Here is a 452,854-nt window from a genome sequence, read left to right as displayed (position 1 = left end):
GGCAACCCGGTGTTGTGGTCGGACGGCAAGCGCCTCTACCTGTTCTTCGTGACGATCGAGGGCCACGGCTGGGAACAGGCCCCGATCCGGTTGATCACCTCCGACGACGGCGGCCACACCTGGAGCGATCCGGCCTACATCCGCAAGGAATGGGGGTGGATGGTCGGCACCAACCCGATCCGCATGTCCAACGGCGAGGTGCTGCTGCCGATCTACGACGAGGCGGAGTCCAGCTCGGGCTTCTACGTCTTCAGCCAGGACATGAGCTCGTGGAAGGCGTATCCGGAAGAGCACACGAGCTGGATCAAGACGGCGAAGAGCTCGATCCAGCCGACGGTCGTCGAGGTCGAGCCGGGTCGCCTGCTCGCCTACATGCGCACCGGTGACGGCGCGATCTACAAGAGCGAGTCCAAGGACTTCGCCCGCACGTGGAGCGCCCCCGTGGCCGAGCCCATCGGCAACCCGAACTCGCGCATCGCCGCGCTCAAGCTCGCCGACGACAAGCTGGTGCTGGCCTACAACCCCTGGGTGGAGCACCGCTCCCCCATGCGTCTGTCGCTGTCGCCCGACAAGGGCCGCACCTGGGAGAACTCGGTGGACGTCGAGGCGCAGTCGGGCCCGCAGTTCACCTACCCGGTGCTGACCCAGAGCGGCGACGGCTTCATCCACATGGTCTATTCCTACAACCGCAACAACATCCGTCACGTGGTCTTCAACGAGGCCTACCTTCGCGACTCCGTGGGCCTGCTGTCGAACTGGCCCGAGCACACCATCACCGAGTTCAGGAACGGCGTGCGCCGCAACGTCGTACGCCAGTGCAGCTATTCGCCTACCAAGGGGGAGACCGAATGAAGAACAAGGCCCGCGGGCTCGCGCTGCTCGCGCTCGCTCTGACCGTCGTCACCGTCCCCGCCAACGCCTCGGCCGCGGCGTGCACAGACGTGCCGAACAAGTACAACCAGCCGTTCAGCGTCTGCGACGACGAGCTGTTCATCTTCGCCACCAGCTACAAGCCGTTCGAGTCGACCATCGACGGGACCAGGCAGGGGACCAGGGTCTTCCACGAGATCATCGGGAACAAGCTGCGGGCGGCGTTCCCCGACGTCAAGATCAAGTACACGACGTGGGACCTCCCCGTGCGTTACGAGGACCTCAAGAAGGTCGGAGTCACCCCCGACATCATCATCGAGGACCCGAGGTCCCGCATCGACCGCGACCTGGAGCCGCTGGGCTGGGTCGGCGACTTGACCGCCGACCTCCAGAAGACCGGCATCGACCTGGGCAAGCTCAACAAGGCCAGCGTGGAGCTGGTCAAGTCGCGCTCCGACGGCGGGGTCTACGGCGTGCCGCTGTTCATCGACGAGCACGTGCTGCTCTACAACAAGAAGATCTTCAACAAGTTCGGGGTGAAGTACCCCAAGCCCGGCATGACGTACGACGAGGCGTACACGCTGGCCAAGAAACTGACCAGGGACGACGGCCTCGACCACTACAAGGGCTACATGCAGCACCCCGACCAGTACCTGGAGTTCAACCAGCTCGGCCTCTACCCCTTCTTGCCCACCACGAGCGAGGAGCCGAAGCCAGAAGAGATCAAGGTCAACATCACCGGCAACGGCTGGAAGCAGTACGTGGAGAACCTGTACCGCTTCCTGGAGATCCCGCGCAACGAGTTCACCACCGTCACCGACTTCTTCAAGGGCGACATGAGCCGCCCGGGCCACCTGGCCATGGCGGTCGAGACGCTGTCGCGGCTGAACATGTACGCCGGCAGCGAGCTGTACATCAAGGACGGGGATGAGGCGGCGTTCAAGGAGCAGGCCAAGAACGTCGACATCGGGGTCACCTCGATTCCGGTGCTCAAGCGGGGCTCCAAGGCGATCTACCAGCCGAACACGCGGGCCGCGTTCATCCCGCCGTCCTCGCCCAAGAAGGACCAGGCGCTGCAGATCGTCAAGTGGCTGGTCTCGGAGGAGGCCCAGACCGAGTTCTCCAAGAAGGGCATCAAGGCCGTCCTGCAGACCGAGGGCGTCGTGTCGAACTTCGGCAAGAGCATCCCTGAACTGGCCGGCATCGACACCTCGGCCGTGTACTGGGGTGAGAACGCGGCGGTGTCGAACTACCAGAACACCGAGTTCTGGGACCTGCCGCTGTACTCGGTCTACCGCCAGCACGTGCTGCGCGACGGCATGACGCCCGAGCAGTCGCTGACCGCCACCGAGCAGCAGGACATCCCCGCCTACATCAAGGCGCAGGCAGCGGCCGGGAAGAACTGGTGACCTTTCCGACGGTCGTGGAACGCTGGGACGTCCACGAGATCACGCTGGCCGGGCCGGCCGACGGCAACCCCTTCGCGGACGTGCGCCTGTCGGCCCGGTACCAGTACCGCAACCGCCTCGTCGAAGCCGAGGGCTTCTACGACGGGGACGGCGTCTACCGCGTCCGGTTCATGCCGGACGCGGCAGGCCCGTGGCGCTTCACCACGGTCAGCAATGTGACCGAACTGGACGGGCACACGGGCGGGTTCGAGGTGACGCCCGCCTCTGACGGCAACCACGGCCCCGTGCGAGCCGTGGGGACCGGCTTCGCGTACGCGGACGGAACGCCGTACCTGCCGTTCGGGACGACCTGCTACCACTGGACGCACGACATGGACGAGGACCGCGAGCGCCGCACCCTGCGCACGCTGGCGGCCTCGCCGTTCAACAAACTGCGCATGTGCGTGCTGCCGACAGGTCAGATGGCGCCCCCGCAGGTGCCGTTCGCCGGACGGGACCCCGACGGGCTGGACAAAACCCGGTTCAACCCGGCCTTCTTCCGCCACCTGGAGGCCAGGATCCGCGACCTGCGCGACCTCGGGGTCGAGGCCGACGTGATCCTGTTCCATCCATACGACGGCGGCCTGCGCGGCATCCAGGACATGGGACGGGAGACCGACCACGCCTACCTGCGCCACGTCATCGCCCGCCTGGCCGCCTACCGCAACGTGTGGTGGTCGGCCGCCAACGAGTACGACTTCAACCGGGCCAAGACCGTGCCCGACTGGGACGACATCCTGCGCACGATCCAGCGGCTGGACCCGTACGAGCACCTGCGGTCCATCCACAACGGGACCCGGATGTACGAGGTGGCGTCCCTGTACGACAACAACAAGCCGTGGATCACCCACCAGAGCATCCAGCACTGGGACGCCACGCTGACCGACGAGTGGCTGCGGGTGTGCCCCAAGCCGGTCGTGATCGACGAGATCTCCTATGAGGGGAACATCGGCAAGCGCTGGGGCAACGTCACCGGGGCCGAGCTGGTGGACCGGTTCTGGGAGGGCATGACACGCGGCGGCTTCGTGGGGCACGGCGAGAGCCTGGCCGGGTTCCAGGAACGGGCGTGGATCGGCAACGGCGGCGCGCTGTTCGGCGAGAGCCCGGCCAGGATCGCGTTCCTACGGAAGATCATGGAGGAGCGCCGCGACGGCACCCTCCTGCGTTACCTCGGGCGGCGGCAACCGGCCCAGGTCACGGTGGACCTGCCGCCGGGCGACGGGTACGCGGCCGAGCTGATCGACGTCTGGAACATGACCGTCACCCCCGTCGAGGGGGTGCACCGGGAACGGGTGCGGGTCGGGCTGCCGCGCCGACCGTACCTGGCGCTGCGACTGACGAGAGCGTGAAATCGATGAACATCATGGGCACCACCGCGTTCGGGTGGCACCTGCACGGCGAGAAGCGGCGCGCGCGAACGCTCGCGACTCTGGAGTCCTCGCCCTTCGACCGGGTGCGGATGGCGGCCTCCGCGACGCGGTGCACGCTCGACGAACTGGAAGAGCGAGTGACGGAGCTGGCCGGGATCGGCGTCACCGCCGAGCTGGTGCTGCTGCATCCCGGCGACGGCATCACCGACCTGGGCGCGGCGGTGCGCTACCTGGAGGAGGTGGTCCCGCGGCTGGCACCGCACGAGAACGTGTGGTGGTCGCTGAGCTCCGACCCCGGGACCTTCCCGTTCCTGACCGAACACGACTGGGTGCGCCTGGCCGAGCTGGTGACCGAGGAGGACCCAGGCCACCATCCGCTGTCGATCACCGTGGGCCCGGAGTCGCCGCTGTTGTGGCGGCGGGCCTTCACGCACGGCAGCGTCGTCGCTCCCAGCCCGCGCGACGCCTGGGTCCAGACCAGGGACCACCACAAACCGGTGTCCATGGACATGTGCGGCTACGAAGGCGACCTGGACGATCCCTGGCGGAGCCTGACGGCCGAAGAGGTCGTCACCCACGCCTGGGACGGGGCGATGCGGCGGCGGCATGTGACGCATGGGGAGGCGTACCTGGACGAGGACGGGCTGACGTGGTCGGAGGCCGGCGGCACGCTGGTGGGGGCGGCCGTGCCCCGGCTCGCGCTGCTGCGTCAGGTCCTCGCCGAGACGCCTGACGAGGCCCGCTACCGCGACGAGGACGCGCCGGGGCTGGAGGTGCCTGGCGAGTTCTACCTGGAGTTCTGCGGGGTGCATCGGTTTCCGCAGCGGTCGTACGAGGTGCCGGCCGGGACGTACGAGATCGAGGTGATCGACACATGGGAGATGACGGTCAGCTCGCTCGGGTTCCAGGAGGGCGAGACGGTCACGGTCCCGCTGCCGGGCACCTGCGGCCAGGCGATCCGCGTACGGCGGCGCCCATGACGGCCCCAGCTCGGCGTCCCGGGGGCCTGCCGTCCGAGAGGGCGGCGGGGGGCGTGCTCGCCGCCATCGCCGAGCCGGGCGGGAAGGTCGTCGAGGTGGTGGCGGGCACGGACGGGCCCGAGGTGCGGCTGCGGCTCCGCGACGCGGACGGCCCGCACCTGCGGGCCCCGCTGCACCGCATGCTCACCGCCGCCACGGGCCGCCCCTGGCGCATCGCCCCCGCCGCCCCCGACACCATCCACCTGCACCCCGACGCCCCAGCCGAGGGGGCGGTGGTGGTGACGGCGCGGTGCGGGCCGCTGGGCGCCCGCCTTGAGCTGGCCTTCACCTCCGACGGCCTACTCACCGTCATCACCACCTGGCGTAACGACTCCGGCGCCCAGGTGACCGACGTGGCGGCCGGGCTCCTGCTGCCCCTGCCGACCCAGGACGCCCACGTGACGATGCCGGGCGTGCTCTACAACGACAACCCCTCCTCCGACCCGGCCCGCCAGGTCCCGCACGTCGGGTACGTGTGCGAGGAGCACCGCCTGCCCATCCCCGCCGTCAACGCCGCCTGGGACGACCGCTACGTCAGCCTCTTCGCCCACCCCGAGCCCGCCCGAGCCCAGGACGGGACGGTCGTCTACGGCTCGCTCGGCGTCATCAGGAACCCGGGGCTCACGGTGGCGGCCATGACCGGGGTGATCATGTTCGACGGGCGGCCGGACGTCTGCTACGTCAGCAAGGCGGAGGTGGCCGACCAGCCGATCGGCTACCGCACCCTGGACCCCGGCGAGACGCTCACCACCCGCCACACCCTCGACTGGGGCCCGGTCCGCCCTCGGGGGTTCGGCTTCAGAACACTCGTCCACACCGCGCCGAGGCTCTACCACGACCGCGGCGCCGCTCCCCTGTCCCCCGACGACATCGTCCGCCTGAAGACAACCGCCATGGACGCGCGCTGGGCGGGCGACGGCTACCTCGCCTACGTGGGTGACCGTCCCGGCAGGCCCAGGTCGTACCTGTACGGCTGGACCGGCCAGTGCCTCAAGCTGGCCCGCTGCGACGCCCTGCTCGGCCTCGACCGCGACGAGCCCGAGCGGGTCGAGCGCGCCCGCCGAGCGGCCGGCTTCTACGTCGAGGGCAGCGCGAGCCCGGTCAAGGGCCTGCGGCACGCCCGTTACCTGCTGGACGACGGCACGTGGGAGATGTTCCGCAGGGACGGCGCCGACTTCGTCTCCAGCCGCGCCCACGGCGAGACGATCGCCGACCTGGCCGCGCTCGCACTCCAATTCAGAGACGCGGGCCTCCCGGTGCCCGGGGCGTGGGCGAAGGCGGTGGAGGACGCCGCCGCGCTGTTCTGGCGGACCAGGCTGCCCGAGGGCGTGATCCCACTCGGCTGGCGGCCGGACGGAAACCCGTTCTCCCCGATGGTGACCGCTGCGGGGATCGCGTGCGTGCAGGCCATGCTGGGCGCGTATCGGCTGGGCGGCGAACGGGTGTGGCTGCGCCGCGCCGAAGAAGTGCTGGGCCGCTACCACCGGCTGCACGCGGCCACGTTCGAACGGCCCTTCGCCCACGCCACCCTCGACGCCTCCGGCGAGGACAAAGAGGCGGGGATGTACTACTTCCTGGCGGCTTGGGAGCTGTACCAGCTCACCGGGTTGGAGCGGTACGCCCGGTGGGCGGAGGCGGCGGCCGACTGGCTGCTGACGTTCGTCTACGCCTGGTCGCCCGAGTTCGACACGGGCAGCACGTTCGAGCGGCGCGCTTTCGCCGCCCGCGGCTGGCCCGCCGTGAGCGTGCAGAACCACCACCTCGACGTGTTCTTCCCGACGTCGGAGCTCATGGAGTTCGGCCTGGCGACCGGCCTTACACGCTACGCCGAGGAGGCGCGGACCATCCTGGGCGCCATGGGCCAGGGCATCTGCCAGGAGCCCGGCGACTGGGGCTTCGAGGTGCCCGGGGAGCAGGGCGAGGGCTTCTTCCAGACCAACTGGCAGCGCAAGGGCGAGGCGAACACGTGGAACCCGTCCTGGGTGATCGCGCTGCCGCTCTACCACGCGCTGCGCATGAGGAAGGTGTCATGAACGAGGAAGAGGCCTGGCGGTACGCGGACGAGCTGCGGGACCGGGTACGCCCACCGCAGTTCCCCGACCGCTGGTTCGACCTGACCGCCTTCGGCACCGGTGACACGTGGACGGAGGCGTTCCGCGCCGCGATCGAGGCGTGCCACGAGGCGGGCGGCGGCCACGTACGAGTACCGCCGGGCACGTACCTCACGGGCGCCATCCACCTGCGCAGCAACGTGGATCTGCACATCGAGGCGGACGCGACGATCCTGTTCAGCACCGACCCCGCCGACTACCTCCCCGCCGTCTACACCCGGTTCTCGGCCATCGAGTGCTACAACTACTCCCCCTTCATCTACGCCTACGACCAGGAGAACATCGCGATCACCGGCCAGGGGGTGCTGGACGGCGGCGCGGGCCCGGAGCACTGGTGGCCGTGGGTGGGCACCCCGGAGTTCGGCTGGCGGCCCGGCACGCCGCACGAGGCCGACGACTGGGCCGAACTGCAACGCATGGCGGCTGACGGCGTCCCCGTCGAAGAACGCGTCTTCGGCACGGGCCACTACCTGCGGCCGAACCTGATCCAGCCGTACCTGTGCCGCAACGTCCTGGTGGAGGGTGTGCGGATCGTGCGCTCCCCCATGTGGGAGATCCACCCGGTGCGGTGCGAGAACGTCCTGGTCAGGAACGTGTCGATCTATTCACGCGGCCCCAACAACGACGGCTGCGACCCCGAATCGTGCCGGTCGGTGGTGATCTCGGGCTGCGTGTTCGACGTCGGCGACGACTGCATCGCCATCAAGGCCGGACGCGGCCCCGACGGGCGGCGGGTCGGGGTGCCGTGCGAGGACGTGCTGATCGAGGACTGCGACATGCGCTACCGGTACGGCTCGGTCGCGATCGGCACCGACACGACCGGCGGCATCCGCAACGTCTTCGTCCGCCGCTGCCGTTGGGGCGGCCCCGGGCTGTACTTCGGGCTCTACATCAAGACGAACTCGGTACGCGGCGGCTTCGTGGAGAACGTCTTCGTCAAGGACATCGAGATCAGCGAACTGACCAAGGAGGCGGTCTCGATCGACCTCTACCACGGCGACGGCCACAACGGCGACGACCCGCCACCGATACGCAACATCCACGTGGCGAGCGTCCGCAGCGACCGAACGCGCAGCGCGTACCTACTGCGAGGCTATCCCGAGCAGCCCCTGCGGGAGATCACGATCAAGGGCAGCTCGTTCGCGCGGGTGCAGCGGGCGGACATCGTAAGCGACGTCGAAAGGCTCTCTGTCACGGATGTCACGATCGGAAAATGAAGAGAGCGCCCGCCTGGCGGCCCGTCAGGTTCTGGGGGCGGCGGTGTGTCTCATTCTCTCCATGGTCACTCGTCACACGCGTAGAACGGTGACTGGGCGGCCGGATGGCGTGGTCGCCTGTTCGAAGCCGCCTCGTTCCTTCCACGGTGGGGCTTCTGGGCGGCGATCGAAGATCACCAGTACGCCGGTGGGGAGGGTGAGCCGGTCCAGATAGCGGTCGAGTTGCACGAGGCCGTCGGGCAGGGGGTCGTTTCTGTTGGTTCGCCAGACCTTCAGTTCCATCGCTTCTCGCTGCATCAGTCGTTCGTCTTCGGGGCCGGTGTAGGGCCAGCGGACCAGTACGTCCAGGCGTTTGGTGCCTGCGGCGTACTCCCGGTCGAGGTAGCCGCCGCCGTTGACCAGGCGGTGCAGGAAGGCCATGAGGATGATCTGGCAGGCGGCCTCGTGGTAGCCCTCCTGCTGGATGAGTACCTCGCCGTGCTCGCGCCAGAACACGACGAACTCCTTCAGGAGCCGCGCCAGGTCGAAACGGCCGTCCGGGAGCACGAAGCTGCGCGGGTCGGCTTTGACCAACCGCGCCGTGCGATCGCCCAGTACCCGGAGCAGGACTTCGCGATAGATGGGGTTGGCGATCTCCAGATCCATGGGCCCGCGAATGAGGCCCAGATCGTGGACGTAGGAGACATCGTCGTCAATGCTGTCGTCCATACTCGGCACCGTGCCGGCCACGATCGGTTCGAGCACCCGCTTGACCCGGGGCTCGTGCAGCCGGGCCACCAGCGCGTCCAGATGGGTGGCGCGTGCCCGGATCAGCCGCTCCTTGGCCTGCTCCACCTGTCCGGTGGTGATGGCGCCGGTCACCGCCATCTCAAAGGTGATCTCGTGCGCGAGGGCGTTGACCAGCCATGGTTGTCCCTGCGTCAGCTCGAAGACCCGGTCCACCGCGTCCTTGGTGAACTCCTGGCCGGTCGCCTCCGTGTGCTGGTCGTACAGTTCGGCGATCTGGTCGGCGGTGAAGTCGCCCAGGCGCAGCGACTTGGTGATGATGTTGAACGGGCTGGCCGGGTTCGACCCGTCGGGGGCGCCGCCCGAGGTGACCTTGTAGTCGCGCACGTCGCGCAACCCGCACAGCACAATGGAGGTGGGGAACGGATGGCCTTCTGGCCGCGCGTTGTGGCCGTCGCGGAGTTGGCTGAGGATGCTGACCATGCTGGTGCCTTGGAGGGCGTCGATCTCGTCGAAGAAGAGCACCAACCGGCGTGGGCATCGGCGGGACCACTCGCTCAGCGCCTCATTGAACCGGCTGCCCGGTGTGACCTGCGGCCAGGGATCCGGTGGCAGCAGCTCGTCCGGCCATCCCGACCGCGCGGCGGCTGCGCGGATGGAATCCAGCAGAAGTGACTCCGCCCAGCCGACGTCATCGCCGGCTGCCTTGGCGCGCTCGCAGGAGAACATCAGAGCGGCGATGTCGCCCTCGGCGGTGAGCTCGGACGCCAGGGTGCGCAGCGCGGTCGTCTTCCCGGTCTGCCGGGGCGCGTGCAGCACGAAGTAGCGATCCATGTCGATGAGCGCCCTGGCCTGCGGGATCCGCGGTGTGGGGGGCAGCATGTAGTGGCGCTGCGGGTCGCAGGGGCCGGTGGTGTTGAAGGACTTCGCTCGGGGTGGTCGCACGATCACATTCTGCCATCGCAAGCTCAGTCAATCGCGCGATCCCGCGTCGAAACCGCCGAAAGCCAGATTGTCCGCCTGCTCGGCGTCAGCCGATCAGCCGTCCACGAGTACGTTCCCGAACTCGCTTCAGGCCGCCTTGCGGTCGAGCAGCCGACGGAGCGAGCCGATCGGGAAGGCGATTTCCCAGTTCAGGGCCTATTTGTCGGCTGGTGTCACGTTAACGGCACCCCACGGTTGTATGGTCGACGACTTGATCGAGGGAAGGCGGCGGCAGGACATGCGGGTGACGATGACGAGTGCGGCGAAACGGACTGACCGCGCGAACGAGGACTTCACCTGCGCCGGACCGACGACAGCCGTGCTGATTGACGGTGCCGGCATCCCCGGTGCCGAATCGATCTGCCGGCACGGCGTGGCCTGGTATGCCAATCGCCTGGGAGGCAGCCTCCTCAGCCTCTTGTCACTCGTGCAGGACCGCAGCCTTTCGGCACTGCTCGCCGAGGCCATCGAGCAGGTGAGCAACGATCATCGTGACACCTGCGACGTCGCCAACCCCATCAGCCCGTCGGCCACCGTAGCCATCGTGCGCCTGTCCGGCGGCCTCCTTGAGTATCTGGTGCTCGGTGACTCGGTCCTCGTGCTCGACAGAGCGGATGATGCGCCGCTCGTCGTCTCCGATCCCCGGGAGGTGATCATCAGCCGGTCGTACCAGCCCGCGCTTGAGGCCGTCACCGCGGGTAGCGACGAGTACCACCGGCTCCTGCGAGACTTGCGCGCCAACCGCAACCAACCAGGCGGCTTCTGGCTGGCCAAGGACGACCCGCGAGCGGCAGACGAGGCGATCACCGGAAGCTGTCCGATCTCCGAACTAAATGGCGCCGTCCTGCTCAGCAATGGAGCCAGCCGCATCGTGGACCGGTTCCAGCTCGCCGACTGGCCAGAGGTCATGGCCATCCTGGCATCGAGCGGACCTGCCGAAATCATCCGTCGTGTCCGGCAGGCGGAAGCGCGCCATGCGGTGGCGGCGGACGATGCGACGATCACCCACTGCACCGACCTCGGCGAGGCATGACCGTCACCAGCGGATGTCCGCTCACCGTTCCTTTCCAGGGTGATGGCTGAGCAGGTCGCCTGGCTGGCAGTCGAGGACGTCACAGATCTTGGTCAGGGTGGTGAACCGGATGGCCTTGGCCCGGCCGTTCTTCAGAATGGACAGGTTGACCACGGTCACCCCGACCCGATCTGCCAGTTCGGTGAGTGTCATGCCACGTTCGGTCAGGAGTTGGTCGAGGTGGACGGTGATGGCGTGGGTGTCCATCTCGGCCGGCGACATCAGACGGTGCCTTCCAGGTCGTCGCGCATCCGCACCCCAGTGCGCAGGACGTTCGCCAGCGCCAGCAGCCCGAGCCCGACGAGCGGCACGATCAACGGAATCTCCTTGACCCCGTAGTAGGACTCGTTCACGGTCATCGTGTCCAGCAGCGCCATCATCGCGAAGTACTCGATCTGGGGGGCCAGCAGGCCACCGGCGAGCAGCCACCAGCCCACGACGCGCACCTGGCCCGCGACCTGCGGCAGGTAGACACCGGCGCGAGCCCGCCAAAGCAGCCGCCACAGCAGGAAGAACACGCCAACTGTCACGGCGAAGCTCGGGAAGGTGGTCAGGGCTTGCAGGATGTACTGGCCGGTGTCAGGCGAACTGTCGATGAATCGAAGATCGCTTGCCAGGGCCACGACGCCTGGTCGGGCCCCTTCCGTGAACGCCGGCTCATCGATACCGATGCCGTAAATGCTGGGTGACTGAGCCGCCACGTGCGGGACGGTCAGGCCGAAGAATCCGGCCCTTGAGTAGAGCACCATGCCGATGATCACCCCGGTCACCAGGACGAGAACCGCGAAGACCACAGGCCGGCGCGCCACTCGTCCAATAGTGCTGTGCTGCGAAACCATCAGCCCACTCCGATCCATATCGTTTTCCGATGCTATCGAAGAACGATAGCATCGAAAAACGATATGGAGAACTGCTTCGACCGGCAGGACAACCAGCCGAAGCACCTGCTGTTCGGCGTAGCCCGCGGCACTTGCCGCAAGTCCATGCAGAGGCTGCGCGAAGAAAAGCTCATCTACACCATCCCCAACCTGGGCAGCTTCGTCGGCCAACGCACCGAACCCAACACCCCCAGCGACTGAGCCCGATCGGGCGGACGCGCCCGGAGCCGGAGGTCAGAACCTGTGCATGGGGGTCCAGACGGTCATTGGACCGATGCCGCCCAGGCGTAGTACGGGACGAACGTGAGGCCGACCGCAAACTGGTCCCGTTTGTGGAGGCGGCGCGCCGCAGGGGTCATCAGCGGGCCGGACGATCACCCAGGCGGCGACTTCCTCCGTTTGGGTGGCCGCGGCGGAGGGCCATCCAGAAGACGGCGGCTTGGATCAAGCCCGCGCAGAAAGACTCCGCGACCAGGAGCCTGTGATCCACGGCGGCGGTGAACAGACCGGTGAACGACGTCAGCAGCATGGACGTGGGAAATGCGGCATAGAAGCTCAGGGGCCAGAAATCGGGGTGATCGCCGCCGACCCATGGTTCAGTGGGTCTGTCGGGCATGGTGAGCAGGCTGAGCAGGGCAAGCACCCCAACGATGGCCAGATATGACACGGTCACTCTCGTCAGAGCTCTGCTTGGCCAGTCGTAGGCCGGCCCGCCTCCTGCCGACAACGGTTGTGACGCCTTGCCGCGAACGATCCGCCAGATCAGCAGGGCTTGAACGAGCCCCGCGACGGTCAGCAATCCGGCGTGCGCGTCGACCCTGTCCCCTCCGAACAACCCGTCTGGAACCAGCGAATCCAGACCCGCTGACCGGGCCCACTCCACCGCGAGACTCAAGGGGAAGCTCGCCAGGAAGGACCACGCAAGCTCCATTCCTCCCCTGTGACCGCCGTACCTGGCGTAGTCGAACAGGGCTGCCACGACGAAGACGAGCAACGCCGCGGCAAGGAGCATCGCATATTTTCTGCGGATCAAACCGTCCCCTCGGTTTCCACCTTGCACTTCTTCCATGCCGCCGGGCCGTTACGGTTCTGCGACCTTCCTGCCTCGTCCCCATCATCGCGGCGGGGTCCCCGACACGTCGATCGGGGACCCCGGTTCGCACCAGGACTGTCAGGTTTATCACTTACTGAGCCCATTTCGCTACGCAAAGGGTCTTTACTATGGCACACTCCTTATGTGATGATCACTCCGCCTTGTCGCATTTGTTGTTGAGAGGTCGTGAGTGATAACACGTCCGTCGACGTCCGGCTTATTCAGTCGGGCGCACCGCAGCCTCGCCTTGTTCGCCGCTCTGGCACTGCCTGTTTCACTAATGGCAGCACCAGCGATCGCCGAGCCCACCCCCCCAGACTTCGCCACCCCCTTCGACGACACCATCGACCACTGCTCGAACCGTTAAAGCGGCATGGGAACAAGCCGCCAAAACCGGCCGCCGGGTTGAAGCCCCGGACCGATTCAGCGAGAACATAAAAGTATGGGCCAACCCGGACGGCAAGACCCTATCCGCCGAGGTGCACACTGGTCCTATTCAGATGCGGGAAGGTAACACATGGCGGCCTATCGACACCTCGGTGGTCGATCAGGGTGGCACGTTACGTACTGTCCGCACCAAGACCCCGCTCACCTTCGGTAAGAACGGCGACACGACAGTTGTGTCGGCCAAGGTGCCCCATGGAAACGGCACCTTCGGCTGGCACAAAGGCCTTCCGCAACCCCGCATTCAGGGCAATAAGGTTGTCTATCCTGACACGGTTTCTCCAGGCGTGGACCTGGTTACCACCGCACTGGCCAATGGCTTCCTTCAAAGCGTCGTGATCCGTCAGCGGCCGACGAGCCCGATCACCATCAAGATGCCCCTGACTCTGCCCCAGGGCATGTCCTATGGCAAGAGCAAGAGCGGTGCCACGCGTCTCCTGTCTGCCGACGGCAAGCCTGCCAGTGCGGATATTGTGGCCAGAGCAGTGGACGCCGCCGCCGAACGCTCCCCTGAGGAAGGCCACATCACCGAGGTCGCCACCTCGGTGGAAACCGCCGGCGATGACAATGTGCTGGTGCTCAAACCGGACCTGAAGTTTCTCACCGACCCGGCAGTGACCTATCCGGTCACACTCGACGCACCCGGTGAGTGGGTGGGCGCCGGCATGCCGGAGGACGCCTGGGTGAACAAGAACAACCCCACGCTCAACCATCTGACAGATGGCTGGTTGCGGGCGGGGACCACCAAAACCAGCGCCGACGTCGCTCGCGTCTACCTCCGCTATGTCGTCAACGGCACCGACTTGGACGGCGCCCGGATCGAGAACGCCGACGTCATCATGTGGAATTATCGTTCCGGTGCCGACCCGGAGGTGTACCCGAAGTTCTGTGGCACGGAACTCAGCTATGGCACGGTGATGCGCAAGCTGACTACGGCATGGGATCCTGCGACTTTGTCGTGGAACAATCAGCCGTCGTGGACGTCCTCCGGCCAGGCCCCGATCAAGGGCGCCTACAGCGACACCGAAGGTTGCTCGGGCGGCGGCGAGCTCTGGTACTCGATCGAGCCGATCGTTCAAGGCTGGGCCAGCGGCGAACCCGACCATGGTCTGGTTCTCATGAGCGCCCTTGAGACGACCGCCATTAACTGGCGCCAGTATTACTCGGAGGAAGGCGGTCCGTGGGATCGGAATCAGCCCGACCACGCCCCGGTTCTCTTCGTCCTCTACGAGCCGGCGACCGTCGAAGAGATCGGCATTGCCTACGAGCGCGACGGGCTGCCCGATGACAGCCTGCCCACTTACGAGGAACTGCTCGCCAATCAGGTCCCGCTCTCGTCGACGGCTCCTGAGCTGACGCCGATCACCCTGGAGGAGGCGGCTCAGCGGCAGCAGGAGTCGGACCAGACGGAAGAGGTCGATCCCGAAACCCTCCCCGACGAGTCTCCAGCCGATCCACCGGCGGAGCCGGACACGACTCCCCCCGCGATCATCGCGACCACGCCCCTCGAAAATGCCACGAGCGTGAAGCCGGCCACGCCGATCCTGGCGTTCTTCAGCGAAGCCGTAAGCGACGCCCAGATCGTCGTCAAGGACGCCGAAGGAGCCGCCATCGCTGGTTCCGCCAGCCTGAACCCTGGCGGTGAGAGCCTCGATTTCACCCCTGAACAGCCGCTGCCCGGAGACAACACCTTCACCGCGGAAGTGACCGGCGCCATAGACGCAGCGGGCAATGTCATGCCGCCATACTCCTGGACGTTCAGCACCGGGCAGTCGGATAGTGCCGCGCCGATCGTCACCGGAACGACGCCCGCGGCAAATGCGGCCGACGCCCCTCTCGATGGTGCGATCAAGGTGACCTTCAACGAGCAGGTGTCCGACGTCCAGATCACGGTCAAGGACTCGTCGGACGCCGTCGTCCAAGGCCTCCCGACCGGCGGCCCGAACAATGACGAGTGGACGTTCACTCCGGCGTCCCGTCTCGCCGCCCAGAAGGTGTACCGGGTCGAGGTCAGCGGCGCCAAGGATGCCGCGGGCAATGTCATGTCGCCCTACAACTGGTCATTCACCACGGCAGCGAATACGCAGCAACCGATCCCGGGGCTGGTGGCGGCCTACGGCATGAACGAGGGCTCGGGCACAGGCGTGATCGACTCCTCCGGGCAGAACAACACCGGCACGGGCAGTGGCACCGCCTGGGTCAACGGCAAGTATGGCAAGGCGCTGTCGTTTAACGGCTCCTCCAGCATGGTCACGGTCGCGCATGCCGCGTCGTTGCGCTTGACGACCGGGATGACGCTCTCGGCCTGGGTCAATCCGGCCACAGTGACCGGCACCCCGTGGAAAAGCGTGGTGACCAAGGAACTGAACGGCGAAGGGGCCTCCTACGCCCTGTACGCCGCCAACGGCGATGCGCTTCCGTCCGGCTGGGTGCAAACCGATCCCGTAACCCCGTTAACGGCCGAGGGAACCTCACCGTTGCCGGTGAACAGCTGGAGCCATCTGGCGCTCACCTACGACGGCGCCACCCTGCGGATGTTCGTCAACGGCCAACAGGTCGACCAGACCCCACTGAACGCCGAGCTCTACGACGACGGCAGCCCGCTGCGGATCGGCGGCAACGCTGTCTGGAGCGAGTACTTCAGCGGCCTGATCGACGAGGTGCGCGTCTACAACCGGGCCCAGACCACCGCCGAAATCCAGACCGACATGGCCACCCCGATCGGCCAGGCAGCGCCGCCGGACAGCCAGGCGCCGACCGCGCCCGGCTCGCTCGCCGCGACGGGCGCCCCCGGCAGCGCGCAGCTCACCTGGACGGCCTCGACGGACAACGTCCGCGTGGACGGCTACCGGATCCACCGCTCCACGACGCCCGGGTTCACCCCGTCGGCCGCGAACCAGGTCGGCTCGTCGCCGACCACCACGTTCACCGACGCGGGCCTCGCCGCGGGGACGTACTACTACCGTGTCCGCGCCGTCGACGCGGCCGGCAACCTCAGCCCGTTCTCGAACGAGGTCTCGGCCACCGTCACGGCTTTGCCGACGAACCCGGGCCTGGTGGCCGCGTACGGCATGAACGAGGGTACGGGCACGACCGTGGGCGACTCCTCCGGGCAGAACAACACCGGAGCCGCCACCGACACCACCTGGACGACGACCGGCAAGCACGGCAAGGCCCTGTCCTTCAACGGCACCACCAGCTGGGTCACCGTGCCCCACGCCGAGTCACTGCGCATGACCGACACGCTGACCCTGTCGGCCTGGGTGCGGCCCACCGCAGCGGACGGCTACCGCACCGTGCTGATGAAGGAGAACGACTACGACGGCTCCTACACCCTGTACTCCTCCTCGGGAGCCTCCCTCCCCATGGGCTCGGTGGAACTTGCCGACGCGCCCCGCGGCGTGCGGGGCGACGACCCGCTGCCGCTGAACCAGTGGAGTCACCTGGCGCTGACCTACGACGGCAGCATCGCCACCCTGTACGTCAACGGGGCCCCAGTCGACCAATACCCGTTCACCGGTGAACTCGTCGACCACGGCGGTGTGCTGCGCCTTGGCGGCAACTCTGTCTGGGAGGACGAGTTCTACAGCGGCCTGATCGATGAGGTACGCATCTACAACCGCGCCCAGACCGCAACAGAAATCCAGACCGACATGAACACCCCCGTCGGCGCTGCCGCGGCGGCTCAACAGCGGCGCATGGACGCCACTGCGGACGCTACTCCCACCATCAACAAACTGACGATCGAAGGCACCCGCACCGTGGACGGCATCACCGTCGCCTCCACTCTCACCCCCCGTCTGACCACCTGGTTGTCCAACGGGCGCAAGGACGAGGCCAAGGTGGAAGTGGAGATCGCCGGCAAGCCCACCAAATCCTTCAAAGCCGGAAAGGTGATCAGAGACGAACATCTGGTCTGGTCCGGGCAGGCCACCGCCAAGCCCGATGATTCCCAGGTCGCTCTGCAGGTTCCCAAGGGTAAGTTGCGGGACGGCGACAAGGTGAGGTGGCGTGCTCGCGCCATCGCCGCAGGCGTCACCGGCGCCTGGACCACCTGGCACTCGTTGAGTGTGCAGGATCTGGCCACCGCTGATCAGCCTCGGGCGGATCAGGTGGAGACCACCGCGGCGCCCTCGGGACCTACTCCGACACTGCCCACAAACCGGCTCGACTTCCAGAAGTGCTGGGCCAACAAGAAGTCGAACAGCAAGGCCGCGTACCCACACGGCTGGGTTCGCGACTCGTACAACTGGTGCTCGGTTAGAACCGTCGGAAAGGCGCGCACCCAGAAGGTAAGGGAGTGGTGCGGCTGCATCGGGAGCGGTGGCTGGAAGACGACCATGAAGGTCAAAGCCAAGCTGGAATTCCTCTTCAGCGTGGCGGGCCACACCTACGCTGGAGGTATGCGCGGCTTCCCATACGCCGAGATCGACCAGAACAACGGCAACATCAACAGTCGCACGATCAGCATGTGGGCCCGAGTCGACGACATACATGTGACCGGCCCATTGGGCGCTGCCACATTCCCCGAGACCACGGACCTGACCGTGAATATCGCGGGTGGTGCGCCAAGCGGCCAGCACTGCGCACTGTCGAAGGGCGGAGCTCGCAAGTCTACCATCGCCCAATGGCGAGACCCGAATAGCCGTCAGCAGTATTTCGAGTTCGTCTCCAACAAGAGCGCGAGCACGGGTCCCCACCGGCTCAGCGTGTGCACGTTCACGCCGATACTCGCACTGGGCTGGCAGGCCCCCGTTCCCTCACCCTTTATCAAGACCAAGATGGTCGACATGCCCGTACGCTGCGATACGTCGGAGGAACTGGCCACGTACTACGGAGGGTGCGTCTACTCCGAGTTCACCCCTACCTTCCAAACGCCGCTGGTCTATGGCTGGAACGGGAATGACCCGATCATGAACGAGTCGACTGATCTGATCCGTCGAGCACTGGAAGAGCCCAAGGAGACATATCCCCATAAGACCGACGAGCCAAAGGTGATTCCAGGTGCGCGCGGTGTCGCGCCGCTTCACCGCAGCAGCAGCTCGTCTCGGGACACGCAGAACCGGACCCAGTCGGTCAAGTATTGTGCGCAGATGCTGGCCGAACTCGGCGAGCCCTCTCCCAAGAACAAGGATTGCGACGAGTATCCCTTTGCTGCCACCCATGAAGGGTCAGCAGGCGCCACCACCAACAGAAACGTCGCGGTCGATTTCATCGCCCACGACCACAACCGAAGCGTAGGCAGCAAGCTCCGAGCCTTCTGGCAGGCTTACCGCGTTCTAGGCTCCGATGCAGTCAACGGCCAGGACATGGTGCACACCTTCGAAAGCTTCTTCGTGAAGACTCCCAACTGATCCGGTTCGTTGCGGCCCCCGCCGGTCCGGCGGAGGGCCGCAGCGGCCTTTCTCGCATTCAGGATGTCAATGTCGACCGACCTCGAAAACCTCTATCTCCGTGTTGTGGCCGACCTCGCGGCGTCACTGCCGGACGTCAGCCTCACCTGGTGCCGGGCCGCGGGTGTTGAGGACGTGGCCATCGCGCTGGGAGGACTCCCGCCCAGCGCCGTGAGACGTTCCCTCAGGGAGGCGAGCGAAGAGGCAGGGCAGCACGTTCAGGAATCCGGCCATGGAAAAACGCTGGTCGTCGGGGAGTTGGCTCCGTGGATCCTCGTCCTGGAACCGGACGACTGGAACGGCGCGGAGGCCTTGCCCCGGCTCTCGTCCGGTGGAGAGGCGGTGTCCTTGTGGTTCGGGGACACCATGCGGCACTACAACCTGCACTATGCCAAGGATGGACGCGAACTGTGCCGCTTCGCCTGGGGCGCGGAGCCGGATGGCGCCCCATCACCCCTCGCCGGCCAGCTGCGAGGGCTGTCATTGTCAGCGGAGCCGCCGCCAATGGGTGCGCAGGAGTGGAGGCCGCCTTCCTTCGATGAGTGGAAGGTGCACGCCCTCATCCTGGCGGAGCGAATCACCGGAGCCCGCCTGACCGCGGAATGGCTGAGCCGCGAACACACGCGCTTCGTTCAGGGGCCGCACGCGCGTGACGTACCGCCCGATGACGGCGAGCTCTGGCCCTGAGCGCCCGGGTACGAACTGGTGGTCAGGTCGCCTAGCGACGCCCGTGATCACCTGGCGATGTACTCAGCCAGGACGATCGCCGCACCCTCGACGTCACTGGTCGGGTGCCGCCGCTCGACGTACTGCCAGGAGTAGTAGGCCCCGCCGTACCCGACGAACACCCACACCGGCCGACCCGGCTCAGGCTTGTACACCATGAGCGCGCTTTTGTTGTCCCGCAACTCGGCACGGACACCGAGCTTCACGAGCCGATCCCGCAGCCGGACGAGCAGGTCACTCTCCTCCTGGCCTTGCGGGAAGCCACTCGCCGCCGCCTGCATGATCGAATTCATGACCCGTTCCCTTCGGCCTGGCCGCCTCCGAGGCAGTCGAGACACTCTCACGCCCGGCCTGCAGGTCCCCAGTTCGGCTTGCCACCGGGAAGGCCCCGGTCTCCGTTCTGCCCCATGAGCATCAGGAAGAGGCTCTTCATGGCGGCCAGCCCGCGGGCGCGCCTGATCGTTGCCTCGTCCGCGTGCTCGTACGCGTCGAAGAACCGTGCGGCCGCGAACTGGCCGGGGCCTCGGCGGGCGCCTCCACGTGGAGCGCCTGAAGGAAGCCCGCCAGAGTGTCGGCCGCGTGGGCGCCGCGGCTGATCGAGCCGTGGTCAAGCGGCTCGCCGGGAACCCACGTCATCACGGTCCAGTGCTTGGGGAAGCGCTCGGACGGTTCGCCGAACCGCACCGGGGCCGGCACCGGGATGCGAAGTCACAGTACTGAGGCGGAGCGGCTCTCGCTCTCCGGAACATCTCGCTGTGATTTCTCTGGCATCACCGATTCGGTTTCAGAGAGCTGCAGATCAGAGGCTTTGGGAGGGAACGGCCCCAAAGTTCAGAGAAACCTGCCTGAGGTGTCCCATGATCAATATCAATGCCGACTGTCCACGTCGTTGCCGGAAACGTCGGGTGGTCGGTTCCTCGGTAAGCCGGCTCACGTCATTGGGCCGCCGGCAAGTAATCGCGGAGGATGCGCTGATCGAGCTCCCAGAGCGCTGTTTTGTCATCGTCGTACCGCAGCGTTTCGTATGCCGCTTCGTACGCGAGCCAACGCATGTCACGGTGTTCATCGGACAGCACGATCTCGGATGCGACGTGGGTGACGTCCATGGCGAAGAAATGCTTCGGCACGATGTAGAGGTTCGCAGGCCAGTGCTTGGCGGCCGCGAAGCAGGTTTTCTCCACGCCGCTCACCATGTCGAGTTTGCGGAGCGGACCCATGTCGTGCAGACCGGTCTCCTCGGCAGCCTCACGCCGGGCCGCCCCCAGATCTTCGCCTTCCTCCACTCCGCCGCTCACGCTCTGCCAGTTGGAATCGTCGGCCCGCTGGAAAATGGCGTACTCGGGCGACCCTGCCGCGATCCGGTACACAAAAACCAGAACGGTGTACGGCTGACGCATGAAGATCCAATCCTTTCAAGGGCGGCAGTTGGCCCCTGCGGCGATGGGACCGGGCGCGTCCGGCGGCGGCTTTCACCGACGGTCAACTCCTGGTAGTGGTCAGCCAGCGGCGTATGTCGGGCATGGCGGTCCCGTCGCTGTCGGCGTCGATGTCGGCTGCCAAGTCGGCGATGGAGAGCTGGGCGAGTGCGCGTGACCAGGCGTCTTGGGCGGCGGTCATGGCTCGGGCGATCGCGCATGGCCGTGAGCACCGTTCGGCGGGGATGCCAAGGGGTCCGCGCTGCCGGATCTCGGTACATCGATACGCGGGCTCGTCTCCGTCGATGGCCTGCACCACCTCCAGGGCGCTGATCTCCGAGGCGGGCCTGGTGAGGCTGTAGCCGCCGACCTGGCCCATGGTGGAGTGGACGATTCCGGCCCGCGACAGTGCCTGCAGTTGCTTGGCCGTGTACGCCGGCGGGGTGCCGTGCAGTTCCGCCAGTCGTGCCGCCGGCACCGGCTCGCGGCTCTGGCTGAGCGTGACGCAGCTGTGCAACGCCCACTCCACCCCGCTCGACATCTTCATGCCCCCACCCTACCCATCCCGGACAGGAGGTGTCCGAGATGTGATATGAACTCGGATATAAAATATCCGAGATAAGTCGTTGGAGTGCCCATGACGCAGACAGCACTGCAATCCAGCCGCGCATCCCTGGGAGTGGCCGCCCTGGCGTTATTCGTCGCGGCGGCAAACCTGCGGCCGACCATCGCGGCCGTCTCGCCGCTCGTCGACCGCATCCGCGCAGACCTGGATCTGTCGGCGACCGGCGTGTCGCTGCTGACCACGGTCCCGACATTGGCCATGGGGGTGTGCGCGCCACTGGCCGCGTACGCGGGCCGACGATACGGCCTGCAGTCCGGCGTGCTCGCCGGGCTCGTGATCATCGCCCTGGCTACGGCGGCGCGCCTGCTCGGCGAGTCCACCTGGCTCCAACTGAGCAGCGCGGCAATCGTCGGAGCAGGGATCGCCATCGCCCAGACGCTGCTGCCCGCCGTGGTCAAGACGCGCTTCGCCGCCCGCGCCGGGCTGGTCACCGGCCTCTACACCGCAGGACTCGGCCTGGGCGGCGCGGTGGCGGCCGGAGTGAGCGCGCCGTTGGCCGATGCCCTCGGCTCCTGGCCGGGAGCGCTGGCGTCCTGGGCGGTGCTCGCACTGGCAGGCGTCGCGCTGTGGTCCGCCGCCAAGGGCTCCCTGAGTCTGGACAACGTCACGGCCCCCGCCGGGCCCGCGACCAAGCAGATGCCATGGCGCAGTGGCGTGGCCTGGCACATCACCATGTTGTCGGCCGTCAACTCCGCCCTGTACTACTGCGAGCTGGCCTGGGTGACGCCGCTGTTGCACGATGACGCCGGTCGCGACGCGGCGACCGCCGGGATCATGCTGACCGTGATGATCTCCATTCAGGTCGTCGCGATGCTGGCCGTACCGGCGCTGCTGGGAGAACGCCGCGGCACGTGGGCGGGCCTGGCCGTCATGATGACGCTGACCGCGGCCGGCTTCCTGGGGCTGGCGTACGCGCCCGACACTGCGACATGGGTGTGGATCGCGGCGCTGGGCGTGGGGCACGGCGGGCTGTTCACGCTCGTGCTGACCCTGCCCGTGCTGGCCGGCCGCGACCCCGGCGAGGCGGGGCGGATCAGCGCGATGGCGTTCTTCGTCGGGTATGGCTGTGCCGCGCTGGCCCCCCTTCTGGTGGGCGCGCTGCGCGACGCCACGGGCGACTTCACTCTCGCCTTCGGCGTGCTGGGCACGATCGGCCTGCTGATGCTTCTGCCCATCGCCCGCCTGCGCAGCACCATCCTCCGTCCGGTCAAGGCACGCTGACGTGCGGAAAGGTACGGACGCCCGCATGAACCTCGAACGTCTCACCGGTCAGGAGATCCTGGCCCGCACCCCTCACCTAGTGAAGATCTACCGGGCCGCGTTCGGCGGCCCGCCATGGCACGAGGACGAGCGCGCCGCCGACGCCTTCGCCGAACGCCTGACCGCGGACGCGCAACGCCCCGGATTCACGGCGGTGCTGGCCAGCGACAACGGCGAACCCGCTGGTTTCGGTACGGCATGGCGCACCCCAAGGCCCTTCCCCACCGGCCGCGCCTACGACCTCGTCCGTGCCGAACTAGGTGACGCGGTGGAAACGCGGCTGGTTGGAGCGCTGGAGGTGGACGAACTGGCGGTGAGCCCACACGCGCGCGGACGGGGCCTCGCGGGGCGAATCCTCGACCTCCTGCGCGGCCGCACCGACTCCTGCTGGCTGCTGACCGCCCCGCAAGCGGCTGACGCGATCAGGTTCTACGAACGGCTCGGCTGGCGGCGACTGACCGGGCCAAGGGCGAACATCGTGGTGTTCTCGCGTTCGCCGTGAACGCCGCGATCAGCCGACGGCCCATCACAATCATCCTCTGCGCCATCCCCAACCTGGGCAGCTTCGTCGGCCAACGCACCGAACCCGGCGCTCCCGGCGACAAGCCCGTCAGCGACTGAGCCTTGATCGGGCGGACGCGGCCTGGCCGAGGGACTATCTGCGAGCGCGACGGCCTCACAGCTGCGGTGGTGAGACCGGGCGCGTCCGGCGGCGGCTTCGGGCCAGCCGGACGCGCCCGGAGATCAGTCCGCGTGCATGGGGGCCCAGACGGTCATGGGGCCGGTGCCGCGGTTGGCCCAGGCGTAGTAGGGGACGAATGTGAGGTCGATCGGGCCCGCGTGGTCCGCTTCGCGAGGCGCGGCAGCGGTGCGGTAGGGAGAGCCGCCGTCGTCCTCCCGGTGCACGTGGGCCCGGCCGCGCGCGGTGACCGGCACCACGTCGGCGGGCAGGCCGGCGAGCGGCGTCCCGTCGCGGAGATCCGCGTCAGCCAGGCACAGGTCGTCGACGATGACGCCGGGGTGGTCGGTCTGTTCCAGGCAGTAGACGAGGGGGCCGCGTTCGACAGCGACCTGGCCGCGGGCCACGTCCAGGCGAGGTACGGCGACGGTCAGGCGGGGCCGGACGCCGAGGTCGAGCGTGATCCGGTCCCCCGGGCGCCAGGTGCGCCGGACGCGGTGGTAGGTGCCCGGTTCGGCATCGGCGCCAAAGCCAACGCCCGCACCCGCACCCGCACCCGCACCCGCACCCGCACCCGCACCCGCGAGCGTCCCATCCGATCGCGTGCCCGCGAGCGTCCCCTCGACGACCGCGTCGGACGACCACGACGGGATGCGGGTCGAGAGCGTCCACGGGTGGTCGGGGGTTTCGCGGATCACGATCTCTACGCGGCCGTCCCACGGGTAGTCGGTCTCGACCTCCAGCAGCACCTCCCCCGCCCGGATGGTGCCGGGCGCGTACAGGTGGAGCTGGACGCCGTCGCCGTCCCGGGTGGCCAGGTAGTGGTCGAGGGAGGAGAGCAGGCGCATCACGTTGGGCGGGCAGCAGGCGGTGCCGTACCAGTCCTGGCGGCCCCGGGCGGCGGCGCGCCGGTCGTCGGGGTTGGCTCCGGCGCGTACCCGGAGCGCGTTGACGTAGAAGAAGCGGTCGCCGCTCAGGGAGATCCCGGGCAGGACGGCGTTGTACAGGGTGCGTTCCATGAGGTCGGCGTACTGCGCGGCTCCGGTGGCCAGGAGCATGCGCCACGACCACTGGACGCTGCCGACGGCCGCGCAGGTCTCGCAGTACGCGGTCTCGGGGGTCAGCTCGTGCGGGCCGCCGAACTGCTCGCCGTACCAGACGGAGCCGAGTCCTCCCGTCAGGTACGTCTTGGTCGCCACCATGTCGGCCCACTGCCGCTCCAGAGCGTCCAGCAGCCCTTGGTCGGAGGTTTCCGCGGCGACGTCGGCGGCTCCGGCGGCGAGGTACACGGCGCGGACGGCATGCCCCTCGACCGTGGCGGCCTCGCGCGGCGGCACGCGGTCCTGGCGAATGCCGGGCCCGTGGTGGCCCTTGAGCGGGAGGAGTTCCCGGCCGCGGGTGGCGATCATGCGGGCGGCCAGGTCGAGGTAGGGGCGCGTCCCTGTTTCCCGGTAGAGCTCGGTCAGGGCGGTCTCGATCTCCGGGTGCCCGTCGAGCGCGTCGGGAGGCAGGTCCTTGACGAGGTGGTCGGCGAAGCGGGTGGCGACCTCGAGCAGTCTGCGGTCGCCGGTGGCGCGGCTGCCGGCGACGGCGGCCTGCATGAGGTGACCCGCGCAGTAGAGCTCGTGGCTGGAGGCCAGGTCTCCGTAGCGGGGACGGCCGGTGAGCTGGGTGTGGGTGTGGAGGTAGCCGTCGGGAGCCTGGGCGGCTTCGACGAGCTCCGACGCCTCCTCGTAGGCCCTGGCGAGGTCGTCCCCGCCGGCCCTGCCGCGCTCCCACGCGAGGGCTTCGAGCCACTTGTAGACGTCGGAGTCGGCGAAGATCTTGCCGCGGTGCTCCCCTCCCGCACCGCGGCCGGCCAGCTTCAGGTTGTCGAACGCGCCGGACTCCCGGACGCGCTCGCCGCCCAGCGGGATCGTCACCTCGCGGTTGACCCGCTGCCGCGCACCCCAGAAGCCGCCGTTGAGACGCGCGCCGGCGACCGGGCGCAGGGTCACCGCCGCGTCGGGACGCGGACGCACAACCGAATCGCTCATGCCGCCATCCTGCCCCAGGCAAACATATCCAACAAGATATGAATATATATGCACAGGAGATCTTGACGCGGCCGATCTCGTCACGCAGGCTGAATATGCGCATTTGAATATTTATGTGAAGGGACGGCCATGCCAGAGATCCCCGACACGGTGTTACTCGAAGAACGGGCCGAACTGGCGATGAACGCCGTGACCGGCCTGCCCGACGAGGACATGGACGGCATCCCGTACTTCAGCGCCGACCTGCTGGCCCGCCCCGCGACGCTGCGGCACGGCGACTGGGACTGGGGCTCCAGCCACGGCCGGCTCCTCGACGCCTGCCTGCTGGCCAGGCAGATGACGGGCAAGGACACCTGGCGGGAGGCGGAGGAGGGGTTCAGGCGGCGGCTGATCGGCTTCTTCGGCGCCGACGGGCTGAGCTACCGGCTGGCGCGCCCCGAGGTCGGCTGGCCCGCCAACGCCAACCTCATCGACCAGCGCGCCGTGCTCCTGTCGCTGACCACCTGGTACGTCTCCGACGGCGATCCGGAGGCGAAGAAGTGGGCCGACCGGCACGTGGCCGCGCTGAAGCGGATCGCGATCAAGGAGCGCGACGTCTGGTTCTACCCGGCCTCCGAGTACACCCCTGACGGCTGGCCGTCCCCGAACGCGATCGCGCTGCACCTGGCCCCCGACCCCGCCTCGTTCAGCGGCCGGTTGATCATGCCGCTGCTCCGCTACCACCAGGCGACGGGCAACGAGGACGCGCTGGAATTGTGCGCCTGGTTCGCCCGGCTGATCGTGCACAAGAGCGGCGTCTACGGGGAGGACGGGAGTTTCAATCCCGCCCGCGCCTACCGCAGCGGACACTTCCACACCCGGCTCGGCACCCTCGAAGGGCTCGCCAGGTATGCCGCCTTCACCGGCGACCACGCGCTGACCGCGTACGTGAGCCGCGCCTACGACTGGGCGCTCGGCCAGGCCACCGCGTTCGGCTGGACGCCCGGCGACCTGGCCGACCAGCGCTACGAACACGAGAGCTGCTCGCTGGTGGACCTGATCGGCACCGGCACCACACTGGCCAGGTCGGGACACACCCGCTACTGGGGCGTGGTCGAGCGCTTCCTGCGCAACCACCTGGTGGAGTCGCAGCTGCTGGACCTGAGCTGGGTCGAGTCCGCGCCCGACGCCTCGGGCGACGAGCCGGGCTGGACCACCCACGTCAGGGTCGGCGAGCGGGTGCGCGGCGCGTTCGCCGGGTACGGCGCGCCCAACGACTACGTCTGCGACGTCGAACTCGGCCGAGGGCACACCGCCGACGTGCAGGCGTGCTGCGTCGGCTCCGGCGTGCGCGGCCTGTTCTGGGGCTGGAACTCGATCGTCACCGGCGACGAGCGGACCGTCCGCGTGAACCTCCTCCTCACCAGGGCCACCCGGCAGGTCACCGTGCTCAGCCACCTGCCGCACGAGGGCCGGGTCGACCTGGACGTGCACGAGGACCTGCGGGAGCTGCGGCTGCGGGTGCCGGACTGGGCCGGGTACGCCAAGGTCCGCGTGAGCCGTGGCGAGGCCGGTTTCGACGGCGCTGAGGCCGGGGCGTGGGCCCCCGACGGTTACCTGTCGATCCCCGCACCCCGCAAGGGCGAGCGCGTCACAGTCACCTTCCCGGTCCCGGAGACGACGAGCACCGAGATCGCGGCCGGACGCGAGTACCAGGTGCGCTGGCGAGGAGACGACGTGATCGGGATCAGCCCCGAGGGAACCGCCCGGCCGATGTACAGCGGGCGCAAGGTCCACCCCACGGCGCCCAGGCGCGCGTACGCGCTGACGCGGCCGGCGACGGAATGGACGTGGGCATGACGTGGACCCTGCCGGCGGCCCCCTCGTCCGCGACGCTGCGGCCGTACGACCTGCGCTGCGAACACCGCGGCACCCCGCTCGGGATCGGCACGCCGGTCCCCCGGCTGAGCTGGCGGCTGGCCTCCGACCGGCGCGGCGACGCGCAGACCGCCTACCGGATCCGCGTGCACGCGCGGGGCGGCGTCCTGGCCTGGGACAGCGGCTGGGTCGAAGGCGACGCCGTCGCCGCCGACTACGGGGGCGCGCCACTGACGTCGTTCGGCCGCTACACCTGGCAGGTCGAGGTGCGCTCGCGCGGGACGACGCGATCAGGCGAGGCGACGTCAGGCGGGACGGCGTCGGACGAGGCGACGTCGGGCGGGGCGACGCGGTCGTGGTTCGAGACCGGGGTGCTGCACGCCGACGAGTGGCGGGCGGCCTGGATCGGGCACGACCCGGAGACCGAGCCGCCGTTCGAGCCGCCCACCGACGACCGTGAGCCGCGCAGCGTCCGCACGGCCAGCCTGCCCGCGCCGCGCTACTTCCGTCGGGAACTGGAGCTGCCGCAGGCGACCTCGGTCCGGATCGTGTGCACCGCGCGCGGCCTGTACGAGTTGCGCGTCAACGGCGTCCGGGCGGGCGACGGCGAGCTGACCCCCGGCTGGACCGAGTACCGGCACCGTATCCCCTACCAGGTCTACGACGTCACGAACCTGGTCGGGGACGGGACCGTGTGCGTGGGCGCGGTGCTCGCGGACGGCTGGTGGTCGGGCAGCCTCGGCTGGGACGGCAGGCAGCAGGCGCAGCGGTACGGCCGCCGTCCCGAACTGCTGGTGCAGATCGTGGCCGACCACGAGGACGGCTCGCGCACGGTCGTCGGCACCGACGAGCGCTGGCGGGAGAGCGTCGGGCCGCTGCGCTACGCCGACCTGCTGATGGGAGAGTGGTACGACGCCCGCCTCGAACTCCCCGGCTGGGACCTGCCCGGCTTCGACGACACCTCGTGGGCCCCCGCCAGGATCGTCTCCACCGACCACGGCGTCCTGGTGCCGTCCGTCGCCGAGCCGGTCCGAGTCACGCAGGACCTCGCGCCGGTGTCCGTCCGCAGTGACGACGGCCGTACTCTCGTCGACCTGGGGCAGAACTTCGCTGGCCGGGTCCGGATCGTCCTGCGGGGCGCCCGCGCGGGCGACCACGTCACGCTGCGCCACGGCGAGGCGCTCGACGACGACGGCGTCCTTTACACGGCCAACCTGCGCTCGGCCGAGGCGACCGACCACTACATCGCGGCGGGACGGCAGGAGGAGGTGTTCGAGCCGCGTTTCACCGTTCACGGCTTCCGTTACGTCGAGATCACCGGGCACCACGGCGAGGTCGAGGTGACCGGGCGGGCGATGCACTCGGACACGCCGGTGGCGGGCGAGTTCTCCTGCTCCGACGCCATGGTGCGGCAGCTGACGAGCAACCTGCGGTGGAGCCAGCGCGGCAACTTCGTCTCCGTGCCGACCGACTGCCCGCAGCGCGACGAACGGCTCGGCTGGACCGCCGACGCCCAGGTGTTCCTGCCCACCGCCTGCTACAACGCCGACGTTGCCGCGTTCTTCACCGGCTGGCTGGCCGACCTGCGCTGCGCGCAGACCGCCGAGGGCGCGGTACCGGACGTCGTCCCGCACGTGATGACCGAACGGCACGGCACGCCCGGCTGGGCCGACGCCGCGACGATCGTCCCGTGGCACCTGTACGAGGTGTACGGGGACGAGCGGGTGCTGCGCGACAGCCTGCCGAGCATGCGCCGATGGGTCGACCACGTCGAACGCCACAACCCCTGCCTGATCTGGCGAAACCGGACCGGCAGCCACTACGGCGACTGGCTGCAGGCCGGCGTGCGGACCTCCCGTGACGTGCTGGCCACCGCCTTCTTCGCGCTGAGCGCCGAACTGACCTCGAAGGCCGCCGCCGTCCTGGGCGCGCGGGAGGTCGCCGAGCGGTACGCGGATCTGCGGGCGCGGATCGGGGCGGCGTTCGCACGGGAGTTCGTCTCCGCCGACGGGCGCGTCACCGGGGACACGCAGACGGGCTACCTGCTGGCGCTCACGTTCGGGCTGATCCCCACCGACCTCGTGCCCGCCGCCGTCGGACATCTCGTGGCCGACCTGGAACGGCGCGGACGGCGGCTGACCACCGGGTTCGCCGGGGTGGGGCTGCTCGGGCCCGTCCTGTCGGCGCACGGGCACGCCGACCTCGCCTACGACCTGCTCCACGACGACCGGTACCCGTCGTGGGGGTACTCCATCAAGCGCGGGGCCACCACGATCTGGGAGCGGTGGGACGGCTGGACCGAAGAGTCAGGCTTCGGCCCCGTCGCGATGAACTCCTTCAACCACTACGCGCTCGGCTCGGTCGGGGCGTGGCTGTACGGCGGGGTCGCCGGGATCGGGCAGGAGGACGGCTCCGTGGGGTTCCGCCGGCCCCTCGTCCGGCCGCTGCCCGGCGGGACGCTGACGTGGGCGTCGGCGGAGTACGACACGCCGCTGGGGCGGCTCGGCAGCCGGTGGGAGGTGGACGGAGGCACACTGCGGCTCTCGGTCCGAATCCCGCCGGGGGCGGTGGCCACCGTGCACATACCGACAACGGACCCGACCTCGGTACGCGAATCCGACACACCACTGCCAGGGGCGCTGATCGAGCCGATCGGTGTGGACGGGGCGGCGCTGGTGTGTCGGGTCGCGTCGGGCTCCTATGAGTTCACCGCAGCGTGGGAGCGGTGACGGGCCGTACCGTGACGACCTGGTCCGCCGCTGCCGAACGGCTTGGCGGCGGCGGGCTGCGCGGGCTGACGGTGCGTAACGTGGTGCGGACGAGCGTGGGCGGTACGGACCTCCGGATCAGGCTGACCAATGCGTTTGGGCGCGGCCCCGTGACGTTCGGGCACGTGTACGTGGGCGTGCCCGACGCCGGGGCGTCCCTGGAGCCGGGGTCGAACCGGATGGTCACGTTCGGCGGCAGCCCCCGGGTGCGGCTGGCACCGGGCGCGACAGCCCTCAGCGACCCGCTCCCATACCCGGTAGGACCCCGCCGGCGCCTCGCCATCAGCCTCTACCTGGACGGTGAATGCGACGTAATCACCGGCCGCAACCGCGCCACCGCCCCGGCCTGGCCGTCAGAACCACCATCTATCACCGCCCCGGCCTGGCCATCAGAACCACCATCCATCACCGCGCCCGCTTGGCCGTCAGAACCACCACTCACCACCGCCCCCATCTGTCCACCGGAGCCGCCATCCACCGCCATTTATCCACCGGAGCGTCCATCCGCCGCCACCGCCTACCTTCCTGAGCCGCCATCCGCCCCCGCCTATCGGTCCTCACCCGGCGACCACGCCGCCGACGCAGGCGCGTCCGCGTTCGTTCAGGAGGTCGCGGTGTGGCACTGGCTTGACGCGGTGACGGTTACCGTGTCCGGCCGGGTGTCCAGCGTGGCGGTGCTCGGCGACTCGATCACCACCGGCGTGGGATCGGAGACCGGGCACGGCTGGCCGGACATCCTCGCCGACCGGGCCTTCCTCCGGTCGTGGCCGCTCGCCGTGGCCAACGAGGGCGTCTCCGGCGGACGCGTGCTGGTCGCGGGCACCGGCCGTTCGGCCGAGGAGCGACTGACCGCCGAGGTGCTGACCAAGCCGGGCATCGACGCCGTGATCCTGCTGGCCGGAGTGAACGACCTCGGAGCGGGCGCGCCGGCGGACGCGCTCGTCGCCGCGTACCGTCGTATCGTCGAACGGGCACACGCGGCGGGGGTAAACGTCATCGGGTGTACCCTGCCACCGTTCGGCGGTGCCGAGTACCACACCCCGGACGGGGAGCGGGCGCGGGAGGCGGTCAACGCGTTCGTGCGGGACGGCGGTGCCTTCGACGGGGTGGCCGACTTCGACGCCGCACTCCGCGACCCGGCCGCGCCCGTCCTCCTCCTACCCACCTACGACTGCGGAGACCACCTGCACCCGAGCGCGGCGGGCCACCGGGCGATGGCCGCCGCAGTCAGGCTGCCGCTGAGCGTTCAGCGGGCGGGGAACCCCGTCGCCGGTCCCCGATGATGACGTGCTGGGCGGTCAGGGTGCGGGGAGCTCGATGGCTGGTTCCGGGCGGTGGACGCCGCGTGGCCGGTAGCCGAGGGCGTCCGAGATCCTCAGGTAGTCGGCCAGCAGCCAGATGATGGCCAGCCACATCTCGGTTCCCTGCAGCCCGGGGGTGCGCGCGGGGCCGCTCCCCCGGGTCAGGGCGAAGCTGAGGCCCGCGCCGTCGTGCCAGCCGTCCAGGGCGCGGACGAGGTTCTCCCTGGCCCACGCCTCACCCTCCGCGCGGCGGTGCCCGGTCTGCCGGCCCGTCAGCCACAGGGGGTGGATGACGTCGAGCACGTTGCAGGCGTTGCCGGTGCCGGGGCCGAAGTAGCGGGGGTCGCGGGACTGGGTGAGGACGGTGTCCACGGCCCGCTCGGGGTACGGGAGCGGCAGCCCGAACTGGGCGAACGTTCCCCGGGTGAGCCGGTAGAACCCGTTGACCACTTGCAGCCAGCCGGCGTCGGAGTCCGGTTCGCCCCACATGCCGTGGGCCTGGCGGCAGCGGGTCAGCAGCCAGCCGTACAGTGTTTCGGTCTCGCCGCGTACGCCGAAGTCGGCGAGGTTGCGGTAGAGGCCGGTGCCGAACGCGTCCACCCACGAACCCGCCGTCCACGCGTTGCGCGCCCAGTCGAGGCCGTCGAGGGTGGCGATCAGGTCCTTGGGCGCGAGGTCGGCGACCGCGTGGATCGGGTGGTGGAAACGGGTGCCGAGCAGGTCGAGCGCGTATCCGACGGACAGGATGTGGTAGGCGGTGACGCCTTCCAGTTCGGGTCGGCCGCTGTCGTCCGTCTCGGGTGAGCCGGGGGCGCCGATCTCCGGGACCAGGCCGGTGACCGGGTCCTGGCGGTCGCGGAGGAAGGCGACGATCTCCTCGCGGGCCGGGGTCGGGGGCGGGCCGCCGAGCAGCAGGTCGGCGATCTCGACGGCGTCGGCCCAGGCCCGTACGGTCGGCTGGGCGCCGGGACGGTCCACGTACCGGTCGCCGGTCCAGCAGCGCGCCAGCACCTCCTCAGCCTGTTCCCTGGCACGCCCTGCGAACGCGGCCAACGCCCCCTCCAGGTCGGCCCCGGCAGTGGTGGGTGGGCGGGGGGTGCGGCGGTCGCGGATGGGGCGGGCCGGGTTGCCGGCGACCATGGCCCAGGCGGGCACGTCCTTGGTGACGACCGAACCCGCGCCGATGACGGCGTGGTCGCCGATCGTCACCCCGTCGAGCACGACGACGTTCGAGCCGATCCAGACGTCGTCCCCGATACGGATGCCCTTCGAGGTGATCGGCTGGCGGAAGACGGGCCGGTCGGGCGCGGTTCCGTGGTTGAAGCCGAGAAGCGACGTGTGCGCGCCCACCCGCACGGCCGAACCGAGACGCACATCGCCCCGCACCACCGCGTACGGGTTGATCGTGCAGTCGTCGCCCATGGCGATGTCGTCGGTGACGTAGGCGTGCGCGGCGATGTAGCAGAAGTCGCCCGTTCGCAGGCGGTCGGTGTAGACGGCGGCCAGCGGGGAGATGAACACCTTTCCCGCGGCTTCGAGGCCGATCCCGTCCCGCAGCCCGGCCAGGTGGCGTTCCTGGGCGTGGCGGTCCTCCTCGGTCGCGTGGTCCCAGAACAGCCACGGACAGAAGTCGAACTTGGATGGTTCTGTCATGGTCTCAGCATCCTCTCGGCTCAATCGACCACGGCCAGCGTCATCGACCAGGAGTGGCGGCGGACCGGGACCCGGTATCGCTCGGGCAGCGCGGGGCCGCAGGAGGCGCTGCCGAGGCCCTGCTGTCCGTGGTCCAGGTTCAGCCACACCCGGCCGGAGTCGGTCAGGTCGTGCGGGCGGCGGGCGGCCTGCAGTGTCTCGCTCGTCCAGCGGCGGGCGGTGAAGTCGAGGTGCGGTTCGCCGTCCACGCGCAGGGTCGCCAGGCCGGGGCCCGACACTTCGAGCCGGCGGGTCTCGACGTGGTTGCCGTTCTCCTGCGGCACGACGTACGGGGTCTGGAGGGCGTCGATGGAGCTGGTGAACCGGCCGACGCGGGCGGCGGCGCGGCTGTCGGTGTACGACTCCTCCGGGCCTCGGCCGAACCAGGTGACGTCGGTGTAGCCGCCTGGCAGCGTGAACCTCGCGCCCATGCGGGGCGGGCTCACGCTGAGGTGCCCGTAGGCGGTGTCGAGCCAGTCGCCGACCGGGTCGGCGTCGATCTGGAGGTGGAGCGCGCCGTCCCGCCAGCGGTAGGTGAACGTGGTGCGGAAGCCGAGGGTGCGGGTGGCGGGGCCGCTGCGGCCTCGGACGACGAGCGTGTGGTCGTCTGGACGTTCGATGCCGCCGCTGCGGTGCAGGAAACGGTCCAGGCCGACCGCTTCCCAGTCGGCGGCCAGCGCGTTCCTGGGACCTTGGCCGCGGTCGTTCTCCGTGGGGGCGCGCCACACGTCGAGCACCGGCCCGTCCAGTTCGAGCTCCCCGATCCGTTTCAGGCGGCCGGTCCTGCCGTCGAACTCCGCCGCCCCGACCCGGACGAACGGCTGCTCATGCTCGGCACCCACCCACCCCACACCCGGCAGCACGGCCACGGCGGTCGTCGGGGGCAGGGCATCGTCGGGAGGAGTGGGGGCGGCGGGGAGCGAAAGGCGGGCGGGGCGGCGGTGGGTGCCGGTGGCGAGCCGGACCTGGGTCCAGGCGACCACGTGCCCGGCCTGCGCCCAGCGGGTGGCGGCGGTCAGCACGGCCTCGATCGTCACCCACGTCTCCCCCTCCCCCGCGCTCCCGGCCCCGAACCTGGGCAGCGGCACCCGTACGCGCTCCCGCGCCCCGCAGCGCGGCACCTCCAGCGTCCCGGTCAACCTCTCCACGGGCACCCCGTCCACCTCGACCCACCACCGGAAGGAGAGGTGCCCGAGGTCGACCATGTCGTACTTGTTGGTGATGATGACCGAGCCGCCGGAGACATCGAAGCCCACGGGTTCGATCGCCTTGCGGAGTTCGGCCAGCCCAGGGGACGGCGTGCGGTCGGGGAACAGCAGCCCGTCCAGGCAGTAGCGCTCTCCGTTCGGCTGGGCGTCGATGTCGCCGCCGTGCCGGTAGTACGGGCGTCCCTGCGAGTCCCGCCCGCTCAGCCCGTGGTCGATCCATTCCCACACGAACGCCCCGCAGAACCGCTCATAGGACTCCAGGATCGCCTGGTAGTCCGACAGCGACCCGGGCCCGTTCCCCATGGCGTGGGCGTACTCGCACAGCAGGAACGGCAGCCCGCGCCGCCGCACGTCCTCGTCGGATCCGGGCGTCACGCCTTCTGGCGGGTCCTCCTTGCGCTGCCCGATGCGCTCCAGGTCGTCCAGCGACGGGTACATCAGGCTGTGGAAGTCGGAGTGCCGGTAGCTCGGGTCGCGTTCGTAGTGCAGCGGCCGGGTGGGGTCGCGCCGTCTGATCCAGTTCTCGATGTCGGCGAACGCCGCGCCGCTGCCGCTCTCGTTCCCGAGGGACCACACGACCACGCTGGGGTGGTTCTTGTCGCGCTCGACCATGCGTCGGGTGCGGTCGAGCAGCGCCTCGCGCCACATCGGCTCGTCGGGCGGGTTGCCTTCCCAGCCCGCGTAGATGAAGCCGTGGGTCTCGATGTCGCATTCGTCGACCACCCAAAGGCCGTATTCGTCGCACAGTCGCAGGAACTCGGGGTGCGGCGGGTAGTGGGCGGTGCGGACGGCGTTGACGTTGTGCCGTTTCATCAGCTCGATGTCGCGGATCATGGTGTCGCGGTCGAGCGAACGGCCGCGTTCGGGGTCGTGCTCATGCCTGTTGACGCCCCTGAACAGCACGGGGACGCCGTTGACCAGCAGCCGCCCGCCGGAGATCTCGACGGTTCTGAACCCGATCGCGAGCTCGATGCGCTCGCCCGCCGCCGACAGGGTGCCCCGGTAGAGGCGGGGGTGCTCGGCGCTCCACGGCTCGACGCCGTCGAGCGTGACGCTCTGCCCGGTGGGGACGGTGAGTCCGAGTTCGGGGATCTCCACGATGCCGGGGACGTCGGCGGTGACCAGAAGGGTGCCGTCGTGCGAGGCGCGCACGGTGAAGTCGTCGATGCCGCCTTCGGGCCTGGAAAGCAGTTCCACGTCGCGGAAGATGCCAGGCAGCCACCACATGTCCTGGTCTTCGAGGTAGCTGCCGGACGACCAGCGCTGCACGCGTACGGCCAGCAGGTTGCCGCGCGGCCTGACCAGCCCGGTGACGTCGAACTCGAACGGCAGCCTGCTTCCCTTGGAGTGGCCGAGCAGTTCGCCGTTCAGCCAGACGGTGCCGCAGGAGTCGACGCCCTGGTAGCGCAGCACGCTCCGGCCGGCGGGCCAGTCCGGCGGCAGGTCGAAGCGGAGGCGGTAGTCGCCGGTGGGGTTGTCGTCGGGCAGGTACGGCGGGTCGATGGGGAACGGGTAGGCGGTGTTGGTGTAGCGCGGCTGGTCGTGGCCCTCCAGCACCCAGTGGGAGGGCACCCTGATCGTCTCCCAGCCGGAGTCGTCGAGTTCCGGGTCGGGCAGCGTGGGGCCGGTGCCGTCGGCGGTGCCGGAGAGCAGGAAGCGCCAGCGGCCGTTGAGCGACAGGCGCGGCGCGTCGGAGCGGAAGTCCGCGCGGGCCGCCCGCCGCCCGGAGCCGGGCCCGGGATCCTCGTGGAAAGCGACCATACATCCCCCACTGCAACAAAACGTTTTAACACCATATACAACCAACATCCTTACTTTCCACGGTGCCAACGCGGCAAACCAGCGCAAAAGCATTGACATGAGAGGTTGAATAAATATATCATTTGGTAAATCGTTTTAAGCTTCCGGTCCGTCCCGACGGGGAGGACGAGAATCCCCCATGACGCGCACAACCGGCATCCGATTCGGCACCGCCTACTACTGGGAATACCTGCGTGCCCCGGACCTCGCAAGAGACCTCGACCTGATGGTCCAGGCCAAGATCGACACGATCCGCGTCGGCGAGTCCGTCTGGTCCACCTGGGAGCCGCGCGACGGCGAGTTCGACCTGGAGTGGCTGACCCCGGTCCTCGACGGCGCGCACGAGCGCGGCATCGGCGTCGTGCTGGGCACCCCCACCTACGCCATCCCGCCGTGGCTGCAGCGCAAGCACCCCGAGCTGGCCGTCGCCCGCGCCGACGGCTCCCGCGTCCCCTGGGGCGCCCGCCAGGAGGTGGACTTCACCGCGCCGGCGTTCCTGCGCCACGCCGAGCGTGTCATCCGCGCCGTCGTCGGCCGGCACGGCGGCCATCCCGCCGTGGCCGGCGTCCAGCTCGACAACGAGCCGGGGCTGCACCTGATCCACAACGAGCCGGTGTTCGAGCGGTTCACGGCCTGGCTCGCCGGCCGCTACGGCGATCCGGCCCGGCTGAACGAGGAGTGGGGCCTGACGTACTGGTCGCACCGCATCGGCGACTGGAACGAGCTGTGGCGCCCCCACGGCAACACCACCCCGTCCTACGACCTGGCCTGGCGGCGCTTCCAGGCCGACCTCACGACCGAGTTCATCGCCTGGCAGGCGGCGCTCGTCCGCGAGCTGGTGCCGCCGGACCTGGTCCTCACCACGTGCCTGGCCTACCAGCGGTCTGCCCTTGACGACGTGCGGCTGTCGGAGCACCTGACGGTCACCAGCGGCAACGCCTACTACCTGCCCCAGGACGCCCTGATCCACGACGCCGAGGACACCCCGGCCGAGATCTCCTGGTTCTCCGCGGAACCGTCACAACTGCTCCAGGCCGCCGACCGCATGTACGCCTCGAAGGGGGCCCGCTACTGGGTGACCGAGACCAACGCCACCTCGATCGCCGGGTCCCAGCTCAACCTCCCGCCCTACGACGGCCAGCTCCGCCAGGCGGCCTGGGCGCTGGTCGCGCGGGGCGCGGAGATGATCTCGTACTGGCACTGGCACACGCTGCACTACGGCGCGGAGACGTACTGGGGCGGCATCCTCGGCCACTCCATGACGCCGGGCCGCGTCTACGACGAGGTCGCGCGGCTGGGCGCGGAGCTCGACCGGGCGGGCGACGACCTCACGGGGCTCACGCCGGATGCCGACGTCGCGTTCCTGTACTCCCACGAGAGCAAGTGGGCGCTGACCTTCCAGCCGCCGCTCACCCTCGACGGGCGCGGCCCCGACAAGGACGCCTACGAGCGGATCGTGACGGCCTTCTACCGGGGCGCGTGCGAGGCCGGGATGCAGGCGGCGTTCGTGCCGCCGGAGCGCTTCACCCCGTATCCCGTCGTGGTGGCGCCCGCGCTGTACTGCATGTCCGCGGAGCTGGCCGACGTTCTGGCCGCCTACGTCCGCGACGGCGGGCACCTGGTGCTGACGTTCCTCAGCGGTTACGCCGACGAGGAGGCCAGGGCGCGGGCCGAGGTCGCGCCGGGCCCGCTGCGGGAGCTGGCCGGGGTGCGTTACCTGGAGTACTCGACGCTGCCGCGACCGGTCCCCCTGCGCGGGTTCGGAACGCGGGACGTGGCCCGGCACTGGGCCGACGCTCTGGAGCCGGAGGGCGCCGAGCCGCTGGCGCACTACGACCACCACCATTTCGGCCGCTGGCCCGCGATCACACGCAACCGCGTGGGCGAAGGGAGCGTGACCTACGTGGGCACGCTGCCGGGCAGGGAGCTGACGGCCGAGCTGTTCCGCCGGATCGCGCCGGAGCGGGATCGCCTCGTCACCGCCGACGCGCCCCAGGTCACCGTGCGTTCGGCGGTCAACGGGCAGGGCGAGCGCCTCTGGTTCGCCCACAACTGGTCCGACCGCGAGAGCACGGTGACGCTCGCCGCTGCGGCGACGGAGGTCACCGGGAGCCGCGAACCGCTGCCGCCGGGCCCGCTGCGCCTGGCCCCCTTCGACGTACGAGTGGTGAAATGACCGGATTTCAACCCGCCTGGGAGTCACTGCGCGCCCACCCGATCCCCCAGTGGTTCGGCGAGGCCAAGTTCGGCATCTGGTCCCACTGGGGCCCGCAGTCCGTGGCCCGCTCCGGCGACTGGTACGCCCGCCACCTCTACGGCATGCAGCCCTGGTCGGAACCGTGGGAGCGCACAAGGGCCACCCGCCAGCAGGCCCACCACCGCGGCCACTTCGGCCGGGGCGGCGCCAAGGACCTGTTCCCCCGCTGGCGCGCCGAGCGCTTCGACCCCGACGAGCTCATCGACCTGTACGTCTCCAGCGGCGCCCGCTACTTCGTCGCCCTGGCCACCCACTGCGACAACTTCGACCTGTGGGACTCCGGCCTGCACGAATGGAACGCCACCCGAATCGGCCCGCGCCGCGACGTCGTCGGCGCGTGGGAGCGGGCGGCCCGCGCGGCGGGGCTGCCGTTCGGACTGAGCTTCCACAACAACTGGACGTGGCGCTGGCTCGACGTCGCCCACGGCCGCGACCCGGACACCGGCGAGCCCCACGACGGGGCGCTGACCAAGAGCGACGGCACCGGCCAATGGTGGGAGGGCCTCGACCCGGCCACCCTCTACCCGGCCAGGCACACCCCCGGCGCCAGACCGCCGGCCGCCGTCGCCGAGGGTTTCTACGCCCGCGTCCGGGAGGCGCTGGACCGCTACCGCCCCGACCTGGTCTACCTCGACGACGGCCGGCTGCCGTTCGACGCGGGCAGCGTGGTGGAGTCGGAGCCGGTCAGCACCGCCGGGCTCGACCTGCTCGCCCACTACTACAACACCTGCCCGACGGGCGGCCTGGTCACCGTCAAGCAGGTGCCGGACGCCGACAGGACGGCGGTCGTCCTCGACTGCGAGCGCCGCCAGCTCGACGCCGCCGAGGCGCACCCGTGGCAGTTCGACACCAGCGACGGCGAGTGGTTCGACTGCTCCGACGACGACCCGATGTTCCATCCGCGCAAGAGCCCGCGGCAGGTCATCCACACCCTGATCGACGTGGTCAGCAAGAACGGCTGCCTGCTGCTGAACGTCCCGCAGCACGCCGACGGCACCGTGGACGCCCACGCCCGCCGCCTGCTGGCCGAGGTGGGCGACTGGCTGCGGGTGTGCGGGGAGGGCGTGTACGGCACGACTCCCTGGACGCGCGCCGCCGAGGGCGGCACGGGCCTGGGCGAGACCAAGGGATACGAGCACTACAACGAGGCCGAGCGCGCCTACAAGGCCGGCGACATCCGCTTCACCCGGCGCGGCGACGCCCTGTACGCCACCCTCCTGGCCTGGCCGGACGACGGGACGACGGCGATCACCAGCCTCGGCACCGCGGCCGGGCTCCTGGAGCGCCGCCCCGGCAGGGTCGAACTGCTCGGGCACGGCCCGATCGGCTGGCGGCTGGAGCCCGAGGCGCTCTACGCCGACCTGCCGGCCGAGCCGCCCACCACGGCCGCCTACATGATCAAAATCACCTGAGGAGCCGCCCAGTCATGGTGACGAACCTGCGCACGTGCGACCTGACCGACCCCCTCGGCATCGAACTCCCCCGGCCCCCGCTGAGCTGGCAACTCACCGACGGCTCCGAGCAGCGCGGCTACCACGTCCAGGCCGGCACGCGGGAAGGGGCGGCCGACCTGTGGGACACCGGCGAGGTCGAGGGCGCCGACCAGCGCGTCGAGTACGGGGGACGCCCACCGGGCGGCGGCGCCACCGTGTACTGGCGGGTCCGGGTCCGCGACGCGCACGGCTGGTCCGAATGGAGCCCCAGTGCCCGTTTCGAGGCGGGCGCGGACGACTGGACGGCCCGCTGGATCACCCACCCCGACTGGCACGACGAGGGCAATCCGCGCGCCGGCGAGGGCCGCCCGCTCCCGCTGCTCGCCGGGGAGTTCACCCTGGCGCAGCCGGTGGTCAGGGCCCGGCTGCGCGTCGCGGGGCTCGGCGTCTACGTGGCCTCGGTGAACGGCACGCCGGTGACGGACGCCGTGCTGGAGCCGCCGTACACGGACTTCACCCGGCGCGTCGCGTACGCCACGCACGACGTGACGGCGCTGCTGCGCGAGGGCGCGAACGCGGTCGGCGTCGCGCTCGGCCCCGGGATCGCGCACGTGTTCCCGCACCAGGACCGCTACATGAAGTTCTTCGGCTCCAAGGCCGCGCCCAAGGCGATCGCGCAGCTTGAGGTCGAGTACGCCGACGGGTCGAGCGGCCGCTTCCACACCGGACCCGGCTGGCTGGCCACGCAGGGCCCGACCGTGCGCTCGCACTGGTTCGGCGGCGAGGACCACGACGCCCGCCTGCGGATCCCCGGCTGGGACGCCCCGGGCGCCGACCGCTCGGCCTGGCGCCCGGTGACCGTCCTGGACGACACCACCGAGACGCTGCGCTCGCGGGCCTGCCCGCCCATCAGGGTCACCGAGCGGCTGCCCGCGACGGCCAAACTCGTCGCCACCGACGGCACGCCCGTCTTCGACGTCGGCGCCGTCGTCGCCGGCTGGGCCGAGCTCAGCCTGGACCTGCCGGCCGGCCGCTACCTGCGGCTGGTGCCGGGCGACCAGCTCGACGCCTACGGCCGGGTGATCCAGTCCAAGCCCACCACGGGCGCGCCCATCTTCAACACCTACGTCACCCAGGACGGCCCGCAGACCTGGCACCCGGACTTCCGCTACGACGGCTTCCGCTACGTCGAGGTGCAGGGGCTGCCGGAACACCTCGGCCCGGAGGCCGTGACGGCGCTGGTGCTGCGCGCCGACAACACCCCCGTCGGCACGTTCGAGACCTCCAACGCGCTCGTCAACGACATCCACACGATCATCGACCGCGCGGTGCGGGGCAACATGTACAGCGTCCTGACCGACTGCCCGCACCGCGAGAAGCTGGGCTGGCTGGAGCAGACGCACCTGCTGTTCGACGTCGTCGCCAACAACTACGACGTCGCCGCCTACTACCGCGAGCTGCTGGTCACCATCGCCGAGGCGCAGACCGAGGACGGGCTGGTGCCGGACATCGCGCCCGAGTTCCTGGTGTTCGACGCCCCGTTCAGGGACGACCCGAACTGGGGCGGCGCGATCGTGCGCATCCCCTGGCAGCTCTACCGCCGCTACGGCGACCGGACCGCGATGCGGACCCACTACGACGCGATGCGCCGCTACGTCGACTACCTGACGAGCCGGGCCGACGACGGCATCCTCGGCTACGGGCTCGGCGACTGGATCGGCCTGGACCAGGAGACGCCCATACCGCTGGTCTCGACCTGGGGCTACTGGCGGGCGGCCGACACGATGGCCAGGACCGCCGGCGCGCTGGACCGCGACGAGGACGCCAAGCGTTACCGCGCCCTGTCCGAGGGGATCGTCGCCGCGTTCGGCGAACGCTTCTCCGGGGCGGGCAGCCAGGCGTCGGAGATCCTGACGCTGGACATGGGCCTCGTCCCGGAGCGGCCCGGCGCGCTGGAGCGGATCAGCGAGGCCGTGCGGGGCGGCGGCATCACCGTCGGGGAGATCGCGCTGCCCGCGCTGTTCCGGGTGCTGGGCCGCGCCGGGCGGCACGAGGCGCTGTGGGAGTTCGCCACCTCGACCGAGCATCCGAGCTACGGCTACCAGGTGCGTCACGGCGCCACCGCGCTGACCGAGGCCTGGGACGGGCCGACGCGCGGCCTGTCGCAGAACCACTACATGCTGGGCGCGATCGACGCCTGGTTCTACCGGGGGCTCGGCGGGATCGGCCAGGCGCCCGGCTCGACGGGGTTCCGCCGGCTGATCGTCGAGCCGGCCGCGCCGGGCGATCTGGAGTCGGTGCGGGCGAGCACCGCCACGCCGTACGGGCGGGTCGCGGTCTCCTGGCGCAGGCAGGACGGCGCGTTCCTGCTGGAGGTGGAGGTGCCGCCCGGCTCGTCGGCCGAGGTGCGGCTGCCGGACCTCGGTCTCGACCGGCTGTCCGCCCCCGAGGCGGCCGTCCGGGCCGGGGCCCGCGCCTTCGAGGTGCCGGCCGGGCGATGGACGTTCGAGGCGAGCCGGTGAGCGGCTACGACCCGGCGGCGATCAGGACCCCGCACAAGGCCGGGCGGCTGCTCGTCGGCCCTTCCGGGGAACCCGACCGCTTCGACGGCCTCTTCGTCGACTGCCCGTTCGTCTGCTCCGACGACGGCGAGTACCTGATGACGTACGTCGGCTTCGACGGCGTCGGTTACCAGAGCGCGCTGAGCCGCTCGACCGACCTGGTGACGTGGAGTCCCGGCGAGATGATCCTGCCGCGCGACCCGGGCCACCCGTACCGGCGCTACAACGCCGCGCTCACCTCGATCGTCCGCGACAACCGCCTCGACTCGGCCGGCCAGGTGAACTGGCTGGACGGCCGGGCGGTCGGCACCTACCACGCCTACCCGCAGGCCGGGATGGAGGTGGGCGCGGCGGTCATCGGGTTCTGCGTCAGCGACGACCTGCGCACCTGGAAGGACACCGGGTCGGTGCTGCGCCCGCAGGACGGCGGCGCGTGGGAGCGCGGCGGGCTGTACAAGTCGTGGCTGCTGCGCCACGACGGCCTGTACTACTGCTTCTACAACGCCAAGAACCGCACCTATGACGGCTGGCGCGAGCAGATCGGCTACGCGGTCTCCCCCGACCTCGAACGCTGGGAGCGGCCCAGCCCTGAACCCGTGGTGCGCAACGGCGGCGCGGGCGCGTTCGACGAGCGCTTCGCCTCCGACCCGTGCGTGCTGCGGGACGGCGACTGGTGGGTGATGTTCTACTTCGGGCTCTCCTTCGACGGCCACGCCCGCGAGGGCTACGCCGTCTCCCGCGACCTGCGCACCTGGCACAAGAGCGACGAGATCCTCATCGACGTGGGGCCGCCCGGCTCGGCCGACGACACCTACGCGCACAAGCCCGCGGTCGTCTCCCACGGCGGGCGGCTGCACCACTTCTACACGGCGGTGCGGCGCTGCGAGCCGTACCAGGTCGGCACGCACACGCTGGTCGAGCGGCGCGGCATCTCCATGGCCTACGGAGGCACACGATGAACGAACGGTTTTCCGGTCAGTCGCGCAGGCGTTTCCTGGCGGGGACGGTCGGCGGGCTGCTGGCAGCCGGCACGGCAAGCCGGGCGGAGGCCACCACGAGCCCGTCCGGCGGCTCGGGTTCCGAGGCGGCGGCGTGGGCCAGGGTGCCGGCGATCAGGCGGCGGATCAAGCCGCCGCGTTTCCCCCGCCGCACCTTCCCCATCACCCGCTACGGAGCCGTCGGCGACGGGACGGTCACCTGCACCGACGCCTTCAAGCAGGCGATCGCGGCCTGCTCGGCGGCCGGCGGCGGACGCGTGCTCGTGCCCCCGGGCACGTACCTCACCGGTGCCGTGCACCTGGCCGACAACGTGGAACTGCACCTGGAGGCGGGCGCGACGCTCACGTTCAGCCGCGACCCGGCCGACTACCTGCCCGTCGTGCACACCCGCTACGAGGGCGTCGAGCTGATGAACTACTCCCCCTTCATCTACGCCCTGGATCGGGTGAACGTCGCGATCACCGGCTCGGGCACCATCGACGGGCAGGCCGACGCCGAGCACTGGTGGGACTGGTCGGGCGATCCGCCGCCGTCCGAGCGGCCCGACAAGGAGTTGCTGGCGCGCATGGCGGAGGAGGGCGTGCCGGTCGAGCAGCGGGTCTTCGGCGCCGGGCATTACCTGCGGCCGAACCTGATCCAGCTCTACCGCTGCCGCAACGTGCTCATCGAGGGCGTGACGGTCAAGGACTCGCCCATGTGGAACATCCACCCGGTCCTGTGCACGAACGTGACCATCCGCGAGGTCACCGTGGACAGCCCGCACGGGCCGAACAACGACGGCTGCGACCCCGAGTCATGCGTGGACGTGCTCATCGAGCGCTGCGAGTTCGACACGGGCGACGACTGCGTGGCGATCAAGGCGGGCAAGAACGCCGACGGCCGCCGGGTGAACGCGCCGTCCATGAACGTGCTCGTGGACTCGTGCGTGATGCGCGACGGCAACGGCGGCGTGACGATCGGCAGCGAGACCACCGGCGGGGTGCGCTGGGTGTTCGCGTGGGACTGCACGATGAGCAGCGCCCGTCTGGAACGGGCCGTGCGGGTCAAGACGAACCCCGATCGCGGCGGCTACGTCCGGGACGTCTACTTCAGGGACATCACCGTGGGGCAGGCCGCCGACGCGGTCATCGAGGTGGCGCTGAACTACGAGAACAAGCACACCGGGCCCTACTTCCCCGACGTCGGAGGCATCCACGTGCGGCGGCTGCGGGCCGGGCGGGCGCCCAGGGCGTTCAACCTGATCGGCAACCCGGACAACCCGATCAAGGGTGTCCGGGTGGCCGACAGCGTCTTCGAGGAGATGGCCGAGGCCGACGTGGTGCGCGACGTGACGGGGTTCGAGCTGCGCAACGTGTGGGTCAACGGGCGGCGGGTCTAGCGGAATTTCAGCGAATTTTCAGCGAGGCCGTGAGAATTGGCGGTGTATGACCGCGTTCAGAGCATGCGCTGGATGACCTGCGGAGTCGCAGGAACGGCGCTGTGATATATGGCGTGTCTTTCTTCGGAGGTGACCAGGCCTAGGCGATACAGAATCCCGATCGACCGGTTCCAGAACAGGCGCGCCTCGACGTTTTCACCCCCGTCGTTGAGCGCGTTTCCGAGCCCCCACATGATTTCCGCCTCCCGGTAGTCGCCGCCGAGACCGGCCGCCTCGTAACGGGCCAGCGCCCGCCGGTAGTGCGTCACCGCCTCCTGCGGCCGGCCCGCCAGCCGGTACGCCTCCGCGAGGTTGCCCATGACGCTGACGAGGTCGACGATCACGTCCGCCTCCTCCAGGATGTCGATCGCCTGGGAGCAGACGTCGATGGCCTCGTCGAACCAGCCGATCCGCTGGTAGGCCAGCCCGAGGTGGCTGAGGCTGCCGCCCTCGGCCCAGCGGTTGCCCAGCTTCCTGGTGAGCGCGATGGCCCGCACGTGGTAATCGACGGCCTCGTGGAAACGGCCCATGCCTCTGTGGGCCATGCCGATGTGGTCGAGCAGGGCCGCCTCGCGGTGGACGTCCCCCAGCCGCCGGTGGGCGGCAAGCGCCCGCTGCAGGTGGACGATGCCCTCGCTCTGCTTGCCCACGCAGACCTCCGCCCAGCCCAGGTCGCCGAGCGCGAAGGCCTCGTACCGCGCCTCGCCCGTCGTCTCGGCGGCGCGCAGCGCCAGCCCGTTGAGGGTGTAGAGGTTGAGCCAGTGTCCGGCGTCGTAGAGCGGGATCGCGAACGCGGTGGCCAGGGCCACCCCGAACTCCGCCATGGGCGTGCCCACGGTCTGGGCGACGGCCGCCACGATGTTGTCCTTCTCGGCCTCGATCCAGGTCTGCAGGTCCTCGTTCGTCTCCAGGACCGCCCCCGGGTGGGCGAGCGGGTTCGGGCCGATCTCCGTGCGCCACGAGAAGTCCGCCTTCAGCATCCTGATCGCGGTACGCGCGCCGGCCAGGTAACAGTGCAGCGCCCTGTGCACCGCCATCAGACGGGCCGGCTCGCTCTCCTCCTCCTCGGCGCGCTCACGGGCGAACAGCCGCAGCAGGTCGTGCAGGCGGTAGCGGTCGGGCTCGTGGTTCTGCACGAGCTGGGAGTCCACCAGGAGGTCGAGGAGGCGGTGCACGCGCTCCTCGGAAAGCATGGCCAGCGCTGCCGCGGTGGTCAGGCTGATGTCCGCGCCGTCCAGCAGGCTCAGCAGCCGGAACATCCTGGCCGCCGCCGCGCCGTCGGGATCGGCCGCCAGATCCTGGTAGCCGGCCTGGAAACTGGCGCGGACGGCCCGGTCGTCGGCCCGCAGCTCGTCAAGGCGGCGCCGGGCGGTGGCCAGCCGCCTGGCCAGCAGCGACACCGGCCACGACGGCCGGGTGGCCAGCCGGGCCGCGGCCAGGCACAACGCCAGCGGCAGCGCCCCGGTCAGCCGGATCACCTCCCGCGCGGCGGCCGACTCCGCCTCGATCCGCTCCTTGCCGACCATGCGGGTCAGCAGGGCCAGGGCGTCCTCGCCCGGCAGCACGTCCAGCGGCACCCGGACGGCGCCCTCGAACGAGGTGAGCATCCGCCTGCTCGTGATCAGCACGGCGCACGTCGGGCTGCCGGGGAGCAGCGGGCGCACCTGGGCGGCGTCGCGGGCGTTGTCGAGGATGATCAGAATCCTCTTGCCGCCGGTCAGCGACCTGAACCGGCCCGCGGCCTCCTCCAGATCCGTCGGGACGGCCGAGCCGCCCAGGCCGAGCGAACGCAGGAACCGGCCGAGCACCTCGACCGGCGACACGGGCCCGATCTGCGGGGAGGCGCCGTGCAGGTCCACATAGAGGCGGCCGTCGGGGAACTCCTCTGCCAGGGCGTGCGCGACGCGGATGGCCAGCGCCGACTTGCCGACGCCGCCGATGCCGCTGATCTGGCAGATCCGGACGCGGTCGCCGCCGGTTTCCGCCAGGGCGCGGCGCACGCGCGCCACCTCCTCCTCCCGCCCGACGAACGCCGCCACGCCGGCGGGCACCTCGGCGGGCACCACCCCCGGCCGGAGCTCGCCATCGCCACCCGGATCGGACAGTGCGCGCTCGCCCGGTCCTGGGCGCGTCCGCGAGGAGAAGCCCGCCCGCTCGGCCGGCACTCGCCCCGGAGCGGCATCCGGCCGCCCGGCCCGCGCCCCATCCGACGAACCACCCTGCGCCGGGCCTGAAAAGGCACCCGGCCCCCCATCCGGCGAACCACCCTGCGATGGCCCCGGAGAGGTGACCGTCCGACCGGGGCCTTCAGCGGGTGTGTCCGCGGTGTTTTCCCGGTGTGCGGCCACCTCCTGGGCGGGGTCGGCCGCGTCGTCGCGCAGGATGGCCTGGTAGAGGCGCTGCATTTCGCCGCCGGGTTCGATCCCCAGCTCCTCCACCAGCCGCATTCGGGTGGTGCGGAACACCTCCAGGGCGGCGGCCCGCCGTCCGACCTGGTGCAGGGCCGTCATCATCAGCTCCGCCAGCCGCTCCCGCAGCGGATGCTCGCTCATCAGCACCGGCAGCTCGGCCAGCCACTCGCGATGCCGCCCCAGCCGCAGATCGACCGCGACACGTTCCTCGACGGCGACCAGCAGCTCCTCATGCAGCGCCGCGCCGAACGCCTCGACCAGCCACTCTCCCGCGACGCCCGCCAGCGCCGGCCCGTTCCACAGCTCCCGCGCCTGCCGCAGCAGCTCGGCCGACTCCGCGAGGTCGGCGGTGCGCGCCCGCTGGACCAGGTGGCGCGCGAGGTACAGGTCGACCCGCAGCGGATCGAGGTCGAGCCGGTAGCCGGGCGGCGAGGTGACCAGCTCGACGTCCGGCACGTCGGCGAGCACGCGCCGCAGCCGCGACACGTAGCCCTGGATCGCGTTGCGCGCCGACGCCGGGGATTCCTGCCCCCACACGGCCTCGACGAGCCGATCGACGGACACGGTACGGCCGGGGTGTAACAGCAACATGGCCAGCACGGAACGCTGCTGCGCGGTCGAGGGCCCGAGCAGTCTGTCACCCGCCCAGATCCCGACAGGCCCCAGCAGTCGGAACTCCGCTGCCTCCAAGCGCGCGCCCCTCTCACTGGCCGCTCACGCCCGGTCCCCCATCGCCGGGCCGCGTTCGGTTTCGTCACGCGGCCTCCCGTTTCGACGCGCGGCCTCGCGATCACCCTAACGCACCACCCGCCACTGTGATCGCCTACAACCAGATGGCCCCGCCCGTCGTCCAACCCTGCATGGGCAGCGCACTCATCGACGGGGATCCGCGCAGGTTGGGCGTCTACTGGCTGGCGAGCCGGCTGGGCGCGGGCGGCCAGGGCGTCGTGTACGAGGCCTACGACCCGGACGGCGCCAGGGTGGCGGTCAAGGTGCTCAGCGGCGACCCGGTCAGCCGTCCCGAGCTGCGCGAGCGCCTGGTCAAGGAGGCGGTGTCGGCGCAGCGGGTGGCCTCGTTCTGCACGGCCAGGGTGCTCGGCGCCGACCTCGACGGGCCCAGGCCGTACATCGTCAGCGAGTACGTCGAGGGCCCCAGCCTGCGCGCCGCCGGGCGCGTCTTCCGCGGCGACGACCTGCACCGGCTGGCCACCGCGATCGCCACGGCGCTGACCGCCATCCACGACGCGGGCGTCGTGCACCGCGATCTCAAGCCCGACAACGTGCTGCTCGGCCCCGACGGGCCCCGCGTGATCGACTTCGGGGTGGCGCGCACGCTGGAGATGTCGCTCACCTCGACGGGCGTGGTGACGGGCACGCCCGGCTACATGGCGCCGGAGGCGTTGTCCGGCGAGCGCGCGGGGCCGCCCGCCGACGTGTTCGCCTGGGCCGCGGTCGTCCTGTTCGCGGCCACGGGCGCCGACCCGTTCACCGGCGAGTCGCTCGCCGCGGTCATGCACCGTGTGCTCACCCACGAGCCCGACCTGGACGTGCTGCCGGGATCGCTGCGCGGCCTGGTGCGCTCGGCGCTGGCCAAGGACCCCGCCCGCCGCCCCTCGGCCCGCGAGCTGCTGCTCGGTCTGGTCAGCGGCGAGGACAGCCTGGACCTGTCGCGGCTGCTCGCCCGCGGCGCCGGCGACGGCCACCTGCCGGGCGGTTTCCGGGAGGGCGACCCGTCGCTGGGGGTGATGGCCGAGGACGTCTACACCGCGCTCTCGCCCGCCGACAAGGAACTGGTCCCCGAGGTGTTCCTGCGCCTGGTCACGGTGACGGCCGAGGGCGAGCTGACGCTGCGCGAGCCGCGCAGGTCCGAGCTGCCCGAGGGGGCCGAGCGGGTACTTCGGGCGTTCGCGTACCTGGTCTCCGGCACCGACCCGATCCGTCTGACGCGTCCCGCCCTCCCCATGGCCTGGCCCCGCCTGCGTGCCTGGATCGCCGCCAACAGGGACGGCCTGGCCGTGCACCGCGAGATCTGCGCGGCGGCCTGGCGCTGGCAGGAGCACGGGCGCAGGGACGGCGACCTGTTCCAGGGCAGCTCGCTCGACAACGCGCTGCGCTGGGCCGCTGCCGAGCGCAGGAACATCACCCTCGTCCCGGCCGAACGGGACTTCCTGGCGGCCGGCGCCGCGCTGTCCAGGCGCCGCTCCCGCAGGACCAGGGCCGTCTCCGTCGCCTTGGCGGTGTGCCTGGCGCTGGCGGTGGCGGCGGGCGGGCTGGCGGTGCGGCAGAGCTTCACGCTGGCCGAGCAGCGCGACGAGGCCGAGTCCGCGCGGCTGGCGGCGGCGGCCGACTCGGTCCGCGGCAAGGACCCGGTGCTCGGCATGCTGCTCAGCGCGGCGGCGGGCCGCCTGGCCCCGACGGGCGAAGCCAGGTCGAGCCTGCTCGCCTCGGCCGCCGACCAGGCCCGAGGCGCCTTCCACGACCCCGGCACGGGCCCTGACGTGGTGCGCGCGCTCAGCGCCGACGGCCGTTCGCTGATCAGTGTCAGCCCGGACGAGGTCAGGGTGTGGGACGTGGCGACCGGCAGGCGGGCGGGCGGGTTCGCCGGGCTCGGGCTGACCGGCAGGCGGCTGCGGCAGGCGGCCGTCAGCGAGGACGGGCGGCTGCTGGCCGTCTCCGACGACCGGGGCGTCGGCCTGTGGGACCTGGCCACCGGCAGGCCGACGGGCCGGCGCACGCCCGCGTCGGACGAGCTCGACCTGACGATCGCCTTCAGCGGCGGCTTTCTCGTGATCGGCATCGGCGAGGGCCGCTCCGTCCACGACCCGCGTACCGGCGCGAGCACCGACCTGCCCACGATGGCCGGCGTGGCCGTGCACCCGGGCGGCGGCTACGCCGTGTCGGGCGGCACCCGCTGGGCGCTTCCGTCGGGGCGGGCCCAGCGCGGTTTCCCCGGCGTCTGCGCCGCCTGCGCCACCGTCTCCGCGTTCAGCCCCGACGGGCGGCGGCTGGCCGTGGCCGACGACGACGGGCTCACGGTGTATGACACCCGTACCCGGGAGGAGATCTTCACGATCGCGGACTGGGAGGAGCTGGCGAGGCCGGTGTTCAGCGGGGACGGGAACCTGGTCTCGGGCATCGGCACGGCCGTCCGCGTCTACCAGGTCGGCGCCGACGAGCCGCTGCTGCTCGACCGCCCGGTGGCCGACCCGGTGAGCGCGCTGGCGTTCGGCCGGGACGGGCTGCGCTACCTGAGCGAGGACACCGTCGTCACCCTCCAACCGCCCTTCACCGCGGAGGAGCCCATGGACGAGGTGCGGCTGAGCTCCGACGGCCGCTGGCTGGCCACGCACGCGCTGGACGCCCACCAGGTCACGCTCAACGGCGCGCGGGTGGAGCTGGGGGCCTTCGAGCCCTACGACAGCGAGTTGTCCTTCAGCCGCGACGGAGGGCGGCTGGCGCTCAGGCGCAGCGGCGGCGTCGTCGTCCTGGACACGGCCACGCGGCGCACCCTGGCCGGGGTCGCCTCGCCGTCGGCGAGCGTGTACGAGGCGAACGCCGTCCAACTGTCGCCCGCCGGGGTCTGGACGGCCGGCGACCGCGTTTTCACACTCTGGCAGGTCCCCGGAGGGCGGCGGCTCAAGCAGGTGCCCAGGCCGCGGCTGCTCGGCTGGACGGTCGGCGCGGACGGCCGGCTGGTGGGCCTGGACGCGGGCCTGCTGCGGCTGGTCGATCTGGAGTCGGGCAGCGCGTTCGGGCCGAGGTTGCCGCTGCCCGCCACGGCGCAGAACATCTGGTTCAGCGCCGACCTCAAGCTGGTCGCGGCCGACTTCTTCGGAAAGATCGGCATTTGGGACACCGGTACGGGACGACAGCTCGGCGACTGGCTGCGGGTGGGGGCGGCGTCGTGGGCGGGGGCGTTCTCACCGGACGGGCACCTGTTCGCCTTCGCCTCGCAGGACAAGACGCTGACCCTGTGGGACGTGCGGCAGGGGCAGCGCGTCGGCCCCGTGATTGGCCTGCCGGACAGCGCGCGCTCGATCGCCTTCTCCGCCGGCTCGGCCGAACTGCTGGCCATCGGCAGGGCGGGGCGGCTGACCCGGCTTCCGGTCGCGGTCGGGCCGCTGGTCACGGCGGTGTGCGCGCGGGCGGGCCGGACGCTGACCGAAGCGGAGTGGCAGCGCCACCTGCCCGACCGGCCGTACGAGCGGAGCTGCGGCTGAGCGAAACCCCACCGGATGACCGCGACGGGGCGGCCGGGGTGCTCAGCGCGGGTTGACGACGCTGCCGGGCAGGCCGAGGCCCGGGTTTCTGGGCGAGGAGGAGGTGCCACGGCCCAGCAGCAGCATGCCCAGCCACATGAGCGCGATGCCCACCCCCGCCAGGGCGGAGTCCTGACCGGCCTGGGCCATGCCCGCCATCAGCACCACCACGCCGGCCGCGGTGACGGCGACGCTCACGACGGTGACCCGCCCCAGCACGGCCAGCATGACGGCCAGCGCGACCAGGGCGGGGTAGAGGAGCTGCGGTCCTGCCGTGTAGAGGCTCACCTCGACCCCCGGGTAGCCCCGCACCTGGTCGAGCAGCGTCCGCATCCCGTCCGCGCCGGTCGCGGCGAAGGCGGCATACACGGCGATCGCGCACTGGGCGAGGTTGGCGGCCAGGCCGAGCAGCGCGATGCCCGTGGCCGTGTCGACCACCACGCGCCGTCCGCCGGTCACGGGCCTGGCCATGCCGCGCAGCGCCACCGTCATGACGCCGAGCATCAGGAAGCCGGCCAGCCAGGCCGCGTTCGCGGCGACCCACCAGGGACTGGGCACGGCCTCGCCGCTGACGGGACCCATGAGGAGCCACCCGCACAGCAGGGCGGCGGGGCCGGCCGTGAAGGAGATCCTGGCCAGACGGTTCGTGGTGTTCATGATCCCACGATGCCTGGCAGGAGACGGCCGGCCCATCGGTGATCGTCCCTGATTTTCCCCTGGTCCGAGCTCAGGGGCGCCGGGTCAGGAGAAGTAGCGCAGCCACACGTAGGCCCATGCCATCAGCGTGCTCATGATCGTCACGACGATCCCGTACCGGGTGAACTGCCAGAAGCTGATCTTGTGTCCGGTGCGGGCGGCGATGCCGATGGCGACCACGTTGGCGCTGGCCGCGACCGCGGTGCCGTTGCCGCCGAAGTCGGCGCCCAGGGCGAAGGCCCACCACAGGGCCTGGCCGGTCTGCGGGTCGGGGACCTGCGCGACGACGCCCTCCACGATGGGGGCCGTGGTGGCGACGTAGGGGATGTTGTCGAAGAACGCGCCGAGCACGCTCGATCCGAACAGCAGCGCCGTGGCCGCGACGAAGTAGTCGTCGCCCAGAATGTCCAGCGCCCACGTGCCGATGGAGGCGATGACCCCGGTGTGGACCAGGCCCGCGACCATGACGAACAGGCCCATGAAGAACACCAGCGTCGGCCACTCGACCTCGTCCAGCACGTCGGAGACGTTCGCGCGCGAGACCAGCAGCATCACGCCGGCGCCCACGAGCGCGACGATGGACGGCTCGATGTGCACCACCGCGTGCAGGCCGAACCCGATGACGACCGCCGTCAGCACCACCAGGCAGCGCACGAGCAGGCGCGGGTCGGTGATGGCCCGCTTCTCCTGCAGCGCCATCACCTCGGCCACGTGGTCGGCGTTGTACTGGAAGGAGTTGCGGAACAGCACTCTGCTGAACAGCACGAAGGCGGCGAAGATGACGACCACGATCGGCGCCATGTGGATGAGGAAGTCGTTGAAGGTCAGGCCGGCGCGGCTGCCGATGATGATGTTCGGCGGGTCGCCGATGAGCGTGGCGGCCCCGCCGATGTTGGAGGCGAGGACCTCGGCGATGAGGTAGGGCTGCGCGGGGATGTGCAGGCGGTTGCAGACGACCACGGTGACCGGCGCCACCAGCATGATCGTGGTGACGTTGTCGAGGAAGGGCGAGGCGATCGCGGTGATGCCCATGAGCATGACCATCAGCCGGTATGGCCGCCCCTTCGACTTCTTGGCCGCCCAGATGGCGAGATAGTCGAAGACGCCCGTCTGCTTGATGATCCCAACGATGATCATCATGCCGAACAGCAGGAAGATGACGTTCCAGTCGATGCCCTCGTGTTCGGAGTAGAACACCTGCGCGCCGGGGACCAGGCCGAGCACGGCCATCAGCCCGGCGGCGATGAGCACCACCTTGACCTTGTTGGCCTTCTCCGTGGCGATGAAGAAGAAGGCCACCAGGAAGATCGCCAGTGCGATGAAAGGGCTCATCCGTCGTGCCCCGGCGGTCCGGCCGGCGTGGACGCGGATTCAACCCGTGAACATGAGTGATGCAGGAGCACGGCGAAGACCTCCAAAGGCGAGCGGGCATGCGGCAGCGGGCGTGGCCGCCCGGCACACGCCCGAAGGTTTTGCGTAAAGGGGGTTAGTCGTCCGAGCCGGCGAGGAGCAGGCTGGTCAGCAACCGTTCGAGGGTGATGGCGCCGGCGAGGGTGCCGTCGCGGCCGACGACCGCGACGATCGGGCTCCGCAGCCTGGCCATGAGCGCGGCCACTTCGAGCAGGGTCGCGTCGAGCGGCACCGTGGCGGGCGTGGCCGGCCGGCTCGGCAGGCAGTCGCCCACCGTCAGATCGCCCAGTTCACCCCAGAACAGGTCGGCGTGGGCCTCGTCGATCGTCCGGCACAGCGCCGGATCCTCCTGGTAGGCCCCCGGAACGGCCAGCCGCAGCACCTGGGTGCCGGGCAGGACGCTCGACGGGCGGCCCCGGTCGTCCACGACGATCAGGCCGGGCATCCGGCCCAGCGCCATGATGCGCACCGCTTTGGTCACGGGGTCGTCGACGGTCACGGTGGGCAGCTTCACGGCGATATTGCTGGCTTGCATGACCCCTCTAGTCCGTTCGACGAGACCGGGCACGGTCCTGCGGATGTCGTCCATGTCCCTGTCTCCCATCGGCTCCGTATCAGTCTGCCTACGGGACGTTTCGGACAACATTGGGTCCAACACCCATCTATGCAGGGATAGAACATGTAGTAACAGAAGCCATAAATGCGGGTCAGGCCGCATGGACAACCGCACCTTTTGACGAAGAGGCTGGTGAAATGAACGACAGCGCTGTACACGACCGGCCGGGGAGCACGCCGCGCCCTCCGGCGCAGGCGCTGTTCCGTCGGCTGTTCGCGATCAACGGGCTGGTGTTCGCGGCGGGCACCATTGTGCTGGCGGTCTCGCCCGCCACGGTCTCCGCCCCCGTCATGCTGGCAGAGGTGCCCGTCCTGGCGGTCGGCCTGGCGCTGATGCTGGCCGCCAACGCGCTGCTGCTGCGCCGCAGCCTGGCGCCGCTGGACGCGCTGACCACGCTGATGCAGCGCGTCGACCTGCTGCGCACCGGCGACCGGCTGGCCGACAGCGGCAACAGCGACCTGACCCATCTGATCTGCACGTTCAACGCCATGCTCGACCGCCTGGAGGCCGAGCGCAGCGCGAGCAGCGCCTACGCGCTGGCCGCCCAGGAGGGCGAGCGGCAGCGCATCGCCCGCGAGCTGCACGACGAGATCGGCCAGAGCCTGACCGTGGTGCTCCTGGGCCTGAAGCGGGTGGTCGACCGGGCCCCCGCCGACCTGGAGGACGAGCTGCACGGGGTGCAGGAGACGGTGCGGGCCAGCCTGGACGAGGTGCGGCAGGTCGCCCGCCGGCTGCGTCCCGGCGTACTGGAAGATCTCGGGCTGCATGCCGCGCTGAGCGCCGTGTGCAGCGACTTCTCGCAGATGAGCGGCATCAAGGTGACCCGCTCGGTGGAGCCCGACCACCCCGCGCTGGGGGCGGAGGTCGAGCTCGTCCTCTACCGGATCGCCCAGGAGAGCCTCACGAACATCGCCAGGCACGCCCACGCCACCCGCGCGGAGTTGTCGCTCGCCACGGAGGACGGCCGGCTGACGCTGCGCATCACCGACAACGGGCAGGGCGGCGTGCTCAAGGACGGCGCGGGGATCAGGGGCATGCGCGAGCGCGCCCTGCTGATCGGCGCCCGTCTGACCGTCGAGTCCCCGAAGGGCGGCGGGACGTGTGTGCGCCTGGTCATCCCACGACGCGCCGACAGGAGCTCATTTACGTGAACAAGACCCGGATCCTGCTGGCCGACGACCACTCGCTGGTCCGCCAGGGGCTGCGGCTGATCCTCGACGCCGAACCCGACCTGGAGGTCGTCGCCGAGGCCGCCGACGGCGCGGAGGCCGTCGCGGCCGCGTCGGAGGAGGAGGTGGACCTGGCCATCCTGGACATCGCGATGCCGCGCATGACCGGGCTGCAGGCCGCCCGCGAGATCTCCCGCCGCGCGCCCGGCATCCGCATCCTGATCCTGTCGATGTACGACAACGAGCAGTACTTCTTCGAGGCGCTCAAGGTCGGTGCCTCCGGCTACGTGCTCAAGTCGGTCGCCGACCAGGACCTGCTGGAGGCGTGCCGGGCGACGATGCGCGGCGAGCCGTTCCTCTACCCGGGCGCGATCACCGCGCTCATCCGCGACTACCTGCAGCGCGACCGCGAGGGCGAGCGCATGCCGGAGAGCATCCTGACGCCGCGCGAGGAGGAGATCGTCAAGCTGATCGCGGAGGGCAATTCGGCCAAGGAGATCGCCGAGACGCTCGTCATCAGCGTCAAGACCGTGGACCGGCACCGGGCCAACATCCTGCAGAAACTCGGCATGCGTGACCGGCTGGACCTGACCCGTTACGCCATCAGGGCCGGGCTCGTCGAACCGTGACCCCGACTTGTGGTCATGACATTTCCCGGTTAACGTCTTAGTTCGAATTGGGTAAACCACGAGGTCAGGAGCAGTCACGCGTTCCCCATCAGCCCGGCTGCCGATCGTCCTGTGCGTCGTCGCCCTCGCGGCCACGGCGTGCGTCGGGCGGACGAGCAGCACGGTGGCAGAAGACGGCTCGCGGATCATCCGGTTCCTGCACTCGCAGCCCGCCGGCACGTTCACGCAGGCCATCGAGCTCTTCGAGCAGCGCCATCCCGGCGTGCGCGTGGAGGAGCAGCCGGTTCCGTTCAACGACCTCAACGCGCAGGTCCAGGCCAGGGTCGGCAGCCAGGACCCGTCGATCGACGTCTTCGCCGCCGACCCGCCCCGGGTGCCCAGCCAGGCCTCGCGCGGCTTCCTCCTGGACGTCAGCGACGACCGCCAGGCCATCGCGCAGGCCGTCGTCGGCCCCGCCCTCGACTCGGTGAGCTGGGAGGGCAAGGTGTGGGCCTACCCGCTGTGGACCTCCAGCTCGTTCCTGTACTACAACCGCGACCTGCTCGCCAAGGCCGGCGTCAAAGCCCCGGGATCGGCCGTGGCCGACCGGCTGACCTGGGAGCAGGTGGGCGAGCAGGCCCAGGCGGCCCAGCGGGCCGGGGCCCGCTACGGGCTCGGATTCGACCAGGTCGACCGCTACTTCCAGCTCCAGCCCATGCTGGCCTCCGCCGGCGCGGGCGACGGCCTCACCGGGCCGGGCGGGCTGACCCCCGCCGTGGACAACCCCGGCTGGAAGCGGGTCATGGACTGGTACCAGGGCCTGCACACCTCCCGGCTGGCTCCGCTCGGCATCGGGCCCGAGCAGATGCCGGACGTGTTCGCCTCCGGCCAGCTCGCCTTCTTCGTCGGCGGCCCCGGCCGCATCGGCAAGTTCTCCGGGACCAAGGGGCTGAACTTCGGCGTCGCGCCGCATCCGTACTTCGCGGGCGGCAAGCCGGCCACGCCGACCGACTCGTGGGGGGTCGGCGTCAGCGCCTACAGCTCCCATCCGCAGGAGGCGCGGGCGTTCGCCCGGTTCCTGTCGCTGGACTCCGCCGGGGCGCTGGCGACCACGGGCAAGCAGACGCTGCCGCCGGTCAACAAGGTCGCCTTCGACCGCTACATCGAAAAGACCGTCAGCGACGCGGGCGAGTCCGTCGCCGGCTACGAGGCCCTGCTCACCCACGAGATGGACACCACCGCCCATCACCGCCCGCGCACGGTCGGCTACGTGGACTTCGAGACGACGATCAACAAGACGTTCTCCGACATCCGCAACGGCGCGAACGTGTCCGAATCGCTCCGTGACGCCCAGGAGCAGCTCGACCAGCAACTCCAGCGCTACCGCGACCTCGGCTGACCAGAAAGGCATTGCACCAGTGAGATCCGCGCGGCGCTCGATGTGGACGACGGCGGCCGTCATGCTGCTGCCCGCGATCATCGCCCTGGCACTGCTGCGGCTGTGGCCGTCGATCAGCGCCATCGTCTCGTCCCTGCAACCACCGGACGGGCGGCCCGTCTGGCACACCTTCACCCGGCTGTTCGCCGACGCCACCTTCCTCAACTCGCTCAAGGTCACGCTGCTGTTCAGCGTCATCGTCAACCCGCTGCAGATCGCGCTGGCGCTGTGGCTGGCGGTCACGCTGAGCAAGCGGGTGCCCGCCGTGGGCCTGTGGCGCACGCTCATCCTGCTGCCCGTCGCGGTCCCGCAGACGGTCTCGGCGATCGTGTGGGCGGTGGCCCTGCGGCCCGAGGGCCCGCTCAACGCCGTCGCCAACGCAATGGGCCTGCCCAGCGTGCCCTTCCTGATCAGCCCGAGCACGGCGCTGCTGTCGATCATCATCGTGTGCAGCTGGGTCGGGGTCGGCTACTGGATGACGTTCCTGGTGGCGGGCATCAAGGACATCCCGGCCAGCCTGTACGAGGCCGCGAGCATCGACGGCGCGGGCTCGTGGCGCACGTTCCTGAACATCACCCTGCCAGGACTGCGCAGGCCGCTGATGTTCGTGCTGGTCGCCGACACCGTCTCGAACTTCCTGGTCTTCGCCCCCGTCCAGATCCTGACGCAGGGCGGCCCCCAGGGCTCCACAGACCTGATCATGAACCAGGTGTTCGAGCGCGCCTACGTCACCGGCGACATGGCCGCCGCCTCGGCCGGGACCGTGGTGCTGATCGCGATCGTGCTGGCCGTGGTGACGCTGCAGTTCCGGCTGCTGCCGGGGAAGGACTGACGATGTCGGCGACGAAGGCCGAGACCCGTTCGGGGCGCAGAGCCCTGTGGATCGCGATCCCGGCGGCGGTGCTGTCGGTGCTGCCGCTGGTGTGGGCGCTGAGTTCGGCGCTGCGGCCCAGCGAGGAGGTCTTCCGCTACCTCTATCCGCTGTCGCCGCACACCCTGATCCCCGAGACGGTCACCTTCGACAACTTCGTGACCCTGCTCGGCGGCGAGTTCCACTGGGCGATGATCAACTCGGTGATCGTGGCGTTCTTCAGCGTCGTGCTCGGCACGTTCCTGTCGGCCACCGCCGCGTTCGCGCTGGCCGTGCTGAAGTTCCCCGGGCGCGGCCCGCTGTTCGGGGTGCTGGTGCTGAGCTTCCTGATCCCGTTCGAGGCGATCGCGATCCCGCTGGCGACCACGTTCCGCGCGATGGAGATGCAGAACACCTACATCGGCCTGGTGCTGCCGGGGATCGGCAGCGGGCTGGCCATCTTCCTGCTGCGCCAGTTCTTCCTGAACGTCCCGCCGTCGCTGGCCGAGGCGGCCCGCATGGACGGATTGTCGTGGTGGGGGGTGTTCCGCCACATCTACCTGCCGTTGTCGCGGCCTTCGCTGGTCGGGGCGGGGCTGGTGGTGTTCGTCTTCCAGTGGCAGTCGTTCCTGTGGCCGCTGCTGATCGCGCCTGACCCGGCGATGAAGGTGGCGCCGGTGGCGATCGCGGACTTCGCCGGTGAGCTGGGCGTCGACTACGGGCAGATGTTCGCGGGGGCCATCCTGGCGGCCGGCGTGCCGCTGCTCGTGCTGCTGATCTTCCAGCGGCAGTTCACGGCCTCACTGGCCAGCAGCGGTACGAAAGAGTAGGGAGCCAGCTCATGCGCATGATCATCGACTGCGATCCGGGGAACTCGATCCCCGCCTCCGACATCGACGACGGGCTGGCGCTCGGCCTGGCGCTGGCCGCCCCCGGCGTCACGCTGGAGGCCGTCACCGTGGTGGCCGGAAACACCCCGCGTGATGTGGGCGTCGCGGTGGCGCGCGACCTGCTCGCCCGGGCCGGCGCCCACGACGTGCCGATCTTCCCCGGGGCGGCGGCGCCCCTCGTGGAGGACCCCGCGCCGTGGCGGGCCGACCTGGACAGCCGCCGCGACACCGACGCCGCCCGCGAGCTGTGGCGGGGCATCGTCCCCTCCTCCCCGTTCGACGGCCTGGGCGCGCCGGACGCGGCCGTCGAGATCGTCCGCCGCGTCGCCGCCTCCCCCGGCGAGATCCACCTGGTGGCCGTCGGCCCGCTCACGAACGTCGCCCACGCGCTGCAGCTGCGCCCCCAGCTCGCCGCCGAGCTGGCCTCGCTGACCATCATGGGCGGCGCCTTCGCGGTGCCCGACCTGCTGCAGGAGCTGAACTTCGGCTACGACCCCGAGGCGGCGCACCTCGTGCTGACCAGCGGCGCGCCGATCACCCTGGTGCCCTACGACGTCACCCGGCTGACCTCGCTCACCCTCGGCGACATCGAACGCCTGGCGGGCGCGGGCCCGATGGCCGACTACCTGGCCGAAACCACCAGGCCCTGGATCCGCTGGGTCTCCGAGGCGCGCGGCCTGCCCGGCTGCCACCTGCACGACCCACTGGCCGTCGCCGCCCTGCTCGATCCCGGCCTGGTCACCAAGCGCCGCACCCGAGCGGCCGTGGAGCTGCACGGCACGCTGACGCGTGGCCGCCCGATCGCCTGGACCAGGCCGCTGCGGGCCACCGGGCTGCGGGTCCCCGACGTCGAGCCCATCGACGTGCTCGACTCGGTGGACAACGACCGGCTGGTCGCGTTCCTGATCGACACCCTGGTCAGCGCCGGACGCTGAAACACAGTCTTTGTTCGCCCGGTGCCCCGGGTTACGTTGGTCTGGACGCTCTGGAAAGGAAGTGGTCTTGGTGCTCTATCTCTTCGGCTTCGAACGGATCGGCGTGGTCGTGAGCGACATCTACTTCGTCGACCCGCAACCGTTGGACGGCCAGGAGGGAGCCGAGCGCGGTGTGCGCCTGGAACTGCGCACGCTCGAACCCGGCGAGCTGAAGGGGTCGATCTACTCCGCGCGTCCCATCACCGTGGACCGGCCGATCTGGCGGATCGACCTGCTGGAGGCGGTGACCAGCGAGCCGGGCAGCTTCGACCGCACCCACCACCATCCGGGGGTGGAGGGGTGGGAGCCGGGGCCGCGTGTGTTCGACAGGAAGTTGTCGGCCGAGCCGCTGAAGTGGCTGGGTGAGCGGCTGGCCGACGTCGAGAGCGTGCTGAAGCAGGCCGGCGCGAACCCCGACGAGGTGACGCCGGAGGACGTGGCCGGGCTGCGGGAGCGGACGCCGGAGATCATCGAAGCGGTGGAACGGCTGCTCGACGGCATCCGCACCGGCCGCCTCGGCACCCCACCGGACCCCAACGCGACCAGCGTCAGGGCGAGCTGGCTCTAACCTCCCCGGGAGACTTCAGGAGGTTGCGGACGGGCGGCGGTGGAGCAGGCCGAATCGGGTCCACATCGCCTCCGCCGCCTCGATCGAGGCCCCCGTACGCGCCGGGTCCACCGAAGCGAGCTGCGTCACCAGCGCCTGCGCCACTGCCATGCCGGCCGTCAACGAAGGAAAGAACGCCTCCCCCTCGGCCGGCACCATGACGACCTCCTCGGCCGCGTTCGCGAGCGCGGGACTGGCCGCGTCCGTCAGGGCGAACACCCGCGCCCCGCGCGCCCGCGCCTCGTTGGCCGCCAGAACCGTGCTCTCGTACAGCCGCCAGAAGCTGATCGCGATCATCACGTCGTCCGCACCGATGACGGCCACCGCGTTGGCCAGTTCCGCGTCGCCGGCCGTCACGGCGGTGACGGGATAGCCCGCCAACCGGGCGTTGTGCGCCAGCGCCAGCCCGATCGCGGCGTAGCTGCCGTCGGCGACGATCACGGTGCGGCGGGCGGCGGCGACGGCCTCGGCGATCGTGACCAGCACGCCCTCGTCGGCGCGCCGGGTGAACAGCGCGAGGTTGTCGACGTCGCGCCGCAGCGCGCGGGAGCTGGGCGAGCCGGAGCCGCTGTGCTCGGCGGCGACCTGACCCGCCGAGAGCGAGGACAGGTAACGCGCCCGCAGCTCCTGCTGGAGCGCCGGCCAGCCGGCGAAGCCGAGCGCCTGCGCCGTGCGCGTCACCGTCGCCACATTCACCCCCGCGAGCTGCGACAGCTCCCCCGCCGACCCGAACGAGGCCCGGCCCGGCTGCGAGAGCAGCAGTTCGAGGACGGCGGCGGCCTTGCCGCGCAGCCCGCGTCCTGCGGGCACGCGGGCGCGCAGCCAGTCTTCGTAGCTGTCGGTCGCGCGCTCTGTCACGTGGCCCCTCCCTGAGCCTGGAACATGTGCAAAGAGTATTGCAAAACAGTGGTATTGCACTATATGTTGCTGCGCAATTGCCCCGCAGGGCCACAACCTGGGGAAAGGTGTGTTCGATGACCTTGTTGGCCCGTCTGGACCGGCTGCCACTCAGCCGCCCCCACTATCTTCTCCTCCTGATCGGCGGCCTCGGTTACACCTTCGACGGCATGGACTCCGCCGTGGTCGCCTTCCTTCTCCCGAGCGCCCAGGACGCCTGGGGCCTGTCGAACGGCCAGCTCGGCATCATCGGCTCGGCCACCCCGTTCGGATTCCTCTTCGGCGCGACCGTGGCGGGCCTGCTCGGCGACCGCATCGGGCGCAAGAAGGTGATGATGTACGCGCTCGCCTTCTACGCCGTCTTCTCCGTGGTGGCCGCGTTCGCCCCGAACTATGAGGTGTTCCTCGGGGCCAGGGTGCTGGCCGGGGCGGGCGCGGGCGCGGAGAGCGCGATCATCGCCCCCTTCCTGTCGGAGTTCGTGCCCGCCAATCGGCGCGGGTGGTTCATCGGGGCGCTGGCCGGATTCTTCTCCTTCGGGTTCGTGCTGGCCGCGCTGCTCGGGCGGTTCGTGGTGCCGACGATGGACGAGGGCTGGCGGGTCGCCCAGTTGATCACCGCGTTGCCGATCGTGATGCTGCTGTGGTGGCGGCGCTCACTGCCCGAGTCACCCCGGTACCTGTTGCAGAACGGCCGCGTGGACGAGGCCGAGGCGGTGGTCGTCGACCTCGAACGCCGCGTCGAACGGGCCACCGGGCAACCGCTCCCGCCGGTGCCCGAGTCCGCCGTGGCTCCCTCGGCGGACACCCCGAAGGTGAATCTGATCAGCGCCCTGCGCTTCCTGTGGAGCCCGGCGATGGCCCGCCGCACGGCCGTCATCTGGCTCGTGTGGTTCGTGATCACGTTCTCGTTCTACGGCTTCTTCTCGTGGATCCCCACGCTGCTCGTGCAGCGCGGCATCACCGTCACCAAGAGCTTCGAGTTCTCGATCATCATCTACCTGGCCCAGATCCCCGGCTACTTCTCGGCCGCCTGGCTGTGTGAGCGGCTGGACCGCAAGAACACCATCGCGATCTACCTGTCCGGCTCGGCGGTCAGCGCGCTCTGGTTGTCGCAGATGGACTCGCCGGTCACGATCACGCTCGCCGGCGCGGTGTTGTCGTTCTTCCTGAACGGCACGTACGCGGGCGTCTACTCCTACACCCCCGAGCTCTTCCCCACCTGGATCCGCGCCACCGGGACCGGCCTGTCGAGCGCGTTCGGCCGGGTCGGCAGCATCCTGGCCCCGACGATCATCGGGGTGTCGGCGGCGAGCCTGGGCTTCGCGGGCGTGTTCGGGCTGACCACGGCGGTGCTGGCGGCCGGGGTGATCTGCGTGCTGGTGTTCGGGCTGTCCACCGCCGGGCGATCACTGGAAGAACTGACGGAACCCACCAAGGAGGGGACGACGCGATGACCGGCCTGGAAGAGTTGGAGGAGAGCGTGCGCAGGCAGGTGGGGGCGCGGCTGTTCACCGTGCTCGCCTGGATCCCCGAACGGCGGGCGCTGCGCCGGGTGCACAGCAGCCACCCCGCCGAGTACCCGGTGGGCGGCGAGAAGACCGTGGAGGTCGCGCAGGACTGGCTGGCCCGGTGCGTCGAGGCGCGCCGGCCGTACTTCGGCAGGGACAGGGCCGCCGTCCGCGAGATCTTCGCCGACCACGAGCTGATCGAGAGCCTGGGCTGCGGCTCCATCATCAACGTGCCCGTCGTCCGGGAGGACGAGGTGCTCGGCGTGCTCAACATCCTGGACGCCGAGGGCAGCTACGACGAGGAGTCGGTGGCCAAGGCCCGCTCCCTGGCCCTGCTGGCCGTGCCCGCGCTGCTGCAGGCGGGTGCCGCATGAGCCTGCTGCTGCGCAACGCCCTGCTGCTTGACATGTCCACGGGCGAGTACGCCGAAGGCGACCTGCGCTGCGCCGACGGCCGCATCGTCGAACAGGGTCCGGGGCTGAGAGCGCCCGATGACACGCGGGTGATCGACGTCGCCGGCGCCCCCGTGGTGCCCGGCCTGATCGACGCCCACGTGCACGTCACCGCCTCGACCGCGAACCTCGGCTCGCTCGGCTCCATGTCCCCGTCGTACGTCGCCGCCCACAGCGCCCGCATCATGGGCGACATGCTGAAGCGGGGCTTCACCACGGTCCGCGACGCCTCCGGCGCCGACTTCGGGCTCGCCGACGCCCAGGCCGAGGGGCTGATCCGGGGGCCCAGGCTGCTGTTCTGCGGCAAGGGCCTGAGCCAGACCGGCGGCCACGCCGACTTCCGCGGCCGGGGCGAGCACCTGCGCGACGACCATCCGTGCTGCGCGGGGGTGGGACGCGTGGCCGACGGCGTGGACGCGGTCCGCCTCGCCGCCCGGGACGAGCTGCGCAAGGGCGCCCACCACATCAAGGTCATGGCCTCCGGCGGCGTGGCCTCCCCCACCGACCGCATCGACTCCACCCAGTACTCGATGGACGAGCTGCGCGCCATCGTCGAGGAGGCCACGGCGGCCAACCGCTACGTCGCCGCGCACGCCTACACCGCCAGGGCCGCGAACCGGGCGCTGGAGGCGGGGGTGCGCTCCATCGAGCACGGCAACCTGATCGACGACAGCAGCGTCGAGCTGTTCCTGCGGCACGAGGCGTTCCTGGTGCCGACGCTGGTGACGTACTGGGCGCTGAAGGAGGAGGGGCCGGCGTTCGGGCTGCCCGAGCGGAGCTGGCGCAAGGTGGACGACGTGCTCGACGCGGGGCTGGTCGCGCTGGAGCGGGCCGCGCGGGCGGGGGTGCGGCTGGCGTACGGGACGGACCTGCTCGGCGGCATGCACCGGCACCAGAGCCACGAGTTCCGGCTGCGGGCCGAGGTGCAGCGGCCGATCGAGGTGCTGCGGGCCGCCACGACCGGCGCGGCCGAACTGGTGGGGCTGGCGGGCGAGCTGGGCACGCTGGCCGTGGGGGCGCACGCCGACCTGCTCGTGCTCGACGGCGACCCACTGCGGGACGTCGGCGTACTCGCCGAACCGGGCCGCATCCGCCACGTCGTCCAGGCGGGCACGATCGTATCCGGGTGAGCCGCGTACCGTGGGCAGGGTGACGACGATGACGCGCACCGCCCTGGTGATCGTCGCGGTGCTGCTCCTGGTGCTCGGCCTGCTCTGGGTGTTCCAGCGGCGTCTGATCTACCTGCCCGACCCCGGGCCGGTGCCGCCGGCCGGCGAGGTCATCCCCGGCGCGCGTGATGTCACGTTCACCACGCGCGACGGGGTCCGGCTCGCGGCCTGGTACGTGCCGGGCGACCGCGGCGACGTGACCGTGCTCGTCACCGGTGGGAACGCGGGCAACCGGAGCCACCGCGCCCCGCTGGCCCAGGCGCTGGCCGCGCGCGGGCTGCTGGTGCTGCTGATGGCCTACCGAGGCTCATCAATTTGACCAAATGATCCTTAATGATCGTAGTGAAATGGCCGCTGTGGGACTTCTTCGGCTCTCAAGAGCTGCGAAACGTCTCTGTATCCACCCGTGACGCTTCGTATGTGGGCTGATGCGGGGAAGATTCCGGTCACCCGGGTCGGTCGCGAGCGGCGGTTCTCCTTGGTGGACGTCGAAGCGATGAAACTCACCAGCGGCACGCCAGACACCAGGTGCAGCTCAGAAGACTCCGCCAGGAGCGGTGCCCGACCTCATTCGGTCAAATCTTCGTCACTTTGTGCGATCAATATGCAACAATGAGTGCCATGCCGTTCCCCCGACACGACGCCCTCGTCCACATGTTCACCGACTGCCCCCAAGTGGTGCTGGAGGACCTGCGTGACCTCATGGGACGACGGTGGTCCGGGTGACGCATCAGGACCGGCTGGCCCGCTTCAGTGCCGGCTGGCTGAAGCGCCTGTTCGCCGTGTATGGGGTGACACTGGACATTCTGCACCCGCGAAAGTCTGGCGGGCGTGAGGAACTCCTGGAAGACTTCGTCTCGCTGGTGACCACCTTCGCCGCTCGCCTGTACGGGATGCGTTCCGCGCAGGCGCGCCGCCGTCTGCTGGCCGAGTCCGGCCAATGCGCGAACGACGGCCAGGATTCGCATGACGGCCGGCCCCCGGATGGTGGCCGGTGAGCCGGACACTCCCTCTCGCCGACGGCCAGACGTCCCGCACCGCATGCGCCCGCGCCCTGGTGCGCGGCGGAGTGGACGAGCTGACTGGCGAGGTGCTCGCGATGGCCCGGCTTGCGCAGCGTGTCGGCTGGTGCGCCGATCTGGTGTCCGGCATGACCGCGCAACTGCTGCACGAGCACTGGAACGGCGCCGATGTGCAAGTGCTCGCCTCCGGCGTGGACGCATCCGGCCGGAAGCTGCCGTCGAACGCCTGGATGGCGTTGCGGCGGCTCGGCTGGGCCGTCGGCGCTCCGGAGGGGGTACAGGTCAACGACCGGATCGTGCGGATGGCCCAGGAACAGGCCGGACGCATGCTGCGCGCGGCCTGCTGGCGGGCCGGCCTGGTCGCCGGCGTGTTGGCGGCCTGGCCGGACGATCCGCGCCGACGTACCCCCCAGGAGTGGGACGCCGTCCGGCAGACGGTTCCCGGTGGGCGGCAGTTGCCCTCGAATGTCATCACGAGCCGGACCCGGCAGCTCACCGCGTTCCTGGCGGCCCGCGGGCGTCTGCCCGCCGATGTTTTCGAGCTGGAAGGCGTGCCCCGGGCGGCGCGGATGCTGCTACTGTCCGCCTGCGACAAGCAGCAGGCGAGCATCGAACGCAGCGAGACCGACCCCCGGCGTGCGGTGGTGCGGCTGCAGTTGCCCGTCCGCTCCGACCCGCAGTCCTATCGGGATTGGACGTGGGTGGCCTGCCCGATCGTTCTGCCGCCCACGGTGCCGGCCGGTGCGGTGCTGCACCTGCCCACCCTGCGCATCTCAGAGCGCACCACGGATGGGAAGGTTCGGGCGGACGTGCGGGCCGATCTGGCCTACACCCACGCCGTCCCCGCGACCAGACGCAGCGGCCACACGATCGCGCTCGGCGTGGACTGGGGCCTGAACACCCTTCTGGCGGCGGGCACCGCCCGCCTGCACGACGACGGCCGCATTATCGCCCTCGGGCACGGTGCCCAGTTCCGCGCCGCCGGAGTCCTGGCCAAGCAACACCGCCTGCGGCGCCTGTCCGAGCGCCTGCACGCCAAAGCCGACCACTACCAGCGGCTCATCGACGGACTTGGCCCAGCCCCCGATCCGGCGCCGACGAGCGAACACGCGCTGGCGGGCAAACACGCCGTGTTGCGGCGCGAGATCCAGCGTGTGTCCGCCCGCCGGTCGCATCTCAACGACGCCCTGGCGTGCGCCGCCGCGCGGTGGGCCGTCGATCAGGCCATCGTCGCCGGCGCGAGCGTCATCTACCTGGAAGACCTGCGCTCGATGGAAGCCCGCGGCATGCGCACCACCATGAACACCCGCCTGTCCCAGCAGGTACGCGGCCAGATCACCGAACGAATGCGGCACCTGGCAGCCGAGACAGGCATCGCCGTAGTCACCGTCCCGGCCAAGAACACCTCCAAACACTGCCCCCAATGCCTGACACCACTCCGGCACCGCAAAGCACCCGACCAGCCCGCCACACCCGGCTGGAAATGGGCCATCTGCCCCAACGAAGATTGCAGATGGCAGGGCGACCGCGACCACGGCGCCTGGCAGCGCATCGCCGCCCGCGGCCTGACCCACCAGACCAAAACCGCCGTGGACACCTCCACCGGCCACATGACGATCCACACGGTGGCAGACAAACTCGAAGCCCGCGCGGTCATCACCCCGACCACGCGCAAGACCCGCCGGGACCGGTCCAAGACCGGGCCCACCCGGCGCCGTTCCACACGCCCCGCGCCCAGGCGACGCGGGGCACCCTCCCCCACCGGACCCGACGGGCCGGCGGGCAAGCGTCCGGAGGGACACGCACCAACGGACCGGACCCGGCTGCCCCGCGCAGCCCACCGGCACCAGGACGTGACAACGATCAGCACCCCCATCAAGCGGCACAAACCGCGAGGAGCAGCACTGGGCGCGGGATTCCACCTGCACGCCCATGCCAGCCCACCACGATGGCAAACGATCCCAGACACCACGTCTGACCCAGGATCACAAAGCTGATCAGAGACGCTCTCGCCGAAGTAGACGGAGACCAGCCGGTCCTCAACGAACTCTCGGGCCGCACTGCTGCGCGACCGCTTCCCGGTCGCCGAGCGGAGCGCGGGCGTACGCGCTCCGGTCGGGGTCGTAACGGCGCCCGCGACACGATCGTGCCATCCCGCCTGAGCAGGGCGGTCGCCCGGGCGGCGAACGCCACGGCAGTCGAGGTCGCCGGCGCGGGCCAGATCGACCTCGTCATGCTGAACGGCGACGAGGTGGTCGGCGCGGTCGTGGAACTGGCCCGCCGAATCAGCGGTTCACGCTGGGCGAGCAGGCTGCCGCCCGCCGCACCGCGCCAGAATTGTGATCATGAGTTGACCAGGTGTCAACCTCTCCATACTTGACGTGTTCCATTTTCTGGAAGTCATGCGGAACGACCGCCAACCGCAGTAGCTTGTCGTGATCTTTCGTCATGCTCCGCAGTAGGAGGGCAATGTTCCACCAGTACCGACAGGTGGGAATATTCACGCTGCTCACACTGGTCCTGTCGGCCAGCACGACCGATACGGCCCCGCCGAAGTCTGCCTTATCCGATTTACCCCGCTTATCGGCAAGTTCAGCAGGCCCCACGCGCCCGACGGCCCTGGCCTCGGCCCCCACCAGCCTCACCGTTCCGGCCTCTGACGACGTGTTCGTCAGCCAGGTCGAGCCCGCCAAGAGCTTCGCGACCGCGACCTGGGTGTCCGTCTGCGGCGCCACCTGCGGCGGCGCGTCCGCCGCCGAGCGCGTCGCGCTCACCAAGTTCACGGTCAGCGGCATCCCGGCCGGCGCCGAGAACGTCAAGGCCACTCTCGACCTCACCTCGGCCAGGACGACCGCGACCACGCTCTCGGCCCGCGCGGTCACGGGCGAGTGGTCGGAGGCCGCCACCGTCTGGACGAGCCGGCCGCAGAGCGGCGACGTGATCGCCTCACACAGCGGCTTCACCGCCGACCGGACGGCCGAACTGGACGTCTCGTCGGCCGTCACCGGCAACGGCGCCTACTCCTTCGCCCTCACCCAGGACGACCCGACGACCACGGTCCTGTACTCCTCCCGTGAGACCGGGGACCGCGGGCCCAAGCTGACGCTCACCTACACCACCGGCGGCACGTCCTGCGCCACGCTCCCCTTCGACAAGCCGTCGGTCGCCGCGCTGCGCGCCTCGGCGAAGAAGGCGTTCGGGTTCTACTTCCCGCCCTTCCCCGTCTCGATCGACAACAAGGACCCGGCCAAGGACCAGTACGCCTCCTGGCTGGACCCGGAGGGCTCCAACGGCCTGTACGCCGACAGGGGCGGCTATCTCAGGGACCGCCCGCGCACCCGTCCGGTGCGGCCCGAGTCCACCTGGCGCCAGCTCGACTTCGAAGACGAGATCCGCCAGGCGATCGCCCAGGGGCTCGACGGCTTCATCTACGAGCACCACACCTCCAGCGACCAGCGCTGGAACCAGCTCCCCAAGCTGCTGGCCGCGGCCCAGGCCGTGGACCCGGGATTCAAGATCATCCTGAGCCCGGACTTCCCGACGACGGCGGGCGCCTCCGACGAGAAGATGGTCTCGGACATCCTGCTGGTCAAGGGGCATCCGTCGTTGTTCACGATGCCTGACGGGAGCGTGCTGCTCGCGCCGTACACGATCGAGCGCCAGCCGCCGTCGTGGTGGAAGAGCGCGCAGGACAAGCTGGCCGCCCTGGGGATGAGAACGTCCCTGATGTCGATGTTCATCTACTGGAACGGCACCGGCAAGACCGAGTGGGACCCGTACGTGGTCGGCCACTCCTCCTGGGGCGCCAACCGCCCCGAGGTCACCGACGCCTTCAGGCGCGCCTCCGAGGCCACGCACGCGCGGGGCCTGAAGTACATGGCGCCGATCGGCTTCGAGGACACCAGGGCCAAGGAGCTGCACTTCTGGGAGGCGCAGAACAGCAGCACGCTGCGCGGCTCGTGGAAGGCCGCCATCGACGGCAAGGCCGACTGGGCGCAGCTCGTCACCTGGAACGACTACGGCGAGACCCAGCAGGCCCCGTCCAAGGTCCGCGGCAACGTGCTGGCCGACGTCAACACCTACTACGCGACCTGGTTCAAGACGGGCAGCGCCCCCGAGATCGTCCGCGACGCGCTCTACTACTTCCACCGCAGTCACAAGGCGGGCGCGCCGTACGACACGAGCAAGCAGACCGCGGGCAGGTTCACGATCCCGGCGGGTCCCGGGCCGACGGACGAGGTCGAACTGCTGGCGTTCGTCAAGGAGCCCGGCAAACTGATCATCAAGCAGGGTTCCGACGTCAGGACGAAGGACGTCACGAGCGCGGGCATGGTGTCGTTCAAGGTGCCGATGGTCGCCGGCACCACGCCGCTCTTCCAGCTCCAGCGGGACGGCGAGACGGTGCAGACGCTGGAGAGCAAGACCCCGATCAAGACGAGCGTCACGTATCAGGACATGATCTACCACGCGGGCGGCGGGACCGCCTGCGCCGGCTAGCCGACCGGTGGCTCCCCGGCGCGATCGCGCCGGGGAGCGCCGTCGCCGAGCACGGACTCCAGCGCGGCCACCGCGTGGTCGCGATGCACGTTGAGCGTCGCCACGGCCTCGTCGGCGGCCCGGCGGCGCAGCGCGTCGAGCGTGGCGCGGTGCTCCTTGACCACGCGCTCCCTGTTGCCGGAGTCGCCGTAGTACATCGAGCGGTAGGCGTCGGTCGAGTCCCACAACGTCCTGATCAGCCGCACCAGCCGCGGCATGCCCGCGCACTCGAACAGCGTCATGTGGAAGACCCGGTTGGCGGTCGCCATGGCGAGCACGTCGCCTGCGGCCGAGGCCCGCTCGACCTCGGCCTGGGCCGCCTCCAGCCGGTCGAGGTCGGCGTCGGCGAGCACGGCGACGGCCCGGCGCACGGCCTCCTCCTCCAGCAGTTCGCGGATGCGGTAGACCTCGCGCAGGTCGTCCAGGGAGAGCCTGGCGACGCAGTAGCCCTTGTGCGCCTTGTAGGTGACCAGGTCCTCGCCTTCGAGCGTCTTGAGCGCCTCGCGCAGAGGGACGCGGCTGACCTGCAGCTCCTCGGCCAGCGCGTCCTGCCGGATGGGGGCGCCGGGGCGGAGGCGGCCGGTGGTGATGGCACGGCGGAGCTCGGCCAGCACGAACTGCTGGGCCGTCGGCGGCCTGCGTCCTGCCTCGTCCGAACTCACCGCCCCAATATCTCACGAACCCACGCCTCGTCCTGACCCAGCGCGGGCGGCGGCCTGCGGTAGGAGGGCGGGGTGGCGCTGAGCCGTACGGGGTTGGCGACCTGGCCGACGCCGTCCACGTCCACGGCGGGCGCGAGGCCCAGGTCCGCGGCGAGGGAGAACGCGGCGGCCAGGTCGTTGATCGGGCCGCAGGGCACGCCGGCCTCACTGAGCCGCTCGAACCACTCGTCCGCCGTGCGGGCGGCCAGCGCCTTGTTCAGCTCGGCGACGAGGGTGTCGCGGGCGGCGACCCTGGCGGCGTTGGTGGCGTAGCGGGCGTCGCCGGCCAGGTCGGGGCGCTCCAGCGCCGCGCACAGGGACTGGAACTGGCGGTCGTTGCCGGCCGCGATCACGATCGGCCGGTCGGCGGCCTGGAACACCTCGTAGGGGACGATGCTGGGGTGCCGGTTGCCCATGGCGCGCGGCACCACCCCCGCCGCGGCGTAGGCGGAGGCGTGGTTGGTGAGCGCCGACAACAACGAGGACAGCAGGGAGACCTCGACGCGCTGGCCGGCGCCGCTCTCGTCGCGGTGGCGCAGCGCGGCCAGGATGCCGAGCGCGGCGTGCAGGCCCGTGATCACGTCCACCAGGGCCACACCCGCCTTCGTCCCCGGCCCTTCCGGCTCGCCGGTGACGCTCATCAGCCCGCCGACGGCCTGGGCGATCAGGTCGTAGCCCGGCAGGCCCGCGCCCTCGCCCGTCCCGAAGCCGGTGATCGAGCAGTACACCAGCCCGGGATTGAGCTCCCGCAGCCGTTCGTAGCCGAGCCCGAGCCGGTCCATCGTCCCCGGCTTGAAGTTCTCCACCAGCACGTCGGCCCGCGCCGCCAGCGCCGTGGCGACCTCGGTGTCCGCGCGCAGGTCGAGGGCGATCGAGCGCTTGTTGCGGTTGACGCCGAGGAAGTACGTGGCCTGGCCCTCCGGCCCGTACGGCGGCCCCCAATGACGGGTGTCGTCCCCGGTCCCCGGCCGCTCGACCTTGACCACCTCGGCCCCCATGTCGGCCAGGAGCATCGTGGCGTACGGCCCGGCCAGCACCCGGCTGAAGTCGGCGATCAGCACCCCGGACAGCGCGCCGCTCACGCCGGCGCTCCCAGGTAGACCGTCATCTCGCGCGTGTAGAAGTCCAGGGCCGCCCGCCCCTGCTCCTTGGGCCCGAACCCGCTCTGCTTGACCCCGCCGAACGGCACGTAGGGGAAGGTCCCCGCCGACTCGGAGTTGACGTGCAGCACGCCCACGTCCAGGCGTTCGACGGCCTTCATGGCGACCCCGAGGTCCTTGGTGAACAGAGCGGCCGACAGGCCGTGGTCGCTCAGGTTGGCCAGCTCCAGCGCCTCTTCGGTGCCGGAGGCCCGCACGGCCCCCACGACCGGCCCGAACAGCTCGGTGCGCCAGAAGTCCACCCCGGTCCCCGGCAGCCAGAGCACGGCCGGCGGCGCGAACCAGCCCTCGCCGTCGTACGGCTCCACGCCCGTCAGCGCTTTGGCGCCCTCGTCCACGGCCCGCCTGACCCCGGAGCAGACGCGGTCGCGGGCGGCCGAGCTGACCAGCGGGCCCATCTCCACTCCGGCCTGCAGCGGGTCGCCGACGACAAGCGCCGCGGCGCGGGCGGCGAGGCGTTCGAGCAGTTCGTCGGCCACCCGGGCGTCCACGATGAGCCGTGAGGTGGCCGTGCACTTCTGCCCGGTCGAGCGGAACGCGCCGAGGCTGACCTGCTCGGCGGCGTGGTCGAGGTCGGCGTCGGCCAGGACGATGGAGGCGTTCTTGCCGCCCATCTCGGTCTGCACCGGCTTGGCCAGTTCGCCGCAGCGCGCGATGACGGCCCGGCCGACCGCCGTGGAGCCGGTGAAGGAGACCGCGTCCACGGCGGGGTGGCCGACGATGGCCGAGCCGGTCTCGGCCTCGCCGTAGACGAGGTTGAGCACGCCGTCGGGCAGACCCGCCGACGTCAGGGCCTGGGCCAGCCGGTAGGCCAGCAGCGGCACCAGCGAGGACGGCTTCCACACGACGGTGTTGCCGTAGCTGAGCGCGGGGCCGATCTTCCAGGCGGGGATGGCGATCGGGAAGTTGAACGGCGTGATCATCCCGATCACGCCGACCGGCTTGCGGACGACCAGGACCTTCTCGCCCGGTCGCGGGGAGGCGTAGATCTCGCCGCTCTCCCGATCGGCCGCGCCCGCGTGGTAGCGCAGGATGCGGGCCGCGCCGCGGACCTCGGCGACCGCCTCGGGCAACGTCTTGCCCTCCTCGCGGGCCAACTCGGCGCCCCACTCGTCGGCGGCGGCGTCCACCAGATCGGCGGCGGCGACCAGCACGGCCGCGCGGGCGTGGTGCGGCGTGGCCGCCCAACCGGGCGCCGCCGCGCGGGCCGCGGCGACCGCCCGCGCCACCTCGGCGGCGGAGGCGAACCGGCCCCGCGCCACCACCTCGGAAGGCCGGGCGGGGTTGGCGTCGGCGAACTCCTCGCCCTCCCCTTCGGCCCAGTGATCGCCAATCAGATTCAGAACGTCCATGGTAAATGCACCCTAACTGTGCCATATTGGATTTTCAATATTGGATCCAAAATAGGGAGGACGGACGGATGATCGCCCCGACCGCGCTCTTCGCCCTGGACACGCTGCTGACCGAGGAAGAGCGCGAGATCAGGACCACGGTCAGGCGCGTCTGCGACAAGGAGATCAGGCCGCACGTCGCCGGCTGGTTCGAGGCCGGAGAACTGCCCGCCCGCGAGCTGGCCAGGACCCTCGGCGCGGTCGGCGTGCTCGGCATGCACCTGGACGGCTACGGCTGCGCCGGCATGGGCGCGCTCTCCTACGGCCTGGCCTGCCTGGAGCTGGAGGCCGCCGACTCCGGGCTGCGCAGCCTGGTGTCGGTGCAGGGCTCGCTGGCCATGTACGCGATCTGGAAATACGGCAGCGAGGAGCAGAAGCAGCAGTGGCTGCCCGCGATGGCGACCGGCGAGCTCATCGGCTGCTTCGGCCTCACCGAGCCCGACTTCGGCTCCGACCCCGGCGGCATGCGCACCACGGCCAGGCGCCAGGGCGGCGACTGGGTGCTCGACGGCACCAAGATGTGGATCACCAACGGCTCGGTGTCGGACGTGGCGGTGGTGTGGGCGCGCACCGACGAGGGGATCAGGGGCTTCCTGGTGCCGGCGGGCACGCCGGGATTCACCGTCAACGACGTCAAGCACAAGATCTCTCTGCGCGCGAGCGTGACGAGCGAACTGGTGCTGGACGGCGTCCGGCTGCCCGACGGGGCCATGCTGCCCGGTGCCAGGGGCCTGTCCGGGCCGCTCGGCTGCCTGAACGAGGCCAGGTTCGGGATCGTGTTCGGGGCGATGGGGGCGGCCCTGGACTGCCTGGAGACGACCATCGCCTACACCGGCGAGCGCGAGGTGTTCGCCAAGCCGCTCTCCTCCTACCAGCTCACCCAGGAAAAGCTCGCCGACATGGCGCTGGAACTGGGCAAGGGCCTGCTGCTCGCGGTGCACCTGGGGCGGCTGAAGGAAGCCGGCACGATCACGGCCGAGCAGGTGAGCGTCGGCAAGCTCAACAACGTCCGCGAGGCCCTGGAGATCGCCAGGAAGTGCCGCACGCTGCTCGGCGCGAGCGGCATCACCCTGGAGTACCCGGTCATCAGGCACGCGGTGAACCTGGAGTCGGTGCTGACCTACGAGGGCACCTCCGAGATCCACTCCCTGGTCATCGGCAAGGCGCTGACCGGGATCGCCGCGTTCAAGTGACACCTAGAACGTCTGCCAGGTCTCCTCGGCGACCTGGCAGGGCCCGCCCTGGTGCACCCGCATCCGCCCGGCCGGCAGATCGAGGCCGATCGTGGCCAGCGTCTCCCACCGCTGATTGAGCGGCTGCGTGAAGTCAGGGTGGGCGCAGACGGGCGCGTCGTCGGGGCCGTGGCTGAGCATGGCCAGCGCCCGCGCGGTGAGGTCCTCGTCGGACAGCCCCTTGACGTGGTCGCGCAGGTGCTGGTGCCTGACGTAGGTGAAGGGCCGCTCGGTGGCGTGCCGCTCCCCCACCGCCAGCGCGGCGTCCAGGAAGTGGTTGCAGTGCAGCAGGACGCCGCCGGGGTCGGGCGGGATGGCCGCCACGCCCGCCGGGGAGATCTCGATGGCCGCCGCCTCCCGCATGGTCACGGCCGTGATGACGGTCGAGGCCGAGACCTTCGCCGAGCGGGCGACGCCGACGGCCTCCTCGACGCTGGCCGCCTCGTCGAGGATCCTGCGGGCGATCAGGTGCACGGGCACGCCGAGGTCGGCGCTGTCGGAGTCGTGACGCAGGATGTTGAAGTGGATGCCGAGCCCCGCGCTGTTGACGCCGATCTTGGCCAGCGCCCCGGCCTCGGTGAACGTCCTGACCACGTGCCCCGGCCTGGGTTCGAGCTCCCAGAGCATGGGGGCGTCGCGCAGGTGGTCGTGCCAGTCCCAGGTCTGCACCGTGCGCGGCGGCCGGCCGGCCCCCGGCAGCACGACGGAGGTCGAGCACTCCCCCTCGCCGGTCGCGTCGATCGCGGCCAGGATCTCGGTACGGGCGTTGACCACGGCGACCTGCCATGGTTCCAGGCCCGCGCCCGCGGCGATCCCGGCGATCTCGTCGGCCAGGGCGGGCGCCCAGTCGGCGGCGCGGTCGAGCGCCCGCTCTCCCCACATCCTGACCTGTGCGGGGCCGGCTCCCGCGGCCGCGAACAGGTCGGAGTAGCCGGCCAGGTTTGCGGTGATCTGCTTGCGCTGGTGGGTGCCGAGCTCCTTGCCACGGGCACGGGGCTCGGTCTGCGTGGAAATGAACACGGGAAAGGTCATGAACCCTCCTGATGAGTTCTAGGAGCAGGCCAGCGAGCCGCGGATTGTCTGCGCAAGGCCACTACCCCGGGCGGCAGAGCGGCGAACCTTTCGCTGGATGCGGGGAAGTAGGGCATCCTCACTCCACCGCGCTCAGGATGGCGTCCCAGGCGACCTCGGAGGCCAGCGTTCCCAGGCCCGTCGGCTTGACGCCCGCGAGATCGACCTCGTCGGTGGTCATCGCGAACAGCACGTCGCCGTCGTTCATCGTGTGGAACGGCTGGATGCCCCGGTGCATGGAGCTGTGAACCTGGCGGCCGACCTGGAGCAGCTCGACGTCGGACAGCTTCACGTTGGTGACCAGCACGGTCAGCGTGGTGTTGCCCATGACCGGCGGGGCCGGGTCGCCGACGGCGGCGGCGTAGTCCTCGCGCGGGTGGCGGCGTAGGCCATCCCCCTCGTGGTAGTTGCCGCGCACGATCGCGCCGTCGCGGTCCACCACGGCGCCCACGGCGTTGACCACGGTCGCCACCAGCACCTTGGCCTCGCCGTAGACGCCGAACGCGGCGCCCTGCCCGGCGAACTCGGCCCGCCCGAAGTCCACCTTGCCGGCGCTGGCCGTGCGGCCCGCGCCGCACCGGCCCACCGGGAAGCTGCCCTCGACGGCGTTGCGCAGCGCTGCCCTGCCCAGCTCGGCATCGGGATAGACGGCGGTGTCCCTGGTGGAGAAGTCGTAGATCACCGCGCCGGAGACGAGCGGCAGTTCGTCCCAGCGGGTGCGGTTGTCCCTGCGGGGTGCTTCCCGGTGGCCAGGTGCAACGTTCCGCCCCTTTCTGCTTGCCGGAACGTTCCGGCAAGTTTCGGCTAACTTAATTGCGTGAAGCGCCCGAGACAAGACCCAGAGGGCACGCGAAACAGACCGTTTACCGAAACGTCCGAGCACCGGGCGGCCGGAGAGGCGGGAAGGGACGACTACCATCGGGGCGTGCAAGCAGCAGACGAGCCGGTCACGATCCTCACCGTCGCCAAGGAGGCGGGGGTGTCCAAGACGACGGCCTCCGACGCGTTGCGCGGCTCCGGGCGGGTCTCGGAGACGACACGGGAGGCGGTCGCGCGGGTCGCCGAGCGGCTCGGGTACGTGCCCAACGGCTCGGCCCGCCACCTGCGCAGGGCCAGCACCGGCACCATCGGCCTGCACGTGCCCGAGGTCCTGACCCGCTCGTCCTACTACATGTCGTTCGTCTTCGGCGTGGTCGAGCAGGCGGCGCGGCACGACTACGACGTCACGCTGATCACCTCGGGCCAGCGGCGCACGCGCCCCCCACGCGTGGACGGCCTGGTGCTCGGCGACCCGCTCGGCGGCGACCCGGTGGTCGAGGGCTTGATGGCGACAGGGCTGCCGACCGTCTCGTGCGAGCGCTTCCCCGGCGACCGGCAGGCCGACGGGGTCGTGTGGTCGCAGCACGCCGCGATGCTCGCCCGCCTGCTCGACCACCTGCGCGAGTCGGGCGCGTCCAGGCCGGCGCTGATCGTGGCCGGCGACGAGAGCGACTGGGCGGCCAACGTCCACCGGGGCTACCTGGGCTGGTGCGTGGCGGGCGGGGTGACACCGCTGGTGCGGCGGGTGTCGTTCGACGCGACCGGCGACGAGGTCCGCGCCGCCACCCGCGCCCTGCTCTCGGTGGCCGGCGAACGGCCGGACGCGCTGGTGTGCGCCCCCGCGGGGGCGGCCGCCGAGGTCGCGCCCCTGCTGCGGGAGGCGGGAGCCGGCGTGCTGCTCGCCTCATGCGTCGACAACGCGGGCACACGTCAGGCCGACCCGCCGATCACCGCCATCGACCTGCGCCCACGCGAGGCGGGGGCAAGCTGCGCGGAACTGCTCTTCGAGCTGCTGTCCGGAGCCGCACCGATGGGGACGGAACGCGTGCACCCGATCGAGCTGGCCATACGCGCCTCCACCCGCCCCCTCCCCTGACGCCCGCCCTGAGGGCGCGACCCAGCACGTCCGGCTCCGGCTGACCGGGGATCTTGCGCGTCATGCTGCCTTGATGTAAGGGTGATCTCCATGGCACCGGAGCCAACCAGTGAGACCACTGAGACCAGCCAGGCGTCCATCACCACCTCGGACGTGTGGGATTTACGGGCCGACCCGGGGCGGCTGGAGCTGCTGGCCGGCACCTGGCGGAGCCTCGGCTCCAAGGTAAGCGGCGCGGAGGAGAAGATCACCAGCGCGGCAGGAGCGGTGTTCTCCAAGGAGCACTGGACGGGCGACACCGCCGATGCGTTCAATGACTACCGCAAACGGCTGGCCGACGACATCGAGCGGGCCGGCGCGTGGGCGGACAACATCGCGCAGGTGCTCGATCTGACGGCCACGACGCTCCGGGTGCAGCAGGGGCTCCTCGATGACGAGCGTGACAAGCTCAGTGCGGTGCCCTCGAGCGCCGACGCCGAGACCGTGACGTTCCGGCCGGCCGACGCCGACCAGACGAGCCTGGTCAACGGCTCGATCTCGGTGGCCGAGGAGATCCGCCGGCGGGTGGACACGGTGCTTGAGGAGAAGCGGCAGGACCTGGACTTCTACCGCCGGCAGTTCGACCTGATAGCCGAGCAGTGGAAGCCTCGTTCGGTACGCCTGGTCAACCTCAACGTCGGCCAGGGCGCGGGCAACTCACCCGGCGACTCGGCCGGCACCGACTCCCGGGACATGAATGCCATCGCGCAGGCGATCGCCAGCCAGGATGCGGACATCGCCACGGTGCAGGAGGTCTTCGAGCACGACCTCGGGAGCCTGGAAAGAGAGCTCGAAAGCCGTACGGGCGACTCCTGGGAGGTCAGGTACACGGAGGCGAGCACGAAGTACCAAGCCAGCGACAACTTCCCCATCCTCGGTGACAGGTTGAACGCCTCGTTCGGCAATGCCGTACTCGTCCGGGAAGGGGATGTCATCGCGGGCGCGGAGGGCAGCAACGGCGTCAAGCTCGACGTGGACGGCGGCGAGATCCCGCTGCCGGCCAACCAGCCGGGCGGGGGCGACCGAAGCATCCAGGACGGCGAAGGACGCTCCGCCGCCGCGACGGACGTGCAGATCAGGCCGCGCTGAGCGGCCTACCAGTCCGGCACCTGCACGTCGACCACCTGGCCGTCGTGGTCGGAGGTGGCGCCGTCCATCAGTCGGGGCTGGTCCATGATGAACGCGGGCGAACCGGCCACGTGGTCGATGCGACTGCCGGAAGGCGAGGTGCCGACGACGTCGCCGTTTTCGTCGGTCGCCCCCGAGTAGACCGTGTAGCCCTCCTGGGCGAAGGCGTTGATGGCGTCGCCGGAGCTGTTGTTCTTCGGGTTGACGCCGTCGTTGGTGACCACGTTGAGGTCACCGCCCAGCAGCGACGGCCCGCCGTTCATCGCCTCGTGCAGCCGGTCGATCTGCCCAGTGCGGACGAAGTCATCGTATTCATGCAGCCCGTGGCTGTGAACATGAGCGCTGTAGACACCGAACCCCTGCCTGGCACCCGCGAAGATGCGATCCGCCACGTCGTCTTCGAGCTCCTTGAACGCCCTGATGACCCGGCGAATCCGCTCGCCGTCGGAATCGAGCACCCCGATGAGGATCTCCGCGAGGTTGTCCGCGGCCGCCTGCACATCCGCGTGCGCCGATCCCGTCACCGTCGCCTTCGAGGTGTTGCCGAACGCGTTGGACCCCGGCACGACGGGCACCGGCGCGTAGGTGACGGCCCCGGGCCCCTCGGCCAGCGCCCGGCGTCCCTCCTCCACGGCAGTGCGCGCCTCGTCGACCTGCCCGGCCAGCTCACCGACCGGGCCGAAGTGCATGCCTGCCTCAGCACCCATGGCAGGCAAGTCTAGTGAAGATCGGCGGGGCATGGCGAGGAGCCGGCAGTCGCGGCCCGTTCTTGGCCACAACTGGCCCATGCAAGAACGGTGACCGCGACTGCCGGCTCCTGTGTCCACTCGCGCGCGTGATGCCGATGGTCAGTGGCAGACCTTCTGGCCCTTGGTGATGTGGTCGTAATGGCCTGCGGTGCACCCCAGGTGGCGCATGTGGCGTGGCCGGGCGCTCTGCCCGCCGTACACGCCGCCGCTCGGTGTGATCTTGGCGTTGCGCATCAGGGAGAAGTGCAGGTGCGGAGCGAATCCGCCGGTGCCGCCAACGGTCCCCACGATGGTGTTGTCGGTGATCGTCTGTCCGGTTCTGACCTTCACCTGGTCGAGGTGGCAGACCACGCTCCACCAGCCGCCGCCGTGGTCGATGACCACGTACTTCCCGCAGGTCCGCCAGTCGCTGGGCGCCCAGCCGGCGTATTCAACGGTCCCGGCGCCGCCTGGTGCCAGTACGGGGTCGCCCAGCTTCATGCCGAGGTCCAGCGCGTAGTGTTGATTCATCGTGGTTGCCGATCCGCAACCCTTGTGGAAGCCCTCGTCGTAGTAGCTTCCGTTCTGCCACGCGTAACCGGCGCCGCTGTTGGCCGCTCGCGTGAGAGGAGTCTGCAGGAACTTGGAGGCGGGCCAGTCGACACAGCCGGCGGCGACCGGCGGAACACCGGACGTGGCGCCGCATCGCTTGACCCCGGGGGAATAGCCGTCGGCGCCGACGGTGGGTGTGGACATGTACCAGTCGTAGACCCAGGTGCCGTCAGACAGCCGGTCCCAGGTGGTGAAGGGCCTGCCCTTGTGCACCTTGCCGTCCACCTGACCGCCGTCGTTGATCTGGCAGGCCACATTGAGCGCGGTCCCGTTGGGGACGTACCGGATGACGTGGCCGACGCGCGGTTCGCTCTGAATGGCCAGCCCTCGCGAGTCCGCTCCGGTCACACGGTACGTCGCGGCGTCGGCCGTGCTCAGACCTGTGCCGACGCTCACCAGGATGGTCAGGGACACGACGGACCACGCCCGTCTGATCGTGGAGGACAACACAGCCGATTCCTCTGCTTCGATGGGTGGGTAGGTTCGGGTGGTGTGAGCAGTTGTCACTGAAGAGATTCCACTCGCGATCCTTGAACGCATGCTGCTGCGCCGCCCTTTTCCTGATGGGCGAACCGCGTGTTCGCGGCGGTTGTTTTGACTCCCCATACTTTTGTCGGCCGCCCGCCCGAACGAAAGCGGCAAGCGCCCAACGTGAACAATGATGAACAATCGACCAATCTCGCCGGGCCCGTGACCAGGGCGAACGGTTGGCTGGTGGGCGCGGGGCCCCTGGAGGATAATCGTCCAAACGCGCACCTGAGCAGAGGGCGAGACGATGGGACGGAAGCAGCAGCCGTTATCCGGCGTCACCGAAGTCGAACGTTTCGCCATACGCCTGCGTGCTTTACGCGCGCAGAGCCACATGACGATACGGCAACTGTCCGACCGCGCCGGCTACGCTCACAGCACATTGTCAAAGGCCGAGGCTGGGCGCGAACTGCCGTCCTGGGAGGTGGTCGAATCCTTCGTGCAGGCGTGTGGCGACGACCCGGCCGGATGGCGCTCGGCGTGGCTTACGGCGGGTCACCCGTCAGGTGAACCCGTGACACGGACGGACCTCCCCGGGGACCCGCCAGACGAAGGTGAATCCCATCCGTCCGCGCGCCGATTTCGCCAGGAGCGGCTCACACCCCGGGCCCGGTGGATGCTCGCCCTGTTGTCGGGCGCGGTCCTGCTCTTCATCGCCGGTGCCGTCGTCTGGTCCACCACGCTCGGTACACAATCTTCCCGCGCCCCGGAGCCGAGCCGAACGCCCACGCGATGGCGTGCGCTGAGCGAGCAACTCCCCGTCCCCGGGGCGCCGGCCGACGCGATGGACCCCATCCGGTCGGGCTGCGGCTCACCCGACGTCGTCGCCCAGGTCATCACGCTGGACGACGTGGCGGTTCACCTACCCAACGGCACGGAATTCGGCCGGCTGCGGCTACGCCACCAGGCGGCCTGCACCGCGAGTTGGGCGCTCGTCCTGGGACCGCACAGCCCAGAACGGGCGGTCCACATCACCGCCTACCGCCCAGCCGATGGCGTCTCCGCGCCGAGCGTGTACCGCGGTGAGTACTCATCGAGCTACGGCAACATGCTGCTGACCACGCACGGCTGCGTCTACGTCGAAGCGTACGTCGAGACTCCGCAAGGACGCGGTCCAACCGCCCGCACCCGCTGCGCGTGACGCTGTGGCCGATTGCTTCGCCCCTGCACCTCTAACTGCCGCATTCGCATTCAGGGGATCCGTCGTGGTCGCCACGCGAGGGGCGTCGGTGCCTCTCGCCGCCATGGTCAGTGCAGCCAGAGGTGAGCCCCATGTTCCGAAGCATATGGGGCACGTTATTGCGGCGAATATGAGGTGACGATCACGCGGAGTGATCTTCACCGAGGTAACCGGTGTATCCGGGCCGGCGACCATCGTTCTCGTCGCGTGATCGGAAGTCGATCATTACTATCCTGGCATGCCGCAGGATCAGAACCTCCAAGTCATCATGAGCCGGGCAGGACGTCTCAAGCGCGAAGGGCACATTGACGAATATTGCGAGCTGCTCCGTACCGCCGCCGAGGCCGGTCATGCGACAGCCGCCGCGCAACTGGGATGGCTGCACAGCTTCATCCCCGAGTGGAACACCGTCGACCTGTTCGATGACCCCCGTTCCGGACGGCAAACACCGGCCGAGTCCTGGCTCCGACAGGCGCGGGATCTGGACCCCGGCGATCGCGGCACGGCCAGACTGCTGGCCGCGCTGTTGCTGTGGCAGGTGCGCGAAATGCGAGCCCATGACCCATATGACGGTGACTGGGTCGACGAGATCGACGACGAAGAGGCGGAGGAACCCGAGGAGATCTGGGGGACGGCAATTCAAGCACGGCACGACGAGGCCGTGCGGTTGCTGGAACACGTGTTGCGGACTGACCCGACGGACGCGTCGGCCGCAGTCGGCCTGCTGGCGGTCCGTGAGGCGGACTGGACAGCTCACCTCATCGAGCACCCGATCTACCAGCCTCCGTTGTCGGACTCCGACTCCGAAGGACGCCGACTGCTGGAGGGGATGGTTACCGCAGCACGACAGGCAGTCTCGATCGATCCAGGCGATTCCCTCGCCGTGGGGTTGCTCGCCACCGCCTTGCGTTGGCAGCAGCACCCAGAGGCCGTTGAATGGTCGAGGCGGTTCCAGACATTGCGCACCGAAATCCGCTGGGCCGAACAGATACCTGTGGAAAGGGACCACGGCCGACCCAGTCATTGCAGGTTCAGTTGGTACCTGCTGGAGATCGCATACGATGCCGACCCCCTGCATGGCGACGTCGTAACGGACACCGTGGTCACCGCTGATCTCGATGTCCTGCGCTGGACCTGCGACCATCATCTCGCTGCTCGCCTCAAAGCAGTCCTCCAGGACGGAGATGGCGACTGCGGATCGGTCGAATTGGCGATGTTCGAGCAAGGAGAACTACTGGCCAACATCGATCTCACACCGCATCTGCAGATCGGGGACGACGGAGCGCCACACATCGACTGGACGGCCGACTTGCTTCCCTCTTTGACACTGGCAGGCGAACCACTTCCGCCCGGGCACCCGGTTACCGACGCGTCACGGATGGCAATCATCCCTTACGGCCACACCGATGGCGCGTCCCCCGGTTGGCAGTTCGGCGCGATCATTCCCGTTTGAAACCCGGAAACGATCATCCACTGGCCGGGGAGCGATCTTTATGGCCGCCTGGAAACCCCAGACCAGATCTACTCCTGCGCAGAATCGTCCAACCCGGGGCGATCACCCTGACCGCGGCCCGTCGACCGAGGAGCCGCCGCTGCGCGCGGTCGTCCGGCTCACGGGTGAGACGATCACCCTGGGCTCAGCCAGGCGACTGACCACGCGCGTCAGGCACACCTAAGGTACGTCGGGGTGGTCCCCGAACCTCACCTCGAGGCCAGCCCGTTCCCGTATGGGATGCTCTGCGCTCCATGCAAATAAGAAACGGCAAGATTGACGACGTTGTCCCTATCGTTGCTCTGCACGTGGACAGTTGGCGCGTTGGGCGTATGCGGGGACCATGCCCGACAGGTTCTTGAACGGGCCCCTGACCGATGACCGGTTGACGCTGTGGCGGGAACGGCTGGCTTCGCCTGTGCGGGATCGGGGCTGTTCGTCGCTCACGACGGCGATGGAGAGCTGCTCGGCTTTGTCTACCTGCTTCCGGCTCCCGGTGGGCGGATCCTGCTTGACAACCTTCACGTCGGCCGGGGAGCACCGGCTCAGGCACCGGAACGCAACTGCTGCGGCGAGGGCTGGCGTGGGCGGCGGACGAGCACCCCTGCAGGGAGGTTTATCTGGAGGTGCTCAGTGCGAACACGCGAGCCATCGCCTTTACGAACGACACGGCGCTCGCCGTACGGACGAGCGGATGTGCCGTTTCGAGCAGGGTTTTGAACTCTCCGAGTTCGAGTACGCCTGGCCGATGAACTGATCGATTTGCGGCGCGCTTTGGGCCCTCGCTCACAACACCGCCCTACGCGCGTCCAACTGGCCTCGTTCGCGACGTCGCCCCCGCCGGACACGCGGTGCGTCCGGCGGGGGCGCTTGGTCAGAAGGTGACGTCGCTGCAGAGGTAGTACGTCTGGTCCATGTGCGAGGCTTTCCAGATCGTGTAGATCACGTGGTGCCCGGTACGCGACCCCTTGTTGATGTCATTGATCATGTACGTGCCGTTCGGCGCGTACCGGCCGGTCTCGCGGACGAGTTCCAGGTGGTTCCAGCCGAGGGCCGTGGTCTGGGCGTTGTAGCCCTGGCGGGTGATGTAGACCCGGATGTAGTCCGCGCCGTGCAGGGCCTGGTCGGTCAGGCGGATGTTGAACGTGGCGGGCAGGCTCGTCGTCTTCCACGCGCCGGGCGTGTCCATGGAGCGGTAGCGGCCGTCCTGGCTCCGTCCGGCGCTGCAGAGCTGGCCGTTGGGGATGACGGTCTGGTGCTGGCCGGCGACGTTGTCGCGGTAGAGCCCGTTCCAGTTCCACATGGCGTTCGTGTTGTCCTGCCATGCCTGCCAGCACATGGGGTCCTGCTGTTGCATGGCGGGGTTCTGGAAGTCGTTGCCCCAGCGCAGCCAGCAGCCGTAGTTGCGGGTCGACGGGTCGGTGACCGTGCCGTGTGCCGAGGCGGTCTCGGTGAAGGAGATCGCGAAGATCACCGTCATGGACATCAGCAGGGCCAGGGCGCGTTTCGCCCAGCGTGCGAAATGGGACATAGTGCGGTCTCCGTGTTCCGGTCGGGGGTTTCCGGTTGGTAGGAGAGCTCCCGGTGGAGGGACGGTATCTGACCGCATAAAGCCATACAAATGACGGGCCTTGTCAGCGTTTGTTGCGCTCTGTCGCACCCTGGTCAATGGTGTCGATGAGCAGCGGAAAGGGCTTTCCCGGTGGGCGGCAGGCCAGTGAAAGTTTCAACTCGCCCAATGGCCGAAATTTCCGATAAATCGGACCGCATCGAGGCGCGGCCCCGGACGCGCGGGTGGCGCGTCCGGGGCCGGTCATGGCGCGAAATGGCGCCGGTCAGTGCGAAGCGGCGCCGGTTCAATGGCGCGAAGCGGCGTCAGGAGAGCCGCTGAATGCTCCACACGTTCTGGCTGATCCCGGACGGGTGGCCGCAGCTCGTCGGATCCCACCGGGTGGCGCTGGATGAGGGCTTCCGTGAACCCGTATGACATCCCGAAAAAGCGCGGCGTGGACCCGGCCTGGCGACCGGGTCCACGCCTTGGAACCATCAGGCCGGGGTGCCGTACACGCTGACCTCAGTGAGGTGGAACGCCAGGTTTGCGGTGTTGTGCGTGCCAACCACCCGGACGTACCGGGCCTTGGCCTCCGTGGTCATCGTGTCTCCGGCGTCGGTGGCGGCCGCAGGGCCTCGGCGGCCACCGATGGTGTACCAGGTGGTGCCGTTGAGGCTGCCCTCCAGCCGGTACTCGTAATAGCGCTCGCCCCCGACATAGTTGCGGACGTTGACGCGGGAGATGTTGTTGACCGCCCCCAGGTCGACCTTCCACCAGGTGGTGTCCCAGGCCATCTGGCCGGAGAAGTACGGCGAGTTGGCCCGGTTGCCGTCGTTGGCGTGCTCGGGGCCCCGATTCGGCTCCGAGCTCAGCGCCGTGACCGGTTTGCGGAGGCTCCGCAACGTGTCGTTCGAGCCGTCGCGTGCGGTCGACGCGGCCGACGCGGGATCGGTCAGTACGGCGACGGCCTGCCGGCCGGTGTGCCGGTTGGCCGCGCTGACGAACAGGCCGACGTCGAGCGTGGCGGCGGCCCCCGGAACGCGGGCCGACCCGACCACCGCCCAGTTCTTGCCGTCGCTGCTGCAGGAGCCGGTGAGCCGGTCACCGGACTTGCCGATGCGGACCCGCACGGGTGGTGCGAACCCGCCCACCTGGGTGTAGGAGTCGAACTGCCCGTTGCCGTCGGAGTCCCAGCTGAACACGCAGCCACGACCGGGCGTGACGGCAATGTTGGCGTAGCCGGTGGAGCCGGGCGTACCCAGGTTGTCGCTCACCACCAGCCCGGACCGGGTCCAGTCCGCCGCGCCGTCCTGCCGTTGCACCGTGCTCGTGAGCTGCCGCCCGCCGGCCAGGGCGTTCGTACGGTAGGCGGTGGCCAGTTCGTTGGTCTCCCGCCAAAGGTCGGCACCACTGGCCGCGATCGCGATCCCACCGCTGACGGGCGCGAATTCGGCCTGCGTGTTGCGCATCGTCCGGTACGAGGCGGGCGCGGCTCCGGCGACCAGCAGACGGGTCGAGGCCGTGTCCTCCTGGGCGATGTCGTCGGATCGCCAGGAGGCGGTGACGTCGAGCGCCGGACTCCCGCCCGGAGCCGCATCGGCGGGAACGGTCACCGTCCACGTCGCGGTGAGCTTGTCGCGCGGGGCGAGGTTGTCGGCGCCGTTCGGGGAGGTCGCCTGCACCTGGTACCCCTGCGGGGCGTCGAGCCGGAGCGTCACCTGACCGGTGGCCCGCAGCGTGTTGTTGTTGGTGAACACGGCGGTGACCTGCACGGCCTCACCCGGCTTGACGCCCTTGCGGTCGACCCCGACGGTCACCGCGCCGTCGGGCAGTGCGGCCACCTTGCCGGCTTCGGCGTAGGCGTCGCCCCGGGGCTCGGCGGCGAGGTCGGTGCCGGCCTTGGACCAGTCCTGGGCGACGGCCATCCAGTCGATCTTCGCGGGGTACTCCTTGCCCGCGCGCAGCGCGGTCTTCAGACTGTCGAAGAACAGCTGCCAGCGCTTCGCGTAGTACTGCCCGACGAGACCGTTCATCTCCCTACGGGCGTAGTCCTGCAGTTCGGCGCCGGTGGCCCAGAGCGTGACCAGCGACTTGAGGTTGTAGTCCAGGGTCGCCGCCTCGGCCGGAGTGGCGGCCTGCCGGCGGGCCTCCTTCTGCCACGTGCCGAGCAGGAAGTACTCGTCGGTGCCCAGCAGCTGATCCATCAGCCGCATCCGGTCCATCCACTGGCCGGTGAGGCGCTCGAAGCGGGCGAGGTCTTTGGCGCGGTACGCGGCGCGGATCTTGGGCAGCTGCAGCCGGCTGTGGTTGGCCAGCACCTGCCGGGCGACGTCGACGAGGTCGTAGCGGTAGGCGCCCGAACCGCGCAGGCCCTGGTCGACCTGGAGGAGTTCGTCGAGCGCCTTGTCGAAGGCGGCGATGTCGTACTGCAGCGGGTAGCCGGTGTTCGACAGGCCGGGCTGGTCGTCGAACAGACCGGTGACGTGCCGGCTGTCGGCGCCGGCGGGCCAGCTGTAGACGGTGTCGAGCAGAATCCGCCAGGCCGCTTTGGCGTGCGGATCGTCACCGCCGTACCGGGCGGTGGCGTACTCGTCGAACCACTGCCGCATGTCGACCGGACCGTCCTGCCAGGGCAGGTCGGCGAAGAACGCGACCGCGGCCGGGTTGTTGTCGATGGCCTCCGGCATCAGCGCGATGCCGTTCATCTTCGTGCCGGACCTGGCCCGCCAGTCGTGGAACTTCTCGTTCCACACCGTCAGCCTGGCGCCGAGGTTGACGTGACCGCCGAAGTTCCAGATGGTGCCGAACGCGTACCCGGTGCCGAAGAAGTCCTTGTCCCGGTCGGTGGTGCCGGATTCCTCGCTGATGCCGTCGACGATGAACATCTTGCTGCGGTCGATGGCCTGCAGCGTCGCCGGCAGCGGGTTGTTCTGCCATCCCAGGATCGTCCAGATCGCCCCCGGGTGGGCGGTGTTCAGGGCCTTCTGCACCGCCTGCGACGCCTGCGCGACGTTGACCGTGCCGGCTCTGCCGCCTTCGTGCAGCAGATCCATCTTGTACATCGTGCTGGGGCCGAACAGCTCGGTCTGCACCCGGTAGAACGTGGCCGCGACGCGCGCGAAGATCGAATGTGTCGGGTCGAGCCAGTGGGGGCGTTCGAGCTTGTTCCAGGTGCCCTGCGGGACCGTGTTGGCCGCCGGATTGCGTGCCTTGAAGTCGGTCGGCACGGTGCCGAAATAGCCGGGCAGCACGGGAACCATGCCCAGGGAGCGCAGGCGGTCGGCCATCTTGCGGCCGAGTTCAACCCGTTGGTCGATGAGCTGCTGGGAGATCGGGCTGTCGGTGCAGCACATGTTCTGCAGCAGCCACCAGGCCTGGTGGCCCGGCTGCGGGATCCACTCGCGCATCTGCTGCTCGGAGTAGCCGAACTCCATGAAGGTCCGCTGGTAGACGGCCTCCTGCCCCTCGTAGACGAGCACCTCGTTGACGCCGTGCAGCGCCAGGACGTCGATCCGCCGCTGCCACTCCTCCCAGCTCAGATACGGCCCCGCGTAGCCCTGGTTGGTGTCGTTGAGGGCGAAGCGATGGTCCACCGAGGAGTCTTTGGCGATGGGAGCCGCGGGCAACGGGAGGCTCTCCGGCAGATCGACCTGGGAGCCGTTGATCGCGATGTCGGCGTGTGCCACCTGGCGCAGGTAGTAGCCGAAGCCGGTGAGCTGAACCGCGGGGGTCGTGCCGGCGACGACGAGACGGCCGTCCTCGGCGTAGACCTGGAACCGGTCCCGGCCCGTGCCCTTGTCGATCGTGCGCAGGGTGACCTGCTCGGCGCGCGCCGTCCCGATCAGGCGTTCCAGGGCCTGCGCCGCCGGGTCGTCGAGCCGGGCGGATGCCGACGGTGCGGGCGTGTCGGCAGCCCGCATGGGTTCGGCCGCCGCCCCGGGCGGGGAGACGAACGGGACGAGGAGCATCGTGAGCAGGACGGCGAGCGCCACCAGGGGCGATAACAGGTTCTGCGGTGCGCGGGACCGGGTCATGGGGGCGGCTACCTCCGGGGGGGGCGAGTGAGGACCCATCATGTAAAGACGCTTCGCAAGATCTACCGGTGCGACCCGCGACGGAGTCTAACTCTGCTCTGTACCGAGATGATCAGCGGGTCACCGGAGTGTCAGGGGGCCCGGAACGACCGGCTCAAGCCCTCCGCTAAGGTTCGTCGGTGCGCGCCGCCAGGGACGTGTAGACGGTTACCTCGTCCGGTTGGACGAGTCCGTCCTGGATGGCGCAGATGAGGAGTTTCTCCTTGGTCGGCGCGGGACGTCCAGCCGCCGCGTACTTCACCCTCGCCCGATCGATGTACTGGCGCACGGTGCGCTCCTTGATGCCCATCCTGGCCGCCACCGACGCCTTCGACATCGACTGGAACCAGTACAGCAGCGCCGCCCGCTCCTTGTCGGAGAGCTGCGGCCGGTGCGGACCCTCGTCGGTGGCGATGGCCTGGGCCATCGGGGGCGTGACGCTCGGGCGGTCGGCCGCCACCTCCAGGATGGTCTCCAGGCAGGACTCGCGCGTGGCCCGGCCCTTGCCGATGAACGCCGAGGCGCCCGCGTCCAGCACGGCACGGACCGTCTCGGGCTCCTCATGCTCGGAGAAGACGATGACGCGCTGCCCGCCCGCGCACAACTCGGCCACCCGGTCGACGACCATGGTGCCGTTCAGGTTGAGGTCGAGCAGGAGCACGTCGGCCGCGACCCCGCGGACGGACTCGATCGTGGGGCCCTGGACGACCAGCTCGACCGGGCTCGGCGGGCCGAACCACGACCTGACGCCGTCCACGACCACCTGGTGGTCCTCGACCAAGGCGACGGTCACCGGTCCGGCTGCCACATGCTGTTGACCCATACCTCCCCTCCCTGCCGCTGATAGGTGACGACGACCCCGCTGGGCTCGCGCACCGGATCGGCGTCGACCTGCAGATCCTCGTTGTCGGCCACCACGGCCACGCTCACCATGGTCGACATCGCCGACACGGTGACCCTGGCCCGCGACCTGGCCCCGTCCAGGACGCGAAGGGGCGCTCTGAGCAGATCTTCCCGCACGCCATCGGACAGCGGAGGCAGATTGCCGCCGAACGGCGGCGCCGTCACCAGGACCAGACGCCGCTCGGCCGCGTCGATGCGCTCGCGCAGCGCCGACACCAGCGCGTCGGGCACGTCCTCGCGCTCGGTGATGAGCCGCCGCAGTCGCATGGCCCCGGCCGTGCAGTCGGCGCGTACGCGGGGATCGCCGGGATCGGCCCCGTCGGCGAGCTGCTGGAGCAGGTCCTCGGCCACATCCCTGATCGCGGCGTAGCGGCGCAGGCGGTCGGCGTGGATGCGCTGGGCCGACTCCCGCCAGACGTCGTCGGCGGCCAGCCGGCGCGACAGCAGCACGGCGTCCTCGGCGCGGGCCAGCAGCATGTGGCAGCCGGCCGTGTAGCCGAGCTGCATGGTGACCCCGCCGGCGATGACCACGAGGTACTTGCTGATGGAGACCCGGTCCATGGTGCCCGCCACGGCCATCGCCGTCAGCATGATGGCCGCGTTCGCGACGAGGAACGCGATCAGCTCGGCCCGCCAGCGCGGCCGGTTCCAGACCAGCATGACGCCGAGCCAGCCCACCGAGCCGAAGGCCCAGTCGCTGATGCCGAGCAGCCCGTCCGGCCGGCAGGCCACGATCACCGCGACCTCGACGGCCAGCGCGGCCACGGCCAGCTCCCTGATCCTGGCCGGGCCCCGCGAGGTGCGCGACAGCGTCAGCAGGCCGACGACGAAGATCGTGGAGTAGACGGCCCAGGCGGCCGCCGCCAGCATCGGCCAGCGGAAGGTGTGCCAGCCGGTGACGGTGACGGTCAGGTCGTAGCCGAGGTGCCAGACCCCGGTGATCACGGCGGCGCCGAGCGCGGTGTAGCGGGCGTAGCGCTGCGCCACCTGCTCGATCTCTTCCGTCATGAACCCTCCTCCGTCGGGCCCATGTTTCCTTGCTTATTGATGACCTCGACAAGCTCGGTCATGGCCGCCACCACAGCCGCACCCTGGTGCCGTGGGCGCCCGAGGAGATCTCGGCGCCGCCGCCCGGCAGGGAGCGCATCGCCTCGAGGATCGAGCCGCGCACGCCGAACCGGTCGGGCGGCAGCCGTTCCTGGTCGAACCCTCGGCCCGCGTCGGCGACCTCCACGCGGATCTCGCCGCCGCTCCTGCTGGAGATCAGCTCGGCCTCGCGCACGCCGGCGTGCAGGGCGACGTTCGCCAGGGCCTCACTGACGGCGCGGGCGAAACGCTCCGCGACGTCGCCAGGCACGGTCTCCGGGGTCAGCTCGCGGTGTACGTCGAGCCCGCTCGCCCGACCGGCCACCTGGTCGAGCAGGGTGTCCAGGGCGATGGGCGAGGGGTCCGCGAGCGGCGTGTCGCGCAGCTTCTCCAGAGCCGTCAGGTCGTCGGCCACCTGGGCGCGCAGCGTGGGCGACGGCGCGTCGTAGGTGCCCATGCCGACCATCGTCAGCGTGTGCAGCGACGTCTCGTGGATGCTGCTGATCTGCTTCAGCTCGTCCTCGCGGCGCAGCCCGTCCACCATGAGCACGATCTCGGCGCGCGCCCGCTCGCGCAGGAAACGGTCGGTCGAGGCGACCGCGCGGCGCAGCAGCGTCATCAGCATGACGATCGCGAGCAACTGGACGAGGTGGATCCCCAGCGTCCCGGCCACGTCATGGGTCGGGGAGGCGATCCGCACCCCGGCCAGGTAGGCCCCCGCCACGACCAGCCCGACGGGCACCGCCACTCTGGCACTCCAGGCCACCCCGGCGACGACGATCGTCATCGTGACCAGCCCCGCGACGAAGCTCGACCCGCTGTCGAGCGCCTCTTCCGCCACGAGGTGGCGCTGCGCGAGACAGAGCGCGACGGTGATGGCCACATCACCGGCCACCAGCCAGCGGGGCAGCGGCCCTTCGCGTAACAGCACGCGCAGGAACAGCGCCGTCCAGAGGAGGTGGACCGCCAGCATCGGCGCCAGCCACGCCACGGAGACCGGCGGGACCACGCCGAGCACCGCCGCGACGACGGCCAGTGATCCCACGGCGCCCCGCACTCCCGCACACGTACGCGCGACCGCCTTTTCCAATTGACGGGTCGCCGAGTCGTATCTCGTGGTGCCGGGGTGAGCCATGAGCCGTCCGCACGCGATATGGGCACAAGACCGGTCTCACGATAACGCAGGGCAGCCTGGGCAAAAAGCGGCGGAAATAGAGTTCTCCGGCCGTAACGGCGGACGGGGTCATGGGTCACATGGCCTTTCCCTCGGGACGGCTTTCGCGCGGTGTTCACCGCCGTTTCCACACTTTCCTCCGGACAAGGCCCTGGCGGCATGACGGCTGATCGGCCGTCAGCCCTTCATCAACGCGTGTACTGGGGCGAGTGTCGCGACCTCGGCTGATGGCGGTGGGCCGGATCGACCGGCTCGGTAGTGCCGGCCACACCACCGATCTTCCTGCTGTCCGTATCGCGCACCCTCAAGCCCCGCGGGCATGCTGGCTGGACGGAGTACCCGATCCACCAGGAGAAGCAAGTATGCGGAGCGCATCCCGTCAGCGCCGGCTCTCTTCATCCCTCGCCGCCGCGTTGGTGGTGGTCGTAGGGATGGCCGCCTCGATACCGCCTGCTGCGGCGGCAAGCGGTCCCGATCCCGTACCCGAGTTGCGGCGCAAGGCCCATATCCTGCGTCACACCGCGCCGTCCGGTGATCTGGGTGACCTTCGCCCGCTCGGCCGGGCTGTGAGCGGGGCCACGGTGGTGGGACTGGGCGAGGCCACGCACGGAGCACGCGAGTTCTTCACGATGAAGCACAGGGTGTTCCGCTACCTCGTTGAGGAGAAGGGGTTCACGACGTTCTCGCTGGAAGCAGGCTGGAGCGCCGGGCTGCGGCTGAACGACTACGTCCTCCATGGGAAGGGCGACCCGAGAGTGATCATGAAGGAGGAGTTCGGGAAGCTGGACATGTGGGCCGTCCAGGAATACTTGGAGCTCATCAGGTGGATGCGCGACTACAACACGCAGCACGTGAGGAAGATTCAGTTCATGGGCGACGACGCCAACTATCCCGCAGTGGGCGCGCAGCTCATCAAGATGGTCACCGACTACGTGCGCCGGTACCAGCCCGCTCTCCTGCCCGAGATCGATGTCCACTACCGGAAGCTGCGCGCCGTGCGGGACGCCGACGCCTTCTTGAGCCTGCCGCCTGCCGAGCGCGAAGCCCTGGTGTCCCAGGCCAACCAGGCCCTGGACCTGCTGCGACGGCATCCGGGGCCGGAGCGGGACACGTACGTGTGGGGCGTGCAGAACGCGCGCTCAATCGTCCAGAGCGCCACCGCGCTGTCCTTCGACACCACCGACCCGGAGCAGGTGAGCAAGGGCCTCCGGTACCGGGACAAGATCATGGCCGACAACGTCGCGTGGTGGCGTGAGCACACGGGGGCGAGGATCCTGCTGTCGGCGCACAACGCACATGTGGCGTACGTGCCGTACGACGCGAAGCTCTACCCCAAGGTGCAGGGCGCTTTCCTGCGCGACCGGCTGGGCACCCGTTACCTCACCATCGGTCTCGCCTTCGGCCAGGGGTCTTTCAGAGCGCAGGACGCGAACGGCCGGTGGCGAACCGTCACGGTCGGGCCTCCCCAGAAGGGAGGCAACAACCATCTACTCAGCCGGGTCAGTTCCTCCGACTACTTCCTTGACATGCGCACCACGTCCGCCTCGGCCCGCGCCTGGCTCGACAGGCCGCGGCCTACGCGTGACGCCGGCAGGCTCTGGCCCGAACCCGAGCGCATGGTCTCTCTCGGGAAGTCCTACGACGCCATGATCTATCTGCACGAGACCACGGCGGCGCGCCCGCTGTCCTGATGGACGCGGGTTTCCACCATTCGGTCCCCGCCGTCATCCCGTACCGGCAGTAACGCCCTGGGCCAGGAGCCGACTGGGCCGGGGACCGAACATCACGGGAAAGGCGCTGCCGAATCTCATACGGCCCCGGCCCCTCACCGCTACTTCTTGAACACCCTCATCGCGATCACCGCGACGATGATGACGGCGATGATGAAGATCATCAGCACGGCCGTGTTCATTGGTATCTCCGATCATCGTGATCTATGTTGGCGGGCAACGGCCGCACCAGTCCCGCCGACAACAGGCACCCGATCCCTGAACCTCAGCCAGGAGGATTGCGAGGTTCCACCGGAGCGCCGGAGCGCTCGACCACGTCGACCGCGGCGGCGGCCAGGGCCAGGATGGGGAAGATCACGTGTGACGGCACCCGGTAAACCCCACGCTCGGGCTGCTCGATCAGTCCGGCCGAGGCCAGCGTCTTGAGGTGGTGATACAACTGGCCGGGCGAGGCGAGCGCCAACTCGGCCTGCAGGTCGGCGACCGGCTTGGGCCCGACGACCAGCAATCGCAGGATCTCGAAGCGCGCCGGGTGCCCGGCGGCGGCCAATACGGCGGCCAGCGGCCCGGTCGGCTGCTGAAGCAACCATCCCGGACTGCGGGTCACCTCCCACATCCAGTAGTGGTCGCCGAGCCTGGCCTGCCCGCCGTAGGTGATCAGGCCGGTGTCGTCGCCGACCGCCGGTGGCTCAGGGGGGGTGCGCGCGGCCTCGAGGGCGGCGACCCGCGCCTCGAGGTCCTGGAGCCGCTCGCTGGCGCTGGTCAGGGTTGCCTCACTTCAATGCTGCTCGGACCTTCTCGAAGAAGGCGGAATCGGTTGCCATCCGCACAATGAACTGCTGATGAGCATAGCTGCGGATCCCGGACAGCCAGGTTGCCTCGGGCAGTCGCCTGAGTGCGAGGACGGTCTCGCGTGGCTTCTCACCCGGCCGGACGGTGTATGTGGCCTCGCTGATGACGCCGGGCAGGGCGCCGCCCTTGGTGCCCATGAGAAGTTTGCCAGGGTCGGCGCCTGGCTGGCGCATCGGCCACTCCAGGTGCCGGCTCGCCGTCTTGTCCTTCCTGAGTCCGGCGAGCACGCCGCGCAGAACGCCAGGAGAGATGCGGGTCACGGTTGTGGTCCAGGCGGCCTGCCGGGCGAAGCCGGGGAGCGTGAGCTGCACCTGCTTACCGGCCTTGACGTAGTTGTTCAGGCAGACGTCGGCGGGCAGCGTGCAGCCGCCGAAGGCGCGTAGCATCTCGCCGTTGAAGGTGCCCACGTGAGTCTGTGCGATCTTGCGTAGCGCGCCGGGGCCGAGGCGGTCGCGCAGTAGGTCGGCGGCGGCGTTGTCACTCTCCTCGATCATGGCTGAGACGACCTGGTCGAGCGTGACGCTCGCACCGGGCTTGAGCCGTTCAAGCGCCGCTTCGTGGGCGCCGCCGTCGGTGCCGGGCAAGTGGTAGGAGTTCCACAGGGCCATGGGAACGCGTTCGCCTGGCTTGACTCTTCCCTCGCGCACGGCGTCGGCGTAGGCGGCGAGATGGATGATCTTGATGGCCGACGCCACGGGGGTGAGGCGATCGGCGTTGTGGCTGATGCCCTGCGTCACCAGTGCGACGTCGTCGGGATGGGCGCGGATGTAGGCGAGTACGGACTCAGCGTCCTTGAGGTCGGCGGGGGCGACGGCCACGGCACTGGTCATAGGGGCCGCCAGCGCCGTGGTCAGAAGCATGCTGAGGATGGATTGCATGCCGCGATTCAACCATAAAATCGAAATTCCGGAAAATCGAGTTTTAAAGGCAGTCGTCGAGGAAGGCGGTGAGCTGGGTGTCGGGGTCGAGCCTGGTGCCGGCCCACGGCAGAGGGGCCTCGGGCAGGTGTGGTGTCGCGCGGCTCAGACCCCACGGCTGCGGGGGCGACTGCCCAACCGTGAGGTGATCACCCGTAGTCTGCACCTCGTCAACCAGGACGGACCTGAGACGGTATGGGACCGGCGCCCTCTGGCCGAGCTGCGCCCGGGTGTCCGTAGTGCGGGCGGGAGCGCCTCGGCCTCGAGGTGAAACCCCTTGGCACGATGATGAGATTTGCTGGAGTGTTCGTGGGCCTGCCAGAGTGACCAGGTGTCCCGACTTGTTCCTGAACTGATCTGCTCCGACATCCAGGCCAGTCTGGCCTTCTATCGCCTGCTGGGCTTCGAGATTCGCTACGAGCGTCCCCAGGAGCGATTCGCCTACCTGGAGCGTGACGGGGCGGACCTGATGCTGGAGCAGCCGTTGAGCCGGGACCGTCTCTACCCGCGCGCGGAGCTGGACCACCCCTACGGGCGTGGGATCAACCTCACTGTCGACGTGGATGACGTGGACCCTATTCACACCACGCTGCTCGCTGCCGGCTACGAGATGTGGCTGCCGTTGGAAGAGCGCTGGTACGACCGCAGGGTCGACGCCGTGGGCGTGCGCCAGTTCGCGGTGCAGGACCCGGACGGCTACCTCCTGCGCATCTCTCAGCATCTGGGGACCCGCTCTCGATAGCCGCGCGGCTTTTGCACGGGGGCGTTCACGGCGTTGGACTCTGGACGTCGTGAACGGCGCCTGATCGAGGCCGGCGTGCGCCGTCCGCACAGCGTCCTCGACCACCCCGACGTATCTCAGGTGTGCCTGACGCGCGTGGTCAGTCGCCTGACCGAGCCCAGCGTGAGCGTTTCGCCGGTGAGCCGGACGACCGCGCGCAGCGGCGGTTCATCGGCCGACGGGCCGGCGGCCAGCGTGATCGCTCCGGGTTCGACGATGCGGCGCAGGTCGATGCCGGTGTAGGAGAACGCGTCGCAGGGCACCTCGAACGTCACCTCGCGGCTGCGCCCCGGCTCCAGCCTCACCCTGGCGAACCCGACGAGTTGCAGCGCGGGCCTGGCGACCTGGGCGACCGGGTCGGAGGCGTACAACTGGACGACCTCTTCGGCGGGCCGGTCTCCGGTGTTGCGGACCGTCACCGTGGCTTCGACGGTGCCGTCCGTGGGGTATTCGGCCCGGTCCGTCGTGATCTCCGTGTATTCGACGGCCGCGTACGACAGCCCGTGGCCGAAGGCGAACGCCGGCGTCGGGTCGAGCACCGTGATGCCGTCGGCCCGCCGGCCCAGCGGCGCCTGCAGGTAGGTGGAGGGGTTGATCGCGGGCGAGTTCGGGATCTGCACAGGCAGCCGCCCGGACGGGTTCACCCGGCCGCTCAGCACGCCGGCCACCGCCGCCCCGCCCTCCACGCCGGGGAAGAACGCCTGGACCGCGGCGGCCACCCGGTCCTTGTAAGCGCCGAGCGCGTAGGGCCGTCCGGAGACCACGACGAGCACAGTCGGGGTCCCCGTCGCCAGTACGGCCTCGACCAGGTCGGGCTGGAGCCCCGGCAGCCGCAGGTCGGCCGCGTCGCAGCCCTCCCCCGACGTGCCGCCGCCGAACAGCCCGGCCCGGTCGCCGACGAACACGAGCGCGAGGTCGGCCCCCGCTGCGATCTCGGCCGCCGCGGCGATCCCCGAAGCCGCCGAGGCCGCGGCGATGTCCGAAGCCGCCGAGGCCGCGGCGATCCCCGAGGCGTCGCCACCCGACACCTCGGCCCCGCGCGCGTAGCGGAGTTCGGCGTGGGGGAACTCGGCCGCCAGGCGTTCCCTGATGGAGGCGATGGGCAGGCCCATGCCGTGCTCGGGGTAGCGGTCGAGCACGTGGTTGGGGAAGGCGTAGCAGCCCAGCAGCGTGCGCGGGTCGTCGGCGCACGGCCCGATGACGGCGATCGCGGCGCTCGTGCCCGCCTCGACGGGCAGCACGCCGGTGTTGCTGAGCAGCACGATGGAGCGCTCCGCCACGGTGGTGGCGAGTTCGCGGTTGCGCGGGCTGTCCAGGTCCGTCTCGTCGGCGCCGTCGGGGACGAGCGGGCCTCCGTCCAGCAGGCCGAGCTCGATCTTCTGGCGCAGCACCCGGCGTACGGACTCCTCCACGAGCGTCTCGTCGACCCGGCCCGCGCGCACCTGCGCGACCAGGCGTGAGCCGTAGCCGCCGGTCTCGGGCAGGTCCACGTCGATGCCCGCCCGCATCGCCAGCGCCCCGGCCTGCGCGTCGTCCTCGGCCACGCCGTGCATGGAGGCCAGGAACGGGATCGCCCAGTAGTCGGACACGACCGTCCCGCCGAACCCCAGCTCCTGGCGGAGCAGCCGCCGCAGCAGGTCGGCGCTGGCTCCGACGGGCACCCCGTCGAGGTCGGTGTAGGAGTTCATGACCGAGCGCGCGCCGCCCTCGTGCAGCGCGGTCTCGAACGGCGGCACGATGACGTCGGCCAGTTCTCTCGGGCCGATGCTGACGGGCGCGTGGTTGCGGCCCGCCCGTGAGGCGCCGTAGCCGGCGAAGTGTTTGAGCGTGGCGATGATCCCGGTGCCTTCCAGGCCGCGCACGTATGCGGCGCCGAGTTGGCCGACCAGGTACGGGTCTTCGCCGAGCGTCTCCTCCACCCGTCCCCACCGGTAGTCGCGCACCACGTCGAGCACCGGCGCCAGTCCCTGGTGCACGCCGACCGCGCGCAGGTCCGCGCCGATCGCCGAGGCCATGCGCTCGATCAGGGCGGGGTCGAAGGTGGCCGCCCAGGCCAGCGGTGTCGGGTACGCGGTCGCCCCGTAGGTGGCGAACCCCGTCAGGCACTCCTCGTGGGCGATGGCCGGGATGCCGAGCCGGTTGGCGGCGATGACCTCCTCCTGGAGGGAGCGCAGACGGGCGGCCCCTTCGGCCGGGCTCACCGGCGCGGTGCCGAAGACGCGGGTGAGCTGGCCGAGCCCGTTGCGCAGCCGTTCCTCCAGCCCGCCGACCGCCGCGAACTGGTCCTGCAGGGGGGCGGACTTGCCCGGTTCGTCACTCTGGACCCAGACGGACCCGAGCTGCGCGACCTTCTCCTCAAGGGTCAGCTCGGCCAGCAGGGTCTCCACGCGCTCGTCGATCGCGCGGGCGCGGTCCCGCCAGGGCGCGAGGCCCGGCGCGTTCACTGATGTCATGGCTTCCTTCGCGTGGTCGGCCGGTGCGGCTGAAAGTTTCGAAAGCTCATTCCGATCGTTGACCATCGGACTCTAAGTCTCGATCTCGAACACCGTCAACAATATTTCACCGTGTTTCCGAAAGTTTCGGTCGCCGGCTCCGAAACATCCGGAAACCAGACCGCGGTCCGCCGGAATTTCGGGGAGATGACTGTAGCCTTGCGGCTAGATCGATCATGTGTTCGAATATGGCATCGTCTCCTCCTGTTGGGCACACGGGGGCCCGTGAGACACGAGGAGACATCGCATGTCCGTACGACGATCCTTATGCGCGACGGCGGTCGCCCTGACGACGATGATCGCGCTCATCCTGCCCGCCGCACCCGCGCAGGCCGCCGCGGGGCCCACCGTGGCGGTCAGGTGGAACGAGGCGCTGCTGGCGGCGATCCGCACCGGCACGCTGGGGCCGCCCATGGTGGCCAGGGCCCTGGCGATCGTGCACACCTGCGCCTATGACGCGTGGGCCGCCTACGACGCGGTCGCCGTCGGCACCCGGCTCGGCGGCTCGCTGCGCAGGCCCGCTTCCGAGCGCACCGAGGCCAACAAGAACGAGGCGATCAGCTTCGCCGCCCACCTGGCGGCGGTCGACCTGTATCCCGCGCAGCGGGCCGGGTTCGACGCGCTGATGGCCGAGCTGGGCTACGACCCGGCCAACCCGTCCAGCCGGCCCGCCCAGGTCGGGGTGAGCGCGTGCGGGGCGGTGCTCGACCAGCGGCACGCCGACGGCTCCAACCAGCTCGGCGGCTACGCCGACACCACCGGATACGCGCCCGTCAACGCCCCGGTGGTCGTCGCCGAGCCGCTGACCACGCTGAACGACCCCGGCCGGTGGGCGCCGCTGACGTTCGTCAACCGGGCGGGCGCGGTCGTCACGCCGCCGTTCCTCGCGCCGCACTGGGGCCAGGTGGCCTCCTTCAGCGGCTCCGCCCGCTCGCTCGCCGACGCCGTGCCCGCGCCCGTCCCGTACGGCTCGCCCGGGTTCGGCGCGCAGTCCGCGGAGATCGTGTCGGTGACGGCCGCGCTGACCGACAAGCAGAAGGCGATCGCCGAGTACTGGGCGGACGGCCCCAGCAGCGAGACGCCGCCCGGCCACTGGTCCCTGTTCGCGCAGCGGATCTCGGCACGCGACCGGCACACCCTGGACCAGGACGTGAAGATGTTCTTCGCGCTGGCCGGATCCGTCATGGACGCCGGCATCGCCTCGTGGGAGGTCAAGCGCGACCACGACTCGGCGCGGCCCATCACCGCGATCCGCCACCTCTACCGGGGGCAGCGGATCCCGACGTGGGGCGGGCGGACGGTCGACGGCGCCTCGTGGGTGCCCTACCAGGCATCGACGTTCCCGACGCCGCCGTTCGCCGAGTACGTCTCGGGGCACAGCACCTTCAGCGCGGCGGCGGCCGAGGTGCTCAAGCGTTTCACCGGCGGCGACGCCTTCGGCGAACAGGCGACGGTCGCGAAGGGGGCCTCGCAGGTGGAGCCGGGTGTCACGCCCGCGCAGGACGTGACGCTGCGCTGGAACACCTTCACCGAGGCGGCCGACCAGGCTGGGATGTCGCGCAGGTACGGCGGCATCCACTTCAAGGCCGGCGACCTGCAGGGCCGCACGCTGGGGCGCGCGGTCGGCGGCGCAGCCTGGGAGCGCGCCAAGGCTTACTGGACGGGCCGGGGCTGACGAGCGCGGGAGGCGCCCGCTCCCCTGCGCGGGAGCGGGCGCCTCTTCATGCGGTGTTACAGGGGAAGGTCAGGCCAGGCTCTCCTGAGCCTGCCGGTTGAGCGTCTCGAGGTCGAACGCACCTGACTTGACCGCCGTGGTGAACGCCTCCCAGTCGCGGCGCGGAACATCCAGCACCGAGTCCGGGTTGTCCAGGTGGAAGAGCTCCACGTGGTCGTTGATGCGCTTGGCCGCGACGCGGTTGGCGTCTTGAGTCATCTACTGCGCTCCTTCCGATGAAACACTGCGGACCTTCCACGCCGGCCACCCATTCGCAGGAGGACCGGAGCGGATGCGGGCAGCCTGCCATCGTCGAGGGCCCGCAAGCCAGTGGCCCCAATCGGCCACCGTAGGAAAAACCCCCTGTCCCGGGCATGGATCCTTTGTTCTCGGGTGCAAGGGCGTCACTCCCGAGCCAGCACGGACGCCGGCCGCAGCCGTCCTGCCACCGCCGCGGGCACCGCCGAGGCGAGCACGGCGAGCAGCACGGCGGCCCCCGCCGCGGCCAGCGCACCCGTGATCACGACCACGGGCAGCTCGCCCGCCAGCGCGACCGCGGCGGCGATTCCGGCCGCCGCGCCCGCCAGCCCGCCGAGCAGCCCGATGACCACGCCTTCCGACAACACCAGGCGGGTCACCGCCCGCCCCGGCCAGCCGGTGGCACGCAGCGTGGCCAGCTCCGCGTCGCGTTCGCGTACTCCCAGGTAGAGCACGTCGGCCACGGCCAGGGCGCCGAGCGCGAACATGACCGCGATGGCCGCGTAGTCCGCCGCTCTGGCCTGGACGACGATGGCGTCCCCGAGCAGGGAGCCGACGACCCGGCCGCTGAAGCCGTAGGTCACGGCGAGCAGGACGGTGAGCGCGAAGACGCACACCATGAGCGTGGCCGCGCCGAGCAGCGTGCGCCCCGGCACCCTGGTCAAACCGGCCAGGGCCAGCCCGGTGACGCCGCGCGGCGAGCCGGCCCTGCGCGGGGCGCGCACCGAGGCGCGTACCGCCGCGACGGGCGGCACGATCGAGGCCCGCCACGCCGGGACCGCCCCCGCGGCCAGCGCGAGCACGAGCGCGGCGGGCACGGCCAGCAGCGCGCGGGGCAGCGAGACCTGCAGCCCGAACCACGACGACAGCGGCACGGCGAGCGCCGCCGACAGCAGCCCGGCGACGAGCCCGACGGCGCCCACCTCCCACAACACCGCGCCGAACACCTTCGGCCGCGACCAGCCCAGGCACGACAACACGCCCAGCTCGGCCCGTCTGGTGCGGACCACGGCGGAGGCGGCGTTCAGCACGAACAGCCCGCACACGGCCAGGATCAGCACGAACAGCACCACCGACTTGCGGTCGGCGGCGTCGAGGATGCGGTAGGCGACGCCCTTGTTCACCCAGTCCTCGCGCAGGGCGAGCGCGGGCCGGCCGTAGGAGCCGGCGGGCAGGTCGACGGTGACGGGCGACGGGGAGGCGCCCATCGTGATGTCCACCTCCAGACCGGTGGCGGCCACGATCTGGCGGGCCACCTCGGAGATGCGCTCCCTGCTGACGGGGTCGGGCCCGGTCACGCCGGCGACCCTGATCCTGACCACGCTCAGCGGCGCCTGCGTGAGCGGGCCCTTCTTGTCGCGGCCGGCGATCTTGGCCATGCCGCCGAGGTCGGTGAGCAGCAGCGGCGGTGCCTGCAGGTAGCCCGCCACGTTGTCGGTGGGCAGCAGTTTCTCGCCGCCGAGCAGTCCGCCCGTGCGGGCGTCGGCGGCGGTGACGGACGGCGGGTTGTAGGTCTCCATCGGCACCTTGGACAGCTCGGTGAACCCGGGCAGTTCGGTGGCGTCGAAGCGCCCCATGAGCTTCATCATCAGCGGCCCGCCGAGCCCGTCCTCGCCGTTCATGCCGGTGGCCAGCGGGCGCATGGTCAGCGGGCGGAACTGGGCGTCGGCCGAGCCGATGGGCGCGCCCTCGGACCATTTGCTCGGCTGCTGCCAGATCTTGTCCGGGTTGGTCACCCGCTCGGGCGTGAGCCTGCCCACCGCGTCCCGCCGGTAGTCGACCGGGCCGGCCGTCCAGTAGCGGGTGAGAGGCGAGAAGACGTTCCTGTCGAGCTGTTTGCCCTGGTTCGTCCACGTGTCAAGGAGGTCTTCGAAGAACTGGTCCGGTTCCAGACTCACCTTCTTGACCTCGGTGCCCTTGTGGGAGTCGAGGTAGGACCTGAGCTCGGCGGCGGGCGCGCCGTCGGCCACCATCTTGGCCGCTTCGGCGGGCAGCCTGCTGACGACCAGTTCCTCGCTCTGGTCCATCATCGGCCGGCTGGTGGCGAGCAGGGGGACGTCCCATTTGGTGAGCGCCGCCTTGCCGCCGAGGTAGTCGCCCAGCACGACCGCCTTGTCCAGCCCGGCCAGCCTGGCTTCCGCCTCGGGGTCGATCGCGGCGAGCAGCAGCGGGAACTCCTGGGAGACCTCGACCATGGCCTGTCCCTTCCTGGGCGCGCCCTTGCCCCAGGGTAGCGCCATGCCCTCGCCCTTGCCGCTGCGGGTGGACCAGGCGTCGGTCGTGGGGCCCCGGTCGAAGGGGTCGTCCGTGCGCGGGCGCGGCCAGGTCAGCGACCTGCCGAGCTTGACCTCCTTCCCGGAGCCCAGGTTCTCGGTGGTGAGGTCGAGCTTGTCGCCCTCCTCGAAGGTGAAGGTCAGCGGACGGTGGGTGAGGTACTGGTAGTGCGGGGAAAGGGGGATCTTGGTGAGCCCCCGGTCGGCCACGCGGGTGCGCTCCACCCGCAACAGGGTGCGCTCGCCCTCGCCGAGCGCGTCGGTCACCGGCACCTGCACGGTGCCGCTGCCGGTGAAGTAGCCGATCATGCTGATCGGCGCGGCGACCTCGATGCCGTCGAGCTTCTTGATCGTGGCGAGCTGGTCGAGGGTGATGCCGCCGTGGATGCCCGACAGGTAGTTGGACCTGACCATGCCGGTCTCGCGCTCGATGGCGGTGACGGAGCCTTTGGGGCGGACGAGCAGGTCGTACTGCGCACGGTAGTTGTCCCTCACCGTGCCCACGATCTCCAGCTGCTGCGTGCGCGCGGTGCCGGTCAGGACGCTGAACCCGGTCGCGGCCACCAGGATCCCGAGCAGCAGCACCAGGGCGCGCCCCGCCCGGTGCCTGAGCTGCGCGGCGGCCAGCCGGATCATCCGAGCCTCCCGATGCGGTCGAGCACGTCGGGTGCGGGCGAGACGAGGTCGTCGCCGGTGACGCGGCCGTCGGCGAGCCTGACCAGCCGGTCGCACGTCGCGGCCAGTTCGGGGTTGTGCGTGGCGATGAGCATCGTCATGCCGTACTGCTCGCGCAGGCCCAGCAGCAGATCCACGATCTCCTGACCGGTGGCGCTGTCGAGGTTGCCGGTGGGCTCGTCGGCCAGCAGCAGCGGCGGCCGGCCGATCAGCGCGCGGGCGATGGCCACCCGCTGCTGCTGACCACCGGACAACTCCGAGGGCAGCGCGCGCTCCCGCTCCGCCAGCCCGACCGCCTTCAGCAGTTCACGCGCCCGCGCCTTCCTGTCGAAGCCCACCCGGTACGGCAGCAGCGGCGCCAGCACGTTGTCCAGCGCGCTCAGCGCGGGCAGCAGGTGGAAGCGCTGGAACACGAAGCCCACCCGCCGCCGGTGCGCGTCCAGGCCGCGACGCGGTAACGCGTGGCCGTCGATGCGGATCTCGCCGGAGTCCGGCAGGTCCATCCCGCCGATCACCTGCAGCAGCGTGGACTTGCCCGCTCCCGAATGCCCCATCAGCGCCGTGGCGCCGCCTGCGGCGAACTCCAGGCTCACCTCGTCGAGCGCCTTGGTGGAGCCGTGGGCACGGCTGACCCCCCGAAGGGTAATTGCTACTCCCATGCCGATATACATTGCCACAATGTACGCTCGTACATTGCGACAATTTAGGGAATGATCGACATATGCCGCTAAGTCATGCCGTTCTCGCCCTGCTCGCCGACGGCCCCAGCCACGGGTACGAACTCAAGACCCGCTTCGAGGCGGCCATCGGCCCCCAATGGGGCGGGCTCAACATCGGACACCTCTACCAGATTCTCGACCGCCTGGTCAGGGACGGGCACGTCGTCCGCAGCCACGTCGCCCAGAGCGACCGCCCCGACAAGACGCTCTACCAGCTCACCGGCACCGGCGCGGAGGAACTCACCGGCTGGGCGAGCACCCCCCACGTGCGCGCCGGAGGCTTCCGCGATGAACTGTTCCTCAAGCTGCTGGCCGCCACCCGGCTGGGGCCCGGCACGCTGGAGGAGTTCACACGGGCGCAGCGGCAGGCGTACCTGTCGGACCTGGCGGGGCTGACCAGGCTGCGGCGGGAGAGCGCGGCGAGCCCCCTGGTCGCGCTGCTGGTGGACGCGGCCGTCGCGCACATCAAGGCCGACCTGCAGGTGGTCGAGAGCGCCGAACGGCGCCTGGCCGCACTGGCGGAGGAGGCGACGGGCGTGGCGGTCGCCGACGACCCCCAAGCGGAGGAGGAAGCGACCGGCTGACGCGCAGTGCACTGTCGGTCAAGAGATCGTGGAGTCTGTGTCATCGACTTTCCGCTCACTGTGCCCGAGTATCGACAAGCATGTTCACGACCCATGATTCGGTGGCCATGCGACGAGCACTGATAGGAGTTCTGGGCGCAACCGCCATCGCGATCTCCGGATGCGGCACGACGCTTCCAGGCCAGACCAGCGCCGAGGCGCCCGCCCAGTCCAGTGGGCCCGCCGCGCCGCCCGAGCCGGACAAGAGCACCCCGGCGCAGGAGAGTGCTCCAGAGCAGGACAACGCGGAGCCGGCCTCCGTCAAGACGACCGCGCCGGGGACGCAGCTCAAGATCGGCGAGCGCGCGGTGGTGCCGTCCAGGAAGGGCCCCATCGGCATCACCGTCACCGCCGTCGAGGCCGGTGACCCCGCCGAGCTGCAGCGCCAGTACGGCGAGCGGGCCAAGGGCATCACGCCCTGGTTCATCCGCTTCCGCGTTGAGAACGTCGACGGCGCCGACCACTCCTTCAGCTCCAGCCCGCTGCTCTCGCCGGTGACCGCGGACGGCCGGGGCACGGGCGCCGTGCTGACCGGGAGCTTGGGCGACTGCAAGCGGGAGAGCGCGCCCAAGGACTTCGCCCAGGCCGGCGCCCAGTTCATGAGCTGCAGGTTGACCGGCGCGCAGCCCGACGTGGACATCGTGGGCGCCAAGTTCGACAGCGACGACTACCGCAAGGAGCCGGTGGTCTGGCGGAGCTGAGTGATCAGTGGGCTGTAAGGGGCTTTTAAGTCAGAAGTTAGTGGAGGGCCCTAGGTTACCGGCGAAAGCCAACACAGCAGCCCAAAGAGGACATGTCATGGACTTGACCCCAGAGCGAATCGGTACCTTCGAAGCAAGAAGCGTTCGCATTACGTAGGTCGTAGATCATCCACATACGGATGTTTCGAGCATCGTTGAAGCATTCATCCGGCCATGTGATCAATGTCTACAGTCCTACCTGTGGGGGCCCAAGTAACACGGACCGACGTGTGGAGCGAACTGCGCGTGCGCTCCACACCACAGCTTTTCATCTCGATCTCTCCCAACCTGACCGCCCTTGCGATGATCAGCGACGCCCTCGCCGGCCGCCGTCGCGGCCTGCCCGAGCTGTGGCGGCGGGCGATCGCCTCGCGTGTCGGGCCGCTCGGCCATGAGGCCGTCAAGCCGCTGGCCGCACCGGGGCGCTCGGTCGCGCCCGACTGCCTCGTCCCGCAGGCCCCCGTCAGCGGCGACGTCACGGTGCAGACCCAGATCCAGGTGCTGCACGAGACGCCGTCCGACAACCTGATCAAGGATCTTGAGCAGGCGTTCGGCCCGGGAACCCCGCCACCGCACTGGCGGTCGGCCGCCGACCGGCCCGGCCGCTGGATGCGCGGTTACGCCAGCGCGCTCTCCGAGGTCTGGAACACCACCGAACCCCTGTGGAAACGCGCCAGGCCGCTGCTCGACAGGGAGATCGAGCGGGTCGGCATCACCGCCGTGCGTGGCGGTCCCGAACTGCTGCTCGGCTCGCTCAGCGAGCGCATCTCCTACGGCCGGCGCGGCCTGCTCATCTCCGACGTGGAGTCCAGCACCTACGAGCTGGGCAACAGGAAGATCGTCCTGGTGCCGATGCTGGCCGGCAGGGACGCGGTGATCGTCAGCCTGGACCACCCCGAAGCGGTGTGGATCGCCTACCCCGTCCCTGGCGCGGACTCGTTGTGGCGCAAGCCCGTCGCGCCCGCCGTGGACGAGTTGTCGGCGCTCGTGGGCCCGGTCCGAGCGGATCTGCTCTGCGCGCTCGACCAGCCCATGACGATGTCCATGCTGGCGACCGACATGAAGATCGCGCCCAGCGGCCTCACCTACCACTGCGACCGGCTGCGCGCCGGGCGGCTGATCACGCGGGAGCGCCGAGGGCGCGAGGTGTGGATCGCCCGCACCCATCGGGCGGAAGAACTGCTGGAACTGTTCCGGCGATAACGGGGGGATGCATGGTGCTCAAGTTCCACCGCGACGCGCTGGACGGGTGCGCCGCGGCGGCCAAGTCGGCGTCCGGCGCCTTCGCCGGTCTCACCGGGCAGACCCCGGACGCGGCGGCCTTCGCGGACGTGACCGGGTCGTCTGCCATGGTCTCGGCGGTGGCGGACCTGGCGCGGGTCTCCGAGCTGGCGGCCAAGACCCTGGGCAGCCGTCTGGAGGGGGTCGAGCGCGCCCTGGACGCCGTCGAGCGCACGGTCGCCGCCGCCGACGGCGCCGCGGTCCGCACATGAGCGAGCTCATCAATAGGCAAGGAATCATGAGGCCGACGGAGGAGGCCGCATGAGCGAGCTTGTCGAGGTCATCAATAAGCAAGCAATCATGAGGCCGACGAAGGAGGCCGCATGAGCGAGCTTGTCGAGGTCATCAATAAGCAAGCAATCATGAGGCCGACGAAGGAGGCCGCATGAGCGAGCTTGTCGAGGTCATCAATAAGCAAGCAATCATGAGGCCGACGAAGGAGGCCGCATGAGCGCGATCGACGACGTCAGGGCCGTGCCGGGCGGGGCGGAGCTGGCCGATCGGGCTCTCAAGCTGGTCGGCGACCCGGGCGCGATCTCGTCGTCGGCCGGCTCGTGGCGCACCGCGGCGAGCACCGGCCGGCAGCACACCGGCGCCGTGCGCACCGCGGTGGCCGAGGTCGGTGACGCCTGGCAGGGCGGCAGCGCCGACGCCTTCGCCGCCTACATGGGCAAGGTGGCCGGCTGCGGCGACCGGCTGCAGCAGGCGCTGGGTGACTGCGCGGGCCACCTCGACGCGGCCGCGCAGGCGCTGAGCTCCGCGGAGGCGCAGGCGCTGGAGATCTGCGGGAACTACGCCGCCGCCGCGCGGGAGCAGTACAACGCGAACCCTCGGCCCACCGACGCGCAGGTCCTGCAGAGCATGCAGGGCGCGCTCGGCTCGGCCCGCACGGCGCTGGACCAGCTCCTGGCCGCCACCGGCACGAAGCTGGCGAACGCGGCGGGCGCCATCCAGACCACGCTCAGCGCGGTGCCGAACGTCGGCAACGAGGTCGCCGAGCCGGACACGCAGCCGTTCGCGCCCGCGCCCGGCCGGACGCTGACCTGGTCGCCGGCCCAGCAGCGGCCGCGCTCGACCGCGACTGCCAAGACGTCAAGCTCAGGTGGCGGTCACGGCTCGGGAAGCCCGCCGCCGACCGGCCCGCTCCCGCCCGGCCGGCTCACCGACTGGATCAACGAGGCGATCGCCGTACTCAGGGCGAACGGCATATCCGTGGACCAGTCGAACGCCCGAGACATCCACACGATCATCATGAAGGAGTCCGGGGGGAACCCGCACGCCATCAACAACTGGGATTCCAACGCGGCGGCGGGCCATCCGTCCATGGGCCTGATGCAGACCATCAGGCCCACCTTCAACGCTTACATGCTGCCGGGGCACGGCGACGTCTACAACCCCGTGGACAACATCATCGCGGGCGTGCGGTACGCGATGTCCACATACGGCTCGGTCTCGGACGTGCCCGGCCTGGTCAGCATGCGCGGCGGCGGCGCCTACCGGGGCTACTGACCGCCCTCCAGCACGGGCTTGGCCGCCCGCGCCGGGTCGAGCACCGGCCCTTCGGGGATGAGCTGGAGCATGTTCGCCGGGACCGGGGTGGCCTGGCCGGCGGAGTAGCCCAGCTTGCCCAGCACGTCGGTCCCCGGTACGGCGAAGCGGCGGCCGTCCGGCGTGATCAGGTAGTAGGACTGGACGGCGTTGAGCTGGCCATCGCCGGGCAGGACGCCGGCCAGCACCGCCCTGCCGGGCGGGAGGCGTACCAGGTCGGTGGTGTCGCCGACGGGCGCGGGCAGTGTGGCGCCGGTGGTGAGGCGGGCGCGGGTGGATCCGGTGCCGGTGTCGGCGTAGACGACGCAGAGCGGGCTGGCCGGGTCGTAGGCCGCCATGCGCGGCATGGTCGCGGGCAGGCCGTCGGCGGGGATCGCGGTCCGCGAGCGGCGGGCGGCGTTGGCGGTGGCCGCGTCGATGCGGATCTCCTTCACCGCTCCCCCACCGTAGGCGGCCCGGCTGTCGGGGTCGCTCAGCAGGAGCGCGGCCTGGCCCTGGGTGACGGGGGCGAGGCCGTCCTCCAGCAGGACGTACCAGCGGGACTCGCCGCCCGCCACGGCGCCCGCCAGGAACACCTGGCCCACGGCGGCGGCCTTGCCCGCAGGGCCTGTCACCGGCCTGCCGCGTCCGCTGATCGGCGGTGCGGCCAGGTCGGGGCCTTCAGGAAGGGCGTTCAGCCAGGCCACGGGGACGGCGGCGGGCGCGGTCGCGGTGAGCCCTCGGGCGATCCCGTCGGCGACGCGCATGCGGGTGCCGCGCCAGATCGCCCACGTCTGTCCGCCCACGTCCACGAGCAGCGCGTCGCCCTCGCCAACGGGCCTCCCGCCGATCTGGCGGCCTGCGGCCAGCGTCACGTACGGCTTGCGCCCGGTCGGCTCGGCCCGCTCCTGCACGCAGGCCGCCCAGGGCCCGCGGGCCAGGTTCGCAGGGGCGGGCAGCGAGTCGGGCGCGCCGGGGATGCCGATGGCCGTGCCGCGCTCGTAGGTGGTCAGGGCCTCCCGCGCGACGACCCGTTCCTTGACGCTCTGGGCGGACAGGACCAGGCGGGCGGAGGCGTAGTTGGCGACGGGGATCAGGCGGCGCTGCGCCTGGTTGTAGACGTACCTGGCGCCGGTCTCGCGCTCGATGATCAGCGTGCCGGGGGCCTCCAGGGCCTTCGCGCCGCCGCCAGGCCGCAGCAGGCCGAAGACGGCGAAGCCGACGCACAGCAGCACCGCGACCATGATGCCGGCGAGGAAGGCGACGTTCTGCCTGCGCAGCGGCCACTCGGGCTGGTTCGGCTGGGCGCGCAGAAGGGCCAGTCCGATGCGCTGAACGGTGAGGCGGTATGCCTGGTAAAGGTCGCGCTGGCTGTGCACTCCCGCCCCTCAACTCACATAGACCCCTGCTTACCCCAATTTATCGGGATAAAAAAGGAGAGGATGCCCGGTATCGCAATCGGGAATGCTCGATGACCAATAGATGACGAACGTAGCCCACGCGGCCCGGGGCGTTACAGTCTGGTGATCGTGAATTCGGATACGCGCTACATCACCCCCGACGCGATCGGCGAGGTACGCAGGGACATCAGGGAGAGCATCGTCCCGGCCGTCGCCGAAGTGCGCCAGATCTTCGAGGAGAACAAGGCCGTCGACGCCCCCGGCTGGGGTGCGGTCGGCGAGTGGACGGTCGGAGTCCTCTACGAATCGTTGATCGAGTCCTTCTTGCGCGACACCGACACCCTGCTCGACGTGCTGAACACGTGGGAGGGCGAGCACCTGAGGTTCGCCGAGCAGAACTGGCGCACCGCCGAGGACCTCGCCGTGCAGCGGGTCAGGCGGCCATGAGGCCCCGGCCGAAAACCCGGGCGCCGAGGGTCGCAGGCCGGGCCGGGGACGGCTCCCCGCTGAAGGCGAAGAACCCGCCGAACCCGGCGGAGGTGCAGAACACCCTGCGCAAGGCCGCCAGGCTGGAGCCCTCGATCGTCGTCGGACTGCTGGCCACCGTGCCCGCCGTGGCGAACGTGCCCGGCATCTGGACCACGGCCTCCAACCTCCAGGCAGGCGCGGGCGGGCAGCTCGACAAGGGCGTCAACAACCTGCTCACCCATCTGATCACCGCGTCGGGGACGAACTGGGTCGCCGAGGACCAGAAGGCGTTCGCCGCCACTACCGAGCGGCTGCGCTCGCACGTGGACGCCTTCCGCACCAACGTGCAGTGGGTCGCGGGTCACGTGGACAGTATCGGCGACGGGTTCGCCGTCTACTGGGGGGCGGCGGCCAAGATCGCGCAGGAGACGTACCTGCGGCTGATCGCGTTGCAGGCCCTCTCGCTGGCGCCGCAGACCAGGGTCGCGGCCAGGGTCGCGATGCGCACGACGGCCGCGCAGTCCAACGCCTCGTTGGCCGCCGCGACCGGGCAGTTGCAGCGCTTCCTCGGCTCGCTGGGGCTCAAGGGCGTGATGGGTGGCCTGGCGGCGGCGATGGGCGGGTCGGCGGCCCTGCAGCTGGCGTTCATGCGGCCCGACGGCAGCGCGAAGATCGACTTCGGCAAAGCTTCCGCCGACACCGCGAAGATCCCGACGTTCACCGAGCCGCCGAACAACGGGCTGCTGCCCGGGGGCCACTTCGAGTGGACGGTCAAGACGCCCGACGGCGGCAGGAACATCGACGACGTGGTCCGCGACCGCCCCTAGCTGACCAGGCCGCGGATGGTCTGGTACAGGTCCATCACGGCCAGCGACAGCGGGACCAGGGCGATCATCAACAGGATGTCGAAGATGTCGCCCGCACGACCCCAGAACGGGGACGGACGCCCAGAGGTGAGCCACAGCGCCGTTCCCGCCACGGCCAGCCCGAGCAGCACCAGCCCGGGGACGATGCCGTAGACGATCACCGCGCCGGGCGCCGTCACGACCAGGGCGGCGGCCGGCAGGAGCGTGCCGAGCAGGGCCGTGCCCATCAGCCAGGCCCGCTGGCCCCGGCCCTCGAAGACGCGGGCCCGCATGAGCAGCGCCAGCGACAGCGCGATGCTCGTGGCGATGGCCGCCCAGGTGCCCTCCAGCACGAGCAGCACCTGGGCGGCGAGCACGACGAGCGAGACGCAGCCGAGCAGGCCGGTGCAGAAGCGGTCGGCGACCACGGTCTTGTCGATCACCAACTCGCCGTCCAGGTCGCCGCTCTCGCGCCGCAGCTCCTCCGCCGTCGTGGGCAGCGCCGGCAGCGGCATGCCGGCCAGCCGGAACGACAACGACGGGATCGTCGTCGTCAGTCCCACCAGGATCGCCGCCAGCACCGCCGTCACCCCGGCCGCCGGCAGGCCGAAGGCCATGACCACGCCGGAGGCCAGCAGCGCGCAGAGCGCGGCGGCGGCCAGGCCGAGGAACGTGGGCAGCCCGCCCACGACCGCGAACCCGGTCGCCGTGGCCAGCATCAACGTCACGCCGGAGGCCGCCAGCAGGTTGTCCGGTTGGAAGACGGCCGCGTCCGACGAGGGGCCGACCAGGCCCGCGACGAACCCGTACGGCAGGGCCGCGTACCCGATCACGGCCCCGGAGCGCTCGTCTCCCAGCGCCCGCGACAGGGCGGTGGCCACCAGCAGCAGCACCAGCGCGATCGTCAGCGCGACCAGCGCGGCGGGCAGCCAGGGCGGCCCGGTGAGCAGCAGCGCCGCGGCGCCCCCGCCGAGCAGGACGGCGCCTGCGCGCAGCCCGTACGCCCTGGTCGCGGCCGGCTGCCAGCGGCCGGTGCGCTCCAGCACCCCCGTCGCCACGGCGTCGGCCACGTCGTCGAAGACGATCTCCGGCAGCTCGTGGCCGCGCGGGCGCAGGTGCAGCATCTCGCCGTCGTGCACGGCCAGCTCGGACAGGGTCGCGTTCAGGTCGAACGGCGGGCCGCCAAGCCGTTGCAGCACCCAGCCGCCGTGCGCCAGGCCCGCCTCGGCCAGCCCCTCTCCTGCGACGCGCAGCAGGGTCGGCAGCAGGTTGCCCAGCGGGATGTCCGGCGGCAGGCCCAGGTCCAGGAAGCCGCGGGGGGTCACGACGGTGACCCGGCACAGGTCGGTTCCGGTGGCGCTCACCCGGACGAGTGTATGGATCGCGCGTCGAACGCGAAGCTCCCAACACGTTCAGGAATTTTGAAGTATGGCCTGTTTCGCTACGTCAGCGGCTTGTATGGCGTCGTGAGCGGCAGCCTGATCGTGGTCCGCAGACCGGAGCGGCGCCGGCCGCCGGAGCCGCCGGGCGGCGAGATCCTCCTCGAAACTCCTCCGGAGATCCCCGAGACCGTCACCGGCGGCGGCATGACGCAGTTGCTGACGTACCTGCCCATGATCGCGGGGGCGGGCGCGATGGCGCTCATGTTCACCGGCGGCAACACCGGCAACCCGCTCATGCTGGTCTCCAGCGGCCTGTTCGCGGTCTCGATGGTCGGCATGTCCGTCGGCCAGATGATGCGCAACTCCGGCGAGCGCAAGAACCAGCTCAACGGCCAGCGTCGCGACTACTACCGCTATCTGGAGCAGGTCAGGAAGCGGGTGCGCGGCGCGGCGGCGCAGCAGCACAAGGCGATGACCTGGAACCACCCCGACCCGTCCGCGCTGTGGTCGCTGGTGATGACCTCGCGGCTGTGGGAGCGCAGGCCCCGCGACGACGACTTCGCCCAGATCAGGATCGCCACGTCGGCGCAGCGGCTGGCGCTGCCGATGATCCCGCCGGAGAGCAGGCCCATCGAGGACCTCGACCCGGTGACCGCCGGGGCGCTGCGGCGTTTCGTCCGCACCCATGCCACCGTGCCGGGGCTGCCCGTGGCGCTCGCGCTGCACTCCTTCGCCAGGATCGTCATCACCGGTGATCCGGCGGCGGCGCGCGGACTGGTGCGGGCGGCGCTGGCCCAGGCGGCGGCGCTGCACTCGCCCGAGGAGGTGCGGATCTCGGTGTGCGCGGCGGGCCGCGAGTGGGAGCCGGTCAAGTGGCTGCCGCACGCGCTGCACCCCTCGGAGGAGGACGGCGCGGGCCCGGTGCGGCTGGTCGTGGGCGATCTGGGCGAGCTGGACGACCTGCTCGGGTTCGAGCTGAAGGACCGGACGCGCTTCAGCAAGGGGCTCTCGCCGGACGCACTGCCGTACCACGTGGTGGTCGTGGACGGCGGCACGATGCCCGCGGGCAGCCAGCTCGCGCTGGACGTCATCGAGGGCGTGACCGTGATCGACCTCAGCGGCTCGACGCCGCCCGCGCCGTCACAGTTCACGCTGCGCCTGGAGGTCACCCAGGACGAGGTGGTCCGGATCGCGCAGGACGAGCTCGGCAAGGAGGTCAGGTCGTCGCTCGGCCGGCCCGACAGGATCGACCCGCCCGCGTTCGCCGCCCTGGTGCGGCAGCTCGCGCCGATGCGGGCGAGCACGGGCGCGGGCGCCGAGGAGGAGCAGAACGCGCTCGCCGCGAACACGACGCTCACCGACCTGCTCAGGATCGGCGACGCGCGGCGCATCGCGCCCTCGGTGACCTGGCAGCCCCGCCCGGTCAGGAACCGGCTGCGGGTCCCGATCGGCCTCGGCGCCGACGGCCGCCCGGTCGAACTGGACATCAAGGAGGCGGCCCAGGGCGGGATGGGGCCGCACGGGCTGGTGGTCGGCGCGACCGGCTCGGGAAAGTCGGAGCTGCTGCGCACGCTCGTGCTGGCCCTGGCGGTCACGCACTCGTCCGAGACGCTCAACTTCGTCCTGGTCGACTTCAAGGGCGGCGCCACCTTCCTCGGCCTCGACACGCTGCCGCACGTCTCCGCCGTCATCACCAACCTGGAGGACGAGCTGCCGCTGGTCGACCGCATGCACGACGCGCTGCACGGTGAGCTCGTCCGCCGCCAGGAGTTGCTGCGCGCCTCCGGCAACCACGCCTCGCTGCGCGACTACGAGCAGGCCCGCGAGCAGGGCGCGGAGCTGCGGCCGCTGCCGACGCTGTTCATCGTGCTCGACGAGTTCAGCGAGCTGCTGACGGCCAAGCCGGAGTTCATCGAGCTGTTCGTGATGATCGGGCGGCTCGGGCGCTCGCTCGGCGTGCACCTGCTGCTGGCCTCGCAGCGGCTGGAGTCGGGACGGCTGCGCGGGCTGGACACGCACCTGTCGTACCGGATCGGCCTGCGGACGTTCTCAGCCGCCGAGAGCCGCGCGGTGCTGGGGGTGGCCGACGCGTACTCGCTGCCTCCCGAGCCGGGCAACGCCTACCTGATGTTCGAGACCACGGGCATGACGCGGTTCAAGGCGGCGTACGTGTCGGGGCCTTACCAGGCCGGCGCGGTGCGGGGCCCGGCGGTGACGGCGCGGCCAGGACACCAGGGCAAGATCGTCTGGTACGGGCCCGAGCGGGTGCCGTTGCCGCCCGTCGTCGCGCAGCCGCCGCCCGTCGCCGAGGACAGGAGCAAGCAGGACAGCCTGCTCGGCATCGTGGTCGGGCGGCTGGCCGGGCAGGGCCCCGAGGCGCACCGGATCTGGCTGCCGCCGCTGAAGGAGCCCGCCTCGCTGGACCGGCTGCTGCCGCCCGTCGTGGCCACCCCTGAGCACGGGCTCACCGCGGCGGGCACGGCCCAGGAACGGGCCGGACGGCTGCACGCCGTGGCCGGAATCGTGGACAGCCCGTTCGACCAGCGGCGCGACCCGTACTGGCTGGACCTGTCGGGGGCGGCGGGCAACGTCGCGATCGTCGGCGCGCCGCAGACCGGCAAGAGCACGCTGCTGCGCACGCTGATCGCCTCACTGGCGCTCACCCACACGCCCAAGGAGACGCAGTTCTACTGCCTGGACTTCGGCGGCGGCACGCTGTCGGCGCTGGCCGGGCTGCCGCACGTCGGCGGGGTCGCCACCAGGCTGGACGCCGACGCGGTCCGCAGAACCGTCGCCGAGGTCAAGACGCTGCTGGAGCGGCGCGAGCGGCTGTTCGTCGAGCGCGGCATCGACACCATGGCCACCTACCGGCGGATGGTCGCCTCGGGCGCCTACGAGGGCGACGGCTGGGGCGACGTCTTCCTCGTCGTGGACGGGTGGTCGGTGCTGCGCCAGGAGTACGAGCAGCTCGAACCGGACATCGGCGACCTGGTCACCCGCGGCCTGGGCTACGGCATCCACGTCGTCGGCACCGCCAACAGGTGGCTGGAGTTCCGCGCCGGGGTGCGCGACCTGCTGGGCACCCGGCTGGAGCTGCGGCTCGGCGACACCTTCGACTCCGAGATCAACCGCAAGGCGGCGGCGAACGTGCCCGAGCGCGCCCCCGGCCGAGGGCTCACCCGCGAGGCGCTGCACTTCCTGGCCGCGCTGCCGCGCATCGACGGCCGCTCCGGCGTCGACGACCTGGCCGACGGCGTCTCCGCCCTGGTGGAGGCCGCCTCATCGGCCTGGCACGGGCACCCCGCACCGCCCGTGCGGCTGCTGCCCGCGCTGCTGCCCCTGCACACGCTGCCCGCCGCGCAGGGCGGCTCCGGCGTGCCGATCGGCATCGACGAGGCCGCGCTGGCGCCGGTGTCGCTGGACTTCGAGGCCGACCCGCACTTCGTGGTCTTCGGCGACACCGAGAGCGGCAAGAGCAACCTGCTACGGGTCATCGCGCACGGCATCGCGACCGCCCACACGGCCATGGAGGCGCGCTACATCGTCATCGACTACCGCCGCTCCCTGCTGGACGCGACCGACACCGAGCACCGCATCGGGTACGCCGCCTCCAGCACCGCCGCCTCGACGCTGCTCAAGGGCGTGCACGAGGTCCTGCAGTCACGGCTGCCGCCGCCCGACCTGACCTCCGAGCAGCTCAGGACCCGAAGCTGGTGGAACGGCCAGGACCTGTACATCATCGTGGACGACTACGACCTGGTCGCCACCGCGACGAACCCGCTGGCGCTGCTCGGCGACCTGCTGCCGCAGGCCAGGGACATCGGCCTGCACCTGGTGCTCGGCCGGGCCATGGGCGGCGCGGGGCGGGCCATGCTCGATCCGATCGTCCGGCGGCTGAAGGAGCTGAACTCGCCCGCCGTGCTGCTGTCGGGGCCCCGCGACGAAGGACAACTCTTCGGCAACCTCCGGCCGAGGCAACTGCCGCCGGGGCGCGGGATGTACGTGGACCGGCGTTCGGGCGAGAAGCTCATCCAGACCGCCTACCTGGACGAATCCACCTAGCCGAGGTCGGCTCCGCCTTCATCCCACCACCGGCGGGCCGCAGTCGACCGCGGGCCGGAAGAAGTCGTCGCCGCCGCCGCGCGCGTTGCCCGTGCGGCGGCCGGTCTGGTTCTCCTGCCCGGCCATCCCGCCCATGGGCATGAACGGCATGCCCGTGCCGCCCGTCGTGGCGCGCTCGGCTCCTGCGGGGGCGGGGCCGGTCGCGGGCCAGGACGCGTCCACCACGGGCACGCTGCCCGGCCGGACCGACGGGCCGCTCTCCGAAGCCCTGGCCTGCTGGGCGGTGGCCACGTCCGGGTCCCGCCGGCCGGCTGGGGGCGCGGCCTGCTCGATGGGCGAGCGGCCTTGGGGCGGGGCGGGTACGCCGGGCGGTGGCGTGTGCACCGGGCCGATGGGCTGCCGGGCGTTCCTCGGGTCGCCGTTGGGCTGCTGGGCGTTCGGCGCGGAGGCCGTCGAGGTCGTGCCCGGCGGGCGGCCGGCCGAGGGCGGGGTGGGGACGCCGACGGGTGGCGCGGTCGTCACCGGTGGCGCAGGAGCGGCGGCCGGGGGTATCGCACCCGGCGTGGTGGACGCGCCCGGTAACGGGCCGGCGGACGTGGCCTGGTAGCCGGGCGAGGCCGCCAGGTCGGTCGTCGGGCGTACCGGGGCCGTGTCCTCGAACGGCAGGTCGCCGCCCCGTACCGGCGGCGTCGGGGCGGGCCCGTCGGGCGGCAGGTAAGGAGCCTGGGAGGCCAGGGCGGCGTCCCATGGCAGGCGGTCGGGCAGCTCCGCGTGCGCGTTGTGGAACACGCCGTTGAGCCGCACCATGAACTGCCTGGCGTCCTCGTCGGCGTCGTTGACCGGAATCTCGCCCCCTGACCCCATGGCGTAGACGTTGCGCGTGCGCTGCTCGGTGGCCTGGTCGAAGCGCTCCTTGGCCGAGACCAGCTCCCGGCTCACGTTCTCCAGCGAGAGCGGGACACCGTCCACGCCGCCCCGCAGCGCCTGCAGGTACGACTGGATGCGGTTCATCCGGGTGAGCATGGCCCTGGCCGACTCGCCGCCCCAGTTCCCGTCCGCCACCAGCCGCCCTGCGGACTCCCTCAGTGCGGCGATGGTCTCGGTGAGCAGCCTGGACGTCTGCCTGTAGGCGTCCGCGACCGGCCCGAACTCGTCGGGCCTGGTGCCCATGACCAGCCCGCGGATCTGCTCGCGCCCACCGTAGGCGTTCGGGTTGCCGCCCTGCAGGCAGCCTTCCTTGATCGGTCTTGGCTCCGGCAACTCGTCCCTCTATCCGGTACGGGGCGCCGCCCCGGCGGCCCGCTGGTCGGCGTCCCGGACGGCGTTCGCCGTGCCACGCAGGTCGGCGATGACGCGCTGGACCTGCGCCAGGACGAACTCCAGCGAGTCCTCCGTGGCCAGCCGGGCCCGGCTCACGGTGTGGGCGTATTCCTGGGCGATGTCCCAGCTCCCGGGGGCGCCCCACAGGTCGGGCATGTTGTACCTGGCCGCCTCCAGCCGGGACTCCAGGTCCTCTTCGAGCGTGGCGGCCACGTCGAGCAGCACCTCCGGCCTGCACATCATCTTCTCCCCGGCGGCGGCCGGGTCGATGAGCGGCTCGTTCACCGTGGCTCAGGTGCCCCAGCGCTGAACGTTGGCCCGCTCAGCGTCCCGCATGATCTGGGTCGCGTCGTGCAGCGAGGGCCCGAACCTCTGCATCGTGTCGCCCATGGCCACCACCGCGTTGTTCCACTGCTGCTTGGATTCCACGTAAAGGGCCGCGGCGGAACCGCCCCACCCGTCGCCGGCCTGCTCCAGCTTGCGCAGATCGTCTTCGAGGTCGGCCAGCTCGCCGACCAGATTGGCGTAGGCGCGGCCGAGCTCGGCCGCGACCTCTTCCATCTCGTCGAAATTGGTGAGAATGATGCGGTCGTCATAGGTCATCGTGCTGCTCCGTTTCTTCAGGGCCGCGGGGGAGGCGGCAGCGTGGCGTCGAGCTGGGACCTGAGCCGCCCGACTAGGTCGTTCGCGGTGGTGGTCGCCTCGGTGTACTGGATCTCCGTGCCGTGCAACTCCTTGGCGATCTCGTCCAATTCACGGAGCACGATTTGGAACTGGGGAATCCACTCGTTCCACACTGCCTTGAAAGTGTCGGCGGAAGCGCCCTTCCAGTGTTCGCCCAGCGTGTTCGGAATCGACTCGAGCCGGGTGTAAATCTGCTGAATGTTTCCGTGAGCGAGCTGCGCGCGATCCGCAGCGGTCTGGATACTGCCTTCTACATAACGTGTCGGCTGTTCTGTCATAGTGTTCCTTTCCGAGCCGGAGAACTTCACATCGGGCTTCAAGGTAACCGGCCATTATGTACCGGGCTACGATTTCAACTTTCCTGTAAATGTTGGGGCCCCTCCCGCCCGCCAACCCCTGCGCCGGGCCCTGGGCAGCGTCAGCGCCAGGAACACCAGCAGCACGGTGGCCCCGACCGCGCCCACGGTGATCATCACGGCGATGCCGCGCGTCCTCGGGTCGGGGACCGGGGCCCGGGCCAGGACGATCGGCGGCACGGCGGGCCCGCTCCTCTCGGCGTCCGGGAGCACCGAGGTGACCGCGAGCAGCGGGTTGACGAGCCCCGCCCCGGTGCCCGCGGCGCCGCCGCCCTCGGCGGTGCGCTCCAGTCGGCGCTTGACCTGCCAGTGGTCGAGGTCCGGATGTCTGGCCCTGACCAGGGCGGCCACGCCCGCCACGAAGGGGGCGGCGAAGCTGGTGCCGTCCAGGCCCGTACGGTAGCCGCCGCCCGTCCACGCGCTGGTGACCCCGGCTCCCGGCGCGGTCACCGAGATGCTGGTCGCCTCGTTGGAGAACTCCGACTTGCGGCCGTCGGGCGAGGCCGAGCCGACCGCGATCACGCCGGGGTACTCGGCCGGGTAGGCGGGCGTGACCGCGCCGTCGTCCTGCTTGACGTTGCCCGCCGCGGCCACGATGACGACGTCCTTGCCCTGCGCGTACGTGACCGCCGCCTTCAGCGTGGGATGGTCGTGGGCCTGCATGGACACGTTGATCACGCCGGCACCCAGGTCGGTCGCCCGCCTGATGCCCTGGGCCAGCCGCGACACGTCGCCCGTCTGCCCCTCGGTCTGCTTGATCGACAGGATCCTGGCCGAGGGCGCGACCCCCATCACGGGCACGCCGCGCGAGGTGAGGTCGCGGCCCGCGATGATCCCGGCGACCGCCGTGCCGTGCCCCGCGCAGTCGCGCGCGCCGGTGCCCGTGAGGTCGATCCGGCGGGTCACGACGCCGGCGAGCTGCGGATGCGTGGCGTCCACGCCGCTGTCCACGACGGCCACGGTCACCCCCTCCCCCTTGGTCAGCCGCCACACCCGCTCGAACCTCAGCCGCTCCTGCGGCCACGGCTTGCCGGTGACCTCGGCGACGCCCGGCTCGGGATCGCAGCGGTTCTGGGCAGGGGTCGGGGGCGGGGTCGGGGCGATGGCGAGCACCAGGCCGATGGCCGCAGCGCCGTACCAGGGATAAGGCACGATACGAAGTCTGCCGATATTTCCGATTTATGCGGCTCTCTTAGAAATATCTTGAAATAAAGCGCTGAGCCCCGGGCCGCGGGATAGGCATGGCGTTGGCATGTCCGTCGACGTGGACACGGAGTGTGATCATGGGGGCACCTGGGGGCGACGGGGACGAGCGTCCTCTCGTGGGCCGGTCGTACAAAGAACGGCCGCTGGTCACCGAGACCTACGAGGGAGGCTTCAGCAGCGAGGGGTACGACTTCGAGGCCCGCAACGTCGAGGACGCCTACGCCGACCATCTCCTCGACTACGGCGTCGGAGGCTATCCGGGCGGCCCGTGGTCGCGAAAGGACCCGGAAGGCAAACAACTGCTCGCCGACAACCCGGTCAACCCCGACGCGGTCCAGCGACGCCAGTTCGTCGACGTCGGAACCTACATGGACCCCGACACCGGCAAACCTCGGCCGTCGTCCCCGATCGAGCAGCTCCGCGAGGACCTGGACCGCCTGAAGGGCAAGGGCGAAGGCCAGGGCCTCAAGGTGCTCCTCACGCTCTCGGCCCTGAAAGATCAGGACCTCGGCGCCTGGCAGGCCGCCAACGACCTGTGGGTGACCACCGAACGGGCCAAGACCACGGTGGACGGCGCGATCCAGCGGGTCTTCACCGTGTACGAGGCCGTGGTGCAGGCCCTCGACGACACGGTCAAGACGGCCACGGGCGCAGACAAGTCCAGCGCCGACAACCTGAGGACGCCGAGATGACCGACTTCTGGGAGGAGGCGCTCAAGGACCCGCGGGCGCCGCAGCCCGACGGTGTCCGCCCGCTCTACGGCGGCGACTCCGACAGCAGCGCCGGCATCGCCGCCCTCATCGAGGACACCAAGCCCGAGCTGATCGCCCAGGCCGGCAAGAACTACCAGGTCATCGCCGGGATGTGCCGGGATTCGGTGGAGAAGCTGAGCCAGCAGGCCCAGATCATCGCGAAAACGATGGGCGGGGACTCGGCTCAGGGCGTTCTCAACACCATCAACGAGCTGCAGCAGGACCTCGCGCGCATCTACGACGCCGCCAGTTCGGTCGGCCGTCCCCTGGAGTGGTACGGCAGCGACGTGCTGCCGTGGTTCCAGCGCAACGTCCCCAGGACGGGCTCCATGAGCATCGACGACGACCTCTTCGACGGCATGGGCGCCGTCGAGGACAACGCCCACGCCATCGCGCGCCACCACCTGCAGCTGCTCAACGCGTTCATGGGCGACGCCTACAACGCCATGAACGGGTACGTGGAGCAGAGCGCCACCGCGCCGCAGACCGGGCTGCCCGGCACGGGCCTCGGCTCCGGGCTCGGCGGCATTCCCCCAGGCGGACTGCCCGGCGGGTCCGGCTCGTACCCGGGAGCCGGCCTGTCCTCGCCGTACGGGAGCCCCGACCTGAACGGGCTCACCGGTCCGAAGTCCGGCCTCGACGTGCCCGGCACGCAGACGCCCGGTTTCGGCGACCCAAGCCGGCAGGACCCGTCACTCCAGCCCCCGCAGACCACCGTCCCGGGCAGCCCGGACATGAAGAACCCGGACATGAAGACCCCGGACGTGAAGACCCCCGACCTCAACACGCCCGATCTGCCGCAGACCCCATCCACGACGAACCTGGCCAACGTGCCGCAACCGCCGTCCCTGGGGGGCCAACCACCGCAGACGCAGACCGGGCTGCCCGTCGGCGGGCCAGGCCCCCCTTCTGGCACCTCCCCCGTCACGCAGCTCGGCGCCGCCGCGGGAGGCCCGGCGGCCGGCGCCGGAAGCACGGGCGCGTCCGGGATGCCGATGGGAATGGTCCCGCCGATGGGGGGCGCGGCGAACGGCGGTCAGGAGCGTGAGCGGGAGCGCGCCAGGGCCTCGCTGGTGGAGGACGAGGCCTTCGACAGCGATGACATGGGCGGCCCGTCAGTGATCGCATGACGGTGCTCACCGAGCGGGTCCGCGGCTACCGGCTGCTGGAGCGGGCGGGGCAGGACGGCCCCTGGGCCGTGCACCTCGCGCGGGCCGAGACGTCAGGCACGGAGGTGCTGGTCAAGACGCTGGCCTGCCACCGGGTGGAACGCCGGGCGCTCAAACGCATCGTGCGCGGCTTCGGCTTCCCCGACTCCCTCGCCGGACAGCCGGGCATCATCCCTGTCCTGGAGGTGGGGGCCACGGGGGACGGACGGCCTTACCTGGTCACGCCCCTCCACGAGGGCCTCACGCTCGCCGAACGTCCGGGCCGCAGCCTGCCGATGCCGCCGGACCAGGCGGTGGAACTGCTGCGGGCGGTCGCGGGCGCGCTCGCGGCCACCCACGCGGCGGGCGGCGTGCACGGACGCGTCACCCCCGAGAACGTGATCACTACCGGGGGCGGGGTGGCGCTCACGGGGTTCGCGATGTCCGCACTCATGTCGATCGTCGAACTCCCCGACGGGACGCTCCCCTCCGTCCACGCCGCCCCCGAGGAGCTCGAGGGCCGGCCGCCGCTCCAGGCGTCCGACGTGTACGCGCTGGGCTCCATGATGTATGAACTGCTGGCCGGACGGCCCGCGTTCGCGCTGGACGGGCCGGGGAGCACGGGACGGTTCGTGCTCGGGGTGATGACCGAGCAGCCGCCGCCGCTGCCCGCTTCGGTGCCTGGTGAGCTGGCCGACCTGCTGGCCAGGGCGATGGCCAAGGACCCGTCCGCCCGCCCTGCGGCCACCGACCTCACCGCTGTCGAACGTGCCCTTCCTGGCACGCCCCCAAATCAGCCCCTCACCGCGCGCCTGCCCACCGCGGAAACAAGCGGAAACCCGAACCAGCCGCCGCCCACGGCGCGGCTGCCCGTTTCCCCGCCGGACGCCGAGCAGTCGGTGCCCCGTGAGCTGGTGTGGACGGTGGACCCCGACCGTTCCCAGGTCAGGCCGCCCTTCGGCCCGCAGCCGTTCTCCGCCCCCGCACCCGCGACCGCCTCCCCCGACGATGACGGCGGCGGCGCGCCGGTCGTGGGGCCGCGGCGGCGTAGCAAGGTGCCCTTCTTGATCGCCGGTGCCTCGGCGCTCGTCCTGCTGCTCGGCGTCGGCAGCGTCGCCCTGGCGATGAGCGGCCGGCTCGGCACCCCGGCCGCGCAGGAGCCCGTCGCCGCGACCGCCGACACCCCCGCGAGCCCTGCCCCCGACACGCTCCCCCAATCCGACGGGCGCACCTCATCTCCCGAGGACGACCAGCGGCCCCCCTCGCAGGCCGCCGAAAACCAGCCCACCAGGCAGACGTCGTCACCGCCGCCGCTCCGCCGCCAGACCACCGACCCCGCCACGATCGCCGTCCACCGTCCGAAGGGCCTCAAACTGGTCTCCGACAACGGCTCCACGGTCACGATCGCATGGAAGTCCGTCCGTAAGAACGGCTACCCGACGATCGTCCAGATGGCCCCTGGCGACCGGATGATGTCGGCGGCGAGCGGCAGCAACACCTACACCGTCGGCGGCCTGGACTCGGCCACGGGCTACTGCTTCAAGGTCGGCACAGTGGTCGCCCTGGGCCAGCCGTCGTCGGTCGCCTGGTCGGGCGCGATGTGCATCCGCGGCGCCACCGAGGCCAACCCCGGTCAACAGCAGAACGACGAGGTCCAACCCCCGATCGTGCTCCCCATGGTGACGCCGTCCCCGTCGTAACCCCAGCCCGACGGCAGCCGCCGGACATCCTGCCCTCACCGCCGACTACCGGCCAATCGTCGCGATCCGATACCGACCCAACCGCCCCATCACCCTGGCCAGGCCCAGGCCGCCGCAGTCCGGTGAGGCCCGCGCTAACTACCGAGCAGGGATCGTGGTGAGAGTCTGCGGAGGATGCGTTCCGGCAGTGCGGCCTTCCGCCGGACCAGTTCGTCCACCCCGGCGTAGTGACGCCAGGCCAGGTCGGCGTCGGCCTGGTCGATGGGCGCCCCGCCGAACGTGGCCAGGTTCGCGAGGTCGGCGAGCGCCGTCAGGGGTTCGCGGGCCGGCGGCCCCAGGCCGGACTCCGCCAGGAACGCCACCTCGCGTGCCGTCAACGCGCCCGACGCCACCGGGATCCCGGCCCCGCGCAACCTGGTCACCGTCTGACGCCACGCTCCCGCCACCCGCGCGGCAGGGGAAGCGGCCCGGCGGCGGCGCATCCGCCGTACGGGCGGGACGACGATGACGGCGACCAGGTACGCGACCAGCATGCCCGCCGGGATGGCCAGCCACACGGCCGGGTTGTCGGACGAGCCGTCCGCGCGGGGTTTGCCGGTCGGGGTCGACGGGTTGGAGGGCTTGGGAGTCGGCTTGGGCTGGGAGGAGTCGCTGTTGATCGCCTGCTCGATCTCCCGCGCCTGCTTCGGCGCCCCCTCCGCCACGTCGCCGTTCCCTCCCGAGTGCGTACGGGACGGCGTCGGATAGAACGGCACCCACCCGATCCCCTCAAACCGCACCTCGGCCCAGGCCAGCACATCCCCACCCCGCACCTGCCGCACACCCCCCGCAACATCACCACTCCCCGCCGACCTCACCGGCCGGCCAACACTCGTCGGCCTTCCCTCACCACCAACACCCGAGAAGCCATCGGCACCCACCGCACCGCCACCACCCGCCGACCCCACCGGCCAACCAACACCCGGGAAGCCGTCGGCACCCGCCGTACCGCCCGAGCCAGCCGTACCCTTCGAGCCCGCTGCGCCGGGGCCGTCCGGGGTGGGGGGCGGGGTGGTTGTGGGGGTGCCGGGGCGGAAGCCCACGACGATGCGGGTGGGGAGGCCGATGGATCGGGCCAGCAGCGCGAACGATGCCGCGAACTGCTCGGTGGTCCCCCGCCGCGACTCCGTCAGGAAGAACTCGATGCTGCGGTACCCGTGCCCAGGTGCCGAGGTCACATCGTTCTTGGCGTGTTTGCGCAAGTAGGCGGCCAGCCGGGCGGCCTGCTGGGTCGGGCTCTTGGCTCCAGCCGTGGCGCGGCGGGCGATCTCGGCGAGCCGGGCGCGTTGCGGCGGTGTACGTCCGTCGGGCCCGTCGGGAAGCCGCAGCGCCCCCGGGTCCTGGGCGGGGGTCGCCGCGCGCAGCTCGGCGGCCGAGTAGCGGCGGATGCCCGAGGTCACCTCGTACGTCATGCCCTCGCGCGCCTGCGTGCTGGCCAGCATGCCGGTCGCGGGATCGACCACGATGCCGGCCCCGGTGGCGAGCGTCGGCCGGTCGGCGGCGGGCAGCCACGGGCCCGGCAGCCGCTGCAAGGTGAACCGCTGCCGGACCGCGTCACTCGCGCTCTCCGAGCCGGGCACCCGGCCGCCGGTGGGGACGAAGCCGGCGTTCGACGTCCACGTGACCCCGTCGAAGGTGTCGAGGACGGCCAGCCGCAGGTTCGCCTCGGAAGTGGTGGTGACGGTGAACAGTTCGCGTTGGGGGTTCTGGAGCCACGCCGACACCTGGTCGAGCGCGCTCACGCCGTCGATCGGCTTCGGCGGGGGCGGTTCGACGAGCGTGCGTACGTCGTACGGTCGCTCCGCCATGGGCAGCACGGGCCCGGCGACGACGGCGGCCAGCACCAGGCAGGCCAGCAACGGGACGCCGGCCGCGACCGTCCCCGCCGATCTGGCCGCCCTGACCAGGGCGAGCAGCAGCGCGCAGGCCGCGAACACCGCCGCGTACGGCACCGCCGACCCCGCGCCCCCGACGCCCAGGACGACGGCGACCGCGAGCACGGGCAGCGCGGCCAGGGCCGGCAGCAGGACGGCCGTGGTGCGCAGCGCGACCTCGGCGCCCGCCGTCGTGGCGGCCCAGACCAGGAAGCTGACCAGCACGATCGCCTTGCTGTCGGGGGCCGCGGGCAGAATGGTGGTCAGCAGCCAGCCGCCCGCGTCGCGCACTCCGAGCAGGGCCGCGCGGACGGACGCCGGGCTCGGCACGACCCCCAGCCACGCCTCCGCCCTGAACACGGTCGCCGACACGGCCACCAGCCAGGCCAGCACGCTCACCGGGATCGCCCCCCACAGCGGCAACCGGCCGGCCAGCAGCAGCGCGAGCACACACGGCACCCCGGCGGCAAGCGCGACAACGGGAATCAGCGCAGCCAGCGGGAAAACCCCGTCGAACGCCAGCCCAGCGATCGCGCCAAGCAACCCCACAAGACCGACAGACGCCACCCTACGCACCACCGAGCCAGGCCCACCCGACCGCACACCAAGCGGGCCCAGTCCCGACGGTGCGGGCGGTGGGTGGGTTCCGGGCGGTCCGTTCAGTTCGGCCATGCGCCCGCCAGGTCGTCGAGGTCGCTGATCTCGATCACGTTCACCCCGGCCGCCCCCGGCATCCCGCCCTCTGTCGGGTCGCCGACCCGTACGTACAGGACCAGGTCGAACCGCCGCCGCACCGAGGCCGCGTCGGCCAGGGCCGCGAACGTGCCGCTGACCACGACGAGTGTCCCGCCGGATCCGGCCCTGCGCAGGGCGTGCAGCGGGGGTTCCGCGTCGGGTGAGCGTTCCACGACGGCGAGCCGGTCGAGCACCTCCTCCGACTCCCCCGGCCCGCCCTTGGCGTGCAGGAGTTCGCCCGTCCCCGTGAGCAGCCGCACGGGGAAGCGGTCGCGGGTCACCGAGCAGGCCACCGACGCGGCCACGTCCACGGCCAGTTCGAACTCGTCGTCGCCTTCGTAGGAGGAGTGCCGGGTGTCGAGGACGGCGACGGTGCTGGGCAGGTTGACGTCGGTGAGTTCTTTCACCATGAGAACGCCGGTGCGGGCGGTGGAGCGCCAGTGGATGTGCCGCAGGTCGTCGCCGATGACATAGTCGCGCAGGCCGTTGAAGCTGATCGCGCCGCCCGGAGCGGACCTGGAGGCGAACCCGTCCAGGTGGCGCTGCCGTCCGGCGTTGAGCGGCCCGAGTGTGACCGTGCGCGGCCTGACCAGCAGCAGGTCGCGCCGCCCGTACGCGATCGAGCGCCGCGCGAGCCCGAACGGGTCGGTGCGGTCGAGGACGAGCGGCCCGACGGGCGTCTCGCCGCGCCGCCGGGTGGGCAGCCGGTAGGACACCGTCCTGGCGGTGTCGCTGGCCAGCGAGGGCACCTCGACCGTGACGGAGGTGCCCCGGCAGGTGTCGCGGGCCACCAGCCCGGAGTGCCGCCGGCGGCCGGTGTTGCGGACGTGCAGGGTCGCGACCGCCGGATCGCCGCGCGCCACCTTCACGGGCGTCACCTCGCGGCGTACCGAAAGCCCCGCGCCCCTGAGCGTCCACAGCGCGCCGGCGCCCACGGCGGCCAGCCCGGCCACCGCCAGCACCGCGGACTGGGCGTAGCCGAAGGGCGCGCCCACGGCGTACACGAGCGCCGATGCGGCCGCCAGCCCCCACCCTGCCCTGGTGATCATTCACACTCCCAGAGCGGGGCCGCGGGGAAGCCCCCCTTCGGGGTGTCCATCAGCACGTCGTTGAGCCAGCCGTTACCCCGGGGCGATTCGACCTTGTTCCAGACGTCGCTGCTCTGGCCCGTGTCGTTGTCGGTGTAGGGGGCGCCCCTCTGCTGGCAGATGACGGTCATGGTGATGTACTCGCGTTGCGGGATCCGCCCGGCCTGGCCATCGGTGTTGGGCCCCGGCCGGATGAGCGTGTCGCGGTGGTCGTTGTTGGCGTTGCGGAACTGCGCGGGCGGCGGTTGCAGGTTCGCCGTCACCTCGGCGCGCTCCTGGCTCTCGCCTGCGGCGTTCTTGGCGCGCAGCGTCCAGGTGTAGGACTGGCCGTTCTTCAGCCCGGTCACCTCGGCGCCTGTGCCGCCGGGCGTGCCGGGGTGGTTGCCCGGCCCCTCCAGGATGTAGGTGGCGTCCTTGGCGTTCTCGGGCGCCGACCAGGTCAGGTCCGCGCCGTGGTTCTTGCCCTTGGCCTCGAACCCGGCCGGGCGTCCTGGGGCGACGCAGGGGCGTACGGGGATGGACGGCTGCGAGACGACCTCGCCGCCCTCGTACTCGGCGGCCACCCGGAAGGTGTACTCCTGGTCGCACTGCCCGCCGTTCACCCTGAACTGGAACGGCCCGTCGGGCTTGACGCGCGAGGGCGTGACGTCCGCGCCGCCGGGCGCGCCCTTCAGTGTGTAGCCCGTGACCGTGCCCTGCCCGGACGGGGTGAAGACGATCTCCATCCAGCCGGGCCCGGAGTTGGCCGTGACGGTGCCGGGCGGTTCGGGGGGACGCGTCGGCGTGGGGGTCGGCGTCGGGGTTCGCGTCGTCTCGGTCGGGGTCGGAGTCGGGGACGGGGTGGGGGTCGCCGTCACGGTCACGGTCGGCACGGCCGTCTTCGTCTTCGTCGGGACGGCCGTCGGCCCGCCCGTGGGCTGCCTGGTCGGATGGGTCGGGACGACGGTGGGCTGCGCGGCGGTGGGCGTGTACGTCGGGATCGGCAGCGGGGTCGGGGTGTCCTTCTGATCGAGCGCCTCGTCGTACTTGCCGACCCGGCGTCCCCTGCCGTCCTTCTCGATGACCAGGGCGGTCTCGCTGAACTGGTCGTTCACCCAGAGCAGCCCGTCCTTGACGAACACCTCCAGCGGCCCCGGCTTGCCGGTGACGACCTTGTCGGGTTCGAACCGTTTGGCCACCGTGTCGTACACGATGAGCCGTCCGGTTTTCTCGTCGGCGATGTAGATCCGCCGCCCGAGCGCCTGCGGCGCGCCGAGCTTGCCGCCCTTCACCGACACGGTCGTCAGCGCGCCGCTGGCGGTGTCGACCATTACGAGCGCGCCCTGCTTGGGCGCCAGGATCGGCACGGTCTGGCTCTCGGCCACGGGCGGCACCAGCAGGCCGCCGCTGCCGGCGTCCGTGACGGTGCTGGGCAGCGAGACCTGGAGCCGGGTGCCGGTCGAGCCGATCACCATGGCGGAGGCGCCGGCGGAGTTGGTGACGAACGGCGTGCCGCCCGCGATGGTCAGCGTGAGCGGGTCGCCAGGCTCGCCGACCGTGACGGCCTTGCCCTGCTGCGCGCCGTTGACCTGGACGAGCGTGCCCTCTTCTGGGACCGGCACCCACAGCGTGCCGTTCTTGTCGATGCCGGCCTGGCCGAGCGGTGCCTTGAGGGCGATCGCGGCGCCGATCGTGTCCACGGTCAGCGGGTCGAGCTGCTGCACGGTGCCGGCGCGCGGATCGATCCCGTACGCCTTGCCGGCCCCCATGACGATCTGCGTGCCGCCCGCGCCGAGCGTGCCCGTCTGGGCGACTTCGAGTTGGGTGGGGTCGATGCGGCTGACCTTGCCGGTGGACTCGTCGACGACGAGCACGTTGTCGCCGTCCTGCACCACCTTCAGCGCCTCGCCCTGCTTCGCGCCCTGTTTTGCCGAGGCCAGGTCCACCCGGCCGTCCACCTGCCCCGACAGGCCGTTGGCGTGCACCACCTCGCCGTTCAGCGCGCTGGCGAGCCAGGCTCCGACGTCGGCGAGCTTCGGCCGGGCGCTGGAGACGCCCGTGCCCACGAACAGGGCGACTCCCACCAGAACGGCCACGAGCGCGGCGGCGACGATTCCCGCCATGCGCCGTCCCGCCGCGCTTCGCCACCGAATGGCCACCGATTCACATCCCGCAAGATCCATGCGCATACGTGTCCGCCGACACGCTAGGGCGAGGCCCGCACGTCACGACGTCCCTTCAAATAACCTGGAAGCGTCAGCGGAGATCTCCGCGTCTTTCGTCGATGGCCTGGAGCTGTTCTTCCAGGGACGTCTCCAGCGACTCCAGCACGTTGCCGAAGCGGTCGTCGAGCAGTTGCTGATCGGGCAGGGAGGCGCCGAGCGTGCCGGCCATGACCGCCTCCACCCTCCTGGCCACGTCGTCCTGGGCCTCCTGGGCCGCCCGCAGCACGGCCTCGGCCAGCTTCTGGCTGTCCAGGCGCATGGCGCGCGGCGCGAGCACGACGTCCTGGAGCCTTCCAGAGGCCCCCGCGGTGACGCGCACCTGCCCGTCCGCCGCCTCTCCTCGGCCGACGACCACGTCGATCTCGCTTCTGAGCTCTTCGACGCGCGCCAGCATCTCCTCCGCCCGCGCGGTGATGCGTTCCAGGTCTTGGGGGTCGAAGTCGGTCAACGTACCTCCTGGCTGGCTGTCTGCGGGGGGAGCGTACGGGGCCGCCGTCCATTTCGGAAAACGTTGAAGTGGCCCAACGCGGCGGAGCGGCGTGGTTACCCTCGGCCAATGTTCTCGAGATACAGCAGGTCGCTGGCGGCGGCCATGACGATCGCCCTGACGTTAATCGTCGGCGTCCCGCAGGCGGGCAACGCGACGGCTTTGGGCACCTACGGCGAATATTCGCGGATGTTCGAACGCAGCGCCGGCCAGTTCTGGTCGGGCTCTTGGCGCAACCAGTGGTCGTGGGAGCCGCAGGGCGGCAACGTCTCCTACATCCGGTGGGGCGACCCGGCCAAGTGGCCGCCGGCGAACTACGAGAAGTTCCAGCGCGTCGGCGACTGGGTCGTGCTGGACGGCTACGGCAACAAGGAGGGCATGCTCAAGCAGCGCGTCACCAAGGAGCAGATCGGCGACGTCAACTGCAAGAACATGCGGCCGATCCTGTCGCTGGACGGCAAGCAGCACTACGTGAAGTGGAACATCCAGTCGCAGGCCTACTGCCTTGAGGCGTGGGGCAAGATCCTCATCCCCGGCGGCACCGACGTCGACTTCTACCACAAGCAGGTGTGGTTCCCGCCGTCCGCGCCGAACTGCGGCAACAAGTACTTCCAGGGCCGGACCTGCATCAAGCAGTTCGAGATCTGGAAGGACAACAACCGCGGCAACGGCGACGTGGGCGGGCCGCTGGAGCTGCGGCACGAGCGCGACAACATCTTCGCCAAGGGGCTCGGGCCGGCGTTCATCATCCACAACTACTTCCCGGACAAGGGCTGGCAGGCCGAACTGCGCAGCAGCTGGACCTACTGAGGCCCCGACCGCCGGGCCAGCAGGGGAAGCGACTTGAGCCGCTGCTCAATGTGAGCGGAGACGAAGGAAGGAACCGCCGAATCCGCCTTGACCTGCGGCCACGTGTCGACCAGCGCGGCCGCAGTCTCCCCTACAACGCGCAGGACAAGGTCGGCCTCCAGCCCAGCGCGTCGGGCCAGGCTACGAAAATTGTCCAGCGTGATGAGCTTGGCGACCTTGCCGCCGTTCACGGGGAACGCCAGCTCTTCCGCGCGGAAGTCGTCGTAGGCGGACACCGAGACGAAGTCGTAGGCGGGAGACAGCCGCGCCGTAACGCCGTCCGGATAGCGGAGTGTCCAGTTCTTCAGATGTGCGTCGAGATTGCCCATGACCACGATCGCAGCCAGCCTGCGCAGATATTCCTCCATGTCCTGAGGGCAGAGCGCGTTGATGAAGCGGGCCAGTCCGGCATAGGTCGCCCGATCGTATTTGGAGGCGACGGCGATCTCTCTGATCTGCGCGAAATCCTCCTGATGGACACGTCCCCCAGCGGGCCTGTCGAATCGTCGCACGGCGAAAGCCCGTTCCTCCGGATGGATCAGCCCGTCCGGCAGGCCGAGCAGATCTGTCCCGTGGATGAGCCGGATCTCCGGCACGTCGATGCCGACGAGGCTCGCCCACGTGAGCATGGAGTATTCGTTCGCGGGAACCTCGGGAAAGCGCCGGTCGGGAAGCTTGACAATCCAGTCGCCTCCCCTCCCCGAGACCGGCAGCACCAGTCCTTTGCCTTCCCAGCGCATGGAGAACTTCGCCTGAACACCGGCCAGGGAGAACCGCACTGTTCCCGTGCCGTCGTCGTGTGGTTCGGCAGTCGGCTCCGGCATGACGGGGACGGCGGACTCGGAGACCACGCGAACGTTTCCAGGAAGATCTTCCCCCAGAAACATGAGGACTTGGAAGTCGTGCGGATTGGACCTGCCGAGCTCCCTGCCGATCAGGTTGCGCAACCCGCTGCCCTGCTCGGGCAGTAGGTTGGCGAACCACTCCGGCACGGAACCGCTCGCCGCCCGGCGCTTATCCGGGTTGGCCTCGAACGCCTGGCCCAAGATCGGGTGTGCGGGGTCCCTATCCTCGTAGTCGAACCACGTACTGCCGTCGCGATAGTTCAGAGTGCCGACCCGACGGTCTCCGAGGAACACTCCGGCCGCAGCCTCAGTCAAGTTCTCCCCCCTCATCGAAGAGTTCTGTCAGATCCGGCCCGTCCGGGAAGCCGAACAGGGCGCGACTCTGAACATGGTCATAGATGACCGTCTCGATTTCCGTGCCGCGCCTTTCCAGAAAGCTTGTCCAGCGTCCGCTCCGAAGCAGCGCCAGGGACTCGGCGTCGAGGCAGTGGCTGGCCAGCAGCTGCTGGTCGAGGTGCTGGTGCAGGAGAAGCTCGGCAAGGTCACCGACATCGCCGGGCCGCTGAACAATACGGTTGGCCATGCCTCCGTTGGACACATCCGCGACGTCAATTGGAACGAGCGGCGTGCCGGCCTCGAGCAGCTCTGCGATGTCGACCGGCTCGCCGAACGCATCGGACTCGCCAAGGTTCCTCGGCTCCCGAGATAGCAAGCCGAGAATGTTGACCTTGGCTTGGGCGCGGTTGAGGCGAGTCTGGGAGAGATCCGGCCTCCATGGTGTCGTGGTCGGCAGGAGTTCTATCAAGCGTTGAGCGCTTTCGAGCGGGTCGGTGTGTACCGCAGCCGCGCCCTGGCGCAATGCGACCGTGTTGCCTTGTGGCGCCACACCGAGGACGGCTCCTCGCCAGATCCAGCGACGGAGCAGTTCGGCGGCTCTGCCTCGCGGCGGGCCGAATGTCGCGACGAACCGGGCCAGCACCGGGACGTATAGAGCGTAGGGCACAAGCTTGGCGTGAGGGATGTCCGCTTCGCTGCGGAGAAAAGCTATGACATGGCCCAGGGCCCGCTCCGTGCGAAGGAATGCGTCGTGCCGGTCATCGTCGTGGACGAACTCGTTGCGGAAGTCCCGGTCTACCTTCGGGCTCCGAATGGCCAGCAAACTTTGCATGAGAATCTGCTCGGACAGCTCACCGAAGCCGAACGTCCGAACGCTCGCACTCAACGTACGCAGGTCGCCGGGCTTCTGCTCTCCGGTGATCGAATGCAGCGCGTTGAACACCTCAGCGCTCTTCAACGGCTTCCCGAAGGTGTTCATCCGATCAAAGATGTCACGCAGTGCGTGATCGTCCTCACCGGTGACGATATACATAGGAACTTTGTAGTCCCGGACGGCGGCCACCATCTGGTCGGCCAGCTCAATCTGCGACTCACTCAAATGAATCCGAGCACGAATCCAAGCATTTGCCCGCGCTGTGTCCAGGACCAGGGACATGGGCAACTGGTCTTCACCTGGCTGATGCCGGCGAGGCAACGAGACGAACGTCCCACGCTGCAGATCGAAATAAATGCGGAAGCGCGGGTCTGCAATGTCCTCGTCGGCAGTGAGCGCGCCGACGAGGCTGGTGATTCTTTGCTGCCCGTCCACCACCCAATAAGCGTCACCGACCGCGTGAGCTTCGACGTGCAAGTGGCCGATCACCACAGTCCCGGAGGGCGCAGGACGCTGCCAGACCAGCAGGTTACCGATGGGATAGCCTCGGAGGATGCTGTCGAACAATGCGGCGACATCGCTGCGCTCCCATCGATAGGAGCGCTGAAACGAGGGGACCCGTATCCGGCCATCACGCGCAAACTCCACCAAATCACTCAGCGAAATGCTATCGACCTTGGGTCGAGTCACCGCAGCCACTCCGGCCTCCCCTCACGACCACCCTATGCCTTTTCGTTTAGACTCTCCGCTCGAACGCTTGGTCCCGGCGTTGATCTTACGATGACCCGGCCTCTGAACAGCTCCGCCGCCGCACGGACGTGACCTTGCCATCGGAACGGGCGAGCAGGGCGAAGCGGCGGGCGGTCGCGCGCAGCGGGCGGCCGCGTTCCATGTCCGCGTGCAGCGCGCGCAGCCGGTCGGCGTAGCGGTCCACGTCGAAGTCCGGCACCTGCCAGGAGATCACCCGCAGGAACAGCACCAGCGCGCCGACGTCGTGGAACGTGGTGGTGTACGTCGCCTCCTGCCGCCAGACGACGTCGAGCTCCGCGCAGGCGGAGTCGAGGTCCCAGTCGCGGCCCTCGTGCGGCGGGCCGCCCAGGACCTGGTTGATCTCTTCGAGGTCGCGGCCCGCGACCTGCTGGGTGACGAACGTGCCACCGTCGGCCAGCACGCGGCGGACCTCGCTCGGGTCATACGAGGTGTGCCGGTTGACGACCAGCTCGAACGAGCCGTCGGGGAACGGCAGCGTCCCGCCGGCCGCCACGACCTCGACGCCCAGGGGCGCGAGGCGGGCGCGGGCCACCGGCAGGTTCGGCGGGTGGCCCTCGGTGGCGGCGGTGCGGGACGGCAGCGGGGCCAGCGAGGCCAGCAGCTCACCGCCTCCGGTGCCCAGGTCGAGCAGGGAGGACGCGGCGGGAAGGCGTTCGCGCACCAGCGCCTCGTAGTCCCATGGCAGATCGCCGTCGTCGGTCATGCGGCCGTGGAAGACGCCGAAGTCCCAGCCCTCGAACGGAGTGGCGAGCGCGTCGCGGATCAGCTCGTCGTAGCCCATACCTGACGATCATGCCGTGGGGGACGGCGGCGCCGCGCCTCCTTTTTCCGGGGTGCTCTCGCGTAGTACTACTTCAGCGGGCATCCGGGCGTCGCCGTCGTCGTCGGACAGGGCCAGCCGCATCGCGCTCAGCCCCGCCTCGCGCAGCGGCACGGCCACCGTGGTGAGCGCGGGGACGACGTCCACCGCCGAGCCGACGTCGTCGAACCCCGCCACCGCGAGGTCCACGCCAGGGATCACCCCCGCGTCGCGGAAGGCCGTCATGGCGCCGATGGCCATCACGTCGTTGACCGCGAAGACCGCCTCGAGTACAGGACGTGGTTGGTGAGGTCGTAGCGGGCGTCGAGGTACTTGCCATACCCATAGACCAGGTATTCCGATTTGTCGTTATAAATCGTGTTGTTGTAGATCTTGGCGGCCGCGGCCGGGTCCGAGTGCAGGTAGATCTGGTAGCGGCTGTTGCCGGCGATGACGTTGTTCCTGACCACGGCGTCGCCGAAGGCGAACTGGCACAGCAGCACGCCGTCGCCGTTGCCGTGGATGAAGTTGTACTGCACGACCTGCCGGGTGGTGCCCTTGTCGGGGTCGATGCCGTTGGAGTCGGCTCCCCCGGCCTTCTGCTGCGTCTCGTACACCTCGTTGAACTGGAAGGTCACGTCGTCGGCGAAGTAGGACTCGATGCCCGAGGTGCCCGCACGGTAGACACGGTGATGGGCGCGCCCGGCCGGCCCGAGCCCTTGGGCCAGAGTTGGCCGGCCCACCGCTGACCTGCGCGCAGCAGGATGCGGTCTCCCGGGGCGAACGTGGTCTGGTTCACCTTGGTCAGGCTCTTCCACGCGTGCGCCCGGTCGCGGCCCGAGGCGGTGTCGTCGCCGGCGGCGGCGTCGACGTAGTAGGTCGTGCCCCGCTGCGCCGCCGTGGCGGCTTGGGCGGGCGGGGCGAGCGCCATGACCATGACAGCTCCCGTTATGACATGCAGGAAATTTCGGACATGTGGCATTGCCACGCTCCTTGGAAGGGGGTGCCCGCCGGGGCGGGGGATGATCAGGGCGTGTGCATGATCGGGTAGATCAGGGCGTGTGGACGATCGGGTGGGCGACGTCATGGGCGCGCAGGTGGCCGCACATGCCCCAGCGCCGCTCGGGCCGGCTCTCCATGAGCGCGGAGTCCAGCAGGTGGGCGCCGTCGCCGCGCTCCAGCGCGGTCAGGATCTCCGCCGTGTGACGGGTCTCCTGGGCGACCGTGTCCTCCCAGATGTCGCGCCACGCCGCCGCCTTGGGACGTACCAGGGCGACCGCGCTGTCGTAGAGGCGGCGCAGCGGGCCGGTGTCGCCGGCGCGCAGGGCGTCGGCGATCTGGAGGAAGCCCGCCACGGCCAGCTCGCGCCTGCGCGCTACGGCGGCTTCGACGTCCGCGTCGGACCCTCCGACGGGCAGGGTCGCGGCCTGCCGGTAGCGCTCCGGGTCGGCCACGATCTCGGGCGGGAACGTCATGACCGCGTCGCCGGCCTCGGGCAGCCCGGCGTTCTGCATGACGACCACGACCTCCAACCCGGCACGGTTGATCGCGCGGTGGATGGTGCCCGGCGTGAACCAGACGGTCGAGCCGGCGCTCAGCTCCGTCTCGCGCAGGCCGTGCACGTCGATGGTCTGCAGCGCGCCGTGGCCGCCGACGACCACGTACGCCTCGGTGGAGGCGGTGTGCAGGTGCGGCGTGCCGCCCTCCAGGCCGTCGGCGCACGCGGTGCCCGAGTAGACCGTCAGCCGGCTGATCGAGGTGCCTCCGGGGAACGTCATGCCAGCGCGTCCCTGCCCTGCTTGGCCAGCAGCGCGGTGCCGTCCTCGCCCCGGTCGCCGTCGGCGATCACGACCGCGTACCTGAAGCGCAGCGCCTGGCCGTCCGGCAGCGTGAGCTCCTCGCCGAAGAACGGCGCCGGGCACAGGCAGGCGAACTCCTCGCTGCGTGCGAACCACTGTGGCGGATGCCGCGGGTTCGCGGTGTCGTCGACCATGACGACCGTCGAGTACTCGCCGCTCTCGTCGTGCCGGCCGCGGAAGCCGAACCACTCGGCACGGGTGCCGCGCAGTTCGTCGCCGCCCGCCCCGGCGGGCGACTGGAGGTCGGTCATCTCGCGGTGGGCAGCGCTGCCGTTGTTGTCGAGCTGCACGTAGAAGCGGCCGTGCACATACGTCGGCCCGCCCCAGAAGTTGTGCTCGACCTCGCCCGCCGTGACGGCGACCGACCGGCCGAGCGCGTGGTTGACCTGCAGAGTCACGGATTCCTCACCTTTTCCCACGGGGCGCCCGTGCCCTCCATGCTGCGGGCGAACGGGCTGTCAGCAGTGATCTGTCCACTTCGGATGCGTTCGCCGGTGAACGCGGAGGCATACAGCGCGGCGATGAACTCCATCGTCCGCCTGGCGTCCTCGGCCGTCACCGGCGGCTTCTCGCCCCGGTCGAGCGCGTCGAGCACGGCGCAGAGCCAGCCCTCGTGGCCGCTCGGCACCGTGCTGCGCCCCTGCGCCCACAGCTCCGCGACGTCCTCCTGCCCGGGGGCCGGGGTGATCGTCCAGTCGTCGTCGGTGTAGCCGTACAGGTGCTCGACCTCGACCGTGGCGCGCTCGTAGTCGAAGCGCAGCTCGGAGGTCTGTCTCGGCGACACCACCGAGTTCACCACCGTGGCGACCGCGCCGTTCTCGAACGTCACCAGCGCCATCGACACGTCCTCGGTGTCGACCGGGCGGGCCTGCCTGGCGGCGACGGCGGTGACCTCGCGCCACGGGCCGAGGACCGACAGCAGCAGGTCGAACTGGTGGATGCCGTGCCCCATCGTCGGCCCGCCGCCCTCCGACTGCCACGTGCCGCGCCACGGCACCGCGTAGTACTCCTCGTCGCGGTACCACTGGGTCAGGCAGGTGGCCAGCAGCGGGCGGCCCAGCTCGCCGGCGTCCGCCAGCCGCCGCAGGCGCAGCGCGCCCGCGCCGAAGCGGTGCTGCAGGACGGTCGCCACGTACGCGCTCGACCCGCGCTCGGCCTCGATCAGCGTGTCGAACTCGGCCAGCGACAACGTCGGCGGCTTCTCCACCAGCGCCGTCACCCCGGCCCGCAGGCATTCGACGGCCTGCGGCGCGTGCAGCTTGGGCGGCGTGCACAGGTGGACCACGTCCACCTGCTCCTCGCGCAGCAGCTCGCCCAGGCCGGCGTAGGCGCGGGTGACGTCCCAGGTTTGGGCGAACGCCTTGGCCCGGTCGAGGTCCACGTCGGCCACGGCGACGAGCGTGGTCCGGCCGCCGGAGGCCGCGATGGCCCTGGCGTGCGCGGTGGCGATGCCGCCCGTTCCGACGATCGCGGCCCGGTGGTTGCGTTGAGGCAAGGTGAACTCCTGGAGGATGTGGCGTCGGACGTCAGCTCGGAAAGCGCATTCCGCAGTCTGCATGGCCCTCACGTAAGCGTCAAGGCTGCTGTTAAGGGGCTAATCGTGACGTAAGGGACGAGGGGCGGTCAGCGGGGATGGCGTGAACGGGTACTGCCGCGGGTGATCAGCCGGCCTTCTTCGGGATGGAGTCGCCGGCCCGGCGCATCGCCCTGGCAGGGGCGTCCACGGTGTATTTCAGCGCCGTCGCCGCCGCGAGGACGCGGGCCTCGTACTCGGGCGCGACCTTGCGCGTGCTGCCGCCCAGGACCCGGGACGCGGTGGACACCGAGACCCCCGCCGCCGCGGCCACGTCGTGCAGCGTGACCGTGGGCCTCGCCGCATGGGGCATCCGCGCTGTCCTTTCCTCATGCGTTCAGATCTGAAGAGTACTGCCTGTCATGAATCCGGCATGACCGGTGTCATGAAGGGTCGATGACACAGCGGACTTTCCCGGCGAGTCCGGAATGGATCATGCTAATCACCATGGTCAATCGCCGATTCAGGAAGCTCGCCGTCGCGGCCACCGCGGGCGCGCTGCTCGCGACGGGCGTCGCGGCCGTGCCCGCCCAGGCGTCCGCCGGTCTCGACCGGCAGGCGCTACGACAGTCCTTGGACGCCGTGCACGAGGCGGGCATGTACGGCATCTACTCGCAGGTCCGCGACGGTGCCGCGACATGGCAGGGCGCCGCCGGCGTCGCCGACGTCAAGACCCGCCGCCCGGTGACCCCGAACATGGTCCACCGGATCGGCAGCATCACCAAGACGTTCACCTCGGTCGCCGTCCTCCAGCAGGTGGCCAACGGGAAGGTCGAGCTCGACGCGCCGGTGGGCCGCTACGTGCCCGATCTGCTCCCGGGCGAGCGCGGGCAGCAGATCACCGTGCGGATGCTGCTCAACCACACCAGCCACATCGCTGACTACATCCCCTCGGCGTTCCCGTCGCTGCTCGAGCCCTCGGGCAAGAGCCTGGACGACAACCGCTTCCGCACGTTCGCCGCATCGGACCTGGTCAAGATGGGCGTGGACGCGCCCGCGACCGGGCAGCCGGGGGCGACGCCCGGCATATACTCCAACACGAACTACGTGCTGGCCGGTCTGCTGCTGGAGAAGGTGACGGGGGTCCCCGCGGAGCAGTACATCACCCGCAACGTGATCCGCAAGGCGGGCCTGCGCAACACGTCCTTCCCGCGCACGCCGTTCATCCCGGGAGCGCACTCCAAGGCGTACGAGTCGTGGTACGGCCTCATCGACCCGCCCAAGGACTACAGCGTCTACAACATGTCGTGGGGCGGTACGGCGGGCGCCATGGTGTCAACCATGGACGACCTGAACCGGTTCTACCGCGCGCTACTGCGCGGCGAGCTGATCGGCCCGGCCGAACTCGGCGAGATGCAGAAGACGGTGCCGGTGCAGGGCATATCCCCGACCTACGGCCTGGGGCTCTACGCCGTCGACCTGCCGTGCGGCCGGTTCTGGGGGCACGACGGCGGCGTCTTCGGCATGGGCACGCAGTCGCTGGCCACCCCGGACGGCAACCGCCAGCTCTCGTTCGGGATCAACCTCATGAAGTACCAGCGCCTCGACGACACCGAGCCGCACCCGATCGACGTGGCGAACTACCAGTACCTCATGCTGGCGACGTGCGGCCCCGACGCCGCCAGGACCGCCAAGTCGACGCAGTTGCCGTTCATGCCGTTCCAGACGGACAGCTTCACTGTCAAGGGACGCTGACGTACTCACGCTTCTGGGGAGTGTGTCACCGATCACCCTCGATGTGTGGATTTCTCCACAGTTGATCCCCCGGGATCTCCGTAATGTCCCTGCTGCCGGACAACAACCGGCAGCACCGACAGGGGGAGAAACCCGAAATGCGTAAGACACTCGCCATCGCCACTCTCGCCGGCTCGATGGCCGTCACCGGCCTGGCCCTGAGCCCGGCCACCGCTCAGGCCGCCACCACCACGCAGGCGACCGCCGCCTACTCGGGCGGAAAGTGGGGCAAGTTCTTCTCCAGCGACCGCAAGGCCTACACGTTCGGCAAGACGTGGAAGAGCGGCGGCAAGGTCCACACGAAGTGGTACGGGGTGGACAAGAAGGGCGGCAAGAAGGGCTGGGTCTGGTTCGAGTTCTACCAGGGCGGCAAGTGGCACAAGTTCAACCGATCCTGGGACGGCAAGGTCACCGGAAGCTGGAGCGGACGCGGGATCAAGAAGGTCTACACCTTCACCTGCTGGGCCGGCAAGTTCGACAACTGCGGCAAGAAGTACCGCATCTTCTGATGCCGCCACCGAAGGCCCGGCGCCGCACGCGCCGGGCCTTCGGTCACCACGGGGTCGGTCAGTGGGAGAAGGCCTGGAACTCGGCCGCCCTGACCTGGTCACGCGCCGGACTGGCCGTCCCGCAGTCCGTCGCCGAGTTCGGGTCGTTGTCCTGCTCCCCCGCGTAGCGCGGGTTGCCGGTGCACTGCGTGCTGACCACCCGCATCATCAGGTGCGTCGCGCTGGTGGCCCGTACGTCGAACGACTTGAAGATCATGTCCGCGCCGCGCGGCCGGGGCAGCTCGGCGTCGAAGGCGTTCGAGGGACTGGTGTAGATCTTCTTGAAGTTCGCCGCGTCGGCACACCCGGAGCTACAGGCCAGCACCTCGAAGGCGCGCAGGCTGGAGAACCGGTTCTGCGCCCCGGGATCGGCCGGGTCGCTGACGGCCGGCCGGAGCATGGCGCTCACCTGCACCCTGCGAACCTTGACCGGCGCGTCGCCCGCCAGGTCCACGACGACCGACTTGCCGGCCGGCGCCCCGGTGAGCGAGGCCCAGTTCGTGGCCTCGGTCTCGTCGATCAGCTTGGGCTGGTTCACGCCGTCCCCTGACGCGCTCGCGCCGCCCGCCGCCGAGGCGAGGTTGCGGGTCAGCGGCAGCGGAAGCGGCAGCTTCACCCCGGGCAGCACGGCGAACGTCAGCCGCTTGTGGCCGAACCCGCTGCCCGCCACCACGAAGTCGTACACGCCCGGCGTCATCTCCACGGTGTCCCCGAGCGGCGTGGCCGGGTCGGTGTCGGCGACCGGGACCACGCGTCCCTCGTAGTCGCCCACGTACAGCCGCAGCGCCGCACCCTTGGCCTCGCCCAGCGGCTTGAGCTGCAACGAGCCGTTCTTGCCCGCCGGGTTGACGAAGCTGGGCCTCGGGTCGGGGTCGTTGGGTCCGTTGCTCGCGGCGGCCTCGCCCAGCCCGTGCTCGGCGAACGCGCGCCACATGATGTCCTGGTTGGCGCCGCCGAAGCGCATCGCGTCGGCCGCCAGCAGCGCGTCCCGGTGGTCGACGTAGCTGACCGCGCCCGAGGCCATCAGCAGCAGGGCGTCGAAGGAGAGTTGCGCCCAGCGCCGGTTGCCAGGACACCGCTCCACCGGCGTCTTGCCGTCGGCGCAGGAGCGCTGCTGCTTCTGCGTGCCCTGTCCGTACCGCTTGACGAAGGCCGCCCGCACGTCGAACTGCGTGGCCGACCAGATCTCGCCGTCGGCGTGCACCTGCTGGCCGACGATGTCGTAGCCCAGGCCGCTGTAGTTGAGCGGCGACTTGGACATGTCGTAGTTCCTGATGCCGCGCCGCTTGTCGCCGGTGACGTAGCCGCCGGTCACGTACGGGGTCAGGCCCGCCGGACGGAAGCCGTACTCGTACAGGTACTCCATCGCCACCAGGTCGGAGTTGCTCTCGTTCATGGCCCCGGCCTGGGCGCCGCTCCAGCCGGCGTTCGGGCCGCCGATCATGCGGCCGGAGATCGCGTGCGTGTACTCGTGCCCGATGACCGACATGTCGTAGTCGCCGTCCACGCACGGCGCGTAGAACGAGCCCGCGATCGGCTGCCACAGGTACATGTTCGTGATCGGCGCGACGCCGTCGGGCCCGGTGATCTGGTTGGCGTTGTCGCGCACGGACAGCACCCGCGCGCCCGCCTGGGCGTTGCCCTGCTCGGGGTCGTTGCCGAGCCCGCCGCGCCCGCCGTTGTCGGCCTGCATGTTCCAGGCGGTCTCGGTGAAGCCGAGCCGGTAGGACCAGTCGTGCATCCGGTTGTGCTGGACGTTGAGGTTGGAGATGGCGGCCTCGAGGTCGGCCTCGCCGCTCTGGTCGAACGTCGCCGGGTCGCACTTGGCCTTGTACCAGGTGTTACGCCACGGGAAGGCGTAGTTCCTGCTCGGTGTGAGCACGTTGGAGCGGGTGCCGACGCTGAAGGCGTCGCCGCTGGCCCGGTTCTCGAAGGTCTTGGCCGCGTTGCCGAGGCTGGAGTTGGCGGGCTCGTTCGCGGCGTGGTCGACGTCCCACGCCTTGCCCGTCGCCGGGTCGCCGCCGCTGACGTAGTCGCAGCCGGGTGCGGCGGTGTGGCACCAGGTCTGGCGGGTGTCGGCGGAGGAGTAGTCGTCGCGCGGGTTCGCCGGGAACACCGACCACTGCGGGTTGTCGGGCTCGAAGTGGTCGACCAGGTTCTCGCGGGTCAGGATCGCGCCGCTGACGGCGTCCACGTGGGTGGTGTATCCGGCGGCCTCGCCGTCCTCGCCGCCGATCACGACGACCTGGTAGGCGCTGTGCACCCCGTCGGGCGCCGGCACCGCCACCGGGGTCGCCTGCTTGGTCACCGCCTTGGCCAGGTCGATGCCGCCGTCCCTGGCCGCGATCTCCAGCGCCTGCTGCGCGCTGATCGCGGCGGCCGGCGGCGCCTCGGTCCGGCGGGACAGGGAGGAGGTGACGTGCCGTACCGCCCCGTTGACGACGCCGATCGCAACGAGGCCGTCCACGCCGGCCGGCAGGTCGCCGAAACGCTGCCGCAGCAGCACGGCGTGCCCGGCGCCGATGGGGTTGACCGCGACCTTCTCCAGCGCGTCCACGGCCTCGGCGGACAGGCCGAAGGCGCTCTCGTGACTCTTGAGGTAGGCGCGCGCGGCCTGCTCGGGATCGGAGCCGAGCCCTTCGGCCAGCGGTTGCGCGCTGATGACGGCCGCCGGGGTGCCGAGAACGTTCCATCGCACCTCGGCCTGGGGACCCGCGCTGCGGGCGTTGACGCCGGCGGGCGGCGGCACCTGCCCCTGCCGGTTGTCCAGGTCGGGCTTTTCGTTCTGCTCGGCCTGGAAGTCATGGATCTTCTGAGCCTGCCCGCCGGGTTCGCCATGAGCGGCCCCCGCGAGCGGGAGAGCCGACGCGACGAGCGCGACGACGACGAGAGTGGAGCGTAACCAGGGCTTGGTTGACACGATTTCCCTCCTACGTGCCAGGGGACACCACGCCACATTGCGGGCATCCTGCGCATGAGGAAAACATCGCATTCTCGCCCTGACAAGATCTTGTCAGGCGCGGGATATCAGCGTATGGAGGCGGTTTCCAAAGAGCTGCCCTCACTCGCGGCGCGCGACCATGTCGGGGAGCGCGGCGATCGGCGAGGTGGTGACGCGCCCGCCGCCCGGCAGATCGGTGGCCGGGGCCGCTTTCCGCCGACCGCCCTGGACAGGGCCAAAAACCCTTGAATGCGGCATATAGCAGCTTTCCCCGGAAGTCCGGCAATCGATTGCGCGCATGTGACAGACCCACTTCCATAAAGGGCCATGACCGTCACCCATGAGGGCATCCGCGGTGTCCTGGCGCGCTACCTCGACGCCCTCCCCCACCGCGCCCCCGACGTCGCCCGGCTGACACACTCCCTCGGCCCCGGGCAGAACATCTCCTGCCGCAAAACCCTGCCCCTCCACGTCACCTGCAGCGCCGCCGCCATCGACCGCACCGGCCGCGTCCTGATGATCCGGCACCGGCGACTGGACCGCTGGGTGCTGCCCGGCGGCCACATCTCCCCCAGCGACAGGAGCCTGTACGACACGGCCCTGCGCAAACTGGAGGAGGAGACGGGCATCTCATGGCATCAGGTGGTCTCCCTGGCCATGACGGATGTCATGCCCGTGGACATCGACGTCCACCAGGCACCCGCCCACCCGGCCAGGGACGCGCCGGAGCACTGGCACGCGGACTTCAGGTTCGCGATCAGAGTCAGGGGCACGCCGGACATCACGCTCCGGCCCGAGGAGGCGACGGCGTACGTGTGGCGGGAGCCGGTGGAACTGCCGGCCATGCGCCTGGCCGCCGGCATCGCCGCCCTCTGACGCGGCCGGAAGCCGGATCGTCGGCAACGATCCGGCTTCCCTTACGGCTTGACGTCCAGCCAGACCAGGCGGTGGTCGGAACTCGGGAACGGGAACACCCCGCTCAGCCGCGACAGCGGATCGGCCGCGGGCGGCCAGAACACGCCGCCACCCACCGCCTTCAGACGCTTGGCGGGCAGGACGTAGTCGGCCCGCAGATTGCCCGGGGCCGTGTCGGAGAAGTCGGCGGTGTCGTACTTCGGATCGCCCTTGTGTGTGGCGTTCGCGCCACCCTGGAGCGCCGCCGCCTCGGCCGCACCCTCACTCGACGGCACTGACCTGCTGTCGATCTTGGGGTGGTCGAGAAGCTGGCGGATGGCGTTCTTGTAACTGTCGCCGTCGTTCGGGTCAGCGTTCTGGTCGCCGGCGATCACGAACGGCTCGTCCTGCCCGAGGCCGCCGCGCCGCCCCCGGTCGTCGTAGATGTAGCCGCCGCGCCCCGGCTGCGTGTAGTCGGCCCAGAACCGGATCTCGTCGTGGTTGCGCCGCCCATTGCGGTCCTCCGGACCGTCGAACGTGGGCGGCGTCGGGTGGCTGACCAGGAAGTGCACCGTACGGCGGCCGATCCGCACCGGCAGATCCCAGTGGCTCTTGGACGACAGCCGCACCACCTGCTGCTCCTTCGCCGAGTACCAGTCGGCGGGCTCCGGCGTGGCGGGGTCGTCGGGCAGGGCCGCGTCCGGCATGTCCTTCCACAGGAACTTCTGGAACGTGCGCACGCCGCGCTCGTCGATCGGATACCTGGAGTAAACCACCATGCCGTACTGCCCGGGGAAGGCCCCGAAGCCCAGCGCGTCGTCCCCATACCCAGGCGCGCCCGGCGTCGTCACCACGGTGCCGTCGTTGTTCAGGTCGAGCCCGGAAGGGATCCCGGTGTTACTCGGAGCCGTGAACCGGTACCGGTACCCGATCGGCTGCGCGCCACCCTGACCCACCGACAGGTAGTTGTCCTGGAACAGGCGGGCGGCCTTGCCATCGGCGTCGTAGTCGAACTCGTTGATGAGCAGCACGTCGGGCCGCGTCCGCTGGATGATCTCCGCGATCACCTTGGCCTGGGCGTTGTCCCGCGTGGACAGATCACCGACGAGCTGACCTTCCGCGTTGCGGTTGAGCGAGGCGTTGAAGGTGGCGAACCTCGCATGGCTCGTGGCGTCGGCTGCGACCGGCCACAGGGGGATGAGAGCCGCCGCGGCGGCTACGGTCAGGACACGGCGGATCATCATGGTGCGCTTCCTCTAACGGGTTCTGTGGCCCGGAGCATGGCATCTCCCCGGCGGGGTGCGCCAGCAGGCGCGGATAAGCTTTGGTTTTCAGCAGGGAGATGGACATGTCGACGTTCCCTCGGGGAAAACCTCGGCCTCGCCTCGCGGGCACGCAGGGAGGTGAGCCAAAGTATCAGGCCATCTACCGCGACCTCCTCGCCCAGATCGACACCGGCGAGTACGCGGCAGGCCAGCCACTCCCCTCCCAGCGGGAGTTGGCCGACCACTACGGCGTCAGCCTCATGACCGTCCGCCAGGCCCTGCAACGCCTCAGCACCGAGGGCCGCATCGAACAACGCCACGGCCTCGGCACCTTCGTCGCGGGAACCGTGATCCCCTACCAGCTCAACAACCTGGGCAGCCTCGCCGAAGACCTGGCCGAGCAGGGCATCGACCTCCAGACGGTACTCCTCGGAGTACGCCAAGAAGCCGCCCCCGCCTCGGTCCAGGCAGAACTGGGGCTGACACCCGAAACCACCCTCACGATCATCGAACGCCTGCGCGTCGTCGAGGGCTCCCCCGTGATCCACCAACTCTCGTACGTCCCTCCCGACCTGGCCACCGAACTGAAGGACGAGGACCTGAACCGGGCACCGCTCTACCGGCTCATCGAAGAACGCTGCCGGATCTCACTGGCATGGGCGACCGAGGCGATCAAGCCAGTGGTCCTGACGGAGGAACAGGCCAAACTCCTGAACCAGCCGGTAGGAGCCGCCGCACTCATGAGCACCCGGATCACCTACGACCAGTCCGATCGGCCGGTGCTGGCGGACCGGGCGATCATGTGCGCCTCCCACGTCGTCTTCACCACACGACGCCAGGCACCAGCGGAACCGGCCGTCTCACTCCGCCTAAACCCCTGACCAGCGCGGCTACAGCAACGGACCGACTGCAGGAGGGTGGACGCGCCGCATGGGTGGATCACTCTAAGCTGGGGATATGGCACCGCAGAGATTGCAGTCGATCAGGATCAGGGGATACACCTCGATCCGCTCCGCCGAGGTGGAGTTGCGTGATCTCAATGTTCTGATCGGTGCCAACGGTGCGGGCAAGAGCAACTTCATCTCTGTCCTTGCCTACTCGGCCGGATCATCGACGAAGAGCTGAACCTGTTCGTCGGTGGAATTCGCGTCCAACGAGTACTGGGGCAAACTCATCCCGGCGGCTCGCGATGAGCTGATCTTCGGCTCTGAAAGCATCGAGTTGCGTGGCGAAGAACATGTCCTGGGACGGAGACATCGGGAGAGCCGCCTCTCGGATGAGATCGATGAGCGAGACTTGTCGTCCGTCGCCGAACATGTAGTTGACACGCTGCGGGGCTATCGCGTCTTCCATTTCCACGACACCAGCGCGAACGCCCCCGTCAAGCAGACGGGGTTCGCCTCCGACAACATCGCGCTGCATCCTGATGCCCGAAACCTGGCCGCCGTCCTGCTTCGCCTTCAGCAGGAAGACCACGCCGCCTACAGAAGGATCGTCCGAACCATCCAGCGGCCGAGATGCTGCGCGCCGCGAGCAGTTCCAGCCAGGTCCTCATCGCCACACAGTCGGTGACGCTCATGAGCCAGTTCGAGGTAGACGATCTCATCGTCGTCGAACGCGCTCGGGAAGCCTCGGTCTTCAACCGCCTCGCCCCGGCAGGGCTGGCGGAGTACTCCTTGGGTGAGTTGTGGGAGAAGAATCTGCTCGGTGTCGGCGTACGGGTCTAGAGTCCAGGTGAAGCCGAACGTGCTTCAAGGTACCGGCGGAGCGCCTCCTGCCCATCTGGAATGAACCGGTGCTGCCCCGCGGCTTCGCTCAGCTCGGCGCTCGTCAGCCAGCCCACCCAGCTCACCGCCTTGGGATCGGGCGAGACGTCGCCGGCGATGACCGCTTCGTGTACCCCGAGCCAGTACGAGCCGATCTCGCCGTGGCACAAGAACTTGACCACCTCGCGCACCGGGACGTCGATACCTAACTCCTCCGCGAGTTCGCGCGCGGCCGCCGCCTGGTATGACTCCCCAACATCGACTGCCCCGCCGAATGACACCTCGTGATAGCCGGGATATCTGGACAGTCCCTCAGCCCGACGGCACACCAGGAATCTTCCCAGCTCATCACGGCAGACAGTGGTGGCAATGCGATGCAGCCACCCACGACGAATCGCATCACCCCTGTCCACAACGCCCAGCACACGGTCCTGATCGTCGACACGTTCCACGAGTTCGGTCACAGCAACACGATCTCAGCTTCCGAGGCGGCGTACTTCGAGCAGGACGCGCACCAACGTGCAGGAGATTCTGGCCGGCGACACACCGCCGGGATAGTCCAAGGCGGCGAGCTGGCCACGGCGTCGGAAGAGGCCACCGAGCAGGAAAAGGGGCTGCGCCAAAGGGGCAAACCCCCACGACGGCGACTTCCGGTGAAGACGGAGATGGGGATGAGCGCCGACCGTTACGACGGCGGCGCAGGTTCCGGCTGAAGGCCGCCCAGCTGGGCCGTTCGCGGGGCGGGCTGACCACCAAGGTCCACCTGTCCGCCGAACGTCGATGCCGTCCGCTGTCCTTCGCCCTCACCCCCGGCCAAGCCGGAGACAGCCCGCAGTTCCGCGTCGTGCTGGAGCGCATCAAGATCCGGCTGCCCATCGGCCGTCCACGCACCCGCCCGGGTGCGGTGGCCGCCGACAAGGCCTACTCCTCCCGCGCCCTCGCTGAACTGCTCACCATCGCCGAGCACTTGACCGGCCTGCTGCGGGCAGCTCCTGGCCCCCGCCGGTCAGAGCGCGGCGCGGTTCGCCTTCTTGCCGGGCCGCCACGGGGACAGCTGAGAGCGTTCAAGACATGATCGCTCACGGGGGTCAGTGCGCGTGTTCCGCTCCCTTCGATTGCGCCAGATGCGCTACGAGTTCGTCAAGCAGGAGTGCGACGTTCTTGGTCGGTGCGGTGCTCGGTGTGAAGTGGATGTGTTCCTGGAAGTCGTCGGCGAGGGTCAAGGCGACCGTCGTGGGTATGTCGACGACTTCGAGGTCGCTCAGGACCTGCCGCAGATGCTCGACGGCTCGAGTACCACCTTGGATGCCGTAGCCGACGAATCCTGCGGCCTTGCCGTTCCACTCGGCATACAGGAAGTCGATGGCGTTCTTCAGGACACCGGGAACCGAGGCGTTGTACTCCGGGGTCACGAAGACGTACGCGTCAAAGGCGCTGATCTTCTGTGCCCAGGCCTGGGTGTGCGGGTGGCTGTAGTGGCCGGCGCGCGGGGGGACGGGCTCGTCCAGATGGGGTAGCGGGTAGTCGGCGATGTCCACCACCTCGTAGGTCGCGTCGTTGCGACGGGCGGCGATGTCGTGCACCCAGGAGGCGACGGTCTCGGCCTTGCGGCCTGGGCGGGTGCTGCCGACGATGATTGCCACCTTTGGTCCGCTGGTGAGTTCGCTCTGGTCGGCGGTGGGCGGTTGGATCGTGGATCGCATGACGGGTCTGCCTTTCGGAACGCTCGTGTGTGTCTGGCTGCGGGATGGCGTCAGGGGAAGCGGTAAGCGCCTACTTCGTGCAGCACGGTGACGACGGGGGGCTCGTCGCACCGCTCGTCCAGGGTGGACCGGTAGTGCTGGAATGCCTGCACTTGCTGCAACACACCGGGGCCGTCGGCCATCTCGGCGACGTCCACGAAGGTCACCCCGTCGTCGAGCTGGAAGGTGGCGTAGCGCAGGCCCTCTGGCCGGACCGCGTGCATGTCCTCATAGACGGCACGCAGCAACTCCAGTTCGCGCTCCACCTGATCGGGCTTGACCTTCCAGCGGATTGTCACGTGCATGTCGGGCTCCTCGCGTTGGTTGTCGGGTGCGGCTGCCGCTCCTCATTTCGGATGACAATATGTATTCCAAAATACGATGTGTCAAGCCAATGCTAGGATGAGGGCCATGACCACCCGGAAGTACGAACAGCGCCTGCGCGCGGAGTCGGCGCAGGAGACCCGGCGCCGCATCCTCGACGCGGTCTTCCAACGGTTGCGCGAGGCGCCATCGGAAGCGGTCAGCATCGACCGCATCGCCCGCATGGCACGCGTCGCGCGTCCCACCGTCTATCTCGTCTTCGGCTCACGCGCCGGGCTCTTTGACGCGGTGGGGGCTGAACTGCTGCAGCGCGGCGGCTTCGACCGCATGCTCCAAGCGTCGGCCCATCCCGACGCCCGCGAGGCGCTGCGTGGTGCGATCCACGCGATCGTCGAGATGTACGCGGCCCACCGGGACATACTGCGCGTACTGGCGTCCATGGCGCTGCTGGACGCCGCCGCGGTCGGCGGTGCGGTGCAACGGATGGAGCAAGGGCGCGCCGCCGGAATGGCCGAACTCGCTCAGCGCCTGGACGAGCAGGAGACGCTACGCCCGGACGTCACCCTCGACCAGGCCACCGACCTGCTCTGGCTGTTGACCAGCTTCGACAGCTTCGACCTGCTGCATACCGGCCGAACGCTGCCCCTCGACCAGACCGTGACGACACTCATCTCCACCGCCGAGCGAAGCCTGTGCCGATAACGACTCTGCCCTGCCGCCACCAAGGTTCCCGCCGCCGTTGGCGTCGCCATCCTTGACTCGTCTCCGTGCTGCGCGCGTTGGGCTCCGCGGATCGGTTCTCATGGAGTTCTCAGGTGGGCTTTGTAGCACTTTGAGCTGAGTTTTATGAATATGGAGCGATGGAGCGCGTGCCGCAGGAGGCCGGTGCGGCCGAGGCTCAGGGAGCTGTGGCCGGGAGGACTCGGCGGTTTGTCATCGGGGGCAGTGCGCTCGTCGTCGTGGCGGTGCTGGCGTACTGGCTGGGAAGCAGCGGTGGGAACGGCGAAGGAGCCGCGCCCAAGCCGAGCGCGACGCCGACGCCCAGTGCGACGCTCACGACGGCCGACGTCTTCAAGAGGGTCGGTCCGTCGGTGGCGGTCATCCAGGCAGGCAAGTCACTCGGAACCGGGGTGATCGCGGCCGAGGACGGCACGATTCTGACAGCGCACCACGTCGTCAAAGGCACTGACAACATCACCGTGACGTTCGCCGACGGCACCAAGACGAAGGCCGTCGTCGCATCGTCGAATCCCAAGCGCGACATCGCCACCCTCAAGCCCGCGAAACTCCCGGAGATCGTCGTCCCGGCAACACTCGGCGGCGCCGTAACCGTGGGCGCGCCCGTCATGGCGATCGGCAATCCGCTGGGCCTGACCTACAGCGTCTCCACCGGAGTCGTGTCGGGCCTGAACAGGTCCGCCGAGAACGGCGACCTGAAGGAGCTCATCCAGTTCGACGCCTCCGTGAACCCGGGCAGCTCCGGCGGCCCCCTCCTGGACGCTCGCGGCCTGGTCATCGGGATCGTCGTCTCGATCGCCGACCCGGGAGGCGACGAGGCGTTCGCCGGCATCGCGTTCGCCGTGCCGATCGGCGCGGCCCTGGGCGGTAACGAAGGCGACGGCCCGCCGGGCGACGGGCCCCTTATTTGACCGACGAGAAGGAACACCATATGACCTCGACCAAGCCGGCCCATCCGCTCGAACACGTGCTGTTCGAGGTCAAACGCACGATCGTCGGGCAGGACATGCTGCTGGAGCGCATGGCCGTCGCGCTGATCGCCGACGGTCACCTGCTCGTCGAGGGCGTGCCGGGCCTGGCCAAGACGCTCGCGGTGCGGTCGCTGGCCGCCGCGATCGCCGGGAGTTTCCAGCGCGTCCAGTTCACCCCCGACCTGGTGCCCGCCGACCTCGTGGGCACGCGCGTCTACCACCAGCACTCCGGGGAGTTCAAGACCGAGCTCGGCCCGGTGTTCGCGAACCTGCTGCTGGCCGACGAGATCAACCGCGCCCCCGCCAAGGTGCAGAGCGCCCTGCTGGAGGTTATGCAGGAGCATCAGGTGACGATCGGACGTGAGACGTTCCGGGTGCCCGAGCCGTTCCTGGTCATGGCGACGGAGAACCCGATCGAGTCGGAGGGCACCTACCCGCTGCCCGAAGCGCAGGTCGACCGTTTCATGATGAAGGTGGTCGTCGACTATCCGACGCAGTCGGAAGAGCAGGCGATCGTCGAAAGGGCGCTGCGTCCGCCGGAGCCGCCACAGCCGATGGTGACGTCCGAGGACCTGATCGCGATGCGGGCCCGCGCTCAACAGGTGTATGTCGATCCGGCGATCGTCGACTACGCCGTACGGCTGGTCTCCGTAACCCGCTCCCCCGCGACGGCCGGGCTCGGCGAGCTGGAACGGTATGTCACCTACGGGGCGAGCCCTCGGGCGTCCATCGCGCTCGTCACGGGCGCCCGGGCGCTGGCGTTCCTGCGCGGCCGCGACTACGTCCTGCCGCACGATCTGTCCGAGCTCGCGCTCGATGTGCTGCGCCACCGCCTCGTGCTGTCGTATGAGGCCCTCGCGGACGACGTCGACGCCGACACGATCGTCACCAGGGTTCTCGGGGCCGTCCGGGTGCCCGACGTCGTCCTGCAGAACCGCTGAGCTGCCATGGCCACCGCCCCCGACAAGCTCCTGCTCCGCCTGGAGTGGAAGGTCGTCCGCAGGCTGGACGGCCGGCTCCAGGGCGCCCACCGCACCGCGCACCGAGGCTCCGGGATCGACTTCACCGGGCTGCGCGCCTATGGCGACGGCGACGACGCCCGGCACATCGACTGGAACGTGACCGCACGGCTGGACGAGCCGTACCTGCGCGTCTTCACCGAGGACCGCGAACTGACGGTGTGGCTCGTGCTCGACCGGTCGGCGTCGATGGCGGCCGGCCGTCCGGGACGCGCCAAGCACGACGTGCTCGCCGAGCTCGCGCTCGTCCTGGCCCGGCTGTTCGGCCGGGGCGGCAACCGCGTCGGCGCGCTGCTGTTCGACACCGGGATGCTGCGCGTCGTGCCGCCCGGCACCTCCCGGCGGCACGCGCTGCGGATCGGCGCCGAGCTGCAACGCACCTCCGCAGCGCGCGGCGCCACCACCGACCTGGCGGAGATGCTCGATGCGGCCGGACGGCTCGCGCGCCGCCGCGCCCTCATCGTCGTACTGTCGGACTTCATCGGCGACGGCGACTGGGAACGCTCACTCCAGCGCCTGGCCCGGCGGCACGAGGTGGTCGCCCTGCGGATCGTGGACACCGCCGACGACGTGCTCCCCGAAGCCGGGCTGATCGTGGTCGAGGACGCCGAGACCGGCGAGCAGCTCGTCGTCGACTCCGCCGACCCGCTGTTACGGGTCCGCTTCCGCGAGGCCGTCGACGCCCGCGACGCCCGGCTCGCGGCGGGCATGCGCCGGGCCGGGGTGCCCGTCCACCGCATCGACACCGACCGTGACCTGGCCGAGGCGCTCGTCGAGGTCGTCTCCCGAACCCGGGACCGGTCGCCATGACCCTGTCCTCCCCGCTGCTGCTGGCCGTCGGACTGCTCGTCACGGCGGCGCTCGCCTGGGCGGCCGTCGTCTCGGCGCGACGCCGGACGGCGGCGCTCGCCTCGGCCGTGCCGACCGGCCGCCGGGCGTACCTCGGTACCGGCCTGACGATCGCCGGCGTCGGAGTACTCGCGATCGCCACCGCCGGACCGGCGGCCATGGTGCCGGTCCCGCGCACCGCGGGCACCGTCATCCTCGCCATCGACGTCTCCAACAGCATGGGCGCCGACGACGTCGCGCCCACCCGGCTCGCGGCCGCGCAGCGGGCGGCCCGCGCGTTCGTGGCCGCGCAGCCCGACAGCGTGGACGTCGGCGTCGTCGCGTTCGAACGGGGCGCGCTCACCACCGCACGCCCCGACGCCGACCACTCCATCGCGCTCAAGGCCATCGACCGGCTGAAGATCACCGGCGGCACCTCACTGGGGACGGCCATCACGGCCTCACTGACGGCGATCACCGGCAAGCAGGCGGCCATCGGCCGCGACGGCACCGCACCCGACCTCGGCTACTGGCCGTCGGCGACGATCGTGATGTTCTCCGACGGCCAGAACCAGGGCGCGGACGTCGAACGGGCCGCCGCCCTGGCCCAGCAGGCGGGCGTCCAGATCCACACCGTCGGGGTCGGCACGACGGCCGGGGCGACGGTGCAGGTCGACGGCTACCACCTGCAGACCTCGCTCGAACAGGACACCCTCACCTTGATCGCGCAGACCACCGGCGGCGCCTACCACCCCGCCTCCGACACCGCGCGGCTCGACGGGATCGCCGACACGATCGATCTGCGGCTCACCGTCTCCGACGAGCCGCTCCCCCTCGCCGGCGCCCTGATCGGGCTCGCCCTCGCGCTGCTCACCGCAGGAGCGGCGCTCACCGTGCTCCGGTCAGGACGGGTGATCTGAATGTCGTTCTCATGGCCGTGGGCGCTGCTGTCCGTCCTGATCATCCCGCTGATCTTCGCCATCCGCGCGTGGGCGCGACGCCGTCGCAGGCGGGCCGCCGTGCGCGTCACCTCGATCGCGCTCGTCCGCAGCGCCCTGCCCGGCCGTACCCGCTGGACGCGGAAGATCCCCCCGGCACTGTTCATCACCGGGCTCGCGCTGCTCGCGGTCGGGGCCGCGCGACCGCAGGCGTCGGTGCCGGTGCCGATGACGTCGGCGACGATCCTGCTCGCGCTCGACACCTCCGGCTCCATGTGCTCCACGGACGTCGACCCCAACCGCCTCACCGCCGCCAAGAAGGCCGCCGCGGACTTCATCGAGTCGCAGCGCGGCGGGCCGCGCATCGGCCTGGTCACCTTCGCGGGCAGCGCGGGCCTGCTCGTCCCTCCCACCGACGACACCGAGTCACTGATCAAGGCGCTGGACGGCCTCACTGTGTCCCGCGGCACCGCGATCGGACAGTCCATGCTCGCCTCGATCGACGCGATCGCGGAGGTCGACCCGTCGGTCGCCCCCACCGGCGCGAACCCCACCGGCAGCGGTGGGGCAGGCTACGCCGGTGCCGCGATCGTCGTGCTGACCGACGGCGCCAACACCCAGGGCGTCGACCCGCAGATCGCCGCCCAGGAGGCGGCGCTGCGCCGGGTCCGCGTCTTCACCATCGGCTTCGGCACCACGAACCCGGCCCCGATGGTCTGCGACAACTCCCAGTTCGACGGCGGCTTCGGCGGCTGGGGCGGCGGCTTCGGTGGTCGTGGCAGATTCGACCGCAACGTCCGCATGATCGACGAGCCCGCACTCAAGCAGATAGCTAAGACCACCGGCGGCTCCTACCACCGCGCCGAGAACGCCGACCAGCTCCAAAGCGCCCTCGACGCGCTCCCCGGCAGCTTCACCGTCATCCGTCAACGGGTCGACACAGCCGCCGCCTTCGCCGCCGGCGGCGCCCTCCTCATCACCGCGGCCCTTTCCCTTTCCCTCTGGTGGAACCGTCCCCGGACCCCGACCCGCTGACCGGTTCAGCCGCGTGTGTCGAGCGGAACGTGCAGCGAGAGGTGCGAGGACAGGGCGTGGAGGAAGTCCGGGACGTCGAAGACCGCGCCTGCGGAGGCGACGCCGGTGGTCCTGGTCCGGCCGGTGAAGATGCGGTCGACGGCCTCCACCGCGAGCGGCGCGCTGATGGCGTAGATGTCCTGACCGGAGGCGACCGCGCGACGTTCCGCTCCGCCCGAGCGGACGAGGACGTCGACGACGAAGGTCTGCGCGGAGCGTCCGCGCTCGTCGACGGCGGTCAACGCCGAGGCGTCAGCAGCGGACAGGTCCGCGGCCGCCTTGGCCGCCATGTAGGTGCGCACATCCGGGATGGCCAGGTGGCTCGGAATGGTGACGACGTCGGCCATGGTGAACTCTCCGATGACTCTCTGGGGACCGAGCGGAGCCGGGAAGGGCCACTCCAGGGTCGGCAGAGCGTCATCGTGGTACTCCAGCCGTCCGCCGGTGTAGCGGACACGGCGGCCGCCCCGCCGCTGCCCCGAGACCGTGCCCGAAGCGAGCGTCCCGGCAGTGGGGTGCCAACTGCTCAGGCTGTAGGCGATGTGGGCCTCGTCCGCCGCCGTCCAGTCGCCCATCGCGGTGGTGACCAACAGGTCGCCGAGGCCGCCGTAGAAGGCCATCGCCGGGACCACCACGGTGTCCGCGGCGCGGGCGCGCTCCGCAAAGTGCGCGAACGTGTCAACGTTCGCCTCGATCTCGGCCGCCACGTCGACATACGGGATGCCGGCGCGCAGCGCCGCCTCGACCAGCGGGGCGGCGGTCGTGGCGAAGGGACCGGCGCAGTTAATCACGGCGGTCGCGCCGTTCAGCGCGCGGTCGAGCGAGGCCGGATCGTCGACCGACGCCTGCCGCGTCTCCAGTCCCGGTTGGGTCTGCGCCAGCGCCAGCAGCTTGTCCTGGTCGCGGCCGATGGCCAGCGGGACGTATCCGCGCTCGCGCAGCTCCGCGACCACGAACCGCCCGGTGTGCCCGTATGCGCCGAACACTGCCACGTTCCGACCCGATCCCATGTCTGTTCCCTCGTGCTCGAAGTGATCCGATGCGGAGATCCTGTCGCCGTCGGCCCATCGGTGCCAGCGTCCGAAACGACATGACCCGTACAATTTCCGACATGAGTTCTGTCCCGCGCTCCGTCGCGGTCGCCGCCACCGACGGGATGCTGCACTTCGAGCTGTCCCTGGCCTACGAGGTGTTCGGCTCCGCCCCGGACGCCGTGCCAGGCCCGTGGTACGACGTCCGGGTGTGCGGCACGCACGCCGTCCGAGTCGGCCGGTTTCTGCTGGAGCCGGACTGCGGGCTCGACCGGCTGGCGCACTCCGACACCGTGATCGTCCCCGCCTTGGCGGACGTCGACTCGGCCCCGCCGGCCGACCTGGTCGAAGCGGTGCGCGCAGCCCACGAGGCGGGCGCGCGGGTCGTCTCCCTGTGCACGGGCGTGTTCGTACTCGCCGCCGCCGGCCTGCTGGACGGGCTGTCCGCGACCACGCACTGGGCCCACACCGAGCAGCTGGCCGCGCGCTATCCCCGGGTGAAGGTCGACCCGGACGTGCTCTACGTCGACAACGGCAACGTGCTCACGTCCGCGGGCAAGGCGGCAGCGATGGACCTGTGCCTGCATCTGATCCGCCGCGATCACGGCTCGGCGGTCGCCAACGTGGTCGCCCGCCGCCTGGTCGTGCCACCCCACCGGGCCGGCGGCCAGGCCCAGTTCGTCACCACCCCGGTGCCCGCCCACGACCGCCACCCCCTGGCCGAGCTGCTCCCCTGGGTGATGCGGCGGCTGGACCAGCCGCTCACGGTGGAGGACCTGGCCCGGCAGGCGAACATGAACTCACGTCCGTTTCGTCCGGACACCCGCCTTCGGAGAGTGCGGGCTTCTCCATCTCTTCAGGCGGTTTGAAATGGGGAAATAGCCTCCCGCAGGGTATGTGCCACGAAGATCATCCCCTGCATTTCCCCCGCCCGATCGCGAAGCAACCGTGTCATTCGGTGGCAAGCCGACGCGGAGCGCAGAGCCGCCAGGCCCGAGTACCGGAAGCCCCCGACTTCTCTATGGCCCTCCAAGAGCCTTCATGGCGGCTGTCTTGGGGTCGCCGTAGAAGGCTGGGTCGACCTGCTCCATGATTTCAGCACTCACATCAAGAAAGTTTCTCTTGTTCTCAATTGGGATGAGTGCCCGCTTGGCGCCGTTGTCTTTAGCAACTTGCAGCGGCTCTGTGAGTGAGCGCATTGGCTTGATATTTCCCTGAACGCTCATATCACCCAATATGAGTAGTGCAGGGCCTACCGGCGATTTTCGCAAGGCCGAATAGCAAGCAACAAGGAACGCTACTCCGAGCTCCGCCTCCACGCGATTGCCGAGTAGATCAATAATTTCTACGTGAACGTCTGAGACATCCAAATCCTGGGCAACAAGGAGTTCGACTTTCTTCGTCGACAGGTAGCTGAACGCGCGCTGGACTGATTCCTTAGTGACACCATCGACGCCACCGGCGAGCTTCAGCTTGCCGGTCCCGCTAGAGACCGAGATTTCGATGCGGTACAGGCCAACCGTGCCGTCGGAGGTGACTCCGGCGCTGTACACGGTACCCGGCGACAACGGATCTGTTGAGATCAGATCTCGTCCGCCCTGTTCAGGCACGCCCACGAAACGCTCTTCGCCGGTCTCCTGGAGCGTGTAACCGAACGAAGTGTGGTAATACTCGAAAGAACCCATCTTCTTGAGTTGCTCCTTGACTCGCCGCCTACCCTCCAGCGCGAATTCCAGGAGCTCTTCCAGCTCCTCCCGAGCCACCTCGCCATGCGGGAACAGGATCTTCGCCAAACCGGAGACTGTCTTGCGTACCGCCTTTCGGTCGCGGGCGTTTAGATGCGAGCCGAGCGAGAAGTGCCGGTCGATTAGTTCTGTGTAGTTGTGCTTGCGCATCTCGCGCAGCGCTTCGGCGAGATAGTCGACAACGAACCCATAGTGATTGGTGAAGAGCTCGTTGCGCATTTTGGGGATCTCCCAACCAGGGAGATAGTAGTGAATGCGGTCGATGAAGGCCATATCATCCCGGATGACGCTGGGCATCGGTGAGAAGAGGTGGCCGGTCTGCACCATCACGTCGACAGGTTGGTTGGTGTTGCCGAACATGGCGATGCTAGCGTCGCCGGACATCGCCTCCTGCCCGCGCTGGAAGGTACCTGACTCGCAGTAGGTCTTCATCGTCGTGATTACTTCTTTGGGCATCTTCTGCAGGTCGGCGACCTCGTCGAAGCCGACGACATCCCAGATTTGCACCATGCCTTTCTGCCGTCCGGACAGGTGCCCGAAGAGATTGGCGACCGTCGTGCCACCTGTGAGTAGAGCCGAGTACGGAGAGACCTCCTGTACCACGTAACTTTTGCCGGTGCCTCGCGGCCCTAGTTCGACGAGGTTGTAGTTACGCTCGGCAAAGGGGATCAGCCTGACTAGGAAGAGCAACTTCAGCCGGCGGGACATCTCATCTGGCTCGTAACCCGTACTGCGGATGATCAAATCTAGCCACTCGTCGGTGGTGAACTCGCTGCGCGTTTTCCGGTATTCCTCCAGGTCAAAGGTGGCGATTTGGATCGGCATCAGCCGGTCAATCCAGAACGGGTTCTTGCCCCGTGACTCCTCGTCGTACTCGAACCGCATATCGACCTGGGCCCAAATCCCGCCCATCACCAGCCGCTCGTACTCGCGGACGTAGTGCGCTGGGATGTGGACATGCTTGTGTCCGAAGTTGGTGACCTCGGCCCAGTAGTCGGAGTCGACGAGGCGGACCTTGACCTTGTCGATGAACGTGTGGCGCCCGCGATCCTTCACGATCGCTTGCGCCTTCATCGATTCGTCGGCGCGGATGTAGTTGTTCGCGAGAGTGTCATTGACGACCTGCAGACCCATCTGGATGGTCAGCTCGTCGGAGGATGCGCAGTATTTACCCAGCAGGAATTCCAGGACGAAGACCGGTACGTTCGCACCGACCTTCACCTTCCGGACCAGGTCCTTGCGGACCACCTTGCCGGCAAAGAGCCGGTTGGCCTTGTCGTCCAGCATGTCGCGGGGAATGGGCTCCGCGCTCATCGCACACCAAGCCGTACCGGGATCTTGGTCCGTGACCGGTACAGTTCCGCGTCCGTTTCCGGGTCCAGCACGACGATCTGGAGTGAATCGACGGTGTCGTCCGTGAGCTGGAAGCCTACGGTGGTGGACCGGCCAGGTTCGAGTTGGATGCGTTCGGTGGCGCGATCGAACTCCGCTCCGGCCGCCATGCCGACCGCGCCGACCTGGTTACCGTCTGCGATGAGCATGGCGCGTACGGCCATTCCGGTCGTTCCCAACATCATCTGTCCACTCCCCAACGACAGTGTGACAGTGAAGATCCGGTTCGTGATGGTCTCCGGGGTCTCCGTCACGGTGACGCTCGCGGTGGTGTCAGGCTTGGTCGCACCTGCCGCGGTCCTGATCGTGATGACGGGAATGACCATCTCCTGCAGAGTCGCACCACCGTGGTGAAAGGCGAGGTCCCCTCCGGCTCTGAAAACCCCCGACCCGGCCGGGAAAACCAGTTCGAGGTCTGAGTCGTATCCAAGAGCGGACGCCGCGACCCGGATGCATCCCGGCGGTGTTGCGCCGCCGTGACCGATCCAGCAGCGTCGATGCAGGTCCACCGTGCGGCCGCCAGGTGGGTCCGTACGCATCGACTCGTCCCGGTCGGTGGCGAAGAAGAGATGGCCGTGGTCTGCGGTGACAACGGCGTAGCCCACGCCAGCAGCCGCCAGCTTGCGGATCGCCCGGGCAATGTTGTCAATGACCGTGTCCATTACCTGTCTGGCGTGAAAGGTGAACCCCGCCTCGCCGACCTTGTCGATCTCTTGCGATCGGACCACCACGAGATGCGCGTCGTTAAGCTTCTTCGCCAACTTCGACGGTGGCAGGCTGAGCAGCTCAGCAAGCGAGACATCGGCCGACTTCGGGGTGCGGGCCTTGATGTATCTTTGCCGCGCAGTCAGATCCGGAAGAAAGGTGCTTTCGATCCTGGCGCCGAGTCTCTCGCCTTCCTCGACGACGGAGAAGCTAGCGGAAGCGCCCGGTTGCAGGGCAGCCATCCCGACGGGCGTGATGCTAGGCAGCGCAGCGACGCCGGGCCGCACCGAAACCTCCGAACTCTCCGGCAGCCGGCTCGCCAGCTCGACGCCCATCTCGTACCTCATCGCGTCGACCAGGAAGTACGCCACGGGTTTCGGCTGCTCCGCGACAACCTCACCGTATACGTGCGTCTGGTGCAGCGCATCGGGGATGATCCAGTCGGATGAGCGCAGAGCTTCGACGAAGCTTGTTGCCATGAGGTAGCAGGTGTCCTCGTACGCCCGCCGCACCAGACCTAGCGGTCGTTCGTCTGGATCGTCGTCTAGGGTGGCCACCCAGGCTTCTAGACGCCGTTGGGCCTGATCCACGCGGTACCACTCGCATGGGGCGTCCGTGTACCGGGTGAGCCAGGTGCGCGCATCACCGTTGGCTCGGCCCAACTCGGCGCGCACCCGTACCGCTTCATGGCCCAGCTCCGCCATCCGGCGGACCGCTTCCCACTGGGCCTTACGCCCGACGTTCAGCACCAGCCAGAAACTGCGCTCTCGTTGGGTGACAATGGCGAGCGTCTCGTCGTACCGCGCTTCCACGATCAGGTCGGCGCAGTGGCTCAGCAACTCACGCTCTTCAAAACGAAAAGTGTCAATCGAGCCGAGCGCGCCCCCGGGCACCTTCATGTCCCGTAGACGCAGCTCATCCTCCACCCGGTCGGCCAGCGCTGGGTAGGCGGCCGAGAAGTCGGCCCGTAGCCGCGTGGCCAGCTCTCGCACGGCCGAGGTGGATTGGGCGGAGGGCGGCGTCGGGACCCCTTCGAGAGTCGCCGGTGCCGATCCCACCAGATCCATACGGAACTCGTTGACTAGAACGTAGCGCGCCGTGATTGCCCGTAGTTTCGGCAGGGCGGCGTCGGGCAGCTCCAGACCCAGCCTCGCCTTGATTAGTGAGATGAGTTCAGTCGTGGCGGCCTTCGCGCTGATGGCGGTGTCATGAGATTCGTCCGTCAGCCAGGCGCCTAGCATCGCATCGCCGTCCCGGGCATCACGAAAAATGGTCTTCAGGATCGACGGTGGCTCCGGCCCGTCGCTTTCGGCCATCCGCGCCAGATCCTCGTACGTCAGCTTCCTGTCAGCCGCTAGCATCTGATCGACCACACCGAGCGTGTAGGTCTTCAGCAGCAGGTTCCTAGCGAGCTGCACCAGCTTCGGATTCCACCGGGTGCCCGCCTCTTCCAGCTCCATGAGCACCGAGCCACGGGGATCACGGGCACAGCCAGGGAGATATACGACGACGGCGTCGGCCGCGTCGCCGTTCACGTATGGCTCGACTGCGTTCCGTAGCTCGAACATCGACCCAGCGTACTCGACGAGCTGGACGTGGGTTCCACCCACAGACACCGGCACAGGCACAGCGCCGGCACGTGGACCACCGCGAACCTCGTGCACGAACGGTGTGAACTCGCTTCGCTGGTCGTACCAAACAACGACCTTCCGAGCGCTTAGCCTGTCAGCAAGGAGCTTCGCCATGTAATCGTGCAGCGGGTGCATGTCAGCGGCCTCCACCGTTGCTCAGGCTGGCAGCGCCGCGCCGACGTCGCGTGCCTCCGCCGCTGGCAGCCGTCGGAGCGCTGAGCAGGTTCCGCAGCGCATCCTTGACCGCCGGTGACGTCCGATCCTGGATCAGTTCGTTGACTGGTCGGGTGGGTGTCGGGCGGGCTGACCATTTACCTTCCGTAACCCGCTCCCAGAAGACGTCCTCCAGATCGTGCGCGATGGCGAGGCTGCGATCCGTCGCGCACTTCGGGACGACACGCTCAGGCCATAGGTACATAGCGAGGTGTGCCCAGTCGTATTTGCCAGCGCAGAGCGCGTCCCAAGTCGCCTTGAGCTCCTTCTGCCATGGTCGGTGGTGGGGGACGAGGCGCCACAGCGGCGCGAAGTTGATGATGACGCCGTCGTCGAGATCCGGGTTCCACAGCGGTGCTACCCGCTTCACTTCGTCCAGGAAGCCGCGCAGCTCATCCACGAAGATCTCCTGGTTGGCGAGCGCACGACGCTCCGCCGCCGTCGACCGGTCCTGAAGCTCCTGCCGCATGGTCTCTAGACGGCGCTCCTCAAGCATCAGCTTAGGTACGACGTAATCGTTCTGCATCCGGTACATCGTGTCCCTTGTGAACGCGTGGATGTAGAGCCAGACAGAATAACTTGCCGACGGCGTCGCCAGTTGCCAGTAGATGGGAGCCTTGCGCCGGCTCTTCGAATACATCTTGATGTGCAGCGGGGAGAACTCCCTCGCTAGCCACCGGCGCAGGTTCTCCGGCTCGGATACGTCCACGGTGCTGGCAATTGCCGACACGCGGGAGGCCATGTCACGGGCGTGACCGGCATCGTCCACCAGGATGTCTGGCGGAGGTATCGGCCTCTCCTCGTCTTCAGGCCACATCCCGGGAGAGCAGGTGGGAAGCGGATCGAACGGCTCCGGCTCGGGCGGAATCGGTCGCTCGCCTGTGGCTAGCCGAACGTCAAAACGCCCGAACGCAACCCCAACCAACCATGACACGACAGCGGTGGTCGAGTCTGTAGGTGTTTGGCCGTCGTCATCCAGTTCGTCATCGTTATTTATGTCGCCGTCGTTCGGCTCTGTTCGATGATGCCTCCATGCCAGAATATCCGCTCGACTTTCTTTGTTTATATCATACAAAGCAAAAGCCAGGTCATCGATTTCTTGCCGAGCCTGTCGAAATTGATGTTCGATGGCCTGCTTGTCCAGTCCGGTGATGCGCTCATTGAGCCGGGGAGGCAACACAAATGCGTGTGATGTCTCATTCGTCGTATCGATTTGGCGTCTCAGGGACCACGCCAGCCGGGCAAGTGATGCCAATGCCCGCCGATCATTGGCGAGTGGATGTGGTACGGGTGTCCGCTGTATTACACCGACCTCGTAGGATCCGAACGCCATTTGTAGCTCAACTAGGTAACAATATGCATTGCTTGTTGTTATGGCAAGCAATGCCAATAGATCGTCGAAATTATTTCCCGGGACGAATATTGCAGGCCCTTTGTCTGCAAACACGCAGCCAGCAGGCATTATTCGCATCCCCAGTCCGCTCTGGGTACGTCGAGGCCATGTTAGTCCAGGCCGAAAGAAATGTTGGACGCTTGCCGGTCTTTCCAGTGGTCGATTCTCGGTGCCCAAGAATCCGCGATACGAGGAACGGCTGCTGCTCCACGAAATGACAGTATGTATATCGTAATAGAACGGTGAATAACTGCCGCCCTTTGCCCAAGGAAGCCAATCCGAGTCGAGCGCTACTTGGTTGGGCTCCCACCAGACGCGCGCATAGCGGAAATCAGCATTGAGTGGATTAGTCGATACGACCTGCAGGAATTTGGAATTCGAATCGGCGGTGAAGAGTTTAAGACACTTATCCGGCGCCCAGTACGCGAGCGGCGCTCCAGGAATTGCGGAAAATTCCGAAGGATGCTTTTCGAATATTTGACCGTCAAGTATCGCCTCGTTTCGAACACCGTTCGTCGTTTTGACAAGCTCCTCCAGCGCCTCGGCCTTCGCCTCCGCGTGGATTTCCATCAAACGAAAAAAGACTGTCATGTCTGCGCCTCAAGACAGTAGGCTGCGGTTTCTACCATCGCATCCAGGACGCCATAACCAAGATCGGCCACGACAACTGGGTGTGCAATGCTTTGAAGAATCTCCTTCCTCCAATCTCGAAAGCTCGAGAGAAAGAAACCACTGCGCGATGTAATTGCGCCGAGTCGACCGCGCGACCCTAGCAATCCGATGCCGCGCTGAACGAAGGCTGCGTAAACATCTTTCTTGGTGTCCGGATAGTACCTTTCGAAGGTAGTCTTTGCTATGGCGCTGCATGCCCCGAATGGGGGGTTCATCAGGACGGCATCGTAGCGCTGGTCCGCTATGGAAAGTAGGCCGAGGCCGTGAGTGGCATCGTCGGCGAAGAGGCGACGTCGGATGCTGGTGCGGGTGGCTGGGTCCGCTACGAAGCGCGACAGCGCCTCGTGCAGGCGCTCTTTCGGAGGAGTGAGGAGATCATGCTCGTAGCCGGGGGCTAGCGGCTGAGAACTGCCCGACTCAATGGGGAGCAGCAACCCCAAGTCGCCAGCCAAGGCTAGAGCGTCGACCAGTTCGTTGAAGGTCCGGGCCAGTTCCTTGTCGTCGAGGCGTTCGACGAAATCGGAGGCAACCTGATCGTCAGCGACAAGCGGCTCGGCGACGACGATGTTCGAGCGCCGAATCTGGGGGCGTTCTGCGCGCCCAATGCCGAAATCGCGGTATGCGCGCTGGGCACGCATCCACAGAGCCAATTGGGCGATCTGCGCGCAGCGTGGGTCGATATCGACGCCATGCAGGTTATGCGAGAGGACCAGGCCTGGGATCGCCTGTCGGAGTGCCTCAAGGGTCGGGTAATCCTCCACGAGGGGCCGTCCAGTCACCTCGCTGGCGGGGCTCTCCAGGTCGCCGTATGCCTCCTCGTAGATCGTGGTGAGCAGGTCGAACGCGTACAGTAAAAAATGGCCACTGCCACAGGCGGGATCGAGCACTCGGATGTCCCGAGGGTCCTTCTTCGGCCGTGGTGCAATCCGCTCGCCCGGCTTCCGGACCAGGTACTCACACCGGTCGGCGAACGCGGTGTCGGTGCCACGCATTTCGTACCAGATACGACCGAGGGTGTTGTCGGTAAGGAACTGGACCACATACCGGGGTGTGAAGAACTGGTTCCGGATGGCCAGCTCCCGGCTGTTGCGGGGCGCCTGGCTCTCGTTGCGCATCTTCCGGCGTTCGTCGTCGCCATTGAAGTACTGGTAGAACCAGCCGATGGTCTCGTCCTCGGCCCAGATGTCAGCCAGGTCTTGGTCGTTGAGAATGGCGAGCAGCCCGTCGAAAATGGCACGCCTCGGCCACAGCACCGATGCCGGGTCACGCCGATCGAATAGTACCTTCACCTCAGTAGACAGTTCATCGAAGAGCGACTCAATGTAGAGACGGTAAGCAGCCCCGCCGGGCAGTAGCGGCAGGCCCGGCGCCATCCCGCAGAACTCGCGGTATCCGGCCGATTCCTCGCCTCTGCTCAGGCACTCCTGCACCAGCTCGCGGGCCTCGAGCATCTTCAGCGCCACGAACCGGTTCAGGGTCGTGAACGCCGCGTCGCGGATGTAGTCGGCGACGGCGGCGGCCGTGGTCATGCCGGTGGCGTGCTTGTGCTCCAGCACCGCGACGATCTTCCTGCGCTGGTAGACCTGGTGAGGAGTCAGATGTGGGCTGGGCTGGGGAGAGACCTCACCGCTGCGGAGCACGTCGAAGTCGGCTTCGAGCTGCTCGGCGAATTCGTCCTCCAACAGACTACGGGCGCGTTGGGTGGCGCGCTCGATAGCGCTGCGGGTCTGCCTATCCACGGTGCCCTCTCCGGCGAGTGCGCGGGGTTCGTTTCTGGGGGGGCTGGTTGTCCCGCCTGAGCCTTTCTAGATAGTCTAGATTGCGCTGAATCTGATCGCGGAGACTCTGATCGACACTGTGCGCGACCGCGTCGCGTAGATCGTGTTCCGCCCGGTCCAGGTAGGTGTGGAACTCGCGCCATGCCCGCTGACGAGTGGCCTCGGCGATGTCACGGTTCTTCGCAGTTCCGCGGCACAGCTTCGCCAGCCCAATCAAGGCGTCCCCCCGGAGCTGGCGTAGCGACGGGTTCGTCTGCCACTCTGGGTGCTCGAGCAGATTTCTCTCAATCAGCGCCAGCGCGCTCTGGTAGTCGTGCGCGCGGCTCATGGCCACCGCGATGCGCCGCAGTTCGCGCTCCTCCAGTCGGCCACGGGCAGCTAGTGACAGCAGCCTGCTGGCCAGTTGCTGGTGCTCGTCAGTAGCCTGATCGTTCTCCAGAGCCTCAGCGAGCTGCACCAAAACCTGCGCAGGTAGTGACTCGATCTGGTCGAGGTGCTGCCGGACCCAGGCCAACACTGCGTCGGGGTCGCGCCGAGCATGGTGAACTTCGGCGAACAACTGGATCGCCCGGAAGTTGTGGCTGTCGCTGGTCAGTACCCGCTCCACCTGTCTGCGTGCCGTCTCCAGATCACCCAAGGCGAGAGCCTGTTCGGCTGAGCGGAGGTCGCGTAGCGCAGCATGCCGTGGATGGGCCGGCAGTACGCAAAGCACCCTGAGCGAATCGGTGTCGAATATCGGTGGCGGGTTCCCTTCTTCTCGCATCGACCGGAAGATCGTGGGGATGCCCTGTCCTTCCGCCTGAGCCAGTTGCAGCCGGGAGAAGAACCAGGCGAGTGACTGGTTCCGCCATCTCGGAGTCGCCGTTCCCTTGCGAAGGGATTCAATGTCAACCCCGGTAGGCAGCGGGCCAGGGGAAGCTACTTCGATCCGATCCGAGAAAACAGTCAGCCGCGTGGGGTCGAGTAGTTCGTAGTCGCGATGGGCCAACGCGTTGCCCATCGCCTCGTAGAGCGCACGCTTCGGATATTTGATGACATTCGGGGAGGTGGGGTCGGTTTTGTCGAAGGCTGTGTACGACTGGATGTTGAGCAGTTCCTGCAGCCGCAGCGCCTGCTCGAGTACGTTTCCTGCCAGTTCGTGCCGCTCGGCGTGCGGATCAGAACGATCCACGCCGGGATAGATGGAGAAGTATGTGACGGCTCCGGGAATGAAGCGCTGGGTTTCCCGGCCGAACAGCAGGATCGCGAAGTTCCGCGGCCGCAGAACGCCGGTCAGCGGTTCGCTGGCCAGCAGTGATGGGACGAAGGGGCTTAGTTGCACATCCGGCGACAGGTACGGCTCGACGCCGGTTTCGCGGGAGAAGACCCCCATTCGTTGTAGCGCCTCGCGTAGGGCCAACAAGTCGAGGTCGGCCTCGGTGGCTCCGTTGCATAGCCGACGATCCCACGGCTCAAGGGCTCCCTTGCGGACGAGGAGATCCTTGAGGGTCCCGTTCCTCGCCTCGATTGTGGATCGGCTGACCCGAACGTAGTGCTTGGCACCGTCGTTGCGGCGACGGAAGGTGTGCGCGCTGCCAGTGGCCGGTTGCACGAAGACGAGAATTCGCCGCTGCGGGTCCCCTGTGTCCAACTCCTCGACCAACGGCGTGATCGGCGGCGAGACCAGACCCCGGCAGCGGGACAACACCGTACCCTCGATCTCCCTGAGCCTGCTCGCGGTCAGGCCAAGGCGCACCAAGGTGGGGAAGCCGTGCTCATCATTTTCCTCGCGGACGCCGCAGACAACGTACCCTCCGCCGAGATTCTGCAGGTCGTTGGCAAAGGCGCTGAGCGTGGCCACAACATCGTCGACATCGGCGACGTTCTCCTTCCACTCGGTCTGCTCGTTCTCCCGGCGCGCTAGCTCATTTAGATTGAAAGGCGCGGTCACGACAACACGACCTTCTTTCCCGCGCCGATCAGTCGTGCGCACTCCTCGCGTAGGCCAGCGAGTGCGGCGTCCAGTTGTTCCTCTGTCTCGATTCCGCCGGAGAAGTAGGAGTTGACTTTGACGGATACCAGACGGTCCCCTTCGAGGGTTTCCTGTATCCGCCGGATGGCCTCTCGAAGGCGCCCTTCGCAGGCGTCACGTTCGGAACGTAGCAGTGGGAGCGGCATCGTGTGTGGCAGTGGGCGTTGGCCAGCCAAAAGCTTAGCCGCGATGGCCTGTTGCGTCTGGTCGTCCAGATCATGCCAGCCGGGCTCGCTGGTGAGCTGCTTGAATGCGGTGGTGTAGGCATCAATGCGCGCCTGCTGAGCGTCGTTGAATCGGCGTGCAAATTCCAATTCGATCGCCCGGGCGTGCTGTTCTATCGCAGGTAGATCGCGGTAGAACGTCTCGCGCGCGAGAAGGTCCGGCAACTCCGCGGCTCGTGACTCCAAATCAGGGCCAATACCAGGCTCGACCTTCAGCGCAGGCCAAGCTACCTCGGCCGCCTGACGGGCCCGCTCAAGATCATGCAGGCGCGACTCGGTGAGGGCCTGCTCAAGCTCGGTGGCGCGCCTAATCGCGTCCTTGATCACCCGGTGGCTCGCATTGAACGTAGCAATGGCCTCCTCTGCCGACCCACGCAGGATCGCCTTCATCTGCCCGATTGCGGTTTCCAGGACCGCACCGCCGGGAAGACGGTGTGCCATCAATGCCGACTGTGCCGAGGTGATCACATCCTCATGGCGGGCGATCTGCTGGCGTAGCTCGACGGCGATGGCGTTGGCGTTCAGTTCGCGGCAGTCTTCTCCGAAGGTGTCGGAGAAAGCGTCACTCGCCTTCACCAGCTCTTCGAACTCGATGCCTTTCCGCGGACGGAAGGACGCCTGGCGGAAAAGATTGTTGTTTGAGAAGGTCTCACGCGCTTCGACGCTGGTCACAGCGTTGAGGGTCCGTCCTTTGCTGGTTGCTTCGATCTTCTCAGCACGCATAAGGGCCAGCACCAGCAGCCGGACCACCTCAAAATCCCATCCGAACGGCTCATTGGCGAACTCGTCAGCCAGGTACCTCCCACTGGCCATCTCTCCATAGTTCGCCCGTTCCTCGATCCGGTGCAGAACCTCCCGGAGCGGGCCGCTGTCGACGCGGAAGACCGTCTGACCATTCTCGTCGCGGAGCAGATTCAACTGGCTGAAGACCTTCGGCAGACCTCGCAGATTCTGGGCGGTGAAGATCGCGTCGGTGCCCCTGCGGACGTCGTTGAGCTTCGCGGCGGCTTCCTGGAAGCGGTCGAAGACATCGGGCAGTACTTGTCCGAGAATCTCCGCAGCCGTCTTCGAGACTTCTACCGCCCTTTCGTCCGGGCTGCGGTCGTGACCACGGAAGTACACCCGGCCAGTCAGACATGCCGCACGGAGCAGACGCCGAAGCTGGTCCAGGTGTTGGCGCTGGCGCAGCCTTTCCTCGGCGATCAGAAGGGGAGCATCCTCGCTCTTGGTCTCCCGCTCCTTGCGAACGAGCATCTCACGCGACCGGAAGACCTCTACGATCTCCCGGTCGATGCCGTTGTCGAGCGGTACCGCCCAGAACACGTGCCTGCGCTCCTGCTGACTACGGCCGCGCAGCTCGTTTGCCAGCGCGTCGAAGTCGGGTCCCTCGTCGGCCAGATGGAATTGGAAGGCCAGGTCGCCGCTAGCGACGTCACGGCCGTGAATCGCCAGACCAGCCTTGAAAATCTTGGTCTCGAATAGGGTATGAGAGGGTTGAGGTTGCCAGAAGCTGGCTAGGGTTTCGGCGTAGAGCCGGTGCGCATCCCCGGGTTTAGGGCTGATGCCGTTGCGCAGGCGTTCCCAGTCGTCCTCTGCGGGCGTCGGGATGCGGTAACCGTCGTCACCTCGGCGGACCTTATGGGCCGCTTCCAGCTCCCGCAGCGCCTCTTGGACGGAAGCGAGTGGGGAGTCGCTATCAACGCCGGGCAGGAGGGCGGCAGCGATGTTCTCCGCACTGCGGTGGACACTCTTGACGTACTGGAGCAGACAGATCACCTTCGCGACCCGCTGGGCGAACGGGTGATTCAGCTCGCGGGGTATCGTTGCGATCTTGGCACGGATCTCGGAGCCAATATTCTCCTCAACCAGGTCGTAGACCTGATCTAGCCGGACCAGCGCGCCGACTCGCTGATCAGCCATGTCCACCGCCGGATTAATCAGAAGCTGCTGTGCGAGCTTGATAATCGTCCGGTTCGCGCCGCCGACATGCCTGCTCGCGCCGGACTGAGTGCGTAGACCGGAGACGACCTGAATAATGAGGTCGACCTGATACGGCAGCAACGGATACAGATCGACGAAGCTGTCCCTGGTCAATTCGGGCAGCTTGATCTCAGCGGTGAGTCGGCTGTGGTGCGCGAGGCGCGCGCGGTACTCCTCGAAGAGTGCACCGAGGATCTGCTGCGCGGTGGCGTTCTTGAGCAGAACGCGGCGGCTGGTCACCTCAGAGATGTCCGAGGGCTCCATATGCACCTGGAGCGGGAAGCGGTCCATGAGCCGGGCCAGCTCGATCTTCTTATCGTCAAGACCGCTGACAAGTTCACCGAGCTTCTCCTGAGAGGTGACGACCACCCAGTGCCGGCCGCGTCCCATCACGCCGAGGCGCTGAACGATGGCCTGCAAGTCGAGCATCTTCTGTACGTCACGGGCGACGAACTGGCCCACCTCATCGACGACAAACATCAGAGCCTGGCCGGGCCGGCGCCGGTTCATCAGCTCAGTCGCACGTTCGGCTAGTTTACCCGGCGTGATGTCGGCCTTATTCTTGACCGCCTTCACCCAAGAGTCCGCCACCGGGTACGTTTCTGAATCAAGACTATGCAGGACTCGGCTGGCCTCACTCAACGCGAATGCGATCTTGCCCTTCTCTTTGTTCCAGTCCTTACGGAAGAGCCGCGCGTACTCCTGCTCGAAACGGGGCAGCTCACCTTTCTCTTCGAGGGAGATTTCCAGTTCCGACAGATCGAGGTCCTTGGCGTAGCCAAGGCTTTGCAGGAACAGGCCATACATGATTTCAGTGAGGGTCTGATTTCCGCTGCGAATACCCCGATCAGTGGAGACGTCGAAGATTACCGCGTGGGTAGGGATGTGCTCACTGATCGCTTGCAGCAGGACCTGTATCCGGTTGTCCCCTGCGCGCTTGACGAAACGTTCGGCGGCCGGCTCCCCGTCGACCGTCCTGTTCTCGATGGAGAGGCCGAGCATCTTGGCAAAACTCGACTTACCTGAGCCGAAGAACCCCGACACCCAGATGGCGATGCCTTCGCGCGGATTATTCGGCGCCTGTCGGTACTCCTCAAGGATCCTGGTGTAGTGTCGGCGGATGGCATCGGTGACCACGTACTCATTGATCTCATCACGGATGATCTCTTCGTTAGTCTGGTCGACCTTAATGACTTCTTCGATGCGCCGATGGATGTCGTTGGCGAAGAGTTCCTTGATCGGCTGGTCTGTCGTCATCGGAAGAGCCCCTATCAAATTATCTTCGAGCGATAGTTGTGCTCGGCGTCAAGTACTCCCATGAACTTCAGACCTCCGGCTCCCTCCACCTCTCCGGGGTAGAAGAGAACGGTCGGAACGTGGACCTGGCCCTTCAACTGCTCGGGCAGGGAAAACGTCCGGTACATCGGGAACAGAGCGCCAGCACGGACGATGAACACAATGTCGCATAGTGGGTCGGGGTGGGCAGGCATACGTCCAGCAACATGATCTACAAGCGGCGAGTACTCCGAGAGGACAGCGTGAACGGTTTCGACGATGGTCGCAACGCCCTGTTCGCGTTCGACGGCGAACCAGTCTTCGAGCGTATTCTGTGAGCGCATCGCCTCATCCAGGCACTCCGCCAGAGAAATGCTGTGCACCTGCTTCCCCTTCTGGCTGAGCCTGATCTCCAGCATCGTCAGCTGAGTGCGTAGCTGGAATTCGTCGCTGGGCTTGTAGGGAAAGATCGCATAGGGCATGTCGTGGTATGCGCTTATACGCGGTCGCGGGTCAGCCATCTCAAGAATGGGTTCGAGATCGCGTCGTAGGCGCTCTTCGAGATTGCTCACGCTACCATCCTTTCCGCGTAACGTTCAGAGTTAGCGCACGGCAACGACAATTGTACGATGCTGCCTGCCACTTGATAGTCGAGTTTGCGGAACTGGTGCAACCGGAGCAGCTCGTTTTCGACATCAGTGGGTCGCAGCAAGAACAGGCGCCAGCCCGGCGATGCGATGACCTTGCTCGGGCTTCCCAGTTCTTCCATCATCGCGTGCAGCAGATATATGAAGCTACGCTCAGGAAGATGATATCCGGTGAATTCTCGAGCAACCGCCCCTTGCAACAAGCCGAAACTTGATGCGATGTGGAGCAGTCCGACCGCGACTCTTTTCTTTGTCGTCTCGGACCATGGATGCTCAGTCCTTCCACCGCGGCTGCTGATAGCGGAAAGGTAGGCCATCACGTCGCTCGAGTGGATTCGGAACGCGCCAGAATCGTAAGCATCAGAGAGCCAGTTCTGCAAGAAATCGCGTACCAGAAATTCGTCGCGCGTCATGTGCCAGAGCAGTATTGGCTTCCACTCATGGAGGTCACAACCGCTCTGAGCCAGTCGCACGAGCGGCCGGTCCCGACCCGCCGGTTCGTAGCGGCGGTTAAGCACCTTGGCGACATCGCGCAGCCACGTAGTGCTGCCAGCACCGATGGAGTTGTCCAACCGGAGCCGGTCCAAGTTCTCCCGCTTGGACAGCGCGAAGTCCCAGCGGGAGAATGCCGTGTAGGTCTCCGCGATCATCGCGCCCTTCACGACGGTGAAGGAGGACGCCACGTTGGCTCGGGAGATTGCTGTCATGCTTCGGCTCTCCGCGCGTAGGGGACGGCGAGCGCGCCGGGCTCTCCGCGTGCGAATCCCAATGCCAGGAGGCGGATGTTCTCGTCGCTGTCCGAGAACAGGCCAGGCAACGCCACAGTCCTCCCTTCGGCTGAGCGGCGCAGCCGCGCCAACCTATCGAGATCCTGATCGTCAACCAACCGCAACTCGTGCAGCACACGAGCCAGGTCAGTGTCGTTCATCTGCTCGACCTGCTCGAAGAAGGAAGCCCAATCGCTGGCGTTGTCTAGCCAATGCTCCCAGCGTGCATCGAACTCCTCCTCGATCGCCTCAGGAAGGCGCCAGAGCGTCACGCAGCCTGGTGGGTTGAAGACTTCGTCGCAGCGGTGAGCCGCTACGGTGAAGACGGACCGCGCTTGCGCGAACCGGTGCGTGCGAGGGAAACCTCGTCGTAGGGCAGCTACGCCAAAGCGGCCAAGCTGGCCCTTGGTGTTCCACCACTTGGCGTTGTCCATCTCACCGAAGCGCGCAACCACGACCCGGAGCCGGAGCAGTAGATCAAGGTCAATCACTGGAATGCTCATCTGGCGGACCGTCCGCTTGAGCCCTCGTCGTGTTCGTCAGCGCCGCCCGCCCGGACCCATTCGTCAACTTCCGAGAGCTTAAATTTCCAAAGGCGACCTATCTTGTGGGCGGGCAGGCCGCGCGCCTCGATCCACCGATACACGGAATCCTTTGCTACCCCGAGGTGTCTGGCGACGCCCTCGACGGAGACCCACGGCTCGTTGATCATCGGCTCCCCTCAGATGTGAGGCCAACGTGCGCTATGGAGAGCCACCAGAGTCTAGCTCTGCCCACGAAACCCCAAGAAAGTCGATTGCATCCTACCGGTAGATGCTGCCTACTGCCGGGTGGCGTATCGATCGGGGTCGCGCAGCCTCCCGGAGGCCGATCTTCATCGAAGCTCTTGTGCCTGCGAACTCAGCGATTCACGCATATGAGGGCTCCCCTAGCCTTGGCGATACACACGAGCATCGCCTCGTTCAGGCCAACCCGAGCGCGGGGGTGGTGGAGCGCCGCTTGAGGGGCTTGCAACCGCTCGGCCTCCAGCACACTGCGCGTCCCACACGATCGACGTGGCCCAGGCTGAGGCACGTGCAAGTGATCCCCTCCAGCGAGGAAGTCAGCATGCTCAGGGGGCGCCACCTCCCGAAATGAGCGAATCGCCAGGACCGCAAGCAGGCCCGATAAAGGAGAGTCCGGCCTTGGCGTCGGTTACTCAACCACGGCCAGCGAATGGCGAAGTAGGCAATCGTCATGGCCCCAGCCGATGGCCCAGGTCGATTAACTCTGGCGAGCCACCTGGCGGTGGTAGGCGACGTGCGCGATGTTGATCCTGTGTTGCGGGGCCAATCGGAGGCTGCCTCTGACCTGGCCGGCGAGCTCGTCGAAGATCTGGAGGTCGTCCGTGAGGGTGAGACCCCCGCGATCGAAGAGAACATGGTCGTTTGGGCAGAGGCAGAGGAGGTTTCCCGGCTCGTCGGGGCCATTGTGGGGTTCGCCGACCGGACGGATGTGGGCACCCTCGGCGTAGCAGCCGTTGGGAAGTTCGAGCCGTCGACCGCAGATCTGGCAGTGGTGTCGGTGCAGGTTCTTGATCTGCTGCGCGAGAGCTGAGTCGCGGATCACGCGCATGGTTGTGGACTGTCGCCGTTGTGGGGACGGCGAGCCGTCGATCAAGGCCACTTCCGCGTCAGGGACGGTCACCAGGCCAACCGCAATGAGCAGTGCCTCGTGATCGTCGCCCTCGAAGTACTTGTCCAGGAGCCGAAGCACGATCTGCGCGCGCACGTCCGCGTGCTGCGTGACGATGGTGTGAACCCATGGCCGTAGGCCACTCGTCGGGGCGTGATCACGCATCCAACGCTGAGCGATGCTGGTGCTGGCGGGCGGAACGTCGGACTCATCGAGATCCCAGAGGCCGTCGTGGAACAACCGCAGGATGGGGAACTCGGGGTTCGGCCGGTCGTCGGCATTGCCGAACTTGCTGATGAGTGCGGAGAGGTCGGTGCTGGTCTGCTGCCACTGCTCCAGGCGCGGTTCGTCCTGTGCGGCCCTTCCGTGCGCCCATAACAGCGTCAATGGCTGATGACGGCGAGGCCGGCCGGTCAGCCTGGACGTGCCCGTGCGAAGAGATCCGATCTTCAGGAGCAAGTTCTCGATCGTGTTCTCGCCAATTGCCAGCCCAGGAGCGGTGACGTCGAACCCCAGACGGATGAGCTGGCGGGCCACGGTCTCTCTGCCGCCGGAGAACTCCCCTGCGAGAAGTGGCTGGCCTGTAACTCCTCGGTGGGCTACTCCGGCGATGGCCTTCGAGTCATAGCGCCGGCCTTCATGCACCAGGAAGTAGTCGCGTGCTGGTCGATACCTGTAGGTGTTCAGGAATGCGTCCCGGCCCATCTCGTCGTACTCAGCGATGGCGTCGAGGATCATTTTCCGACGAAGATCAGATAATCCCACTCCGACAGCTTATAAGGCGATTCGTAGCGACACGCGTCACTCGGTCACCCGAAGTGGCATGATGCTCGGTCTCTGACAGAACTACGGCCCCTGAGTGGCCTCACGGCACCATCAGCCGATATGAACGCTGGTGCGACCCAGTCCGGCAACCGGTGGCACCAGTCTCGTTGGCAAATTCAGTGGCCAGGTCGAGGGAAGATCCCGGTAGTCTTCTGGACGTATCGGTGATGCGGCCCGACGGGCTTCCGCGTTGATGGCGGACATGCCCCCATACCGCACGAGTCTTTCGTGCTGCCTGGGGGTACATCCGTGGCCGTTTTCCGGCATTCGGCGGAAAGCCTGGTCCAGTTGGTGTCTGAGTCGGTGCCCGAGCGCGTCCTCAGCGATGTGATCGCTGACAACCTGCGCGCTACCCAAGGCATCAACCCGGGCAAGGGAGAACGTAGGTCCTGGGACCGGAGCATCCCGATTCTGGCCCGAGATCTGGTCGAGGCCGGCCTTGGCGGCGTCGAGATGCTGATCGAGTACCAGCTCCCGTTAACCAGCAAGCGGGCCGACGTCATTCTCGCTGGGCACGACCGCCGTACGGGAGCCGACTCCTACCTGATCGTCGAGCTCAAGCAGTGGAGCCAGGCCGAGCTGTACGAGGACGACGCTGATCTCGTCCTGGTGTCCGGCATGGGCGATCGTCCCAAGCTTCACCCGGTCGTGCAGGTGCGGGGCTACTGCGAATACCTGGCCGACTTCGTCGGAGCCCTGGACCAGCACCGGAATGCGGTGCGCGGGGTGGCTTACCTGCACAACGCCCGCGACCCGGACATCCACGATCTCTATGACCACGTCGAGGACGAGCGCACCCGGCTCTTCAGCAAGACGCGCCGGGGTCAGTTCGTCGACTATCTCCAGGCGCAGTTCGCGCCCGGGTCTGGGGCTGCGGCGGCCGATCGCCTGCTGTCCAGTTCCATCCGGCCGTCCAAGCAACTCCTCAAGGTTGCCGCCGGGGAGATCAAGAATCGCGATCAGTTCGTCCTGCTGGCCGAGCAGCGCCTGGCCTACGAGATGGTGCTGCATGCGGTCGAGAAGGCTCGTGCGAGCAACTCGAAGCAGGTGGTGATCATCACCGGGGGGCCTGGCTCCGGCAAGAGCGTCATCGCGTTGTCCCTGCTCGGTGAGCTCTCCGACCGCGGCTATTCGGCTCTGCACGCCACTGGTTCACGCTCCTTCACCGAGACGATGAGGCGCGTCGTCGCCAAGGGGTCAGGCCGGATGAAGGCGATGTTCAAGTACTTCAACAACTTCATGACCGCCAAGCCCAATGATCTGGATGTCCTGATCTGCGACGAGGCCCACCGTATCCGCGAGACCTCGGCCAACAGGTTCACCCGATCGACCCAACGGACGGGCCGACCTCAGGTGGACGAGCTGATCAACGCGGCGAGGGTGCCGGTCTTCCTGCTGGATGAACATCAGGTCGTACGGCCGGGCGAGATGGGGCGGGTCGCCGACATCACCGCCCACGCTCACTCTCTCGGTCTCGCCGTGCACCAGGTCGATCTGGACGCCCAGTTCCGCTGCGGTGGGAGCCGCAAGTACGAGGAGTGGGTGCTGCGCCTGCTGGGGCTGGACGGCGGCGGTCCGGAGGAGTGGACAGGTGACGACCATTTCGCGGTCTCCCTCGCCGAGTCGCCCTACGAATTGGAGGCCCTGCTGCGGGACAGGCTGGAAGCGGGCTATTCGTCGCGGATGACTGCTGGGTTCTGTTGGTCCTGGAGTTCCCCGAACGGAGATGACACCCTGGTTACCGATGTGCGGGTCGGTGACTGGGCACGGCCGTGGAACGTCAAGGGTGACAGGGCCGTGGGGAACGCTCCGGCCAGCGCCTTGTGGGCCTCGGCGCCGGGTGGGTTCGAGCAGGTCGGGTGCGTCTACACCGCGCAGGGCTTCGAGTACGACTGGAACGGCGTGATCTTCGGCCCGGACCTCGTCTATCGCGACGGCAAGCTTGTCACTGTCCGCAGCGCCAGCAAGGACCCGGAGTTGGTGCGCAGGAGCGTCAGTGACGAACAGGCGGACCAACTGATCCGCAACACCTACAAGGTGCTGCTGACTCGCGGCATGATGGGCACCGTGGTGTACTCGGTCGATCCGGCGACACAGGAGTTCCTCGCGGGGCTGCTGGAACCGCGCGTATAAGAGCCCCGGGCAGGATCCGAACCTGCCCGGCCCACTTTTCCGCGTACAGTGACCTTCATCTGCTTGCCCAGCCGCTCCCTCTTCACCGCCCGGTCCCTGAGCTTCTTCCGGGCGGGCAGGTCATCGGCCGACGACGGCATCCCAAGTACTGGTGTCACATGTTCAACATGACAGATCGGCTCGGCGAGATGCATTCCTGTTACGGGCCGAAACATTTGGTGTCCGGATCGATCACCGTGTCTACGCCTTGCGTACTGGCAACGGTGCGGGAGACCGAAGGGCGGATGGCCCAGGTCGATTAACTCTGGCGAACCACCTGACGGTGGTAAGCGACGTGCGCGATGTTGATCATGTGCTGTGGAGCCAGGCGGAGGCTTCCTCTGAACTGGCCGGCGAACTCGTCGAAGATCTGGAGGTCGTCCGTGAGGGTGAGACCTCCTCGATCGAAGAGAACATGGTCGTTTGGGCAGAGGCAGAGGAGGTTTCCCGGCTCGTCGGGGCCGCTGTGGGGTTTGCCGACCGGGCGGATGTGGGCGCCCTCGGCGTAGAAGCCGTTGGGAAGTTCGAGCCGTTGACCGCAGATCTGGCAGTGGTGTCGGTGGAGGTCCTTGATCTGACGGACCTCGCGCAGCTCGCCGTTGCGTCGTAAGGGATGCAGGCTCTTGGTCGCGGTGATGTACACGAGCATGGTCATCGGGCGGGGTGCTGCCGGTGTCAGGGGGTGGAGGAGGGTTCGAGGGTTCCGTTGGGCCAGAGGCAGGTGGAGTTGACGCCAAGGGTGAGCACGTCACCAGCCGCCCAGCCGATGCTGATAAGGAAGTCGTCGGGGCGGGAGCGCCCGTAGAGCTGCAGACCGTTCTCGTTCTGGCCCGAGATGTGGTGGCCTTGGCTCTGCCAGTACGCCTTCACCTTGGCGATCACCTCCTTGAGCGTGTCTTCGGCCGTGGGCAGTCCGCGCAGGTAATACTCGCGACTGACCACGATCCGGTCTTCGGAGCCTCCATCCAGCGGGTCGAGGCAGAGGCCATCGTTGAGGCTGGGCTGATACAGCTCCAGTTGGGGCTTGGGGTGGATGACGCTGACAGTTCCGTCGATGAGCTGCTCGATCCGGGTGAGGGCCTGTGCTTTGGTGATCGTGGGCTTGTCGGCCGATGGATTCATGGCTCCTCCCAGGACTCCGCCGGGCGCGCACCCGGCGACGAGAACCACTGCTGCGATGATCAACCTGACGGCGCGGAGCATCTAGTCTCCCGTCGGCGTGGGTGAAGGCTGTGGGGTGGGCGACGGCGGGGACACCGGTTCCGGTGAAGGGCGTGGCGGAGGTGGCGGCGTCAGATGGGGCGTTGGAGGCGGCGCCTGTTTCGGCGTCGGCAGCTTCGATACTTGATCGTACTGGCCGTTGATAATGAATCCCATGTTTTTCAGAGACGCGGACTGGCTGTCCCAGTAACCGGAGTGTGCACCAATGTCGTACCCGGTGAAAGCCAGGGGACCCGACACTGGCGTGGGACGGACGAGGAAGCGGTTGGCGCCGAAGGCGATGTTGCTGGGGTCGGTCCCGAAGGGGCCCGCACCATTCGGGAACCAGGGGTTGAGCAGGCCCGAGATGGGGTTCCGTCCGCCGCTGATTGCAAGATGTCCGAGGTCGGCGACGGGGTCCTGCGGTGACTCGCCCACCCAGACTTGCTTGACTCCGAGATCGCCGGCCCGCTCCGCCATCGTCCCGGGGCTTCCCACAAGAATGAGTTGGTCGGCGAAGGTCCCTTTCCGTGTTTGCGCGGCCATGCCGGTCACCACGCTGCCGTAGCTGTGGCCCAGCACGGTGAATCGCGGTGTGCCGGCCGGTTGATGGGTGGTGTGGAGACCGTCGAGGAAGCTGGCCAGTGGCCCTGCCCCGGCCTGGGCGAGGTTGGGCGACGCCACGGAGGTGTTGGCCCAGAGAATTCCGGCGTCGAGTTGTGGTGCCTGGTAGCCGAGCCAGATGATCGAAGCGGTTTTCGTGTGGGAGGGGGCAGAAGCGTTGGCCCGGTCCCACAGGGTCGCGGCGCGGGTCGCGTCAGCGCCGATCCCCTCTAAGGTGCTGCCCGTACCCGGCACGGAGGTGACCACCGAGTCGGCCTTGTCGGGGTCGCCGAAGGAGATGGCGGTCTTGCCGAGTCCGCCCAGTTCGAAGTGGAGCAGGAGGGCCGGTGGGCGACCGTTGACTGCGCCCATCGCCAGGCTCTTCTCGACGGCCTCGATCTGTCGCTGTTCCGCTTCCAGTGCATCGATCTCCGTGCGTATGCGTAAGTGCCGCCCCCCTTGCTTCATACGCTGCTCCAGCTCCGCCAACTGCTTGGCAAGAGCATCCTTGCGTAAGCCCAGGTAGGCGCGGTTCGCGCTGTCGCGGGTGGTGGCGGGTACGCCGTTGAGCGAGCCGATCAGCTGTGGCGCGGCGTTGATGAGCCGTTGGCGGGCGGCCGGGTCGAGGAGCTGCCACCAGGCGTTGACCCGGGCGGCGAGAGTCGGGTCCTTGCCGGTGTTCTGCGCCGCCACGACCTTCTCCAGCGCTGAGGGGTCGCCGGTCGCGGCAGTGGTCAGCATGGTGCCGAGGCCGCTCGGGTCGGGGGCGGACCCGCCGAAGAGCCCGAAGCCGAGCACGGCCGCGTTGGCCAGGTCGCCGTCGGGACGCTGTTGGAGTACGGTCAGTCGCCTGCGCAGGTCGGTGGCCTGTCCGGTGGCCCAGGAGCCCACTGCCGCAACTTGTTGGGCGGGCGTGGCGCTGACGCATGCGGAGGCCAGCGCTGCGGAGAGCAGGCTTCCCGCGGCGGGGAGGTCGTGCCCGGCGCGCTCCAGGTCGGCCACCATGCGGGTCATCGCCTCCACGTTCATCCCGGCGTAGCCGCCGCCCGTGGACGTGGCGACGGGGAGCGGGGTTGAAAGCGACGGCACGGTGGCTTGGCCGCCGAGGGCGCGGATGCGCTCGACGATCTGCGTTGCGGCAGTTTCAAAGGCCCGCTGAAGCCGGGTGCGCTGGTCGCGGGTGGCCTGTGTGAAGGGGCCCGCGCCGCCGCCGACCCAGGCGTGGGCCGCCATGTGGCGCATGCTGGAGTCGAGCGCGCTGATGTGGTCGCCCGCCAGTCGCACCACGCGACTGAGGGCTTCTTCTAAACCGGCTGTCTCGCCCCCCACAAATCCGACGATGTCACGCGTTACGGCCGCTCGTCCGCGCTACATGCGGAGTCGTTATGGGAGGCGCCCCGACCGCAGGCCCTCTGCCTAAAGAGGTTGGTGTGTCAAGCTTGTCACGCCCTTCTCCGCGGTAGTCTGGCCGGCGGCAGTACTCATGCTGGTGTAGGACGGTGTCACGCCAGGTAGAGGCGGTCACGAAATGCGCCACGTTCCTCACGCTTAGCGGCTGCCACCTTTTCGATCACAGCCCAGTCATGCCCGTGGACCGCAGCTAGCGCGCGAAGAACCTCGTACACATCGGCGATCTCCTCCGCGACCTCGGCGCGGGAGGCTTCGTTGAGCTCGGCGGCCTCTTCAAACAATTTCGCCAGCAGGGCCTTGCGATAGTCGACCTCGTCGAGGACGGTAATGACCGGTTCTCTGCCGCTTTGGCGGATTATATCCGGAATGTTGTCCCGTACCAGCTTGCCCATGCTCGGCGTCCTCCACTCCCCCATGACCTACACGCAAGGCGCCTGAGCCTATCGAGCCCCAGTGACATTCCCGTGATCGCGAACTACCCTGAATCGGTCAATATCGCGATCAAGGCTGGCATAGACGAATGACTGTGGAGTTCTTCCGCGAAGAACCGACCGCCCGCTCCTCATGGCGACTGGCGGTGCTCATGGGCGCCAACGTGCGTACCTACAAGTTCGCCTTGGGCGGGGCGTTGCTGGGCGCCGCCGCCGAAGGACGTACCGACATCCTCCTCAGGGACTTGGCCAAGCCGTACGCGATGAGCCTGGTGGAGCACCTGGCTCAAGCGCCGCAGGCATCGCCGAAGGTGGTTGCCAGCGAATCGGATTTCCTGTCCGTGGCCCGGGAGGAGGCCGCTGAGTCCGTACGGCTCGGTTCCCCAACCGAGAAGCTGCTCGCTGTCGCGATGAAGTCGATGACCGACATGGTGATGCAGAAGTTCCATAATTTGCGTGGCGGTGGCAGCACTGAAGTACCCCACCACTTCTACGAAGTAGCGGGTACCTCTCGGGAACGTGTGGTCAAGCTGACCGACCATCTCCGTGAGGTCGCTCTGTCCGAGCAGAAGCCGAGCCTGCAGGCGGAGTTGGCCGCGCGGTGGAGCATCGTTGAGACCTCCTTCGCCGCCGGGGTGGGCCGAAGCCTGGTCGAGGAGGGAGTCGCCGTCGACTTGGAGGCGATGCAGATCACCGACAAAGAACGTCGGCGCTCGGTCGCGGGGGTCACCGAGGCCGTCATCGGGTTTCAGCATGGCCGCTGCATCATCTGCGCCGATCCGCTCATCCCTGACGTCGATGACGTCGCGGTCGACCACGTGTTCCCGTACTCGTTCAAGCGGCTCCTTGCTGGTGCGAACATCGACCTGGACGCGATCTGGAACCTCGCCCCTGCACACTGGCCCTGCAACAGCCAGAAGAGCAACCAACTGCCCAAGCCGGGCCAGCTCACCCGCCTGGCCCTGCGGAACGAGGCGATCATGCAGTCACCTCATCCGCTGAAGCGGACTCTCCAACTGACTCTGAAGCGTCACGGCTTCACAGGTGGACGCGTCGGCGAATGGCGGGACTTCATCCAGGGAGTGCGCAACCATCTGGGGTAGGCGCTCGAAGCGCGGTTAAAGGACCCGGCGCTGGTGCAGGATCTCGAATCTGCCCGGCCCATTTCGATGCACTCCCGTGGGGAGTGAAGGCTTACAGCGCAACGCTCAACTCGAAGTCCGGTGCGTACAAGGCTGGGTCTAGAAGCTCGCTGGCGGGAATTCCCGCTTTGTATGCCTGAGTGAGGATCCGATCCATGCGTCCCACCGCATAGCCCATGTCCGGCTCAGGGTCGTCGATGAGGGAGAACCCCGCAGCCTGACGACCATCGGTCCACACGTCTCCCAGTAACCGTTCTTGCTGGTCGTATACACCGGCCCGCCGTACCGGGCCGGTGGCCTTGAAGTCGTAGGAGTCGTTCTTCGAGACGGAAATGGGGGTGACGTAATCATAGAAACGAGGATTCGGGGTGTCAGTCATCGGAAGGTCCTTTCCAGCCGACGTCGGCGTCCAGGACGGTTGGGCACCTCAAGCTGGCCTGTACGCGACAACCTGCTCAGCTGTGCTGAACCACTGGTCGTAACCGGCGGGCAGAGCCGCCGGTTACGACCGTGCCGTGTAACGGCTATGGAGCTCGTCAATGCCTTTGGTCGGTCAGACGTTGAACTCGCCGTGCGTTGCGCCGTGGAGGAACGCGCTCCACTCATCGTGAGTGAAGATCAACGCAGGGCCAGACGGGTTCTTGCTGTCACGCACGGCTACGACATTCGGAAGGTTGGTTGCCACTTCGACGCACTGGCCGGTATCGCCGCTGGCAGTCGCCTTGCGCCACTCCGCTTGATCCAGGTTCACTTCGACCATTTTCTTATCGCATCCCCTATTGCCCGTTGCGAGACTGTTTGTGGGTGTGCGTCCGCTCTGATGGTGTCATATCTCACCTTGAGTTGCGCTACTGCATCGTGATCGCCGGTGACGTGGCCCAACAGGATCGAGTCCGCCGACACCACCTCAGTACCGTCGTGTAGACGTGCGAGCGCGAATGCGCTGATCATGCCGACCACACAGCCCGCCGCGACGGGCACCGTCTGGATGGTGATTCGCGGGTGCTGCGATAGCTTCTGCAGGTAGTGAAGCTGATTCAGGAGAACTGTCGGACCTCCGATGGGACGATCGAGCACGCCCTCGTCGATCAGGGCCAGGAAAGCCGGCGGGTTCGGCCCGTCGAAGATCTGCATGCGTCTCGTTCGCGCCTGAACTCGCTCCTCCACCCGGTCGGGAGGGGACGTCGTGGAGAAGATGGCCCGCGCGTACTCCGGGGTCTGGAGCAACCCTGGGACCAGCAGCGGATCCCATGATTGAAGGATTACCGCCTGAGGCTCTATCTCCTCCACCCATCGCGCAAACCAGCCCAGAGTGGGAGACTGGGAAATTTTCCTGTAAAGGCGCACGAAGTGGCTGTCTAGCTCGAAAGCTCGATCTGCCGCCTCGGCGAACTCAAGCGTTGGCGTTCGCCGGCCTCTTTCGACGTGGCTAATGAGGGAAGTGTGACATCGCATTCGGGAGCTTAGGGATATTTGAGAGAGTTTCGCCTTCTTTCGGTAGTGCTCAAGCTCGGAGGCGAAGCGCACCCTCGGGGACATCTGATCGTTGGCGTTGGCTTCCACTCCCATTCTCCGATCGTCGCGCCACCCACTCTATGACCAGGCGCACAGCAGTACGCGGCGATAGAGCGACAGGCTTGTGACAGCCAATACAGAGCCTACGTCTTCTTTTGTCGTTCGGTTTCGCGAGATGAAGGCCCTGCTAGTCGCAAATATTGCTCATGCTTAGGTTCCACGCAACCGCACAAGACACGACTTCCGTCGCGTTCGGCGAACGGATGCCCGCGTCCGATATGGAGGTGATCAGCAACATGAGGTGCCGCCTTCAAGGCCACAACATGAGCAGAGCGGAAGAGGCATGGGCAAATCGTTATAACTGCATAGAAATAACGACCTTCCGCTTTCCGTCTCGATCGCGCGGAATCACGTTACGCGGGTGCCGCCGAGGCTGGCTCAGCCTGACATATCGGAAGTAGGCGGCCGCGGCTTAAAGGTCATCGAGATGACAGCCGCAGGACGCCGTCAGCGTGGAGATGCACATCGCAGAGCGCCTCGATGGTGGGGCAGAGAAACGGCGGGCCTGTCTCAGCGAGGCAAGCGTTGAGACGGGCCCCTAATCGGACACGGGAGGTCCGACTCATGGGCAACTCAACCACAGACCTACGATTTACGCCCCTGCTGTCAACCGACATCCAGGCCGTACTGGAGAAGCACGGCTACCGACTGCCGTCCGGCAGCGACTACGTCCAAGCGCTGGTCCTGGCTCGCGTCGGCTTCGTCCTCAGGAACCTCGTCGAGACCTTCGAGGGGAGGACCCGGTGACCGAGCACGGCGAAATCCCCGACTTCCACGGACTGCACACCCGACCGCTCAAGCCCGGCCACACCAAGCTCACCTGGTACGAACCCGCGCACCGGACACAGCGCATCCGCATCGTCCTCCACACCTGCGAATGCCGCCACACCGTCTACGAACTGTGCTCCACCGCCGGCCAGAGCTTCATCCGCCGCACAGACCGCGAGAAGGGAACCGTCCACGAAACCGCCTGGGCGCTGACCGCCGACGCCCAAAAGACCTTCAGCCAGATCCTCATGGGTGAAGCCTGGTAAAAGCGGCGCCGCGCCTTCCGAGATGAAACCCCCTCCATCGCCGGTACAGAACGACTCGATGGAGATGCCCCCTACACCTGGGTCGTAGCCGGGTGTCCGCCGCAGGAGCGTGTCCGGCCTGGTCCAGCGTGGCGCAGACGCCGCCCAGCACCTTCCGGCCGGTCACGATCGATGTGCCCTCGACCAGGTACGCGAGTCGAGGGCCTCATTGCGTCGGACGAGGGCCAGGCCCCGGGCAGGTCGAGCCTCACAGCTCGCGGGAAATGGCGCAGGGCCCGTCGAAAAGGACATCTCGGTTACCCGCCTGCCCTACAGGGGTCAGGGCGTTGTTGGTGCCGACGCCTTCGTGATCTGCTCGATGTGATCGAAGATGTCGGCGTCGGTCTCTCGCTGCCATGCGGGAAGCCCGCCCCAGTCGGCGACGTACGAAGGTTTCGGCTCCGGGATGTGCTTGTAGATTTGCCCGATCCAACAGATGGCGACGAACCGTCCACGCTGCTCACGGGTGAGTTGGGCCGTGTTGCCACCTGTGACTTCGATGAAGGCGCGCACCTGTTCGCAGACGGCTGTCGCGGCCTCACGCTCCCATTGGGGCGTTTGTTCCCATGGGGTGATGTAGCCAGGTTTCGGCTCGCCGGGGTAGTGCTTGAACACGCCGCTGATCCACGCTTCCCGGAAGATCCGCCCCAACTCGTTCACGATCAGTCCTTTCTACTCATGCTGCTGACGTGATCAGACTGCTGATGTTCGCGTTCAATACGCCCACTCGCTGATCACCAAGGATTGGCTTCATCTGATCTTGCAGGCCGCGCAGGCGACGAGCGATGAACTTTGAGCCCGTCTGCCTGGCGAGCTCGACAGCGCGGTCCCCGTACGACACCACCTGATCCCGATTCCCGCGTTGGAGACCCAGAGCGGCCAAGTCGATCAGGACTCCCCCTCTGCGCCGCTCTGACAGCTCCTGCGCCAATGCCTCAGTCAGAACGCGTTCCGCCAGGTCCGGCCGACGCAGCGTCACGTAGCAGGTCCCTCGCTCCTCGGCCAGTCTGTCCCCGTCGAAGCGCAGCCATCCGCCGTTGTGCACCGGCCCCTTCAGGTCCCGAACCAGCTCGGCCTGGTCCAAGGCTTGCTGACACGCGTTCAGGTTGCCGAGCCCTGCCCACGTTTCGGCCTGGACAGCGGCGATCCAATGTCGCGTGCACAGGCTGCTGTCACCGCGGCGAGCAAGGCGCAGCGCGAGATCGAGCATAGGCTCGGCCTTGTCGAACCGCCGCTCGTAGACGCCGATGTAGGCGTGGCGGGTCATCGCACAGGCCCACAGGTCAAAGGCGTCGGCCTCCTTGCCTGCGGTGGCCGCCAGCGTGTAGCAGTGAGCGGCGTCGGTGTACTGGTCGCCGTCAAAGAAGATCTCGCCCGCGAGCTGGAACAGGTCAGCGGTCAGCGCGCACAGGCGTTGCCGGAATTCTGGGCCGTTGGGGTGCTGGAGGGTGCGGACGAGAACCGCCAAATGATCCTGGACGAGCGGGTAGATCTTTGCCTTGGACGGTGCGAGAACGAACACCCTCCACAGGTGCGAGTTCAGCACCTCAAACTGATCCACGCCCGCATGATCAACCCGACCGGTCCGTCCAGCGTGCAGGACCCGTTGCACGTCAAGTTCGTCATCCCATGGCGGAGCGGCGATCGCTACTCCCGCCATGCTGAACAGGCGAAGCAACTCCCGTCGATTCATGTCGTCAAGCTCCTGATCTCGCGGCGCCGGCACGAACGAGGGGGCGGAGATGCCTGCCGTGGAGTTCAGGAGACGAAACCGGGCCTGAACCTCGCCAGGGGCCATCCGAAGAGCTGTGTCCAGGATGCGCTGCTGGTTGGTTCCTGGGACGAGAGTCGGGGTGGTGTCCCAATTGGCGATCGTCCTGGGTGCGACCCCAAGGTGGCGGGCGAACTCAATCTGGGTGTAGCGGAAAGCCTGCCTGAGCGCGGCGGCCGAGCTGCCAGTCCAGGTGGTCAAGAGGTCCACTGCCGCACCTCCACGTAGGGCGTGCTTTCAAGATTACTGTGCGTCGTGACGGGCCTGCGGTCAAAGTGCAGTGTGGATGCAGCGCCAGTGCGGTGCTACGCCATGGCGTTGCCTGGTCACAGAGTGCAACAGTCAGGGAGTGGCCAACAACTCCCCGAACACCGCACCCCCAACTGCCCGGCGGGACGGAACATGCAAAGGACATGGGTGACCGTCAGGCCCCTTCACGGATGGGTGATGAGCATCCACCCTTCTCATCGCAGAGCGCCTCGATGGTGAGGCAGAGAAACAGCAGGCCCGTCCCAGCGCGGCAACGCTGAGACGGACCCTAAATCGGACAACGGAGGTCCGACCCATGGGCAACTCAACCACAGACCTACGATTCACGCCCCTGCTGTCAGCCGACATCCAGGCCGTACTGGAGAAGCACGGCTACCGGCTGCCGTCCAGCGGCGACTACGTCCAAGCGCTGGTCCTGGCTCGCGTCAACTTCGTCCTCAGGAACCTCGTCGAGACCTTCGAGGGGAGGACCCGGTGACCGAACGCGACGAGATCCCCGACTACCACGGGCTGCACGCCCAGCCGCTCAAGCCCGGCCACACCAAGCTCACCTGGTACGAGCCTGCGCACCGGGTTCAGCGCATCCGCATCGTCCTCCACACCTGCGAATGCCGCCACACCGTCTACGAACTGTGCGCAGGCGCCGGCCAGGCATTCATCCGCCGCACGGATCGCGAGAACGGGACCGTCCACGAAACCGCGTGGGCGTTGACCGCCGACGCCCAAAAGACCTTCAGCCAGATCCTCATGGGCGAGGCCTGGTGAGAGCTGCGCCGCGCCTTCCGAGACGGAACCCTCCATCGCCCCCCGACACCTGGGTAGTGGAAACATCGCTGCGACCATCAGAAGCAGCGGCAGGGAACCTTGGGCGGTGACACCGAAGTTTGAGCGGTCAGCGCGCCTGATCGTGGACATAGAGCCTGACCGTGCTGCAGGAGATCGAGACGTCGTGCTCGTCCATGAGTCCCGTCCAGACCCTGTAGGGCCGTGACCGTTCTCGATCATTGAGTTGATGAGGTGCTGGACCCGGTCGGTGACCGAGGCAGGTGGTCTGGGCCTTGTGGATACTCCGACCCCAGGTTCGTCCACAGCGAGCGCTCATGTGGCGGTAGCCGTACGGAAAGGCGCGCTCGCCGTCTACCTGCGATGGCAGGGCCCGGCAGGAGTGGATCCACAGCCGGTGTTCAAGCGTGGCGAGTCGGCCCTGAAGCGTACGCTGGACCAGCTCGCACGGGCCGCCTGAGCCTGATCCCGAGAGCGGCGCATCGATTCGGTCGGCAACGCGGCTGTGGCCCACCTATAAGATCACGCGCATGTCGCACAGCTTCTACGACTTGGCCTTCGGCGTCGATCCGGGGGGAGCCAGGAAGGGCACCCACTACGTTCGAGGCAGCCTCGAAGAGATAAAGCACGATCTGGCCGCAGAGCTTGCGGAGGAGATCAACCTGTACCTGCTCTGCTGGTACGGCGCCCGCCTGACCCTGGACGTCTACCAGCAGGGGAAGCAAACCGACTCTATCGATCTGCATCCGTTTCTCACAATCTCGATATCGGGCTACCCGGACATCACGTTCACCGGGCCCGAGGAGCCGGTGGGATACGACTTCAAGGCGGACGATGAAGCAGCGGACGAGACGAAGACCCTGTCCTACCGCATGTTCGCCGGAGCACTCGGGGACACGGTCGACGTCAGCGTCCACTGGGACCGCATCGAGGTGCCACCCCTGCGCGGGGAGATCGCACGCGAGGGAGACGTGGTCGAACTGCACCCGCTCCCCGGGCACTTTAGGCAAACCGCCGCTTATGGCTACCAGGACTTCGAAATGTGACCTTCTGCCTATGCTGAACGCCCCTGCTGCCGTCCGCTCCCGCACCGGCGACGGCCTCCGCAACCTCCTGGCCGAGGACGCCACGGCCGCACGTCGCCAAATATGTAAGGCAGCTTGCAAAGTATCGTAAGGCGCCTTACGGTCATCGGGTGATCAACAAAGAACGGCTGTCGTACGACGAACTCGTGGCGCTGCTCGGTGTCCCCTTCTCCGTCGAAGACGCGCGCGCCCGCTGGGCCTCGCTCGTGGAGGAAGCCAAAAACGGCAGCACTGTCATGATCACCCGAGAGCGCTGGGAATGGGCCGGGCTGGTGCCGCTGTCGAAGGTGGGCGGGGTGTGGAGCGGCCTGCCCCTCGTGCCGGTGTCGACGGCGCGGTCCAAGCTCGGCGACCTCGTCCGCCAGGTCTCCGACCCCTACGGGGAGCCAGTGCTGCTGGGCCGCCACCGCACCCCGGTCGCCGGCCTGGTCGCGGCCCATGTCCTGCTGGACAGGGCGGGTCCCTCGAGCTCTTCGGCCGCCGATGCGTTGCTGGTCGGCGGCCACACCATTGCGCTCTCCCATGATCCCGTGGAAGGGCTCGTCGTGGCCATCGCCCGCGATCAGAACGGCGCCGAGGTCTCGGCCGGGGCGGGGCGTGACTCCCGTGAAGCGCTGCGCGCCCTCGCCGAGCCGGCCCCCTGGAGTCGGCCGGACTGGCCTGCGGCCGGCATGACCAGCGCGTCCGGACCGGAGCGTCTCACCGAGGCCGGCGGGTGACCACGGAACTGAGCCAGGTGGCTGACGAGTGGACGGTGGTGAAGCGGAAGACACGCAAAGGAGCAAAGCGTGGATCATCGATGCGCCGCTGGATGTCCGCTCGTCGCGCCGCGTGCTGAGACCACGCCCACCAGGCAGGATGATCCCGCCGGAACCATTCCGCCACGGTCTCCCGGTTCCCGTTGAAGATCGACTCACGGAGAAGCGTCCTTCGGAGCGACCGCCGCAGAATCCGGGGCATGATGACCCGCCGGGGGTAGTCCAGCCACACGATGGTGTCAGCACGCTCCCACAGCAGGTCACGGACCTCCGGGTAGCCGAACGAGTCGAAGACCCAGGCGGGTGACCGGGTGATCTCAGTGACCTGAGCGGCAAATCGCTCGTTCTCGGCCCAGCCGGGGCCGGCGAAGTACAGGGCGTCCATCTCGTGGTAGGGCACGGCGAGCCGACTGCTCAGTGACCGTGCCATGGTGGACTTGCCTGCCCCGCTGATGCCCACGACGAGGATGCGCTGCATCCCAACGATCATGAAGACCTCAGATCACCCAAAGATCAAATTCGAAACAGTCCCGGGAGCCGTGGGAGGCCCACGGACCCGCCGCGTTACAGGGTCGGCCAGCGGGGGTGAAAGATACTACAAAGAACCATATGACGTGACAAAGGTCACGGACCGCAGCCCGTAGAGTGACGGATCTGGAGGGGAATCTGGGGCGAGGCACGATCGGGATGGTGTGGGAGGACGCGCCATACCCGATGCTGACGGTTGATACCGCCGGCATCATCGAGCACGCGAACGAGACAGCCCGGCTGCTTCTCGCCGGCGCCGCCGCCGGCGTACCGCTGGCGCGGGTCGCCCCGGCCTGGCTGTCGCGGGCCCACCGCGAGGTCTGCGCCGGGTTCCATACCGATCAGAGGGCCTGCGGGCCCGTCGGAGGGCCGATGTTCGAGGCGCATCCCGTGCACGCCGACCGTGACCGTGTCACGTGGTGGCTCGTCGACGTCGACGATCATCAGCGGGCCGCCGAGGAACTGCGCGCCGAGCGGGAGTGGACCGCGTTCATGGTGGAGGCGTCCGTCGAGCTGCTGTCGTCGCTGAACCTGGAGCGTTGCCTGGAGGCGACCGCGCGCCTGGCCGCCCGGCGGCTCGCCGACGCCGCGCTGGTCGTCCTGCCGCTGGCCCCTCGCCGGTACGCGATCGTCTCCTGCGACTCGCGAGGTGAGGTGTCCCACGAGCGGGAGTCCGTCGATCCCCGTACGGTCCCGGGGCTCGCGGAGGCGCTGCAGGGCTTCCCTCCGGCGCCCGCCCGGTGGCTCGATCCCGCCGAGGTACCCGGCTGGGTGCTGGGTGAGCGGGGCGGCAAGGTGGGCTCCGTGGCGGTGATCGCGCTGCCCGGTCATGGTCTGGCCGCAGGAGCGCTGGTGCTGCTGCGGCGTACCCCTCAGGCCGGTTTTTCGCAGGCCGAGAAGGTGTTCGCGCCGCTGTTCACCGCATGGGCCGGCGCGGCGATCTCAGTCGCGCGACTGTACGCCGAGCAGGCGGCCATCGTCGAGACCCTGATGGCCGAGCTGCTGCCGCCCGAGGCGCCGCCGCTGGAGGGCGTGGAGCTGGCGGCCCGTTACCGGCCCGCGGGCGACAGCGAACACGTCGGCGGCGACTTCTACGACGTGCATCCCCTCGGCGGCTCCGGCCGGGAGCCACTGGTGGTGCTGGGCGACGTGTCCGGCAAGGGTCTGGAGGCCGCCGTGCTCACCGGCAAGATCCGCGACATCCTGCGCGCCCTGGTGCCGCTGGCCGACGACCACCATCGGGTGCTCGAACTGCTGAACGGCGCGATGCTCACCCACGGAGATCCGAGGAGCTTCGTCACGCTTGTCCTGGTCTCGATCGAGCGTCGCGAGAACCAGGTCGCGTTGCGGGTGACCAGCGCCGGGCACCCGCCACCCCTGATCCTGCGCAACGACGGCCGCGTGGAGCCGGTCCACGCCGCCGGCACGCTGATCGGCCTGGTGGAGCACGTCACCAGCGTCACCGAATCGGTGCTGCTGGAGCCCGGCGAGACGTGCCTGCTCTACAGCGACGGCATCGTCGAGGCCAGGGGCGGACCGCTCGGCGACGAGTTCTTCGGCGAGGAGCGGCTGTGCGAGCAGCTCCGGCAGTGCGCCGGCATGCCCCCCGAAGCCCTGGCCGATCGCGTCCAGATGCTGGCCTGCCAGTGGGTCGGCGGTGGCGAGCACGACGACATGGCGGTCGTCGCCATCACCGCGCCCCAGGAGCCGTCTCACCGCGCCTCTGGGCACCGGCTGCCATGAGGGACGACGTCGAGGAACACGTCGAGACGTTGTGGGCGGCGGCGACGGCCGGGGACGAGCACGCCGCCGCCGACGCGGCGCTGGCCGCGCTCGACGCCGGGATGCCGATGGAGACCCTGCTGCTGGACGTCGTCGCCGCGGTGCAGTCGCGCGTCGGCCGGGAATGGATGGCCGACCGCATCACGATCGCCCAGGAGCACACCGCCACGGCCGTGAACGAGCGCGTGCTCGCCGCCCTCGCCCGGCACCCCTCCGCACGGGGGAACCAGGAGCCGGACAGGGGCCGCATCACGGTGGCCTGCGTCCACGGCGAGTGGCACGCGTTCCCGGCGCGGCTGCTGGCCGAGGTGCTGCGCCTGCGCGGCTGGCACGTCGACTACCTGGGCGCGCAGGTGCCCACGCCGCACCTGGTCGCCCACCTGCACCAGACGAACCCGGACGCGGCGGCGCTGTCCGGCTCGCTCGCGCCCCGGCTGCCCACCGCCCACGCGGCGATCACGTCATGCCAGGCGGTGGGCACGCCGGTGCTGGCCGGTGGCGCCGCCTTCGGCCCGGACGGGCGCTATGCCCGCCTGCTCGGGGCCGACGCCTGGGCCCCCGACGCGTGTGCCGCCGCCGACCTCCTGGCCGGCGGGCCGCCGCCGCGCCCGCCCGCGTCCGGCCGGAGCGCCTCGGAGCCGGCGCACCTGGCCGGCCCCGAGTACACCGCCCTCACCGGGTCCGCCGCGGACCTGGTGAGAGGCGTCGCGGACGAGCTGACCCGGTGTGTCCCCGAGCTGGCGTCGGCTTACGCCGAGCACCGGCTGGGACGCCCCGCCGACGACGTCGCGTCCATCGTCGACCACCTGCGGGCCGCCCTGTACGTCGACGACCCCGAGCTGTTCGCCTCCTTCGCGGGCTGGATGGCGGAGATCCTCACGGCGCGCGCCATCCCGGCGCGCGTGCTGCTCCCCGTCCTGGAGGCGCTGGCCGAGCGCCTGCCCGGCGCGCCCCGCGCCCTGGCCATGCTGGAGGAGGCGCGCGACGTGGCGCGGCCTCCCGTCTAGTTCTTGATGCCGGTGAGCGTGACGGTGCCGCTCTGCCTTGGGACGACCATTGTGGTCTTTGCTCCGGCCCTGGCACCCTCAGCGCATGGAGAACGTGTATGAAGCCGCAGGTGGCAGCAAGGGCCTGCTGCGCCTGGCCGAAGCGTGGCACGCCAGGGTGATGGCCGACGACGTGGTGAGTCACGCCTTCAGCCATGGATTCCACCCTCAGCACAGCGAACGACTCGCCGCATACTGGGCCGAGGCGCTCGGTGGCCCTGCCACTTACTCCGGCAGCTATGGAGACGAGACGTCGGTCGTGCGGATGCACAGTGGCAACGGCCCGCACGAGGAGATGGATCGCCGGGCGATCGCCTGCTTTGACCAGGCGCTGAAAGACGTGGGGCTGGACGCGCCTCTCACCCAGGTACTGCACGACTACTTCGCCTGGGCCACCACAACCACGATGGCACGCTACCCCGAGTCCGCTGATGACGTCCCGAAGGGCCTGGGCATTCCCCGATGGTCATGGGACGGTCTGCAGCGCTGAACAGCCCGTCAGGACGCCGATGTGTCGGGCGGAGTCGGCGCCGCAGAGCCCGCGTCGAGTTGCCCGCGCTTGATGGCGGCCTCGACTGCGGTGCCGATGCGGCGCAACGTCGTCAGCTCGTGGGGCTCGAGCTCGTCCATCAGGTATTCGCGGACCGCTGCGACATGTCCCGGTGCCGCCGCCACGACGGCCTGGTAACCGGCCTCGGTCAGCGTCGCGTTGGTGCGCCTGCCGGAGCCGGGGATCCGGGTTCGTGCGATCAGTGCGCGCTTCTCCAACCGTCCGACGACATGCGACAACCGTGACAGCGACGCCGACGTTCGCGCGGCCAGATCGCTCATCTGTAGCGTGCGCGCCGGTTGCTCGGACAGGACCGAGAGCACCATGTACTCGAAGAACGTCATCTGGGCCTCGCGCTGCATCCGCGCGTCCAGGGCAGCCGGCAAACTGATCATGATCGCGGAGTTGGCCAGCCACGCCGCCAACTCGTCGCGGCTCAGCCATCGCGTTTCGACAACCGGTGCGGTGGACTCCCCCGCGCCGGACCCTTCTGCGGCAGGCGCCGTCACATCGGATACCGACTCGTTCCGCGGACGCCGGTGGCGTTGTCCTTTCGCACCCGCTGTGGTTTTCGCCATGAGGCCATGCTAGCCAGGGCTTGTTGACTCTTCAAGTTTTAGGGAGTACTTATTGATGAATCAAGTTCCCCTCCGCGCCACGCACTGAAACGTGGGGCTGGCGAAGCGATCCAGGAAAGGACCATCGGATGCACACCACGTCGCTAGGAGGGCTCAAGGTCTCGCGCATCGGCCTTGGGACCATGGGGATGTCGGCGTTCTACACCGGCGCCGGCCGTGACGACGCCGAGTCGATCCGCACCATTCAGCGCGCTGTGGACCTCGGCGTCACGCATCTGGACACTGCCGAGGTGTACGGGCCCTACGTCAACGAGGAACTGGTGGGTCGCGCCGTCAAAGGTCGTCGGGACGAAGTCGTTCTCGCCACCAAGTTCGGCCTGCTCTCCCACGCTGGTCGACCGGGCCCAGACAGCACCCCCGCCAGCATCCGCGCAGCTGTCGACGGGTCGTTGCGGAGGATGGGAACCGATCACATCGACCTGTACTACCAGCACCGGGTCGACCCCGGCATGCCCATCGAGGAGACGGTGGGAGCGTTGAGCGAGTTGGTGGCTGCGGGAAAGGTGCGCCACATCGGACTGTCGGAGGCGTCCGCGTCGACGATCCGCCGGGCACATGCGACTCATCCAGTGGCCGCCGTCCAAACCGAGTACTCGCTGTGGACGCGCGACCTCGAGGCCGAGGTGCTGCCCACGCTGCGTGAGCTCGGGATCGGGTTGGTTCCCTATTCGCCGCTCGGGCACGGTTTCCTCGCCGGCACTATCCGCTCCCTTGACGGCCTGGACGCTGCCGACTGGCGTCGCACCAATCCCCGGTTCGCCGGTGACAACCTCACGCGCAACCTGCGCATCGTGGAGGAGGTGCGTGCGGTCGCCGACGACGTCGAGGCCACGCCCGCGCAGGTCGCTCTGGCCTGGCTGCTCGCACAGGGAGAGGGCATCGCGCCTATTCCGGGCACCAAGCGTGTTGACCGGCTCGAGGAAAACAGCGCTGCCGACGGCATCCGACTCACCGCCGGCCAGATCGCCCGTCTGAACAGAGTGCCGCCGGCGTCCGGAGATCGCCATGCCGAGCCCGACATGGCCGCCATCGACCGTTGAGAGGCCGCAGGGCGGAAGCCACGTCCTTGCGTGATCAACCAACAGAAGCAATAAACCGGGCGGTACGGAACGGCCGTACCCCGGTCGCAGATGAATGAATGGAGCTGTACATCATGACGAGCAATGTGGTTCGTGTCGGCATCATCGGCGCGGACACGAAGGCGAGTTGGGCGGGGGCGTCGCACATCCCCGCGCTGGCGGCACAGCCGCAGTTCGTCCTGGCGGCCGTGGCGACACGGCACGAGGAGAGTGCCCGCAGCGCTGCCGAGGCCTTCGGTGCCGAGCGTTGGTTCGCCGATCCGCTCGAGCTCATCCGCGATCCGTCGATTGATCTCGTCACTGTGGCCGTCAAAGTCCCGGCTCACCGCGAACTCGTGCTCGCAGCTCTCGCGGCGGACAAGGCCGTGTACGCGGAGTCTCCGCTGGGCGCGACCGTTGCGCAGACAGAAGAGATGGCTCACGCGGCCGGCTCGCTGCACACGGCGATCGGACTGCAGGGCCGGCTCAACCCCTCGGTGCGCCGCGCGGCAGAGATCATCGCGGAGGGTCGGCTCGGGCGGCTGCTCTCGGCGCGAGTCGCCGCGACGACGTTCGGGAACGGCCCGGAGTCGGTGAGCGCGTACGCGTACTTCGACCAGGCGGCGGCAGGAGCCGGCTTCCTGACGATCGCGGCGGGCCACGTTCTGGATGTGGTCGAGGCGGTTCTCGGTGACATCACCGAGATCGACGCGCGCACGGAACTCCTCTGGCCGGAGGTGAAGCTGGTAGACACTGGCGCGACCTCCGTCCGGGAGGTCCCGGATCACCTCGACGCCATCGTCAAGACCTCGTCGGGCGCCCCGGTGGGGGTGCAGATCCTGGCGGGCGTACCCGCGAGCGACGCCCACTTCACCCTGGAGGTCCGCGGATCGAACGGCTGGCTGAAGCTGACCGGCAATCACCCCGCGGGCGTTCAGGTCGGCGACCTCGCGCTGACCTCCAACGTGGACTTCAGCGCGCCGGACAGCCCCGCCGCCACGGAAACCGGCCCGACCGCCGCCGACATCTGGACTGGTGCGTCCATCAACGTGGGCGAGGTGTACGCCAGCTTGGCGCGCGACATCGCGAACGGGACCCACCACACCCCGGGGTTCGCGCACGCCCTCCACAACAGCCGCCTGATCGCCCGAGTCGAGCAGGCCGCGCAAACCGGCGTCCGGCAGCAGTAAAGGTGCTACGCCACTCGGGCGGGGCAAACTCAGGACTGAAGCGTTCTCGTCTGGCGAGACTGCCATCACCTTGGGGCGGGTAGGTGGTTGAGGGTGCCCTGTCGGCATACGGGTCAGGCATGTGTGAACGTGCGCGGGCCGAACACAGTGTTCGACGATGGGATCGTGGTGCGTCCGAGCAGTGCGCCACGATGATCCCCAACGGGTCGCCATTCCGGAAGTAGAACGTCCGCAACTGGCTGTAGCGTGTCCCCGCGGCCAACATCGACGCTTACGTGGGAGGGTGCACCGGTGCGATCTCGAACGGGGGGTATGTGGTGGGGAACCGCCGTCGAGGCGCCCGATCCCGGCGCTCTGGCGAGGTTCTACTCCGAGCTGCTCGGGTGGCCCATCGGCCATGAGGAGCCAGGAACGACGATTCTCGCTGCTCCTGAGGGATCCATCTATGTCGTGTTCCAGCAGGCGACCGGTTACCAACCTCCCGTATGGCCGCCTGTCGATGGGCAGCAGCGTCCGATGATGCACTTCGACTTCCAGGTCGGAGACCTGGACTCCGCGGTCGCCGAGGCTGTGGCCCTCGGAGCTTCGGTCGCCGCGGAACAGCCGCGAGACAATGTCCGGGTGCTCTTGGACCCGGCTGGTCACCCCTTCTGCTTGTGTCGCGACGACGGCTGATCGTGCGACCGTTCATCGGCAGGAGCGGACATGCCGGCCGGTGGATGTGATCGATCGTCGCGACGGCACGCACCTGCCTTCTGCGAGGCGGGCTTGTTACGGCCTTTGTACGGCACGCGCACGTGCTCACCAGCGCCGACGTAACCCTTATCGGCCGGAGTGAACAGATCGGCGGCCTTGAGACGGCGCAGGATGTCCCAGATCCGGGCGGCTTTGAGGTCGTGGACGGAGCCGGGCAGGGAACCGGAGGTCCAGGATCTGGATGTTCATGTCGTGCTTCTTGTGCTTACCGGAGTAGTAGGGCCGGTCGGCGACCGCACGGTCGATTGCGAGTTCTCCTGCGCGGCAAGCCCTCGACCTGCGGTTTCAGGTTGGAAAACACTCGATGGAGCAATTACGTTCTAGTCACCCAGAAACCACAGATAGAGGTGTGATCCACTTTCCACCTCCAAACAGAGTCGTTCGATCTCTATCGCCGAATCTTCTCCGAGGGCCTCGCGGACGGACTGGTTGGCGATTTCCTTGCGCAGCCTTTCGGCCTGTCGGGAATTGAACATCGTGTCCGCGTACGGCAGCAAGCTACCCAAGAACGGGAAGGTGTCTTCATCTATGTGCTGGAGCGTCGCCATCCAATCCAGCCTGCAGGATCCGTGCAGCACGATTTCGCCACTCTCTGTGCGCACCTGAACATTGATCATAGTCACCTCATCAGTCTGGGTGGACGCTCTCCTGCGCATCCCCCACTGCCGGACGAGCGCTTCCGGCGCCCCCGTTCTTACGACGACCACGACGGATTGGCCCTTAAAGTCAGCTGGACGCGTACGACCGGCATTGGTTTTGTGGTGGAATATACCGAATGGAACGGGCGAGACAGCTGGTCGGCGAGATACTCCTGTATTGTTTTGTGGCCATTCTGCTCACCGGCGGCTTCCTGGCCTTCTACTACACGCCCAGTGGCCAGATGGTGTCGTACGACGGCGGCTATGAGCCGTTACGCGGTGTACCGATGAGCGCCGCCTACGAGCACGTCCTGCGGATCTCTTTCGACGTGCGCGGCGGCCTGCTCATCCGGCAGATGCACCACAACTCCCTGGCTCTGTTCGTGCTGGGCACCGTCGTCTGGGCCATGCTCGGACACTTCCGATACCCGCCCGCGCTGCTCAGCCTGGGCCTGACCCTGCTCAGCGGACTGGCCGGTTACGGATCCGCCGACGACCTGCTGTCCGGCACCATCCTGGGGAAAATCCCCATCGTCGTGTGGTACGGCCTGCATCTGCTGAACGCGCTCGCCCTGGCTGCCACGCTTGTGATCGCTTCTCGCCGGGAAGCCGCCCGCCAGCCCAGAACACCGGCTTTCGTGGCACTGAGCCTCGGCCTCACCGCGCTGATATTTCTTTGGCCCTGACCGCCACCCCGGGCCCAGCGTCAGCGCGCTTCGAGCGCCGCGAGGTCGCGCACCATGTAGCGGCGGTGTTCGCACTCCTCTATCATCACCACGAACAGGCAACTGCCGACCGAGCGCGGCTCCTCGGGATAGCCGGGCGCGGGTGCGCGCGTGCACATCCGTGCGAGCTCGTTTTCGGTAAGGTCGTCGACGATGCCGCGCACCAGCGCCATGCGGCCGGCGCGCGCCTCCATCACCGCCACGTACGACGGGCGCGCGTCGAGGTCCATGCCGAGTGCCGCCGCGTCCGCCGGCGGATAACCGGTCTGGGTGAGGCCGAGCCGGTGGAACGGCATCGGTTCGTCGAGGATCGTCCGGCTTGCCCAGGCGTCGGTGGCGAAGAGCAGGTGGCGGAGCGTCTCGACGAAGGACCACTCGCCGTCGACCCGTTCGTGGCGAGCCGATTCCGGCAGCCTCTCCGCGCGGGCGACCGTTTCCAGCCAGAGCCGTTCGATGGTGTCCCACATCGCGCGGTAGTCATCGGCTGTCCGCATCTCTTGCAGCTGGACGCGCTCGGGGTGTCGCCGGTTGAGCTCGGCCTCGACGAAGGGGGTGACGTCCACGTCGTTGACGAGGAAGTTGCGCACGTCTCCTGACACGTTGACGTCCACGAGCACGGAGTCGACGATCTTGATCTGGCGCATGTCGCAGTCGCGGAATTCTGCGGCGGCGAAGGTGGCGCTCGTGAAGCTCGCGCCGCGGAACACGTCGGTGTTGTCGTACTGCCTTGCCATTGCGCCATTGTGCCCATACGGGCCGTGACGGTACAGCGTCGATGCCGACACGTTGAAGATCACGCTTGCCGGACCAGAGCGGGGATCTGCACGCTGTGGCGGCTCAGCCCGAACGCCGCAGGTCACCGGACGCGTCCCGCGTACCGTCGGACCTCGAAAGACGCTGGCAGGCGTTGAGACGTCTGGAAGCCGTCGTCCAGGAGGCACTGGACCGCGCGCCGTAGAACGAGCATGGCCTGTCCGTCTCCGAATACACCCCCTCCTCTACCGGATGGGGGTGCCGGTGAGGATGTAGCGCTTCATCGCTTTGTACGGATGCCTTTCTGGTCGCGGGCGCGAAGTCGCGGGCACGGGTGAGCTTCCGCCGGACGGCGTTCACGGGATGCAGTGGGCCGGAGGGTTGAAAGCGACGCCGGATTCCCGGCAAGTCAGTTGCAATCGACCGCCGTTGTCCGGCAAGTCAGTTGAAATCGGTGCACCGCACAGTATGGCCATCCCGCCTGAAAGGACGGCCCCCGATGCCGATCTCCCGTACTCTATCCGGCCTGGCCATCGCCGCCACCACCGCCCTCGCGACCGTCGCGGCCCTCTCCCCCGCGGCCCAGGCCGCCGACGCGGCGACCAGCGCGTGGGGCCCCTACTACGCCCCCGGCAAGGCCGCCAAGGCCACCGGAACCCTGACGGCCACCGGTGAGGACCACGAGGTGCTGCCGACCGCCGACGTCGTACAGGTCTCCGGCAAGGTCTACGACAACACGCGCGGCCCCGCGTGCGGCTGGGCCGTCTTCCGCATCACGTACCGGTCGGGGAACAACCTGCCGTTCCGGGAGCGCTGGGTCCGCGGCTGCTCGTACCGCACCGCGCAGAACTTCTCGTTCAAGTACCACGACGTCTACCAGGTCGAGCTGAAGGTCTGCAGCGAGCGCAAGGCCGCCAAGCCGTCACTCAACTGCCTGTACGCGGGCACCTGGAAGACCCTCTACCTGTCGAAGTAGGGACATCGGCCGCGACGCCTCCGGGAGCCCCTCCTGCCCGGCGGCGTCGCGCCGCTTCCGGCGCCGGCGAGCATCTCCCCAGGGCCGACCGCGGTTCGTCGGGTCCGCGGGGGCGTCACCCCGTGGGCAGCCAGCCGAGGGTGTGCTCGGCGAAACGCACGATGGCCAGCCTGGCGTGCGGGCACGTCGATCGGGGGTCGCGGGCGGACCTGCTGGAGTGGGCTGAGCTCAGTCCTTGGTCAGCTCGTTTTTGATCCAGTCCAGGACGGACGTGTGGCGGGGCCGCCAGCCGAGTTGGGCGCGGGCGCGTTCGCCTCGGACCCGGCTGTTGGAGCCGAGTGCGAAGACGGCGGCCTCATAGCCCCACTCCTGGATCGCGGCGGTGATGTCCCACGCCTCGGCGGGTCCCAGGCCCAGCGCCTCGGCGATGGCGGCGGTGATGTCGGCGAACGACGCCTCGCCGTTTTCCACGAAGTAGAACGACCCGGCGGGAGCCGCATCGAGCGCGAGCAGATAGAGGTCGGCCACGTCGTCGATGTGGACGTTCGACCAGATGTTGCGTCCGGCCCCGATCCTGCGGACGGTGCCGCTTTTGTGCGCCTGCCGGACCAGGGCGGGGATCTGTACGCTGTCGCGGCTCAGCCCGCGACCGTGGCCGTAGATCAGGGTGTTGCACAGAACCACCGTCCGGACGTCACGGCCGGAGGCGGCCAGGACATACCGGTCGATCGCCACCCGGGCTTCCTTGTCGTCGGCCGGCCGCCAGGACGACTCCGGATCGAAGATCTCCTCTCCGAAGGTCTCCCCTGACGGCTCGCCTCGGGAATCGGTGCCCACGATGCTCGACCCGCTGGTGTGCAGCAGCGGCTTGCCCGATCCCGCGAGCGCCTCCACCAGCGCCTCCGCGGCGCCTGGGTGGTCGCTGTCAGCGGCGTTGACGACGGCGTCGGCGGCCTGCGCCTGCTCGGCGAGAAGGGCCTGGTCGTCCAGGGTGCCCAGGACCGGGGTCACGCCCAGGCGCTCGAGCATCCGCGCCTTCTCGGGGCTGCGGGCCAGGCCGGTGACCTGGTGGCCGGTCCGCAGCATCCGGTCGGCGACGGAGCCGCCGATGTATCCGGTGGCGCCGGTGACGAAGACACGCATGAGAACTCCCATGTACGTACAACGTTTGCTTATGCATAGATTGTCCATGCATGGAAACTGTGTCAAACTGGTCTTCTAAGGAGGAGGTCCAATGCCGCAGGTCACCGGACGCGTCCCGCGCATCGAATTGCCGTCGGACCTCGAAAGACGCTGGCAGGCGTTGAGACGTCTGGAAGCCGTCGTCCAGGAGGCGCTGGACCGCGCCCTTCAGAATGAGCACGGCCTGTCCGTCTCCGAGTACACCGCCCTCGCGGCGCTGGCCTATTCCGACGATGGCGGTCACCTGCGCCAGCAAGTCCTCGCCGACGCGATCCCGCTCCAGCAGAGCTCGGTCAGCCGCCTGGTCGCCCGGCTCGAGCGGATGGGCCTGACCGAACGCTTCCACTGCCCGACCGACCGGCGTGGGGTCTACACGCAGATCACGGATCGCGGCCGCGAAGTCGTCACCGCGGCGCGCGCGACCTATGTCAACGTCCTCGAACAGACTCTTGCCGGCATCAGCGGCGATCGGGAACTGGCCGCCCTGATCGAGCAACTCCACCGGGAGGCAAGCCCGCATGGGGTGACGTAGCCGCCGCGGCCATCCGCCTTCAGTTACTTGACCTCGCCACACGAGAACGCTCCGGCCCCGCATGGATGACGCCATCATTCCCGGTGCAGACAGTGGGCCCGAAGCCTGCAACCCAGAAGTCCGTTCGGGCCTTAGCAGGCCAGCTGGAGCGCCATGTCGGCAATGCGAGTCTTGTCCCCCGTCTTGACGCCGCACTGCGCCGCCCCGCCGAAGTCGCCGTACTGCCAGGAGGTGGCGTGTCCCGAGCCGAGCCGCTTCCCACCGCACTCCACGAGGAAGTCGGCGTCTACGAGGTGAGGCGCCACCTGGTAGACGACGTACCGCCCCGCGCCGCTGAAAGAGGTTTCACCGTGACGGCCCTTGGACGGGTACGTTTGGCCGCTCGGCACCAACGACTGGCGGACCCGCTTGCCCAACGACGTGATCGCCGCCTGCGGCTTGTCAAGCTTCACCCCGGTCACCTGCGCGACGCCCGACCGCAACACCTGCATGGACGGGACTCACTTTTCGTCTTTTGCCAACGTCTTCCCCTCGGAGACCGCGGTGAGCACGTCACGGTTGTCGATGTTGAACCAGGTGAACGTGCACGACCCCTGGGGAGCCGATACGGCTGCCGCGGCAGAGGCGGACGGAACGACAAGAATGCCAATCCCGGTGATGGCCGCAGTAACGAACATACGTATGACATGTAGGACGCGAAGAACGTCACAAAGGTTCCTAGTGACGGCCCCGGGGCAAGGAACCCTACCAGGCGCCGTAATCGCCACCCGGGATCAGCGGATCACTGTCGGACGGGCGCTTCCGGCATCCCCGCTTCTCGCGATTCTGACGGACGTCAGCGCGTTACGACGACACCGCGGCGGATTGGCCCATAAAGCTAGCTGAACACGTACGGCCGGCATCAGCTGCCTACCTTACGCAACGAGAACTTCGGCCTTGAGCGGCATCCGGCGACCCTGACGACGTCAGCATTCTTGGTCGCCGCGCTCAACAAATGATTTTCGAGCTTGCTCCGGTGGCATGCCGCCGGAGCAAGCTCGCTACACCGTGAACGTTCAGCGGGCGAACCTCGTACGCACGCCCGAGAACTCGAAGTCGTAGACGGTCTCGTTGACTTGGAGCCCGTCGACGGCGCCGATGAAGGGGGTGTCCCTCCCCTTGCTGATGCCCAAGCTGTAGCTGATCACCGCGTTCGGCAGCTTGGTCTTGAGATCGGCGAATGAGCACGGCGTGGCTTGGGTGCAGGCGATCGTGGTGCCCGTGGTGCCGGTCGCGAACCATCTGCTTCCGGTCGCGCTGGCGTCATACTGCTGCCAGACGTTCGGGACGGGTGTCGCCGGAGCGGATGGGCTGGTGGAGCGGTCAGGCATGAAGACCAGGCTCGTGTAGTCGGCGGTCCCCACGTTCGGGTCGACCTCGATGGTGATGTTCGGCAGGATGACCCCGGTCAGGGAGTCGACTCCGGCGAAGACCCAGTACTTCAGCGTGCGGATAGAGGAGAGTCTGTCTCCGGCGAAGATCGTCTCGTTGCCGAAAGCGATCTTGTCGTTGCCGCTGCCGACGATGATGCCCAGGCTGCCGTCGCCATAGGGCGGTGGCTGGGTGGCCGCGAACATGGCAGTTCTGCGCCCGTACGGTCCGTCGCGCAAGACCGCGTTCGGTCCGCCCAGCGTGTTGCGGCCGATGATGCCCCACTTCTCACCCGAGAAGCTGTCCTGCGGAGTCAGATCGTCGGACCTTACCGCGGCTTCAGCCGCTCCCGCCGGCGCGTCGCATGCTCCCAGGAGGCACGACGACTGCTGCACGGTGGCGGCGGTGTGGGCACTGGCCGGCGCGGCAGAGGACGCGATCAGAGCGCCTGCGCCCACGAAGGTGAGGCCGGACATCGGCCATACCAGTAGCTTTGATTTCTGCACGATTCGCCTCATAGTAAGAGAGAACGACCTGCCCGATCCCTTCCGGTGGACAAAACGGATTTCTCGTGTCCAATGCAGGTCGTAGCCCTTTTCTTATCCTCGCGGCGAGTCAACTAAGCGAGGAGGCGGCCGATTTTGTGGCGATCTTACTAATGGCATCCTCTCGCTGGATATAACTGGATAAGTGGGGCCGAACTGCTGCCGGGATCGACACCGGGACAGCGGTCGGAATGTTCACAACCGACCTTATGGGCTCAAAAAATAGGATTCGGTGTCCAACCTATAGATTCTCGGCGAGCTCAACTGGCGATCTGGTACTCGTTGATCAGGCCGAGAATGGCTCCGCGGTGAACTCGGCGGTTGGCAAGGTCAATGGGGGTCGGCGGTCCTGTTTCGGCTTGCGATGGGAGGCAACTGTCCGATGCTGCGGTGAGGTTGGACCGTGTTGTAGTGCTCCAGGCCGAGGCCGCCGACGACAAGCAGCTCAACAAGACCATCGCCCGCTACGGCCGCGTCGACCTGCTCTGCATTGACGAGCTCGGCCTACGCCTCTGCGCCGCCATCGTCGACCGCCTCACCTTCGGCGGAACCATCCTCGAGACCGGCACCGACTCCTACCGGCTTGTCCAGACCCGCGCCCGAGCCGAACACGCCGCCAGCTGAACTCCCACCGGCCGCGTCCTCACGAAGGGTCGGACCACACCGCAGCCCGCCCTTCACCTACGCATCGCAGCAACACGCGTCGACGGCAGGAACGCGTTCTTCTCGACAGCAGCGGGACGACAACCACTCGCCACATCGAAAGCAGCAGCCGGAGAAGCAGCGACGCGTCAGAACCGGCTCCACTCCGGGACTTGGACCCACCTGGACCATGGTCCCTTCACGCAGGAGCCGTCGCCGGGATCCAGGCCCAGCAGCGTGAACGCGTATCCGATCTCGGCTGCGATCGGGGCCTGTCTGCTTTGGGCCCAGGAGTAGGAAGCGGTCCAGCGTCCGCGCCGGATCCTCGCCGGGGCGTGCGTCACTGCTGACGGGATCGCGGTCGACCTCTTCGCCGTCGATGACGTAGCTGCTCTGTGTGCCGCTCTTAGCGTTGAAGTAGACCGCCACGCAGTGGGTGCCCGCGGACAAGGGGTTCACCGTCTCGTTCAGGGTGACGGCGAAGCCTTCCGGCTGCACCAGGGCGCATCCTCCCGCGATTTCGGTGACGGCGACGTATTGCAACCCGGCTGTGTAAAGGTCATCCTCGTCGTCCTCATCATCCTCATCCTCGGACAGCCACGGTGCCGGGCGAGGGGGATGCGGAGCGAACCGCGCGGGGTCGGCCCCCAGGCGCCGGATCGCCTCATCAGCGCTGATTCCTGCGACCAGCGCCAGTCCCATCCCCACCGCCCACTCCCCGCCCAGGTGCGCCGTGTTATCGAGCAGCGTCTTGCGCTCACGCGCCCGCTGGATGGCGGCTCGATGCTCCTCCTCCAGCGGAACGACCCCGGGAAGGCAAGCGAACAACGATGCCCGCGGGCCGGCCAGCGCCAGCCGTCCGGCCGACCACCCGCACATCACCTCGATCCATGGGTCGGCCCCGGCTGCCAGCAGCGCCTCGATCATCGTCCACGCGCGACCCCATGCTAGTGATCATGACTACTCCTTGGGATCGTCTGATCCTGGCGAGGGTGCTCCAAGGCGCGTGCTGGCCGATCGACACCCTTCGCCCCACCCCGAAATCACCGCGCCCGGGCACCCGGCAACCGTCGCTCAAACCAGCGAACAAACGTGGCTGATTCTCGTGGTCGCAGTCATTCGTGGTCGCTTCGCGCCGAGAAGCCGCGCCCGCCATCCCAGAACACCGGCTTTCGTGGCACTGAGCCTCGGCCTCACCGCGCTGATATTTCTCATCACCGAGGTGGCGGACGACATACCTACAGGCAGCCCCGGACCAGGTGACGCTCTGCGTAGAACCGTCCCGAGGATCGGGGCAGGGCCCAACGGCGTCGACATCACCACCACCGCGGCCATCCCCAACAGTCTGATCCACGTCCGCCACGAACTCTGGGACGCCGAGCCCGGCCCGCTCCCCTCCTGGCACCGCACGTGGGAAGGCCGCCTCCACCTGCGCATCGGCCGGATCGGCATCGCTCAACACTTCGCGAAGGAAGCCCGCTGCGAACTACCAGGGAGGGTTGTCACTGGTACGTGCCTGTGTCATGACCTCATCGAGTGCTGGACATTGGATGAGGCCGAGGTCGAGTTACTGGCGAACAAGAGCGGGGTGAAGGTCTCCGTCGGCGTCGTCCACAAGACCCTCACGGCCGCTGCCGAGGGCAACCCCGCCAACCAGTCTCCGACCTCCCGAGGAGAACGCCGTGCCGCTGCCGAAGATCCCCATCGACGACCCGCGCGTCCTGGCCCTGACCAAGGCCCGCCAGTAGTTCGCCCACGACTGCACCTTCCTCCCGACGTGGGAGGACGACGAGAGTCCCGGACGTTGACTTTGTCGCAAGGAATGACGCATCCTATTGATACAAAGCTTGCGACAAAGGGGGCGCTATGACCCGCGAACCGCTACCGAACACCGACCCACCGACGCGCACGACCGATCTGCGCATGGCGGGCGAGTGGCTGGCCCGCCACGACCTGGCCGGCACCCACCCGACCCCGCTGCTCGCCAGCCGGCTGGCGGTCCGCAGACGCGCCCGCCTGGCCACTTACGTCATCCTGGCCGCGCTGATCATCGTGAGCGCCCTCGCCGCCACTTCCGCTTTCGGCGGCCTCCAGCCGCATCGCCCGCTGCCGCTGCTGGCCCTGGCCGCGTCGGTGGCCGGGCTACTGCTGGCACAGTCCCTGCTCGACCGGTGGGTGCGACACGTCGACCAGCGGGCGGGCGCGACGCTGTCGCGCAGGGCCGCCCATCCGATCCAGCCCGGCTGGCGGACCGTGCTCGGCCGGCCGTTCGCCATTTTCGCCGTCGCCACGTTCGCCGGCGCGATGGTGCTGGCTGCAAGCGCCCTGGCCGTTCCCGAGCCCACCGTGCGGCAGCTGGCCGTCGTCGTGCTGATCGGCCTGCTCGGCGCGACAGCCATCACCGCCATGCAGCTGCGCCACCTGCTCAGCTTCCCGGTCGTGGCGGAGGACGAGGAGTCGCTGACCGCCGACGTCATCATGCGCGTCGAAGACGCCCGCGAGCTCACCACGCCGAACGTGCAATGGTCGCTGCCGGTGGTGCTGTTCGGCACCGCGCCCGGCTGGTGGAATGCCGCCGCGGTCGCCTACCTGGTCCTGAGCCTGGCCGCGTGCGTCGCGCTCCATGCCAGGACGCCGTCGTGCGCGACGGTGGCCCAGCGGGCCATGAGCGCCCAATGATCATCATCGATTCGGCCTCGCCGGTACCGCCGTTCGAGCAGCTACGGGCCCAGCTCGCCCGGCAGATCCAGGACCGCACGCTGGCCGTGGGCGCCCGGCTGCCGACCATTCGCCACCTGGCGGCCGACCTCGGCCTGGCCGTCAACACGGTCGGCCGGGCCTACCGGGAGCTGGAGGAGGCGGGGCTGATCGAGACACGCGGGCGGGCGGGCTCGTTCGTGTCGGCCGCCGGCGAGGAAGGCCGGGAGCGGGCCCGCCGGGCCGCCGCCGACTACGCCGCCGTGATCGCCAGCGTCGGCCTCGACGCGGCCGAAGCGCTCCGCATCGTGCAGGCAGCCCTGGCGGCCGGTGCGGCGGCACCGGCCTCGCCATGACCGCGACCCGAGCCCTTGAGCTGCGCAGCGCGCCGTGAGGCCGTCAGGCTGTCCTGGTGGCGGGCACAGTGCCGGGCTCGCCGTCAGACCACTCAACTATGCTGTAGGCGACGTGGTCGCTGTCGTGGCCGGGATCTCTGATGCACTGGAACCACAGCCCGAGATACATCCTCTCCTTTGGCTGCGCGGCGTCCCATGCCAGTCTCAGCGCGTTGCACTTCTCGTCGTTGCTTTCCGCAAGAATCGACTGCGTCCCGAACAGGCCTATAGCGCCCAGAGCAGCGTAGGCGACTGCCATTGCCGCTGCCTCATCCATCCCATAATTCTGGGTTTGTTCGGAGGCGGTCTTCTTGACGTGGTTATTCTCGTCTTCAGTCAGGTAACGCAGGGGCGGGGGGAGCGGGACCGGCGTGGGGGTCTGGTTCTCGATCATGCGATCACCATGGCATGGGGGCGTTGCCCCGTCACCATGGCCGCTTCGCGGACGGCGCCCTTCCCCCGGTCTCCTGCGTCGCACCTCGCTGGTCTGCCGCAGCGGGATTCAGAAACACGGCTCGATGCACCTCTGGGGATTCCGGGCCCATGCAGAAGGGATGAACGGCGGACGCGCCGGCCGACACCGCGCGCGCCACGGCCGCCGCTGCCGGGGAACGCCGACCACCTCCTGGTGCTCACCGCGCTTGAGGGACAGAGCCGCGAACCTCGCGTTTATGGCTGCCCAGTTCAGCATGCCCGACAAGATTATCTCGCTCTGACCTGCGAGAAGAGGCCAAGAACCCAAGTTAATTCCGCGTGCCCCGCTTCCGTGCCCATTCCAGCGCGGTCATGACGGGGCTCCTGGCCCCCCTGGCCGGGACTTTCCGTGATTCCGACAGCAACAGGCCGGCTCTCGAACAGCAGGTGCGTGCGGAAGGGTGAAGTGGGCCTGACTATGTCGGTAGGGCCTGCCAAGATCGCGACATGACAATCGATGCGCTGACGCCGTTCCGCTGGCTGCAACCGCCGTACGGCGGTCGGGGCAACCTCCTCGGCGAGATCTACTGCGTGACCTTGCTGCGGGGGCTCGACCCGGCCGAGGTGCTGCGCCGGTTCGGCGCCCGCACGAGCACGGAGATGAGCTTCGCCGAGCTGGGGCTGGCGGTCTCCGACTTCACGGTGGCGACCGACGGCGGTGACGGCGGTGGCTATGTCGGAGTGGTCGCCACCGGCGACGGGTGCGCGGCGGTGGAGCCGTGTGGCTGGTCGGGGACGAACAATCCGACGCTGGCGCGGCTGTCGGTCGGCACCGACGTGGTGTCCGTCTTACGGCATAACTACGCCTGCGACTACTTCCACTACGCCGCGGACGGCATGGTGATCACGGCTTTCGACCCGACTTTTCCCGAGTGGCGCTCTGGTGCCGACACCGACCGGCTCGCCGACCTCATGCGCGAGTTCGGCCTGCCTTTGGAGGAGGGCTCGGACGAGGAGTGGGACCAGCAGGACAACGACCTGTTCGAGCACGGCCTCGCGCGGATGTTCGCGATGGCGGCCCGCCTCACCGGCGTGACGTTCACCGCCGACCTGCTGAACGGATCACTCCTGGTGGGCGCGATCGCCGACTTGCCGCAGGAACACCTTCAGCGCGAGACACCCTGATACGGCGAACGGCGCACCTTCCGGGGTACTGGTCTCTCACCTTTTCAACTGTCGCGAGCTGTCGGCTCCGTGGATGGGCCCGCTGCGCCCGCCGGCTGGTGGTGACCCACTTCTGGCCAGGCAACGACCGGGCCGCCGCACGGAAGGAGTTCGGCGGTGAGGTGCTGGCGGCTGAGGAAGGACTCACCGTCACGCTCGGGGTGGGTTATCCATCCGACCGCACCGCCGCGCTGCCCTGATCGCGCCCCTCACGCTGCCGCTCTCACTCCTGAGCGCGCCCGCGACCGCCCAGGGCCTCACGCCCCCTCCACCCGAGTGGATCCAGTTACCAGAAGGCCCGTCGTGTTCGGCCACGATATGCGACTGGACCTTCCCCGACTGCGAGGAGGCAGAACCCCATGGCGATCCTTCGCAAGAGCGCCCTCGACAGCCTGCGTATCCACCAAGGGCGCCGAGTTTCTCATCCGCGATCAGGCCTCTTGCTGATCCGGATCCCGTTGGCTAGTCCGCTGGTCTGGAAGCGGCAGAAGCAGACCCGGAGCGGTGGAGGGCAGCGCGAACGAGGCGGCGTCCACGCCGGAGGCAGCTCGCAGATCCACCTCACCGCCTTCGAACCGTGCGCCTTCGAATGTGACTTCGCTGCCGTCGAACATCGCTGTGCCGAAATAGGCCTTGCCGCTCAGGAAACGCGCCTGGTCGAACCCCGCCTTGCTGCCGATGAAGTGCGCGTTGTGGAACCAGACCTCGGCGCCACAGAAGCTGGTATGGCCGAAGGACACCTCTCCGCCGCGGAACTTCGCACCCACCAGCCAGATCACACTGTCGGAGAATGTCGCGCCCTGGAACGACAGTTCACCTCCGCTCAACTCCATGTTGGACAGGACCATCTCACAGCCCGAGAACTCCGCGTTGTGGAACCAGACGTTTCCGCTGATGATCTGGGCGCCGCTGAACCTCATCTTGCCGGTTGAAAGCCGGGCTCCGAAGAAGGGAACATCGCAGTCGATCACGACGCCGGTGAAGTCGAAGTCGTGCCCGCACCACGACGGTTCTGTCTCCAGCCGCAGGTGAATCCCGATGATCCGCCAGATCGTGCGTCTGACCTCGGCCATCGACCGCAGATAGAGCCGATGTTCCACGGAGGCGTCCGGCTCGGGGTTGATCTCATAGGGCATGCGTAGGTAGGCGCACAGCACGTCGATGCATGTCTGGCGGCCGGCAGGCCAGTCATCGGCGAGTCCGGCGAGGGCATGGATGCCTGCCAGTCGTACAGCCGCGCTGTCCTCGCCGAGTTGGCCGCAGGCGGTGGCGAAGCGTTCGTTGAACATGCGGGAGCGTTCACGGTCCTCCTTGGCATGTTCGAGCGCGGAGGTCGTCTCGAGCACGCGCTGCCGCCGGTAGGCCACAACGAGTGCGATCACGCCCCCGACCCCGGCGACTGCGCCACCGGAGATTTTGATCATGTCCAGGAGGCTTGCCAGTGACAGCGTGGGAGTTGGCTGCATCGCCGGACTTCCCCAGACGATCAGCAAAGTCGTGACCAGGCCGGCTACTCCGACTATGGCCAGCAGCAAAGCGCCTGCCAGGGCCGCGCCGATCGGCGTCAAGCGGACGCCGCCCATTTCGCTCGGGGGAGGATCTTCTCTTCGGTCGCCGGCGGGGGGTTTCGTTGCCACCTGCCCAAGCTTGACAGCCCACAGACGTCTCCTGGGGCGTTTCGCACGATGGTCCCAGAAGCGACCGCCTGCTCCCAAGTCGGGAGAGAGTCGAGTTGCTGGGATGCGTCCAGCCGAGCTCTGGTCGGAAGCAATCCGCTGATCAAGTCGCTTCCTGATCTCGAAAGCCGTGGGACGGCGTCTGTTCGAGGACCGACGCGGCGCCTGTCTTCAGGTGACGATCTATGGTTGAGCGTCGTACTCCTCAGTGACGTTGCTGAGAACGCTGGAGGGAACGGACGTTGGTCCTGAACGCTTTCATGCACGGCAGAATTCGTCATGCCAAGTCACCGCCAGAGATGACGCAGTTGATCACCGAGGTCATCGAGAACCTTCCGGATCCAGACGCGAGCCCAGATCCCGACCCGAAGCCGGTGCCCGCGTGGGTCCAGAAGGCATTCGAGAATCTGCCTGAGCCCAACTGGCCGGACGGCGGCATGACCGCGGCGTTCATCTTCACCGAGCGGCACCTGGAGATGGACGTCTTCCCTCATGATTTCGACAACTACCTGCACATCGCAGTGAACGCCGTGACGGGCTTCGGCGCCCTGACGTGGTTTGTCACGGAGGGCAGCGCTGTGCCGGTCGACCCGGCCATCGCCGAGCACGTGTGGATCTCGGACAACCCGCACCCGCCCGCCTTCGACCCGGATGTTTTCTCCGACCCCGGTTTTCCCCGCTATCACCACCCGCGCAGCACCCTGCCGGTTCCCCAGATCCGGACTGCTCTGGAGGAGTTCTGCCGCACCGGCACCGGGCAAAGGCCCGAATGCATCCGCTGGACTCCTGGCGAGCTTTCCGGGCGACGCCTCGACACACCGGAACCGGAAGAACAGATCGCGCATTGCGAAGATCCATGGTGTGACACTCCGTATCACCCCGTCTGAACACGCCCGGAAGCGAACCCGATCGGGGGAGAGCCACCCTTCTAACGATCTTTGGCCGGCGACCGGATGTGCAATATCAGCGGCCGCCCGGACGTGGTTCAAGCTGAAGATCAACGATGAGGAGGTCGCCATGACCGTGAACTGCGCCGTTTGGAAGAGTGGGCCCTATCCAATGGCGCTGACCGAGCATGTGGTCCCGAAGGGCGCACGCGTCACCGTCACCGGGCAGGTGGGTGTGTGGGGCGGACACCCCAACCGCCCGGTGCGCTGGTCGATCGGCCTGTACACCAAGTAGTCGCCCGCCGTGTCCCGGGATGGCGGCGACGCGCCGGACCCGCCGGGTGTCACTTCGTGGGCGGCCACCGGTCGGCCAGCCACTGCACCGACGCCAGCCCCAGAGCCGTCATCATGGCCACGATGTTCGGGTCGGCGTCCGGCCCGGCTGATACGGCGCTGCGCAGCAGGAAGCCGGAATGCAGCGCCAACAGCCCGTCGATCTGCTCCCGCCCTGCTCCTCGGGTCAGGGGATGGCTCTCCACGATCGGCTGCGGGTCCACCCCGCTCAGCCGTGCGCTGGACAGCAGCGTGACCAGGTCGCAGAACGGCGCTCCTATCCATGCGTGCGGCCAGTCGATGACGACCACACGATCCGGGGTCAGCAGCAGGTTGAACGGGTACAGATCGCCATGCAGCAAGGTCGATCCTGCGACGTCCGCCCCCGATTCCAGGGCTACCAGATCGTCAAGGTGGTCCGCGGCCCACCCAGACAGCGCCCGTATCCTTTCTCGCGCCACGGGCTGGGTGAGGTCAGCCCATCCGCCCAGTCTGGGCAGAGCCGGCAGCGACGCGTCGATCGGTGCGGGGGTCAGCGCGTTCACCAGGTCGGAGATCGCGGCCAGTACCCGGTCCAGGTCATCGCGCTGCCACGGCTGCGCCGGCAGGTTCCCGGGAATCTCCTCGAACACCAGCGCCACCCACTCTCCGTCATCGTGGACGTGCAGCAGCCGTGGCACCGGCGCGTCGATCGGCAGCCGCTGGGAGATGGCGATCTCCTGGCGGTGGTGGCTCGCCGCGGCGGGGGACGTCGGCGCATGCGCGGCCTTGACGAATACCCCTGAGCCGTCCGACAGTCGCGCCCGCACCGCCAGCCCCTCCGAGAACCCGCCCGGCTGGCTGACCGCAGTCACGACCCGTTGCCCGACAAGCAGTTCGAACTGCTTGCGCACGGCCGGCGGAAGCGCATCCCACATCAGCCGTCGGCTGCCCGTCTGCGCCGGCATGCCTGCGCCAGTGCCGCTCATCTCCACAATCCTTTCCCGCTCCGTCCACGAAACCTCAAGGGCGGCCTTCGGAGCGGCTCCGACCTGCGTCATGATCGGGATGTCCGCGCGGCTCGCATCGTCGCCTGCGTGACGTTGAACAGCCGCCGCTCGACCAGGCCCTTGCCGACGAGCGTCGCCGCGTCGGAACCGGGCTCGGCAACATGCATGCGCGGTGGTTGGGCGCTCTCCCATCATGTCCCATCCTCGTCAGGGCGATGCTCGTGCTCCCGGAATCCGGCCCGCTGGAAATGATGGGTGGGTGCGCGCACATAGGCAGAGATGTCCGAGCAAATGAGCTGATAAGGAGACTCGCCATGGGAACCGCTCGTGGATGACGCGCGGTTGGCCAAGTTCGAGGCCGCCTACAACCAGGCCTACGGCCAGATCACGGCCTACGCCGCGCGCCGCTGCGACTCGCCGCAGGACGCCGCCGACGTAGTGGCCGAAACCTTCACCGTCGCCTGGCGCAGGGTGGACGAACTGCCGGAGGGCGCCGAGGCCACGCTCTGGCTGTACGGGGTGGCGCGCAAGGTCCTGGCCAACCACTTCCGGGGTGACAACCGCCGCCGGGCGCGCACCGCCGAACTCGACGCCGATCTGGTCGACCTGTACGGGCACTCCCCCGACACCGAGGTCGAACTGGACGCGATCGGCCGAGCATTCAGGAGCCTGCCCGCCGACGACCGGGAGTTGCTGTCCCTGCTCGCCTGGGAGGGCCTGGAGCGCGAGGAGATCGCCAAAGTGCTGGGGCTGTCCCGCAACGCCGTCCGCATCAGGCTGCATCGCGCCCGCAGGCGCTTGTCTCGCGCGCTTGCCGCGGCGGGCGTGCACGTCACCGCAGAGAGCCGGCTGGTCCCGGCGGAGAGGCCGCTGTGAGGAACGCCATGAAGAACATCGACGAGATCGAGGCGATCAAGACGCTGGCCCGGGTCGAACCCGGCGGCCAGGGGGGCGAGCCGTCCGGCGCGGGGGCGCGGGCGCTGCTGGCCGCGATCACCGCGCAGGAGCCCGAAACGACGCCGCGGAGCCGCCGCCGATACCCGCCAAGGCGACTGGCGTTCGGGCTGGCGGCCGCGGTCGCGCTCGCCGCCGGTATCGTGACGGTCCCGATCGTGACGCAGGGCGGCGTGACCAGCTCGTACGCCGTCAACCTGGACGACGGGATGGTGACGATCCAGATCCGCGACTTCAATGACGCCGCCGAACTGGAGAGGAGGCTGCGGGAACTGAAGGTGCCCGCGACGGTGGACTACGTCCCCAAGGGCATGATGTGCCGGGAGCCGCGAGGCAAGCACGTGGACAACATTCCGCGCGGCCTGTACAGCGTGCCGGAGAACATCCCCGGCGAGTCGAAGGGCTGGCAGATGCACATCAACGCCAAGCTGTTCGGCCCCGGTCAAACGTTCGTCTGGACCATCGGCGGCAACAGCACCAGCACGTATCTGATGGAGGGCCCGGTGGCGCCCTGCGAACCCGTGCCCGCGCCCACGCCGAAGGTGACCGAGCCCGAATTCCGCCTCGCGACCTACAAAGGCCGCTCACTGGAGGGGCTGCGCGTGGATGAGAAGACCGTCGGCGAGGTCCTGCCCGAGCTGAGACGTCGCGGCAAGAAGGTGATCTTCGCGGTCATCTCCGTTCCGCCTGGAAACCCCGGGGGGTTCGGCATCGTCCACACGCAGAAGGAGCCTGTCGGCGACCACTGGGTCGTCTGGGAGGCGGAGGAGAACGCCAAGGGAGTGATCCAACTGCTCGTGACGGAGAACCGGCTGGACAAGAACCCCGTCTACGGCGGACCACGGGACGCGGTCATCAAGGAGTGACGACGGGCGGCACGCAAAGGTCTTTCCGGCCCGGGTATGCGGGGCCCGAGGGCCGGATCACGTTTCCGCAGATCAGCGCGTTGGACTCAAGGGACGGAATGAAGATGCCCTGTCAACAATGGGCTGACCTGTGGAAACGCTGGCGATCCTGCTGGGGGTAAGGCGCTTTACCTCCCCTTGGGGCCACACCCCCAAGGGGAAGTCGGCAGTGCCGTTATACCCCCCGGTCTAGCCGCCTTCTCAGTAGTACATGAACGTGGCCAGAAGGCCGTTGCTCATGATCTGGGTGAGAAGCTCCCCTGGCCCGGCCCCCCATGAATTGGCGGCGTTGGCCAGGGAGTAGACGTCCCCGTAGTTGCCCATCCAGTGCCATCCGGGGGCGGCAGTCGCATTGGCCGCGGAGCACGCCTTGAAGAGGTCGATGCCCTGCTGAGTGGTCAGGACCTGATCACGAGCCGGCTCGTAACAGGTGGAGCTCGCGCTTGTCGACGCCTTCGGGGAAGGTGCGTCTGCCGAAGCCGGCACACTGATCAGTAATGCGGCGGGAACGGACACCAGAGCGAGTACGCGTAACCGCTTGAAGGTTTGACCCTCAACGAGATGCCGCCGGACGTTGGTCATGCCGTGTTCCTTTCGCTTGGAGTTGCCGCTCGATCGAAGGTCGTAGTGACCTTATCGCCAACGATCGGGACCGGGGCCATGTCCGGCAACGGCACCGGACGCATTCGCCGGCGCCGCCGGTGAACACCCTGGTCTCGGCAGTGACCGTGGTGTCCGGCGCCACCGGACACCTATGCCTCAGGCAAGATGATCGCCTGGCTTGACCTTGCCGCCCGAGGTCAGACGGAGGTGGTGACGTCTCCGATGACGGTGGTCGAGGCGCACGACGGAAGGATCATCGAGCAACCGCTGGGGCTGGGTGCTCTCCCGGCTCAACGTCGCCACCATCGGCAAGGACGAGGCCCGCCAGGTCCGCAAGCTCCTCACCGACGCCCAACTGCACGCCCACAAGCACGCCATCTTACGGAGAGTTTCTCGTGTCTCACCCCACCGACCTATACGACCTGATGGTGTCTTGCGGCTTCGACAGCGAGGAATACTCCGGCTTCCACCTGGTGTGGGCGGAGGGAATGGGCGCCAACGAACTGTGCCTGCGTCTGGGCGCTGACCCCTCCAGCGCGTTCCGGTGCACCATCGAAAACTTGGCGCGGCCAGAGGCTGAGCCCGGACCCGGAATGTGGGCCGGCACGGCCAATGGTTGGGCCCAGGCCTTGCTGTTCGACTTTCTCATCTCCCCGCTGACTTTCCTGCCTGAAGTCTCGCGTGGCACGCGAGCGCTCAGCATCAAGTGCGGCCACGACAACTACCGCGTGGACTGGGCGATCGACGGAGTCCTCGTCACCTGCTTCGCCATCCACTGGCCCGATGAGCGAGGAGGCGCCGACCCGAACGCCCTCGACCCGCTCATGGAGGGTCTCACCTTCCAGTTGGACGACCCGGATGACCCAGGGATCGAGGATCCGGTGTACATCGAGGTCAGCGTCACCTCCGCGCTACGGTTGGCGAGCCGGATCACCGGGCGAGAGATCGACGCGAAATGGCTCAGCGCCGTACACAGCAACTACTCACTCAAGTCGAGCTAGAAATCTTTAATGGCAGGGCAGGACATACGAACTACGGTAGGCTTGCTCGCCTTGATCATCACCGGGGTTTCCTTGAGAGGTCGATGCCCGATGGGAAGGACGCTGCTCGAAGCCGAAACAATCGAGAAGCTGACCGAAGCCGGTTGGCAGCCCGGACGGAATATCGGAGATCAGGTCGACCGCTGGGTCGAAGAAATCAGAGTGATACATCAACGTCGAAATCTTCAAGCCGGACCGGGTTTCTCCGACGACCTCGGGTATGCGGAACCACCAGTTACCGTGCTTGACATGCTGCGGGAATTCGGTGGACTTGATGTAAACGTCACAGGGCCGGGGCGGACAATGCGCAAGCACCCTTTTCAACTGGATCCCACGATAGGCTTGTTGAGTCCTCGCGCGTACGCCCAACTTTCCGGCATGGCCAGAAGTGTCGCGTTCCCCATCGGCATCCTCTACGGCGACGGAGCCGCCCTCGCAGGTGACGAGCGGGGACGAGTGTTGCTGATAGGTTCAACCGGGGAAATGCTTGTCGGAACTGATATCCATGAAGCGCTGAACAACCTGGTGCAAGGCGTAATGCCCGACTATCTGTAATGGCTACGGTTCCCCTGAAATGAGCTGATCGACCGGGATCCGGGGGAACGGGCGTGGACGTGGTGGCCGGGGGTGCCATAGGAATTCCCTATGGCACCTGCCGGCATTTCGTTGCGGGATCGTCAATCGGTCCGGGTGCGGAGGCTCCGCGCCAGGATGGGGATCATCACCGCCGCAGGGACGAGGTGTAGCACGAGGAGGGCGATGGTGGTGGCGGTGTTCGCCCCGATGAGGAGGGGCGGGACCAGCGAGATCGCGGTCAGCGACACTGCCGTCCACACGAATCGCTCGGCGGGGCGAGCGCTCCAACGAAGAAGAGCGACGGCGATGACGACGCCCACGATCGAGAAGAAGCCGGTCACCACGGCGAACCCGGGCAACGGGATCGTCTCGCCACCATCGGAGACCTCGAAGTCGACGCCAACGGCCTGGGCAAGCGCAGCGGCGAGGGTGGTGGCCACGCTCGCCGCGAGCGTGGCGATGAAGCCGGTGCCGGCGAGCCCGAGAAGTCGGTGGCTGTGGCTGGTCTGGCCCGATGCCGGGCCTGCGACTCCCCCGGTGTCATTCATGCTGTTCATGTCGTCCTTCCATCATTCGGTGACTGGCGGGGGTGACGACGCGCACCCTCGCCGTGCGACGGCCGGGGTTGCGCAGGGCGCGGACGCCGGTGCCGCGGAGCCAGAACCCGGCGTCGCGCCCGAGGACCGGCCCGGGCTCGCCGTCGCGCAGCTCCAGCTGCACCCGCCCGCGGGTGACGACGCCGAACGCGTCGCACCACTCCGCCGCGACCACCGCGACACGCGCGCCACCGCGCAGCGTGAGCGTCCACACCGGGGCTACTCCGTGCCGTCCGCCGGCAGGCGCTCCGGCAGCCCGAGCCGCGGGAACTGGTCGTCGTGGAAGGTGACGATCTCGGTGATCGCCCCGCCGGTGACGCGCAGGACGTCGATCGTCAGCGGCAGGTACGCGCCCTCCTGCTTCCGCCAGAGGTAGAAGGCGATGGCGGGCTGCCGGTTCACGGAGGTGGGGACGGCGCGCAGGTGCTTCAAGCTCTCGAAGCCGCTCTCGACCCAGTCGTTCACCACCGCGTCGCGGCCGACGTGCAGGCCCGGCGTGGGCGGCATCGAGCAGCGGACGTCGTCCCGCAGCAGTGCGGCGAGCCCGCCGATGTCCGTGGCCACGCTGGCGTCGGTATAGCGGCGCACCAGCTCGCGCGTCCCGGCGTCCTCCTCGCCGCCGGTCCAGTCCTGCCGCTCGGTGGGCAGGTGCTCCCGCATGCCGGCGCGGGCCCGCTGCAGCGCGCTGTTCACGGAGTTGACGGAGTCCCCGAGGAGCTCCGCGACGTCCTTCGCCGGCCAGCCGAGCACGTCCCGCAGGATCAGCACGGCCCGCGGGCGCGGGGCGAGGTGCTGGACTGCGACCAGGTACGCCAGCTCGATCGTCTCCCGCGCGACGGCGACGGACTCCGGCTCGTCCGCGTCGCCCGCGGGCAGCTCGTCGAGCAGCCGGTCCGGGTAGGGCTGCAGCCACGGCACCTCGCCGCCGGTCGCAGGCTCCGGACGGCACTTGGCGAGCAGGTCCAGGCAGGCGTTGGTGGCGATCCGGTACAGCCAGGCCCGGAACGTCGACCGCCCCTCGAAGGTCTCCCGCCGCCGCCAGGCACGCAGGAACGTCTCCTGCACGGTGTCCTCGGCGTCCTCGAACGACCCGAGCATCCGGTAGCAGTGCACGTGCAGCTCCCTCCGGTGCCGCTCCGCCAGCCCCGAGAACGCCGGCTCGTCGACCTCGCCCAGACCGCTCACGCCCAGCTCCTCCAGCCGCATGTCCGCACTCATCACGTCATCCTTCCGCTTCGTCGTGTCCTGTCGTAGGTGTGACGGGTGCGGGCGCGACAACTCATCACCAGGGTCGGCAGGCATGGCCGATTCAGTGACGGATCCGGTGGCGGAGCACGACGCGCGGTACCGCGAGGAGGGCGCGGGTCCGCGACCGCCTGGCGCGTGACGGGACCGGGTCACCGCCTGATGGTGACCCGGTCCCATACAGCCCAGACGAGTTTAGGACGCCAGAGCACGAAAGCCGTCACGAGGAGCACCAGCACGGCGACGGCGCTGTACAGATGTGTCTCGTGGAGCCAGGTCTCGCCCTTGTCCAGCACGCCGCCCTCCGGATCGGCGGGATCGTAGAGGATCTCCCGGCGGGCCCCCACTTCCTCAAGTCCGGCCCACCGGTGAACCCCGACCCACGCCTCGATCGTGGCGCCGTCTCGGGTGACGAACCTGACCCTGACCTCTTCCGGTCTCTTCCGCGGGCGGTGCACGTCGACGACGGTGGCCTCCGCCCCGAGGCCGTGCTGCTGGATTCTGCGCAGCCCCCAGTAGTCCTCCACCGTCATCGTGACGACGACGAGGGCCGCGATGGCCGATATGAGCGCGACGAAGCCGCTGAAGGAAAAGAACCCCCACTGTGGCCGTAACAGCCGGGAGCGCGGACCAGGACGGCGGTCAGCGGAACGGTGCTGTCCTTCCCCAGGACGAGAACTTTTCCGACGGGATTTCCTCCGAGCAGTCTTGCTCCGGCCCATCGACCATAACCCCCCATTGCGGACGATATCCCCGCTGTGAAAACGCTTCAACACCGCACGGAGTTCCGCCGAAACGGATCACTCAACGACCTGGAGTCGACCCGCGTCCTTCAGAAGACCTTCTGGGGCATGTTGTTCTCTTCTCGGCCCGAGACGGATCAGTTATTCACTTCAGTAGGATTCCGGCATGGGCCAAACCGACCCGCCCCGCTCTCGGCCGACCGGCTCCTCCTACACCCCGATGCTCTCCGCCGCCGAGGCAGAACGTATCCGCCAGTGGCATCAGCGCGCCTACGAAGCCGCCAAAATCGAGGCGGGCTCCGGCCAGACGTTCACCTACCTCGGCAGGACTCTGGTGGTTCCGCCCGAAGTGCAGCCGATCACCGGCATGTCGCATCTTCTGGGTGAGGCCGTGCTGAACGAGGTCCGTCCCGACGACCAGGTCCTCGACATGGGCACCGGCTGCGGTGTCAACGCCATCCTGGCCGCCGCGACAGCCGGCAGAGTTCTGGCCGTCGACATCAACCCGATCGCCGTGCAGGCCGCCCGAGACAACGCCGGACGCAACAACGTGGCTGACCGGATCGAAACCCGCCACAGTGACGTGTTCAGCCACGTCGACGGCCGTTTCGACCTGATCATCTTCGACCCGCCGTTTCGATGGTTCGCCGCGCGCGACCTGCTCGAGGCCGCCACCACCGACGAGAACTACCGGGCGATGACGACGTTCTTTCGCAACGCCAGACAGCACCTGACGCCCAACGGACGCATGCTGACCTTCTTCGGCACATCGGGTGACCTGGCCTACTTCAAGCAACTCACCGACGAAGGAGGATTCACCAGACAGGTCATCGCCCACCACGACCTCATCAAAGACGGCTCGACTGTCGACTACTTCACCTTCCGCCTCACCCAAACTTCTGCGGCACCCCGGCCACGCCCTGCCGCTTGACAGGTGCAGAGAGTCTCGGCTGTCGGCGGGTTCCGGCATACTCGCCGAATGTCGACTGCGCGGGGCGGACGATACGGCCCCGCCTCAACTCATGGCTGCGTAGGTGATGTACGAGACGGCCATGCCCACGAGCCCAACCAGCATCAGCACGTTGCGTACGCGTCCGGCCGTCGTCCCTTTGATCCCGAACGTCACCATGGCCAGCACCCGCGTACGGTTCTCGCCGCGCCTGAACCAGCGCGGCTGAATTCCCGTCGCGAGGAACGGCACCGCCAGCGCCGAGAAAGCCAGCCCTCCGAAGACCGCCATCACACCCTGCGCGAGACCCTTGCCGCCGGACAGCCTGAACGTCGCCCCGGCCTGGTGCACGTGAAGCTCCTCGCCGACCGCGACATTCGCAGCGCCGCCTCCCCGGTACTCGGCGTTCTCCACCGGCTCGCCGCCCCCGTCCGGCCGGAACGTCCCCGAGCAGCGCGGCTCGTCGAAGGCCTTGCCGCTGCGGCTCTGCTTCCAACACCGCTCCACGGTCAGCGTTCCCTGCACGCCCTTCACCTTGGCCGCGGTCAGCGTCATGTTCACCCCGGCCGCGCAGATCCCCAGCGCGACGAGAAGCAGCAAGACCCCGAAAAGGCGCCCACCCAAACTAGGCCCGGGCAGCTGGGCAGGGTCGCCGAGCACGGTCTCCCGCAGTTCCGTCACAGCCCCTCGCCTCCCACCCCCGCTCACCACGGAGGAGGCCATCCTCCCACGCACGCATGACAAGCCACTGGCGGCCGTCCTGGACTCAATCGGCGCGCTGTCCGAGGCGGAGGACGCTCAGATAACGGCGTGACGCTCGGTCGCCCATCCGCGTGCGGATGCGCTCGGCGATGGCGTCGAGCAGGGGCTCACGGACGTCGCGATCGAGTCTGCGGTACAGCGACGTCGAGCGAAGCAGATCGGCGAAGTCGTCCCCGTTGAGCCACTGGACGGTCGGGTACCAGCGCACGATCGTCGGGCCGAACAAGCCGCCGGGATCGTCGACCTGACCCCAACCCTCGTCGGTGGTGCGCACGTCGTCCTCCAGCGGCGGATGACCCCAACCAGGGTTCCCGGGGCAGAAACGCTCGTGGAGATCGGCGGTCTCGGCGTACACCTCGGGCTCTCCCGGCCGGCGGACGACGACGTTGCCGAGCAGCGCCATCCAGCCTCCGGGATTGAGCACGTCGTGCGCTCGACGCCAGCCGATCGACGGGTCGACCCAGTGCCACGAAGACGCGGCCACGAGGGCATCGAAGCGACGGCCGCGGCCGTCCCACTCCTCGAACGTCGATCTCTCGACTTCGACGTTGCGGAAGCCGGCGAGCCTCCGGCGCGCGAGCGCGGCCATCTCCCGGCCCGGCTCGACCGCGGTCACCGAGCATCCGAGCGCTGCCAGCGAGCGCGTCGCCTGACCGGTACCGCAGCCCACCTCCAGCACCGACGACCTTTCGTCCATCCCGGTCATGCCGGCAAGGTCCGCGAACAACTCGTCGGGGTATCCCGGCCGGACCCGGTCGTAGAGCTCCGGCACCTCGTTGAACACCCGACCGAGGTCACGTCGCTCCGGGCGCATCTTCGGATCATCAGCCACGAGCGCACAGGCTATGAGACTCGTCCAAGGGGACGCCACCGGTTAACGGCAGCCGCTGACGCTAGCGCAACCAGCGGGCCACACGTCGATTGATGCGAGACGAGCGCACTAGGATCGCCGCGGTGCCGGGGCCGCCCAAAGGAGGCGCCGCACCTCGTGGGTAGGGCTCGCAGGACACTCGTGCCCTGATCACCTAAGGTCCGGGAGGGGTCCCGCGTCGGATACAGGATGATCCAGCGATCTCATGGCCCGCCCGTCCGAGGACACGCGCCTTGTAGCGGCGGGCCCACTGGCGGATGGTGCCGGGTTCGCGGTCGAGCCGCTCGGCGGCTTGGCGGCCGGTCGGCCGGTGACGGAAATCCCGATGAGATCGGGCGGCTGCGAACACTACGATGAGGCCGTGATGGCGACAGGTGAGGCGTTGCGCTGATGGCTGTGAGCATGCACGATGTGGCTCGCGCTGCCGGTGTCTCCCAGCGTACGGTCTCCAATGTCGTCAACAACTACGAGTACGTCCGGCCGGAGACGCGGCAGCGTGTGCTCGACGCCATGGCGATGCTCGGCTACGTCCCCAACGCGGCCGCCCGAAGCCTTCGATCCGCCCGTACGGGGCTCATCGCGCTTGTCGTCCCCGACTTCAGGGCGCGCATTTTCGCCGAGTTCGCGGGCGTGGTCGTGCGCGAGGCCGAGGCGCTCGGATACACGGTCCTGATCGAGCTGACGGGCTCGGATCGGGAACGCGAGCTGAAGGTCTTGACGGGCGTTCGGAACCAGCTGTCCGACGGCGTCATCATGATGGCCATGTCGCTGCGGCCGGACGACGGGCAGCGCCGCCGCGCGGGTTATCCGATCGTGCTGGTGGGCGATCAGGTGCTCGAGGGTCAGGTCCCTCACGTCGACATCCCGAATCGGGAGGCGTCCCTGGCGGTGGTGCGCCATCTGGTGGGCACGGGCAGGCGGCGGTTGATGCTGCTCGGCTACGACCCCCACGGAGGTCTGACGGCACGGATGCGGGTGAGAGGCTTTCTCGATGGGCTGGAGGAGCAAGGGCTGACGGCGGATGCGGAACTGCTGGTCAGGGCCGACTGGACGCGTGCGGGCGGTCAGCGGGCGATCGAGGAGTACATAGACGCCGGACGGCCGATGCCCGATGCCGTTTTCGCGATGAACGACTCCCTCGCCCTCGGCGCGCTCCGGGCGCTGCAAGTCCGGGGCCTGCGGGTGCCGCAGGAAGTCGCGCTGGTGGGCTTCGACGACGTCGAGGAGGCACGCTACTCGACGCCGTCGCTCACTTCCGTCTCACCGGATGTGGAGGCGCTGGCCAGGAACGCCATCGCGATGCTCCACGAGCAGATCACCGGTAAACCCAGTGGGCGGGAGTCGCACATCGTGGTGGACTTCCAGCTGAAGGTGCGCGAATCGAGTCAGTGAGCCGGGACTGCCAAGTGCCACGACAGCGTCAGCGGGTATCGCCACCCGGATGTCAGTTGCCCCCGCCACGAAACTGTCAGTAGCGGCCAGGCGCTGCACACACCGCTGGCGGGCGTCCTGGAGTTCCGGCGGGACATGATCTCGGAGAACACCCGCGCGGGCGTGGGACCGTCGCGGCCGCGGCCGGCAAGAGGCTGGGGCGACCGGCCGCCCTCGACGCGCGGGCCGCAGCGGCCGTGGTCACCGCGTTATCTCGCCGGATTTATTCCGCCATGTTCGGGCCCGAAAGTTACTCAACACCGCTGGTCGTGCACCGCCCCGACCTGCTTGAGCAGCCCGTGCGCTAATCCCTGTCCCGTCGTTTCTTGACCACGGTGGCGCACTCACGCTCTGGTTACCGCATGCCTCCGCTCGTCGTCGCGGGTTGGTCTGCGAGCCGGGTTCGTTCGTGTCGTCGGCCGGCGCAGTGGGCGCCGAACCCGGCCACGGCGAAGGTGACGGCAGTAGCGGTGGCGTCGGCCCAACCGTGGCGCTGATAGGCGTGCGCACCGAGTGCCGATCCGGCCGCGCCGCCAGCGAACATGGCGGTGGCGTAGACGGTGCTGACCCGGGCGCGGGCCTGCGGGAGCAGGTCGTAGATCATGGCTTGGTTGGCGGTGTTGAGTGCCTGCAGGGCTGCGTCCATGAGGAGGGCACCGGCAATGAGCCACCCCATCTGGGTGCCACCGAGGTAGATCGGAACAAAGGACGCGACGAGGAGCACACCGATCACGGCAGCGAGGGGCCAGCGCTGGCGTCGCGGCCGGGTGGCCATGGAGCGACCGGCGAGGATCGCGCTGGCCGCGCCAGCAGCGCCAAGCAGGGCGAACAGTCCGATCTGGAGTTGGGTGAGCTGGTAATGGTCGGCGAGCAGGAAGGTCACGGTGGTCCAGAAGCACCCGAAGGCGCCGAATGCGAACCCGCCGTTGAGCGCACGCCACCGCAGTATCGGCTGCACCCGTATGGTGTGCAGGACGCCCCGCAGTTGCGCCGGGTAGCTAAGGGACAGCTCACTCGGACTCGTCGGGAGCCGGTGATACAGCATTGCGGCGGTCGCGGTCATCAGCACGGCTGCAACCACGTAGACGGTGCGCCAGCCGAGTAAGCCGGCCTCCACGCCGGCGAATCCGCGGGCGAGCAGGACACCCAGCAACATCCCACCCAGCAGGGTGCCGATGACACCGGCACGCTGGTCATCGTCGGCCAGGGTGGCGGCGTGCGCCACGAGCATGGTGACCGTCACCGACGCGATACCGACCACCGCCGCGACGACAGCGAAAACGGCCAGCGTCGGGGCGGCCGCGCTGACGGCCACCGCGGCCGCGTTCAGGCTGGTCAACGCAACGAGCAGGGGGCGAGGGCGGACAATGTCTCGGAGCGGAACCAGAAACACCAGCCCAAGGGCGTAGCCGGCCTGAGCGAAGGTAACCACCAATCCGGTCGAGCCTTGGGACACACCGAAGTCGGCGGCTAGGGAACCCAGTAGCGGCTGGGCGTAGTACAGGTTGGCGACGGTGGCCGCGATAGCGATCGCCAGGAGCCGTACGAGACCGGCGGAGATGCCACTGCGGTTGATGCTTTCGGTTACCACACCACGTACCCCTGGTCGTTGAAGAACCCGCCGGTGGGACCGGCATCGGCCAGCGTGGCCAGATCCACGATGATCCGGGCGCCCTCTTCGACGGTACGGGTGCCGCGGTACCCGGTGAGGTCGGTAGCGGTGTACCCGGGCGTCGCCGAATTGATCTTGATATGGGACAGGCCGGGGTCCTTGCCAAAGGCGCGGGCGTACTGGACGGTGAGCATGTTCAACGCGGTCTTCGACGACGAGTACGCCATTCGACGGTCGGCGTCGCCGCCAAAATCCGTACCGCCGCTCGTCAACCCCAGCGAGGCGGTGGTGCTGGACACGTTGACGATGCGCGGCGCGACCGAGGCGCGCAACAGCGGCAGCATCGCGTGAATGACCGTGACGACGCCGAAGACGTTGACCTCGTAGGTGTGGCGCATTTCGACCGCCGTGGTGTCCGCAGCGAGCCGATCCACGACGGTTCCGGCATTGTTAACCAGCACATCGAGTCGCCCATGTTCCTGGCACAGCCGATCTGCCACCATCTCGACACTGGCAGAGTCGGTCACATCGAGCCGCACCGGCACAGCCGCCCCGTCGGCACACAGCTCCCGGGCAGCCGTGACCCCACGCTCCGGATCGCGGCTACCCATCACCACGGTCATCCCACGTCCCAAGAACTGCCGGGCCGTCTCCTTACCTAGTCCTTTATTCGCGCCGGTCACGAGCGCCACAGGGCGGTCAGCCATGACTCACTCCTTCTTCTCCACGAGATCCATCGCTTTAATGTTACAAGCTGTATCGCGAGATACTAGCTGTATCATGGATGAGTGGCCACATCAGAGTCAAAGGAAGTCAGGCCGGGGTTGCGGGCCGCGGGTGTGCAGCGGACCCGGCGCAACATCCTCACCGCCGCACGGCGGCATCTCATCGAGGCCGGCTACCACCGACTCAGCCTGGAGGACGTCGCCGCCGACGCCGGCGTCACCCGAGTCACCATCTACCGGCACTTCGACTCCAAACTCGGTCTGCTCGACGCCATCGGCGAGGACCTCGCCCAACAAGCCGACCTTGTCGCCGGCATGCAAGAGGCCGCCAAGACCGGCGAAGCGGTCCCCGCTTTCACCGCCATGGTCGGGGAGCTATGCCGCTTCTGGAGTACCGACCCGGAGGTCTTCCGACGACTGATCAGCCTCTCAGCCGTGGATCCCGAAGCCCGGCAAGTCATCGCCAGCCGAGAGCACTGGCGATACGAACAGATCAGCACCTTCGTGCAGCGCCTTGCCCACGCCGGCCGTCTCCAGGCCCCCTTCGACGTGCGACAGGCCACCACAATCGTCGGGACTGTGACGAGCTTCCCAGCATGCGACGAGATCGCCACACGGCTTCGGACAGACCTAACCAAGTTGAATCCGATACTCCTGCCCTTGCTCACCAGTGTCGTCCGACTCGACTGATCAATAAGCTCTCACTGGAGCGTCTCAATTGCCGAACGCTCAACGAGACACGTCTCGTCGTCGGTCGGTGGCGACGCGACCTGCGGCGACGTCGTCTCAGATAGATAGTCCGCGAAACTGTCCGGTGATGGGGGCTAAACGGTACGCTTCCCGGGTGGGTGAACTGATCGGCTACGCCAGATGCTCGACCGTCCTGCAAGACCTCACCGCCCAGTACGAGATCCTCGCTTCCCTCGGCGTCGCCGACGACCGCATCTACCTCGACAAGGGTCTGACCGGAACCAACCGCAGCCGTCCCGGCCTCGACCAAGCCCTGGCAGCCGTACGCGCCGGCGACACCTTGGTCGTCCCCAAACTCGACCGCCTCGCCCGCTCGGTCCCCGACGCCCGCGACATCGGCGACACCCTCGTCGATCGCGGCATTCGCCTCTCGCTCGGCGGGAGCATCTACGACCCCGCCGACCCCATGTCGAAGATGTTCTTCAACATGCTGGCGGTCTTCGCCGAGTTCGAGGCCGACCTGCTGAAGATGCGCACGCGTGAGGGCATGGCGATCGCCCGCTCCAAGGGCAAGCTCAAGGGCAAGAAGCCCAAGCTTTCGGTCCGCCAGCAGGCCGAGCTGGTGCGCATGCACGCCTCCGGCGAGTACAGCATCGCGGACCTGATGGAGGTCTTCACCGTCGGCCGTGCCACCGTCTACCGGGTCCTGGACCGGGCCAAAGCCCAGCAGAGCGCATGAGTGGCAGTCGGCCGACTCCGGAGCAGTGGGAGGCGGCGCTGTATCGGCTGCGGCAGCTGAGCGATCAGGGCAGGTCCGTCACGGCCGAGGTCAAAGCGACGGCTGCACGGCTTGGCGTGGCCGAGCGGACGGTGTGGCGCCGGCTGAGCCGCCCACGGCGGCCGCGGCCGCGGTTCACCTTGTCGCCGACCGACATCGCGGCGTTCACTGACTTCGGCGGGAACGTCGCGGCGGTGCATCGGGCCCGGCAGGCGGCGATCGCCGGACGCACGACGGCCGCCGGGGCGCCGATCGACGCCGACCTGCTGCAGGGCTGGGCGGACGCGCCGCCGGTGGCGCTGCGCTCGTTATACCGGGCCTTCGCCGAAGAGCTCACGCCGGCGTTCGTGGCCGGGGTGAGCGGCCCCGGCGGGCCAAGCTGGTCTACCTGCAACGCCCGGCGAGCTTCCGCAACCAGGTGTGGGAGGGCGATCACAAGAACCTGCCCATCGTGGTCCTGCCTCCCCGCGGCAAGGCCGTCACCCCGTGGGTGACGATGTTCCTCGACGACGCCACCCGGCTGATCACCGGGTGGGCGATCGCGCTGGCCCCGCACGCCGGAACGGTGCTGACGGCGTTACGCATGGGCATGCTGGCCGATCCGGCCACCGGGCCCGCGCACGGCGTCCCCGGCCTGTTGCGTCTGGACCAGGGGCTGGAGTTCGCCGCCGCGTCCGTGCAGGCGGCGACCGGGGCGCTCGGGACCGAATGCCAGCGGATGCCCGGCTACCAGCCCAACAAGAAGGGCAAAATCGAGCGCGCGTTCCTCACCGTCGAGCAGATGCTGCTGTGCACTCTGCCCGGCCACACCGGCGCCGCCCGGGAGGCGAGCGGGCGGCTGGCCGGCCCGGTCGACGACCGGGCGCGCGCACGCGAGGCTTATGCCGAGGCAGCCGCGGCCGGGGAGGAGACGGTGCTCCCGCTGGGGCTGGAAACCTTCGCGGCGATCTTCAGTGACTGGGTGCGGTCCTACAACACCGAGCACCGCCACAGCGAGCTGGATGGCCGCACGCCGGCGCAGGCCTGGGCCGAAGACGCCACCGCGATCTTCGACGTGCCCGAGCAGCAGCTACGGCATCTGCTGCTGGCCGCCGCTCCGCGCACCATCGGCCCGCGCGGGATCCGCTTCCGCAACCTGACCTGGGTCGATGCGGGCGGGCTGATCCGCGAACGGCGCGGGCAGCAGGTGGTGATCCGGTACATGCCGCATGATGACCGGCAGATCCACGTCTACCTAAACGGGGAGTTCCTGGCAACCTGCCACCCGCGTGACGCGCTCACCGGTGAGCAGGAGGAGCAGTTCTACGCCGCCGCCCGCGCCCAGGAGAAACAGGCCGCCGCGCAGCGCAGTGCAGCCCGCAAGCGCGGGCGCCGCCGGCTGGCGGCCCTGTCGGCCGGCCAGGAGAGTGCCGAGTCGGCCCGGCGCATCTCGGCGGCGGCCGACATCGGCCGGCTTCCTGCGGCGCAGGCCGATCTGCGGGCCGAATCCAACGCGAGCCTGCTGGGGCTGGGCCCGATCGGCCCCATCGAGCCGGTCGATCTGGCCCGCCTGGACCAGGGCGAGGAGGGACGCCCATGGTGAGGGCTCCCGAAGCCGGGCCGCCCGGCGCCCGGATCATCGCCACCCCGCAACTGCAGCTGGCCCGGCACGTGGTCACCGACACCAGGTTCGGGCTGCTGTACGTCGGCGGGCACGGCTGCTGGGAGGTGCTCTCCCGCGAGCCGATGCTGGCCTCACGCATCTGGCGGCGCCTGGCCATCACTCCGCTGCAGCGCGACATCGTCCCCGAGGCGATCCGCGACTACCACCCGATCTACCAGGCGGCCGACGACGAACTGCTGCACAACATCGACGATCGGTTCGCGCACGGGATCTGGCGCAACTGGGCGTCGTTCTCCTCCACCGCGCACCTGCTCGCCCAGCGCACCGGCCGCTCGGTCATCGATGAGGAGATCGTCACCAACGCGTTCGCGCTGTACGGCGGAGGCCCTGACATTGCTCGCCGATGACCTGCCCGCTGACGACCACTCCGCCGCCGGACCGGTGCAGGCCACCGTGATCCGCGACCCCGGCGACCTGCCCGCCACCCACCAGCGGCTCCGCCAGCTGGGCGACCCCGACAACGGCATCGTGGTACTGCGCCCCGTACCCTACAGCGGCTCGACGAAGGACCTCCTGTTCTGCGTCCTGGAAGGGCTCGGCAAGTCGCTGCCCGCCCGGCTGCCGGCCCCGCTGCGTCCCTGGCAGCAAACTTTGGCCTGGGTCACCGGCTACCGGCTGTCGCACCTGATCGTCGACCGCGCCCACACCATGCCCCCGCAGCTCGCCCCCTACCTGCGCGAGCTGATCGGCCCGCCCCGTGCGAACCGCACCAGGCTGTGGCTCATCGACGCCTCCCGCACCACTGCCAGCTCGGTGATCACCGCCATGCACGGCGAGGCCGATGCCCGGGTCACCGTCTCCGGCCCTGAGGACCTGGACCGGCTGCGCCCCAGGCCACCCTCTACCGCCATCGCGTCGACCGTGGGCGACCTGATCCCCGACGACCTGCCCGACGACAATTTCCTGACCTTCCGCGCCGCCTGCATCCGCTCCCTGGATCGCAGCATCGCCGACCGGGTCGACCAACTGTGGCTGCGCACCTTCACCGACGCTCGCGCCTGGCTGAGCAGCCACCGCAGACTCGGAGAAGTCCATCAGGCACCCACCCAGCTCGCGCTACCGCTCAGCCTGCACCTGGCCGCCCGCCTCTACCGATCCGCCACCGACGGCGAAGCCCTGGTACGGCTCCGCGCCACCAAGCGGCCTTCCTGCGCGACGGGCTGCTGCTGCACCACCAGGCCTGGCCCGGCGAGCCCGGGCTGGGCCACCGCCTGAGCCCCGCCGGAGTCGCGGCCATCAACCGGGTCATCTCCACCGCGCAGGCCGCCGCCGCGACCCTCTACCTGCTGTTCCCCTTCGACCGGCGAGACCGCGAACAGTACTGGCACCCCGCCGGGCTGACCATGGACGACATCACCGCCACCGCAAGCACCGTAAAGATCGACGGCGAGTCCCTGCCCGTCCCCCGCCACGCCCGGCCCGCGCTGCTGGCCCACCTCACCTTCCGCTACATGCAGGGCGCCCGGTCGACCGACCCGTTCTTCGGCATCACCAAACCGCACCAGGATCTTCGCGTCTTGGCCGAAGGAGCCCTGTCTGCCACCGCCGCCAGCGACGGCCGCCCCATCAACGTCGAGCCTCCCGCCGGCCACGGAACCCTCTGGATGAGGCAACGCCGCCTGGCCCTGCGCAACCTCGTCGGCGACGCGCACGCCCTGGACCTGAGCACCCCCGTATGGACGTGAACCAGCCCGAGCCGCTCGGAACCTGGCTCCTGCGCCGGGCCCGAAACCACGGCATGACCGGCGAGCAGCTCGCTGACTTACTCGGCTTACCCGTGCACCGCATCCGCCAGTTCATCACCGCCGCCGACCTCGACGACCTGCCCGTACGAGCGATCCGGGCCATGGCCAGCCACCTCGGCCTGCCCTGGCCTGACTGGCTCCAATCCGTCGACACCCGCCCTGACGATCGCGCCGACCCGGCCAGCCCCGCACCCGCCGTCGACTCTCCCAGCGACACCGACCGCGTGCACGCCGTCCTCGCCCTGGCCCTCGGCCAGCCGATGCGCCTGGACCAGATCGCTCACATTCTGAGCTGGCCAATCGAACGCGCTCAGGCGGCCACGGACCCCCTCGCCCAGCGGCTCCCGGGGCACCAGAGCCTTCGTCTCATCACCGGCGACGACCGCACCCTACGGCTCATCGTCCCGCCTGACGTCCTCGGCCCCGATGCCCGCACGCGGCTTCAGCAACTCGCCTACCAGCAACAAGGCCCCATGACCGGGATGGCCCTCATCGCCTACCGCGCCGGATACCGTGACCGCCGGCGCATCCGCGAGGTACTGATCCTCAATCCCGAACTGCTGGACGCCGCCGTCGCCGCCGGCTACATCACCTGCCGTATCGATGCCAACGGCCAACCCACCGCGATTGCGCTCACTCCCGAGGTCGCCTTCAGCCTGAACATCCCCATCGACCTCCACGACACCCTGCTGCTCGACCCAGAGACGTGATGTGACCGGCGTCACTGACATTCTCATGGCAGAAACTCACTGACACTCTCGTGGCAATTGGCAGGGACCACGACCCTGCGTTCTGTCTCGAAGGCGTCAATGATCCGGTATGCGACCTCCAGCGCCCTTCGTCCGGACTCCGCATGCACGGGTGGTGCCGCTCCCGCACGCAAGGCGGGCATGAGCGCGTCGAGGTGGGCGTCGAATGTCTCATGGAAGGAGCGCCGCCGGTCGTTGAAGTAGCCGGCCTCCCAGACCGTGCGCGCCTCCGAGCCCGCGGCCGAGAACTCGTATCGCCTGGTGGTGTCGTCGATCAGCAGTCGTCCCGCGTCCCCGTTGATCTCGACGTGATGGGTGCGCGGGTAGGCGTAAGAGGAATCGTATGAGCCGACAAGACTGCCGACCGCGCCACAGGCGAAGTGGGCGGCCACGACGAGCGTGGAAGCGCCCCTCGTCATCTCGGCGCTGACCGCGTCGATCGGCCCCAGCAGGTGTTCGAGCAGGTCGATGCCGTGGCACTGGGTCTCGATGAGGTTGGCGTACGGGTGGTGGACGGAGGTGCCCTCGCCGCCGAACCGCCAGGTTGCGAACGACAGGTTGCCCAGTTTGCCGGCGTCGATGTCGTGTTTGGCGCGTACGACGGGCTCGGCGTAGCGGTGGTTGAAGTTGATCGCGAAGAACAGGTTGCGCGCGCGGGCCTCGTCGAGCAGCCTGTCGGCCTCGTCCAGGTGGAAGACCAACGGTTTCTCCACCAGGAGCGGAATACCGTGTTCGATGAGCTCCAGCGTGGGCGCGTAGTGCTCGGTGTTGGGCAGGCAGACGCTGATCAGATCGGGCCCGGTCTCGTCGATCATGCGCCCGAGGTCATCGTAGGGTTGGGTGGACCAGCGCGTCGCGCGCTGCTCCGCGCGGGCGAGGTCGCGGGAGAACACTCCCACGACGCGGGAGTCGTCCCGGCTGGAGAAGGCGCGGATGTGCTGCTCGCCCCACTGCCCCGCGCCGACGATGGCCACGCGGGCAGGCGCGCTCAATCGTCCTCCTGAGTGACGACCACTTTGCCGGACTCGCCGGACAGGAACGTCTCGAACGCGAGCGCGGTCTCGCTGACGTCGAAGGTGTGCGTCACGATCCGGCCGAGGTAGTCGGCGTTGCGCCGGAGGATCTCCAGGTTGGCCGGGAAGTCCGCGTACGGGAAGTACTCGCTGCCCAGCACCGCGCGGCCGGAGGAGATGAGGTCGGACGAGACGTCCAGCCGCAAATGCTCCCCGTGCCCGACGCAGACCAGGACGCCCCTCTTGGAGAGCCTGTCCAGGGCGGAGCGCCGGGCGGTGGCGCGGCCCGAGGCGTCGACTGCGGCGTCCACCTGCGGCACATCGGCGACGGAGCCGGCGTGGACGGGGGTGCCTCCGAGCGACTCGGCGAAGGACAGCCGCCATTCGGAGACGTCGCTGATGTAGATCGGCACGTCCGCGCCGAGGCCCAGACGGGCGGTGGCCAGCACCCCGACGCCGACCGGCCCCGCGCCCGTGATCAGGAGCGAGTCGAGGTCAGGGCGGACGCTCAGCGCCCTGTTCAGCGCGGCACCACTGGTGCCCATGACGTCCAGGAGCATCGTGGCCAGGGGAAAGGGCAGGTCGTCCCCGATCGGGAAGAACATCCGCTCCTCGACGACTTCCAGCGGGCCGAGGCCGCCGTCGCGGTTGAAGCCCATGTCGCCCGCCTTGTCCAAGCACAGGTTGGTCGCGCCCGCGCGGCAACTGCGGCACCGTCCGCAGTAGGCCATGAGGTAGATCACCCCGCGGGTACCCACCGGTATGGCGGTGCCCGGACCCGCGGCGATGACCGTGCCCGCAGCCTCGTGGCCGGCGACGACCGGGCTTCCGTCGCGGAAGAGGCCGCGGTCGCTGCCGCAAAGGGCGTTGGCGCGCGGCCGTATGAGCAACTGTCCGGCACCAGGTTCGGGGTAGGCGTGGGGACGGCGCTCCACCCGGCCCTCGCCGACGAGAAAGGGGGCCGTGGTCACTGACCACCGAGCCCGGTGGTGGCGATGCCTTTGATGATCTGCCGCTGGAAGAACAGGAAGACGACGATCAGCGGCAGTGCGGCCAGGATGGCGCCGGCCATGTCCTGCGCGAAGACGACGCCGAAACCGGAGGCGACGGTCTCCAGTCCGACGGGCAGGGTCATGAGATCGGGGTCGTTGGTCACGATGTACGGCCACAGGAAGTTGTTCCATGCGCCCACGAACGTGAAGATCGCCACCGCCGCGATGATCGGCCGCGACAACGGTAGCACGACCCGCAGGAAGATGAGGAACGACCCGGCCCCGTCCACCCGGGCGGCGTCCTCCAGCTCCCGGGGGATGCTGTCGAAGAACCGCTTCAGGATGAACACCATCACCGGCGCGACCACCTGAGGCAGGATGATCCCCCAATAGGTGTCCACCAGGTCGAAGGCCAGCATCTCATCGAAGAGCGGCACGATGAAGATCGTCCCGGGGATCATGATGGAAGCGACCGTGATAGCCAGTAGCGGCTTGCGCCCGGTGAAGTCCAGCCGCGAGAACGCGTAGCCCGCCAGCGTGGAGATCACCAGAGTGATGATCGTGACGCCGGCCGCCACGATGAGGCTGTTGACCATCCAGGTGGGGATGTCGCCGGTACGGAAGATGCCCGCGTAGATCTCCCAGGTGTACCCGCCCTCGGGCAGGATCGTCACGGGGGAGGCGCTGGCGTCCGCCTCGGTCTTGAACGAGGTGTTCACCGCCCACAGGAACGGCGCCAGCATCAGGAGACTGAACAGGGCCAGAACCACGAAGGCCATGACGCGTCCGGCATTGGTGCGCTTCATACCTGATCGGACCTCCGGGCGAACCTCAGCTGCAGCAGGGACAGGACGAGGATGATGGCGAAGAACACGTACGAGATCGCCGAGGCGTAGCCGAGCCGGTAACCCGTGAAGCCGGTGTCGAAGATGTACATCAGGATCGAGCGGGTGGAGTCGTCCGGGCCTCCAGCCGTCATCTGGTAGATCTGGTCGAAGACCTTGAGCGAGGCCAGGATCTGCAGGATGACGATGAGCACGGTGGTGTTGCGCAGCAGCGGCAGCGTGATCGAGAAGAGTCGGCGCCACGTGCCCGCCCCGTCGATCGAGGCAGCTTCGTAGACGGTGCCGGGGATGTTCTGCAACGCGGCCAGATAGAGCAGGAAGTTGAAGCCGAGCGTCCACCACGTGGTGGTGACCGCGATCGCCGCCATCGCGAAGTCCGGGTCCTGCAACCATTTCTGGCCTTCGGCCCCGAACATGCCGAGGACGGCGTTGATCAACCCCAGTTCGGGGTTGTAGAGCCACTCCCAGAACAGGCTGACCACGGTCGAGGCGAGCAGATACGGCAGGAAGAACGACATGCGCCAGACCCACTGCCCCGGCAGTCCCATGTTGACCAGCAACGCCGCCACGAGGGACAGCACGACCAGCGGGACTGTGGTGAGCACGGTGAACAGCACCGTGTTGCCGAACGTCGTCCACACCATCGGGTCGGTGAGGGCCTCGGCGTAGTTGGCGAATCCGACCAGCTTCGGTTCCGCGCCGGCCGCCAGGTCGCGGTCGGTGAAGCTCATCCAGATCCCGTAGACCGTGGGCCAGAGCAGGAAGAGCACGAAGGTCACGAAGAACGGCAGCACGTACAGGAGCCCGGCCTGGCTCCTGTTCACCCGTGACCGGGTCGTCGGCGCCTGGGCCACGGCGCGCTTGGTGAGGGTGGCCGACGTCATCGCTTCACCGCCTGGGACATGAGGACATTGACGCGTTCGGCGAAGCCGGCGACGGCGTCCTTGACCGAGGTCTGGCCGATCAGCGCGTTCTGGATCGAGCTGCCGAACTGGGTCATGAAGTTCGAGCCTGAGCCGGTGAAGGAGGCCGGTGGATCGTAGTGCAGGTACGACGCCGTGGCCGCGTAGTCGTTGTTCGGGCGCAGTGCCTTGAACTCCGGGGTGTTGACCACGGGCTGGAAGGCGGGTGTGTGCCCGGCATGGCCCCAGGACAACGAGCCTTTGAGGATTCTCGAGACCGCCTCGTAGGCCAGCTCGCGCCGCTCTTCGTCCGGATTCGACTGGTGGGGCAGGACGAACGTGTGCGAGTCACCCCAGGCTGCGTCGATGCCGGTGCCGAACATGTTCGGGATGGGCATGGCGCCCAGGGGCATTTTCGCGTCCTGGTATTGCGGGAGCTCCCATACGCCCGAGAGCACCAATCCGACGTCGCCGTTGAGGAACGCCGAGGACGCGTTGGCGTACTCGGCGCTGGTGGAGGCGACCTGGCCGTCGACCAGGCTGCGCATCGTCTCGACCGATTCGCTGAACGCCTCGGCGTCGTAGACGAACCGGTCGCCCGACAGGTCGAACGTGGCGCCGTGCTGGCTGTAGAAGGTCCAGAACAGGCGCCAGAGCTGGGCGCCGTCGCCGAGGAAGCCGAAGGCGAGACCGTACTGGTTGCCGGTGAGCTTCTTGAACTCCGTACCCAGGCGTTTCATCTCATCCAGGCTCTTGATCGGCGGCAACTTGCCGCCGGAGTCGAGCAGTCCGGCTTTGCCGGCCAGGTCGGTGTTGAAGAAGATGACGAACGCGTGCGAGTCGAGGGCCAGGGCGTAGACCTTGCCGTTGACGATCGAGTTCTTCCAGGCCGGGGCCGTGAACGTGGACTGGCTGACGCCGTAGCGGGCGAGCCGGTTGAGGTCCCAGGGATCGAGCAGGCCTCCCGGGGCGTACCCGGCCAGGCGGGACATGTGCGCGATGCCGAGATCGGGCGAGCGCCCGCCGGCCGCGGACATCGCGAGTTTGGTGTAGTAGGGGGCGCCCCACGCCAGGACGACCTGTTTGATGCGAGCTTGGGGCATGTCCGCGTCGGCCTTGGTCACGATCTGGTTCATGCGCTCGCCATCGCCGCCGGTGAGGAGATGCCAGAACTCGATCTCCTGCGTGCTTCGGCCGGCGGGCCCCGTGCCGCATCCGGCCAGCAGGGCAGAGAGTCCCGCGACTCGCAGCACCCTGCGCCGGGAGAGCCGGGGGTTGGGCCACTTGCTCATACGTGGTTCCTCGCAGAGGGTCCGGCCAGCCCTCACAACGGGGGGTAGCCGGATGTTGACTCCGATTGGAGGGAGTGTGGCACACTCTGCTACGTAGCAAAAGGTCTTGACTAACTCCACATCTGCAAACTCCTGAAGGGTGCTAGATGCCGATTTCTGCTGTCCACGATGTCCCGCGGCCGGAGTATCCCCGTCCGCAGATGGTCCGTCCGGACTGGCTCACCCTCAACGGCACCTGGCAGTTCGAGATCGACGCCGGCGACTCCGGCCTGGAGCGCGGCCTGCTCGAACGCGAGCTCTCCGGCACGATCACCGTCCCCTTCGCCCCGGAGTCGGAGCTGTCGGGCGTCGGGCACACCGACTTCATGGAGGCGGTGTGGTACCGCCGCACCGTGACGATCCCCGCCGCGTGGGCGGACCGCCGAACGCTGCTGCACTTCGGCGCCGTCGACCACGACGCCACCGTGTGGGTGAACGGCGTCGAGGTGGCCCGCCACCGCGGCGGCTTCACCCCGTTCACGGCCGACCTGTCGCCGGTCGTGCGCCCCGGCGAGCAGGCCACGATCGTGGTACGCGCCCGCGACCCCCGGCACGGCTCCCAGGCCCGCGGCAAGCAGTCAACCAAGTACCAGAACTTCGAGTGCCTCTACACCAGGACGACCGGGATCTGGCAGACGGTGTGGCTGGAGCCCGTCCCCGACGTGCACCTGCGCCGCCCCCGCATCACGCCGGACGTCGCGACCTCCTCCTTCACCGTCGTCACCCCGCTGTCCGGCAACCGTCCCGGCAGTTCGGTCCGCGTGACCGTCTCCGACGGCGACGGCGTCGTCGCCGTCGAGACCGCCCGCGCCGACGTGGACCTCGCGCCCTCCGTGCGCCTGCGCCTGGACCGGGTGCGCCTGTGGGAGCCGGGCGACGGCTTCCTCTACGACGTCAGAGTCGAACTCCTCGACGCCGCGGGCGAGGTCACCGACGCCGTGGACAGCTACGCAGGGCTGCGCTCGATCGCGATCGACGGCAAGCGGGTGCTCGTCAACGGCCGCCCCGTCTTCCAGCGCCTCGTGCTCGACCAGGGCTACTACCCGGACGGCCTCATGACCGCCCCCACCGACGCCGCCCTCGTAGGCGACATCGAGTTGTCGCTGGCCGCCGGGTTCAACGGCGCGCGCCTGCACCAGAAGGTGTTCGAGGAGCGCTTCCTCCACCACGCCGACCGGCTGGGCTACCTCGTGTGGGGCGAGTTCGGCGACTGGGGCGCCTCCACCGGACACGAGCAGCAGCCGGACGCCTCCTTCATCACGCAGTGGCTGGAAGTCCTCGAACGGGACATCTCGCACCCGTCGATCATCGGCTGGTGCCCGCTCAACGAGACCCGCCAGCCGATCCACGACCACATCACCCCGCTCGACGACGTCACCCGCGGCATGTTCCTGGCCACCAAGCTCGCCGACCCCACCCGCCCGGTCATCGACGCCTCCGGCTACAGCCACCGCGTGCCGGAGACGGACGTCTACGACTCGCACAACTACGAGCAGCAGCCGGCCGCGTTCGCCGACGAGCTGAGCGGCCTGAGCAAGGACGAACCCTACGTCAACTCCATGCCCGGGCAGCCCATCTCCGTCCCCTACCGAGGCCAGCCGTACTTCGTCAGCGAGTACGGCGGCATCTGGTGGAACCCCGAACTCGCCGGAACCGAGCAGGACGCCGACCGCGAGAGCTCCTGGGGCTACGGCCAGCGGGTGGGCACCGAGGAAGAGTTCCACGCCCGCTTCGCCGGGCTGACCGAGGTGCTCCTGGACGACCCGAACATGTTCGGCTACTGCTACACCCAGCTCACCGACGTCTTCCAGGAGGAAAACGGCATCTACCGCTTCGACCGAACCACCAAGCTGGACGTCGAGCGCGTCCGCGCGGTCCAATCCCGACCGGCCGCCTCCGAACGGTAACCTGAACGAGACGAAGAGACTACCGAGGTCGAAGTGTCGCGCGAGCAACTCCAGCACGTTTTCTGGATCGGTGGCGGGAGCGGTGCGGGCAAGTCGACCATCGCTCGTCGCGTAGCGGCTCGGCATGGTCTGCGTCTCTACGCGACTGACGACGTGATGTCGGATCATGCCAAGAGAAGCGCACCCGAAGATAGTCCTTTCCTGAGCGAATTCGCGGCCATGGACATGGATGAACGATGGGTGAACCGATCTCCGGAAACCATGCTGGAGACATTCCACTGGTTTCGGGGCGAGGGCTTCGATTTGATCGTCGAAGACCTCATGCGCCTTCCGAGAGAGCCTGGTGTGATCGTCGAAGGTTTCCGTCTATTGCCGCACCTGGTGAAGCCTTTCCTGGCCGAGCCTGGTCAGGCCGTCTGGCTTCTCCCGACTCCCGGCTTCCGCCGGGCCGCGTTCGAGAGCCGAGGCTCGTTGTGGGAGATCGCCCGGAAGACCAGCGATCCGGAAAGGGCGCTGCGCAACCTGCTTGAGCGTGACCGCATGTTCACGGAACGCCTCTACGGGGAAGTGAAGCGTCTCGGTCTTCGCATCATCGAGGTTGAACCCACGATGACCGAGGATGATCTGGCCAAGCGGGTTACGGAAGCGTTCGGGCTTTGAGCGGGGAGGCCCCGAGATCAACAAGCGTCCTGCCGACGTGAAAGGGCAACTCCAGAAGGTTCAGGCGTCTGTCAGCCTCCGCCGTCTGCGATGGCGGAGCCGCTCTCCCAGCGCCCGAAGTCTGTCCAGCTTGAGATCCATCGGATCGTTCTCGGCTCCATCAAGCAGATAAGACTTCAGCAGCGCTTCCGTGCCATGCGTCATGGCAAGCCGATCGAACATGTCTTTGAAGGAGGAAAGCGCCAGAGAACGTGCACCGGCATCTTCCGCAGAAGTGATCGGCTCTTTTTCCACCTCGTTCAGCAGCTTACCGACGGCCTGATGGGACATGCCCAGCAGGTAACCGATATCGCGGTGAACGTAACCTCTTCGCGCCAGGTCAGCCACCGTTGCTTGCGTTGCTTCGGCAGCCCTGCGTTTGACGAGAGTCGCCGCGAGGCGGGTCACTAGCGTGGCCTCCAACTCTGTAGCCACTTCATCGTCGGCCACGGTCAAGTCGAAGTCGGCGTCGATCTCAGAGACGTCCAGCATGGTGACCACCAGATCACGAGCCATCTCCTCGGCTTGCTCCAAGCGCTTCACCTGTGTGTGGTAACTGCGCTTGAGGCCAGGCCCGGAGACGGTCAAGGCCCACCAACTGTCGCTCCTGCTGGCGATGATGGTGTAGGTGTCGCGCTCGCTCACTGCTTCTCCTGCTCTTCCGCGACCTCAGCGAGAATGCTCTCCCAGTTCTCCAAGATTCGTACACTCGTTGACCTCCGAGTGGCGAGGTACAGGCATCGCCTCCGAACCGGCATGCCACTTGGTATGGCTGCCGCCTTCGGTGGAGCGGACGGGCACGCCGTACTCCTTGGCGAGTTTGCGCATCCGCCGCTCCAGATCCCGCTTCCTCATCATCAGTGTAGGCTACCGAGGTTGCATGCGTTAAGGCAACTTAGGTTGCACGATATGAAAGCATACGTCCGTAGTCCGAAAACTGCCCATTCACCTACGACCAGCGGTGGCGTACGCCGGATGCCAGTTGCCTTGACCGCCGTTACGCTACTCAGCCAACCGCATGCTCGGTCGGTGGGCCGACGGGGGTTGTGGTCTCCCCTGTGGTGAATGACCAGTTATGAGGGTTGGGCATGACGTTGCCGGCTGCGTCCTTGGCGCCAGAAACCTCGACGGTGTAGTGAGTATTGACGGCCAGCAACTGTTCGGGCCCGAAGGAGGCGATGTCCGCATTCTCCTGCCGGGAGGCGCCTGCGACCGGTCTGCCGTCGGGTCCCTTCAACGCCATCTGCGCTTCGGTGACCGATTCGCTGAACACGGCCCAGATCTCAGTGTTGAGTGGTACGCCGGTCGCGTCCTTGTCAGGGCCCGCGGCAACCACTGTCGGTGGGTCAGTGTCCTCGGCAGGCGGATCGCTCGGCTCCGGAGGAGTGTCGAGCAGGTCGGTGGTCTTGACAATCGATCGCGTGTTTACCGCCTGCTGTTGGGCCAGCAGTTCTTCCGCGGTGATGTCCCGAGGAGCGGGCGGTTCCGGATAGCTGCGGGAGCGTTCAGGGTCGTTCATGAACGCTTCCCACTCTTCGGGAGCCTGCGGCTCGGGTTCGCCTTCATAGTAGAAACGCAGCACTTCAGCCATGGGAGGTCATAATAATCGTCATATCAGGGTCGCAGCCGCGTATACGTTTCTTCCTGCTCCCATTGCAAGAAAAGTACGGGTGCGTATTCTCGGAGTCGTAGCATACTTTCCAGTAGCGCTCGTACGCCCTATCATATCCGGCGTTGTAGACAAACTGAAGCGTCGGGTTGTTGAGGGGGAACACGCATCCTGATTTGTGGTCCAGGTAGGACGCGGTGCCGCAGGCCATCGATCTGACGTAATCGGACAAGTTGATGTTGAAGAGGTATCGAGTTTTGTACCGATCGGAGTCGAGCCCCTGAGCGTGAACCATCAGGCTATCGACAGTCACGCCCTCCTTGTTGTCGACCACCTCCCTACTCTTGGAGCGGAAGAGTCCTTCCTCCCAGATGATGGCAGGCCAGCGGAGAACGGTGTCCCCGCGGAGCCCGCAGGAGCTTGAAGCGGAGCGGTCCGCTGGCCGCAGCCAACCCTTGGGGGGTCGCGGACCGCGGGTTCTGCTTACCTCGGTTCGGGAACGACTCCGCACAGGTACGTGAGCTCCTCCAGCAATTGCTGGCGTCAGCGTGATCCCGGTGAGGCGCTCGGCCAAGGGGAACGCGGGGCCTTCGTGGAGGTTGGCCGCAGACGCAGTTGAAGCAGAGGGCATCCGCCAGTTCGGCGAAGCGCTCGTGGGAGCACCAGGAGCAGTCGTCAGGAGTCCCGTGGTCGCGGGCTCACTCGCCTTCAGTGTGCCCCTCGCTCCCGCCGGGAGGGCTCACGAAGCTGCCCATACCGCGCACGGTATAGATCGCGCCATCTTCCCGAAGCGCCCGCATGACCTTGTGCGCCGTCATCCGGGCGATCCCGAACTCCTGCATCAGATCGTTCTCGCTTGGCACGCGCGATCCAGAGCGATACACCCCGTCCGCAATGCGCTGTCGGATCACCTCGGCGACCTGCTTCCACCTGGGCTGATCCTCGCGGAACTCCATCACACGGTCACTGTAGGAACCTGCGATTCCCCATCGTTCACGGGATGGCCCTATAGACACCTATAGACATCACTGGGGCGCACCTCGTACGCTGTTGCCATGGCATTGAAGGGCGAAGATCTGGAGCTCCGGGCGGAGTTCCCTGCGTGGGCCATGTTCCGCAGCGACAAGGGGTTCGCCGGGACATCTCGGTCACCGATGCCCAAATGAACGACGACCTTCACCAGACGTCGCCGACGACCGCGGCACCTTCGTAGACCTTGTTCACAGACAGGAGGGCAGGCTCAATGTTTGAACACGACGACTACCACGGCATTCATGCGGCGCCCGGAACCCCGCAGTCCACGCTCATCGACTGGTACCCGTCCATCTCACGCGCTCAGCAAGTACGCGTGCGGGCGAGCACCTGCAACTGTTCGCAGCTCGTCTACGAATACTGCGCCACCGGCGGCCTGTCCTTCATCCGCCGCCACGACAGGAGTACCAGCCACACGGTAATCACCGAGACCGAGGGGATGATCAATAGGCATGCCGAGTCGTTGTGGCTGCGCATCCTCGGTGGGGATGCGAAGTAGCCTGCACCTAATGCGATAGAAGCGCATACTCTTCGTAGCATCTCCGTTGTCCGACCTGCGGTTTCGCGCACCTTCGCACTGACGGTTTCTGCCCGTTCGTCCGCCTACGACCAGCGGTGGCGTACGCCGGATGCCAGTTCCCGGGCCATTGCCTCCACCGCGGCCAGGCCCGATGGCACGTCCGGGGTGTTCATGAGGGCGCGGACGAAGGCCGACCCTACGATCACCCCGTCGGCGAAACCCGCGACCTCGGCGGCCTGGGCTCCGTCACCGACGCCGAGTCCCACGCACACGGGCAGGTCGGTGGCCTCCCTGGCTCGGGTCACCAGGTCCTTCGCCCCGGCGCTCACCTGGGCCCGCTCCCCCGTCACGCCCATCAGCGAGGCCGCATACAGGAAGCCGCGCGACGACCTTGCCGCCAGGGCGATGCGTTCCCGGGTTGAGGTGGGTGCCACCAAGTGGACGCGGTCGAGGCCGTGCCGGGTCGCCGCCGTGTGCCACTCGGCTGCCTCGTCCGGGATGAGGTCGGGCGTGATCAAGCCGGCGCCGCCCGACGCCGCCAGGCCCGCTGCGAACTGCTCGACGCCGTACCGGTCCACGAGCGTCCAGTACGTCATGATCAGCGCGGGCGTTCCGGTCAGGGCGCGGACGGCGGCGATTCCGTCCTGGGGTGTTGTCCCGGCGGCCAGCGCGGCCTCGGTGGCCCGCTGGATCAGAGGGCCGTCTATGAGGGGGTCTGAGTACGGCAGTCCGACCTCCACCACGTCCACGCCGCCGGCGACCATGGCTTTCATGGCCGCCACCGACGTGGCGACGTCCGGGAAGCCGACGGGCAGGTAGCCGATGAGCGCGGCCCGTCCTTCTCGTCTTGCCTGTTCGATGGCCTCGCGCACGCTCATACCGAGCCCTCCGTCCGCTCGAAGACGAAGTGGCGGGCGGCCGTGTCCATGTCCTTGTCGCCGCGTCCGGAGAGGTTCACCAGGACGATCCCGTCCGGGCCCAGCCTCCGTCCCTCCCTGATCGCGCCGGCCAGGGCGTGCGCGCTCTCGATGGCCGGGATGATTCCCTCGGTCTTGCAGAGCAGTTCGAACGCCTCCATCGCCTCGGCGTCGGACACCGCCTCGTAGCGCGCCCTGCCGGTCTCGTGCAGCCAGGCGTGTTCCGGCCCGACGCCCGGGTAGTCGAGCCCCGCCGAGATCGAGTGGCTTTCCAGGGTTTGGCCGTGGGTGTCCTGCAGCACGTATGTACGCATCCCGTGCAGGATGCCGAGCGTCCCTCCGGAGATGGACGCTGCGTGCCTGCCGGTCTCCAGCCCGGCTCCGCCCGCCTCCAGCCCCACCAGGTCGACGCCGGGGTCGTCCAGGAAGGCGCCGAAGACGCCGATGGCGTTGGAGCCGCCGCCCACGCAGGCGCACACGACGTCGGGCAGGCGTCCGGTCAGCTCCTGCACCTGCCGGCGTGCCTCAGCCCCGATAACCTGCTGGAATTCGCGCACCACCGTCGGGAACGGGTGCGGGCCCGCCACGGAGCCGATGAGGTAGTGGGTGTGTTCGACGTTGGTGACCCAGTCGCGCATGGCCTCGTTCATGGCGTCCTTGAGGGTGCGCGAACCCGACGTCACGGGGACGACCCGGGCACCGAGCAGGCGCATCCTGACGACGTTCAGGGCTTGGCGGGCCATGTCGACCTCGCCCATGTAGACCACCGCCTCCAGGTCGAGCAGCGCCGCGGCGGTGGCGGCGGCCACGCCGTGTTGCCCGGCTCCCGTCTCGGCGATGATTCTCGTCTTGCCCATGCGCCGGGTGAGCAGCGCCTGGCCCAGCGCGTTGTTGATCTTGTGTGAGCCGGTGTGGTTGAGGTCCTCGCGTTTGAGCAGGACGCGTGCACCCCCGGCGTGCCGCGCGAACGACGGCGCTTCCGTGAGGATGCTCGGGCGGCCGGTGTAGGTGCGGTGCAGGGTGTCGAGCCGGTCGAGGAAGTCGGGGTCCTGCAGGGCGTCCCGGAATGCGGTGTCCAGCTCGTCCAGGGCGGGCACCAGTGCTTCCGGCGCGAACCGACCCCCGAACCGGCCGAAGTACGGCCCCGTGCGAAGTGCGCTGATCATCAAAGGCTCCTTCTAGTCTTCTAGAAGACTAGAACTCATCCCTCTTTCGACGCAAGGGGCGTGGCCGGGGCTGCGGTGCGTTGTTCGTCGTCAGGGCAGGGCGTGTTCCTTGAGGACCGACGCCACCTGCGGCGCTACCCGATCAGCCCAGGGCGTCAGATACGCGTCCAGTTCCGGGAGCTGCGATTCGAGCACCGCCAGCCCCGGCGTCGGCACGATCGCCCCCAACTCGACCAGCAGCGGCCGCAGGTGCACCTCCACCGCCAGCGAGTGCTTGGGGTCCCCCATGACCAGCACCGGCAGCGCCACCTTGCCGGCCAGGGCGTCCGGCGGGAAGCGGTCTGCGAACGCCTTCAGCAGCCCGGTGTAGGTGCCCTTGTAGGTGGGGCTGGCCACCACCAGCACGCTCGCATCCCGGACCCGCTCCAGCGCCGCGGCCACCTCGGGCGCCGTCCCGGCCGCGAGGAGTTGCGGGCCGAAACCCGACAGATCCACGACGTCGTACGCCCGCGCGGCCCCGACCCGCCGTCCGATCGCCTGCGCGGCCTCGACGGCGACGCTGAGGGTGCGGGAGCCGGGACGCGGGTTGCCCACCACGACGACGATGCTCATGGAGCCACCGCCAGCGCGGCGTAGCGGGAGCCCGGTCTGGGCAGGCCGTAGTTGCCGCGGAGCGTGCGCCCCTCGTACTCATACCGGAACAGGCCCCTGACCTGCAGCTCCGGCACGACGTAGTCGACGAAGTCGGACAGTCCTCCCGGCAGGATGGGCGGCATGACGTTGAAGCCGTCGGCCGCCCCGTTCATGAACCACTCCTGCATCTGGTCCGCGATCTGCGCGGGCGTGCCCGCCACGACGCGGTGGCCGCGACCGCCGGCCAGGCGGCCGATGAGCTCCCTGACGGTGAGGTGTTCGCGTCTGGCCAGGTCGACGACGAGCTTGCGGCGGCTCTGCGCGCCGTCGGTTTCCGCCGGGACGTCGGGCAGCGGCGCGTCCAGGTCGTCCTCGGTCAGGTCGAGGCCGGTCATGCGGGACAGCTGCGCCAGCCCGTACGCGGGGATGATCAGGTCCTCCAGCTCCTTCTCCAGCCGCAGCGCCTCCCGCTCGGTCGAGCCGATGATCGGCGAGATGCCCGGCAGGATCAGCACGTCCTCGTGCCGCCTGCCGTGGGCCGCGAGGCGGCGTTTGAGGTCGGCGTAGAACTCCTGGCCGTCGGCGAGCGTCTGCTGCGCGGTGAAGACGGCCTCGGCGTGGCGGGCGGCGAACTCCTTGCCGTCCTCCGACGAGCCGGCCTGGACGAGGAGCGGATGGCCCTGGGGCGTGCGGGAGGTGTTCAGCGGGCCGCTGACGGAGAAGTGTTCACCGAGGTGCTCGATGGCGTGGATCTTGCCGGTGTCGGCGTAGTGCCCGCCGGCGCGGTCGCCGACGATGGCGTCGTCCTCCCAGCTGTCCCACAGCTTGCGCACCACCTCCAGGAACTCGCCCGCCCTGGCGTAGCGGTCGGCGTGCGAGGGCCGGACGACGCCGAAGTTGCGCGCCTCGGCCTCGCCGGCGGAGGTGACGATGTTCCAGCCGGCCCGGCCGCCGCTGATGTGGTCGAGCGAGGCGAACTTGCGGGCCACGTGGAAGGGCTCGTTGTAGGTGGTCGACACGGTGGCGATGAGCCCGATGTGGTCGGTGACGGCGGCCAGGGCCGACAGCAGCGTCAGCGGTTCGAGCCTGTCGAGCGCGTTGTGGCGCACGTCCCCGTTCAGCGCCACGCCGTCGGCGAGGAAGACCGAGTCGAGCCTGCCGCGCTCGGCGATCCTGGCGAGCTCCTGGTAGTGGCGGACGTCGGTGAGGCGGGCGGGTTCTGTACGCGGGTGGCGCCAGGCCGCCTCGTGGTGGCCGACGCCCATGAGGAAGGCGTTGAGGTGGAGCTTTCTCGTCAAGGGGTCCTCCATGAAGCCGCGTCGGGGTCCGGTGTCTCGTCTTCGGCCTCGTCGTCGGGCAGGTCGTACCAGTGGACGTCTCCGGGGAACCGCTCCCCCGGTCGCTGCTCAGCCATGCGCGATCGCCACCTTCCGCTCCCGCGCCGCCGTCTCATCGCGCAGCAGGCTCCATATGCGGTGACGGTACTCGCGGAAGGCCGGGTCGGCCCGCGGATCGCTCGCACGGGCGTCGAAGGTCACGTCGACGATCTCCTTGATCCGCCCGGGGCCGGAGGTCATCACGGCGACCCGCTGCCCCAGCCGGACGGCCTCGTCGATGCCGTGCGTGACGAGGACGACGGTCTTGCCCGTGTGCCGCCACACGCGTAGCAGGTCGTCCTGCAGTGATCGGCGGGTCCGGGCGTCGAGGGCGGCGAACGGCTCGTCCATCAGCAGCACGTCCTGGTCGAAGGCCAGGCTGCGGGCGATGGCGACCCGCAGCCGCATGCCGTCGGACAGCTCGTACGGATAGCGGCCCTCGCACCCGCCCAGTCCGACGAGTGCGAGATGCTCCCTGGCCCGCCGCGCCCGTTCCCCGCCCGGCACGGCTCTGACCTCCAGCCCGAACTCGACGTTGGCCTGGGCCGTGCGCCAGGGGAACAGCGCGTACTGCTGGAAGTCGGCGCCCGGCGCGCCGTCGATCTCGCCGGACGTGGGGGTGCTCAGCCCGGCGATCAGGTCGAGGAGGGTGGACTTGCCGCAGCCGCTCGGACCCACGATCGCCAGGAACTCCCCTTCGTGGATGTCCAGGTCGAGGCCCGACAGCGCGGCGAAGGCCCCGGCCTGGAACGTCTTGGTCACGTTCCGGATGCTGATCTTGATCGTGTGGCGGGCCTGGATCATGCCTAAGAACGTACGAGCCGGGACCCCTAAAGTCAATATTCCCTACATGATTTACATGGATTAGAGCGCCGACGCGGGCACCGGGATCGCGGGGAACGGGTTGTCGGGCAGCAGGATCACCCGGCGCGGCCGGTCCGCCTGGCCCGCCGCGTCCAGGTGCAGCAGCGCCGCGCCGACGCCGGACGCGCCCACCATGTAGCCGGTGTCCGCCGTCACCTCTTCTGGACGCAGCCGCCGATACGCCTGGTACCAGCGGTAACCCCGCCCGTCGTGGTCGGTGGCCCGGCCGATCAGGTCGGTGGCCAGCCTGCGGGCGTACTCCAGGTGCTCCTCCCGCCCCGTCGCGGCCCACAGGCCGACGAACAGCTCGATCAGGCCGGCCGTCCCGCAACACTGGCAGGCCACGTTCCAGTAGCCCTCGGTGCGGCGGCCTGGCACGCCGCTGCCGACGATGCCGCGCGCCAGTCTCTCCACCCAGTCCAGGTCGCCGGGGTCGCCCGCCACCCGGTACAGCTCGTAGAACATCCTGGCCACGCCCGCCGAGCCCGAGCAGAACCCCAGGTAGTGCAGGCCCCTGGCGTGCGGCACATGGTGCGGGACGACCGCGCCGCCGTCGCCCACGGCGCAGACCTCGCGGACGAAGGCGGCGCCGCTGCGCGCGGCGAACAGGAAACGTTCGTCGCCCGCGACCCCATACAGGCGGGCGAGCAGGAACGCCGTGCCAGCCGTACCGGCCAGGAAGCCTGGCGTGACGGCGTCGACCGGCAGGTCGGCGCAGTCGCCGAAGACGTGCCCGGGAACGGGCAGGCGGGCGATGCGCAGACCGGCCTCGACGGCCGCCCGTTCGTAGGCGGGCACGCCGAAGTGGGCGGCGGCCCGCAGCAGCCCGAGAATGATGCCGCCCTCGCCGCGCTGGGCGGGGTCGCGCGACCACGACGCGCCCGCGCCGCGCTCGACGATGAGGTCGGCTATGGCCCTGGCCTCCACCTCGAACGCGCTCTCGTCCAGCGCCCAGCCCGCCTCCATGAGCGCGACCATCGTGCCGGTCAGCCCGTGGTAGAGCGAGAGGTCGTCCTGCTCGCGCCAGGTGGCGGCGAGCCTTCGCGCGCCCGCCCGCGCGTCCTCCAGGTACGCCTCATGGCCGCTGACCTCGGCCAACTCCAGGAAGAACAGCACGATGCCCGCCGCCCCCGAGTACAGGGACCAGGGTTCAGGGCTGACCGCAGACCCGCCGCGCGGATCGGGGTTGGCCAGCCAGCGCTTGCCGTGCTCGTCGTCGACCGCGGCGTCCCTGATCCACCGGCCCGCGAGGATGGCGGCGGTCAGCGGGGAATCGGCTCGGGCGCTCGACGAGCGGATCCTGTCCAGACTCACCCGAGGAGTATCCCACACTTTTGGTAGGAAAAGCTTGGATGCCGTCGATAGGCTCATGCTCACGGAAACCGACCGATGGAGCCGATTCTATGATCTTCATTACCGCCAAGTTCCGCATTCTGCCCGAGCACGCCGACCGCTGGCCGGAGATCTCCAGGGAGTTCACCGAGGCCACCCGCGCCGAGCCGGGCTGCCTGTGGTTCGACTGGTCGCGCAGCCTCGACGACTCCAACGAGTACGTCCTGGTCGAGGCGTTCCGCGACGGCGAGGCGGGGGCGGCGCACGTGCAGTCGGCCCACTTCAAGCAGGCCCAGCAGACGCTGCCGCCCCACCTGGCCGAGACGCCCAGGATCGTCAACACGACCGTTCCGCAGGACGACTGGTCGGAGCTCGGCGAAATGACGGTACCGCCACGCGACTGAGCTCGTTACGGGAACGTTACGCGGCGCTCACGAATCCTTTCGCGGGCGCGTTCCCGCAGGCCGCAGGGCCAGCGACCGGACGGATCGGTATTTTTCCGGGTTATTGACGAAAAACAGGGGCCGTCGGCAGACTCTGCACCATGTCACACTCCCGTGGCCCGCTGTCCCAGCTCCGGCGCGGGCACGAAGAGCTCGTGCTCGGTCTGTTGCGCAAGCATGGGCCGCTCAGCCGGGGCGAACTGGGCAAACACTGCGGGCTGTCCAGAACCACCCTGTACGACATCCTCGCCGACCTGGTCGCCGAGGATGCGGTCGTCACCGCCAGCCCGCAGGACACCCCGCGCGGCAGGGGCAGACCGGCCGAGACGCTGACCCTCAACCCGGACGCCGGCCAGGCCATCGGCATCGACTTCGCCCGGCGCGGGCTGCACGTGGCGGCCGTCAACCTGGCACACGAGATCGTCGGAGCGGCCAGCGAGCCGCACGCGGCCGATCTGCCGTGGGAGGAGCGGGTGGACCTGGCCGAGCGCCTGGTCGGCACCCTGACGGGCGGCGGGCTGCGGCTCGGCGCCCTGCGCGCGATCGGCGTCGGCGTGGTCGGCCCCGTCAGCGGCCCCGACGCCGAGGCCGTCCCCGGCGAGAGCGGCCAGGAGGCTGCGGGCGGGCCCGGCCAGGACGGCCTCGAGGCCGAAGACGGGGGCGAGCCCGTCCCCCATCGCGTGCAGCTCCTGCTGCGCGAACGGTTCGGCGTGCCCGTGCTGCTCGACAACAACACCCGCCTGGCAGCCCTGGGCGAATCGATCTGGGGGGCGGCGGCCGGCGGACGGGACGTGCTCTACCTGCGGCTGTCCCACGGCGTGGGCGGCGGCCTGGTGGTCGGCGGGTCGCTGCACCGCGGCGCGTACGGCCTGTCGGGCGAGTTCGGCCACATCACGGTCGACCGGGACGGCGCCCGCTGCGACTGCGGCGGCACCGGCTGCCTGGAGACCGTGGCCTCGATCAGGGCCGTGCTGGACGCCTACCGGGCCGAAGGCGGCAGGGCGGACGACGTACCGGAACTGGTCAAGGCCGTCAAGGCGGGCGAGGCGAGGGCGCTCGGCCTGCTGGACGGGGTCGGCGTGGCGATCGGCGGCGTGCTCGCGGCCGTGTGCAACGCGATCGGCCCCAGCGTGATCGTGATCGGCGGCGAGCTGGCGGAGACCGGCGAGGCGCTGTTCGACCCCATCGAGCGGGCGCTGAGCGCCCACGTCATGCCGGTCTCCCTGCACCGGGTGAGCCTGCGCCGCGCCACGCTCGGCGAGGTCGCGGGCGCCCTCGGCGGCATCGCCCTGGTGCTGCACGAATCCCCGCTGCTCGCGCGTTACCCGGCCGGCCAGGACCTCGCCCCCGGCCTCTACCAGCAGGAAGGGAGCCCATGAGTCAGGTCACTGCGCTGGCCAAGTCGCCCGCGACCGCGCGGCGCGGCCCCGGGCGTTCACAGCGCGCCATCGTGCTCAATCTGGTCGCGGTCGCCATCGGTCTCCTGGTGTGGACGCTGCTGGCCACGATCGGGGTGCAGGGCCTGCCGGGTCCGCTCCAGGTGGCGGCCAGGGCGGGCGAGCTGATCGCCGACGGCACGCTGCTGGGCGACGCGCTGGCCAGCCTGCGCAGGGTGCTGCTGGGCTTCCTGCTCGGCACCCTGCTGGCCGTCCCGATCGGTTTCCTGATGGGCTGGTACGCCACGGCGCGCGGCCTGCTGGAGCCCTACGTGCAGTTCTTCCGCACGATCCCGCCGCTGGCGATCATTCCGCTGGCCATCGTGCTGCTGGGCATCGGCGAGGTGCCGAAGGTTTTCGTGATCTTCCTGGCGTCGTTCCTGTCAAGCGTGGTGGCCACGTTCCAGGGCGTGGTGGACGTGGACAAGACGCTCATCAACGCCGCCCGCGTGCTCGGCGCGTCCGACAGGACCATCTTCCTCAAGGTCGTGGTACCGGCGTCCACGCCGTTCATCCTGGTCGGGATGCGGGTCGGGCTCGGCTCGGCCTGGGGCACGCTGGTCGCCGCCGAGCTGATCGCCGCCCAGGAGGGCCTGGGCTTCCGGATGCAGCAGGCCCAGCTCTACTACGACCTGTCCACGATCTTCGTGGGCCTGATCGCCATCGGCGTGCTCGGCCTGGTGATGGACCGGCTGCTGCTGCTCGCCGAGCGCCGCCTCACCGACTGGCAGGAGCGCCGTTGAACGCCAAGATCTCCTTCAGGGACGTCGTCAAGACGTACCCGATGAAGGACGAAACCTTCACCGCGCTGGACCGCGTCTCGCTGGACGTCGCCGACCGCGAGTTCGTCACGGTCGTGGGCCCGTCGGGCTGCGGCAAGAGCACGCTGATGAGCATGGCCGCCGGGCTGGTCGAGCCGAGCGCGGGCGAGGTGCTGGTGGACGGCGTGCCCGTCACCGGTCCAGGACCAGAGCGCGGCGTGATCTTCCAGCAGTACGCGCTGTTCCCGTGGCTGACCGTGCGCAAGAACGTCGAGTTCGGGCTGAAGCTGGCCGATCTGCCCGCCGGCGAGCGCAGGCGACGCGCCGAGCGGGCGATCGAGCTGGTCGGCCTGTCCGACTTCGCCGACGCGCTGCCCAAGACGCTGTCGGGCGGCATGAAGCAGCGCTGCGCGATCGCCCGCGCGTACGCGGTCAACCCGCAGGTCCTGCTCATGGACGAGCCGTTCGGCGCCCTGGACGCGCTGACCCGGGTGCAGTTGCAGGACCAGCTCCTGGCCACCTGGAGCCAGGAGCAGCGCACGGTCATGTTCATCACCCACGACGTGGACGAGGCCGTCTACCTGGCCAGGCGCGTGGTCGTGATGGCGGCCAGGCCCGGCCGCATCCAGCGGGTCATCGACGTGGACCTGCCCTATCCGAGGACCGAGGAGATGCGGCTTTCGCCCGAGTTCGGGCGAATCCGTAACGAGGTCTGGCACTCCGTCTACCACCAGGCCCCCGCGGCCTGACCCAGCCAGAAAGGATCGATCCGCCATGCGTTCTCTTCGCCGCGCCCTGACGGCCGCCTCGGCGGTGAGCCTGATAGCACTGTCCGTGACGGCCTGCTCGGACGACGGCTCGACGGTCAGGTTCGGCTACATCAGCGACTACAACGGCGCCAGCCTGCTGGCGATCGCGGCCAAGCAGGGCCTGTGGGACAAGCAGGGCCTCACGCCGGAGATCAAGGTCTTCACCAACGGCCCGCTGCAGATCCAGGCGCTCGGCGCGGGCGACCTCGACTTCGGCTACATCGGCCCTGGCGCCATGTGGCTGCCGGCCTCGGGCAAGGCCAAGGTCGTCGCGATCAACACCCTCGCCTACGCCGACCGCGTCATCGGCCGCCCCGGCGTCGCCTCCATCCAGGACCTCAAGGGCAAGAAGGTCGGCGTGCCGGAGGGCACGTCCGGTGACATGGTGCTCAACCTGGCGCTGCGCAAGGCTGGGATGACGGCCAAGGACATCCAGAAGGTGCCCATGGACCCGGCCACGGTCGTGTCGGCGTTCGCGTCCGGCCAGATCGACGGGGCCGGCATCTGGTACCCGCTGATCGACACGATCAAGCAGAAGGTGCCGGGCATGGTCGAGCTCGCCAGCACCAAGGAGTTCCCCGACAGTTCCTTCCCGACGGCGTTCGTGTCGGGCCCCAAGACGGACCAGGCGCTCGCCAACAAGGTGATCAAGGTGCTGCAGGAGGCCAACGACTGGCGGGCCGCGCACCCGGACGAGGCCGTCACCGAGGCGGCCGCGCTGCTCAAGCTCGACGCGGCCAAGGTCAAGGCCGACGCGGCGAACGTCCAGACGATGACCACGGCCGACCTGGTCGCCAAGACCAAGGACGGCACGGTGGCCAAGTGGCTCAACAGCCTGGGCGACTTCTTCGTCAGCACCGGCCAGCTCCCGTCGCGGCCCGACCCTGCCACGTACTACACCGGCGACCTCTACGAGAAGGCCTTCACCAAGTGAACCTGCTGTTCCTCATGACCGACCAGCACCGCGTCGACACCCTGGGCTGCTACGGCAACCCGCACGTGGCCACGCCCAACCTGGACAGGCTGGCCGCCACCGGCACGCGGTTCGACCGGTTCTACACGCCGACGGCCATCTGCACGCCGGCGCGGGCGAGCCTGCTCACGGGGCAGGCCCCGTTCCGGCACCGGCTGCTGGCCAACTACGAGCGGAACGTCGGTTACCTGGAGGACCTGCGCGAGGACGCCTTCACCTTCCCCAGCGCGCTCAAGCAGCGCGACTACCAGCTCGCTCTGATCGGCAAGTGGCACGGCGGCACCAGCCGCAACGCCGCCTCCTACGGCTTCGACGGGCCCGACCTGCCCGGCTGGCACAACCCGGTCGACCATCCCGACTACCTGGCCTACCTGGAGGAGCGGGGGCTGCCGCCGTACCGGATCTCGGACCTGGTCAGGGGCACCACGCCGAACGGCAACCCGGGCAACCTGCTGGCCGCGCGGCTGCACCAGCCGGTCGAGGCCACCTTCGAGCACTACCTGGCGACCAGGGCGATCGAGCACATGGAGCGGTACGCGGCCGACGGGCGTCCGTTCTTCCTGGCCACGCACTTCTTCGGGCCGCATCTGCCCTACCTTGTGCCGGACGAGTACTTCGACATGTACGACCCGGACCTGGTCGAGCTGCCGCCGTCGATCGCCGAGACGTTCGAGGGCAAGCCGCCGGTGCAGCGCAACTACAGCGACCACTGGACGTTCGACACGATCCCGATCGAGGTCACCCGCAAGCTGATCGCGGTCTACTGGGGCTACGTCACGCTGATCGACGAGCAGATCGGCCGCATCCTCGACCGTCTCGACGAGCTGGGCCTGTCGGAGCGCACCTCGGTGTTCTTCACCGCCGACCACGGCGAGTTCACCGGCGCGCACCGGCTGCACGACAAGGGCCCCGCCATGTACGAGGACATCTACCGCATCCCCGGCATCATCCGCGTTCCTGGCGAGCAACCGCAGGTGCGCAACGAGTTCGTCACCCTCACCGACTGCACGGCCACGATCCTCGACCTGGCCGGCTGTGACACCGGCCCGGCCGTGGACAGCCGGAGCCTGCTCCCGCTCGTCCGCGGCGAGCGTCCCGAGTGGCCCGGCGAGCTGCTCGCCGAGTTCCACGGCCACCACTTCCCCTACCCGCAGCGGATGATCCGCGACGACCGCTACAAGCTGGTCGTCAACCCCGAGTCGGTCAACGAGCTGTACGACCTGCACGCCGACCCGCACGAGCTGAGCAACCGCTACACCCATCCGGAGCTGGCCCCGGTCCGCCGCCGCCTCATGCGCCGGCTGTACGACCTGCTGCGCGAGCGGGGCGACAACTTCTTCCACTGGATGACCCCGATGTACGACATCGGCGCCTCCGACTACGACCCCACGTTGAGCTCCTTCGAGAAAGAGGGCACGAGCGGATGAAGGTTCTTTTAGGGATCGCGGCCTTGCTGTCGAGCGCATGCTGCCGATCCTGCGCTCGAAGGACCTGGTGAGCTGGGAGTACGCGGGCGAGGTCTTCACCCCGCAGACCAAGCCCGCCTGGCACGGCGGCGCCCGCCTGTGGGCCCCCGACATCAGGTATGTGGGCGGCGCCTACCACCTGTACTACTCGCTGGCCTCCGGCGGCATCGGCCTGGCGACCGCGCCGACGCCGACGGGGCCGTGGACGGACGCGGGCAAGGTGCTCGCCGATCCGGCGTCGTGCCCGACGTTCGACATCGACCAGGCCCAGTTCACCGACGTGGACGGCACCCACTACCTGTACTGGGGCAGCTACGACACCCTGTGCGTGGCGAAGATGAACGCGGAGGCCACCCGCGTCGAGGGCCCGGCCGTCCAGGTCGCCAGGGGACGGCGAATGGAGGGCGGGTACGTCGTGCGGCGCGACGGCTTCTACTACCTGTTCTACTCCGACGCCGGCTGCTGCAGCGGCGCCTACAGCGGCTACCAGGTCAAGGTCGGCCGCTCGACCAGCCCGGCCGGGCCCTTCGTCGACGACGAGGGCGTGGACCTGATGGAGCTGACCAGCAAGGGCGCCATCGTCGTCGGCGCCAACGGCAACCGCTGGGCGGGCCCGGGCCACAGCGGCTTCCAGACCGACCTGTCGGGCCAGGACTGGCTCGTCTACCACGCCATCTCCACCGCCGACCCGGACTTCCCGCCGATCACCGGCGGCCCTTCCGGCCTGACCAAGCGCCCGCTGCTGATCGACCGGCTGGACTGGATCGACGGCTGGCCGGTGGTCCGCGCCGGGGCGGGGCCGTCGGAGGGCGCGCAGCCCGCGCCGGTGACCGCGTTCGAGGCGGGAGGCACGTTCAAGGACGGCTCGCTCGCCGGCTGGCGTGCCGACGCCGGCTGGTCGATCAGGAACGACAGGGACGCCGGCGGGTACGCGAGCCGCACGGGCACCGGCGTCGCCTACCTGACCTCGACCGCCAGGACCCGCTCCGCCGACGTGCGGGCGCAGGCGGACCTGCGCGTCGGCGCCGGGACGGCCGCCGGGCTGACCTTCGCCCACCTCAACGGGAACAACCACGTGGTGGCCTGGCTCGACAAGGGGCGGCGCGCGCTGGTCACCGACGTGGTGATCGGCGGCACGAGCCGAGGCCGGCAGTTGACGGCGCTGCCCGCCGGGTTCGACTTCGGCCTCTGGCACACCGTGGTGGCCGAACTGCGCGGCACCCGGCTGAACGTGCAGGTGACGAGCGACAAGCTCGGCGACCCGGTGGCCGAGCAGCGGCGCGACCTGCCCCGGGCGGCGGCCAGGCCCGGCTCGGTCGGCGCGGTCGCGCGCGGCGCCGCCGACGCCGACAACGTCGGGGCCGCCAAGCTGTACACGCCGGTCACCCAGCGGGTGCCCGAGCCCGAGCCGGGCGAACCGCTGCCGGACTTCAGCGAGGAGTTCGACGGCACCACGATCGGCGCGGCCTGGCGGTGGGTGCGCGGCCCGGCGCCCGGGGTGGGCGTCGCGGGCGGCACGCTCACCTGGCCGACCCAGAACGCCGAACTGCACCAGGCCACCAACACCGCCTCGGTGCTGCTCAGGGACGCGCCCGACGGCGACTACACGGTCGAGGCCAAGCTGGACTTCGCACCCACGCAGGGCAACCAGCAGGCCGGAATCCTGCTGTACGAGAACGACGACCGCTACTTCAAGATGGCCCACTCGGCGATCCCGCTGGCCAGGGGCGACGGGGCCGTGCTGAAGGTGAGCGAGTTCGCCAAGGAGGGCGAACGGCCGACGACCACGCCGCCGACGGCCGTGTTCACCGCGCCGATGTTCGGCGGGCCGACGGCGCGGACCATGTGGCTGCGGCTGTCGTACCACCACGACGCGGCCAACGACGAGACGGAGGTGCGGGCCGCGACCAGCAGGGACGGCGAGCGCTGGGTCCGGGGCGGCGTGTGGACCCTGCCGGCCAGGGACAAGCTCAAGATCGGGCTCTTCTCGATGAACCGGGCGGGCGCGGTCGCCACGTTCGACTACGTCAGAACGTACCGCGACTGACACCTCAGCCCGCGGCGGGTGGAGCGGGGAACAGGGCGCGGAAGTTGTGGACGACCGGGTTGGCGTCGCCGGTGCGCCAGGTCAGGTCCAGGGTGACGACGCGGGTCGGCGGGGACAGCGGCCGGAAGGCGACGTCCCCTCGGCGCAGGCGGGCCACCGACTCCGGCACGATCGACACCCCGAGCCCCATGGACGGGTGTGAAGCCTCGTCTCAGTCGCCGGCGATGCGTTTGGGAAGACTCGCGGCGATCACCTTGGCGTAGGCGGACACCACGTTCTCGTCCAGTGGCGTCGTGGTGGTCTCCGTACCGGGCTTGTTCCGCACCTGGGAACCCTCGTAGATGACCTCGACGATCCTGTTGCCCGTGAGGAACCACACCTGGCCGGTCCGCGAATGCTGCGACCCCATCTTCACCTCACGGACCTGGGAGAAGGCGCCGTCGCCGAGGTCGGGCACATTCTTGATCGGCCTTTGCCGGATCTGGTCACCGGTGGTGGGCGTCTCGTACTGGGCCGCCTTCTTGTCATTCTCGAACGCGGCGGTGATCTTTCGCGCAGCTGTCCTGGCGCCGTCCATCATCGTGTCGGAGGAGACGGCAGAGCGCTTGCCGTCCAGGCCGTGCGCCCGGTCGAAGCCGTAGTACTTGATGATCACCACACCGCCGGGGATGCGAACGGTGAGGTCCGCACCGTTGCTGAGCGCGCCTTCGCTGGTGCTGTAGGTGTAGCCGAAGGCGGCCTCACCGAGACCCGGGATGTCCTTCAGTTCGTCGTAGGCGAATGCGTCGTTCGTCTTCGGTCTGTCCTCGGCGAGCTTCCGCTCATAGGCGAACTTCCGCTCCGGGGACTTCGAGTCGGCGAACGAGTTCAGCTCCACGCTGAGCGTACGGTTGCGCTCAAGCCGCTGCTCCTCCTGGCTGCCCGAGTTCCATTCGCACTCCACGACCTTCTCGTCGCCGTAATTGGTGTCCTTCGGGTTCTCCTCCGCCTCGGGGACGAGCTTGTCCAGCGTCGCAGGCGCCAGGGCGGAGCAGAGGTGCTCGCCCTTGAACGCGGTCAGGTCCACCTTCGCGCTCGGCGGCGCGCTCGTGGGCGACTCGTCGTCGGCCTCACCGAAGGTGGACGCAGGGCCCGTGCCCGCACCCAGCACGAACCCGGCCACCACCACGGCTCCGGCGAGCAGCACCACCACGATTCCCACGATGAGCGCGCCGCTCCTCTTCCGCCGAGGTGGCGGCATCGGGTACGGCCCGCGAGGCGGCATCCCCGGCGGGCCCGGCGGGCCGTACTGACCCGGCCCTTCCCGCCCAGGCCCCGAGGGTCCGTGCATCGGGGCGACGGGGTCGCCTGGTCCTTGGGGCGGATACGACATGATTGTCAACGCTATCGGCGCGGGTTGGCATGAGCTTGGCGTCCAGAACGGAGACGGCGCCCGCCGCGCGCCGTCTCGTTGCTCACCTGGACAGGTGTGGTGGGCCGGCTATGAGCGCATCGCCTCCAAACCCATGACGACGGTGGTCGTCAGCGTGCCGACCTCGGCGATGGTGATCGTCACCGTGTCCCCGTCCCGCAGCGTGAACGGCAGGTCGGGGACCAGGCTGGTGCCGGTGGCCAGGATCGCCCCATCAGGGAACACGTCGGCCCTGAACAGGTATCCGGCCAGCTCGTCCAGTCGCCGGTGCAGCCCGGAGGTGGAGGCTTTGCCGTCCCAGACGGTTTCGCCCGCCCTGGTGATGGTGAGCGCGATGTCCAGCGCGTACGGATCCGCGACCTCCCAGGCGGGCCGGATCGCGGGCCCGACGGCGCAGGCCCCCAGGTAGATCTTGGCCTGCGGCAGATACAGCGGGTTGACGCCCTCGATGGTGCGCGAGCTGACGTCGTCGACGACCGTGTACCCGACGATCTCCCCGTGGGCGTTCAGCACCAGGCCGAGCTCCGGCTCGGGCACGTCGATCTCGGAGTCGGCGCGTACGGAGATGCGCCCGCCGTCCCCGGTCACCTTCCACGCCACGGACTTGAAGAACAGTTCGGGCCGTTCCGCGTCGTAGACGAGCTCGTACACGTCGGCCGCCCGTTCGCTCTCGATCACCCGCGCCTCGCGCGAGCGCCGGTAGGTGACGCCGGCCGCCCACACCTCCATCAGCCCGTCCACCGGCGCCAGCCGCCGCACGGCCCCCGACGGGTGGCCGGGGCCGTCGGCCGCCGCGCAGCGCTCGCGCAGTTCGGCGGAGGGCAGCCGGAGCAGCTCGCCCACGGTGGTGATCCCGGACAGCTCCACCACCTGCTCACCGTCGTCGATTCCGACCGCGTCCGCGCCGGTCAGGGGGCTGGTGAACCGTACGATCTGCATGCCTGCTCCTAGCTCCATCAGACAAGACGGCATATGTCATCCGATGAATAGTTTCCCCTACCTGCTCATCCGACCCACGAGGGGTCCCACGTCGGCACACCTCCGACGATCTCGTCAGATCACGTCGAAGTCGGCCATCATCGCCATGTCCTCGTGTTCGAGGTTGTGGCAGTGCAGCATGTAGCGGCCTCGGTAGCCGTCGAAGCGGGCGAGCACGTCCACGACCTCGTACGGCCGCACGTCCACCGTGTCCTTCCACCCGGCGTCGGTGGCGGACGGCGCCCGGCCGCCCCGCGCCAGCACCAGGAAGTGGGCCAGGTGCACGTGCACGGGATGGTGGAAGTCACTGCTGAAGCGCCAGACCTCGGCGGTGCCCAGGCGCGGCCGGGCCAGCGGGACCCCGGGACTGTACGGGCGGCCGTTGATCGTCCAGGCCGTCTCCGACCTGCGGAAGTCGAACCTGCGGGTGGCCACGGGCGACGGCCGCGACGGCGGACGGGACAGCGCGGACGGCACGGCGCTGTCGTCGGGCGCCCCGCGGGCGACGACGAACCGCATCACGTTCCCCGCCGACCCCTCGGCCAGGGCGTTGACCAGCGTGACCGCGCTGCCGATGGGGTAGGCGGAGAAGTCGACGACGACGTCGAATCGTTCGCCCGGCGCGATCGTGATCTCGTCGTGGACGACGGGCGCCGCCAGGAGGCCGGCGTCGCCGCCGATCTGCGTGAACCGGCCGCCGGGCGCGAGCCGCAGCCGGTACCTGCGGGCGTTGGAGGCGTTCAGCAGGCGCAGCCGGTGGCGGGTGGCGCTCACCTCGGCGACCGGCCAAGGCGCGCCGTTGACCAGGATCACGTCGCCTTCGACGCCCTCCATGTAGTCGGGGTCGTGCGCGGCCGGATACCGGAACGAGCCGTCCGCCCCGAACGCCCTGTCGCAGATCATCAGCGGCAGCTCCCGCTCGCCCCCGGGCAGCGGCAGCGCGTCCTCCTCCTCGTCCCGCACCAGCGCGAACCCCGCCAGCCCCCGCCACACCTGCGGCGCGGTGAAGTCCATCCGGTGGTCGTGGTACCAGAGCGTGGCGGCCCGCTGCTCCACCGGGTAGCGGTAGTCCTTGACGACCGGGTGGTGCGTCCCGCCGTGAGCGTGGTCGTGGCCCGTGTAGCCGGCGGGCACGACCAGGTCGGTGGGGTAGCCGTCGGAGTCGGGTGGGGTGACGCCGCCGTGCAGGTGGGTGGAGGTGGGCACGGGCAGCTCGTTGCGGACGGTGATCGTGGCCGGGCTGCCGCGCCGCAGCTCGAACGTGGGGCCGGGGAAGGTCCCGCCGTACCCCCAGACCTCGGTCGTCGTGCCGGGGACGATCTCGACCCTGGCGGGCCGCTGCGTCACCTCGTACCGTCCGGGGCTCACCGGGCGGGCGACGGCGGGGACGGGCAGCGGCACGGTGAACGGCTTCGGCAGCGGCAACTCGCTGGCCAGGAGCTGGCCCGAGTGTTCGGCGCGCCCGGCCACGGCGAGCCCCGCGACGCCGGCGCCCACGCCGCCGAGCACCCCGAGAAACGCCCGCCGCCGCATCCGACCGCCGCCGCTCATGCCGTGCCCCGCTGGAGGGCACGCCAGGTCCAGAGCGTGAAGACGGCCGACAGGCCGAAGATCGCCATCCCGATCGGGAAGTGCAGCCCGAGCAGGCGGTCCTGACCTGCCATGACCTGCACCGTCTCCAGCACCACGAGCCCCAGGCTCGCCAGTGCGGGCCACCCCGGCCCCCGTCCAGGGCGCCACAGCAGGGTCGCGGCCACGAGCTGCAGGTACAGCAGAGTGTGGGTGAACCCGGCGTTGTCCCTGTGCCAGGCCAGCAGGTCCACATCGCCGGTGACGAACAGCCCGGCCAGCGCGGCCTGGCCGAGGACCCCGGCCAGGTGCGCGGTCGCCAGCGTGCGCAGCGACCAGACGACCCAGCCGGGCGGCGCGGAGATCGATGAGGTCATGCCGCTCATGCTCCCGGCGGACGCCCCCGGCCACGTCCCCCGTCGGACGGCTCCCGGCCGTACTCCCGAGGGGGTACGCGGGGCGGTCGCGGCGGGAAACGTACGACCAGGGGGTGACGTGCCATCAGCAGGGTTTCGCCTACCTTGTGGGGATGGACACCCGCAGGACGGACGCGCTCACCGCGGCGGGCGCGCTGATCGCGATCACGGCGGGCACGTACGCGAACCTGTCGTGGACCGGCCCAGGCGAACGACCGCTCGACCCTGCGGGGATGGCGCTGATCGTGGTCATCTCGTTGACGCTCGCCTTCCGGCGCACGGCCCCGCTGGCCGCCGGGACGGTCGCGGCGGCCGGCGGCCTCGTCTACTACGCGGTCCACTACCCGGGCGTGTTCACCGCGGCACCGGCGCTGGCCTCGATCTACACGCTGGCCTCGCTCGGCCGCCGCCGGGCCTCGATCTGGCTGGCGGCGGCGCTGGCCGTGGCGATGTACGGGCTCATGGCGCTGGCCGAGGAGGACCCGGCACCCGGGAATGTGATGACGCTGCTGAGCGGCTGGCTGGTGGCCATGGTCGTGATCGGTGATGTGATCCGGCAGCGCAGGGAGTACCTGCGGGCGGTCGAACAGCGCGCTGAGGAGGCCGAGCGCACGCGGGAGGAGGCCGCGCTGCGCCGGGCGGGCGAGGAGCGGCTGTGGATCGCGCAGGAACTGCACGACTCGCTCACCCACAGCATCTCGGTGGTGAACGTCCAGGTCGCGGTGGCCATGGAACTGCTGGAGCGCGACCAGGAGCGGGCCAGGCAGGCGCTGGCGGCGGTCAAGGAGTCGGGGCACGAGGCGATGAACGAGCTGCGTTCCACGCTTGGCGTGCTGCGCACGATCGACGACGGCGTCGAGGCCGGGCTGTCGCGGCTGCCGAGCCTGGTGTCCAGGGCCGAGCGGGCGGGGCTGCGGGTGACGCACACCGTGTCGGGCACGCCGTACGCGCTGCCGCCCGAGGTCGACAGGGCCGCCTACCGCATCGCCCAGGAGGCGCTCACCAACGTGCTGCGTCACGCGGGCGCGGCGACGGTCGCCATGACCGTCGAGTACGATCCCGGCGGGGTCGTGCTGCGGGTCGAGAACGACGGCGAGTCCGGCACCGCCGGGCCTGGAATGGGGTTGATCGGGATGCGCGAGCGCGCGGTCGCCGTCGGCGGCACGTTCGCCGCGGGCCCGAAGGAGGGCGGCTTCACCGTCCGCGCCGAACTCCCCGTACGGGCGCAAAAGTGATCCGGGTGCTGCTGGCCGATGACCAGCCGCTGATCCGCGCCGGTTTCAGGGCGCTGCTGGAGCTCACCGACGACATCGCCGTGGTCGGCGAGGCCGGCGACGGCGCGCAGGCCGTGGAGCTGGCCAAGCGGCTGCTGCCGGACGTGGCGCTGCTCGACGTGCGGATGCCGCTGCTGGACGGCATCCAGGCCACCCGCAGGATCGGCGCGACCCCCGAGCTCGACGGGGTCCGCGTGGTGATCCTCACCAACTACGCCCTCGACGAGTACGTCTTCGCCGCGCTCAGGGCCGGGGCCAGCGGGTTCCTGCTCAAGGACATCGAGCCGGGCGACCTGCTGCAGTCGGTGCGGGTGGCCGCCCGGGGCGAGGCGCTGCTGTCGCCGTCGGTGACGCGCCGCCTGATCGAGGAGTACGTCAGCACGCCGCCCCGTCCCACCCCCGCGCCCGGCATGGACCGGCTGACGGGACGCGAGCGCGAGATCGTGTCCCTGGTGGCCAGGGGCATGTCCAACGAGGAGATCGCCGAGCACCTGGTGATCAGCGCCGCCACCGCCAAAACCCACGTGAGCAGGTCGATGACCAAGCTCGGCGTGCGCGACCGGGCCCAACTCGTGGTCTTCGCCTACGAGTCGGGCCTGGTGGTCCCCGGGACGAGCGGCCAGCGACTCAGCCGTTGATCGATTTGCCGAGCGCGCTGCCGGCCAGCCATTCCTGCCACGTCTTCGCCCATGGCGTCGGCCCGTTGCCGAACTCCAGATCCCTGGACGTTCCGGTGACCTTGATGATGTCCCCGCGCTGGGTGAACTTGTAGAACCAGCGGGCGTTGGCCGGGCTGGCGTTCACGCAGCCGTGGCTGACGTTGCGGCTGCCCTGGTCTCCGGTCGACCAGGGGGCGGAGTGGAAGAAGGTGCCGCTGTAGGTCATCCGGACGTTCCACTTGGTGACGATGTCGTACAGGCCGGGCCGCCCGATCGTGGCCGAGTCCATATGGAAGTTCCTGGCCTTCTCCTGGGCGATCATGGTGCCGGACCAGCTGTCGTCGCCCGGTTTGCCCAGGCTGACCGGGATGGTTTTGACGACCTTGCCGCGCTCGCGCACGACCGCCTCGTGGTTCTTGCCGTTGATCTCGGTGATGTGCTCGGGGCCGACGGTGAAGCTCATGGTGCGGTCCTGGGTGCCCCACAGTCCCTGCCCGGCGTGCAGGCCCGTCAGGTGGGCGACGACCGTGACCTTCTCCCCCTCGGGCCAGTAGTCGCGCGGCCTGAACTGCACCTCCCGGTCGCTCACCCAGCTCCAGGCGCCCTCGACCGGCTTGGTCATGTTCACGACCAGCGACCGCTCGACCGCGGCCCTGGCGGACGCGGCCTTCACCGGCTCGGAGAGCAGGAGCTGCACGGGCATCCCGACGCCGACCTTCTCGCCGTTCAGCGGCGACATGCCGCTCTCCAGCACCCGCTTCGGCTTGAGCGTGGTGAACCTGGTCTGCCCGGTGACCCGTTTGCCGTCCGCGCCGGTCGCCTCGGCGCTGACCGTGTACGCCGTCGAGGGCCGCAGTGGCCACTGGGGACGCCAGGTCCCGTCCGCGCTCATGCCGCCGGGCACCTGCTGGCCCTTGGCGTCGGCGACGGTGAGCCGGGTGACCTTGCCGTCGGTGACCTTCACGCTGATCCCGGCGTCCGGGGCGACTCTCTTCGCGCCGTTGACCGGGGTGATCGTCAGTTTGGCCATCGTGCCCTGCTGGTGCTGCTTGCCCGGCGCGGGGCCACCGCCTCCGCCTCCGCCGGTGCTGCATCCCGCGATCAGGAGCAACGCTGCCACAAGTGTCGTGCTGGTCCGGCCGTTCCGCATCGTTGACGCCTCCCGTGCCTGAAATAACAGGCAAATTTCACAGTAAACCGTGCTCAGGGGGCCAAAAGGGGTTCTGCCCAAGAATGCAACCGGGCATGCGCGGAGCACATCGACCGCCGGATGCGGGCGGTCCGACCCGCCGCGTGTGCGCTTGCCCGCCCCGCCCGGCCCGGTAATCATGGGCCGGGTGGACTACTACCTGATCTTCGCGTCGGCCGGCGACGTGACGCCGGTGGACATCCTGATCGAGGAGTTCGTCCTGTGCGACGACTTCACCGCGGCCTGGATCGACAGCGCGGCATGGAGATCGGAGACCGGCGCGTGGGCCGCCGCTCCTGGGCTCAGCCGCGAGATCCGCTCCGACCCTCGGCTGCGCGGACGGGCGCGGGCGGTCGGCAGGAACGCGGCGAGCGAGGCGTACACGCTGCTCGGCGGGGGCGACCTGCCGGAGGAACCAGACCTGCGCGGCCACTTCGACGACCGCGTGCCGCTGCCCGCCGCCGCCCCGCTCGACCTGGGCACGTCATCCGGCACCCGCCGCTACCGCATCCTGTTCGCCGGCGACCTCGGCGACGAGGGGCTGATGGGCGCGCGCGAGGCGCTGCGGCTCGAACCGACCGACAACCCGAGGGTGGTCGGCACGGCGACGGGCAGCGTCGGCGGCCACGGCTTCGCGTGGGAGCTGCGCCGGATCGGGGCGGGCATCGCCTGGTGCGTGGACGTCACCGTACGCCTCGGCACCGGCCCCGGCACCGCGCTCGGCGCACTGCTCCACCACCACCGGCAGGCGATCCGCGACCAGGGCCTGATCCCCGTCACCATCGAACGATTCGCCTGACCGGCGAGGTCACCACCGCCTTCGCCGAGGCCGCCCTGGCGGGGCTGCGCGAGGTCGGCCACACCTGATCCGCATATTTCGCATCATCTCTCGCGAACCAGATGGGCGGAACCGCCGTCGAATCAGTGGATCGGACCCCAGCAGTCGCTCAGAAAAGGCGCGCCGGGGGTGGTGTGTGAGGGGGAATAGGGGGAGATGGGCGTGTTACGGGGAACGGCGAGGATGATCGCCACGACCGTCCTGATCACCGGGATCTGCGGGGCCGGCCTCACACCGGCCCCGACGGCAAGCCCCACTCCGAGCCCCACGACGAGTCCGACGGCGAGTCCGACGGCGAGCACCGCCCCTCCGACCACGGGACCTGCCCATATCAACCCGGCCGAGAGTCCCCTCCCCCAAACCCCCAGCAATCAGGTGAACTGCCGTCGTGCCAAGTGCGTGGCGCTCACGTTCGATGACGGCCCCGGTCCCTACACGGACAAACTGCTGCGCACTCTGGCGGCCCACCATGCGCGGGCGACGTTCTTCGTCATCGGCCAGAACGTCGTCGCCCACCGGGGCGTCCTGCGCAGAACCGCCGAGGCCGGACACGAGATCGGCAATCACACCTGGTCGCACCCCGACCTCACCAGACTGTCACCGGCCCGTGTCCGCTCCCAGCTGACCCGCACCGACCGGGCGATCAAATCGGTCACGGGAACCGTGCCGACCCTCGTCAGACCGCCGTACGGGGCGCTCAACAAATCCGTACGCAAACAGACCCGGCGTCCCCTGGTGCTGTGGAGCGTCGACACCCTCGACTGGCTGCGCCGCAACAGCGCCAGGGTCGCCAGGTCCGCCCGCAAGTCGGTCCGCCCCGGCAGCGTCATCCTTTTCCATGACATCCACCCCACGACGGTCCGAGCCATCCCCCGCGTGCTGAAGGACCTGTCGAAGCGCGGCTACACCTTCGTCACCGTCAGCGAGCTGTTCAACGCCCACCCACCGCGCCTGGTCTACAGCGGCGCGCGGTAAGGCATCGAGACCTCAACGGAGGTTGGCCAGGCGGTAGCCGTCGCCGTTCTTCCACAGCAGCCAGTCGCCTGCCGCCAGCACGACGTCCGGGCACTTGTAACGCCGGCCGGTGACCGGATCGAGCAGGAACGAAATGGCCCCGGCGTTGTAGGTGATGAGCCGGTTGCCCGCCGTCATCCAGGGGGAGACGCCCTTGTCCGGCTTCGGAACCCCGGGCAGCACGGACACCGACCCCCAGGAGTCGCGCGGCGTCCACCGCAGCGTGTCGCCGGCCACCCAGGCGAACCACTTCCCGGACGCCGCCGCGTACCACTTCTGGTCCGGGTCCTGCATGCGCTGCACGCGAACCCCCTCAGGGAGCGGATGCTCGGCCGTCACCCTGCCCGTCTCGACGTCGATGATCCGCAGCACCTTGTCGTTCGCCCTGTCGGCGGCGAAGAGGTGCGGGTAGGAGAACGCCACTGCCGGCCCGCCCGCCGGCTCCCCGGTCTTGACGCCGGTCTCCAAGGACACTTCAGTCGGCCGGATGGTTGAGTGGCGACGAATTTTCCCTGAACCCCGCTCGCGTTCCCGCCGTATCTCCGGGTGTGAGCGGTGATCGCGCATGAACGCCGATCAGAAAGGACGCGGCACCGGCAGCAGGGACGCCGCGCAGGCCCACCGGACCGGCCTGCGCGGCCTGCCGGGCCGCGGACGCCCGGCCGGGTTCAGCCGCCGAGGCTCCAGATGCGGGCCGTCTGGTCGCGGCTGCCGCTGAGCGCGATCGGCCGGCCCGGCCTCCTGCTCCCCGCTGACCTGCTCAGGCGCCATGTACCCGGGTGTCCCGAACGCACCCGACTGCGTGACGGTGTGGTCGAACGCCCGCGAGATCCCGAAGTCGATGACCACTGGCTCCTCGCCGCCGAGGATGACGTTGCCCGGTTTGAGATCGCGGTGCACGACCCCGGCCCGGTGGATCGCGGCCGTCGCGGCCGCGACGGCGACGGCCGCGCCAGCCCGCCGCCGGCGCGAGCCGTGCAGTCTGACCACCGGTGTGGCGGCCCGCCCCTGCGCGAGCGGGCCGCCTCCGCCCGAGCCGCCCCGCGTCGGGCGGCCCCGCGCGTCCGGGTCACCGGATGCGCGAGCCCAGCTCAGGTCAGGAGCCCCGCCAGCGCCAGCGCGGGCTCAGGGTGCTCCGCCAGCAGCGCGCTCACCTCACGGTGACCGGCCCCGCCGGCCGAGAGCTCCTGCCAGCCTCCTTCGCATCCGAGCAGCCCGGCCACCGCGTCGCAGGCGGCCGGATTCGCCCTGAGCAGTTCGGCCACCGGCTCCGACGCCACCGGAGCGGCGGCGGCCGCAGCGGTCGCGGGCCGGGCCGTCCACGGCGGCGTCCAGGAGTCCACGGCCGCGAGCGTGCCGGGGAAGGTCCGCCCCGCCTCGCGGACGAGCAGCGGCACCAGCTCCCCCGCCTGATCCCGCAGCGTGGTGATCAGCTTGGGCAGCCACGGCAGCAGCACGTTGTCGGGCAGCCGCCCGAACGCCTTCGAGATCACCTCCACCACGAACCCGGACAGTTTGGGCACCGGCTCCATGGCCTGCACGAACCCGGTGATGTACTGCGGGTAGGACGGGATGACCAGCGGGTTGCCCAGCAGCTCGTCGCAGCGCGAACGCAGCTCGGCCATCGGCAGCAGCCCGAGCTGGTGCCGCGCGGCCCACAGCAGCGCCACCTTGGCCGGCGACTCCGGATGCGACTGCAGCACCGCCAGCTCCAGCTGGGCCCGGTCGCAGCCCAGCGCCAGGGCCACGCTCTCCATCGAGAACAGGAACCCCAGCATGGCCGCCACCTGCCGCACGCCGGTGTCGTCGTCCACGAAGGCCGTCGGCAGCAGCGTGCAGTAGTGGGCGTAACCGGAGGTCGCGAACTCCTCGCACCAGGCGGGCAGCTCCGGCTCGTTGGCCCGGTAGTAGGCCATCAGCCGCCGGATCCTGCGCAGCACCTCCGGCGCGTCGTCCACGCTCCGTTCGGCCGCGAGCAGTTCGACGGCCCGCGCCCCGAGCTCGTCGGCGAAGCGCCGGCTGCCCAGGAACAGCACGGCGTCCTCGACCGCCGCCAGCGCGGTGGACGCCGTCGCCTTGGGGTCCCAGACCGAGCGGCGCAGCCGCTGCTCCAGGACCTGCTCGATGCTGATGCCCTCGTAGCCGAGCTCGATGATCGAGCGCTGGTGCTTGCCGAACGACAGGTCCCAGCTTTCCTGGATCGACCGTTCGCCCAGCCCGCGCTCGCCCATGATGGGCCGGACCGCGTCGCTCGGCAGCAGGTAGCGCAGCATCCACAGCAGGTCGGAGCAGGGCACCAGCTCGGGGTTGGCGTTGAGGTCGAGCAGCGCCCGCTGGATCGTGCGCTTGTCCAGGTCCAGCCCGAGCGGCTTGAGCCGGTCGTAGACGTCCTTGGCCAGCGGCGGCAGGGCGTCGTAGCCGACCTCGCCGACGCGGTCGCCGCCGAGCAGGATCTCGCACAGGCGCCGCACGTCGCGGCGGCCCGGCACGACGTCCTTCTCGATGCAGGTGATGGCCGCATCCTGGAAGTCGTACGGCGTGGGCCTGGCCCTGTTGCGGATCCCGGCGAGCAGGATCGAGGTCTCGAAGACCGCGATGGCGTCCGCGGTGCTGGCCAGGTAGCCGTTGCGGCGGGCCAGCCGGACGATGTCGACGCTCCAGCCGAGCAGCTCGGCCTGGTCCAGCTCGTCGAGGGCGGGCGGCTGGGACAGGAACGCGCTCAGCTTGTCGGCCGGAACGCCCACAGGCTTGGGCGCGGGCAGTTTGGCAGCCCGCTTGCGGGCGCCCTTCTGCCCGGCGAGCTGGAACGGGGTCAGCTTGGTGCGGGTCAGCGACTTGGCCCACGACGCCGCCGCGATCGACACCGAGCCGGGCGCCAGCCCGAACTGGGCCTCGATGGCCGAGTGGCTGGACGGGATGAGACCGTAGAGCCACTTGGTCTGCGTGCGCGGGCTGATCTCGAAGTCGGCCGTGGAGTCCAGGCCGAACTGTTCGACGCGGCTGGCGGCGTGGAAGGCGCCGCACACGTACAGGCAGTCGGCCGGGTCGGCCTCCGAGGTGGACAGGTGCTCGCGGATCCTGGTCCACATGTAGCGCTCGCGGTCCTCGTCGACGGCCAGGCGGCCCCCGTCGCGGTTGAGACGGCGGAACAGGCTGCCGATCAGCACCATGACCTGGCGGTAGGTGTCGTAGTCCGCGCCGGAGAGCGGCTGTTCGACGTACTGGTCCCACCATTCGGACCAGTGGCGCACCTTGCCGTGGTGGAGCAGGTGCTCCTCCAGTTCGGCGAAGCGCGGGCGCAGGTCGCCGATCTCGACGCCGACCGCGTCGCCGTGCAGGCCCGCCTCCGCCTCCTTGCCGGACTTTTCCGGCTCCTCCTCCTTGGGCGCCCACTGGAAGACGTGGTCGGTCGAACGGTCGACCAGCACCAGCTCCACGCCCGGCGTTTCGAGCGCGTAGGAGATGGCCTGGTACTCGGCCGACGCCTCCGTGATCGGCGCCACCACGCTGAGCGGCGCCCACGTCTTCGGGAAGCCGTCGATGTCGGTCGCGAACGCCTGCACCGCGACCGGCAGCTTGCAGTTGCGCAGCTCGGTCAGCAGCGGCCGCAGGTCCTCGCAGAGCTCCAGGTAGATGACCTTCGGCTGCTTCTCCCGCAGCCTGCGCACCATCGCCAGCGCCGAGGCCGGCGAATGGTGGCAGACGGGGAAGATCTCCAGCTTCTCGCGCAGCGCCCGATCGACGTCGTCCACCAGCCCCGCCAGGATGTCGGAGACGGCGACGGGACTGTCGGCGAAGACCGCGGCGGCATCGAGGAGCTGCCCGCGAAGCGAGCCGAACGGGCTCGTCTGATCCGTCATGAGCCCTCCTTTGTCGCGCTCATGTTTCCCTGCTCACTGATGACCTCGACAAGCTCGGTCATGAGAGCGTGGCGATGGCCTCGCGGCCGCCCTCGAGGAACTCCGGCCACTCACCGCCGTGCTTCTTGCTGCGGGGCTCGACGACGCCGTGCAGGTACTTGTTCAGGATCGCCAGGTCCTCGGGGCTGCGCCTGGCCAGCGAGCCGACCAGCGAGCTCGCCAGCGTCTGCGCGCGCAGCGTCCTGTCGCCGAAGAAGTTGCTGTGCAGGATGGCGTCCTCCAGCACGCCGATCTGCTCGGCCGTGGACAGCGCCGACTCCAGCTTGTCGTCGTCGCTGGTGGCCGACGCGGCGGCCGAGCGCAGGTCGGCGAAGCTCTGCAGCAGGATGTCCAGCAGCGTCGGCGGCACGTCCAGCTCGATGTGGTGGCGGCGCAGCAGCTCTTCGGTACGGAAGCGGACGATCTCCGCCTCGCTCTTCTTGTTGGTCACCACCGGGATGCGGACGAAGTTGAAGCGGCGCTTGAGCGCCGACGACAGGTCGTTGACGCCCCGGTCGCGGCTGTTGGCGGTGGCGATGATGGAGAAGCCGGGCTGGGCGAAGACGATGTTGTCGTCGTCGAGTTCGGGGATGGAGACGTACTTCTCCGACAGGATCGAGATCAGCGCGTCCTGCACGTCGCTGGTCGAACGCGTCAGCTCCTCGAAGCGGCCGATCACGCCCTTCTCCATCGCCGTCATGATCGGCGAGGGGATCATCGACTCGCGGGACTGGCCCTTGGCGATGACCATGGAGACGTTCCACGAGTACTTGATGTGGTCTTCCGTGGTGCCGGCGGTGCCCTGGACCACGAGCGTGGAGTTACGGCAGATGGCGGCCGACAGCAGCTCGGCCAGCCAGCTCTTGCCCGTGCCCGGGTCGCCGATCAGCAGCAGGCCCCGGTCGGAGGCCAGCGTCACGATGCTGCGCTCGACGAAACTGCGGTCGCCGAACCACTTCTGCGAGATCTCCCGGTCCAGGCCGTCGGCCGGCTCGGAGCCCAGGATGAAGATCCTGATCATGCGCGGGCTGAGCCGCCACGAGAACGGCTTGGGCCTGTCGTCGACGGACTCCAGCCAGTCGAGCTCCTCGGCGAACTTCACCTCGACGGGGGCGCGCAGCATATCGTCACTCATTCGGGGGTCTCCTAGGTGAGGAAGTTCTTGAGCTCGAAGACGAGCTTCTTGATGTGGCCGGAGAGGACCGGGGTGCCCAGGTCCTTGAGTTTCTGGCGGTACCACGGGTCGACGCTCTGATGGCCGGAGCTGTTGACCGAGCCGACGGGGATGAACTTGACCCCCGAGCGGTGGATCGCCTCGAAGTCGGTGATCAACGACCGGTTGTCGTAGAAGTCGGAGATCCACACCATGACGGTGTTGCGCGGATCGGTGATCTTCGGCCGGGCGATGGCCATGGCGACCGTGCCGTCGGTGCCGCCGCCGAGCGTGGTGCGCAGCAGCACCTCGAACGGGTCGTGCACCCACGGGGTCAGGTCGAGGGCCCTGGTGTCGTAGGCGACCAGGTGCACGTCGACCTTCGGCAGCCCCGAGAAGATCGAGGCCAGGATCGTGCAGTTGACCATCGCGTCCACCATCGAGCCCGACTGGTCGACGACCACGATCATCTTGGCCGGGGTGGTGCGGCGGGCGGTCTGCTTGTAGAAGAGCTTGTCCACGTAGAGCCGCTCGTCCTCGGGGCTCCAGTTGGTCAGGTTCTTCCAGATCGTGCGCTCGATGTCGAGGTTGCGGAAGACCCGCTTCGGCGGCACCGACCGGTCGATCTCGCCCACGCTGGCCTTCTCGACCTGGGTGCGCAGCACCTCGGCGACCTCGTCGACGAACCTGCGGATCAGCGCCTTGGCGTTGGCCAGCGCGACGCCCGACAGGTTGGACTTGTCGTGCAGCAGTTGCTCGATGAGCGACATGCTGGGCGTGAGCTGCCTGGCCAACTGCGGGTCGGCCAGCACCTCGCGCAGGTGCATGCGCTTGACCAGGTCGCCCTCGATGCCCGCGAGCACCGCGGCGACCTCCTCGTCACCCGGCCGGTGGCGCAGGCCGCCCGGCTCGCAGCCCATGCCCTTCTCGAACCAGCCCGCGTCCTTCTTCCAGCGTTCGAGCTGGGAGGCCGTGACGTTGCCAGAGCCGGTCTGGAACACGTTGAGCAGGAGCTTGGAGACCAGCGCCGCGCGGCGCACCTCGTCTCCCTCCTCGTGCTCCTTGTCCGCCATCAGGCCCTGCAGCTCCGCTTCCAGGTCGGGGAAGCGCTGCACCAGGGTGTCGACGGACACGCCCGGGTCGAGCAGTGCGGGCGGCAGGCCGAGGTCCTCGACGATGGCCACGCTGGCCGTTTCGAGCGCGGGCTGCTCGTCGGCGCCGAACACCCGCGACAGCAGGCGCCAGTAGAGCACCTGGCGCCGGGTCTCGTCGCTGCCGTGCGTCTCTTCGCTCGTCTGGGTCTCGGTCATTTGCGCAGCAACCGTCCCGCTCTTTCGCGGAGCACGGCGACCGCGTCGCCGGACTTGGCCGCGGCCTTGACCACCTTGGGGTCAGTGGGGCCCATGGCCCAGTCGCCGTTGTGGGCGGTGACGGGCTTCTTCTTGACCGTGGCCTGCACCGCGAGCGGCTGCAGCAGCCACTGGCCGCCGTCCCAGCGCATCAGGCCGAGGCACGCCGACGAGGCGGCCACCAGTTCGGGCGTGAGCGGCCCGCAGGACGGCAACCGGTCAAGGTCGAACGCCAGCGAGCTGCCGCCCAACTGGAGCGACTCGCCGTCGACCCCGTAGCCCTCGATCAGCACCGGCTCGGCGATGCGGACGGGATGGCGGTCGAGCGGCTGGACCGGCGGCGCGACGGCGGCGCCGAGCTGGACCCTGGCGGTCGTGAACGGGTCGGCCTCCTCTCCGGCGCCGGCCCGGTCGTCGTGCCACACGAGGTCGCCGCCGGCCAGCAGCGGCATGTCGGTGAGGTCGAGGCTGCGGTGCTCGGCCAGCGCGCTCAGCAGCACCGGGTAGGCGCTCAGCAGCCGCCACACGGCCGGGCCGACGATCGTGTCGACCTTGGCCGCCGCCACGCTCGTGCGGACGAGCCTGGACGGAGCCCCGCCCGACGGCTCCAGGATGCCGTGGACCTGCACCCGCACCACCGTGCCGTGCTCGTGCACGTCGGCGCCGAGGATGAGCAGCCGCCCCGACACCTGCTCGGCGCCGCCGTTCCACGGGCCCTTCTGGGCCAGCAGCATGCCGCGCGTCCACAGGTCGCCCCACCTGCGCGCGGGCAGGCGGTCCATGGTGCCGACCGGGCTCGAGGCCCGCAGCTCTGCGGCCAGGCCGTCGAGCAGCACCGCCAGGCCGCGCAGCTCCGGCACCGGGAGCAGGGCCTCGATCGTCTGGTCGGCGGCGGAGACCAGGTCGTGGTCGACGCCGCGCCAGCCCGCGATGGCCAGCTCGCGCAGCCACTGGCGGCAGCCGGCCAGCAGGTTGCCCGCGACCTCGCTCTCGCCTGGCACGGGCTCCCATGGGGCGCGCGTGCGGCCCAGCGCCGCGTCGAGGCTGCCGAGCAGGGCGTCGTGCACCGAGCCGAGCAGCGCGGCCCGCGCGCCGGCCAGCGCCGCCAGGTGCTCGTCCGCGACCGACCCGGCGACCACCTTCTCCACGGCCTCGCCCAGGCGATCGCCGAGCGGGCTCCCGGCCAGCGTGCCCGCCAGGGCGGCCAGCGCCGCGCCCGGCTCCTCGCCGAGCCGGGCGAACCCGTGCGTGAGCGCGTCGTCGAACCCCGCGACCAGGTCGAGCGCCTCGGCGACGCCGTCGGGCGTGCCGCCGCTCACCTCTCCAAGCTGAACGTCAAGCATCAGCCCACCTCACCTTCGTGCCGCCGGCCAGGCCGCATATCGGACGTCATGACCGCACCGCCCCCATCGCCGGGAACCAGTGCAGCTCAGCCAGCGGCTCGATGCTGTCGGGCACCTCCAGATAGGCCAGGTGGCGCAGGAACCGGCTGAACACCACGGCCGCCGGGGTGCGCTCGACCTGCGAGTCGAGGCTGTGAATCAAGCTGCCGCCCTCGGGCACCTCGACGCGCAGGTAGCGGGCCACCCGGTCGAGCCCGTACTGCAGGATCGCCTCGTCGGCCAGCATGCGGATGTGCTTGCAGGCGTAACCGTGCAGCGCGCCGCACGGCCGGTTGTTGTTGGTGCTGCAGCTCAGTCCGTGGCTGCCGGCGGTGATCGACGAGACGTAGACCCGTTCGATGTCGGATCCGCTCGACACGACGCCCTGCAGCCGGCCGTCTGCCAGTTCGACGAACGGCACCTTCGCCAGTTTGCGCGGTTCGACGGGCGAGACCACCCGTACCACGCTGCGTCTGTCCCACGCGGTTTTGTCCGCGTCCACGACCTCAAAACCTCCCGCCCCGGCCGCTCACGGCGCAGGCGGAAGTGCCCGCTCCTTCGCGAACGGCTGATCAATGATCCGGGAACTTACCCCACCTCACCGACAGAACGGATGTAATTGATCAAAGCGCTTGTCCTCCGCCCCCGGGAGAATTGTCGATAATATTGTTGACGACGGTGGGTGTCCGACGAACGGGAGAGGACCGCGTGACCACGCTGACCGACCGCATCAGGGCGGCCATACTCGGCGGCGACTTCGTGCCCAACCAGCGCCTGGTGGAAGCGGACGTGTGCGAGCAGTTCGGCGCCACCAGGGCGGCCGTGCGCGAGACGCTCAAAGAGCTGGCCGGCGAGGGGCTGGTCGAGATCCTGCGCAACAAGGGCGCCCGCGTCCGGGCCATCTCCAAGGCGGAGGCCGTCGAGATCACCGAAGTCAGGATGGTGCTCGAAGGGCTGTCGGCCGCCAAGGCCGCCGAGCGGGTCACGCCCGGCCAGGCCGACCAGCTCCGGGCGATCGTCGCGGAGATGCGCCAAGCCGTCGGGGGCAACGACCTCGACCGCTATTCGGAGCTGAACGCCGCCCTGCACGCCAAGGTCCGCGAGATCGCCGACCACCGAACCTCGGCCTCGATCATCGAACGGCTGGGGGCGCAGGTCGTGCGGCACAAGTTCCGCCTGGCCCGGCAGCCGGGGCGGGCCGCGCTGTCGCTGCCGCAGCACGAACTGATCGTGGCCGCGATCGTCGCAGGCGACCCCGAGGCCGCCCAGACGGCCATGCAGCAGCACCTGCGCAGCGTCGCCAAGACCCTGGAGGCCGCCACCGACTGACGATCGGCGCCCTAGGGCACGTGGGCCTTGATCGCCACGCTCGTCAGCGCGAACAGCAGCTCCAGGTCGGGCTCCGCTTCGACCTGGACGGCCACCCAGGCCCCATCGGCGCACTCGTGGACCTGGACGCACTCGCGCAGGTAGTGCCCGAGCCGGTCGATCGCGGGCGCGGTCAGACGCACCTGCACCTGGTCAGGGCCGGACAGCCGGAGGATCTCGGTGCCGCGCACCGCGAACGTCAGACCCCGCCTGGTGTCGCTCGCCGCCAACGCCGGCCAGGATCGCAATTCGGCCACCGCGCGAGCCACGTAGGGTCCACGCCGTTCAGCCGCCCGTCGCCAGACGGTAATTCCTGCCACACCTTAATGCTGCGCTATATTCGGCCTCCGCGTCAGCGCTCGTTCTGCAACCGTTACCGGCGAGACCGAAATCGGTCAATAATGCACGATCAACCACGTGGCGACGGTGATGTGCGGCCGATCACCCGCAAAGTGATCAAATCGCCTTTGAGCAAATGACGATCTTTGTCTCGGGCTCGATCGCGTCGGCGGAACGTCACTCCCCACCGACCCGGACCGGCGCGACCTCCACACGCCCACCTGATCGCGACGTCGGCGATTTCGTGTATTGACGCTGCCGCAGGCAGGGGTTAACGTCGTGTCATAACTGACAGGAAACTTTCCTAATAGTTTGCGTGACATCCCACCCTCCCACCCCCAACCGGATGTCGGAGCGTCATGAAACACACCATCCTGAGCAAGATCCTCGCCGGGCTGGCGGCGGTGCTGCTGCCTCTCACCGCCGCGGTCGTGGCCCCGCCCCCCGCCTCGAGCGCCACCGCCGCCTTCGCCGCATGGGCCCCGTGGACGGCGTACGCGACGGGCGCCCGCGTCACGTACAACGGCGTCGAGTACGAGTGCGTCCAGGCGCACACCTCGCAGCCCGGCTGGGAGCCGCCGAACGTACCGGCCCTGTGGAAGCCCACGGGCGGCGGCGGCACCGACACGAGCCCGCCGTCCGTCCCCGGTAACCTGCGCTCCACGGGCGTCACCAACACCAGCGTCGCCCTCGCCTGGAACGCCTCCACCGACAACGTCGGCGTCACCGGCTACGAGGTATACCGAGGCAGCACCCTCGTCACCACCGTCACCGGCACCACCCACACCGACACCGGACTGACCGCCGGCACCGCCTACACCTACACCGTCCGCGCCCGCGACGCCGCCGGCAACCGCTCCGCCAACAGCAACAGCGTCACCGCCACCACAACCGGCGGAGGCGGAACGGACACGAGCCCGCCGTCCGTGCCCGGCAACCTGCGCTCCACCGGCGTCACCAACACCAGCGTCGCCCTCGCCTGGAACGCCTCCACCGACAACGTCGGCGTCACCGGCTACGAGGTATACCGAGGCAGCACCCTCCTCACCACCGTCACCGGCACCACCCACACCGACACCGGACTGACCGCCGGCACCGCCTACACCTACACCGTCCGCGCCCGCGACGCCGCCGGCAACCGCTCCGCCAACAGCAACAGCGTCACCGCCACCACGACCGGCGGAGGCGGAGGCGGCGGGAACAAGGTGATGGGCTACTTCGTCCAGTGGGGCGTCTACCAGCGCGGCTACCACGTCAAGAACATCGACACCAGCGGCTCGGCGGCCAAGCTGACGCACATCAACTACGCCTTCGGCAACGTGCAGAACGGCCAGTGCACGATCGGCGACAGTTACGCCGACTACGACCGCTTCTACCAGGCGGGCGAGAGCGTGGACGGCGTCGCCGACACCTGGGACGCCGGCGCGCTGCGCGGCAGCTTCAACCAGCTCCGCAAGCTCAAGAAGAAGTACCCGAACCTGAAGGTGCTGTTCTCCTTCGGCGGCTGGACCTGGTCGGGCGGCTTCACCCAGGCCGCGCAGAACCCGACGGCCTTCGCCAACTCCTGCTACAACCTGGTCGAGGACCCGCGCTGGGCCGACGTCTTCGACGGCATCGACATCGACTGGGAGTACCCGAACGCCTGCGGCCTGTCCTGCGACAGCAGCGGCCCGGCGGCGTTCAGGAACGTCATGTCGGCGATGCGCTCCCGCTTCGGCTCCGGCAACCTGGTCACCGCGGCCATCACCGCCGACGGCACCAACGGCGGCAAGATCGACGCGGCCGACTACGGCGGCGCGGCGCAGTACGTGGACTGGTACAACGTCATGACCTACGACTACTTCGGCGCCTTCGCCCCGCAGGGCCCGACGGCCCCGCACTCGCCGCTCACCTCCTACTCCGGCATCCCGACCGCCGGCTTCTACTCCGACGCCGCCATCCAGAAGCTCAAGAGCAAGGGCGTGCCGGCGAGCAAGCTCCTGCTCGGGCTCGGCTTCTACGGCCGCGGCTGGAGCGGGGTCTCGCAGTCCGCGCCGGGCGGCACGGCCTCGGGTCCCGCGCCGGGGACCTACGAGCAGGGCATCGAGGACTACAAGGTGCTCAAGACGCGCTGCCCGTCCACCGGGACGGTCGCGGGCACGGCGTACGCCTACTGCGGCAACCAGTGGTGGAGCTACGACACGCCGGCCACGATCGGCGGCAAGATGAGCTACTCGAAGAACCAGGGCCTGGGCGGCGCGTTCTTCTGGGAGCTCAGCGGTGACACCACCAACGGCGAACTGATCACGGCCGTGAAGAACGGCCTGGGCTGACCTGAAGGGCGCCCGCACCCATGAGGTGCGGGCGCCTTTCATGCGCTCAGCCGGTCGCGTCCGCGGGCCGGTGGCCCTGGGCGGTGGCGGCGCGGCTGGAGGCGGCGGCGGTCGGCGCGGCGCCGATCGTGCCGGTGTCGAAGGCGTAGGTGGCCGTCAGCGTCGCGATGGCGTCGGCGTTCACGTCCAGCGCCTTGTCGTTGATGTTCTTGATCGTGTCGCAGGCGCTGTGGTAGCAGGGATCGAGCGGAATCCCCGCCGTGCCGCCGAAGATCGCGGCCTCCTCGGCGGTCTTGAGCTGCTCGGCCCCGGTGAACAGGCCGCCGGCCGGGATCCCGGCCGCGATGAACGCCCCGTAGTCCGAGCGCCCCGTGAACGCCGTCCCCTTGAAGGGCAGCCCGCGCCCGGCGAAGAACTTCTCGAAGTCCTCCTCGATCACGTCCGATCCGGGCGGACCTGCGGTGCCGAACGCGTCGCCGTCGCCGTCGTAGATGCCGAACGTGTAGTTGGGCGAGCCGATCATGTCGAAGTTGAGGTAGAGCGCGATCTTGGCTCGTTCTTCCTCGCTCAGCGACGCGACGTAGTGTTCCGAGCCGAGCAGCCCGAACTCCTCGGCGCCCCAGAAGGCGAAGCGCACCTGGTTCTTCGGCTTGGTCTTGGCGAACTGCAGCGCCACCTCCAGGATTCCGGCGCTGCCCGAGCCGTTGTCGTTGATGCCGGGCCCCTCCTGGACGCTGTCCAGGTGCGCGCCGAGCATGACGACGTTGTCCGGGTTCCCCTTCCTGGTCTTGGCGATCACGTTGTAGGTGGTCCTGGTCTCGACGACCGGGTCCCAGTTCATCGTGACCGTGGTGCCCGCGGTGGCCGCCAGTTCCCGGCCGACGGCGAAGCTTGCGAAGAACGAGGGGATCGTCACGCCGGGCCCGCCGAGCACCGGGTTCAGGTCCACCTCGGTACGGCCTTCCTGCCCCTCGTTGAACACGATGGCGGCCGAGGCTCCGGCGGCCATGGCGTTGTCCACCTTGATCCGGAAGTTGCAGGTGCCGCGCTGCATGAGCGCGACGTTGCCCGCGACGAACCCGTCGAAGTCGCTCGCCTCACAGCCGGAGGTCGAGCTGTTGACGGGGCCGGGCGGCAGCACCAGGTCGACGGCCTGGATCGTGCCGCTGACGGCCCCGGAGGGCGAGTCGCCCATGGCCACGTAGTCGCCGAAGAACCCGTGGGTGTAGGTCTTGGGCTCCTGGCTGGTCCGCTTGAGCACGGGCGGAGTGACGTACCCGTCGAAGGTGAACTCGAACGGCTGGACGGTCACGTCGTAGCCGGCGCCGCGCAGCTTGCGCACGACGTAGTCGCGGGAGGCGTCGAAGCCTGGCGTGCCGGACACCCGGGTGCCGCCGTTGGCGCCGGCGATCGCCTCCAACTCCCGCAGGTGCTTCTTGACGTTCTTGCCGGAGACGGCCTTGACGAGCTTGTGGACGTGGTCCTTGCCCTGGTGGGCGCCGGCGGGGGCGGCGAAGGCGAGCGGTGACAGGGCCACGGCGACGGCGGTGACGCCGCCCAGCAGGCCCTTACGCAGACGGGAACGCATGGTTGCTCCTCGGGACGCGCAGGAACGGGATGTGATGCGCGCGTAGCCCGAAACGTATTCAGCAATCCGGCGTATAGGAAGATTGATCCCATATCCATTGCATCACGGACATAACTTCGTTCAGGGAGTCCTCATGTCTATCTCGCTCCAGTCCTCCGGCACCTTCGCCGTGGGCGGCAAGACCGTCCACCGCCTCGGGTTCGGCGCCATGAGCCTGACAGGGCCGGGCGTCTGGGGTCCGCCGCGCGACCACGACGAGGCCGTACGGGTGCTGCGCCGGGCCGTCGAGCTGGGCGTGGACCTCATCGACACGGCCGACTCCTACGGGCCGTACGTCAGCGAGGAGATCATCAAGGAGGCCCTGCACCCCTACCCCGAGCGGTTGCTGACCGCGACCAAGGCCGGATTCGTGCGCACGGGGCCTGGCCAGTGGCACGTCGTGGGCCGGCCCGCGTACCTGCGGCAAGAAGTAGAGATGAGTCTGCGCCGGCTCGGGCTGGAGCGCATCGACCTGCTCCAGCTCCACCGCATCGACCCGGACGTGCCGCTGGAGGACCAGCTCGGCGAGCTGAAGGCGCTCCAGGACGAAGGCAAGATCGCGTGCGTCGGCCTGTCGGAGGTGAGCGTCGAGGAACTGGAACGCGCGCGGCGCATCGTCGACATCGTCACCGTGCAGAACCGCTACAACCTCACCAACCGCGTCTCCGAGAACGTGCTGGAGCACTGCGAGGCGCAGGGCATCGGGTTCATCCCCTACAGCCCCATCGCCAAGGGCGCGCTGGCGGCGCCCGGCAGCCCGGTCGACCACGTCGCCAAGGCCGTCGGGGCCACGCCCGCCCAGGTCAGCCTGGCCTGGCTGCTGGCCCGCTCGCCGGTGATGATGCCGATCCCCGGCACCTCCACGGTCGCCCACCTGGAGGAGAATCTGGCGGCCTCCACGGTGTCGCTGACCCCCGAGCAGGTCACGGAGCTGGCGGCACGCTGAAACCGCGCCGCCCTCGGCCCGTCGCGCGCCGGCCCCGGACGGCTGCGGCCTGACCGGTTACGCCCCGGTGGGCCGCTGGTGACCGAACCTGACCGGCTTGGCCCCGTGCAGCCGCACCGCCGGGTCGGTCATCGCCTGCTCGCGCGCCGGACGCGGCACGGCCGCCTCGATGACCGGCTCCTGCTCCCCCGCCGCCGCGATCCGGCCCGCCAGGCGTTCGCGCAACTGCGCCGCCAGCTCGGCGTGCGAGGGCAGCCCCGCCAGGTTGACCAGCTCGTGGGGGTCGTTGGCCAGGTCGTACAGGGCCTGTTCACGGTAGCGGGCCGCGCCGGGGTCGTCCCACGGGTGGGCGTCCTCGGCGACGGCGTAGTACTTCCACCGCGAGGTACGGATGCCGCGCCCCACCTCCGACTCGCTCACCTGGAAGAACACCTCCTCGGGCCAGGCGGCCCCCGGGTCGCGCACGAGCGGCAGGAACGAGCGGCCCTGCATCTCCTCCGGCACCGGCAGCCCGGCGGCCTCCAGGAGCGTGGGCGGCAGGTCGATGGTGCTGACCGGGCGAGAGATCGCGCCGCCCCCGTCGAAACCGGGGCCGCGCAGCGCCAGCGGCACCCGCAGCGAGGCGTCGTGGCAGGAACGCTTGTACTCGCCGTTGCGGGTCTTGAAGTGGTTGCCGTGGTCGGAGGTGTAGGCCACGATCGTCTCGTCCAGCAGGTCCATGCTGCGCAGCGCGTCCAGCAGCCGGCCCAGGCCCTCGTCCAGGCGTTTGACCTGGCCCAGGTAGCCGCCCATGTGCTGGTGGGCGGTGCCGCCGAGCGCGGCCAGGTCCGGCGGCATCCAGCTTCCCTGGTAGCGCTCCTCGTAGCCGTCGGGGGCGGGGTAGTTGTCCACCTCGTTCTGGTGGTGCGGTTCCAGCAACGACACGAACAGGTAGAACGGCTCGTCGTGGTGGTCGGCCACGAACCTGATCGCCGCGTCCACGAGGGCGTCGGAGCGGTAGCCGGGCAGCAGGACGGGGTCGTTGGCCTCGTCGTAGACGATCGTCCGGTAGGCGTCGGAGGTGTGCTCAAGCGCGTTGGCGGCCAGCCACGACCGGTAGCCGCCGCGCTGGCCGTCCGGCACGGGATCGCCACCGCCCAGGTGCCACTTGCCGATGTAGCCGGTGGCGTAACCGGCCGCGCCGAAGTGGTGGGCCAGCGTGCGCTCCTGCGGCGGCAGGACGCGGCCGTTGCGGTAGACGCCCGTCGTGGTCGGGTAGCGGCCCGTCTGCAGCGCCGCGCGCGCGGGTGCGCACACCGGCTGCGGGGTCAGCGCGACCGTGGCCTGGGTGCCGCGCCTGGCCATGGTGTCGAGGTTCGGGGTGAGCGGGCCGACGGTGTCCCACCGCTGCTGGTCGGTGAAGACGACGATCACGTTCGGGGGCAAAAGGGAGGCTCCTAACTAGCGAAGGCCGGTGAGGGCGATGCCGCGGACGAAGTATCGCTGGGTGAAGATGAACAGGACGGCGGTGGGGACGAACAGGATCACCGACCCGGCGGCCGTCAGGTGCCACAGCGTGAAGTACTCCTGGTTGAACAGGGTGAGCCCGACCGGGATGGTGCGCATCTCGGGGGTCGAGGTGGCGACCAGCGGCCAGAGGAACTCGTTCCACTGGAAGACGAAGGTGAACAGTCCGAGCACGGCCAGCGCCGGCCGCGTCTGCGGCAGGATGACGCTGCGGTAGATGCGCAGCTCCGAGGCCCCGTCGATGCGGGCGGCGTTGATCAGGTCGTCGGGGATGGGCTGGATGAACTGCCGCATGAGGAAGATCCCGAACGCGTCCATGAGGAACGGCGTGATCAGCCCCTGGTAGGTGTCGAGCCACCCCATGTTGGCCATCAGCACGTACAGCGGGATCATCCGCACGAAGAACGGCACCATCAGCGTGGCCAGCAGCGCCACGAAGAGGGTGTTGCGCAGCGGGAAGCGGAACTTGGCGAACACGTACCCGACGAGCGGGTCGAACAGCAGGTGCGCCAGCGTGATGGCGCCCGCCACGACGAGACTGTTGACGATGAAGTTCCCGAACGGCGCCCGGCTGAACAGCTCGGCGTAGTTGCCCCACTGGGGCGAGTCGGGCCAGATCACGGCGTTGGCCGACAGCGTCTCCGCCTCTGTCTGCAGCGACAGCGAGAGCATGTAGAGCAGCGGCACGATCATGATCAGGCCGGCCAGGACGAGCAGCGTGTACAGCAGCGGTCTGCGCATCAGTAGGTGACCTCCCCGCGCCTGCCCGCCCTGAGCTGGACCAGCGTGAACGCCACGATCACGATCAGCAGCAGCACCGACTGCGCCGATGAGTAGCCGAAGTCGCGGGTGCGGAAGGCGACGTTGAAGATGTGGAAGACCGACAGGTCGGTGGCGTCGCCGGGCCCGCCGCCCGTGATGATGTACGCCTGCCCGAACGCCTGCAGCCCCGAGATGACCGCCATCACCGACACGAACAGCGTGGTCGGCGCGAGCAGCGGCAGCGTGATCCGCCAGAACCGGCGCCAGGCGTCCGCCCCGTCGATCTTGGCGGCCTCGTGGTAGGTCTCGGGGATGCCCTGCAGCCCGGCCAGGAAGAGCACCATCGTGTAGCCGACGCTCTGCCAGAGCGTGACGGCGGCGATCGTGAGCAGCGGGGCGGTGTTGAGCCACTGCTGCTCGGGCAGCCCGGCCGCGCCCAGTACCCGGTTCAGCACGCCGAGTTCGGGGTCCAGGATGTTGCGCCAGAGCAGCCCGACGATCGCCACCGACGTCAGGTACGGCACCAGCAGCAGCACCCGGAAGATCACCCGGCCTTTGAGCGGCTGGTCGAGCGCCATCGCCAGGGCCAGCCCGAGCACGATCGACCCCACGACCACGGCCACCGAGAAGGCCACCGTGACCACGAACGAGTGGCGCACCGCGGGGTCGGCCAGCGCCTGGGCGTAGTTGCCGAGCCCGTTCCACTGGTCGGCCTGCGGCCCGGTGCGCAGGCTGGTGGCCACCACGTTGCCGATCGGCAGGTAGAAGAAGGCGGCGAAGAACAGGATGGCGGGCAGCAGGAACAGGTAGGCGGTCCTGGCGTACCGCCCAGACAGAGTGCGGGGCCTCACTTGAGGAAGCCCTCCGCGCTGCGGCTGAAGGCGGCCAGGGCTTCGGCGGCCGGCTGGTTCTGGATGAGCACCTGCTGGTACATGACCTTGAGCTGCTCCTCCCACTTGCCGAGCTGCCCGGTCAGGCGCACCTGCTGTGAGGAGTCCTTGGCGATGGGCAGCGCGTCGGCGAAGACCTTGATGGCCGGGTCCGACTGCACCTCGGGCTGGTCGGCCCAGCTCTTGCGGGGCATGAGCATGCCGGTCTCCTTGGTCGCGGCCCGCTCGACCTCCAGCGCGGTGATGCGCTTGATGAAGTCCCACGACAGGTCGGGCCTGGCCGCCTTGGCCGGCACGAACATGCTCACCCCGGCCGCCTGCGTGGCCTCGACCTTGTGCTTCAGCGGCGGCGCGACGCCGAGCTCGATGTCGGGGCTGGTCTTCTTGATCGGGTCGAGGTCCCACGGCCCGGTGAGGATCATCGCGGCGCGTTTGGCGGAGAACAACTTCTGCGGGCCCGAATAGTCGGTGCCCGACACCGGCACCGGGGCCACCTTGTGCTTGTGGACGAGGTCGGCCTGGAACTGCAGGGCGGCGACCGCGTCCGCGACCGGCGTCATGACCTTGCCCGTCGCCGGGTCATAGGGGGTGACGCCGGCCTGCACCATCCACGGCCAGACGTAGAGGTAGTCCTGGTTGAGCGCGACGCCGTACACGTCGTCCTTGGTCAGCTTCTTGGCCGCCTCCAGGAACTCCTCCCAGGTCGTCGGCGGTTCGACGCCGGCGTCCCTGAGCATGGCCTTGTTGTACAGCAGCGTGTTGCAGGTCAGGTGGAGCTGCACGCCGTACACCTTGCCCTGGTAGGAGTTGCGCTCGACGGTGACGGGCTGCCAGTCGGAGGGGAAGCCCATCGCCGCGCCGTCGCGGTCGACGTAGTCCTGCAACGAGCGCGCGTTGCCGGAGACGGCGAACTCCTGCACCCACCCGCCGGGCTCCTCGACCAGGTCGGGCACGGTACCGGAGGCGAAGTCGGCCAGCAGCCTGGTGCGCAGGTCGGGCCACTGGTACTTCTGCAGGTTGACCTTGACCTTGTTGGCCTGCTCGAACTCGGCGATCACCGTGCGGTAGGCCTGGTAGTCGTGGCCGGCGTTCCAGTAGATCGTGAACGTCCCAGGCGCGGCCGCCGGCGCGGTCGGGGCCCCCGCGCATGACGACAGGACGGGGACGGCGGCGGCCGCCCCGGCCAGGCGGAGCAGGTCGCGGCGGGACAGATGGGAGAGATTGGGGGACATCTCGGTTTTCCCTTCTAAGAAGAGCCCCGCCGCAGGAAGGTCCAGGCGCGGACGATCTCGCGGCCGGGCAGGGCCTCCTCGGCCTGGAGGCGGTCGAACAGCAGGCGCGCGACGTCGGTGTAGTCGTGCCTGAGCGGGCCGATGGTGCTGAGCTGCGGGTTGGTGATGAGACCTTCGTCGATGTTGCCGGCGCCGATGATCGCGACGTCGTCGGGAACGCGCAGCCCGGCGTCCCTGGCGGCCCAGATCGCGCTGATGGCGGCCCGGTCGGAGGCGGCGAAGATCGCGTCGGGCCGGTCGGGTGAGCGCAGCAGATCGGCGGCGGTCTGGTAGGCCGAGACGCGGTCGTCCGCTCCCGAGGTGATGATCCGCTCACTCACGCCGTGCCGGTCGAGCGCCGTGGTGTAGCCCAGCAGGCGCCCTGCGGGCCGGTCGCGGTGGAGCTCGTGGCGGTGCGCCAGGAACGCGATGCGCCGCCTGCCCTGCTCCAGCAGGTGCTCGACCGCCTCCGCGGACGCCTCCGTCTCCGGGGTGCGGACGACGTCGCAGCCCTCCAGCCCGCTCTCGTTGCTCATCACCACCATGGGCAGCCCGGTGGCGGCGAGCCCGGCGAGCAGGTCGTGGGTGAGGTGCCCGCCCACGACGTTGATCAGCGCGCCGTCGGCGATCCCGCCGCGCAGCACGTCGATGGCGGCCTTCGCGCGGGCCTCCGAGTAGACGGACAGCGTGATCACGGAGTAGCCCCGCGCGTCGGCCATCTCGTGCAGGTCGGTGGCCAGCCGTTCATCGGTGGGCACACCGCCGAGTGAGCTGAGCACCAGGCAGATGCGCTGGGTCCGGCGTTTGCGCAGGCTCCGCGCGGCCTGGTTGGGGGTGTAGCCGAGCTGCCTGGCCGCGTCGAGCACCCGCTGCCGCGTCTCGGCGGCCACGGGACGGTCACGGCCGCTGAGCACGTAGGAGACGGTCGCCACCGACACGTTCGCCAGCTCTGCCACTTGTCGCGCTGTTGGTCTCATGTTAGTCGAATAACCTAGCATTCCCTACGGGGATATGGGGAATCTGATGGCCTGGGATCTCGGGTTCTCCTGGACATGGCGGGCTGTCGTCACACCATGTCCATCTCTGATGTGAAACGATTAACACCATATTTCGCGCGAGCCCCTCGATCAATCCCCCGGCGCGCCCGGGTTCTCCCCAAGGCGCCCCGGGCGACTGCGGCTTCGGCGTCTCAGTGATGCATGGTGTGCGAGGCCCGGCGTGGCGGCCTGCCGTACCCGAACGTGCCCATCATCCCCTGCTCCTGGTGATACAGGTTGTGGCAGTGGAACATCCACTCGCCGGGGTTGTCGGCATGCACGTCGATGTTCAGTCGTTCCCGCGGCTTGATGTTCACGGTGTCCTTGCGCGGCCCGCGCATCCCGTTCGAGCGCAGCTGGAAGGTGTGCCCGTGCAGGTGCATCGGATGCCACATGGGCGACTGGTTGTGCAGGACGATCCGGACCGTCTCCCCCCGGTCCACGCGCAGCCGCATCGGGTCATTGGCGAGCTTGCCGTTGAGCGTCCACTCGTTGCCCGACGGACGCATGCCCAGCGCCACGGTGAGGGTCCTGGACGGGCGGGGCAGGTGATCGTGGTGGCGGGCGTTCAGCTCGCGGTACTGCAACATCTTCCCGTCGAGCTGCGTCACCTTGGCCTTCGGCGACGGCGCGGCGGCCCCCGGCGAGGTGCGCACGATCGCCATCGCCTGCCCTCCCTTGCCCTCGGCGGACGCGACCAGCGGGAACGCCCCCGAACCGAGCGTCACCAGGAAGTCGTAGCGCTCGCCCATCCCGATGATGAAGGTGTCCACGGTCACCGGCCTGCACGGGAACCCGTCGGTGTGGGTGACGGTCATGCGGTGGTCGCCGAGCGCGAAACGGAACGGGGTGTCGGCGGAGGCGTTGATCACCCGGAACCTGATCCGCCGCCCCGGCCGGGAGTCGAACGTCACGGGCGCCTCGGGCACGCGCCCGTTGATCAGGTAGTGCGGGTGCCGCAGCTCGGCGGACACCCCGCCCATGACCGTGCTGCGCAGGGTGTCGTCGTGGTCGGTGCTGGCGTTCAGCTTGCGCAGGGCGTCGTCGGGGGTGCCGTCGATGCCGTCCAGCCAGTCGTCGAGCACGACCGTGAACTCGTCGTCGTACCCGAGCGGCTCGCGCGGGTCGGCGATGATCAGCGGCCCGTACAGGCCGCGGTCGAGCTGCATGCCGACGTGCGAGTGGTAGAAGTACGTCCCCGGGTCGGGCACCGTGAAGACGTAGTCGAACGTTTCGCCCGGCCGGGTGGCCGCCTGCGTGTAGCCGGGCGCGCCGTCCATGGCCGGGTCGATCCTGATGCCGTGCCAGTGCACGGTGGTCGGGTCGGGCAGCGCGTTGACCAGCCGCACGGCGACCCTCTCACCGGCGGTCGCCACGATGGACGGGCCCGGCACGAGATCGTCGTAGGCCCAAGTGGCGACCGTGCGCCCGCCCAGGTCGATGGTGGCGGGCCCGGCCCGCAGCACCATCCCCCGAGGCCGCGCCGCTCCCCTGGGCGACGTCGCCCCGAGCGCCGCGTTTCCCCCGGGCGCCACAGCGGCGCCCAGTGCGGCGAACGCGCCGCTGATCAACAGCCTGCGCGAAACCCGCGCGCCTGACAGCCGTTCCACAACCATCTCCCCCCGGTCCCCTTGGGACGGTAACGGAGAGTGATCAAGGAGGCAGCGCGCCACGCCCGTGGATCAGTCCTTTACTTGATCTTCCCTGAGCGGCACGGCGGGCGCCGGGTGACGCGACCGGCGCCCCGCCGTTGTGCCCCGTCCGGCGCTACCGGGGGACGTACACGCTGCCGCCTTCCGCGAAAATCGTGGAGCCCGGCTGGACCACGCCGAGGGACTTGGCCCGGCAGTTGGAGTCGCTGAACATCTGGACCGGGGTGTCGGTCCCGTTGCTGACCGCCAGCGGCCGCCCGGCGGTGTTGTAGCAGCCCACGGTGGGGTTGACGTAGTAGTTGCCGCTGAGGGACAACGTTCCCTGAGCTGCCCACGCGGGACAGATCGGGGACACCGCCGTCACTGAGGCGGCGGCGAGGACGGCGAGTGCCTTGGCGATGGGTCGCATGGGTTCTCCTCTGGCTGAGCTGGGGCGACGATGACGCCACCCATTGCAGTCATTCGATTACCCATAGTAATTATCCGAAGGCGTTTTCCACTGTTCCGCGCGACCGCCGTGTCCCCTGCCAACGCCTTTACCAAGTAGAGTGATCATTTAGCGGTACACCGCGACCGCCGCCTCGCCCACAAGGGCGTCCACGACCGCGACCAGCTCGCCGACCGGGGGCGCGCCGGCTGCGGCGATCTCGAGCAGGCGTCCGACGAGCCGGCCCGCGGGCTGGTCGAGATAGAGCTCCGCCTCCAGCCGCAGCACGGCCACCAGCCCGCAGAGGGCGGCGCACCGGGCGTCGGGCTGTTTCCAGCCCTCGACCGCCGAGCGCGCCCCCGACGAGGCCCGGACGATCGAGGAGATGTCGGCCGGCTCGTAGCGCGTGTACGGCAGCATGCCCATGCGCCGGCCGCTGACGCGGACGAGCACGCCCGCCCCCACCAGGGACTCGCGGGTGCGCTCGCAGATCCCGTCGGAGCCCTTCTTGATCAGGGACCTGACGTCGGCCCGGCCGCGCGTCAGGAGCGAGACGAAGTCGTCGCAGACCGCATCCCCCGTGGACGGGCCACGAGAGGTGACGGCCAGGCCCCTGGTGACGGTGACGAGGCCGCCCAGCGCCAGTTCGAGCAGCGTCGCCCCGGCCAGGCCGAGCGCCAGCGACGACGGGTGGATCAGGGGCTTGCCGGACTGGCCGTGCGCGATGAGGTAGAGGTCCTGGTGGATGGGCAGCCGATTCATGTCGTGATATTTCCTGATGTGGCCTGCACGGTCGGCCGGCGGCCGAGGGCATACAGGACGATGAGCACCACAACCCCGACGCCGAGCCAGACGAGCCCCACGACCTGCGCCAGGATATTGGCGTTGATCACGACGAAGACGAGGATGCCCATCCCGATGAGCGGCGCGATCAGGTGCGACCACCAGCGGTCCGAGTCGTGACGCAGCGAGTAGTGCACGATCACCGACACGTGCAGCACCACGAAGGCGACCATCGCGCCCATGTTGATCAGGCTCGTCAGGAGGTCGACGCCGTCGGCGCGGGTGGCCATCCAGATCCCGACGCCCACCGACAGCAGGGAGATGAGCATGATGGCGTTGGCCGGCACCGAGTGCCTGACCGACACCCTGGCCAGGAACGAGGGGAGCTGCCGGTCGCGCGCCATCGCATACAGCAGGCGTGAGACGGCGACCTGGGCGACCAGGGTGTTGGCGATGCCCCACGCGAGCGCGGTGGCGGTCGTGGTGAGGTGCCTGAGCCAGTCGCCGCCCGCGACGGCGGCCGCGTCGTAGAAGGCGGTGCCGGTGTCCTTGACCAGCAGTCCCCCGGGGTCGGGCACCAGCAGCGCGGCGACCCAGACCTGGGTGACGAACAGCACGCCCGCCAGCACCAGAGCCAGGCGCATGGCCCTGCCGACCTGCTCGGACCCGCCGGTCGACTCCTCGACCAGCATGCTGATCCCGTCAAAGCCGAGGAACGACAGAACCGCCACCGAGACCGCGGCGAACACCACCGGCCAGGAGAACGTCTCCGGGTTGAACAGCGGGGAGAGGCTGAACCCGTGGCCCTTGCCCTGGAGGAGCGCCCACAGGCCGACCACGAGGAACAGCAAGAGCACGATCACCTCGAAGGCGATCATCACCCGGGTGAGCTTGACCGTCATCCGGATCCCGCGCAGGTTGATCACCGTGTTGACGCCCACGAACACGATCAGCCAGGCCCACACGGGCACCTGCGGCACGCTCGCGTTCATGGCGATGGCGGCGACCAGGTAGAGCAGGCACGGGACGAGGATGTAGTCGAGCAGGATCATCCATCCGGTCAGGAACCCGACCGGCGGGGCGATGCCGCGGCCCGCGTAGTTGTAGACCGATCCCGACAGCGGGAACGCTTTGACCATCTGCGCGTACGAGGCGGCGGTGAACAGCAGCGCGATCATCCCGACGAGATACGCCATGACCGGCATGCCGCCTGATCGCGAGTAAACAAGGCCAAATATGGCAAACGGCGCAATCGGCACCATGAACACCAGGCCGTAGAACACGAGGTCGGTCAGCCCGACCCCGCGACGTAACTCCTGCCGGTAGCCGAACCGCTCGATGTTCTCTTGTGTGCGCACGACAAGCCTCTCCAGTCGTCATGCAGATGCGGGGGGTGATGCGGCGATCCTTCCGCAGCGCGGGCCCGCGTCGCAAGACTGGTGGCGGTGATGGGCCACAAGTGAATCCAGAGGTCGGCACGCGTTTTGCCACCTGCCCTGGGCAGAGCCGCCGGGGCTGATCGGCGGCTCAGCATGATCGGTCTCGGCCGGTGGATCTATGAGCCGAGCCGGGCCTGCAGCCCGTCGAGCAGGCGCTGGAGCCCGTAGTCGAAGGCGTCGTCGTTGGAGGCGGCCAGATCGCCCTCGCGCTGGGCGGCGTACCGGGCACGCAGCCGGGGGTAGTCGCGCACCGCCCGCTCGGCCGCCGGCCACAACCGCTCGGCCCACTCCTGCTTGCTCTGCCCGCTGCGCGCGACCATCGCCGCCCACGCGGCCTCGCCGGTGGAGATGCCGAGCACGTACGCGGTGACCGCGCTCAGGGCGTTGTCGGCCTCGTCGAGCGCGAACCCGGCCGTCTCGAACACGCCCAGCATGTGCTCGCTGTAGCGCAGCATGTTGGGCCCCAGGTAGGCGAGCCCGACCTCGCCGATCTTGGCGGCGAGCCAGTGGTGGCGCAGAATCGTCGCGCGCATGCCGTGGGCCACGCGCGTGACGGTCTCCCGCCAGTCGCCGCCGTCCTCGGTGGCGAGCAGCGGCAGCTCGCCGTAGACCTCGTCCACGGCCAGCTCGAACAGCTCGTCCTTGTTGCCCACGTGGCGATAGAGCGAGGTGGCCCCGGCGTTGAGCCTGGCGCCGAGGCGGCGCATGCTCAGCGCGTCGGCGCCCTCCTCGTCGAGCAGCCGGACCGCCTCGGCGACGATGAGTTCCCGGCTGAGCGCCGGCTGCTCCCGCTCGCGGCGCGGCTTGGCCCACACCGAGGGGATGGGCTGTTCGTCCGCAGGCATGCTGACCTCCTTGCTCATGCCCCAACCGTAGGGCACATCGTGCGCAAACGCGCACAACGAACCGGCGGCGTCCCTGGGTCTTGACGAACGACCTTCGCCTTCCGTACGGTTCCGGCGATCGGCGAAACATATCGTCATCGTGCCGAAATTTTCGGAGGCTCCATGTTGCGGGCAGTTGTCGCGGTCACCTTGCTCGGCGTCCCCTCGGTGGCACAACCGGCCGACCCCCCAGCCATCACCGTGAACGAGCGCGTCCGGCACCAGGAGATCGACGGCTTCGGCATCTCCCAGGCCTTCCGGCGCAACGAACTGCTCAAGGCGCTCTCGCCCGCCCAGCAGCGGGAGGTCCTCGACCTGTGGTTCGACCGTGACAAGGGGGCCGGGCTGAGCATCCTGCGGCTCGGCATCGGCTCCTCCCCCGCGGGCAGCCCGTACGACCACATGGTCTCCATCCAGCCCGAGGACCCGGGCGGCCCGGACGCACCCCCCAAGTACGTCTGGGACGGCGACGACAACAGCCAGGTATGGGTGGCCAAGGAGGCCAAGGCGTACGGGGTGAAACGGTTCTTCGCCGACGCCTGGAGCGCGCCCGGATACATGAAGGACAACGGCGACGACAAGAACGGCGGCACGCTGAAGCCGGAGTGGCAGCGGGCCTACGCCGACTACCTGATGGCGTACACGAAGTTCTACGCCAAAGAAGGCATCAAGATCACCGACCTCGGGTTCACGAACGAGCCCGACTGGACGACCACGTACGCCTCCATGCGCTTCACCCCCGAACAGGCCGCCCAGTTCGTCAAGGTCCTCGGGCCCGTCGCCAAGGGCGTTGAGGTCGTCTGCTGCGACTCCTTCGGCTGGAACCAGGCCAAGGCGTACACCGCCGCGATCGAGGCCGACCCGCAGGCGCGCCGCTGGGTCAAGACCCACACCGGCCACACCTACGCCAGCCCCGTGGACGCCCCGCTGCCGACCGACAGGAAGACCTGGATGTCGGAGTGGAACCCCAGCGGCTCCACCTGGAACGAGAACTGGGACGACGGCAGCGGCTACGACGGGTTCACGATCGCCCAGGCCGTCCACGACGCGCTCACGCTCGGGAACGTCAGCGCCTACGTCTACTGGCTGGGCGGCTCACGCGGGGAGACCAGGGCGCTGCTGCAACTCGACGACACGGCCAAGACTTACCACGTGTCCAAGCGGCTTTGGGCGCTGGCGGCCTACAGCCGGTTCATCCGGCCCGGCGCGGTCCGGCTCGACGCCTCGGCGGCCTCTCCCGCGCTGAAGGTCTCCGCCTTCCGCAACGCGGACGGCTCGCGCGTCATCGAGGTCCTCAACACCGGCACCACGCCCGTCACGTGGGACGGCGTCCGAGGCCGCGCCACCGCCTACGTCACCGACAACGCCAACTCCCTCACGCCGTCCCCGGTGACGGGCCGCACGGTCACCCTCCCACCCCGGGCCCTCACCACCATCGTCCTCCGCTGACCACCGCGGAGACCGCACCGCGGTGGTCAGCAGCGGCGAGGGAGGTGAGGGGTCAGCCCCACACCTCCTGGGCGGTTTCCACGATGAGTCGCAGTTTGGCGAACTGCTCGTCGGCCGTGAGCTGGTTGCCCTCGACGGTCGAGGAGAACCCGCACTGCGGCGACAAGCACAACTGGTCGAGGTCGACGAACTTGGCGGCCTCGTCGATGCGCCGCTTGAGCGCGTCCTTGGACTCCAGTTCTCCCCGCTTGGTGGTCACCAGCCCGAGCACGACCATCTTCCCCGGCGGCACGTACCGCAGCGGCTCGAACCCGCCCGAGCGTTCGTCGTCGTATTCGAGGAAGAACCCGTCGACCTTCAGTTCGCCGAACAGCGCCTCGGCCACGAAGTCGTAGCTGCCGGAGGCGGCCCAGGAGGAGCGGAAGTTTCCTCGGCACATGTGTGTGGTGATGGTCATGCCGGCGGGTTTGGCGGCCAGGGCGGCGTTGATCTGTTTGATGTAGCGCAGGTGCAGGTGTTCGGCGTCGTCCCCGCGCGAGGTCAGTTCGGCCCGCTGGGCGGGATCGTTCAGGTAGGCCAGGCTGGTGTCGTCGAACTGCAGGTACGTGCACCCGAGCGCCCCGATCCTGCGTACCTGCTCGGCGTAGGCGGCGCTGAGGTCGCGCCAGAACTCCTCCACGTCCGGGTAGACGTTCGGGTCGATCGCGGCGGGGCCGCCCCGGTAGTGGACCATGCTGGGCGAGGGGATGGTCAGTTTGGGCACGACCCCGTCGCCGACGGTGTCGCGCAGGAAGGTGAAGTCGTCGGCGAAGATCGGCTCGGCCAGCCTGATGCGGTCGTGGACGCGCAGCGCGGCCGGGCTCCATTCGATGTCGCCCTGCTCGTTGTGGAAGCGGACCGTGATGCGGTCGTCGGTGGCCTGGCCGACGCCGCCGAGCCGGTAGATGAAGTCCATGTGCCACGAGGTCCGTCTGAACTCGCCGTCCGTGGCGCTCTGCAGGCCGGCTTCGCGCTGCCTGCGGACGACCTCTCTGATGGCCTCGTCCTCGGTCTCCCGCAACGCGTCGCCGGTGAGGCTGTCACGGGCGCTCAGCAGCGCGGACGGCCGCAGGAGGCTGCCGACGTGGTCGGCGCGGAACGGGGGTGTGGTGCGCATTAAAGGATCATCTCCCTCTAAGTCAGGATCCGTAGAGGTGTCTGAGCGGGGCTTTGAGGATCTTGCCGGCCGCGTTCTTGGGTAATTCGGGGATGAATTCCAGAAATTTCGGGATTTTGAAGCGAGCTAACCGTCCGTCCAGGTGTGTCAGCAACTCGTCGGTCCCAACCTGGACGCCGGACCGCAACACGACCAGCGCCTTGCCGACCTCGCCCCATTTGTCGTCCGGCACGCCGATCACCGCGCATTCGGCCACCGCGACGTGCTCGTACAGGGCGCTCTCGACCTCGGCGGGATAGACGTTCTCTCCCCCGGAGATGATCACGTCGTTGAGCCGGTCGGAGATCCGCACGTAGCCGTCCTCGTCGGCAATCCCGACGTCGCCCGAGCGGAACCAGCCGTCGGGCGAGAGCACCCGGGCGCTCTCCTCGGGCCGCCGCCAGTAGCCGGGCATGACGTTGGGCCCCTGGACGTAGACCTCCCCCGGCTCCCCCGGCCGCGCGGGAGAGCCGTCACGCCCGACCAGTCGCACGTCGGAGAAGAAGCACGGCACCCCGGCCGAGCCCGCCTTGTCGACGGAGCGCTCGGCCCCGAGGAAGAGGGCTCCGGGGGCGGTCTCGGTCATGCCGTACCCCTGCAGGAACGTCAGCCCCCGGTCCTGATAAATCCGGATCAGCGGCTCGGGCACCGGCGCGCCCCCGCACAGCAGATGCCGCAGACTCGACAGATCGGCCTCCGCCCACCGCGGCGACCGCGCGAGGAAGCCGAACATCGACGGCACCCCGAACATCACCGTGACCCGCTCCGCCTCGACCAGGTCGAAGGTCCGCGCCACGTCGAACGACGGCTCCAGGACGGCCCGCCCGCCCTTGAGCACGGTCGGCACCAGCGTCTGCGCCAGGGCCGCGATGTGGAACAGCGGCGCGCTGATCAGGGTGACCTCGTCGTGCGCGAACGGCACGTCCACCAGCAGGTTGACGGTGTTCCACGTCAGGTTGGCGTGGGTGAGCATGGCGCCCTTGGGCCGTCCGGTGGTGCCCGAGGTGTACATGATCAGGCACACGTCGTCCTGGCTGACAGGCTTGTCGATCGGCTCGGGCGAGCCGGAGGCCAGCAGTTCCTCGTAGGCGGCGGCGGGAACGTGCCGTCCCGGCAGGCCCTCGCCGGACTGCCCCTCGCCCAGCAGGACGACCTCGGCCTGCGCGTCCTCCAGGATGAAGCGCAGCTCCTGCGCGGTCAGCCGGGTGTTGAGCGGGACGAACACCGCCCCGAGCAGCCCGGCCGCGAAGAACGTCTCCACCATCGACGGCTGATTGGCCCCGAGGTAGGCCACCCGCTCGCCACGCCCCACGCCGAGTGCCGAGGCCAGCCGGTATGTGCGTTCGCGCAGCTCACGATAGGTGTGGTCGCGTCCGCGGTAGGTCAGCGCCACGCGGTCGGGCGTCATGCGCGCCCTGCGTGCCGGCCATGAGCCAATCCCCTGATTCCGCATCGGCGCTCCTTGACCCTCAGGTCCTCAAGTTAGGCCACTATGCGATTGCTGTCACCGTTCTGCCCAAGTTTCGTCGGGGATCGCGTCGAGCAGCCGCGCGGCCACCTGCACCGCCTCCGGCCTGAACCGCTCGTGCAGCGCGTGGCACACCCGCTGCGCCTTCTCCGCGGGCCAGTCGTGCGGCAGGTAGCGCAGCGGCAGCCGGGGGTCGGTCCTGATGATCTGCAGCCAGTCGGTGAGCAGCATGAGCGAGCGGGCCAGGTCGTCGGGGGCGCCGGGTGCGGGGTCGGCCTGGTCCCAGCGGCGCAGGAACGCCCGGTAGCGCGCGCCCAGCCCCGCCAGGTCGTAGGCGTCGCCGACCAGCGTCTGCATGTCGGTCGGCCGCCTGGGCTCGGCGGCGAAGACCTTGACGTTCGCGCCGAGGTCGTCGATGACGCGCGCGGGGTCCACCTCTCCGGGGGCGATCCACAAACCATTCTGCAACGGCCCGAACCCGGCCCAGATCAGGCGTGAGCGCAGTTCGTGCCGCTGCCGCTGCCAGGACTCCGGCAGCGAGAAGCCGATCAGCGTCCAGCGGTCCTCGTCGGCGTCGTTGACGACGCCGCTGTGCCAGATGCGGCGCTCGCCGTCCTTGAGCACCTCGGTGCTGGTCGGCGTGAGACCGAAATACATGCGCCGGCCGGAACGCTGGCGGCGCAGCAGCCCTCGGCCGACCATCCGGGTGAGGGTCGAGCGCGTGGCCTCCTCCGAGATCCCGACCCTGGCGAAGGCGTCGATGAAGCTTTTGGAGGAGACGCAGATCCCGCGCCCGTACACGTGGTCTCCGAGGAAGGTCAGGATCACTGACTGAGGCCGCATCGGAAAGCCCTCCCCAGATATTGGGCACTCTATTGACAGCCGTAATGTACCTGCCTACATTCGGGGCCACATCGCCGGTCCAGGAGGTCCTGATGCGCAGGCTTCTTCCGTCCCTGGCCTGTTTCGTCTTGGCGGCCGTCGCCGCGTGCGGCGGGAGCGGTGGGGGCGAATCCGGCGGCGCCCAGGATCCGGTCAAGGTCGGGCTCATCGTCTCCCTGACCGGCAACTACACGCCGCTGGGCAGCGAGGACAAGAAGGCCGTGGAGCTGGCCGTCGAGCAGGTCAACGCCCAGGGCGGGCTGCTCGGGCGCAAGGTGGAGCTGGTCGCCCGCGACGACAAGACCGCCCCCGACCAGGGCATCGTGGCCTACAACCAGATCAAGGGCGAGATCGACGCGCTGATCGGCCCGGTGTTCTCCAACTCGGCGCTCGCGATCGAGCCGCTCGCGCAGCGCGACAAGATGCCCTATCTGTCGCTGGCCCCCGCCCAGGAGCAGGTCGAGCCGATCAAGTCGTACATCTTCGTCACGCCCGCGCTGTCCAGCATGTACGCCGAACGCTTCCTGCAGTACATCCAGGCCCAGGGCATCAAGACGATCGCGGTCGCCTGGGACTCCAAGAGCGCGTACTCGGTCTCCGGGCACAAGTCGATGGTGGCGCTCGCGCCGAAGTACAACGTGACGATCGCCGTGGACGAGCCCTACGAGACCACGACCTCCGACTTCAGCCCGGTCTTCCAGCACGTGCGCGACTCCCAGGCCGAGGCCCTGGTGTTCTGGGGCTCGGGCGCGCCCGGCGTGACGGCCGCCAAGCAGTACGCGGCCTCCGGGCTGAAGACCCCGCTGTTCCTGACCGCCTCGCAGGCCAGCAAGCTGTGGCTGGAGCCGATGGGCGAGGCCGCGGAGGGCATGACCGTGCAGAGCGCCATCGGCGTCGTCGGCGACCACCTGCCCGACGGCAAGCAGAAGCAGATCATCGACCAGATGGCGGAGCCGTACGAGAGCAAGCACGGCTATCCGCCGCCGCAGTTCGCGCAGGACGGCTACAGCGCGAGCCTGCTGCTGTTCGAGGCGATCAGGAAGGCCGGCAGCACCGACAAGACCAAGATCCAGCAGGCGCTGGAGACGATGGACCTGATCACGCCGAACGGCCGCTTCCGCTACTCCCCCACCGACCATTCCGGGTTGTCGCCAGAGTTCATCTCGGTCAACACCGTGAAGAACGGCCAGTTCGTCCCCACCGAATGGGCCAAGGAACAGCTCACCAAGACCGTCACCGCCGCGGGGTAGCGCGTGCTGACGGTCACCGGGGTCTCCCGGTCCTTCGGGGGCGTCTACGGCGTCCGCGACGTCTCGCTGAACGTCGCGGACGGCGAGGTCTGCGGCGTCATCGGGCCGAACGGCGCCGGCAAGTCCACGCTGTTCAACCTGATCACCGGGCATCTGGCGGCCGACCACGGCCAGATCTCCTTCCTCGGGCACCGCGTGGACCGGCTCGCGCCGCACCGGCGGGCCAGGCTCGGCATGTCGATCGTCTTCCAGGCGGCCAGGGTCTTCCGCGGCATGACGGTCAGGGAGAACGTCATGGTGGGCCTGCACGGGCGCACGAGCGCGGGGTTCGTCTCGGCGGCGCTGCGGCTGCCCCGGCACCGGCGCGACGAGCGCCGGATCGCCGCCGAAGCCGAGGCGGCGCTGGAACGCGTGGGCCTGGCCGGCTGGGCCGAGCGGCCCGCCGACCGGCTGCCGATCGGGCAGCAGCGGGCGCTGCAACTCGCCCGCGCCCTGTGCGCGCGGCCCCGGCTGCTGCTGCTCGACGAGCCCGCCTCCGGGCTGCGCGGCCAGGAGCGCGAACGGCTCGCGACGCTGGTGGAGGAGCTACGGGCGAGCGGGCTGACGATCCTGCTCATCGAGCACGACGTGGCGTTCGTGACCCGGCTCGCCGACCGCGTCGTGGTGCTCGACCTGGGGCAGGTCATCGCGGAAGGATCCCCTGCCGAGGTGCGCGCGGATCCGCTGGTGCTCGCCGCCTATCTCGGACAGACCTCATGATCGACGTCAAGGACCTGGTCGTCTCGTACGGCACCGCGACCGCGCTCGACCACCTCACCCTCACGGTGGCGCGCGGCGAGATGGTCGCCCTGCTCGGCCCGAACGGCGCCGGCAAGTCCACGCTGGCGGGCACGCTCGCGGGCCTGCTCAAGCCCGCCTCGGGGACGGTGTCGATCGGCGGCCGGTTGGCGCTGATCCCGGAGGGCCGCCAGCTCTTTCCTGATCTGTCGGTCGCGGACAACCTGGCGCTCGGCGGCTGGCGCTCCGGCGAACGCGACCCCGCGTTCGTTTTCGACTTTCTGCCCCGTCTGGCCGAGCTGGCCGGACGGCGGGCCGGAGTGCTGTCGGGCGGCGAGCAGCAGATGGTGGCGTTCGGGCGGGCCATGATGTCCCGGCCGGACGCCCTGGTCGTGGACGAGCTCTCCCTGGGCCTGGCCCCGAACGTGACCGCCGACCTGGCCGGCCACCTGGCCGAGCTGAACCGCGAGCGGGGGCTGACCGTGCTGCTCATCGAGCAGAACGCGCGGCTGGCCTTCGACCTGTGCCGGCGGGCGTACGTGCTGGAGTCCGGGCGGCTGGTGACCGAGGGCGAGTCGGCGGAGCTGGCCGATGACCCGCGCGTGGCCAGCGCGTACCTGGGCGGGGCGATCACATGAGCGCGTTCCTGACGTACCTGCTCAACGGCCTGGCCGTCGGGTGCGCGATCGCGCTCATCGCCGGCGGCCTGGTCGTCATCCACCGGGTCACCGGCGTGGTGAACTTCGCCCAGGGGACGTTCGCCGTGGTCGCGGGCCTGTGCACGTCCTCGCTGCTCGGGCTGGGCCTGCCGCACGGGGTCAGCGAGATCGCCGCCGTGCTGGCGGCGGCGCTGGCGGGCCTGCTGACCGGGCTGGCCGCCATCGGCAGGCGCGACACCACGCCGCTGTCGTCGCTGATCGTCACGCTCGGCGTGGGCGTGCTCGCCTACGCCGTCGAGATCGTCCTATGGGGCGACCAGCCGCGCTCGGCCCCCGGCCTGGCGGGCTCGGTGACGATCGCGGGGGCGCGGATCCAGACGCAGCACCTGCTGGTGATCTCGGTGACGGCGGCCGCGTTCGTGCTGCTCGCGCTCTTCTTCGGCCGCACCTACCTGGGCAAGGCGCTGACCGCGTGCGCCTCGAACCCGTTCGCCGCCCGCGTCGTCGGAATCGACACCCGGCTGATGGGGCTGCTGGCGTTCGCGCTCGGCGGGCTGCTCGGCGGCATCGCCGGGGTGCTGGTCACGCCGCTGCGTCCGATCTCGTTCGACACCGACGTGACGCTCATCGTCAACGGTTTCGCGGCGGCCGTCTTCGGCGCGCTGACCCGGCCGGTGGTCACGCTCGTCGGCGCGCTGCTGCTCGGCGTGGCCGAAACCATGGCCGCGGGCTACGGCTACGGCTCCCACCAGCTCGAAGTCGCGCTGGGCCTGATGATCGTCGTCATGATCGTGCAGGCGAGCCGCCGCTCGGCGATCTCCCAGGAGTCCACATGATCAAGCTGATCGCCGGGCTCGTCGTCGCCGCCGTCACGCTCGCGCTGCCCGCGGTCCTCGACGACAGCGCGCTGGCGGTGTACATCCTGCTGGGGCTGGCCGCCATGGTCACCGTCGGGGTGTCGCTGCTCATGGGGTACGCCGGGCAGGTGTCGCTGGGGCAGGGCGCCTTCTACGCCATCGGCGCCTACACCGCGGCCCTGCTCTCGCTCAACGGGGTCCCGCCACTGGCCGGGCTGGTCGCCGCCCCCGTGGTGGCGGCGCTGTTCGCGCTGGTGGTCGGGACGCCGCTGCTGCGGCTGCGCGGGCACCACCTGGCCTTCGCGACCCTGGCCATGCAGCTCATCCTGCTCTCGCTGGCCGGGCAGTTGGAGTTCACCGGCGGCGACATCGGGCTGCAGGCCATCCCGCAGTTCGCGGTGGGCTCGTTCGAGGTGGGCAGCGCGGCGGCGTACGCGTACCTGACCTGGGCCGGGGTCGCGCTGGTCATGCTGGTGACCCGCAACGTCATCGCCTCACGGCCGGGACGCGCGCTGCGGGCGCTGGCCACCAGCGAGACCGCCGCGGCCTCCTCCGGAATCCCGGTCGGACGGTACAAGCTGGTCGTCTTCGCGCTCTCCGCCGCCTTCGCGGGGCTGGCCGGCGGCATCTACTGCTTCTACGCCGGGTACGTGGCGCCCGGCTCGTTCCCCGTGCTCATCTCGATCCAGTACATCGTCATGGCCGTGGTCGGCGGGCTCGGGACGACCTGGGGCGCGCTCGTGGGCGCCACCGCGATCACGCTGCTGGTCCAGGGGCTGAACAGCCTGGGCGCGCTGCCCGGCATGCCGACGTACGCGCCCAGCGTGCTGTCCTACGCCGTGTACGCGCTCGTCCTGATCGTCGTCGTGCTCTTCCTGCCGAACGGCCTGCTGCCCGCCATCGCGGGACGGCTGTCACGCCGGCGCGACGACCCGCCGGTGGAGACCCGCTGAGCGAGCGCTGGAACGCGGCTCTCATCCACATACGCCGTTGAATGTCCGTGCTATTCGCTAAGCTCTGCAGCGGCAGGGCTGTAGCGCAGAGGTCGTCGCGCCTTACAGCAGGTTGGAGGACGTCGGTTCGAATCCGACCAGCCTTGCCCCAGATCGCGGAAGTCATCGGTGGGGGTGTGGGTGTCGGTCGTCGATCCTGACGTGACCGGGACACCGCCACCCGGATCAGGAACCCTCCCCGACCAGGCCGAGGTCGAGACCTGCCTGCGGGTGATGGCCCAGGCACGCGCGGCGGATCCGGCCGATCCTCGATGGGCGGCCGTGCACGAGGCCGCGGCGCACCTGTACCGGACGGGGAAGAAGACACGGAAGGCGGCGCGGCACGCCGAGCGCAGGCGACGCGACCACGAGGCCACGGCGGCCACGGCGCGCTATCGAGAGCAGGATCCATCCCCCTCGACGGGCCCCCGGGATCAGGCCGGATCCGCGGAGCCGGATCCGCCGGGTAACCAGTCCGCGCCGACACGGCGTTCGCTGGTGGGCACGCGACGCTGTTACGTCTGCAAGTCCGCCTACCAGCAGGTGCATCCGGAATACCACCTGCTGTGCCCGGATTGCGCCGAGGAGAACCTGGCCCGTCGGCACGCCCGCTGCGACCTGCGTGGCCGCCGGGCGATCGTGACCGGCGGACGGGTGAAGATCGGTTTCCAGCTGACGCTGAAGCTGCTGCGCGACGGCGCGGACGTCCTGGTCACCACCCGCTTCCCGCGCGATGCCGCCCGTCGGCTCGCGGCCGTGCCCGACGCCGAAGCCTGGCTGGACCGGGTACACGTCCACGGTGTCGACCTGCTCGACCTGGCGGCCGTCGCGGGTCTGCTGGAGTCCGTTCAGCGGCGTTTCAGTCATCTCGACCTCCTCGTCAACAACGCGGCCCAGACGATCCGCCGGCCCGCCGTGTACCACCGCGAGGTGCGCGCGGCGGAGCGCGCGCCGCTGAGGGGCCTGGCCGCGCAGATCGACGTGGCGGACGTATCGGGGACGGCCGCGCCGGCGGTCACGGCTCCTTCGGACTCCGCGCGTACGCCCCACGGGCAGGCCGTCACGCGGCGGGAGGACGCCCTGGAGGTGCTGTTCCCCGCCGGGCAGACGGACGAGACCGGTCAGCCGCTGGACCTGCGCGACCGCAACAGCTGGAGTCTGCGGCTGCACGAGGTGGACCCGGCCGAGTGGCTGGAGGTCCAATTGGTGAACTCCTTCGCGCCGTTCTTGCTGACCTCCCGGCTGCGCGGTCTGCTCGAAGCCTCTCCGTGGCCGGACCGGTACGTCGTACAGGTCTCGGCGATGGAGGGCAGCTTCTCCCGGGAGCAGAAGACCGTCCGCCATCCGCACACCAACATGGCCAAGGCCGCCCTGAACATGCTGACCCGCACCGCCGCCGCGGACTATGCCGCCTCGGGCATCTACATGAACAGCGTCGACACCGGCTGGGTCACCGACGAACGCCCCCATCCGGACAAGACCGCGCAGCGCGAGGCCGGGTTCCGCCCGCCGCTGGACGTCATCGACGGCGCCGCCCGGGTCTACGACCCGATCGTGCGCGGTGTGGGCGGCGAACGGGTGTCCGGCCTGTTCTTGAAGGACTACCGACCGGTGGATTGGTGATGATGGAGCCGACGCCCGTACGCTGCCCCGCGATCGAGCACGTTGACGTGCCGCCGGCCGATCCGGCTGACCTGGGTCCGCTGGTCGCCCGGCTGGCCGCAGCGACCCCGGTGGCGGCCGACGAGATCTTCCCGCTCGGCACCGTACGGCCCGATGGCCGGGTCGACCTGTGCAAGCAGGGCCTCGGCCCGGCCGGCGCGGCGCGGCTGCTCCCGGCCGCGGTGGCCTCGCCGCACGCCGTCCATCTGCTGCTGGGCACCAACGCCATCGGGAACGACGGAGCCCGGACCATCGCCGGCGCGCTCGTTCCCGGCCACGGCCTGGAGACTCTCTACCTCGGCTGCAACCGCATCGGCGCGGCCGGCGCCGAGGCGCTCGCCGATCGACTGGCCACGGACACCACCGTGCGCGCCGTGTGGCTCAAGCGGAACCCGGTGGGCGACGACGGAGTCCTCGCCCTGGCCGCGATGCTGCGCAGGAACACGACGATCCGCACTCTCGACCTGGTCAACACCGGGCTCACGCGGGAGGGGCTGCGGGCGCTGCTGGTCGTGCTCGCCGAGCGGCCGAATCCGGTCGAGCGGCTGTTTCTGGGCGGGAACGGGCTGGGCCCGGAGTCCGGCGACCTGCTGGCCGCGCTGATCCGGGACGCCCGGGTACGCGAGCTCTACCTTCCTGCCAACCATCTCGGCGACGCCGGTGCGGCCACGCTCGCCGCAGTGGCCGACCCCGCCCAGCCGGTGCGCCTGGGCCTCGGTGGCAACGGCATCGGGCCGGACGGTGCACGCGCGCTGGCCGACGCGCTCGGCGGTATCGAGGCCCTCGACCTGGGACGTCCGCCATCGGAGTGGAGCCTCGGCGCACCCGCGAACGTCACCGGAGACACGGGCGCCGCCGTGCTGGCCGAGGCTCTGCCCGGCAGCCCACTGCGTCGGCTGGAGCTGCGCCGCACCGGGATCACCGGCCGTGGCGCCAAGGCCCTGCTGGCCGCCGTCCCCGACGACACCCGTCTGGAATACGTCGGGTTCGGCCCCGGTGTGCCCCGCCGGGTGAAGCGTGCGCTGGCGCCACGGCTCCGTCCCGCCGCCAGGACCCATCCTGACCTGCACGCGATCGGGAGCCTCTACCGGTGAGCGCGGCGCCCCCACCGGCCGGTCTGCCACCTCATGCGCCGTCCCGTTCGTATCCGCCGCACGAGGCGTCCCGGTTACGGCGGATCCGGCGGTACGCGGTGCCCCCGTGGATGATCGATCAGGCGAGCGAACGACGGCTCGCCGGCGACTGGCGTGGCGCCTGCGCCGCCGCCAACGTCGATGTCACCTTCGACCTGGCCGACATCGCGAACGCGCACGGCGACGCCGTCGCCACGGCGCTCGAGGACGACCTGCGCAACTTCGCCCCGGACCTGCTGCGCTGGCACCTGCCCCGCCTGGACCGCGGGCGCACGACGATCGTGCCCGATCAGGTGATGGTCCTGGGGCGGCCGGGTGGGGCCTCAGACGCCCCGTACCTGTACCTCCGGACGCCCCGCTGGATGGCCCACGGCCCGCAGCGGCTGCGCCTGCACGTCGGGCCGGTTCCCCACCAGGACACCTATCTGGAGACCGACTGGGCCTACTGCGCGTTCTGGCGCGACGTCGTCCAGGACTGGAGCTCCTCGCGTCACCTGTGGGATGTGCGCCATGCCGACGATCTGCGTGAACGCTGCGGCGGCGACAAGGCTCGGGCTCCGTTCTTCCACGGCGACGGCACACCGCGCAGGGTGGATGAGCTTCCCACGGCCGACCCTGGCCGCGCCGACCCGGCGTCGCGCACCGAGTGGGTCACGCTGCTGCACGAACGCGGTGAGGTCGAAGCGGCGTTAGCGGCCGCCGGCATCGATCTGGACGCCGCGCCGCTCGAGGTCGATCCCTATTACGAGGTGAATCGCGTTGATCCGCTCGACGTCCTCGCGCGGATGCCCCTCGCCTTGACCCGCGTGGAGGCGGAGATCCGTCGCCTTGCGGCCTCAGGGGGAACCGGCCGGTTCTGGCTTCCCTACCGGCAGTACGCGGCGCTCCTCTTCGAGGCCGGCGGATCGGATGCGGGTCTGCGCGTCCGAGTCGTTCCCTTCGAGATGGGCTCGGAGCCCGCGGACACGGTGCTTCCCGAAGCGTGCTGGCGCCGCCTGCCCGACCTTGACCTGCTGCGGGACGGCTATCCGCCGGAGCGGCTCCATCCGCTCGTACGCGAGGCCCTGTTCCCGAGCCGGGCCGTGCACGGCGTTCCTGCGGGGCCGTCCGACCCGGAACTCCCGAAACCGGCCCGGATCCGCTGCCGTGGCGAGTGGCACGAGGTGTCCTTCCGTGACGGCGTCCTGCACATCCCGCACAGCGCGCAGGAGCAGCAGCGGGAGGGCGCCATGCGGGCGTTCGGGGGCGCGATCGCCGGATGCTTCGCCGTACGGCACACGTGGACGTCCGGAACAGGACGGCTGCCCAAGGCCCTGCGCGAGCAGCGAGGGGAGCTGTTCTCGCGGGTCCAGCACGGCGACCTCCCGGGGGTCCTGCGACTGCTGGACGCCGGCGTGGATCCACGCGTCCGTGATGGCCGACGGCGCACCCTGCTCCACATGCTGCACCTGCTCGATCCCGGCGTCGATCCGAGGGTGCACGGCCCTCGAAGGCGCGAGGCGGCCCACCGGCTGCGGCACCTCGACCATGATGGTCTGCTCGGGCGGCTCCTGGCGGTGGGCCTGGACATCGATGCCAGGGATGAGGACCAGCGCACGCCGCTGTTCTCCGCGATCTGCGGGGACGGTTCTGTGGCGCTCGTCCATGCACTGCTCACCGCAGGGGCGCGGATCGACCTGACCGGCGAGATCCACGGCGAGCCCGTCTCGCTCTACCGCCTGATCGCCTGGCGCGATCGCGATGACCTGGACTTCATCACGGATCGGATCGAACGCGAGCATCCGGAACTCGCCGAGGAGGAGTGAACGCCGTCAGCACGCCAGCAGCGCCGCGCCGCACGCCGTCCTACCCACCGGACGAGGCGTCGAGCCGACGGCGGATCCTGCGGTACGCCGTCCCTCGGTGGATGATCGAGCGGGCCACCGAGCGACGTCTCGACGGAGACTGGCGCGGCGCCTGTGCCGCCGCGAACGTCGACGTCGCCTTCGACCTGGCCGACATCGCCCGCGAGCATGGCGGCGCCGTCGCGGCCGCTGTCGAGGACGACCTCCGCCATTTCGCGCCGGACCTGCTGCGCTGGCATCTGCCGCGTGTCCTGACGGGACGTACGACGATCCGCACCGACCTGACGGTGACATTGAGCGGTTACCCGGGTGCGGCCAAGGCCACGCAGTATCTGCACGTCACCACGCCCGGCATGGTAGACGGGCCGCAGCGGCTACTCCTGTGCTTCGGCCGGATCGACCATGCCGTCAGCTCTCGCAATCATTGGCGCCTCCTCCACAACTGGACCATGCTGCGGCATCTGTGGGATGTGCGGCACACCGGTGCGCTGCTGGAACGCCATGGTGGCGAAAACCGGCCGCCGTTCTTCAACGCGGACGGGACCCTGCGCGCCGCCGGGGAACTGCCCACGGCCGACCCCGGTCCCGCCGACCCGCCGACCCGCGCCGAATGGGTGACCCTGCTGCATGAGCAAGGGGAAGTCGAGGCGGCGCTCGCCGCGGCGGGAATCGCGCTGGATCCGTCACCGCTCAAGCCCCGCTGGGGCGCCCCGATCGATCCGTTGACTGTCCTGGAGAAACTGCCGCTGGCGCTGACCAGGCTCGAGCCGGAGATCCGGCTGCTCATCCGCGAGGGCTTCGGGCGTCGCTTCCAGATTCCGCATTCCTGGAACAGTTCCCTGCTGCTCGAAGGCAGCAAACGCGGCAACGAACTGCGGATCCGGATCATCGACCCCAAAGAGATCTCCGGCACCCCGATGCTGCCCGAGGCGTGCTGGCGGCGGCTGCCGGACCTCGACGCACTCCGGCATGGCGACGAGGACCCGGACCGGCTGCATCCGCTGGTCCGGGACGCGCTCTTCCCGCTGCGTGAGGACCCCGCCGATCCGGTCGGACCGCCGGACCCGCGGCTCCCGTCCCCGGTTCGGGTGCGCTGCCGCGGCGAGTGGCACGAGGTGTGCTTCCAGGACGGCGCGCTGCGGATGCCGCACAGCGCGGACGAGCATCGGCGAGAGCAGGCGATGCGGGCGTTCGGCGGCGCGGTCGCCGGTTGCTTCGCCGTGGCGCAGGCGGTGTCCTCCGGCGAAGGCCGGCTGCCGAAGGCCCTGCGCGAGCAGCGGCGGGAGCTGTACAGCCGCGCCCAGCACGGTGACACGCCGGGAGTGCTCAGGCTTCTCGACGCCGGGGTCGACCCGCGCTTGCGTGACGGCCGGCGCCGCACGCTCCTGCACGCGCTGATCCACCTGGACCACGAGGTCCTGCTGCCGCGCCTGCTGACGGCCGGGGTCGATCTCGAGGCCGTGGACCACAACCGGCGCACGGCGCTGCACGTGGCGGTCGGAGACAACGGTTCCGTCGCGCTGGTACGGGCGCTGCTGGCCGCCGGAGCGAACCCCGACGTCGCCGACGACATGAGCCAGTCGCTCTCTCAGCTCATCCGCTCCCACAAGCGCACCGACCTGGACTTCCTCCTGGCCCTGCTGGACCGGGACCCGCAGAAGAACGAGGAACAGTGAACGTCACCGACGAGGACTTCGCACCGGATCCGCTGGCCGCGGCCGACGAACTGGTCCGCAGGCTCGGCTCCCAGCGGACGGAGCCGGCCGCGAACCCGCAGCTGGAGGCGCTGTCGCTCGCGGTGTCGGCGAACCTCCCCGTGCTGTTGTGGGGCGAGCCGGGGATCGGCAAGTCCGCCGGCCTCCAGCAGTTGGCCGCCGGGCTCGGCGTCCCGCTGGAGACGGTGATCGCGAGCGTGCACGAGCCCTCCGACTTCGCCGGTCTTCCGATCATCGGTGACGATCCGGCCACCACCGGGGTGCCGATGGCCCCACCGGACTGGGCAGTGCGGCTGGCTGCGGCCGGGCGCGGCGTCCTGTTCCTCGACGAGCTGTCCTCCGCTCCCCCTGCCGTCCAGGCGGCGCTGCTGCGGGTCGTCCTCGAACGCCGGGTCGGCAGCCTGCCGCTCCCGGAGCCGGTCCGTGTGGTCGCCGCCGCCAACCCGCCGTCCAGCGCCGCGGACGGCTGGCACCTCAGCCCGCCGCTGGCGAACCGGTTCGTCCACCTGCAGTGGACGCACGACCCGCGGACGGTCGCACGAGGCATGGCAGGAACCTGGCCGGCCGCGCCGCTGCCGCTCGTCGACCCGGCCCGGGTGCCCAGCGCGGTCGCGCGCGCCCGCGGGGTGGTCTCCGGGTTCCTCACCGCACGGCCAGGCCTGGCCCACCACCTGCCCGGCGACGCGGAGAGCCGGGGCCATGCCTGGCCGTCGCCGCGTACCTGGGAGATGGCGCTGCGCCTGCTGGCGGTCGGGTACGCCGCCGGCTCCGACCAGAAGGCGGTCGCGGCCGCGGTGATCGGCGCGGTGGGCGACGGCGCGGGCCTGGAGCTGCTGGCCTACCTCGAACAGCTCGACCTGCCCGACCCGGACCGCGTTCTGGCCAATCCGGACGCCTTCGCACTACCGGAGAGAGGCGACCGGCAGCTCGCCTTCCTGACGGCCGTCGTCTCAGCCGTGCAGAGCGACCTCACGCGGCGGCGCTGGGAGGCCGGCTGGGCGGTGCTGGCCAAGGCCGTCGACGCCGGCGTACCCGACGTCGCGGCCCGGGCCGCCGCGGATCTCGCGGCCCTGCGCGACACCGACTGGCCGGTGCCGAGCGGCATCGACGCCTTCCTCGATCTGCTCCAGCTGTCCGGCGCGCTGCCGAGCACCGTCTGACCCATGGCCGAATTCGACCAGGTCAAGTTGCTCGCCGCGCGGTACCGTGCCGCGAGCGACCGGCCGTACCTCGCCTCCGCGCTCTACTCGCTGACGGTCGTGCCGAGCAGCGGCGTGCCGACGATGGCCGTCGACCGGCACTGGCGGTGCTACGTGTCACCGGCGTTCGTCGCGGCGACGTCCGTTCCCGAACTCGCGGGCGTATGGATCCACGAGCTGGCTCACGTGCTGCGCGACCACCACGGCCGTGCGGACCGGCTACCGGCCACCGACCAGCGTGACCGGTTGCGCGTGAACGTCGCCCAGGACTGCGAGATCAACGATGACCTGCTCGCCGACGGCCTGGCACTGCCGGAAGGCCGGGTGGAACCCGGCACCTTCGGGCTGACGACCGGACGGCTGTTCGAGGAGTATCTCCCGCACCTGCCGCCGTCCGCCGTCTGCTCCGACTGCGGCTCCGGCGCCCACGGCGCACCAGGTGACTGGGAGATCACCGGCGACGGCGGGCCGGGCGGCGTCAGCACGGTCGAGGCCGAGGCTCTGCGCCGGCACACCGCCGAGGCGATGCGCGCCCACCGGCGCAACCGCGGCAGCCTCCCGGGCGGCTGGCAACGCTGGGCGGAGCAGATCCTGGAACCGACGGTCGACTGGCGCCGCGTGCTCGCGGGCGCCGTACGGGAGGCGGTCGCCTGGGCCGCCGGGGCCGTCGACTACACCTACCACCGCCCGTCCCGCCGCACCGCCGCACTGCGCGGCGTCGTGCTGCCGAGCCTGCGCCGGCCACTGCCGGTCGTCGCGATCGTCATCGACACCTCGGGGTCCATGGGCGAGGACGACCTCGCGGCGGCCCTCGCCGAGGTCACCGGCGTACTGCGGGAGGTCGGCGTCGGCGGTAATCGGGTCACGGTGCTCGCCTGCGATGCCGACGTGCAGACCGCTGCTCGGGTGACGTCCGCGCAGCAGGTGAATCTCGCCGGTGGGGGCGGCACCGACATGCGGGTCGGCATCAGGGCGGCCCTCGCCCTGCCCGAACGGCCCGGCGTCGTGATCGTGCTGACCGATGGCTTCACTCCGTGGCCCGAGGCGCCGTCGTCGTCCCGCCTCATCGCCGCGCTCATTGGCGCGGACCCGCCGCCCCCGCCCGCCTGGGTCGAAGCCATCCGCATTCCCCGAACCGCTGACGCGTGATACGCCCGCTGCTGCGCGGCTGCCACTGTCGCGACCTCGAGGGTGCGCTGCCTCGCACCGGAAAATCGGAGTGCGTCGGGGACACGGTCGGTGTTGCATGGATCAGATGATCGACGAACCGCTGGAACGGCTCCGTACCGCCGCACGACGCACCCGCGAATTGGCTCGAAATCGGACAGCCACCGGCCTGGGCCACGAGGATGCCGACGACGACGTCGGCACGATCAACACCGACGCCGCCCTCGGGTTCGACCCCTTCCCTTTGCTCGAAGCCTTCCACCGAAACGGCGTCCGGGTTGTGGTCATCGGGCAAGTCGCCGGCATCATGCATGGATCCACCGAACTGACCGGCGATCTTGACCTGCTCTGGGACGGCACGCCGGCCCACGCCCCAGCACTGGCAGCCGCCTTCGACTCCGTCAATGCCCAGCTCACTGACGAATCGGGCAGCCTCGTGGCACCTCACCCGGATGTCCTGCTCCGCCCCAAGGCCCCATTCACCTCGCTCGGAGCCAGCGGCGATTGCTGCACCCCGGCACTGCCCTGGGGAACCCTCCCAGTCCGGGAGTTTCTCGACCGTGCGATCACCGCAGTCGACCCGGACGGGCTGGAAGTTCACTACGTCTCCCGCGAAGATCTGATCCGGATGCGCCGTGTCATAGGCCGCCCCAAGGACCTCCGCAGAGCGGACGAACTGGACTCTCTACCCGCCGCCAAGGGCCGATAGAAGAGCGTCGAAGGTCAGCGGGGAACCACCTGAGCGCGGACGCCAGGGAGACCGTCGAATGCGGCCGAGGCATCCATCGTGATCACTGTTCTGGCCGTGGTTGCGGCCGTCGCCGCGATCAGCAGATCGTACGCGCCTCGCGGCTTACCTTCTCGTCGGACATGCGCCATGAGCCGAGCGTGAACTCTGGCGACGTCTGTCGTGTACTCCTCGACGGGAATCAAGGCCAGGACGTCATCCACAAAGGCCTGTCGATTGGGGCGTCGGGCCACATCGGCCATCTCCACGCCGACGAGGAGTTCAGCCACGGTGATCGCCGCAATCGCCACATCATCGGCGTCCTCGATCACCGTGTCCACGGACGTCCTGCCTCGCTCAGCGGCGATGAGTACGCCCGTGTCCAGGATCAGGCGTCGGGCCACGTGCCCCTCATCTCATCAGTGACGGACTCGCGGGCCGCCGCGACATCAGCCTCGAAATCCGCGTCCAGTGTCCCGGCACTTCTGGCCAGAAACGCCTTGACCATACGTCCCGGCGCAGTGGGCGCAGGGCCGATCACGGCGATTTGCCTCCCACCACGAGTCACCACGATCGTTTCCCCGCGCTCCGCCTCGTCAAGGACGGTCGCGAAGCTCCGAGACGCCTCGGTGGCAGTCATCACCTTCATAGAATCAGATTATCTGATTCGGCGGTGCCCGCGTACCGCGGACGGGTTTCGCAGGTCAGAGACTACTTGGCCAGGTGCCTACTGATCACCAGGCGCTGGATCTGGTTGGTGCCCTCGAAGATCTGCATGATCTTGGCCTCGCGCATGTAGCGCTCCACCCGGAACTCCCGCGTGTACCCGTACCCCCCGAACACCTGCACCGCGTCCGTCGTCACTTTCATGGCCGCGTCGGTGGCGACCAGCTTGGCGACGCTGGCCTGACGGCTGTAGGGCAGGCCGGCGTCGCGGCGGCGGGCGGCGTCGAGGTAGGTGGCCCGCGCGCTGTCGACCCCGGCGGCCATGTCGGCGAGCAGGAAGCCGAGCCCCTGGTGGTCGATGATGCGCTTGCCGAACGTCTTGCGTTCCTTCGCGTAGGCCACGGCCTCGTCGAGGGCGGCCTGGGCGAGGCCGGTGGCGCAGGCGGCGATGCCGAGCCGGCCGGAGTCGAGGGCGCTGAAGGCGATCTGCAGCCCCTGCCCCTCCTCGCCGATCAGCCGGTCGGCGTCGAGGATCGCGCCGTCCCAGTGGGCGCTGGTCGTCGGTATGGCGTGCAGCCCCATCTTCTCCTCCGGCCGCCCGAACGTCAGCCCGTCGGCCGCCCCGGGGGCCAGGAAGCAGGAGATGCCTCGCGAACCCTCGCCGGTGCGGACGAACAGGGCGTAGAAGTCGGCGATGCCGCCGTGGGTGATCCACGCCTTGTTGCCGGTGATCCGGTATCCGTTCTCGACCCGCTCCGCCTTGCAGGTCAGGGCCCCGGCGTCGGATCCGGCCTGCGGCTCCGACAGGCTGTAGCCGCCGATCAGGCGCCCGGCCAGCAGGTCGGGCAGCCACCGCTCCCGCTGCTCGGCGGTGCCGTAGGCGGCCACGGGGAAGCAGGCGAGGGTGTGCACGCTGGTCGCGACCGCGACGGAGGCCCACCGCATCGCCAGCTCCTCGATCACCTGCAGATACACCTCGTACGGCTGCCCGCCGCCCCCGAACTCCTCCGGGTACGGCAGACCGAGCAGCCCCGCCGCGCCCAGCGTGGCGAACAGCCCCTCCGGGTAGGTCTCCGCTCGCTCGTGCTCGTCGACCCGCCGCGCCAGCTCCTTGTCGGCGATGTCGCGGGTCAGCTCGATGAGGTCCTCGGCGTCCTGGCCGGGCAGCAGGCGGTCGACGGTCACGGTGCCTCCAAGCGTGAGACGGGCTCGCCCAGCCCCGTCAGGGCGGTCCCGGCGCGGTCGCGGAATTCGGCGACCCGGGCGAGCTTGATGTCCTCATACCCTCGGACGAGTTCCGGCAGGCCCGCGATCTCCGCGACGGCGTCGGCGCTCTCGGGGGTGAGGCGGGTCAGGGCGGCACGCATGAGATCACGGTACTCGGGGACGAGCGCGCGCTCGACCCGCCGGACCTCGGCCCGGCCGAACACGTCGAACGCGGTGCCGCGCAGCACCCGCGCGGCCCGCAGCCCGCGGAACAGCGGCCCGGCGAAGCGGCCTACCTTGATCTTGCCTTTCATGCCCATCGCGCGCAGCAGCGGCGGGTGCAGCAGCACCGACACGACCGCGTCCGCGCCGAACTCGTGCTCCCGTCTGGCCCGCTCGGCCGGGTCGAGGTGGAGGCGGGCGACCTCGTACTCGTCCTTGTAGGCCATGAGCTTGTGCAGGCCGCGGGCGTAGGCGAGGGCGATCCGCGCGCCCGCCTCCGCGCCGGCGCGCTCGGCGGCGAGGTCGGCGACGCGGCGCACGTCCTCGGCGTATGTACGGGCGTAGTCGGCGTTCTGGTAGCCGGTGAGGTCGGCGACGTGGGCGGCCACCACCTCGTCCAGCCCGGCGGGCTCCGGCTGCACAGGGTCCGCAGAGCCCGGGTCCGCCACCGTACTAACTGCGGCCGGGTCCGCCGCGGCGGAGCGGCCCCAGCGGAAGGCGGCCAGGTTGCGCTCGACGGCGGCCCCGTTGAGCGCGATGGCCCGCTCGATCGAGGCGGAGGTCACCGGGAGCAGGCCGTGCTGGTAGGCGGCGCCGAGGAGCAGCAGGTTCGCCGGCATGTGATCGCCGAACAGGCGCTCGGCCAGCTCGTGCGCGTCCAGGCACACGACGGACTTGACCGCGGATTCCACGCGGGCGACCGCGGCAGCGTGGCCGGGCACGGGCAGGCGGCCGGTCACCATGGCGGCGGTGGGGACGACGGAGGTGTTGAGCACGGCGGCGGTCCGTTCGGGCGCGACGACGGCCAGGTTGGCCTCGCCGGCCGCCCCGAGCAGGTCGAACCCGATGAGCACGTCGGCGCTGCGCTGCGAGGCGCGGACGGAGCCCTCGATCGGCCGCGGCGAGATCCGCACGTCGCTGACCACGGGCCCGCCCTTCTGAGCCAGCCCGGTCTGCTCCAGCCCGGCCGCGTACAGCCCGTCGAGGTGGGCGGCCATCTGCAGGATCTGGGAGACGGTGACGACGCCGGTGCCGCCGATGCCGGGCATCCTGATCAGGGCCTCGGCGGGCCGCGTGGTGGGCTCGGGGGCCGTGGCGGGCGCGGGCGGCGCCTGGCGGGCGGGTTTGGTTCCCGGCTCGACCAGCAGGAACGAGGGGCAGTCGCCCTTGAGGCAGCTCAGGTCGGAGTTGCATGAGGGCTGGTGGATGCGGGTCTTGCGTCCGTACTCGGTCTCGACCGGCTGCACGGACAGGCACGTCGAGACGTCGCCGCAGTCGCCGCAGCCCTCGCACACCCGCTCGTTGATCACGACCTTTTGCAGAGGCGTGGGCAGTTTGCCGCGTTTGCGCAGCCTCCTTTCCTCGGCAGCGCACCGGTCGTCGTGGATCAGCACGGTCACGCCGCCGACGGCGGCCAGCTCCTTCTCGACCTCGGGCAGGTCGTCGCGGTGGCGCACGGACGCGTTCGCCGCCAGCCGCACGCCCCGGTACGTCTGTGGCTCCGGCGTCGTCACCACGATCCGGCGCACGCCCTCCAGCGCCAGCTCGTGCGTCAGCGCGGGCACGTCCAGCCTGCCCTCCGCGCGCTGCCCGCCGGTCATGGCGACGGCGTCGTTGTAGAGCAGCTTGTACGTCATCGACACCCCGGCGGCCACGGCGGCCCTGATCGCCAGGGAGCCGGAGTGGTGGTAGGTGCCGTCGCCGAGGTTCTGGGTGAAGTGCCGGTCGTCCGTGAACGGCGACAGCCCGATCCACTGGGCGCCCTCGCCGCCCATCTGCGTGATGCCGACCTGGGTGCCGCGCCCGTGCCCGTCCAGCGCGATCATGGCGTGGCAGCCGATGCCGACGCCGACCAGCCTCTCGTCGGAGGTGCGGGTGGAGGTGTTGTGCGGGCAGCCCGAGCAGAAGTATGGGGTGCGCGCGGCGACGATCGGCAGCGAGCGGTTCGGCCGGGCCTTCTCGGGCGGCTTCAGCCCCAGGCAGGTGGCGACGGCCCTGGCCACGTCCTCCGCGCCCAGGGTGCCGCGGGCGGTCAGCAGTTCGCGGCCCACGACCTGCGGGGGGTTCGCGGCGCCGTACAGCGCCTGCTTGAGCTGGCCTTCCAGGAACGGGACCTTGTCCTCGACCACCAGCACCCGCTCCAGGTCGGAGGTCATGGCGGCCAGGTCATCGGGGGCCAGCGGGAACGGCATCGCGAGCCTGATCAGCCGCAGCCCGAGGTCGTCCATCGCCGCCTCGTCCAGGCCCAGGTCGGCCAGGGCCCGCTGGACCACCGCGTAGGCGGTGCCGGAGGCGAGGATGCCGGTGGTGGCCCTGCCGGAACCGAACATGACGCGGTTGAGCCCGTGGGCGCGGGCGTACTCGCGGGCCAGGTCGAGGCGGCGGGTGAGCATGTCGTGCTCGGCGTCCAGCGCGGCCGCGCCGAGCAGGACGGGCGGCTGCCGGCCGTCGTCGCGTCGCGGGGTGGGGACGTCCTTGGCCAGGGCGTCGAGGTCGACGGTCGCGGAGGCGTCGGCGACGTCCGCGACGATCTTCAGCCCGACCCAGAGCCCGCTGGCCCTGGACATGGCGACCGCGTGCAGGCCGAACTCGATGACCTCCGCGACCGAGCCGGGCGCGAGCAGCGGCATCGACAGGCTCTGGCACATCGGCTCGCACGAGCTCGGCAGGGTGGAGGACTTGCAGCCGGGGTCGTCGCCGATCCACGCCACCGCGCCGCCGAGTGCCGCGGTGCCCGACGCGTTGGCGTGCCTGATGGCGTCGGCGGCCCGGTCGAGGCCCGGGTTCTTGCCGTACCAGAAGCCGGTCACGCCCTCGTGGCGGCGGCCGGGAACCTGGCCGAGCAGTTGCGTGCCCGCCACCGCCGTCGCCGCCAGTTCTTCGTTCACCCCCGGCCGGAACTGCACGCCGGCCTCCCGCAGGAACCTTTCCGCGCGGCCCATCTCCAGGTCGACGCCCGCCAGCGGCGAGCCCTGATAGCCGGAGACGAACGCCCGCGTGTCAAGCCCGCGCCGCTCGTCCAGGCGGCGCTGCTCCAGCGTCAGGCGGACCAGGGCCTGGACGCCCGAGATGAGCACCGCCCCGTCGAGTGCCGTGTACTTGTCGTCGAGCGACACCGGGTCGAGGCTCACGATACCTCCTGGACTGTCCGTACGTGTGATTCTCAGCACAGCAACGCGGGCACGATATGCGCAAGTATCAGAAGAAAGATGCGGCCAAAGACGCAAACATTTTGAGGAGCTCGGGCTGTCTGAGCGTAGTTCTTTGCGCCCGATAGAGAGGTTCTCGCATGCCTGACATGGACGACATCGATCACCACGTGCTGCGACTGCTGCGGGAGGACGGGCGCAGGACGTTCTCGGAGATGGCCGAAACGATCGGGCTGTCCGTGGCGGCCGTCAAGCGGCGGGTGGACCGGCTGCGGGAACTCGGCGTGATCACCGGGTTCACCGTGCAGATCGACTACGGCAAGCTCGGGTGGGGCATCGAGGCGTTCACGGAGCTGCGCTACCCCGGCACGACGCCGGTCGCGGAGATCGTCAGGACCGCCACGGAGGTGCCCGAGGTGCAGGCGGTGTTCACGATCGCGGGCGATCCCGACGCGCTGATCCACGTACGGGTGCGCGACCTCGGGCATCTGCAGCAGGTCATCGATCGGTTGCGTCGCGCCGGGGACGTGACGGGGACGAAGACGCTGCTGGTGCTCGGCTCGTGGACCCGGGAGGCGCTGACGCCCCGTACGCGCTGAGCTCCTTCGAGCCGGGAACAAACCCTTATCGCCGCTTTCCCTTTCGGCCTTCGAGCCGGGAGAAGTAGCCCACGAGCAGGCCGATCGACAGGAGCACCGCCACGCCGAGCCCGAGCACCCACATCGGGACGCCGGTGAGCGGCAGGGTGTCGGGCGCCCGCACCGGCTCCCGGCCGGCGGCGGCCAGCGGCTCACGCGGCGCGTTCGGCACCTCTACGGGCACTTCCAGCAGCTCGGCCTCCTGGGTCTCCGGCGTGGGCTCGGGGGTCGGCTCGGCCTCCTGGACGGGGCTCTCCTGCGGGGTGGGGATCGGCTGCACCTCGACGGTGGTCGTGCAGGAGCGGTTGTCGCCGGTGTCGTCCTCGGGACTGGCCGTGTTGACGGTGGCGCAGTCGCTGATCGCGCCCGTGAACGTGAGCGTCCTGCTCTGGTCCGGGGCCAGGGTGCCCAGGGAGCAGGTCAGGGGCTGGCCGTCTCCCGGGCACTCGGACGGGCGGGCGGTGATGCCGCCGGCGGGGTCCCGTACGACGACGTCCACCGCGTCGGACGGCCCGTGGTTGCGGACGGTCAGCGTGTAGGTGACGCCGCTGCCGGCCTGCACCGTGGGCGGCCCCGTCTTGACGATCTCGACGTCCGCCCTGCTCCTGGTCCGGACGGCCAGCTTGCTGGAGTCGCCGGCCGTCCCCGCTGAGGCGGCATCGGCGTGGTTGGTGAGGTTCGTACCGTTGGGCAGCGATGGGGATGCGGTGACCGGGATGTCGTAGGAAACGCTCTGACCTGGGGCGATGGCCGAAGCCTGGCAGGTGAAGGCCCGGGGCGCGCTGCGGGAGCAAGGGGCGGGAAGACGGCCGGGGGTGAGCGCCGGGTCGAGGGTGCCGGTGACGGTGACGTCCTGGGCGTCCTGCTCCCCGGTGTTCGTGACCGTGACGGTGTAGACGGACTCCGCGCCGGCGACCACCGGCTCCGACGAACTGGTCAGGCGCAGGTCAGGTCCTTTCGGAGTAGGGGCCGGGGTGGTGTCCCCGTCGCCCTGACCCCCCAGCGGCGGCCTGGCACTCTGATCCACTGGGGTCGGCGTGGCGCTCTGGTCCACCGGGGTCGGCGAGGCCGTCCACCCGCCCAGCGCGGCGAGCGCGATGACCCCCGCGATCCGGGGCATGCCCATGTCGTCCCCCCCGCCTGAACGTGCTGTGCCTGCTCGACCAGGGGTGATCCTCCTATCGCCAGGCCCACCCGCGGAGACGGCCAAACCGGAACCGAACCCACCCATGGCCGACTCTTTACCTCCGCGCCGGGCACCGATGAGTTTCGGTCGCGGTGGTGGTCTCACCCATGAATCGAAGGGAAGGGGCAGTACCAGTGGATCTGTACAGCGTCGTGTGCGTGCGTGACCGGGCGATATCGCTGAAGTGGTTCGAGGTGTTCTTCGGGCGGCCGGCGGACGAGATCATCGGCGAGGAGTACCTGTGGCAGGTCGGTGAGAACGCGTGGGTTGTCATCGACGACCGGCACGTGCGGTCCTCACGGGCAGGCGGCACCATGATCACGCTCGGTGTGACCGACCTCGACGACATCTTGGCCCGGATGGCCGCGCACGGCATCGAGCACGAACCCGTGGAAACCTACGGCAACGGCGTGCGCCACGTGGACGTCCTCGACCCGGACGGCAACAGCCTGTCGCTCGCGGAGGCACCCACCCCGTGAGCGCGCCGCCACGGGCCGCTTTGGGATGAAACGCCGGCCTCGTCGCCGCCTGCGGCAGCGGCGAGAGGCCATCCGGCGATGTCACCCAGGAGTGGCGGCGGGCAATTCGTAGGTGACGCCGGTCAGGCGTTCGGACAGTTGCCACAGCCGGGCTGCGGTGGCGGTGTCGCGGATGGCGCGCTCGCGCGTGCGGCATGTGGGCTCTCCCCGCAGTTGCAACGCTCCGTCGGGAACGACGTACGTCCCTCCGGGAAGGTCCAGGACGGTCGCCGCGTACAGGGACGTCTTGGCCCCTTCGGGCGTCGGACGGAAGGCGGTGCGCACGAGCAGGCGGGTGACGGCCGCATACAGCGGCCCCCTGCTGCTGTTGGCGCCGCCGGTGAGCACGTTGGTGCGGGTGAGCCCGGGCGCGACGGCCATGCTGCGCAGCTGCAGCCCGGCCACACCCGCTCGACGCTGCAGTTCCATGGCGAAGTAGAGGTTGGCGCGTTTGGACTGCACGTAGGCGAAGGCCGTGCGATAGCGCCGCTCGGCGTCGAGATTGTCCAGGTCGAACCGGGCGAAGCGCTGGCCCTCGCTGCTGACGGTGACCACGCGCGGGTCGGACGCGGCCAGCAGGTGCGGCAGGAGAAGGCCGGTCAGGGCGAAGGTGCCCAGATGGTTGATGCCGAACTGCGACTCGAACCCGTCCGAGGTCACGGCGTACGGCACCATGGCCACCCCGGCGTTGTTGACCAGCAGATCGAGCCGGTCGTGATCCCAGCCCGCCGCGAACTCCCTGATGGAGGCCAGACTGGCCAGATCCACGCGGCGCAGTTCCAGGCGGGCGCCAGGCGCCTCGTCACGCATGCGGCCCAGAGCGGCCCGGCCGCGTTCGGGGTCACGGCAGGCCAGGACGACATGGGCGCCGCGACGCGCGAGTTCGCGGGCCGTGACGTAGCCGATGCCGCTGTTGGCCCCGGTCACCACTGCCACACGTCCGGACTGGTCGGGGATGGCATGAAAGGTCCAGGGTCGTGAATTACGCATGATCGCCACCAAAGGAATGCCGAGCAGAACCTATCGCAACTTCAAGTTGCGATAGGTTCATCCTTGCCCAACACTCGCCCGTATCGCAACTTGGAGTTGCAATGGAGTCGGATCGCCCCCGGCCGATCGGCCGCGGCGCCAAGGTGCGCACCGCCGTTCACGCCGCCACGCTCGCCGAACTCGTGGACAAGGGGTACGCCGCGCTCAGCGTCGAGAACGTCGCGCAGCGCGCCGGGGTCCACAAGACGACGGTCTACCGGCGCTGGAAGGACCGCGAAAGCCTGCTCACCGACGCCCTCACCGAGCACGTGGCGACCGACATCCCGATCCCCGACACCGGCGCGATCGAGACCGACCTGCGGGCCCTGGCCCGTTCCCTCGTCCAGTCGTTCACCAGTCCGGCCGGGCAGGCCATCCTGGCCGCCATGTTCACCGGCGCCGCCCATCTCCCGGAAATCGCCTCGGCCAGGCGGCACGTCTTCCATGACCGGCTCACCAGGGCCACGCCGGTGGTGACCCGGGCCGTCGAACGAGGCGAACTCCCCTCGGGCACCGACCCCGCCGAACTCCTCAAAACCCTCGCCGCGCCCATCTACCTGCGCCTGCTCATCACCGCCGAACCGATCGACGAGGAAACCGCCGACCGGACGGTGCGCATCACCCTCGCCGCCGCACGCTCCGGCGCCCTTCGACCGCCGCAGACGCCATGAAACCGCCTGTTCTCAGGCAGATCTCCGTACGGTGGTCCTTTCCGGACAGCCGGGACCGGCGATAGTGGCGGGATGGTCGAGGGAGACCTTCGATGCTCCTCCAGGCTCCTCGGCTCGCTCGACGGCGAAGCTGAGCGGACTCCGGCTGCCGCCCCGGCGGTGGGCGGATCGAGCCTGTTCCAGGTGCCCGGCCCGCGGGTCGGAGAACATGCAGACCTTGGAGGGCACCAGCCGGATTCTCCCCGGAGCACAGAGGACACTGCTCGGGTGAGGTCTCATGTTCCGCTGGTCATGGCGTTGCTCGGAGGGGTCGGTGTGGCGGGTTCCGCGCTCGACGAACACGGCCCGTTCCCTGGTCCGGCTCGGCGTAGGGTCGGGGCCATGGCAGCTGAGGCCCGCTACGACGACGTCGCCGACTTCTACGCCGACGGTTGGACCGACACGATCGACGACCCGGCGTCGGTGCGGCTGCTCGCTCTGCTGGAGCCGGTGGCGGGCAGGCGGGTTCTGGAGATCGCCTGCGGTCACGGCCGCATCAGCCGCGAGCTCGCCCGCCGAGGCGCCGCAGTTGTGGGTGCCGACATCTCGGCGGCGCTGGTCGGCAAGGCCGTGGACGCCGAACGCGACGACCCGCTCGGCATCCGCTACGTGGTCGCCGACGTGACCCGTCCCGGCTTCCTGACCGCTGCCATCCCCGCGCCCGCCCCGGGCGCACCAGAACCAGCCACCACCACGCCCGAGCTGGGCGCAACGCAACCAGCCGCCCCCGCCGAGCCCGAGCCGAGTGCGTTCGATGTCGTCGTCTGCAGTTTCGGTCTGTCCGACATCGACGACCTCGATGGCGCCGTCGCCACCGCCGCCCGTGCCCTGCGGCCCGGGGGCGTGTTCGTGTGCTCGATTCTCCACCCCTGCTTCCCCGGCGGTCAGGACGTCTCCGGTTCGTGGCCGGGGGACGCCCGTTACCACGCGGAGGGCTGGTGGCGTGCCGACGGCGAGTTGTCGTCCCTGCGCCGCCAGGTTGGCGCCAATCATCGCACCCTGTCGACGTACCTCAACACCTTCCGCCGGCACGGCCTCTGGCTGGATGAGATGGCCGAGCCCGAGCCGGCCCAGGCGTGGGCGGCCACGCGCTCGGACGCCGCGAGGTTTCCGGTGTTCCTGGTCTTGAGGTGTGTCAAGCAGGGGCCGCTGGGACCATAGCGGCGCTGAGTGCGGCCCTCGCGGTGTCCTGGGGCCCGCGCCCGCCGGCACGCCAGACGCGACCGCCGCCGGGAAACGATCGCGGGCCGAGCCGGTCGGCGGTGACCGGGGCGGTCGGGCAGGTAATGAGCGTCAGTGGGATGGTGACGATGCTCAAGAGATGAGATAACCCCCAGGAAGTGGGATATGCGGAAATATGTGATCATGGGCGTTCAGGGCAGCGGAAAGGGCACCCAGAGCGCGTTGCTCGCCAATGACCTCGACCTCGTCCACATCAGCGTCGGCGACATCTTCCGCTGGCACGTCAAGAGCCACACCAAGCTCGGCGCCCAGGTACGCCGGCTGGTCGCGGCGGGCGAGCTGGTCGGCGACGACCTGGTGGAGGAGGTCGTCAAGGACCGGTTGCAGCAGCACGACTGGAACTACGGCTTCATCATCGACGGTTTCCCGCGTAACCGGCGGCAGGCGGAGTTCTTCCTGGAGAGCTACGACATCGACGGGGTGATCCACCTCGACCTGCCCGACGAGGAGGTGCGCAGGCGCGTCCTGGCCCGCCGCCTGTGCTCCCGCTGCGGCATGGACTACAACCTGATCGCCCACCGGCCGGAGGTCGAGGGCCGCTGCGACGTGTGCGGCGGCGAGCTGGTCACCCGGGCGGACGACACCCCCGACGCCCTGGCCAGGCGGCTGCGCGACTACCACACCAAGATCGACCCGGTGGTGGAGCTGTTCAAGGGCAAGGAGTATGTGACGAGCGTCGACGCCCGCGCGGGCAAGGTCTCCGTCCAGCAGACCATCCGGGCCCGCCTGAACCTGCCGCCTTATGAGCCCGCGCCGAGGCCCGACTCCGCCGAGACCCGGACCGATACGTAGATTTCCCGATGCTTTACCCGCCCGCTGTGCCTACCCTCGGCCCCATCCGGCGCCTTCCGAGAAGGTGGGTTCATGCGCGCACTGACGGTGTTCCTGTCGTCCCTCCTCGTGGTTACAACGTTGTCCCCGCCCGCTGGGGCGAAACCGGCGACCAGGGTCGTGCCGGACGTGGTCTACAAACGGGCCGATTTCGCCTCCGGCACGTCCGAGGGCACGAGGGCGGACGGCGGGCTGGCGTTCGGCTCGGCGGCGGGGACCGTCTCCTACACCGACGCGCTCGGCACCAAGACCTGGGAGTACGCCCGCTGGACCGGCCCTGAACAGGCCATCGGCTTCCAGGCGACCGAGCTGATCGCGTCGTGGACCGCGGACGTCCCGCCGGGAAGCTGGATGCAGGTCGAGGCCCGCGCGCGCAACGCCGCGGGGCTGACCAAGTGGTACTCGCTGGGCCGCTGGGCCTATGCCGAGGGCGACATCCGCCGCACGTCGGTGACGGGTCAGGGCGACGCGGACGCCACGGTGAACGTGGACACGCTGGTCGCGGCGGCCGGCAAGCCCATGAGCGCCTACCAGCTTCGCCTGACGCTCTATCGCGCGCCGGGTTCTGCGGTGACGCCGCGCGTGCGTACGTCCGGGGCCATGGCCTCCAACGTGCCCGAGCGTAAGACCGTGCCGGTCAGCCCCGGCGGCGGCGCCTGGGGAAGGGAGCTGAAGGTGCCGCGGCGCTCCCAGAACATCCACGAGGGCCACTACCCCGAGTGGGACGGCGGCGGCGAGGCCTGGTGCAGCCCGACCTCGACCTCCATGATCCTGGGCTACTGGGGCAAGCGGCCGAGCCCGCAGGACACCGCGTGGGTCGATCCGTCCGACCCGAACCCGGAGGTCGACTACGCCGCCCGCTACGTCTACGACCACGCCTACCAGGGGGCGGGCAACTGGCCGTTCAACACCGCCTACGCGGGCCGGTACGGGATGGACGCGTTCATCACCCGGCTGCGCTCGCTGACCGAGCTGGAGCAGCTCATCAAGGCGGGCATCCCGGTCATCACCTCGCAGTCGTTCAAGAAGAGCGAGCTGCCGGGGGCCGGTTACGGGACCAACGGTCACCTGATGGCGATCGTCGGGTTCACGGCCAGCGGCGACGTGATCGCCAACGACCCGGCCTCGTCAAGCAACGCGGCCGTGCGGCACGTCTATCCGCGGGCCGCCTTCGAGAACGTCTGGCTGCGTAGTTCGAGCAGCGGCGGCGTGACGTACGTGATCCACCCGCCCGGCCACGCGCTGCCCGCCACGATCCCCGGTCTGCCCGCCAACTGGTGACCCGTCCGCGGAGCTCGTCCCCTCGACAAGGGTATGAGCTCCGCTATCGACGGCGAACAGCGACCCTGCGTACCCTGGATTCGCGCCTGTCAGCGATCGCCCTTCTCCGTGGTGGAGCGCCGCATGACCGAGGACGAATCTGCGACCACCCGGCTCGTCCGCGGCCCGGCGTGGAACGATCCACCGCTGCCGCCGTCCCCCTACCTCGGCCTGGCCGGGTACGGGCCCGAGCACGCCGGGATGTTCTTCGGCCGCGACGAGCTGACGAGGTCGCTGGTGACGCGGGTGCGGCAGGCGTTGCGGGCGGGCGGGCCGCCGGTCCGCATCGGCGCGCACACGTTCGAGGCGGGCGGCCCGCTCGTCGTCACCGGCCCGTCGGGCTGCGGGAAGTCCTCCGTGTTACGGGCCGGGCTCGTCTCCGCGCTGCGGGAGGACCTGACGTGCGTCGTGCTGACGCCGGACGCCCGGCCGCTTGCGGCGCTGGCCGGTGAGCTGGCCGCGCTCGGGGGCGGCGATCCTGAACGGTTGCGGGCGGTGATCGCCTCCGATCCCGGCGCGGCCCGGCGATGCATAAAGGGGCCCGCGCTGGTGGTGGTGGACCGGTTCGAGGAGGTGTTCACCGCCTGCGCGGATGAGGCGGAGCGGCAGCGATTCACGGCGGCACTGGTCGAGCTCTCGAAGTCGGCGGCCGTGGTGATCGCCGTGCGGGCCGAGTTCTTCGGGCGCTGCACGGCCTACCCGGGGCTGCTGGAGGCGATGCGGCGGCCCGAGGTCGTGGCGCCGATGACGGAGACCGAGCTACGTGCGGTGATCGAGGAGCCGGCCACGCGGTCAGGGCTGTCGCTGGAGCCGGGGCTGGCCGATCTCGTCCTGGAGGATCTCCGTGCGCTGGAGTGGCCGGACGGTGTGCTCCCGCTGCTCTCCCACGCGCTGCTGGCCACCTGGCGGCGGCGTACGGGCGGCGTGCTCACCATGGCCGGCTACCGGGCGGCCGGAGGCGTCGGGCGGGCACTGGCGACGAGCGCGGAGGAGACGCTGCGCGGACTGTCGGCCGAGTGCGAGCCCGTCGCGCGCGACCTGCTGGTGCGGCTGGTGCGGACCGACGAGCGGGTCGGCGGCACGAGGCGGCGGGTCCCGCTCGCCGACCTGGCCCCGGACAAGACGTCGGTCGCCGGGCAGGTGCTCGCCGCGTTCGTCAAGGCGCGGCTGGTCACGGTGGACGGTGACGTGGCCGAGCTCGGCCACGACGCGCTCATCAGGGCCTGGCCGAGGCTCGGGAGCTGGGTCGACGCCGAGCGGGCCGGGCTGCTCGTGCGGCGGCGGCTGGCCGAGGACGCGGCTGCCTGGCAGCGGGAGGGGCAGGACCCGGCCTACCTGTACGCGGACGAGCGGCTGGCGGCCGCGCGGGCGCTGCCCGCCGACTCCATGGACGGCGGTGAGCGGGTGTTCCTGGCCGCGTCGCGGTGGCGTCAGCGCAGGCGTTCGCTGATCACGCGCGGGGCGATCGCCGTGCTGACGCTCCTCGTCCTGGCGGCGGCCGGCGGCGGGGTGCTGGCGCTGCGGCAGGGCGCGGAGGCGGCCAGACAGGCCGGGCAGGCCGTCAGGGTGCGTGATGAGGCCCTGTCCCGCCAGGTCGCCGCGACGGCCTCGGCCCTGCCCGACACCTCGTTACGGGCGCAGCTCACACTGGCCGCGTACGGGATCTCGCCGACGCCCGAGGCGCGCGGGGCGCTGCTCGGCGCGCTCGCGCGCCCGATGGGCGCCCGCATGATCGGGCACACCGCCCCCGTCGAGCAGGTGGCCTACCGGCCGGACGGCCGTGTCGCGGTCACCGCGTCGAGCGACGGCACCGCGAGGTTGTGGAACGTGAGCGATCCGCTGCGTCCCAAGAGCGCGGGCGTCGTCACGGGCCATACGAAGCCGGTGCTGGCGGCGGCGTTCAACGTGGGCGGCCGCGTGCTGGCGACCGGCTCCGCCGACGAGAGCGCCCGGTTGTGGGACGTCGCCGACCCGGCCCGCCCCCGCGCTCTTGCGACGCTCAAGGGCCACGAGGACCAGGTGGTGTCCGTGGCGTTCAGCCCGAAGGGCGACCATCTGGCCAGCGCGTCCTCCGACGGCTCTGTACGGCTGTGGAGCCTCGCCGACCTCCGGCGTCCCCGCCGGTCCGCCGTGGTGCGGCGGCCCGCCGACCCCACCGAGGTGGCGTTCAGCCCCGACGGGCGCCTGATGGCGATCGCCTCGGCCGGCGGAATCGCCCTCCTGGACGTGCCGACCTCGCGGCAGCTCGGCGTGCTGACCGTTCCGGGCGGAGACGTCAGAAGTGTGGCGTTCGCCCCGAACGGCCGCTACCTGGCCACCGGGTCCGGGGCGGGGAAGCTGCACCTGTGGGACATCACCGCCGCCCAACTCCTGGCCACCGTCACCGTCCGCGACGTCGCCGTGGAGGACGTGGCGTTCAGCCCGGACAGCGCCCTGCTGGCCGGCGCGTCCGCCGACGCCGCCGTCGGGCTGTGGAACGTCTCCGAGCCCGCGTCCCCCGAGCTCACCGCCACCGTGACCGGCTTCACCGCCGCCGTGACGGGGGTGGCGTTCAGCCCGGACGGCGGCACGCTCGCCACCTCCTCCGCCGACGGCACGGCACGATTGTGGAACGTCTCGGCCGCGACCCGCGCGTGGACCGCCACGGACGTCATCTCGACGGCGGTCGCCAAGAACACCCTGGCCACGACCTCGCGGGACGGAACCATCAGGCTCTGGAACCTCTCCGGCCCCGCGACGACGCCCGCGCTCGCCTCCACGCTGAGCGGCCACACCGGCGCGGTCGTGGCGGCGGCGTTCAGCCCGGACGGCCGCCACCTGGTCACGGCCTCCCTCGACCGCACGGCCCGGTTGTGGAACGTCGCCAGGCCCGCCGCGCCCCAGGTCGTGGCGACGCTCCAGGGGCACACGGACGGCGTGCGCTCGGCCGCGTACAGCCCCGACGGGGGCCTGGTCGTGACCACGGGCGGGGACGGCAGGACGCTGCTGTGGAATGTGGCGGAGCCCGCCCGCCCCAAGGGCGTCTCCGCGCCTGGCGCGCCCGCCGACCGGGCCGGCACGGCCGCGTTCAGCCCGGACGGCCGCGTCCTGGCGACCGGCGCGGAGACCGGCACGGTACGGCTGTGGGAGATCTCCAAGCCCGCCAAGCCGCGGCGGCTGGCCGAGTTCGCCGCGCACACCGCCGCCGTGCGCGACCTGCGCTTCGGCCCGGACGGCAGGACGCTGGCCACGGCCTCCGCCGACGGGGCGGCCGGGCTCTGGGACGTCACCCGCCCCCAGCGGCCCGCACGCCTGTCGGTGCTGCGGGGGCACACCTCCGGCGTCACCGCCGTCGCCTTCGCCGCGAACGGCCGCACGCTCGCCACGGCCTCGCAGGACACGACCATCCGGGTGTGGGACGTGTCGGTCCTGTCGCGTCCGGCGCTCTGGGCGGTTCTGCCGGGCTCGGAGGCGGTCGGCGACGTGGAGTTCGCCGGGACGATGCTGGTCGGGACGTCCGGGTTGTGGGGGTTGGACGTGGAGCGGGCGACCGGGGACGTCTGCGGGGGCTCGGGCATGTCGATCACCAGGGACGAGTGGCAGCGGTACGCGCCCGGGGTCCCGTACAAGGTGCCGTGCCCCGTGTAGGCGTCGCGGCGCGACCAGAACGGGATTCGAAAGGAGCGCAGGTCACGACCAGGACACCGGCGGAAGACGGGGATACCGGCCGGATCGCCCCGGCCCTACACTGCGGTGAAGTGTCGAAGACCGTGAAGGGCCGTCCTTGTCGCGAAAAGTAAGCACAAAGGGTGTGAACACCGACGACGAGCGCGCCACCGTCCGCGACGTGGCCGCACGGGCCGGGGTATCGGCCACCACCGTCTCCAGGGTCATCAAGGGCGACTACCCGGTCGCCCACGGGACCAGGACACGGGTGCTGCGGGCGATGCGCGAGCTCGACTACGTCCTCAACGTGCACGCCCGCGCCCTGTCGGGGGCCAGCACGAAGATGGTGGCGTTCGTGCTGGACGACGTCACGGGCCCGTCCTTCTCCTACGTCGCCAGAGGCGTCGAGCAGCAGGCCGCCGCCGAGGGACGGCTGTGCATGGTGTGCACCACCCACGGCGACCCGGGCAGAGAGCTGGCCGTGGTCGAGGCCATGCGCGAGCAGCGGGCCGACGCGGTGATCCTCGTGGGCGGCGGCTCCCTCGACGACGCCTACCGCGAACGCATGTCGCATTTCGCCCACGCCCTCGACAGGGCCGGCTCCAGGCTCGTGCTCTGCGGCCGGCCGCCGCTGGGCGACGACGTGCCGTCCACGGTCGTCGAGTACGACAACGAGGGCGGCGCGTACGCGATGACCAGCCACCTGCTCTCGCAGGGCCACCGCCACGTCGTCCTGATGGGCGCCGACCAGCCCGGCCAGGCCAGCACGACCAAGCTCGACCGGGTCCGCGGCTTCGTCCGGGCGCACGAGTCGTTCGAGGTGCCCTACGACCCCGACCTCATCGTCCCCTGCGGGCTCGGCCGCGCCGACGGCTACGACAACATGCGCCGCCTCATCGCGCGGGGCGCCAGGTTCACCGCGGTCTTCGCGGCCACCGACATGGTCGCCATCGGCGTCCTGGCCGCGCTGCGCGAGGCCGGCATCAAGGTGCCCGACGACGTCTCGCTGGCGGGCTACGACGACATCCCCTTCGCCGCCGACGTGCAGCCCGGCCTCACCACCGTCCACATCCCGACGGAGGAACTGGGCAGAACGGCGGTCCGCCTGGCCCTCAACCGCCAGGAACGCCAGCACGTCGTCCTCGGCACCCACATCGTCGTCCGCAACTCGGTCCGCCCGCCGACCCGCCGCCCACCCGCCACCCGTTCGCGAAGCTGATCGTCGTGTCGGCGGCGGTCGGTAGGGTGCCGCCACCCACCGAAATCAAACGCGTGCCGTCCAGGGCCACTGACCGCAAATCCGCTGGCGCCCGCAGCACACGATCGGGTTGGATGACGATCATGCGGGTGAAGATCGCCATCCAGCGGGTACGGGTGGGAGCCACGGAATACCGGGTGATCCGCCCGGCCGAACCCCTGGCCAATGGGGCGCTCTTCGACAACGGCAGGTGGTACTCCATGAACGTGGACCGGGAGGACGGCCGGCGGATCGGCGCTCTGTGGCTGCTTGCGGCACGATCCCCACGGTCGTTGGTGTACCTGCCGATCCGCGCCACTCCCGACTGCCCCAGTATCGACCATTATTGGCCCACGGAGGATCGCCCGCTTGATCTCGTTCTGGTCCACCACTCGTTACAGTTCCCGCCGTCACGCTGGAAGGAGGTGCGAAGGCGGATCTCCTCCGCGAAGTGTCCCCGTGAATTACGGACCGCCAGTGTGCCGGACACCGATCTCCCTGCCGACGACGAGATCGACTACCGCGCCCTGAACTACCGGGACAACAGGGACGTGCTCCGCCAGCGCGTGCACGCCGAGACGCTGATTCTGACCGGCAGCGCCCCGGCGTTCCGGCAGCCGGCCCGGCATTTTTTCGCCGTGGCGAAGGAAGGGCCGCCCGCCGCCGCAACCTCGCTGTACCTCGCGGGCGGCTGCAACTATCACGTCTGCCGCTACTTCTACTGGCCGCATCTGGATGAGGGCGACGGGCAAGAGATCCACGTGGAGTACTCCCCGAGCTGGGCCCGCTGAGGTCACCGACGGGGTGGGGCGGTGGATTCGCGGATGATGAGGCGGGGCGGGACCAGGGAGATCCGGGGTTGGGGCTGGCCGGACAGTTCGGCGATGGCCGCGTGGAAGCAGGCCCGGCCCAGGCCGGCGAAGTCCATGCGAACCGTGGTCAGGGCCGGGGTCCAGAAGGCTGAGCCCGGGATGTCGTCGAAGCCCACGATGCTGACGTCGCCGGGGACGTCCTTGCCCGCGTCGTAGAGCGCCCGCCGTACCCCCTGGGCGATGTCGTCGTTGCCGCACAGGATCGCGGTGACGTCGGGTTCGCGGGCCAGCCGGCGGCCCGCCGCGTACGCCGACTCGATGTCCCAGCCGCAGCCCAGCACGTCGGGGAGTTCCGCCCCGGCCTGGAGGAGGGCGTCGCGCCAGCCGGCCTGCCTGCCTCCGCCCCGGCCTTCGGAGGGGATGGCGACGTGGTGGACGGTTCGGTGGCCCAGGTCGAGCAGGTGCTGGGTGGCGTCGGCGGCGGCCCGCCGTTCGTCCAGGGCGATGGCGACCCGGCCCAGGTCGGGGGCGACGGGTTCGGCGACGACGACGGCCGGGATGTGGGGCGGCAGCGCCTCGGCCACGGCGGTGCCCAACGGGTCGAACGCGATCACCACCAGCCCGCCCGCGCTCGGGTCGCTCACATAGTCGACGGTCTGGCGGATCTCGGCCGACTCCACGACCCTGATGCCCAGGGCCACGCCGTCCGTTCTGGCGGCCTCCTCGATGCCCTGCAGCGTGGAGGCGTAGCCGTACAGCATGGTGTTGGAGGTGACGACGGTGATGCCGGTGGCGCGGCCGAAGCTGAGCGTGCGGGCGGCCCGGTTGGGGCGGAAGCCCAGCCGGTCGATCGCGGCCAGCACCGCGGCGCGGGTGTCGGGCCGCACCCTGGGAGACTCGTTCAGCACGCGCGAGACGGTCTGGTGCGAGACGCCGGCCGCGGCGGCGACGTCGCGGATGCTCGGGGCGGCCCCTTTACGGACATGTCGGGGGCTCGCATTCACGATCACATGCTACGTCGAGCGGCCGCACGATCACGCACGTGACACAGGACGACGCTCACGGCCGCTACCCGCCGACGTGGATGCCGGGCCGCCTGACGGGGTCGGGTTCGCCCTTGCGGATGATCTCGCGTACCACCGGGGCCGTGTCGCCTCGGCCGAGGATGAGGTAGCGGAACAGGTGCATCAGCGGCGACCCCTCGGCCCACTCGAAGTAGCAGTGCGGCCGGACGCCGGTGGCGTCGCGCAGGGCGAGCAGGACGGCGGCGACGGCGTTGGGCACGGCCGGGCTGTCGGCGCGCAGGATGCGGTGCCCGTCCACCTCGATCCCGCGCACCCGTAGCACGTCGCTGAAGTCGGACGGGTCGATGACGTCGACCTCCAGGAACAGCACGTCGGCCCGCCCGGGGACGGGGTTCATGCCGCGCTGCTCGGCCTCCTTGGCGTCGTACTCGGGCTTGTCGCCCGCCTGGCGGCGGTTGGCGATGAGGTTGAGCTGGCCGTCGTAGACGATGGAGTCGGCGATGAACGTCCGCGCCCGCTCGTCGAACTCGATGCGGTCGGCCCGCAGTTCGGTCGTGCGCGACACCCGGGAGATCAGCGAGATGGCGACGATGCCGAGGATGAACAGCCCGGAGATGGCGATGCCATCTGGTTTCTCCCTGATGTTCTCCACCAGCGCGTACAGGAGCACCAGGGTGAGCACGGTGAAGCCGGCGATGGCCGCCCGCTGGCGGCGGCGGATGGCGGAGATCGTCACCGCGACCGCGCCGGAGACCATCATGGCCAGGATGCCCGTGGCGTACGCGCCGGCCTGGGCGTCCACGTCGGCGTCGAAGGCGATGGTGAGCACGACGCAGATGCCGGTGTAGACCAGCACGACCGGGCGTACGGCACGCCCCCAGTCGGGGGCCATGCCGTACCCGGGGAGGTAGCGCGGCACGATGTTGATCAGCCCGGCCATCGCGGACGCCCCGGCGAACCAGAGGATGAGAATGGTGCTGACGTCGTAGACCGTGCCGAACGCCTCGCCCAGCCGCTCGTGGGCCAGGTAGGCCATCGCCCTGCCGTTGGCCGCGCCACCCGGCCTGAACTCCTCCGCCGGGATCAGCACGGTGGTGACGAAGCTGGTCGCGATCAGGTAGACGCTCATGATGAGCGCGGCCGAGGTCAGCAGCTTGCGCGTGTTGCGGACGCGTGACTCCAGCCGCCGTGCGGGAGTGTCGCCCTCGGCCGCCACCAGCGGCATCATGCTGACGCCCGTCTCGAACCCCGACAGGCCCAGCACCAGCAGCGGGAAGGCCAGCACGGCCGGGCCGACGACGCCGCCGAAGCTGCCATGGTCGGCGGTCAGCGCCACGGCCCAGCGCGACAGCGCGTCGGGGGAGGTCAGCACCTCGCCCAGGCCGACGGCGACGACCACAGCGTTCATCAGCAGGAACAGCGCGACCAGCGGGATCGCCACGCCGACCGCCTCGGTGAAGCCGAGCAGGAACACCCCGCCGAGCACCACCAGCAGCGCCACGGTCAGCGCGACCTCGTGGCCGTGCAGGAAGGCCGGGAAGTACGGGTTCTCCACGACGTGCACGGAGGCGTCGGCCGCCGACAGCGTGATCGTGATGATCCACGACGTGGCCACGAACCCCAGCAGCACCAGCACGAACAGCTTGCCCCGCCAGAACGGCAGCAGCCGCTCCAGCATCGCCACCGACCCCTGCCCGTGCGGGCTCTCCTTGGCCACTCTGCGGTACATCGGCAGCATGCCCAGCAGCGTCAGCGCCACGATGAGCAGCGTGGCCAGCGGCGACAACGTGCCTGCGGCCAGCGCGGCGATGCCGGGCAGGTAGGCGAGCGTGGAGAAGTAGTCGACGCCGGTCAGGCACATGACCTTCCACCAGGCCTGCGGCTTGGCGTGGCCCTCGGCCGTCTCGGGGCCCACCGGCTGGACCCGATGCTGCAACAGCCAGCGCGGCACGCCCCTGGACGGAGGTTTCTGACGGTTCGGGCTCTCGACCACTGCCGGCACCGACAGCTCACCGGTTCCGCTCACCGGACTTCCTCTCGACGTGAACGGGTCCACATTAGAGGTGCGGCACGGACATCAACCGGTTGCCCCGGTTCTCACATGGGTGAGCCGTTGTTCGGCCGGCCCTCGCCCTCGGGTTCGAGCGCGTAGGCGAGGCCGGCGTCGATCTCGCGGTCGAAGCCGGTGCAGAAGGCCGCGTGGTAGGCGTCGTCCCCGAGCGTGTCGCGGGTCTGCCGCTCGCACGCCTTGCGTGCCGCGACCCAGACGGGGACGTTCGCCTGGGTCAGGCCGTGGGTGCTCCAGATGCGCCGCGCCAGGCCGAACAGCCGGGCCGCCCGCTCGGCCCGGCCGGCGGCGCCCGCCGCCAGCGCCAGCAGGTCCACGGTCAGGCCGATGCCGAAGCCGTCACGCAGCCGCCGTTTGACGCGCAGGGCCGCCTGCCCGTAAACGATGGCCGCGTCGAACCGGCCGCCGGCCAGTTCGGCGTATCCGCGCAGCAGGTCGCCGTGGGAGCGCGTCAGCACCTCGCCACGCTGGTCGCAGAGCGTGCGCAGATCGTCGAACACGGCCAGCGCCTCCTCGAACCGGCCGTCCACGGTGCAGGCGTGGCCTCGGCACAGCAGCGCCAGGAGCATGGCGATGCTCGGCTCCTCGCCGCTCCACCGGGCGCGGAACGCGTGCTCCGACTCGGCCATGGTCCGGGCCGAGTCGCCCCGGACCATCCCGGCCGCCGCCCTGAGCGCTCCGGCGCACCTGATCGCGTACGGGTCGTCCTCGGCGGCGATCTCGGCGATCTCCGCAGCCCTGGCCTCGGCGCCATCGGCGTCTCCGTGGTGCGCCGCCAGCAGGCCGTCGGCCCACAGCGCCTGGAGGAGGACCGGGCCCGGCTTGACGTCCATGGCCAGCGCCCGCCGCAGGTAGGAGCGGCCCTCCTTGGCGTAGCCGCAGCCGTACCAGAAGAACGCCAGCTTTCCCGCGAAGTCGGCTGCCGTCTGACCGTCGGGTCCGCCGAGGGCGGTTTCCAGGGCGGTACGCAGGTTGGCGTGTTCGCCGATCATCCGGTCGTACCAGGAGATCTGGCCAGGACCGAGCCAGAGGGCGGCGCCTCGGGTGGCGAGCGAGGCGTAGTGCTCGCGGTGGCGCTGCCTGAAGCGCTCCTGCTCGCCGAGGTCGCGCAGCCGGGCCGCGCCGTACTCGCGCAGCGTGTCCCGCATCCGGTAGCGCTCCCCCGCCCCGGTCGGCAACCACGTCAGGATCGCCTCGCCGGCGAGCGCGTCGAGCAACAACCCGATGTCGGCCTCCGGCACCCGCTCGTCGGCGCACACCGACCGGGCGGCCTCGACGTCGAAGTCACCGGCGAACACCGACAGGCGTGCCCAGAGCAGGCGTTCAGCGGGCTCGCACAGCTCGTGACTCCATTCGACGGCGACCCGGAGCGGTTCACCCCCTCCCCTGGACGGATCGGTCAGCCTGGCGACCATCAGCTCGATCGGGAACTCGCACACCCGCGCCGCGGCCAGCTCGATCGCCAGCGGGAGCCCTTCGAGCCTCCGGCACAGCCGGACCGCGGCCTGCCGGTTGTGCTCGGCGAGCTCGAACTCGGGCACGATCTCGGCGGCGCGCTCGGCCAGCAGCGCCACCGCGTCCCCTCCCCCGGGTGTCGTGGCGTCCTCGGCGGGGACCGGCAGTGGTCCGACCTCGATGACCAGTTCGCCGGACACCCCCAGCGGGCGCCGGCTGGTCGCCAGCACGCGCAACCCGGGCACGGCCTCGATCAGCGTCTCGACCATGGCGGCGCAGGCGGCGGTCAGGTGCTCGCAGGAGTCGAGCACGACCAGGACCTCGCGGTTGCACAGGTGCTCGGCCAGCACCTCGGCCATCGGGCGGCTGGTCTGGTCGGTCAGGCGCAGCGCCTCGGCGATGGCGTGCGGCAGCAGGGTGCCGTCGTCCAACGCGGACAGCTCGACGAGCCAGGCGCCGCCGCCAGGGCGCATGTCGGCCGCCGCACGCAACGCCAGGCGGGTCTTGCCGACCCCGCCCACGCCGGTCAGGGTCACCAACCGCGCGTCGCGGCATGCCCGGCGTATTCGGCCCAGTTCGTCTTGGCGCCCGATCAGGCTCGTCGGCTCCGGGGAGAGGTTGCCTGCCTGCCACTTGCCCTTCATCGCGATCGCCACCCATCCGATGAGGTTATGAGAGCAGCTTGCCTGATTCCACGGCACCTCGTCACTAAAAGTGAGAAACTAGCTACGCCAGCTGGGCCCTCTTTTTTGCCCCGAACCCCGGCAAAGTGGACACCCAGGGTGAAGGGGGGCGCGCACGCCCCCCTTCACGGGGTCAGGGGCCGTAGGCCTTGACTTCCAGAAGGCCGACCGAGTTGGAGCCGTTTCCGGTCAGCAACACCCGGAGCCGGGTCGTGCTCGTGGCGGTGAACGTCACGTTGTTGTACTGGTTCTTGCCCAGCGAGTACGCCGAAGCGCCGGGCACGTCCACATACGCGCTCCCGTTCCAGTATTGGAGTTTCCACGACGCGGGCATGTCGATCCCCTGGTCGTCGTCGAAGAAGTACACCTCGGCCCGGTTCAGGTTACGGGCGGAGGACCAGGTCAGGTCCACCCACTGCTCTCCCGTCTCAGGCCAGCAGCCCCAGCGCGGGTTGACGGTGTCGTTGGACGATGGCGGGTCGATCCCGTCGTTGACGGCGGCCACGCTCTCCCACGAGGAGGTGTTCGAGGCCGACGCCGTGGCGGAGGTCGCCAGGTTGGCGGACGGCTGCACACCGCCCCGGTTGTAGACCTTGACCTCGGTGAGCCCGGTCCTGGCGCCCGAGGCGGCGGTGGCCAGCACCCGGACACGCTGGGCCGAGACGGCCGGGAACTGCACCACGTTGTAGTTGGCCCGCGGCGCGGACGGCGTCTTGGCCTGGCTGGGCACGCTGACCCAGGCGCTGCCGTTGTGGTACTGGATGTCGTAGGACGCCGGCGCCCGGTAGGTGGCGCTGGCCGGGCGGCTGTCCTTGAAGTAGAGCCGCACCTCGTTGAGGGTTCTGGCCGAGCCGAAGTTCAGCTCGTACCAGTCCTGGCCCGCGGTGGTACCGCCCCAGAACGGCTCGTTGATGGGGAAGCCGTCGACCGCGCCCGCGGTGGAGCTGCCGGAGGCGGTGGTGGAGGCGGTGGCGGTGGCGCCGGCGGCGAGGTTGGTGAGGTCGGCGGTCAGGTCGACGCCCGCCTTGTTCAGCATGTCGACCATGCGGGCGCTGGTGTGCCGGACCTGGCTGGGCGACTGGAGCCCGGGGACGGCCACGTTGTAGGTGACCGTGCCGTTGGTGGTGACGGCGCCGGTGGCGGGGTCCCAGGTGAAGGGCACCAGCGACGAGACCGTGGCGGCCCGGCTGCCGTTGACGTAGATGGAGTACCCCTCGGGCACGCCCGGGTAGCGGACGACGCCGTCGGCCGGGTCGTCCCAGACGATGGTCAGGTCGGCGTTGCGGTAGCGCAGGTTGTTGACGGTGAAGTGGGTCCAGCCGATGTTGATCGGCGACAGCTCGACCTTGGCGTCGTTGCGCGGCCGCAGCCCCGCGACGTCCTCGACGACGGTCCAGTTGCTGCTGCCGAGGATGTTGTGGTGGATCCAGGAGCGGTAGGTGATGGAGGAGCCGTTCCAGTCGGCCCAGAACTCGTTGGCGTCCGGCCACTGGGTGTTGCCGTTGACGTACTGCGCCCAGGCGTTCCAGTAGAGCAGCTTCTTGTACCAGGTCGTGTCGATCCACTCGTTGGGGTAGTTGCGCAGCACCGAGGAGAGCAGGCGGAACTGCACCGTGGAGTTGATCGTGGAGAAGTTGTTGCTGCCGGTGCCCGAGGCCGCCTTGTCGGCCTGGTTGGCGGTGTAGAAGGGGAAGATCGGGTACTGCGCCGGGTCGTCGAACAGGCGCAGCGCCTGCTTGTAGGTGGCCGTGTTCGGGATCGCGCCGACGGCGAACGGGTAGTAGTTGTTGATCTCCTTCCACGGCACCCATTCGTTCGTGGACTTCAGCCGGTGCTCGAAGAGCTGCCTGCCGGGGTTCCACAACACGTTGACGATGGCGTTCTGGATCTGGGTGGCCAGCGTGCGCATTTCCGCGGCCTTGGAGGTGTTGCCGATCGCCTCGTACGCCTGGGCCGCGGCCAGCGCGCCGCTGTACTGGTAGGCGGACTCGGCGCGGTCCATGCGTCCCGGCTTCCAGTGGAAGGAGACGGCGTCGGCGTCGTTGCCGGTCAGGGCGCCCCAGTCATACTCGATGAGTTTGTTGTTGTCGGTGTCGTAGAAGGAGAGCTGGCCCTTGACGTCCTGCTCGGCGTAGCGGGCGAGGTTGGCGGCGATGCCGGACTGGCCACCGTGGATCTGGTAGCTCTTCCAGGCCGCCTCGCCGATGTACTGCGTGTAGCTGTTGGACCAGTTCTCCGGGTCGCCCGGGTTGTCGAGGAAGCGGCCGTTCTTGGAGATCTGGCCGACGCTCAGCCAGTCACCGTAGGAGTAGATCGGGTTGCGCAGGTACTTGAGGTCGTCGATGTGCATGGGCTGGGTCAGCGCGATGGCGTTGTTGTAGCCCAGGACGCCCTCGGTGGAGGTGGGGAACTGGAAGGTCTGTCCGGGGATGTCCGCGTCGAGGTTGTTGAAGCGCATCAGCCACCAGCGGTAGTAGATGTTCTTCTTGATGGCCGGCTCGGGCACGTCGATGTAGGGCACGTTCTCGGCCCACCACCGGTTGTAGGCGCGCACGTGGGTGGCGAACGCCGTGGCGGGCGTGTAGCCGGCGTAGGCGTCGTAGTCGGTGCGCGAGGCGGGGATCTCGTTGGTGACGAAGCCCATGACGACCTTGACGGTCACGGTGGCGCCCGCGGCGACGGTGACGGACCTGTTGAGGCCGCCGCTGGAGACCGTGAAGCCGTCACCGGTGAGCCTGGGGTAGAGCGTGGTGAGGTTGTTGTAGGCGTTCACCTGGCCGGTCAGCTCGCTGCCGCTGCCGGAGGTCGCGTACGGCGAGGTGGCTCTGAGCTGCAGCGTCGTCGAGGCCGAGCCGCCGTTGGTGATGGCCAGGTTGGCGACGGCGACGTTGTTGTCGGTGATGAACTTGGTCTGGTCGATGGTGATCGAGCCGCTGGTGTGCCGGCTCTTCCAGTAGCTGGGCGCCTGCCAGCGAGAACCCACCTGTTCGGTGAACGTGCCGGGGCTGAGCGCGACGGTGAAGGCGTTGTTGTTGCTGATGCTCTCCCAGTAGGCCACCTGGCCGGCGAAGCCGAGCGTGCCCGGCGTGTGGGTCTTCATGAACAGCGCCCGCCCGCGCGACATGAGCCAGGTGCCCGCGGGGTCGTTGCCCGAGCGGGCCAGCAGCCGGTCCATCCAGAAGTCGGTGCCGGAGCTCTCGGCGTCATAGATGGCCTGCATCATGTTGCCGGTCGTGTAGGTGCCGGGCGCGGCGGGGATGGCCGGGCCGTTGAAGGTCGGCAAGCCGATGGTCTGGTCGGCGCCCGCCGCGGGGCCGGCCACGATCATCGCCGCGACCAGCAGTAAGGCTGACAGCACACGCCTCATGAGAAGGCCCTCCATTCGAGCACCCCGGTCGAGAAGCCCGACCTGGAGGTGATGTTCAGCCGCAGCCGTGTCGTGCTGACGGAGCCGAACGTGCTGGTGTTGAAGGTGTTGGCGGCCACGCCGCAGCCCGACGCGCCGGGCACGTTGACGTAGGCGCTGCCGTTCCAGTACTGGAGCTGGCACGAGGCGGGCAGGTCGATGCCCTGGTCGTCGTCGAACCAGTAGACCTCGGACCTGGAGATGTTCTGCGCGGTGGGCCAGCGGTACTCGATCCACTCGGTGCCCTGGTGGTCCCAGTTGCCGTAGGCGCCGTGGCTGCGGTCGGCGGAGTTGGCCGGGGTGTAGCCGTCGTTGACCGCGCCGAGGGTCTCCCATGGCGAGACGTAGGAGGTGGAGGGGGTGGCGCCGGCCGCCAGGTTGCCGGGGGTGGTCGGGCCGCCGGTCTGCACGACCTTCTGCATGGTGCCGTCGGCGTTGAAGTAGAGCTTGTCGATCGTCACCGAGCGGCGGAAGTTGCCCCCGCCCGGGGCGGCGGCGTTGTGGTAGACCATGTACCACTGGCCCTTGTACTCGATGATCGCCGGGTGGTTGGTGGTCGAGCTGACCTGGTCGAGCACGACGCCGCGATGCGTCCACGGGCCTAGCGGGTTACTGGCGGTGGCGTAGCGGATGCACGCGTAGCCGGGCGCCGAGCAGGCCGAGTCGTTGGCCGCGTAGGCGAGGTAGTAGACGCCGTTGCGCTTGAACATCCAGGGGGCCTCCCAGAAGTTCGACACGCCGCTCGGGGTGATGACCGAGCCGTTGATCGTGGTCATGTTGGAGTTGAGGCGGGCGGCGCGCAGCCCGTAATAGGAGCCCCAGTACATGTAGACCTGGCCGTCGTCGTCGGTGAAGACGGTGGGGTCGATGTTGAGCGGCGAGGAGTTGGGGGTGCTGTCGCTGATCAGCGGGCCGCCTTTGGCGTCACGGAACGGGCCGAGCGGCGTGTCGCCGACGGCCACGCCGATGTCCATCCAGCCGGCGCCGTTGCCGTTGACGGGGACGTACCAGTAGTACTTGCCGTCGGCCCCGCGCTCGACCTCGCCGGCCCAGGCGTCGGCGCCCGCCCAGGAGAAGTTGGAGATCGACAGTTTGGCGCCCTGGTCGGTGAAGGTGGTGGCGTCGTTGGAGGTGAAGACGTGCCAGTCGCGCATGACGAAGTTGGTGCCGCCGGACGGCGCCTCGTCGTGGCCGGTGTAGAGGTAGAGCGTGTCGCCGGCGACCAGGGCGGCCGGGTCGGCCGTGTAGATCGCAGTGGTGATCGGCGGGCCGGCGAGCGCGGGCCTGATGTTGCCGAGGATGAGCACGAGTGCTCCGGCGAGGGCCGCTGCCCATCGTCGTCTCATGAGGATGCCCCTTAAGCTGTTAACGCTAACATCACTTGGCCGGGAGAAGGGACGTGAACCTAAAAGGTTTTCGGGAACGTAAATCAGCCGGCGCGGCCTGTCAATCGGCCGCCGCAACCCGATGCAAGCCCGCCCAGCAGCGTATTTCACGAAAGATCGCCGCTGATCAGCTAGCGAGCGCTTGGTTACAGTTCCGTATCATCGAAAAGGGTTTCGGAGGGTTGCCGGCACCCGCCCGCCGCGCCTGCGTCAGAAATCGCCCAAGCCGTGAGAAGTTCGGAACGAACCACTCAAGAGCCGGGGGGACTTCAGTGGGACACGATCACAAAGGTCAGCGCGTCAGCCGCAGGGTGCTGATCGCCGGCATCGGCTCGCTCGGCCTCGGCGGCCTGGTGACCGCATCCGGGCCTCGGCCCGGCGCGGCCGACTCCCTGTTCGCCGGGCCCGACACGTGCCGGCTGACCCCGAGCGCGACCAAGGGCCCGTTCTACTTCGACTCCGACAAGATCCGCAGCGACATCCGCGAGGACCGGCCGGGCGTTCGCCTGCGCCTGGCCATCAAGGTGCAGGACAGCGAGACGTGCAAGCCGCTGCCCGGCGCGGTGGTGGAGATCTGGCACTGCGACGCGGCCGGGCTCTACTCGGGGGCCGAGGCCGCGTCGAAGGGCGGGCTGCTTCTCGGCAAGCTGCCGACCGCCGACACGGCCACCGCGGTCGGCAAGCCCGGCATGGCCGACATGGCCGACATGAAGCCCACGGACGCCGAGCGCTACCTGCGGGGCGCGCAGGTCACCGACGGCGACGGCGTCGTCATGTTCACCACCATCTGGCCGGGCTGGTACCCGGGGCGGACGGTCCACATCCACGTCATGGTCCACCTCGGGGACGAACGCGTGCTGAGCACCCAGCTCATGTTCGACGACACGATCAACGCCAAGGTGCTGGCGACGCCGCCGTACCAGCGGCTGGGCACCCGCGACACCTTCAACGCGGGCGACCCCGACTACCTCGAGGGCATGCTGGTGCGGGTCGCCGAGGACGACGGCGGCTACCTGGGGACCGTCGTCCTGTCCGCCGACTCCGACCAGGACCGCGCCTAGGATCTCGCGGCAGGCCGGCGCCCGAGCGTCCGTTCGACGCCGATGCGGGTCAGCCACCCCAGGCCGGCGGTGAACAGCGGCGGCCACGGGTACACGCCGAAGCTGTAGACGACCAGCACCGCGAGCGGGATCCACACGCGGTGCACGGCCTGGTGGAGCCATCCCGGCGGGCGGACACCGGCCAGCCTGGCCGCATCGGGCAGCGCGAAGAACACCAGCGCGGCGGCCGTGGTCGGCAGCCCGTACTTGACGCTCTCGAAGACCGCGAACGCGGCCAGGAACAGCGTGAGCGCGCCCCAGCCGACCCTTTGCGGCCGGCGGCCTTCTTGGACGGGCCGGGGCGCGTCGTTCACGTGTTCAGTCGCCACGCGCACACTATAGACAGCTCAGGTGCAGCCGATAATCGAACACATTATCAACTGGTCCATGGACCTGGAAGCCGAATGCCGACGTGAGCGCCGACCGGTCTGACGCCCTGGGTCCGCGCTACGCACTCCGGTTCGCCGGCCAGAAGTACCTGGTCAAGGGCATCGCCACCACCGGACTGAAATAGCGCCCGCCGCCCGCCTCGAAGCCAGGGAAGTCGGAGAAGTGTCGTACGCTCAACAAGCACAGCGACCCTGGGCAGACACCTTCGGCCTCATCGAGGACAAGAGAGGCGGGAAAGCGGCCATGCATGCTCCCGGCCCGGACACCGTGCTCGCCGACCGGCCACCGGGTGTCGCCGTGCTGCGGCTGCACGGGCACGACGTCGCCCAGTACGTGTGGGAGCCCGACCTGCCGCTGTCCGCCTCCCCGCGCCCCTACCTGCATCCGGTCCGCACGCTGGGCGGCGTCACCGTCACCGACGCCGCGCCCGACTCCCATCCCCACCAGTTCGGCATCAGCGTCGCCGCTCCCGACGTCGACGGGCGCAACTTCTGGGGCGGGCGCACGTTCGTCGCCGGCCACGGGCCCGCCTGGCTCGACAACCACGGCGTCCAGCGCCACCAGCGGTGGCTGCGCCGCACGAACACCGAGCTGGACCACACCGTCCAGTGGATCGGCGACCACGACACGACGCTTTTGGAGGAGCGGCGCTCGATCAGGTGCCGGCGCGTCGGCGACGCCGCCTGGTCGCTGGGCGTCCGCACCCGGCTCACCAACGCCACCGGCAGGTCGCTGCCCTTCCGCAGCCCGGCCGCGCTGGGCCGGGTCGGCGCGGGCTACGGCGGCCTCTTCTGGCGCGGCCCCGCCGTGTCCGGCACGACCCGGGTGCTCAGCCCGGCCGGGGCGGGCCTGCACCACGTCCACGGCCAGGCCGCCGACTGGGTCGCGGTCACCGACGACGCCACGTGGACGATGCTCTTCGTCCCCGCCGACGAGGTCACCGCCGGCGACCGCTGGTTCGTCCGCGCCCGCGACTACGTCGGCGTCTGCTCGTCGCTGGCCTGGGACGAGCCGCTGCTGCTGCCCGCCGGTGAGACGCTGGAGCGGCATGTGATCGTCGTGGTGATCGACGGCGTCGTCCCGCCCTCGGCGGCCGCCGGGCTGGCCGCCGCCGTCCGGCCGGCCGCATGACGCCGCGCGTTCGGCCGAGCCGGCCCCGTCAGTCCGGAGAACAGGAGCCGGTGCGCCACGCGCGGCCCCACCAATCGGAGGAGCCGGTGCGCCAGGAGAACCTGCGCACCCTCAACCTCGAACTGGTCTTCCGGCACATCCTCGCCGCCGCGCGGCCCATCTCCCGCACCGAGCTGGCCACGCTCACCGGGCTGACCCGGCCCACGATCTCCCGCATCGCCGAAGAGCTGCTGGCCGGGCGGCTCATCACCGAGGGCGGACCGGCCCACAACGGGCGGGCGGGGCGGCCCCGGGTCGGCCTCACCCTGTCCGAGCGCGGGCCCGCCGGGCTCGGGCTCGACATCCGCGCCGACGGCCTGGCCGCCTGCGTCGTCGATCTCACCGGCACCGTCCGCCATCTGGCCTTCACCCCCTACGTCGGCACGAGCGCCCCCGACGTGCTGCGGCATTTGGCGCAGATGGCGCGCACCGCGACCGAGGCCGTCTCCGCCGAAGACCTCACCGTCGTCACCGCCACCCTCGCCGTCCCCGGCCCGGTCCAGGCCGGCATCGTGCAGTCGGCCCCCGAACTCGGCTGGCGCAACCTCGACGCGGGGACGCTGCTGCGGGAGGCGATGGGGCGGCCCGGCATCCCGGTCGCCGTCGACAACGAGGCCAACCTCGCGGCGCTCGGCGAGCTCTACGCCAGCGACAACTCCCTCGACAGCTTCGTCTACGTCTCGGGCGGGCTCGGCATCGGCGCCGGCATCGTCCTGCATGGCCGGCTCATGCGCGGCTCCCGAGGCTGGAGCGGCGAACTCGGGCACGTCACGGTTTATCCGGACGGAAGGCCCTGCCCCTGCGGCTCGTGCGGCTGCCTGCAAACCTACGTTAGCCTCCGGGCCGTACTCGGCGACGAACCCGCGCCGCCGGGCCTCACCCCCGACGCCGCCGTCACGGGACGGGCCGAGGCCGGCCACCCGGCGACCATCGCCGCGCTTGAAAGCGCCGGCACCGCACTGGGCATCGCCCTGGCCGACATGCTCAACATCCTCGACATCGACACCGTGCTGCTCGGCGGCAGCTTCTCGCTGCTGGCGTCGTGGCTGACCGCGCGGGCCAAAGCCGAGATCGACCAGCGGGTGCTGGCCGCCGCCTGGGCGCCGATCACCGTCCGCCCCGCCCTGCTCGGCCCGGACGCGGCCGTCATCGGAGCCGCGCTGACCTCGGTCGACCAGGTCCGCCAGCACCCGACCATCTGGCTCACCCGCTCCGGCGAGACGGCCGCGCAACCCACGCCCTAACCACGTCGCCAGCGGGTGTGGAGCCAGGCGAGGGTGGCGCGGCGGGAGTGTTCGCGGCGCTGCCGTAGGTGCGGGGCGTGCGCGGGGCCGGGGAGGGCGGCGGTTCGCGTCCAGTAGCCGGCCAGCGCCACCAGCAGGGCGTCCACCCGTTCGGGCGGGGCGTGCGCGCCGAGCGGATGCGCGGCGAAGACCGCCTCGGGGTCGGGCTCGCCGAGGTCCGACTCCAGCAGGAGGCAGACCAGGTCGGTCCAGGCCGGGCCGAGGCAGGCCCGTCCCCAGTCCACGAGGCGGGCCGTGCCGTGCTCGTCGATGAGGACGTTGTCGAAACGCGGGTCGAAATGGAGCAACGTGTCGCCGGTGACCAGCTCCGCCCAGCCCCGCTCGACGTCGGCCAGCCGGGGCAGGTGGTCGCGTTCCCAGTCGCCGAGGGCGGCGGTCGCGGAGCCCTCGGCCAGGTCCTGCCAGATCTCGCAGCGGCCCGCCATGCGCTCGGCGACGGTCGGCAGGCCGCCGAGCGGCGACGGGGTCACCTCTCTGGCACAGGCGGCCAGCAGGTCCAGGACGGCCGACAGTTCCCGGGGGTGCCATGGTTCGTGCGGCACGCGTCCCGGCGCCACCTGCGAGCACAGCAGCACCCACCCGCCGGCCTCGCAGGAGAACAGCAGCCGGGGCGCGGGCACCCCGGCAGGCAGCGCGGCGGCGACGAGCGCCTCCGTCCGGTAGTCGGCGGCGGCGTCGCCGGGGACGGCCTTGACGAACACGTGCTCGCCGCCGGCCGGCGTGGCCACGCCGAGCACGCCGTAGGAGAATCCGCCCTGGCGCACCTCGAAGGCGCGGACGGCGCCGAGCCGGCGTTCGACCTCCTCCACCAGGGAGAGCGGCAGGTCGGCCCACTCACGCCGCAGGGTCGGCCTCATCGGGACCCCGGTCGAGCGCCGGCTTGGCGATCCGGTAGCGGGCGCGACGCGCTTCGAGCTCGTGTTCCTGTTCCGACGTGCACTGTTCGATCATGGCCATCAGATTGACCACAGGCAACGCCGGGAGGCGGCCGACTCTTTGACGGTCAGTTGGGTGCGAGCTTGTCCAGGAGTCCTCCGGCCTGCGGGGCGAAGCTTTCGTCGCCGGTCTCGACCGCGATCTCCAGCATGCGGCGGGCCAGAGCCAGGTCGCCGCGCTCGTACCGGATCTCGCCGAGCCTGCAGGCGGCCTCGGCCACCAGGTCGGGCTGCTCGGTCAGCGTGAGCGTCAGCTCGTAGAAGCGCAGCGCCCCGTCGCGGTCCCCGAGCCAGTAGCAGAGCTCGCCGAGGTGCGCCGCCGCCAGGCCCGACTCCGGGTCGCCGGAGTCGATGACCCGCTGGTACCAGGTGAGCGCCTCGGGGAAGTCGCGGTTCTGCTTGGCCAGCGCGCCCAGGTACATCGCGGCCAGTGCGCTGACGTGGCTCTCGCCGGCCTCGACGGCCTTCAGGTACCACTCCCTGGCCAGTTCCCCGTCCTCGTCGTGGTGGGTTCGTCCGAGCGCGACCATGGCGCGGGCCGCCAGGTCGGCGTCGCCGGCGTCGAGCACCCGCAGGTAGACCCGCCGGCCCTCCTCCACCTCGCCGGCGTCCACGAGCGTCTGCGCGAAGACGGCGAGCGCGGTCGGCTCGCCGCTCTCCGCCGCCGCCCGCAACGTGCGCAGCGACTCCTCGGTGTCGCCCTGGCGGCTCTGCAGCATGCCGAGCAGGCTGCCGAACACGCCCTGAACGGGGCTGTCGGCGTCGCCCGCCTGCCGCTGGGCCACGTTGTAGAAGGCCTCGGAGTCGCCGGCGTCGTCGAGCAGCGACAGCAGCCTGCCTCCGGCGACGAAGCGCACGTCGGGGTTCTCGTGCTCGTTGAGCCGCTCGTAGATGGCGCGGGCCTGCGCGGTCTCGCCGAGGTCGGCCAGCCGTTCGGCGATCCGCAACTCGGTGAAGGCGCCGGAGTCGGACAGCTCGTAGTACGCGCGCACGGCGTCCGGGTCCTCGCAGCGGTCGCCGAGGTCCTGCGCGACCTCGGCGGCGTGCTCGCCCATGAGCGCCAGCATCTGCATCGCCAGCGGGTGCTCGCCGCGCTCGGCAGCCTGGTAGGCGAGGATGTCGAGGTTTCGCAGCGCGGACTCGGCCAGCGTGGTGTCGGTGCCGGCGGCCGCGGCGAACGCCTGGGCCGCGCCGAGGTGGTCGCCGTCCTCGTACAGCCACATGCCGAGCGAGGAGCCGCCCCTGGAGACCGCGTCGGAGTCGCCGGACTCGATGGCCAGCCGCGCCTGCGCGCTCGCGCCCTCGGTGTCGCCGAGCCGGCGCAGGGCGGTGGCGAGGTCGACCCGGATGCTGTCCGTGGTGCCGGGGAAGCCGGTGTCGACGCCCTTGCGATACATGAGCGCCGCGTTGTGGGTATCTCCCTTCGCCTCGTACGCATCGCCCCAGGTCCAGTAGGCGATCGCCACGGTCTCGGGGTCACCGGTGGCCACCGCCGGCTCCGCGTGCGCCATCACGGCGTCGTGCTCGTTCATCCGGGCCAGGAGGGTGAGCAGTTCTTGGAGGCAGCGCAGGTCGCCGTCCGCCGCGGCGGCGGCCAGCACGTCCCGCGCCCCGGCGGCCTCGCCGCGCTCCTCCAGTAGCTCGGCCAGGAACGCGGCGGTGGCGGGGAGGCCGCGGCGGGCCGCCTCGATCGCCCCGTCGAGGTCGCCGCGCCTTTTGCGGACGATGGCGATGTTGCGCCAGGCGCCCTGGCCCAGCTCCAGGTGTTCGGTGACGGGCAGGAAGCTCAGCTCGGCCCGGTTGTTCTGGCTCTCATTGGCGTACAGGACGCCCAGCTGGAATCCGGCGCGGGCGGCGAGGTCGGCGTCCCCCAGCTCGACGACCAGCCGGAGCAGCTCGATGCGCGCATCGCCGTCCGTCTCCCCGACCTGGTTGTAGGTCTCGGTCACGAGCGAGGCCCGTTCCTCCGGGGCCGACTCGGTGAGCAGGCGGCGGACGGCCCGCACGTCCACGTCGTGCAGCGCGATCAGCAGCGCGGCCATCCGTTCCGACCCGGTTTCTTCCGTCAACGCCGCCAGCGCGCCCTCCTCGTCCCCTTCGGCGACCAGCACCCAGGGCAGTTCCCTCGGGGTGGCCCGGCCGAGCAGGTGGCGGGAGACGGCGGCGGTGTAGGGGTCGTCGTCCTGCGCCGCGGCGCGTTCCAGCGCGAAGTGCGCGGCCTCGGTGTCGCCTGCCTCCAGCAGGCGGCGGCCGGCCTCCAGCAGGGTCTTCGGCTCCGACTCCGGCTCCATGGCCGCGGCCCGCTCGAAGGCCGCTTTGGCGCCCTCCAGGTCGCCGGTCTCGGCCAGCACGGTGCCGAGCAGACGCTCGGAGTCGGCCGTCGGCTCGGGCGCCGCGGCGGTCAGGGCCGCGAGCGCGCCCTCGGGGTCGCCGTGCTCGCGCAGGTAGTGGGCGTAGAAGAACGTCGCGTTCGCGCCCGCGACCTCGGCCAGCCGTTCGCGGGCCTCCTCCTTGCGCCCGCAGGCGATCAGCGACTGGCCCAGCCGCAGGATGAGCGCGACCCGGTCGTCGGCGCCGTCGTCGACATGGTCCAGCACGCGGGTGAACAGCTCCGCGGCCTCGGCGTGCTCGCCGAGCTCCTGCAGCACGTCGCCCGCCGCGCGCAGCGCCACCGCGCTCTGCTCCTCGTCCTCGCCCGCGGCTGCCCGCAGCCAGGTGTCGACGGCGCCGCGCTTGTCGCCCGCCTCGTTGCGCACGGCTCCGAGGAGGCAACCTGCCTGCTGGCGCATGCCGGGGTCGCCGACGGCGACGACCAGCGAGAGCGCCGCGTCGGCGGCGGCGCTCTGGCCGGTGCGCTGCCAGACGTGCGCGCTCTCCATCGCCAGCATGCTCGCCATGGACAGCGCCCTGCCCTCGGGGATCGCCCGTGCCGCGCCGTCGAAGTCCCGGCCGAGCAGCGCCCGCCCGAACTCGCCAAGTTCGCCGGGATCGGCCGCGAACGCGGCCCGCGCGGCGTCGATGTCCTCGAGCCTGATCCACGTGTAGGCGAGCGGCAGGGCGACCCGCTCCGGCATCCCTTCTGCGAGCAGGCGCTCATGCACGCGGGTGGCGGCCAGCAGGTCGCCCTGCTGCTCCAGCACCGCCACCAGGTCGGCGGCGGCGGTGAAGCGGATCCCGCCGACGCCGCCGTCCAGCGCCGCCTCGTACGCGCGGCGCGCCTCCCCCGGGTCCCGCTCCGCGACCAGCGTGCCCAGCGCGTGCGCCACCCACGGCGCGAGCACGGGATGCCCGCTCTCCATGGCCCGGCGCAGCACCTCGACGGCCGTGTCGTCCTCGGTCGTCACTTCCCTGCACATCAGCGCCGCGTACGACAGCGCGAACGGGTCGCCGGAGCCGGCCGCCGTCTGGAGCATCTCGGCCGATTCCGACAGGTCGAACCCGAGCGAGACCAGCACCTGGGCGAACACGGCGGTCCCGATGGCGGAGACGGACGGGTCGGGGTGCCGCGTGGCCTCCTGATAGCGCAGCAGCCCCTCTTCCCTGCCCTGCCGCTGGTGGGCGAGCATCGCCTCCAGCACGGGGTGCCGCTCATCGCCCGACTCGCGCACCAGGTGCAGCAGGAAGGTCGCGTGGAAGCCCTGCGACAGGTCGTCGCCCTCCGCCACGTAGGCGAGCAGTTCGTCGGCCTGCTCCCGGTCGCCCTCCCCCAGCTCCAACTGGGCCAGCGCCACCATGGCGCGCAGCGACTCGTCGGCCGCCTCGGAGTCGGCGGCCCTGCGCAGCAGTTCCCTGGCGCCCGCCAGGTCGCCGTCCTTCAGGCGGGCCAGCCCTTCATCGGTGTCCTGGAGCGCCTGCTCCGCGACGGGGTCGGCGAGCGGCTGCTGCCTGGCGGCGTGCTCCAGCAGCAGCCTGGCCTTGAACGCGGTGTCGGGGTCCTGGTGGCCGGCCGCGAGCCGGGCCAGCTCCATGACCTCGTCGTACGCCTGCGGGCACTGGTCGGCGAGCAGGCCGAGCAGGGCGACGCAGATGGAGCCCCACTCCTCCTCGTCCGCCTCGATCACGGCACGCAGCATGGCCAGCGCCTCGGGCGCCTCGCCCGCCTCGGTGTGCATCTGGGCCAGGCAGGCCTGGGCCTGGACGACGTGCTCGCGCTGCCCGCCGGCGATCACCCGGCGGAAGATCGCCTTGGTCTCCTCCACGTCGCCGAGCTGCGCGGTCACCTTGGCCAGCTCGATCAGCGAGGGCAGGCGGATCTCGGGCCTGTGGTCCTCGGCGGCCACGCGGTAGGCGGAGGCGGACTCGGCGTACTCGCCCAGGTCCACCAGCACCGCGCCGAGCAGCTTGTGGGCCATGGCCAGGTGGTCGGGGCCGCCGACGGCGATGGCGTGCTCGCACACCTCGCGGGCCGCCTCGAACTCCTCCTCCTCGGCGTACAGGGTGTAGAGCTGGAACGCCGAAAGTGACACCACGTCGGGGTCGCCGCAGGTCAGCAGGGCGCGGTAGTCATCCTCGTCCTCTGCCGCCTCGTAGAGGTCGCGGGCCGAGGACGGGTCCGGCCGGAAGTCCGGCAGTTCGAGCTGCGCGGCCAGTTCGGCCACGGCGGGGGTGTCACAGCGGCGGGCCCGTCGCAGCGCCTCCTGCGCGCCCTGGACGTCGCCGAGCTGCGTGAGCACCATCACCAGCGCGGTGTCGGCGAGCGCGGCCACCTCGAAGTCGGCCCCGTCCGAGGCGATCGACAACACGCGGTGCGCCGCCGGCCACTCCTTGGCGGTCACCAGCATCATCCCCATGGCGATGGCGGAGCGCTGCCCGTACACGGGGTCGCCCGACTGGATCACCGAGCGGTGCGCCGCCTCCGCGCCTTCCAGGTCTCCCTGCTCGTGCAGCACGCCGGCCAGCAGGTGGGACGCCTGCGGGTCGCCCGTGGCCGCGATCTGCCTGAACAGCGCGGCGGCCTGGTCCAGATCTCCGGATTTCCAGCAGCTCATGGCCTCGCTGAGCTGTTCTGACGCCATTGTCCACTCCACGGTCATCCAACAATGTGGTCATCCAATAATGTGAAAAAGCTACACATGTGCCGCTCGGGGCCACAGGACATTCCGAGATCTCCGGTCCTCGCGCCGAGAACCAGGAGGGGGCCGTAGCGTAGTCCTCATGGCAAAAGCGTTCTGGATCGATCATGAGTTCGACAGAGACCGTGACGGGCGCTATGCCGTACACGTCCGCAAAAGCCTGGACGCCTTCGACTGGGGCGACATCGCCCCCGTCCGGTTCGCCTGCGCGGCCTGGCGGCTGGCCACGCCGCCGTCCCTGACCCCGGGCTACGTACGCTGGGACCGCCGCGTGCTGGACGCCGAGTGCCACCGCAACACCTGGGACGGCACCCTGTACGCCCGCGTCAGGATCGTCTCGCCGCTGCCGGAGGAGCTGACGCGGTCGCGGGCCTGGTGGCGCGACCGGGGCTGGCTGGGCTGGCAGGAGACCTTCGGGCAGTACGTCGAGCCGACCCAGCAGGATCTGGCGCGCATCCCGTTCCTGCGGGCCACGCTGCTCGTCGAGGCCCCGCTGCCCCTCGACGACCTGCCGCCGGAGCCCGAGGGCCCGCACGACGAGGTCGAGCAGCGCGCCCATCGCGCGGTGACGGTGCTGACCCGCGAACTGAACGCGCTGGTCGCCCCTGTGCTCGACCACCTGGGTTAGCGCACGCTAGCTCGGCTCACCGGTGATGACGGCGACGATGCGGGTGCCGGGGGCGAAGGCGCCTCGGCGGGCCAGGTCGAGGATTCCGTAGAGCATCTTCGCCACGTAGATGCCCTCCACCCGATATTGCTCGATAAATCGGTCTAGTTCCGGGGTCGATCGGGCGTATCCGCCGAAGTGGTAGTCGAGGTTGATCTCCCAGTTCGACCACGTACGCCCGTACGCCTCCTGCTGCAACCTGGCCACCTCACCGGCGAGGAACCCGGCCCCCTTCAGCACCGCGAACCCCAGCGCCCGCCTGCCCTCGCCGAGCCCCGCCGAGATGCCGGCCAGCGTCCCGCCGGTCCCGACGGGACAGCACACGACGTCATGGTCGACGCCGATCTCCGCGGGCAGTTCGGCGCACCCGCGCACGGCGGCCGCGTTGCTGCCGCCCTCGGGGAGGATCACCACGTCCTCGCCCCACTCCGCCCGCAGCCGCGCCAGCACCTCCCCGGTGTCCTTGAGCCGGTAGGAGGCGCGGTCCAGATAGGTGATCGTCATGCCGCAGGCCACGGCGTGGGCGAGCGACGGGTTGAGCGGCAGGTGCTCCTCGCCGCGGATGACCCCGATCGTCTCGATGCCGTGCCGCCGCCCGGCCTCGGCCACGGCCCTGATGTGGTTGGAGTAGGCCCCGCCGAAGGTCAGCAGCCTGGCGGCGTTCAGGTTGTACTTGAGCTTGCGCCGCTTGTTGTCCTCACGCATCAGGAACACCCGGACCGCACCGAGCCCTGGATCCAGGAGCTCCTCCATGACGCTAGTCTACGGTCGGGCCTTTGTTGAGGAGTGTTTGATTATGCGCGTTGTTGAGACTTTTCGTGCCGCGTATGGCGCGTCCCCCCAAACCACCTGGCATGCGCCCGGCCGGGTCAACCTGATCGGCGAGCACACCGACTACAACGACGGCTTCGTCCTCCCGTTCGCGGTGCCGTGGGGCGTGACGGCCGCCGTCACACCGCGTACCGACGGCGTCATCCGCCTGCTGTCGCTCCAGTCCCAGGGCGAGCCCGTCACGCTGGCCACCCACGAGGAGTCCAAGGGCTGGACCCGCTACGTCGTGGGCGTGCTGGCCATGCTGGGCGACCGCGTGTCGGGCGCCGACATCGCCATCGACGGCGACATCCCGCAGGGCGCGGGCCTCAGCTCCAGCGCCGCCCTTGAGGTCGCCGTCGCCTCCGCCCTCAACGACCTGCACGACCTGGGCATGACGCCCATGGAGATCGCCCTGCTCAGCCAGAAGGCGGAGAACGACTTCGTCGGCATGCCCTGCGGCATCATGGACCAGGCCGCCTCCGCGCTGTCAGAAGAGGGGCGCGCGCTCTTCCTCGACTGCCGCTCGCTCGGCTTCCGCACCATCCCCTTCGACCTGTCCGCCCACGGGCTGAGCCTGCTCATCATCGACACCCAGGTGCACCACGAGCACGCGGGGGGCGAGTACGCCAAGCGCCGCGCCGAATGCGAGTCGGCCGCCCGCAAGCTCGGCGTCCCCGCCCTGCGCGACGTCACCGACCTGGCGGCGGCCCTCGACCGGCTGCAGGGGGACGAACGCAAGCGCACCATGCACGTCGTCACCGAGAACCACCGCGTGGAGGCCCTCATCGGGCTGCTGCGCGCGGGTCACGTCGTCGAGATCGGCGCCCTCCTCAACGCCTCCCACCTGTCGCTGCGGGACCAGTACGAGGTCTCCTCCCCCGAACTGGACCTGGCGGTGGAGGCCGCCATCCGGGGCGGGGCGCGGGGGGCGCGGATGACCGGCGGCGGGTTCGGCGGGTCGGCCATCGCGCTGGTGCCGCAGGAACGGCTGGACAGCGTCCAGGAGTCGGTCGTGGGCGCGTACGCCGAGCGCGGCTTCCAGCCCCCGCGCTTCCTGCCTGCCACCCCGGCCAAGGGCGCCCACCGCATCGCCTGACCTCCCTACCGCCCCAGCCCGGGGTGGGGCCGATCTGGCGTCAGAGGGCGGGGAAGTTCGGGGGGCGGCGTTCGAGGAAGCTGGCGACGCCCTCCGTGAAGTCGGGCCGCTCGAAGGAGGCCAGCATCTCGCGGACCGCCGCCTTGGCCGACTCCTCCAGCGTCGTGTCCCAATCGCCCCAGACCTGCCGCTTGATCACCGCCATGGACGCCGGAGAACTGTGCACGGCCAGTTCCCGGGCGTAGCTCTGCACCTCGGCCAGCAAGGATTCTGCGGGCAGGGCCCGGTTGGCCAGCCCCAGCTCGTACGCCTCCCGCCCGGTGAACACCCGCCCCGACAGCAGCACGTCCATGGCCCGCTGCTGCCCCATGATCCGGGGCAGCACCCAGGACAGCCCGTACTCGGCGATCAGCCCCCGGCGGGCGAAGGCCGTCGTCCACTTGGCCTCCTCGGCGGTGAAGACGAGGTCGCAGACGAGCGCGTGCACCATGCCCAGCCCCGCGCAGGCCCCGTTGACGGCGGCGATGATCGGCTTGCCGATGGTGGTGGGGAAGGTGTTGGGCCGGAGGTCGGGCCGCTCGTCGTACGTGCCGGTCTGGATGGCGGTCAGCGTCTTGAAGTCGGCGCCCGCGCAGAAGCCCTTGCCCGCGCCGGTGACGACCACGGCGCGCACGTCCGGGTCCTTCTCGGCCTGGGCGAGCAGGTCGAAGTAGCGCCGTCCCATCGCGTCCGTCCAGGCGTTCAGCGCATCGGGACGGTTGAAGGTCAGCGTGAGCACGCCCTGGTCGAGCGTGGAGAGAACGAGTTCCGCCATGCCCTAACCGAATCATGTTCTAACCTGGGAAGGCAAGGAAGGGATGATCGAATGGAACGGCACCTGGCGTGGGACGGCTGCCACAACGTCCGCGACCTCGGCGGGCTGTCCACCGCGTCCGGGCTCCGTACACGCTGGGGGTCGGTCGTGCGCTCCGACACCCCCGACCGGCTCACCGAGGCGGGCTGGGCGGCGGCGCTCGCGCACGGCGTACGGACGATCGTGGACCTGCGCACGCCCGGCGAGCACCACGCCGGCACCGGCCACCGTCCGCCGGAGATCACCGTCGTCCCGGTGCCGCTGGACGAGCCGGGCGACCCAGGACGCGGGCCGCACGGCGGGACACCCCTCTACCTGCGGCCGTTCATGGAACGATTCCCCGGCCGCTGCGCCAGGGCCCTGCGGGCGATCGCGCACGCGCGGCCCGGCGGCGTGCTCGTGCACTGTGTGGCCGGCCGCGACAGGACAGGGCTGATCACGCTCCTGCTGCTCGCGCTGGCCGGAGTGGCGCGGGAGCACATCGTGGCCGACTACGAGCTGTCGGCCGCCCGCCTGCGCCCGCTCTACGCCCTGCTCGGCGAGCCGGACGACGACCTGCGGGTACGGGCCCGCCTGGACGCGACGGGGACCACGACCCGCGAGGTCGTCGGCGGGCTCCTGGACGGCCTGGACGTCGAGGCGTACCTGACGGCGGCCGGTCTGACCGCCTCCGACCTGGCGGCCTTGCGCGCGCGGCTAACGATGGTGGACGAAGGACGGGGTCAGGACGCGAGTGTCGTAGTAGCGGTGGAAGACCGGGGTGGCGCTGCCCGATAGCGGCGGCACGATCCACGACCAGTCCGCGGGGCAGACGCGCCCGGCCTTCTCCTCGCGCGACAGGTGGGTGAGGAAGCGGCGCGACTCGGTGTGGTGGTCGCTGATCGTGACCCCCGCCCGCTCGAAGGAGTGCAGCACCGCCACGTTCAGCTCCACCAGCGCGTGGTCGCGCCACAGGGAGCGTTCGGTGGAGGTGTCGAGCCCGAGCCGCTCGGCCACGACCGCGAGCTGGTCGTATCTGTCGGTGTCCGCCAGGTTGCGGGCGCCGATCTCGGTGCCCATGTACCAGCCGTTGAAGGGGGCGCAGGGGTAGCAGACGCCGCCGATCTCCAGGCACATATCCGAAATAGCCGGTACGGCGTGCCAGCGCAGCCCCAACTCCGCGAACCACGCGTACTCCGGATGGACCAGCGGCACCTCCAGCACGGCGTCCCCCGGCACGTTGCACAGCAGCCGATCCCCTCGGCCCGGCTGGATGATCAGCGGCAGCACGTCGAACCGCCCCGACCCGCCCGGCCACCCCAGCGCCCTGGCCGCCTCGGTGAGCTCGACGTTCCTCGGGTCGCCGACGACGCCGCCGCCGCGGGTACGGTATCCGGCGTAGCGAATGAGCTGATCGTTCAGGATCCTGGGCCCCGGCAGGGCGGGAGTGTCGGGATGCAGGACGGTGACAGTGGGCCTGATCTTGCCGTTCCCCGTGGCCTCACGCAGGTGCGCGACGCACTCGAGGGCCACCCCCTCGGCCGTGCGCACCTGCCTGCGATCACGCACCTTCAGCGAGCGCCAGTAGAGCCGCCCGATGCACCGGTTGCTGTTACGCCAGGCCACCCGGGCGCCGAACTCGAGCTCCTCGAACGTGTGCGTGTACGTCCCGAAGCGGGCGATCTCCCTGGCGACGTCGCGCAGACGGGCGTACAGGCCGCCGAGGGAGGGGTTCTCTGCATGGAAGAGCCTGATGAAGCGCTCCGCCTCACGCGGGTCGGCGGTCCGCTCGATCACGGCCTGTACGGCGGGGGCATCCAAAGGACGCAGGGTCCTGATCCAGGTACGCACGCAGCAATCAGCACTTCTCCGTCATCGGATCGCCCCGCCGATTCCGGGTCGGCGGCACGTCCTGGCGGCGGCGCCCTCTCCACGCCCGCCGTTGCGACCTGTTCGCGGCTTCCGGCCCAAGGGACCGGCCCGCCCATCTTTCCGCGCCTGGCCCCGTTTTGTCCCGCCAACCCGAGAATTGCGTGATCAGCCGATTACGGGGAGCGCCCCCGCAGGGGCGCCCGCCGCCTACCTGTCCGCGCGTCCGTCCCACACGCAGGTGAGCTGGACGACGCGGCGGTGCTTCCAGCGGTTGCTGACCTTGTATCCCAGCTCCTTGGTGGGAACGCTCATCGACAGCCGATCCGCCGGGACGGTCGTGACGCCGTTCTCGGTGACGGACCCCGCGTAGGCCGGCTCGATGAAGTCCTTCTCCACGAACCTGGCGGCCTTCGCCTTCGAGAACCTGACGACCTTGCCGTCGGCCATCCAGCACTTCAGCTTCCCGCCGTGCCCGATCGTGTGCCCCCTGTCCGGATGCACCCTGACCACGCTGTCGTCGGCCAGCGCCGACCCGGCCATGCCCGCCAGGCCGAGCGTGGCGGCCGTGATGACTATGGCGATGCGTCGCTTCAACATGGGATCTCCTCCCCGAGGTGATTGACAGCCTCGAGAGTGGCCCACCGCACCTGAAGCGAGCCTTAAGATCCCCAAAGCCATCTTCAGGTACCACGGCTCAGGCAAGTCGGACCGAGGTGCGGCCGGGCGTGTCGAGGGCGGGGTCGGGGCGGAAGGCGCGACGAGCGGATCCCCTTGAAGGGCTGGCCTCCTGGCCGGTGATCCAGAGACGCGTGAGGCCCCTGCCAAAGACTGGAAAGGGGCCTCGTGTGCTGGCTCCCGCGACAGGATTCGAACCTGTAACCTGCCGGTTAACAGCCGGCTGCTCTGCCATTGAGCTACGCGGGATCGAGATTGTCCGCCCACTTCGTCCGGGGCTTTGGCCCTGGCGTCGTGCGCAGGAATAGATTAGCGCACTCGGAGAGTGCGTGTCGCATCGTAAGTGGGGTAGGCCCGGAGACAGCGGAGGTGCGAAATGCGTTATCGAATGACATTCGCTGCCGGCTTGGCGATCGGCTACGTGCTGGGCAGCCGGGCAGGACGCGAGCGGTACGAGCAGATCAAGAGAACCGCCCAGCGCGTCGCCGACAACCCCAGGGTGCAGGAGATCGCGGGGGTGGTCGGCGCGCAGACGGCGAAGATCGCCGGGATGGCCAGGGAGCGGGTCGGGGACACGCTGCAGCGGCGCATCCCGTTCCTCGGTGATCACAAGCCTGAGACCGGCACGGGCTGGCCCGAGGAGGACCTCATGGACAAGGAGGCCCACGAAACCGGCATGCCGCGTTAGACGCCCATGCTGCGTCTGAGCCCCTCCAGGGCCTGCTCGGCCTGCGCCCGCAGGCCGGGGTCCTCGGGGTCGAGCCCGTCGTCGAAGACGAACGTCCAGCCGAGCACCTCACCGCCGGGCCGCCGTCTGGCCACCAGCCGCACGCCGCCCCTGCCCGGCAGGTTGACGTGCTTGTTGACCACGATCGTGGAGTTGACCCGTTCGCGCAGGGTCTCGGGAAGCAGGCGCGGCTCGGTGATCTGTTCGACGTGCCATGCTCCGTCCGTGGTCAGGACGCGCACGCCCTCCTCGCTCCACGACGCCTTGTCGATCTCCTCGTACGGCAGCCGCGCCCCGTCGGACAGGTGCAGCGCGAGGTTCGTGGCCACGGCGTAACCGTCGCCGGACTTGGCGAAGGTCAGCACCCGCTCCCCCGGCTCGGTTTTCAGGGATTTGCGCACGTCGGCGGGCAGGCGGCGGAGAATGCTCATTCTCTTACGGTATCGGCGAGCAGATCGAGGGTGAGCGCGGCGCTCCAGGAGAAGTCCCGGCAGCCGCGTCCGCTGCCGTCGAAGGGGTCGAAGCACTCGCGGAAGCCGGCCTGCCGGACCAGGCGCAGGGTGCCGTTGGTGAGCTGCTGGCCGAGCCGGTCGAGCGAGTGCACGATCGCGGCCCTGCGTAACAGCCAGTTGGTGTTCACCCATGAGGGGCCGCGCCAGTAGCGGGTCCTGTCGAACTGGGTGGCGCGGATCTCGCAGCTCGGCACGGGGTAGCCGGTCGCGCCCATGAACCTGGCCGACTCCAGCACCTCGACGGCCGCGTTGAGCTGGTCGCCGGGCAGCCCGGGGTCGAGCAGCGGCCCGAAGGAGCCCACCGTGCACACCTTGATCAACTGGTCGGAGCGCAGGTCCCTGGCGTAGTAGCAGCCGTCCCAGAGCCGTTCGATCATGGCCTGCCTGATGCGTTCCGCCTGCTCGGCGTGCGGGGCGGGGTCGGCGTGGACGAGCGGCGCCAGCTCGGCCATGGCCTGACAGGAGGCCAGCCAGATCCCGTTGAACATGGGGTCCTCGATCGCGAACGGATGCTCGTCGCGCAGGTAGCCGGGGCTGTATCCGGCGTCCCGGTAGCGCATGGCCAGCCAGACGTAGCGTTCGTGATCGCTGTCGGGGCGGCGTTCCTCGAGCTCCACGTTGCGATAGCCGTACCTGATCGCGGGCAGCGCGGCCAGCGCCTGGTCCCAGGCCGGGCTGTCGTCCATGCCCGACTCCCACGGGTGCACGATCGCGGCCAGGCCCGCTCCCCCGAGGTCGCGGGCCGAGGCGAGGTACTCGTGCTGGGCGACCAGCGCCGGATAGGCCTTTCTGACGAAGGCGGCGTCCCCTGTGTGGCGGTAGAGCCACCACAGGGCCAGCCCGTGCAGCGGCGGCGCGGTGAGCCCCGAGGTGAGCACCTTGGGCGCGGCGTCGTTCTCCTGGGATCGCCACACCGCGGGCCCTGGGAAGTACGCCTCCCGCGTGTGGAAGACGATGTGCGGCACCATCCCGGTCGCCCACTGCCCCCGCAGCAGGCTGAGCAGCTCGTCGCGGGCCCGGTCGGGGCGGTGCCTGGCCAGCCCGATCACGACGAAGGCGGAGTCCCAGCTCCATTGGTGCGGGTAGAGCCCTGGCGCGGGCACGGTGCCAGTGCCCGTCCAGTTCGCCTCGAGCACGGCCAGTGCCTCGCGCCCGAGCGCGGCATCGTCGACCGCCGGCCGCGCCTCCATCATCCAACTATGACTGGGGATGCCCCGGGAAGCTATGTCCGCTTGAGCAACTTCGACACGAACATGACGCCGAAGGCCACGGCGCCGATGATGAGGCCCCACTTGAGCAGCGTGAGGGCGAAGCCCACGATGGGGCCGAGCAGCATGAGCGCGACGATGACCGCCGCGATGATCAGAAGTATCCGTCCCATGTCCCAAACGGTACGAGATCGTTTAAGCGGATTGCAGGTGACACAGGGTTGAATCAGGGGCAAGTCAGGGTCCCCCCTACCCTTGGAACCAACCGGACCGGCCCCGCCGTTGAGCCGGTAGTACCACGGGGCATCGGGGGCCCGCTTCACGGGGAGCGTGATGAGCCTGGGACCACCCATGAGCAGGGAGGGCGCTGAGCACGCGCTGCGCGCTCGGGCCGACGAACGCGACCGCATCTCCGGCGACCTGCTCGATCTCGAATCCCATACCACCTACCAGTTACTCAAGGGCGCCTCCTTACGCGGGGCGACCGAACGGCGGTGGGCCGCGGCGCAGGGGGCGCTGGCCACGCTCTGGCGGCTGAACGACGCCTACCGCGCCGTGCTGCGCGCCGCCGAGCAGATCAGGGACGCGCGCCCGAGGCTGGGCGCCGAACAGCTCGCCGAGCTGACCGGGCTGCTGGCCGGGTCGTCGGTGGTGCTGCGCAGCGCCGCCAAGCCCGTCGAGCAGCGTTCGCTCCTCCCCCAAGCCGACGAACGGCTGACGCTGGACGAGACCGTCGCCCGGATGGACGCCGCCTTCCGCGAGGTGACCTCCGCGCTCAACGACATCGACGCCGTCTGGAACGTCCTCCTGCCCCGCCTCGACGGGGCCGACGCCGACCTGCGCAAGATCCACGAGCTCGAACACGACCTCGACGAGGGCGTCGACCTGAGCGCGCAGGAGACGGAGCTGAAGCGGATGCGGGCCGCCGTGCTGGAGGACCCGCTCGGCCCGCCCGCCGGGCCCGACCTCGACCGGCTGGTCCGCCTGCTGGCCTCCTCCCGCGCGGAACTCGACCAGGCGATCACCGTCAAGGCCGAATACGCGGGACGCCGCGAAAACCTGCTGGCCGCCCTGGACGGGGTACGCGCGGCCGAGAGCGAGGCCAGGCTGGCCCACGGCGCGGTCGTCGTCAAGATCGCGTTACCGCCGCAGGCCAGGCCGCGTGACCGGGCCGACGCGCTGGCCGGGGAGCTGGACGCGCTCGACGCCTCGGCCGACACCTGGCTGCTGCGGGCCAAACGGCTGACGGCGCTGGAGAACGACGCCCGCCAGGCCGCCGAGCAGGCCCAGGCCATGGCCAAGGCGCTGTACGGCCTGGTCGGCAGGCGCGACGAACTGCGCGGGCGGCTCGGCGCCTGCCAGGTGATGGCGGTGCGCAAGGGCATGGCGGAGGACCCCACGGCCGGAGAGCTGTACGAGCGGGCCCGGACGCTGCTGTGGAGTGCCCCTTGCGACCTGACGAAGGCGGCGACAGCCGTCGAGGACTACCAGCGCGCGATCCATGGAGGTAGGCGATGACCCAGTGCGCGCAGCCTGACTGCACGGGAACGATCGACGACGGCTACTGCGACCTGTGCGGCACCGCGGAGGGCTCCGCACCGCCGCCCGCCCCGCAGCCGTCCCAGCCGCTGGCCACGCAGCCGGTGGGCAGCAGGCCGATGAGCGGCCCGGTCAGCAGCGGACGGTCACGGGCGGGCGTGCTGGGCACCATCGCCGACCTGCCGTCGGTGCCCTACCGCGACCCGTCCACGGCGGTGATGAACGATCCGGAGGTGCCGGAGGACAAACGGTTCTGCGCGAACCCGGCGTGCGGGAAGAAGGTGGGGCGTTCGCGGGAGGGCCGGCCGGGCCTTACCGACGGGTTCTGCCCGCACTGCCGCACCCGGTTCTCCTTCACCCCGAAACTGGACAAGGACGACCTGGTCGCGAGCCAGTACCGGGTGCTGGGCTGCCTGGCGCACGGCGGACTCGGCTGGATCTACCTGGCCTCCGACGAGAACCTCGACGGCCGCTGGGTCGTGCTGAAGGGCCTGCTCAACACCAACGACGCCGAGGCGCTGGCGGCGGCGGAGGCCGAGCGGAAGTTCCTGACCACGGTCGACCACCCCAACATCGTCAAGATCTTCAACTTCCAGCGCTCGGCCGGGCTCGGCTACATCGTCATGGAGTACGTGGGCGGAAAGTCCCTGCACGAGCTGCGCCGCCAGGGCCCGCTGCCGCTGCGCGAGGCCCTCATGTACGGGCGGGAGATCCTGCACGCGTTCGGCTACCTGCACGAGCACGGCCTGGTCTACTGCGACCTCAAGCCCGCCAACGTGATCAGGGTCGACAAACGGCTCAAGCTCATCGACCTGGGCGCCGTCCAGCCCATCGGCTCGCCGCCCGGCACGTCGTGGGCCACCGTCGGCTACCACGCGCCCGAGCTGGAGACCCTGCCGTCGTCGGTCGCCTCCGACCTCTACACCGTGGCCAGGACACTGGCCGTGCTGGCGATCCCCGGCTTCAGCCCCGCCAGGAACGGCAAGGAGGTGCCGCTGCCGGACGACTGCGGGCATCCGTCGTTCACCCGGCTGCTGCGCAAGGCCACCGCCAGGAATCCCGCCGACCGGTTCCAGAGCGCGTGGGAGATGGAGGAGCAGCTCGTCGGGGTCCTGCGGGAGATCAGCGCGCAGGAGGACCGGGTGCCGTACCCGGCGCCCTCGACGCTGTTCGGGCCTGAGCGCACCGCGGTAGGGACAGCGCTGTCGGACGAGGGCGACAAGGTGTTCGGGGAGCTCGACCCGGGCGCGGTCGCGGGCGCGCTGCCGGTGCCGCTGGTCGATCCGGCCGACCCGGCGGCGGGCGCGCTGGCCGGGCTGGCGGGCCGCGACCGCACGGCGCTGATCGCGCAGCTCGCCGCCATGTCGCCGACGCCCGAGACGAAGCTCATGCGCGCCAGGCTGCTGGCCGAGCTGAGCATGGCGGAGACGCCTGTCATCCTGAACGAGCTGTCCGCGGAACTGCCCGGCGACTGGCGGGTCACCTGGTACCGAGGGGTGCTGGCACTGGCGACCGGGCAGGCCGACCAGGCGGTGTCGATGTTCGACCAGTGCCTGTCGGCGCTGCCGGGCGAGCCGGCGCCCAAGCTGGCGCTGGCGTTCGCGCTGGAGTGCGCGGGCAAGCAGGCGGCCCCGTGGTACGAGCTCGTGTGGCGGACCGACCACGCCTACGTCAGCGCCGCCTTCGGGCTGGCCAGGACGGGCAGGACGGCGGTGCTGGACGAGGTGCCGCCGACCTCCAGCTACCGGGTGGCGGCGCAGGTGGCGCTGTCGGCCTCGGTGGTACGGCGGGACGACCTGAGCGGGCTGGCCCCCGAGGAGCTGGTGGGCGCCGCCGACCGCCTGGCCGACCAGGCCGATCTCGACCCGCGCCGCCGCGACCTGCTCACCGCCGAGCTGCTGCTGTCGGCGCTGACCTGGCTGGAGAGCGGCTCACCCCCGAAGGACCTGCGGCTGGCGGACGCGCCCTTCACCGAGCCGGGGCTGCGCAGACGCCTGGAGTCGATCTTCCGCAAGCTGGCCGTCGCCGCGGAGTCCCGCCAGGAACGCCACGCGCTCATCGACCAGGCCAACGCGGTGCGACCGAGGACGTGGCTGTGATGTGTCCGGTTTGTGTGGCTCCCGTGTTGGCCGGCGACGTCTACTGCGAGGCGTGTGGGCATCCGCTGAATGCCCCGGTATGCGCCTCCTGCGGTGCCGCCGCCGTCGACGAGGAGGGTTACTGCGAGCGCTGCGGCCTGCGTCAGCCCACCAGCAGGGACCATGCGGAGACGGTGCTGGACGGGGGCGCGGCCGCCGTCACCGACAAGGGGCTGCGCCGCAGCCGCAACGAGGACGCGGTGGCCCTGCTCGCCGTCGGCGACACGACGGTGACCGTGGTGTGCGACGGCGTGGGCAGCTCGCCCAGGGCGGACGAGGCGTCGGCGGTCGCCGTCGAGACCGCGTCGGCGGCGCTGGCCAGGGGGTTGTCGCAGGAGGAGGCGTTCGAGCTGGCGGGCCGGGCCGTGAGCAAGCTGGCCACGTCCGTTGATGACGCCCCGGCCTGCACCTACATCGCCGCCGTCGTCGGGGCGGGCCGGGTGAGGCTGGCGTGGGCGGGTGACACGAGGGCGTACTGGCTCCCCGAGGCCGGGCCGGGCTCGCTGCTGACCGAGGACGACGCGATCGAGACCGGCGAGATCACCGCCTGGCTCGGCGCCGACGCCGACGCGGCCCCGCCGCGCGTACGGACTCTCACCCCGGACACGCCGGGCCTGCTGCTGGTGTGCAGCGACGGCCTGTGGCGCTACCTGGACGGCTACGCCTTCCCCCGCGCGGGCGCCCCCGTCGACAGGGCCCGCGAGATGCTCCGGCACGCGCTGGACTCCGGCGGCCAGGACAACGTGACCATTGCTTTGATCCCCTTAGGAGACGTACATGGGTGACCAGCCTGCTTTCACGCTGAACATCGACCAGAACAAGTACCTGCCGATCGACGGGCGCGAGGTGCACGCCATCCTCACTGTCGGCTCGACCGGCGGTGTCGTCGCCGCGCAGCCGGTGGCCGCGGAGGCCGCCGAAGTGATCATCATTGACACGTCCGGCTCGATGAGCGGGAGCAAGATCCGCGAGGCCAGGCAGGCGGCCACGACGGCCGTGCAGACGCTGCGTGATGGCGTGCACTTCGCGGTGGTCGCGGGAACGGAGAAGGCCTGGGTCGTCTATCCGGGTGGCGCCCCCCGTCTGGTCAGGGCGAACGCGGCGACCAGGGCCGAGGCCGGGCGGGCGATCAGCCGGCTGCTCGCGCACGGCGGCACCGCCATGGGCGAGTGGCTGAAGCTGGCCGGGCACCTGCTGACCGCGCACCCGTCGGCGATCAGGCACGCGCTGCTGATGACCGACGGCCAGAACAACGAGCGCTCCGACGTCTTCGCTTCGGTGTTGTCGGGCTGGAGCGGCGCGTTCGTGTGCGACTGCCTGGGCGTGGGTGACGACTGGGTACCCGCGGAGCTGCGGAAGGTGGCCGAGGCGATGCTCGGCACGTTTGACTTCGTCCGTAATCAGGGGGATCTGTCGGAGTTCTTCCGCAGGCTGACGCAGACGTCGATGAGCAAGACCGTCGCCGAACTGTCCCTGCGGGTGTGGGTGCCGCAGACGGCGCAGCTGAAGTTCGTCAAGCAGGTCTCCCCCACGCTGCTGGACCTGACCGGCAAGCGTACCGACGTCAACCCGCTGACCGGCGACTACCCGACGGGCTCGTGGGGCGCGGAGGAACGCGAGTACCACCTGTGCGTCGAGGTACCGCCGGGCACGATCGGCCAGGAGATCAGGGCGGGCTGGGTCAAACTCGTCCGTCCCGACACCCAGGACGTCGTGGCCAGCGGGAACGTGCTGGCGCAGTGGACCGACGACCTGGCGCAGTCCACCCGGATCAACGGGAAGGTCGCCCACTACACCGGGCAGGCCGAACTGCACGAACTCATCCAGGACGGGCTCAGCGCCAGGGCCGCCGGCGACGTCGACACCGCGACCGCCCGGCTGGCCAAAGCCAGGGAACTGGCCACCGAGTCGGGGCGCGAGGACACCGCCCGGCTGCTGGAGAAGGTGGTCGAGGTCGATCCGGCCACCGGCACGGCCAGACTCCGCAGGAACGTGGACAAGGCCGACGAGATCGAGCTCGACACCGGCTCGGTCCGTACGAGCCGGCTGCGCAGGGAAGGAAGCTGATGGCGACCTGTCCGCAGGGGCACGCGTCGGGGGACGACGAATACTGCGACGTGTGCGGCACCCAGATGGGCGGGACGGCCCGGCCCGCCGCCGAGCCCCAGCCGGCCCCGGCCGCCCCGGGGGCCGAGACCTGCCCGGTCTGCCAGACGCCGCGTGCCGGGCAGTTCTGCGAGGTGTGCGGCCACGACTACAGCGGCACCGGCGTCCTGCCACCGGGCCCCGCGAACGGGGTCCGGTGGGAGGCCGTCGCGACGTCCGACCGCGCCTACTACGAGAAGGTCATCGCCGAAGGCGGTCCCGACGCGAGCGTGGTGACGTTCCCGCCGTACTGCCCCGAGCGCTCGTTCGGCCTGTACGGCGAGCAGGTGCGCATCGGCCGGCGCAGCAAGGCCAGGAACCTGGCCCCGGAGATCGACCTGACCGGGCCGCCCGAGGACCCCGGCGTCTCCCACCTGCACGCGGTGCTGCTGTCCCAGCCGGACGGCTCGTGGATGCTGGTCGACCCGGGCTCGGCCAACGGCACCCAGGTCAACGGCAGGACGCTGAAGGTCAACGTGCCGGTCCCGGTCAGCGCGGGCGACCGCATCCACCTGGGCGCGTGGACCGTGATCACCATCAGGGAGGGCACACCGTGACCCTGGTACAGACGCGCGGCACCCCGTTACCGGTACGCCGCGGCGTGCCCGGCAGGATCCGGCTCATCTCGGGCATCACCGTCGCCTCGCTGGCCCTGCTGTTCGCCGCGCTCGCGGTCGGCAGCTCCAGCGCCCGCGACGGGCTGCGGGTGATCGGACGCGACGCCGGGCCGCAGGTCGTCGCCACCGCCGGGCTCTACCTGGCGCTGAGCGACATGGACGCGCAGGTCGCCAACGCGCTGGTGATGGGCGGCCAGTACGCCGAGCAGCGCAAGGACGCGCTCGACCGCTACCAGCAGCGGCGTTCCGAGGCCAACCAGGCGCTGCTGAAGGCGTTCGAGCTGTCGGGCGACGACCCGGCCGAGCGGCGGACCGTGCAGTCGGTGCTCGACGGGCTCGGCCAGTACGAGCGGCTGGCCGGCCAGGCCCTGCTGCTCAGCGAGCAGGCCAAGCACGCGCCTGGGCCACCGCCGCAGGAGGTGGTGCTGACCTACCGCCAGGCCACCGACCTCATGCGGCTGGTGCTGCTGCCGCAGGCATACAACCTGACCTTGGAGAACGGCACGATCGTCCGCGCCACCTCCGACGACAAAGCCGTCATGGTGCCGCTGCTGCGGGACGCGGTGCTGGTGGCCGGGCTGCTCGCGCTGGGCTGCCTGATGTGGCTGCAGATCTTCCTGGCACGGCGCTTCCGCCGCGTCTTCGGGCCCGCGCTGCTCGTCGCGACCCTGACGACCCTGCTCGCGCTGGGCTTCGGGGCGAACGTGCTCGGCAGGGACGAGGAGGCGCTGCGCATGGCGAAGTCGGCGGGTTTCGACTCGGTGCTGACGCTGGCCAAGACGCGGGCCATCAGCAACAGCATGCAGGGCGACCAGAGCCGTTACCTGCTGGACAAGGAGCGGGCCGACACCTACGAGCACACCTACCTGGACAAGTCGCTGTCGGTCCTCTACTTCGAGGCGGGCAACCTGACCGCCTACCACCGCGCAGTGGCCGCGGGGTCGGAGAACTTCCTCGGCATGCTGGGGCCGGAGATCGTCGGCAGGGAAGGCGCCGACGTGGTGTCGGCGTACCAGGTGTTCCAGGCCGCCGACACGCGCTTTCGCGAACTGGTGAGCGGCGGCAGGACCAACGAGGCGGTCGCCGAGCGGCTCGGTTCCGTCACCGACGCGTTCGACGAGTACGACAAGGCGCTGGTGGCGCTGGCCGACACGCACCAGGACGTGTTCAAGAGCGCCATCGCCGACGGCGAGAACGCGCTGAACAACCTCTGGCGGCTGCTGCCGTTCGCCATCGGCGCGATCGGGCTGCTGGTGATCGCCGGGGTGTGGCCACGACTCAAGGAGTACCGGTGAAGCGGGTGCTGGTGGTGGTGCTGGCCCTGGCCGCCGCGGTCGTCTCGGGCTGCGGAAGCGGCGGCCAGGAGTCGCTCGTCGACAAAGACAAGCTGGTCATCGGGGTACGTTCCGACCTGCCGTCGATCGGGTTCCGCACGCAGGGCGGCGGCTTCGACGGCTTCGACGTGGACGTGGCCCGCTACATCGCCGGCAAGCTCGGCAAGCAGGTCTCCTTCATCCCCGTGCTGGCAGCCGATCGGGAGAAGGTGCTGACCAGCGGGCCCGCGGACATGGTCCTGGCGACATACACGATCAGCCAAGACCGCAAGGCGCGGGTGCTGTTCGCCGGGCCCTACCACGTCTCCTACCAGGACATCCTGGTCAGGCCCGACGAGGCGATCAAGAACGTGCGCGACCTCAAGGGCCGCAGGATCTGCGAGGTCAAGGGGGCGAACGCGGCCCAGCGGGTCGTGGAGGAGCGCGGGGTGGCGGCGCAGGTGGTGCCGTTCGACGACTACCCCACGTGCCTGAAAGCGCTGAAGAACCGGCAGGTCGACGCGGTCACCACCAACGACGTCATCCTGGCGGGCCTGGCCGCCCAGGACGGCAGCGGGCTGCGGCTGGCCAACGCGCAGTTCAACGAGCAACGCACCGGGGTCGGGCTGCGCAAGGACGACGTCGAGGGATGCGAGGCGGTGAACCGGGCGATCACCGACATGTACCAGGACGGAACCGCGTCCCGGCTGCTGCACAAGTGGTTCGGCAAGTCGGGGCTGAACCTGAACACGATCGCGGTCCCGCAGTTCGAGGGCTGCTCATGACCGAGCTTCGCGCTGGCGGGCGCCAGCGCGGCTTCGAGAAGGATCACGTCTCCCGGCTGGGAACGCCTGGCGGCATAGGTGATCGCACCGGGCACCGTGCCGCACAGGTGAAGCGCGGCGTTCGGCGCGATCCCAGCGAGGCCGGCTGTGTACGTCAGATCGTGGGGGTGATGCCGCCGTCAGGCTCGCTACGCTGGTCGAGAAACCGCACCACGAAGGATCCACCGAGGCCGCCGGGACTGTGGGTACACCAGGTCGGACACAATCGAGCGCGCTCCGAATCGGAACTCGCTGGCGGACGCGACCGAATTTTCCGCCAGCTCACACCCCTCCTGCTGGGCCAGCCCAGGTGAGGCCGCAGGATCGCAGCGTCTCGTCCAGTTGACGGACGTAAGTGGTATCAGCCCATGGATCCAGCCGGGCGCGCGCCTGGCCGATCTCGTCGCTCAGCCGAGCCGAGCTGTGTTGCCTGGTGATGTCGGCGGCCTCCGTCAACTTGGCTGTGGCCTCGGGGATCTCCTTGGAGAGCGTCAAGGCGCTGGCATAACGAGCGAGTGAGAGTCCGCGGATTCTCGAGTACCGAGAATCGTGCTTGGCCAGAGACCGCTCGGCCGCCGCCACAGCGGGCCAGGGCTGATTGAGCTGGACCAGCAACGAAGCCCTTCTGGATTCGACGGCAGCAGGCGTGATCCAGTACAGGAACGCTGGTTCGTTGTCCTTCGGCGCTCCTGCCAACGCGAGCGCCCTGTCATGCGCGCGAGCACTCGCCGCAGCATCGCCTTCGGTGGCATGGGCGATCGAGAACAACGATTCGATTAGCGACTCCAACAGCTTGCTCGGAGACCGGGCAACCCACTCCTGGGCCGCGAAAGCGTGATCCAGAACTGCGGCGGTTCGCTGCTGGTCCGCAGCCACCCTTCCCAGCCAGTAGTGCGCATAGCCGATCAATGTGTGGTCGTCGAGGTCGAGGGCGGCTCGCAGCCCATCGTTCAGCGGTTGCTCCGCCGCGGGTATGTCGAGCAAGTCGTAGGCGAGATAGCCCGCCAGCTGCGACAGGTCCACATATGTTCCGAGCAGCCGGTCGTGCAGGCTCGGCGGCATGGACGCACGTGAGAGGAGCCGCCCAACCGCCACCCGATGCCCGTTCACCGCTGGCAGCAGCGACGCGGGCCCATGCGTGTCGTCGGACTGGCGCGCCTGCATGGTCAGCTTCTCGAACGTGCGCACTGCGGCCTCGTCCACCCGCCAGGCGCTGCGTAGCACCCCGGCCAGACGTTCCTCCTCGTCCGGTGTGAGGATCCGCAGCAGATCGAGCGCCCGGCTTCCGCCCAGGACCAGAGCCAGTTCGAAGAGCAGCTCGCGTCGCTTCATGTCGGCCTCCTCAACGCCGGTGGCATGCAGCAACCGCACACACGCTGAGGCGTCTACGAGCGACGTGTCAGCGGGTACAGCTGCGGCGCTCACTTCCATGGTGGCACGCTCCCGACTTGGGGGCCGGTTGGCGTCCAACTCCCGGAAGTCCGCTCCACAGATTGCCTCACGGTCAGAGGTGCTGTACGACGCCAATGCCTCGTCGCACACCAGTGTGCGGGCAGCGGTCTGATAGATCTTGGCCAGCACAGTGAGCAGACGCGCGGGTGGCCGGCGTCCCGCCCCTGGCCAGAACTCGAACTCGTACAGTCGCGACTCGCGCAGTGTCGCGGTGCCCGCCGGATCGGCGTCGTTGACCATGGCCACCACGTCGACGGCGGTGCGGCCGTGGGCCAGCCGATACAACCGAAGCGGGCTGGCTTGGTGGGTGAGCGCGAGCACGTCGGCGATCTGATCCCACGTGAAGCCCTTCTCCCGGAGGTGTTTACCCCAGCAGCGAGCCTGGAGCAACCCTCGGTAGCCCTCGCCGGACATCTGCATCCTCTCCACGCCGAGATATCTCACTTATTGTAAATGATTAGTCACGCTATGCATGAGGGATGGGCGAGATCGATCAAAGCCGGACCGGGATGCCGATCGTGGATGCCGACGGATTCGCGCAGGTGAGTGCCGATGTCGCCGGGGCGTTTACCCAGTAGGAGTTGTGCCGGGCTCGTTTGACCACGCGCGGGTGGCTGCGGTGGCGGCGTTGACCAGCTTGATCGTTCGGCACACGCTGTCGGGATGCGGAGCGATGAACATCCCGCTCCGCCGGTCGCGGCGGGCGCCGAGCCGCTCCAGGACCTCCTGTGGCGCGGCGGCGATCCAGTGCCGGATCGCGGCGTAGGAAGTCGCGCCGGAGACCAGCGCCGCCTGGACCAGGCCGAGCATCACCACCAGCGGGTGCCGCCGTCCCCGCCGATCACGAGGGTCGGGGATCTGCGCCCACACCTGCCGCAGGTCCGTCAGGTCTGCCGCCCTTTCGTCGAGAACGCTTTCGTCCAGGTCAACGTCGTTGATCACGGTAGCGATGGCGGACAAGGCGGGCGGCATGGCAGACTGCACGGACAACGAGACTCCGTTGATCGGACTGGCGTGAAGAACCGCCGTTCTACGGGGTCTTGTTGCATGTCAGGGGGTTGCCACACCGCACGCGATCAAGCCGTGACCTGCGCCAAGCCCATCACCGTCTCACCATCCGAGAACTCCTCAAGCCCTGTGGAACTCGGCATCTGGGTGGTCCTGTTCCCGGATCGGCCCGCTGGCTGCGTTTGTACTTCCGACCGACAGAGGGATGGACGCCGGCTCAACCTTGGTATCGGCAACTGGACATCGCCCTGGCTGATGGCCAAGTTACAGAGTCCTGGACCACCCCCTGCTGAACGTCTGAGGAGCACGGCCTTAGCGGCCGAGACGTGATCGAACTCGACATCCTTGACCCCGCTATGAAGGCTTCGAACCCGGGCGGCGTGAATAAGACCTCCGCCCACCATCTAACGATCTACAACTGCCGTAACAGCTCCGCAAAGGAAGCGAGGCCAGAAGAGTACTTACGAACCCTGGTACGCGGAGACGCTTATGAGCCCTCCAGGCTCGACGCCTTGTTTCTTGATTGCCTCTATCACCTCGGGATCATCATTCTCGTCGGAGTCGCTAAGCGCATACATGGCAAGGTGAGCTCCATTCCACTTGGACGATTCCATGAAGACGCTGGTGGGAAGATCTTCAAGAGAGATGACCCAACTCCGGCTGCGAAGAGAGGTGACCGCCTTCTTGAGTGATTCCTGCTCGGTATCGCCACCGACGTTGAGGACGAAAATATGGGTCACGTCAGGATCGTTCCCCATAAGTCCTTCGAAACGCTTCTCCCAGATAATTGTGCCAATTTTGCGTACTTCTTCGAGCGCCCCGACGTCGACCTCGTCAGGTTTCACCGCACACCCTCCGATGACAAGTGAGACGGCGAGGGCGATGGCAGTCATTCTTCCAGCCCGCATAATACTCCGCTTTTCTCGCTCCGCCTTGCTCGGCGGTAGGGTCGACGACTGCTGGCCTTTACTGGTACATCCAGCATGCAGCTTTTCCACATTTCCAGAGCCCATCGGCGTAGTTCATATACTGCAGAATGCTGGCGCGGCGCTTCACTGCAATTCCCCGATTCTTCTCGTTCTTCTTCGAGACCTCAAGACTATTAGGATTGTAGCCGCTCTTCACCCACTCCACGAATCGACCAGCAGTTATTATTCCGCTGTTCGGATCCATAACCACTCCAGAACAACCGCAGTACCCGATGGCCGCCTCCATGTCAGTCAAGGGGCGACCGAGGCCCTTGACGTTCTCCTTCAGGTGGCGCATCCATGCGGCCGCCATGTGTATCGCGCTGGGGGCGTGGGTCATATAGGCGTTAATGCGCTCGGCGGGCCACTTCTTCTTGTCGAGATACTCACTTCCTTTATGCTTGGCCAGCAGCATCCGAACTTTATAGATTTCCAGTTGCGCGACGCCGACGGATGCACCTTCGCCCTGCAATTTCACCCTAGCAGCGTCACCGACAATGGGACCACCGGACTGATCGGCTTGCCAATGGCTTTCATACATGAGAACGGCAGCCAGCACATTCTTGTTGATTCCGTGATTTGCAGCGGCTTTTTCGATATCTCTCCAGTACTTCACTATATACTTGTAGTGAGAGTACATTGCTAGATAATCAGGCGCCGCGCCACCGACGCCACCTGCAGAAATTATTTCACCCTGACCACTCCCAGCAGTGGCCTTAGCCTTCTCCGGGTTGAATATCAGGCGCCAATCGTCGGAGTTCAACTTGGCGGCTTCATTCATGGCCTGGATGCTAGCCATGCCTCCGGCCAGAATCCAGCTCGTTGCCAGTTCACCAGTCGTCATAACTGGCGACCAGTTTGACATGTAGTCATTCTGCACCTTCGCGCTGGCGAACCAAAAGCTGGGCTGATCGACCGGTCGCCCGTTGGGCATGATCTTGTAGCCGAGGCGCTTGAGTTCCTCGTCGGAGAATTGCGAGCCATAGAGGTAGTCGTAGCCGGGTGCGTTGATGAAGTCGTTCCACCAGCGCGCGTGGGTCTCCGTCTCATGGCAGATGCTGCCGCCCATGATGCATCCGCCATAGCCCGGCCCGGCTTCATTCAGCGAGCCGCCTGGAACGATCGCGTCGGTCGAGTGGCCGGTGGGGTCAGTGCCGGTGAGGGGTGAGGCGTTGGCGTAGCTGTAGCGGTTGGCCTGCACCGACGAGGTCGGTTCCAAGGTCATGGTGTCGCGGCTGGTGAAGGCGCCGGTGCCGGGCTGGTACCAGCGGGCGTGCATGTTGACCTTGCCGGTTTCCGGATCGGTGTATTCGCCCTGATAGCCGAGTTGGGTCTTGACGCCGGTCTGGGCGGTAACGGCGCCGAACGGGTCGTAGGCGGTCGAGGTCTGCAGGGTGGTGGTGAAGGTGGCCACCAGGTCGCCGTGCAGATCCGTCAGCGCCGCGGCTGCCGGGCCGGTGTCTTCCTGCAGGCTGAGCAGGCCGCCGCCGACATCACGCGCATAGCGTGCCTGGACGGTGCCGCTGCTGTCGGTGATGGCGGCCAGATCGTTGCCGAGGCCGGAGTAGGCGAAGGTCTGCTTGTCGGTGCCGCGGATGCGGGAGGCGACCCGGTTGAGAGCGTCGTAGCTGTAGAGGCTGTCTCCGTCGGCGATGAGCCGGTCAAAGGCGTCGAAGGTGTAGTTCGTGGTGGCGCCGGCCGTGGTGCTGGTGGAGAGGGTGCCGCGGGGGGTGTAGGTGTAGTCGGTGCCGTCGCCGGTGGTGAGGCGGTTGCGCTCGTCGTAGGTGAACGTCTTATCGCCAGCTTTGGTGCGGTTGCCGGCGGCGTCCCATTCGTAGGCGGTGACCGCGCCGCCAGGGGCGGTCCAGGAGGTGAGCCGTCCGGTGTGGTCGTAGGCGTAGGTGTTGGTTCCCGCCCCGGCGGTGCCGGCGGTGGTCTTGGTGGTGAGGTTGTCGTCCTTGTCCCACCCGTAGGTGACCTTCGCGAGCTGGGTGCCCGAGCCGTTCTTCAGCGCCTGACCGGTGACCCGGTCCAGGTCGTCGTAGTCGATGGTCTGGGTGCTGGCCTGGCCACTGGTGGCGGCGATGGTCTTCAGTCGACTGGCCGGATCGTAGCCGTAGGTGAGGGTGCGATTGGTGACCGGGTCAGTGGCGGTGGCCAGACGGTTGGCGTTGTCGTAGGTGAAGGTGGCGGTTCCGGCGGCGTCGATGCGCTGAGTGGGGTTGCCGAGCGCGTCGTAGGTGTAGGCGCTCTCCTGAGTGGTGCCTCGCTGGACGCTGAGCGGCAGGCCGCGGTCGTTGTAGCCGATGGCCAAGTCGCCTCCGGTGGTACGGCGGCCTGCCAGGTCGTAACCGAAGATGCGCTCGGCCGTGGTAGTGCCGCTGCCCGCGCCGCTCTCCTTGGTGAGCTGGTTGAGGTGGTTGAAGGTGCGGTCGATGCGCACCCCGCCGGGCTGAATGGTGGCCGTCTGGTTGCCTGCCGCGTCGTAGAGGTGGGTCCAGGTGCGGTCGGCCGCCTCCGGGTGGGCGGCGGTGGCCGACTCGGTCACCGTTTCCACCAGCCCCAAGCTGTTGTAGCTGGTCCAGGTGGCGTTGCCGCGCCCATCGGTAATCCGGGTACGAGCACCGGTAGCGTCGTAGCCGAAGCTCGTGGTGATCGACTCACCGTCCGAGATCGGTTCGATGAGGGACGTGGCCCGGTTCAGCGCGTCGAAGGTTTGCTTGGTGACGTGGCCTTCCGGTGACGTGCTGCTGGTGGGATTGCCTGCCCGGTCGTGCCCATAGCCGTAGGTGCGCAGCACCGCGCCGTCGGCGTCCAGATCCTTAGCCGCGGTCTTGCGGCCAGCCAGATCGTACTCAGCGGTGCTGGCATTGCCGTTCGGATCGGTCGTCTTGGTGATGCGGCCGGCCAGGTCGTAATCCATGGTGGTTGTGTTTGTCGTCGGGTCGGTGATGGAGGTCACCTCTCCTGCCACATTGACCGTGAAACTGGTGGCCTTACTGCCAGGCGCGATCTGCTTGACCAACCACCCGGCCTCGTCGTACTCCATCGTGGTGGTGTACGAGGCATTGGCGGGCTTGCGCTCGATCTGGGTGGCGGTGATCTGTCGGCCAAGGTCATCGTAGGTGGCTTGAGTTCGCGCGCCATTCGGGTCGACGCCAGCGAGTACCTCCCCAGCCATGTCGTATTCGCTCACCCAAGTGCCAGGGCTTTGGCCGTCGGGGGCAGGGTCGGTAGCGCGAACCTGCCGGCCGAGCTGATCGTACTCATACGAGGTGATGTAGCCGCGCGGGTCCGTGGTGGACGTGAGCAGGCCGGCCGCATCGTAGGAGTGCTGGACAGTGGAGGTGATCGGGCTGCCGCCCGGCGGCGTGTACGGGAGCGCGCTGGTTCTGGTCAGCCTACCCGCCTTGTCGAAGGTCGAGGTGATGGAGCGGCCCTCGGCGTCGCGCTGGTGCGTCTGATTACCGACCGTGTCGTAGCCAGCCCGGGTGGATGGCTGTGCGGGCGCGGCGGCGCTGTCCTTGTCCACTTGAACCTGCGGCGCCTTGGTTTCCACCAGCCGGTCGAGCATGTCGTAGCGCATGGTGGTGGTGTAGTCGTCGGCGTCCGCGCCGTTGGCGTTGCCCCGTGGGTCGGTCGTGGAGATAGCCAGGCCGCGATCGTCATAGCCGGTGGTGGTGACGATGTCCTGGTCGCCGTTCTCGATGGTTTGCCGGGTCGGCTGGTTGGCCTTGTTGTAGGCGAATTCCTTGGTCTCGGTTCGACTTATACCGGCTGCGGTGAGGGTGGACCTGATGACGTTGTTGTTGGCGTCGTAGGTGAAGGTAGTCCTGCGGTTGAGGGCGGCCGGGTCGAGCGTCTGCGACGTCAAACGGCCTGCGGCGTCGTACACAAACTGCGTCGTGACCTTGGCCTTCCCACCGGTGACTTGCTGGGTGAGGTTGCCTGCCGCGTCGTAGGTGTTGGCCTCCAGTACGACGTCGGTGGTCGTGTTGGAACCGTTGAGTTTGACGTCGTCGCCGATGACCTGCGACGGCCGGTTGTCATTGAAGTAGGCGTAGGAGGTCTTGCGGAGCATCGCGTCCACCCGCATGACCAGTCGCCCCGCGGCGTCGTAGGAGCGGCTTTCCAGCTCCACGTCCTTGGCCGGCTGGGGATCGACCGGGCTGCCGGTCCACCCCTTCAGCATGGTGGAGGTCAGTTCGCCCCGCGCGCTGTAACCGTAGGCGAGGACGGTGCCGCGGGCGTCCGTTGACGTAGTTTTCTGCCCAAGGGTGTTCCAGGTCTGGCGGGTGACGCCGCCTTCAGGATCGGTGGTGGTGTCCTGGCGGCCGAAGTCGTCATAGGTGTAGACGGTCTTCCGCTCGGCGTCTCCGCCGGTCAGATCCGTGACGGCCTCGGACAGCTTGTTGCCGTCCAGGTCGTAGCCGTAGGTGATACGAGCCGTGTGGGTCACTCCGGTAATCTCGTTCTTGACCGCCGCACCCGTCGTCGTGGCCACCCGGCCAAGGACGTCGTAGGTGATGGCGGTTGTGACGCCGTCCGGGTTAGCTTTCGACACCTTCGTGGTGGAGGTCAACCGACCGATCTCGTCGTAGCCGAGCTTGGTCACCAACCCCCGCGGATCCATCTGTTCCGCCAGGTCACCCGCGGATGTATAAGCATAGGACCAGACGCTTCCCCGCGCGTCGGTCCGGGTCTTCTCCAGCCCTGCGGGGGTGGTGCCGCCGCCAGCGGCGGGCTCGGTGCCATCGGTGTAGGTGACTGTCGTCGAGCGACCCTCAGGGAAGTCGGACGTCGCCGGTGTGCTCTTCTTCGTGATCTGACCGTAGGCGTTGTACTCCGCCGTGATGGCGTAGGTATTGCTGTCGGCGTCGGAGGAGCGGGCATCCCGGAAGGCGAGCATCTGGTCGTTGCGCGGATCGAGCTCGTCGTCCTTGTTCAGGTAGTACTCGACATAGGCGTTCTGGCAGTTGGTAGCGGTTCGGCAAGACTTCGACTGGATCACGTTGCCGCGTTTGTCGTTCCACTGCCGGAACATGTTGTTGTTCGGGTCGGTTGTCTTGATGGAGAAGCCGCCGGTGTCGTACTCGAAGCTGGTCTTGGCCCCGGCCTGGTCGGTCATGTACGCCAGCCGCTCGTTGCGCAGCGAGTCGTAGGCGTAGTCCAGAGTGCCGCCGCGCGGATCGGTCAGCCTGATCTTGTAGAGCCGCTCGACCCAGTCGATCTCGAACTCGCCCAGCTGCCAGGTGCCGCCGTGCCGGTCGGTGTGCGTCAGAAGCCGGTCGGTCGCCGGGTCGTAGGTGTTCTTGGCCCAGATCCGGCCGGACGGCAACGTGATCTGAGACAGTTTGTGGCTGATCTTGGCCCGGGCGGCCCAGTGGGACTGGACCACGGCGTCTGTAAGCGGCTCGCGATACAGCGCGAACTCGTCGATCGAGCCCTGGAACGGCCAAGCACCTGATGTGGTAGGGCCGCCGGGGACATCGGACCATCTACTGGCCCGATAACCGCTTCCCACATAGGCGTATTGGCGATTAGCACCTATGAGGGTGCCGTTCAGTTCCCCCACCAGCTGACCGTCGAGGTAGAGCTTTTGCTGGTTGCTGGTCACGGTGAGGACCACGTGGTGCCACTGGTCATTGTTGACCGGGCCGGCGGACGTGATGGGCGTGTATCCGGTTCCACTCATTGTGCCCAGCTGGCCGCGGAGTTTGCCGTCCGTTCCCACATACAGGACCGGCTGCGCCGCTCCGACCCCGCCGCTGTTTGTCGAGGATTCCGAGAAGATCACGCCGGGCTGCGTGGTCTTGATCCATCCTTCGAGGGAGACGTGATCGCGCAGGCGGTCCAGCATGGGCCCTGGCAGCATCATCGTGGACTTGGTGAAGCCGGCAGCGGTGTCGGCCGTTCCTTCCAGAGATCCCGGCTGGCCGACGGTGACGTTGTCGTAGATGCCAGTACCACCCTCGCTGCCCAGGTTCGCGGCCGGCTTGTACTGGGCGTCACCCAGCCGCCAGTAGCCCACCGGCTCGGAATCGAGCACCAGGCCCTTGTAGCGGGACCCGTCTCCGTAGCTGTAGCTGGTGCAGTTCGGCGCGGCCAACGGCGAGCACACCGACGCCAGGTTGTCGCCGGTGTAGGTGTAGGTCCAAGTTTGCGCCTTGCCGTCCACCGGGTCGGTGGACACCGTGGCCACCCGCGGGCCGTTCCAGGTGATGTGAAGCTTTCTGCCGCCGGCACCGGTCACCGTGTCGAAGGTGCCGTCGGCGTTGTAATCCAGCGTTTGCGCCCGCCCGCGATTGTCCTCAATCTTGAGCAGCCGCCCCGCGGCGTTGAAGACATACGTCGTCGAGGACGTGTCCTTGAGGCGCCAGCCCCCACCGTCCACGTCCGCCAGCACATCCTTCATGCCCGGCGGCGGCTGGTACGTGCCATCACTCCTGGCCGCGAACCGGACCCGGCGGCCACTGGCATAGGTCACCAGCAACCCGGTGACGGTCGTCCCCGTCCGCTCGGCCACCACATTCATGTCCCAGGCGCTCGACCAGCCGGCACCGAAGATCCCGCTGGTGCGCGTGTCCATGCTGTTGTAGGTACGCACCACCGCCAGCGCAGGGCCCGCCGCCGGCACCTGGACATCCTTCGCGGTTGTCGTGTAGTTGCCGGTGACCAGGGAGAACTCCTCCTGGTCGCCGACTCGCTCACCCAGATGGGAGCTGTTGAGCGGCTGACGCCCCCCTGCGATGATCAACTTCTTGTTACTCGTGGCGACCGCTTTGCTTTCCGAGTCCACCACACGGACCCACCACTCGTACTGCTTGCCCCACTCCAGCGTGCCCGCGGGCACACGCCACGTCTCCTGGTCCGGTAGGGCGCCGGAGTCCCAGCACGGCGGCGCCGGCGGAGGAGGAATGACGATCTCTCCCTCGTCCTCTTCCGGCTTCTCGCAAATGTGGTACGTGTACCTCATCGGGCTGAGAGGGTTCTCAGGTACACCCACTCGCGTAACCCGCACGGTGAGCAGCGGCGTCGTCGTTCCCACCAAAGAGCCCGTGTCGGGATACACGTCGGAGATCAGCGGAAGAGTACTCGCCGCAGTCGCTTGGTCCTGCTGCTCAGCACGCTGCACACCCGGAGGCAGATCCCGCTCCGACTCAGCCTTCAACGCCGTCCGCGGCCACGCGCCGCCATCTCGCGGCAGAGCTCCCGGCACGGGCGAATCCCCCGCCCCATCCGATGACGTGGCTGCGGCAGGCGTAACGGCCAGGCTCGGTAAGTCGCCCGCAGAACCCCACTGCTGTGTCGGCGTCACCACAGTGCCCTGCTCGACGCTCGCCTCGCTTCCCACGGAAGCCTGCGCGGAAGCGGGAACCGCCGTTAGCGAGAGCAACCCGGGCAGGCTGGCGATCAAGATAACGGCCGCCGACCGGGAAAGAAGGGCACGCGAAAAGAACCGGCGCATAGCCGTCACGCTCCGAACCACAACGAGGGGCACCCGCAAGGGATGCCGAACGTCGCTCCACCCCACCCGGCAGGTGCGACCTGACCCGTGCGGCTCTGGAGCCTTGATCAAACGCGCAAAGACTAACCATCAGGTAGATCAAGTGACAAGAGCCAATTTTACAAACCATAAGCACCTAAGGTGACGAACTGGACAAGAGGTGGGCATGAGGCTTTGTTCAAGATCCTGCCCAACCTCGCGGTTCGCGCGCTCTCACTTCTTCAAGACCTCGGCCAGCGAGCAGAAGCGGCGCGCGAACTGGAGGCGCTCGGCGGCATGGCGAGGATGTCTGCGGGCGACGAGATCCGCCTGGAGACACACGCCCAGGCGGCGACGTCACGCGCAGGTGTTGTGCACGTGCGCCTACAACGCGGCGCACATGGGTGACCGAGAGCCCACCCAGGCGTCGGGTCTGGCCGTACGGTCCCACGGCTCGTCCTTGACCCTTCGCCGCGCTCTCCCGCATGCTCATTGTTGCAAGCAAACACCAGCAAACTCCGGACAGGAGCTCGGCATGGCACTGCGGTTCCTCGGCAAGGACGCGAACTCCGTGGGCGGCGACTCGCCCACCCTCTACGCCACCGGCACGGACACCTTTATCGTCCAGGGCTGGATCGTCACCGACCCCGACCTGCTGGCCAAGGTCACGCTCGACGCCGATCAAGATGTCGTGGAGATCCCATTCAACCTGTTCGACCACCTCGCCAAGGACGGCCTTCCCGGCGTCGTGACGAGCTGGCTGCCGCCCATCGTGCACGTCACCGATCACCAGACGTGTCTCATCCAGGGCGCCCGCGTCACCGACCCCGAGACGCTCACCCAAATGGCGATCCCCAGCCACGAGAGCTGTGTCGAAGTGCCGCGCGACGCCATCGCCGACCTGCTGGAGGAGGGCGATGGAGCTCATCACGCCTGACCAGCGCGACGAACTGTTCGGCACATTCAGCCGCGATGCCTTCCACCTCGAACTCCGCGACCAGTACGGCGTCACCAGAGAGGAAGGGCCGTTCGCTCGGTGGCTACGCGGCGAGCCGGACGACCTGACCTGGCTCCAGCCGTGGCTGGCCCGGGTACGGATGGTCACCGCGGCAGGCCGAACCGTCCGACGAGTACGCGTCATCACCGAGCCGGCCAGCGAGTACATCCGCTGGGAGCACGCCCTGACCCCGGCCACGGTCGAGGCGGGCGAAGACATCCGGTGGCTGCCTCGCCACCGCATGCCCGCCGTCGAGTTGCCGGTGGGCGGCGACGACTGGTGGCTGTTCGATGATCGGTTGCTGGTGGTCGGCCGGTTCGGCGAAGATGGCCGAGTGCTCGGCTCCGAACTCGTCACCGATCCCGCCGCAGTCGCGCGGTGCGCGGATGTCCGAGATCTGCTGTGGGCGCTGGCCATTCCCCATCACGAGTACAAGCTGATCTGAAGTGTCGTTCGAAGCCCAGAGGGCGCGCGAGGCGCTCGGTACCCGACTGCGTGAGATCCGCCAGCAGTCGGGCCTCACCGGCCGGGCGCTCGCCGCGCTCGCCGGCTGGCAGCTCTCGAAGATCAGCAAGATCGAGCACGGCAAGCAGGCCGCGACCGAGGCCGACGTCCGGACCTGGCTGCGGCACTGCGAGCGCGAGGACGCCTTGGACGACCTCGTCGCCGCGGCCCACAACATCGAAACCTTGTGGACCGAGTGGCGGCGCGCCCTCCGCTCAGGCGCTCGGCAGCGGCAGCTCCGCTCCATCGACCTGTATGAGCGGACGCGGGTCTTCCGCGCCTACAACCCGAACATCATCTGGGGCACCCTGCAGACCGCCGAATACGCCGAGACGCTCATGCGGCAGCTCGCCGACTTCATGGGCAACGGCCCCACCGACATCGAGGCCGGCGTCGCAGCCCGGATGGAGCGCCAGCAGTTCCTGTACCGGGGCGATCGCCGGTTCAACGTCATCCTTGGCGAGCAGGCGCTCAACACGAACATCGGCGGCCCGGGTGTGATGCGCGGCCAACTCGACCGACTCCTGGCTGTCATGACGCTGCCGCGCCTCAGCGTCGGGATCATCCCGGCGCGGGCGTCGTACGAGATCTGGCCGGGCAATATGTTCATCATGTTCGACGACCGCATGGTCATGCTGGAGACGTACTCCGCGGAACTCACGGTCACCGAGCCGGGAGAGGTCACCATGTACGGGCGGGCTTTCGCCCTGCTCCAGCGGTCCGCCGTCTACGGGGAGCCAGCCCGCCGCCTGGTCGCCGAGGCTCTCGCTCGGCTTGTTTGAAGAAAACACGAGCAAACTCCTTGGGATTGCTCGCACGGCCGTTTTACCGTTCCGGCTATGGACAGTCACGGGTCCGAATCCCCTGTACGAGCGCCCTCCACGCAGAGCAAGCGCCCCACTACGAGCCGGTCGGCTGACGTCGACGCCGTGACTCTGCGTCGGCCGGCCGTCGAGCTCGCCGAGTTCATCAACACTCAGAGGTATCTGGATGGCTCCTGGTCTGCCGTCCACGAGGCGAGCGGCATGGTCATCGCCGCAGCAACGTGGGCGCGCCTGGAGTTGATTGCGGCCTACGTCTGCGACAGATCGCGGCACTCCAACCTGACGCGGCTCCCGGGGGGCGGTGAGCCGGTGTGAACGAGGACGAAGTCCGCGCCTACTACGACATCCCCGAGAACGCGAAGGCCATGTGCGACCTGCTCATGCGCACCCACTCGGGGTGGACGGTGTGGCGGGTCAGACTGGACCGCACCCCCTGCACCGAGCCGGTATGGTGCGCCCGGCATGAGACGTGGCCGGCGAACTGCCCGTCGCTCGTCGACGAGACCGCCGGGATGCTCAACTTCGCGATCATCATGGTCGAGTCGGGCGCGGTGACAGTCTCATGAGCCACAGCGTGGTGCCGCCGACACGGCTGCGGGTGCCGTACATCACCGCCTACGACGAAGAGGCCGTGCCCTACCGGCTCACCTTCGCGCGCGACCGGGAGGCCACGGACGGCTGGCGGCTGTCGTACACCGACGCCATCCCGCTCGACTGGATGTTCGGCGTGCTGTGGTCGCGGCAGGGCCTGCACCGGCGCGGTCAGCCGCGATGGAAGCTGGTCAACACCCTGCGGCAGCGGAACGCCATGCTGCGCCTGCTGTGTCAGGTGTGCGGGCAGCCTGCGGCCGGGCCGGACGGGCGGGTCTCCTGGGTGCTGGCCGACGACCCTGGCGGCCCCGCGACTGGCGAGGGCTACACCAACGCTCCCCCCACCTGCCGCCAGTGCGTTCCTGAGGCGCTGATCGCTTGCCCTCGGCTGCGCCGTGGCGCGGCGGTCTACAGCGTGGGTGAAGCCGAGCCGTATGGGGTGATCGCCAACGTGATGGGCCCTGACCCGGCCGGGGCGATTGTGGTCGAACCCAATGCGGTGATCCCGCTGGACGCCTTTCACCGGCTGGAGTATGCGCTGGCTGTGCAGCTCCTGGTCGCGCTCCGCGACCTGCGGCCCATCCCGTTGCTCATGGCGGCATGACCGCGCCCCGCGACCATACCGAGCGCCGTCCAGGCGGGACGGCCAAAGCCCCCGGCAGGGGACCGGACACACGCGTACCTTGCCGGGTCTCACCCCACCACCGCATCGCGAGAGGAGAACAGCATGGGGAAGCATGAGGACCCGAACAGCCCGAAGGACAAGCCGTTCGTACCGGACGAACCGACCCCGGACGGGCACAAGAAGCCACAGGGCCAGCACGCCGAAGACGACGACAAGGGTTCCAAGTAGTGGACACCAAGGCCCGGATCGATCACCTGATCGGCTTGATCCGCGCGGAGGACGGCGTCAGCCAGGCCGTCGCGGACGCCATCCGCGCCGTCCCCCGTCATCTGTTCATCCCAACGGTCGCGCTGGCCACCCCCAGCGACGGCAAGCCGTTCGTCATCGACCGCGACGCCAACCCCGTCGGCTGGTGGGACGCTGTCTACTCCCCACACCCGATCGTCACCCAACTCGACGACGGAGCCACCGATATCCGCCACGGCAGAGGGGACTACTCCTCGTCGGCGTCTTCGCCGAGCACGGTCGCGGACCTGCTGCGGCTCGCGGACATCAAGCCGGGTCACCGGGTGCTGGAGGTCGGCACGGGCACCGGGTGGACGGCCGCGCTGCTGTCCCATCTCGTCGGAGGTCACGGGGAGGTGACCTCAATCGAGGTGGACGCCGCTGTCGCCGAGCAGGCGGAGAAGAACCTGAGCGGCGCCGGGTTCCAGCCGCGCCTGCTCGTCGGCGACGGGGCGCTGGGGTGCGCCGATGAAGCGCCGTACGACCGAGTCCATGTCACCTGCGGGGTCCGAACCGTTCCCTACTCATGGGTGGAACAGACCAGGCCGGGCGGGCTGATCGTCACCCCCTACAATCCCGCGTTCGGCGACGACCACTCGCTGCGGCTCACCGTCACCCCGGACGGGACGGCGGTCGGCCGGATCGCCGGGTACGCCGGCTACATGCTGATGCGCTCCCAGCGCTTCGAGCAGGGCCGCCCCGCACGCACCCCGAAGGAGAAGCACTATCCGACGACGCGCGTCGATCCTCGCACGATCGGCGACGTCCCGGCGGGCGCGACCCTGGCGATGGCCACCCTGACCGGCCTGGCCTGCCACGCGGGCTATGACGGCGAGGAGTACCGGACCTACCTGTCCGACCCGGGCGACCCGCACTCGTGGGCGGTCGCGACCTGGCGGCCCGGCGCCGACGAGTACGAGGTGTTCCAGGTCGGCGAGCGGCCCTTGTGGGAGGAGGTCGTGGACGCCTACTTCCGGTGGGTGTCGTGGGGGTCGCCGCACTACTCGCGGTACGGCATCACCGTCAGGCCCGAGGGGCAGGCCATCTGGCTGGACCGGCCGGACAACGTACTGAACCACCAGCAGGCGTAAGAAAGCCGGTGACCCACCCGATCGGGCAGGTCACCGGCTTTGTCGGCTGGACAGCTCAGTCCAGGTAGTCGCGCAACATCTGCGCGCGCGTCGGGTGGCGGAGCTTGGCCAGGGTCTTCGACTCGATCTGGCGGATGCGCTCCCGCGTGACGCCGAACTCCCTGCCCACCTCCTCCAGCGTGCGCGGATGACCGTCGGCCAGGCCGAAACGCAACTGGATGATGCGCTGCTCGCGGTCTGACAGCGTGGCCAGGATGTCGTCGAGCTGGTCCTGCAGCATGATGAAGGCGGCGGCCTCCATGGGCACGACAGCGTCGGCGTCCTCGATGAAGTCACCGAGGTCGGAGTCTTCCTCGCCGATCGGCGACTGCAGCGACACGGGCTCCTGGGCGATGCGCTGGATCTCCACCACGCGATCGACAGGGAGGTCCATCTCCTTGGCGATCTCCTCGGGAATCGGCTCGCGGCCGAGGTCCTGGTGGAGCTGGCGCTGCACTCTGACGAGCTTGTTGATGGTCTCCACCATGTGCACGGGAATGCGGATGGTGCGCGCCTGGTCGGCGATCGCCCTGGTGATCGCCTGTCTGATCCACCAGGTCGCGTAGGTGGAGAACTTGTAGCCCTTGGTGTAGTCGAACTTCTCGACTGCCCGGATGAGCCCGAGGTTGCCTTCCTGGATCAGGTCCAGGAACAGCATGCCGCGGCCCACGTACCGCTTGGCGATCGACACCACGAGCCTGAGGTTGGCTTCGATGAGCCGCTGTTTGGCCCGGGTGCCCTGCCAGACGAGCTCCCTGAACTCCGGGAAGGCCAGACGCGAGATCCCGTTGGCCAGCTTGTCCTCGGCGAACAGGCCGGCTTCGATCGACTTGGCGAGCTCCACCTCCTCCTCGGCGGTCAGCAGTGGCACACGGCCGATCTCCCGCAGATATATACGGACCAGATCGCTGGTCGGCGCCCGCTTGCCTACGTCTTCCTCATCGGCGCGGGTGGTCTCCTCGTCGCCCTGCGGCTCGAGGACCTCCACACCGTTCTCGGCGAGCATTCGCACGACGCGTTCCAGCGCGTCGGACGGCAACTCGGATCGGTCAAGCGCGGCTGCGACGTCATCGACGGTTACGCTCCCGCGCTCCCTTCCTTTCGCGACGAGGTCCGCCACCTGATCTACCGATGGCGGTCCACTTGGCAGCACCGATGCACCCACGGGAGACAGTCTGCAGTATTGGTTCCAGCAAATGGCAGACCCATTTTTGTCACGGAAGGTAAGACGATCGTCCTTACCGAATTGAGATCGCAATAAGGTTTAGCCCGAGTTTGATCAGGAAAGTAAAGTCAATTACGCGATCTGGTTTGACGCGCCCGGCGACACCCCCCGGTCGGACGCAACTTTCTGGCTGCCTGAACAGCGTTGTCCGTCCCCTTTGTCCGCATGTTGGACCGGGCCAAGTTCCCTGGCCAACCCCCCGGAGATACCGCTAGGGATCGCGGCCGAACTGTTACCAACCGCCGACGCGATAGCCCGGCGCGGCAACGCGTGAACGGAGTCGTGGGTCGTCGGTCAGCTGCCGGCGGCGCGGTCACGCAGGACGCGGCGTTGTTGTTCCAGCGCCACCAACTCCCCAAACAGCTTGTTGTACTCCTGCTGCTCCTCCACCGGATTGAGCCGCTGGATCCGGGACTTCACCTGAGCGATGGCGCGGTCGACGGCGATGGCCTCGATGGCCGCGAGCATGGCCCCGGCGTAGCGTTCCTCGGTGTGGGCGTCGGCCTGGACGGACTCGACGGCGAAGCGGGTCACCAGGGCCCGTGAGCCCTCCTCTTGGGCGTGCTCCAGCAGCAGGTCGACCCATTCGCGCCCCCCGGCGCCGGCCGCCGCGAGGCCGCCGGCGGCGACGATGACCTTGTGCAGGCTGACGTGGTCGGGGGCGGTGAAGGCCTGCGGGTCGAGCGCGTCGAAGCGGGGCCCGAGCAGGGTGGGGCGCTGCACGGCCAGCTTGAGCAACTCGCCCTCCACCCGCACGCTCGGGTCGACGGGCGCCGCCCTGGGCGCCCGCTGCGGACGGCCCTGTTGGGCGGTCGAGACCTCGGCGATGCGCTGCATGACGAACCGCTCGTCCATGAACCCCAGCCACCGGTCGAGGTCGATGGCGTAGCGCTTGCGCAGCCCCACGTCCTTGATGCCGGCCACGATCGGCGCGGCCGCGTCGAGGGCGGCGATCTTGCCTTCGTTGCTGCGCAGGTCGTAGCGGGAGATGGTGCTCCTGATCGCGAACTGGAACAGCGGCTCGCGGCTGGCGATCAGATCGCGCACGGCCGCGTCGCCCTGTTTGACCCGAAGATCGCACGGGTCGAGGCCGTCGGCCTGGACCGCGACGTACGTCTGCGTGACGAACTTCTGCTCGTCGGCGAACGCCCGCAGCGCCGCCCTCTGCCCCGCCGCGTCGCCGTCGAAGGTGAAGATCACCTCTCCGCGGAATTCGGCCTGGTCGAGCAGGAATCGGCGCAGGATCTTGATATGTTCCTCGCCGAACGAGGTGCCGCAGGTGGCCACCGCCGTCGGCACGCCCGCCAGATGGCAGGCCATCACATCGGTGTACCCCTCGACGATCACCGCCTGGGCGCGCTTGGAGATCTCCCGTTTGGCGAGGTCGATCCCATAAAGCACCTGGCTCTTCTTGTAAAGCGGTGAGTCAGGCGTATTCAGATATTTCGGACCATCGTCGGAATCGAGCAACTTGCGGGCACCAAAACCGATCACATCGCCGGTGGCGTCCCTGATCGGCCAGATGAGCCGCCCGCGGAACCGGTCGATCGGCCCCCGCCGCCCCTCCTTGGCCAGCCCGCCCTTGACCAGCTCGTCGGCGCTGAACCCGCGCCCCATCAGGTGACGGCTGAGCGCCTCCCACTCGTTGGGCGCGTAACCGACCCCGAACGTCTCGGCGTCGGCCCGCTCGAACCCCCGCTCCGACAGGAACCGCCGCCCGACCGCCGCATCGGGCACGAGCAGCTTGTCGGCGTAGAACTCGGCCGCCACCCGGTGCGCCTCCAGCAGCCTGGCCCGCTCGCCATGGTCGCGCTTGGGAACGTACCCGCCCTGCTCGTACTGGAGCTGAATGCCGGCCCGCTGCGCCAGCCGCTCGACCGCCTCACCGAAGGGCAGATGCTCGATCTTCTCGACGAACGTGATGACGTCGCCGCCCTGGGAACAGCCGAAACAGAAGAACATTCCGCGCTCGGGGGTGACGTTGAAGGATGGGCTCTTCTCGTCGTGGAACGGGCACAAGCCCTTGAGGTTTCCGCCTCCGGCGTTGCGCAACTGGATGTGTTCGCCGATCACGTCGGCGATGGGCGAGCGCTCGCGAACGAGCGCGATGTCGACGTCACGGATCCTGCCAGCCACGCCGGTGAGTCTATTCCGCCCCACCGACGCTTTCGGTCCTCGGATGGAGGGAAGGCCGCCAAGTGCACGCCGAATGAGCCGCTCCTTGCACACGGTATGGAACGCTCCGTGCACGCGGGGAAGTGCCCCGTCACCTGTCGGTTGCTAAAGCGGGAAACCGGCTCTGCGAGGTCTCGCCGTGGGCTACAAAGGTAAAGGTTGTCGGTGGAAACGGTGACACGGGTGGAGATCATGCGATCGGGGCATTTCGGACTTCGGGCGGCCGCCGCGGCCGCTCTGCTGCTGACCGGTGCCTGCACGCAGGCTCCCGGCCTGGCCGGCGTCAGCGCGCAGTCGCCGTCCGCCCCGTCCCTCTCGGCGACGCCGTCGGGCCCCGCGCCCACGGCCGAGGGTCAGGCCGCCGCGCAGCCGCCCAAGGGCGACGACCCGGTCAACGTGCCGCCGCCGAAGTTGTCCAAGTACACCTACGCGTTCCCGGTCAAGGGCTGCAAGACCAGCTATCAGCGCAAGCTGCTGGTCCTGCCCAAGACGACGATCTGGGCCAAGCAGGGGTGCGCGTTCGTGGCGCCGATAGACGGCGTCGTGGACGAGGTGAACCTGGTGAACAAGTGGAACCCGGCCACGGACGCGGGGGCCGACCGCGAGGGCAGGTTCGTCACGATCATCGGTGACGACGGCGTTCGCTATCTGGGCGGCCATCTCGACGTGGTCGCCGACGGAGTCAAGCCGGGCGTCCGGGTCAAGGCGGGGCAGTTGCTCGGCCGGGTCGGCAAGACGGGCAACGCCCGCGACACCGGGTCGAACCTGTACTTCGCGATCTCGTGGAAGACCGGGCCGGCGTACTGGTGGGTACGCCGGGGCATGGTCAAGCCGTGGGATTACCTCGACGCCTGGGATTCGGGCAACCGCACGTTCTCGCCTCGTGAGGAGACGCTGAAGCTGCGCGGCAAGCTGGGCGAGACGCCGCCCTGTGCCGTCCAGTGCGGGACGAGGCCGGCGGCCCCTCAGTCGAGCAAGAGCCCTCGGCCGAAGAAGACCGGCGGCGGTGGCGACGAGGATGTGGTGATCACCATCAACCCGTCGATAGCTCCTTTTGGTCAATGATGACGCCAGATCGGATGAGCTCTTGGATGTCGTCCACGACGTCCCAGGTGTTGACGTTCATTCCGGCGATCACCCGGTTTTCGCGCAGCCAGTAGACGATGAACTCCAGGCTTTCCGGGTCGCCGCGGTAGACGATCTCCTCGTAGCCCTCGATGTCGCCGGAGAACTCCATGCCGAGCTCGTACTGATCGGTATAGAAGTATGGGACGCGGTCGTGGACGACGTCCTGGCCGAGCATCGACCGGGCCGCCTGGGGGCCGCCGTGCAGGGCGTTGGCCCAGTGCTCGACGCGCAGGTGCCGCCCGTACAGGGGGTGGAAGGATTCGGCGACGTCGCCGGCGGCGTACACGTCAGGGTGCGAGGTGCGCAGGGCCGCGTCCGTGAGGATGCCGGTTCCGACGTCGAGTCCGGCGTCGCGGGCGAGCCCGACTTCGGGCGCGGCGCCGACGCCGACCACGACGAGGTCGGCCGTCAGCCGCTCCCCCGAGCTGAGCCGCACGCCGGTCGTGGTGATCTCGGCGGCGGCGGTGCCGAAGCGCAGGTCGACGCCCTTGCGGGCATGCAGGCGGGCGAACAGGTCGCCGAGTTCGTGGCCGAGTGCCCGGTTGAGCGCGGTGGGCTCGGGTTCGACGACGGTGACCGCGCAGCCTGCCTGGCGGGCGGCCGCCGCGGTCTCCAGCCCGATCCAGGAGGCGCCGACGATCAGCACGTCGCCGCCCTGCGCGAAGCGCTCTTTGAGCGCCTGGCTGTCCTGGACGGTCCGCAGGTAGTAGGCGGGCCCCGGCAGGCGTCTGGGCGTGGCTCCTGTCGCCATGAGCAGTTTGTCGTACGGCTGGCGCGACCCGTCTTCGAGCCTGACCAGGTGGTCATCGAGCTCGATGCGGGTGGCCCGCAGGCCGAGCCGTAGATCCACGCCGTTGTCCGCGTACCACTCGGGAGGGTGGACGAAGATCTTGTCTCGCTCGCTCCTGCCCTGGAGGAATTCCTTGGACAGCGGCGGTCTCTCGTAGGGCCTTTCGGTCTCGGCGCCGATCAGCACGATGTCTCCGTCGAAGCCCTCTTCGCGCAGCGTCTGTGCTGCCTTGGCACCCGCGAGTCCCGCGCCGACGATCACATATGTGGCCATGGGCGCAGTATCCGCCCATCGAGGGCGTCGGGAAAGCCGCTTGTGTCAGGTGACCAGGGTCATTGGCAAACCTTGGTCAGCGAGTGAGCCTTCTGTGCCAGGCCACCGCCGAGGTGTCGGTCAGCGAGGCGATCTGGTCGATGACGACCCGGACGCGCGCCGCGTCGTCGGCGGCGGCGATGAACGCGGGTCTGAAGGCGGGCTCCAGGGTGCCGGGCGCGCCCAGGGTGATCAAGGAGGCCAGTTCGGTGATGAGGTCGCGCTGCCTGGCCTGGTTGGCGTTGTGGTCCTCGGTCGTCATCACGTAGTGGGCGGTGACGCCCTTGAGCAGCGCGCACTCCAGCCGGGTGGCGGGCGGCACGACCAGGTCGGCGCGGTGGCGTGAGCCGTACACCTCCTTGGTGGCGGTCTGCGCGGAGCGGCAGAAGCGGCCGATGAGCCCGCTGGTGAGGGCCTTCAGCCCGGCCAGGTCGGCGAGTGTGGCGGCGAAGTGGCGGGGCCAGAGCGGGTCGGCGATCAGCTTGGCGAAGATCCGCTCCAGCTCGTCGAGGTCGGCTCCGGGGGCGTACCAGGTGCGGGTGGTCTCGCACACCGCTCGGCGCTCCTCACGCGAGCGCAGGGCCTCGGGGGTGACGTGTCCTGAGTGCAGGGCGTCCTCGAGGTCGTGCACGGAGTAGGCGACGTCGTCGGCCCAGTCCATGATCTGCGCCTCGAAGCTGACCCTGCCCTGCGGCGCGCCCTCCCTGATCCACTCGAAGACCGGCAGGTCGTCGTTGTAGACGCCGAACTTCGGTGATTTGTCGCAGGTCCATGGATATTTGATCGAGGCGTCGAGCACCGCCCTGGTGAGGTTGAGGCCGGCGCTGCGGCCGTCCTCGGTGAGGACCTTGGCTTCGAGCCTGGTCAGCAGGCGCAGGCTCTGGGCGTTGCCCTCGAACCCGCCGCACGAGGCCGACAGCGCGTTGAGCGCCATCTCCCCGTTGTGGCCGAAAGGCGGGTGCCCCAGGTCGTGCGCCAGGCAGGCGGTTTCGACGAGGTCGGGGTCGACGCCTAGCGTGCGGCCCATCTCCCTGCCGACCTGGGCGCATTCGAGGGAGTGCGTCAGCCGGGTGCGCGGGATGTGCTGGCCGCCGCCGAGCGTCTCTCCGGGGCCCACGACCTGCGTCTTGGCGGCCAGCCTGCGCAGGGCGGCACTGTGCAGCACTCGGGCGCGGTCGCGCTCGAATGCGGTTCGTTCGGGATTGCCGGGAGGTTCCGGAACCCAACGTGCTTGGTCATGCTCGTCGTAGTACGACATCAGTTCAGCGATTTTATCCAGTTTCAGGTCTCCGCTAATGTCAACCCTCGCGAGAACCCATTCCCCGGGGAGCCCTCCCTCATGACGACAGCGTTCCGAGCAGTGCTGGCCTTCGGCCTGCTCGCCGGCTTCTACGTCTTGGTCGCCCTCATCCTGGCGGCCGCGATCTTCTTCGACGTCCTCCTCATCGTCGACTTCCACCCGAACACGGTGAAGTTCGCGATCGTCCTCACCCTGGCCGCGGGCGCGCTGGTCCGGGCCCTGCTCATGGTGACCCGCCGGCGCGGTGGCGAGCAGCCAGGCGTGCCGGTGGGACGCGAGCACGAGCCCGTCCTCTGGCAGACCGTCGAGGACCTGGCCAGGCGCGTGCGCACGGCCCCACCCGATGAGATCCGCCTGGTCGCCGAGGTCAACGCGGCCGTCTCGGAAGAGACCCGCTGGCTGGGGATGAAGGCGACACGGCGGCGGATGTTCATCGGGCTGCCGCTGCTGCAGACGCTGACGGTGGACGAGTTGCGCGCGGTGCTCGGGCACGAACTCGGCCACTACAGCGGCGCCCACACGCGGCTGGGCGCGCCGGTCTACCGGGGACGCATGTCGCTGATCGCCACCGTGCAGGGGTTGGGCAACCACCCGTTCTTCCAGCGCGTGTTCACCTGGTACCTCAAGCTGTATCTGCGCATCTCCCAGGCCGTCTCGCGCAGGCAGGAGCTGGAGGCCGACGTGTTCGCCGTCTCGATCGGCGGCAGGCAGGCGATGGCGGGCGCCCTCCGCAAGATCCACTCCACCGTTCTGGGCTGGGAGCTGTACGTCAACGGCTACCTGTCCTTGACGGGCAAGGGCGGCGCCAGGCCGGCGTCGGTGTTCGGGGGCTTCCACGCGCTGATGAGCGACCCGGAGCGGCAGGCGGAGATCGCCAGGCTGAGCGAGCAGCCCGAGGAGCGCTCCCCGTACGACTCCCACCCGAGCCTGGCCGAGCGCCTGGCCGCGATCGAGCACCTGCAGGAGCCCCAGCAGGTGCCCGACCCCCGTTCCGCGCTGACGCTGCTGCGGGACGCCAACGTGGCGGTCCAGGCGGTGGAGCAGTCGATGTGGACGCCGGAGGCGCTGGCGGGGCTGCGGCCGGTGCCGTGGGAGGAACTGGTGGCAGGCGCCATGTACGAGGGCCGCAACGCCGACGCCCTGCGCGACCTGGCGATGGCCGGGCAGGAGACCATGGGGGCGGCGCAACCGTACCTGGACGCGGCCTTCGAGGCGATCGCGCGGGGCCGGCAGGCGGAGTTGGAGGGCAGGCTCCTGGAGCACGGCTGGAAGCCGTCGGAGACGCTGCTGTCGGGGGTGCTCGGGCAGGCGCTGGAGGCGGTGCTGATCGAGCTCGGCCAGGCCAGGTGGACGTTGTCGTGGTCGGGTCCCGCGCGGCTGCTGTACGACGACGGCGAGGAGGTGTCGCTGTCGGAGTACGCGGCCCAGGTGGCGGCCAATCCGGCGGCCGTGGCGGGGCTGCGGCAGTGGCTGGGCGATCATGGCATGCGTCACGACTACGTGCCCGTCCCGTCGTTCAGCGGCGTGATCGCGGCCGTGCAGGCCCCGATCTGACGGAAAACCGGTTGCCCCGTCGATCGCCCGTGGCCATGATCGGCGGATGCGCATCGAGTTCACCCGTTTCTCGGCCGCCGACGACGTCGAGGCGCTCGTCGGCTTCCTGACGGGCGAGGAATGGCCCTTCCACGCGGGCAGGCAGGAGCCGGACACGGTGCGGCGCCGGGCCGCTGAGGGCGTTTACGACGACGAGGAGTCCAGGACGTTCTGGATCGTCGTCGAGGGAGAGCGCGCCGGCCTGGTGCGGCTGCAGGACCTCGCCGACGACACGCCCATGTTCGACCTGCGGATCGGGCGGGCGTGGCGGGGCAGGGGCGTCGGCGCTCAGGCGCTTTCGTGGCTGACCGGTTACCTGTTCACCGAGCTGCCCGGCGTCCTGCGCATCGAGGCCACCACGCGCCAGGACAACCACGCCATGCGGGCGGTGTTCCGCAAGGGCGGCTACGCGAAAGAGGCCCACTACCGGCAGGCGTGGCCGGACCTGGACGGCGTCCGCCACGACTCGGTCGGCTACGCCGTCCTGCGCGACGACTGGCGTTCGGGGACGGTGACCCCTCCCGACTGGGACGACGAGCCGTAGGCATCCGGCGCGCGGCCCGCACCGGATGCCGGGGATGTCACCTGGTGTCGGAATCCGTCTCCGCCAGGGCCGCGCGGCCGGCCTCCAGCCGGGCCACCGGGATCCGGAACGGGCTGCACGAGACGTAGTCCATGCCCACCTCGTGGCAGAAGTGGACCGAGTCGGGGTCGCCTCCGTGCTCGCCGCAGATGCCGATGTGGAGGTCCGGCCGGGCGGCCCTGCCCTCCCGCACGGCGATGGCGACCAGCCGGCCCACGCCGTCCCTGTCGAGCGACTCGAACGGCGATACGCCGAAGATGCCCAGGTCCAGGTACTGGGAGAAGAAGGCGGCCTCGACGTCGTCGCGGGAGAAGCCCCACGCCATCTGGGTGAGGTCGTTGGTGCCGAAGGAGAAGAACTCGGCGGCCTCGGCGATCTGGCCGGCCGTCAGCGCCGCCCTCGGAACCTCGATCATGGTGCCGATCAGGGCCTCGACGCCGACCTCCGCCAGAATCCTGGCGGACTCCTCCCGTACGGCCTCCAGCTCCTGAACGGTGGCGACAAGCGGGATCATGATCTCGGGCCGGGCCCCCCGCACCTCCTTGGCGGCCTCGGCTATCGCCCTGACCTGCATGTCGAACAGGCCGGGGATCACCAGTCCGAGGCGGACGCCCCGCAGGCCGAGCATCGGGTTCTGCTCGTGCAGGCGCTTGACGGCCGCCAGGAGCTTGCGGTCCTTGTCGGTGGCCTCCTCCGTGGCGACCCTGACCGACAGCTCGACGATGTCGGGCAGGAACTCGTGCAGGGGCGGGTCGATGAGGCGGATGGTGACGGGGTTGCCGTCCATGGCACGGAAGATGGCGGCGAAGTCGGATTTCTGGAGGGGTTCCAGGGCGTCCAGGGCCTGCCGGCGCTCCTCGTCGGTGGTGGCCAGGACCAGGTCCTCGACGAGCTGACGGCGTTCGCCCAGGAACATGTGCTCGGTGCGGCACAGGCCGATGCCCCGGGCGCCGAAGCGGCGGGCGCGGGCGGCGTCCTCGGGGGTGTCGGCGTTCGCCCTGATCCCGAGCCTTCTGACCTCGTCGGCGTGGCGCATGATCCGGTCCACGGCCTTGACCAGCTCGCCGTCCGGTTCCGCGCCCTCGAAGTACTCCACGACCTCCGAGGCCACCACGGGCACCTCGCCGAGGTAGACCTCCCCGCTGGTCCCGTCGATGGAGATGACCTCGCCTTCCGAGACCACGACGCCGCCCGGCGCGGTGAACCTGCGCTCGCCGGTCGCCACCTCCAGTTCCTCGGCCCCGCACACGCACGTCTTGCCCATGCCGCGCGCCACCACGGCCGCGTGGGAGGTCTTGCCGCCTCGGCTGGTCAGGATGCCCTTGGCGGCGATCATGCCGGCCAGGTCGTCGGGGTTGGTCTCGCGGCGGACGAGGATGACGTCCTCGCCCCGCTCGGCCAGCTCCACGGCGCGCGCGGAGGAGAAGACGGCCTTGCCGACAGCGGCTCCCGGCGAGGCGTTCATGCCCTTGGCGATCTTCTTCTTCTCGGCGGCGGCGTCGAAGCGGGGGAACATGAGCTGGGCGAGCTGGTCGCCGGTGACCCGGGTGACGGCCTCGTCAAGGGTGATCAGGCCCTGGTCGACGAGCTGGGTGGCGATCCTGAACGCCGCCGCGGCGGTGCGCTTGCCGACCCGGGTCTGGAGCATCCACAACTTGCCGCGCTCGATCGTGAACTCGATGTCGCACAGGTCCTTGTAGTGGTTCTCCAGGGTCTCCATGATCTGGAGGAGCTCGTCGTACGAGCGCCTGTCGATGTTCTCGAGCTCTTCCAGCGGGATCGTGTTGCGGATGCCCGCCACCACGTCCTCGCCCTGGGCGTTTTGCAGGTAGTCGCCGTAGATGCCCTGATGGCCGGAGCCCGGGTCGCGGGTGAAGGCGACGCCGGTGCCTGAGTCGTTGCCGACGTTGCCGAAGACCATGGCCACGACGTTGACGGCGGTGCCGAGGTCGGCGGGGATACGTTCCTGGCGGCGGTAGAGGATCGCGCGGGGGGCGTTCCAGGAGTCGAAGACCGCCAGGATGGCCAGGCGCATCTGCTCGCGCGGGTCGGCGGGGAAGTCCGTGCCCGTCTGGTCGCGGACGATGGCCTTGAACGTCTCGACGAGCCTCTGCAGTTCGCCGGCCGACAGGTCGGTGTCCAGCCGCCGGCCCTTCAGCCTGTCCAGCGCCTCCTCGAACAGGTCGCCGTCGATGCCGAGCACGGTCTTGCCGAACATCTGGATGAGCCTGCGGTAGGAGTCCCAGGCGAAGCGGTCGTTGCCGCCGGCCTGCTTGGCCAGGCCGTGCACGGATTCGTCGTTGAGCCCGATGTTGAGGACCGTCTCCATCATCCCCGGCATGGAGAACTTCGCCCCTGATCGGACGCTGACCAGCAGCGGGTCGTCGGCCTGCCCGAGCTTGCGGCCCATGGCGGCTTCGAGCGCGTCCAGGTGCCCGGCGACCTCCTGCTCCAGGCCGTCCGGCTGGTCGCCTTCCGCCAGGTAGTGGCGGCAGGCGTCCGTGGTGATCGTGAATCCGGGGGGAACGGGCAGCCCGAGGTTGGTCATCTCCGCGAGGTTCGCGCCTTTACCGCCGAGGAGATCTTTGAGATTCCTGTTGCCCTCGGTGAAGTCGTAAACATACTTGGCCACCACAGCTCCAATCCAACGCCTCTGCCCGGACTCTACCGGTGAAATTGATGATGAAACTGCACTCCCTTGTTCATTCCGCGTTTGCGCAGGTAGATGACCTGATACAGGTCTAATCCAATTATAAGACCAGATGGCGGAAAATTGGATTAGACCAATTGGTTTAAACCAATTCTTGAGCAACGGCGGGGTTAGGTGGAGAATCGGATCACACCCCCACCAGGAGGCGCCCATGGCCACTCCTACAAAGCCCAGGCAGGGCCATCGCCGATCCCGCGGCCACGCTGGTCGTGACGGGGCTGCGGGCGGCGGTGTTCGTGCTGCCTGTGCCGGCGTTCCTGATCACCCGCGCCCTGTGCGGGCGTAGACCCTAACGCAGAGGGTTGTCCTCGGGGATCGGGCCGCCCAGGCCGCCGCGCGCCGGCAGCCAGAGGACGAACGTGGCCCCTTCCCCGAGCGTGGAGAAGACCGCCACCTTGCCCCCGTGCGACTCCACGATCTGGCGGACGATGGCCAGGCCCAGGCCCGTGTGGCGGTCGCGGCGGCTGGACTCGCCGCGCCAGAAGCGGTCGAACACCCGCGCCTGGTCCGCCGCCCCGATCCCCGGTCCGTCGTCGCCGACCGCCACCCACAGCCAGCCCTCCAGCCGGTCCGCGCCGACCCTGATCACGCCGCCCCCGGGTGACAGGCGCACGGCGTTGGAGAGCAGGTTCGCCACGGCGCGGCGCAGCGCGTCTGAGTCGCCGGTCATCTCCAGGCTCGACCCCAGGGAGCGGGTGATCGTGAGCGCGCGGGCGGCGGCCGGAGCCGCGTACTCCTCGCAGGCGTCCCCCACCACCCTGGCCAGGTCCAGGTCGGCGTCGGCGAACGCGCCGCCCTGGCGTCTGGCGCTGGCCAGCAGGTCTTCCACGAGCTTGGTCATGCGGGTGGTCGCGCGGTCCACGATGGCCACGGCTCTGGCCCGTTCCTCGTCGGTGGCGCCGGGGTCGTTGAGCACGGCGTCCACGTTCGCCCTGATGATCGTCAGCGGGCTGCGCAGTTCGTGGGAGGCGTCGTCGATGAGCTGGCGCTGCGCGCTGAAGGCCTCCTGCAGGCGGTCCAGCATGGTGTCGATGGTGTCGGCCAGGTCCTTCAGCTCGTCGCGCGGCCCGTTCAGCCTGATCCGCCTGGTCAGGTCGGTGGCCTGGATCTCCTCCGTGGTGTCGGTGATCGACTTGACCGGGCGCAGGACGCGGCCCGCGAGCACCCAGCCGATGCCGAGGCTGGCGGCGCAGAGTCCGGCGAGCGTGACCAGCGAGTAGTCGCGCAGCAGGGACAGCGTCTGGACCTTGACGATGTTCTCGACCTGCTCGGCGAAGACGACCTCGCGCTTGCCGATGTACTCGGTGCCCCGGTAGGTCTTGGCGAACTCCGTGGTGTACGGGCGCTGGTCGGTGGTGCGGTAGACGGCGAAGTAGATGCCGCCGAGCACGAGCGCGGCCAGCACGAACAGCAGCCCTGAGTAGAGCACGGTGAGCCGGAAGCGGATGGAGTGGATCATGCCGGTTCCTTGAGCCGGTAGCCCCGGCTGATCACCGTCTCGATCAGGCCCTCTTCCTGCAGCTTGCGGCGCAGGTTGCCGACCGTGACGCGCACGGTGCTGGTGAACGGGTCGGTGTGCTCGTCCCAGACGTGTTCGAGCAGCTCCTCGGCGGACACGACGTGGCCCGGCCTGGTCATCAGGTAGTGCAGCACGCCGTACTCCTTGGGGGTGAGCGCCAGCGACCTGCCGTCCAGCGAGACCTCCATCCGGGCCGTGTCGATCCGCAGCCCGCCCACCTCCAGCACGGAGGTGCCGCCGCCGGCCTCCCTGCGCAGCAGCGCCCGCACCCTGGCCAGCAACTCGGGGAAGGCGAACGGCTTGACCAGGTAGTCGTCGGCGCCCTCGTCGAGCCCGCGCACGCGGTCGTCCAGCCGGTCGCGGGCGGTGACCATGATGATCCGCACGCCGCCCCCTGCCGCCCGCACGCCGCGGCAGAGCTGGAAGCCGTCGCCGCCGGGCAGGTTCAGGTCGAGCAGGACCAGGTCATACGAGTTGACCTCCAGCTTCTCGTGCGCCGACGGCGCGTCGTAAGCCACGTCAACCGCGTATCCCGCGCGGACGAGCCCGACCCGGAGCGCGTCCACCAGGTCTTCCTCGTCCTCCACCACAAGCAATCGCATGCCAAGGACCCTAGTTTCGGATGATTCGTTCTGCGATGGGCGCCGCCCTGTCGATCGGGATGGCGAACCCGATGCCGATGTTGCCACCGCCCCTGCTCGAAGCGATCGCCGTGTTCACCCCGACGACCTCGCCTCTGGCGTTGACCAGCGGGCCGCCCGAGTTGCCCGGGTTGATCGAGGCGTCGGTCTGGACGGCGGTGCGGCGGGAACCGCCCAGGCGCACCTCCCTGTCCAGGGCGCTGACGATGCCGGCGGTGACCGTGCCCGACAGGCCCAGCGGCGAGCCGATCGCGAGCACCTGGTCGCCGACGGCCAGGTCGGACGAGCGGCCGAGCGTCGCCGGCGTCAGGTCCTGAGGGTAGTTCACCTCCAGCACCGCCAGGTCCTCGTCGTCGTCCTCGCCGATCACCCGGGCGCCCAGCCTGCGGCCGTCGCTCAGCACCACCGTCGCCCGCAGGTTGCCCCTGATCACGTGCGCGTTGGTGAGGATGTGGCCGCGATCGTCCACCACGAACCCCGACCCGCCGCCGCTGCCGGCCTCCACGGAGACCACGCTGGGCAGCACGCGCGCCGCCGTCGCGCTCATCCCGCCCAGGCTGGCCGACGGGGCCGGCGCCACCCTGGGCAGGGCCGCGGCGGGGGCCGGCTCAGACGACCCTTCGAAGAGCCTGGCCCCCGCCACGCCCGCCGCCGCACCGGTGAGGGCCGCAACGAGCGCGGCCGTCACCAACAGGCGCCCCCTGTGCGGCGACGTCGGAAGAACCTTGGTCGCCGGTCCTGACCGGACCTCCGGCTCCTGGGTGGCCTGGCCGATCCGCACCGTCACGAACTCCGGGCCGCGCGGGCTCCCGAGGCCCCTCATGGAAGCCTCGAGAACCACAACATCGACGTCACCGCCGCGATCAGCGCGAAGATCATGCCCGCCGCCACGAACCACTGCCATACCTCCTGCTGCTCGGTCCGGTAGCCGACCGACGTGCCGATGTCCTCGTAGACCGCCTGCAACTCATCGCCGCTGGCCGCCTCGTAGAAGTTGCCGCCCGCCGACTCGGCCAGCCCGCGCAGCGCGGGCCCGTCCACCGGCACGGGGACATCGCTGCCCGAGAGGCTGATGGTGCCGTCCGGCGTGCCGTAGGCGATGGTGGTGACGGGCACGCCCCTGGAGGAGGCCTCCGCCGCCGCGTCGCCCACCGTGCGGCCCGTGGTGCTGGAGCCGTCGGACAGCAGCACGATGTGCGCGGGCGGCGCCTCCTCCTCGGAATCCAGCGCGGCGATGGCCTCCAGCGAGGAGAAGACCGCCTCGCCGATGGCGGTGCCGGACGCGGTGTCGAGCCGGTCGAGCGCGCTGAGCACGCTCTGCCGGTCCGTGGTCGGCGCCACGGCCACCGTGGCCGAGGAGGAGAACGACACCAGGCCCAGGTTGAACCGCTCCGGCAGCCCGTCGACGAACTGCCTGGCCGCCTGCTTGGCCGCCTCGAACCGGTTCGGGGTGACGTCGGTGGCGCCCATGGACGCGGACACGTCGAACGCCACCATGATCGTCGCCCGTTCCCTGGGCACCTGCACCTCGGCCGTCGGCCGGGCGAAGCCGATCACGAGCAGGGCGAACATGAGCAGCAGCGCCGCCGCGGGCACGTGCCTGCGCCAGCCGGGGCCCTTCGGGGCGACCTTGTCGAGCAGGTCGAGGTTGGTGAATCGGACGGCGTACGAGCTGCGCCGCAGCGTCATGACCACGTAGCTGAGCGCGAGCAGCGCCACGGGGATGAGCAGCAGCAGCCAGAAGGGCGCGATCAGCGTCACGCCGCATCACCTCCTGAGCCGTGCGGGTGTTGGGGCGGGCCCTGAGGCTGGGGGTGCGGCGGGTTTTGGGACGGGCGGTTCCGGCCCGGGCCGCCGCCGGAACCGCCCGCCCCTCCTGGGTGGCCGCGCGACGTCGGACTCGCGGCCAGTGCCGCCAGTCGGCGCTGCTTCATGACGTGCTGGACCAGGTCGCGCACCCAGTCCCGGTCCGTGCGCAGCCGCAGGTGGGCGGCCCCGGCCCGGCGCACCGCCCCCGCGATGGCGTCCCGCTGCTCCGCGGCCGCCTCGGCGTACCTGCGGCGCAGCCGGGCGTTGCCGGTGGCGACCTCGCGCCGCCGCCCGGTCTCCGGGTCGATCAGCGTCAGGATCCCCACGTCGGGCAGGGTCAGCTCACGCGGGTCGAGCACCTCCACGGCCAGCACCTGGTGCCTGACCGCCAGCCTGCGCAGCGGCGGCTCCCAGGTCTGCGGGTCGTCGAGGAAATCCGAGACGACCACGACCAGGCCGCGGCGGCGCACCACCCGGCCGAGCTGTTCTGCCGCCACGCCGATCAGTCCGCTGCGCACGTTAGCGGCCAGCGGCTCGGCGGTGCCCGGCGGGGTCCTGGGCAGCCCGAACGCCGCCTGCAGCAGCGCCATCAGGTGCGGCCGGCCCGTCCTGGCGGGCAGCGTCCTGACGCCGCCGCCGTGCAGCACGTGGGCGCCAATTCTGTTGCCGGTCCGCTGGGTCAGGAAGCCGACAGCGGCCAGCGCCGACAGCGCCAGCTCCCGCTTCTCCATCGCCGCCGTGCCGAAGTCCATGCTGGCGGTGGCGTCGAGCAGCGCCCAGATCTCCAGCTCGCGGTCGGCGACCAGATCCCGCACGTGCGGCTCGTTCGTGCGGGCGGTGACGTTCCAGTCCATCCGCCGCACGTCGTCACCCGCCTGGTACGGCCTGGTCTCCGCGGGCTCGCTGCCCGGGCCCGGCAGCAGTCCCAGATGCTCGCCCTGCAGCAGTCCATCCAGCCTCCTGGTGATCGTCAGTTCCAGCCTGCGCAGCGCGGGCTCGGCCATCAGATACGGCTTCATGCCACGGCTTCCTGCTGCTGGGGCGCGATGACTGGCATCGGCACCGCCGCCAGCACCCGGTCCACGACCTGCCTGGGTGGCACCCCGTCGGCCAGCGCGTCGAAGGAGAGCACCAGCCGGTGCGCCATGACGTCGTGGGCCAGGTCCCGTACGTCCTCCGGCAGCACGTAGTCGCGCCCCCGCATGAGCGCCAGCGCCCGGCCCGCCGCCAGCAGGCCCAGCGTGGCCCTGGGGCTGGCGCCGAAGGCCAGCAGCCGGCGCACCTCCTCCACCCCGTACCGCTCGGGGTCGCGGGTGGCGTAGACGAGGCGGACGGCGTACTCGGCGACCGCGTGATGCACGAAGACCTCCTCGGCCCGCCGCTGCAGGGCCAGAACCTGGGCGGCGTCGAGGATGGGCTGCGGGGCGGGCGGGTCCACGCTCATGCGGTAGACGATCGCCAGCTCCTCCGATTCGCTGGGATAGCCCACGTCGATCTTCATGAGGAAGCGGTCGCGCTGCGCCTCCGGCAGGTGGTAGACGCCCTCGGACTCGATCGGGTTCTGCGTGGCCAGCACCAGGAACGGCCTCGGCACGTCATGGGTGACGCCGCCGATGCTGACCTGCCGCTCGGCCATGATCTCCAGCAGGGCCGACTGCACCTTCGCGGGCGCCCTGTTGATCTCGTCGGCGAGCAGCAGGTTGACCATGACGGGGCCGAGCTCGATGTCGAACGACTCCGTCGACGGCCGGTAGATCCTGGTGCCGACGATGTCGGCGGGCACCAGGTCGGGTGTGAACTGCACGCGGGCGAACGTCCCTCCCACCACCGTGGCCATCGTCTCGGCCGCCAGCGTCTTGGCGATGCCGGGGACGCCTTCGAGAAGGCAGTGGCCCTTGGCGAGCACGGCCACGAGCAGCCGCTCGACCATGTGGTCCTGTCCGACGATCACCCGCTTGACCTCGAACAGCGCTCGTTCGAGCAACGCATGATCCGTCATGGCTGCACGACCTCTTTGTGGCAGTCGTCCACGACCACCCGCAGCTCCAACGCGGTCGGCTCGGGATCGGCGAACGCGGCGCTGCCGGTCATGAGTGCTGCGCCTGCGGCCAGCAGCACCAGAGCGAAACGTGATGTACGCATGGGTGTTCTCTTGTCCCCTCGTATCGATCCAGGCGACCTACCGGCCGCCATGTATCGGCTTAGGGGCCATGTCATCAAGCACCCACGAAAACCCGCGTAACTCCGGCCTTTACACCATTTTTCGGCCCCGCTCGTACACGTCAGGGCCCATGAAACGACGACAGAACCGTGTCCTTGGCGGTCACGGCGCGGGGCAACGATTCACCACGTGGCCGGGCAAGAATGCGCGCGTCACGGTGGGGCAGCGGTGAAGCGGAGGAGCGTCCCCCTGGAAGATCGCCAGCCCGATGCGGCGGGTGGAGCCCACTTGGCCTGCCGCAAAAGATGAGATGTTAAAAAACGGACCGCCCGCCGATATACGGCGGACGGCCCGTGAAAAGAACTACTCTAAAAAATCAGTCGTTCAGATGCTGGCGCAGGTAGGCGTCGACGCCGTCGATGGAGATGCGCTCCTGGGCCATGGAATCGCGCTCGCGGATCGTCACCGCGTGGTCTTCCAGGGTGTCGAAGTCGACCGTGATGCAGAACGGCGTGCCGATCTCGTCCTGGCGGCGGTAGCGGCGGCCGATCGCCCCCGCGTCGTCGAACTCGACGTTCCACCGGCGGCGCAACTGGGCGGCCAGGTCGCGGGCCTTCGGCGACAGGTCGGCGTTGCGCGACAGCGGCAGCACCGCGGCCTTGACCGGCGCGAGCCGGTGGTCGAGCCGCATGACCGTGCGCTTCTCCATGACGCCCTTGGCGTTGGGCGCCTCGTCCTCGCTGTAGGCGTCGAGCAGGAACGTCAGCGCGGCCCTGTCGACACCCGCCGCCGGCTCGATGACGTAGGGGATGTAGCGCTCCCCCGTCTCCTGCTCGAAGAAGCTGAGGTCGGCGCCGGACGCCTTGGAATGCGCGGTGAGGTCGAAGTCGGTGCGGTTGGCGATGCCTTCGAGCTCACCCCACTCCGAGCCGGTGAAGCCGAATCGGTATTCGACGTCGACCGTGCGCTTGGAATAGTGGGACAGCTTTTCCTGCGGGTGCTCGTAGAGGCGCAGGTTGTCCTTGTTGATGCCGAGGTCGGAGTACCAGCGGAAACGCTCGTCGATCCAGTACTGGTGCCATTCCTCGTCGGTGCCCGGCTTGACGAAGAACTCCATCTCCATCTGCTCGAACTCGCGCGTGCGGAAGATGAAGTTGCCCGGCGTGATCTCGTTGCGGAAGGACTTGCCGACCTGGCCGATGCCGAACGGGATCTTCTTGCGGGCCGACTGCTGCACGTTGAGGTAGTTGATGAAGATGCCCTGCGCGGTCTCGGGCCGCAGGTAGGCCAGGCCCGACTCGTCCTCGACCGGGCCGAGGTAGGTCTTGAGGAGGCCGCTGAACTGCCTGGGCTCGGTGAAGGTGCCCTTGTTGCCGCAGTTGGGGCAGGTGATGTCGGCCAGGCCGCCTTCTGGCGCCTTGCCGTTCTTCTCCTCGTAGGCCTCGATCAGGTGGTCGGCCCTGAAGCGCTTGTGGCAGGACTGGCACTCGGTGAGCGGGTCGGTGAAGGTGTCGACGTGGCCGCTGGCGCGCCACACCTCGGGCGCCAGGATGACGCAGGAGTCGAGGCCCACCACGTCGTCGCGCGACTGGACCGTCGACAGCCACCACTGACGCTTGACGTTGTTCTTCAGCTCGACGCCCAGAGGACCGTAGTCCCACGACGCGCGCAGTCCGCCGTAGATCTCGCTCGACGGGTATACCAGCCCGCGGCGTTTGGCGAGGCTGACGATGGTGTCCATGACGTCGGTGCGTCGTGCCATTTTGGTTGATTCTCTTTCCGGCTGGAGGTCGGCGAGTGAAATTGGTGAGATCCCAGCTTAGGGGACGCTCGAGTGCTCTCGCGCGCGAGTATTCTTCACGCGCCGCCTCGAAGGTAGACGTCCTCGAACGCGCTGGGTTCGTGGACCATGAGGATCATCATCGGATACATCACCATCCGGGCGGCGGACAGCGCCCTGCGGTAGAACCCGGCGCCCTCCCACTCCGTGACCAGCGCCCACAGGTTGGGCTCGTCGACCGAACGGGCCAGTCTGCCCCGCTGGAAGCCCGGCTGCCCGGCGAACGTGTCGAGGATGGTGTGGCCCTGCTTGACGAAATCTTGGGATTGGGACTCGGGAACGGTGTATCGGATCACGGCGAGCACCTGAACAGCCTAGAGGCGCTTGGCCGGAGTTCACCCGCGACCTCCGCGGCACCGAGAGGCGGCTCCCTTGAGCCCGGAGGTCCGCGCGGCTCCCATAGCCCCGCAGGGCCGCGGCTCCCGTAGGCTCGGGGGGTGGCCGCAAACAACAAGCGCCCGCTCCCCCAGGGCGAGCAGTTCTTCACACCGGGCGCGACCGGTCTGCGCAAGGCCGTCGAGCAGCGCAGCGCGGTGCCGATGACGTTCCTGTTCACGCAGGTGCCCCGCTGGGTGGCGCCGGCCGTGCTGGTGATCCTGCTGCTGGCGGGGTTCGCGGTGGCCAACCCGATCGGCGGGCTGGCCGTGCTGCCGGTGATCGCCTTCATCGGCTGGCTGGCGTACCTGTCGTGGCCGTCCCTGGGGGCCGGCGGGAAGCTGCTGCGGGTCGCCATGCTGACCTTCCTGGTGCTCCTGGTGGCGACCCGCTTCGGCGCTTTCTGAAAGGGGCTATGGGAGCAGCGTGTAGTGGGGGAAGTTGCCCGGCAGGCGTTCGCCGTCCTGGCCGGAGGTGGCGGCACGGACGAGCAGTTCGCCCCCGACGAACGCCCCCCGCCACGACGCCCCGAGCCCGCCGAACAGCTCCTCGCGGTCGCCCCGCGAGCGCGGCTTGTTGTGGCCCGTCTTGAACGCCCGCACCTGCGGCGCCAGCCGGTGGAATGTCTCTTCCTCGTCGCAGGAGAGCGTGGCCACCAGGGCGCCGTTGCTGGCGTTCATGGCGGCCAGCAGTTCGGCCTCGGTGTCGACGAGCACGATGGTGTCCACGGGGCCGAACGGTTCGGCGTGGAAGAGGGGTGAGGAGCGGGGCGGGTTGAGAAGCGCTGTAGGAGCGAAATACGCCGAAATATCCTGCCCCGGCAGGAAATGTCCGGAAGTCAGGGGCGCCCTGTGCACCGGCACCCCGCCCCTCGCCACCGCCTCGTCCACCTGATCGGCCAGTTCCTTGGCCTTCGAGGCGTTGATCAGCGGCCCGAAGTCCAGCTCGGGCAGCGGATCGCCGGGGTCGGACACCGCCAGCGGATGGCCGAACCGCAACGACCCGACCGCCCCCAGATAGGCCGCGAGGAACTCGTGGAACAGCGAACGCTGCACCACGAAGCGCGGATAGGCGGTGCACCGCTGCTTGCCGTAGTCGAAGGAGGCCCGGATCTGCCGGCCGAGCAGGTCCCAGTCGCCGTACTCCCACACGCCCCAGCAGTTGAGCCCCTCCTGCTCCAGCACGTGCCGCCGCCCGAGGTCGGCCAGCGAGGTCGCGACCTTCGCGCCCGCGTCCCTGCCGCCCACGAACGACACGCAGCCCAGCGAGCGCCCGCCGGCCAGGACCGGCGACAACTCCGCCCCTCCCCCGCTGACCAGCGTGAACGGCAGCCCTTCCCGCACGGCCAGCGCGCACGCGAGCGTCAGGCAGCACAATCCGCCGTCGGTGGGCGTCTTGGCGATCACCGCGTTGCCCGCCAGCGCCTGCACGAGCATGGCGTGCATGAGCACGCTCATCGGGTAGTTCCAGCTCGCGATGTTGCTGACGGGGCCGGGCAGCGGGGTCCGTCCTGCGACCATGCGGTCGATCTCGCCGACGTACCAGCGCACGCCGTCCAGACAGCGGTCCACGTCCGCGCAGGCCGTCTTCCACGGCTTGCCGATCTCCCAGACCAGCAGCAGGGCCAGCAGGTCGCGGTGGGCGGCCATGGACTCCACGGCCGCCGAGACCATCGCCTTGCGCTCGGAGAGCGGCAGGTGGCGCCAGCGGTTGTGCTCCTCGACGGCGCCCGCGACCGCCCGACCCGCGCCCGCCCTGTCGAGCCTGGGCGGCCCGGCGACGGCGGTGCCGTCCAGGGGCGAGAAGCCGGGCACGGGACGCCCGTCGCGGTGCCAGATGCCGCCCCAGTGGTTCAGCACCCGGTCGTCGTGGAAGGCTTCAGGAGCCGCAGCGCAGCAGGCGTTGTAGGCGTCCCGCCAGGCCGTTCCCGTCTTGAGCCGCATTCGTCCCTCCTCAGTCGGACCAGTCGGCGGTGATGAGCTCGGGCAGCGGCTCGAACTCCTTGATCGACTCCAGCGAGGGCCCCATGGCGGCGTTGGCCTCGCGTTCCACCATCACCTCCACCAGCACCGGCAGCCGCTCCCGTGCGGAGCGCGCGGTCGCCCACGCCAGCGCGTCGGGCAGGTCGTCCGGCAGCTCCACCCGGCGGGCCGGGCAGCCGAACGCCTCCATGGCCTTGACGTGGTCGATGCCGCCCTCTCCGTAGTGCAGGTCCACCGCGTAGTTCATGCCGTAAGGGAGCTCGGCCTGCCTGATGAGGCCCAGGTACTCGTTGTTGATCATGACGATGACGAACGGGATCCGGTACTGGGCTGCCACCGCGACCTCCTCCATCAGGAACTGGAAGGAGTAGTCGCCGACGACGGCCACGACCTGGCGTTCCGGATGCGCGCACTTGACGCCCATGGCGGCGGGCACCTCCCAGCCCAGCGGCCCGGCCTGCCCGCAGACCAGGTAGCGGCGCGGCAGGTAGGTGGTCTGGAACTGGCCCGACCAGATCTGGTAGAGCCCGATCGCGGTGACGAACGTGGTGTCCCTGGGGAAGTAGTCGTTGATCTCCTTGAAGACCCGCGGCGGCTTGATCGGCACGTCGTCGAAGTCGTCGCGTCTGGCCATCGTGCGGCGCAGGTCGGCGATCTTGCGCACCCATTTGCCCGGCGCCCGCGCCTCGCCCCTGCCGCGCGCCTCGTCCAGCATCTCGGCCAGCACCGGTCTGGCGTGCCCGACCACGCCCAGGTCGGGCTCGAAGACCCGGCCGATCTGCATGGGCTCGATGTCGACGTGGATGAAGGTGCGGCCCCGCCGGTAGACGTCGAGGTCGCCGGTGTGCCGGTCGCCGAAGCGGGCCCCGACGGCCAGGACGAGGTCGCTTTCGAGGAAGGCGGCGTTCCCCCACCGGGTCTGGGTCTGCGTGCCGGCCATCCCGGCGAACAGCGGGTGGTCCTCGGGGAAGGCGCCCTTGCCCATGAGCGTCACCTGCACGGGAACCTGGAGGTGCTCGGCCAGAGCGCGCAGCTCCTCGTGCGCGTCGGCGATGACCACGCCGCCGCCGGCCAGGATGATCGGCCGTCTGGCCCCGCTGAGCAGGTCCACGGCCCTGCGCACCGCCGAGGGCAGCGGGCGCGGCACCTCGACGGGCAGCGGCGCGTCCACGTCGGGGTCGTACAGGCAGCTTCCGCGCTGGACGTCGATCGGCAGGTCGATGAGCACCGGCCCCGGACGTCCTGAGCGGGCGATCCTGAACGCCTCGCGGAACACCCAGGGCGCCTGCGCGGGCTCCTTGAGCTGCACCGCCCATTTCGTCACCGGCCGGGCGATCTCCACGATGTCGACCGCCTGGAACGCCTCCTGGTGCAGCTTGGAGGTCGCCGCCTGGCCGGTGACGCAGATCATCGGGATCGAGTCGGCCAGCGCGGTGTAGAGGCCGGTGATCATGTTGGTCCCGGCCGGGCCCGACGTGCCGATGCAGACGCCGACGTTCCCCGTCACCCTGGACCAGCCGTCGGCCGCGTGGGTGCCGCCCTCCTCGTGGCGTACGGTGATGTGCCGGATCGAGCTGTGCTGGAGCGCGGCGTAGAGCGGCAGGATGGCCGCGCCGGGGATGCCGAAGACGGTGTCCACCCCCTCCGACTCCAGCACCGCCACCACCGCTTCCATGCACGGGATGCGCTTCATGCATTGAGCCTTTCGATCACTTTGAGCAGGGCGGAGTGGTCGAGCGAGCCGTGGCCCTGCGCCCTGGCCGCGGCCACGAGCTGGGCGACCTGACCGGTGAGCGGCAGGCTGACCCCGGCCTCGCGGGCGGCGGCGACGGCGATGCCCATGTCCTTGTGGTGCAGGTCGATCCGGAATCCGGGGTTGAACTCCCGTTTGACCATGGTGTGCCGCTTGAGTTCCAGGATCCGGGAGCCCGCCAGCCCGCCCGCGAGCACGTCGAGCCCGGCTCCCGGGTCCACCCCCGACGCCTCCAGCAGCACGATCGCCTCCGAGACGAGCCCGTAGATGCCGCCGACGACGAGCTGGTTGGCCGCCTTGACGGTCTGTCCCGCGCCGGCGGGGCCGACGTGCACGACGGTGGTGCCGAGCGTCCGCAGGACCGGGCCGGCCGCCTCGACGTCCTCGGCTGCGCCGCCCACCATGATCGACAGGGTGGCGTCGATCGCGCCGCGTTCGCCGCCGCTGACGGGGGCGTCCAGGGTCCGTACGCCGGCCTCTGCCGCCTTGCGCGCGACCCAGCGGGAGGTCTCCGGTTTGATGGTGCTCATGTCGACGTAGAGCAGCTTCGGCCTGCCGTACTCGATGACCAGGGGCGCGACCTCCTCGACCTGGGGCGAGTCGGGCAGCATCGTGATCACGATCTCCGCGCCCGCGACGGCCTCGACCGCGCTGGCCACGCCCTTGCCGCCGAGCTCGGCGAGCTGGTCGACCCGCTGCGGGCTCACGTCATACCCGGTCACGACATGTCCGGCTTTGAGGAGGTTTGCCGCCATCGGGCTGCCCATGATCCCCAAGCCGATGAACCCGATCCTCATGCCCGCCTCCAATCGAAGGCCCCCGGCCCCTCGTGCCGGTACTCCAGGCCGACGTGACCCCGATAGCCCGCGGCCTCCAGCCGCGCGAAGATCTCCGGGTACGGCATGCGCCCGCTCCCCGGCCTTCCCCTGCCGGGGTCGTCGGCGATCTGCACGTGGCCGAACCTGTGGCAGTGCCCGTCGATGAGCTTCAGCACGTCCTCGCCCATCCGGTGCAGGTGGTAGAGGTCGGCCAGGAAGGCCACGTTCTCCCTGTCCACCTCGTCGATCAGCTCGAACGCCGCCCGCGACGACGTGATCGGATATTTCGGGTTCTCGTGGGAATTGAGGGCCTCGACGACCACGGTCGCGCCGATGCCCGCCGCCGCGTCCGCGGCCCTGCGCAGGTTCGCCACGGCCAGGTCCCTGTCGGTGCCGGGGTCGTTGCCGTACAGAGCGTTGAGGACACCGCAGCCGAGCTCGCCCGCCAGCCTCACGGCGGCCTCGATGTTCGCCTGGAACCTGGCCGAACCCGAGGGCCTGGCCAGCAGGCCGCGCTCGCCCGCCGCCATGTCGCCGGCGTCGAAGTTCAGCCCGGCCAGGCGCACCCCGGCGTCCTCTATGGCCTGGCGCAGCGCCGCGAGCTCCGCGCCCGAGGGGTCGGGGCCGTCGAACGGCCACCAGAACTCGACGGCGTCGAACCCCGCCTTGGCCGCCGCGGCAGGGCGTTCGAGCAGCGGCAGGTCGGTGAGCAAAATGGAGAGATTGACGTCGAATTTCATGAGGGCAGCGCCGAGCGGAGGAGGCGGGCGGTTTCCGAGGGGGTGCGGCCGACTCTGACGCCGGCCGCTTCCAGGGCCTCCTTCTTGGCCTGGGCGGTGCCGGAGGAGCCGGAGACGATGGCGCCCGCGTGCCCCATGGTCTTGCCCTCCGGGGCGGTGAACCCGGCCACGTACGCGACGACGGGTTTGCTCACGTGCTCGGCGATGTAGGCGGCGGCCCGTTCCTCGGCGTCGCCGCCGATCTCGCCGATCATGACGATGGCGTCGGTGCCCGGGTCGTCCTGGAACGCCTGGAGGCAGTCGATGTGCGTGGTCCCGACGACGGGGTCGCCGCCGATGCCGACGGCGGTGGAGAAGCCGAGGTCGCGCAGTTCGTACATGAGCTGGTAGGTCAGCGTGCCCGACTTCGAGACCAGCCCGACGCGCCCGGCGGAGGTGATGTCGGCGGGGATGATCCCGGCCGACGACTGCCCGGGGCTGATCAGTCCTGGGCAGTTCGGCCCGATGATCCGGGTACGCCCGCCGGCCAGCGCCCGGAAGCGCACCGCGTCGTGCACGGGCACGCCCTCGGTGATGACCACGCACAGCGGCACGCCCGCCGCGACGGCCTCCTCCACGGCGCCGCCGGTGAAGCGCGGCGGCACGAACACCACCGACACCTCCGCGCCGGTCTCCGTCACCGCCTCGGCGACGGAGCCGAACACCGGCACCGTGCGCTCGCCGAAGTCCACCGACCGGCCGCCCTTGCCCGGGGTCACCCCGGCCACGACGTCGGTCCCCGCCGCCAGCATGCGGGCGGTGTGCCGGGTGCCCTCCGCGCCCGTCATGCCCTGAACGAGCACCCGGCTGTCCTTGGTCAGAAAGATCGCCACTACGCACCTGCCGAGAGTCTGGCCGCCATCTCGGCGGCGCCGTCCATGGTGGAGACCTGGCGGACGGCCGGGTGGCGGGCCTCGCTGAGGATGCGCCGGCCCACCTCGGCGTTGTTGCCGTCCAGCCGTACGACGATGGGCCTGCCCCGTCCGCGTTCGCCGAGGAGTTCCAGGGCGGTGACGATGCCGTTGGCCACCGCGTCGCAGGCCGTGATGCCGCCGAAGACGTTGACCAGCACCGAGCGCACGTCGGGGTCGGCCAGGATGATCTCCAGCCCGTCGGCCATGACCTGGGCGGAGGCGCCGCCGCCGATGTCCAGGAAATTGGCCGGGGCCGCGCCCGCGCCGGCGACCACGTCGAGCGTGCTCATGACCAGCCCTGCGCCGTTGCCGATGACGCCCACCCGGCCGTCCAGCTTGACGTAGTTGAGCCCTTTCGCCCTGGCCCTGTCCTCCAAGCTGTCCGTACGCTCCGCGTAGTCCCACGAGTGCCGGACGGCGGCGTTGTCGTCGAGGGTGACCTTGCCGTCGAGCGCCACGATGCGCTGGTCGGTCGTGCAGATCAGCGGGTTCACCTCGACGAGCAGCGCGTCCTCCGCCACCAGCACCCGCCACAGCCGCTCCAGCACCTCGGCCGCCTGCTCGGGCAGGCCCGCCTTGCCGGCGAGCTGCCTGGCGACGTCGGCGTCCACACCTGTCACAGGGTCGATCGGCAGCCTCACCAGCGCGTCGGGGTCGCCGGCTGCCAGCTCCTCGATCTCCATGCCGCCCTGGCTCGACACCATCGCCAGGAAGCCGCCCTCGGCCCGGTCGACCAGGAACGCCGCGTAGTACTCCTCGAACGGCACGGTCGCGGCTTCGACCAGCACGCTGCGCGCGATGTGTCCCTTGATGTCCATGCCGAGCACGCGGGCCGCCTCCTGCTCGGCCGAGACCGGCCCTGCCGCCGGCCTGATCCCGCCGGCCTTGCCCCGTCCACCGGTCTTCACCTGGGCCTTGATGACAACGGGCGTGTTCAGTTCCGCCGCGATCGCGCGGGCCTCGGCCGGGGTGGCCGCGATCCGGCCGGCCGGAACCGGAATGCCGTGACGCCCGAAGAGCTCCTTCGCCTGGTACTCGTACAGGTCCATTCGAGCCTCCTTTGTAGACGGTATACCGTATGGAGTATCCTCCGTCTAGGGTCTCGACAGGGGTCGGTCTTCTGGATATTCCATACAGTATGGAGAATGCAATCAGGGACTGGCGGGGTCGTCCGTACCTCCCAGGGCCCGTCCCCGCCGACCGCACCCGCATGTTCTGGCTGGCCTGGGCGTCCATGGCCGCGATCAGCCCGCTCCAGTACGGCTACGCCGCCCTACTCGCCGGGCACGCGGCCGGGCTGACCCTCCTGGCCGTCTGGATCGCCTGCCAGGCCGCAGGCGCTCTGCCCGCCCTCCACCTGGTACGGCGGGGCCGCCTGAGCGTGCGCGCCTGCCTGGCCGCCGGCGCGGCGCTGAGCGGCCTGGGCCTGGCCACGGCCGCGCTCACCGGCCTCACTCCCGCCGCACTCGGCGATCCGCCCGCCGACCTGACCCTCGCCGCACTCGGCGGTTCCGGCCTGGTGGCCTTCGTCGGCTACGCACTGCTCGGCGGGCTCGGCGCCGGCCTGGTCTACGGGGTCTGCGGCGAGGTCGTCTTCTCCTGGTACCCGGAACGGCCCGCCGCCAGGGTCGGCCTGATCACCGGCGCCTTCGGGTACGGGGCCGTCCCCCTGCTGGTCTGGGCCGGGATCGCCCCGGGGTCGACCTCCGCGGCGTTCCTGGTGGCCGCCGCGCTGGCCGTGGCCGTCATCGCGACCGCCGCCCGGCGCCTGCGGCTGCCCCCGGCGCTGTGGTGGCCCGACGACGTCGACCCCCGCTCGCACGCACTGAACGCGGCCCGGCTGCGCACCACGCCCGAGGCGGCCAGGCAGTTCAGGCTCGGACAGGCGCTGCGCACACGGACGCTGCCCGCGCTGGCCCTGATCCTGACGTGCGCAGGGGCGGTTTCGGTGTTCGACGTGATCGTGGTCGCCGGCACGGGGGCGTGGGGCGCGCTGGCCCTGCTCGTGACGTTGAACGGGGCCAGCAGGTCGCTGGCCGTGCGGGCCTCGGAGCTGTTCGGCCGCAGGCGCGTCCTGACCGCCGTCCTGGGCGCGCTCGCACTGGGCCAGGCGCTGCTCGCGGCGGCCGTTCAGGACGGTGCGAGGAGCGGGCCGCTGTTGTGGCTGGGGGCCGTCGCGGCCGGGGTAGGCGGCGGCGCCTTCTACCCGCTGCTCGCCAGCCTCGTGCGCGAGTTCTTCGGCACGGAACGCGCCACCGAGATCCACGCCGTCGTCTACAGCGCCAAAGCCCTGGCCGGTGTCGCCGCCGTCGCCCTGGCCCTGCTCGCCCTGACCGCCCCCGCGACCGCCCTGCTCACGGCCGCCGTCCTCGCCGCCCTGCCCGCCCTGGCCACGCCCCGCCTGCGCATCCCCGGCCTGCCCGTCACGATCCCTCTGTGATGAGATTCACGCACCGTGACGAACGCTCGGACGGTATTCTGTAGGCAGTCGACGAAAAACCATTACGCACTCCTGGAGCGTGACATGTTGCTGTCGGATCAGGCCGGTCAGACGGCGGCCGCGAAGATTCAACGCCCCGCCACGCTTCGGGAGAGCGTCATCGAGGCTATCCAAGAGCTCATCGTCTCCGGGCAACTCCGGCCGGGTCAGCACCTCGTCGAGAGCGAACTGGCCGGCCTGCTCGGCGTCTCCAGGCAGCCCGTCCGCGAGGCCCTGCAGCAGCTCAGCGGCGAGGGCTGGGTGGATCTGCACCCGGGCCAGGGCGCGTTCGTGCACGTTCCGACGCTGGAAGAGGCCGACCAGTTGCTGGCCGTGCGCGCGCTGCTGGAGACCGAGTCCGCGAGGCTGGCCGCCAAGCACGCCGACGAGCAGGGCGTGCGGCGCCTGCGCGAGCTCTGCTCGCACGGCATCGCGGCCGTGAAGTCCGACGACGTGGACGTCGCGGTGGCCACCAACTCCGAACTGCACGCCCTGGTCACGGCGCTGTCGGGCAACAAGGTGCTGGCCGAGCTGGCCAGCCAGGTGGCCAGGCGGGTGCGCTGGTATCACACGCCGGTGGCCCGCCAGCGCGGCATGACCTCCTGGGAGGAGCACACGGCGCTGATCGACGCCATCGAGGCCGGCGACGAGCGCCGCGCGGCGAAGATCATGCGGGAGCACACCGAGCACACCCGCGTCTCCTACATGGAGCAGCGCGAGAACGAGCCCGCGGAGCCCGCGCCCAGCAAGCCGGTGCGCCGCCGCCGTCCGCGCCGGCTGGGTTGACCTGACGTTCACACAAGACCACATGCTCCGCAACACCTCGGGTAGAGGATGGAGCTGAAGAACAGGGAGGTGCATGATCCATGAAGGCGCTCATCCGCTTTCTCCTCGGTGATCCCGCGGGCCAGGCAGCAGACGGCCGGTCCATCGGCCTCGGCCTGAGCACGGCGCTCAGGAAGCACTACTCCGCCGACGAGGCGGAGCGCTACCTGCGCCGTTGGGCCGCCGGCCACGACGTGCGCGAGAGCCCACGGCAACGCTGACGCGCGCAGCGGACTGAACGCTGACGAGCCGCGGCAGGGGTGTCACCACCCCCGCGCGGCCCGGGTCAGCGCTCCGCGGGCTCGGGCTCCACCCCCTCCGCCCTCTTCTCCCTTTTCGCGTCGCGAGCCGACTTGACGAGGCTCAAGACCGTGGTGACGGCGAGAGTGCCGACGATGACGCCGAGAGAGACCAGGATCGGGATCTCCGGCGCCCACGAGACGCCGTCGTGGTGCAGCGCCTCCATGATCAGCTTCACCCCGATGAAGGCCAGCACCACCGACAGCCCCTTGCTCAGGTAGACGAGCCGGTCCAGCAGCCCGCCGATGAGGAAGAAGAGCTGGCGCAGCCCCATGAGGGCGAAGGCGTTGGCGGTGAAGACCAGGTAGGGCTCCTTCGTCAGGCCGAAGATGGCCGGGATCGAGTCGAGCGCGAACAGCAGGTCGGTGGTCCCGATGGCGACCATGACGATCAGCATCGGGGTGACCATCCTGCGGCCGAGGTGCACCGTGAGCCGGGCGCCGTGATAGGTGTCCGTCGTCGGGAGCACCCGGCGCACCGTGCGCAGGGCGACGTTCTCGGAGAACTCCGCCTCCTCGTTCTCGCTCCCGATCAGCTTCCACGCGGTGTAGACGAGGAAGGCGCCGAAGACGTAGAAGAGCCAGTCGAACCTGGTCACCGCCTCCGCGCCGGCGGCGATGAACGCGCCGCGCATGAAGAGCGCCAGGATGATGCCGATGAGCAGCACCTTCTGCCGGTACTGCCGCGGCACCTGGAACCTGCTCATGATCAGTAGGAAGACGAAGAGGTTGTCCACGCTGAGCGAGTACTCGGTGATCCACCCGGCGAAGAACTCCCCGCCGTGCGCGGGCCCCGACAGCAGGAGCAGGCCGACGCCGAAGGCCACGGCCAGGCCCACGTAGAACGACACCCAGCCCACGCACTCCTTGAAGGAGGGCTCGTGCGGGTTGCGGGCGACGAGGTAGAAGTCGAAGGCGAGCACGACGCAGAAACCGCCGATCGTGGCCAGCCAGATCCACAGGGGCAGGTCCATCGCCGGAATCATCGGCGTGCTCCCTTCCGTACGCGCACCATCTGGGCGAAGCGGACGTACTGGGCGAGCAGTTCCTCGGCACGCGGGTTGACGGCGGCGCGGCGCACCAGCCAGTGCGGCATGAGTCGCTCGTGCAGCCAGACGAAGCCGATCGCGAAGCCGAGGCTCACCATCGCCTGGTAGGCCAGGAACGGCAGCACGCCGTCGGACAGCCCGACCCCGGCCACGCTCTCCTGCGCCAGCCGGGAGACGGGGAAGGCCGCCATCCAGTACAGGCCGACGGGGCCGAACGTCCCCGGCCGGAAGATGCCGTGGCCGAGCAGCATCCCGTACAGGCCGCCGAACAGGGCCAGCGGCACGGCCAGCGCGAGCGCCGACAGCGTGGCCAGCCCGATGGGCTGCCCCGCGAACAGGGTCAGCCCACCGGCCATGGCACCGGCGACGGCTCCGATCGACGCCCCTGGCAGGGCGAGTTCGATGTTGTGCCGTCCGCCCATCAGCCCACGACCACGCCGTAGGCGAACAGACTGTAGAAGAGCATGCCGAGGTAGAACACCGCGCCGAAGCCGATGATCAGGTTGGTCCACCACTTCGGCCTGATCGGTTTGGGCAGCATGCGGTTGTTCACCAGGAGCAGCGTCACGCAGTACGCGCCCATCGCGAAGGTCGACAGGAACGCCAGCGTGTCCAGGATCCCGCTGGGGCCGTCGGCCGGGCCGAACAGCAGGATCAGGATGCCGAAGATGATCACACCCCAGAGGAAGATCCCGTACAGGCGCGACATGCCCAGCTTCTTCGCCCCGGGGACGAAGTTGTAGGTCATGTCAGCCTGGCCGCGGGAGAAGGAGTCGAACAGCCCCAGCGTGGCGTTCAGGCCGATGAGCGCGATGAACCCGAGGAAGACCACCCCGAGCACCGAGCTGCCCGCAGAGGAGACGGCATTGGCCATCGCGGTCAGCGCCACCTCCCTGTCGTCGCCCTGGATGACCGCCCGCACACCCGGGTTCTGCCGCACCGCCGCCTGCGCGATCACCGTGAAGGAGATCGTGACCAGCATGGTGATGCCCCAGAACAGCAGCAGCGCGTCGAAGGTGACCCAGCGCCGCCAGCCCTTCCACTTGGCCATCTCGGCCGGGTTCTCGGTGTCGAACATGAACCCGCGCGCGGGCATCTCCTCTTCCTCGCCCGCGTGCCGCAGCCCGCGCACCTTCGGGATGTGCACGCCCATGCCGGCGCCGGAGTCGCGCAGGTGCAGCGTGTACCACATCTGCTGCATGCCCGACGGGCCGGCGAACGCGCACGCCCCGACGATCACCGGGAACCAGGCCGCCGACATGGCCTCCGACGGCAGATAGCCGAAGGAGAACATGCCGCTGATCGTGGAGACCACGTCCCCCCACGAGCCGACCATGGCGGCGACGATGGCCGTGCCGAGCACGAGCGCGCCGATCAGCAGGGAGAGCACGTTCTCGAGCACGTTGTAGATCACCTTGGCCAGGCTGAAGACCACGCCGACGAGCACCAGCCCGAAGATCGCGGTCACCACCCACGGGATCCCGGTGATCTCCTCGAAGGCCGCCGCTCCCGCCGACAGGTGCCCCGGCCAGATGTAGACGGCGATGGCCACGATGAAGAAGAACCACATCAGCGGCTTGAACACCCGGGCCGCGCCGGAGAAGATGCTCTCTCCCGTGGCCATGGCGTAGCGCGCCATCTCCAGCATCACCACGGCCTGCAGGGTGACGCCGATCAGGAACAACCATCTGATCTCGGGCCCGAACAGCAGCACCAGCCTGGGCCACATGTACGACTCGCCCATGCCCACGCCCAGCGCGACGAGGAAAACCGTCGGCCCGAGAATGTGCACCGACGGAGGCGCGTCGGGCAACTTCCTGATGGGCATCGGCTCAAGCCGGCCCGCTTTCCATACTCGTTGATCCTCGACCGGCGGCGTGGCCGTCGCCGGTGGTGTGTTCGATGTGTCCACCTACGGACCTCCTGGGGGGGTTGTTGCCTTCCTCGTGCGCCCCGATTAGCCCCCTCGCCTGCGGGCGCCGCGCTCGGCTCTTAGCGCAGCAGCCCGGCAGCCCTGGCCCAGCGGTACTTCGCACCGAGGACCGCGACGGGCTTTTCCGTCGTGTATGGGTACGCGACCACGCCGTGCTCGAACAGGTACTCGCTGGCCTCCTCAACCTCGGTGTCGCCGGCGAGCGACGCCACGACCGGCTTGATGTTGCCCTTCGCCCGCTCCTCCGCCACGACGCGGGCGATGAGCTCGGCGAAGACCATCGGCGGCGTCACGATCGTGTGCCAGTAGCCCAGGACCAGAGCGTGGATCCGGTCGTCGGACAGACCGAGCCGGACCGTGTTCTCGTACGTCGAGGGCGGTTCGCCGCCGGTGATGTCGATGGGGTTCCCCGCCGCGCCGAAGGGCGGGATGTAGGCGCGGAAGGCCGCGTCCAGGTCGGGCGGGATGTCCATGAGGGTCAGCCCGGCGTCCACGATGGCGTCCGACAGCAGCACGCCCGAGCCGCCCGCCCCGGTGATGATGACGACGTTCTCGCCCTTCGGCGCCGGCAGCAGCGGCAGCGCGCGGGCGTACTCCAGCATGTCGTTGAGCCCGGGGGCGCGCACGACGCCGGCCTGGCGCAGGATGTCGTCGTAGACCTTGTCGTCGCCGGCCAGAGCCCCGGTGTGCGAGCCCGCCGCCCGCGCGCCCATCGCGGTGCGCCCGGCCTTGAGCACGATGACCGGCTTCTCCTTGACCACCCGGCGGGCCGCCTCGACGAAGCCGCGCCCGTCCTTGAGGTCCTCCAGGTGCATGGCCACGGCCTTGGTGTTGTCGTCCTGCTCGAAGAAGGTCAGCAGGTCGTCCTCGTCCACGTCGGCCTTGTTGCCGACGCCGACGATGGCCGACACGCCCATCTTCGTGGTGCGGCTGAAGCCCAGGATGGCCATGCCGATGCCGCCGCTCTGCGAGGTCAGCGCCACGCTGCCCTTGACGTCGTACGGCGTGCAGAACGTCGCGCAGAGGTTCTCCGGCGTGTAGTAGTAGCCGTAGATGTTGGGGCCCAGCATGCGCACGCCGTGCCTGCGGGCGATCTCGACGATCTCCTTCTGGCCCTCGACGTTCCCCGTCTCGGCGAACCCCGACGGGATCATGATGGCGCCCGCCACGCCCTTCTCCCCCGCCTCCTCCAGCGCCGGCGGCACGAACTTGGCGGGGATGGCGAACACGGCCACGTCCACGTCGCCGGGCACGTCGGCGATGCTCTTGTAGGCGGCCAGCCCCATGATCTCGTCGGCCTTGGGGTTGATCGGGAAGATCTGGCCCCGGTAGCCGCCGTTGATGAGGTTGCGCATGACCGAGTTGCCGATCTTGCCGGTCTCGGCGGAGGCGCCGATCACGGCGACCGAGCGCGGCTTGAAGATGCGGGTCATCTGCCGCAGGATCTCCTCGCGCGACAGCCTGGCGACCTCTTGAGGCTTGTCGCCGATGAGGATACGCACGTCGGCGGCCACCGCGCCGTTCGCGTCGGCGAAGACGGGGTTGAGGTCCACCTCGACAATCTCGGGGATGTCGGTGACCAGCCTGCCGACGCGTTCGATCAGCCCGGCCAACGCCGCCCTGTTGGCGGGCTCCGCACCGCGGGCACCACGCAGCACCTCGGCCGCTTTGATGTCGTCCAGCATCCCAAGGGCATCATCACCCGAAACCGGGGCAAGCCTGAAGGTCACATCCTTCAGCACCTCGACCAGGACACCGCCCAGGCCGAAGGCGATGACCTTGCCGAAGGTGGGGTCGGTGACGGCCCCGACGATGACCTCGTGGCCGCCGCCGACGAGCTGCTGGACCTGGACGCCGTCGATCGTGGCGTCGGGGTTGTAGGCGCGGGCGTTGGCCAGGATGGTGTCGTAGCCGGCGCGTACCTCCTCGACGGTCTTCAGGCCGACCAGCACGCCGCCGGCGTCGGTCTTGTGCAGGATGTCGGGCGAGACGATCTTCAGCACGATCGGGAGCCCGATCTCCTGCGCCAGCCGCGCGGCCTCGTCGGCCGAGGTGGCCAGGCCCTCCCCGGGGGTGGCGATGCCGTACGCCTGGCACAGCAGGCGCCCCTCCGGGGCCGTGAGGGCGGTGCGCCCTTCGGCGAGCGCCTTCTCGATGACTTCGTGCGTCACTTAGATGACTCCGTTCGTCCTGAGTTCGGCGAGTTCGTCCGCGCTCACGCCGAGCTCGCCGTAGATCTCCTGGTTGTGCTCGCCGAGCAGGGGCGGGGTGTGCACGTCCACCGGCGAGTCGGAGAGCTGCAGCGGGCTGCCCACGGTCACGAACTCGCCGCGCTCCGGGTGCTCGACCGCGACGACGATGCCCTCCTCGCGCAGCGACTCGTCCTCCACCAGCTCCTTGGTCGACAGGATCGGCCCGCACGGGATGTTCTCGGCGTTGAGCTGGTCGAGAACCGTCCACTTGTCGTGGCGCAGCGTCCACTCCTCGATGAGCTGGAACATCTTGTCCAGCTTCGGCAGCCTCGCCTCCGGCGTCGCCCACTCGGGGTCGTCGGCCAGCTCGGGGCGGCCGATGATGCCCGAGATCGGCTTCCAGCCGACCGGCTGGACGATGACGTAGATGTAGTCGTTCGGGCCGCCGGGGGCGCAGCGCACCGCCCAGCCGGGCTGGCCGCCGCCGCTGGCGTTCCCCGAGCGCGGCACCTCGTCGCCGAAGGTCCTGTTCGGGTACTCGCGCAGCGGGCCGTGCGTCAGGCGCTGCTGGTCGCGGAGCTTGACGCGGCACAGGTTCAGCACGGCGTGCTGCATGGCCACCTGCACGCGCTGCCCGCGCCCGGACTGCTCGCGCTGGTAGAGGGCGGCCAGGATGCCGGCGACCGTGTGGATGCCGGTGCCCGAGTCGCCGATCTGGGCCCCGGTGGCCAGCGGCGGGCCCTCCTCGAAGCCGGTGGTGCTCATCGAGCCGCCCATGGCCTGGGCGATCACCTCGTACGCCTTGAACTTGGCGTACCGGCCCGCGCCGAAGCCCTTGATCGAGGCGTAGATGAGGCGCGGGTTGAGCTCCTGGAGGCGCTCCCAGGGGAAGCCCATGCGGTCGACCGCGCCGGGGCCGAAGTTCTCCACCAGGATGTCGGCGCTCTTCACCAGCTCGGTGAAGATCTCCTTGCCGCGCTCGCTCTTCATGTTGAGCGTGATGCTGCGCTTGTTGCAGTTGAGCATCGTGAAGTAGAGGCTGTCGACGCCGGGCACGTCGCGCAGCTGCTGCCGGGTGATGTCGCCGGTCGGCGCCTCCAGCTTGACCACGTCGGCGCCCAGCCAGGCCAGGAGCTGGGTGCAGGACGGGCCCGACTGGACGTGGGTCATGTCAAGGACGCGGACACCTTCGAGTGCTTTCATGTCGGTGTCTCCCCTACTTGTACATCGTCTGGTTCATGGTTCCGGGGGCGTAGACCTCGGGATCGACCCAGACGTTGATCAGTGAGGGCTTGCCCGACTCCCTGGCCCGCTCCAGCGCGGGGCGGATCTCGGCCGGGTCGCGGACCTCCTCGCCGTGGCCGCCGAGCAGCTTGGCGAACTCGCCGTAGCGGATGTCGCCGAGGGTGTTGCCGACGCGGGCGCGGTCCTCGCCGTACTTGACGGCCTGGCCGTACCTGATCTGGTTCATCGAGGAGTTGTTGCCGATGACGCCGATGAACGGCAGGTCGAAGCGGACCATGGTCTCGAAGTCCCAGCCGGTCAGGCTGAAGGCGCCGTCGCCGAACAGGCAGAGCACCTCCTTGTCGCGCCGCGCCTGCTTGGCCGCCATCGCGAAGGCCATGCCGACGCCGAGCGTGCCGAGCGGGCCCGGGTCCATCCAGTGGCCCGGCGACTTGGGCTGGACGACCTGGCCGGAGAAGGTGACGATGTCGCCGCCGTCGCCGATGTAGATCGTGTCCTCGGTCAGGAACTCGTTGATCTCGTGGACGAGGCGGTAGGGGTCGATGGGCGAGGCGTCGGAGAGCTGGCGCGGCAGGCGCTTGTCGTACGCCTTGGTCTCGACCGCGCGCAGTTCCTCCAGCCACTCCTTGCGGCGGGCGGCGGCGTTTTCGACGCGGCCGCTCGCGGCCTGGGCCGCAGCCGCGAGGACGAGGCCGGCGTCGCCCACGATCCCCAGGTCAATGTCCCGATTTTTCCCGACAGTGCGGTAGTCGAGGTCGATCTGGACGACGGTCGCCGTCGGCGACAGGCGCTTGCCGTAGCCCATCCTGAAGTCGAACGGGGTGCCGACGATGATGATCAGGTCGGCCTCGGTGAAGGCGTACCTGCGGCTGAGCTGGAAGTGGTGCGGGTCGCCCGGCGGGAGCGTGCCCCGGCCCGAGCCGTTCATGTACGCGGGCACGTTCAGCGCCCTGACGAAGTCGATCGCCGCGTCGGTCGCCCTGCACGTCCACACCTGGCTCCCGAGCAGGATGCACGGCTTGTCCGCGTGCGCCAGCAGGTCGGCCAGCCGCTCGATCGCCTCGGGATCCCCGGCCTGGCGGGTGGAGGCCCGGTAGCGCCCCGGCTCGGGGATGCGCGCCTTCTCCAGCGGCACCTTGGCGTCGAGCACGTCACGCGGGATCTCCAGGAACGACGGCCCTGGAGCGCCGTGGTAGCACTCGCGGAAGGCCATCGACACGATGTCGGCCACCCGTTCCGTGCTGGGCACCGTGGCCGCGAACTTGGTGATCGGGGTCATCATGTCCACGTGCGGCAGGTCCTGCAGCGAGCCCATCTTGTGCTGGCTCAGCGCGCCCTGTCCGCCGATGAGCAGCATGGGGCTCTCCGCGCGGAAGGCGTTGGCCACGCCCGTCACCGCGTCGGTCGTGCCCGGCCCCGCGGTGACCACGGCGCAACCGGGCTTGCCCGTGACGCGGGCGTACCCGTCCGCGGCGTGCGCGGCCACCTGCTCGTGGCGTACGTCGATGACCTCGATGCCCTCATCGACGCAGCCGTCATAAATGTCGATGATGTGGCCGCCGCAGAGCGTGTAGATCACGTCCACGCCCTCGGCCTTGAGCGCCTTGGCTACGAGATGACCGCCAGAGATCGTTTCCGACATCATGCCACCCTTTCCCGGTTTCCCGGTGATGGAGCCCACTGTCTTCCGCATACTGCATACCGTATGAACGCAATGGTTACTCCCTCACGAACGGCCTGTCCAGCCCCCTACGGCAACTCGATCAGCTCGACCTGCTCACCGGCCCACCCCGGCGGGACCACCGCCAGGGCGTCCGCCAGCGCGGCCCCCCACAGGGATCCCGGCCGGTCATGGCCCACGGGGACGGCCCCCTCGCCCGTCCTCCTGACGGGCACCAGCCGGGTGTCCCTCGGGTGCGCCCGCACCGCCCCCGCCAGGGCGCTCGTCTCCTTGGCCGCCGCCGTACCGGCCAGCTCACGCAGGACGGGAGCCAGCAGCGTGAGCGCGGCCGCCAGGGCCGCGAACGGATTCCCCGGGAGGCCGACGAGCAGGCGGCCGTCGGGAAGGCGCGCCAGCAACTGCGGATGCCCCGGCCGCACGGCCACACCATCGATCAGCACGTCGGCGCCGAGGTCGGCGAGCACCGCACGGAGGTGATCGGCGGGCCCTTTGGACGACGCGCCGCACACCACGACGACACCCGCCGCCGCAACCACCTCCCCCAGCCCACCCTCGGACGCGGCAGACGCCCCACCACACGAAACGCCCCTGCCCTCAGTCACGCCACCGCCCAGCTCACCGCCATCTGGAGCGCTGCTGCTTCCAGCCGGTGGGGCCGTGGTCGGGGTGGCGGGTGGGGCAGTAGCCGGGACGGCGGGTGAAGCCGTGGTTGGGGTGGCGGGTGAGGCCGTGGTTGGGGTGGCGGGTGAGGCCGTGGTTGGGGTGGTGAGGGCTTTTGTGAGGGGGTGGGGGGCGTCGGGGAGGCGTAGCGTGGTTGTGACGTGGCCGCCGGCCCACTCCACCAGGCCCGGCAGGAACGGGCCGATGGCGTCGCGGACCCGGCCCGGCGCCGGCAGCCCTTCGTGCACCACCTCGTCCCCCGTGACCAGCACCGCCACGCGCGGCCGTGGACGTACCAGCAGCGTGTCATGCCCGAGACCGGCGGCCAGCCCGAGCACGACGGGCGTCACCACCGCGCCCGCCCCCAGCACCACGGCGCCCTCGGCGATGTCCTCGCCCCGCCGCCTGATGTGCTTGCCCACCTCGATGAGGCCGTGCGCCCACGTCGGCGCCCAGTCCGGGGAGGCCGCGGTCGCCCCCTCGCCCTGCGGCGTTCCGTGGGTGATGGTGGCGTGTTCCCAGGGCAGGACCGCTTCCGCGCCCGCCGGCACCGGCGCGCCGGTGGCGATTTCCACGGCCTCCCCGCCCAGGAGCGCGGCTTCGTGGGGTGCGCCCCCGGCCAGGACGCGGCCGACCACGCGCCAGGGCCCTTCGCCGGCCACCGCGTAACCGTCCATGGCTGAGACGTCCACCCCTGGGACCGGCACCAGCGCTGTGAGCGGGGCGGCGAGACGGCAGCCGAGCGCTTCCCGCAGGGGTGTCGAGACGGGCTTGGGCGAGCATGCCGCCCCGGCCGCGAGGGCCCGTGCCGCGGCCCATGACATTGCTTCCACCAGCCGATCATGCCCGACAACGGTCATCGGAGAGCTCCTTGACCCGATTTTTTCCATACTGTATACCGAATGCACGGTAGGGCGCGTTGAGCGACCTGCCGCAATCCGACGCGAGAACGGAGCGCGCAGCATGAAGGTCGCTGTTCTTGGCGCCGGCGCCATCGGCGCGTACGTGGGAGCCGCCCTCCACCGGGCTGGAGTCGAGGTGCACCTCATCGCGAGAGGCGCGCACCTGGAGGCGATACGCGGTGCCGGTGTGCGGGTGCTCACCCCCAGGGGCGATTTCGTCGCCCACCCCCATGCCACCGACGACCCCGCCCAGGTCGGCCCGGTGGACCACGTCTTCCTGGGCCTCAAAGCCAACAGCTACGCCGCCGCGGGCCCCATGATCCAGCCGCTCCTGCACGAGAGCACGAGCATCATCGCCGCGCAGAACGGCATCCCGTGGTGGTACTTCCACGGGCTCGACGGCCCCTACGAGGGCTACCGCATCGAGAGCGTCGATCCGGGCGGCGCGGTCACGACCGCGTTGCCGCTGCACCGGGCGATCGGCTGCGTGGTGTACGCCGCCACCGAGATCGAGCGCCCCGGCGTGATCCGCCACCTCGAAGGCACCCGCTTCTCCATCGGCGAGCCGACGGGCGAGTTGTCGGAGCGGTGCGCCGCCTTCAGCCGGGCCGCGATCGACGGCGGCCTGAAGTGCCCGGTCGAGTCGGATCTGCGGCGCGACGTCTGGATCAAGCTCATGGGCAACATCGCCTTCAACCCCATCAGCGCCCTGGCCAGGGCGACGATGGCCGGGATCTGCCGCCACGACGGAGCCAGGGAGTTGGTCGTGGCGATGATGCGTGAGACCGTGGACGTGGCCAGGAGGGTCGGCTGCGATCCCGGCATCTCGATCGAACGCCGTCTGCGGGGCGCGGAGAAGGCGGGCGAGCACAAGACGTCCACGCTCCAGGATCTGGAGAAGGGCAAGCCGCTGGAGCTGGACGTGCTGCTCGCGGCGGTGGTGGAGCTGGCCGACCTCACCGGCGCCGATGTGCCGACGCTGCGTGCGATCCACGCGGTGAGCGATCTGCTCAACGAGAACCTTGTCCGCGCGGTCTAGTTCGGAATACCGTAGTCTGTATACAGAACGAAGGAATCATGAGCTATGACCGCCTGATTCATCCACTGGTGCGCGAGAACGGCGTGCCGCGCAGAGCGACCTGGGACGAGGCGCTGGAACAGCCCTCGCCGCACGACAACCCATGCGTCAAGGGCCAATTCGGGTACGGCTATGTCTAGAGTCGCCGTCAAACGGCGCATCCTGCGCGTCAAGGACGCCGTCCCCACGCGCAGGATCGACTCACTGGCCGCCGAGGAGCCCCTGGAGATCCGCCTCGACGGCACCCCGCTGACCGTCACCATGCGCACGCCCGGCGACGACTTCGACCTGGCGGCCGGGTTCCTGGTCAGCGAGGGGGCCGTGGGGTCGGCCGCCGACATCGAGACGATCCGCTACTGCGCCGGCGCGACCGTGGACGGCGGCAACACCTACAACGTGCTGGACGTGCGCCTGGCCCCCGGCGTCCCCGCGCCCGCCCCGCGCAACTTCTACACCACCTCCTCCTGCGGCGTCTGCGGCAAGGCGTCGCTGGAGGCGGTGCGCACGGTGGCCCGCTGGAGCGCGGCGGACGACCCCGTCGAGCTGGCGCAGTCGACCGTCGCCACCCTGCCGGACCGGCTGCGCGCGGCCCAGCGGGTCTTCGACAGGACCGGGGGCCTGCACGCGGCCGGGCTGTTCACGGCCGACGGCGAACCGTTGTGCGTCCGCGAGGACGTGGGCCGGCACAACGCCGTCGACAAACTGCTCGGCTGGGCGCTGCGCGGCGGACGCCTCCCGCTGCGCGGCGCCGTCCTGATGGTGTCGGGGCGGGCCTCGTTCGAACTGGTGCAGAAAGCCGTCATGGGCGGGATCCCGGTACTCGCCGCGGTCTCGGCACCGTCGTCGCTCGCGGTCGAACTGGCCGCGGAGCAGGGGCTGACGCTCATCGGGTTCCTGCGCGGGACCTCGATGAACGTCTACACCGGCGAGCGGCGCCTGAACGTCACCCCGGGCGCCGGCAACGGCTCTGCCGGCGCGCCTCCACCGAGGTGATGGCGGGATGCCGGACGGCGTAGCGCCCTGCCCCCCAGCCGCCGTCCGGCACCCTGCTTACGGCCTCCGCTCCGCAGAGGCGGGCTCGGTCGCCTCACGCCGCCGTCTTCCCCCGCTCTGGTCGCTTCGCTCCCGCCGCTCCTCCAGACGACGGCGCTCCCTCGCAGGGATTTTGACAACCATTTTCATTTTGTCGCATACTGACGTACATGATGTCAGGATTTTCCCGGTCGTCGGCTGCGGGTTTGCTGGCCGCGGCGTCCGTGCTCACCCTCGCCGCCTGCGGGTCCGGTTCGGCCGAGACCGCCGCCACGAGTGGCAAGCCCGAGGTGGTCGCCGCGTTCTATCCGCTCCAGTGGCTGAGCGAGCAGGTCGGGGGATCCGACGTGCAGGTCAGCGTGCTGACCTCCCCCGGCGTCGAACCGCATGACGTGGAGCTGGGCATCCAGCAGGTCACCGCCCTGCGCGACGCGGCGCTGACGGTCTACATCAAGGGCATCCAGCCGGCCGTGGACGACGCCGTCGACGCGGACAAGAGCTTCGACGCCGCCACCGCCGTCGCCACGCTGCCTGCGGGCGAGCACGCAGAAGAGGAGGAGGCGCACGGCCACGAGGAGGTCTCCTACGACCCGCACCTGTGGCTCGACCCCGCCCGCCTGGCCACCGTGGCCACCAAGCTCGGCGAGCGCCTCGGGGCGGCGGACCCGGCGCACGCGCAGGCGTACAAGGACCGCGCCGCCGGCACGGCGGCCACGCTGGGCGCACTCGACCAGGAGATCGCCAAGGGCCTGACCACCTGCAAGTCCAAGACCCTGGTCACGGCGCACGAGGCGTTCGGCTACCTGGCCGACCGCTACAAGCTCAAGCAGATCGGCATCACGCTCGACCCCGAGACCGAGCCCTCCCCCGCCCGTCTGTCCGAGGTGGCCAAGCTGGCCAGGGCCGAGGGCGTCTCCACGATCTTCACCGAGACCCTGGTCAACCCGAAGGTGGCCGAGGTGCTCGCGAACGAGGTCGGCGCCAAGACCGCCGTCCTGGACCCCTTGGAGAGCAAGCCCTCCGGCGATTACCTGTCCGCCATGCGCGATAACCTCAAAACCCTACAAACAGCACTGGGGTGTACGGCATGAGCGAAACGGCCTTCGCGATGACCGGCGGCCGGGTCTCCTTCGATGGCAAGCCCGTCCTTCGGGGGATCGATCTGACCGTCAGTCCCGGGGAGGTCGTGGCCCTCCTGGGCGCCAACGGCTCGGGCAAGTCGACGCTGGTGCGCGCCCTGCTCGGCCTCACGCCGCTGAGCGGCGGCCAGACCCTCGTGTACGGCTCCCCGCCGGGCAGGTTCCGCGACTGGTGGCGCATCGGCTACGTGCCGCAGCGGCTCCAGGTCGGCGGCGGCGTGCCCGCCACAGTGGGCGAGGTCGTGGCCTCGGGCCGCATCGCCAGGCAGCGCAGGCTCCGCAGGACCAGCGCCGCCGACAAGGCGGCGGTGGCCTCGGCGCTCGAAACGGTCAGGCTGGCCGACCGTGCGGGCGACCCGGTCCAGTCGCTGTCGGGCGGCCAGCAGCAGCGGGTGCTCATCGCCCGCGCGCTGGCCGGGGAGCCGGACACGTACGTGATGGACGAGCCGACGGCCGGCGTGGACGCCGAGACCCAGCAGTTGCTGGCCGACACGCTGTCCGGGCTGGTGCTCGGCGGCAAGACGGTGGTGCTGGTCGCGCACGAGCTCGGCCCGATGGAGCCGGTCATCACCCGAGGCGTGGTGATCCGCGAGGGCCGCGTCGCCCATGACGGCCGGCCGCCGCGCCCCGAGGGCGACTGCGCCAGGCCGGGACACGAGCACCAGCATCCGCACGCCGAGGAGCCGGCCGCCGGGCCGCTCACCGGCTGGCAGGGGGAAGCATGATCGCGCGAACGGCCGGGCGCGCACGGAGGGACGTGGCATGATCTTCGAGCTGCTGCAGGAGAGCCTGTTCCAGATGGCGCTGGTCGCGGCGCTGCTGGTGGGCCTGTGCGCGCCGGCCGTGGGCACGTTCATCGTGCAGCGGCGGCTGTCGCTGCTGGGCGACGGCATCGGCCACGTGGCGCTGACGGGCGTCGCGCTGGGGTTCCTGACCGGCACGGCGCCGGTGCTGACCGCCGTGGTCGTCTCGGTCGCCGGCGCCGTGGCCATCGAGCTGGTGCGGGCACGCGGCAGGACGAGCGGCGACGTCGCCCTGGCACTGCTGTTCTACGGCGGGATCGCGGGCGGCGTCATGCTCATGGGCATCGCGCCCGGCGGCAGCAACGCCAAGCTTAACTCCTACCTGTTCGGCGCCATCGCCAGCGTCACCGCCGAGGACCTCTGGGTCATCGCCGCCCTGGCCGTCGCCGTGATCGGCGTGGTCGTGGTGTTCGGCAGGGAGCTGTTCGTGCTCTGCCAGGACGAGGAGATGGCCAAGGCCAGCGGCCTGCCGGTGCGCTTCCTCAGCCTGCTGATCGCCGTCACGGCCGCGCTCACCGTCGTCATCGCCATGCGCGTGGTCGGTCTGCTGCTGGTCAGCGCGCTGATGGTGATCCCGGTGGCCACCAGCCAACAGCTCACCCGCGGCTTCCGCGCCACGATGGGGCTGGCCATGCTGTTCGGGGTGCTGGCCTCGGTGGGCGGGCTGCTCGCCTCCACCTACTCCGCCAAGGTGCCCCCTGGCGCCGCGATCGTCCTTCTTGCGCTCGCAGGCTTCGTCTTGGCCCTCGGGGTCGGTAGATTCGTACGGCGAGGCCGTACCCAGGAGTCGATTGTGAGCGAGCGCCCCAACATGCGCGTCGAGGAGGTGGCGTGACCGAGCTCGTCGAGGTCATCAATAAGCGGGGAAACATGGGCCCGACGAGGGAGGGTTCATGAGCGAGCTTGTCGAGGTCATCAATAAGCGGGGAAACATGGGCCCGACGAAGGAGGGTTCATGACCGCGAGACGCGATGCCGTGCACGACGCCCTGCGCAACAGCGAGGGCTTCCGCAGCGCGCAGGACGTCTATGCCGAGATGCGCCTGCACGGAGCCAAGATCGGGCTGACCACCGTCTACCGCGCCCTGCAGGCGCTGGCCGACGGGGGCAAGGTCGACGTGCTGCGCACCGACGAGGGCGAGTCCGTCTACCGCGCGTGCGCCACCGACACCCACCACCACCATCTGGTGTGCCGCCGGTGCGGGCGCACCGTCGAGGTGGCCGGGCCCGCGGTCGAGCGGTGGGCCGAGGCGGTGGGCAGCGAGCACGGGTTCACCGAGATCACCCATACCGTGGAGGTGTTCGGCACCTGTTCGGTCTGCTCGGCCCCGGCCCAGACGGGCTGAGGGCCCTAGACTCCGGCCTCGACCACGGGCGGCGGGGCGGGCGCGGGGCTCTTGCGTCTGGAGCCGTACAGGACTCCCAGCACGATCACGGCGCAGCCGGCGAACTGCAGCGGCGACGGGCGCTCGTCCAGTGCCAGGGCGGAGATCGCCATGGTCGTCATGGGCTGGATCAGCAGCAGCAGCGCGGTCAGCGCGGCCGGCTGACGCGGCAGCGAGTACGTGATCAGCGACCAGCCCAGCACCTGCGGCCCCAGCGCGAGCAGCAGCAGCCACCCGTGCTCCGGCCAGCTCGGTGTGAAGTCGGCGCCGCCGAACAGCGGGCTGAGCAGGGCGATCGTGACGGTGCACACCACGGTGGCGTGCGCCAGCGGCCCTGCGGCGCGCTCGGAGCCTGCCTTCATCAGCAGCAGGAACGCCGCATACGAGATGGACGTGGCTATCCCGGCCAGCACCCCCATCATCGGATCGCTGCCGTAGGCGGCGCTGTCGAAGACCCCGGAGATCAGCACCACCCCGCAGAACACCACCGGTGTCGCGATCATCAACCGGCTGGTCGGGCGCTCCTTGAACACCGCCCACGCGGCGAACGCCACGAGGAAAACCTGCAGATTGCCCAGGACTGTGGCGAGACCCGCACCCACATACTCGATAGCGTGGTGCCAGAACAACAGATCGAGCGCGAACACCATGCCCGCCAGCCAGGCCAGGACCGCTCCCTTGAGCGGCAGCGGACCGAGCCGCCGCCGTTCCAGCCAGGCCAGGACCAGCATCGGCGGCACGGCGTACGCGCAACGGAACAAGGCGGAGGTCGCCGGCGATACATCCGATAGTCGTACCAAGGGCCCGGAGACGGAAATGATCAGTGCACCCGCGATCGCGATCAGGACGAAACGACGATGTGCACTCATGAAAACCCTTCGACGCCCACTCAGCAGATACGCTGCGACCACGCTAGAACCAGGCGCAGACAGGAGTCAACATGCCGTTTGGCCATGACATGGTGCATTCTCTGGCCACCGTTGTCGAACTGGTCAATACCTCGCCGTCCACGGGCGGTGACGAGGGCCTGCCCAGCCTGGCCGAACTTCGGGCATTCGTGGAGTCCCGCCAGATCAGCGGCGTCACCGCCCTCACACCACGGGATCTGGGGCAGGTGCGCCTCGTGCGCGAGGCCTTCCACCGCGTCTTCATCTCCAAGGACCAGGCGGCCGCCGTCCGCCTGCTCAACGCCCTGCTCTCCGAGACCAGCATCACGCCGAGGCTCACCGAGCACGACGGCCATCCGCTGCACATGCACTACTTCGCCGCCGACTCGACGCTCGCCGAGCACGTGGCCGCCGACTGCGGGGTGGCGCTGGCACACCTGCTGGTGGAGGGGGAGGCCGAGCGGCTGCGCACCTGCTCGGCCCCCGACTGCGACCGCGTTTTCGTGGACGAGTCACGCAACCGGTCGCGGGTCTACTGCGACAGCCGCACGTGCGGCAACCGCATGCACGTGGCGGCCTACCGCGCCCGCCGCCGCGCCTGACCGGGGAACAGGCGCGGCGGCCACCTCACGGCGTCAGTCGCGGCTGAAGTGGAACGGGCAGTGGCTGCCGCCCAGGCCGATCGTGGTGCGCCGCTCGAAGCGGAAACCGTGCGCTTCCGGATCGATGGCCTCGATCCAGTTGGCGTCGAACTCGCACATGGCCGGCGTCAGCTCAGGCGCGTCGTTGGCGACCAGCACGTCGTGGTAGAAGCACCGGCGCACGTCGAGGTGGTAACGCCGGTCGTCGTCGACGGCCCGCTCGAAGATGAAGCCCTGCCCGAACGCGTGCTCCTCGCGCGACTTCGACATGGCCACCATGGCCTGGAAGGGGTCGGGCGCGGCGTCCAGCATCGCCCTGGTGCCCGCTTTCATGGAGTCGCTCAGCGGTCCGATGAACGCCACGCGCACGGCGTCGATCGCCGCGTCGTCACCAAGCCGCGGACGCAGGGACTCGTAGGCGGCCACCAGGGCCACGGTCATGCGCAGGTTGTACCGGGCCGGCTCATCGATGATCAGGTGCTGGTTGGCCGCTTCGAGCTCGTCCTGACGGGCCCGCATCGCGGTCACGAGATCGGCGGGCAGCGCGTGTGCCCGCAGGATCGCGGCGATGTGGTCGTAGAAGCCGTCGAGCAGAATGGCGGTGTCACGGTCGGGGTCGGGGACGTAGTCGCCCTCGGAGAGCCCGAACTGGTCGGTGGACATCGCGGTCCTTTCGTGTCGGGCTCGGCCACGCACACGACCACGATCCTGCCCGGAGGCATGACTGGCCGTGCTCGCGACCGAGCGAGCACGCCAGCGCGCTCCACCGACCTACCGGGCGCTGACAAGCTGATGATGTTGTCGCGCTCACCCTAACACCTGCCAGGTGACGCCGAGGTGGTTCAGGAAGCTCTCGGGGTCGAACGCCTGCGCCGGTGTCAGCGTGCCGGCCGGAGCGCCGTCGGCGACCAGGCGGCGGGCGCCCTCCACGGCGATCACGGCGGTCGTCCCGTATCCGTCGGAGCCCGTCACCCAGCCGCGGGACCGCCGCCCGTCCGGTCCCGTGGCCTCGGCCAGCATCAGCCAGCGCGACGCGCTCCTGGTCTGCGGGTCCACGGTCTCGGGGACGGCGTCGACGACGTCCGGGGTCAGGCTCGAGAACATGGCGGCCACCTCCGAGCGGATCACGCTGCGGACGCGGCGGGCGCGGACGTGGCGGGGCACGGTGACGACGCCGGGGAGCGCGAACACCGAGACGGGCGCCTGGCCGGGCTCGCCTGGGACGGCCAGGGAAACCGGCCCGCCGGACGCTCTCGGGGGCCCGGCGTCCGGGGGTGGGGCCGCCGTGCGCCAGGCGCCGTCCTCGTACTCCAGCGGCCCCTCCGCGAACACCGCCGCCATCGACCGCGCGGTCCCCCGCGACCCGCCTGCGGGGTGCCGCAGGTCCGCGACCACCATCTCGTCCACCACCCCGAGCCTGGCGGCCGTCAGATGGGCGATCATGTCCCCGGGCCCGCCGTCGTCGGCCATGGCGGGCACCACCGAGACCCCCGCCCGCCGCGCATCCTCCCAGAACCCGTCCAGCACCCGCCCGATGTAGCGCTGCTCGCCGGTGGTGTCCACGTAGTGCGCCCCTGCCGCGATCGCGGCCCTGACCACCGGCTCTCCCAGCAGGGTGAAGGGCCCCGCGCAGTTGATCACGGCGTCGCAGCCCCGCAGCGCCCCGGTCAGCTCGTCCAGCGACGCCACCCGGATGTCCGCCCCGTCGGCGCCCGCCTCGGCGGCGGCCTTGCGCAGGCGGTCCTCGTCCCGCCCGACGAGCACCGGGGTCAGCCCCCGGCGCAGTACCTCCGCCACTGTGAGACGCCCGGTGAAACCGCTCGCCCCGTGCACAGCGATCCTCATCGCTCGTTCCTCCTTCGGTTGTCCCAGTTCCGACCGTAGGAGGGTGGGCGCGGGCGGCCCATGTCCGAGGCTCCGGCGCCCATGTCCGATCGTCCGGCGGCCGAACCTACGCCGATACCTTGGGAACATGGACGTGCTCAGCGACGCGATCACCGCCATGCGCACGGGGATGCCCCACGCCGCCCGCACCCGCGTCCGCGCACCCTGGGGTGTGCGCTTCCGGCCGCAGCAGGGCGCGGGCTGCCACGTGATCCTTCAGGGCTCGTGCTGGCTGCTGCCCCCGAGCGGCGACCCCGTGGCGCTGGGCGTGGGCGACGTGGTGTTCCTGCCGCGCGAGCTGGGCCACGGGCTGGCCGACGCGACCACGACCCCGCTGGTCGAGGCCGTGCCCGAGTTTCGTGACGGCTCCCCCGTCGGCCGCCTGCACCGTGAAGGCCCTGGGCCCGCGACCGAGATGTTGTGCGGGGCGTACCGGCTCGACCGGTTCAGGCCCCATCCGCTGCTGGCCGAGCTGCCCGACGTCATGCACATCCCGGCCAGGATCGGCCGCCACCCGTCGTTGCGCGGCACGATCGAGCTGCTCGGCCACGAGCTCGACGCCGCCTCCGGCCCCGGCTCCGACGCCGCCATGGCGGCGCTGCTCGATCTGCTGCTCCTGTACGTCCTGCGCGCCTGGTACGACAGCCGGCCCGACCCGGAAACCGGCTGGGGCGCGGCCCTGCGCGACGCGGCGGTCAGCGAGGCGCTGCGGGCCATCCACCAGTGTCCGGCCCACCCGTGGACGGTCCAGTCGCTGGCCGCCCGTGCGGGGCTGTCGCGGGCGGCGTTCGCGCAGCGGTTCGCGGGCAAGGTGGGCACGCCGCCGCTGGCGTACCTGACCTGGTGGCGCATGACCACGGCCGCGCGGCTGCTGCGCGACTCGGACCTGCCGCTGCGCTCGATCGCGGAACGGAGCGGTTACGCCTCGGAATTCGCCTTCGCCAAGGCGTTCAAGCGGGAGTTCGGCACGCCGCCGGGCCGCTACCGAGGCGAGACGACGACCTAGACCTGGTTCGGGACAGCTCCGCCGTACCTCCTGTCGCGCTTGGCGTAGATCTCGCACCCCTCCCACAGGTCCCTGCGGTCGAAGTCGGGCCACAGCCGGTCGAGGAAGACCATCTCGGCGTAGGCCGACTGCCACAGCAGGAAGTTGGAGAAGCGCTGCTCCCCCGACGAGCGCAGGAACAGGTCGACCGGCGGGATCTCGGGCTCGTCGAGGTAGCGGGCGAAGACCTTCTCGTTGACCTTCGACGGCTTGACCCGGCCGGCCGCGATGTCCTGGGCCAGTTTGAGCGCCGCGTCGATGATTTCCGCCTGCCCGCCGTAATTGACGCAGAACTGCAACGTCAGCTTGCGGTTGGAGGTCGTCATCTCCTCGGCGGTCTGCAGTTCGGAGATCACGCTCTTCCACAGCCGCCCCGGCCTGCCCGCCCAGCGCACGCGCACGCCCATGGCGTTGAGCTCGTCACGCCGCCGCCTGATGACGTCGCGGTTGAACCCCATGAGGAAGCGCACCTCGTCGGGCGACCGCTTCCAGTTCTCGGTGGAGAAGGCGTAGGCGCTCAGGTAGGGGATGCCCAGCTCAAGGGCGCCCTCGATGACGTCGAACAGCGAGGCCTCGCCTGCTTTGTGCCCCTCGGTGCGCGGCAGGCCACGCGCCTTGGCCCAGCGGCCGTTGCCGTCCATGACGATGGCCACGTGCTGGGGCACCAGATCGCGCGGGATCGGCGGCGGTGTGGCCCCCGAAGGGTGTGGGGACGGAGATCGAACGTTCACGCAGGCTCCCTTTCGACGTGTCGGAGAGAGCGTATTCCGTGTTCGAGGTGCCATTGCAGATATGCGGCGACGAGTCCGCTGCACTCGCTGCGGTGGCGTGACTCGGAGGCGTCGGCGGTGGCCCAGTCGCCGCGCAGCAGCGCCGTCATCAGCCCGATCGTCTCGCTCGCGGGCACGGCCGCGCCCGCGGGACGGCACGCCCCGCACACCACGCCGCCCGCGACGATGGCGAACGCCCTGATCGCCGGTGTCCGGCACTTGGCGCACGCGTCCAGCGCCGGGGCGTAGCCCGCCACGGCCAGCGAGCGCAGGAAGTAGGCGTCCAGCACCAGCCTGGCCTCGTGGCCCCGGTCGGCCAGTGTCCGCAGACCGCCCACCAGCAGCAGGAACTGCCGCAGCGCAGGCTCTTTCTCGCCGTGCGTCAGCCGGTCGGCCGTCTCCAGCATCGCGCTGCCCGCGGTGTAGCGGGGATAGTCGGCGGCCAGCGCCTCGCCGTAGGGCCTGATGGTCTCCGCCTGGGTGACGACGTCGAGCGTCCGGCCCGTGTGAAGCTGCAGGTCGACGTGGGTGAACGGCTCCAGCCGCGCCCCGAAGCGCGACGTGGTGCGGCGCACGCCCTTCGCCACCGCGCGGATCTTGCCGGTACGCTTTGCCAGGATGGTGACGATACGGTCGGCCTCCCCGAGCTTCTGAGTGCGCAGCACCACGCCTTCGTCACGGTAGAGACTCACTCGAACATCTTACGGCCGTCCCAAGTCGGGTAACGGGCATGCTCTGATGACGCGACTTTACGTGATCCTCACTAGACTTTGACGTCTGTCCCCGCATCACCCGTTGTTCAACCCCCCGCTACCGCCTCGAAAGGGAGTCATGACCCGCGTGGTCCTGCTGGGCGCCTCGCCCGGCCCCGACACCTCTCCGACCGGCCTGAGGCTGGCCGCGCTGCCCGGCAATCCCACCGTGGCCGAGCGGCTGCGCAGCCAGCTCGCCTCTGTCGATCCGCAGTTCGCCACGGTCCAGTCAGGTGACGTGGCCGCCATGCTGCGCGACCTGGCCGACGTCGCAGATTCCGCAACGGAGAGCCTGTTCATCATCCCCGAAAACTCGGTCGTCCACGACGAGCTGATCTACCAGATCACCAAGTCCAAGCGCGGTGCGCTGGCGCTCGTCGCCAAGGAGGCACGCTTCGGGACGACTGAGGAGGCGCAGGAGGACAACACCCCTGAGGACACCGGCCCGGAGGAGAGCGTCCCGATCGACGAGGCCGACCCCGAGATCGGCCGCGAAACCGTCGAGGGGCTGCTCGTCAGGGCCCGCGTCGGCAAGTCGCGCGTAGTGTCGGTGGGCACCGCCACCCACGGTGTGACCAGGCCCAACGCCGTGCTGCTCGGCCCGCTCCACGTGAGCACGCGCAACGCGCCCGTCCTCGCCGAGACCTGCCGTGAGCTGGCCGCCATGGCCCACACCTTCGGCGCCGACGACGACCTGGTGCAGCTCATCGTGTTCGGCCTGGTGCGCAACGGCGTGTCGGTCGGCATCAGGGGCCGCCGCGACCTGTTCTACCGCCGGGTCACCACCCAGGAAGAGGTCAACGAGGCCGGGCCCGAGATGGCGGCCATCAACGAAGACCGCGCCAGGCTCAACAACGCGGTCAAGGGCGCCGACGGCTTCTTCACCACCTACTTCGTCTCCACCTACTCCCGCTTCATCGCCCGCTGGGCGGCCAGGCGGGGGCTGACGCCCAACCAGGTGACGCTCATCTCGATCGTTCTGGGCGTGGCCGCCGCCGCCTGTTTCGCCACGGGCGACCGCCCGTGGATGGTGCTCGGCGGCGTGCTGATCTACTTCGCGTTCGTCTTCGACTGCGTCGACGGACAGGTCGCCCGCTACGCCCGCAAGTTCGGCGTCCTGGGGGCCTGGCTGGACGCGACGTTCGACCGGTTCAAGGAGTACGTCGTCTTCGCCGGCCTGGCCGTCGGCTGGGTGGTCTCCGGCAACGGCGACGACATCTGGATCCTGGCGCTGGCCGCCATCGGCCTGCAGTCGGTGCGTCACCTGCTCGACTTCTCCTTCGGCGCGGCCAACCGCCGCCGCAAGCCCCCGTCCAAGCTGCCCACGGTGCCGCTGGACTCCCCCGACGACCGTGACCTGCGCCAGGCGCTCGTGCGCCGCAAAGAGGAGCGCAGCCAGGGTCTGAGGGGCGTGCTCAAGATGTGGACCAAGGCCGGCAAGTTCCGCGCCGTCCACTGGGCGCGCAAGATGATCGTGTTCCCCATCGGCGAGCGGTTCGCGGCCATCGCGATCACCGCCGCCCTCTTCGACGCCCGGATCACCTTCCTGACGCTGGTGATCTGGGGCTCCGTCGCCGCCGCCTACACCCTCACCGGACGCCTCATGAGGTCGCTCGTATGATCACCCAACCGCAGGCCATGGCCGCCCCCACGCCGGACCCCGACGAGGAACGCCGCCGCATCCAGACCGCCCGCCTGCTCGCCTACCGTGATGACGGACCGCTCGCCAACGTGCTGGCCGGCAAGCTCGGCAAGGGCCTGCCGCCCGTGCCCGCCACGCTCGTCGCCCTCCTGGCCGTCATCGCCCTCACCGTCGCCGGCCTCCTCCAGCCCGGCCCGATCCTGCTCGTGCCCGTGCTGATCGTCCTGGTGCTCGTGCTGCCCACCGCGCCGCGCGACCACCTGGGCCGCTTCGACTGGCTCACTCCGCCGCTGCTGCGCGGTGCCGAGTTCTTCACCATGATCGCGATCGGCCTGGCGGCCGAGGCGCCGAAGTGGCTGCTGTTCGTGCTGGTGTACGTCGTGGGCTACCACACCTACGACACCGTCTACCGCACCCGGCAGAGCATCTGGCCGCCCGCCTGGGTGTTCCACGCGGGGCTCGGCTGGGAGCTGCGCCTGCTGATCATCGGCGGGGGCGCCGCCCTCGGCGTGCTGACGCCGGTGCTGGCGGTGCTGACCGCGTACCTGTTCGTGCTGTTCGCGGTGGAGAGCGTGACGAGCTGGGTCCGCCTCGACAAGGCCTCCGCTCAGGCGGGGGCCGACGCCGAGCAGGACCTGGAGGCGTCGCCGGAAGACGCCATGGAGCAGGCCACCGGCGAGGCCGAGAAGGGCTGATTCTCCGCTCCCGTTTTCGTTCGCGGCGCCGCAGGACTTCGCTCTGCGGCGCCGCCACGTTTTCGGGGGCCCGCCATTCCGGGAAATGGCGGATTAGTCTGGGCTCAATGACATCGGGGCCGAATGCCGGTCCGGCTGGAGCCAGGAGACGCGGATGGCGTTCTTGTCGCGGCTGTTCAGGCGGGACGACCCGCTGACCGAGCGCGAACAGGCGCGTCAGCAGGGGATGCGGGACGCGCGCCGGCACCCTCTGGGAGAGTTCACGGATCCGGATTTCCAGCCCGCGTTCGTGACCGAGATCCGGGCCAGGGCGCGGGAGCGGATCACGGAGGTCGATCGGCGACTGGCGGCCACGCGTGCCGTGTTGCTGGAGCGGGCTCTGGGCGAACGCGAGGTGATCCTGCGGGAGCTCGGCCGTATCGGCACCCGGCCGGAACCGCCGGTCAACGGGCACGCCCTGACCGAGGACGAGAGCGACGAACAGGACCCGTTCATCTCGATCGCGGAGGCCAGGGTGCGGCGGGCCGAGGCGCGGCGCAGGGCCCTGGTCGAGGAGGCCAACGCCGGCGTGCAGCGGGCCAGGGCCCGGATCGAGCATCTCACCCAGGAGTGGGAGAGCGCGCTGCTGGAGCGCGACCACGAGGTGGAGGCCGTGCACGCCAGGGCCGAACAGCACATCGCCGCCTACAAGGGCGGGGTGCTTGAGGTCCATCCGCGCAAGGAGGAGATCCCGCCGCTGTGGAAGGGCGAGGTCGTCGCGATGGAGGCCACGGAGGAGACGGCCACGGCGATCTCGGGGCGGGAGGAGATCGCACGGATCCTGCGCGAGGTCGAGGACCGCATCGAGGTGTGGCACGCCGAGGTCATGCCCCGGGAGGTGCCCGCCGGGCCCCGCCAGCTTCCTCCGTCCCCGCCTTCGACCCCTGAGCCCACCGATCGCGGCGATGTCGCTGACGCGCCCCCGGGCGGGCGAGAGACCCGGGAGGACGGCTGATGATGACGACGGGACCTCGAACAGCGGCGGTGTTAGGGGTGCTGTGTCTGGTCGGGGCGGGGGTGACCGCGTGCGGTACGGAGGCGAAGAGCGTCTGCGGCGTCATCGTCGACTCCACCAGCTACGCCGACCCCGCCACCTCCAGGAACGACGTCTCCTCCAAGCTCCCCGCCTTCGCCCAGCAGTGCGACTGGGTCGCGTTCGCGGCGGTCACCGGGAACTCGGAGAGCAGCACCTGCCGCCAGGACCCCGTGCCCATCGCCGCCACGCAGGCCGAGAACCCCAACGACAACCCCGTCGTCGAGGACCGCGTCAGGGCGCACCGCATCACCGAGGTGCTGCCCAGGGCGCTGAAGTTGTTCGACTGCCCCACCGAGGGCCAGGGGTCGGACGTGCTGGGCGCCCTCCGTTACGTGGTCAAGCAGGTCGATGCGCGGCGGCAGCCGGACAAGGCGCATCAGCTCATGGTGTTCAGCGACCTGATCAACAACCGGGGCGACCTGAACATCGACAAGCTGGACCTGAGCGAGGGCGCGCGCAAGCGGAAGATCCAGCAGTTGCGGGACGCGCGGCTGCTGCCCGACCTGACCGGGTACGCGGTGGTCGTCCATGGTTTCCTGCGCAAGAAGATGTCGAGCCCGGATCGGTTCCCGCTGCTCGAGGGGTTCTGGCGGGAGGCGTTCGAGGCGGCGGGCGCGTCCTCGGTGGACCTGCTCTGACGGTCCGAGAACACGCTCCACCCCTAACCCCGGCATGTTGACATCAGGTAAAGACCGTGTTCACATCGCGCTGAGAGAGCGCTCTCTCAACGCCCTCCAGCACCCCCCATGGAGCCATGATGACAGCGACAATCCGGCGCCGGCGCCGCCTGACCGCGGTGGCGGTGGTGCTCGCCGCGCTCACCGGCCTGCTGGTCAAGGCGGCCGTCAGCGCCTCGGCGGCCGTCCCGCCCACCCCGTCCGGCTGGTCCCTCGTCTGGTCGGACGACTTCGACGGCCCGGCCAACACCCTGCCCTCCTCCTCCAACTGGATCATCGACACCGGCCACTCGTACCCGGGAGGACCGGCCAACTGGGGCACCGGCGAGATCCAGAACTACACCTCCAGCACCTCCAACCTGAGCCTCGACGGCTCGGGCAACCTGCGCATCACGCCGCTGCGCAGCGGCTCAGGCGAGTGGACCTCGGCCCGCATCGAGACCAGGCGGGCCGACTTCAAGCCCGCGGAAGGACGCGTCCTGCGCATCGAGGGCCGCATCCAGATGCCGAACGTGACAGGCAACGCCGCCCTCGGCTACTGGCCGGCCTTCTGGGCGCTCGGAGCTCCGTACCGGGGGAACTACTGGAACTGGCCGGGCATCGGCGAGTTCGACATCATGGAGAACGTCAACGGCATCAACTCCGTCTGGGGCGTGCTCCACTGCGGCGTCAGCCCGGGCGGGCCGTGCCAGGAGACCACCGGCCTGGCCGCCAACCGCGCCTGCCCCGGCTCGACCTGCCAGGCGGCCTACCACACCTACCGCTTCGAGTGGGACCGCAGCGTGAGCCCCAACCAACTGCGGTGGTACGTGGACGGCCAGCAGTTCCACAGCGTCAACCAGTCCCAGTTCGACGCCACGACCTGGAACAACATGACCGGCCACGCCGGCTACTTCCTGCTGCTGAACGTGGCGATGGGCGGGGCGTTCCCGAACGCGCTCGGCGGCTCGACGCCCACGCCCGACACCGTGCCGGGCCGTCCCATGATGGTGGACTACGTGGCGGTGTGGCAGAGCGGCTCGACCGGGCCCACGCCGACCAATCCGCCCGGGGGTGTGGACGCCCGCTCCACGATCCAGGCCGAGCGCTACCAGGCCCAGTCGGGCACCATCGTCGAGACCACCACCGACTCCGGCGGCGGCCAGAACGTCGGCGCGATCTCCAACGGCGACTGGCTCCGCTTCGACGGGGTGAACTTCGGCTCCGAGGCGGCCCACCAGTTCAAGGCCAGGGTGGCCTCCGGCGCGGCGGCCGGGGTCAGCGGGCTGGTGCAGGTGCGCCTCGACAGCCCGACGGCCACGCCGATCGGCGACTTCGCGCTCGCCAACACGGGCGGGTGGCAGAGCTGGCGGACGATCCCGGCCAACATCTCGGGCGTGACGGGAACGCACACCGTCTACCTGACCTTCAGCAGCGGTCAGCCGGCTAGCTTCGTGAACGTCAACTGGTTCACCTTCTCGACCACCTGAGCGCGGCTCCCCCGCCTCCTCACAGCGTCGACTCGAAGAGGCGGGGGAACACCTTGGAGACCTTCGACAGCAGGTACGCGCCGTAGGTGCCGGTGAAGTCGACCTGGCCGTCCCAGCGGTGGCCCGCCGCGTACGGCAGCGGCGGCACCTCGTCGTCCCAGCCGGGATCGAAGAAGAACGGGAAGCTCAGGCGCTCGTTGCCGCTGCGGTTGCGCACCCGGTGCGGGGTCGAGCGGTAGTGGCCGGTGGTGAGCTTGTCGAGCATGTCGCCGATGTTGCACACGAACGTGTCCGGCAGCGGCGGGGCCACGATCCAGCCGCGCGCGGTGCGTACCTGCAGGCCGCCGTTGGCGTCCTGCAGGAGGAGGGTGAGCAGGCCGTAGTCGGTGTGCTCGCCGACGCCCCAGGTGGCGGGGTCGTCCGGCGGAGCGGGCGGATAGTGAAATATCCGGAACAGGATGGTCGGGTCGGCGGTGTACCCGGTGCGGAAGTAGTTCTCGTCCAGCCCGAGGCTCAGCGCGATGCCCGACATGACGCCCTGGGCGAGCCCGGTCATCGTGTCCAGGTATTCGAGCACGGCCCCGCGCAGCTCGGGGACCTGGGCGGGGAACAGGTTCGGGCCGTGCAGCGGGAGCGGGCCAGGCGGCTCCTCCGCGCCGAAATAGAGGCCCTCCTTCAGATCGGGACGGCCCGAGGTCAGCTCGCCTCCGACGGGGAAGAAGCCGCGCCAGGCGCGTCCGCCCTTGTCCATCGAGATCTCGTCCTTCACCGCCTCGGGCAGCGCGAAGAACCGTCTGCCGGCCGCGTCGAGGCGGGCGATGAGCTCCGGCGGCACCCCGTGGCCCGAAATGTAGAAAAATCCGCTGTCCCGGCAGGCCGCCCCGATCGCGTCGGCGACCGCGCGCTTGCCGGAGCCCGTGGTGTCGGTGAGAAGCGGCGCGACATCAATCACCGGCAATTCGCTCATCGCACCATTGTTCCCCCGTAATCGCGACTTAGCATCGAAGGCAGGACCCTCTGGGGAGGCCCGGATGCGCTTCATCCGCAGGAAGCAGGACGAGCCCGACGAGCCAGGTCAGGTCACCCGCATCGCGCCCGCCGTCGCGTACGACGGAGACCTCTACCACCTGCCGGACTGGGCGCAGCGCCGTCGCGAGGAACGCGAGCTCGGCCGCGCGCACGCCACCGACGGCCAGATCGACACGCTGACGCTGCAGACCGGCAGCGTGCCACGCTTCAACGAGCTGGAGGACGAACGCGTCGAAGAGCTGTGCCATCACGACGAACGCACCGAACAGGAGATCCAGCGGGCCCGCGCCGAGCTCGAATCGCAGAAGATCCGGCTGGCGCAGTCGCAGCGCGCGTTCGGGCAGGCGCGCGAGGCGCTCGACGACAGCCGGCGCCGCGTCACGGAGCTGGAGCAGCCCAGCAGGCGGGCCGGCGACGGCCGGCCCAGCTCGATCGCCATCTCGGGCAGCCGCTGGCCGGCCGTACGCCGCTGGCTCCCCGGCGCGCTGCTCCTGCTGCTCCTGCTGATCGTCGAGGTGCCCATCCTCTACCAGGTCATCCTGAGCTGGGGCGACAGCGTCGCGATGACGGCGCTGCTCGCCGCGGGCGCCGCGCTGATCATGCTGGTCGCGCCCCACATGTACGGCCGGGCGTTCCGCGCCTGGCAGGAGCACGGCAGCTCGGCCCAAGGGCGGTGGCTGCTGACCGGGGTGGCGCTCGTCTGGCTGGGCCTCATCGTCGCCGTGGCCGTCCTGCGCCGGGACGCCCTGGTCAAGCCGCTGGTCGTGGACGGCCAGAACATCGGCCCCACCTCCGAGGGCGTCAACCAGCTCCCCACGATGATCCTGCTCCTGGCCCTGCTGATCGCCACCGCCCTCATCGCGGCCGACCTGGGGCGCCGGATGCACAACCCGAACGACCGCCGCCTCAGGGAGCTGCGCGCCAAACGCGACGCCGAGGCCCGCACCTGCGCCGACGCCCAGGCCGCCTACCAGCAGGACGCCGGATACGCCGAGAGCATCGCCCAATACCTTCAGGCGGTGGACCGCCGCCGGGCCAGCCGGCTGCGGCGGCTCGACAGCGGATTCGACAGCCTGGCCACCGCCTACCTCGGAGGCGTCGTCGAAGGGCTCAGGGACCCGGAGGCGGCGAGCTGGGCCGAACGCATCGTCCTGCGCCGCCGCACCCGCTCCTGATCAGGTGGACTCGCGGATGACCAGGCGGGTCGGGAGGACGACCGGGGTGGTGTGGCGACCCTCCAGACGGGACAGCAGCAACCGGGCCAGCGCCAGCGCCTGATCGGCCACCGGGACGCGGACCGTGGTGAGGGCGGGCGTGGTGGCCGAGGCGGCGTCGATGTCGTCGAAGCCGACGACCGCCAGGTCCTCCGGCACCCGCCGCCCGCACTCCCTGGCCGCCTGCAGCGCGCCGATGGCGAGCTGGTCGGTGGCGGCGAAGACGGCGTCCAGGGCGGGTTCGTCGCCGAGGAGCTGCCGCATGGCCGCCGCCCCCGACGGACGGGTGAGGTCGGCGAGGGCGAGCAGCGGCTGCCGGCCGGCGCGCCGCAGAGCCTCCCGGTGTCCGGCCAGGCGGTCCTGGACGGCGACCAGGTCCATGGGGCCGCAGATCATGCCGATGCGGCGGCGCCCGCGCTCGATGAGGTGCTGGGTGGCGGCCGCGGCGCCGCCGGCGTTGTCCACGTCCACGTACGGCACCAGCGAGGCGATCGCCTGCTTGCCGAGCAGCACGACCGGCACCCCGGTTCGGGACAGCCGCTCGGCCAGGGTGTCGGCCCGGTCGGGCGGCAGCAGCACGACCCCGTCGCAGAGGCGGGCCTCCACGTGCTGGACGATGCGCCGCCGGCTCTCGGCCGTGTCGGCGAGCATGAGCGTGATCTGCTTGCCGGCCCCCTCCAGCAGGCTGGTGACGTACTGGACGACGGCGGCCGTCAGCGCCTCGCCGCCCTGACGGGGGACGGACACGACCAGGGCGACGGCGTTGGTCCGCCGGGTGACGAGGCTGCGGGCGGCGGCGTTGGGGACGTACCCGAGCTCTTTGACCGCCCGCAGCACCGCCGTGCGCACCTCGGAGCTCACCGACGCCTCGCCGTTGACGACGCGCGAGACCGTGGCCCTGGAGACGCGGGCGCGGGCGGCCACGGTCTCCAGGGTGGGGCGTTTGGGGCGGGTGTCGGTGAGGCCGTTGCGGCGGACGACGTCGCGGTACCACAGGGCGCTGTCCTTGAGCCGGCGCCGCTGGGTGGCGAAGTCGACGTGCACGAGCCCGAACTTGCGCCGGTAGCCGTCGGCCCATTCGAGGTTGTCGAGCAGCGTCCAGACGAAGTAGCCGCGCACGGGGGCGCCCGCCTCGATCGCCGAGCGCAGGGCGCGCAGGTGCTCCTCGATGAAGCTGATGCGCTCGACGTCGTGGATGCCCTCGCCGGTCACCACGTCGACGAAGTCGGCGCCGTTCTCGGTGACCATCAGGTCGGTGCCGGGGTACTCGGTGGCCAGGTGCTGGAGCACGCGCGACAGGCAGCCGGGCACGATGGGCCAGCCCATCGCGGTGACCGCCGTGGGAACCGTGCAGAACAACACGCCCTCGCTGCCGGGGAAGGCCGGGTCGGCGGGCTCGCTGGGCTGGGCCTGGACGACGAGCGGGGTGTAGTAGTTGACGCCGAGCAGGTCGATGGGCCGGGCGATGACCTCGAGGTCGCCGTCGCGAATGTGGTCGAGCCCGGCGGCGCGCTCGATGACCGGGAGCAGGTCGGCGGGGTAGGCGCCGCGCAGCATCGGGTCGAGGAACTGCCGGTTGGCCAGGGCGTCGATCCTGGCCACCGCGTCGGCGTCCTCCTCCGACAGGGGCCTGGAAGGGTCGGCGACCTGGCCTGGCGTCATGACGGGTGAGATGTTCAGCACGACGCCGACCTTGGCGTCGCCGAGCGCCTGCGCCGCGAGGCCGTGCGCGAGCATCAAATGGTGTGCGGCCGTGAACGCGTCGGCGGCCGATTTCCGGCCCGGCGCGTGAATGCCGGAGCCGTAGCCGAGAAAGGCCGACACCCACGGCTCGTTCAGCGTGAACCAGGTGCCGACCCGGTCGCCGAGCCTTTCCCCGACCGCGGCGGCGTAGTCGGCGAAATGGCGGGCGGTGTCGCGGGAGGGCCAGCCGCCGGCGTCCTCCAATGACTGCGGCAGATCCCAGTGATAAAGCGTGGCGTAAGGCGTGATGCCCGCGCCGAGCACCTCGTCGAGCAGCCTGTCGTAGAAGTCGAGACCGGCCTGATTGGCCTTGCCCGACCCGTCGGGGAACACCCGCGCCCAGCTCACGGAGAACCGGTATGCGGCCATTCCCAGGTCTTTCATCAACCGCACGTCTTCGGGATAGCGGTGATAATGGTCGCAGGCCTCGGCCCGGTCGGCGGAAAAGACGTCCCAAATGGACGGGCCGCGGCCGCCCGCGGATGTGCCCCCCTCTATTTGAAAAGCCGAAGTAGAAACTCCCCAGACGAAACCCTCGGGGAAGCTTGTTGCGCTCATTCTGGTGGGACCCTTCGATGGCTGTCGCTGCCAAGTCTCCCGCGCGCCGCTCGTCGCGCGCCAGCCTGGCCAGGATGTATACAGGGCGCGTGGAACTGGATCGGCTCGATCGTGACATCATCGCGGCGCTCGTCGAAGACGCCCGCCAGACCTACGCGGACATCGGGCACGCGGTGGGGTTGAGCGCGTCGGCGGTCAAGCGGCGCGTCGATCGGTTGCGCGACAGCGGGGCGATCACCGGGTTCAGCGCGCGGGTGGCGCCCCAGGCGCTCGGCTGGACGACCGAGGCGTACGTGGAGCTGTTCTGCCAGGGCAAGACCAAGCCGTCGGACATCGCGCTGGCCGTGACCAAGTACCCCGAGGTCGTGGCGGCGGCCACGATCACCGGCGAGGCGGACGCGCTGCTGCACATCAGGGCCACGGACGTCCGGCATGTGGAGCGGGTGATCGAGCGCATCGCGGCGATGTCGTTCGTGGTGCGGACGAAGAGCTCGATCGTGCTGTCGAGGCTGGTCGACACACCTCCTGGAGCGGCTGTTCCCGATCCGCGCAACGGATCGCAACTTCCCGGCTGATAGTCGCAACAGATCCGCGCGGACACGCAATGCCGACCGCTTGGCCGGTATGAACATGGATTCTTAGGCTGTCCTCGTCCCCCCACAACGGGATTTCCCCAGGTAAACGAGGATGGAGCGCTGCATGCCCAAACACTTCCTGATGTGCCGTCCGGAGTACTTCACGGTCGAATACGCCATCAACCCGTGGATGCACCCTGAGACCGGCGCCGACCGCGATGTGGCGGTCCGGCAGTGGGAAGGGCTGAAGGCGGCGTACGAGGAGCTCGGCCACGAGGTCAGCCTGATCGACCCGATCGAGGGCCTGCCGGACATGGTCTTCGCCGCCAACGGCGCGCTGGTCGTGGACGGGCGCGTCTACGGCGCGCGCTTCGCCTACACCGAGCGCGGCCCGGAGGGCCCCGCCTACCTGCGGTGGTTCACCGAGCGCGGCTATCCCACGCGGCAGCCGCGGCACGTCAACGAGGGCGAGGGCGACTTCCTCACCCTCGACGACGTCATCCTCGCCGGCACGGGCTTCCGCACCGACGTGGTGGCGCACCAGGAGGCGCAGGAGTACCTGGGCCTTCCGGTGATCTCGCTGAAGCTAATCGACCCGCGCTTCTACCACCTCGACACGGCGCTGTTCCCGCTCGACGGCCGCAACGTCGCCTACTACCCGCAGGCCTTCTCGGAGGGCAGCCAGGCCGTGCTGCGCCGGATGTTCCCCGAGGCGGTGCTCGCGAGCGCCGAGGACGCCGAGGTGCTCGGGCTCAACGCGGTCAGCGACGGCACGAACGTGATCATCAACGCCGAGGCGTGGGGGCTGCAGTTGGAGCTCAAGCGACGTGGGTACGAGGTGATCCCGGTCGACCTGTCGGAACTGCGCAAGGCAGGCGGGGGCCCCAAGTGCTGCACGCTGGAGATCAGGGGGGACAAGTGATCATGGCTACCAGTGCAGAGCTGATCGAAGTGAGCGAGCGCCGCAGCGCGCACAACTACCATCCGCTGCCGGTGGTGATCCACGAGGCGCACGGCGCGTGGGTCACGGACGTGGAGGGCAAGCGCTATCTCGACTGCCTCGCCGGCTACTCCTCGCTCAACTTCGGCCACGGCCACCCGAAGATCATCGAGGCCGCGCAGGAGCAGCTCCAACGGCTGACCCTGACCAGCCGGGCGTTCTACCACGACCAGTTCGCGCAGTTCTGCGCCGGGCTGGGCGACCTGACGGGCAAGGACATGATCCTGCCCATGAACACCGGCGCCGAGGCCGTCGAAACCGCCATCAAGGTGGCCCGCAAGTGGGGCTACCAGGTCAAGGGCGTGGAGCCGGACCAGGCCAACATCATCGTCATGGACGGCAACTTCCACGGCCGCACCACCACGATCATCAGCTTCTCCACCGATCCGGAGGCGCGCGAGGACTTCGGCCCTTACACGCCGGGCTTCCGCATCGTGCGCTATGGCTCGATCGAGGCGATCAAGGCGGCGGTCGACGCCAACACGGTCGCGGTGCTGGTGGAGCCGATCCAGGGCGAGGCGGGCGTGCTGGTGCCGGAGGACGGCTACCTGAGCGAGGTGCGGGCGCTCTGCTCGGCCCGGGGCCTGCTGATGATCGCCGACGAGATCCAGTCGGGGCTGGGGCGCACGGGGCACACGTTCGCCTGCGACCACGAGGGGGTCGTGCCCGACGTCTACGTCCTGGGCAAGGCGCTGGGCGGCGGCGTCGTGCCGGTCTCGGCCATCGCCGCGAACCGCGACGTGCTCGGGGTCATCCAGCCGGGACAGCACGGCTCGACGTTCGGCGGGAACCCGCTGGCGTGCGCGGTCGGCAACGCGGTCATCGAGATGCTGAGCACGGGCGAGTTCCAGGCCAGGGCGGCCAAGCTGGGCGAGGTGCTGCACACGCGGCTGCGCGAGCTCGTCGGCAAGGGGATCGTCGAGGTGCGCGGGCGCGGGCTGTGGGCGGGCGTGGACATCGACCCGGAACTCGCCACGGGACGGGAGGTGTCGAAGGCGCTGTTGGCGCGCAGCGTGCTGGTCAAGGACACGCATGGGTCCACGATCCGCCTCGCCCCACCCATCGTCGTCTCCGAGGACGACCTGATCTGGGCGATCGGCCAGCTCGCCGATGCCCTTTACGAACTACACAACCAATAATTCACGGCCTGCCCGGGAGGGCCCACCCACCGCACGTGGCTGGGCCCTGTCCAGGGAAACGCTCCTGCGGTTCACGGGGCCGGGCCGCCGTGACGTGCGCACTCTTGCCCCACCAAGTGGCCAGTTCTTCGGCAGGCGCCACACCTGCATGCCGTCGGGCGCCTCGTCCTCGCTGATCAGCACCTCGCCCTGCCTGACCCGGTAGACGAAGCGCGAGGTGACGGCCTCGCCCGGCGCAAGCTGCTCACGCACGGCGGGAACGTGGCCGTCCAGGTGCCACAGGTCGTAGAAGGGGACGGCCACCGCATAGGTGTCATGGTGCATGCGCGTCAGCGTAGACGGACGGAGCCGATCGGCCGGACCTCGCCGCCGGCGGACTCATACCAGGTCACCTTGTCGGGCAGAGTCAGCGTGGCCACCGCGTTCTGGAACCAGGGCCCGTCGGTGACGCGCCATCTGAACGGTGGGCGCGGCAGGCCCGCCAGCCGCGCCAGCAGGCTGCCGACCAGTGTGGCCAGCCCGAACTGGGTGAACACGTTGGCCCAGCGCAGCAGGCGGCTGAGCGGGTTGCGGATCGGCGAGCAGACGATCTGGTAGACCGGCGCGGGTTTGGCCCTGGCCAGGTAGGAGTAGTGGACGTCGCCGGACAGGATCAGCACCGGCTTGCCGAGCCCGATCAGCAAGCGCCCCAGGTCGTCGAAGGAGCGGCGGAAGGCCGCCCAGTGCTCCAGGTCGATGGCCTGGCGGAGCTTCTCGGACCAGCGCCGCACCAGGCGGCCCCATTTGCCGTCGGCCAGGGCCTCGTTCCAGTTCTGGACGCCGTGGACGCCCTCGGGCAACAGGAACGGGATCGAAGAGCCGATGATCAGCCGGTCGGCGGGGGCGTCGACCTGCTGTTCGAGCCAGGCCCACTCCCCCGGGTCGAGCATGCGGCGCTGGCCGGGTGTGAGCTGCCTGGCGCACCGCGTGTCGATCATGATGAGGCGGGTGCCGCCGTAGTCGCGGGAGTAGCTCCAGCGGTTGCTGCTCGGTTCGGCGTCGGCCTTCTCGGCGAAGGCGTCGAGCGCGGCGCCGCCGTCGCCGTTCATGAGGGTGCGCAGCAGCGGGTCGTCGGCGCGCTCGGCCGGGGACAGGTTGCCGAGGTGCTGATAGATCCAGTACGCCCCCAGCCCCGCGACCACCCGGTGGGGCCACCACGGTGTCCCGGCCATCTGCTCGCGCCAGGGCTGGGAGGTGTTCCAGTCGTCGCGCACGTCGTGGTCGTCGAAGATCATGGCGGTCGGCACGGTGGAGAACAGCCACTGGATCTCGGGGTCGGTCCAGGCCTGGCGGTAGAGCTCGGCGTACTCCTCGAAGTCGGCGATCTCGCCCTGCGGCTCGGTGCTCCTGCGGGAGCGGATGTAGTCGAGCATCTCTGGCGCGGGGTTGTCGGCGTAGACCTGGTCGCCGAGGAGGAGCAGCAGGTCGGGCCACTCCTCGTCGCCGGCCTGGGGCAGGTGGGCGCCGAAGGAGCGCAGGACGTCGTCGCCGTGTGTCAGGACGTGCGCGGCGTCGTGCGGCACGCTGGTGCGGCACGATCCGAACGTCACATTGCGTGGCCCGTCGGGCGGCAGGAGCCTGATGCGGCTCGGCGGGCGACCCGCCAGGGGCCAGACCTGGTCCCCGTCGAGCTTCACCGAGTACGAGGCGATATCCTGGGACAACTCAACGAGATCCACGATCGCGTAGTGGTGACCGTGCACGGTGAAGGTAGGCGACCGGTAAGCCCTGCCGTCCGCCTCGATGGTGACCGTGCAGGGTTCGGCGGTCTCCACCCAGATCGAGGCGCTGACGGAGTCGACGTAACGCAGCATCGGCCCCACCACGAGTGCGGGCATTCGACCCCCTGGTTTCAACGGTTTCTGCACACTCTCGCCCGCAAGCCTGCCAGAGTGGCACGGTCCACAGCATCTCGATCACCGGTTTGGATTTTTTCCAACTGCTAGGCAAGGTCAAACTCCCCACCCTAGGATGATCGCGACAACAACGCTCATATGTGGAAGGCAACGGCGCTTTCCCCACAAATTGGGCGTCATACAGGAGGAATCTCCATGAGCATCATGGTGCCGTCAACGACGCCGGCGCTGATCGCCCCGGGCCGGCAGGCCCTCGACTCCGCACTCCACCAGTTCAACCAGGCGGCCGACCATCTCGGGCTCGACGACGGGCTCCGCACGATGCTGGCCACGCCCCGCCGTTCGCTGACCGTCTCGGTCCCGGTGCGCCGCGAGGACGGGCGCATGGAGGTCGTCCAGGGCTTCCGCGTCCAGCACAACGTCTCGCGCGGGCCCGCCAAGGGCGGGCTGCGTTTTCATCCCGGCACCGACATCCACGAGGTCACCGCCCTCGCCATGTGGATGACCTGGAAGTGCGCGGTGGTGGGCATCCCGTACGGCGGCGCCAAGGGCGGCGTGGCCGTGGACCCGAGCGGGCTGACCGCCCGCGAGCTCGAGCGGCTCACCCGCCGCTACGTCAATGAGATCCTGCCGCTGATCGGCCCGGAGAAGGACATCCCGGCGCCCGACGTCGGCACCGACGAGCAGACCATGGCCTGGATCATGGACACCTACAGCGTCAGCGCCGGCTACCCGGTGCCCGGCGTGGTCACCGGCAAGCCCATGACGCTGGGCGGCTCGCTCGGCCGCGCCGGCGCGACCTCGCGAGGGGTGCAGATCGCCACGCTCGCCGCGCTCGGCCGCTCGCCCGAGGGCGTCACCGTGGCCGTGCAGGGGTTCGGCAAGGTGGGCGCGCCGGCCGCGCTCTACCTGGCCGAGGCCGGCTGCGAGGTGGTGGCCGTCTCCGACGTCACCGGCGCCGTCCACGCCGCGGGCGGCCTCGACATCCGGGCCCTGCGCGACTGGGTCGCCGAGTCGGGCGGCGTGCGCGGCTTCCCGCAGGCCGACGCGCTGGCTCACGACGAGCTGTTCGAACTCGACGTGGACGTCCTGGTGCCGGCGGCGCTGGAGGGCGCGATCACCGAGGCCAACGCGCCCCGGGTCCGCGCCCGCCTGGTCGTGGAGGGCGCCAACGGGCCCACCACGCCGCAGGCCGACGAGATCCTGGCCGCGAACGGCACCACGGTGCTGCCCGACATCCTCGCCAACGCCGGCGGGGTGATCGTGTCGTACCTGGAGTGGGTGCAGAACATGCAGGCCTGGTCGTGGAGCGGCGGCGAGGTCGAGCACAAGCTGCGCGACCTCATGCTGGAGGCGTTCGCCACGGTGAAGGCGGTGGCCGCCGAGCGCGAGCTCACGCTCAGGCAGGCGGCCCACGTCATCGGCGTGGGCCGGGTGGCCGAGGCGCACCAGACGCGCGGCCTGTTCCCGTGACAGGTTGGGCCCGTCCTCACTGAGGGCGGGCCCAAGTCGCTCGGGTTTGTGCTCATCCCAGGAGTGAAACCTTTTCACTCGAATGCTTTGGCTCTAATCTGCGAATCGCCCCCCACGCAGCTAGGAGCCGTGCATGAGCACAATCGAGCAGTTCGGTTACCGCCAGGAGCTCCAGCGTTCCTTAGGCTTCGCCGATCTGATGATCTATGGCTTGATCTTCATGGTGCCGATCGCACCGTTCGGCATCTTCGGCAATGTTTTCAGCGTCTCTCACGGGATGGTCGCGCTCGCGTACGTCGTCGGCCTGGTCGCGATGGCGTTCACCGCGCTGTCGTACGCGCAGATGGCCCGCGCCTTCCCCATGGCCGGCTCGGTCTACACCTACGCCGGCCGAGGCATCGGCGCCCCCGTCGGGTTCATGGCGGGATGGTCGATCCTGCTCGACTACATCCTGGTGCCGTCGCTGCTCTACCTGGTGGCCGGCGTGGCGATGAACTCGTTCGTGCCCGCGATCCCCGTCTGGGCCTGGCTGATCGCGTTCGTCGCGCTCAACACCGTCGTCAACTACCTGGGCATCCAGATGACGGCCAGGATCACCAGGATCATGCTGGTGGCCGAGCTGGCCGTCCTGGCCGTCTTCCTGGTCGTCGGCGCCGTCGCGCTGGCCCAGGGCAAGGCGCAGACCGGCGCGCTCACCCCGATCTTCGACTCCTCCGGGTTCACCTGGAGTGTGGTGTTCGCGGCGGCGTCGGTGGCCGTGCTGTCCTTCCTCGGCTTCGACGGCATCTCCACGCTGGCCGAGGAGAACCGCGAGGACGCCCGCAGGCTCGGCCGCTCGATGCTGGCCGCGCTCGGGCTGGCCGCGGTGCTGTTCGTCGTGCAGACGTGGGTCGCCGCGCTGCTCACGCCGGGCCGCGACGAACTCATCGCGGGCGGCGACCCGAGCGGCAACGCCTTCTACGCCACCGCCGAGTTCGCCGGCGGGCACTGGCTGTCGGTGCTGACCGCCGTGGCCACCGCCGTCGCCTGGGGGTTCGCCAACTCGCTGGTCGCGCAGGCGGCCACCTCGCGGCTGCTGTTCGCGATGGCCCGAGACCGGCAGCTCCCCTCGTTCCTGGCCAAGGTCGACCCCAGGCACAAGGTTCCCGTGAACGCGACCCTGGCCGTGGCGGCCGTCTCGCTGATCCTCGGCGTCTTCATGAGCGGCAGGGCGAACGGCGTCGGCGAGCTGGCCTCGCTGGTGAACTTCGGGGCCATGACGGCGTTCCTGCTGCTGCACGTCGCCGTGGTCGTCCACTACGTCGTCCGGCGGCGCAGCACCAACTGGTGGGCGCACCTGGTGGCGCCCGTGATCGGCTTCGCCGTGCTGGTGGCCGTCGTGGTGAACCAGAACGTCGCCGCCCAGTGGGTCGGCGGTCTCTGGCTGCTCGTCGGCCTGCTCCTGCTCGGCGGCTCGTACCTGTTCGGCCGCAAGCCCGTACTTCCCACGGAGGTCAAGTGAACGTCGTCTCCTACCGTCCCACGCCCGAGGAGCTGAGCTACACCTTCGGCGGGCGTCCGCCCGTGGGCAAGGTGCGGCCCGGCACGATCATGGAGTTGTACACCGAGGACTGCTTCGGCGGCCGGGTCAGGAGCGTGGACGACCTGCCGTCGCGGGTGTGCGAGTTCCCCTACCTCAACCCCGTGACGGGCCCCTTCCACGTCGAGGGCGCCGAACCCGGCGACACGCTGGCCCTGCACTTCGTCAAGATCACGCCGGCCAGGGACTGGGCAGTGTCCACGACGTTCCCCCACTTCGGCGCGCTGACCAGCACCGGCACCACGGCCACGCTGCAGCCGCCGCTGGAGGAGCGGGTCTGGCGCTACGACATCGACCTGGACCGGGGCGTGGCCGTCTACCACGCCCGTAACAGCGACTTCAGCGTGGCCCTGCCGCTCGACCCCATGCACGGCACGGTCGGCGTCGCCCCCGGCGCGAACGAGGCCCGCATGAGCATCACGCCCGACGCGCACGGCGGCAACATGGACACCCCGGAGCTGCGCGCCGGCGTCACCGTCTACCTGGGCGTCAACGTCGAAGGCGGGATGTTCTCGATCGGCGACGGGCACGGGCGGCAGGGCCACGGCGAGGTCTGCGGCACCGCCGTGGAGTCGGCCATGAACACCGTGGTCGCCGTGGAGCTGATCAAGGGCGTGGCGACGCCGTGGCCTCGGCTGGAGGACGACCTGCACCTGATGTCGACGGGGTCGGCCAGGCCGCTGGAGGATGCGTACCGGATCAGCCAGCACGACCTGGTCACCTGGACGTCGGGGCTGACCGGGCTCGACACCCTGGACGCCTACCAGCTCGTCAGCCAGGCCGGGCAGGCGCCGGTCGGGAACGTGTGCGACACCAACTACACAATGGTCGCCAAGATCCCGAAGACGTACCTGGGGCGGACCGAAGTGTACGAGTCGGCGCACACCCGGCTGCGCGCGATGGGTTCCCGCTACACAAGTTGAGCAAACACGGATGTCGCAGGTCAGGACACTGATCATCTTCGTTCTATGGTGTGAGGGTGCTCAGGTTGGTGCTGTCTCTGGCCCTGCTCGATCCACTCGCCGTGTCCGAGGTGTCGCAACGCAACGTCCCCGTCACCCGGGTGCTGACCCCTGACGGCGATCGCATGGGCTACGCGCCGGTGCCGCGCCCCTTCACGGGGGCGCGGCGGCTGAGCGGGCTGCTGCTCGGGCACGATCCCGTCTCGCGCAGCGACGTGGTGTGCGCAGGCACCGTGATCGGCTCGCGCAGCCGCAGCCTGGTGCTGACGGCCGCGCACTGCCTCTACCACGAGGGACGGCCGCTCAAGAGCCTCGCCTTCCTGCCGGGCTACGACCAGCGGCGGCCGCCCTTGGGGGTGTGGCCGGTCGTGCGCACGTGGGTGCCGGAGAAGTGGCGCAGCAGGCCGTACTCTCCTGATCTGGTTCCGTACGACGTGGGCCTGGTCGGGGTCGTCCGCCGCAAGCGCCCGCTCGAAGCCGTCACCGGGCGGGGGCTGTCGCCGCTGACCACCACCCGGGGCACGAAGCTGCGCGGGCTCGAACTGCTGGGGTATCCGGCAGGCAAGGGCTATCCGGGGACGACGCTGTACCGCTGCGTCGGCGACGCGGCCGAAGCGCTCTCCGAGGGGCCCGGCCTGATGGTCACCCACAACTGCCACGCCACGGCGGGAGGCAGCGGGGGGCCCGCGCTGTACGGGGGGTCGGTGGCGGGCGTGGTGTCGTCGTCCAGCCCGCTGAGGGACGCCCAGGGGTACACGGTGCTCACCCGGCTCAGCGCGACCTTCGACCGGATGCTCGCCAAGGCCGACCGCTCCATGCGGCTCATCCCGGCCAGTTGACCCCCGCCCGTCAGGCGGTGGCGTGACTCCGCAGCTCCACCACGTCGTCCTCGTCTTCTCCGGTGATTGCGTACACCTGTAGCGGGATTGCCAGCAGGATCTCGATGAACGCGTCCCAGTGATCAGCGTCAAGCTGCTGCTGAGCGGCGATCACAGCGTCCAGGAGTGAGTCGATCTCGTCTCCGAAGTGAACCCTGAGATGGCCTTCCTGATCCTGAGTCAGCAGCCCCAGGCACACCCAGTCATCCGCCGCCGAGTAGAAGAACTCCAGGTTTGCCCGCGTGTTGTCGAAGGCGAAGTCCGGCCAGTCGAATCTTTCCGCCGCCGGCTCGCGAACCCACCCCTTCTCCTTGAGGCGCTCCGTGATCCGCTGCTGCGTCCGGTCTTCCTGGTCACCCATTATCAGCTTCCTCCTGCTGCGTCTTCCAGGGCCTGGGCGGGTCGAAGGCGGCCTGGCCGGCAGGCGGCTGCTCCGCGAGGTCGCCCAGGCCGATCATGGCTGCTTTCACGCGTCGAGCGTGGCCTTCAGCGCCTCCTCGATCGGGGTGGGCGCGACGCCGAACGTCTTCTGGAAGGCCGAGGAGTCGAGCACGAACGGCTCGGTGAACTGGTAGCGGACGTGCTTGAGCTCGCCGAGCATGGGCACGAACAGCCCCGCGGCCCGCACCAGCGGCCAGGGCAGTTGCGCCATGCGGGGCGCGGGCAGGCCGAGCAGCTTCGCCATCCGCTCGCCGAACTGGCGAAAGCTCAGCGGCTCCGCGCTGGGCACGTGCCACGGACGGCCCCAGGCCCGCTCGTCGCCACCGGCCACGATGAGCGCGTCGGCCACGTCGGGCAGGTACGTCCAGGTGTGCGGCTGGTCGAGGGGGTAGGGGACCTGGATGGTCTTGCCCGCCCGAAGCGGCACGAGGAACCGGTCGCCCAGGTACGACT

General features: G+C 69.4%; 408 protein-coding genes, 2 tRNA genes and 5 pseudogenes (2 of these 415 cut by a window edge). 203 read left to right on the top strand and 212 right to left on the bottom strand.

Annotated features, from left to right (window positions below; all coding sequences use genetic code 11):
• The 6 genes in view from ACFOY2_RS02875 to ACFOY2_RS02850 are tightly spaced (at most 5 nt apart) and all read left to right on the top strand, a layout consistent with a single transcriptional unit that may run on beyond the window.
• Nucleotides 1-852 carry the 3' portion of a sialidase family protein gene (locus ACFOY2_RS02875; protein ID WP_379526305.1) on the top strand. Its footprint begins 336 nt before the window's first position, so 852 of the gene's 1,188 nt are visible here — the last part of the coding sequence; its start codon lies beyond the left edge, outside the window; it ends in the stop codon at nt 850-852.
• On the top strand, nt 849-2,279 hold the full coding sequence (locus ACFOY2_RS02870; protein ID WP_379526304.1) for an ABC transporter substrate-binding protein: 1,431 nt from the start codon (nt 849-851) through the stop codon (nt 2,277-2,279). The genes ACFOY2_RS02875 and ACFOY2_RS02870 overlap by 4 nt, the downstream gene beginning before the upstream one ends.
• Nucleotides 2,276-3,667 (top strand): DUF5060 domain-containing protein, encoded by a 1,392-nt coding sequence (locus ACFOY2_RS02865; RefSeq protein ID WP_379526303.1) that lies wholly within the window; start codon nt 2,276-2,278, stop codon nt 3,665-3,667. Before ACFOY2_RS02870 ends, ACFOY2_RS02865 begins: the two co-directional genes overlap by 4 nt.
• Nucleotides 3,668-3,672: 5 nt before the next feature.
• A complete protein-coding gene (locus ACFOY2_RS02860) occupies nt 3,673-4,668 on the top strand; it encodes a DUF5605 domain-containing protein (protein ID WP_379526302.1) in 996 nt (331 codons plus the stop codon).
• On the top strand, nt 4,665-6,740 hold the full coding sequence (locus ACFOY2_RS02855; RefSeq protein WP_379526301.1) for a hypothetical protein: 2,076 nt from the start codon (nt 4,665-4,667) through the stop codon (nt 6,738-6,740). The genes ACFOY2_RS02860 and ACFOY2_RS02855 overlap by 4 nt, the downstream gene beginning before the upstream one ends.
• Complete coding sequence (locus ACFOY2_RS02850; RefSeq protein WP_379526300.1) at nt 6,737-8,035, top strand: glycoside hydrolase family 28 protein; 1,299 nt, start codon at nt 6,737-6,739, stop codon at nt 8,033-8,035. The genes ACFOY2_RS02855 and ACFOY2_RS02850 overlap by 4 nt, the downstream gene beginning before the upstream one ends.
• Before the next feature lie 72 nt (nt 8,036-8,107).
• On the opposite strand, the gene ACFOY2_RS02845 is transcribed toward ACFOY2_RS02850, so the two are convergent.
• Complete coding sequence (locus ACFOY2_RS02845) at nt 8,108-9,706, bottom strand: ATP-binding protein (RefSeq protein WP_379526299.1); 1,599 nt, start codon at nt 9,704-9,706, stop codon at nt 8,108-8,110.
• 238 nt (nt 9,707-9,944) lie between these two features.
• Here ACFOY2_RS02845 and ACFOY2_RS02840 point away from each other — a divergent pair, with 238 nt between their 5' ends.
• The gene (locus tag ACFOY2_RS02840) at nt 9,945-10,778 is read left to right on the top strand and encodes an integrase (RefSeq protein WP_379526298.1); all 834 of its coding nucleotides are present in this window, start codon (nt 9,945-9,947) and stop codon (nt 10,776-10,778) included.
• A gap of 21 nt (nt 10,779-10,799) precedes the next feature.
• Here the strand turns inward: ACFOY2_RS02840 and ACFOY2_RS02835 are convergent, their stop codons facing one another.
• Together ACFOY2_RS02835 and ACFOY2_RS02830 are read right to left on the bottom strand one after the other, a co-directional pair.
• A complete protein-coding gene (locus tag ACFOY2_RS02835) occupies nt 10,800-11,039 on the bottom strand; it encodes a helix-turn-helix domain-containing protein (RefSeq protein ID WP_379526297.1) in 240 nt (79 codons plus the stop codon).
• On the bottom strand, nt 11,039-11,626 hold the full coding sequence (locus ACFOY2_RS02830; RefSeq protein WP_379526296.1) for a hypothetical protein: 588 nt from the start codon (nt 11,624-11,626) through the stop codon (nt 11,039-11,041). Before ACFOY2_RS02830 ends, ACFOY2_RS02835 begins: the two co-directional genes overlap by 1 nt.
• A 93-nt stretch (nt 11,627-11,719) precedes the next feature.
• Between ACFOY2_RS02830 and ACFOY2_RS02825 the strand changes: the two genes are divergently transcribed.
• Nucleotides 11,720-11,896 carry a hypothetical protein gene (locus tag ACFOY2_RS02825; protein WP_379526295.1) on the top strand — a complete coding sequence of 59 codons (177 nt, stop codon included), beginning with the start codon at nt 11,720-11,722 and terminating at the stop codon, nt 11,894-11,896.
• 157 nt (nt 11,897-12,053) lie between these two features.
• On the opposite strand, the gene ACFOY2_RS02820 is transcribed toward ACFOY2_RS02825, so the two are convergent.
• Entirely contained in the window at nt 12,054-12,728 is a 675-nt protein-coding gene (locus ACFOY2_RS02820; RefSeq protein ID WP_379526294.1) for an SCO4225 family membrane protein, read from the bottom strand.
• Between the two features lie 599 nt (nt 12,729-13,327).
• On the opposite strand from ACFOY2_RS02820, the gene ACFOY2_RS02815 reads away from it, so the two are divergent.
• Complete coding sequence (locus tag ACFOY2_RS02815; RefSeq protein ID WP_379526293.1) at nt 13,328-18,586, top strand: LamG-like jellyroll fold domain-containing protein; 5,259 nt, start codon at nt 13,328-13,330, stop codon at nt 18,584-18,586.
• A gap of 69 nt (nt 18,587-18,655) precedes the next feature.
• A complete protein-coding gene (locus ACFOY2_RS02810; protein WP_379526292.1) occupies nt 18,656-19,312 on the top strand; it encodes a DUF6461 domain-containing protein in 657 nt (218 codons plus the stop codon).
• 47 nt (nt 19,313-19,359) lie between these two features.
• On the opposite strand, the gene ACFOY2_RS02805 is transcribed toward ACFOY2_RS02810, so the two are convergent.
• From ACFOY2_RS02805 to ACFOY2_RS02790, 4 genes are all read right to left on the bottom strand, one after another.
• The gene (locus ACFOY2_RS02805; RefSeq protein ID WP_379526291.1) at nt 19,360-19,644 is read right to left on the bottom strand and encodes a hypothetical protein; all 285 of its coding nucleotides are present in this window, start codon (nt 19,642-19,644) and stop codon (nt 19,360-19,362) included.
• 136 nt (nt 19,645-19,780) lie between these two features.
• Entirely contained in the window at nt 19,781-20,035 is a 255-nt protein-coding gene (locus tag ACFOY2_RS02800) for a hypothetical protein (RefSeq protein ID WP_379526290.1), read from the bottom strand.
• Between the two features lie 251 nt (nt 20,036-20,286).
• On the bottom strand, nt 20,287-20,748 hold the full coding sequence (locus tag ACFOY2_RS02795) for an NUDIX hydrolase (protein WP_379526289.1): 462 nt from the start codon (nt 20,746-20,748) through the stop codon (nt 20,287-20,289).
• Nucleotides 20,749-20,830: 82 nt separating this feature from the next.
• A complete protein-coding gene (locus ACFOY2_RS02790; protein WP_357815111.1) occupies nt 20,831-21,313 on the bottom strand; it encodes an RrF2 family transcriptional regulator in 483 nt (160 codons plus the stop codon).
• A 90-nt stretch (nt 21,314-21,403) separates the two neighbouring features.
• On the opposite strand from ACFOY2_RS02790, the gene ACFOY2_RS02785 reads away from it, so the two are divergent.
• The 3 genes from ACFOY2_RS02785 to ACFOY2_RS02775 are packed head-to-tail and all read left to right on the top strand — an operon-like array spanning nt 21,404 to nt 23,272.
• Entirely contained in the window at nt 21,404-22,612 is a 1,209-nt protein-coding gene (locus ACFOY2_RS02785) for an MFS transporter (protein ID WP_357815109.1), read from the top strand.
• 25 nt (nt 22,613-22,637) lie between these two features.
• Nucleotides 22,638-23,153 (top strand): GNAT family N-acetyltransferase, encoded by a 516-nt coding sequence (locus ACFOY2_RS02780; RefSeq protein ID WP_357815107.1) that lies wholly within the window; start codon nt 22,638-22,640, stop codon nt 23,151-23,153.
• The gene (locus ACFOY2_RS02775; RefSeq protein ID WP_379526288.1) at nt 23,150-23,272 is read left to right on the top strand and encodes a hypothetical protein; all 123 of its coding nucleotides are present in this window, start codon (nt 23,150-23,152) and stop codon (nt 23,270-23,272) included. Before ACFOY2_RS02780 ends, ACFOY2_RS02775 begins: the two co-directional genes overlap by 4 nt.
• Nucleotides 23,273-23,395: 123 nt before the next feature.
• On the opposite strand, the gene ACFOY2_RS02770 is transcribed toward ACFOY2_RS02775, so the two are convergent.
• Nucleotides 23,396-25,366, bottom strand: a complete 1,971-nt coding sequence (locus ACFOY2_RS02770) for a glycoside hydrolase family 127 protein (RefSeq protein ID WP_379526287.1) — start codon at nt 25,364-25,366, stop codon at nt 23,396-23,398.
• A gap of 129 nt (nt 25,367-25,495) precedes the next feature.
• Between ACFOY2_RS02770 and ACFOY2_RS02765 the strand changes: the two genes are divergently transcribed.
• From ACFOY2_RS02765 to ACFOY2_RS02755, 3 genes are read left to right on the top strand one after another with little or no spacing between them, the layout of a single operon-like run.
• Nucleotides 25,496-27,205: a hypothetical protein gene (locus tag ACFOY2_RS02765; protein WP_379526286.1), complete on the top strand. Its 1,710-nt coding sequence runs from the start codon at nt 25,496-25,498 to the stop codon at nt 27,203-27,205.
• Complete coding sequence (locus ACFOY2_RS02760) at nt 27,202-29,952, top strand: alpha-L-rhamnosidase (protein WP_379526285.1); 2,751 nt, start codon at nt 27,202-27,204, stop codon at nt 29,950-29,952. The genes ACFOY2_RS02765 and ACFOY2_RS02760 overlap by 4 nt, the downstream gene beginning before the upstream one ends.
• Nucleotides 29,949-31,274: a GDSL-type esterase/lipase family protein gene (locus ACFOY2_RS02755; RefSeq protein WP_379526284.1), complete on the top strand. Its 1,326-nt coding sequence runs from the start codon at nt 29,949-29,951 to the stop codon at nt 31,272-31,274. Before ACFOY2_RS02760 ends, ACFOY2_RS02755 begins: the two co-directional genes overlap by 4 nt.
• Nucleotides 31,275-31,289: 15 nt before the next feature.
• On the opposite strand, the gene ACFOY2_RS02750 is transcribed toward ACFOY2_RS02755, so the two are convergent.
• Both ACFOY2_RS02750 and ACFOY2_RS02745 read right to left on the bottom strand, forming a co-directional pair.
• Nucleotides 31,290-32,945, bottom strand: coding sequence for an acyltransferase (locus tag ACFOY2_RS02750; RefSeq protein WP_379526283.1), 1,656 nt, complete (start codon nt 32,943-32,945; stop codon nt 31,290-31,292).
• A gap of 20 nt (nt 32,946-32,965) precedes the next feature.
• Nucleotides 32,966-35,953, bottom strand: coding sequence for a glycoside hydrolase family 2 TIM barrel-domain containing protein (locus ACFOY2_RS02745; protein ID WP_379526282.1), 2,988 nt, complete (start codon nt 35,951-35,953; stop codon nt 32,966-32,968).
• Nucleotides 35,954-36,131: 178 nt separating this feature from the next.
• Between ACFOY2_RS02745 and ACFOY2_RS02740 the strand changes: the two genes are divergently transcribed.
• Genes ACFOY2_RS02740 through ACFOY2_RS02720 form a run of 5 tightly spaced genes read left to right on the top strand, consistent with a single transcriptional unit; the run spans nt 36,132 to nt 44,620 of the window.
• Nucleotides 36,132-38,168 carry a beta-galactosidase gene (locus ACFOY2_RS02740; protein ID WP_379526281.1) on the top strand — a complete coding sequence of 679 codons (2,037 nt, stop codon included), beginning with the start codon at nt 36,132-36,134 and terminating at the stop codon, nt 38,166-38,168.
• Nucleotides 38,165-39,661, top strand: a complete 1,497-nt coding sequence (locus ACFOY2_RS02735) for an alpha-L-fucosidase (RefSeq protein WP_379526280.1) — start codon at nt 38,165-38,167, stop codon at nt 39,659-39,661. Before ACFOY2_RS02740 ends, ACFOY2_RS02735 begins: the two co-directional genes overlap by 4 nt.
• A 14-nt stretch (nt 39,662-39,675) precedes the next feature.
• Nucleotides 39,676-42,204, top strand: a complete 2,529-nt coding sequence (locus tag ACFOY2_RS02730; RefSeq protein WP_379526279.1) for a family 78 glycoside hydrolase catalytic domain — start codon at nt 39,676-39,678, stop codon at nt 42,202-42,204.
• Entirely contained in the window at nt 42,180-43,202 is a 1,023-nt protein-coding gene (locus tag ACFOY2_RS02725) for a hypothetical protein (protein ID WP_379526278.1), read from the top strand. The genes ACFOY2_RS02730 and ACFOY2_RS02725 overlap by 25 nt, the downstream gene beginning before the upstream one ends.
• Nucleotides 43,199-44,620 carry a glycoside hydrolase family 28 protein gene (locus tag ACFOY2_RS02720; protein WP_379526277.1) on the top strand — a complete coding sequence of 474 codons (1,422 nt, stop codon included), beginning with the start codon at nt 43,199-43,201 and terminating at the stop codon, nt 44,618-44,620. The genes ACFOY2_RS02725 and ACFOY2_RS02720 overlap by 4 nt, the downstream gene beginning before the upstream one ends.
• Before the next feature lie 56 nt (nt 44,621-44,676).
• Here ACFOY2_RS02720 and ACFOY2_RS02715 read toward each other — a convergent pair whose 3' ends face one another.
• Nucleotides 44,677-47,760 carry an AfsR/SARP family transcriptional regulator gene (locus ACFOY2_RS02715; RefSeq protein ID WP_379526276.1) on the bottom strand — a complete coding sequence of 1,028 codons (3,084 nt, stop codon included), beginning with the start codon at nt 47,758-47,760 and terminating at the stop codon, nt 44,677-44,679.
• A 125-nt stretch (nt 47,761-47,885) separates the two neighbouring features.
• Here ACFOY2_RS02715 and ACFOY2_RS02710 point away from each other — a divergent pair, with 125 nt between their 5' ends.
• A complete protein-coding gene (locus ACFOY2_RS02710) occupies nt 47,886-51,290 on the top strand; it encodes a WD40 repeat domain-containing serine/threonine protein kinase (RefSeq protein WP_379526275.1) in 3,405 nt (1,134 codons plus the stop codon).
• A gap of 42 nt (nt 51,291-51,332) precedes the next feature.
• Here ACFOY2_RS02710 and ACFOY2_RS02705 read toward each other — a convergent pair whose 3' ends face one another.
• From ACFOY2_RS02705 to ACFOY2_RS02695, 3 genes are all read right to left on the bottom strand, one after another.
• Nucleotides 51,333-51,986 carry a hypothetical protein gene (locus ACFOY2_RS02705; RefSeq protein WP_379526274.1) on the bottom strand — a complete coding sequence of 218 codons (654 nt, stop codon included), beginning with the start codon at nt 51,984-51,986 and terminating at the stop codon, nt 51,333-51,335.
• A gap of 84 nt (nt 51,987-52,070) precedes the next feature.
• Entirely contained in the window at nt 52,071-53,357 is a 1,287-nt protein-coding gene (locus tag ACFOY2_RS02700) for an ArsB/NhaD family transporter (RefSeq protein WP_379526273.1), read from the bottom strand.
• A gap of 154 nt (nt 53,358-53,511) precedes the next feature.
• Entirely contained in the window at nt 53,512-54,039 is a 528-nt protein-coding gene (locus ACFOY2_RS02695; RefSeq protein WP_379526272.1) for a CBS domain-containing protein, read from the bottom strand.
• Nucleotides 54,040-54,188: 149 nt separating this feature from the next.
• Here ACFOY2_RS02695 and ACFOY2_RS02690 point away from each other — a divergent pair, with 149 nt between their 5' ends.
• From ACFOY2_RS02690 to ACFOY2_RS02660, 7 genes are all read left to right on the top strand, one after another.
• Nucleotides 54,189-55,202: a HAMP domain-containing sensor histidine kinase gene (locus ACFOY2_RS02690; RefSeq protein WP_379526271.1), complete on the top strand. Its 1,014-nt coding sequence runs from the start codon at nt 54,189-54,191 to the stop codon at nt 55,200-55,202.
• Nucleotides 55,199-55,849 carry a response regulator gene (locus ACFOY2_RS02685; RefSeq protein WP_379526270.1) on the top strand — a complete coding sequence of 217 codons (651 nt, stop codon included), beginning with the start codon at nt 55,199-55,201 and terminating at the stop codon, nt 55,847-55,849. Before ACFOY2_RS02690 ends, ACFOY2_RS02685 begins: the two co-directional genes overlap by 4 nt.
• A gap of 163 nt (nt 55,850-56,012) precedes the next feature.
• Complete coding sequence (locus ACFOY2_RS02680; RefSeq protein WP_379526269.1) at nt 56,013-57,227, top strand: ABC transporter substrate-binding protein; 1,215 nt, start codon at nt 56,013-56,015, stop codon at nt 57,225-57,227.
• A gap of 19 nt (nt 57,228-57,246) precedes the next feature.
• On the top strand, nt 57,247-58,098 hold the full coding sequence (locus ACFOY2_RS02675; protein WP_379526268.1) for a carbohydrate ABC transporter permease: 852 nt from the start codon (nt 57,247-57,249) through the stop codon (nt 58,096-58,098).
• 2 nt (nt 58,099-58,100) lie between these two features.
• Nucleotides 58,101-58,946, top strand: coding sequence for a carbohydrate ABC transporter permease (locus ACFOY2_RS02670; RefSeq protein WP_379526267.1), 846 nt, complete (start codon nt 58,101-58,103; stop codon nt 58,944-58,946).
• Between the two features lie 11 nt (nt 58,947-58,957).
• Nucleotides 58,958-59,941, top strand: a complete 984-nt coding sequence (locus ACFOY2_RS02665) for a nucleoside hydrolase (protein WP_379526266.1) — start codon at nt 58,958-58,960, stop codon at nt 59,939-59,941.
• 70 nt (nt 59,942-60,011) lie between these two features.
• Nucleotides 60,012-60,548 (top strand): hypothetical protein, encoded by a 537-nt coding sequence (locus ACFOY2_RS02660; RefSeq protein ID WP_379526446.1) that lies wholly within the window; start codon nt 60,012-60,014, stop codon nt 60,546-60,548.
• A gap of 15 nt (nt 60,549-60,563) precedes the next feature.
• On the opposite strand, the gene ACFOY2_RS02655 is transcribed toward ACFOY2_RS02660, so the two are convergent.
• Nucleotides 60,564-61,445, bottom strand: coding sequence for a MurR/RpiR family transcriptional regulator (locus ACFOY2_RS02655; RefSeq protein ID WP_379526265.1), 882 nt, complete (start codon nt 61,443-61,445; stop codon nt 60,564-60,566).
• A gap of 116 nt (nt 61,446-61,561) precedes the next feature.
• Here ACFOY2_RS02655 and ACFOY2_RS02650 point away from each other — a divergent pair, with 116 nt between their 5' ends.
• The 8 genes from ACFOY2_RS02650 (at nt 61,562) to ACFOY2_RS02615 (ending at nt 70,132) form a co-directional block, all read left to right on the top strand.
• On the top strand, nt 61,562-62,938 hold the full coding sequence (locus ACFOY2_RS02650) for an MFS transporter (protein ID WP_379526264.1): 1,377 nt from the start codon (nt 61,562-61,564) through the stop codon (nt 62,936-62,938).
• Nucleotides 62,935-63,366 (top strand): GAF domain-containing protein, encoded by a 432-nt coding sequence (locus ACFOY2_RS02645; RefSeq protein WP_379526263.1) that lies wholly within the window; start codon nt 62,935-62,937, stop codon nt 63,364-63,366. The genes ACFOY2_RS02650 and ACFOY2_RS02645 overlap by 4 nt, the downstream gene beginning before the upstream one ends.
• A complete protein-coding gene (locus tag ACFOY2_RS02640; protein WP_379526262.1) occupies nt 63,363-64,574 on the top strand; it encodes a metal-dependent hydrolase family protein in 1,212 nt (403 codons plus the stop codon). Before ACFOY2_RS02645 ends, ACFOY2_RS02640 begins: the two co-directional genes overlap by 4 nt.
• A gap of 19 nt (nt 64,575-64,593) precedes the next feature.
• Nucleotides 64,594-64,932 (top strand): alpha/beta hydrolase, encoded by a 339-nt coding sequence (locus ACFOY2_RS02635; RefSeq protein WP_379526261.1) that lies wholly within the window; start codon nt 64,594-64,596, stop codon nt 64,930-64,932.
• A 403-nt stretch (nt 64,933-65,335) separates the two neighbouring features.
• Entirely contained in the window at nt 65,336-65,611 is a 276-nt protein-coding gene (locus tag ACFOY2_RS02630) for a hypothetical protein (protein ID WP_379526260.1), read from the top strand.
• Entirely contained in the window at nt 65,608-67,632 is a 2,025-nt protein-coding gene (locus tag ACFOY2_RS02625) for a zinc ribbon domain-containing protein (protein WP_379526259.1), read from the top strand. Before ACFOY2_RS02630 ends, ACFOY2_RS02625 begins: the two co-directional genes overlap by 4 nt.
• A 149-nt stretch (nt 67,633-67,781) precedes the next feature.
• On the top strand, nt 67,782-68,015 hold the full coding sequence (locus tag ACFOY2_RS02620) for a hypothetical protein (protein ID WP_379526258.1): 234 nt from the start codon (nt 67,782-67,784) through the stop codon (nt 68,013-68,015).
• Nucleotides 68,016-68,083: 68 nt separating this feature from the next.
• Complete coding sequence (locus ACFOY2_RS02615) at nt 68,084-70,132, top strand: endo-1,3-alpha-glucanase family glycosylhydrolase (protein ID WP_449290122.1); 2,049 nt, start codon at nt 68,084-68,086, stop codon at nt 70,130-70,132.
• Here ACFOY2_RS02615 and ACFOY2_RS02610 read toward each other — a convergent pair.
• From ACFOY2_RS02610 to ACFOY2_RS02600, 3 genes are read right to left on the bottom strand one after another with little or no spacing between them, the layout of a single operon-like run.
• Entirely contained in the window at nt 70,129-70,833 is a 705-nt protein-coding gene (locus ACFOY2_RS02610) for a GntR family transcriptional regulator (RefSeq protein WP_379526256.1), read from the bottom strand. The genes ACFOY2_RS02615 and ACFOY2_RS02610 overlap by 4 nt on opposite strands.
• Nucleotides 70,830-71,954 (bottom strand): CaiB/BaiF CoA transferase family protein, encoded by a 1,125-nt coding sequence (locus ACFOY2_RS02605; protein WP_379526255.1) that lies wholly within the window; start codon nt 71,952-71,954, stop codon nt 70,830-70,832. Before ACFOY2_RS02605 ends, ACFOY2_RS02610 begins: the two co-directional genes overlap by 4 nt.
• Complete coding sequence (locus ACFOY2_RS02600; protein WP_379526254.1) at nt 71,951-73,384, bottom strand: aldehyde dehydrogenase family protein; 1,434 nt, start codon at nt 73,382-73,384, stop codon at nt 71,951-71,953. The genes ACFOY2_RS02605 and ACFOY2_RS02600 overlap by 4 nt, the downstream gene beginning before the upstream one ends.
• Nucleotides 73,385-73,452: 68 nt before the next feature.
• On the opposite strand from ACFOY2_RS02600, the gene ACFOY2_RS02595 reads away from it, so the two are divergent.
• Nucleotides 73,453-74,616 (top strand): acyl-CoA dehydrogenase family protein, encoded by a 1,164-nt coding sequence (locus ACFOY2_RS02595; RefSeq protein WP_379526253.1) that lies wholly within the window; start codon nt 73,453-73,455, stop codon nt 74,614-74,616.
• 3 nt (nt 74,617-74,619) lie between these two features.
• Here ACFOY2_RS02595 and ACFOY2_RS02590 read toward each other — a convergent pair whose 3' ends face one another.
• Entirely contained in the window at nt 74,620-75,687 is a 1,068-nt protein-coding gene (locus ACFOY2_RS02590) for a C45 family autoproteolytic acyltransferase/hydolase (protein WP_379526252.1), read from the bottom strand.
• A gap of 118 nt (nt 75,688-75,805) precedes the next feature.
• Entirely contained in the window at nt 75,806-76,645 is an 840-nt protein-coding gene (locus ACFOY2_RS02585) for a P1 family peptidase (RefSeq protein WP_379526251.1), read from the bottom strand.
• Between the two features lie 6 nt (nt 76,646-76,651).
• On the opposite strand from ACFOY2_RS02585, the gene ACFOY2_RS02580 reads away from it, so the two are divergent.
• Both ACFOY2_RS02580 and ACFOY2_RS02575 read left to right on the top strand, forming a co-directional pair.
• Nucleotides 76,652-77,641 carry a LacI family DNA-binding transcriptional regulator gene (locus tag ACFOY2_RS02580; protein WP_379526250.1) on the top strand — a complete coding sequence of 330 codons (990 nt, stop codon included), beginning with the start codon at nt 76,652-76,654 and terminating at the stop codon, nt 77,639-77,641.
• 90 nt (nt 77,642-77,731) lie between these two features.
• The gene (locus ACFOY2_RS02575; protein ID WP_379526249.1) at nt 77,732-78,769 is read left to right on the top strand and encodes a WXG100 family type VII secretion target; all 1,038 of its coding nucleotides are present in this window, start codon (nt 77,732-77,734) and stop codon (nt 78,767-78,769) included.
• A 5-nt stretch (nt 78,770-78,774) separates the two neighbouring features.
• Here ACFOY2_RS02575 and ACFOY2_RS02570 read toward each other — a convergent pair whose 3' ends face one another.
• Together ACFOY2_RS02570 and ACFOY2_RS02565 are read right to left on the bottom strand one after the other, a co-directional pair.
• A complete protein-coding gene (locus ACFOY2_RS02570) occupies nt 78,775-79,515 on the bottom strand; it encodes an endonuclease/exonuclease/phosphatase family protein (RefSeq protein WP_379526248.1) in 741 nt (246 codons plus the stop codon).
• 141 nt (nt 79,516-79,656) lie between these two features.
• A complete protein-coding gene (locus ACFOY2_RS02565; RefSeq protein WP_379526247.1) occupies nt 79,657-80,598 on the bottom strand; it encodes a peptidoglycan DD-metalloendopeptidase family protein in 942 nt (313 codons plus the stop codon).
• A gap of 325 nt (nt 80,599-80,923) precedes the next feature.
• Here ACFOY2_RS02565 and ACFOY2_RS02560 point away from each other — a divergent pair.
• The 4 genes and pseudogenes from ACFOY2_RS02560 to ACFOY2_RS02545 form a co-directional block, all read left to right on the top strand.
• Nucleotides 80,924-81,130, top strand: a pseudogene (locus ACFOY2_RS02560) (helix-turn-helix domain-containing protein); the annotation flags it as partial.
• A 60-nt stretch (nt 81,131-81,190) separates the two neighbouring features.
• On the top strand, nt 81,191-81,817 hold the full coding sequence (locus ACFOY2_RS02555; RefSeq protein ID WP_379526454.1) for a hypothetical protein: 627 nt from the start codon (nt 81,191-81,193) through the stop codon (nt 81,815-81,817).
• A gap of 277 nt (nt 81,818-82,094) precedes the next feature.
• Entirely contained in the window at nt 82,095-83,309 is a 1,215-nt protein-coding gene (locus ACFOY2_RS02550) for a hypothetical protein (RefSeq protein WP_379526246.1), read from the top strand.
• A gap of 581 nt (nt 83,310-83,890) precedes the next feature.
• Nucleotides 83,891-84,100, top strand: a pseudogene (locus ACFOY2_RS02545) (GNAT family N-acetyltransferase); the annotation flags it as partial.
• A gap of 122 nt (nt 84,101-84,222) precedes the next feature.
• Here the strand turns inward: ACFOY2_RS02545 and ACFOY2_RS02540 are convergent.
• From ACFOY2_RS02540 to ACFOY2_RS02520, 5 genes are all read right to left on the bottom strand, one after another.
• Nucleotides 84,223-84,879: a lytic polysaccharide monooxygenase auxiliary activity family 9 protein gene (locus ACFOY2_RS02540; RefSeq protein ID WP_379526245.1), complete on the bottom strand. Its 657-nt coding sequence runs from the start codon at nt 84,877-84,879 to the stop codon at nt 84,223-84,225.
• A 515-nt stretch (nt 84,880-85,394) separates the two neighbouring features.
• Nucleotides 85,395-88,934 carry an alpha-N-acetylglucosaminidase TIM-barrel domain-containing protein gene (locus tag ACFOY2_RS02535; RefSeq protein ID WP_379526244.1) on the bottom strand — a complete coding sequence of 1,180 codons (3,540 nt, stop codon included), beginning with the start codon at nt 88,932-88,934 and terminating at the stop codon, nt 85,395-85,397.
• 166 nt (nt 88,935-89,100) lie between these two features.
• Nucleotides 89,101-89,796 carry a sigma factor-like helix-turn-helix DNA-binding protein gene (locus tag ACFOY2_RS02530; protein ID WP_379526243.1) on the bottom strand — a complete coding sequence of 232 codons (696 nt, stop codon included), beginning with the start codon at nt 89,794-89,796 and terminating at the stop codon, nt 89,101-89,103.
• Nucleotides 89,763-90,884 carry a hypothetical protein gene (locus tag ACFOY2_RS02525; RefSeq protein ID WP_379526242.1) on the bottom strand — a complete coding sequence of 374 codons (1,122 nt, stop codon included), beginning with the start codon at nt 90,882-90,884 and terminating at the stop codon, nt 89,763-89,765. Before ACFOY2_RS02525 ends, ACFOY2_RS02530 begins: the two co-directional genes overlap by 34 nt.
• A 58-nt stretch (nt 90,885-90,942) precedes the next feature.
• A complete protein-coding gene (locus ACFOY2_RS02520) occupies nt 90,943-92,007 on the bottom strand; it encodes a sensor histidine kinase (protein ID WP_379526241.1) in 1,065 nt (354 codons plus the stop codon).
• A gap of 491 nt (nt 92,008-92,498) precedes the next feature.
• On the opposite strand from ACFOY2_RS02520, the gene ACFOY2_RS02515 reads away from it, so the two are divergent.
• Nucleotides 92,499-93,827, top strand: coding sequence for an erythromycin esterase family protein (locus ACFOY2_RS02515; RefSeq protein ID WP_379526240.1), 1,329 nt, complete (start codon nt 92,499-92,501; stop codon nt 93,825-93,827).
• A gap of 304 nt (nt 93,828-94,131) precedes the next feature.
• Here ACFOY2_RS02515 and ACFOY2_RS02510 read toward each other — a convergent pair whose 3' ends face one another.
• The 3 genes from ACFOY2_RS02510 to tgmA form a co-directional block, all read right to left on the bottom strand.
• Entirely contained in the window at nt 94,132-94,473 is a 342-nt protein-coding gene (locus ACFOY2_RS02510; protein ID WP_379526239.1) for an ArsR/SmtB family transcription factor, read from the bottom strand.
• 166 nt (nt 94,474-94,639) lie between these two features.
• Nucleotides 94,640-95,596 carry a serine hydrolase gene (locus ACFOY2_RS02505; RefSeq protein ID WP_379526238.1) on the bottom strand — a complete coding sequence of 319 codons (957 nt, stop codon included), beginning with the start codon at nt 95,594-95,596 and terminating at the stop codon, nt 94,640-94,642.
• Nucleotides 95,597-95,639: 43 nt separating this feature from the next.
• Nucleotides 95,640-95,801 (bottom strand): putative ATP-grasp-modified RiPP, encoded by a 162-nt coding sequence (gene tgmA / locus ACFOY2_RS02500; RefSeq protein ID WP_379526237.1) that lies wholly within the window; start codon nt 95,799-95,801, stop codon nt 95,640-95,642.
• Nucleotides 95,802-95,966: 165 nt separating this feature from the next.
• Between tgmA and ACFOY2_RS02495 the strand changes: the two genes are divergently transcribed.
• Entirely contained in the window at nt 95,967-96,377 is a 411-nt protein-coding gene (locus ACFOY2_RS02495; RefSeq protein ID WP_379526236.1) for a bleomycin resistance protein, read from the top strand.
• Nucleotides 96,378-96,493: 116 nt separating this feature from the next.
• Here the strand turns inward: ACFOY2_RS02495 and ACFOY2_RS02490 are convergent, their stop codons facing one another.
• Nucleotides 96,494-98,869 (bottom strand): glycoside hydrolase family 3 N-terminal domain-containing protein, encoded by a 2,376-nt coding sequence (locus ACFOY2_RS02490; RefSeq protein ID WP_379526235.1) that lies wholly within the window; start codon nt 98,867-98,869, stop codon nt 96,494-96,496.
• Nucleotides 98,870-99,155: 286 nt separating this feature from the next.
• Here ACFOY2_RS02490 and ACFOY2_RS02485 point away from each other — a divergent pair, with 286 nt between their 5' ends.
• Nucleotides 99,156-100,583, top strand: coding sequence for a vanadium-dependent haloperoxidase (locus ACFOY2_RS02485; RefSeq protein ID WP_379526234.1), 1,428 nt, complete (start codon nt 99,156-99,158; stop codon nt 100,581-100,583).
• Nucleotides 100,584-100,652: 69 nt separating this feature from the next.
• On the opposite strand, the gene ACFOY2_RS02480 is transcribed toward ACFOY2_RS02485, so the two are convergent.
• The 3 genes from ACFOY2_RS02480 to ACFOY2_RS02470 form a co-directional block, all read right to left on the bottom strand.
• The gene (locus tag ACFOY2_RS02480) at nt 100,653-100,841 is read right to left on the bottom strand and encodes a hypothetical protein (protein ID WP_379526233.1); all 189 of its coding nucleotides are present in this window, start codon (nt 100,839-100,841) and stop codon (nt 100,653-100,655) included.
• A 185-nt stretch (nt 100,842-101,026) separates the two neighbouring features.
• Nucleotides 101,027-103,789, bottom strand: a complete 2,763-nt coding sequence (locus tag ACFOY2_RS02475) for an FtsX-like permease family protein (RefSeq protein ID WP_379526232.1) — start codon at nt 103,787-103,789, stop codon at nt 101,027-101,029.
• The gene (locus ACFOY2_RS02470) at nt 103,786-104,487 is read right to left on the bottom strand and encodes an ABC transporter ATP-binding protein (RefSeq protein ID WP_379526231.1); all 702 of its coding nucleotides are present in this window, start codon (nt 104,485-104,487) and stop codon (nt 103,786-103,788) included. The genes ACFOY2_RS02475 and ACFOY2_RS02470 overlap by 4 nt, the downstream gene beginning before the upstream one ends.
• Before the next feature lie 62 nt (nt 104,488-104,549).
• Here ACFOY2_RS02470 and ACFOY2_RS02465 point away from each other — a divergent pair, with 62 nt between their 5' ends.
• The 5 genes from ACFOY2_RS02465 (at nt 104,550) to ACFOY2_RS02445 (ending at nt 108,700) form a co-directional block, all read left to right on the top strand.
• Nucleotides 104,550-105,131 carry a PadR family transcriptional regulator gene (locus ACFOY2_RS02465; protein ID WP_379526230.1) on the top strand — a complete coding sequence of 194 codons (582 nt, stop codon included), beginning with the start codon at nt 104,550-104,552 and terminating at the stop codon, nt 105,129-105,131.
• Nucleotides 105,132-105,238: 107 nt separating this feature from the next.
• Nucleotides 105,239-105,871 (top strand): hypothetical protein, encoded by a 633-nt coding sequence (locus tag ACFOY2_RS02460; protein ID WP_379526229.1) that lies wholly within the window; start codon nt 105,239-105,241, stop codon nt 105,869-105,871.
• 240 nt (nt 105,872-106,111) lie between these two features.
• Nucleotides 106,112-107,113 carry an ArsR/SmtB family transcription factor gene (locus ACFOY2_RS02455; protein ID WP_379526228.1) on the top strand — a complete coding sequence of 334 codons (1,002 nt, stop codon included), beginning with the start codon at nt 106,112-106,114 and terminating at the stop codon, nt 107,111-107,113.
• Between the two features lie 11 nt (nt 107,114-107,124).
• Nucleotides 107,125-107,403 carry a hypothetical protein gene (locus ACFOY2_RS02450; RefSeq protein WP_379526227.1) on the top strand — a complete coding sequence of 93 codons (279 nt, stop codon included), beginning with the start codon at nt 107,125-107,127 and terminating at the stop codon, nt 107,401-107,403.
• A 235-nt stretch (nt 107,404-107,638) separates the two neighbouring features.
• On the top strand, nt 107,639-108,700 hold the full coding sequence (locus ACFOY2_RS02445; RefSeq protein ID WP_379526226.1) for a transglycosylase SLT domain-containing protein: 1,062 nt from the start codon (nt 107,639-107,641) through the stop codon (nt 108,698-108,700).
• Here ACFOY2_RS02445 and eccB read toward each other — a convergent pair.
• Entirely contained in the window at nt 108,694-110,097 is a 1,404-nt protein-coding gene (gene eccB / locus ACFOY2_RS02440; protein WP_379526225.1) for a type VII secretion protein EccB, read from the bottom strand. The two genes, ACFOY2_RS02445 and eccB, sit on opposite strands and share 7 nt — an antisense overlap.
• A 150-nt stretch (nt 110,098-110,247) precedes the next feature.
• Here eccB and ACFOY2_RS02435 point away from each other — a divergent pair, with 150 nt between their 5' ends.
• Both ACFOY2_RS02435 and ACFOY2_RS02430 read left to right on the top strand, forming a co-directional pair.
• Nucleotides 110,248-110,565: a hypothetical protein gene (locus ACFOY2_RS02435; RefSeq protein WP_379526224.1), complete on the top strand. Its 318-nt coding sequence runs from the start codon at nt 110,248-110,250 to the stop codon at nt 110,563-110,565.
• Nucleotides 110,562-111,413, top strand: coding sequence for a hypothetical protein (locus ACFOY2_RS02430; protein ID WP_379526223.1), 852 nt, complete (start codon nt 110,562-110,564; stop codon nt 111,411-111,413). The genes ACFOY2_RS02435 and ACFOY2_RS02430 overlap by 4 nt, the downstream gene beginning before the upstream one ends.
• Here the strand turns inward: ACFOY2_RS02430 and eccD are convergent.
• Complete coding sequence (gene eccD / locus ACFOY2_RS02425) at nt 111,410-112,795, bottom strand: type VII secretion integral membrane protein EccD (RefSeq protein WP_379526222.1); 1,386 nt, start codon at nt 112,793-112,795, stop codon at nt 111,410-111,412. The genes ACFOY2_RS02430 and eccD overlap by 4 nt on opposite strands.
• Before the next feature lie 102 nt (nt 112,796-112,897).
• Here eccD and eccCa point away from each other — a divergent pair, with 102 nt between their 5' ends.
• A complete protein-coding gene (gene eccCa, locus ACFOY2_RS02420; protein WP_379526221.1) occupies nt 112,898-116,875 on the top strand; it encodes a type VII secretion protein EccCa in 3,978 nt (1,325 codons plus the stop codon).
• An 18-nt stretch (nt 116,876-116,893) separates the two neighbouring features.
• Here eccCa and ACFOY2_RS02415 read toward each other — a convergent pair whose 3' ends face one another.
• The 5 genes from ACFOY2_RS02415 to mycP form a co-directional block, all read right to left on the bottom strand.
• Nucleotides 116,894-118,135 carry a hypothetical protein gene (locus ACFOY2_RS02415; protein WP_379526220.1) on the bottom strand — a complete coding sequence of 414 codons (1,242 nt, stop codon included), beginning with the start codon at nt 118,133-118,135 and terminating at the stop codon, nt 116,894-116,896.
• 9 nt (nt 118,136-118,144) lie between these two features.
• Nucleotides 118,145-118,480, bottom strand: a complete 336-nt coding sequence (locus ACFOY2_RS02410) for a hypothetical protein (RefSeq protein WP_379526219.1) — start codon at nt 118,478-118,480, stop codon at nt 118,145-118,147.
• A 6-nt stretch (nt 118,481-118,486) separates the two neighbouring features.
• Nucleotides 118,487-118,798, bottom strand: coding sequence for a WXG100 family type VII secretion target (locus tag ACFOY2_RS02405; RefSeq protein WP_379526218.1), 312 nt, complete (start codon nt 118,796-118,798; stop codon nt 118,487-118,489).
• Between the two features lie 17 nt (nt 118,799-118,815).
• Nucleotides 118,816-119,157: a WXG100 family type VII secretion target gene (locus ACFOY2_RS02400; RefSeq protein ID WP_379526217.1), complete on the bottom strand. Its 342-nt coding sequence runs from the start codon at nt 119,155-119,157 to the stop codon at nt 118,816-118,818.
• A 66-nt stretch (nt 119,158-119,223) separates the two neighbouring features.
• Entirely contained in the window at nt 119,224-120,387 is a 1,164-nt protein-coding gene (gene mycP, locus ACFOY2_RS02395) for a type VII secretion-associated serine protease mycosin (RefSeq protein ID WP_379526216.1), read from the bottom strand.
• A 131-nt stretch (nt 120,388-120,518) separates the two neighbouring features.
• On the opposite strand from mycP, the gene ACFOY2_RS02390 reads away from it, so the two are divergent.
• From ACFOY2_RS02390 to ACFOY2_RS02380, 3 genes are read left to right on the top strand one after another with little or no spacing between them, the layout of a single operon-like run.
• The gene (locus ACFOY2_RS02390; protein WP_379526215.1) at nt 120,519-121,133 is read left to right on the top strand and encodes a hypothetical protein; all 615 of its coding nucleotides are present in this window, start codon (nt 120,519-120,521) and stop codon (nt 121,131-121,133) included.
• Complete coding sequence (locus ACFOY2_RS02385) at nt 121,130-122,323, top strand: hypothetical protein (protein WP_379526214.1); 1,194 nt, start codon at nt 121,130-121,132, stop codon at nt 122,321-122,323. Before ACFOY2_RS02390 ends, ACFOY2_RS02385 begins: the two co-directional genes overlap by 4 nt.
• Nucleotides 122,320-124,041, top strand: a complete 1,722-nt coding sequence (locus tag ACFOY2_RS02380) for a serine/threonine protein kinase (protein ID WP_379526213.1) — start codon at nt 122,320-122,322, stop codon at nt 124,039-124,041. Before ACFOY2_RS02385 ends, ACFOY2_RS02380 begins: the two co-directional genes overlap by 4 nt.
• Before the next feature lie 134 nt (nt 124,042-124,175).
• Here ACFOY2_RS02380 and ACFOY2_RS02375 read toward each other — a convergent pair whose 3' ends face one another.
• The 4 genes from ACFOY2_RS02375 to ACFOY2_RS02360 all read right to left on the bottom strand — a co-directional run bounded on the left by ACFOY2_RS02375 (nt 124,176) and on the right by ACFOY2_RS02360 (nt 130,429).
• A complete protein-coding gene (locus ACFOY2_RS02375; RefSeq protein WP_379526212.1) occupies nt 124,176-126,521 on the bottom strand; it encodes a DUF3488 and transglutaminase-like domain-containing protein in 2,346 nt (781 codons plus the stop codon).
• Between the two features lie 92 nt (nt 126,522-126,613).
• Nucleotides 126,614-127,738: a DUF58 domain-containing protein gene (locus ACFOY2_RS02370; protein WP_379526211.1), complete on the bottom strand. Its 1,125-nt coding sequence runs from the start codon at nt 127,736-127,738 to the stop codon at nt 126,614-126,616.
• Complete coding sequence (locus tag ACFOY2_RS02365) at nt 127,735-129,879, bottom strand: hypothetical protein (RefSeq protein WP_379526210.1); 2,145 nt, start codon at nt 129,877-129,879, stop codon at nt 127,735-127,737. The genes ACFOY2_RS02370 and ACFOY2_RS02365 overlap by 4 nt, the downstream gene beginning before the upstream one ends.
• 133 nt (nt 129,880-130,012) lie before the next feature.
• Nucleotides 130,013-130,429 (bottom strand): YbaB/EbfC family nucleoid-associated protein, encoded by a 417-nt coding sequence (locus ACFOY2_RS02360; RefSeq protein WP_357817912.1) that lies wholly within the window; start codon nt 130,427-130,429, stop codon nt 130,013-130,015.
• Nucleotides 130,430-130,537: 108 nt separating this feature from the next.
• Here ACFOY2_RS02360 and ACFOY2_RS02355 point away from each other — a divergent pair, with 108 nt between their 5' ends.
• The gene (locus ACFOY2_RS02355; protein WP_379526209.1) at nt 130,538-131,278 is read left to right on the top strand and encodes a hypothetical protein; all 741 of its coding nucleotides are present in this window, start codon (nt 130,538-130,540) and stop codon (nt 131,276-131,278) included.
• On the opposite strand, the gene ACFOY2_RS02350 is transcribed toward ACFOY2_RS02355, so the two are convergent.
• From ACFOY2_RS02350 to ACFOY2_RS02305, 10 genes are all read right to left on the bottom strand, one after another.
• A complete protein-coding gene (locus tag ACFOY2_RS02350) occupies nt 131,272-132,477 on the bottom strand; it encodes a type II toxin-antitoxin system HipA family toxin (protein ID WP_379526208.1) in 1,206 nt (401 codons plus the stop codon). The genes ACFOY2_RS02355 and ACFOY2_RS02350 overlap by 7 nt on opposite strands.
• The gene (locus ACFOY2_RS02345) at nt 132,470-134,071 is read right to left on the bottom strand and encodes a DUF262 domain-containing protein (protein WP_379526207.1); all 1,602 of its coding nucleotides are present in this window, start codon (nt 134,069-134,071) and stop codon (nt 132,470-132,472) included. The genes ACFOY2_RS02350 and ACFOY2_RS02345 overlap by 8 nt, the downstream gene beginning before the upstream one ends.
• A gap of 76 nt (nt 134,072-134,147) precedes the next feature.
• Complete coding sequence (locus tag ACFOY2_RS02340) at nt 134,148-134,924, bottom strand: class I SAM-dependent methyltransferase (protein WP_379526206.1); 777 nt, start codon at nt 134,922-134,924, stop codon at nt 134,148-134,150.
• 9 nt (nt 134,925-134,933) lie between these two features.
• Nucleotides 134,934-135,203, bottom strand: coding sequence for a substrate-binding domain-containing protein (locus ACFOY2_RS02335; protein WP_379526445.1), 270 nt, complete (start codon nt 135,201-135,203; stop codon nt 134,934-134,936).
• Nucleotides 135,203-135,580 (bottom strand): hypothetical protein, encoded by a 378-nt coding sequence (locus tag ACFOY2_RS02330; protein ID WP_379526205.1) that lies wholly within the window; start codon nt 135,578-135,580, stop codon nt 135,203-135,205. The genes ACFOY2_RS02335 and ACFOY2_RS02330 overlap by 1 nt, the downstream gene beginning before the upstream one ends.
• A complete protein-coding gene (locus ACFOY2_RS02325; protein WP_379526204.1) occupies nt 135,577-135,879 on the bottom strand; it encodes a hypothetical protein in 303 nt (100 codons plus the stop codon). Before ACFOY2_RS02325 ends, ACFOY2_RS02330 begins: the two co-directional genes overlap by 4 nt.
• A gap of 115 nt (nt 135,880-135,994) precedes the next feature.
• Nucleotides 135,995-136,720, bottom strand: coding sequence for a cupin domain-containing protein (locus ACFOY2_RS02320; protein WP_379526203.1), 726 nt, complete (start codon nt 136,718-136,720; stop codon nt 135,995-135,997).
• A complete protein-coding gene (locus tag ACFOY2_RS02315; RefSeq protein ID WP_379526202.1) occupies nt 136,717-137,199 on the bottom strand; it encodes a DUF6807 family protein in 483 nt (160 codons plus the stop codon). The genes ACFOY2_RS02320 and ACFOY2_RS02315 overlap by 4 nt, the downstream gene beginning before the upstream one ends.
• Nucleotides 137,196-138,296: a Gfo/Idh/MocA family protein gene (locus tag ACFOY2_RS02310; protein WP_379526201.1), complete on the bottom strand. Its 1,101-nt coding sequence runs from the start codon at nt 138,294-138,296 to the stop codon at nt 137,196-137,198. Before ACFOY2_RS02310 ends, ACFOY2_RS02315 begins: the two co-directional genes overlap by 4 nt.
• 166 nt (nt 138,297-138,462) lie before the next feature.
• Nucleotides 138,463-138,687 carry a LacI family DNA-binding transcriptional regulator gene (locus tag ACFOY2_RS02305; protein WP_379526200.1) on the bottom strand — a complete coding sequence of 75 codons (225 nt, stop codon included), beginning with the start codon at nt 138,685-138,687 and terminating at the stop codon, nt 138,463-138,465.
• A gap of 134 nt (nt 138,688-138,821) precedes the next feature.
• On the opposite strand from ACFOY2_RS02305, the gene ACFOY2_RS02300 reads away from it, so the two are divergent.
• Nucleotides 138,822-140,069 (top strand): serine hydrolase domain-containing protein, encoded by a 1,248-nt coding sequence (locus ACFOY2_RS02300; RefSeq protein ID WP_379526199.1) that lies wholly within the window; start codon nt 138,822-138,824, stop codon nt 140,067-140,069.
• Nucleotides 140,070-140,206: 137 nt separating this feature from the next.
• Nucleotides 140,207-140,617, top strand: a complete 411-nt coding sequence (locus ACFOY2_RS02295) for a hypothetical protein (RefSeq protein WP_379526198.1) — start codon at nt 140,207-140,209, stop codon at nt 140,615-140,617.
• Nucleotides 140,618-140,675: 58 nt separating this feature from the next.
• On the opposite strand, the gene ACFOY2_RS02290 is transcribed toward ACFOY2_RS02295, so the two are convergent.
• A complete protein-coding gene (locus ACFOY2_RS02290; protein ID WP_379526197.1) occupies nt 140,676-143,576 on the bottom strand; it encodes a M36 family metallopeptidase in 2,901 nt (966 codons plus the stop codon).
• A 348-nt stretch (nt 143,577-143,924) separates the two neighbouring features.
• On the opposite strand from ACFOY2_RS02290, the gene ACFOY2_RS02285 reads away from it, so the two are divergent.
• A complete protein-coding gene (locus tag ACFOY2_RS02285) occupies nt 143,925-144,473 on the top strand; it encodes an NUDIX hydrolase (protein ID WP_379526196.1) in 549 nt (182 codons plus the stop codon).
• A gap of 41 nt (nt 144,474-144,514) precedes the next feature.
• Here ACFOY2_RS02285 and ACFOY2_RS02280 read toward each other — a convergent pair whose 3' ends face one another.
• Nucleotides 144,515-145,735, bottom strand: coding sequence for an endonuclease/exonuclease/phosphatase family protein (locus ACFOY2_RS02280; protein ID WP_379526195.1), 1,221 nt, complete (start codon nt 145,733-145,735; stop codon nt 144,515-144,517).
• Nucleotides 145,736-145,839: 104 nt separating this feature from the next.
• Here ACFOY2_RS02280 and ACFOY2_RS02275 point away from each other — a divergent pair, with 104 nt between their 5' ends.
• Both ACFOY2_RS02275 and ACFOY2_RS02270 read left to right on the top strand, forming a co-directional pair.
• Nucleotides 145,840-146,637 (top strand): GntR family transcriptional regulator, encoded by a 798-nt coding sequence (locus tag ACFOY2_RS02275; protein WP_379526194.1) that lies wholly within the window; start codon nt 145,840-145,842, stop codon nt 146,635-146,637.
• 76 nt (nt 146,638-146,713) lie between these two features.
• Entirely contained in the window at nt 146,714-146,881 is a 168-nt protein-coding gene (locus ACFOY2_RS02270) for an AAA family ATPase (RefSeq protein ID WP_379526193.1), read from the top strand.
• Here ACFOY2_RS02270 and ACFOY2_RS02265 read toward each other — a convergent pair.
• A complete protein-coding gene (locus ACFOY2_RS02265; RefSeq protein WP_379526192.1) occupies nt 146,864-147,232 on the bottom strand; it encodes a hypothetical protein in 369 nt (122 codons plus the stop codon). The genes ACFOY2_RS02270 and ACFOY2_RS02265 overlap by 18 nt on opposite strands.
• Before the next feature lie 101 nt (nt 147,233-147,333).
• Here ACFOY2_RS02265 and ACFOY2_RS02260 point away from each other — a divergent pair, with 101 nt between their 5' ends.
• Nucleotides 147,334-147,483, top strand: coding sequence for a hypothetical protein (locus ACFOY2_RS02260; RefSeq protein ID WP_379526191.1), 150 nt, complete (start codon nt 147,334-147,336; stop codon nt 147,481-147,483).
• On the opposite strand, the gene ACFOY2_RS02255 is transcribed toward ACFOY2_RS02260, so the two are convergent.
• Nucleotides 147,480-147,986 (bottom strand): NUDIX domain-containing protein, encoded by a 507-nt coding sequence (locus ACFOY2_RS02255; RefSeq protein ID WP_379526190.1) that lies wholly within the window; start codon nt 147,984-147,986, stop codon nt 147,480-147,482. The genes ACFOY2_RS02260 and ACFOY2_RS02255 overlap by 4 nt on opposite strands.
• Before the next feature lie 69 nt (nt 147,987-148,055).
• Here ACFOY2_RS02255 and ACFOY2_RS02250 point away from each other — a divergent pair.
• A pseudogene (locus ACFOY2_RS02250) lies at nt 148,056-148,456 on the top strand (hypothetical protein); the annotation flags it as partial.
• A gap of 154 nt (nt 148,457-148,610) precedes the next feature.
• Here ACFOY2_RS02250 and ACFOY2_RS02245 read toward each other — a convergent pair.
• Both ACFOY2_RS02245 and ACFOY2_RS02240 read right to left on the bottom strand, forming a co-directional pair.
• A complete protein-coding gene (locus tag ACFOY2_RS02245; protein WP_379526189.1) occupies nt 148,611-149,225 on the bottom strand; it encodes an NADPH-dependent FMN reductase in 615 nt (204 codons plus the stop codon).
• A gap of 50 nt (nt 149,226-149,275) precedes the next feature.
• Nucleotides 149,276-149,569: a hypothetical protein gene (locus tag ACFOY2_RS02240; RefSeq protein WP_379526188.1), complete on the bottom strand. Its 294-nt coding sequence runs from the start codon at nt 149,567-149,569 to the stop codon at nt 149,276-149,278.
• A 106-nt stretch (nt 149,570-149,675) separates the two neighbouring features.
• On the opposite strand from ACFOY2_RS02240, the gene ACFOY2_RS02235 reads away from it, so the two are divergent.
• The 6 genes from ACFOY2_RS02235 (at nt 149,676) to ACFOY2_RS02210 (ending at nt 155,117) form a co-directional block, all read left to right on the top strand.
• Entirely contained in the window at nt 149,676-150,290 is a 615-nt protein-coding gene (locus ACFOY2_RS02235; RefSeq protein ID WP_379526187.1) for a TetR/AcrR family transcriptional regulator, read from the top strand.
• A 158-nt stretch (nt 150,291-150,448) separates the two neighbouring features.
• Nucleotides 150,449-151,237: a S1C family serine protease gene (locus tag ACFOY2_RS02230; protein ID WP_379526186.1), complete on the top strand. Its 789-nt coding sequence runs from the start codon at nt 150,449-150,451 to the stop codon at nt 151,235-151,237.
• Between the two features lie 20 nt (nt 151,238-151,257).
• Nucleotides 151,258-152,238, top strand: a complete 981-nt coding sequence (locus tag ACFOY2_RS02225; RefSeq protein ID WP_379526185.1) for an AAA family ATPase — start codon at nt 151,258-151,260, stop codon at nt 152,236-152,238.
• Between the two features lie 6 nt (nt 152,239-152,244).
• Entirely contained in the window at nt 152,245-153,126 is an 882-nt protein-coding gene (locus ACFOY2_RS02220; RefSeq protein ID WP_379526184.1) for a DUF58 domain-containing protein, read from the top strand.
• On the top strand, nt 153,123-154,064 hold the full coding sequence (locus ACFOY2_RS02215) for a VWA domain-containing protein (RefSeq protein WP_379526183.1): 942 nt from the start codon (nt 153,123-153,125) through the stop codon (nt 154,062-154,064). Before ACFOY2_RS02220 ends, ACFOY2_RS02215 begins: the two co-directional genes overlap by 4 nt.
• Nucleotides 154,065-155,117: a vWA domain-containing protein gene (locus ACFOY2_RS02210; RefSeq protein WP_379526182.1), complete on the top strand. Its 1,053-nt coding sequence runs from the start codon at nt 154,065-154,067 to the stop codon at nt 155,115-155,117.
• A 5-nt stretch (nt 155,118-155,122) separates the two neighbouring features.
• On the opposite strand, the gene ACFOY2_RS02205 is transcribed toward ACFOY2_RS02210, so the two are convergent.
• Nucleotides 155,123-156,166: a saccharopine dehydrogenase family protein gene (locus ACFOY2_RS02205; protein ID WP_379526181.1), complete on the bottom strand. Its 1,044-nt coding sequence runs from the start codon at nt 156,164-156,166 to the stop codon at nt 155,123-155,125.
• An 80-nt stretch (nt 156,167-156,246) separates the two neighbouring features.
• On the opposite strand from ACFOY2_RS02205, the pseudogene ACFOY2_RS02200 reads away from it, so the two are divergent.
• Nucleotides 156,247-156,993, top strand: a pseudogene (locus tag ACFOY2_RS02200) (DJ-1/PfpI family protein); the annotation flags it as partial.
• 213 nt (nt 156,994-157,206) lie between these two features.
• Here the strand turns inward: ACFOY2_RS02200 and brxL are convergent.
• From brxL to ACFOY2_RS02145, 11 genes are all read right to left on the bottom strand, one after another.
• Nucleotides 157,207-159,219, bottom strand: a complete 2,013-nt coding sequence (gene brxL / locus ACFOY2_RS02195; RefSeq protein WP_379526179.1) for a protease Lon-related BREX system protein BrxL — start codon at nt 159,217-159,219, stop codon at nt 157,207-157,209.
• A 23-nt stretch (nt 159,220-159,242) separates the two neighbouring features.
• Nucleotides 159,243-161,597: a PglZ domain-containing protein gene (locus ACFOY2_RS02190; RefSeq protein ID WP_379526178.1), complete on the bottom strand. Its 2,355-nt coding sequence runs from the start codon at nt 161,595-161,597 to the stop codon at nt 159,243-159,245.
• Between the two features lie 199 nt (nt 161,598-161,796).
• Nucleotides 161,797-163,857, bottom strand: a complete 2,061-nt coding sequence (locus ACFOY2_RS02185; RefSeq protein WP_379526177.1) for a hypothetical protein — start codon at nt 163,855-163,857, stop codon at nt 161,797-161,799.
• The gene (locus ACFOY2_RS02180; protein ID WP_379526176.1) at nt 163,854-165,677 is read right to left on the bottom strand and encodes an Eco57I restriction-modification methylase domain-containing protein; all 1,824 of its coding nucleotides are present in this window, start codon (nt 165,675-165,677) and stop codon (nt 163,854-163,856) included. The genes ACFOY2_RS02185 and ACFOY2_RS02180 overlap by 4 nt, the downstream gene beginning before the upstream one ends.
• Nucleotides 165,670-167,646 (bottom strand): ATP-binding protein, encoded by a 1,977-nt coding sequence (locus tag ACFOY2_RS02175; RefSeq protein WP_379526175.1) that lies wholly within the window; start codon nt 167,644-167,646, stop codon nt 165,670-165,672. The genes ACFOY2_RS02180 and ACFOY2_RS02175 overlap by 8 nt, the downstream gene beginning before the upstream one ends.
• Complete coding sequence (gene brxC, locus ACFOY2_RS02170; RefSeq protein WP_379526174.1) at nt 167,643-171,188, bottom strand: BREX system P-loop protein BrxC; 3,546 nt, start codon at nt 171,186-171,188, stop codon at nt 167,643-167,645. The genes ACFOY2_RS02175 and brxC overlap by 4 nt, the downstream gene beginning before the upstream one ends.
• Before the next feature lie 14 nt (nt 171,189-171,202).
• Nucleotides 171,203-171,778, bottom strand: coding sequence for a BREX protein BrxB domain-containing protein (locus tag ACFOY2_RS02165; RefSeq protein WP_379526173.1), 576 nt, complete (start codon nt 171,776-171,778; stop codon nt 171,203-171,205).
• Nucleotides 171,775-172,560, bottom strand: a complete 786-nt coding sequence (locus ACFOY2_RS02160) for a BrxA family protein (RefSeq protein ID WP_379526172.1) — start codon at nt 172,558-172,560, stop codon at nt 171,775-171,777. Before ACFOY2_RS02160 ends, ACFOY2_RS02165 begins: the two co-directional genes overlap by 4 nt.
• Nucleotides 172,557-173,123: a BrxE family protein gene (locus ACFOY2_RS02155; RefSeq protein ID WP_379526171.1), complete on the bottom strand. Its 567-nt coding sequence runs from the start codon at nt 173,121-173,123 to the stop codon at nt 172,557-172,559. Before ACFOY2_RS02155 ends, ACFOY2_RS02160 begins: the two co-directional genes overlap by 4 nt.
• A complete protein-coding gene (locus tag ACFOY2_RS02150; RefSeq protein ID WP_379526170.1) occupies nt 173,120-173,332 on the bottom strand; it encodes a helix-turn-helix domain-containing protein in 213 nt (70 codons plus the stop codon). The genes ACFOY2_RS02155 and ACFOY2_RS02150 overlap by 4 nt, the downstream gene beginning before the upstream one ends.
• A gap of 551 nt (nt 173,333-173,883) precedes the next feature.
• Nucleotides 173,884-175,032: an HNH endonuclease gene (locus tag ACFOY2_RS02145; RefSeq protein ID WP_379526169.1), complete on the bottom strand. Its 1,149-nt coding sequence runs from the start codon at nt 175,030-175,032 to the stop codon at nt 173,884-173,886.
• A gap of 378 nt (nt 175,033-175,410) precedes the next feature.
• Here ACFOY2_RS02145 and ACFOY2_RS02140 point away from each other — a divergent pair, with 378 nt between their 5' ends.
• Nucleotides 175,411-177,252: a DNA/RNA helicase domain-containing protein gene (locus tag ACFOY2_RS02140; protein ID WP_379526444.1), complete on the top strand. Its 1,842-nt coding sequence runs from the start codon at nt 175,411-175,413 to the stop codon at nt 177,250-177,252.
• Between the two features lie 298 nt (nt 177,253-177,550).
• Here ACFOY2_RS02140 and ACFOY2_RS02135 read toward each other — a convergent pair whose 3' ends face one another.
• The 4 genes from ACFOY2_RS02135 to ACFOY2_RS02120 all read right to left on the bottom strand — a co-directional run bounded on the left by ACFOY2_RS02135 (nt 177,551) and on the right by ACFOY2_RS02120 (nt 180,896).
• Nucleotides 177,551-177,940, bottom strand: a complete 390-nt coding sequence (locus ACFOY2_RS02135) for an HNH endonuclease (RefSeq protein ID WP_379526443.1) — start codon at nt 177,938-177,940, stop codon at nt 177,551-177,553.
• A 26-nt stretch (nt 177,941-177,966) separates the two neighbouring features.
• Complete coding sequence (locus ACFOY2_RS02130; RefSeq protein WP_379526168.1) at nt 177,967-178,413, bottom strand: hypothetical protein; 447 nt, start codon at nt 178,411-178,413, stop codon at nt 177,967-177,969.
• An 81-nt stretch (nt 178,414-178,494) separates the two neighbouring features.
• Nucleotides 178,495-180,423 (bottom strand): alpha/beta hydrolase, encoded by a 1,929-nt coding sequence (locus ACFOY2_RS02125; RefSeq protein ID WP_379526167.1) that lies wholly within the window; start codon nt 180,421-180,423, stop codon nt 178,495-178,497.
• Between the two features lie 173 nt (nt 180,424-180,596).
• Nucleotides 180,597-180,896, bottom strand: a complete 300-nt coding sequence (locus ACFOY2_RS02120) for a hypothetical protein (protein WP_379526166.1) — start codon at nt 180,894-180,896, stop codon at nt 180,597-180,599.
• Nucleotides 180,897-181,024: 128 nt separating this feature from the next.
• Here ACFOY2_RS02120 and ACFOY2_RS02115 point away from each other — a divergent pair, with 128 nt between their 5' ends.
• On the top strand, nt 181,025-182,038 hold the full coding sequence (locus ACFOY2_RS02115) for a hypothetical protein (protein ID WP_379526165.1): 1,014 nt from the start codon (nt 181,025-181,027) through the stop codon (nt 182,036-182,038).
• 91 nt (nt 182,039-182,129) lie between these two features.
• Here ACFOY2_RS02115 and ACFOY2_RS02110 read toward each other — a convergent pair whose 3' ends face one another.
• The 3 genes from ACFOY2_RS02110 to ACFOY2_RS02100 form a co-directional block, all read right to left on the bottom strand.
• Nucleotides 182,130-182,456: a hypothetical protein gene (locus ACFOY2_RS02110; protein WP_379526164.1), complete on the bottom strand. Its 327-nt coding sequence runs from the start codon at nt 182,454-182,456 to the stop codon at nt 182,130-182,132.
• Nucleotides 182,457-182,630: 174 nt separating this feature from the next.
• Nucleotides 182,631-182,837: a DUF397 domain-containing protein gene (locus ACFOY2_RS02105; RefSeq protein WP_379526163.1), complete on the bottom strand. Its 207-nt coding sequence runs from the start codon at nt 182,835-182,837 to the stop codon at nt 182,631-182,633.
• Nucleotides 182,825-183,646: a helix-turn-helix domain-containing protein gene (locus tag ACFOY2_RS02100; protein WP_379526162.1), complete on the bottom strand. Its 822-nt coding sequence runs from the start codon at nt 183,644-183,646 to the stop codon at nt 182,825-182,827. Before ACFOY2_RS02100 ends, ACFOY2_RS02105 begins: the two co-directional genes overlap by 13 nt.
• 570 nt (nt 183,647-184,216) lie before the next feature.
• On the opposite strand from ACFOY2_RS02100, the gene ACFOY2_RS02095 reads away from it, so the two are divergent.
• Complete coding sequence (locus ACFOY2_RS02095) at nt 184,217-184,399, top strand: hypothetical protein (RefSeq protein WP_379526161.1); 183 nt, start codon at nt 184,217-184,219, stop codon at nt 184,397-184,399.
• The gene (locus ACFOY2_RS02090) at nt 184,396-184,686 is read left to right on the top strand and encodes a hypothetical protein (protein WP_379526160.1); all 291 of its coding nucleotides are present in this window, start codon (nt 184,396-184,398) and stop codon (nt 184,684-184,686) included. Before ACFOY2_RS02095 ends, ACFOY2_RS02090 begins: the two co-directional genes overlap by 4 nt.
• A 318-nt stretch (nt 184,687-185,004) precedes the next feature.
• On the opposite strand, the gene ACFOY2_RS02085 is transcribed toward ACFOY2_RS02090, so the two are convergent.
• The gene (locus ACFOY2_RS02085) at nt 185,005-185,385 is read right to left on the bottom strand and encodes a hypothetical protein (RefSeq protein ID WP_379526159.1); all 381 of its coding nucleotides are present in this window, start codon (nt 185,383-185,385) and stop codon (nt 185,005-185,007) included.
• A 16-nt stretch (nt 185,386-185,401) separates the two neighbouring features.
• Nucleotides 185,402-186,706 (bottom strand): transcriptional regulator, encoded by a 1,305-nt coding sequence (locus tag ACFOY2_RS02080; RefSeq protein WP_379526158.1) that lies wholly within the window; start codon nt 186,704-186,706, stop codon nt 185,402-185,404.
• 355 nt (nt 186,707-187,061) lie between these two features.
• Here ACFOY2_RS02080 and ACFOY2_RS02075 point away from each other — a divergent pair, with 355 nt between their 5' ends.
• From ACFOY2_RS02075 to ACFOY2_RS02060, 4 genes are all read left to right on the top strand, one after another.
• Nucleotides 187,062-187,244 carry a hypothetical protein gene (locus ACFOY2_RS02075; RefSeq protein ID WP_379526157.1) on the top strand — a complete coding sequence of 61 codons (183 nt, stop codon included), beginning with the start codon at nt 187,062-187,064 and terminating at the stop codon, nt 187,242-187,244.
• On the top strand, nt 187,241-187,531 hold the full coding sequence (locus ACFOY2_RS02070; RefSeq protein WP_379526156.1) for a hypothetical protein: 291 nt from the start codon (nt 187,241-187,243) through the stop codon (nt 187,529-187,531). The genes ACFOY2_RS02075 and ACFOY2_RS02070 overlap by 4 nt, the downstream gene beginning before the upstream one ends.
• Nucleotides 187,532-188,079: 548 nt before the next feature.
• Complete coding sequence (locus tag ACFOY2_RS02065) at nt 188,080-188,595, top strand: hypothetical protein (protein WP_379526155.1); 516 nt, start codon at nt 188,080-188,082, stop codon at nt 188,593-188,595.
• 149 nt (nt 188,596-188,744) lie between these two features.
• A complete protein-coding gene (locus ACFOY2_RS02060) occupies nt 188,745-189,353 on the top strand; it encodes a hypothetical protein (protein WP_379526154.1) in 609 nt (202 codons plus the stop codon).
• On the opposite strand, the gene ACFOY2_RS02055 is transcribed toward ACFOY2_RS02060, so the two are convergent.
• Nucleotides 189,334-189,870 carry a hypothetical protein gene (locus ACFOY2_RS02055; protein ID WP_379526153.1) on the bottom strand — a complete coding sequence of 179 codons (537 nt, stop codon included), beginning with the start codon at nt 189,868-189,870 and terminating at the stop codon, nt 189,334-189,336. The genes ACFOY2_RS02060 and ACFOY2_RS02055 overlap by 20 nt on opposite strands.
• A 236-nt stretch (nt 189,871-190,106) precedes the next feature.
• Between ACFOY2_RS02055 and ACFOY2_RS02050 the strand changes: the two genes are divergently transcribed.
• The 3 genes from ACFOY2_RS02050 (at nt 190,107) to ACFOY2_RS02040 (ending at nt 193,238) form a co-directional block, all read left to right on the top strand.
• The gene (locus tag ACFOY2_RS02050; protein ID WP_379526152.1) at nt 190,107-191,663 is read left to right on the top strand and encodes a PP2C family protein-serine/threonine phosphatase; all 1,557 of its coding nucleotides are present in this window, start codon (nt 190,107-190,109) and stop codon (nt 191,661-191,663) included.
• A complete protein-coding gene (locus ACFOY2_RS02045) occupies nt 191,660-192,709 on the top strand; it encodes a cobalamin B12-binding domain-containing protein (protein WP_379526151.1) in 1,050 nt (349 codons plus the stop codon). Before ACFOY2_RS02050 ends, ACFOY2_RS02045 begins: the two co-directional genes overlap by 4 nt.
• A gap of 85 nt (nt 192,710-192,794) precedes the next feature.
• A complete protein-coding gene (locus tag ACFOY2_RS02040) occupies nt 192,795-193,238 on the top strand; it encodes a group II truncated hemoglobin (RefSeq protein ID WP_379526150.1) in 444 nt (147 codons plus the stop codon).
• 8 nt (nt 193,239-193,246) lie between these two features.
• Here the strand turns inward: ACFOY2_RS02040 and ACFOY2_RS02035 are convergent, their stop codons facing one another.
• Complete coding sequence (locus ACFOY2_RS02035) at nt 193,247-193,876, bottom strand: MarR family winged helix-turn-helix transcriptional regulator (protein ID WP_379526149.1); 630 nt, start codon at nt 193,874-193,876, stop codon at nt 193,247-193,249.
• 128 nt (nt 193,877-194,004) lie between these two features.
• On the opposite strand from ACFOY2_RS02035, the gene ACFOY2_RS02030 reads away from it, so the two are divergent.
• The 3 genes from ACFOY2_RS02030 to ACFOY2_RS02020 all read left to right on the top strand — a co-directional run bounded on the left by ACFOY2_RS02030 (nt 194,005) and on the right by ACFOY2_RS02020 (nt 196,859).
• Nucleotides 194,005-194,976, top strand: a complete 972-nt coding sequence (locus ACFOY2_RS02030; protein ID WP_379526148.1) for an aldo/keto reductase — start codon at nt 194,005-194,007, stop codon at nt 194,974-194,976.
• 98 nt (nt 194,977-195,074) lie between these two features.
• Complete coding sequence (locus ACFOY2_RS02025; RefSeq protein ID WP_379526147.1) at nt 195,075-196,184, top strand: Gfo/Idh/MocA family protein; 1,110 nt, start codon at nt 195,075-195,077, stop codon at nt 196,182-196,184.
• 312 nt (nt 196,185-196,496) lie between these two features.
• Entirely contained in the window at nt 196,497-196,859 is a 363-nt protein-coding gene (locus ACFOY2_RS02020; protein ID WP_379526442.1) for a VOC family protein, read from the top strand.
• 77 nt (nt 196,860-196,936) lie between these two features.
• Here the strand turns inward: ACFOY2_RS02020 and ACFOY2_RS02015 are convergent.
• Both ACFOY2_RS02015 and ACFOY2_RS02010 read right to left on the bottom strand, forming a co-directional pair.
• Nucleotides 196,937-197,192, bottom strand: a pseudogene (locus tag ACFOY2_RS02015) (transposase family protein); the annotation flags it as partial.
• Between the two features lie 68 nt (nt 197,193-197,260).
• Entirely contained in the window at nt 197,261-197,557 is a 297-nt protein-coding gene (locus tag ACFOY2_RS02010; protein WP_379526146.1) for a hypothetical protein, read from the bottom strand.
• A 206-nt stretch (nt 197,558-197,763) separates the two neighbouring features.
• On the opposite strand from ACFOY2_RS02010, the gene ACFOY2_RS02005 reads away from it, so the two are divergent.
• Entirely contained in the window at nt 197,764-198,264 is a 501-nt protein-coding gene (locus tag ACFOY2_RS02005; RefSeq protein ID WP_379526145.1) for a hypothetical protein, read from the top strand.
• A 20-nt stretch (nt 198,265-198,284) separates the two neighbouring features.
• Here the strand turns inward: ACFOY2_RS02005 and ACFOY2_RS02000 are convergent, their stop codons facing one another.
• Nucleotides 198,285-199,100 carry a DinB family protein gene (locus tag ACFOY2_RS02000; RefSeq protein WP_379526144.1) on the bottom strand — a complete coding sequence of 272 codons (816 nt, stop codon included), beginning with the start codon at nt 199,098-199,100 and terminating at the stop codon, nt 198,285-198,287.
• Between the two features lie 455 nt (nt 199,101-199,555).
• Between ACFOY2_RS02000 and ACFOY2_RS01995 the strand changes: the two genes are divergently transcribed.
• Complete coding sequence (locus ACFOY2_RS01995; protein WP_379526143.1) at nt 199,556-200,032, top strand: hypothetical protein; 477 nt, start codon at nt 199,556-199,558, stop codon at nt 200,030-200,032.
• Nucleotides 200,033-200,260: 228 nt separating this feature from the next.
• Here ACFOY2_RS01995 and ACFOY2_RS01990 read toward each other — a convergent pair whose 3' ends face one another.
• Nucleotides 200,261-201,175 (bottom strand): NAD-dependent epimerase/dehydratase family protein, encoded by a 915-nt coding sequence (locus ACFOY2_RS01990; RefSeq protein ID WP_379526142.1) that lies wholly within the window; start codon nt 201,173-201,175, stop codon nt 200,261-200,263.
• A 91-nt stretch (nt 201,176-201,266) separates the two neighbouring features.
• On the opposite strand from ACFOY2_RS01990, the gene ACFOY2_RS01985 reads away from it, so the two are divergent.
• Nucleotides 201,267-201,746, top strand: coding sequence for a MarR family winged helix-turn-helix transcriptional regulator (locus ACFOY2_RS01985; RefSeq protein ID WP_379526141.1), 480 nt, complete (start codon nt 201,267-201,269; stop codon nt 201,744-201,746).
• A 131-nt stretch (nt 201,747-201,877) separates the two neighbouring features.
• On the opposite strand, the gene ACFOY2_RS01980 is transcribed toward ACFOY2_RS01985, so the two are convergent.
• The gene (locus tag ACFOY2_RS01980; RefSeq protein WP_379526140.1) at nt 201,878-202,237 is read right to left on the bottom strand and encodes a hypothetical protein; all 360 of its coding nucleotides are present in this window, start codon (nt 202,235-202,237) and stop codon (nt 201,878-201,880) included.
• A 564-nt stretch (nt 202,238-202,801) separates the two neighbouring features.
• Nucleotides 202,802-203,632 carry a hypothetical protein gene (locus tag ACFOY2_RS01975; protein WP_379526139.1) on the bottom strand — a complete coding sequence of 277 codons (831 nt, stop codon included), beginning with the start codon at nt 203,630-203,632 and terminating at the stop codon, nt 202,802-202,804.
• A 459-nt stretch (nt 203,633-204,091) separates the two neighbouring features.
• On the opposite strand from ACFOY2_RS01975, the gene ACFOY2_RS01970 reads away from it, so the two are divergent.
• A complete protein-coding gene (locus tag ACFOY2_RS01970) occupies nt 204,092-204,325 on the top strand; it encodes a hypothetical protein (RefSeq protein ID WP_379526138.1) in 234 nt (77 codons plus the stop codon).
• A 57-nt stretch (nt 204,326-204,382) separates the two neighbouring features.
• On the opposite strand, the gene ACFOY2_RS01965 is transcribed toward ACFOY2_RS01970, so the two are convergent.
• A complete protein-coding gene (locus ACFOY2_RS01965) occupies nt 204,383-205,270 on the bottom strand; it encodes a DUF6461 domain-containing protein (RefSeq protein ID WP_379526137.1) in 888 nt (295 codons plus the stop codon).
• Nucleotides 205,271-206,209: 939 nt separating this feature from the next.
• Between ACFOY2_RS01965 and ACFOY2_RS01960 the strand changes: the two genes are divergently transcribed.
• Together ACFOY2_RS01960 and ACFOY2_RS01955 are read left to right on the top strand one after the other, a co-directional pair.
• The gene (locus ACFOY2_RS01960) at nt 206,210-207,022 is read left to right on the top strand and encodes a hypothetical protein (protein ID WP_379526136.1); all 813 of its coding nucleotides are present in this window, start codon (nt 206,210-206,212) and stop codon (nt 207,020-207,022) included.
• Nucleotides 207,019-207,396: a GntR family transcriptional regulator gene (locus tag ACFOY2_RS01955; protein WP_379526135.1), complete on the top strand. Its 378-nt coding sequence runs from the start codon at nt 207,019-207,021 to the stop codon at nt 207,394-207,396. Before ACFOY2_RS01960 ends, ACFOY2_RS01955 begins: the two co-directional genes overlap by 4 nt.
• A gap of 43 nt (nt 207,397-207,439) precedes the next feature.
• Here the strand turns inward: ACFOY2_RS01955 and ACFOY2_RS01950 are convergent, their stop codons facing one another.
• Nucleotides 207,440-207,829 (bottom strand): hypothetical protein, encoded by a 390-nt coding sequence (locus tag ACFOY2_RS01950; RefSeq protein ID WP_379526134.1) that lies wholly within the window; start codon nt 207,827-207,829, stop codon nt 207,440-207,442.
• Between the two features lie 527 nt (nt 207,830-208,356).
• Here ACFOY2_RS01950 and ACFOY2_RS01945 point away from each other — a divergent pair.
• Both ACFOY2_RS01945 and ACFOY2_RS01940 read left to right on the top strand, forming a co-directional pair.
• Nucleotides 208,357-209,034: a DUF6461 domain-containing protein gene (locus ACFOY2_RS01945; protein ID WP_379526133.1), complete on the top strand. Its 678-nt coding sequence runs from the start codon at nt 208,357-208,359 to the stop codon at nt 209,032-209,034.
• A gap of 101 nt (nt 209,035-209,135) precedes the next feature.
• Nucleotides 209,136-209,273, top strand: a complete 138-nt coding sequence (locus ACFOY2_RS01940) for a hypothetical protein (protein WP_379526132.1) — start codon at nt 209,136-209,138, stop codon at nt 209,271-209,273.
• Between the two features lie 231 nt (nt 209,274-209,504).
• Here ACFOY2_RS01940 and ACFOY2_RS01935 read toward each other — a convergent pair whose 3' ends face one another.
• Nucleotides 209,505-210,710, bottom strand: a complete 1,206-nt coding sequence (locus ACFOY2_RS01935) for a hypothetical protein (protein ID WP_379526131.1) — start codon at nt 210,708-210,710, stop codon at nt 209,505-209,507.
• 281 nt (nt 210,711-210,991) lie between these two features.
• Between ACFOY2_RS01935 and ACFOY2_RS01930 the strand changes: the two genes are divergently transcribed.
• Both ACFOY2_RS01930 and ACFOY2_RS01925 read left to right on the top strand, forming a co-directional pair.
• Nucleotides 210,992-211,636 (top strand): Imm1 family immunity protein, encoded by a 645-nt coding sequence (locus ACFOY2_RS01930; RefSeq protein ID WP_379526130.1) that lies wholly within the window; start codon nt 210,992-210,994, stop codon nt 211,634-211,636.
• A gap of 130 nt (nt 211,637-211,766) precedes the next feature.
• On the top strand, nt 211,767-211,931 hold the full coding sequence (locus ACFOY2_RS01925; protein WP_379526129.1) for a hypothetical protein: 165 nt from the start codon (nt 211,767-211,769) through the stop codon (nt 211,929-211,931).
• Between the two features lie 49 nt (nt 211,932-211,980).
• Here the strand turns inward: ACFOY2_RS01925 and ACFOY2_RS01920 are convergent, their stop codons facing one another.
• On the bottom strand, nt 211,981-212,937 hold the full coding sequence (locus tag ACFOY2_RS01920) for a phosphotransferase family protein (RefSeq protein ID WP_379526128.1): 957 nt from the start codon (nt 212,935-212,937) through the stop codon (nt 211,981-211,983).
• A gap of 348 nt (nt 212,938-213,285) precedes the next feature.
• On the opposite strand from ACFOY2_RS01920, the gene ACFOY2_RS01915 reads away from it, so the two are divergent.
• Both ACFOY2_RS01915 and ACFOY2_RS01910 read left to right on the top strand, forming a co-directional pair.
• Nucleotides 213,286-213,834, top strand: a complete 549-nt coding sequence (locus tag ACFOY2_RS01915; protein WP_379526127.1) for an RNA polymerase sigma factor — start codon at nt 213,286-213,288, stop codon at nt 213,832-213,834.
• Nucleotides 213,835-213,842: 8 nt separating this feature from the next.
• Nucleotides 213,843-214,778, top strand: coding sequence for a hypothetical protein (locus tag ACFOY2_RS01910; protein ID WP_379526126.1), 936 nt, complete (start codon nt 213,843-213,845; stop codon nt 214,776-214,778).
• Between the two features lie 240 nt (nt 214,779-215,018).
• On the opposite strand, the gene ACFOY2_RS01905 is transcribed toward ACFOY2_RS01910, so the two are convergent.
• Nucleotides 215,019-215,399: a hypothetical protein gene (locus tag ACFOY2_RS01905; RefSeq protein ID WP_379526125.1), complete on the bottom strand. Its 381-nt coding sequence runs from the start codon at nt 215,397-215,399 to the stop codon at nt 215,019-215,021.
• 416 nt (nt 215,400-215,815) lie between these two features.
• On the opposite strand from ACFOY2_RS01905, the gene ACFOY2_RS01900 reads away from it, so the two are divergent.
• Entirely contained in the window at nt 215,816-216,421 is a 606-nt protein-coding gene (locus tag ACFOY2_RS01900; protein ID WP_379526124.1) for a DUF6461 domain-containing protein, read from the top strand.
• A gap of 51 nt (nt 216,422-216,472) precedes the next feature.
• The gene (locus tag ACFOY2_RS01895) at nt 216,473-217,015 is read left to right on the top strand and encodes an SUKH-3 domain-containing protein (protein WP_379526123.1); all 543 of its coding nucleotides are present in this window, start codon (nt 216,473-216,475) and stop codon (nt 217,013-217,015) included.
• 122 nt (nt 217,016-217,137) lie between these two features.
• Here ACFOY2_RS01895 and ACFOY2_RS01890 read toward each other — a convergent pair whose 3' ends face one another.
• From ACFOY2_RS01890 to ACFOY2_RS01875, 4 genes are all read right to left on the bottom strand, one after another.
• A complete protein-coding gene (locus tag ACFOY2_RS01890) occupies nt 217,138-217,593 on the bottom strand; it encodes a DUF6069 family protein (RefSeq protein WP_379526122.1) in 456 nt (151 codons plus the stop codon).
• Entirely contained in the window at nt 217,577-217,846 is a 270-nt protein-coding gene (locus ACFOY2_RS01885) for a hypothetical protein (RefSeq protein WP_379526121.1), read from the bottom strand. Before ACFOY2_RS01885 ends, ACFOY2_RS01890 begins: the two co-directional genes overlap by 17 nt.
• 5 nt (nt 217,847-217,851) lie before the next feature.
• Nucleotides 217,852-218,850: an RNA polymerase subunit sigma-70 gene (locus tag ACFOY2_RS01880; RefSeq protein ID WP_379526120.1), complete on the bottom strand. Its 999-nt coding sequence runs from the start codon at nt 218,848-218,850 to the stop codon at nt 217,852-217,854.
• Between the two features lie 179 nt (nt 218,851-219,029).
• The gene (locus tag ACFOY2_RS01875; protein ID WP_449290121.1) at nt 219,030-219,410 is read right to left on the bottom strand and encodes a DUF3592 domain-containing protein; all 381 of its coding nucleotides are present in this window, start codon (nt 219,408-219,410) and stop codon (nt 219,030-219,032) included.
• 376 nt (nt 219,411-219,786) lie between these two features.
• Between ACFOY2_RS01875 and ACFOY2_RS01870 the strand changes: the two genes are divergently transcribed.
• Nucleotides 219,787-220,551 carry a methyltransferase gene (locus ACFOY2_RS01870; RefSeq protein ID WP_379526118.1) on the top strand — a complete coding sequence of 255 codons (765 nt, stop codon included), beginning with the start codon at nt 219,787-219,789 and terminating at the stop codon, nt 220,549-220,551.
• A gap of 84 nt (nt 220,552-220,635) precedes the next feature.
• On the opposite strand, the gene ACFOY2_RS01865 is transcribed toward ACFOY2_RS01870, so the two are convergent.
• On the bottom strand, nt 220,636-221,250 hold the full coding sequence (locus ACFOY2_RS01865; protein WP_379526117.1) for a hypothetical protein: 615 nt from the start codon (nt 221,248-221,250) through the stop codon (nt 220,636-220,638).
• An 85-nt stretch (nt 221,251-221,335) separates the two neighbouring features.
• The gene (locus tag ACFOY2_RS01860) at nt 221,336-222,115 is read right to left on the bottom strand and encodes a class I SAM-dependent methyltransferase (RefSeq protein WP_379526116.1); all 780 of its coding nucleotides are present in this window, start codon (nt 222,113-222,115) and stop codon (nt 221,336-221,338) included.
• 498 nt (nt 222,116-222,613) lie between these two features.
• Here ACFOY2_RS01860 and ACFOY2_RS01855 point away from each other — a divergent pair, with 498 nt between their 5' ends.
• Complete coding sequence (locus tag ACFOY2_RS01855) at nt 222,614-223,594, top strand: LacI family DNA-binding transcriptional regulator (protein WP_379526115.1); 981 nt, start codon at nt 222,614-222,616, stop codon at nt 223,592-223,594.
• Nucleotides 223,595-223,988: 394 nt separating this feature from the next.
• Here ACFOY2_RS01855 and ACFOY2_RS01850 read toward each other — a convergent pair whose 3' ends face one another.
• Together ACFOY2_RS01850 and ACFOY2_RS01845 are read right to left on the bottom strand one after the other, a co-directional pair.
• Entirely contained in the window at nt 223,989-225,224 is a 1,236-nt protein-coding gene (locus tag ACFOY2_RS01850) for an MFS transporter (protein ID WP_379526114.1), read from the bottom strand.
• A complete protein-coding gene (locus ACFOY2_RS01845; protein WP_379526113.1) occupies nt 225,218-225,952 on the bottom strand; it encodes an SDR family oxidoreductase in 735 nt (244 codons plus the stop codon). The genes ACFOY2_RS01850 and ACFOY2_RS01845 overlap by 7 nt, the downstream gene beginning before the upstream one ends.
• Before the next feature lie 81 nt (nt 225,953-226,033).
• Here ACFOY2_RS01845 and ACFOY2_RS01840 point away from each other — a divergent pair, with 81 nt between their 5' ends.
• The 8 genes from ACFOY2_RS01840 to ACFOY2_RS01805 all read left to right on the top strand — a co-directional run bounded on the left by ACFOY2_RS01840 (nt 226,034) and on the right by ACFOY2_RS01805 (nt 231,556).
• Entirely contained in the window at nt 226,034-226,660 is a 627-nt protein-coding gene (locus ACFOY2_RS01840) for a TetR/AcrR family transcriptional regulator (protein WP_379526112.1), read from the top strand.
• A gap of 154 nt (nt 226,661-226,814) precedes the next feature.
• On the top strand, nt 226,815-227,399 hold the full coding sequence (locus ACFOY2_RS01835; RefSeq protein ID WP_379526111.1) for a recombinase family protein: 585 nt from the start codon (nt 226,815-226,817) through the stop codon (nt 227,397-227,399).
• Nucleotides 227,396-227,932 carry a hypothetical protein gene (locus ACFOY2_RS01830; RefSeq protein WP_379526110.1) on the top strand — a complete coding sequence of 179 codons (537 nt, stop codon included), beginning with the start codon at nt 227,396-227,398 and terminating at the stop codon, nt 227,930-227,932. The genes ACFOY2_RS01835 and ACFOY2_RS01830 overlap by 4 nt, the downstream gene beginning before the upstream one ends.
• Nucleotides 227,890-229,020 carry a Mu transposase C-terminal domain-containing protein gene (locus tag ACFOY2_RS01825; RefSeq protein ID WP_379526109.1) on the top strand — a complete coding sequence of 377 codons (1,131 nt, stop codon included), beginning with the start codon at nt 227,890-227,892 and terminating at the stop codon, nt 229,018-229,020. Before ACFOY2_RS01830 ends, ACFOY2_RS01825 begins: the two co-directional genes overlap by 43 nt.
• Nucleotides 229,014-229,448 carry a hypothetical protein gene (locus tag ACFOY2_RS01820; protein ID WP_379526108.1) on the top strand — a complete coding sequence of 145 codons (435 nt, stop codon included), beginning with the start codon at nt 229,014-229,016 and terminating at the stop codon, nt 229,446-229,448. Before ACFOY2_RS01825 ends, ACFOY2_RS01820 begins: the two co-directional genes overlap by 7 nt.
• The gene (locus ACFOY2_RS01815; protein WP_379526107.1) at nt 229,435-230,316 is read left to right on the top strand and encodes a hypothetical protein; all 882 of its coding nucleotides are present in this window, start codon (nt 229,435-229,437) and stop codon (nt 230,314-230,316) included. The genes ACFOY2_RS01820 and ACFOY2_RS01815 overlap by 14 nt, the downstream gene beginning before the upstream one ends.
• Nucleotides 230,317-230,444: 128 nt before the next feature.
• A complete protein-coding gene (locus tag ACFOY2_RS01810) occupies nt 230,445-230,786 on the top strand; it encodes a hypothetical protein (protein ID WP_379526106.1) in 342 nt (113 codons plus the stop codon).
• Complete coding sequence (locus tag ACFOY2_RS01805; protein WP_379526105.1) at nt 230,777-231,556, top strand: hypothetical protein; 780 nt, start codon at nt 230,777-230,779, stop codon at nt 231,554-231,556. The genes ACFOY2_RS01810 and ACFOY2_RS01805 overlap by 10 nt, the downstream gene beginning before the upstream one ends.
• A gap of 23 nt (nt 231,557-231,579) precedes the next feature.
• On the opposite strand, the gene ACFOY2_RS01800 is transcribed toward ACFOY2_RS01805, so the two are convergent.
• The 5 genes from ACFOY2_RS01800 to ACFOY2_RS01780 are packed head-to-tail and all read right to left on the bottom strand — an operon-like array spanning nt 231,580 to nt 236,639.
• Nucleotides 231,580-232,587: a Gfo/Idh/MocA family protein gene (locus tag ACFOY2_RS01800; RefSeq protein WP_379526104.1), complete on the bottom strand. Its 1,008-nt coding sequence runs from the start codon at nt 232,585-232,587 to the stop codon at nt 231,580-231,582.
• Nucleotides 232,584-233,579 carry an alcohol dehydrogenase catalytic domain-containing protein gene (locus ACFOY2_RS01795; RefSeq protein ID WP_379526103.1) on the bottom strand — a complete coding sequence of 332 codons (996 nt, stop codon included), beginning with the start codon at nt 233,577-233,579 and terminating at the stop codon, nt 232,584-232,586. The genes ACFOY2_RS01800 and ACFOY2_RS01795 overlap by 4 nt, the downstream gene beginning before the upstream one ends.
• Entirely contained in the window at nt 233,576-234,406 is an 831-nt protein-coding gene (locus ACFOY2_RS01790; RefSeq protein WP_379526102.1) for a carbohydrate ABC transporter permease, read from the bottom strand. Before ACFOY2_RS01790 ends, ACFOY2_RS01795 begins: the two co-directional genes overlap by 4 nt.
• Entirely contained in the window at nt 234,403-235,329 is a 927-nt protein-coding gene (locus ACFOY2_RS01785) for a carbohydrate ABC transporter permease (protein WP_379526101.1), read from the bottom strand. Before ACFOY2_RS01785 ends, ACFOY2_RS01790 begins: the two co-directional genes overlap by 4 nt.
• Nucleotides 235,326-236,639 carry an extracellular solute-binding protein gene (locus ACFOY2_RS01780; RefSeq protein WP_379526100.1) on the bottom strand — a complete coding sequence of 438 codons (1,314 nt, stop codon included), beginning with the start codon at nt 236,637-236,639 and terminating at the stop codon, nt 235,326-235,328. Before ACFOY2_RS01780 ends, ACFOY2_RS01785 begins: the two co-directional genes overlap by 4 nt.
• 146 nt (nt 236,640-236,785) lie before the next feature.
• Between ACFOY2_RS01780 and ACFOY2_RS01775 the strand changes: the two genes are divergently transcribed.
• Both ACFOY2_RS01775 and ACFOY2_RS01770 read left to right on the top strand, forming a co-directional pair.
• Nucleotides 236,786-238,585 carry a glycoside hydrolase family 2 protein gene (locus ACFOY2_RS01775; protein WP_379526099.1) on the top strand — a complete coding sequence of 600 codons (1,800 nt, stop codon included), beginning with the start codon at nt 236,786-236,788 and terminating at the stop codon, nt 238,583-238,585.
• A 33-nt stretch (nt 238,586-238,618) separates the two neighbouring features.
• Nucleotides 238,619-239,245 carry a hypothetical protein gene (locus ACFOY2_RS01770; protein ID WP_379526098.1) on the top strand — a complete coding sequence of 209 codons (627 nt, stop codon included), beginning with the start codon at nt 238,619-238,621 and terminating at the stop codon, nt 239,243-239,245.
• 60 nt (nt 239,246-239,305) lie between these two features.
• Here ACFOY2_RS01770 and ACFOY2_RS01765 read toward each other — a convergent pair whose 3' ends face one another.
• From ACFOY2_RS01765 to ACFOY2_RS01750, 4 genes are all read right to left on the bottom strand, one after another.
• Nucleotides 239,306-239,929, bottom strand: a complete 624-nt coding sequence (locus ACFOY2_RS01765) for a hypothetical protein (protein WP_379526097.1) — start codon at nt 239,927-239,929, stop codon at nt 239,306-239,308.
• 361 nt (nt 239,930-240,290) lie between these two features.
• Nucleotides 240,291-240,875, bottom strand: coding sequence for an Ig-like domain-containing protein (locus ACFOY2_RS01760; RefSeq protein WP_379526096.1), 585 nt, complete (start codon nt 240,873-240,875; stop codon nt 240,291-240,293).
• Nucleotides 240,868-241,227: a hypothetical protein gene (locus ACFOY2_RS01755; protein ID WP_379526095.1), complete on the bottom strand. Its 360-nt coding sequence runs from the start codon at nt 241,225-241,227 to the stop codon at nt 240,868-240,870. Before ACFOY2_RS01755 ends, ACFOY2_RS01760 begins: the two co-directional genes overlap by 8 nt.
• A 364-nt stretch (nt 241,228-241,591) precedes the next feature.
• Nucleotides 241,592-241,849 carry a GntR family transcriptional regulator gene (locus tag ACFOY2_RS01750; RefSeq protein WP_379526441.1) on the bottom strand — a complete coding sequence of 86 codons (258 nt, stop codon included), beginning with the start codon at nt 241,847-241,849 and terminating at the stop codon, nt 241,592-241,594.
• A 287-nt stretch (nt 241,850-242,136) separates the two neighbouring features.
• Here ACFOY2_RS01750 and ACFOY2_RS01745 point away from each other — a divergent pair, with 287 nt between their 5' ends.
• Complete coding sequence (locus tag ACFOY2_RS01745) at nt 242,137-242,424, top strand: hypothetical protein (protein WP_379526094.1); 288 nt, start codon at nt 242,137-242,139, stop codon at nt 242,422-242,424.
• A 104-nt stretch (nt 242,425-242,528) separates the two neighbouring features.
• Here the strand turns inward: ACFOY2_RS01745 and trpA are convergent, their stop codons facing one another.
• The 6 genes from trpA to ACFOY2_RS01715 all read right to left on the bottom strand — a co-directional run bounded on the left by trpA (nt 242,529) and on the right by ACFOY2_RS01715 (nt 248,715).
• Nucleotides 242,529-243,323: a tryptophan synthase subunit alpha gene (trpA, locus tag ACFOY2_RS01740; protein WP_379526093.1), complete on the bottom strand. Its 795-nt coding sequence runs from the start codon at nt 243,321-243,323 to the stop codon at nt 242,529-242,531.
• Nucleotides 243,320-244,528: a tryptophan synthase subunit beta gene (gene trpB, locus ACFOY2_RS01735; protein WP_379526092.1), complete on the bottom strand. Its 1,209-nt coding sequence runs from the start codon at nt 244,526-244,528 to the stop codon at nt 243,320-243,322. The genes trpA and trpB overlap by 4 nt, the downstream gene beginning before the upstream one ends.
• 90 nt (nt 244,529-244,618) lie before the next feature.
• Nucleotides 244,619-245,140, bottom strand: a complete 522-nt coding sequence (locus ACFOY2_RS01730) for an NADPH-dependent FMN reductase (RefSeq protein ID WP_379526091.1) — start codon at nt 245,138-245,140, stop codon at nt 244,619-244,621.
• Entirely contained in the window at nt 245,137-246,471 is a 1,335-nt protein-coding gene (locus tag ACFOY2_RS01725; RefSeq protein ID WP_379526090.1) for an LLM class flavin-dependent oxidoreductase, read from the bottom strand. Before ACFOY2_RS01725 ends, ACFOY2_RS01730 begins: the two co-directional genes overlap by 4 nt.
• 96 nt (nt 246,472-246,567) lie before the next feature.
• Nucleotides 246,568-247,341, bottom strand: coding sequence for an ABC transporter ATP-binding protein (locus tag ACFOY2_RS01720; RefSeq protein ID WP_379526089.1), 774 nt, complete (start codon nt 247,339-247,341; stop codon nt 246,568-246,570).
• 60 nt (nt 247,342-247,401) lie between these two features.
• Entirely contained in the window at nt 247,402-248,715 is a 1,314-nt protein-coding gene (locus ACFOY2_RS01715) for a lanthionine synthetase LanC family protein (RefSeq protein ID WP_379526088.1), read from the bottom strand.
• An 89-nt stretch (nt 248,716-248,804) separates the two neighbouring features.
• Here ACFOY2_RS01715 and ACFOY2_RS01710 point away from each other — a divergent pair, with 89 nt between their 5' ends.
• The 7 genes from ACFOY2_RS01710 (at nt 248,805) to ACFOY2_RS01680 (ending at nt 256,668) form a co-directional block, all read left to right on the top strand.
• The gene (locus ACFOY2_RS01710; protein ID WP_379526087.1) at nt 248,805-249,137 is read left to right on the top strand and encodes a putative quinol monooxygenase; all 333 of its coding nucleotides are present in this window, start codon (nt 248,805-248,807) and stop codon (nt 249,135-249,137) included.
• Between the two features lie 140 nt (nt 249,138-249,277).
• Complete coding sequence (locus ACFOY2_RS01705; protein WP_379526086.1) at nt 249,278-250,555, top strand: ROK family transcriptional regulator; 1,278 nt, start codon at nt 249,278-249,280, stop codon at nt 250,553-250,555.
• The gene (locus tag ACFOY2_RS01700; RefSeq protein ID WP_379526085.1) at nt 250,552-251,355 is read left to right on the top strand and encodes an ABC transporter permease; all 804 of its coding nucleotides are present in this window, start codon (nt 250,552-250,554) and stop codon (nt 251,353-251,355) included. The genes ACFOY2_RS01705 and ACFOY2_RS01700 overlap by 4 nt, the downstream gene beginning before the upstream one ends.
• Nucleotides 251,352-252,122, top strand: coding sequence for an ABC transporter ATP-binding protein (locus ACFOY2_RS01695; RefSeq protein WP_379526084.1), 771 nt, complete (start codon nt 251,352-251,354; stop codon nt 252,120-252,122). Before ACFOY2_RS01700 ends, ACFOY2_RS01695 begins: the two co-directional genes overlap by 4 nt.
• Before the next feature lie 25 nt (nt 252,123-252,147).
• Nucleotides 252,148-253,116 carry an aliphatic sulfonate ABC transporter substrate-binding protein gene (locus ACFOY2_RS01690; protein ID WP_379526083.1) on the top strand — a complete coding sequence of 323 codons (969 nt, stop codon included), beginning with the start codon at nt 252,148-252,150 and terminating at the stop codon, nt 253,114-253,116.
• Nucleotides 253,113-254,582: a sulfatase-like hydrolase/transferase gene (locus tag ACFOY2_RS01685; RefSeq protein ID WP_379526082.1), complete on the top strand. Its 1,470-nt coding sequence runs from the start codon at nt 253,113-253,115 to the stop codon at nt 254,580-254,582. Before ACFOY2_RS01690 ends, ACFOY2_RS01685 begins: the two co-directional genes overlap by 4 nt.
• Before the next feature lie 37 nt (nt 254,583-254,619).
• Nucleotides 254,620-256,668 (top strand): family 43 glycosylhydrolase, encoded by a 2,049-nt coding sequence (locus ACFOY2_RS01680; RefSeq protein WP_379526081.1) that lies wholly within the window; start codon nt 254,620-254,622, stop codon nt 256,666-256,668.
• A 4-nt stretch (nt 256,669-256,672) separates the two neighbouring features.
• Here the strand turns inward: ACFOY2_RS01680 and ACFOY2_RS01675 are convergent, their stop codons facing one another.
• The 5 genes from ACFOY2_RS01675 to ACFOY2_RS01655 all read right to left on the bottom strand — a co-directional run bounded on the left by ACFOY2_RS01675 (nt 256,673) and on the right by ACFOY2_RS01655 (nt 261,003).
• Complete coding sequence (locus ACFOY2_RS01675) at nt 256,673-256,846, bottom strand: hypothetical protein (RefSeq protein ID WP_379526080.1); 174 nt, start codon at nt 256,844-256,846, stop codon at nt 256,673-256,675.
• A 33-nt stretch (nt 256,847-256,879) separates the two neighbouring features.
• Nucleotides 256,880-257,869 (bottom strand): hypothetical protein, encoded by a 990-nt coding sequence (locus tag ACFOY2_RS01670; RefSeq protein WP_379526079.1) that lies wholly within the window; start codon nt 257,867-257,869, stop codon nt 256,880-256,882.
• 279 nt (nt 257,870-258,148) lie between these two features.
• Nucleotides 258,149-259,018: a fumarylacetoacetate hydrolase family protein gene (locus ACFOY2_RS01665; RefSeq protein ID WP_379526078.1), complete on the bottom strand. Its 870-nt coding sequence runs from the start codon at nt 259,016-259,018 to the stop codon at nt 258,149-258,151.
• 114 nt (nt 259,019-259,132) lie between these two features.
• Nucleotides 259,133-260,608 (bottom strand): multicopper oxidase family protein, encoded by a 1,476-nt coding sequence (locus ACFOY2_RS01660; RefSeq protein WP_379526077.1) that lies wholly within the window; start codon nt 260,606-260,608, stop codon nt 259,133-259,135.
• Nucleotides 260,605-261,003: a hypothetical protein gene (locus tag ACFOY2_RS01655; RefSeq protein ID WP_379526076.1), complete on the bottom strand. Its 399-nt coding sequence runs from the start codon at nt 261,001-261,003 to the stop codon at nt 260,605-260,607. The genes ACFOY2_RS01660 and ACFOY2_RS01655 overlap by 4 nt, the downstream gene beginning before the upstream one ends.
• A gap of 152 nt (nt 261,004-261,155) precedes the next feature.
• On the opposite strand from ACFOY2_RS01655, the gene ACFOY2_RS01650 reads away from it, so the two are divergent.
• Complete coding sequence (locus ACFOY2_RS01650) at nt 261,156-262,277, top strand: sensor histidine kinase (protein WP_379526075.1); 1,122 nt, start codon at nt 261,156-261,158, stop codon at nt 262,275-262,277.
• Nucleotides 262,274-262,954, top strand: a complete 681-nt coding sequence (locus tag ACFOY2_RS01645) for a response regulator (protein ID WP_379526074.1) — start codon at nt 262,274-262,276, stop codon at nt 262,952-262,954. The genes ACFOY2_RS01650 and ACFOY2_RS01645 overlap by 4 nt, the downstream gene beginning before the upstream one ends.
• On the opposite strand, the gene ACFOY2_RS01640 is transcribed toward ACFOY2_RS01645, so the two are convergent.
• Entirely contained in the window at nt 262,944-264,095 is a 1,152-nt protein-coding gene (locus ACFOY2_RS01640) for a L,D-transpeptidase (RefSeq protein WP_379526073.1), read from the bottom strand. The two genes, ACFOY2_RS01645 and ACFOY2_RS01640, sit on opposite strands and share 11 nt — an antisense overlap.
• A gap of 217 nt (nt 264,096-264,312) precedes the next feature.
• Between ACFOY2_RS01640 and ACFOY2_RS01635 the strand changes: the two genes are divergently transcribed.
• Nucleotides 264,313-264,963 (top strand): hypothetical protein, encoded by a 651-nt coding sequence (locus tag ACFOY2_RS01635; RefSeq protein ID WP_379526072.1) that lies wholly within the window; start codon nt 264,313-264,315, stop codon nt 264,961-264,963.
• 122 nt (nt 264,964-265,085) lie between these two features.
• On the opposite strand, the gene ACFOY2_RS01630 is transcribed toward ACFOY2_RS01635, so the two are convergent.
• Nucleotides 265,086-265,304: a hypothetical protein gene (locus ACFOY2_RS01630; RefSeq protein WP_379526071.1), complete on the bottom strand. Its 219-nt coding sequence runs from the start codon at nt 265,302-265,304 to the stop codon at nt 265,086-265,088.
• A gap of 97 nt (nt 265,305-265,401) precedes the next feature.
• On the opposite strand from ACFOY2_RS01630, the gene ACFOY2_RS01625 reads away from it, so the two are divergent.
• Complete coding sequence (locus ACFOY2_RS01625; RefSeq protein WP_379526070.1) at nt 265,402-265,977, top strand: polysaccharide deacetylase family protein; 576 nt, start codon at nt 265,402-265,404, stop codon at nt 265,975-265,977.
• Between the two features lie 12 nt (nt 265,978-265,989).
• Here ACFOY2_RS01625 and ACFOY2_RS01620 read toward each other — a convergent pair whose 3' ends face one another.
• The 7 genes from ACFOY2_RS01620 to ACFOY2_RS01590 form a co-directional block, all read right to left on the bottom strand.
• The gene (locus ACFOY2_RS01620; protein WP_379526069.1) at nt 265,990-266,490 is read right to left on the bottom strand and encodes a hypothetical protein; all 501 of its coding nucleotides are present in this window, start codon (nt 266,488-266,490) and stop codon (nt 265,990-265,992) included.
• A 102-nt stretch (nt 266,491-266,592) separates the two neighbouring features.
• Nucleotides 266,593-267,006 carry a protein kinase domain-containing protein gene (locus ACFOY2_RS01615; RefSeq protein WP_379526068.1) on the bottom strand — a complete coding sequence of 138 codons (414 nt, stop codon included), beginning with the start codon at nt 267,004-267,006 and terminating at the stop codon, nt 266,593-266,595.
• A gap of 101 nt (nt 267,007-267,107) precedes the next feature.
• Nucleotides 267,108-269,876 carry a DUF5682 family protein gene (locus ACFOY2_RS01610; protein ID WP_379526067.1) on the bottom strand — a complete coding sequence of 923 codons (2,769 nt, stop codon included), beginning with the start codon at nt 269,874-269,876 and terminating at the stop codon, nt 267,108-267,110.
• Nucleotides 269,877-269,934: 58 nt separating this feature from the next.
• Nucleotides 269,935-271,050, bottom strand: a complete 1,116-nt coding sequence (locus ACFOY2_RS01605) for an ATP-binding protein (RefSeq protein WP_379526066.1) — start codon at nt 271,048-271,050, stop codon at nt 269,935-269,937.
• 11 nt (nt 271,051-271,061) lie between these two features.
• Nucleotides 271,062-272,378, bottom strand: a complete 1,317-nt coding sequence (locus tag ACFOY2_RS01600) for a VWA domain-containing protein (protein WP_379526065.1) — start codon at nt 272,376-272,378, stop codon at nt 271,062-271,064.
• Entirely contained in the window at nt 272,375-273,760 is a 1,386-nt protein-coding gene (locus ACFOY2_RS01595) for a hypothetical protein (RefSeq protein WP_379526064.1), read from the bottom strand. Before ACFOY2_RS01595 ends, ACFOY2_RS01600 begins: the two co-directional genes overlap by 4 nt.
• Nucleotides 273,761-273,806: 46 nt before the next feature.
• Complete coding sequence (locus ACFOY2_RS01590) at nt 273,807-274,301, bottom strand: hypothetical protein (RefSeq protein WP_379526063.1); 495 nt, start codon at nt 274,299-274,301, stop codon at nt 273,807-273,809.
• 206 nt (nt 274,302-274,507) lie between these two features.
• Here ACFOY2_RS01590 and ACFOY2_RS01585 point away from each other — a divergent pair, with 206 nt between their 5' ends.
• Entirely contained in the window at nt 274,508-275,128 is a 621-nt protein-coding gene (locus ACFOY2_RS01585) for a GntR family transcriptional regulator (protein WP_379526062.1), read from the top strand.
• A gap of 11 nt (nt 275,129-275,139) precedes the next feature.
• Here the strand turns inward: ACFOY2_RS01585 and ACFOY2_RS01580 are convergent, their stop codons facing one another.
• On the bottom strand, nt 275,140-275,436 hold the full coding sequence (locus ACFOY2_RS01580; RefSeq protein ID WP_379526061.1) for a luciferase domain-containing protein: 297 nt from the start codon (nt 275,434-275,436) through the stop codon (nt 275,140-275,142).
• A 429-nt stretch (nt 275,437-275,865) separates the two neighbouring features.
• On the opposite strand from ACFOY2_RS01580, the gene ACFOY2_RS01575 reads away from it, so the two are divergent.
• Complete coding sequence (locus tag ACFOY2_RS01575) at nt 275,866-277,818, top strand: glycosyl hydrolase family 18 protein (RefSeq protein ID WP_379526060.1); 1,953 nt, start codon at nt 275,866-275,868, stop codon at nt 277,816-277,818.
• A gap of 46 nt (nt 277,819-277,864) precedes the next feature.
• Here the strand turns inward: ACFOY2_RS01575 and ACFOY2_RS01570 are convergent, their stop codons facing one another.
• The gene (locus tag ACFOY2_RS01570) at nt 277,865-279,406 is read right to left on the bottom strand and encodes a M28 family metallopeptidase (RefSeq protein ID WP_379526059.1); all 1,542 of its coding nucleotides are present in this window, start codon (nt 279,404-279,406) and stop codon (nt 277,865-277,867) included.
• 133 nt (nt 279,407-279,539) lie between these two features.
• Between ACFOY2_RS01570 and ACFOY2_RS01565 the strand changes: the two genes are divergently transcribed.
• The gene (locus ACFOY2_RS01565; RefSeq protein WP_379526058.1) at nt 279,540-280,391 is read left to right on the top strand and encodes an aldo/keto reductase; all 852 of its coding nucleotides are present in this window, start codon (nt 279,540-279,542) and stop codon (nt 280,389-280,391) included.
• Nucleotides 280,392-280,448: 57 nt separating this feature from the next.
• On the opposite strand, the gene ACFOY2_RS01560 is transcribed toward ACFOY2_RS01565, so the two are convergent.
• The 10 genes from ACFOY2_RS01560 to ACFOY2_RS01515 form a co-directional block, all read right to left on the bottom strand.
• Nucleotides 280,449-281,816, bottom strand: coding sequence for a sulfatase-like hydrolase/transferase (locus tag ACFOY2_RS01560; protein WP_379526057.1), 1,368 nt, complete (start codon nt 281,814-281,816; stop codon nt 280,449-280,451).
• 15 nt (nt 281,817-281,831) lie between these two features.
• Nucleotides 281,832-282,638, bottom strand: coding sequence for a carbohydrate ABC transporter permease (locus ACFOY2_RS01555; protein ID WP_379526056.1), 807 nt, complete (start codon nt 282,636-282,638; stop codon nt 281,832-281,834).
• The gene (locus ACFOY2_RS01550; RefSeq protein ID WP_379526055.1) at nt 282,638-283,510 is read right to left on the bottom strand and encodes a carbohydrate ABC transporter permease; all 873 of its coding nucleotides are present in this window, start codon (nt 283,508-283,510) and stop codon (nt 282,638-282,640) included. Before ACFOY2_RS01550 ends, ACFOY2_RS01555 begins: the two co-directional genes overlap by 1 nt.
• Nucleotides 283,507-284,781, bottom strand: coding sequence for an extracellular solute-binding protein (locus ACFOY2_RS01545; protein WP_379526054.1), 1,275 nt, complete (start codon nt 284,779-284,781; stop codon nt 283,507-283,509). The genes ACFOY2_RS01550 and ACFOY2_RS01545 overlap by 4 nt, the downstream gene beginning before the upstream one ends.
• A gap of 14 nt (nt 284,782-284,795) precedes the next feature.
• On the bottom strand, nt 284,796-285,776 hold the full coding sequence (locus ACFOY2_RS01540; RefSeq protein WP_379526053.1) for a LacI family DNA-binding transcriptional regulator: 981 nt from the start codon (nt 285,774-285,776) through the stop codon (nt 284,796-284,798).
• 233 nt (nt 285,777-286,009) lie between these two features.
• A complete protein-coding gene (locus ACFOY2_RS01535) occupies nt 286,010-287,467 on the bottom strand; it encodes a multicopper oxidase family protein (RefSeq protein WP_379526052.1) in 1,458 nt (485 codons plus the stop codon).
• 157 nt (nt 287,468-287,624) lie between these two features.
• Entirely contained in the window at nt 287,625-287,918 is a 294-nt protein-coding gene (locus ACFOY2_RS01530) for a hypothetical protein (protein ID WP_379526051.1), read from the bottom strand.
• Between the two features lie 147 nt (nt 287,919-288,065).
• Nucleotides 288,066-288,698, bottom strand: coding sequence for a GOLPH3/VPS74 family protein (locus ACFOY2_RS01525; RefSeq protein ID WP_379526050.1), 633 nt, complete (start codon nt 288,696-288,698; stop codon nt 288,066-288,068).
• Nucleotides 288,695-290,077: an APC family permease gene (locus tag ACFOY2_RS01520; RefSeq protein ID WP_379526049.1), complete on the bottom strand. Its 1,383-nt coding sequence runs from the start codon at nt 290,075-290,077 to the stop codon at nt 288,695-288,697. Before ACFOY2_RS01520 ends, ACFOY2_RS01525 begins: the two co-directional genes overlap by 4 nt.
• Nucleotides 290,078-290,274: 197 nt before the next feature.
• The gene (locus tag ACFOY2_RS01515; protein ID WP_379526048.1) at nt 290,275-291,021 is read right to left on the bottom strand and encodes a TetR/AcrR family transcriptional regulator; all 747 of its coding nucleotides are present in this window, start codon (nt 291,019-291,021) and stop codon (nt 290,275-290,277) included.
• Nucleotides 291,022-291,165: 144 nt separating this feature from the next.
• On the opposite strand from ACFOY2_RS01515, the gene ACFOY2_RS01510 reads away from it, so the two are divergent.
• Nucleotides 291,166-292,491 (top strand): glycoside hydrolase family 30 protein, encoded by a 1,326-nt coding sequence (locus tag ACFOY2_RS01510; RefSeq protein WP_379526047.1) that lies wholly within the window; start codon nt 291,166-291,168, stop codon nt 292,489-292,491.
• 52 nt (nt 292,492-292,543) lie between these two features.
• Here ACFOY2_RS01510 and ACFOY2_RS01505 read toward each other — a convergent pair whose 3' ends face one another.
• From ACFOY2_RS01505 to ACFOY2_RS01495, 3 genes are all read right to left on the bottom strand, one after another.
• Complete coding sequence (locus tag ACFOY2_RS01505) at nt 292,544-293,647, bottom strand: 5-methyltetrahydropteroyltriglutamate--homocysteine S-methyltransferase (protein WP_379526046.1); 1,104 nt, start codon at nt 293,645-293,647, stop codon at nt 292,544-292,546.
• Nucleotides 293,648-293,669: 22 nt separating this feature from the next.
• Nucleotides 293,670-295,094: an acyl-CoA synthetase gene (locus ACFOY2_RS01500; protein WP_379526045.1), complete on the bottom strand. Its 1,425-nt coding sequence runs from the start codon at nt 295,092-295,094 to the stop codon at nt 293,670-293,672.
• 96 nt (nt 295,095-295,190) lie between these two features.
• Nucleotides 295,191-295,997 carry a PaaX family transcriptional regulator gene (locus ACFOY2_RS01495; RefSeq protein WP_379526044.1) on the bottom strand — a complete coding sequence of 269 codons (807 nt, stop codon included), beginning with the start codon at nt 295,995-295,997 and terminating at the stop codon, nt 295,191-295,193.
• 92 nt (nt 295,998-296,089) lie between these two features.
• Here ACFOY2_RS01495 and ACFOY2_RS01490 point away from each other — a divergent pair, with 92 nt between their 5' ends.
• From ACFOY2_RS01490 to ACFOY2_RS01430, 13 genes are all read left to right on the top strand, one after another.
• On the top strand, nt 296,090-297,286 hold the full coding sequence (locus ACFOY2_RS01490) for an ABC transporter substrate-binding protein (RefSeq protein ID WP_379526043.1): 1,197 nt from the start codon (nt 296,090-296,092) through the stop codon (nt 297,284-297,286).
• Nucleotides 297,287-297,289: 3 nt separating this feature from the next.
• Nucleotides 297,290-298,045, top strand: a complete 756-nt coding sequence (locus ACFOY2_RS01485) for an ABC transporter ATP-binding protein (protein WP_379526042.1) — start codon at nt 297,290-297,292, stop codon at nt 298,043-298,045.
• The gene (locus ACFOY2_RS01480; protein ID WP_379526041.1) at nt 298,042-298,701 is read left to right on the top strand and encodes an ABC transporter ATP-binding protein; all 660 of its coding nucleotides are present in this window, start codon (nt 298,042-298,044) and stop codon (nt 298,699-298,701) included. Before ACFOY2_RS01485 ends, ACFOY2_RS01480 begins: the two co-directional genes overlap by 4 nt.
• Nucleotides 298,698-299,558: a branched-chain amino acid ABC transporter permease gene (locus ACFOY2_RS01475; RefSeq protein ID WP_379526040.1), complete on the top strand. Its 861-nt coding sequence runs from the start codon at nt 298,698-298,700 to the stop codon at nt 299,556-299,558. Before ACFOY2_RS01480 ends, ACFOY2_RS01475 begins: the two co-directional genes overlap by 4 nt.
• Nucleotides 299,555-300,532: a branched-chain amino acid ABC transporter permease gene (locus ACFOY2_RS01470; RefSeq protein ID WP_379526039.1), complete on the top strand. Its 978-nt coding sequence runs from the start codon at nt 299,555-299,557 to the stop codon at nt 300,530-300,532. Before ACFOY2_RS01475 ends, ACFOY2_RS01470 begins: the two co-directional genes overlap by 4 nt.
• Nucleotides 300,533-300,606: 74 nt before the next feature.
• Nucleotides 300,607-300,678 (top strand) — tRNA-OTHER (locus ACFOY2_RS01465).
• A gap of 34 nt (nt 300,679-300,712) precedes the next feature.
• Nucleotides 300,713-302,194 (top strand): SDR family NAD(P)-dependent oxidoreductase, encoded by a 1,482-nt coding sequence (locus ACFOY2_RS01460; protein WP_379526038.1) that lies wholly within the window; start codon nt 300,713-300,715, stop codon nt 302,192-302,194.
• Entirely contained in the window at nt 302,194-303,327 is a 1,134-nt protein-coding gene (locus ACFOY2_RS01455; RefSeq protein ID WP_379526037.1) for a gala protein, read from the top strand. Before ACFOY2_RS01460 ends, ACFOY2_RS01455 begins: the two co-directional genes overlap by 1 nt.
• Nucleotides 303,328-303,437: 110 nt before the next feature.
• Nucleotides 303,438-305,171, top strand: coding sequence for an ankyrin repeat domain-containing protein (locus ACFOY2_RS01450; protein WP_379526036.1), 1,734 nt, complete (start codon nt 303,438-303,440; stop codon nt 305,169-305,171).
• Nucleotides 305,168-306,886, top strand: a complete 1,719-nt coding sequence (locus tag ACFOY2_RS01445; RefSeq protein ID WP_379526035.1) for an ankyrin repeat domain-containing protein — start codon at nt 305,168-305,170, stop codon at nt 306,884-306,886. The genes ACFOY2_RS01450 and ACFOY2_RS01445 overlap by 4 nt, the downstream gene beginning before the upstream one ends.
• Nucleotides 306,883-308,085, top strand: a complete 1,203-nt coding sequence (locus tag ACFOY2_RS01440) for an AAA family ATPase (RefSeq protein ID WP_379526034.1) — start codon at nt 306,883-306,885, stop codon at nt 308,083-308,085. The genes ACFOY2_RS01445 and ACFOY2_RS01440 overlap by 4 nt, the downstream gene beginning before the upstream one ends.
• Before the next feature lie 3 nt (nt 308,086-308,088).
• Nucleotides 308,089-309,273 (top strand): vWA domain-containing protein, encoded by a 1,185-nt coding sequence (locus tag ACFOY2_RS01435; protein WP_379526033.1) that lies wholly within the window; start codon nt 308,089-308,091, stop codon nt 309,271-309,273.
• A 97-nt stretch (nt 309,274-309,370) separates the two neighbouring features.
• Complete coding sequence (locus ACFOY2_RS01430; protein WP_379526032.1) at nt 309,371-310,000, top strand: hypothetical protein; 630 nt, start codon at nt 309,371-309,373, stop codon at nt 309,998-310,000.
• A 14-nt stretch (nt 310,001-310,014) separates the two neighbouring features.
• Here the strand turns inward: ACFOY2_RS01430 and ACFOY2_RS01425 are convergent, their stop codons facing one another.
• From ACFOY2_RS01425 to ACFOY2_RS01410, 4 genes are all read right to left on the bottom strand, one after another.
• Nucleotides 310,015-310,422, bottom strand: a complete 408-nt coding sequence (locus ACFOY2_RS01425; protein WP_379526031.1) for a PIN domain-containing protein — start codon at nt 310,420-310,422, stop codon at nt 310,015-310,017.
• Nucleotides 310,407-310,667: a type II toxin-antitoxin system Phd/YefM family antitoxin gene (locus ACFOY2_RS01420; protein WP_357818348.1), complete on the bottom strand. Its 261-nt coding sequence runs from the start codon at nt 310,665-310,667 to the stop codon at nt 310,407-310,409. Before ACFOY2_RS01420 ends, ACFOY2_RS01425 begins: the two co-directional genes overlap by 16 nt.
• Nucleotides 310,668-310,729: 62 nt before the next feature.
• Nucleotides 310,730-311,869, bottom strand: coding sequence for an acyl-CoA dehydrogenase family protein (locus tag ACFOY2_RS01415; RefSeq protein ID WP_379526030.1), 1,140 nt, complete (start codon nt 311,867-311,869; stop codon nt 310,730-310,732).
• The gene (locus ACFOY2_RS01410; RefSeq protein WP_379526029.1) at nt 311,866-315,243 is read right to left on the bottom strand and encodes an indolepyruvate ferredoxin oxidoreductase family protein; all 3,378 of its coding nucleotides are present in this window, start codon (nt 315,241-315,243) and stop codon (nt 311,866-311,868) included. Before ACFOY2_RS01410 ends, ACFOY2_RS01415 begins: the two co-directional genes overlap by 4 nt.
• Nucleotides 315,244-315,401: 158 nt before the next feature.
• Between ACFOY2_RS01410 and ACFOY2_RS01405 the strand changes: the two genes are divergently transcribed.
• Nucleotides 315,402-315,860 (top strand): Lrp/AsnC family transcriptional regulator, encoded by a 459-nt coding sequence (locus tag ACFOY2_RS01405; protein ID WP_379526028.1) that lies wholly within the window; start codon nt 315,402-315,404, stop codon nt 315,858-315,860.
• Between the two features lie 25 nt (nt 315,861-315,885).
• Here ACFOY2_RS01405 and ACFOY2_RS01400 read toward each other — a convergent pair whose 3' ends face one another.
• Complete coding sequence (locus tag ACFOY2_RS01400; protein ID WP_379526027.1) at nt 315,886-317,025, bottom strand: hypothetical protein; 1,140 nt, start codon at nt 317,023-317,025, stop codon at nt 315,886-315,888.
• A gap of 194 nt (nt 317,026-317,219) precedes the next feature.
• On the opposite strand from ACFOY2_RS01400, the gene ACFOY2_RS01395 reads away from it, so the two are divergent.
• The gene (locus ACFOY2_RS01395; RefSeq protein WP_379526026.1) at nt 317,220-317,564 is read left to right on the top strand and encodes a VOC family protein; all 345 of its coding nucleotides are present in this window, start codon (nt 317,220-317,222) and stop codon (nt 317,562-317,564) included.
• An 81-nt stretch (nt 317,565-317,645) separates the two neighbouring features.
• On the opposite strand, the gene ACFOY2_RS01390 is transcribed toward ACFOY2_RS01395, so the two are convergent.
• A complete protein-coding gene (locus ACFOY2_RS01390; protein WP_379526025.1) occupies nt 317,646-318,593 on the bottom strand; it encodes an oxidoreductase in 948 nt (315 codons plus the stop codon).
• 101 nt (nt 318,594-318,694) lie between these two features.
• On the opposite strand from ACFOY2_RS01390, the gene ACFOY2_RS01385 reads away from it, so the two are divergent.
• From ACFOY2_RS01385 to ACFOY2_RS01355, 7 genes are all read left to right on the top strand, one after another.
• A complete protein-coding gene (locus tag ACFOY2_RS01385) occupies nt 318,695-319,303 on the top strand; it encodes a TetR/AcrR family transcriptional regulator (RefSeq protein ID WP_379526024.1) in 609 nt (202 codons plus the stop codon).
• A 381-nt stretch (nt 319,304-319,684) separates the two neighbouring features.
• Nucleotides 319,685-320,503 (top strand): class I SAM-dependent methyltransferase, encoded by an 819-nt coding sequence (locus ACFOY2_RS01380; protein ID WP_379526023.1) that lies wholly within the window; start codon nt 319,685-319,687, stop codon nt 320,501-320,503.
• A gap of 186 nt (nt 320,504-320,689) precedes the next feature.
• Nucleotides 320,690-321,376: an adenylate kinase family protein gene (locus tag ACFOY2_RS01375; RefSeq protein WP_379526022.1), complete on the top strand. Its 687-nt coding sequence runs from the start codon at nt 320,690-320,692 to the stop codon at nt 321,374-321,376.
• Between the two features lie 72 nt (nt 321,377-321,448).
• Nucleotides 321,449-322,696, top strand: coding sequence for a C39 family peptidase (locus tag ACFOY2_RS01370; protein WP_379526021.1), 1,248 nt, complete (start codon nt 321,449-321,451; stop codon nt 322,694-322,696).
• 123 nt (nt 322,697-322,819) lie between these two features.
• On the top strand, nt 322,820-326,362 hold the full coding sequence (locus tag ACFOY2_RS01365; protein WP_379526020.1) for a WD40 repeat domain-containing protein: 3,543 nt from the start codon (nt 322,820-322,822) through the stop codon (nt 326,360-326,362).
• 163 nt (nt 326,363-326,525) lie between these two features.
• Nucleotides 326,526-327,599 carry a LacI family DNA-binding transcriptional regulator gene (locus ACFOY2_RS01360; RefSeq protein WP_379526019.1) on the top strand — a complete coding sequence of 358 codons (1,074 nt, stop codon included), beginning with the start codon at nt 326,526-326,528 and terminating at the stop codon, nt 327,597-327,599.
• 113 nt (nt 327,600-327,712) lie between these two features.
• Nucleotides 327,713-328,408, top strand: a complete 696-nt coding sequence (locus tag ACFOY2_RS01355; protein WP_379526018.1) for a hypothetical protein — start codon at nt 327,713-327,715, stop codon at nt 328,406-328,408.
• Nucleotides 328,409-328,410: 2 nt separating this feature from the next.
• Here the strand turns inward: ACFOY2_RS01355 and ACFOY2_RS01350 are convergent, their stop codons facing one another.
• The 5 genes from ACFOY2_RS01350 to ACFOY2_RS01330 form a co-directional block, all read right to left on the bottom strand.
• Entirely contained in the window at nt 328,411-329,433 is a 1,023-nt protein-coding gene (locus tag ACFOY2_RS01350; RefSeq protein WP_379526017.1) for a LacI family DNA-binding transcriptional regulator, read from the bottom strand.
• Between the two features lie 64 nt (nt 329,434-329,497).
• A complete protein-coding gene (locus ACFOY2_RS01345) occupies nt 329,498-331,480 on the bottom strand; it encodes an amino acid transporter (RefSeq protein WP_379526016.1) in 1,983 nt (660 codons plus the stop codon).
• Nucleotides 331,481-331,551: 71 nt separating this feature from the next.
• A complete protein-coding gene (locus ACFOY2_RS01340; RefSeq protein ID WP_379526015.1) occupies nt 331,552-333,633 on the bottom strand; it encodes an ATP-binding protein in 2,082 nt (693 codons plus the stop codon).
• 160 nt (nt 333,634-333,793) lie between these two features.
• Nucleotides 333,794-337,027, bottom strand: a complete 3,234-nt coding sequence (locus tag ACFOY2_RS01335; RefSeq protein WP_379526014.1) for a galactose-binding domain-containing protein — start codon at nt 337,025-337,027, stop codon at nt 333,794-333,796.
• Entirely contained in the window at nt 337,024-338,412 is a 1,389-nt protein-coding gene (locus ACFOY2_RS01330; protein WP_379526013.1) for a glycoside hydrolase family 43 protein, read from the bottom strand. The genes ACFOY2_RS01335 and ACFOY2_RS01330 overlap by 4 nt, the downstream gene beginning before the upstream one ends.
• Nucleotides 338,413-338,723: 311 nt before the next feature.
• On the opposite strand from ACFOY2_RS01330, the gene ACFOY2_RS01325 reads away from it, so the two are divergent.
• Complete coding sequence (locus tag ACFOY2_RS01325) at nt 338,724-339,512, top strand: intradiol ring-cleavage dioxygenase (protein WP_379526012.1); 789 nt, start codon at nt 338,724-338,726, stop codon at nt 339,510-339,512.
• On the opposite strand, the gene ACFOY2_RS01320 is transcribed toward ACFOY2_RS01325, so the two are convergent.
• A complete protein-coding gene (locus ACFOY2_RS01320; RefSeq protein ID WP_379526011.1) occupies nt 339,509-339,880 on the bottom strand; it encodes a hypothetical protein in 372 nt (123 codons plus the stop codon). The two genes, ACFOY2_RS01325 and ACFOY2_RS01320, sit on opposite strands and share 4 nt — an antisense overlap.
• A gap of 304 nt (nt 339,881-340,184) precedes the next feature.
• Here ACFOY2_RS01320 and ACFOY2_RS01315 point away from each other — a divergent pair, with 304 nt between their 5' ends.
• Nucleotides 340,185-341,072 carry a DUF6807 domain-containing protein gene (locus ACFOY2_RS01315; protein WP_379526010.1) on the top strand — a complete coding sequence of 296 codons (888 nt, stop codon included), beginning with the start codon at nt 340,185-340,187 and terminating at the stop codon, nt 341,070-341,072.
• A gap of 86 nt (nt 341,073-341,158) precedes the next feature.
• Entirely contained in the window at nt 341,159-342,355 is a 1,197-nt protein-coding gene (locus ACFOY2_RS01310) for an ROK family protein (protein WP_379526009.1), read from the top strand.
• On the opposite strand, the gene ACFOY2_RS01305 is transcribed toward ACFOY2_RS01310, so the two are convergent.
• Both ACFOY2_RS01305 and ACFOY2_RS01300 read right to left on the bottom strand, forming a co-directional pair.
• A complete protein-coding gene (locus ACFOY2_RS01305; RefSeq protein ID WP_379526008.1) occupies nt 342,352-343,272 on the bottom strand; it encodes a phosphotransferase in 921 nt (306 codons plus the stop codon). The genes ACFOY2_RS01310 and ACFOY2_RS01305 overlap by 4 nt on opposite strands.
• A 146-nt stretch (nt 343,273-343,418) precedes the next feature.
• A complete protein-coding gene (locus tag ACFOY2_RS01300; RefSeq protein ID WP_379526007.1) occupies nt 343,419-348,365 on the bottom strand; it encodes a tetratricopeptide repeat protein in 4,947 nt (1,648 codons plus the stop codon).
• A 139-nt stretch (nt 348,366-348,504) separates the two neighbouring features.
• Between ACFOY2_RS01300 and ACFOY2_RS01295 the strand changes: the two genes are divergently transcribed.
• The gene (locus ACFOY2_RS01295; RefSeq protein WP_357818408.1) at nt 348,505-349,050 is read left to right on the top strand and encodes a hypothetical protein; all 546 of its coding nucleotides are present in this window, start codon (nt 348,505-348,507) and stop codon (nt 349,048-349,050) included.
• A gap of 6 nt (nt 349,051-349,056) precedes the next feature.
• Here ACFOY2_RS01295 and ACFOY2_RS01290 read toward each other — a convergent pair whose 3' ends face one another.
• Entirely contained in the window at nt 349,057-349,842 is a 786-nt protein-coding gene (locus tag ACFOY2_RS01290; protein ID WP_379526006.1) for a 1-aminocyclopropane-1-carboxylate deaminase/D-cysteine desulfhydrase, read from the bottom strand.
• 43 nt (nt 349,843-349,885) lie between these two features.
• Here ACFOY2_RS01290 and galK point away from each other — a divergent pair, with 43 nt between their 5' ends.
• Nucleotides 349,886-350,998 (top strand): galactokinase, encoded by a 1,113-nt coding sequence (gene galK / locus ACFOY2_RS01285; protein ID WP_379526005.1) that lies wholly within the window; start codon nt 349,886-349,888, stop codon nt 350,996-350,998.
• Between the two features lie 40 nt (nt 350,999-351,038).
• Here the strand turns inward: galK and ACFOY2_RS01280 are convergent, their stop codons facing one another.
• On the bottom strand, nt 351,039-351,812 hold the full coding sequence (locus ACFOY2_RS01280; protein ID WP_379526004.1) for an enoyl-CoA hydratase-related protein: 774 nt from the start codon (nt 351,810-351,812) through the stop codon (nt 351,039-351,041).
• Between the two features lie 51 nt (nt 351,813-351,863).
• Here ACFOY2_RS01280 and ACFOY2_RS01275 point away from each other — a divergent pair, with 51 nt between their 5' ends.
• Nucleotides 351,864-352,628, top strand: a complete 765-nt coding sequence (locus ACFOY2_RS01275) for a tyrosine-protein phosphatase (protein WP_379526003.1) — start codon at nt 351,864-351,866, stop codon at nt 352,626-352,628.
• Here the strand turns inward: ACFOY2_RS01275 and ACFOY2_RS01270 are convergent.
• From ACFOY2_RS01270 to ACFOY2_RS01260, 3 genes are all read right to left on the bottom strand, one after another.
• Nucleotides 352,548-353,681, bottom strand: coding sequence for a nitric oxide synthase oxygenase (locus ACFOY2_RS01270; RefSeq protein WP_379526002.1), 1,134 nt, complete (start codon nt 353,679-353,681; stop codon nt 352,548-352,550). The two genes, ACFOY2_RS01275 and ACFOY2_RS01270, sit on opposite strands and share 81 nt — an antisense overlap.
• Nucleotides 353,682-353,909: 228 nt before the next feature.
• Entirely contained in the window at nt 353,910-354,299 is a 390-nt protein-coding gene (locus ACFOY2_RS01265; RefSeq protein ID WP_379526001.1) for a hypothetical protein, read from the bottom strand.
• Nucleotides 354,300-354,551: 252 nt separating this feature from the next.
• A tRNA-Asn gene (locus ACFOY2_RS01260) sits at nt 354,552-354,626 on the bottom strand.
• A gap of 127 nt (nt 354,627-354,753) precedes the next feature.
• Between ACFOY2_RS01260 and ACFOY2_RS01255 the strand changes: the two genes are divergently transcribed.
• Entirely contained in the window at nt 354,754-355,065 is a 312-nt protein-coding gene (locus ACFOY2_RS01255) for a YtxH domain-containing protein (RefSeq protein ID WP_379526000.1), read from the top strand.
• Here the strand turns inward: ACFOY2_RS01255 and ACFOY2_RS01250 are convergent.
• The 3 genes from ACFOY2_RS01250 to ACFOY2_RS01240 are packed head-to-tail and all read right to left on the bottom strand — an operon-like array spanning nt 355,062 to nt 356,997.
• Nucleotides 355,062-355,535, bottom strand: coding sequence for a hypothetical protein (locus ACFOY2_RS01250; RefSeq protein ID WP_379525999.1), 474 nt, complete (start codon nt 355,533-355,535; stop codon nt 355,062-355,064). The two genes, ACFOY2_RS01255 and ACFOY2_RS01250, sit on opposite strands and share 4 nt — an antisense overlap.
• Nucleotides 355,532-356,809, bottom strand: coding sequence for an amylo-alpha-1,6-glucosidase (locus ACFOY2_RS01245; protein WP_379525998.1), 1,278 nt, complete (start codon nt 356,807-356,809; stop codon nt 355,532-355,534). The genes ACFOY2_RS01250 and ACFOY2_RS01245 overlap by 4 nt, the downstream gene beginning before the upstream one ends.
• A 29-nt stretch (nt 356,810-356,838) precedes the next feature.
• Entirely contained in the window at nt 356,839-356,997 is a 159-nt protein-coding gene (locus tag ACFOY2_RS01240) for a hypothetical protein (protein ID WP_379525997.1), read from the bottom strand.
• A 178-nt stretch (nt 356,998-357,175) separates the two neighbouring features.
• Here ACFOY2_RS01240 and ACFOY2_RS01235 point away from each other — a divergent pair, with 178 nt between their 5' ends.
• The 7 genes from ACFOY2_RS01235 to ACFOY2_RS01205 are packed head-to-tail and all read left to right on the top strand — an operon-like array spanning nt 357,176 to nt 365,361.
• Nucleotides 357,176-358,342 (top strand): hypothetical protein, encoded by a 1,167-nt coding sequence (locus ACFOY2_RS01235; protein ID WP_379525996.1) that lies wholly within the window; start codon nt 357,176-357,178, stop codon nt 358,340-358,342.
• Nucleotides 358,339-360,462: a serine/threonine-protein kinase gene (locus tag ACFOY2_RS01230; protein WP_379525995.1), complete on the top strand. Its 2,124-nt coding sequence runs from the start codon at nt 358,339-358,341 to the stop codon at nt 360,460-360,462. Before ACFOY2_RS01235 ends, ACFOY2_RS01230 begins: the two co-directional genes overlap by 4 nt.
• A 14-nt stretch (nt 360,463-360,476) precedes the next feature.
• The gene (locus tag ACFOY2_RS01225; protein WP_379525994.1) at nt 360,477-361,286 is read left to right on the top strand and encodes a PP2C family serine/threonine-protein phosphatase; all 810 of its coding nucleotides are present in this window, start codon (nt 360,477-360,479) and stop codon (nt 361,284-361,286) included.
• Complete coding sequence (locus ACFOY2_RS01220) at nt 361,279-362,568, top strand: vWA domain-containing protein (protein WP_379525993.1); 1,290 nt, start codon at nt 361,279-361,281, stop codon at nt 362,566-362,568. The genes ACFOY2_RS01225 and ACFOY2_RS01220 overlap by 8 nt, the downstream gene beginning before the upstream one ends.
• Entirely contained in the window at nt 362,568-363,203 is a 636-nt protein-coding gene (locus tag ACFOY2_RS01215) for an FHA domain-containing protein (RefSeq protein ID WP_379525992.1), read from the top strand. The genes ACFOY2_RS01220 and ACFOY2_RS01215 overlap by 1 nt, the downstream gene beginning before the upstream one ends.
• Nucleotides 363,200-364,558, top strand: coding sequence for a hypothetical protein (locus ACFOY2_RS01210; RefSeq protein ID WP_379525991.1), 1,359 nt, complete (start codon nt 363,200-363,202; stop codon nt 364,556-364,558). Before ACFOY2_RS01215 ends, ACFOY2_RS01210 begins: the two co-directional genes overlap by 4 nt.
• Complete coding sequence (locus tag ACFOY2_RS01205; protein ID WP_379525990.1) at nt 364,555-365,361, top strand: transporter substrate-binding domain-containing protein; 807 nt, start codon at nt 364,555-364,557, stop codon at nt 365,359-365,361. The genes ACFOY2_RS01210 and ACFOY2_RS01205 overlap by 4 nt, the downstream gene beginning before the upstream one ends.
• A 321-nt stretch (nt 365,362-365,682) precedes the next feature.
• Here the strand turns inward: ACFOY2_RS01205 and ACFOY2_RS01200 are convergent, their stop codons facing one another.
• The 4 genes from ACFOY2_RS01200 to ACFOY2_RS01185 all read right to left on the bottom strand — a co-directional run bounded on the left by ACFOY2_RS01200 (nt 365,683) and on the right by ACFOY2_RS01185 (nt 376,296).
• Complete coding sequence (locus ACFOY2_RS01200) at nt 365,683-367,266, bottom strand: hypothetical protein (RefSeq protein WP_379525989.1); 1,584 nt, start codon at nt 367,264-367,266, stop codon at nt 365,683-365,685.
• 153 nt (nt 367,267-367,419) lie between these two features.
• Nucleotides 367,420-367,794, bottom strand: a complete 375-nt coding sequence (locus ACFOY2_RS01195; protein ID WP_379525988.1) for a transposase family protein — start codon at nt 367,792-367,794, stop codon at nt 367,420-367,422.
• A gap of 527 nt (nt 367,795-368,321) precedes the next feature.
• Nucleotides 368,322-368,753 carry a hypothetical protein gene (locus ACFOY2_RS01190; RefSeq protein ID WP_379525987.1) on the bottom strand — a complete coding sequence of 144 codons (432 nt, stop codon included), beginning with the start codon at nt 368,751-368,753 and terminating at the stop codon, nt 368,322-368,324.
• Nucleotides 368,754-368,826: 73 nt separating this feature from the next.
• Nucleotides 368,827-376,296, bottom strand: coding sequence for an RHS repeat-associated core domain-containing protein (locus ACFOY2_RS01185; RefSeq protein WP_379525986.1), 7,470 nt, complete (start codon nt 376,294-376,296; stop codon nt 368,827-368,829).
• 213 nt (nt 376,297-376,509) lie between these two features.
• Here ACFOY2_RS01185 and ACFOY2_RS01180 point away from each other — a divergent pair, with 213 nt between their 5' ends.
• From ACFOY2_RS01180 to ACFOY2_RS01140, 9 genes are all read left to right on the top strand, one after another.
• On the top strand, nt 376,510-376,722 hold the full coding sequence (locus ACFOY2_RS01180) for a hypothetical protein (protein WP_379525985.1): 213 nt from the start codon (nt 376,510-376,512) through the stop codon (nt 376,720-376,722).
• Nucleotides 376,723-376,849: 127 nt separating this feature from the next.
• Entirely contained in the window at nt 376,850-377,251 is a 402-nt protein-coding gene (locus ACFOY2_RS01175) for a hypothetical protein (RefSeq protein WP_379525984.1), read from the top strand.
• On the top strand, nt 377,232-377,756 hold the full coding sequence (locus ACFOY2_RS01170; protein WP_379525983.1) for a DUF6879 family protein: 525 nt from the start codon (nt 377,232-377,234) through the stop codon (nt 377,754-377,756). The genes ACFOY2_RS01175 and ACFOY2_RS01170 overlap by 20 nt, the downstream gene beginning before the upstream one ends.
• Nucleotide 377,757: 1 nt before the next feature.
• A complete protein-coding gene (locus tag ACFOY2_RS01165; RefSeq protein ID WP_379525982.1) occupies nt 377,758-378,597 on the top strand; it encodes a helix-turn-helix domain-containing protein in 840 nt (279 codons plus the stop codon).
• Nucleotides 378,598-378,744: 147 nt separating this feature from the next.
• Nucleotides 378,745-378,954, top strand: coding sequence for a hypothetical protein (locus ACFOY2_RS01160; RefSeq protein WP_379525981.1), 210 nt, complete (start codon nt 378,745-378,747; stop codon nt 378,952-378,954).
• The gene (locus ACFOY2_RS01155) at nt 378,951-379,205 is read left to right on the top strand and encodes a hypothetical protein (RefSeq protein WP_379525980.1); all 255 of its coding nucleotides are present in this window, start codon (nt 378,951-378,953) and stop codon (nt 379,203-379,205) included. Before ACFOY2_RS01160 ends, ACFOY2_RS01155 begins: the two co-directional genes overlap by 4 nt.
• The gene (locus ACFOY2_RS01150) at nt 379,202-379,834 is read left to right on the top strand and encodes a hypothetical protein (protein ID WP_379525979.1); all 633 of its coding nucleotides are present in this window, start codon (nt 379,202-379,204) and stop codon (nt 379,832-379,834) included. The genes ACFOY2_RS01155 and ACFOY2_RS01150 overlap by 4 nt, the downstream gene beginning before the upstream one ends.
• A 123-nt stretch (nt 379,835-379,957) precedes the next feature.
• Nucleotides 379,958-380,083, top strand: a complete 126-nt coding sequence (locus ACFOY2_RS01145; RefSeq protein ID WP_379525978.1) for a hypothetical protein — start codon at nt 379,958-379,960, stop codon at nt 380,081-380,083.
• Nucleotides 380,083-381,231 (top strand): methyltransferase domain-containing protein, encoded by a 1,149-nt coding sequence (locus tag ACFOY2_RS01140; RefSeq protein ID WP_379525977.1) that lies wholly within the window; start codon nt 380,083-380,085, stop codon nt 381,229-381,231. Before ACFOY2_RS01145 ends, ACFOY2_RS01140 begins: the two co-directional genes overlap by 1 nt.
• 55 nt (nt 381,232-381,286) lie before the next feature.
• Here ACFOY2_RS01140 and rpoD read toward each other — a convergent pair whose 3' ends face one another.
• On the bottom strand, nt 381,287-382,423 hold the full coding sequence (gene rpoD / locus ACFOY2_RS01135) for an RNA polymerase sigma factor RpoD (protein WP_379526440.1): 1,137 nt from the start codon (nt 382,421-382,423) through the stop codon (nt 381,287-381,289).
• A gap of 366 nt (nt 382,424-382,789) precedes the next feature.
• Entirely contained in the window at nt 382,790-384,631 is a 1,842-nt protein-coding gene (gene dnaG / locus ACFOY2_RS01130) for a DNA primase (protein WP_379525976.1), read from the bottom strand.
• Between the two features lie 204 nt (nt 384,632-384,835).
• On the opposite strand from dnaG, the gene ACFOY2_RS01125 reads away from it, so the two are divergent.
• Nucleotides 384,836-385,735, top strand: a complete 900-nt coding sequence (locus ACFOY2_RS01125) for a M23 family metallopeptidase (protein ID WP_379525975.1) — start codon at nt 384,836-384,838, stop codon at nt 385,733-385,735.
• Here ACFOY2_RS01125 and ACFOY2_RS01120 read toward each other — a convergent pair.
• Complete coding sequence (locus ACFOY2_RS01120; RefSeq protein ID WP_379525974.1) at nt 385,704-386,861, bottom strand: NAD(P)/FAD-dependent oxidoreductase; 1,158 nt, start codon at nt 386,859-386,861, stop codon at nt 385,704-385,706. The two genes, ACFOY2_RS01125 and ACFOY2_RS01120, sit on opposite strands and share 32 nt — an antisense overlap.
• Before the next feature lie 76 nt (nt 386,862-386,937).
• Nucleotides 386,938-388,158 (bottom strand): deoxyguanosinetriphosphate triphosphohydrolase, encoded by a 1,221-nt coding sequence (locus ACFOY2_RS01115; protein WP_379525973.1) that lies wholly within the window; start codon nt 388,156-388,158, stop codon nt 386,938-386,940.
• Nucleotides 388,159-388,239: 81 nt separating this feature from the next.
• On the opposite strand from ACFOY2_RS01115, the gene ACFOY2_RS01110 reads away from it, so the two are divergent.
• The gene (locus ACFOY2_RS01110; RefSeq protein WP_379525972.1) at nt 388,240-389,754 is read left to right on the top strand and encodes a M48 family metallopeptidase; all 1,515 of its coding nucleotides are present in this window, start codon (nt 388,240-388,242) and stop codon (nt 389,752-389,754) included.
• 46 nt (nt 389,755-389,800) lie between these two features.
• Nucleotides 389,801-390,337: a GNAT family N-acetyltransferase gene (locus ACFOY2_RS01105; RefSeq protein ID WP_379525971.1), complete on the top strand. Its 537-nt coding sequence runs from the start codon at nt 389,801-389,803 to the stop codon at nt 390,335-390,337.
• Nucleotides 390,338-390,374: 37 nt separating this feature from the next.
• Here the strand turns inward: ACFOY2_RS01105 and ppdK are convergent, their stop codons facing one another.
• The 10 genes from ppdK to ACFOY2_RS01055 form a co-directional block, all read right to left on the bottom strand.
• A complete protein-coding gene (ppdK, locus tag ACFOY2_RS01100; protein ID WP_379525970.1) occupies nt 390,375-393,008 on the bottom strand; it encodes a pyruvate, phosphate dikinase in 2,634 nt (877 codons plus the stop codon).
• 367 nt (nt 393,009-393,375) lie between these two features.
• Nucleotides 393,376-394,545: a HAMP domain-containing sensor histidine kinase gene (locus ACFOY2_RS01095; RefSeq protein ID WP_379525969.1), complete on the bottom strand. Its 1,170-nt coding sequence runs from the start codon at nt 394,543-394,545 to the stop codon at nt 393,376-393,378.
• Nucleotides 394,542-395,207, bottom strand: coding sequence for a response regulator transcription factor (locus ACFOY2_RS01090; RefSeq protein WP_357810249.1), 666 nt, complete (start codon nt 395,205-395,207; stop codon nt 394,542-394,544). Before ACFOY2_RS01090 ends, ACFOY2_RS01095 begins: the two co-directional genes overlap by 4 nt.
• Before the next feature lie 10 nt (nt 395,208-395,217).
• Nucleotides 395,218-396,069: a S1C family serine protease gene (locus ACFOY2_RS01085; protein WP_379525968.1), complete on the bottom strand. Its 852-nt coding sequence runs from the start codon at nt 396,067-396,069 to the stop codon at nt 395,218-395,220.
• Complete coding sequence (locus tag ACFOY2_RS01080; protein WP_379525967.1) at nt 396,066-397,007, bottom strand: VWA domain-containing protein; 942 nt, start codon at nt 397,005-397,007, stop codon at nt 396,066-396,068. The genes ACFOY2_RS01085 and ACFOY2_RS01080 overlap by 4 nt, the downstream gene beginning before the upstream one ends.
• A complete protein-coding gene (locus ACFOY2_RS01075; RefSeq protein ID WP_379525966.1) occupies nt 397,004-398,074 on the bottom strand; it encodes a DUF58 domain-containing protein in 1,071 nt (356 codons plus the stop codon). The genes ACFOY2_RS01080 and ACFOY2_RS01075 overlap by 4 nt, the downstream gene beginning before the upstream one ends.
• Complete coding sequence (locus ACFOY2_RS01070; RefSeq protein WP_379525965.1) at nt 398,071-399,054, bottom strand: AAA family ATPase; 984 nt, start codon at nt 399,052-399,054, stop codon at nt 398,071-398,073. The genes ACFOY2_RS01075 and ACFOY2_RS01070 overlap by 4 nt, the downstream gene beginning before the upstream one ends.
• Complete coding sequence (locus ACFOY2_RS01065) at nt 399,051-399,197, bottom strand: hypothetical protein (RefSeq protein WP_357810262.1); 147 nt, start codon at nt 399,195-399,197, stop codon at nt 399,051-399,053. Before ACFOY2_RS01065 ends, ACFOY2_RS01070 begins: the two co-directional genes overlap by 4 nt.
• Nucleotides 399,198-399,592: 395 nt before the next feature.
• Nucleotides 399,593-400,978 carry a glycine--tRNA ligase gene (locus ACFOY2_RS01060; RefSeq protein ID WP_379525964.1) on the bottom strand — a complete coding sequence of 462 codons (1,386 nt, stop codon included), beginning with the start codon at nt 400,976-400,978 and terminating at the stop codon, nt 399,593-399,595.
• Between the two features lie 95 nt (nt 400,979-401,073).
• A complete protein-coding gene (locus ACFOY2_RS01055; protein ID WP_379525963.1) occupies nt 401,074-401,361 on the bottom strand; it encodes an antibiotic biosynthesis monooxygenase family protein in 288 nt (95 codons plus the stop codon).
• 132 nt (nt 401,362-401,493) lie between these two features.
• On the opposite strand from ACFOY2_RS01055, the gene ACFOY2_RS01050 reads away from it, so the two are divergent.
• On the top strand, nt 401,494-401,838 hold the full coding sequence (locus ACFOY2_RS01050; protein ID WP_379525962.1) for a DUF6703 family protein: 345 nt from the start codon (nt 401,494-401,496) through the stop codon (nt 401,836-401,838).
• A gap of 6 nt (nt 401,839-401,844) precedes the next feature.
• On the opposite strand, the gene ACFOY2_RS01045 is transcribed toward ACFOY2_RS01050, so the two are convergent.
• The 6 genes from ACFOY2_RS01045 to sucC are packed head-to-tail and all read right to left on the bottom strand — an operon-like array spanning nt 401,845 to nt 408,726.
• On the bottom strand, nt 401,845-403,374 hold the full coding sequence (locus ACFOY2_RS01045) for an aldehyde dehydrogenase family protein (RefSeq protein ID WP_379525961.1): 1,530 nt from the start codon (nt 403,372-403,374) through the stop codon (nt 401,845-401,847).
• A gap of 10 nt (nt 403,375-403,384) precedes the next feature.
• Nucleotides 403,385-405,106 carry a glyoxylate carboligase gene (gcl, locus tag ACFOY2_RS01040; protein ID WP_379525960.1) on the bottom strand — a complete coding sequence of 574 codons (1,722 nt, stop codon included), beginning with the start codon at nt 405,104-405,106 and terminating at the stop codon, nt 403,385-403,387.
• Nucleotides 405,103-405,963, bottom strand: coding sequence for a 2-hydroxy-3-oxopropionate reductase (locus ACFOY2_RS01035; protein WP_379525959.1), 861 nt, complete (start codon nt 405,961-405,963; stop codon nt 405,103-405,105). The genes gcl and ACFOY2_RS01035 overlap by 4 nt, the downstream gene beginning before the upstream one ends.
• Nucleotides 405,960-406,724, bottom strand: coding sequence for a hydroxypyruvate isomerase family protein (locus tag ACFOY2_RS01030; RefSeq protein WP_379525958.1), 765 nt, complete (start codon nt 406,722-406,724; stop codon nt 405,960-405,962). The genes ACFOY2_RS01035 and ACFOY2_RS01030 overlap by 4 nt, the downstream gene beginning before the upstream one ends.
• Complete coding sequence (gene sucD, locus ACFOY2_RS01025) at nt 406,721-407,596, bottom strand: succinate--CoA ligase subunit alpha (RefSeq protein ID WP_379525957.1); 876 nt, start codon at nt 407,594-407,596, stop codon at nt 406,721-406,723. Before sucD ends, ACFOY2_RS01030 begins: the two co-directional genes overlap by 4 nt.
• On the bottom strand, nt 407,596-408,726 hold the full coding sequence (sucC, locus tag ACFOY2_RS01020) for an ADP-forming succinate--CoA ligase subunit beta (protein ID WP_379525956.1): 1,131 nt from the start codon (nt 408,724-408,726) through the stop codon (nt 407,596-407,598). Before sucC ends, sucD begins: the two co-directional genes overlap by 1 nt.
• An 89-nt stretch (nt 408,727-408,815) precedes the next feature.
• On the opposite strand from sucC, the gene ACFOY2_RS01015 reads away from it, so the two are divergent.
• The 3 genes from ACFOY2_RS01015 to ACFOY2_RS01005 all read left to right on the top strand — a co-directional run bounded on the left by ACFOY2_RS01015 (nt 408,816) and on the right by ACFOY2_RS01005 (nt 411,202).
• A complete protein-coding gene (locus ACFOY2_RS01015; RefSeq protein ID WP_379525955.1) occupies nt 408,816-410,117 on the top strand; it encodes a hypothetical protein in 1,302 nt (433 codons plus the stop codon).
• A gap of 84 nt (nt 410,118-410,201) precedes the next feature.
• A complete protein-coding gene (locus ACFOY2_RS01010) occupies nt 410,202-410,942 on the top strand; it encodes a GntR family transcriptional regulator (RefSeq protein ID WP_379525954.1) in 741 nt (246 codons plus the stop codon).
• An 80-nt stretch (nt 410,943-411,022) separates the two neighbouring features.
• Complete coding sequence (locus ACFOY2_RS01005; protein ID WP_379525953.1) at nt 411,023-411,202, top strand: hypothetical protein; 180 nt, start codon at nt 411,023-411,025, stop codon at nt 411,200-411,202.
• Nucleotides 411,203-411,267: 65 nt separating this feature from the next.
• On the opposite strand, the gene ACFOY2_RS01000 is transcribed toward ACFOY2_RS01005, so the two are convergent.
• The 7 genes from ACFOY2_RS01000 to ACFOY2_RS00970 all read right to left on the bottom strand — a co-directional run bounded on the left by ACFOY2_RS01000 (nt 411,268) and on the right by ACFOY2_RS00970 (nt 420,900).
• Nucleotides 411,268-412,254 carry a TerC family protein gene (locus tag ACFOY2_RS01000; protein ID WP_379526439.1) on the bottom strand — a complete coding sequence of 329 codons (987 nt, stop codon included), beginning with the start codon at nt 412,252-412,254 and terminating at the stop codon, nt 411,268-411,270.
• Between the two features lie 8 nt (nt 412,255-412,262).
• The gene (locus ACFOY2_RS00995) at nt 412,263-412,751 is read right to left on the bottom strand and encodes a hypothetical protein (protein WP_379525952.1); all 489 of its coding nucleotides are present in this window, start codon (nt 412,749-412,751) and stop codon (nt 412,263-412,265) included.
• Nucleotides 412,751-414,241, bottom strand: a complete 1,491-nt coding sequence (locus ACFOY2_RS00990) for an Nramp family divalent metal transporter (RefSeq protein WP_379525951.1) — start codon at nt 414,239-414,241, stop codon at nt 412,751-412,753. The genes ACFOY2_RS00995 and ACFOY2_RS00990 overlap by 1 nt, the downstream gene beginning before the upstream one ends.
• Before the next feature lie 80 nt (nt 414,242-414,321).
• Nucleotides 414,322-416,433: an acetate--CoA ligase family protein gene (locus tag ACFOY2_RS00985; RefSeq protein WP_379525950.1), complete on the bottom strand. Its 2,112-nt coding sequence runs from the start codon at nt 416,431-416,433 to the stop codon at nt 414,322-414,324.
• Nucleotides 416,434-417,657: a formyl-CoA transferase gene (frc, locus tag ACFOY2_RS00980; RefSeq protein WP_379525949.1), complete on the bottom strand. Its 1,224-nt coding sequence runs from the start codon at nt 417,655-417,657 to the stop codon at nt 416,434-416,436. It lies immediately after the preceding gene.
• 13 nt (nt 417,658-417,670) lie between these two features.
• The gene (locus ACFOY2_RS00975) at nt 417,671-419,392 is read right to left on the bottom strand and encodes a thiamine pyrophosphate-binding protein (protein WP_379525948.1); all 1,722 of its coding nucleotides are present in this window, start codon (nt 419,390-419,392) and stop codon (nt 417,671-417,673) included.
• 56 nt (nt 419,393-419,448) lie between these two features.
• Nucleotides 419,449-420,900, bottom strand: coding sequence for a molybdopterin molybdotransferase MoeA (locus ACFOY2_RS00970; RefSeq protein WP_379525947.1), 1,452 nt, complete (start codon nt 420,898-420,900; stop codon nt 419,449-419,451).
• Between the two features lie 103 nt (nt 420,901-421,003).
• Between ACFOY2_RS00970 and ACFOY2_RS00965 the strand changes: the two genes are divergently transcribed.
• From ACFOY2_RS00965 to ACFOY2_RS00935, 7 genes are all read left to right on the top strand, one after another.
• The gene (locus ACFOY2_RS00965) at nt 421,004-421,981 is read left to right on the top strand and encodes a 2-dehydropantoate 2-reductase (RefSeq protein ID WP_379525946.1); all 978 of its coding nucleotides are present in this window, start codon (nt 421,004-421,006) and stop codon (nt 421,979-421,981) included.
• A 38-nt stretch (nt 421,982-422,019) separates the two neighbouring features.
• A complete protein-coding gene (locus tag ACFOY2_RS00960; RefSeq protein WP_379525945.1) occupies nt 422,020-422,160 on the top strand; it encodes a hypothetical protein in 141 nt (46 codons plus the stop codon).
• Complete coding sequence (gene fdhD, locus ACFOY2_RS00955; protein WP_379525944.1) at nt 422,153-423,013, top strand: formate dehydrogenase accessory sulfurtransferase FdhD; 861 nt, start codon at nt 422,153-422,155, stop codon at nt 423,011-423,013. Before ACFOY2_RS00960 ends, fdhD begins: the two co-directional genes overlap by 8 nt.
• Before the next feature lie 209 nt (nt 423,014-423,222).
• Entirely contained in the window at nt 423,223-424,143 is a 921-nt protein-coding gene (locus ACFOY2_RS00950; RefSeq protein ID WP_379525943.1) for a metal ABC transporter substrate-binding protein, read from the top strand.
• Nucleotides 424,140-424,916, top strand: coding sequence for a metal ABC transporter ATP-binding protein (locus tag ACFOY2_RS00945; RefSeq protein ID WP_379525942.1), 777 nt, complete (start codon nt 424,140-424,142; stop codon nt 424,914-424,916). Before ACFOY2_RS00950 ends, ACFOY2_RS00945 begins: the two co-directional genes overlap by 4 nt.
• Before the next feature lie 40 nt (nt 424,917-424,956).
• Nucleotides 424,957-425,829 (top strand): metal ABC transporter permease, encoded by an 873-nt coding sequence (locus tag ACFOY2_RS00940; RefSeq protein WP_379526438.1) that lies wholly within the window; start codon nt 424,957-424,959, stop codon nt 425,827-425,829.
• Between the two features lie 120 nt (nt 425,830-425,949).
• Nucleotides 425,950-426,339, top strand: a complete 390-nt coding sequence (locus tag ACFOY2_RS00935) for a Fur family transcriptional regulator (RefSeq protein ID WP_357810335.1) — start codon at nt 425,950-425,952, stop codon at nt 426,337-426,339.
• A gap of 5 nt (nt 426,340-426,344) precedes the next feature.
• On the opposite strand, the gene ACFOY2_RS00930 is transcribed toward ACFOY2_RS00935, so the two are convergent.
• Nucleotides 426,345-427,247: a DMT family transporter gene (locus ACFOY2_RS00930; RefSeq protein ID WP_379525941.1), complete on the bottom strand. Its 903-nt coding sequence runs from the start codon at nt 427,245-427,247 to the stop codon at nt 426,345-426,347.
• A 71-nt stretch (nt 427,248-427,318) separates the two neighbouring features.
• Between ACFOY2_RS00930 and ACFOY2_RS00925 the strand changes: the two genes are divergently transcribed.
• Nucleotides 427,319-427,867, top strand: coding sequence for a CGNR zinc finger domain-containing protein (locus ACFOY2_RS00925; RefSeq protein WP_357810342.1), 549 nt, complete (start codon nt 427,319-427,321; stop codon nt 427,865-427,867).
• 33 nt (nt 427,868-427,900) lie between these two features.
• Here the strand turns inward: ACFOY2_RS00925 and ACFOY2_RS00920 are convergent, their stop codons facing one another.
• Nucleotides 427,901-428,569, bottom strand: coding sequence for an L-2-amino-thiazoline-4-carboxylic acid hydrolase (locus ACFOY2_RS00920; protein WP_379525940.1), 669 nt, complete (start codon nt 428,567-428,569; stop codon nt 427,901-427,903).
• 144 nt (nt 428,570-428,713) lie between these two features.
• Nucleotides 428,714-429,751, bottom strand: coding sequence for a saccharopine dehydrogenase family protein (locus tag ACFOY2_RS00915; protein WP_379525939.1), 1,038 nt, complete (start codon nt 429,749-429,751; stop codon nt 428,714-428,716).
• A gap of 127 nt (nt 429,752-429,878) precedes the next feature.
• Here ACFOY2_RS00915 and ACFOY2_RS00910 point away from each other — a divergent pair, with 127 nt between their 5' ends.
• The gene (locus ACFOY2_RS00910; protein ID WP_379525938.1) at nt 429,879-430,796 is read left to right on the top strand and encodes an AraC family transcriptional regulator; all 918 of its coding nucleotides are present in this window, start codon (nt 429,879-429,881) and stop codon (nt 430,794-430,796) included.
• On the opposite strand, the gene ACFOY2_RS00905 is transcribed toward ACFOY2_RS00910, so the two are convergent.
• Nucleotides 430,793-431,566 (bottom strand): isoprenyl transferase, encoded by a 774-nt coding sequence (locus ACFOY2_RS00905; protein ID WP_357810357.1) that lies wholly within the window; start codon nt 431,564-431,566, stop codon nt 430,793-430,795. The two genes, ACFOY2_RS00910 and ACFOY2_RS00905, sit on opposite strands and share 4 nt — an antisense overlap.
• Nucleotides 431,563-432,297, bottom strand: coding sequence for a DNA repair protein RecO (gene recO / locus ACFOY2_RS00900; protein WP_379525937.1), 735 nt, complete (start codon nt 432,295-432,297; stop codon nt 431,563-431,565). The genes ACFOY2_RS00905 and recO overlap by 4 nt, the downstream gene beginning before the upstream one ends.
• A 139-nt stretch (nt 432,298-432,436) precedes the next feature.
• Between recO and ACFOY2_RS00895 the strand changes: the two genes are divergently transcribed.
• The 5 genes from ACFOY2_RS00895 to ACFOY2_RS00875 all read left to right on the top strand — a co-directional run bounded on the left by ACFOY2_RS00895 (nt 432,437) and on the right by ACFOY2_RS00875 (nt 437,915).
• Nucleotides 432,437-433,978, top strand: a complete 1,542-nt coding sequence (locus ACFOY2_RS00895; RefSeq protein WP_379525936.1) for a CDP-alcohol phosphatidyltransferase family protein — start codon at nt 432,437-432,439, stop codon at nt 433,976-433,978.
• Nucleotides 433,975-434,694: a DUF5941 domain-containing protein gene (locus ACFOY2_RS00890; RefSeq protein ID WP_379525935.1), complete on the top strand. Its 720-nt coding sequence runs from the start codon at nt 433,975-433,977 to the stop codon at nt 434,692-434,694. The genes ACFOY2_RS00895 and ACFOY2_RS00890 overlap by 4 nt, the downstream gene beginning before the upstream one ends.
• Before the next feature lie 154 nt (nt 434,695-434,848).
• A complete protein-coding gene (locus tag ACFOY2_RS00885; protein WP_379525934.1) occupies nt 434,849-435,688 on the top strand; it encodes a hypothetical protein in 840 nt (279 codons plus the stop codon).
• A complete protein-coding gene (locus ACFOY2_RS00880) occupies nt 435,688-436,407 on the top strand; it encodes a hypothetical protein (RefSeq protein ID WP_379525933.1) in 720 nt (239 codons plus the stop codon). The genes ACFOY2_RS00885 and ACFOY2_RS00880 overlap by 1 nt, the downstream gene beginning before the upstream one ends.
• Before the next feature lie 116 nt (nt 436,408-436,523).
• Nucleotides 436,524-437,915: a glycoside hydrolase family 16 protein gene (locus ACFOY2_RS00875; RefSeq protein ID WP_379525932.1), complete on the top strand. Its 1,392-nt coding sequence runs from the start codon at nt 436,524-436,526 to the stop codon at nt 437,913-437,915.
• A 19-nt stretch (nt 437,916-437,934) separates the two neighbouring features.
• On the opposite strand, the gene ACFOY2_RS00870 is transcribed toward ACFOY2_RS00875, so the two are convergent.
• A complete protein-coding gene (locus ACFOY2_RS00870) occupies nt 437,935-438,882 on the bottom strand; it encodes an isopenicillin N synthase family dioxygenase (protein ID WP_379525931.1) in 948 nt (315 codons plus the stop codon).
• Nucleotides 438,883-438,946: 64 nt separating this feature from the next.
• On the opposite strand from ACFOY2_RS00870, the gene ACFOY2_RS00865 reads away from it, so the two are divergent.
• Nucleotides 438,947-440,119, top strand: a complete 1,173-nt coding sequence (locus ACFOY2_RS00865; protein WP_379525930.1) for a hypothetical protein — start codon at nt 438,947-438,949, stop codon at nt 440,117-440,119.
• Here the strand turns inward: ACFOY2_RS00865 and ACFOY2_RS00860 are convergent, their stop codons facing one another.
• Nucleotides 440,120-442,459 carry a GH1 family beta-glucosidase gene (locus ACFOY2_RS00860; RefSeq protein WP_379525929.1) on the bottom strand — a complete coding sequence of 780 codons (2,340 nt, stop codon included), beginning with the start codon at nt 442,457-442,459 and terminating at the stop codon, nt 440,120-440,122.
• A gap of 89 nt (nt 442,460-442,548) precedes the next feature.
• On the opposite strand from ACFOY2_RS00860, the gene ACFOY2_RS00855 reads away from it, so the two are divergent.
• The 3 genes from ACFOY2_RS00855 (at nt 442,549) to rocD (ending at nt 445,173) form a co-directional block, all read left to right on the top strand.
• A complete protein-coding gene (locus ACFOY2_RS00855; protein ID WP_357811341.1) occupies nt 442,549-443,034 on the top strand; it encodes an Lrp/AsnC family transcriptional regulator in 486 nt (161 codons plus the stop codon).
• Nucleotides 443,035-443,158: 124 nt separating this feature from the next.
• Nucleotides 443,159-443,956: a dimethylargininase gene (ddaH, locus tag ACFOY2_RS00850; RefSeq protein ID WP_379525928.1), complete on the top strand. Its 798-nt coding sequence runs from the start codon at nt 443,159-443,161 to the stop codon at nt 443,954-443,956.
• 2 nt (nt 443,957-443,958) lie between these two features.
• Nucleotides 443,959-445,173 carry an ornithine--oxo-acid transaminase gene (gene rocD, locus ACFOY2_RS00845; protein WP_379525927.1) on the top strand — a complete coding sequence of 405 codons (1,215 nt, stop codon included), beginning with the start codon at nt 443,959-443,961 and terminating at the stop codon, nt 445,171-445,173.
• On the opposite strand, the gene ACFOY2_RS00840 is transcribed toward rocD, so the two are convergent.
• Both ACFOY2_RS00840 and ACFOY2_RS00835 read right to left on the bottom strand, forming a co-directional pair.
• Nucleotides 445,159-445,497, bottom strand: a complete 339-nt coding sequence (locus ACFOY2_RS00840; protein ID WP_379525926.1) for a hypothetical protein — start codon at nt 445,495-445,497, stop codon at nt 445,159-445,161. The genes rocD and ACFOY2_RS00840 overlap by 15 nt on opposite strands.
• 5 nt (nt 445,498-445,502) lie before the next feature.
• On the bottom strand, nt 445,503-447,050 hold the full coding sequence (locus ACFOY2_RS00835; RefSeq protein ID WP_379525925.1) for an alkaline phosphatase D family protein: 1,548 nt from the start codon (nt 447,048-447,050) through the stop codon (nt 445,503-445,505).
• A 213-nt stretch (nt 447,051-447,263) separates the two neighbouring features.
• Between ACFOY2_RS00835 and ACFOY2_RS00830 the strand changes: the two genes are divergently transcribed.
• The 4 genes from ACFOY2_RS00830 (at nt 447,264) to ACFOY2_RS00815 (ending at nt 451,921) form a co-directional block, all read left to right on the top strand.
• On the top strand, nt 447,264-448,541 hold the full coding sequence (locus ACFOY2_RS00830; RefSeq protein WP_379525924.1) for a Glu/Leu/Phe/Val family dehydrogenase: 1,278 nt from the start codon (nt 447,264-447,266) through the stop codon (nt 448,539-448,541).
• Nucleotides 448,542-448,674: 133 nt separating this feature from the next.
• On the top strand, nt 448,675-450,042 hold the full coding sequence (locus tag ACFOY2_RS00825) for an APC family permease (protein ID WP_379525923.1): 1,368 nt from the start codon (nt 448,675-448,677) through the stop codon (nt 450,040-450,042).
• Complete coding sequence (locus ACFOY2_RS00820) at nt 450,039-451,043, top strand: acetamidase/formamidase family protein (RefSeq protein ID WP_379525922.1); 1,005 nt, start codon at nt 450,039-450,041, stop codon at nt 451,041-451,043. The genes ACFOY2_RS00825 and ACFOY2_RS00820 overlap by 4 nt, the downstream gene beginning before the upstream one ends.
• Before the next feature lie 56 nt (nt 451,044-451,099).
• The gene (locus ACFOY2_RS00815; protein ID WP_379525921.1) at nt 451,100-451,921 is read left to right on the top strand and encodes a trypsin-like serine peptidase; all 822 of its coding nucleotides are present in this window, start codon (nt 451,100-451,102) and stop codon (nt 451,919-451,921) included.
• A gap of 10 nt (nt 451,922-451,931) precedes the next feature.
• On the opposite strand, the gene ACFOY2_RS00810 is transcribed toward ACFOY2_RS00815, so the two are convergent.
• A complete protein-coding gene (locus ACFOY2_RS00810; protein ID WP_379525920.1) occupies nt 451,932-452,321 on the bottom strand; it encodes a hypothetical protein in 390 nt (129 codons plus the stop codon).
• Between the two features lie 105 nt (nt 452,322-452,426).
• Nucleotides 452,427-452,854: the final stretch of an NAD-dependent epimerase/dehydratase family protein gene (locus tag ACFOY2_RS00805; protein WP_379525919.1), read on the bottom strand. Its footprint extends 484 nt past the window's final position; only the last 428 of its 912 coding nucleotides appear in the window; its start codon lies off the right edge, out of view; the stop codon is at nt 452,427-452,429.

This window comes from Nonomuraea purpurea, from assembly GCF_042650645.1.
In the GTDB taxonomy this organism is placed as follows: Bacteria; Actinomycetota; Actinomycetes; order Streptosporangiales; family Streptosporangiaceae; genus Nonomuraea; species Nonomuraea purpurea.
This window is presented reverse-complemented; position numbering and strand designations above follow the sequence as displayed.

Excerpts from the sequence above, each read along its gene's own strand:
- ACFOY2_RS02870 (WP_379526304.1), top strand. The coding sequence starts at position 849 with ATGAAGAACAAGGCCCGCGGGCTCGCGCTGCTCGCGCTCGCTCTGACC.
- ACFOY2_RS02860 (WP_379526302.1), top strand. The coding sequence starts at position 3,673 with ATGAACATCATGGGCACCACCGCGTTCGGGTGGCACCTGCACGGCGAG.
- ACFOY2_RS02855 (WP_379526301.1), top strand. The coding sequence starts at position 4,665 with ATGACGGCCCCAGCTCGGCGTCCCGGGGGCCTGCCGTCCGAGAGGGCG.
- ACFOY2_RS02850 (WP_379526300.1), top strand. The coding sequence starts at position 6,737 with ATGAACGAGGAAGAGGCCTGGCGGTACGCGGACGAGCTGCGGGACCGG.
- ACFOY2_RS02840 (WP_379526298.1), top strand. The coding sequence starts at position 9,945 with ATGGTCGACGACTTGATCGAGGGAAGGCGGCGGCAGGACATGCGGGTG.
- ACFOY2_RS02835 (WP_379526297.1), bottom strand. The coding sequence starts at position 11,039 with ATGTCGCCGGCCGAGATGGACACCCACGCCATCACCGTCCACCTCGAC.
- ACFOY2_RS02825 (WP_379526295.1), top strand. The coding sequence starts at position 11,720 with ATGGAGAACTGCTTCGACCGGCAGGACAACCAGCCGAAGCACCTGCTG.
- ACFOY2_RS02810 (WP_379526292.1), top strand. The coding sequence starts at position 18,656 with ATGTCGACCGACCTCGAAAACCTCTATCTCCGTGTTGTGGCCGACCTC.
- ACFOY2_RS02805 (WP_379526291.1), bottom strand. The coding sequence starts at position 19,644 with ATGAATTCGATCATGCAGGCGGCGGCGAGTGGCTTCCCGCAAGGCCAG.
- ACFOY2_RS02795 (WP_379526289.1), bottom strand. The coding sequence starts at position 20,748 with ATGCGTCAGCCGTACACCGTTCTGGTTTTTGTGTACCGGATCGCGGCA.
- ACFOY2_RS02790 (WP_357815111.1), bottom strand. The coding sequence starts at position 21,313 with ATGAAGATGTCGAGCGGGGTGGAGTGGGCGTTGCACAGCTGCGTCACG.
- ACFOY2_RS02785 (WP_357815109.1), top strand. The coding sequence starts at position 21,404 with ATGACGCAGACAGCACTGCAATCCAGCCGCGCATCCCTGGGAGTGGCC.
- ACFOY2_RS02780 (WP_357815107.1), top strand. The coding sequence starts at position 22,638 with ATGAACCTCGAACGTCTCACCGGTCAGGAGATCCTGGCCCGCACCCCT.
- ACFOY2_RS02770 (WP_379526287.1), bottom strand. The coding sequence starts at position 25,366 with ATGAGCGATTCGGTTGTGCGTCCGCGTCCCGACGCGGCGGTGACCCTG.
- ACFOY2_RS02765 (WP_379526286.1), top strand. The coding sequence starts at position 25,496 with ATGCCAGAGATCCCCGACACGGTGTTACTCGAAGAACGGGCCGAACTG.
- ACFOY2_RS02760 (WP_379526285.1), top strand. The coding sequence starts at position 27,202 with ATGACGTGGACCCTGCCGGCGGCCCCCTCGTCCGCGACGCTGCGGCCG.
- ACFOY2_RS02750 (WP_379526283.1), bottom strand. The coding sequence starts at position 32,945 with ATGACAGAACCATCCAAGTTCGACTTCTGTCCGTGGCTGTTCTGGGAC.
- ACFOY2_RS02745 (WP_379526282.1), bottom strand. The coding sequence starts at position 35,953 with ATGGTCGCTTTCCACGAGGATCCCGGGCCCGGCTCCGGGCGGCGGGCG.
- ACFOY2_RS02740 (WP_379526281.1), top strand. The coding sequence starts at position 36,132 with ATGACGCGCACAACCGGCATCCGATTCGGCACCGCCTACTACTGGGAA.
- ACFOY2_RS02735 (WP_379526280.1), top strand. The coding sequence starts at position 38,165 with ATGACCGGATTTCAACCCGCCTGGGAGTCACTGCGCGCCCACCCGATC.
- ACFOY2_RS02730 (WP_379526279.1), top strand. The coding sequence starts at position 39,676 with ATGGTGACGAACCTGCGCACGTGCGACCTGACCGACCCCCTCGGCATC.
- ACFOY2_RS02725 (WP_379526278.1), top strand. The coding sequence starts at position 42,180 with ATGGACGTTCGAGGCGAGCCGGTGAGCGGCTACGACCCGGCGGCGATC.
- ACFOY2_RS02720 (WP_379526277.1), top strand. The coding sequence starts at position 43,199 with ATGAACGAACGGTTTTCCGGTCAGTCGCGCAGGCGTTTCCTGGCGGGG.
- ACFOY2_RS02705 (WP_379526274.1), bottom strand. The coding sequence starts at position 51,986 with ATGAACACCACGAACCGTCTGGCCAGGATCTCCTTCACGGCCGGCCCC.
- ACFOY2_RS02700 (WP_379526273.1), bottom strand. The coding sequence starts at position 53,357 with ATGAGCCCTTTCATCGCACTGGCGATCTTCCTGGTGGCCTTCTTCTTC.
- ACFOY2_RS02695 (WP_379526272.1), bottom strand. The coding sequence starts at position 54,039 with ATGGGAGACAGGGACATGGACGACATCCGCAGGACCGTGCCCGGTCTC.
- ACFOY2_RS02690 (WP_379526271.1), top strand. The coding sequence starts at position 54,189 with ATGAACGACAGCGCTGTACACGACCGGCCGGGGAGCACGCCGCGCCCT.
- ACFOY2_RS02670 (WP_379526267.1), top strand. The coding sequence starts at position 58,101 with ATGTCGGCGACGAAGGCCGAGACCCGTTCGGGGCGCAGAGCCCTGTGG.
- ACFOY2_RS02665 (WP_379526266.1), top strand. The coding sequence starts at position 58,958 with ATGCGCATGATCATCGACTGCGATCCGGGGAACTCGATCCCCGCCTCC.
- ACFOY2_RS02650 (WP_379526264.1), top strand. The coding sequence starts at position 61,562 with ATGACCTTGTTGGCCCGTCTGGACCGGCTGCCACTCAGCCGCCCCCAC.
- ACFOY2_RS02645 (WP_379526263.1), top strand. The coding sequence starts at position 62,935 with ATGACCGGCCTGGAAGAGTTGGAGGAGAGCGTGCGCAGGCAGGTGGGG.
- ACFOY2_RS02640 (WP_379526262.1), top strand. The coding sequence starts at position 63,363 with ATGAGCCTGCTGCTGCGCAACGCCCTGCTGCTTGACATGTCCACGGGC.
- ACFOY2_RS02615 (WP_449290122.1), top strand. The coding sequence starts at position 68,084 with ATGCTCCGCAGTAGGAGGGCAATGTTCCACCAGTACCGACAGGTGGGA.
- ACFOY2_RS02600 (WP_379526254.1), bottom strand. The coding sequence starts at position 73,384 with ATGGACGTTCTGAATCTGATTGGCGATCACTGGGCCGAAGGGGAGGGC.
- ACFOY2_RS02595 (WP_379526253.1), top strand. The coding sequence starts at position 73,453 with ATGATCGCCCCGACCGCGCTCTTCGCCCTGGACACGCTGCTGACCGAG.
- ACFOY2_RS02590 (WP_379526252.1), bottom strand. The coding sequence starts at position 75,687 with ATGACCTTTCCCGTGTTCATTTCCACGCAGACCGAGCCCCGTGCCCGT.
- ACFOY2_RS02585 (WP_379526251.1), bottom strand. The coding sequence starts at position 76,645 with ATGGTAGTCGTCCCTTCCCGCCTCTCCGGCCGCCCGGTGCTCGGACGT.
- ACFOY2_RS02575 (WP_379526249.1), top strand. The coding sequence starts at position 77,732 with ATGGCACCGGAGCCAACCAGTGAGACCACTGAGACCAGCCAGGCGTCC.
- ACFOY2_RS02570 (WP_379526248.1), bottom strand. The coding sequence starts at position 79,515 with ATGGGTGCTGAGGCAGGCATGCACTTCGGCCCGGTCGGTGAGCTGGCC.
- ACFOY2_RS02550 (WP_379526246.1), top strand. The coding sequence starts at position 82,095 with ATGCCGCAGGATCAGAACCTCCAAGTCATCATGAGCCGGGCAGGACGT.
- ACFOY2_RS02540 (WP_379526245.1), bottom strand. The coding sequence starts at position 84,879 with ATGTCCCATTTCGCACGCTGGGCGAAACGCGCCCTGGCCCTGCTGATG.
- ACFOY2_RS02535 (WP_379526244.1), bottom strand. The coding sequence starts at position 88,934 with ATGACCCGGTCCCGCGCACCGCAGAACCTGTTATCGCCCCTGGTGGCG.
- ACFOY2_RS02530 (WP_379526243.1), bottom strand. The coding sequence starts at position 89,796 with ATGGGTCAACAGCATGTGGCAGCCGGACCGGTGACCGTCGCCTTGGTC.
- ACFOY2_RS02525 (WP_379526242.1), bottom strand. The coding sequence starts at position 90,884 with ATGACGGAAGAGATCGAGCAGGTGGCGCAGCGCTACGCCCGCTACACC.
- ACFOY2_RS02515 (WP_379526240.1), top strand. The coding sequence starts at position 92,499 with ATGCGGAGCGCATCCCGTCAGCGCCGGCTCTCTTCATCCCTCGCCGCC.
- ACFOY2_RS02505 (WP_379526238.1), bottom strand. The coding sequence starts at position 95,596 with ATGCAATCCATCCTCAGCATGCTTCTGACCACGGCGCTGGCGGCCCCT.
- ACFOY2_RS02490 (WP_379526235.1), bottom strand. The coding sequence starts at position 98,869 with ATGACATCAGTGAACGCGCCGGGCCTCGCGCCCTGGCGGGACCGCGCC.
- ACFOY2_RS02485 (WP_379526234.1), top strand. The coding sequence starts at position 99,156 with ATGTCCGTACGACGATCCTTATGCGCGACGGCGGTCGCCCTGACGACG.
- ACFOY2_RS02480 (WP_379526233.1), bottom strand. The coding sequence starts at position 100,841 with ATGACTCAAGACGCCAACCGCGTCGCGGCCAAGCGCATCAACGACCAC.
- ACFOY2_RS02475 (WP_379526232.1), bottom strand. The coding sequence starts at position 103,789 with ATGATCCGGCTGGCCGCCGCGCAGCTCAGGCACCGGGCGGGGCGCGCC.
- ACFOY2_RS02470 (WP_379526231.1), bottom strand. The coding sequence starts at position 104,487 with ATGGGAGTAGCAATTACCCTTCGGGGGGTCAGCCGTGCCCACGGCTCC.
- ACFOY2_RS02465 (WP_379526230.1), top strand. The coding sequence starts at position 104,550 with ATGCCGCTAAGTCATGCCGTTCTCGCCCTGCTCGCCGACGGCCCCAGC.
- ACFOY2_RS02460 (WP_379526229.1), top strand. The coding sequence starts at position 105,239 with ATGCGACGAGCACTGATAGGAGTTCTGGGCGCAACCGCCATCGCGATC.
- ACFOY2_RS02450 (WP_379526227.1), top strand. The coding sequence starts at position 107,125 with ATGGTGCTCAAGTTCCACCGCGACGCGCTGGACGGGTGCGCCGCGGCG.
- ACFOY2_RS02445 (WP_379526226.1), top strand. The coding sequence starts at position 107,639 with ATGAGCGCGATCGACGACGTCAGGGCCGTGCCGGGCGGGGCGGAGCTG.
- ACFOY2_RS02430 (WP_379526223.1), top strand. The coding sequence starts at position 110,562 with ATGAGGCCCCGGCCGAAAACCCGGGCGCCGAGGGTCGCAGGCCGGGCC.
- ACFOY2_RS02405 (WP_379526218.1), bottom strand. The coding sequence starts at position 118,798 with ATGACCTATGACGACCGCATCATTCTCACCAATTTCGACGAGATGGAA.
- ACFOY2_RS02400 (WP_379526217.1), bottom strand. The coding sequence starts at position 119,157 with ATGACAGAACAGCCGACACGTTATGTAGAAGGCAGTATCCAGACCGCT.
- ACFOY2_RS02390 (WP_379526215.1), top strand. The coding sequence starts at position 120,519 with ATGGGGGCACCTGGGGGCGACGGGGACGAGCGTCCTCTCGTGGGCCGG.
- ACFOY2_RS02385 (WP_379526214.1), top strand. The coding sequence starts at position 121,130 with ATGACCGACTTCTGGGAGGAGGCGCTCAAGGACCCGCGGGCGCCGCAG.
- ACFOY2_RS02380 (WP_379526213.1), top strand. The coding sequence starts at position 122,320 with ATGACGGTGCTCACCGAGCGGGTCCGCGGCTACCGGCTGCTGGAGCGG.
- ACFOY2_RS02370 (WP_379526211.1), bottom strand. The coding sequence starts at position 127,738 with ATGATCACCAGGGCAGGGTGGGGGCTGGCGGCCGCATCGGCGCTCGTG.
- ACFOY2_RS02365 (WP_379526210.1), bottom strand. The coding sequence starts at position 129,879 with ATGGCGGGAATCGTCGCCGCCGCGCTCGTGGCCGTTCTGGTGGGAGTC.
- ACFOY2_RS02355 (WP_379526209.1), top strand. The coding sequence starts at position 130,538 with ATGTTCTCGAGATACAGCAGGTCGCTGGCGGCGGCCATGACGATCGCC.
- ACFOY2_RS02340 (WP_379526206.1), bottom strand. The coding sequence starts at position 134,924 with ATGGGCTACGACGAGCTGATCCGCGACGCGCTCGCCACTCCGTTCGAG.
- ACFOY2_RS02335 (WP_379526445.1), bottom strand. The coding sequence starts at position 135,203 with ATGGCCATCGGCGCCATGACGGCCTTCCGCGACGCGGGGGTGATCCCT.
- ACFOY2_RS02325 (WP_379526204.1), bottom strand. The coding sequence starts at position 135,879 with ATGGTCATGGCGCTCGCCCCGCCCGCCCAAGCCGCCACGGCGGCGCAG.
- ACFOY2_RS02320 (WP_379526203.1), bottom strand. The coding sequence starts at position 136,720 with ATGACGTTCCCCGGAGGCACCTCGATCAGCCGGCTGACGGTCTACTCG.
- ACFOY2_RS02305 (WP_379526200.1), bottom strand. The coding sequence starts at position 138,687 with ATGCCCCATGCGGCGAGGCCCACGGTCACGCTGCACGACGTGGCCGCG.
- ACFOY2_RS02300 (WP_379526199.1), top strand. The coding sequence starts at position 138,822 with ATGGTCAATCGCCGATTCAGGAAGCTCGCCGTCGCGGCCACCGCGGGC.
- ACFOY2_RS02295 (WP_379526198.1), top strand. The coding sequence starts at position 140,207 with ATGCGTAAGACACTCGCCATCGCCACTCTCGCCGGCTCGATGGCCGTC.
- ACFOY2_RS02285 (WP_379526196.1), top strand. The coding sequence starts at position 143,925 with ATGACCGTCACCCATGAGGGCATCCGCGGTGTCCTGGCGCGCTACCTC.
- ACFOY2_RS02280 (WP_379526195.1), bottom strand. The coding sequence starts at position 145,735 with ATGATGATCCGCCGTGTCCTGACCGTAGCCGCCGCGGCGGCTCTCATC.
- ACFOY2_RS02275 (WP_379526194.1), top strand. The coding sequence starts at position 145,840 with ATGTCGACGTTCCCTCGGGGAAAACCTCGGCCTCGCCTCGCGGGCACG.
- ACFOY2_RS02270 (WP_379526193.1), top strand. The coding sequence starts at position 146,714 with ATGGCACCGCAGAGATTGCAGTCGATCAGGATCAGGGGATACACCTCG.
- ACFOY2_RS02260 (WP_379526191.1), top strand. The coding sequence starts at position 147,334 with ATGAGCCAGTTCGAGGTAGACGATCTCATCGTCGTCGAACGCGCTCGG.
- ACFOY2_RS02245 (WP_379526189.1), bottom strand. The coding sequence starts at position 149,225 with ATGCGATCCACGATCCAACCGCCCACCGCCGACCAGAGCGAACTCACC.
- ACFOY2_RS02240 (WP_379526188.1), bottom strand. The coding sequence starts at position 149,569 with ATGCACGTGACAATCCGCTGGAAGGTCAAGCCCGATCAGGTGGAGCGC.
- ACFOY2_RS02235 (WP_379526187.1), top strand. The coding sequence starts at position 149,676 with ATGACCACCCGGAAGTACGAACAGCGCCTGCGCGCGGAGTCGGCGCAG.
- ACFOY2_RS02230 (WP_379526186.1), top strand. The coding sequence starts at position 150,449 with ATGGAGCGCGTGCCGCAGGAGGCCGGTGCGGCCGAGGCTCAGGGAGCT.
- ACFOY2_RS02225 (WP_379526185.1), top strand. The coding sequence starts at position 151,258 with ATGACCTCGACCAAGCCGGCCCATCCGCTCGAACACGTGCTGTTCGAG.
- ACFOY2_RS02220 (WP_379526184.1), top strand. The coding sequence starts at position 152,245 with ATGGCCACCGCCCCCGACAAGCTCCTGCTCCGCCTGGAGTGGAAGGTC.
- ACFOY2_RS02215 (WP_379526183.1), top strand. The coding sequence starts at position 153,123 with ATGACCCTGTCCTCCCCGCTGCTGCTGGCCGTCGGACTGCTCGTCACG.
- ACFOY2_RS02210 (WP_379526182.1), top strand. The coding sequence starts at position 154,065 with ATGTCGTTCTCATGGCCGTGGGCGCTGCTGTCCGTCCTGATCATCCCG.
- ACFOY2_RS02205 (WP_379526181.1), bottom strand. The coding sequence starts at position 156,166 with ATGGGATCGGGTCGGAACGTGGCAGTGTTCGGCGCATACGGGCACACC.
- brxL (WP_379526179.1), bottom strand. The coding sequence starts at position 159,219 with ATGCTGGACGACAAGGCCAACCGGCTCTTTGCCGGCAAGGTGGTCCGC.
- ACFOY2_RS02190 (WP_379526178.1), bottom strand. The coding sequence starts at position 161,597 with ATGTTCGAGCTACGGAACGCAGTCGAGCCATACGTGAACGGCGACGCG.
- ACFOY2_RS02185 (WP_379526177.1), bottom strand. The coding sequence starts at position 163,857 with ATGACAGTCTTTTTTCGTTTGATGGAAATCCACGCGGAGGCGAAGGCC.
- brxC (WP_379526174.1), bottom strand. The coding sequence starts at position 171,188 with ATGACGACAGACCAGCCGATCAAGGAACTCTTCGCCAACGACATCCAT.
- ACFOY2_RS02160 (WP_379526172.1), bottom strand. The coding sequence starts at position 172,560 with ATGACAGCAATCTCCCGAGCCAACGTGGCGTCCTCCTTCACCGTCGTG.
- ACFOY2_RS02155 (WP_379526171.1), bottom strand. The coding sequence starts at position 173,123 with ATGAGCATTCCAGTGATTGACCTTGATCTACTGCTCCGGCTCCGGGTC.
- ACFOY2_RS02150 (WP_379526170.1), bottom strand. The coding sequence starts at position 173,332 with ATGATCAACGAGCCGTGGGTCTCCGTCGAGGGCGTCGCCAGACACCTC.
- ACFOY2_RS02145 (WP_379526169.1), bottom strand. The coding sequence starts at position 175,032 with ATGATCCTCGACGCCATCGCTGAGTACGACGAGATGGGCCGGGACGCA.
- ACFOY2_RS02135 (WP_379526443.1), bottom strand. The coding sequence starts at position 177,940 with ATGCTCGTGTACATCACCGCGACCAAGAGCCTGCATCCCTTACGACGC.
- ACFOY2_RS02130 (WP_379526168.1), bottom strand. The coding sequence starts at position 178,413 with ATGAATCCATCGGCCGACAAGCCCACGATCACCAAAGCACAGGCCCTC.
- ACFOY2_RS02120 (WP_379526166.1), bottom strand. The coding sequence starts at position 180,896 with ATGGGCAAGCTGGTACGGGACAACATTCCGGATATAATCCGCCAAAGC.
- ACFOY2_RS02115 (WP_379526165.1), top strand. The coding sequence starts at position 181,025 with ATGACTGTGGAGTTCTTCCGCGAAGAACCGACCGCCCGCTCCTCATGG.
- ACFOY2_RS02110 (WP_379526164.1), bottom strand. The coding sequence starts at position 182,456 with ATGACTGACACCCCGAATCCTCGTTTCTATGATTACGTCACCCCCATT.
- ACFOY2_RS02105 (WP_379526163.1), bottom strand. The coding sequence starts at position 182,837 with ATGGTCGAAGTGAACCTGGATCAAGCGGAGTGGCGCAAGGCGACTGCC.
- ACFOY2_RS02100 (WP_379526162.1), bottom strand. The coding sequence starts at position 183,646 with ATGGGAGTGGAAGCCAACGCCAACGATCAGATGTCCCCGAGGGTGCGC.
- ACFOY2_RS02095 (WP_379526161.1), top strand. The coding sequence starts at position 184,217 with ATGGGCAACTCAACCACAGACCTACGATTTACGCCCCTGCTGTCAACC.
- ACFOY2_RS02075 (WP_379526157.1), top strand. The coding sequence starts at position 187,062 with ATGGGCAACTCAACCACAGACCTACGATTCACGCCCCTGCTGTCAGCC.
- ACFOY2_RS02065 (WP_379526155.1), top strand. The coding sequence starts at position 188,080 with ATGTCGCACAGCTTCTACGACTTGGCCTTCGGCGTCGATCCGGGGGGA.
- ACFOY2_RS02055 (WP_379526153.1), bottom strand. The coding sequence starts at position 189,870 with ATGCAGCGCATCCTCGTCGTGGGCATCAGCGGGGCAGGCAAGTCCACC.
- ACFOY2_RS02050 (WP_379526152.1), top strand. The coding sequence starts at position 190,107 with ATGCTGACGGTTGATACCGCCGGCATCATCGAGCACGCGAACGAGACA.
- ACFOY2_RS02045 (WP_379526151.1), top strand. The coding sequence starts at position 191,660 with ATGAGGGACGACGTCGAGGAACACGTCGAGACGTTGTGGGCGGCGGCG.
- ACFOY2_RS02040 (WP_379526150.1), top strand. The coding sequence starts at position 192,795 with ATGGAGAACGTGTATGAAGCCGCAGGTGGCAGCAAGGGCCTGCTGCGC.
- ACFOY2_RS02035 (WP_379526149.1), bottom strand. The coding sequence starts at position 193,876 with ATGGCGAAAACCACAGCGGGTGCGAAAGGACAACGCCACCGGCGTCCG.
- ACFOY2_RS02030 (WP_379526148.1), top strand. The coding sequence starts at position 194,005 with ATGCACACCACGTCGCTAGGAGGGCTCAAGGTCTCGCGCATCGGCCTT.
- ACFOY2_RS02025 (WP_379526147.1), top strand. The coding sequence starts at position 195,075 with ATGGAGCTGTACATCATGACGAGCAATGTGGTTCGTGTCGGCATCATC.
- ACFOY2_RS02020 (WP_379526442.1), top strand. The coding sequence starts at position 196,497 with ATGTGGTGGGGAACCGCCGTCGAGGCGCCCGATCCCGGCGCTCTGGCG.
- ACFOY2_RS02010 (WP_379526146.1), bottom strand. The coding sequence starts at position 197,557 with ATGATCAATGTTCAGGTGCGCACAGAGAGTGGCGAAATCGTGCTGCAC.
- ACFOY2_RS01995 (WP_379526143.1), top strand. The coding sequence starts at position 199,556 with ATGCCGATCTCCCGTACTCTATCCGGCCTGGCCATCGCCGCCACCACC.
- ACFOY2_RS01990 (WP_379526142.1), bottom strand. The coding sequence starts at position 201,175 with ATGCGTGTCTTCGTCACCGGCGCCACCGGATACATCGGCGGCTCCGTC.
- ACFOY2_RS01985 (WP_379526141.1), top strand. The coding sequence starts at position 201,267 with ATGCCGCAGGTCACCGGACGCGTCCCGCGCATCGAATTGCCGTCGGAC.
- ACFOY2_RS01980 (WP_379526140.1), bottom strand. The coding sequence starts at position 202,237 with ATGCAGGTGTTGCGGTCGGGCGTCGCGCAGGTGACCGGGGTGAAGCTT.
- ACFOY2_RS01975 (WP_379526139.1), bottom strand. The coding sequence starts at position 203,632 with ATGTCCGGCCTCACCTTCGTGGGCGCAGGCGCTCTGATCGCGTCCTCT.
- ACFOY2_RS01965 (WP_379526137.1), bottom strand. The coding sequence starts at position 205,270 with ATGATCGAGGCGCTGCTGGCAGCCGGGGCCGACCCATGGATCGAGGTG.
- ACFOY2_RS01960 (WP_379526136.1), top strand. The coding sequence starts at position 206,210 with ATGACCCGCGAACCGCTACCGAACACCGACCCACCGACGCGCACGACC.
- ACFOY2_RS01955 (WP_379526135.1), top strand. The coding sequence starts at position 207,019 with ATGATCATCATCGATTCGGCCTCGCCGGTACCGCCGTTCGAGCAGCTA.
- ACFOY2_RS01950 (WP_379526134.1), bottom strand. The coding sequence starts at position 207,829 with ATGATCGAGAACCAGACCCCCACGCCGGTCCCGCTCCCCCCGCCCCTG.
- ACFOY2_RS01945 (WP_379526133.1), top strand. The coding sequence starts at position 208,357 with ATGACAATCGATGCGCTGACGCCGTTCCGCTGGCTGCAACCGCCGTAC.
- ACFOY2_RS01925 (WP_379526129.1), top strand. The coding sequence starts at position 211,767 with ATGACCGTGAACTGCGCCGTTTGGAAGAGTGGGCCCTATCCAATGGCG.
- ACFOY2_RS01920 (WP_379526128.1), bottom strand. The coding sequence starts at position 212,937 with ATGAGCGGCACTGGCGCAGGCATGCCGGCGCAGACGGGCAGCCGACGG.
- ACFOY2_RS01910 (WP_379526126.1), top strand. The coding sequence starts at position 213,843 with ATGAAGAACATCGACGAGATCGAGGCGATCAAGACGCTGGCCCGGGTC.
- ACFOY2_RS01905 (WP_379526125.1), bottom strand. The coding sequence starts at position 215,399 with ATGACCAACGTCCGGCGGCATCTCGTTGAGGGTCAAACCTTCAAGCGG.
- ACFOY2_RS01890 (WP_379526122.1), bottom strand. The coding sequence starts at position 217,593 with ATGAACAGCATGAATGACACCGGGGGAGTCGCAGGCCCGGCATCGGGC.
- ACFOY2_RS01880 (WP_379526120.1), bottom strand. The coding sequence starts at position 218,850 with ATGAGTGCGGACATGCGGCTGGAGGAGCTGGGCGTGAGCGGTCTGGGC.
- ACFOY2_RS01875 (WP_449290121.1), bottom strand. The coding sequence starts at position 219,410 with ATGACGGTGGAGGACTACTGGGGGCTGCGCAGAATCCAGCAGCACGGC.
- ACFOY2_RS01870 (WP_379526118.1), top strand. The coding sequence starts at position 219,787 with ATGGGCCAAACCGACCCGCCCCGCTCTCGGCCGACCGGCTCCTCCTAC.
- ACFOY2_RS01845 (WP_379526113.1), bottom strand. The coding sequence starts at position 225,952 with ATGGCTGACCGCCCTGTGGCGCTCGTGACCGGCGCGAATAAAGGACTA.
- ACFOY2_RS01830 (WP_379526110.1), top strand. The coding sequence starts at position 227,396 with ATGAGTGGCAGTCGGCCGACTCCGGAGCAGTGGGAGGCGGCGCTGTAT.
- ACFOY2_RS01820 (WP_379526108.1), top strand. The coding sequence starts at position 229,014 with ATGGTGAGGGCTCCCGAAGCCGGGCCGCCCGGCGCCCGGATCATCGCC.
- ACFOY2_RS01810 (WP_379526106.1), top strand. The coding sequence starts at position 230,445 with ATGGACGACATCACCGCCACCGCAAGCACCGTAAAGATCGACGGCGAG.
- ACFOY2_RS01805 (WP_379526105.1), top strand. The coding sequence starts at position 230,777 with ATGGACGTGAACCAGCCCGAGCCGCTCGGAACCTGGCTCCTGCGCCGG.
- ACFOY2_RS01790 (WP_379526102.1), bottom strand. The coding sequence starts at position 234,406 with ATGAAGCGCACCAATGCCGGACGCGTCATGGCCTTCGTGGTTCTGGCC.
- ACFOY2_RS01785 (WP_379526101.1), bottom strand. The coding sequence starts at position 235,329 with ATGACGTCGGCCACCCTCACCAAGCGCGCCGTGGCCCAGGCGCCGACG.
- ACFOY2_RS01780 (WP_379526100.1), bottom strand. The coding sequence starts at position 236,639 with ATGAGCAAGTGGCCCAACCCCCGGCTCTCCCGGCGCAGGGTGCTGCGA.
- ACFOY2_RS01775 (WP_379526099.1), top strand. The coding sequence starts at position 236,786 with ATGCCGATTTCTGCTGTCCACGATGTCCCGCGGCCGGAGTATCCCCGT.
- ACFOY2_RS01760 (WP_379526096.1), bottom strand. The coding sequence starts at position 240,875 with ATGGCTGAAGTGCTGCGTTTCTACTATGAAGGCGAACCCGAGCCGCAG.
- ACFOY2_RS01750 (WP_379526441.1), bottom strand. The coding sequence starts at position 241,849 with ATGGAGTTCCGCGAGGATCAGCCCAGGTGGAAGCAGGTCGCCGAGGTG.
- ACFOY2_RS01745 (WP_379526094.1), top strand. The coding sequence starts at position 242,137 with ATGTTTGAACACGACGACTACCACGGCATTCATGCGGCGCCCGGAACC.
- trpA (WP_379526093.1), bottom strand. The coding sequence starts at position 243,323 with ATGAGCGTGCGCGAGGCCATCGAACAGGCAAGACGAGAAGGACGGGCC.
- trpB (WP_379526092.1), bottom strand. The coding sequence starts at position 244,528 with ATGATCAGCGCACTTCGCACGGGGCCGTACTTCGGCCGGTTCGGGGGT.
- ACFOY2_RS01730 (WP_379526091.1), bottom strand. The coding sequence starts at position 245,140 with ATGAGCATCGTCGTCGTGGTGGGCAACCCGCGTCCCGGCTCCCGCACC.
- ACFOY2_RS01725 (WP_379526090.1), bottom strand. The coding sequence starts at position 246,471 with ATGGAGGACCCCTTGACGAGAAAGCTCCACCTCAACGCCTTCCTCATG.
- ACFOY2_RS01720 (WP_379526089.1), bottom strand. The coding sequence starts at position 247,341 with ATGATCCAGGCCCGCCACACGATCAAGATCAGCATCCGGAACGTGACC.
- ACFOY2_RS01710 (WP_379526087.1), top strand. The coding sequence starts at position 248,805 with ATGATCTTCATTACCGCCAAGTTCCGCATTCTGCCCGAGCACGCCGAC.
- ACFOY2_RS01705 (WP_379526086.1), top strand. The coding sequence starts at position 249,278 with ATGTCACACTCCCGTGGCCCGCTGTCCCAGCTCCGGCGCGGGCACGAA.
- ACFOY2_RS01700 (WP_379526085.1), top strand. The coding sequence starts at position 250,552 with ATGAGTCAGGTCACTGCGCTGGCCAAGTCGCCCGCGACCGCGCGGCGC.
- ACFOY2_RS01690 (WP_379526083.1), top strand. The coding sequence starts at position 252,148 with ATGCGTTCTCTTCGCCGCGCCCTGACGGCCGCCTCGGCGGTGAGCCTG.
- ACFOY2_RS01680 (WP_379526081.1), top strand. The coding sequence starts at position 254,620 with ATGCTGCCGATCCTGCGCTCGAAGGACCTGGTGAGCTGGGAGTACGCG.
- ACFOY2_RS01665 (WP_379526078.1), bottom strand. The coding sequence starts at position 259,018 with ATGCAGATCGTACGGTTCACCAGCCCCCTGACCGGCGCGGACGCGGTC.
- ACFOY2_RS01660 (WP_379526077.1), bottom strand. The coding sequence starts at position 260,608 with ATGAGCGGCGGCGGTCGGATGCGGCGGCGGGCGTTTCTCGGGGTGCTC.
- ACFOY2_RS01655 (WP_379526076.1), bottom strand. The coding sequence starts at position 261,003 with ATGACCTCATCGATCTCCGCGCCGCCCGGCTGGGTCGTCTGGTCGCTG.
- ACFOY2_RS01650 (WP_379526075.1), top strand. The coding sequence starts at position 261,156 with ATGGACACCCGCAGGACGGACGCGCTCACCGCGGCGGGCGCGCTGATC.
- ACFOY2_RS01610 (WP_379526067.1), bottom strand. The coding sequence starts at position 269,876 with ATGACGGATCAGACGAGCCCGTTCGGCTCGCTTCGCGGGCAGCTCCTC.
- ACFOY2_RS01605 (WP_379526066.1), bottom strand. The coding sequence starts at position 271,050 with ATGAGTGACGATATGCTGCGCGCCCCCGTCGAGGTGAAGTTCGCCGAG.
- ACFOY2_RS01600 (WP_379526065.1), bottom strand. The coding sequence starts at position 272,378 with ATGACCGAGACCCAGACGAGCGAAGAGACGCACGGCAGCGACGAGACC.
- ACFOY2_RS01595 (WP_379526064.1), bottom strand. The coding sequence starts at position 273,760 with ATGCTTGACGTTCAGCTTGGAGAGGTGAGCGGCGGCACGCCCGACGGC.
- ACFOY2_RS01575 (WP_379526060.1), top strand. The coding sequence starts at position 275,866 with ATGAAACACACCATCCTGAGCAAGATCCTCGCCGGGCTGGCGGCGGTG.
- ACFOY2_RS01570 (WP_379526059.1), bottom strand. The coding sequence starts at position 279,406 with ATGCGTTCCCGTCTGCGTAAGGGCCTGCTGGGCGGCGTCACCGCCGTC.
- ACFOY2_RS01565 (WP_379526058.1), top strand. The coding sequence starts at position 279,540 with ATGTCTATCTCGCTCCAGTCCTCCGGCACCTTCGCCGTGGGCGGCAAG.
- ACFOY2_RS01555 (WP_379526056.1), bottom strand. The coding sequence starts at position 282,638 with ATGCGCAGACCGCTGCTGTACACGCTGCTCGTCCTGGCCGGCCTGATC.
- ACFOY2_RS01545 (WP_379526054.1), bottom strand. The coding sequence starts at position 284,781 with ATGTCCCCCAATCTCTCCCATCTGTCCCGCCGCGACCTGCTCCGCCTG.
- ACFOY2_RS01530 (WP_379526051.1), bottom strand. The coding sequence starts at position 287,918 with ATGCGACCCATCGCCAAGGCACTCGCCGTCCTCGCCGCCGCCTCAGTG.
- ACFOY2_RS01525 (WP_379526050.1), bottom strand. The coding sequence starts at position 288,698 with ATGAATCGGCTGCCCATCCACCAGGACCTCTACCTCATCGCGCACGGC.
- ACFOY2_RS01515 (WP_379526048.1), bottom strand. The coding sequence starts at position 291,021 with ATGAGCAAGGAGGTCAGCATGCCTGCGGACGAACAGCCCATCCCCTCG.
- ACFOY2_RS01510 (WP_379526047.1), top strand. The coding sequence starts at position 291,166 with ATGTTGCGGGCAGTTGTCGCGGTCACCTTGCTCGGCGTCCCCTCGGTG.
- ACFOY2_RS01505 (WP_379526046.1), bottom strand. The coding sequence starts at position 293,647 with ATGCGCACCACACCCCCGTTCCGCGCCGACCACGTCGGCAGCCTCCTG.
- ACFOY2_RS01500 (WP_379526045.1), bottom strand. The coding sequence starts at position 295,094 with ATGACGCCCGACCGCGTGGCGCTGACCTACCGCGGACGCGACCACACC.
- ACFOY2_RS01495 (WP_379526044.1), bottom strand. The coding sequence starts at position 295,997 with ATGCGGCCTCAGTCAGTGATCCTGACCTTCCTCGGAGACCACGTGTAC.
- ACFOY2_RS01490 (WP_379526043.1), top strand. The coding sequence starts at position 296,090 with ATGCGCAGGCTTCTTCCGTCCCTGGCCTGTTTCGTCTTGGCGGCCGTC.
- ACFOY2_RS01480 (WP_379526041.1), top strand. The coding sequence starts at position 298,042 with ATGATCGACGTCAAGGACCTGGTCGTCTCGTACGGCACCGCGACCGCG.
- ACFOY2_RS01475 (WP_379526040.1), top strand. The coding sequence starts at position 298,698 with ATGAGCGCGTTCCTGACGTACCTGCTCAACGGCCTGGCCGTCGGGTGC.
- ACFOY2_RS01470 (WP_379526039.1), top strand. The coding sequence starts at position 299,555 with ATGATCAAGCTGATCGCCGGGCTCGTCGTCGCCGCCGTCACGCTCGCG.
- ACFOY2_RS01455 (WP_379526037.1), top strand. The coding sequence starts at position 302,194 with ATGATGGAGCCGACGCCCGTACGCTGCCCCGCGATCGAGCACGTTGAC.
- ACFOY2_RS01450 (WP_379526036.1), top strand. The coding sequence starts at position 303,438 with ATGATCGATCAGGCGAGCGAACGACGGCTCGCCGGCGACTGGCGTGGC.
- ACFOY2_RS01435 (WP_379526033.1), top strand. The coding sequence starts at position 308,089 with ATGGCCGAATTCGACCAGGTCAAGTTGCTCGCCGCGCGGTACCGTGCC.
- ACFOY2_RS01430 (WP_379526032.1), top strand. The coding sequence starts at position 309,371 with ATGGATCAGATGATCGACGAACCGCTGGAACGGCTCCGTACCGCCGCA.
- ACFOY2_RS01420 (WP_357818348.1), bottom strand. The coding sequence starts at position 310,667 with ATGAAGGTGATGACTGCCACCGAGGCGTCTCGGAGCTTCGCGACCGTC.
- ACFOY2_RS01405 (WP_379526028.1), top strand. The coding sequence starts at position 315,402 with ATGCCTGACATGGACGACATCGATCACCACGTGCTGCGACTGCTGCGG.
- ACFOY2_RS01400 (WP_379526027.1), bottom strand. The coding sequence starts at position 317,025 with ATGGGCATGCCCCGGATCGCGGGGGTCATCGCGCTCGCCGCGCTGGGC.
- ACFOY2_RS01390 (WP_379526025.1), bottom strand. The coding sequence starts at position 318,593 with ATGCGTAATTCACGACCCTGGACCTTTCATGCCATCCCCGACCAGTCC.
- ACFOY2_RS01385 (WP_379526024.1), top strand. The coding sequence starts at position 318,695 with ATGGAGTCGGATCGCCCCCGGCCGATCGGCCGCGGCGCCAAGGTGCGC.
- ACFOY2_RS01380 (WP_379526023.1), top strand. The coding sequence starts at position 319,685 with ATGGCAGCTGAGGCCCGCTACGACGACGTCGCCGACTTCTACGCCGAC.
- ACFOY2_RS01375 (WP_379526022.1), top strand. The coding sequence starts at position 320,690 with ATGCGGAAATATGTGATCATGGGCGTTCAGGGCAGCGGAAAGGGCACC.
- ACFOY2_RS01370 (WP_379526021.1), top strand. The coding sequence starts at position 321,449 with ATGCGCGCACTGACGGTGTTCCTGTCGTCCCTCCTCGTGGTTACAACG.
- ACFOY2_RS01365 (WP_379526020.1), top strand. The coding sequence starts at position 322,820 with ATGACCGAGGACGAATCTGCGACCACCCGGCTCGTCCGCGGCCCGGCG.
- ACFOY2_RS01355 (WP_379526018.1), top strand. The coding sequence starts at position 327,713 with ATGACGATCATGCGGGTGAAGATCGCCATCCAGCGGGTACGGGTGGGA.
- ACFOY2_RS01335 (WP_379526014.1), bottom strand. The coding sequence starts at position 337,027 with ATGAGGCGTGTGCTGTCAGCCTTACTGCTGGTCGCGGCGATGATCGTG.
- ACFOY2_RS01330 (WP_379526013.1), bottom strand. The coding sequence starts at position 338,412 with ATGAGACGACGATGGGCAGCGGCCCTCGCCGGAGCACTCGTGCTCATC.
- ACFOY2_RS01315 (WP_379526010.1), top strand. The coding sequence starts at position 340,185 with ATGCATGCTCCCGGCCCGGACACCGTGCTCGCCGACCGGCCACCGGGT.
- ACFOY2_RS01305 (WP_379526008.1), bottom strand. The coding sequence starts at position 343,272 with ATGAGGCCGACCCTGCGGCGTGAGTGGGCCGACCTGCCGCTCTCCCTG.
- ACFOY2_RS01300 (WP_379526007.1), bottom strand. The coding sequence starts at position 348,365 with ATGGCGTCAGAACAGCTCAGCGAGGCCATGAGCTGCTGGAAATCCGGA.
- ACFOY2_RS01295 (WP_357818408.1), top strand. The coding sequence starts at position 348,505 with ATGGCAAAAGCGTTCTGGATCGATCATGAGTTCGACAGAGACCGTGAC.
- ACFOY2_RS01290 (WP_379526006.1), bottom strand. The coding sequence starts at position 349,842 with ATGGAGGAGCTCCTGGATCCAGGGCTCGGTGCGGTCCGGGTGTTCCTG.
- galK (WP_379526005.1), top strand. The coding sequence starts at position 349,886 with ATGCGCGTTGTTGAGACTTTTCGTGCCGCGTATGGCGCGTCCCCCCAA.
- ACFOY2_RS01280 (WP_379526004.1), bottom strand. The coding sequence starts at position 351,812 with ATGGCGGAACTCGTTCTCTCCACGCTCGACCAGGGCGTGCTCACGCTG.
- ACFOY2_RS01275 (WP_379526003.1), top strand. The coding sequence starts at position 351,864 with ATGGAACGGCACCTGGCGTGGGACGGCTGCCACAACGTCCGCGACCTC.
- ACFOY2_RS01265 (WP_379526001.1), bottom strand. The coding sequence starts at position 354,299 with ATGTTGAAGCGACGCATCGCCATAGTCATCACGGCCGCCACGCTCGGC.
- ACFOY2_RS01255 (WP_379526000.1), top strand. The coding sequence starts at position 354,754 with ATGCGTTATCGAATGACATTCGCTGCCGGCTTGGCGATCGGCTACGTG.
- ACFOY2_RS01250 (WP_379525999.1), bottom strand. The coding sequence starts at position 355,535 with ATGAGCATTCTCCGCCGCCTGCCCGCCGACGTGCGCAAATCCCTGAAA.
- ACFOY2_RS01245 (WP_379525998.1), bottom strand. The coding sequence starts at position 356,809 with ATGATGGAGGCGCGGCCGGCGGTCGACGATGCCGCGCTCGGGCGCGAG.
- ACFOY2_RS01240 (WP_379525997.1), bottom strand. The coding sequence starts at position 356,997 with ATGGGACGGATACTTCTGATCATCGCGGCGGTCATCGTCGCGCTCATG.
- ACFOY2_RS01235 (WP_379525996.1), top strand. The coding sequence starts at position 357,176 with ATGAGCAGGGAGGGCGCTGAGCACGCGCTGCGCGCTCGGGCCGACGAA.
- ACFOY2_RS01230 (WP_379525995.1), top strand. The coding sequence starts at position 358,339 with ATGACCCAGTGCGCGCAGCCTGACTGCACGGGAACGATCGACGACGGC.
- ACFOY2_RS01220 (WP_379525993.1), top strand. The coding sequence starts at position 361,279 with ATGGGTGACCAGCCTGCTTTCACGCTGAACATCGACCAGAACAAGTAC.
- ACFOY2_RS01215 (WP_379525992.1), top strand. The coding sequence starts at position 362,568 with ATGGCGACCTGTCCGCAGGGGCACGCGTCGGGGGACGACGAATACTGC.
- ACFOY2_RS01200 (WP_379525989.1), bottom strand. The coding sequence starts at position 367,266 with ATGTCCGGCGAGGGCTACCGAGGGTTGCTCCAGGCTCGCTGCTGGGGT.
- ACFOY2_RS01190 (WP_379525987.1), bottom strand. The coding sequence starts at position 368,753 with ATGACTGCCATCGCCCTCGCCGTCTCACTTGTCATCGGAGGGTGTGCG.
- ACFOY2_RS01185 (WP_379525986.1), bottom strand. The coding sequence starts at position 376,296 with ATGCGCCGGTTCTTTTCGCGTGCCCTTCTTTCCCGGTCGGCGGCCGTT.
- ACFOY2_RS01175 (WP_379525984.1), top strand. The coding sequence starts at position 376,850 with ATGGCACTGCGGTTCCTCGGCAAGGACGCGAACTCCGTGGGCGGCGAC.
- ACFOY2_RS01170 (WP_379525983.1), top strand. The coding sequence starts at position 377,232 with ATGGAGCTCATCACGCCTGACCAGCGCGACGAACTGTTCGGCACATTC.
- ACFOY2_RS01150 (WP_379525979.1), top strand. The coding sequence starts at position 379,202 with ATGAGCCACAGCGTGGTGCCGCCGACACGGCTGCGGGTGCCGTACATC.
- ACFOY2_RS01145 (WP_379525978.1), top strand. The coding sequence starts at position 379,958 with ATGGGGAAGCATGAGGACCCGAACAGCCCGAAGGACAAGCCGTTCGTA.
- ACFOY2_RS01120 (WP_379525974.1), bottom strand. The coding sequence starts at position 386,861 with ATGGCCACATATGTGATCGTCGGCGCGGGACTCGCGGGTGCCAAGGCA.
- ACFOY2_RS01115 (WP_379525973.1), bottom strand. The coding sequence starts at position 388,158 with ATGTCGTACTACGACGAGCATGACCAAGCACGTTGGGTTCCGGAACCT.
- ACFOY2_RS01110 (WP_379525972.1), top strand. The coding sequence starts at position 388,240 with ATGACGACAGCGTTCCGAGCAGTGCTGGCCTTCGGCCTGCTCGCCGGC.
- ACFOY2_RS01105 (WP_379525971.1), top strand. The coding sequence starts at position 389,801 with ATGCGCATCGAGTTCACCCGTTTCTCGGCCGCCGACGACGTCGAGGCG.
- ACFOY2_RS01095 (WP_379525969.1), bottom strand. The coding sequence starts at position 394,545 with ATGATCCACTCCATCCGCTTCCGGCTCACCGTGCTCTACTCAGGGCTG.
- ACFOY2_RS01090 (WP_357810249.1), bottom strand. The coding sequence starts at position 395,207 with ATGCGATTGCTTGTGGTGGAGGACGAGGAAGACCTGGTGGACGCGCTC.
- ACFOY2_RS01085 (WP_379525968.1), bottom strand. The coding sequence starts at position 396,069 with ATGAGGGGCCTCGGGAGCCCGCGCGGCCCGGAGTTCGTGACGGTGCGG.
- ACFOY2_RS01075 (WP_379525966.1), bottom strand. The coding sequence starts at position 398,074 with ATGAAGCCGTATCTGATGGCCGAGCCCGCGCTGCGCAGGCTGGAACTG.
- ACFOY2_RS01070 (WP_379525965.1), bottom strand. The coding sequence starts at position 399,054 with ATGACGGATCATGCGTTGCTCGAACGAGCGCTGTTCGAGGTCAAGCGG.
- ACFOY2_RS01065 (WP_357810262.1), bottom strand. The coding sequence starts at position 399,197 with ATGCGTACATCACGTTTCGCTCTGGTGCTGCTGGCCGCAGGCGCAGCA.
- ACFOY2_RS01060 (WP_379525964.1), bottom strand. The coding sequence starts at position 400,978 with ATGGCACGACGCACCGACGTCATGGACACCATCGTCAGCCTCGCCAAA.
- ACFOY2_RS01045 (WP_379525961.1), bottom strand. The coding sequence starts at position 403,374 with ATGCGGCTCAAGACGGGAACGGCCTGGCGGGACGCCTACAACGCCTGC.
- gcl (WP_379525960.1), bottom strand. The coding sequence starts at position 405,106 with ATGAAGCGCATCCCGTGCATGGAAGCGGTGGTGGCGGTGCTGGAGTCG.
- ACFOY2_RS01035 (WP_379525959.1), bottom strand. The coding sequence starts at position 405,963 with ATGAGGATCGGGTTCATCGGCTTGGGGATCATGGGCAGCCCGATGGCG.
- ACFOY2_RS01030 (WP_379525958.1), bottom strand. The coding sequence starts at position 406,724 with ATGAAATTCGACGTCAATCTCTCCATTTTGCTCACCGACCTGCCGCTG.
- sucC (WP_379525956.1), bottom strand. The coding sequence starts at position 408,726 with ATGGACCTGTACGAGTACCAGGCGAAGGAGCTCTTCGGGCGTCACGGC.
- ACFOY2_RS01015 (WP_379525955.1), top strand. The coding sequence starts at position 408,816 with ATGGAGAATGCAATCAGGGACTGGCGGGGTCGTCCGTACCTCCCAGGG.
- ACFOY2_RS01010 (WP_379525954.1), top strand. The coding sequence starts at position 410,202 with ATGTTGCTGTCGGATCAGGCCGGTCAGACGGCGGCCGCGAAGATTCAA.
- ACFOY2_RS01005 (WP_379525953.1), top strand. The coding sequence starts at position 411,023 with ATGAAGGCGCTCATCCGCTTTCTCCTCGGTGATCCCGCGGGCCAGGCA.
- ACFOY2_RS01000 (WP_379526439.1), bottom strand. The coding sequence starts at position 412,254 with ATGGACCTGCCCCTGTGGATCTGGCTGGCCACGATCGGCGGTTTCTGC.
- ACFOY2_RS00995 (WP_379525952.1), bottom strand. The coding sequence starts at position 412,751 with ATGGGCGGACGGCACAACATCGAACTCGCCCTGCCAGGGGCGTCGATC.
- frc (WP_379525949.1), bottom strand. The coding sequence starts at position 417,657 with ATGAAAGCACTCGAAGGTGTCCGCGTCCTTGACATGACCCACGTCCAG.
- ACFOY2_RS00975 (WP_379525948.1), bottom strand. The coding sequence starts at position 419,392 with ATGCGGAAGACAGTGGGCTCCATCACCGGGAAACCGGGAAAGGGTGGC.
- ACFOY2_RS00970 (WP_379525947.1), bottom strand. The coding sequence starts at position 420,900 with ATGACCGTTGTCGGGCATGATCGGCTGGTGGAAGCAATGTCATGGGCC.
- ACFOY2_RS00965 (WP_379525946.1), top strand. The coding sequence starts at position 421,004 with ATGAAGGTCGCTGTTCTTGGCGCCGGCGCCATCGGCGCGTACGTGGGA.
- ACFOY2_RS00960 (WP_379525945.1), top strand. The coding sequence starts at position 422,020 with ATGAGCTATGACCGCCTGATTCATCCACTGGTGCGCGAGAACGGCGTG.
- fdhD (WP_379525944.1), top strand. The coding sequence starts at position 422,153 with ATGTCTAGAGTCGCCGTCAAACGGCGCATCCTGCGCGTCAAGGACGCC.
- ACFOY2_RS00950 (WP_379525943.1), top strand. The coding sequence starts at position 423,223 with ATGATGTCAGGATTTTCCCGGTCGTCGGCTGCGGGTTTGCTGGCCGCG.
- ACFOY2_RS00945 (WP_379525942.1), top strand. The coding sequence starts at position 424,140 with ATGAGCGAAACGGCCTTCGCGATGACCGGCGGCCGGGTCTCCTTCGAT.
- ACFOY2_RS00935 (WP_357810335.1), top strand. The coding sequence starts at position 425,950 with ATGACCGCGAGACGCGATGCCGTGCACGACGCCCTGCGCAACAGCGAG.
- ACFOY2_RS00930 (WP_379525941.1), bottom strand. The coding sequence starts at position 427,247 with ATGAGTGCACATCGTCGTTTCGTCCTGATCGCGATCGCGGGTGCACTG.
- ACFOY2_RS00925 (WP_357810342.1), top strand. The coding sequence starts at position 427,319 with ATGCCGTTTGGCCATGACATGGTGCATTCTCTGGCCACCGTTGTCGAA.
- ACFOY2_RS00920 (WP_379525940.1), bottom strand. The coding sequence starts at position 428,569 with ATGTCCACCGACCAGTTCGGGCTCTCCGAGGGCGACTACGTCCCCGAC.
- ACFOY2_RS00915 (WP_379525939.1), bottom strand. The coding sequence starts at position 429,751 with ATGAGGATCGCTGTGCACGGGGCGAGCGGTTTCACCGGGCGTCTCACA.
- ACFOY2_RS00910 (WP_379525938.1), top strand. The coding sequence starts at position 429,879 with ATGGACGTGCTCAGCGACGCGATCACCGCCATGCGCACGGGGATGCCC.
- ACFOY2_RS00895 (WP_379525936.1), top strand. The coding sequence starts at position 432,437 with ATGACCCGCGTGGTCCTGCTGGGCGCCTCGCCCGGCCCCGACACCTCT.
- ACFOY2_RS00890 (WP_379525935.1), top strand. The coding sequence starts at position 433,975 with ATGATCACCCAACCGCAGGCCATGGCCGCCCCCACGCCGGACCCCGAC.
- ACFOY2_RS00885 (WP_379525934.1), top strand. The coding sequence starts at position 434,849 with ATGGCGTTCTTGTCGCGGCTGTTCAGGCGGGACGACCCGCTGACCGAG.
- ACFOY2_RS00880 (WP_379525933.1), top strand. The coding sequence starts at position 435,688 with ATGATGACGACGGGACCTCGAACAGCGGCGGTGTTAGGGGTGCTGTGT.
- ACFOY2_RS00875 (WP_379525932.1), top strand. The coding sequence starts at position 436,524 with ATGATGACAGCGACAATCCGGCGCCGGCGCCGCCTGACCGCGGTGGCG.
- ACFOY2_RS00870 (WP_379525931.1), bottom strand. The coding sequence starts at position 438,882 with ATGAGCGAATTGCCGGTGATTGATGTCGCGCCGCTTCTCACCGACACC.
- ACFOY2_RS00865 (WP_379525930.1), top strand. The coding sequence starts at position 438,947 with ATGCGCTTCATCCGCAGGAAGCAGGACGAGCCCGACGAGCCAGGTCAG.
- ACFOY2_RS00860 (WP_379525929.1), bottom strand. The coding sequence starts at position 442,459 with ATGAGCGCAACAAGCTTCCCCGAGGGTTTCGTCTGGGGAGTTTCTACT.
- ddaH (WP_379525928.1), top strand. The coding sequence starts at position 443,159 with ATGCCCAAACACTTCCTGATGTGCCGTCCGGAGTACTTCACGGTCGAA.
- rocD (WP_379525927.1), top strand. The coding sequence starts at position 443,959 with ATGGCTACCAGTGCAGAGCTGATCGAAGTGAGCGAGCGCCGCAGCGCG.
- ACFOY2_RS00840 (WP_379525926.1), bottom strand. The coding sequence starts at position 445,497 with ATGCACCATGACACCTATGCGGTGGCCGTCCCCTTCTACGACCTGTGG.
- ACFOY2_RS00835 (WP_379525925.1), bottom strand. The coding sequence starts at position 447,050 with ATGCCCGCACTCGTGGTGGGGCCGATGCTGCGTTACGTCGACTCCGTC.
- ACFOY2_RS00830 (WP_379525924.1), top strand. The coding sequence starts at position 447,264 with ATGAGCATCATGGTGCCGTCAACGACGCCGGCGCTGATCGCCCCGGGC.
- ACFOY2_RS00825 (WP_379525923.1), top strand. The coding sequence starts at position 448,675 with ATGAGCACAATCGAGCAGTTCGGTTACCGCCAGGAGCTCCAGCGTTCC.
- ACFOY2_RS00810 (WP_379525920.1), bottom strand. The coding sequence starts at position 452,321 with ATGGGTGACCAGGAAGACCGGACGCAGCAGCGGATCACGGAGCGCCTC.